The 453,615-nt window shown below is 59.6% G+C and carries 434 protein-coding genes, 12 tRNA genes, 3 rRNA genes and 4 pseudogenes (2 of these 453 cut by a window edge); 192 read left to right on the top strand and 261 right to left on the bottom strand.

The genetic code is table 11. The features are described 5' to 3' along the window. The 13 genes from K5K89_RS10860 to K5K89_RS10800 form a co-directional block, all read left to right on the top strand. Nucleotides 1-161, top strand: the 3' portion of a protein-coding gene (locus K5K89_RS10860) for a TonB-dependent siderophore receptor (protein ID WP_222541381.1). The gene continues 2,323 nt to the left of window position 1, outside the view; 161 of the gene's 2,484 nt are visible here — the last part of the coding sequence; the start codon falls outside the window, past its left edge; its stop codon occupies nt 159-161. Between the two features lie 431 nt (nt 162-592). Continuing rightward, entirely contained in the window at nt 593-2,032 is a 1,440-nt protein-coding gene (locus K5K89_RS10855; RefSeq protein ID WP_092249543.1) for an undecaprenyl-phosphate glucose phosphotransferase, read from the top strand. Further along, nucleotides 2,032-3,492: a mannose-1-phosphate guanylyltransferase/mannose-6-phosphate isomerase gene (locus K5K89_RS10850; protein WP_093127056.1), complete on the top strand. Its 1,461-nt coding sequence runs from the start codon at nt 2,032-2,034 to the stop codon at nt 3,490-3,492. The genes K5K89_RS10855 and K5K89_RS10850 overlap by 1 nt, the downstream gene beginning before the upstream one ends. Nucleotide 3,493: 1 nt before the next feature. Further along, nucleotides 3,494-4,405 carry a glycosyltransferase family 2 protein gene (locus tag K5K89_RS10845; protein WP_071489725.1) on the top strand — a complete coding sequence of 304 codons (912 nt, stop codon included), beginning with the start codon at nt 3,494-3,496 and terminating at the stop codon, nt 4,403-4,405. 29 nt (nt 4,406-4,434) lie between these two features. Beyond that, nucleotides 4,435-5,211: a polysaccharide biosynthesis/export family protein gene (locus K5K89_RS10840; protein WP_071489726.1), complete on the top strand. Its 777-nt coding sequence runs from the start codon at nt 4,435-4,437 to the stop codon at nt 5,209-5,211. A 15-nt stretch (nt 5,212-5,226) separates the two neighbouring features. Continuing rightward, on the top strand, nt 5,227-7,218 hold the full coding sequence (locus K5K89_RS10835; protein WP_071489727.1) for a GumC family protein: 1,992 nt from the start codon (nt 5,227-5,229) through the stop codon (nt 7,216-7,218). Next, complete coding sequence (locus tag K5K89_RS10830) at nt 7,218-8,408, top strand: glycosyltransferase (RefSeq protein ID WP_222541380.1); 1,191 nt, start codon at nt 7,218-7,220, stop codon at nt 8,406-8,408. Before K5K89_RS10835 ends, K5K89_RS10830 begins: the two co-directional genes overlap by 1 nt. Further along, nucleotides 8,398-9,726 (top strand): GH39 family glycosyl hydrolase, encoded by a 1,329-nt coding sequence (locus K5K89_RS10825; protein WP_071489729.1) that lies wholly within the window; start codon nt 8,398-8,400, stop codon nt 9,724-9,726. The genes K5K89_RS10830 and K5K89_RS10825 overlap by 11 nt, the downstream gene beginning before the upstream one ends. Nucleotides 9,727-9,734: 8 nt before the next feature. Beyond that, nucleotides 9,735-10,952 carry a glycosyltransferase family 4 protein gene (locus K5K89_RS10820; RefSeq protein WP_222541379.1) on the top strand — a complete coding sequence of 406 codons (1,218 nt, stop codon included), beginning with the start codon at nt 9,735-9,737 and terminating at the stop codon, nt 10,950-10,952. Then, nucleotides 10,943-12,046 carry a glycosyltransferase family 4 protein gene (locus K5K89_RS10815; RefSeq protein ID WP_222541378.1) on the top strand — a complete coding sequence of 368 codons (1,104 nt, stop codon included), beginning with the start codon at nt 10,943-10,945 and terminating at the stop codon, nt 12,044-12,046. The genes K5K89_RS10820 and K5K89_RS10815 overlap by 10 nt, the downstream gene beginning before the upstream one ends. 2 nt (nt 12,047-12,048) lie before the next feature. Further along, on the top strand, nt 12,049-13,476 hold the full coding sequence (locus K5K89_RS10810) for an O-antigen ligase family protein (protein WP_222541377.1): 1,428 nt from the start codon (nt 12,049-12,051) through the stop codon (nt 13,474-13,476). Then, a complete protein-coding gene (murJ, locus tag K5K89_RS10805) occupies nt 13,476-14,885 on the top strand; it encodes a murein biosynthesis integral membrane protein MurJ (RefSeq protein WP_222541376.1) in 1,410 nt (469 codons plus the stop codon). Before K5K89_RS10810 ends, murJ begins: the two co-directional genes overlap by 1 nt. Before the next feature lie 22 nt (nt 14,886-14,907). Beyond that, the gene (locus K5K89_RS10800; protein ID WP_028619520.1) at nt 14,908-15,963 is read left to right on the top strand and encodes an acyltransferase family protein; all 1,056 of its coding nucleotides are present in this window, start codon (nt 14,908-14,910) and stop codon (nt 15,961-15,963) included. A gap of 21 nt (nt 15,964-15,984) precedes the next feature. Here the strand turns inward: K5K89_RS10800 and K5K89_RS10795 are convergent, their stop codons facing one another. The 7 genes from K5K89_RS10795 to K5K89_RS10765 all read right to left on the bottom strand — a co-directional run bounded on the left by K5K89_RS10795 (nt 15,985) and on the right by K5K89_RS10765 (nt 24,477). Further along, nucleotides 15,985-18,348 carry a TonB-dependent siderophore receptor gene (locus tag K5K89_RS10795; RefSeq protein WP_222541695.1) on the bottom strand — a complete coding sequence of 788 codons (2,364 nt, stop codon included), beginning with the start codon at nt 18,346-18,348 and terminating at the stop codon, nt 15,985-15,987. A gap of 142 nt (nt 18,349-18,490) precedes the next feature. Continuing rightward, nucleotides 18,491-19,477, bottom strand: a complete 987-nt coding sequence (locus K5K89_RS10790; RefSeq protein WP_261401096.1) for a FecR domain-containing protein — start codon at nt 19,475-19,477, stop codon at nt 18,491-18,493. After that, nucleotides 19,447-19,962 (bottom strand): sigma-70 family RNA polymerase sigma factor, encoded by a 516-nt coding sequence (locus K5K89_RS10785; protein WP_028619517.1) that lies wholly within the window; start codon nt 19,960-19,962, stop codon nt 19,447-19,449. Before K5K89_RS10785 ends, K5K89_RS10790 begins: the two co-directional genes overlap by 31 nt. 112 nt (nt 19,963-20,074) lie before the next feature. Then, entirely contained in the window at nt 20,075-20,662 is a 588-nt protein-coding gene (locus tag K5K89_RS10780) for a DUF4174 domain-containing protein (RefSeq protein ID WP_028619516.1), read from the bottom strand. Nucleotides 20,663-20,826: 164 nt separating this feature from the next. Beyond that, nucleotides 20,827-21,459 carry a glutathione S-transferase N-terminal domain-containing protein gene (locus tag K5K89_RS10775; protein WP_222541375.1) on the bottom strand — a complete coding sequence of 211 codons (633 nt, stop codon included), beginning with the start codon at nt 21,457-21,459 and terminating at the stop codon, nt 20,827-20,829. Between the two features lie 12 nt (nt 21,460-21,471). After that, nucleotides 21,472-22,050, bottom strand: coding sequence for a GNAT family N-acetyltransferase (locus K5K89_RS10770; protein ID WP_222541374.1), 579 nt, complete (start codon nt 22,048-22,050; stop codon nt 21,472-21,474). A gap of 69 nt (nt 22,051-22,119) precedes the next feature. Further along, nucleotides 22,120-24,477, bottom strand: a complete 2,358-nt coding sequence (locus tag K5K89_RS10765) for a DNA polymerase II (protein ID WP_222541373.1) — start codon at nt 24,475-24,477, stop codon at nt 22,120-22,122. A 198-nt stretch (nt 24,478-24,675) separates the two neighbouring features. Here K5K89_RS10765 and K5K89_RS10760 point away from each other — a divergent pair, with 198 nt between their 5' ends. Beyond that, entirely contained in the window at nt 24,676-26,886 is a 2,211-nt protein-coding gene (locus K5K89_RS10760; protein WP_222541372.1) for a TonB-dependent receptor, read from the top strand. Between the two features lie 34 nt (nt 26,887-26,920). Here K5K89_RS10760 and K5K89_RS10755 read toward each other — a convergent pair whose 3' ends face one another. Beyond that, nucleotides 26,921-27,388: an SRPBCC family protein gene (locus tag K5K89_RS10755; protein ID WP_222541371.1), complete on the bottom strand. Its 468-nt coding sequence runs from the start codon at nt 27,386-27,388 to the stop codon at nt 26,921-26,923. Nucleotides 27,389-27,487: 99 nt separating this feature from the next. Here K5K89_RS10755 and K5K89_RS10750 point away from each other — a divergent pair, with 99 nt between their 5' ends. After that, entirely contained in the window at nt 27,488-27,889 is a 402-nt protein-coding gene (locus K5K89_RS10750) for a GFA family protein (protein WP_071489739.1), read from the top strand. Nucleotide 27,890: 1 nt separating this feature from the next. Here K5K89_RS10750 and mrdA read toward each other — a convergent pair whose 3' ends face one another. The 6 genes from mrdA to K5K89_RS10720 all read right to left on the bottom strand — a co-directional run bounded on the left by mrdA (nt 27,891) and on the right by K5K89_RS10720 (nt 35,212). After that, a complete protein-coding gene (mrdA, locus tag K5K89_RS10745; protein WP_071489740.1) occupies nt 27,891-29,783 on the bottom strand; it encodes a penicillin-binding protein 2 in 1,893 nt (630 codons plus the stop codon). A gap of 216 nt (nt 29,784-29,999) precedes the next feature. Next, nucleotides 30,000-30,115, bottom strand: a 5S ribosomal RNA gene (rrf, locus tag K5K89_RS10740). A 155-nt stretch (nt 30,116-30,270) separates the two neighbouring features. Further along, nucleotides 30,271-33,162: ribosomal RNA gene (locus tag K5K89_RS10735) — 23S ribosomal RNA — on the bottom strand. A 247-nt stretch (nt 33,163-33,409) separates the two neighbouring features. Continuing rightward, a tRNA-Ala gene (locus K5K89_RS10730) sits at nt 33,410-33,485 on the bottom strand. Nucleotides 33,486-33,515: 30 nt separating this feature from the next. Beyond that, nucleotides 33,516-33,592, bottom strand: a tRNA-Ile gene (locus K5K89_RS10725). A gap of 83 nt (nt 33,593-33,675) precedes the next feature. Further along, nucleotides 33,676-35,212: ribosomal RNA gene (locus K5K89_RS10720) — 16S ribosomal RNA — on the bottom strand. Together the 16S, 23S and 5S rRNA genes with 2 tRNA genes alongside form the textbook arrangement of a ribosomal RNA operon. Before the next feature lie 696 nt (nt 35,213-35,908). Here K5K89_RS10720 and rhtA point away from each other — a divergent pair. The 4 genes from rhtA (at nt 35,909) to K5K89_RS10700 (ending at nt 38,710) form a co-directional block, all read left to right on the top strand. Continuing rightward, the gene (rhtA, locus tag K5K89_RS10715; protein WP_222541370.1) at nt 35,909-36,796 is read left to right on the top strand and encodes a threonine/homoserine exporter RhtA; all 888 of its coding nucleotides are present in this window, start codon (nt 35,909-35,911) and stop codon (nt 36,794-36,796) included. A gap of 164 nt (nt 36,797-36,960) precedes the next feature. Then, nucleotides 36,961-37,242: a hypothetical protein gene (locus tag K5K89_RS10710; protein WP_058426920.1), complete on the top strand. Its 282-nt coding sequence runs from the start codon at nt 36,961-36,963 to the stop codon at nt 37,240-37,242. A gap of 109 nt (nt 37,243-37,351) precedes the next feature. Next, entirely contained in the window at nt 37,352-38,083 is a 732-nt protein-coding gene (locus K5K89_RS10705; RefSeq protein WP_222541369.1) for an SDR family oxidoreductase, read from the top strand. Nucleotides 38,084-38,119: 36 nt separating this feature from the next. Continuing rightward, nucleotides 38,120-38,710, top strand: coding sequence for a 2-hydroxychromene-2-carboxylate isomerase (locus K5K89_RS10700; RefSeq protein WP_092248070.1), 591 nt, complete (start codon nt 38,120-38,122; stop codon nt 38,708-38,710). Between the two features lie 46 nt (nt 38,711-38,756). On the opposite strand, the gene K5K89_RS10695 is transcribed toward K5K89_RS10700, so the two are convergent. The 3 genes from K5K89_RS10695 to K5K89_RS10685 all read right to left on the bottom strand — a co-directional run bounded on the left by K5K89_RS10695 (nt 38,757) and on the right by K5K89_RS10685 (nt 42,278). Then, nucleotides 38,757-40,565: an aminopeptidase P family protein gene (locus K5K89_RS10695; RefSeq protein WP_222541368.1), complete on the bottom strand. Its 1,809-nt coding sequence runs from the start codon at nt 40,563-40,565 to the stop codon at nt 38,757-38,759. Nucleotides 40,566-40,614: 49 nt separating this feature from the next. Next, nucleotides 40,615-41,775, bottom strand: a complete 1,161-nt coding sequence (locus tag K5K89_RS10690; protein WP_071492286.1) for a cysteine desulfurase family protein — start codon at nt 41,773-41,775, stop codon at nt 40,615-40,617. 233 nt (nt 41,776-42,008) lie between these two features. Then, complete coding sequence (locus K5K89_RS10685) at nt 42,009-42,278, bottom strand: hypothetical protein (RefSeq protein WP_071492285.1); 270 nt, start codon at nt 42,276-42,278, stop codon at nt 42,009-42,011. Nucleotides 42,279-42,677: 399 nt separating this feature from the next. On the opposite strand from K5K89_RS10685, the gene msuE reads away from it, so the two are divergent. From msuE to K5K89_RS10665, 4 genes are read left to right on the top strand one after another with little or no spacing between them, the layout of a single operon-like run. Further along, nucleotides 42,678-43,241, top strand: coding sequence for an FMN reductase (msuE, locus tag K5K89_RS10680; protein ID WP_058426944.1), 564 nt, complete (start codon nt 42,678-42,680; stop codon nt 43,239-43,241). 9 nt (nt 43,242-43,250) lie between these two features. Further along, a complete protein-coding gene (gene ssuD, locus K5K89_RS10675; protein ID WP_071492284.1) occupies nt 43,251-44,390 on the top strand; it encodes an FMNH2-dependent alkanesulfonate monooxygenase in 1,140 nt (379 codons plus the stop codon). A gap of 19 nt (nt 44,391-44,409) precedes the next feature. Next, nucleotides 44,410-45,597 carry an acyl-CoA dehydrogenase family protein gene (locus K5K89_RS10670; protein ID WP_222541367.1) on the top strand — a complete coding sequence of 396 codons (1,188 nt, stop codon included), beginning with the start codon at nt 44,410-44,412 and terminating at the stop codon, nt 45,595-45,597. An 11-nt stretch (nt 45,598-45,608) separates the two neighbouring features. Further along, a complete protein-coding gene (locus K5K89_RS10665; RefSeq protein ID WP_071492282.1) occupies nt 45,609-46,712 on the top strand; it encodes a sigma-54 interaction domain-containing protein in 1,104 nt (367 codons plus the stop codon). Here K5K89_RS10665 and K5K89_RS10660 read toward each other — a convergent pair. Beyond that, the gene (locus K5K89_RS10660; protein WP_071492281.1) at nt 46,701-47,066 is read right to left on the bottom strand and encodes an antibiotic biosynthesis monooxygenase; all 366 of its coding nucleotides are present in this window, start codon (nt 47,064-47,066) and stop codon (nt 46,701-46,703) included. The two genes, K5K89_RS10665 and K5K89_RS10660, sit on opposite strands and share 12 nt — an antisense overlap. A 100-nt stretch (nt 47,067-47,166) precedes the next feature. On the opposite strand from K5K89_RS10660, the gene soxR reads away from it, so the two are divergent. The 4 genes from soxR to K5K89_RS10640 all read left to right on the top strand — a co-directional run bounded on the left by soxR (nt 47,167) and on the right by K5K89_RS10640 (nt 50,258). Continuing rightward, the gene (gene soxR / locus K5K89_RS10655) at nt 47,167-47,616 is read left to right on the top strand and encodes a redox-sensitive transcriptional activator SoxR (RefSeq protein ID WP_071492280.1); all 450 of its coding nucleotides are present in this window, start codon (nt 47,167-47,169) and stop codon (nt 47,614-47,616) included. Between the two features lie 99 nt (nt 47,617-47,715). After that, a complete protein-coding gene (locus K5K89_RS10650; RefSeq protein WP_222541366.1) occupies nt 47,716-48,174 on the top strand; it encodes a VOC family protein in 459 nt (152 codons plus the stop codon). Between the two features lie 126 nt (nt 48,175-48,300). Continuing rightward, a complete protein-coding gene (locus K5K89_RS10645; protein ID WP_071492278.1) occupies nt 48,301-49,176 on the top strand; it encodes an alpha/beta fold hydrolase in 876 nt (291 codons plus the stop codon). A 167-nt stretch (nt 49,177-49,343) separates the two neighbouring features. Then, on the top strand, nt 49,344-50,258 hold the full coding sequence (locus K5K89_RS10640; protein ID WP_222541365.1) for a LysR substrate-binding domain-containing protein: 915 nt from the start codon (nt 49,344-49,346) through the stop codon (nt 50,256-50,258). On the opposite strand, the gene leuD is transcribed toward K5K89_RS10640, so the two are convergent. Both leuD and leuC read right to left on the bottom strand, forming a co-directional pair. Then, the gene (leuD, locus tag K5K89_RS10635; RefSeq protein WP_222541364.1) at nt 50,255-50,869 is read right to left on the bottom strand and encodes a 3-isopropylmalate dehydratase small subunit; all 615 of its coding nucleotides are present in this window, start codon (nt 50,867-50,869) and stop codon (nt 50,255-50,257) included. The two genes, K5K89_RS10640 and leuD, sit on opposite strands and share 4 nt — an antisense overlap. Beyond that, complete coding sequence (gene leuC, locus K5K89_RS10630; protein WP_222541363.1) at nt 50,866-52,284, bottom strand: 3-isopropylmalate dehydratase large subunit; 1,419 nt, start codon at nt 52,282-52,284, stop codon at nt 50,866-50,868. The genes leuD and leuC overlap by 4 nt, the downstream gene beginning before the upstream one ends. A gap of 284 nt (nt 52,285-52,568) precedes the next feature. Here leuC and K5K89_RS10625 point away from each other — a divergent pair, with 284 nt between their 5' ends. Genes K5K89_RS10625 through K5K89_RS10590 form a run of 8 tightly spaced genes read left to right on the top strand, consistent with a single transcriptional unit; the run spans nt 52,569 to nt 58,680 of the window. Then, on the top strand, nt 52,569-53,771 hold the full coding sequence (locus tag K5K89_RS10625; protein ID WP_071496151.1) for a PepSY-associated TM helix domain-containing protein: 1,203 nt from the start codon (nt 52,569-52,571) through the stop codon (nt 53,769-53,771). Beyond that, nucleotides 53,768-54,304: a thiamine pyrophosphate-binding protein gene (locus K5K89_RS10620; RefSeq protein ID WP_092248034.1), complete on the top strand. Its 537-nt coding sequence runs from the start codon at nt 53,768-53,770 to the stop codon at nt 54,302-54,304. Before K5K89_RS10625 ends, K5K89_RS10620 begins: the two co-directional genes overlap by 4 nt. Beyond that, the gene (locus tag K5K89_RS10615) at nt 54,301-54,630 is read left to right on the top strand and encodes a hypothetical protein (RefSeq protein ID WP_071492272.1); all 330 of its coding nucleotides are present in this window, start codon (nt 54,301-54,303) and stop codon (nt 54,628-54,630) included. Before K5K89_RS10620 ends, K5K89_RS10615 begins: the two co-directional genes overlap by 4 nt. Beyond that, the gene (locus tag K5K89_RS10610) at nt 54,627-55,187 is read left to right on the top strand and encodes a DUF6162 family protein (RefSeq protein ID WP_071492271.1); all 561 of its coding nucleotides are present in this window, start codon (nt 54,627-54,629) and stop codon (nt 55,185-55,187) included. Before K5K89_RS10615 ends, K5K89_RS10610 begins: the two co-directional genes overlap by 4 nt. A gap of 19 nt (nt 55,188-55,206) precedes the next feature. Next, complete coding sequence (locus tag K5K89_RS10605; protein WP_092248031.1) at nt 55,207-56,127, top strand: metal ABC transporter substrate-binding protein; 921 nt, start codon at nt 55,207-55,209, stop codon at nt 56,125-56,127. Then, entirely contained in the window at nt 56,124-56,870 is a 747-nt protein-coding gene (locus K5K89_RS10600; RefSeq protein ID WP_222541362.1) for a metal ABC transporter ATP-binding protein, read from the top strand. The genes K5K89_RS10605 and K5K89_RS10600 overlap by 4 nt, the downstream gene beginning before the upstream one ends. Then, on the top strand, nt 56,867-57,766 hold the full coding sequence (locus K5K89_RS10595) for a metal ABC transporter permease (protein ID WP_222541361.1): 900 nt from the start codon (nt 56,867-56,869) through the stop codon (nt 57,764-57,766). Before K5K89_RS10600 ends, K5K89_RS10595 begins: the two co-directional genes overlap by 4 nt. After that, entirely contained in the window at nt 57,766-58,680 is a 915-nt protein-coding gene (locus K5K89_RS10590) for a metal ABC transporter substrate-binding protein (RefSeq protein WP_071492267.1), read from the top strand. The genes K5K89_RS10595 and K5K89_RS10590 overlap by 1 nt, the downstream gene beginning before the upstream one ends. Here the strand turns inward: K5K89_RS10590 and K5K89_RS10585 are convergent. Further along, nucleotides 58,661-59,386, bottom strand: coding sequence for a UTRA domain-containing protein (locus tag K5K89_RS10585; protein ID WP_033900319.1), 726 nt, complete (start codon nt 59,384-59,386; stop codon nt 58,661-58,663). The genes K5K89_RS10590 and K5K89_RS10585 overlap by 20 nt on opposite strands. A gap of 347 nt (nt 59,387-59,733) precedes the next feature. Here K5K89_RS10585 and K5K89_RS10580 point away from each other — a divergent pair, with 347 nt between their 5' ends. The 6 genes from K5K89_RS10580 to K5K89_RS10555 all read left to right on the top strand — a co-directional run bounded on the left by K5K89_RS10580 (nt 59,734) and on the right by K5K89_RS10555 (nt 65,094). Beyond that, nucleotides 59,734-60,810 (top strand): ABC transporter substrate-binding protein, encoded by a 1,077-nt coding sequence (locus K5K89_RS10580; RefSeq protein ID WP_222541360.1) that lies wholly within the window; start codon nt 59,734-59,736, stop codon nt 60,808-60,810. Nucleotides 60,811-60,997: 187 nt separating this feature from the next. Then, nucleotides 60,998-61,804, top strand: a complete 807-nt coding sequence (locus tag K5K89_RS10575) for an alkaline phosphatase family protein (protein ID WP_222541359.1) — start codon at nt 60,998-61,000, stop codon at nt 61,802-61,804. Further along, complete coding sequence (locus K5K89_RS10570) at nt 61,801-62,637, top strand: ABC transporter permease (protein WP_071492264.1); 837 nt, start codon at nt 61,801-61,803, stop codon at nt 62,635-62,637. The genes K5K89_RS10575 and K5K89_RS10570 overlap by 4 nt, the downstream gene beginning before the upstream one ends. Continuing rightward, nucleotides 62,624-63,424 carry an ABC transporter permease gene (locus tag K5K89_RS10565; RefSeq protein WP_071492263.1) on the top strand — a complete coding sequence of 267 codons (801 nt, stop codon included), beginning with the start codon at nt 62,624-62,626 and terminating at the stop codon, nt 63,422-63,424. The genes K5K89_RS10570 and K5K89_RS10565 overlap by 14 nt, the downstream gene beginning before the upstream one ends. Further along, nucleotides 63,421-64,410 (top strand): ABC transporter ATP-binding protein, encoded by a 990-nt coding sequence (locus K5K89_RS10560; RefSeq protein WP_222541358.1) that lies wholly within the window; start codon nt 63,421-63,423, stop codon nt 64,408-64,410. The genes K5K89_RS10565 and K5K89_RS10560 overlap by 4 nt, the downstream gene beginning before the upstream one ends. Nucleotides 64,411-64,440: 30 nt before the next feature. Further along, nucleotides 64,441-65,094 (top strand): HAD family hydrolase, encoded by a 654-nt coding sequence (locus tag K5K89_RS10555; RefSeq protein ID WP_222541357.1) that lies wholly within the window; start codon nt 64,441-64,443, stop codon nt 65,092-65,094. A gap of 65 nt (nt 65,095-65,159) precedes the next feature. Here the strand turns inward: K5K89_RS10555 and K5K89_RS10550 are convergent, their stop codons facing one another. Beyond that, the gene (locus K5K89_RS10550; RefSeq protein WP_222541356.1) at nt 65,160-66,122 is read right to left on the bottom strand and encodes a zinc-binding dehydrogenase; all 963 of its coding nucleotides are present in this window, start codon (nt 66,120-66,122) and stop codon (nt 65,160-65,162) included. Nucleotides 66,123-66,260: 138 nt separating this feature from the next. Here K5K89_RS10550 and K5K89_RS10545 point away from each other — a divergent pair, with 138 nt between their 5' ends. Continuing rightward, a complete protein-coding gene (locus K5K89_RS10545; RefSeq protein ID WP_173668602.1) occupies nt 66,261-68,342 on the top strand; it encodes a carboxy terminal-processing peptidase in 2,082 nt (693 codons plus the stop codon). A gap of 118 nt (nt 68,343-68,460) precedes the next feature. After that, nucleotides 68,461-70,230, top strand: a complete 1,770-nt coding sequence (locus K5K89_RS10540) for a bifunctional diguanylate cyclase/phosphodiesterase (RefSeq protein ID WP_071492291.1) — start codon at nt 68,461-68,463, stop codon at nt 70,228-70,230. Here K5K89_RS10540 and K5K89_RS10535 read toward each other — a convergent pair. From K5K89_RS10535 to K5K89_RS10520, 4 genes are all read right to left on the bottom strand, one after another. After that, nucleotides 70,227-70,598: a hypothetical protein gene (locus tag K5K89_RS10535; protein WP_005786715.1), complete on the bottom strand. Its 372-nt coding sequence runs from the start codon at nt 70,596-70,598 to the stop codon at nt 70,227-70,229. The genes K5K89_RS10540 and K5K89_RS10535 overlap by 4 nt on opposite strands. Further along, the gene (locus K5K89_RS10530; RefSeq protein WP_093514451.1) at nt 70,595-70,936 is read right to left on the bottom strand and encodes a multiprotein-bridging factor 1 family protein; all 342 of its coding nucleotides are present in this window, start codon (nt 70,934-70,936) and stop codon (nt 70,595-70,597) included. Before K5K89_RS10530 ends, K5K89_RS10535 begins: the two co-directional genes overlap by 4 nt. A 92-nt stretch (nt 70,937-71,028) precedes the next feature. Beyond that, on the bottom strand, nt 71,029-71,487 hold the full coding sequence (locus K5K89_RS10525) for a YkvA family protein (protein WP_071492257.1): 459 nt from the start codon (nt 71,485-71,487) through the stop codon (nt 71,029-71,031). A gap of 323 nt (nt 71,488-71,810) precedes the next feature. Then, nucleotides 71,811-72,542 (bottom strand): FKBP-type peptidyl-prolyl cis-trans isomerase, encoded by a 732-nt coding sequence (locus K5K89_RS10520; protein ID WP_071492256.1) that lies wholly within the window; start codon nt 72,540-72,542, stop codon nt 71,811-71,813. Nucleotides 72,543-72,800: 258 nt separating this feature from the next. Between K5K89_RS10520 and K5K89_RS10515 the strand changes: the two genes are divergently transcribed. From K5K89_RS10515 to K5K89_RS28620, 3 genes are all read left to right on the top strand, one after another. Then, nucleotides 72,801-74,609: a di-heme-cytochrome C peroxidase gene (locus K5K89_RS10515; RefSeq protein ID WP_071492255.1), complete on the top strand. Its 1,809-nt coding sequence runs from the start codon at nt 72,801-72,803 to the stop codon at nt 74,607-74,609. Then, the gene (locus K5K89_RS10510; protein ID WP_071492254.1) at nt 74,606-75,772 is read left to right on the top strand and encodes a catalase family protein; all 1,167 of its coding nucleotides are present in this window, start codon (nt 74,606-74,608) and stop codon (nt 75,770-75,772) included. The genes K5K89_RS10515 and K5K89_RS10510 overlap by 4 nt, the downstream gene beginning before the upstream one ends. 110 nt (nt 75,773-75,882) lie before the next feature. Beyond that, a complete protein-coding gene (locus K5K89_RS28620; RefSeq protein WP_256572963.1) occupies nt 75,883-76,005 on the top strand; it encodes a hypothetical protein in 123 nt (40 codons plus the stop codon). 12 nt (nt 76,006-76,017) lie between these two features. Here the strand turns inward: K5K89_RS28620 and K5K89_RS10505 are convergent, their stop codons facing one another. The 7 genes from K5K89_RS10505 to K5K89_RS10475 form a co-directional block, all read right to left on the bottom strand. Then, a complete protein-coding gene (locus tag K5K89_RS10505) occupies nt 76,018-76,944 on the bottom strand; it encodes a LysR substrate-binding domain-containing protein (protein WP_058427309.1) in 927 nt (308 codons plus the stop codon). Between the two features lie 83 nt (nt 76,945-77,027). Then, nucleotides 77,028-79,034, bottom strand: coding sequence for a CocE/NonD family hydrolase (locus K5K89_RS10500; RefSeq protein ID WP_222541355.1), 2,007 nt, complete (start codon nt 79,032-79,034; stop codon nt 77,028-77,030). Nucleotides 79,035-79,061: 27 nt separating this feature from the next. Continuing rightward, nucleotides 79,062-80,645, bottom strand: coding sequence for a BCCT family transporter (locus tag K5K89_RS10495; protein ID WP_222541354.1), 1,584 nt, complete (start codon nt 80,643-80,645; stop codon nt 79,062-79,064). A gap of 303 nt (nt 80,646-80,948) precedes the next feature. Then, nucleotides 80,949-81,025, bottom strand: a tRNA-Asp gene (locus K5K89_RS10490). 19 nt (nt 81,026-81,044) lie between these two features. Further along, nucleotides 81,045-81,120 (bottom strand) — tRNA-Val (locus tag K5K89_RS10485). A gap of 176 nt (nt 81,121-81,296) precedes the next feature. Next, nucleotides 81,297-81,373 (bottom strand) — tRNA-Asp (locus K5K89_RS10480). A 19-nt stretch (nt 81,374-81,392) separates the two neighbouring features. Then, a tRNA-Val gene (locus K5K89_RS10475) sits at nt 81,393-81,468 on the bottom strand. A 159-nt stretch (nt 81,469-81,627) separates the two neighbouring features. Between K5K89_RS10475 and rdgC the strand changes: the two genes are divergently transcribed. From rdgC to sugE, 3 genes are all read left to right on the top strand, one after another. Further along, on the top strand, nt 81,628-82,548 hold the full coding sequence (gene rdgC / locus K5K89_RS10470) for a recombination-associated protein RdgC (RefSeq protein WP_222541353.1): 921 nt from the start codon (nt 81,628-81,630) through the stop codon (nt 82,546-82,548). A 138-nt stretch (nt 82,549-82,686) separates the two neighbouring features. After that, on the top strand, nt 82,687-83,652 hold the full coding sequence (locus tag K5K89_RS10465) for a bile acid:sodium symporter family protein (protein ID WP_071492251.1): 966 nt from the start codon (nt 82,687-82,689) through the stop codon (nt 83,650-83,652). 106 nt (nt 83,653-83,758) lie between these two features. After that, complete coding sequence (gene sugE / locus K5K89_RS10460; protein ID WP_071492250.1) at nt 83,759-84,073, top strand: quaternary ammonium compound efflux SMR transporter SugE; 315 nt, start codon at nt 83,759-83,761, stop codon at nt 84,071-84,073. A 109-nt stretch (nt 84,074-84,182) separates the two neighbouring features. On the opposite strand, the gene K5K89_RS10455 is transcribed toward sugE, so the two are convergent. From K5K89_RS10455 to K5K89_RS10445, 3 genes are all read right to left on the bottom strand, one after another. Further along, a complete protein-coding gene (locus K5K89_RS10455; protein ID WP_071492249.1) occupies nt 84,183-86,051 on the bottom strand; it encodes an MFS transporter in 1,869 nt (622 codons plus the stop codon). Between the two features lie 57 nt (nt 86,052-86,108). Continuing rightward, nucleotides 86,109-87,257 carry a TDT family transporter gene (locus tag K5K89_RS10450; protein WP_092247975.1) on the bottom strand — a complete coding sequence of 383 codons (1,149 nt, stop codon included), beginning with the start codon at nt 87,255-87,257 and terminating at the stop codon, nt 86,109-86,111. A 123-nt stretch (nt 87,258-87,380) separates the two neighbouring features. Next, entirely contained in the window at nt 87,381-88,574 is a 1,194-nt protein-coding gene (locus K5K89_RS10445; RefSeq protein ID WP_222541352.1) for an MFS transporter, read from the bottom strand. Nucleotides 88,575-88,665: 91 nt separating this feature from the next. On the opposite strand from K5K89_RS10445, the gene K5K89_RS10440 reads away from it, so the two are divergent. After that, entirely contained in the window at nt 88,666-89,205 is a 540-nt protein-coding gene (locus K5K89_RS10440) for a TetR/AcrR family transcriptional regulator (RefSeq protein ID WP_071492246.1), read from the top strand. Between the two features lie 58 nt (nt 89,206-89,263). Here the strand turns inward: K5K89_RS10440 and K5K89_RS10435 are convergent, their stop codons facing one another. From K5K89_RS10435 to K5K89_RS10420, 4 genes are all read right to left on the bottom strand, one after another. Beyond that, on the bottom strand, nt 89,264-90,043 hold the full coding sequence (locus K5K89_RS10435) for an ABC transporter permease (RefSeq protein ID WP_025858807.1): 780 nt from the start codon (nt 90,041-90,043) through the stop codon (nt 89,264-89,266). After that, nucleotides 90,040-90,972 (bottom strand): ABC transporter ATP-binding protein, encoded by a 933-nt coding sequence (locus K5K89_RS10430; RefSeq protein ID WP_058427204.1) that lies wholly within the window; start codon nt 90,970-90,972, stop codon nt 90,040-90,042. The genes K5K89_RS10435 and K5K89_RS10430 overlap by 4 nt, the downstream gene beginning before the upstream one ends. A 134-nt stretch (nt 90,973-91,106) precedes the next feature. Further along, a complete protein-coding gene (locus K5K89_RS10425) occupies nt 91,107-91,724 on the bottom strand; it encodes a glutathione S-transferase family protein (protein WP_058427209.1) in 618 nt (205 codons plus the stop codon). Nucleotides 91,725-91,781: 57 nt separating this feature from the next. Beyond that, complete coding sequence (locus K5K89_RS10420; protein WP_071492245.1) at nt 91,782-92,441, bottom strand: transglutaminase-like domain-containing protein; 660 nt, start codon at nt 92,439-92,441, stop codon at nt 91,782-91,784. A gap of 158 nt (nt 92,442-92,599) precedes the next feature. Between K5K89_RS10420 and K5K89_RS10415 the strand changes: the two genes are divergently transcribed. Both K5K89_RS10415 and K5K89_RS10410 read left to right on the top strand, forming a co-directional pair. After that, complete coding sequence (locus tag K5K89_RS10415) at nt 92,600-95,047, top strand: acyl-CoA dehydrogenase (protein ID WP_071492244.1); 2,448 nt, start codon at nt 92,600-92,602, stop codon at nt 95,045-95,047. A gap of 75 nt (nt 95,048-95,122) precedes the next feature. Then, nucleotides 95,123-95,530, top strand: coding sequence for a PA2817 family protein (locus tag K5K89_RS10410; protein WP_010211653.1), 408 nt, complete (start codon nt 95,123-95,125; stop codon nt 95,528-95,530). On the opposite strand, the gene K5K89_RS10405 is transcribed toward K5K89_RS10410, so the two are convergent. Further along, nucleotides 95,531-96,475, bottom strand: a complete 945-nt coding sequence (locus K5K89_RS10405; protein ID WP_093123055.1) for a LysR family transcriptional regulator — start codon at nt 96,473-96,475, stop codon at nt 95,531-95,533. 89 nt (nt 96,476-96,564) lie between these two features. Between K5K89_RS10405 and K5K89_RS10400 the strand changes: the two genes are divergently transcribed. Continuing rightward, nucleotides 96,565-97,191, top strand: coding sequence for a hypothetical protein (locus K5K89_RS10400; RefSeq protein ID WP_102593003.1), 627 nt, complete (start codon nt 96,565-96,567; stop codon nt 97,189-97,191). Nucleotides 97,192-97,259: 68 nt separating this feature from the next. On the opposite strand, the gene K5K89_RS10395 is transcribed toward K5K89_RS10400, so the two are convergent. Then, a complete protein-coding gene (locus K5K89_RS10395) occupies nt 97,260-98,834 on the bottom strand; it encodes an alkaline phosphatase D family protein (RefSeq protein WP_222541351.1) in 1,575 nt (524 codons plus the stop codon). Beyond that, on the bottom strand, nt 98,831-99,385 hold the full coding sequence (locus K5K89_RS10390; RefSeq protein ID WP_222541350.1) for a GNAT family N-acetyltransferase: 555 nt from the start codon (nt 99,383-99,385) through the stop codon (nt 98,831-98,833). The genes K5K89_RS10395 and K5K89_RS10390 overlap by 4 nt, the downstream gene beginning before the upstream one ends. A gap of 190 nt (nt 99,386-99,575) precedes the next feature. On the opposite strand from K5K89_RS10390, the gene K5K89_RS10385 reads away from it, so the two are divergent. From K5K89_RS10385 to K5K89_RS10360, 6 genes are all read left to right on the top strand, one after another. After that, nucleotides 99,576-99,983: an ExbD/TolR family protein gene (locus tag K5K89_RS10385; protein WP_071492239.1), complete on the top strand. Its 408-nt coding sequence runs from the start codon at nt 99,576-99,578 to the stop codon at nt 99,981-99,983. Nucleotides 99,984-99,985: 2 nt separating this feature from the next. Further along, complete coding sequence (locus tag K5K89_RS10380; protein WP_222541349.1) at nt 99,986-100,711, top strand: energy transducer TonB; 726 nt, start codon at nt 99,986-99,988, stop codon at nt 100,709-100,711. Between the two features lie 24 nt (nt 100,712-100,735). After that, nucleotides 100,736-103,018, top strand: coding sequence for a TonB-dependent receptor (locus tag K5K89_RS10375; protein ID WP_071492237.1), 2,283 nt, complete (start codon nt 100,736-100,738; stop codon nt 103,016-103,018). Between the two features lie 17 nt (nt 103,019-103,035). Next, nucleotides 103,036-103,683: a MotA/TolQ/ExbB proton channel family protein gene (locus K5K89_RS10370; protein WP_071492236.1), complete on the top strand. Its 648-nt coding sequence runs from the start codon at nt 103,036-103,038 to the stop codon at nt 103,681-103,683. Nucleotides 103,684-103,837: 154 nt separating this feature from the next. Next, on the top strand, nt 103,838-105,055 hold the full coding sequence (locus K5K89_RS10365) for a phospholipase D-like domain-containing protein (RefSeq protein ID WP_222541348.1): 1,218 nt from the start codon (nt 103,838-103,840) through the stop codon (nt 105,053-105,055). 95 nt (nt 105,056-105,150) lie between these two features. Further along, a complete protein-coding gene (locus K5K89_RS10360) occupies nt 105,151-106,890 on the top strand; it encodes a dipeptidase (RefSeq protein WP_222541347.1) in 1,740 nt (579 codons plus the stop codon). A gap of 44 nt (nt 106,891-106,934) precedes the next feature. On the opposite strand, the gene K5K89_RS10355 is transcribed toward K5K89_RS10360, so the two are convergent. Beyond that, nucleotides 106,935-108,596 carry a M24 family metallopeptidase gene (locus K5K89_RS10355; RefSeq protein ID WP_222541346.1) on the bottom strand — a complete coding sequence of 554 codons (1,662 nt, stop codon included), beginning with the start codon at nt 108,594-108,596 and terminating at the stop codon, nt 106,935-106,937. A gap of 77 nt (nt 108,597-108,673) precedes the next feature. Between K5K89_RS10355 and K5K89_RS10350 the strand changes: the two genes are divergently transcribed. Next, nucleotides 108,674-110,179, top strand: a complete 1,506-nt coding sequence (locus tag K5K89_RS10350) for a PLP-dependent aminotransferase family protein (RefSeq protein ID WP_222541345.1) — start codon at nt 108,674-108,676, stop codon at nt 110,177-110,179. A gap of 11 nt (nt 110,180-110,190) precedes the next feature. Here K5K89_RS10350 and K5K89_RS10345 read toward each other — a convergent pair whose 3' ends face one another. After that, complete coding sequence (locus tag K5K89_RS10345) at nt 110,191-110,442, bottom strand: hypothetical protein (RefSeq protein WP_222541344.1); 252 nt, start codon at nt 110,440-110,442, stop codon at nt 110,191-110,193. A gap of 59 nt (nt 110,443-110,501) precedes the next feature. Further along, on the bottom strand, nt 110,502-111,605 hold the full coding sequence (locus tag K5K89_RS10340) for a polyamine ABC transporter substrate-binding protein (RefSeq protein WP_092247916.1): 1,104 nt from the start codon (nt 111,603-111,605) through the stop codon (nt 110,502-110,504). 139 nt (nt 111,606-111,744) lie between these two features. Between K5K89_RS10340 and K5K89_RS10335 the strand changes: the two genes are divergently transcribed. Continuing rightward, the gene (locus K5K89_RS10335; RefSeq protein ID WP_071492228.1) at nt 111,745-112,536 is read left to right on the top strand and encodes a response regulator transcription factor; all 792 of its coding nucleotides are present in this window, start codon (nt 111,745-111,747) and stop codon (nt 112,534-112,536) included. A gap of 89 nt (nt 112,537-112,625) precedes the next feature. Here K5K89_RS10335 and K5K89_RS10330 read toward each other — a convergent pair. The 6 genes from K5K89_RS10330 to K5K89_RS10305 form a co-directional block, all read right to left on the bottom strand. Then, nucleotides 112,626-112,701, bottom strand: a tRNA-Gly gene (locus K5K89_RS10330). Between the two features lie 3 nt (nt 112,702-112,704). Beyond that, nucleotides 112,705-112,780: transfer RNA gene (locus K5K89_RS10325), tRNA-Glu, on the bottom strand. A gap of 103 nt (nt 112,781-112,883) precedes the next feature. After that, nucleotides 112,884-112,959: transfer RNA gene (locus K5K89_RS10320), tRNA-Gly, on the bottom strand. A gap of 3 nt (nt 112,960-112,962) precedes the next feature. Next, nucleotides 112,963-113,038: transfer RNA gene (locus K5K89_RS10315), tRNA-Glu, on the bottom strand. Between the two features lie 104 nt (nt 113,039-113,142). Beyond that, nucleotides 113,143-113,218 (bottom strand) — tRNA-Gly (locus K5K89_RS10310). A 3-nt stretch (nt 113,219-113,221) separates the two neighbouring features. Then, nucleotides 113,222-113,297: transfer RNA gene (locus K5K89_RS10305), tRNA-Glu, on the bottom strand. A gap of 360 nt (nt 113,298-113,657) precedes the next feature. On the opposite strand from K5K89_RS10305, the gene K5K89_RS10300 reads away from it, so the two are divergent. Further along, nucleotides 113,658-114,428: a hypothetical protein gene (locus K5K89_RS10300; RefSeq protein WP_222541343.1), complete on the top strand. Its 771-nt coding sequence runs from the start codon at nt 113,658-113,660 to the stop codon at nt 114,426-114,428. Between the two features lie 170 nt (nt 114,429-114,598). Further along, nucleotides 114,599-115,411 (top strand): alpha/beta fold hydrolase, encoded by an 813-nt coding sequence (locus tag K5K89_RS10295; RefSeq protein WP_222541342.1) that lies wholly within the window; start codon nt 114,599-114,601, stop codon nt 115,409-115,411. A gap of 36 nt (nt 115,412-115,447) precedes the next feature. Here the strand turns inward: K5K89_RS10295 and K5K89_RS28920 are convergent, their stop codons facing one another. From K5K89_RS28920 to K5K89_RS10280, 4 genes and pseudogenes are all read right to left on the bottom strand, one after another. Continuing rightward, entirely contained in the window at nt 115,448-116,290 is an 843-nt protein-coding gene (locus K5K89_RS28920) for a methyl-accepting chemotaxis protein (protein WP_371322049.1), read from the bottom strand. An 18-nt stretch (nt 116,291-116,308) separates the two neighbouring features. Continuing rightward, nucleotides 116,309-116,506: pseudogene (locus tag K5K89_RS28915) on the bottom strand (HAMP domain-containing protein); the annotation flags it as partial. A gap of 1,023 nt (nt 116,507-117,529) precedes the next feature. Beyond that, entirely contained in the window at nt 117,530-118,942 is a 1,413-nt protein-coding gene (locus tag K5K89_RS10285; protein WP_222541341.1) for a PLP-dependent aminotransferase family protein, read from the bottom strand. Nucleotides 118,943-119,145: 203 nt separating this feature from the next. Further along, on the bottom strand, nt 119,146-119,907 hold the full coding sequence (locus K5K89_RS10280) for an SDR family oxidoreductase (RefSeq protein ID WP_071489558.1): 762 nt from the start codon (nt 119,905-119,907) through the stop codon (nt 119,146-119,148). 226 nt (nt 119,908-120,133) lie between these two features. On the opposite strand from K5K89_RS10280, the gene K5K89_RS10275 reads away from it, so the two are divergent. Next, the gene (locus K5K89_RS10275; protein ID WP_222541693.1) at nt 120,134-121,141 is read left to right on the top strand and encodes an NADP-dependent oxidoreductase; all 1,008 of its coding nucleotides are present in this window, start codon (nt 120,134-120,136) and stop codon (nt 121,139-121,141) included. Between the two features lie 68 nt (nt 121,142-121,209). On the opposite strand, the gene pyrF is transcribed toward K5K89_RS10275, so the two are convergent. Further along, entirely contained in the window at nt 121,210-121,908 is a 699-nt protein-coding gene (gene pyrF / locus K5K89_RS10270) for an orotidine-5'-phosphate decarboxylase (RefSeq protein WP_010211681.1), read from the bottom strand. Between the two features lie 259 nt (nt 121,909-122,167). Here pyrF and K5K89_RS10265 point away from each other — a divergent pair, with 259 nt between their 5' ends. Beyond that, the gene (locus K5K89_RS10265) at nt 122,168-122,932 is read left to right on the top strand and encodes a response regulator (protein ID WP_058427191.1); all 765 of its coding nucleotides are present in this window, start codon (nt 122,168-122,170) and stop codon (nt 122,930-122,932) included. Next, nucleotides 122,932-123,966, top strand: coding sequence for a sensor histidine kinase (locus K5K89_RS10260; protein ID WP_071489560.1), 1,035 nt, complete (start codon nt 122,932-122,934; stop codon nt 123,964-123,966). Before K5K89_RS10265 ends, K5K89_RS10260 begins: the two co-directional genes overlap by 1 nt. Here K5K89_RS10260 and K5K89_RS10255 read toward each other — a convergent pair. The 9 genes and pseudogenes from K5K89_RS10255 to K5K89_RS10215 form a co-directional block, all read right to left on the bottom strand. Continuing rightward, nucleotides 123,963-125,024 (bottom strand): AI-2E family transporter, encoded by a 1,062-nt coding sequence (locus K5K89_RS10255; protein ID WP_071489561.1) that lies wholly within the window; start codon nt 125,022-125,024, stop codon nt 123,963-123,965. The two genes, K5K89_RS10260 and K5K89_RS10255, sit on opposite strands and share 4 nt — an antisense overlap. A 72-nt stretch (nt 125,025-125,096) precedes the next feature. Continuing rightward, on the bottom strand, nt 125,097-125,915 hold the full coding sequence (locus K5K89_RS10250) for a DUF4892 domain-containing protein (RefSeq protein ID WP_092247888.1): 819 nt from the start codon (nt 125,913-125,915) through the stop codon (nt 125,097-125,099). Between the two features lie 102 nt (nt 125,916-126,017). Further along, nucleotides 126,018-126,872 carry an alpha/beta hydrolase gene (locus K5K89_RS10245; protein WP_071489563.1) on the bottom strand — a complete coding sequence of 285 codons (855 nt, stop codon included), beginning with the start codon at nt 126,870-126,872 and terminating at the stop codon, nt 126,018-126,020. Further along, a complete protein-coding gene (locus K5K89_RS10240) occupies nt 126,869-127,672 on the bottom strand; it encodes an alpha/beta fold hydrolase (RefSeq protein WP_071489564.1) in 804 nt (267 codons plus the stop codon). Before K5K89_RS10240 ends, K5K89_RS10245 begins: the two co-directional genes overlap by 4 nt. 97 nt (nt 127,673-127,769) lie before the next feature. Continuing rightward, nucleotides 127,770-128,213 (bottom strand): hotdog fold thioesterase, encoded by a 444-nt coding sequence (locus K5K89_RS10235; RefSeq protein ID WP_071489565.1) that lies wholly within the window; start codon nt 128,211-128,213, stop codon nt 127,770-127,772. Between the two features lie 30 nt (nt 128,214-128,243). After that, nucleotides 128,244-129,011, bottom strand: a pseudogene (locus K5K89_RS10230) (AMP-binding protein); the annotation flags it as partial. A gap of 27 nt (nt 129,012-129,038) precedes the next feature. After that, nucleotides 129,039-129,488 (bottom strand): phosphohistidine phosphatase SixA, encoded by a 450-nt coding sequence (gene sixA / locus K5K89_RS10225; RefSeq protein WP_092247876.1) that lies wholly within the window; start codon nt 129,486-129,488, stop codon nt 129,039-129,041. After that, nucleotides 129,485-129,832, bottom strand: a complete 348-nt coding sequence (locus K5K89_RS10220; RefSeq protein ID WP_071489568.1) for a DUF4389 domain-containing protein — start codon at nt 129,830-129,832, stop codon at nt 129,485-129,487. The genes sixA and K5K89_RS10220 overlap by 4 nt, the downstream gene beginning before the upstream one ends. A gap of 10 nt (nt 129,833-129,842) precedes the next feature. Continuing rightward, nucleotides 129,843-130,868: an NAD(P)H-dependent glycerol-3-phosphate dehydrogenase gene (locus K5K89_RS10215; protein WP_071489569.1), complete on the bottom strand. Its 1,026-nt coding sequence runs from the start codon at nt 130,866-130,868 to the stop codon at nt 129,843-129,845. A gap of 195 nt (nt 130,869-131,063) precedes the next feature. Between K5K89_RS10215 and K5K89_RS10210 the strand changes: the two genes are divergently transcribed. From K5K89_RS10210 to fabB, 5 genes are all read left to right on the top strand, one after another. Beyond that, nucleotides 131,064-133,184: a TonB-dependent receptor plug domain-containing protein gene (locus K5K89_RS10210; protein ID WP_369426922.1), complete on the top strand. Its 2,121-nt coding sequence runs from the start codon at nt 131,064-131,066 to the stop codon at nt 133,182-133,184. Nucleotide 133,185: 1 nt separating this feature from the next. Then, nucleotides 133,186-134,115: an ABC transporter substrate-binding protein gene (locus K5K89_RS10205; protein ID WP_071489571.1), complete on the top strand. Its 930-nt coding sequence runs from the start codon at nt 133,186-133,188 to the stop codon at nt 134,113-134,115. Then, nucleotides 134,112-136,013, top strand: a complete 1,902-nt coding sequence (locus K5K89_RS10200) for an ATP-binding protein (protein WP_071489572.1) — start codon at nt 134,112-134,114, stop codon at nt 136,011-136,013. The genes K5K89_RS10205 and K5K89_RS10200 overlap by 4 nt, the downstream gene beginning before the upstream one ends. A 249-nt stretch (nt 136,014-136,262) precedes the next feature. Further along, complete coding sequence (gene fabA / locus K5K89_RS10195; protein WP_071489573.1) at nt 136,263-136,778, top strand: 3-hydroxyacyl-[acyl-carrier-protein] dehydratase FabA; 516 nt, start codon at nt 136,263-136,265, stop codon at nt 136,776-136,778. An 11-nt stretch (nt 136,779-136,789) separates the two neighbouring features. Beyond that, nucleotides 136,790-138,010 (top strand): beta-ketoacyl-ACP synthase I, encoded by a 1,221-nt coding sequence (fabB, locus tag K5K89_RS10190; protein ID WP_016974674.1) that lies wholly within the window; start codon nt 136,790-136,792, stop codon nt 138,008-138,010. A 173-nt stretch (nt 138,011-138,183) separates the two neighbouring features. Here the strand turns inward: fabB and K5K89_RS10185 are convergent, their stop codons facing one another. Further along, nucleotides 138,184-139,206, bottom strand: coding sequence for an amidohydrolase family protein (locus tag K5K89_RS10185; protein ID WP_222541339.1), 1,023 nt, complete (start codon nt 139,204-139,206; stop codon nt 138,184-138,186). 139 nt (nt 139,207-139,345) lie between these two features. Here K5K89_RS10185 and K5K89_RS10180 point away from each other — a divergent pair, with 139 nt between their 5' ends. Both K5K89_RS10180 and K5K89_RS10175 read left to right on the top strand, forming a co-directional pair. Next, nucleotides 139,346-139,762, top strand: a complete 417-nt coding sequence (locus tag K5K89_RS10180) for an OsmC family protein (protein WP_071489575.1) — start codon at nt 139,346-139,348, stop codon at nt 139,760-139,762. Nucleotides 139,763-139,826: 64 nt separating this feature from the next. Then, nucleotides 139,827-140,693 (top strand): pirin family protein, encoded by an 867-nt coding sequence (locus tag K5K89_RS10175; RefSeq protein WP_222541338.1) that lies wholly within the window; start codon nt 139,827-139,829, stop codon nt 140,691-140,693. 97 nt (nt 140,694-140,790) lie between these two features. On the opposite strand, the gene K5K89_RS10170 is transcribed toward K5K89_RS10175, so the two are convergent. The 4 genes from K5K89_RS10170 to K5K89_RS10155 form a co-directional block, all read right to left on the bottom strand. Continuing rightward, nucleotides 140,791-141,519, bottom strand: a complete 729-nt coding sequence (locus K5K89_RS10170) for a dienelactone hydrolase family protein (protein WP_222541337.1) — start codon at nt 141,517-141,519, stop codon at nt 140,791-140,793. Nucleotides 141,520-141,585: 66 nt separating this feature from the next. Then, complete coding sequence (gene htpG / locus K5K89_RS10165) at nt 141,586-143,490, bottom strand: molecular chaperone HtpG (RefSeq protein ID WP_222541336.1); 1,905 nt, start codon at nt 143,488-143,490, stop codon at nt 141,586-141,588. Nucleotides 143,491-143,579: 89 nt separating this feature from the next. Then, a complete protein-coding gene (locus K5K89_RS10160; RefSeq protein WP_222541335.1) occupies nt 143,580-144,032 on the bottom strand; it encodes a PaaI family thioesterase in 453 nt (150 codons plus the stop codon). Beyond that, nucleotides 144,029-144,505, bottom strand: coding sequence for a PaaI family thioesterase (locus tag K5K89_RS10155; protein WP_222541334.1), 477 nt, complete (start codon nt 144,503-144,505; stop codon nt 144,029-144,031). Before K5K89_RS10155 ends, K5K89_RS10160 begins: the two co-directional genes overlap by 4 nt. A 156-nt stretch (nt 144,506-144,661) precedes the next feature. On the opposite strand from K5K89_RS10155, the gene K5K89_RS10150 reads away from it, so the two are divergent. After that, the gene (locus K5K89_RS10150; RefSeq protein ID WP_058427885.1) at nt 144,662-144,904 is read left to right on the top strand and encodes a hypothetical protein; all 243 of its coding nucleotides are present in this window, start codon (nt 144,662-144,664) and stop codon (nt 144,902-144,904) included. Nucleotides 144,905-144,994: 90 nt separating this feature from the next. On the opposite strand, the gene K5K89_RS10145 is transcribed toward K5K89_RS10150, so the two are convergent. From K5K89_RS10145 to sdhC, 11 genes are all read right to left on the bottom strand, one after another. Beyond that, nucleotides 144,995-145,732, bottom strand: a complete 738-nt coding sequence (locus tag K5K89_RS10145) for a DUF599 domain-containing protein (RefSeq protein WP_071489580.1) — start codon at nt 145,730-145,732, stop codon at nt 144,995-144,997. Nucleotides 145,733-145,873: 141 nt separating this feature from the next. After that, on the bottom strand, nt 145,874-147,187 hold the full coding sequence (gene brnQ / locus K5K89_RS10140) for a branched-chain amino acid transport system II carrier protein (protein WP_092247841.1): 1,314 nt from the start codon (nt 147,185-147,187) through the stop codon (nt 145,874-145,876). Between the two features lie 417 nt (nt 147,188-147,604). Beyond that, entirely contained in the window at nt 147,605-148,486 is an 882-nt protein-coding gene (gene sucD, locus K5K89_RS10135) for a succinate--CoA ligase subunit alpha (protein WP_003172813.1), read from the bottom strand. Beyond that, nucleotides 148,486-149,652, bottom strand: coding sequence for an ADP-forming succinate--CoA ligase subunit beta (gene sucC / locus K5K89_RS10130; protein WP_003190011.1), 1,167 nt, complete (start codon nt 149,650-149,652; stop codon nt 148,486-148,488). Before sucC ends, sucD begins: the two co-directional genes overlap by 1 nt. A 204-nt stretch (nt 149,653-149,856) precedes the next feature. Beyond that, complete coding sequence (gene lpdA / locus K5K89_RS10125; RefSeq protein WP_071489582.1) at nt 149,857-151,293, bottom strand: dihydrolipoyl dehydrogenase; 1,437 nt, start codon at nt 151,291-151,293, stop codon at nt 149,857-149,859. Nucleotides 151,294-151,392: 99 nt separating this feature from the next. Continuing rightward, entirely contained in the window at nt 151,393-152,613 is a 1,221-nt protein-coding gene (odhB, locus tag K5K89_RS10120; RefSeq protein ID WP_071489583.1) for a 2-oxoglutarate dehydrogenase complex dihydrolipoyllysine-residue succinyltransferase, read from the bottom strand. Nucleotides 152,614-152,657: 44 nt separating this feature from the next. Beyond that, nucleotides 152,658-155,489: a 2-oxoglutarate dehydrogenase E1 component gene (locus K5K89_RS10115; RefSeq protein ID WP_071489584.1), complete on the bottom strand. Its 2,832-nt coding sequence runs from the start codon at nt 155,487-155,489 to the stop codon at nt 152,658-152,660. 262 nt (nt 155,490-155,751) lie between these two features. After that, complete coding sequence (locus tag K5K89_RS10110) at nt 155,752-156,456, bottom strand: succinate dehydrogenase iron-sulfur subunit (protein ID WP_003172807.1); 705 nt, start codon at nt 156,454-156,456, stop codon at nt 155,752-155,754. 11 nt (nt 156,457-156,467) lie between these two features. Continuing rightward, complete coding sequence (sdhA, locus tag K5K89_RS10105) at nt 156,468-158,240, bottom strand: succinate dehydrogenase flavoprotein subunit (RefSeq protein WP_071489585.1); 1,773 nt, start codon at nt 158,238-158,240, stop codon at nt 156,468-156,470. A gap of 3 nt (nt 158,241-158,243) precedes the next feature. Further along, a complete protein-coding gene (sdhD, locus tag K5K89_RS10100; protein ID WP_003172805.1) occupies nt 158,244-158,612 on the bottom strand; it encodes a succinate dehydrogenase, hydrophobic membrane anchor protein in 369 nt (122 codons plus the stop codon). Continuing rightward, a complete protein-coding gene (sdhC, locus tag K5K89_RS10095) occupies nt 158,606-158,980 on the bottom strand; it encodes a succinate dehydrogenase, cytochrome b556 subunit (RefSeq protein WP_003172804.1) in 375 nt (124 codons plus the stop codon). Before sdhC ends, sdhD begins: the two co-directional genes overlap by 7 nt. Before the next feature lie 365 nt (nt 158,981-159,345). Between sdhC and gltA the strand changes: the two genes are divergently transcribed. Next, nucleotides 159,346-160,635 carry a citrate synthase gene (gene gltA, locus K5K89_RS10090; protein WP_222541333.1) on the top strand — a complete coding sequence of 430 codons (1,290 nt, stop codon included), beginning with the start codon at nt 159,346-159,348 and terminating at the stop codon, nt 160,633-160,635. Nucleotides 160,636-160,886: 251 nt separating this feature from the next. Here gltA and K5K89_RS10085 read toward each other — a convergent pair whose 3' ends face one another. The 3 genes from K5K89_RS10085 to K5K89_RS10075 form a co-directional block, all read right to left on the bottom strand. Continuing rightward, nucleotides 160,887-162,545, bottom strand: coding sequence for a cation acetate symporter (locus tag K5K89_RS10085; protein WP_071489586.1), 1,659 nt, complete (start codon nt 162,543-162,545; stop codon nt 160,887-160,889). Beyond that, nucleotides 162,542-162,853: a DUF485 domain-containing protein gene (locus K5K89_RS10080; RefSeq protein ID WP_016972153.1), complete on the bottom strand. Its 312-nt coding sequence runs from the start codon at nt 162,851-162,853 to the stop codon at nt 162,542-162,544. The genes K5K89_RS10085 and K5K89_RS10080 overlap by 4 nt, the downstream gene beginning before the upstream one ends. 255 nt (nt 162,854-163,108) lie before the next feature. Beyond that, complete coding sequence (locus K5K89_RS10075; protein ID WP_025857941.1) at nt 163,109-163,960, bottom strand: glycine betaine ABC transporter substrate-binding protein; 852 nt, start codon at nt 163,958-163,960, stop codon at nt 163,109-163,111. 331 nt (nt 163,961-164,291) lie between these two features. Between K5K89_RS10075 and K5K89_RS10070 the strand changes: the two genes are divergently transcribed. Next, complete coding sequence (locus K5K89_RS10070) at nt 164,292-165,845, top strand: glycosyl hydrolase family 17 protein (RefSeq protein WP_222541332.1); 1,554 nt, start codon at nt 164,292-164,294, stop codon at nt 165,843-165,845. 81 nt (nt 165,846-165,926) lie between these two features. On the opposite strand, the gene K5K89_RS10065 is transcribed toward K5K89_RS10070, so the two are convergent. Then, a complete protein-coding gene (locus K5K89_RS10065; RefSeq protein ID WP_071488465.1) occupies nt 165,927-166,295 on the bottom strand; it encodes a hypothetical protein in 369 nt (122 codons plus the stop codon). Nucleotides 166,296-166,531: 236 nt separating this feature from the next. Between K5K89_RS10065 and K5K89_RS10060 the strand changes: the two genes are divergently transcribed. The 3 genes from K5K89_RS10060 to K5K89_RS10050 all read left to right on the top strand — a co-directional run bounded on the left by K5K89_RS10060 (nt 166,532) and on the right by K5K89_RS10050 (nt 169,330). Further along, nucleotides 166,532-167,830, top strand: a complete 1,299-nt coding sequence (locus tag K5K89_RS10060) for a serine/threonine protein kinase (RefSeq protein ID WP_222541331.1) — start codon at nt 166,532-166,534, stop codon at nt 167,828-167,830. Continuing rightward, entirely contained in the window at nt 167,823-168,611 is a 789-nt protein-coding gene (locus K5K89_RS10055; protein ID WP_071488467.1) for a VacJ family lipoprotein, read from the top strand. The genes K5K89_RS10060 and K5K89_RS10055 overlap by 8 nt, the downstream gene beginning before the upstream one ends. Nucleotides 168,612-168,826: 215 nt before the next feature. Continuing rightward, nucleotides 168,827-169,330, top strand: coding sequence for a hypothetical protein (locus tag K5K89_RS10050; RefSeq protein ID WP_222541330.1), 504 nt, complete (start codon nt 168,827-168,829; stop codon nt 169,328-169,330). An 86-nt stretch (nt 169,331-169,416) separates the two neighbouring features. Here K5K89_RS10050 and K5K89_RS10045 read toward each other — a convergent pair whose 3' ends face one another. Continuing rightward, complete coding sequence (locus K5K89_RS10045; RefSeq protein ID WP_222541329.1) at nt 169,417-170,331, bottom strand: DUF808 domain-containing protein; 915 nt, start codon at nt 170,329-170,331, stop codon at nt 169,417-169,419. A 134-nt stretch (nt 170,332-170,465) separates the two neighbouring features. Between K5K89_RS10045 and K5K89_RS10040 the strand changes: the two genes are divergently transcribed. Beyond that, nucleotides 170,466-171,071, top strand: coding sequence for a TetR/AcrR family transcriptional regulator (locus K5K89_RS10040; protein ID WP_222541328.1), 606 nt, complete (start codon nt 170,466-170,468; stop codon nt 171,069-171,071). Nucleotides 171,072-171,115: 44 nt separating this feature from the next. On the opposite strand, the gene K5K89_RS10035 is transcribed toward K5K89_RS10040, so the two are convergent. Then, nucleotides 171,116-171,556 carry a GlcG/HbpS family heme-binding protein gene (locus tag K5K89_RS10035; RefSeq protein WP_222541327.1) on the bottom strand — a complete coding sequence of 147 codons (441 nt, stop codon included), beginning with the start codon at nt 171,554-171,556 and terminating at the stop codon, nt 171,116-171,118. Between the two features lie 256 nt (nt 171,557-171,812). On the opposite strand from K5K89_RS10035, the gene gcl reads away from it, so the two are divergent. From gcl to K5K89_RS09995, 8 genes are all read left to right on the top strand, one after another. Then, entirely contained in the window at nt 171,813-173,588 is a 1,776-nt protein-coding gene (gene gcl / locus K5K89_RS10030) for a glyoxylate carboligase (RefSeq protein ID WP_071488470.1), read from the top strand. A gap of 10 nt (nt 173,589-173,598) precedes the next feature. After that, complete coding sequence (gene hyi, locus K5K89_RS10025) at nt 173,599-174,381, top strand: hydroxypyruvate isomerase (protein ID WP_222541326.1); 783 nt, start codon at nt 173,599-173,601, stop codon at nt 174,379-174,381. Between the two features lie 18 nt (nt 174,382-174,399). Next, nucleotides 174,400-175,290, top strand: a complete 891-nt coding sequence (locus K5K89_RS10020) for a 2-hydroxy-3-oxopropionate reductase (RefSeq protein WP_071488472.1) — start codon at nt 174,400-174,402, stop codon at nt 175,288-175,290. 208 nt (nt 175,291-175,498) lie between these two features. Beyond that, on the top strand, nt 175,499-176,779 hold the full coding sequence (locus K5K89_RS10015) for a glycerate kinase (protein ID WP_071488473.1): 1,281 nt from the start codon (nt 175,499-175,501) through the stop codon (nt 176,777-176,779). Continuing rightward, on the top strand, nt 176,769-178,184 hold the full coding sequence (gene pyk / locus K5K89_RS10010; RefSeq protein ID WP_222541325.1) for a pyruvate kinase: 1,416 nt from the start codon (nt 176,769-176,771) through the stop codon (nt 178,182-178,184). The genes K5K89_RS10015 and pyk overlap by 11 nt, the downstream gene beginning before the upstream one ends. A gap of 118 nt (nt 178,185-178,302) precedes the next feature. Continuing rightward, nucleotides 178,303-179,178 carry an urea transporter gene (locus K5K89_RS10005; protein ID WP_071488475.1) on the top strand — a complete coding sequence of 292 codons (876 nt, stop codon included), beginning with the start codon at nt 178,303-178,305 and terminating at the stop codon, nt 179,176-179,178. Between the two features lie 31 nt (nt 179,179-179,209). After that, nucleotides 179,210-180,034, top strand: a complete 825-nt coding sequence (locus K5K89_RS10000) for an ion transporter (protein ID WP_222541324.1) — start codon at nt 179,210-179,212, stop codon at nt 180,032-180,034. A gap of 105 nt (nt 180,035-180,139) precedes the next feature. Beyond that, complete coding sequence (locus K5K89_RS09995; RefSeq protein ID WP_071488477.1) at nt 180,140-181,144, top strand: sulfate ABC transporter substrate-binding protein; 1,005 nt, start codon at nt 180,140-180,142, stop codon at nt 181,142-181,144. 55 nt (nt 181,145-181,199) lie between these two features. Here the strand turns inward: K5K89_RS09995 and K5K89_RS09990 are convergent, their stop codons facing one another. Then, nucleotides 181,200-181,814 carry a DUF5666 domain-containing protein gene (locus K5K89_RS09990; protein WP_071488478.1) on the bottom strand — a complete coding sequence of 205 codons (615 nt, stop codon included), beginning with the start codon at nt 181,812-181,814 and terminating at the stop codon, nt 181,200-181,202. Between the two features lie 175 nt (nt 181,815-181,989). On the opposite strand from K5K89_RS09990, the gene K5K89_RS09985 reads away from it, so the two are divergent. Beyond that, nucleotides 181,990-183,186 carry an MFS transporter gene (locus K5K89_RS09985; RefSeq protein ID WP_222541323.1) on the top strand — a complete coding sequence of 399 codons (1,197 nt, stop codon included), beginning with the start codon at nt 181,990-181,992 and terminating at the stop codon, nt 183,184-183,186. Between the two features lie 96 nt (nt 183,187-183,282). Here K5K89_RS09985 and K5K89_RS09980 read toward each other — a convergent pair whose 3' ends face one another. From K5K89_RS09980 to K5K89_RS09965, 4 genes are all read right to left on the bottom strand, one after another. Further along, entirely contained in the window at nt 183,283-184,992 is a 1,710-nt protein-coding gene (locus K5K89_RS09980; protein ID WP_222541322.1) for a M10 family metallopeptidase C-terminal domain-containing protein, read from the bottom strand. A 231-nt stretch (nt 184,993-185,223) separates the two neighbouring features. After that, nucleotides 185,224-186,753 carry a M57 family metalloprotease gene (locus K5K89_RS09975; RefSeq protein WP_261401095.1) on the bottom strand — a complete coding sequence of 510 codons (1,530 nt, stop codon included), beginning with the start codon at nt 186,751-186,753 and terminating at the stop codon, nt 185,224-185,226. A gap of 374 nt (nt 186,754-187,127) precedes the next feature. Continuing rightward, the gene (locus K5K89_RS09970) at nt 187,128-187,532 is read right to left on the bottom strand and encodes a type II toxin-antitoxin system HicB family antitoxin (protein ID WP_071488481.1); all 405 of its coding nucleotides are present in this window, start codon (nt 187,530-187,532) and stop codon (nt 187,128-187,130) included. Nucleotides 187,533-187,543: 11 nt separating this feature from the next. Next, nucleotides 187,544-187,732, bottom strand: coding sequence for a type II toxin-antitoxin system HicA family toxin (locus tag K5K89_RS09965; protein WP_222541321.1), 189 nt, complete (start codon nt 187,730-187,732; stop codon nt 187,544-187,546). A gap of 190 nt (nt 187,733-187,922) precedes the next feature. On the opposite strand from K5K89_RS09965, the gene K5K89_RS09960 reads away from it, so the two are divergent. Continuing rightward, entirely contained in the window at nt 187,923-188,801 is an 879-nt protein-coding gene (locus tag K5K89_RS09960; protein ID WP_222541320.1) for a LysR family transcriptional regulator, read from the top strand. Between the two features lie 29 nt (nt 188,802-188,830). Here K5K89_RS09960 and phnN read toward each other — a convergent pair whose 3' ends face one another. The 12 genes and pseudogenes from phnN to ccmA form a co-directional block, all read right to left on the bottom strand. After that, complete coding sequence (gene phnN / locus K5K89_RS09955) at nt 188,831-189,403, bottom strand: phosphonate metabolism protein/1,5-bisphosphokinase (PRPP-forming) PhnN (RefSeq protein ID WP_222541319.1); 573 nt, start codon at nt 189,401-189,403, stop codon at nt 188,831-188,833. A gap of 123 nt (nt 189,404-189,526) precedes the next feature. Further along, a pseudogene (locus tag K5K89_RS28910) lies at nt 189,527-189,616 on the bottom strand (hypothetical protein); the annotation flags it as partial. A gap of 168 nt (nt 189,617-189,784) precedes the next feature. Continuing rightward, a complete protein-coding gene (locus K5K89_RS09950) occupies nt 189,785-190,177 on the bottom strand; it encodes a hypothetical protein (protein WP_071488485.1) in 393 nt (130 codons plus the stop codon). Nucleotides 190,178-190,192: 15 nt separating this feature from the next. After that, nucleotides 190,193-191,377: a c-type cytochrome biogenesis protein CcmI gene (gene ccmI / locus K5K89_RS09945; RefSeq protein ID WP_222541318.1), complete on the bottom strand. Its 1,185-nt coding sequence runs from the start codon at nt 191,375-191,377 to the stop codon at nt 190,193-190,195. Continuing rightward, nucleotides 191,370-191,843: a cytochrome c-type biogenesis protein gene (locus K5K89_RS09940; protein WP_071488487.1), complete on the bottom strand. Its 474-nt coding sequence runs from the start codon at nt 191,841-191,843 to the stop codon at nt 191,370-191,372. Before K5K89_RS09940 ends, ccmI begins: the two co-directional genes overlap by 8 nt. Then, nucleotides 191,840-192,376 (bottom strand): DsbE family thiol:disulfide interchange protein, encoded by a 537-nt coding sequence (locus K5K89_RS09935; protein WP_071488488.1) that lies wholly within the window; start codon nt 192,374-192,376, stop codon nt 191,840-191,842. Before K5K89_RS09935 ends, K5K89_RS09940 begins: the two co-directional genes overlap by 4 nt. Then, the gene (locus tag K5K89_RS09930) at nt 192,373-194,361 is read right to left on the bottom strand and encodes a heme lyase CcmF/NrfE family subunit (RefSeq protein ID WP_222541317.1); all 1,989 of its coding nucleotides are present in this window, start codon (nt 194,359-194,361) and stop codon (nt 192,373-192,375) included. Before K5K89_RS09930 ends, K5K89_RS09935 begins: the two co-directional genes overlap by 4 nt. Nucleotides 194,362-194,364: 3 nt before the next feature. Beyond that, a complete protein-coding gene (gene ccmE, locus K5K89_RS09925; RefSeq protein ID WP_092247762.1) occupies nt 194,365-194,820 on the bottom strand; it encodes a cytochrome c maturation protein CcmE in 456 nt (151 codons plus the stop codon). After that, nucleotides 194,817-194,993 carry a heme exporter protein CcmD gene (gene ccmD / locus K5K89_RS09920; protein ID WP_061435869.1) on the bottom strand — a complete coding sequence of 59 codons (177 nt, stop codon included), beginning with the start codon at nt 194,991-194,993 and terminating at the stop codon, nt 194,817-194,819. Before ccmD ends, ccmE begins: the two co-directional genes overlap by 4 nt. Next, a complete protein-coding gene (locus tag K5K89_RS09915; protein ID WP_071488491.1) occupies nt 194,990-195,745 on the bottom strand; it encodes a heme ABC transporter permease in 756 nt (251 codons plus the stop codon). The genes ccmD and K5K89_RS09915 overlap by 4 nt, the downstream gene beginning before the upstream one ends. A gap of 83 nt (nt 195,746-195,828) precedes the next feature. Beyond that, nucleotides 195,829-196,497 (bottom strand): heme exporter protein CcmB, encoded by a 669-nt coding sequence (gene ccmB / locus K5K89_RS09910; RefSeq protein ID WP_092247759.1) that lies wholly within the window; start codon nt 196,495-196,497, stop codon nt 195,829-195,831. Further along, nucleotides 196,494-197,129 (bottom strand): cytochrome c biogenesis heme-transporting ATPase CcmA, encoded by a 636-nt coding sequence (ccmA, locus tag K5K89_RS09905; RefSeq protein WP_222541316.1) that lies wholly within the window; start codon nt 197,127-197,129, stop codon nt 196,494-196,496. Before ccmA ends, ccmB begins: the two co-directional genes overlap by 4 nt. A 200-nt stretch (nt 197,130-197,329) precedes the next feature. On the opposite strand from ccmA, the gene K5K89_RS09900 reads away from it, so the two are divergent. Both K5K89_RS09900 and K5K89_RS09895 read left to right on the top strand, forming a co-directional pair. Next, the gene (locus K5K89_RS09900) at nt 197,330-198,907 is read left to right on the top strand and encodes a flagellar hook-length control protein FliK (RefSeq protein ID WP_222541315.1); all 1,578 of its coding nucleotides are present in this window, start codon (nt 197,330-197,332) and stop codon (nt 198,905-198,907) included. Beyond that, nucleotides 198,904-199,233 (top strand): EscU/YscU/HrcU family type III secretion system export apparatus switch protein, encoded by a 330-nt coding sequence (locus K5K89_RS09895; RefSeq protein ID WP_222541314.1) that lies wholly within the window; start codon nt 198,904-198,906, stop codon nt 199,231-199,233. Before K5K89_RS09900 ends, K5K89_RS09895 begins: the two co-directional genes overlap by 4 nt. Nucleotide 199,234: 1 nt before the next feature. On the opposite strand, the gene K5K89_RS09890 is transcribed toward K5K89_RS09895, so the two are convergent. The 3 genes from K5K89_RS09890 to moaB form a co-directional block, all read right to left on the bottom strand. Further along, nucleotides 199,235-200,491 carry a hypothetical protein gene (locus tag K5K89_RS09890; protein WP_222541313.1) on the bottom strand — a complete coding sequence of 419 codons (1,257 nt, stop codon included), beginning with the start codon at nt 200,489-200,491 and terminating at the stop codon, nt 199,235-199,237. A 102-nt stretch (nt 200,492-200,593) separates the two neighbouring features. Continuing rightward, nucleotides 200,594-201,820, bottom strand: coding sequence for a gephyrin-like molybdotransferase Glp (glp, locus tag K5K89_RS09885; protein ID WP_222541312.1), 1,227 nt, complete (start codon nt 201,818-201,820; stop codon nt 200,594-200,596). Then, on the bottom strand, nt 201,804-202,343 hold the full coding sequence (gene moaB / locus K5K89_RS09880) for a molybdenum cofactor biosynthesis protein B (RefSeq protein WP_056857153.1): 540 nt from the start codon (nt 202,341-202,343) through the stop codon (nt 201,804-201,806). The genes glp and moaB overlap by 17 nt, the downstream gene beginning before the upstream one ends. 76 nt (nt 202,344-202,419) lie before the next feature. On the opposite strand from moaB, the gene mobA reads away from it, so the two are divergent. Together mobA and K5K89_RS09870 are read left to right on the top strand one after the other, a co-directional pair. After that, entirely contained in the window at nt 202,420-203,022 is a 603-nt protein-coding gene (gene mobA / locus K5K89_RS09875) for a molybdenum cofactor guanylyltransferase MobA (RefSeq protein WP_071488498.1), read from the top strand. 79 nt (nt 203,023-203,101) lie between these two features. Continuing rightward, nucleotides 203,102-203,323: a YgdI/YgdR family lipoprotein gene (locus K5K89_RS09870; protein WP_010211805.1), complete on the top strand. Its 222-nt coding sequence runs from the start codon at nt 203,102-203,104 to the stop codon at nt 203,321-203,323. 55 nt (nt 203,324-203,378) lie between these two features. On the opposite strand, the gene K5K89_RS09865 is transcribed toward K5K89_RS09870, so the two are convergent. The 3 genes from K5K89_RS09865 to K5K89_RS09855 all read right to left on the bottom strand — a co-directional run bounded on the left by K5K89_RS09865 (nt 203,379) and on the right by K5K89_RS09855 (nt 204,986). Next, nucleotides 203,379-204,269, bottom strand: a complete 891-nt coding sequence (locus K5K89_RS09865; protein ID WP_071488499.1) for a pseudouridine synthase — start codon at nt 204,267-204,269, stop codon at nt 203,379-203,381. 71 nt (nt 204,270-204,340) lie between these two features. After that, the gene (locus tag K5K89_RS09860) at nt 204,341-204,676 is read right to left on the bottom strand and encodes a hypothetical protein (protein ID WP_010565034.1); all 336 of its coding nucleotides are present in this window, start codon (nt 204,674-204,676) and stop codon (nt 204,341-204,343) included. A 73-nt stretch (nt 204,677-204,749) separates the two neighbouring features. After that, nucleotides 204,750-204,986 carry a glutaredoxin family protein gene (locus K5K89_RS09855; protein WP_071488500.1) on the bottom strand — a complete coding sequence of 79 codons (237 nt, stop codon included), beginning with the start codon at nt 204,984-204,986 and terminating at the stop codon, nt 204,750-204,752. Nucleotides 204,987-205,141: 155 nt separating this feature from the next. Here K5K89_RS09855 and K5K89_RS09850 point away from each other — a divergent pair, with 155 nt between their 5' ends. Further along, nucleotides 205,142-206,866 carry a cation:proton antiporter gene (locus K5K89_RS09850; RefSeq protein WP_139217570.1) on the top strand — a complete coding sequence of 575 codons (1,725 nt, stop codon included), beginning with the start codon at nt 205,142-205,144 and terminating at the stop codon, nt 206,864-206,866. Here the strand turns inward: K5K89_RS09850 and K5K89_RS09845 are convergent. After that, entirely contained in the window at nt 206,853-208,061 is a 1,209-nt protein-coding gene (locus K5K89_RS09845; protein ID WP_071488501.1) for an ammonium transporter, read from the bottom strand. The two genes, K5K89_RS09850 and K5K89_RS09845, sit on opposite strands and share 14 nt — an antisense overlap. Nucleotides 208,062-208,407: 346 nt before the next feature. Here K5K89_RS09845 and K5K89_RS09840 point away from each other — a divergent pair, with 346 nt between their 5' ends. The 8 genes from K5K89_RS09840 to K5K89_RS09805 all read left to right on the top strand — a co-directional run bounded on the left by K5K89_RS09840 (nt 208,408) and on the right by K5K89_RS09805 (nt 217,201). Continuing rightward, nucleotides 208,408-208,722: a YqjD family protein gene (locus K5K89_RS09840; protein WP_012723021.1), complete on the top strand. Its 315-nt coding sequence runs from the start codon at nt 208,408-208,410 to the stop codon at nt 208,720-208,722. A gap of 2 nt (nt 208,723-208,724) precedes the next feature. After that, nucleotides 208,725-209,108: a phage holin family protein gene (locus tag K5K89_RS09835; protein WP_012723020.1), complete on the top strand. Its 384-nt coding sequence runs from the start codon at nt 208,725-208,727 to the stop codon at nt 209,106-209,108. Continuing rightward, a complete protein-coding gene (locus tag K5K89_RS09830; protein WP_058427942.1) occupies nt 209,105-209,446 on the top strand; it encodes a hypothetical protein in 342 nt (113 codons plus the stop codon). Before K5K89_RS09835 ends, K5K89_RS09830 begins: the two co-directional genes overlap by 4 nt. Nucleotides 209,447-209,539: 93 nt before the next feature. Further along, the gene (locus K5K89_RS09825; RefSeq protein ID WP_071488502.1) at nt 209,540-210,703 is read left to right on the top strand and encodes an EAL domain-containing protein; all 1,164 of its coding nucleotides are present in this window, start codon (nt 209,540-209,542) and stop codon (nt 210,701-210,703) included. A gap of 71 nt (nt 210,704-210,774) precedes the next feature. Beyond that, nucleotides 210,775-212,106, top strand: a complete 1,332-nt coding sequence (locus K5K89_RS09820; RefSeq protein WP_058427944.1) for a deoxyguanosinetriphosphate triphosphohydrolase — start codon at nt 210,775-210,777, stop codon at nt 212,104-212,106. 173 nt (nt 212,107-212,279) lie between these two features. After that, on the top strand, nt 212,280-212,681 hold the full coding sequence (locus K5K89_RS09815; RefSeq protein ID WP_071488503.1) for a response regulator: 402 nt from the start codon (nt 212,280-212,282) through the stop codon (nt 212,679-212,681). Nucleotides 212,682-212,930: 249 nt separating this feature from the next. Next, nucleotides 212,931-213,557, top strand: a complete 627-nt coding sequence (locus tag K5K89_RS09810; protein ID WP_071488504.1) for a response regulator transcription factor — start codon at nt 212,931-212,933, stop codon at nt 213,555-213,557. Between the two features lie 8 nt (nt 213,558-213,565). After that, the gene (locus K5K89_RS09805) at nt 213,566-217,201 is read left to right on the top strand and encodes a transporter substrate-binding domain-containing protein (RefSeq protein WP_071488505.1); all 3,636 of its coding nucleotides are present in this window, start codon (nt 213,566-213,568) and stop codon (nt 217,199-217,201) included. 24 nt (nt 217,202-217,225) lie between these two features. On the opposite strand, the gene K5K89_RS09800 is transcribed toward K5K89_RS09805, so the two are convergent. Continuing rightward, nucleotides 217,226-217,708 carry a GAF domain-containing protein gene (locus K5K89_RS09800; protein ID WP_071488506.1) on the bottom strand — a complete coding sequence of 161 codons (483 nt, stop codon included), beginning with the start codon at nt 217,706-217,708 and terminating at the stop codon, nt 217,226-217,228. Then, nucleotides 217,705-218,595: an ATP-binding protein gene (locus K5K89_RS09795; RefSeq protein WP_222541311.1), complete on the bottom strand. Its 891-nt coding sequence runs from the start codon at nt 218,593-218,595 to the stop codon at nt 217,705-217,707. Before K5K89_RS09795 ends, K5K89_RS09800 begins: the two co-directional genes overlap by 4 nt. A gap of 163 nt (nt 218,596-218,758) precedes the next feature. Here K5K89_RS09795 and K5K89_RS09790 point away from each other — a divergent pair, with 163 nt between their 5' ends. Then, nucleotides 218,759-221,068: an ATP-binding protein gene (locus K5K89_RS09790; RefSeq protein WP_222541310.1), complete on the top strand. Its 2,310-nt coding sequence runs from the start codon at nt 218,759-218,761 to the stop codon at nt 221,066-221,068. On the opposite strand, the gene K5K89_RS09785 is transcribed toward K5K89_RS09790, so the two are convergent. The 3 genes from K5K89_RS09785 to msrB form a co-directional block, all read right to left on the bottom strand. Continuing rightward, on the bottom strand, nt 221,022-221,501 hold the full coding sequence (locus tag K5K89_RS09785) for a MarR family winged helix-turn-helix transcriptional regulator (protein ID WP_071488509.1): 480 nt from the start codon (nt 221,499-221,501) through the stop codon (nt 221,022-221,024). The two genes, K5K89_RS09790 and K5K89_RS09785, sit on opposite strands and share 47 nt — an antisense overlap. Continuing rightward, nucleotides 221,498-221,983 (bottom strand): glutathione peroxidase, encoded by a 486-nt coding sequence (locus K5K89_RS09780; RefSeq protein ID WP_222541309.1) that lies wholly within the window; start codon nt 221,981-221,983, stop codon nt 221,498-221,500. Before K5K89_RS09780 ends, K5K89_RS09785 begins: the two co-directional genes overlap by 4 nt. Before the next feature lie 151 nt (nt 221,984-222,134). Further along, the gene (gene msrB / locus K5K89_RS09775; protein WP_071488511.1) at nt 222,135-222,527 is read right to left on the bottom strand and encodes a peptide-methionine (R)-S-oxide reductase MsrB; all 393 of its coding nucleotides are present in this window, start codon (nt 222,525-222,527) and stop codon (nt 222,135-222,137) included. A gap of 202 nt (nt 222,528-222,729) precedes the next feature. Between msrB and K5K89_RS09770 the strand changes: the two genes are divergently transcribed. Continuing rightward, complete coding sequence (locus K5K89_RS09770) at nt 222,730-223,941, top strand: pyridoxal phosphate-dependent aminotransferase (RefSeq protein ID WP_016978462.1); 1,212 nt, start codon at nt 222,730-222,732, stop codon at nt 223,939-223,941. 303 nt (nt 223,942-224,244) lie between these two features. Next, a complete protein-coding gene (htpX, locus tag K5K89_RS09765; protein ID WP_058427954.1) occupies nt 224,245-225,132 on the top strand; it encodes a protease HtpX in 888 nt (295 codons plus the stop codon). Between the two features lie 141 nt (nt 225,133-225,273). Here htpX and K5K89_RS09760 read toward each other — a convergent pair whose 3' ends face one another. Next, nucleotides 225,274-225,930 (bottom strand): thiopurine S-methyltransferase, encoded by a 657-nt coding sequence (locus K5K89_RS09760; protein WP_222541308.1) that lies wholly within the window; start codon nt 225,928-225,930, stop codon nt 225,274-225,276. A gap of 103 nt (nt 225,931-226,033) precedes the next feature. Here K5K89_RS09760 and K5K89_RS09755 point away from each other — a divergent pair, with 103 nt between their 5' ends. Then, nucleotides 226,034-226,801, top strand: coding sequence for a DODA-type extradiol aromatic ring-opening family dioxygenase (locus K5K89_RS09755; protein ID WP_222541307.1), 768 nt, complete (start codon nt 226,034-226,036; stop codon nt 226,799-226,801). A gap of 75 nt (nt 226,802-226,876) precedes the next feature. On the opposite strand, the gene K5K89_RS09750 is transcribed toward K5K89_RS09755, so the two are convergent. Then, nucleotides 226,877-228,550, bottom strand: coding sequence for a DEAD/DEAH box helicase (locus K5K89_RS09750; RefSeq protein WP_058427958.1), 1,674 nt, complete (start codon nt 228,548-228,550; stop codon nt 226,877-226,879). Between the two features lie 423 nt (nt 228,551-228,973). Between K5K89_RS09750 and K5K89_RS09745 the strand changes: the two genes are divergently transcribed. Continuing rightward, nucleotides 228,974-229,765 carry a crotonase/enoyl-CoA hydratase family protein gene (locus K5K89_RS09745; protein ID WP_222541306.1) on the top strand — a complete coding sequence of 264 codons (792 nt, stop codon included), beginning with the start codon at nt 228,974-228,976 and terminating at the stop codon, nt 229,763-229,765. A 1-nt stretch (nt 229,766) separates the two neighbouring features. Here K5K89_RS09745 and K5K89_RS09740 read toward each other — a convergent pair whose 3' ends face one another. After that, nucleotides 229,767-230,522, bottom strand: coding sequence for a spermidine synthase (locus K5K89_RS09740; protein ID WP_222541305.1), 756 nt, complete (start codon nt 230,520-230,522; stop codon nt 229,767-229,769). A 124-nt stretch (nt 230,523-230,646) separates the two neighbouring features. On the opposite strand from K5K89_RS09740, the gene K5K89_RS09735 reads away from it, so the two are divergent. Beyond that, complete coding sequence (locus tag K5K89_RS09735) at nt 230,647-231,993, top strand: class II 3-deoxy-7-phosphoheptulonate synthase (RefSeq protein ID WP_222541304.1); 1,347 nt, start codon at nt 230,647-230,649, stop codon at nt 231,991-231,993. Nucleotides 231,994-232,095: 102 nt separating this feature from the next. Here the strand turns inward: K5K89_RS09735 and K5K89_RS09730 are convergent, their stop codons facing one another. Both K5K89_RS09730 and K5K89_RS09725 read right to left on the bottom strand, forming a co-directional pair. Beyond that, complete coding sequence (locus K5K89_RS09730; protein ID WP_222541303.1) at nt 232,096-233,325, bottom strand: winged helix-turn-helix domain-containing protein; 1,230 nt, start codon at nt 233,323-233,325, stop codon at nt 232,096-232,098. Nucleotides 233,326-233,370: 45 nt separating this feature from the next. Beyond that, nucleotides 233,371-233,577, bottom strand: coding sequence for a DUF1127 domain-containing protein (locus K5K89_RS09725; RefSeq protein WP_256572969.1), 207 nt, complete (start codon nt 233,575-233,577; stop codon nt 233,371-233,373). A gap of 70 nt (nt 233,578-233,647) precedes the next feature. Here K5K89_RS09725 and K5K89_RS09720 point away from each other — a divergent pair, with 70 nt between their 5' ends. After that, the gene (locus K5K89_RS09720) at nt 233,648-234,529 is read left to right on the top strand and encodes a LysR substrate-binding domain-containing protein (protein WP_222541302.1); all 882 of its coding nucleotides are present in this window, start codon (nt 233,648-233,650) and stop codon (nt 234,527-234,529) included. Here the strand turns inward: K5K89_RS09720 and K5K89_RS09715 are convergent. Then, nucleotides 234,519-235,268, bottom strand: coding sequence for a sulfite exporter TauE/SafE family protein (locus K5K89_RS09715; RefSeq protein ID WP_222541301.1), 750 nt, complete (start codon nt 235,266-235,268; stop codon nt 234,519-234,521). The two genes, K5K89_RS09720 and K5K89_RS09715, sit on opposite strands and share 11 nt — an antisense overlap. 109 nt (nt 235,269-235,377) lie before the next feature. Between K5K89_RS09715 and K5K89_RS09710 the strand changes: the two genes are divergently transcribed. The 4 genes from K5K89_RS09710 to K5K89_RS09695 all read left to right on the top strand — a co-directional run bounded on the left by K5K89_RS09710 (nt 235,378) and on the right by K5K89_RS09695 (nt 238,467). Next, nucleotides 235,378-236,328: a LysR family transcriptional regulator gene (locus K5K89_RS09710; RefSeq protein ID WP_071488521.1), complete on the top strand. Its 951-nt coding sequence runs from the start codon at nt 235,378-235,380 to the stop codon at nt 236,326-236,328. An 80-nt stretch (nt 236,329-236,408) separates the two neighbouring features. After that, the gene (locus K5K89_RS09705) at nt 236,409-236,861 is read left to right on the top strand and encodes a MarR family winged helix-turn-helix transcriptional regulator (protein WP_071488522.1); all 453 of its coding nucleotides are present in this window, start codon (nt 236,409-236,411) and stop codon (nt 236,859-236,861) included. Between the two features lie 141 nt (nt 236,862-237,002). Next, complete coding sequence (locus K5K89_RS09700) at nt 237,003-237,422, top strand: organic hydroperoxide resistance protein (RefSeq protein ID WP_071488523.1); 420 nt, start codon at nt 237,003-237,005, stop codon at nt 237,420-237,422. Between the two features lie 28 nt (nt 237,423-237,450). Then, a complete protein-coding gene (locus tag K5K89_RS09695; protein ID WP_222541300.1) occupies nt 237,451-238,467 on the top strand; it encodes an alpha/beta hydrolase in 1,017 nt (338 codons plus the stop codon). Nucleotides 238,468-238,532: 65 nt separating this feature from the next. On the opposite strand, the gene K5K89_RS09690 is transcribed toward K5K89_RS09695, so the two are convergent. Together K5K89_RS09690 and earP are read right to left on the bottom strand one after the other, a co-directional pair. Beyond that, complete coding sequence (locus K5K89_RS09690; RefSeq protein ID WP_003172723.1) at nt 238,533-239,105, bottom strand: elongation factor P; 573 nt, start codon at nt 239,103-239,105, stop codon at nt 238,533-238,535. A 49-nt stretch (nt 239,106-239,154) separates the two neighbouring features. Then, complete coding sequence (earP, locus tag K5K89_RS09685; RefSeq protein ID WP_222541299.1) at nt 239,155-240,288, bottom strand: elongation factor P maturation arginine rhamnosyltransferase EarP; 1,134 nt, start codon at nt 240,286-240,288, stop codon at nt 239,155-239,157. 132 nt (nt 240,289-240,420) lie between these two features. On the opposite strand from earP, the gene K5K89_RS09680 reads away from it, so the two are divergent. Both K5K89_RS09680 and K5K89_RS09675 read left to right on the top strand, forming a co-directional pair. Further along, complete coding sequence (locus tag K5K89_RS09680; protein WP_071488526.1) at nt 240,421-240,789, top strand: hypothetical protein; 369 nt, start codon at nt 240,421-240,423, stop codon at nt 240,787-240,789. Nucleotides 240,790-240,794: 5 nt separating this feature from the next. Further along, nucleotides 240,795-241,277: a GreA/GreB family elongation factor gene (locus K5K89_RS09675; protein ID WP_071488544.1), complete on the top strand. Its 483-nt coding sequence runs from the start codon at nt 240,795-240,797 to the stop codon at nt 241,275-241,277. A 9-nt stretch (nt 241,278-241,286) separates the two neighbouring features. Here K5K89_RS09675 and cysB read toward each other — a convergent pair whose 3' ends face one another. The 5 genes from cysB to K5K89_RS09650 all read right to left on the bottom strand — a co-directional run bounded on the left by cysB (nt 241,287) and on the right by K5K89_RS09650 (nt 245,184). Beyond that, nucleotides 241,287-242,261 carry an HTH-type transcriptional regulator CysB gene (cysB, locus tag K5K89_RS09670; protein WP_012722988.1) on the bottom strand — a complete coding sequence of 325 codons (975 nt, stop codon included), beginning with the start codon at nt 242,259-242,261 and terminating at the stop codon, nt 241,287-241,289. Between the two features lie 103 nt (nt 242,262-242,364). Next, on the bottom strand, nt 242,365-242,865 hold the full coding sequence (locus tag K5K89_RS09665; protein WP_071488527.1) for a universal stress protein: 501 nt from the start codon (nt 242,863-242,865) through the stop codon (nt 242,365-242,367). 52 nt (nt 242,866-242,917) lie between these two features. Continuing rightward, nucleotides 242,918-243,823: a 5'-nucleotidase gene (locus tag K5K89_RS09660; RefSeq protein ID WP_071488528.1), complete on the bottom strand. Its 906-nt coding sequence runs from the start codon at nt 243,821-243,823 to the stop codon at nt 242,918-242,920. A gap of 15 nt (nt 243,824-243,838) precedes the next feature. Then, a complete protein-coding gene (locus K5K89_RS09655; RefSeq protein ID WP_071488529.1) occupies nt 243,839-244,801 on the bottom strand; it encodes a putative 2-dehydropantoate 2-reductase in 963 nt (320 codons plus the stop codon). Continuing rightward, the gene (locus K5K89_RS09650; RefSeq protein WP_222541298.1) at nt 244,798-245,184 is read right to left on the bottom strand and encodes a thioredoxin; all 387 of its coding nucleotides are present in this window, start codon (nt 245,182-245,184) and stop codon (nt 244,798-244,800) included. Before K5K89_RS09650 ends, K5K89_RS09655 begins: the two co-directional genes overlap by 4 nt. Here K5K89_RS09650 and K5K89_RS09645 point away from each other — a divergent pair. Beyond that, complete coding sequence (locus K5K89_RS09645; protein WP_092247684.1) at nt 245,183-245,617, top strand: PilZ domain-containing protein; 435 nt, start codon at nt 245,183-245,185, stop codon at nt 245,615-245,617. The two genes, K5K89_RS09650 and K5K89_RS09645, sit on opposite strands and share 2 nt — an antisense overlap. A 131-nt stretch (nt 245,618-245,748) precedes the next feature. Further along, nucleotides 245,749-246,825, top strand: coding sequence for a 3-deoxy-7-phosphoheptulonate synthase (locus K5K89_RS09640; protein ID WP_058427976.1), 1,077 nt, complete (start codon nt 245,749-245,751; stop codon nt 246,823-246,825). A gap of 68 nt (nt 246,826-246,893) precedes the next feature. On the opposite strand, the gene K5K89_RS09635 is transcribed toward K5K89_RS09640, so the two are convergent. Continuing rightward, entirely contained in the window at nt 246,894-247,175 is a 282-nt protein-coding gene (locus tag K5K89_RS09635) for a GNAT family N-acetyltransferase (protein WP_003189869.1), read from the bottom strand. Nucleotides 247,176-247,784: 609 nt separating this feature from the next. On the opposite strand from K5K89_RS09635, the gene oprI reads away from it, so the two are divergent. Further along, complete coding sequence (oprI, locus tag K5K89_RS09630) at nt 247,785-248,036, top strand: outer membrane lipoprotei OprI (protein ID WP_003172710.1); 252 nt, start codon at nt 247,785-247,787, stop codon at nt 248,034-248,036. Nucleotides 248,037-248,170: 134 nt separating this feature from the next. Here the strand turns inward: oprI and K5K89_RS09625 are convergent, their stop codons facing one another. The 3 genes from K5K89_RS09625 to K5K89_RS09615 all read right to left on the bottom strand — a co-directional run bounded on the left by K5K89_RS09625 (nt 248,171) and on the right by K5K89_RS09615 (nt 250,169). Next, entirely contained in the window at nt 248,171-249,139 is a 969-nt protein-coding gene (locus K5K89_RS09625) for a L,D-transpeptidase family protein (RefSeq protein WP_071488532.1), read from the bottom strand. Between the two features lie 72 nt (nt 249,140-249,211). Next, entirely contained in the window at nt 249,212-249,505 is a 294-nt protein-coding gene (locus tag K5K89_RS09620) for a hypothetical protein (protein ID WP_010211879.1), read from the bottom strand. A gap of 58 nt (nt 249,506-249,563) precedes the next feature. After that, on the bottom strand, nt 249,564-250,169 hold the full coding sequence (locus K5K89_RS09615; RefSeq protein WP_092247678.1) for an arylesterase: 606 nt from the start codon (nt 250,167-250,169) through the stop codon (nt 249,564-249,566). 10 nt (nt 250,170-250,179) lie between these two features. Between K5K89_RS09615 and K5K89_RS09610 the strand changes: the two genes are divergently transcribed. Beyond that, a complete protein-coding gene (locus tag K5K89_RS09610) occupies nt 250,180-250,863 on the top strand; it encodes an ABC transporter ATP-binding protein (protein ID WP_005786391.1) in 684 nt (227 codons plus the stop codon). After that, nucleotides 250,863-253,373, top strand: a complete 2,511-nt coding sequence (locus K5K89_RS09605) for an ABC transporter permease (protein ID WP_222541297.1) — start codon at nt 250,863-250,865, stop codon at nt 253,371-253,373. Before K5K89_RS09610 ends, K5K89_RS09605 begins: the two co-directional genes overlap by 1 nt. A gap of 44 nt (nt 253,374-253,417) precedes the next feature. Here K5K89_RS09605 and greB read toward each other — a convergent pair whose 3' ends face one another. Then, complete coding sequence (greB, locus tag K5K89_RS09600; protein WP_092248076.1) at nt 253,418-253,891, bottom strand: transcription elongation factor GreB; 474 nt, start codon at nt 253,889-253,891, stop codon at nt 253,418-253,420. Nucleotides 253,892-254,004: 113 nt separating this feature from the next. Next, nucleotides 254,005-254,991 carry a hypothetical protein gene (locus K5K89_RS09595; RefSeq protein ID WP_071488535.1) on the bottom strand — a complete coding sequence of 329 codons (987 nt, stop codon included), beginning with the start codon at nt 254,989-254,991 and terminating at the stop codon, nt 254,005-254,007. A gap of 217 nt (nt 254,992-255,208) precedes the next feature. On the opposite strand from K5K89_RS09595, the gene K5K89_RS09590 reads away from it, so the two are divergent. Genes K5K89_RS09590 through K5K89_RS09580 form a run of 3 tightly spaced genes read left to right on the top strand, consistent with a single transcriptional unit; the run spans nt 255,209 to nt 258,600 of the window. After that, entirely contained in the window at nt 255,209-256,135 is a 927-nt protein-coding gene (locus K5K89_RS09590) for an ABC transporter ATP-binding protein (RefSeq protein WP_222541296.1), read from the top strand. Then, a complete protein-coding gene (locus K5K89_RS09585) occupies nt 256,132-256,857 on the top strand; it encodes an ABC transporter permease (protein WP_071488537.1) in 726 nt (241 codons plus the stop codon). The genes K5K89_RS09590 and K5K89_RS09585 overlap by 4 nt, the downstream gene beginning before the upstream one ends. 15 nt (nt 256,858-256,872) lie before the next feature. After that, nucleotides 256,873-258,600, top strand: coding sequence for a Gldg family protein (locus K5K89_RS09580; protein WP_222541295.1), 1,728 nt, complete (start codon nt 256,873-256,875; stop codon nt 258,598-258,600). Between the two features lie 4 nt (nt 258,601-258,604). On the opposite strand, the gene K5K89_RS09575 is transcribed toward K5K89_RS09580, so the two are convergent. From K5K89_RS09575 to K5K89_RS09565, 3 genes are all read right to left on the bottom strand, one after another. After that, complete coding sequence (locus K5K89_RS09575) at nt 258,605-258,913, bottom strand: hypothetical protein (RefSeq protein WP_071488539.1); 309 nt, start codon at nt 258,911-258,913, stop codon at nt 258,605-258,607. A 250-nt stretch (nt 258,914-259,163) separates the two neighbouring features. Continuing rightward, the gene (locus K5K89_RS09570) at nt 259,164-259,598 is read right to left on the bottom strand and encodes a DoxX family protein (RefSeq protein WP_071488540.1); all 435 of its coding nucleotides are present in this window, start codon (nt 259,596-259,598) and stop codon (nt 259,164-259,166) included. A gap of 102 nt (nt 259,599-259,700) precedes the next feature. Beyond that, nucleotides 259,701-261,122 (bottom strand): transglycosylase SLT domain-containing protein, encoded by a 1,422-nt coding sequence (locus K5K89_RS09565; RefSeq protein ID WP_058427986.1) that lies wholly within the window; start codon nt 261,120-261,122, stop codon nt 259,701-259,703. A gap of 236 nt (nt 261,123-261,358) precedes the next feature. Between K5K89_RS09565 and K5K89_RS09560 the strand changes: the two genes are divergently transcribed. From K5K89_RS09560 to K5K89_RS09525, 7 genes and pseudogenes are all read left to right on the top strand, one after another. Continuing rightward, a complete protein-coding gene (locus tag K5K89_RS09560; protein ID WP_071488541.1) occupies nt 261,359-262,165 on the top strand; it encodes a TatD family hydrolase in 807 nt (268 codons plus the stop codon). Between the two features lie 96 nt (nt 262,166-262,261). Next, nucleotides 262,262-263,743 (top strand): methyl-accepting chemotaxis protein, encoded by a 1,482-nt coding sequence (locus tag K5K89_RS09555; protein WP_222541294.1) that lies wholly within the window; start codon nt 262,262-262,264, stop codon nt 263,741-263,743. A gap of 198 nt (nt 263,744-263,941) precedes the next feature. Continuing rightward, on the top strand, nt 263,942-268,771 hold the full coding sequence (locus K5K89_RS09550) for an RHS repeat-associated core domain-containing protein (RefSeq protein WP_222541293.1): 4,830 nt from the start codon (nt 263,942-263,944) through the stop codon (nt 268,769-268,771). 5 nt (nt 268,772-268,776) lie between these two features. Then, nucleotides 268,777-269,136, top strand: a complete 360-nt coding sequence (locus K5K89_RS09545) for a hypothetical protein (RefSeq protein WP_222541292.1) — start codon at nt 268,777-268,779, stop codon at nt 269,134-269,136. Nucleotides 269,137-269,280: 144 nt separating this feature from the next. Next, nucleotides 269,281-270,331, top strand: a pseudogene (locus K5K89_RS28905) (RHS repeat-associated core domain-containing protein); the annotation flags it as partial. Beyond that, nucleotides 270,328-270,753 (top strand): Imm50 family immunity protein, encoded by a 426-nt coding sequence (locus K5K89_RS09530; protein WP_222541291.1) that lies wholly within the window; start codon nt 270,328-270,330, stop codon nt 270,751-270,753. The pseudogene K5K89_RS28905 and the gene K5K89_RS09530, both read left to right, overlap by 4 nt. Nucleotides 270,754-270,877: 124 nt before the next feature. Continuing rightward, nucleotides 270,878-271,240, top strand: a complete 363-nt coding sequence (locus K5K89_RS09525) for an Mpo1-like protein (protein ID WP_058424472.1) — start codon at nt 270,878-270,880, stop codon at nt 271,238-271,240. A gap of 2 nt (nt 271,241-271,242) precedes the next feature. Here K5K89_RS09525 and K5K89_RS09520 read toward each other — a convergent pair whose 3' ends face one another. From K5K89_RS09520 to K5K89_RS09510, 3 genes are all read right to left on the bottom strand, one after another. Continuing rightward, a complete protein-coding gene (locus K5K89_RS09520) occupies nt 271,243-272,040 on the bottom strand; it encodes an acyl-CoA thioesterase (protein ID WP_222541290.1) in 798 nt (265 codons plus the stop codon). A gap of 90 nt (nt 272,041-272,130) precedes the next feature. Continuing rightward, nucleotides 272,131-272,892, bottom strand: a complete 762-nt coding sequence (locus K5K89_RS09515) for a CHAD domain-containing protein (protein ID WP_222541289.1) — start codon at nt 272,890-272,892, stop codon at nt 272,131-272,133. A 44-nt stretch (nt 272,893-272,936) separates the two neighbouring features. Next, entirely contained in the window at nt 272,937-273,215 is a 279-nt protein-coding gene (locus K5K89_RS09510; protein WP_012722962.1) for a hypothetical protein, read from the bottom strand. 214 nt (nt 273,216-273,429) lie between these two features. On the opposite strand from K5K89_RS09510, the gene K5K89_RS09505 reads away from it, so the two are divergent. Next, a complete protein-coding gene (locus K5K89_RS09505; protein WP_058424475.1) occupies nt 273,430-274,467 on the top strand; it encodes a patatin-like phospholipase family protein in 1,038 nt (345 codons plus the stop codon). Between the two features lie 79 nt (nt 274,468-274,546). On the opposite strand, the gene K5K89_RS09500 is transcribed toward K5K89_RS09505, so the two are convergent. From K5K89_RS09500 to K5K89_RS28900, 8 genes are all read right to left on the bottom strand, one after another. Then, complete coding sequence (locus tag K5K89_RS09500) at nt 274,547-275,236, bottom strand: response regulator (protein ID WP_222541288.1); 690 nt, start codon at nt 275,234-275,236, stop codon at nt 274,547-274,549. Between the two features lie 37 nt (nt 275,237-275,273). Then, entirely contained in the window at nt 275,274-277,925 is a 2,652-nt protein-coding gene (locus K5K89_RS09495) for a sensor histidine kinase (protein WP_222541287.1), read from the bottom strand. A gap of 124 nt (nt 277,926-278,049) precedes the next feature. Further along, nucleotides 278,050-278,595, bottom strand: a complete 546-nt coding sequence (kdpC, locus tag K5K89_RS09490) for a potassium-transporting ATPase subunit KdpC (RefSeq protein ID WP_071490039.1) — start codon at nt 278,593-278,595, stop codon at nt 278,050-278,052. A 64-nt stretch (nt 278,596-278,659) separates the two neighbouring features. Further along, entirely contained in the window at nt 278,660-280,723 is a 2,064-nt protein-coding gene (gene kdpB, locus K5K89_RS09485) for a potassium-transporting ATPase subunit KdpB (protein WP_371322036.1), read from the bottom strand. An 8-nt stretch (nt 280,724-280,731) separates the two neighbouring features. After that, nucleotides 280,732-282,426 (bottom strand): potassium-transporting ATPase subunit KdpA, encoded by a 1,695-nt coding sequence (gene kdpA, locus K5K89_RS09480; protein WP_093126555.1) that lies wholly within the window; start codon nt 282,424-282,426, stop codon nt 280,732-280,734. Nucleotides 282,427-282,435: 9 nt separating this feature from the next. Further along, a complete protein-coding gene (gene kdpF / locus K5K89_RS09475; RefSeq protein ID WP_003218754.1) occupies nt 282,436-282,525 on the bottom strand; it encodes a K(+)-transporting ATPase subunit F in 90 nt (29 codons plus the stop codon). A 210-nt stretch (nt 282,526-282,735) separates the two neighbouring features. Further along, nucleotides 282,736-283,560 (bottom strand): IS3 family transposase, encoded by an 825-nt coding sequence (locus K5K89_RS09470; protein WP_409996326.1) that lies wholly within the window; start codon nt 283,558-283,560, stop codon nt 282,736-282,738. Between the two features lie 8 nt (nt 283,561-283,568). Further along, nucleotides 283,569-283,871, bottom strand: a complete 303-nt coding sequence (locus tag K5K89_RS28900; RefSeq protein WP_014717988.1) for a transposase — start codon at nt 283,869-283,871, stop codon at nt 283,569-283,571. Nucleotides 283,872-284,173: 302 nt separating this feature from the next. On the opposite strand from K5K89_RS28900, the gene eat reads away from it, so the two are divergent. Then, nucleotides 284,174-285,538: an ethanolamine permease gene (gene eat, locus K5K89_RS09465; RefSeq protein ID WP_222541285.1), complete on the top strand. Its 1,365-nt coding sequence runs from the start codon at nt 284,174-284,176 to the stop codon at nt 285,536-285,538. Nucleotides 285,539-285,650: 112 nt separating this feature from the next. Continuing rightward, the gene (locus K5K89_RS09460; protein ID WP_003172675.1) at nt 285,651-285,818 is read left to right on the top strand and encodes a DUF2897 family protein; all 168 of its coding nucleotides are present in this window, start codon (nt 285,651-285,653) and stop codon (nt 285,816-285,818) included. A 7-nt stretch (nt 285,819-285,825) separates the two neighbouring features. Here K5K89_RS09460 and K5K89_RS09455 read toward each other — a convergent pair whose 3' ends face one another. Together K5K89_RS09455 and K5K89_RS09450 are read right to left on the bottom strand one after the other, a co-directional pair. Next, complete coding sequence (locus K5K89_RS09455; protein ID WP_222541284.1) at nt 285,826-286,674, bottom strand: urea carboxylase-associated family protein; 849 nt, start codon at nt 286,672-286,674, stop codon at nt 285,826-285,828. Nucleotides 286,675-286,689: 15 nt separating this feature from the next. Continuing rightward, entirely contained in the window at nt 286,690-287,334 is a 645-nt protein-coding gene (locus K5K89_RS09450; RefSeq protein WP_222541283.1) for a GntR family transcriptional regulator, read from the bottom strand. Between the two features lie 121 nt (nt 287,335-287,455). Between K5K89_RS09450 and K5K89_RS09445 the strand changes: the two genes are divergently transcribed. Continuing rightward, nucleotides 287,456-288,034, top strand: coding sequence for a TetR/AcrR family transcriptional regulator (locus K5K89_RS09445; protein WP_092247607.1), 579 nt, complete (start codon nt 287,456-287,458; stop codon nt 288,032-288,034). A 19-nt stretch (nt 288,035-288,053) separates the two neighbouring features. Here the strand turns inward: K5K89_RS09445 and K5K89_RS09440 are convergent, their stop codons facing one another. Then, on the bottom strand, nt 288,054-288,386 hold the full coding sequence (locus K5K89_RS09440) for a ComEA family DNA-binding protein (protein WP_222541282.1): 333 nt from the start codon (nt 288,384-288,386) through the stop codon (nt 288,054-288,056). 724 nt (nt 288,387-289,110) lie between these two features. On the opposite strand from K5K89_RS09440, the gene gmd reads away from it, so the two are divergent. Genes gmd through K5K89_RS09425 form a run of 3 tightly spaced genes read left to right on the top strand, consistent with a single transcriptional unit; the run spans nt 289,111 to nt 292,316 of the window. Beyond that, nucleotides 289,111-290,196 carry a GDP-mannose 4,6-dehydratase gene (gmd, locus tag K5K89_RS09435; protein WP_092247601.1) on the top strand — a complete coding sequence of 362 codons (1,086 nt, stop codon included), beginning with the start codon at nt 289,111-289,113 and terminating at the stop codon, nt 290,194-290,196. 6 nt (nt 290,197-290,202) lie between these two features. After that, a complete protein-coding gene (locus K5K89_RS09430; RefSeq protein WP_218189507.1) occupies nt 290,203-291,147 on the top strand; it encodes a GDP-L-fucose synthase family protein in 945 nt (314 codons plus the stop codon). Continuing rightward, on the top strand, nt 291,144-292,316 hold the full coding sequence (locus K5K89_RS09425) for a DegT/DnrJ/EryC1/StrS family aminotransferase (RefSeq protein ID WP_092247598.1): 1,173 nt from the start codon (nt 291,144-291,146) through the stop codon (nt 292,314-292,316). The genes K5K89_RS09430 and K5K89_RS09425 overlap by 4 nt, the downstream gene beginning before the upstream one ends. 113 nt (nt 292,317-292,429) lie before the next feature. Here the strand turns inward: K5K89_RS09425 and K5K89_RS09420 are convergent, their stop codons facing one another. The 26 genes from K5K89_RS09420 to mtnA all read right to left on the bottom strand — a co-directional run bounded on the left by K5K89_RS09420 (nt 292,430) and on the right by mtnA (nt 323,592). Beyond that, nucleotides 292,430-294,424, bottom strand: coding sequence for a polysaccharide biosynthesis protein (locus tag K5K89_RS09420; RefSeq protein WP_092247595.1), 1,995 nt, complete (start codon nt 294,422-294,424; stop codon nt 292,430-292,432). 109 nt (nt 294,425-294,533) lie between these two features. After that, entirely contained in the window at nt 294,534-295,544 is a 1,011-nt protein-coding gene (locus tag K5K89_RS09415) for an MraY family glycosyltransferase (protein WP_222541281.1), read from the bottom strand. Between the two features lie 41 nt (nt 295,545-295,585). Next, complete coding sequence (locus K5K89_RS09410; protein ID WP_092247589.1) at nt 295,586-296,542, bottom strand: NAD-dependent epimerase/dehydratase family protein; 957 nt, start codon at nt 296,540-296,542, stop codon at nt 295,586-295,588. A 1-nt stretch (nt 296,543) separates the two neighbouring features. After that, nucleotides 296,544-297,629: a glycosyltransferase family 4 protein gene (locus tag K5K89_RS09405; protein ID WP_256575323.1), complete on the bottom strand. Its 1,086-nt coding sequence runs from the start codon at nt 297,627-297,629 to the stop codon at nt 296,544-296,546. 11 nt (nt 297,630-297,640) lie between these two features. Then, nucleotides 297,641-298,675 (bottom strand): UDP-glucose 4-epimerase GalE, encoded by a 1,035-nt coding sequence (galE, locus tag K5K89_RS09400; protein ID WP_261401111.1) that lies wholly within the window; start codon nt 298,673-298,675, stop codon nt 297,641-297,643. Between the two features lie 18 nt (nt 298,676-298,693). After that, nucleotides 298,694-299,506 carry a glycosyltransferase gene (locus K5K89_RS09395; protein WP_092247580.1) on the bottom strand — a complete coding sequence of 271 codons (813 nt, stop codon included), beginning with the start codon at nt 299,504-299,506 and terminating at the stop codon, nt 298,694-298,696. Next, nucleotides 299,466-300,875, bottom strand: coding sequence for a mannose-1-phosphate guanylyltransferase/mannose-6-phosphate isomerase (locus K5K89_RS09390; RefSeq protein ID WP_092247578.1), 1,410 nt, complete (start codon nt 300,873-300,875; stop codon nt 299,466-299,468). The genes K5K89_RS09395 and K5K89_RS09390 overlap by 41 nt, the downstream gene beginning before the upstream one ends. 244 nt (nt 300,876-301,119) lie before the next feature. Next, nucleotides 301,120-301,983: an alpha-1,2-fucosyltransferase gene (locus K5K89_RS09385; protein WP_222541280.1), complete on the bottom strand. Its 864-nt coding sequence runs from the start codon at nt 301,981-301,983 to the stop codon at nt 301,120-301,122. Next, nucleotides 301,980-303,317, bottom strand: a complete 1,338-nt coding sequence (locus K5K89_RS09380; RefSeq protein WP_222541279.1) for a hypothetical protein — start codon at nt 303,315-303,317, stop codon at nt 301,980-301,982. Before K5K89_RS09380 ends, K5K89_RS09385 begins: the two co-directional genes overlap by 4 nt. Then, on the bottom strand, nt 303,317-304,507 hold the full coding sequence (locus tag K5K89_RS09375) for a hypothetical protein (RefSeq protein WP_139212924.1): 1,191 nt from the start codon (nt 304,505-304,507) through the stop codon (nt 303,317-303,319). Before K5K89_RS09375 ends, K5K89_RS09380 begins: the two co-directional genes overlap by 1 nt. A gap of 51 nt (nt 304,508-304,558) precedes the next feature. Then, nucleotides 304,559-305,833, bottom strand: coding sequence for an O-antigen translocase (locus K5K89_RS09370; RefSeq protein WP_092247566.1), 1,275 nt, complete (start codon nt 305,831-305,833; stop codon nt 304,559-304,561). Then, complete coding sequence (locus tag K5K89_RS09365) at nt 305,833-306,960, bottom strand: DegT/DnrJ/EryC1/StrS family aminotransferase (RefSeq protein ID WP_222541278.1); 1,128 nt, start codon at nt 306,958-306,960, stop codon at nt 305,833-305,835. Before K5K89_RS09365 ends, K5K89_RS09370 begins: the two co-directional genes overlap by 1 nt. Then, the gene (locus K5K89_RS09360) at nt 306,957-307,421 is read right to left on the bottom strand and encodes an acyltransferase (RefSeq protein WP_093527386.1); all 465 of its coding nucleotides are present in this window, start codon (nt 307,419-307,421) and stop codon (nt 306,957-306,959) included. The genes K5K89_RS09365 and K5K89_RS09360 overlap by 4 nt, the downstream gene beginning before the upstream one ends. Next, the gene (locus K5K89_RS09355) at nt 307,414-307,818 is read right to left on the bottom strand and encodes a sugar 3,4-ketoisomerase (RefSeq protein WP_093527388.1); all 405 of its coding nucleotides are present in this window, start codon (nt 307,816-307,818) and stop codon (nt 307,414-307,416) included. Before K5K89_RS09355 ends, K5K89_RS09360 begins: the two co-directional genes overlap by 8 nt. Before the next feature lie 569 nt (nt 307,819-308,387). Continuing rightward, nucleotides 308,388-309,737: a Wzz/FepE/Etk N-terminal domain-containing protein gene (locus K5K89_RS09350; protein WP_093527390.1), complete on the bottom strand. Its 1,350-nt coding sequence runs from the start codon at nt 309,735-309,737 to the stop codon at nt 308,388-308,390. A gap of 424 nt (nt 309,738-310,161) precedes the next feature. Continuing rightward, entirely contained in the window at nt 310,162-310,404 is a 243-nt protein-coding gene (locus K5K89_RS09345; protein WP_093126506.1) for a lipopolysaccharide assembly protein LapA domain-containing protein, read from the bottom strand. 24 nt (nt 310,405-310,428) lie between these two features. Then, on the bottom strand, nt 310,429-310,725 hold the full coding sequence (gene ihfB / locus K5K89_RS09340) for an integration host factor subunit beta (RefSeq protein WP_003189779.1): 297 nt from the start codon (nt 310,723-310,725) through the stop codon (nt 310,429-310,431). A gap of 132 nt (nt 310,726-310,857) precedes the next feature. Next, entirely contained in the window at nt 310,858-311,142 is a 285-nt protein-coding gene (locus K5K89_RS09335; protein ID WP_222541277.1) for a hypothetical protein, read from the bottom strand. A 161-nt stretch (nt 311,143-311,303) separates the two neighbouring features. Further along, nucleotides 311,304-312,995, bottom strand: coding sequence for a 30S ribosomal protein S1 (rpsA, locus tag K5K89_RS09330; RefSeq protein ID WP_071489067.1), 1,692 nt, complete (start codon nt 312,993-312,995; stop codon nt 311,304-311,306). Nucleotides 312,996-313,114: 119 nt separating this feature from the next. After that, on the bottom strand, nt 313,115-313,804 hold the full coding sequence (gene cmk / locus K5K89_RS09325; RefSeq protein WP_003172653.1) for a (d)CMP kinase: 690 nt from the start codon (nt 313,802-313,804) through the stop codon (nt 313,115-313,117). After that, a complete protein-coding gene (locus K5K89_RS09320) occupies nt 313,801-316,011 on the bottom strand; it encodes a bifunctional prephenate dehydrogenase/3-phosphoshikimate 1-carboxyvinyltransferase (RefSeq protein WP_071489066.1) in 2,211 nt (736 codons plus the stop codon). The genes cmk and K5K89_RS09320 overlap by 4 nt, the downstream gene beginning before the upstream one ends. 28 nt (nt 316,012-316,039) lie before the next feature. Next, the gene (gene hisC, locus K5K89_RS09315) at nt 316,040-317,152 is read right to left on the bottom strand and encodes a histidinol-phosphate transaminase (RefSeq protein ID WP_222541276.1); all 1,113 of its coding nucleotides are present in this window, start codon (nt 317,150-317,152) and stop codon (nt 316,040-316,042) included. Between the two features lie 9 nt (nt 317,153-317,161). Beyond that, nucleotides 317,162-318,256, bottom strand: coding sequence for a prephenate dehydratase (pheA, locus tag K5K89_RS09310; RefSeq protein WP_222541275.1), 1,095 nt, complete (start codon nt 318,254-318,256; stop codon nt 317,162-317,164). Next, nucleotides 318,256-319,341 (bottom strand): 3-phosphoserine/phosphohydroxythreonine transaminase, encoded by a 1,086-nt coding sequence (gene serC, locus K5K89_RS09305; RefSeq protein ID WP_093527396.1) that lies wholly within the window; start codon nt 319,339-319,341, stop codon nt 318,256-318,258. Before serC ends, pheA begins: the two co-directional genes overlap by 1 nt. 216 nt (nt 319,342-319,557) lie before the next feature. Further along, the gene (gyrA, locus tag K5K89_RS09300; RefSeq protein WP_010211963.1) at nt 319,558-322,212 is read right to left on the bottom strand and encodes a DNA gyrase subunit A; all 2,655 of its coding nucleotides are present in this window, start codon (nt 322,210-322,212) and stop codon (nt 319,558-319,560) included. Nucleotides 322,213-322,515: 303 nt separating this feature from the next. Next, nucleotides 322,516-323,592, bottom strand: a complete 1,077-nt coding sequence (gene mtnA / locus K5K89_RS09295) for an S-methyl-5-thioribose-1-phosphate isomerase (RefSeq protein ID WP_071489063.1) — start codon at nt 323,590-323,592, stop codon at nt 322,516-322,518. Between the two features lie 108 nt (nt 323,593-323,700). Between mtnA and K5K89_RS09290 the strand changes: the two genes are divergently transcribed. From K5K89_RS09290 to K5K89_RS09275, 4 genes are all read left to right on the top strand, one after another. Then, on the top strand, nt 323,701-325,032 hold the full coding sequence (locus K5K89_RS09290; RefSeq protein ID WP_093126483.1) for a TRZ/ATZ family hydrolase: 1,332 nt from the start codon (nt 323,701-323,703) through the stop codon (nt 325,030-325,032). Between the two features lie 64 nt (nt 325,033-325,096). Beyond that, a complete protein-coding gene (gene ubiG, locus K5K89_RS09285; RefSeq protein ID WP_071489061.1) occupies nt 325,097-325,795 on the top strand; it encodes a bifunctional 2-polyprenyl-6-hydroxyphenol methylase/3-demethylubiquinol 3-O-methyltransferase UbiG in 699 nt (232 codons plus the stop codon). Nucleotides 325,796-325,799: 4 nt separating this feature from the next. Next, nucleotides 325,800-326,471, top strand: coding sequence for an N-acetylmuramic acid 6-phosphate phosphatase MupP (gene mupP / locus K5K89_RS09280; protein ID WP_222541274.1), 672 nt, complete (start codon nt 325,800-325,802; stop codon nt 326,469-326,471). 184 nt (nt 326,472-326,655) lie between these two features. Then, on the top strand, nt 326,656-327,396 hold the full coding sequence (locus K5K89_RS09275; RefSeq protein ID WP_222541273.1) for a YciK family oxidoreductase: 741 nt from the start codon (nt 326,656-326,658) through the stop codon (nt 327,394-327,396). 128 nt (nt 327,397-327,524) lie between these two features. Here the strand turns inward: K5K89_RS09275 and K5K89_RS09270 are convergent, their stop codons facing one another. The 6 genes from K5K89_RS09270 to K5K89_RS09245 are packed head-to-tail and all read right to left on the bottom strand — an operon-like array spanning nt 327,525 to nt 333,688. After that, on the bottom strand, nt 327,525-329,039 hold the full coding sequence (locus K5K89_RS09270; protein ID WP_222541272.1) for an ABC transporter substrate-binding protein: 1,515 nt from the start codon (nt 329,037-329,039) through the stop codon (nt 327,525-327,527). Between the two features lie 35 nt (nt 329,040-329,074). Beyond that, on the bottom strand, nt 329,075-330,046 hold the full coding sequence (locus tag K5K89_RS09265; protein WP_071489057.1) for an ABC transporter ATP-binding protein: 972 nt from the start codon (nt 330,044-330,046) through the stop codon (nt 329,075-329,077). Then, the gene (locus K5K89_RS09260; RefSeq protein ID WP_222541271.1) at nt 330,043-330,999 is read right to left on the bottom strand and encodes an ABC transporter ATP-binding protein; all 957 of its coding nucleotides are present in this window, start codon (nt 330,997-330,999) and stop codon (nt 330,043-330,045) included. The genes K5K89_RS09265 and K5K89_RS09260 overlap by 4 nt, the downstream gene beginning before the upstream one ends. Continuing rightward, the gene (locus K5K89_RS09255; protein WP_071489055.1) at nt 330,996-331,853 is read right to left on the bottom strand and encodes an ABC transporter permease; all 858 of its coding nucleotides are present in this window, start codon (nt 331,851-331,853) and stop codon (nt 330,996-330,998) included. The genes K5K89_RS09260 and K5K89_RS09255 overlap by 4 nt, the downstream gene beginning before the upstream one ends. Beyond that, complete coding sequence (locus K5K89_RS09250; protein WP_092247532.1) at nt 331,850-332,797, bottom strand: ABC transporter permease; 948 nt, start codon at nt 332,795-332,797, stop codon at nt 331,850-331,852. The genes K5K89_RS09255 and K5K89_RS09250 overlap by 4 nt, the downstream gene beginning before the upstream one ends. A 3-nt stretch (nt 332,798-332,800) precedes the next feature. Beyond that, nucleotides 332,801-333,688, bottom strand: coding sequence for a proline iminopeptidase-family hydrolase (locus tag K5K89_RS09245; RefSeq protein ID WP_222541270.1), 888 nt, complete (start codon nt 333,686-333,688; stop codon nt 332,801-332,803). Nucleotides 333,689-333,870: 182 nt separating this feature from the next. On the opposite strand from K5K89_RS09245, the gene K5K89_RS09240 reads away from it, so the two are divergent. Both K5K89_RS09240 and K5K89_RS09235 read left to right on the top strand, forming a co-directional pair. After that, a complete protein-coding gene (locus tag K5K89_RS09240; RefSeq protein WP_071489052.1) occupies nt 333,871-334,635 on the top strand; it encodes a LuxR family transcriptional regulator in 765 nt (254 codons plus the stop codon). Between the two features lie 92 nt (nt 334,636-334,727). Continuing rightward, nucleotides 334,728-335,660, top strand: coding sequence for a proline iminopeptidase-family hydrolase (locus K5K89_RS09235; RefSeq protein WP_071489051.1), 933 nt, complete (start codon nt 334,728-334,730; stop codon nt 335,658-335,660). Nucleotides 335,661-335,775: 115 nt separating this feature from the next. On the opposite strand, the gene K5K89_RS09230 is transcribed toward K5K89_RS09235, so the two are convergent. Next, complete coding sequence (locus tag K5K89_RS09230; RefSeq protein ID WP_092247648.1) at nt 335,776-337,278, bottom strand: nucleobase:cation symporter-2 family protein; 1,503 nt, start codon at nt 337,276-337,278, stop codon at nt 335,776-335,778. Between the two features lie 158 nt (nt 337,279-337,436). Between K5K89_RS09230 and K5K89_RS09225 the strand changes: the two genes are divergently transcribed. Beyond that, complete coding sequence (locus tag K5K89_RS09225) at nt 337,437-338,270, top strand: nucleoside-binding protein (protein ID WP_222541269.1); 834 nt, start codon at nt 337,437-337,439, stop codon at nt 338,268-338,270. Here the strand turns inward: K5K89_RS09225 and punC are convergent. Next, nucleotides 338,267-339,451 (bottom strand): purine nucleoside transporter PunC, encoded by a 1,185-nt coding sequence (punC, locus tag K5K89_RS09220; protein ID WP_093126461.1) that lies wholly within the window; start codon nt 339,449-339,451, stop codon nt 338,267-338,269. The two genes, K5K89_RS09225 and punC, sit on opposite strands and share 4 nt — an antisense overlap. A 122-nt stretch (nt 339,452-339,573) precedes the next feature. Between punC and punR the strand changes: the two genes are divergently transcribed. Then, the gene (punR, locus tag K5K89_RS09215) at nt 339,574-340,497 is read left to right on the top strand and encodes a DNA-binding transcriptional activator PunR (RefSeq protein WP_071489048.1); all 924 of its coding nucleotides are present in this window, start codon (nt 339,574-339,576) and stop codon (nt 340,495-340,497) included. Here the strand turns inward: punR and K5K89_RS09210 are convergent. Then, a complete protein-coding gene (locus K5K89_RS09210; protein ID WP_071489047.1) occupies nt 340,469-341,647 on the bottom strand; it encodes an aspartate aminotransferase family protein in 1,179 nt (392 codons plus the stop codon). The genes punR and K5K89_RS09210 overlap by 29 nt on opposite strands. 101 nt (nt 341,648-341,748) lie before the next feature. Here K5K89_RS09210 and K5K89_RS09205 point away from each other — a divergent pair, with 101 nt between their 5' ends. After that, nucleotides 341,749-342,654, top strand: coding sequence for a LysR family transcriptional regulator (locus K5K89_RS09205; protein WP_071489046.1), 906 nt, complete (start codon nt 341,749-341,751; stop codon nt 342,652-342,654). Here the strand turns inward: K5K89_RS09205 and K5K89_RS09200 are convergent. Continuing rightward, complete coding sequence (locus tag K5K89_RS09200; protein WP_071489045.1) at nt 342,651-343,274, bottom strand: HAD family hydrolase; 624 nt, start codon at nt 343,272-343,274, stop codon at nt 342,651-342,653. The genes K5K89_RS09205 and K5K89_RS09200 overlap by 4 nt on opposite strands. Before the next feature lie 295 nt (nt 343,275-343,569). Between K5K89_RS09200 and K5K89_RS09195 the strand changes: the two genes are divergently transcribed. Further along, a complete protein-coding gene (locus tag K5K89_RS09195; RefSeq protein WP_071489044.1) occupies nt 343,570-344,793 on the top strand; it encodes an anthrax toxin-like adenylyl cyclase domain-containing protein in 1,224 nt (407 codons plus the stop codon). A gap of 69 nt (nt 344,794-344,862) precedes the next feature. Here K5K89_RS09195 and fabV read toward each other — a convergent pair whose 3' ends face one another. Then, a complete protein-coding gene (fabV, locus tag K5K89_RS09190) occupies nt 344,863-346,056 on the bottom strand; it encodes an enoyl-ACP reductase FabV (RefSeq protein ID WP_071489043.1) in 1,194 nt (397 codons plus the stop codon). A gap of 310 nt (nt 346,057-346,366) precedes the next feature. Here fabV and K5K89_RS09185 point away from each other — a divergent pair, with 310 nt between their 5' ends. After that, complete coding sequence (locus tag K5K89_RS09185) at nt 346,367-347,191, top strand: aspartyl/asparaginyl beta-hydroxylase domain-containing protein (protein ID WP_222541268.1); 825 nt, start codon at nt 346,367-346,369, stop codon at nt 347,189-347,191. 150 nt (nt 347,192-347,341) lie between these two features. Then, nucleotides 347,342-348,715, top strand: a complete 1,374-nt coding sequence (ppnN, locus tag K5K89_RS09180; protein ID WP_025856956.1) for a nucleotide 5'-monophosphate nucleosidase PpnN — start codon at nt 347,342-347,344, stop codon at nt 348,713-348,715. A gap of 1 nt (nt 348,716) precedes the next feature. Here ppnN and K5K89_RS09175 read toward each other — a convergent pair whose 3' ends face one another. Continuing rightward, nucleotides 348,717-349,109 carry a RidA family protein gene (locus tag K5K89_RS09175; protein WP_222541267.1) on the bottom strand — a complete coding sequence of 131 codons (393 nt, stop codon included), beginning with the start codon at nt 349,107-349,109 and terminating at the stop codon, nt 348,717-348,719. Between the two features lie 145 nt (nt 349,110-349,254). Here K5K89_RS09175 and K5K89_RS09170 point away from each other — a divergent pair, with 145 nt between their 5' ends. The 3 genes from K5K89_RS09170 to K5K89_RS09160 all read left to right on the top strand — a co-directional run bounded on the left by K5K89_RS09170 (nt 349,255) and on the right by K5K89_RS09160 (nt 350,350). Next, entirely contained in the window at nt 349,255-349,512 is a 258-nt protein-coding gene (locus tag K5K89_RS09170) for an AbrB/MazE/SpoVT family DNA-binding domain-containing protein (RefSeq protein WP_071489041.1), read from the top strand. Further along, nucleotides 349,509-349,904 carry a PIN domain-containing protein gene (locus K5K89_RS09165; RefSeq protein WP_222541266.1) on the top strand — a complete coding sequence of 132 codons (396 nt, stop codon included), beginning with the start codon at nt 349,509-349,511 and terminating at the stop codon, nt 349,902-349,904. Before K5K89_RS09170 ends, K5K89_RS09165 begins: the two co-directional genes overlap by 4 nt. 71 nt (nt 349,905-349,975) lie before the next feature. Then, nucleotides 349,976-350,350, top strand: coding sequence for a hypothetical protein (locus K5K89_RS09160; protein WP_231999483.1), 375 nt, complete (start codon nt 349,976-349,978; stop codon nt 350,348-350,350). 25 nt (nt 350,351-350,375) lie between these two features. Here K5K89_RS09160 and K5K89_RS09155 read toward each other — a convergent pair whose 3' ends face one another. Further along, complete coding sequence (locus K5K89_RS09155) at nt 350,376-350,705, bottom strand: YXWGXW repeat-containing protein (protein ID WP_071489038.1); 330 nt, start codon at nt 350,703-350,705, stop codon at nt 350,376-350,378. A gap of 177 nt (nt 350,706-350,882) precedes the next feature. Then, entirely contained in the window at nt 350,883-351,779 is an 897-nt protein-coding gene (locus K5K89_RS09150; protein WP_222541265.1) for a LysR family transcriptional regulator, read from the bottom strand. A gap of 99 nt (nt 351,780-351,878) precedes the next feature. Here K5K89_RS09150 and K5K89_RS09145 point away from each other — a divergent pair, with 99 nt between their 5' ends. After that, entirely contained in the window at nt 351,879-352,550 is a 672-nt protein-coding gene (locus K5K89_RS09145) for an NADPH-dependent F420 reductase (protein WP_028619443.1), read from the top strand. A 65-nt stretch (nt 352,551-352,615) separates the two neighbouring features. On the opposite strand, the gene mqo is transcribed toward K5K89_RS09145, so the two are convergent. Continuing rightward, nucleotides 352,616-354,262, bottom strand: coding sequence for a malate dehydrogenase (quinone) (mqo, locus tag K5K89_RS09140; RefSeq protein ID WP_071489036.1), 1,647 nt, complete (start codon nt 354,260-354,262; stop codon nt 352,616-352,618). Nucleotides 354,263-354,745: 483 nt separating this feature from the next. On the opposite strand from mqo, the gene K5K89_RS09135 reads away from it, so the two are divergent. Further along, nucleotides 354,746-355,933 (top strand): MFS transporter, encoded by a 1,188-nt coding sequence (locus K5K89_RS09135; RefSeq protein ID WP_071489035.1) that lies wholly within the window; start codon nt 354,746-354,748, stop codon nt 355,931-355,933. A gap of 99 nt (nt 355,934-356,032) precedes the next feature. On the opposite strand, the gene K5K89_RS28615 is transcribed toward K5K89_RS09135, so the two are convergent. After that, on the bottom strand, nt 356,033-356,254 hold the full coding sequence (locus K5K89_RS28615) for a hypothetical protein (RefSeq protein ID WP_257103436.1): 222 nt from the start codon (nt 356,252-356,254) through the stop codon (nt 356,033-356,035). A gap of 370 nt (nt 356,255-356,624) precedes the next feature. Between K5K89_RS28615 and K5K89_RS09130 the strand changes: the two genes are divergently transcribed. The 4 genes from K5K89_RS09130 to K5K89_RS09115 all read left to right on the top strand — a co-directional run bounded on the left by K5K89_RS09130 (nt 356,625) and on the right by K5K89_RS09115 (nt 358,218). Further along, nucleotides 356,625-356,867 carry a CopG family ribbon-helix-helix protein gene (locus K5K89_RS09130; protein WP_093126416.1) on the top strand — a complete coding sequence of 81 codons (243 nt, stop codon included), beginning with the start codon at nt 356,625-356,627 and terminating at the stop codon, nt 356,865-356,867. After that, complete coding sequence (locus tag K5K89_RS09125) at nt 356,818-357,141, top strand: type II toxin-antitoxin system RelE/ParE family toxin (protein WP_222541689.1); 324 nt, start codon at nt 356,818-356,820, stop codon at nt 357,139-357,141. The genes K5K89_RS09130 and K5K89_RS09125 overlap by 50 nt, the downstream gene beginning before the upstream one ends. A 292-nt stretch (nt 357,142-357,433) precedes the next feature. Next, nucleotides 357,434-357,646: a hypothetical protein gene (locus K5K89_RS09120; protein ID WP_222541264.1), complete on the top strand. Its 213-nt coding sequence runs from the start codon at nt 357,434-357,436 to the stop codon at nt 357,644-357,646. Nucleotides 357,647-357,666: 20 nt separating this feature from the next. Then, a complete protein-coding gene (locus K5K89_RS09115; RefSeq protein WP_222541263.1) occupies nt 357,667-358,218 on the top strand; it encodes an HNH endonuclease in 552 nt (183 codons plus the stop codon). 209 nt (nt 358,219-358,427) lie between these two features. On the opposite strand, the gene K5K89_RS09110 is transcribed toward K5K89_RS09115, so the two are convergent. The 3 genes from K5K89_RS09110 to K5K89_RS09100 all read right to left on the bottom strand — a co-directional run bounded on the left by K5K89_RS09110 (nt 358,428) and on the right by K5K89_RS09100 (nt 361,480). Continuing rightward, nucleotides 358,428-359,603, bottom strand: coding sequence for a Shedu anti-phage system protein SduA domain-containing protein (locus K5K89_RS09110; RefSeq protein WP_222541262.1), 1,176 nt, complete (start codon nt 359,601-359,603; stop codon nt 358,428-358,430). 181 nt (nt 359,604-359,784) lie between these two features. Further along, nucleotides 359,785-361,062 carry a translesion error-prone DNA polymerase V subunit UmuC gene (gene umuC / locus K5K89_RS09105; protein WP_222541261.1) on the bottom strand — a complete coding sequence of 426 codons (1,278 nt, stop codon included), beginning with the start codon at nt 361,060-361,062 and terminating at the stop codon, nt 359,785-359,787. After that, nucleotides 361,055-361,480 carry a LexA family protein gene (locus K5K89_RS09100; protein ID WP_222541260.1) on the bottom strand — a complete coding sequence of 142 codons (426 nt, stop codon included), beginning with the start codon at nt 361,478-361,480 and terminating at the stop codon, nt 361,055-361,057. The genes umuC and K5K89_RS09100 overlap by 8 nt, the downstream gene beginning before the upstream one ends. A 101-nt stretch (nt 361,481-361,581) precedes the next feature. Between K5K89_RS09100 and K5K89_RS09095 the strand changes: the two genes are divergently transcribed. Further along, a complete protein-coding gene (locus tag K5K89_RS09095; protein ID WP_222541259.1) occupies nt 361,582-362,331 on the top strand; it encodes an SOS response-associated peptidase family protein in 750 nt (249 codons plus the stop codon). A 119-nt stretch (nt 362,332-362,450) separates the two neighbouring features. Here the strand turns inward: K5K89_RS09095 and K5K89_RS09090 are convergent, their stop codons facing one another. Continuing rightward, on the bottom strand, nt 362,451-363,245 hold the full coding sequence (locus tag K5K89_RS09090; protein WP_222541258.1) for a DNA adenine methylase: 795 nt from the start codon (nt 363,243-363,245) through the stop codon (nt 362,451-362,453). Nucleotides 363,246-363,499: 254 nt separating this feature from the next. On the opposite strand from K5K89_RS09090, the gene K5K89_RS09085 reads away from it, so the two are divergent. After that, nucleotides 363,500-363,835 carry a GrlR family regulatory protein gene (locus K5K89_RS09085; protein ID WP_173603427.1) on the top strand — a complete coding sequence of 112 codons (336 nt, stop codon included), beginning with the start codon at nt 363,500-363,502 and terminating at the stop codon, nt 363,833-363,835. A 54-nt stretch (nt 363,836-363,889) separates the two neighbouring features. On the opposite strand, the gene K5K89_RS09080 is transcribed toward K5K89_RS09085, so the two are convergent. The 25 genes from K5K89_RS09080 to K5K89_RS08960 all read right to left on the bottom strand — a co-directional run bounded on the left by K5K89_RS09080 (nt 363,890) and on the right by K5K89_RS08960 (nt 384,272). After that, the gene (locus tag K5K89_RS09080) at nt 363,890-364,432 is read right to left on the bottom strand and encodes a lysis system i-spanin subunit Rz (RefSeq protein ID WP_222541257.1); all 543 of its coding nucleotides are present in this window, start codon (nt 364,430-364,432) and stop codon (nt 363,890-363,892) included. Beyond that, nucleotides 364,414-364,977 (bottom strand): glycoside hydrolase family 19 protein, encoded by a 564-nt coding sequence (locus tag K5K89_RS09075; RefSeq protein ID WP_222541256.1) that lies wholly within the window; start codon nt 364,975-364,977, stop codon nt 364,414-364,416. The genes K5K89_RS09080 and K5K89_RS09075 overlap by 19 nt, the downstream gene beginning before the upstream one ends. Before the next feature lie 56 nt (nt 364,978-365,033). Further along, complete coding sequence (locus K5K89_RS09070; RefSeq protein WP_222541255.1) at nt 365,034-366,929, bottom strand: acyltransferase family protein; 1,896 nt, start codon at nt 366,927-366,929, stop codon at nt 365,034-365,036. Nucleotides 366,930-367,056: 127 nt separating this feature from the next. Next, entirely contained in the window at nt 367,057-368,100 is a 1,044-nt protein-coding gene (locus K5K89_RS09065; protein ID WP_222541254.1) for a phage late control D family protein, read from the bottom strand. Between the two features lie 16 nt (nt 368,101-368,116). Continuing rightward, nucleotides 368,117-368,323 (bottom strand): tail protein X, encoded by a 207-nt coding sequence (locus K5K89_RS09060; protein WP_093527432.1) that lies wholly within the window; start codon nt 368,321-368,323, stop codon nt 368,117-368,119. Next, nucleotides 368,298-369,143, bottom strand: a complete 846-nt coding sequence (locus tag K5K89_RS09055; RefSeq protein ID WP_222541253.1) for a phage tail protein — start codon at nt 369,141-369,143, stop codon at nt 368,298-368,300. The genes K5K89_RS09060 and K5K89_RS09055 overlap by 26 nt, the downstream gene beginning before the upstream one ends. Nucleotides 369,144-369,152: 9 nt before the next feature. Further along, nucleotides 369,153-371,633, bottom strand: a complete 2,481-nt coding sequence (locus tag K5K89_RS09050; protein ID WP_222541252.1) for a phage tail tape measure protein — start codon at nt 371,631-371,633, stop codon at nt 369,153-369,155. A gap of 140 nt (nt 371,634-371,773) precedes the next feature. Further along, nucleotides 371,774-372,076 carry a phage tail assembly protein gene (locus K5K89_RS09045; RefSeq protein ID WP_093126356.1) on the bottom strand — a complete coding sequence of 101 codons (303 nt, stop codon included), beginning with the start codon at nt 372,074-372,076 and terminating at the stop codon, nt 371,774-371,776. Nucleotides 372,077-372,090: 14 nt separating this feature from the next. Next, entirely contained in the window at nt 372,091-372,594 is a 504-nt protein-coding gene (locus K5K89_RS09040) for a phage major tail tube protein (protein ID WP_222541251.1), read from the bottom strand. Between the two features lie 12 nt (nt 372,595-372,606). Then, on the bottom strand, nt 372,607-373,782 hold the full coding sequence (locus K5K89_RS09035; RefSeq protein WP_093527438.1) for a phage tail sheath family protein: 1,176 nt from the start codon (nt 373,780-373,782) through the stop codon (nt 372,607-372,609). A 119-nt stretch (nt 373,783-373,901) separates the two neighbouring features. Then, nucleotides 373,902-374,414 carry a DUF4376 domain-containing protein gene (locus K5K89_RS09030; RefSeq protein WP_093126346.1) on the bottom strand — a complete coding sequence of 171 codons (513 nt, stop codon included), beginning with the start codon at nt 374,412-374,414 and terminating at the stop codon, nt 373,902-373,904. A gap of 1 nt (nt 374,415) precedes the next feature. Continuing rightward, complete coding sequence (locus K5K89_RS09025) at nt 374,416-375,960, bottom strand: phage tail protein (RefSeq protein ID WP_093126342.1); 1,545 nt, start codon at nt 375,958-375,960, stop codon at nt 374,416-374,418. Further along, nucleotides 375,957-376,562, bottom strand: coding sequence for a phage tail protein I (locus K5K89_RS09020; RefSeq protein WP_093126338.1), 606 nt, complete (start codon nt 376,560-376,562; stop codon nt 375,957-375,959). The genes K5K89_RS09025 and K5K89_RS09020 overlap by 4 nt, the downstream gene beginning before the upstream one ends. Continuing rightward, nucleotides 376,559-377,446, bottom strand: coding sequence for a baseplate J/gp47 family protein (locus K5K89_RS09015; RefSeq protein WP_093126335.1), 888 nt, complete (start codon nt 377,444-377,446; stop codon nt 376,559-376,561). The genes K5K89_RS09020 and K5K89_RS09015 overlap by 4 nt, the downstream gene beginning before the upstream one ends. After that, nucleotides 377,443-377,769, bottom strand: coding sequence for a GPW/gp25 family protein (locus K5K89_RS09010; protein ID WP_222541250.1), 327 nt, complete (start codon nt 377,767-377,769; stop codon nt 377,443-377,445). Before K5K89_RS09010 ends, K5K89_RS09015 begins: the two co-directional genes overlap by 4 nt. Nucleotides 377,770-377,774: 5 nt before the next feature. Then, entirely contained in the window at nt 377,775-377,966 is a 192-nt protein-coding gene (locus K5K89_RS09005; protein WP_093126327.1) for a hypothetical protein, read from the bottom strand. A gap of 46 nt (nt 377,967-378,012) precedes the next feature. After that, a complete protein-coding gene (locus tag K5K89_RS09000) occupies nt 378,013-378,570 on the bottom strand; it encodes a phage baseplate assembly protein V (RefSeq protein ID WP_222541249.1) in 558 nt (185 codons plus the stop codon). Then, nucleotides 378,567-379,085: a hypothetical protein gene (locus tag K5K89_RS08995; protein WP_222541248.1), complete on the bottom strand. Its 519-nt coding sequence runs from the start codon at nt 379,083-379,085 to the stop codon at nt 378,567-378,569. The genes K5K89_RS09000 and K5K89_RS08995 overlap by 4 nt, the downstream gene beginning before the upstream one ends. Continuing rightward, nucleotides 379,078-379,734, bottom strand: a complete 657-nt coding sequence (locus K5K89_RS08990) for a hypothetical protein (protein ID WP_222541247.1) — start codon at nt 379,732-379,734, stop codon at nt 379,078-379,080. Before K5K89_RS08990 ends, K5K89_RS08995 begins: the two co-directional genes overlap by 8 nt. Further along, nucleotides 379,731-380,051 (bottom strand): hypothetical protein, encoded by a 321-nt coding sequence (locus tag K5K89_RS08985; RefSeq protein WP_173603409.1) that lies wholly within the window; start codon nt 380,049-380,051, stop codon nt 379,731-379,733. The genes K5K89_RS08990 and K5K89_RS08985 overlap by 4 nt, the downstream gene beginning before the upstream one ends. A 2-nt stretch (nt 380,052-380,053) precedes the next feature. Next, nucleotides 380,054-381,049, bottom strand: coding sequence for a major capsid protein (locus K5K89_RS08980; protein ID WP_222541246.1), 996 nt, complete (start codon nt 381,047-381,049; stop codon nt 380,054-380,056). 61 nt (nt 381,050-381,110) lie between these two features. Next, a complete protein-coding gene (locus K5K89_RS08975; RefSeq protein WP_069077637.1) occupies nt 381,111-381,449 on the bottom strand; it encodes a head decoration protein in 339 nt (112 codons plus the stop codon). Continuing rightward, nucleotides 381,446-382,588 carry a head maturation protease, ClpP-related gene (locus tag K5K89_RS08970; RefSeq protein ID WP_222541245.1) on the bottom strand — a complete coding sequence of 381 codons (1,143 nt, stop codon included), beginning with the start codon at nt 382,586-382,588 and terminating at the stop codon, nt 381,446-381,448. Before K5K89_RS08970 ends, K5K89_RS08975 begins: the two co-directional genes overlap by 4 nt. Continuing rightward, entirely contained in the window at nt 382,585-384,066 is a 1,482-nt protein-coding gene (locus K5K89_RS08965) for a phage portal protein (RefSeq protein WP_222541244.1), read from the bottom strand. The genes K5K89_RS08970 and K5K89_RS08965 overlap by 4 nt, the downstream gene beginning before the upstream one ends. Continuing rightward, entirely contained in the window at nt 384,066-384,272 is a 207-nt protein-coding gene (locus K5K89_RS08960) for a phage head-tail joining protein (protein WP_222541243.1), read from the bottom strand. Before K5K89_RS08960 ends, K5K89_RS08965 begins: the two co-directional genes overlap by 1 nt. Nucleotides 384,273-384,353: 81 nt before the next feature. Here K5K89_RS08960 and K5K89_RS08955 point away from each other — a divergent pair, with 81 nt between their 5' ends. Continuing rightward, a complete protein-coding gene (locus tag K5K89_RS08955; protein WP_222541242.1) occupies nt 384,354-384,794 on the top strand; it encodes a hypothetical protein in 441 nt (146 codons plus the stop codon). Nucleotide 384,795: 1 nt separating this feature from the next. On the opposite strand, the gene K5K89_RS08950 is transcribed toward K5K89_RS08955, so the two are convergent. The 9 genes from K5K89_RS08950 to K5K89_RS08910 all read right to left on the bottom strand — a co-directional run bounded on the left by K5K89_RS08950 (nt 384,796) and on the right by K5K89_RS08910 (nt 392,843). After that, nucleotides 384,796-386,820, bottom strand: a complete 2,025-nt coding sequence (locus K5K89_RS08950) for a phage terminase large subunit family protein (RefSeq protein ID WP_222541241.1) — start codon at nt 386,818-386,820, stop codon at nt 384,796-384,798. A gap of 3 nt (nt 386,821-386,823) precedes the next feature. Then, nucleotides 386,824-387,417: a terminase small subunit gene (locus K5K89_RS08945; protein ID WP_222541240.1), complete on the bottom strand. Its 594-nt coding sequence runs from the start codon at nt 387,415-387,417 to the stop codon at nt 386,824-386,826. A 74-nt stretch (nt 387,418-387,491) separates the two neighbouring features. Then, nucleotides 387,492-387,797 carry a hypothetical protein gene (locus K5K89_RS08940; RefSeq protein ID WP_126570062.1) on the bottom strand — a complete coding sequence of 102 codons (306 nt, stop codon included), beginning with the start codon at nt 387,795-387,797 and terminating at the stop codon, nt 387,492-387,494. Nucleotides 387,798-388,079: 282 nt separating this feature from the next. Continuing rightward, complete coding sequence (locus K5K89_RS08935; protein ID WP_095015165.1) at nt 388,080-388,424, bottom strand: phage holin family protein; 345 nt, start codon at nt 388,422-388,424, stop codon at nt 388,080-388,082. A gap of 527 nt (nt 388,425-388,951) precedes the next feature. Beyond that, nucleotides 388,952-389,317: a hypothetical protein gene (locus K5K89_RS08930; protein ID WP_222541239.1), complete on the bottom strand. Its 366-nt coding sequence runs from the start codon at nt 389,315-389,317 to the stop codon at nt 388,952-388,954. Then, nucleotides 389,310-391,526 (bottom strand): VapE domain-containing protein, encoded by a 2,217-nt coding sequence (locus K5K89_RS08925; protein WP_222541238.1) that lies wholly within the window; start codon nt 391,524-391,526, stop codon nt 389,310-389,312. The genes K5K89_RS08930 and K5K89_RS08925 overlap by 8 nt, the downstream gene beginning before the upstream one ends. Continuing rightward, entirely contained in the window at nt 391,516-391,743 is a 228-nt protein-coding gene (locus K5K89_RS08920) for a TraR/DksA C4-type zinc finger protein (RefSeq protein ID WP_122539654.1), read from the bottom strand. The genes K5K89_RS08925 and K5K89_RS08920 overlap by 11 nt, the downstream gene beginning before the upstream one ends. Beyond that, complete coding sequence (locus K5K89_RS08915) at nt 391,736-392,254, bottom strand: phage regulatory CII family protein (protein WP_222541237.1); 519 nt, start codon at nt 392,252-392,254, stop codon at nt 391,736-391,738. The genes K5K89_RS08920 and K5K89_RS08915 overlap by 8 nt, the downstream gene beginning before the upstream one ends. A gap of 328 nt (nt 392,255-392,582) precedes the next feature. Next, nucleotides 392,583-392,843, bottom strand: a complete 261-nt coding sequence (locus K5K89_RS08910; protein WP_222541236.1) for a hypothetical protein — start codon at nt 392,841-392,843, stop codon at nt 392,583-392,585. A gap of 78 nt (nt 392,844-392,921) precedes the next feature. Here K5K89_RS08910 and K5K89_RS08905 point away from each other — a divergent pair, with 78 nt between their 5' ends. Further along, nucleotides 392,922-393,647: a LexA family protein gene (locus tag K5K89_RS08905; protein ID WP_222541235.1), complete on the top strand. Its 726-nt coding sequence runs from the start codon at nt 392,922-392,924 to the stop codon at nt 393,645-393,647. Nucleotides 393,648-393,677: 30 nt separating this feature from the next. Here the strand turns inward: K5K89_RS08905 and K5K89_RS08900 are convergent, their stop codons facing one another. Further along, complete coding sequence (locus K5K89_RS08900; protein WP_222541234.1) at nt 393,678-395,069, bottom strand: P-loop NTPase fold protein; 1,392 nt, start codon at nt 395,067-395,069, stop codon at nt 393,678-393,680. Between the two features lie 378 nt (nt 395,070-395,447). On the opposite strand from K5K89_RS08900, the gene K5K89_RS08895 reads away from it, so the two are divergent. The 7 genes from K5K89_RS08895 to K5K89_RS08865 all read left to right on the top strand — a co-directional run bounded on the left by K5K89_RS08895 (nt 395,448) and on the right by K5K89_RS08865 (nt 398,403). Next, nucleotides 395,448-396,029, top strand: a complete 582-nt coding sequence (locus K5K89_RS08895; protein ID WP_222541233.1) for a hypothetical protein — start codon at nt 395,448-395,450, stop codon at nt 396,027-396,029. Nucleotides 396,030-396,038: 9 nt separating this feature from the next. Beyond that, nucleotides 396,039-396,323 carry a phage antirepressor KilAC domain-containing protein gene (locus K5K89_RS08890; RefSeq protein ID WP_222541232.1) on the top strand — a complete coding sequence of 95 codons (285 nt, stop codon included), beginning with the start codon at nt 396,039-396,041 and terminating at the stop codon, nt 396,321-396,323. Nucleotides 396,324-396,613: 290 nt separating this feature from the next. Further along, nucleotides 396,614-396,838: a helix-turn-helix transcriptional regulator gene (locus K5K89_RS08885; RefSeq protein ID WP_222541688.1), complete on the top strand. Its 225-nt coding sequence runs from the start codon at nt 396,614-396,616 to the stop codon at nt 396,836-396,838. A gap of 34 nt (nt 396,839-396,872) precedes the next feature. Beyond that, the gene (locus K5K89_RS08880; RefSeq protein ID WP_222541231.1) at nt 396,873-397,226 is read left to right on the top strand and encodes a pyocin activator PrtN family protein; all 354 of its coding nucleotides are present in this window, start codon (nt 396,873-396,875) and stop codon (nt 397,224-397,226) included. An 18-nt stretch (nt 397,227-397,244) separates the two neighbouring features. Next, nucleotides 397,245-397,646, top strand: coding sequence for a hypothetical protein (locus tag K5K89_RS08875; RefSeq protein WP_222541230.1), 402 nt, complete (start codon nt 397,245-397,247; stop codon nt 397,644-397,646). Beyond that, entirely contained in the window at nt 397,643-397,864 is a 222-nt protein-coding gene (locus K5K89_RS08870; RefSeq protein ID WP_222541229.1) for a hypothetical protein, read from the top strand. Before K5K89_RS08875 ends, K5K89_RS08870 begins: the two co-directional genes overlap by 4 nt. After that, nucleotides 397,861-398,403 (top strand): phosphohydrolase, encoded by a 543-nt coding sequence (locus tag K5K89_RS08865; RefSeq protein ID WP_222541228.1) that lies wholly within the window; start codon nt 397,861-397,863, stop codon nt 398,401-398,403. The genes K5K89_RS08870 and K5K89_RS08865 overlap by 4 nt, the downstream gene beginning before the upstream one ends. A 236-nt stretch (nt 398,404-398,639) precedes the next feature. On the opposite strand, the gene K5K89_RS08860 is transcribed toward K5K89_RS08865, so the two are convergent. Next, on the bottom strand, nt 398,640-399,251 hold the full coding sequence (locus K5K89_RS08860; protein ID WP_222541227.1) for a hypothetical protein: 612 nt from the start codon (nt 399,249-399,251) through the stop codon (nt 398,640-398,642). A gap of 73 nt (nt 399,252-399,324) precedes the next feature. Here K5K89_RS08860 and K5K89_RS08855 point away from each other — a divergent pair, with 73 nt between their 5' ends. Together K5K89_RS08855 and K5K89_RS08850 are read left to right on the top strand one after the other, a co-directional pair. Continuing rightward, nucleotides 399,325-400,080, top strand: a complete 756-nt coding sequence (locus tag K5K89_RS08855) for a DNA cytosine methyltransferase (protein ID WP_222541226.1) — start codon at nt 399,325-399,327, stop codon at nt 400,078-400,080. A gap of 12 nt (nt 400,081-400,092) precedes the next feature. After that, nucleotides 400,093-400,362: a pyocin activator PrtN family protein gene (locus tag K5K89_RS08850; RefSeq protein WP_222541225.1), complete on the top strand. Its 270-nt coding sequence runs from the start codon at nt 400,093-400,095 to the stop codon at nt 400,360-400,362. Between the two features lie 32 nt (nt 400,363-400,394). On the opposite strand, the gene K5K89_RS08845 is transcribed toward K5K89_RS08850, so the two are convergent. Both K5K89_RS08845 and K5K89_RS08840 read right to left on the bottom strand, forming a co-directional pair. Continuing rightward, a complete protein-coding gene (locus K5K89_RS08845) occupies nt 400,395-401,948 on the bottom strand; it encodes a P-loop ATPase, Sll1717 family (RefSeq protein WP_222541224.1) in 1,554 nt (517 codons plus the stop codon). A gap of 51 nt (nt 401,949-401,999) precedes the next feature. Further along, on the bottom strand, nt 402,000-403,115 hold the full coding sequence (locus K5K89_RS08840) for a site-specific integrase (RefSeq protein WP_222541223.1): 1,116 nt from the start codon (nt 403,113-403,115) through the stop codon (nt 402,000-402,002). Nucleotides 403,116-403,217: 102 nt separating this feature from the next. Here K5K89_RS08840 and dusA point away from each other — a divergent pair, with 102 nt between their 5' ends. Together dusA and tal are read left to right on the top strand one after the other, a co-directional pair. Then, nucleotides 403,218-404,237 carry a tRNA dihydrouridine(20/20a) synthase DusA gene (dusA, locus tag K5K89_RS08835; RefSeq protein ID WP_222541222.1) on the top strand — a complete coding sequence of 340 codons (1,020 nt, stop codon included), beginning with the start codon at nt 403,218-403,220 and terminating at the stop codon, nt 404,235-404,237. Nucleotides 404,238-404,488: 251 nt separating this feature from the next. After that, nucleotides 404,489-405,415, top strand: coding sequence for a transaldolase (gene tal / locus K5K89_RS08830; protein WP_222541221.1), 927 nt, complete (start codon nt 404,489-404,491; stop codon nt 405,413-405,415). A gap of 137 nt (nt 405,416-405,552) precedes the next feature. Here tal and rssC read toward each other — a convergent pair whose 3' ends face one another. Continuing rightward, the gene (gene rssC, locus K5K89_RS08825; protein ID WP_003218919.1) at nt 405,553-406,035 is read right to left on the bottom strand and encodes an anti-sigma factor antagonist RssC; all 483 of its coding nucleotides are present in this window, start codon (nt 406,033-406,035) and stop codon (nt 405,553-405,555) included. Further along, nucleotides 406,035-407,216, bottom strand: coding sequence for a two-component system response regulator RssB (rssB, locus tag K5K89_RS08820; RefSeq protein ID WP_071489029.1), 1,182 nt, complete (start codon nt 407,214-407,216; stop codon nt 406,035-406,037). Before rssB ends, rssC begins: the two co-directional genes overlap by 1 nt. 276 nt (nt 407,217-407,492) lie before the next feature. Between rssB and K5K89_RS08815 the strand changes: the two genes are divergently transcribed. Then, entirely contained in the window at nt 407,493-407,789 is a 297-nt protein-coding gene (locus K5K89_RS08815) for a PilZ domain-containing protein (RefSeq protein WP_092247417.1), read from the top strand. Between the two features lie 60 nt (nt 407,790-407,849). Here K5K89_RS08815 and K5K89_RS08810 read toward each other — a convergent pair whose 3' ends face one another. Beyond that, the gene (locus K5K89_RS08810; protein WP_071489026.1) at nt 407,850-408,539 is read right to left on the bottom strand and encodes a VacJ family lipoprotein; all 690 of its coding nucleotides are present in this window, start codon (nt 408,537-408,539) and stop codon (nt 407,850-407,852) included. A gap of 195 nt (nt 408,540-408,734) precedes the next feature. Here K5K89_RS08810 and K5K89_RS08805 point away from each other — a divergent pair, with 195 nt between their 5' ends. Together K5K89_RS08805 and K5K89_RS08800 are read left to right on the top strand one after the other, a co-directional pair. Continuing rightward, the gene (locus K5K89_RS08805) at nt 408,735-409,343 is read left to right on the top strand and encodes a phosphatase (protein WP_071489025.1); all 609 of its coding nucleotides are present in this window, start codon (nt 408,735-408,737) and stop codon (nt 409,341-409,343) included. A 110-nt stretch (nt 409,344-409,453) separates the two neighbouring features. Beyond that, nucleotides 409,454-409,720, top strand: coding sequence for a DUF4404 family protein (locus K5K89_RS08800; protein WP_071489024.1), 267 nt, complete (start codon nt 409,454-409,456; stop codon nt 409,718-409,720). 117 nt (nt 409,721-409,837) lie between these two features. Here K5K89_RS08800 and queF read toward each other — a convergent pair whose 3' ends face one another. Both queF and K5K89_RS08790 read right to left on the bottom strand, forming a co-directional pair. Continuing rightward, nucleotides 409,838-410,668 (bottom strand): NADPH-dependent 7-cyano-7-deazaguanine reductase QueF, encoded by an 831-nt coding sequence (queF, locus tag K5K89_RS08795; RefSeq protein ID WP_222541220.1) that lies wholly within the window; start codon nt 410,666-410,668, stop codon nt 409,838-409,840. Nucleotides 410,669-410,737: 69 nt separating this feature from the next. Beyond that, complete coding sequence (locus K5K89_RS08790) at nt 410,738-411,250, bottom strand: plastocyanin/azurin family copper-binding protein (RefSeq protein ID WP_071489022.1); 513 nt, start codon at nt 411,248-411,250, stop codon at nt 410,738-410,740. Between the two features lie 154 nt (nt 411,251-411,404). On the opposite strand from K5K89_RS08790, the gene K5K89_RS08785 reads away from it, so the two are divergent. Further along, entirely contained in the window at nt 411,405-412,085 is a 681-nt protein-coding gene (locus tag K5K89_RS08785; RefSeq protein WP_222541219.1) for a heavy metal response regulator transcription factor, read from the top strand. Further along, nucleotides 412,082-413,428: a heavy metal sensor histidine kinase gene (locus tag K5K89_RS08780; RefSeq protein WP_222541218.1), complete on the top strand. Its 1,347-nt coding sequence runs from the start codon at nt 412,082-412,084 to the stop codon at nt 413,426-413,428. The genes K5K89_RS08785 and K5K89_RS08780 overlap by 4 nt, the downstream gene beginning before the upstream one ends. Nucleotides 413,429-413,533: 105 nt before the next feature. Here K5K89_RS08780 and K5K89_RS08775 read toward each other — a convergent pair whose 3' ends face one another. The 3 genes from K5K89_RS08775 to K5K89_RS08765 all read right to left on the bottom strand — a co-directional run bounded on the left by K5K89_RS08775 (nt 413,534) and on the right by K5K89_RS08765 (nt 416,782). Next, nucleotides 413,534-414,778, bottom strand: coding sequence for a lipoprotein-releasing ABC transporter permease subunit (locus tag K5K89_RS08775; protein WP_093527520.1), 1,245 nt, complete (start codon nt 414,776-414,778; stop codon nt 413,534-413,536). Between the two features lie 62 nt (nt 414,779-414,840). Next, the gene (gene lolD, locus K5K89_RS08770) at nt 414,841-415,524 is read right to left on the bottom strand and encodes a lipoprotein-releasing ABC transporter ATP-binding protein LolD (protein WP_017477213.1); all 684 of its coding nucleotides are present in this window, start codon (nt 415,522-415,524) and stop codon (nt 414,841-414,843) included. A 7-nt stretch (nt 415,525-415,531) separates the two neighbouring features. After that, nucleotides 415,532-416,782 carry a lipoprotein-releasing ABC transporter permease subunit gene (locus tag K5K89_RS08765; protein ID WP_071489019.1) on the bottom strand — a complete coding sequence of 417 codons (1,251 nt, stop codon included), beginning with the start codon at nt 416,780-416,782 and terminating at the stop codon, nt 415,532-415,534. 94 nt (nt 416,783-416,876) lie between these two features. Between K5K89_RS08765 and K5K89_RS08760 the strand changes: the two genes are divergently transcribed. Together K5K89_RS08760 and K5K89_RS08755 are read left to right on the top strand one after the other, a co-directional pair. Beyond that, nucleotides 416,877-417,461, top strand: a complete 585-nt coding sequence (locus K5K89_RS08760; protein ID WP_071489018.1) for a PilZ domain-containing protein — start codon at nt 416,877-416,879, stop codon at nt 417,459-417,461. 43 nt (nt 417,462-417,504) lie between these two features. Continuing rightward, nucleotides 417,505-418,227, top strand: coding sequence for a glycerophosphodiester phosphodiesterase (locus tag K5K89_RS08755; RefSeq protein WP_016975274.1), 723 nt, complete (start codon nt 417,505-417,507; stop codon nt 418,225-418,227). A gap of 42 nt (nt 418,228-418,269) precedes the next feature. On the opposite strand, the gene sthA is transcribed toward K5K89_RS08755, so the two are convergent. Continuing rightward, nucleotides 418,270-419,664: a Si-specific NAD(P)(+) transhydrogenase gene (sthA, locus tag K5K89_RS08750; protein WP_010212052.1), complete on the bottom strand. Its 1,395-nt coding sequence runs from the start codon at nt 419,662-419,664 to the stop codon at nt 418,270-418,272. 260 nt (nt 419,665-419,924) lie between these two features. Between sthA and K5K89_RS08745 the strand changes: the two genes are divergently transcribed. Continuing rightward, on the top strand, nt 419,925-420,446 hold the full coding sequence (locus K5K89_RS08745; protein WP_222541217.1) for a chalcone isomerase family protein: 522 nt from the start codon (nt 419,925-419,927) through the stop codon (nt 420,444-420,446). Nucleotides 420,447-420,635: 189 nt separating this feature from the next. On the opposite strand, the gene K5K89_RS08740 is transcribed toward K5K89_RS08745, so the two are convergent. Continuing rightward, nucleotides 420,636-422,099 (bottom strand): glyceraldehyde-3-phosphate dehydrogenase, encoded by a 1,464-nt coding sequence (locus tag K5K89_RS08740; protein WP_071489016.1) that lies wholly within the window; start codon nt 422,097-422,099, stop codon nt 420,636-420,638. A 340-nt stretch (nt 422,100-422,439) separates the two neighbouring features. On the opposite strand from K5K89_RS08740, the gene mfd reads away from it, so the two are divergent. The 3 genes from mfd to K5K89_RS08725 are packed head-to-tail and all read left to right on the top strand — an operon-like array spanning nt 422,440 to nt 429,167. Continuing rightward, a complete protein-coding gene (mfd, locus tag K5K89_RS08735; RefSeq protein WP_222541216.1) occupies nt 422,440-425,889 on the top strand; it encodes a transcription-repair coupling factor in 3,450 nt (1,149 codons plus the stop codon). Nucleotides 425,890-425,900: 11 nt separating this feature from the next. Continuing rightward, on the top strand, nt 425,901-426,467 hold the full coding sequence (locus K5K89_RS08730) for a CsiV family protein (protein ID WP_071489014.1): 567 nt from the start codon (nt 425,901-425,903) through the stop codon (nt 426,465-426,467). 9 nt (nt 426,468-426,476) lie between these two features. After that, nucleotides 426,477-429,167: a DEAD/DEAH box helicase gene (locus K5K89_RS08725; protein WP_222541215.1), complete on the top strand. Its 2,691-nt coding sequence runs from the start codon at nt 426,477-426,479 to the stop codon at nt 429,165-429,167. Nucleotides 429,168-429,261: 94 nt separating this feature from the next. Here the strand turns inward: K5K89_RS08725 and nagZ are convergent, their stop codons facing one another. Then, nucleotides 429,262-430,272, bottom strand: coding sequence for a beta-N-acetylhexosaminidase (gene nagZ / locus K5K89_RS08720; RefSeq protein WP_222541214.1), 1,011 nt, complete (start codon nt 430,270-430,272; stop codon nt 429,262-429,264). A 136-nt stretch (nt 430,273-430,408) separates the two neighbouring features. Further along, on the bottom strand, nt 430,409-431,116 hold the full coding sequence (locus tag K5K89_RS08715) for a TetR/AcrR family transcriptional regulator (RefSeq protein ID WP_071489011.1): 708 nt from the start codon (nt 431,114-431,116) through the stop codon (nt 430,409-430,411). A gap of 263 nt (nt 431,117-431,379) precedes the next feature. On the opposite strand from K5K89_RS08715, the gene lexA reads away from it, so the two are divergent. Then, nucleotides 431,380-431,988 carry a transcriptional repressor LexA gene (lexA, locus tag K5K89_RS08710; protein ID WP_003172575.1) on the top strand — a complete coding sequence of 203 codons (609 nt, stop codon included), beginning with the start codon at nt 431,380-431,382 and terminating at the stop codon, nt 431,986-431,988. A 10-nt stretch (nt 431,989-431,998) separates the two neighbouring features. Next, entirely contained in the window at nt 431,999-432,472 is a 474-nt protein-coding gene (sulA, locus tag K5K89_RS08705; RefSeq protein ID WP_071489010.1) for an SOS-induced cell division inhibitor SulA, read from the top strand. 129 nt (nt 432,473-432,601) lie between these two features. Here sulA and K5K89_RS08700 read toward each other — a convergent pair whose 3' ends face one another. The 7 genes from K5K89_RS08700 to K5K89_RS08670 all read right to left on the bottom strand — a co-directional run bounded on the left by K5K89_RS08700 (nt 432,602) and on the right by K5K89_RS08670 (nt 440,985). Beyond that, entirely contained in the window at nt 432,602-432,835 is a 234-nt protein-coding gene (locus tag K5K89_RS08700) for a hypothetical protein (protein ID WP_222541687.1), read from the bottom strand. A gap of 120 nt (nt 432,836-432,955) precedes the next feature. Next, nucleotides 432,956-433,489: a DUF6586 family protein gene (locus K5K89_RS08695; RefSeq protein ID WP_222541213.1), complete on the bottom strand. Its 534-nt coding sequence runs from the start codon at nt 433,487-433,489 to the stop codon at nt 432,956-432,958. 187 nt (nt 433,490-433,676) lie between these two features. Next, the gene (gene topA, locus K5K89_RS08690) at nt 433,677-436,298 is read right to left on the bottom strand and encodes a type I DNA topoisomerase (protein WP_092247375.1); all 2,622 of its coding nucleotides are present in this window, start codon (nt 436,296-436,298) and stop codon (nt 433,677-433,679) included. 114 nt (nt 436,299-436,412) lie between these two features. Next, a complete protein-coding gene (locus K5K89_RS08685) occupies nt 436,413-436,649 on the bottom strand; it encodes a DUF1653 domain-containing protein (RefSeq protein WP_071489007.1) in 237 nt (78 codons plus the stop codon). A 97-nt stretch (nt 436,650-436,746) separates the two neighbouring features. Beyond that, a complete protein-coding gene (fadA, locus tag K5K89_RS08680; RefSeq protein ID WP_016975260.1) occupies nt 436,747-437,922 on the bottom strand; it encodes an acetyl-CoA C-acyltransferase FadA in 1,176 nt (391 codons plus the stop codon). A 29-nt stretch (nt 437,923-437,951) separates the two neighbouring features. After that, complete coding sequence (gene fadB / locus K5K89_RS08675) at nt 437,952-440,099, bottom strand: fatty acid oxidation complex subunit alpha FadB (protein ID WP_034102543.1); 2,148 nt, start codon at nt 440,097-440,099, stop codon at nt 437,952-437,954. A gap of 448 nt (nt 440,100-440,547) precedes the next feature. After that, the gene (locus K5K89_RS08670; protein ID WP_222541212.1) at nt 440,548-440,985 is read right to left on the bottom strand and encodes a hypothetical protein; all 438 of its coding nucleotides are present in this window, start codon (nt 440,983-440,985) and stop codon (nt 440,548-440,550) included. Nucleotides 440,986-441,091: 106 nt separating this feature from the next. On the opposite strand from K5K89_RS08670, the gene K5K89_RS08665 reads away from it, so the two are divergent. Beyond that, nucleotides 441,092-441,532 carry a universal stress protein gene (locus K5K89_RS08665; protein ID WP_092247369.1) on the top strand — a complete coding sequence of 147 codons (441 nt, stop codon included), beginning with the start codon at nt 441,092-441,094 and terminating at the stop codon, nt 441,530-441,532. Nucleotides 441,533-441,637: 105 nt separating this feature from the next. Here K5K89_RS08665 and K5K89_RS08660 read toward each other — a convergent pair whose 3' ends face one another. Continuing rightward, complete coding sequence (locus K5K89_RS08660; RefSeq protein ID WP_222541211.1) at nt 441,638-443,560, bottom strand: ATP-binding cassette domain-containing protein; 1,923 nt, start codon at nt 443,558-443,560, stop codon at nt 441,638-441,640. A 212-nt stretch (nt 443,561-443,772) separates the two neighbouring features. Between K5K89_RS08660 and K5K89_RS08655 the strand changes: the two genes are divergently transcribed. Beyond that, entirely contained in the window at nt 443,773-445,701 is a 1,929-nt protein-coding gene (locus K5K89_RS08655) for a transglycosylase SLT domain-containing protein (protein ID WP_071489003.1), read from the top strand. Between the two features lie 179 nt (nt 445,702-445,880). Here K5K89_RS08655 and K5K89_RS08650 read toward each other — a convergent pair whose 3' ends face one another. Beyond that, nucleotides 445,881-447,662: an ABC transporter transmembrane domain-containing protein gene (locus tag K5K89_RS08650; RefSeq protein WP_222541210.1), complete on the bottom strand. Its 1,782-nt coding sequence runs from the start codon at nt 447,660-447,662 to the stop codon at nt 445,881-445,883. A 236-nt stretch (nt 447,663-447,898) separates the two neighbouring features. On the opposite strand from K5K89_RS08650, the gene K5K89_RS08645 reads away from it, so the two are divergent. Beyond that, nucleotides 447,899-448,072 carry a PA1571 family protein gene (locus K5K89_RS08645; protein ID WP_165447908.1) on the top strand — a complete coding sequence of 58 codons (174 nt, stop codon included), beginning with the start codon at nt 447,899-447,901 and terminating at the stop codon, nt 448,070-448,072. Nucleotides 448,073-448,126: 54 nt separating this feature from the next. On the opposite strand, the gene pdxB is transcribed toward K5K89_RS08645, so the two are convergent. Then, nucleotides 448,127-449,269 carry a 4-phosphoerythronate dehydrogenase PdxB gene (gene pdxB / locus K5K89_RS08640; RefSeq protein WP_092247357.1) on the bottom strand — a complete coding sequence of 381 codons (1,143 nt, stop codon included), beginning with the start codon at nt 449,267-449,269 and terminating at the stop codon, nt 448,127-448,129. 139 nt (nt 449,270-449,408) lie between these two features. Between pdxB and K5K89_RS08635 the strand changes: the two genes are divergently transcribed. After that, a complete protein-coding gene (locus K5K89_RS08635) occupies nt 449,409-450,803 on the top strand; it encodes an MATE family efflux transporter (RefSeq protein WP_222541209.1) in 1,395 nt (464 codons plus the stop codon). Here K5K89_RS08635 and tusA read toward each other — a convergent pair. Both tusA and rlmM read right to left on the bottom strand, forming a co-directional pair. Then, entirely contained in the window at nt 450,800-451,045 is a 246-nt protein-coding gene (tusA, locus tag K5K89_RS08630; protein WP_058425075.1) for a sulfurtransferase TusA, read from the bottom strand. The two genes, K5K89_RS08635 and tusA, sit on opposite strands and share 4 nt — an antisense overlap. Before the next feature lie 146 nt (nt 451,046-451,191). Then, a complete protein-coding gene (gene rlmM / locus K5K89_RS08625) occupies nt 451,192-452,268 on the bottom strand; it encodes a 23S rRNA (cytidine(2498)-2'-O)-methyltransferase RlmM (RefSeq protein WP_071488999.1) in 1,077 nt (358 codons plus the stop codon). Nucleotides 452,269-452,458: 190 nt separating this feature from the next. Here rlmM and acnA point away from each other — a divergent pair, with 190 nt between their 5' ends. Further along, on the top strand, nt 452,459-453,615 hold the start of the coding sequence (gene acnA / locus K5K89_RS08620) for an aconitate hydratase AcnA (protein ID WP_071488998.1). Its footprint extends 1,585 nt past the window's final position; 1,157 of the gene's 2,742 nt are visible here — the first part of the coding sequence; it begins with the start codon at nt 452,459-452,461; its stop codon lies off the right edge, out of view.

Raw genomic sequence — 453,615 nt, 5'->3', positions numbered from 1 at the left:
ACGCGCGCGTGGCGTATCGCCTCGATGACACCTGGACCGTGGCGCTCAACGGCAACAACTTGTTCGATAAACGTTATTACAACACGGTCGGCACCGCCTCTTGGGGCAACTTCTACGGTGAACCGCGCAATTTTACCGTCAGTTTGAAAGGCAACTTCTGATCCGGTGAAAGCCCCGGTGGCAGGGTACTTAGTGCGCCCTGCCCCTCCCTCTTTGTCCCCCTTTCCTACCTCGCATTGAAAAAGGTTTTTCCTTTAAGCAGGAAAAATCTGACATTTGTTCCTACACTCAAAAACACACCCAATCACCGAGTGTTCGGACAAGGAACGTCAATAAAATGCCTAAGAAAAAGCCAGTTAACCTGTCTAACACGCCACCTCCGCACCATCGTCAATTCATTGACTGAACACATACCAAAGGAACACTCCTTTAGTCACTACCCCGCAAAACCCACTCAAATGGATAGCCGCATTTGGAATGGCTAGTTGCGTATTACCCAGCGTAGTCGTTCGACCCTAGTTCTAAAGCCAGTCACCGCTTATTGAACAAACCGTCGAACAGTGAAGCCTGGAGTGCAATGAGGGATGTTTGTATGCGAGAGAAGTCGTCCGTCGACAGCCTGTTCTTAACGCGCGCCGGTTTTGTTGAGTTCTTTGTTGTTTTCGTCAAGTTGGTCCATGGCCTGACGGCCATTCTGCCCCCCATGGTCCTGGTGCTCTTGCTCGACCCGATGGCCCCTGAGCTGCGCGCCCACTTCCTGGGTCTGCTGGTATTTTTTGCGGTCCTCACCATTATTTTGTTCCAGGCGCTGGGCATCTATTCCGAAGAACTGTTCAGCAATCGCCTGCGCCTGAAAACCAAGATCAAGGCCTGGTCGGCGGCGTTCTGCATCCTGCTGTTCATGTACCAGATCCTGCAAATGTTCCCGCAGTTGACCCCGCGCAACCTGGTGACCTGGTACGTCGCCAGCCTGGCACTGTTCTGCCTGGAGCGCCTACTGATGCTGCGCCTGTATCGCAAGCTGATGCGTGCCGGCAAATTCCTGCAACGCACGGTGATCCTGGGTTTTACCGACACCGCCGTACACGTTGCCGATCACCTGCTGCGCAACGGTGACATCCGCTCCGGCCTGGTCGGGTTCATCGACGACCGCACCGAACGCATTCCCAAGGAACTGAGCAACCTGCCCCTGCTGGGCAACACCCGCGACCTGGAAAAGCTGATCCGCGCCGAGCAGGTCAACCAGGTGATGATCTGCCTGCCCTGGGCCGCCGAGCAGCGCATCCATGGTTTGGTCAACCGCCTGCGGCAGCTGTCGGTGAACGTGATGCTGGTACCAGACATGGCCGCCCTGCGTTACGGCCACAGCAAGATTACCGACGTGGGCGGCATCCTGATGTTCAACACCTCGCAATTGCCGTTGCGCGGCTGGTCGCCGGTAATCAAGCGCTGCGAGGACTTGCTGCTGGCCAGCCTGGCGCTGGTATGCCTGTCACCAGTGATGCTGATGACGGCGATTGCGATCAAGCTCGATTCCAAAGGCCCGGTGCTGTTCCGCCAGAACCGCTATGGCTACAACGACAACGAAATCCGCGTGTTCAAGTTCCGCTCGATGTACACCGACCAGAGCGACTTCACCGCGGAACGCCAGACCACCCGCGAAGACCCGCGCATCACCCGCGTCGGCCGCGTCATCCGCAAGACCAGCATCGACGAGCTACCGCAACTGTTCAACGTGCTGCTGGGCAACATGTCCATGGTCGGCCCGCGCCCGCATGCCACTGCGACCAAGGCTGCGGGCATTCCCTTCGAAGTCGCGGTCAGCGAATACAGCTCGCGGCACCGGGTCAAGCCGGGCATCACCGGCTGGGCGCAGATCAACGGCTACCGGGGTGAGACCGACACCCTGTTCAAGATCCAGAAACGGGTCGAATACGACCTGGAGTACATCTCCAAGTGGTCGGTGTGGTTCGACTTGTACATCGTTTTCATGACGGTCCCGGCCGTCCTTTCCACCAAGGAAGTCTATTGATGAACACACTCAACGGATTGATTCCCTGCATTATTTCCGGTGGTTCGGGCACGCGGCTGTGGCCGGTGTCCCGGCAGAACATGCCCAAGCCGTTCATGCGCATGCGCGACGGCCAGAGCCTGCTGCAGAAAACCTTCCAGCGCGCGGCCAAGCTGCCGGGTGTGGAAAGCGTGCTGACAGTGACCAACCGCGACCTGCTGTTCCGCACCCTGGATGACTACCGCCTGGTCAACAAGGCCCATCTGCCCCTGGACCTGCTGCTGGAGCCGTTCGGCCGCAACACGGCGGCGGCGATTGCCGTGGCGGCGTTGCATGTGCAGGAGCATTTCGGCGGTGACGCACAGTTGCTGGTGATGCCCGCCGACCATCTGATCCTCAATGAAGTGGCGTTCGCCGAGGCCGTGACCCAGGCCCGCGACCTGGCCGAAGCCGGCTACCTGGTGACCTTCGGCATTCAGCCGGATCATCCGGAAACCGGCTTTGGCTACATCGAACAGGGCGAGGCGCTGGGCACCGGCCATCGGGTCAAGCGTTTCGTGGAAAAACCCGACCTGGCCACCGCCCAAGGCTACCTCGACGGCGGCAAACACCTGTGGAACGCCGGCATGTTCTGCTTCAAGGCCAGCGCCCTGGTAGACGAACTCGCCGCCCATGCACCGGACGTACTGGACGCTGCCCGCGCCGCGCTGGAACACAGCCAAAGCCTGCAGAACAAGACCTCACGCCAGCGTGAGCTGGACGCGGACGCCTTCGGCAGCGCGCCGGATGTGTCCATCGACGTGGCGCTGATGGAGAAATCCAAGCAAGTCGCCGTGGTGCCCTGCGACATCGGCTGGAGCGACATCGGCTCGTGGGAAGCCCTGCGCCAGCTCACCCCCAGCGACGCCCATGGAAACCAGGTCAACGGCGAAGCGATTTTGCACGACGTGCACAACTGCTACATCGACTCGCCCAAGCGCGTACTCGGCGCCGTGGGCGTGCGCGACCTGATCATCGTCGACACCCCCGATGCCCTGCTGATCGCCGACGCCCAGCGCAGCCAGGACGTGCGCTACATCGTCGCCGAGCTCAAGCGCCAGAACCACCCGGCGTACAGCCTGCACCGCACCGTCACCCGGCCATGGGGCACCTACACCGTGCTGGAGGAAAGCAGCCGCTTCAAGATCAAGCGCATCGTGGTCAAGCCCCAGGCGTCGCTGTCGTTGCAGATGCACCACCACCGCAGCGAACACTGGGTGGTGGTCAGCGGTGCGGCGCAGATCACCAACGGCGAGCGCGAATTCCTGATCAACGCCAACGAGTCCACCTACATCCCCGCCGGGCACAAACACCGCCTGACCAACCCCGGCATCATCGACCTGGTGATGATCGAGGTGCAGAGCGGCGAGTACCTGGGCGAGGACGACATCGTGCGTTTCGACGACATCTACGGGCGCGCGCCTGCAGAAGTGAAGAAATGACATGCTCACCTCACTGATCATCCCGACCCGTAACGCTTCCAGCCATCTGGGCCGCCTGCTGCCGGCGCTGAAGATGCAAACCCTGCAACCCGACGAGATGCTGGTGGTGGACAGCGCCTCCAACGATGACACTGTGGCGCGCTTTCGCGAATTCGGGGCGCGGGTCGAGGTGATCGACGCGCGTGACTTCAACCACGGCGGCACCCGGCGCTGGGCCAGTGGGCAGGTGAGCGGCGACGCGCTGATCGTGATGACCCAGGATGCGATCCCCGCCACCCCGGAAACCTTCGCCAACCTGCTCGCCGAATTGCAGCAGGACCCGCTCAACGGCGTGGCCTACGGTCGTCAGTTGCCGCACCCCGACGCCGGAGTACTGGGTGCGCAATCGCGGCACTTCAACTACCCGGAGCAAAGCCGCAGCAAGAGCCTGGCCGATGCGCCGGAGCTGGGGATCAAGACCTGCTTCAGTTCCGACTCGTTTTCCGTGTACCGGCGCAGCGTGCTGGAGGCGGTGGGCGGTTTCCCGGCGGATGTGATCGGCAGCGAGGACGCCTATGTGGCGGCGCGCATGCTGCTCGAAGGCTACAAGGTGCGCTACGCCGCCACGGCGCTGGTGCATCACTCGCACGATTACAAGCTCATGGATGAGTTTCACCGCTACTTCGATATCGGCGTGTTCTACGGCCGCGAACCGTGGATCAAGCAGGCTTTTGGCGATGCCGGTGGTGAAGGCAAACGCTACGTGCTGGCTGAACTGGCGGCCTTGCGCAAGGCCGGTGCCTTGCACCGTGTTCCCGAAGTACTGGTGCGCAGCGCGTTCAAACTGCTCGGCTACCGGCTGGGCCATCTGGAGCGCCGCCTCCCCCTCGCCCTCAAGCGGCGCATCAGCATGTTTCCCGGTTATTGGAGGTGAGCATCATGACCCACAGGAAGTCCCCCTTGATGAAACGAACCCTGCTCGTCGTGGCCATGGTGGCCCTGGCCGCCTGCAATACGCCGGCACGCATCGTCCCGCCCGACAGTGACACCGTCGAGGCCGGCAAACGCGCCCTCGACCAGCTGGCACAATTGCCGCCGGCGGTGGAGCGCATCCGCATCGGCGACCAGTTGCGCATCGTCCGCGATGCCGGCGAGATGCCGACACTGTCGGCGTTCAACGTCAGCACCATCTATGAGCTGACGCTGTACACGGTGCAGACCGACGGCAAGATCAACTACCCGTTCCTGGGGCCGGTGCAGGTCGCCGGTCGCCAGCCGTCGGAGCTGGCCACGGAGTTGACCGGCAAACTCGCGCCCATCTACCGCGAACCGCGTGTGACGGTGAACATCAACCAGGCGCCGAGCGGCTCGATCATCGTCGGCGGCGCGGTGAACAACCCGACGGCGGTGCAGATCGCCACGGCCAACACCCTGGAACAAGCCATCATCGGTGCCGGCGGGGTCAGCCCGGCGGGCAACGCCAGCATGGTCGCCCTGCTGCGCGAAGACGCCCAGGGTGCCTATCGCGCGTACTTCCTGGATTTCAGCCAGTTGCTCAAGACCGGTCCCAACGGGCGCAAACCCGTGCGCCTGCAACGCGGCGATGTGGTGTTCGTGCCCAAGTCCAACGTGGGCGAACGCATCCAAGGGGTGGATACCTACATGAACCAACTGATCCCGTTCACCAAGTCGATCGGGGTTGGCTACAACTACACCCGAACCAGCGGCGGCAACAACTAAAGGAGCGACATCCCAATGATCGAGATCCGTTCTTTTCGTGATCTTCTGCGCTTGTTCTTCATCTTCCGGCATGAGTTCAAGCTGGCGGCGATTGCCGCGCTGGTGATCATCCTGCTGGGGGCGTTCCTGCTGCCGGCCAAGTACGAGTCCACCGCGCGCCTGTTGGTCAAGCCTGGGCGTGATTCGACCTTGCCCATCGAGATCAGCAACCGCCAGGCGCTGGTAATGCCCAGCACCCAACGCGACCCGATTGTCGACGAAGAACGCCTGCTCACCGGCCGGCCGATCGTACGCGCGGTGGCCGAGCATTACCTGGAAGTGATTGAAAACGCGCCGCCGCCGGAAGGTTTCTGGAAGCGCACCAAGTACTACGTCAAGAGCGGCGTGGGCGCGGTGTTCGATGGCCTGCGCGTAGTGCTTGAAACCGTCGGTATCGTGGAGAAAACCACGCCGGTGGAACGCCTGGCCGCCAGCCTGGAGAAAAACTTCGAGGTCAGCCACGCCGTCGGTTCCACGGTGATGGACATCAGCTTCAAGTGGGGCGACCCCGAGATCGCCCAGGCGGTGGTCAAGGATTGGGTCGAGACCTACATCAACGAGCGTACCGAGGCCCTGGGGCGCAAAAGCCTGTACGCGTTCTACGAAGGCCAGGTAGCCAACAGCGCCACCGAGATCAAGAGCTACAAGGAGCAGATCCTCACGCACCTGAACCAGATCGGCGCGGCGAGCATCACCGACCGCCTGGAGGATCTGTCCGAGCGCATCAACGTGCTGCGCGGTGAGACCTTCAACACGACGCGGCTGATCGCCTCGTCCGACAGCGCGATCCAGAGCACGCGCACCCAGCTCAAGGGCCAGCCCAAGGAAGTCACCACCGTACGCCAGATCGCCCTGAACCCGCAGCAGCAGGATTTGCGTCGCCTGCTCAACCAGAAGCTGCTGGAAAAGGCCGACATGATGCGTACCTATACCGACAATGCGCCGCCGGTCAAAGCCCTGGACGCGTCGATCCGGGCCATGCAGATGCAGGTCAACAGCGAGAGCAACACGGTGCAAGCCTCGGAGAACCGTGCGCCGAACACCCTGGAAATTCACTTGCAGCGCGTGTTGCTGGATGAAACCAGCAACAACGTGGCGCTGCGTACCCAGTTGGTGCAACAACAGAAACAACTGTTGAACCTGGAAGAGCAACGCAAGCAGGCCCTGGAGATCGAGCCGGAGCTGGCTCGCCTTTCCCGCGAGCTGAACACCACCGAGCGCAACTACGCGCTGTACGTGGATAACCTGGAAAAATCGCGCATCGACCGTGAGCTGGACAACAGCCAGATCAGCAACATCGCCGTGATCGAAGAAGCCACCCTGAACCCGGGCCGCATCTTCCCGAAAACCCTGGTGATGCTGGTGTTGGCGATCCCGTTCGCCATCGTGGTCGGCCTGCTGGTGATCTACCTGTGCTACCTGCTCGACCAGCGGATTCACGACGGTGGCCTGGTGGAGCGCAAGTTCGGCCTGCCGCTGTGGACCACCCTGCCGGAGCTGGACACCTCCACCGCGCAAAGCACCAACGCGTTCAATGCGAGCATCTACCGTTTGTACAGCCTGCTGCAGCCCGAGCGCATTGCCGAACAGGGCGTGACCCTGGGCCTGACCTCGGCGCGTCACGGCGAAGGGGTGACCTTTGTGGTTGAACAACTGCGCCAATTGCTCAGTGAAAACGGCATCAACGTGCGCGTCGGCGGGCCGCACGCTGCTGCGCCGGGTGAAGTGGTGCTGCTGGATGCCTCGGCCCTGCTGGACAACCGCGAGGCGTTCGTCGATCTGCGTCGCGCCGACCTGATCGGGCTGGTGGTGGAAGCGCGCAAAAGTACCGTGCCGGTGGTGGAGCATGCGCTGTCGATCCTCAACACCGCGTTCGGCAAGGTGGACGGCATTATCATCAACCGTCGCAAGTTTGAAGTGCCGGGCAAAGTGCTGCGCACCATCGGCAAGTACCGGGGAGCGTTCTGATGCGAATCGCCCTGCTCGCCCCTTTGCCGCCGGAGAAAAACGGGATCGCCGACTACGCGAACCATTTCCGCACGGCCTTGGAACACCTTGGTGTGACGGTGCTGACGCCGTTGGCCGGGGTGGCGGGCAACTCCGAAGCGATCAAACAAGCCATCAACGCGTTCGACTGGCAGGCCGTCGACCTGGTACACGCCGAACTGGGCGGCGGGCGCCTGGGGGAATTCCTGGCCTTGCGTGAATTGCGCAAGGCTTACCCCCAGTTGCCGCTGACCGCCACGGTGCATGACCCGGAACGCATCGTATGGCGCCGCGAGCACCTGCCGTTCCCCTTGAACCTGATGGAAAGTTTGCCCAGCCCACTGCCGCAGGCTGCCGTGGTGCTGGCCGACCCGCTGACCCTGCGCGAAGAGCGCCAGGTCGCCAAGGGGCTGACCCGGCTGGTGACCCTCACCCGCCTGGGCGCAGACTGCCTGAGCCAGCGCATGCACTTGCCGGCCGGCAAAGTCGCGGTGATCAACCATGCCAACCTGCCGATCCCGGCGGCACCGTTGCCGCCCCTCGCCACGCTGCGCCTGCTGTATTTCGGGTTTATCTACCGAGGCAAAGGCATCGAAGACCTGGTACAGGCACTGGCGGATGTGTTCAAGCAAGCCCCCGAATTGCGCGACCACGTGCGCCTGACCCTGGCGGGCGGCACCGCCGCGGAGATGGCGTTTGGCGCAGGCGGTAACTACCTAGAGCAGTTGAACGCACAGATCGCTGCGCTGGGCCTGACCGACGCCATCGACTGGCGCCTGAACCTGCCGGCGGATGACATCGCCCAGACCATCCAGGCGCACCACGTGATGGTGCTGCCCTACCGTGAATCGAAAAAACTCGGCCTGCTGGGGCGCCAGCGTGGCACCAGTGGCGCACTGTCCTGGGCCACCGCCTGCGGGCGCGGCGCGATCACCTCCGACGCCCGCGCGTTTGCCGAGGAAGTCGCCAGCGGCAACGGCGCGATCTACCCCGAGGGTGATGTAGCCGCGCTCGGCGAACAGCTGCTGCGCCTGGCGCGTACGCCGCTGCTGGCCCGGGATTGGGCCGAACGCGCCGGCGAAATCGGCCGTGAGCGTGTGTGGCCGTTGACCGCGCAGAAATTCAAGCAGCTCTTCGAGCAGGCCATCACCGGAGCCCCTTATGGCGCGTAAACGCACCTACCTGGCCACCCTCGCAGTGGTCGCCGCCCTGGGCCTGACCGCATTCTTGTGGGGACGCCAGGCGGATGCCGAAAGCCATGTGCTCAAGGGCAGCAAGGAGGTGGTCTGGAAGGACTTCCTGGGGGTGAATGCGCAGTTCCTGTGGTTCAGCCCCGAGCGCTACCAGAAGCAGATCGACCGCCTCAAGGCCCTGGGCCTGGAGTGGGTGCGCCTGGATCTGCATTGGGATCAGCTGGAAACCGCGCAGAACCAATACAAGCTCGCCACCCTCGACGAGTTGGTGGGCAAGCTGCAGCAGAACCAGATCAAGTCGGTGTTTTACCTGGTGGGGTCGGCGCGTTTTATCAGCAGCGCCCCGCCGCTGTCGATGTACCCGGACCAGTACCCGCCGAAAGACCCCAATGTGTTTGCCAACCGCATGGCACTGCTATCGCAGCGCTACCCCAGCGTCGAGGCCTGGCAAGTCTGGAACGAACCGAACCTGCTCGGCTTCTGGCGCCCGGCGGCAGACCCTGCCGGGTACGCGAATCTGTTGACCGTCACCACCAACGCCTTGCGCGCAGTGAACCCGAGCAAACCGGTGGTGGCCGCCGGCATGGCGTTCTTCAGCGAAATGCCCAGTGGCCAGACCATGTTCGACGCCCTGGGCGCACTCGGCGTGGCCAGCCTGAATACAGTGATCTCCTACCACCCCTATACCCAATTGCCCGAAGGCAACGACCCGGCCAACCTGGACTTCATCGCCAAGACCACCCAGCTCAACCAGGCCCTGCGCCACGGCGGCGTGAACACGCTGTGGAGCACCGAGTGGGGCTGGTCAACCTACAAGGGACCAAAAGACGCCCAGGACATCATCACCCTCCAGGCCCAGGCCGATTACGTGGTCCGCCGCCTGGCGCTGATGAGTGCGATGGATTTCGACAAGATTTTCCTGTTCACCTTGAGCGACCTCGACCAGCGCGCCAGCGTGCGTGACCGCTCCTATGGTTTGCTGGATATCGACACCAACCCCAAGCCCGTCTACACCGCCTTGAAGAACTTCCTCGACGTCAGTGGGCCGACGCTCACGCCGGGCGATCCGCCGGTTGCCGACCAGTTGCCCGACGGCCTGTTCAGCATCGGTTGGACCCGCGCCGACGGGCGCAAGCTGTGGTTCTTCTGGTCGGCCCAGGGCGGCAACGCCCACTTGCCGGGCCTGGCCAGCGCCACCCTGTACGACCCGCTGCGCGGCACACAAACCCCGGTAAGCGGCACCAGCGGCCTGACCGTACCGGTCAAGTCGAACCTGCAAATTCTGTTATGGGACTGAGGCCTGCCATGCGCATTTTATGGATCCTGCCCTATTCACCCTGGCCCGCCACCAGCGGCGGCAAGACGCGCCAGTTCCATCTGCTGCGCAACCTCGCCGCGCGCGGGCACCGGATCACCCTGCTGCTGCATGACAAACACCCGGTGTCGCTCAGCGACCGCCAGGTGCTGGAAGCGTTTCTCGAACAACTGATCATCCTGCCGCGCCGCCCTCTGCGCAGCGTCACGACCCTGTTGGCCGGGCTGTTTGCGCCGTACCCGCTGCTGGCCAGCGTGAATGGTTTGTCGGGTGAATTGCAGGACACCTTCAATTGGTTGCTGGGTGACCCTTGGGACGTGGTGCAAATCGAACACAGCTACAGCTTCCAGCCGTATGAAGAGGTGCTGGCGCGCAAGTCCCAACCCTTTGTGCTGACGGAACACAACGTTGAATCGGCCCTTGGCGCCGCCACGTATGACCGTTTGCCGGGCTGGTCGCTGCCGTTCATTCGCTACGATCAATGGCGCTACGCCCGCTGGGAACGCCGCGTGATGCGCCAGGCCGCCCAGGTGGTCGCGGTGACCGACAGCGATGCGCAGGTGCTGGAAAAAATCGCCGGCAAGCCGGTGTCGGTGGTGGTCAACGGCGTGGATTGCGATCACTTCGCCGCCGCCCGTCCCGACCCCAGCACCCAACGCGTGCTGTTTCTCGGCAACTACGAATACGCGCCCAATGTGGACGCCATCGAATGGGCCCTGGATGAAATCCTGCCCCTGGTCTGGGAACGCTGCCCCGACGTACGCATGAGCGTGTGCGGCTTCGGCATGCCCGATAGCTGGCGCGCACGCTGGCCGGACCCGCGTATCGAGTGGCAGGGTTTTGTGCCCGACCTGCTGAGCCTGCAATCGAGCTGCTCGGTGTTCCTGGCGCCGTTGCGCCATGGCGGCGGCTCCAAGCTCAAGGTACTGGAAGCCTTGGCCGCCGGCTTGCCGCTGGCAAGTACCGAGCAAGGCGTATCGGGATTGGACCTGGTGGAAGGCCTGGATTACCTCGGCGGGCAAACCGCTGCGAGCCTGGCGGATGCCGTGGTGCGCCTGCTGCAATTTCCCGATGCCGCCACGACCATGGGTGAAGCCGGCCGCGCCTATGTGCGTCGTGCCCATGACTGGAACGTCGCCGCCAGTCAGCTGGAAAAGGTCTACACGACCCTTTTGCCCCAGAATCAAAAGGAGCCCGCATGCGTGTAGGCCTGGATTACCGCACCGTCGGCACCTCGCCGCAATCGGGCATCAGCCGCCAGGTGTACGCGCTGGAAAGCGCACTGCACGGCCTGCCCGGCATCGAGCTCGAGCGGTTTACCGTGGCGCCCCTGGGCGATGAAACCCGCTTGCAGGCGCACTGCCCGGCCTGGGGTTGCGCCAAGACCGCCATGCACCAACCGCAGAATCGCCTGCGCTTCGAAGCCGGGTTTCTGCCACGGGCGTTGCGCGAGCACCACATCGACCTGTACATCAGCACCTTCAACATGGGCCTGCCGTTGCCGCCCAAACCCAAGGGCCTGCGCACCGTGGTGCTGTTGCATGACCTGTTCCAGATCACCTTGAACAACTACCACGCCAACCGCTTGAAGGCGCTCATCTATAAGACCAGCGATCGCCTGTCGATCACCTACGCGGTGCACAGCGCCGACCGGGTGTGGACGCCGTCGCAGTACAGCGCCGATGAAACCGCGCGGTTGTTTCCCAAGGCCGCGGGCAAGATTCGTGTGCTGCCCAATCAGGTCGACGGCTTTACCGAACTGGCGGCGGACCTCGGCCCGCGCCAATTGCCCGAGCGCTATTGGTTGCTGGTGGGCACCCGCGAGCTGCGCAAGAACGTGCCGTTCCTGGTGGAGGCCTGGCACCAGGCGCGGCGCCAGTCCCCCGGCGTGCCGGAGTTGGTGCTGGTGGGCAGCCTCGATCATTTGCCTGAAAACCAGCGCAGCCTGCCTGGGATTCGTGCACTCAGTGGCGTGTCGGATGCCGAACTGCATGCGCTGTACCGCCAGGCGTCGCGCCTGTGGCAACCGTCTTACGCCGAAGGTTTTGGCCTGCCGGTGATCGAAGCCCTGAGCGTCGGCACGCCGGTGGCGGTGGCCAGCGGCACGTCGCTGGATGAAATCACCCCGCCGTCGGCACCGCGCTTTTCGCCCACCAATGGTCCAGCGCTGACGCAGCTGATGATCAGCCTCGGCGAGCGGGCCGCCGATGAATCGCCCGAACAATGCCGGCAGTGGGCAGAACGCTTTAACCATCGCGCCTATCGCGGGCGCCTGGCCGAACTGATCGAGGAGCTGAAGTGAACGTGAACCTGCCCAGCCTCGTCGCCATACTGTTCGGCCTGTTGTTCGGCGCCGCCGCCCTGCTGCTGTCGCCGGCCAAGGCGTTCCTCGCCGTGATCGGCCTGGCCGGTGCGGTGACCATCCTGCGTTTTCCGTTCTGGGGCCTGGTGCTGTTCGCCCTGGTCGCCACGTTCATGCCGTATTCCACGGTCAACCTGGGCATTCGCAGTACCGTCAGCGAAGCGATCCTGGCGCTGACCTGGGGCGCGGTGCTGTGGCACAACTTCCTGGCGCGCCTGCCGGATACGCCGAGCCTCACCCGTCGGCCCACCGACCAGATGCTGTTGTGGCTGATGCTGTTCAGCGTGTTCCCGTTCATCGTCGGCCAGGTCACTATTCACGCCGACACCAGCGGCGTCGCCAACTGGCTGCGCTGGTTGCTGAGCCTGTCGGCGGTGTTCCTCTGTGCCAAGTTGCTGGTGGACCGCAAGCACCGTGAATCCCTGGTGATCGCCCTGCTGCTGGGCACCCTGGCGATGCTGGTGCTGTCGATTGCGGTGTTCGTGCGCACACGCTCCGGGGCCGGTATTGCACCGGTGCTGGAGCTGTTCAACTACGGCAACTTCGACATGCTCAAATTCGGCCTGGAGGCGATGTCGTCGCGCATGGGCTCGCCGTGGATGCACCCGAATGCCATCGGCGGGATCATGGCGTTGCTGCTGCCCCTGGCGTTCTGCTTCGGCATGACCGAGCAAGGCTGGAAACGCGCACTGGGCCTGGGCGTGGCGTGCCTGGGCGCCGCCGCCTTGCTGTTGGCCAGTAGCCGTGGCGCGATGGTCAGCCTGGCGCTGGTGCTGCTGTGGATGGCCACGCGCCGGGTGCCGTACACCGGGCGCCTGCTGATGATCGGCGCGGCGCTGACGGTGGCGCTGGTGATCGCATATCCGCCGTTGCAGGAGCGCCTGGCGACGATTTTCTCATCGAGCAACGCCAGTACCGAAGTGCGTTTCGACGAGTACCGCATGTTCCCGCAGGCGGTGATGGCGTACCCGTTCGGCATCGGCTTCAAGGTCGACCCGCCCGTACCCGACACCCACTTGCTGGGCATTTCCAACCTGTGGCTGAACTTCATCTACAAGACCGGCATCGTCGGCATGCTGTTCTTCGTGGCCGTGACCGTGCGCTGGTGGCGTGAAGCCCGCCCGGAACGCGGCCCGATCCGCCTGACCAAGGACAACGCGCTGTGGCTGGGCACCACCGCCGGGATTCTCTCGGCACTGGTCAGCGGCCTGTTTGACCACTACTTCAGCTTTGCCGTGGTGATGGTCGCGCTATTCTGGCTGATGGTGGGCATCAATGTGCTGGAAGCGCGGCGTCTGTTTCCGGCGCGCCTGCCGCAGGTGAAAAGCATAACGTCGCGCAAAACGCTGCTCGACGGCGTACAGCGCTGATGCTGGGCTCTGCCGCATGGCTGACGCTGGCGACGCTGCTGGGGCTGTGCCTGGGCTTTGCCCGTGAGTGGTTGCTGGTGGCGGCCTGGGGCGCGGGCGAGCGCAGTGATGCGTTCCTGATCGCGCTGTTCTTGCCGGAGGCGCTGCGCATGTCGTTGGCCGGCGGTGTGCTGAGTGCAGCGGCGCTGCCGCTGTACCTGGCGCGCCAGGACGACGAGCGGCTCGGCTGGCTGGCGGTGTTGTTCCCGGCGTTGCTGTCGATCGCGCTGGTCACCAGCCTGCTGCTGACTGTATTGGCGCCGTGGCTGGTGCAACTGCTCGGGCCCGGCCTGGCGGCCAGTGCCACGGCGCTCGCCAGCAGCAACTTGCAGATTGTCGCCTGGTGTGTGCCGGGGCTGATGCTGCATGCGCTGTTCAGCATTCCGTTACAAGCCAGCGAGCGCTTTGTACTGGCGGGCCTGGGCTCGTTGCTGTTCAACCTGCCCCCCGTGGCCTACCTCGCCTTCGCCGGCACCGCCACTCAACCTCACTCATTGGCCCTGGCCTGCCTGGCCGGCAGCCTGTTGATGCCGTTGGCGTTGCTGCCGTCGATGTGGCGCCAGGGCTGGCGGCCGTGGCATTGGCAGCGGTCGTGGGCACCACTGCGGGAGCTGGGCCAACGCATCGGCCCGCTGCTGTTGAGCAACGGCGCCAGCCAGGGCCTGGCCTTGATCGAACGGCTGGTGGCGTCCTTGCTGGGCGAAGGTGCGGTGACCTGGGTCAACCTGGCGCGCAAGCTGATGAACCTGCCGCTGATTGCGCTGATGAGCCTCAACCAGGTGTTGCTGGGCATGATGAGTCGGCGCCAGGGCGACGCGCGCCTGGCTCTGCTCAAGCGTGGCCTGGAAACCGCCAGCGTGCTGACCCTGCCCGCCGGAGTCGGCCTGGTGGCGGCGGCGCCGAGCCTGGTGGCGTTGCTGCTGCCCAAGCAATCGCTGGACTCGCCGTTGCCGCTGCTGCTCGCCTGGTTTGCCGTACCACTGGTGTTCGGCGCCTGGAACGCCCTGCTCGCGCGCTACGCCTACGCTGCAGGCGATACGCGCCAGCCATTGCGTTGTGAACTGCTCGGTAGCCTGGCCAATGTGCTGTTGCTGGGCGTGCTGCCGTTTGTGTTCGGCCTGGCCGGGATTCCGCTGGCTGCGCTGGCCGGCGTGCTCTGCACCGCGTTGCTGCTGATGCAACGCCAGGCCTTGCTCGGCGCCCTGCCCTGGGCTCGGAGCTGGCTGCTCAGCGCGGTGCTGATGGGCGTGGCGGCGTTGGCGCTGTTTCGGATTGAAGGCATGTGGCTGCAACTGGGGCTAAGCACCCTGGCTGGCGCGGTGGTATTGCTGGGCATGGCACTCTGGCTGAGACCGTGGCGCAAGGCATGAATGATCGATCAGGACAACTCATATGAAACATCGCTGGATTCAAATGGATATCGCCAAAGGCATCGGCATCCTGGTGATCGTGTTTGCCCACAGTTGGTTCGTCGCCACTTCGCCGGACTTGCTGTACCCGGTGCTGGCGTCGTTCATCTTGCCGCTGTTCTTTTTTCTGTCGGGCGTGTTCTTCAAGCCCGAGCAGCCGTTCGTGGAGATGGCGATACGCAAGGCCGATGGCCTGCTCAAACCGTTTTTCTTCACCATGCTCACCTATGTGATCGTGCGCAGCATTCTGCGTGGCCAGCCGCTGTTGCCGGATATCGGCGGTGTGCTGTACGCCTCGGTGGATACCATTCCGTGGCAGGCGCTGTGGTTCCTGCCGCATTTCTGGGTGGCGATCCTGTTCAGTTGGGTGATGCTGCGCCTGATCCAGCGCCTGAAGCTGTCACTGTTGCTCAGTTGCGCGCTGGTAACGCTGCAGTTGATTGTGGGCGTCTGGATGCTGCCGTGGTTCTGGCAGTTGCCAGTCGCGTTCGGCGGGCATACCTGGGTGCTGCCGGGCCTGCCGTTCAGCCTGGATATCACCTTGATCAGCAGCACTTATTTCATTGTCGGCTACCTGCTGCGTGATTGGCTGCGCACCCACGCGGGCTCCTGGCTGACCCTGTTGATTTCGATTGCATTGTTCGTTGTGGTATTCACCTTCACCTGGGACACCATGGACCTGGCGCAGCGACGCTACGACCACTGGTTCTGGACCACCCTGCCGGCCGTGATCGGCGTGTACGCCTGCTGGGCGCTGGCGCGCGTATTGATGGTGTCGACCTGGGTCACGCGGGCCATGACCTATATCGGTCAGAACACCTTGATCCTGCTGATCTTCCACGGCGAGATCCAGCACAAGACGGTCGACCTGCTGGAGCGCCTGGGGCTGCCCGCGTTTGTCGCGGCCTGCGTGGGGTTTGTGGTGGCGGTGGTGGTGCCGTTGTTGATCGGGGAAGTGATCAAGCGGGTGGCGTTCCTGCGGTTTTTCTACTTTCCGTTTCCGGTGCGCAAGGCGCCTGTCGCAAAAACGGCGCCTTGAGGGCGCCGTTCAATCATTGCGTCAGAAAGCGTATTTGACACTGGTCATCAGGTTGCGCGGCGCTCCGTACATGCCGTGGTTGCCGGCGTAGCTGAAGTACTCGCGATCGAACAGGTTATTGAGGTTGACCGAGGCGCTCAGCTTGGACGTCAGGTCATAGCGCACCAGCAAGTTGGTGATGGCGTAGCTGCCCTGGCTGAAGGTGTGCAGGTCTTCGCCGACCTTGCTCTGCCAGTTCACTCCGCCGCCCACGGTAAGCTTGTTGAACGCGCCGGGCAAACGGTAGGAAGTGAAGGTCTTCAGGCTCTGGCGCGGCAACGTCGTGACGATGCGTTTGTCGTCGGCATCGGTGCTCACCGCATAGGCATAGCCAGCGGAGGCTTGCCAGCCGTCAGCCAGTTCGCCGTTGAGCTCCAGCTCCACGCCTTCGGTGGTGGTGCCTTGCTCGTTGCGATAGGTGTTGCCGCCCGGGGTGTCGATCCAGATGGCCAGGTTGTCCTGCTCCAGCTTGAACAGCGCCAGGCTGGTGTTCAGCCGCTCGTCGAAGAAGCTGCCTTTGAGGCCGACCTCATACCCTTTGCCCTCCATCGGCGGCAGCGCCTTGTTATTGATGTCGCGCACCCAACTGGCCTGGGGATTGAAGATCTTGGTGTAGCTGGCGTAGGCCGACCAGTTGTCGGTGAGGTCATATACCACGCCGGCGTAAGGGATGTAGACGCCAGTTTCCGATTCGTCAGTGCGGGTCGCCGTGCCGCCGTAGGGTCGATCTTCGGTCTCGCGCTTCCAGTCGATCACCCGGCTGCCGAGGATCACGCTCAAGTCATCGGTCACTCGCAGTCGCGTGCTCAAGTAAGCAGCATATTGGCTCTCATCCACCGAGGATTTACCGGTGACATTGAACGCGGGCTTGACCGACTGGCCATCCCAATTGAACAGGTTGTCGATGGCACCGGCCGGCGAGCCGGAATAGTCGTAATGCCAGCCGCCGTAACTCGGCACGCTTTCATTGTATTTGGACAAGGTGACGCCCGCGATCAGCTCGTGCTCACGCCCGAGCAGGTCAAAGGGGCCGGTGGCGTAGAGGTCGATGTTGTCCTGGCGCGGCGTACCGGAGAAACGCACCGGCAATTGAGTGGTACCACTGCCGTTCGCGTTGAGCGAACCGTTGACGTAGTTGAAGACTTCATCGAACTGGTTTTCAGTGTGGGTGAATTCGGCCTTGGCGCTCCAGCCGCTGTCGAACGTCTGCTCAATGGCGGTGAAAAAGCTCGTCTGCTCATGATCGTTGTAGGACCACGCCGGCGCGGTGTTTAGCGAGCGGCTAAGGTTACTGCGCGACTCGTCGGTAAAGCGTGTGGGCAAACCGGAACGCGCCGGCGAATCGACGTCGGTGCGCAGGTAGCTGAAGCCCAGTGTCAGCAGCGTGTCTTCGCTGAGGTCGAACTCGGTGATGCCATAGAGCAGCTGCGTTTCCTGCTTGTAGCGATCGATCCAGGCGTGTTCGGTCTTGTAGTCCGCGACCAGGCGCCCGCGCACATTGCCGGTTTCGGTCAGCGGGCCGGAGACGTCCAGGCCGGTGCCATAGCGGTCCCAGGTGCCGCCTTCCGCCGTGACGCTGGCGCGCGTCTCGGTCGTCGGGCGCTTGCGAATCAAGTTGATGGTCGCCGCCGGGTTGCCCATGCCGCTGATAAGGCCGGTGGCGCCGCGTACGATTTCAACGCGGTCATACATGGCCATGCTCTGGGTGTAGTTGTCCATGCGTGTGGCGGTGGGCACGCCGTCGATTTCGAAGTTCTGGATCTGGAAGCCGCGCGAGAAATAACCGTCACTCTCCGCCCCAAGGCCATCGCGCAACACGATGATGCCGGGAGTGGCATCGAGGGTGTCACTGAGATTGGTGAGACGTTGGTCATCCAGGCGCTGGCGGGTCATTACGGTGAGCGACTGCGGGGTTTCCCGAGGCGTCAGGTTCAGGCGCGTCGAACTGCTGGAGGACTGCGTGGTGTAAGAGCCAGTGCCCTCGGTGGTCGAGCCGGGTGCCTTGCCCGAAATGGACACGGTGCCCAGCTGCAATGCGCCATCGCTCGGGCGCCGCGCCAGTGAGTAAGTGTTGCCGCTGCCATGCACGGCTTGCAAGTTGCTGGTACTGAGCAGGATCGCCAGGCCGGTATCCAGGTCATGCCGCCCGCGCAGGCCTGGGCTGGTCTGGCCGTCGGTGAGCGCGGCCGGATAGGACAGCAGGATCTGGCTGGCCTGGCCGAACTGGTTGAGCGCCTCCGCCAGCGAACCTGGCGGGATGTCGAATTCCACTTGCGGTGCTGCGTGCACCCAGGCCGACGCCAGCAACAGCGGCGTGACCACAGTGACGCTGGCAATGCCCTGCATGACGGCAAGGGCCAATGATGTCTTCAAGCGTATGTTTTTCTTCGGTGTGTGCGGCTGCATGCCCTATTCCCCAGTGAAGGTAGTGTCTGGGGATATAAGTCTCGTGAGATTCGCAAACGGACCACCCAAGCGCGAAATAAATTCACACAAGCTTCTGGCGCGGCTTGAGGGCGACCCAGAAACGGGTGAAATGCTGCACGTCCAGCTTCAGGGTTTGCGCCAGCGCCGCGATAATCCGGTCGGTGTCGGACAGCGGATAGGTGCCGGATACGCGCAAGCCGCGCACCGCGGGATCACACGCCAGGCGCCCGCGACGGTAGCGGCTCAGCTCTTCGAGGAAGTCCTCCAGGCGCATGCCCTGAGCGACGATCATTCCACGGCTCCACGCCAGTTCACCGTCCCGTTGCGGGCGCCGGGCGAGCAAGGTGTGGGCATCAAAACTGATGAGTTCGCCCGCCTGCAGCAGCAGGCTGCGCGACGGGATCTGTGCCGACAGCGCGCCCTGGTCTGCGCCCAATTGGGTAAAGCCATCGCGCTGGCGCACACTGAAGCGACCACTGACCGCACGGGTCAGGCCTTCGGCGGTTTTCACCCACAGCGGGCGGATATCCGTGGGGTTGGGGTCCACCAGGATTTCACCACGCAGCACATGGATCTGGCGTACATCCGCGGTGTATTTGACGTCGATGGCGGTGTCGGTATTGAGCTGCACTTGGGTGTTGTCCGCCAAACCGATGAGCCACTGCTCGCCGACGGTGGTGCTGAAGTCGCTGGTCCAGTGTTGCAGCAGCGCCGCGTCTTTGATGCTCCAAGCGGCGGTGCCTGACGCCAGCAACACGGCGAGGTGCTTGACGACCTGGCGACGTGACAACGCCGGCAACAGCGTCGCGCGGGCCAAGGCTTGATGGGTCGGTGTGCGCACATCCTGCAAACGCTGGAAAAATCGCTGGGAATGTTGCCAGGCCTGTTCATGGGCCGGGTCCTGCTCACGCCAGCGCTGCCATTCGGCGCGGGTCTGCTCGCTGACGTTCGGCACCTGCAGCTCCAGTTGCCAGTGCATCGCTTGCTCGGCGACCTCGATCGATAACGGCACCGGATTCATGACCGCTGGCTGTCCAGCAAGATGCATTGTGCACCCGCCTTGACGATGTAGCGTTTGACCGTGGTGATGCTGGTACCGAGGCGCTCGGCGATCTCGCCGTGGCTCAGGCCATCGAGCTGCGACCACAGGAACGCCTGGCGCACGGGCAAGGCCAGGCGGCTGAGCACTTCATCGAGGGCCATCAGGGTTTCGAGGAGGATCCACTGGGTTTCGGCGTTGGGCGCGGCGTCTTCCGGCAACAGGGCCAAGGCCTGCAAGTAGGCTTTTTCGAGTTTCTGCCGACGGAAGTGGTTGGACAGCACGCTTTGCGCCACTTTCGCCAGGAAGCTGCGCGGCGCGTGGATTTCAAGGGGCTGGTTCTTCGCCAGCAGCCGCAGGAAGGTGTCCTGGGCCAGGTCGGCGGCGCTCTGCGGGCAGTTCAAGCGACGCCACAGCCATTGCTGCAACCAACGGTGTTGCTGGCGGTACAAGGTGGCCAGTTCAGTGGGGCTTACCGCAGGAGTCGAAGACATGGAGGCCGCGCGCGAAGAATAAGGCGTAAATGATAACGGTTATCATATTCTTCGCAGAGCTGTTACTGCAAGTTTCTGCTACGGGAGCCGGCTGCCCGGCTCCCGTACAGGGTCAGTCATCCAATGGCTGCGCTGCATGCTTGGCGGGCTTGCCAGGTTTGGCGCCAGCCTTGGCACCCTGCTTCTCCGCTGGTGCGGCAGCGGGTTCAGGCTCGGCCGGTGCAGCGGCTTCTTTCTCGGCCATCGGCATCTGGTCGATGGCGCTGAAGAATGCCTTCAGGTCGAGGGTATCCGGCGGTACGGTCTTCTCGAGTTTTTTCTCGCCGTCCTTGCCCACCAGGATCACTTTGGTGCCGCTGCCGGCGCCCAGCTTGAGGGCACGGATCAGCGCGTTGGTTTCCGGCGGGGTGAGTTTCCTGCTGTCCTTGGGGTCCTTGGCGAATTTCTCGCCTTCAGCACCGATGCTGCCGAACTTCACGGTGTAGAACACCATGCTGCGTTCTTCAAAGGACTGTTTGGTCGCAGGCTCGTCCAGCTGATTTTTGACCTTGGCCAAGGTGTCGTTGCCGGCATCAAGCTCCACCACCACCAGCGGCCGGGCCTTGCCCAAGTCCTGCTTGAGCGGGTTGATATCATCAGCAGCCAACAGCGGCCCCGTAAAAGCCATCAAGGTAGCCAGGGTCAGCGACCGGATGAGCATGCGCACCTCCTTTGAATTCCATGCAGGGTTCTTGAGTTTCATGTCTGCGACAGCCAAATTCAAGGATGATTCCTACACCACTTTAAGAAAGCGTAGGACAGGACGCCCGCCACGCAAGGGTTTGATGGCTGCGACTGTCATTGTTTCCACTGATTGCGGAAACATCATGAGACCTTCCACTGCGGCCAATGCCGAGCAAATACGGGCGCGACGATGGGGTCGGCGTCCACTTGTGCCAGGCTCTGGGCAAAGCTTGGCGCCAGGCCGCTCAACGCGTCGCGTGCCTCATCCCAGCGCGACACCGCCGCCGCCATCAGGCCCAGTGCATTCGGGGTGTTGTCCGGGGCAAACAACTGGTCGGCAAACTGATCGGCGAACACCACCCAGGCCTGGTGAAGGTAGCGTCGTGTGCCGGTGACAAGCTGGGCCTGCACGGTTTCGTTGACGTTACCGAGCCAGCGTTGCGGGTAGTCGATGATGCCGATCGCCGAGTAGCAATTGGCGGCGATATACACCAGGCCGCGAATGATCTGCGCGCGGTTGCCGGCCAACAGGTGGGAGGCGGGAAATTCCAGGCCCAGGTGGATCAGGATCGCTGCGCTTTCCGTCAGCACCTGGCCGTCAGGCGTCACAAGGGTCGGCACCTGTTTGAGCGGGTTGATACGAGCCAGTTCGTCACTGCCCTCGCCCTCTGCCCAGGAAGCCGCGTCGACCCTGCGCCACGGCACCGCACAGCGCTGCAGGGCAATTTCGATCATGCAGGAGCCGGATTCGTCGATGCCGTAGAGCGTATACATGGACCTGTCCTCCTAGCGTTGCAGTCTGGCCTGCAGGTTGGCTTTTACCTGCGGCCACTCCGAGTCGATGATGCTGAAACGCACCGAGTTGCGCTTGCGCCCGTCGGGCATGATGCGTTCGTGACGCACGATGCCTTCCTGCACGGCGCCGAGGCGCAGGATCGCGGCGCGGGACTTTTCGTTGAGTTCATCGGTGGTGAATTGAACACGCACACAGCCGAGTACTTCGAACGCGTAGGTCAGCAGCAACAGTTTGGCTTCAGTGTTGATGGCGCTTTTCTGGGTGGACAGCGCCAGCCAGGTGTGACCGATTTCCAGTTTGCGGTTGACCCGGTCGACCTTCCAGAACCGCGTGCTGCCGACCACCTGGCCGGTGTCGCGGCGCACCAGGGTGAACGGGATCACGCTACCGGCATCGCGCCCGGCCAGGGCGGTGTCGATGTACTGGTCGACAGTGTCCGGGCCCGGCACGTTGGTGACCTTGAGGTTCCACAATTCGCCATCGGCAGCGGCCTCGAGCAAGGCGGCCTTGTGTGCCCGTTGCAGGGGCAGGAGTTCGACCGTGGTGCCGGTCAAGGTAAGTTCGGTCATGGGGCTGCGCCGTCAGGGTGATCGTCAGTGACCAAGAGTGCAGGCTCGCGCACGGACGAATCAAGCGTTTTAAAACAGACCCATTTGCCCGCCGACCAAGGTACTGAAATCGTCATTCACGAATGGCAGGATCGCATCGGCCACCGGCTGCAATTGCCGGGTGACGTAGTGATCGTAATCGATGGGCGCTTGCCGCACCTCCATCGGCTCGGGGCCGTTGACGCTGATCACGTAGCTGATCCAGCCGCCGCGCTGGTATTGGCGCGGGCGGTTCAGGCGGTCGTTGTACTCATCGGCCAGGCGCGCGGCGCGCACATGGGGCGGCACGTTGCGTTCGTAGTCGTCCAACCGGCGGCGTAGGCGTTTGCGGTAGATCAGCAACTCATCGAGCTCGCCGCTCAGGGTGCGGCGCACGTAGTCGCGGATGTAGTCCTGGTGCGGCTGGCGATGGAAGATGCGCTGGTAGAGTTCCTGCTGGAAGCGGCGGGCCAGGGGCGACCAGTCGCTGCGCACGGTTTCCAGGCCCTTGTAGACCATGTCCTCGCTGCCATCGCTGTGCACCACCAGGCCAGCGTAGCGCTTTTTGCTGCCCTCCTCCGCGCCACGGATGGTCGGCATGAGGAAGCGCGTGAAGTGGGTTTCGTATTGCAGTTCCAGGGCGCTTTGCAGGCCGAACTCGGTGTGCAGGTGCTCACGCCACCAGTCGTTGACGTGCTGGACCAACGCCTGGCCGATGCGGCCGGCCTCGACTTGGCTGTGGGCTTTGCCGAGCCAGACGAAGGTGGAGTCGGTGTCGCCGTAGATCACCTCGTAGCCTTGGGCTTCGACCAGGTGGCGGGTCTGGCGCATGATCTGGTGCCCGCGCATGGTGATCGACGAGGCCAGCCGTGTATCGAAGAACCGGCAACCGCTGGAGCCAAGCACGCCATAGAAGGCGTTCATGATGATTTTCAGGGCCTGGGACAACGGCGCGTTGTGTTCGCGCTTGGCCACTTCGCGGCCTTCGGAAACTCGCGCAACGATGGACGGCAAGCAATGTCGGGTGCGGGAAAACCGCGCGCCGCGAAAGCCTTCCACCGATTCACTGTCGTCGGGGTGCTTGAGGCCTTCGACCAGGCCGACCGGATCGATCAGGAAACTGCGGATGATCGACGGGTAGAGGCTTTTGTAATCGAGCACCAACACCGATTCGTAGAGGCCGGGCCGTGAGTCCATGACGAAGCCGCCCGGACTGGCCTGGGGTGGTTTGTCGCCCAGGTTAGGCGCGACGAAGCCCTGGCGATGCATCAACGGCATGTACAAATGGGTGAACGCGGCGACGGAGCCGCCGTTGCGGTCGGCCGGCAACCCGGTGACGCTGGCGCGTTCCAGCAGGAACTTGAGCAGTTCGGTCTTGGCGAAAATCCGCGTGACCAGCTCGCAGTCCTTGAGGTTGTAGCGAGCCAGGGCGGGCTTGTCCTCGGCGAACATGCGGTTGATTTCGTCCATGCGCTGGTACGGCGTGGAGATATCCTTGCCTTCGCCGAGCAGGGTTTGCGCGACGTTTTCCAGGCTGAAGGATTCGAAACTCCATGTCGCTGAGCGCAAGGCCTCGATGCCGTCGATGATCAACCGCCCCGCTGCCGCCGCGAAGTAATGGTTGCGGCTGCCGTGTTCGCGCCAGGCCATCGGCTCGTCGCCCCGCCCGAGCATCAGCGGCACATTGAGGCGCTGGGCGTGTTCGTGGAGCACGCGCAGGTCGAATTGCACCAGATTCCAGCCGATGATCGCGTCGGGGTCGTGCTCGGCGAGCCATTGATTGAGGCGCTCGAGCAGTTGGGCGCGGGTGTCGCAGTAGTCGAGCTTGAAATCTACCGTGTCAGTTTTGTTCGGCGGGCCGAGCATGTACACCTGGCGTTCGCCGCAGCCTTCGAGAGCGATGGAATACAGATCGCCCTGGGCGGTGGTCTCGATGTCGAGGGACACCAGTTTCAGCGGCGGGCGGTAGTCGGGCGCGGGTTTCATCTGCGCATCGCAGAGTGCGCCGGTAGCGTCGGGGGTGCCGCCGAACCACACGGGCGCGGTGATGAAGCGCTCCATCATGTAGCGCTCGGGTGGGCGCACATCGCCCTCATAGACGTCGACGCCCGCAGCGCGCAGGCGTTTTTCCACGTCCATCGCCTGGCGGTGCTGGCGGGTGTACAGACCCAGGACCGGGCGGTGATGGAAATCGCACAACTGCAACGGGCGCAGTTCGATATCGCGCTCGCCCTTGAGCAGCCAATCCAACGGCTTGCGATGGGCTTCGGGGATGAACATCACCGAGGTCTGCACAGGTAGGCGGATAAACCTCGGACCCTGGTCGGTGGCCAGCCAGAAACTGACCTCCGTGCCCGCCGGGGTATCGCGCCAATGCCGGGTCAGGACAAAACCCTGCTGTAAATCCACCGTACCGCACCTCAGGAATCGCTTTCAGGGCGTGATTCTACTCGGCATCCGAGCGCGCGGACCTTAATCTCACAAAATTGTTGCACGACGTTAATAATAATTACTATCATTTGCACTGGAGTTGTATCCGCGCAGTGAGGAAGCGCAACCATTGTTGCCCTTTCCCTCACCATTGACGGTTCACCGTCAGGATCGACCATGCCCGCCCGTATTCCATTCGCTGTGCCGTATCGCCCCACCCTGCTCGCCCTGTGCTGTTCCCTGAGCCTCTCGGCTCACGCCAGCCAGGAAACCGGCACGCTGGAACTGGGCGCCACCACTGTCAGCGCCGACGCCCCTGCGCCAGGCGCCCTGCCCCCGGTATACGCTGGCGGCCAGGTCGCACGTGGCGCTCAGTTGGGGGTGCTGGGTAACCAAGACATCATGGACGTGCCGTTCAGCATGGCCTCCTATACCGAGAAATTGATCCGCGACCGGCAGGCCGAAACGATCGGCGATGTACTGCTCAATGATTCATCGGTGCGCCAGGCGTCTGGCTATGCCAACCAGGCACAGACGTTCATGATCCGAGGCCTGCCGCTCGCCGGTGACGACATGTCCTTCAACGGCCTGTACGGCATCCTGCCGCGTCAGATTATGTCCACCGACGCCCTGGAGCGTGTGGAAGTGTTCAAGGGGCCGAATGCTTTCATCAATGGTGTGACACCGACCGGCTCCGGAATCGGCGGCGGTGTGAACCTGCAACCCAAGCGCGCCGATGACCTGCCACTGCGTCGCTTCAGTACCGATATCAGCAGCGATGGCCGGGTGGGCGAGCATCTGGATATTGGCCAGCGCTTCGGCGAGGACAACCAGTTTGGTGCACGCGTGAACCTGTCCCAGCGCGAAGGCGATACCGGCATCGATGATGAAAATCAGCGCTCGAAGCTGTTCACCCTGGGCCTGGACTACCGCGGTGATGCGTTGCGTCTGTCCAGTGATTTCGTGTATCAGAAGCAGCGCATCAACGGTGGGCGTAATTCGGTATTCCTTGGCACGGCCACCCATGTGCCAGATGCGCCTTCGGCAGACACCAACTACGCGCCGAGCTGGAGCAGCACCAGCCTCGAAGACACCCTGGGGATGCTGCGCGCCGAGTATGACCTGAACGACAACTGGACGGCCTATGCAGCAGGCGGTGCCAAGCACACCCGGGAAATGGGGCGCTACTCGTCGGTCACGCTGACTGACAACAGCGGCAATGCCCTGGCAAGCCGCTCGACCATCGCCCACGAAGAAGATAACCGCAGCTTAATGGGCGGGTTGAACGGCAGTTTCCAGAGCGGCCCTGTGAGCCATCGACTCAACTTTGGCCTGGCCGGTATCTGGACTCAAGCACGCAATGCCTATGTGTTCAACGCCTCGTCAACGGCTACCCGAACCAATATCTACGACCCTGTGACCGGCGCTCCGCCCACCCTGAACAACCCGCGCAATACGCCAGGCACTGATTTCAGCGACCCGACCATTACAGGCAAAACATTCGTGCGCAGCGCAGCGGTGTCCGACACCCTGGGCTTCTTCGATGACCGCCTGTTGGTCACGCTGGGGGCGCGCCGCCAGCAGATGGTGGTACAGGCTTACAACTACATGAGCGGTACGCGCACTTCCAACTATGACGAGTCAATTACCACGCCAGTCTACGGCCTGGTGTTCAAACCGTGGCAACACGTGTCCTTTTACGCCAACCGCATCGAAGGCCTTGCGCAAGGCCCGACGTCGCCGGTCAACTCGGGCAACCGGACGATCATCGGTGGCGGCCAGGCGTTTGCGCCCGCTCGCTCCAGACAAATCGAAGCGGGTGTGAAGGTGGACATGGGCACCTATGGCGCCACGCTGGGTGTATACCGTATCGAACAGCCTGGGGCCGGCTACGTTCAGGTCATCGATGCGACTACAGCGCGCTATGTGCGTGAAGGCCAGCAGATCAACAAAGGCGTGGAACTGAACGTCTTCGGCGAGCCCCTCAGCGGCCTGCGTTTGCTGGGCGGTGTGACGGTGATGAAGACCGAACTCAAGGACACGCAAAACGGCGCCAACGACGGTAACCGAGCAATCGGCGTGCCTTCGTTCCAGCTCAACGCCGATGTGGAGTGGGATGTGCCTGGCCTGCAAGGCGTAACCCTCAATGGCCGCTGGCTGCGCACGGGCGGGCAGTACGCCGACGCCGCCAACAACTTGAGCTTGCCGACGTGGAACCGCTTCGATGTAGGCGCGCGTTACAACTTCAAGGTTGCCAAGCGTGATGTCACCCTCGGCGCCACCATGGAGAACGTCGCCAACACGAAGTACTGGGAATCGGCCCAAGGCGGTTTCCTGAGCCAGGGCGACCCGCGTGTTGCCAAGTTGTCGGCGACTGTGGACTTCTAAAAAGCACTACAACGAAGTGAGCCCGTTGTTGCAGTCATGCCTGGCGGGCTTGGTTCAGGTAGTTTTCGATGTTGCCCATTTGTTCATCCCAGCCCCGGGAGTTCATCTTGAAGGCCTTTTGCCGACGGGCTTCTGGCACCGTGTCAAAGCCGGACTCGACCACCCGCAATAGAATGCCTGGAGCACGGTCTTCAAGGGTGAACTCCACCAGCGTGGGGGTTTCCTGGTCATAATCGACACTCGCCTCGACCGCGAAAGGGTGCCACCAGAAGGAGAACAGCGTTTGCGGCAGGATGCGTTCGATCTTGGCCTTCCAGATCACATGTTCATAACCCGGATAGGTGATAGGTGCCTCGATGGTTTGCCCGGCAACAAAGGCTTTGCCTTCGAGGGCGATACCAAACCATTGGCCGAACTGCTCGGCATCGGTGAGGGCTTCCCACACCTGTTTGCGTGAAGCGTTGAGCAGGACTTTCCGTTCGATTCGATCCAATACGTGCATAAGTCACCTCCTCCATTGACAGTAGGTGACATCGAACAATGCGCAACCTGGGATTGTAAGCAATGATGATGACCCCTTTATTGATCCGGCAATTACGTTATGACTGACCCATTGAATGGAAGTTGCTTCTGCAAGGGCGTGCGGTATCAGGTGAGGCGTCTGGACATGCCGATCAGCCACTGCCATTGCGACAGCTGCCGCAAGGTGCATGCGGCGGCATTTGTCGCGACAGCCGGCGTGATGCGCGAACACTTTCGTTGGACCCAGGGCGTGGAGTTGCTGGCGTCTTTCGAGTCGTCGCCGGGCAAGCTCAGGCATTTCTGCTCGCGTTGCGGCTCGCACCTGATGGCCGAACGAGGGCATCAACCTCACGTGATTGTGCGGGTGGCGACGCTGGACGATGATCCGGGCGTCAAACCCACCGCGCACATCTGGATGGCCCATGATGTGCCCTGGCTCGCCCATGAAGGCGTAGAGCAATGGGACGAGTGGAAAGCCTGATTTAAACCTTTGGGTCTCCAGGTGCTTTGGCCGGCGTTGCGTATTGCGGTTTCAAGTGACCTTCCTGGTCGAGCAACCAGGCGTCCATGATCTGGCGTACGACCGGCCCAGCAACGCGACCGCCGGCTTCACCGTTTTCGATCATCACCGAAATCACAATTTTCGGGTGTTCGGCTGGGGCGAAGCCGACGAACAACGCGTTGTCGCGGTGGCGCTCCAGGGTTTTCTCACGGTTGTAACGCTCGCCCTGCTTGATCGCGACCACCTGTGCGGTACCACTCTTGCCAGCGATGCGGTATTGCGCGCCTTGTGCGGCAGCACGGGCGATACCGCGTGGGTCGTGCATCACCAATTGCATGCCATGGTTGACCTGCTCCCAATCACGTGGATCCTTGAGGACCACATTGGGCATAGGGTTTTCATCCACCGGTGGCACGCCGTTAATGGTCTTGGCCAAGCGGGGTCGGTTCCACACGCCTTTGTTGGCGATCAGCGCGGTGGCTTGGGCCAGTTGCAGCGGTGTGACCTGCATGTAGCCCTGGCCGATACCGAGGATCACGGTCTCGCCCGGGAACCAGGGTTGGCGGCGAGTGGCGCGCTTCCAGGCCTGGGAGGGCATCAAGCCAGCCGACTCTTCAAACATGTCCAGCGACACTTTCTGGCCCAGGCCGAATTCAGCCAGGTAGTCGTGCAGGCGATCGATGCCCAGCTTGTGGGCCAGGTCGTAAAAGTAGGTATCGTTGGAGCGCATGATAGCGGCATCCATGTCGACCCAGCCGTCACCGCTGTGGTTCCAGTTGCGGTATTTGTGGTCGAAATCCGGCAGTTGGTAGTAACCGGGATCGAACACACGGGTCTGTGCAGTAACGACACCGCTGTCGAGACCGGCGATGGCGACTTCCGGCTTGATGGTCGAGCCCGGCGCATAGAGCCCGCGCAGGACGCGGTTGAACAATGGCCGGTCGATGGAGTCATGCAGCGCGGCATATTCCTTGAAGCTGATACCGGTGACGAACAAGTTAGGGTCGAAACTTGGTTTGCTGACCATGGCCAGCACTTCGCCTGTTTGTGGGTCGAGGGCAACCACCGAGCCACGGCGATCGCCCAAGGCTTCTTCTGCCGCCTCCTGAAGGTGGACGTCGAGGCTCAGTACGATGTTTTTGCCGGGGATCGGATCGGTGTGCTTGAGCACACGCAGCACACGGCCCTGGGCGTTGGTCTCGACCTCTTCATAACCTACGTGACCATGCAGCTCGGACTCGTAGAAGCGTTCGATGCCGGTCTTGCCGATGGATTGAGTGCCGCGGTACTCAACCGAATCGAGGGCTTTGGACTCTTTCTCGTTGATCCGTCCCACGTAACCGATGGAATGCGCAAAGTGGGCGCCCAGGGGATAGTGGCGAACGAACTGAGGTTCTACATCAACCCCTGGCAGACGGAACTCGTTCACCGCCAGCAACGCGATCTGCTCTTCGGTCAGCTCGTAAAACAATGTCACAGGGACAAAGGGGTGGCGTGCCTGCTTCAGCGCCTTGTCGAACATCGCGCGATCCTCAGCGGGCAGGTGCAGCAAACTGACGATGGCGTCCAGCTCGCCCTTGAGGTCGGTGGTGCGCTCTCGGGTGATGGTCAGGTTATAGCTAGGGCGGTTGTCGGCCAACACGACGCCATTGCGGTCGTAGATCAGCCCACGCGTCGGCGTGATGGGTAATACGTGGACGCGGTTGTTTTCGGAAATCGTGGAGTGATAGTCGAACTGCACGACCTGCAGGAAGTACATGCGCCCCACCAGGGCGCAGGAAATGCCAATCACCAGCAGCGCACAGGCGAGCAGGCGCTTGTTGACCAGACGGTTTTCTTTTTCGTGATCTTTGATGGGTATCGGTTCAGGCATTTCTACAGCATCTCGTTGAAGAAGGTCGACGCCGCATCCTGCGGGTGAAAGATCAATCCCTGTGAAAATGTGCTGCACCATACCAAAAATGCAGAAACACTTTGCATCGTTTTTCCCAACGGTACGGTATTTATTGAGGATGAGTTGCGCTTGAGTTTTCGACCGCCCAAAACAAAACCCCTGACTGCGTTAGCAATCAGGGGTTCTGGAATTTAATCTTGACGATGACCTACTCTCACATGGGGAAACCCCACACTACCATCGGCGATGCATCGTTTCACTACTGAGTTCGGGATGGGATCAGGTGGTTCCAATGCTCTATGGTCGTCAAGAAATTCGGGTACTGAGTCGCGGCCTGGGCCTCGCTTCAGCAAATTGGGTATGTGACAGCTTTCGGTGTTTTGTGAACGTCGAACTTTCGGTTCATTTCGTCTTCACACACCGCAATCTGATGCTCGTTAGAGTAGTCAAATTGCTTGGGTGTTATATGGTCAAGCCTCACGGGCAATTAGTATTGGTTAGCTCAACGCCTCACAGCGCTTACACACCCAACCTATCAACGTCGTAGTCTTCGACGGCCCTTCAGGGAACTCAAGGTTCCAGTGAGATCTCATCTTGAGGCTAGTTTCCCGCTTAGATGCTTTCAGCGGTTATCTATTCCGAACATAGCTACCCGGCAATGCCACTGGCGTGACAACCGGAACACCAGAGGTTCGTCCACTCCGGTCCTCTCGTACTAGGAGCAGCCCCTCTCAAATCTCAAACGTCCACGGCAGATAGGGACCGAACTGTCTCACGACGTTCTAAACCCAGCTCGCGTACCACTTTAAATGGCGAACAGCCATACCCTTGGGACCGGCTTCAGCCCCAGGATGTGATGAGCCGACATCGAGGTGCCAAACACCGCCGTCGATATGAACTCTTGGGCGGTATCAGCCTGTTATCCCCGGAGTACCTTTTATCCGTTGAGCGATGGCCCTTCCATACAGAACCACCGGATCACTAAGACCTACTTTCGTACCTGCTCGACGTGTCTGTCTCGCAGTCAAGCGCGCTTTTGCCTTTATACTCTACGACCGATTTCCGACCGGTCTGAGCGCACCTTCGTACTCCTCCGTTACTCTTTAGGAGGAGACCGCCCCAGTCAAACTACCCACCATACACTGTCCTCGATCCGGATAACGGACCTGAGTTAGAACCTCAAAGTTGCCAGGGTGGTATTTCAAGGATGGCTCCACGCGAACTGGCGTCCACGCTTCAAAGCCTCCCACCTATCCTACACAAGCAAATTCAAAGTCCAGTGCAAAGCTATAGTAAAGGTTCACGGGGTCTTTCCGTCTAGCCGCGGATACACTGCATCTTCACAGCGATTTCAATTTCACTGAGTCTCGGGTGGAGACAGCGCCGCCATCGTTACGCCATTCGTGCAGGTCGGAACTTACCCGACAAGGAATTTCGCTACCTTAGGACCGTTATAGTTACGGCCGCCGTTTACCGGGGCTTCGATCAAGAGCTTCGCGTTAGCTAACCCCATCAATTAACCTTCCGGCACCGGGCAGGCGTCACACCCTATACGTCCACTTTCGTGTTTGCAGAGTGCTGTGTTTTTAATAAACAGTCGCAGCGGCCTGGTATCTTCGACCGGCATGAGCTTACGGAGCAAGTCCTTCACCCTCACCGGCGCACCTTCTCCCGAAGTTACGGTGCCATTTTGCCTAGTTCCTTCACCCGAGTTCTCTCAAGCGCCTTGGTATTCTCTACCCAACCACCTGTGTCGGTTTGGGGTACGGTTCCTGGTTACCTGAAGCTTAGAAGCTTTTCTTGGAAGCATGGCATCAACCACTTCGTCACCTAAAAGGTAACTCGTCATCAGCTCTCGGCCTTAAGATCCCGGATTTACCTAAGATCTCAGCCTACCACCTTAAACTTGGACAACCAACGCCAAGCTGGCCTAGCCTTCTCCGTCCCTCCATCGCAATAACCAGAAGTACAGGAATATTAACCTGTTTTCCATCGACTACGCTTTTCAGCCTCGCCTTAGGGACCGACTAACCCTGCGTCGATTAACGTTGCGCAGGAAACCTTGGTCTTTCGGCGTGGGTGTTTTTCACACCCATTGTCGTTACTCATGTCAGCATTCGCACTTCTGATACCTCCAGCAAGCTTCTCAACTCACCTTCACAGGCTTACAGAACGCTCCTCTACCGCATCACTTACGTGATACCCGTAGCTTCGGTGTATGGTTTGAGCCCCGTTACATCTTCCGCGCAGGCCGACTCGACTAGTGAGCTATTACGCTTTCTTTAAAGGGTGGCTGCTTCTAAGCCAACCTCCTAGCTGTCTAAGCCTTCCCACATCGTTTCCCACTTAACCATAACTTTGGGACCTTAGCTGACGGTCTGGGTTGTTTCCCTTTTCACGACGGACGTTAGCACCCGCCGTGTGTCTCCCATGCTCGGCACTTGTAGGTATTCGGAGTTTGCATCGGTTTGGTAAGTCGGGATGACCCCCTAGCCGAAACAGTGCTCTACCCCCTACAGTGATACATGAGGCGCTACCTAAATAGCTTTCGAGGAGAACCAGCTATCTCCGAGCTTGATTAGCCTTTCACTCCGATCCACAGGTCATCCGCTAACTTTTCAACGGTAGTCGGTTCGGTCCTCCAGTTAGTGTTACCCAACCTTCAACCTGCCCATGGATAGATCGCCCGGTTTCGGGTCTATTCCCAGCGACTAGACGCCCTATTAAGACTCGCTTTCGCTACGCCTCCCCTATTCGGTTAAGCTCGCCACTGAAAATAAGTCGCTGACCCATTATACAAAAGGTACGCAGTCACCTAACAAAGTAGGCTCCCACTGCTTGTACGCATACGGTTTCAGGATCTATTTCACTCCCCTCTCCGGGGTTCTTTTCGCCTTTCCCTCACGGTACTAGTTCACTATCGGTCAGTCAGTAGTATTTAGCCTTGGAGGATGGTCCCCCCATATTCAGACAAAGTTTCTCGTGCTCCGTCCTACTCGATTTCATGACTAAGAGATTTTCGCGTACAGGGCTATCACCCACTATGGCCGCACTTTCCAGAGCGTTCCGCTAATCTCAAAGCCACTTAAGGGCTAGTCCCCGTTCGCTCGCCACTACTAAGGGAATCTCGGTTGATTTCTTTTCCTCAGGGTACTTAGATGTTTCAGTTCCCCTGGTTCGCCTCTTGCACCTATGTATTCAGTACAAGATAACCATCTTATGATGGCTGGGTTCCCCCATTCAGACATCTCCGGATCAAAGTCTGTTTGCCGACTCCCCGAAGCTTTTCGCAGGCTACCACGTCTTTCATCGCCTCTGACTGCCAAGGCATCCACCGTATGCGCTTCTTCACTTGACCATATAACCCCAAGCAATCTGGTTATACTGTGAAGACGACATTCGCCGAAAATTCGAATTTCTCAATTAAGAGAACTCACAAATTTTACCTTAGCCTGATCCGTTACCAGTGAAAGTAACGTTCAGTCTATCTTTCTATCACATACCCAAATTTTTAAAGAACGATCTAATCAAAGACTAGAAATCAACATTCACCATCACCTGGATGGAATGCTCATTTCTAAGCTTTCATACGTCAGAAGCAGTAGTGGTGGAGCCAAACGGGATCGAACCGTTGACCTCCTGCGTGCAAGGCAGGCGCTCTCCCAGCTGAGCTATGGCCCCGTATTTCTACAGGCGTTTCCCACACAAAATTGGTGGGTCTGGGCAGATTCGAACTGCCGACCTCACCCTTATCAGGGGTGCGCTCTAACCAACTGAGCTACAGACCCAATTTCGGGCTGCTTCTTTATCGTCTTCTTCAATGAATCAAGCAATTCGTGTGGGAACTTATGGAGCAGCTGATGTCGTCGATTAAGGAGGTGATCCAGCCGCAGGTTCCCCTACGGCTACCTTGTTACGACTTCACCCCAGTCATGAATCACACCGTGGTAACCGTCCCCCCGAAGGTTAGACTAGCTACTTCTGGTGCAACCCACTCCCATGGTGTGACGGGCGGTGTGTACAAGGCCCGGGAACGTATTCACCGCGACATTCTGATTCGCGATTACTAGCGATTCCGACTTCACGCAGTCGAGTTGCAGACTGCGATCCGGACTACGATCGGTTTTATGGGATTAGCTCCACCTCGCGGCTTGGCAACCCTCTGTACCGACCATTGTAGCACGTGTGTAGCCCAGGCCGTAAGGGCCATGATGACTTGACGTCATCCCCACCTTCCTCCGGTTTGTCACCGGCAGTCTCCTTAGAGTGCCCACCATTACGTGCTGGTAACTAAGGACAAGGGTTGCGCTCGTTACGGGACTTAACCCAACATCTCACGACACGAGCTGACGACAGCCATGCAGCACCTGTCTCAATGTTCCCGAAGGCACCAATCCATCTCTGGAAAGTTCATTGGATGTCAAGGCCTGGTAAGGTTCTTCGCGTTGCTTCGAATTAAACCACATGCTCCACCGCTTGTGCGGGCCCCCGTCAATTCATTTGAGTTTTAACCTTGCGGCCGTACTCCCCAGGCGGTCAACTTAATGCGTTAGCTGCGCCACTAAAAGCTCAAGGCTTCCAACGGCTAGTTGACATCGTTTACGGCGTGGACTACCAGGGTATCTAATCCTGTTTGCTCCCCACGCTTTCGCACCTCAGTGTCAGTATTAGTCCAGGTGGTCGCCTTCGCCACTGGTGTTCCTTCCTATATCTACGCATTTCACCGCTACACAGGAAATTCCACCACCCTCTACCATACTCTAGTCAGTCAGTTTTGAATGCAGTTCCCAGGTTGAGCCCGGGGATTTCACATCCAACTTAACAAACCACCTACGCGCGCTTTACGCCCAGTAATTCCGATTAACGCTTGCACCCTCTGTATTACCGCGGCTGCTGGCACAGAGTTAGCCGGTGCTTATTCTGTCGGTAACGTCAAAACAATCACGTATTAGGTAACTGCCCTTCCTCCCAACTTAAAGTGCTTTACAATCCGAAGACCTTCTTCACACACGCGGCATGGCTGGATCAGGCTTTCGCCCATTGTCCAATATTCCCCACTGCTGCCTCCCGTAGGAGTCTGGACCGTGTCTCAGTTCCAGTGTGACTGATCATCCTCTCAGACCAGTTACGGATCGTCGCCTTGGTGAGCCATTACCTCACCAACTAGCTAATCCGACCTAGGCTCATCTGATAGCGCAAGGCCCGAAGGTCCCCTGCTTTCTCCCGTAGGACGTATGCGGTATTAGCGTTCGTTTCCGAACGTTATCCCCCACTACCAGGCAGATTCCTAGGCATTACTCACCCGTCCGCCGCTCTCAAGAGAAGCAAGCTTCTCTCTACCGCTCGACTTGCATGTGTTAGGCCTGCCGCCAGCGTTCAATCTGAGCCATGATCAAACTCTTCAGTTCAAACATCTCTGGGTTTTTAAGAAACCCTAAACTTGGCTCAGCAATCGTTGGTTACATCTTTGATTTCTCGCGGAGTAACTTGTGACGCTGATAATCTTGTTGACTATCAGTCTGACTCCACAAGCACCCACACGAATTGCTTGATTCAGTTGTTAAAGAGCGGTTGGTTAAGATCTTTCGTCTCAACCGAGGCGCGCATTCTACAGCAGCCTCATTTGCTGTCAAGTGATTATTTTCAGAAGTTTTCGAAGATTTCTTCAACAACTTCAACCACTTGCGCTTCCGATCTCTCGTTAGCGGGAGGCGAATTCTACAGCGTTACACGCTGCTGTCAACACCTCTTTTTCTCCGCTTTCGACCGAGAGGATCGAAACGCCAATAGAGCCACACAACACTGCCCTATCAACTCCTTCTGGGCTTCGATGAACTGAAGCAAGTCACTGTCGAATTCCGCGTAACTCTTTGTTTACCAAGGAATTTTCCGTTTCGACTGCGCCGGAAGTGGGGCGAATTATAGACTTCCAGAATCTGCCGTCAACCCTTAATTTGGTTTTTCTATCAAAGAGTCTGAAACACTCAAAGCCCGTCCTGTATAACGCATCAAAAAGGATAATTGAGCAATATATTGCTCACCACCAAACAGTTGAGCATCATAGCGCTCTTGCTTCTTTTATATGACTTCGGACGAATTCCCCAATGACCACCTCCCCTCGCAGCCTGGCCTCGACACTGTTCCCTGTCGGCCTGCTGTTGATCGCCATGGCCTCTATCCAGTCCGGCGCCTCGCTGGCCAAGAGCATGTTCCCTGTCGTTGGCGCACAAGGCACAACGGCACTGCGCCTGATTTTCGCCAGCGTGATCATGCTGCTTTTGTTGCGCCCGTGGCGCGCCAAGCTGACCTCCAAGTCCTTACGCACCGTCATCGTCTACGGGATGGCGTTGGGTGGCATGAACTTTCTCTTCTATATGTCATTGCGCAGCGTGCCCCTGGGGATTTCGGTCGCCCTGGAATTCACCGGCCCCCTCGCGGTGGCCATTTACGCCTCTCGCCGCGCAGTCGACTTCCTGTGGATTGCCCTCGCCATCATCGGCCTTCTCTTGTTGATCCCGATGGGCGAGGCCAGCAGCGGCATCGACTTGCTGGGGGCAGCCTACGCGCTGGGAGCAGGCGTCTGCTGGGCACTCTACATTCTGTATGGTCAGAAAGCAGGGAATGACAACGGCGTCCAGACCGCCGCCCTTGGGGTGATGATCGCCGCATTGTTTGTTGCACCTATCGGCATCGTCCACGCAGGCAGCGCATTGCTGACTCCCGCACTGATCCCGATCGCCATCGGCGTCGCCATTCTGTCCACCGCCCTGCCCTACACCTTGGAAATGGTTGCACTGACGCGCCTCCCTGCCCGCACCTTCGGCACTCTTATGAGCATTGAGCCGGCTTTTGGCGCACTCTCCGGCCTGTTATTCCTGCACGAGCACTTGTCCTTCGCCCAGTGGCTGGCAATCACTTGCATCATTTTGGCCTCCGTAGGTGCCACGGTAACCATGCGCAGCGAACCAAAGCCACTGGTTGCCTCGGATTGAAGTCTGTTTGAATGTAGCTCTGGTATTTACCGCACATTTAGGCCATGTTTAAGCCGTAAACGAATGTCATTCATGGAGAATTTCGACAAGGACAGCGCGAACGCTACACCCGAAAGCGAGTAGAGCCGGCCTCTGGCATTGCAAGGCGGCTATTAAGGATAGGAATGAAGCGAATTTTAATACTGTTAATGGTCATGGCCGTTGCTGGTTGTGCCGCGACCACCAAGACAGAAGTGAAACGTGGCAAAAAAGGGTTGCATATCAACTGTTCCGGCCTGTCCTCTTCCTGGGAGCAGTGCTACACCAGTGCGACCAACTCCTGTGGCGCCAAGGGCTACCGAGTAATCGCAAAGTCCGGTGACAATTCTGAGGAACCTGGGGACTACCCATTCGGCCTCAACCCTGCCGGCTACACCAGCCGCAGTATGATCGTCATCTGTAAGTAATCGAATGAGCAGTCATCTCTGACTGCTCCTATCAAATCCGGATACAAATCCGGTCCTTCGCGACACGGCGTCTAAACTCCTGCTCGACCATCGAGCCAACGGAGTTCCCATGACACACAACAAAAAAATCGTATTGGTAGTGGGCGCCGGTGATGCAACCGGCGGCGCCATTGCCAGACGCTTCGCCCGCGAAGGCTATGTGGCCTGCGTCAGCCGCCGCAGCGCCGATAAGTTACAGCCGCTGGTGGACAGTATTAACGCAGTGGGCGGCGAAGCCCACGGGTTTACCTGTGATGCGCGTAAAGAAGAAGACGTCGTCGCACTGATCGAACAGATCGAAACTGAACTGGGTCCGATTGAAGCCTTTGTGTTCAATATCGGCGCCAATGTGCCGTGCAGCATCCTGGAAGAAACCGCGCGCAAGTATTTCAAGATCTGGGAGATGGCCTGCTTCTCCGGCTTTCTGAACGCACGCGAAGTGGCCAAGCGCATGGTCACGCGCAATCGAGGCACCATCCTGTTTACCGGCGCCACCGCCGGATTGCGCGGCGGCGCAGGTTTTGCCGCCTTCGCCGGGGCCAAGCACGGGATTCGGGCCCTCGCGCAAAGCATGGCGCGGGAACTGGGTCCCAGGAACATCCATGTCGCCCATGTCGTGATCGATGGCGCCATTGACACCGACTTCATTCGCGACAATTTCCCGCAGAAATACGCACTCAAAGACCAGGACGGCATCCTCAGCCCCGAGCATATCGCCGATAACTATTGGCACCTCCACAGCCAGCCACGCGATGCCTGGACCTTTGAACTGGACCTGCGCCCCTGGAATGAACCCTGGTAAGCACGCCCCCATAACAATAAGCAGCGAGCAGCGACCATGCGTAAAACCCTGGAATTCTTCTTTGACCTGGGCAGCCCCGCCACCTACCTGGCCTACACCCAGCTACCGGCATTGTGCACGGCAACCGATACACAGCTTGTGTATAAACCCATGTTATTGGGCGGCGTGTTCAAGGCCACCGGTAACGCCTCTCCAATCACCGTTCCTGCAAAGGGTCGCTACATGCTCGATGACCTGGCGCGTTACGCCCGGCGCTACAACGTACCGCTCCGGTTCAACCCGCACTTCCCCATCAATACGCTGGTGTTGATGCGAGCGGTCACCGGCATCCAATTGCACCAGCCTGAGCGTTTCCTGGACTTCGTTGATTGCCTGTTCCATGCCCTTTGGGTCGAAGGCCGTCACCTGGGAGACCCCGCCGTCGTGGCTGCCGTACTCACTGAATACGGATTTGCCGCCAATGAAATCCTGAATTTGGCCAATGACGAAACCGTAAAGGCTGCCCTGAAGGACAACACCGAACAGGCCGTTCAACGCGGCGTGTTCGGTGCCCCCAGTATGTTTGTAGGCAACCAGCTGTTCTTCGGTCAGGACCGTCTGGAATTTGTGCGCGAAGCGTTGAGTTAGAGCTTGATGGCCAAAACGCCCTGGCACGTTACTGCCTAGCAGGTAATCAGATAGCCGCAGTGCGTACCTGCAACCACTCCAGCGCGGCACCGCTGAGCAATGGGCTCAAACGCGTGCGCACCTCAGTGTGGTAAGCGTTGAACCACTCACGCTCGTCTGCCGTGAGCAACGATGGCACCAGGCAGCGCGTGTCGATCGGGCACAAGGTCAGGGTTTCGAACTTGAGAAACTCACCGAACTCGGTCTTGCCCGCTTCGCGGTTCAACACCAGGTTCTCGATACGCACGCCCCAACGGCCCGGACGGTAAGTACCCGGTTCAATAGAGGTGATCATCCCCGCTTGCATCGCCGTTTGCGGCGCCGTAGCCGCCTGGTAGGCAATCACTTGTGGGCCCTCATGCACGTTGAGGAAATAGCCTACACCGTGGCCAGTACCGTGGCCGTAGTCCACGCCGTCCGCCCAGATCGGCGCGCGGGCAATTGCATCCAGCAGCGGCGACAGGATCCCTTTCGGAAAGTGGGCACGGGACAAGGCAATCACGCCCTTGAGCACCCGGGTGCAGTCCCGCTTCTGCTCGTCACTCGGCGTGCCGATCGGCACCATCCGCGTGATGTCCGTGGTGCCGCCCAGATACTGGCCACCCGAATCGATCAGCAGCAGGCCATCGCCTTCGATCAGCGCGTGCTCTTCTTCAGTGGCGTGGTAATGCGGCATCGCGCCGTTGGCGTTGTAGGCCGCAATGGTGTTGAAACTCAACGACACATAACCAGGGCGGCGGCTGCGTGCAGCGGTCAGGTGTTCGTCGATGGTCAACTCGGTGATGCGCTCACGGCCCAGCGCACTGTCCAGCCAGGCGAAAAACTCGCACAGCGCTGCGCCATCCTGCTCCATGGCCTGGCGGATATGTTCTGCGTCGGCCAGGCTCTTGCGGGACTTGGCCAATGTGGTCGGGTTGAGGCCTTCGACCAGCTTGACGCCGGCATCGAGATTCTCCAGCAAACCCGCGGTAACGCGCGCCGGGTCGACCTGCAGACTGGCGCCCGCCGGCACCGCGCGCAAAGCATCCGCCACTTCGCTGTAGTCGCGCAGCATCACGCCATCCTGCTCCAGCACAGCCCGCAACTCGGCGTCGACTTTGCTCAGTGCCACAAACAGCGTGGCCTGGTGTTGATTGATCAACGCAAAGGACACAAACACCGGGTTGAACGAAACGTCACCACCACGCAGGTTGAACAGCCAGGCAATGTCATCCAGGGTCGCGATGAAATGCCAGTCGGCGCCCTTCTCTTTCAAGGCAGCACGCAGCGAAGCGAGTTTTTCAATACGGCTGACAGTAGCCTGCGGTGGCAGATGTTGATAGATCGGCTGCTTCGGCAATGCCGGACGGTCACGCCAGACTTCATCAAGCAGGTCGATATCGGTACGCAAGCGCGCGCCGCGCTCCGCCAGCTTACCGCCCAGGGTACGCGCCGACGCCACGGCCATGACCGCACCATCCACCGCCACCACACCACCTTCCGGCGTTTGCTCGGCCAGCCACTCCAGCGGCCCGGGTTGGCCCGGCTGCAGCTTCACCAATTCGATGCCGCTGCCCTTGAGTTCCTTGGTCGCCTGTTCCCAGTAACGGCTATCGGCCCACACACCGGCGAAATCCGCAGTGACAATCAGCGTTCCCACCGAGCCATGAAACCCCGACAGCCATTGCCGCCCCTGCCAGTAGCCCGGCAAGTACTCGGACAAGTGCGGGTCGGCCGACGGCACCAGCAGGGCATGAATACCCTCGCGGCTCATCAGTTCACGGGTATGCGCCAGGCGCTGGGGAACCGTTCCATGGGTCAAGGGCTGCGTACTCATTGTGTCTCCTGCTAACCACGAATAATTGTTATGTGTCGCGATAAATGAATCAGACCGCCCAGAACGCCGGTGCGCTGGCGAGGGCCGCCTTGATCAGTTGCACCGCCTGGTCGATATCCTGTTCGGTGGTAAACCGGCCGAGGCTCAAGCGAATGGTGCGGCTGGCGCTGCGTGCATCATGGCCCAGGGCGAGCAGCACATGGGACGGTGCATTGCTGGCCGAATTGCAGGCCGAGGTCGCAGAAAACGCGATCCCCGCGCTCAACGCCGCGGCGTTGAATTCGCCTTCACTGAACGTGAGGCTCAGGGTATGGGGAATACGCTGTGTAGCGCTGCCATTGAGGCGCACACCGGCCACCGACTCCAACTGGTCGAGCAGGCGCTGGCGCAGAGCCACAATCACCGCCTTTTCTTCAGAGAAAGACGCCGCCGCCAAGGCGAACGCGGTGCCCATGCCAGCAATCTGATGGGTCGCCAGGGTGCCGGAACGCAAGCCGCCCTCGTGGCCGCCACCGTGAATCTGTGCCAGGACCTTCTGCTGCGCCCGCGGACCGACGTACAAAGCGCCGATACCTTTGGGGCCATAGAGTTTGTGCGCGGAAAACGACATCAGATCCACCGGCCACTGCGCCAGATCGATCGCCACCTTACCCGCCCCTTGCGCCGCATCCACATGCAACAACGCGCCGTGTTCACGCACGCGGGCACCGATGGCAGGGATATCGTTGAGGGTGCCGAGCTCGTTGTTCACCAGCATCAACGACACCAGGAAGGTGTCCTCGCGCAAGGCTTCGCTGACGGCATCGGCGCTGATCAAGCCATCGGCGTCCGGCACCAGGTAGGTCACGGCCACGCCGGCTTCCTGCAATTGTCGCGCGGTATCCAGGGTGGCCTTGTGTTCGATCTGGCTGGTAATGATATGCCCACCCGCCACGCCCCGCGCCTGGGCCACGCCTTTGATCGCAAGGTTGTTGGATTCGGTGGCGCCGGAGGTCCAGACGATTTGGTCCGGGTTGGCACCGACCAGCCCGGCCACCTGACGACGCGCCTGTTCGACCGTCTGCCGGGCCGCCTGGCCGAACGCATGGGAACTGGACGCGGGGTTACCGAAATTGGCGTTGAAGCCCAGACACTCGACCATCACCTGGATGACCCGCTCGTCCACCGGGGTGGTGGCGGCATAGTCGAAATACAACGGACGTTTATTCATGACGTTAGAAACTCGCAGAGCAGGTTCCCGAGAGCAGCGTCTCAGGGGCACGGACCGGGACAGAGGTCGTCAGGTTTAACCGATCACACGCCATTAAAGAAGAACCACTTTATGTAAATGTGCGTAGGAACGCTCCTGAAATTCAGCTTAACAGGCTGAAGTCGCTCCATGGCAAACAAAAAGCCCGAGGATCCTTGTGGATTACCTCGGGCTTTTTGCCGCTGGGCGCGGGTTCAACTGGGACGACCATGCAGGGTCACGCTGCGTTCGGCATTCATTTCGCCCTTGCTATCAAAGCCGAAGGGTTTCTGTGGCTGGCCGGTCAGCGCGGCGCGCTGCTGTTGATATTCGTCAAACGACAAACCACGACGGCTCAATGCTTCGAGGGCCAACTGCTTGGTTTCTTCTGCGGTGTAAGGACGCAATTCAGGCGAAGGATGAGTCGCACATCCGGCAAGGACTGAGCTGACAATCAATAAGGAAACAGCGAGGAATCGGTTCATGGTGGTGGCCCTGCAAAGGAGGTTTAGAGTCAATGAACACAGGCTACTCCCACCCCTTAATGGTGAAAAATCACCTGCCTTGATAGTTGCTATCAACCGCGAAGGCACCTCCGATAGCAGCGCCTTTATATTTCTTTATGATCTATAAATATGGAAATACGTTCATTTACGGAATAAATACAACCCTCTATAACGGGACTAGACCGCCCTGGCACTGTTGCCCACGCAACTGTTGCCCTGGCAACAGCCAATCAACAAATCACCAGGCAGCCAACACCGGCATTTTTCAGCAGTGAGCCTGCAACCCGCGTCTATCAAGGCTTGCACCCGTTGGTACAGCTCTTGCTCAAGCGGTTGCACTCCACCTGCTATGAACCACTGTTGAAAAAGGAACTGTTCATGACCCGTCCCCTGAATGTTGTTGCCCTCTCCGGCGGAACCTGGCGCCCGTCCCGTACCCTGGTGTTGACCCAGGCGGTGCTGGCTGAGCTGGCTACCTTGCTGCCGATCCAGGCCACCCTGATCGAGCTGGGCGATATCGCCCGGCCGCTGGGCGGTGCGCTGTCCCGTGATGAACTGCCCGCAGAAGTCGAAGCGCAACTGTTGGCCATCGAACAGGCCGACTTGCTGATCGTCGCCGCGCCGGTCTATCGCGGTTCCTACCCGGGCCTGCTCAAGCACCTGTTCGACCTGGTCGGCCTCAATGCGCTGATCAACACCCCCGTGCTCCTGGCGGCAACCGGCGGCAGCGAACGCCACGCGCTGGTCCTCGACCACCAACTGCGTCCGCTGTTCAGCTTCTTCCAGGCACTGACCCTGCCGATCGGTGTGTACGCCACCGAGGCCGACTTCACCGACTACCAAATAACCAGCGAATTACTGAAAGCCCGTATTCAACTGGCGGCAGAACGCGCAGCGCCTTTGTTCGCCGCGCACTCCCCCTCTCTGCTGAAAATCGCTTAAGGATTGGTCATGGATGTTTTCTGGTTTCTGCCAACGCACGGCGACGGTCATTATCTGGGCACCACCCAAGGTGCACGGCCGGTCACCCTCAATTATCTGAAACAGGTCGCCCAGGCGGCTGACAGCCTGGGCTACCACGGCGTGCTGATTCCTACCGGGCGCTCGTGCGAAGACTCCTGGGTCATCGCCTCGGCCTTGGTGCCGCTGACCGAACGCCTGCGTTACCTGGTGGCGATTCGTCCGGGCATCATTTCGCCGACTGTCTCGGCGCGCATGGCGGCGACCCTCGATCGCCTGTCCAATGGCCGCCTGCTGATCAACGTGGTGACCGGCGGCGACCCCGACGAAAACCGTGGCGACGGCAGTTTCCTCGACCACGCCGAACGCTACGAAGTCTCCGACGAATTCCTACGTATCTGGCGCCGTGTGTTACAGGGCGAATCGGTGGATTTCGAAGGCAAGCACCTGCGCGTGCAGAACGCCAAGGCCCTTTACCCGCCGGTGCAGAAGCCTTACCCGCCGCTGTACTTCGGTGGGTCCTCCGACGCCGCCCACGACCTCGCCGCCGAGCAGGTGGACGTGTACCTGACCTGGGGCGAACCACCCGCCGCCGTTGCGGAAAAACTCGCGGATGTGCGTGAGCGCGCCGCACGCCACGGGCGCACCGTGAAGTTCGGCATCCGCCTGCATGTGATCGTGCGCGAGACCGAAGAAGACGCCTGGAAAGCCGCCGACAAGTTGATCGAGCACATCAGCGACGAAACCATCGCCGCCGCGCAAAAATCCTTTTCGCGCTTTGATTCCGAAGGCCAACGCCGCATGGCTGCCCTGCACGACGGGCGCCGTGACAACCTGGAAATCGCCCCCAACCTGTGGGCCGGCGTCGGCCTGGTGCGCGGCGGGGCCGGCACCGCGCTGGTGGGCAACCCGCAACAAGTGGCCGAACGCATCAAGGAATACGCGGACCTGGGGATCGAGAGCTTCATTTTCTCCGGCTACCCGCATTTGGAAGAAGCCTATCGCTTCGCCGAGCTGGTGTTCCCGTTGCTACCGGAACCCTATGCCAGCCTTGCCGGCCACGGCATCACCAACCTCACGGGCCCCTTTGGCGAAATGATTGCCAACGATGTGTTGCCGACCAAAGCTTGAGATCAATGAGGAACACCGTGTGACCGCCAAACCCCACAGCGTCCTGCCGTCCCCCTTGCAGACCGCCAGACTGCTGGCCGCCGAATTCGCCCTGACCGCCGTCGAACGTGACGAACGCGGCGGCACCCCGAAGGCTGAACGCGACGCCCTGCGCCAGAGCGGCCTGCTGGCCCTGAGCATTCCCACCCAGTACGGTGGCCTCGGCGCACGCTGGAGCGACACCCTGGGTATCGTGCGTGAATTCGCCAAGGTCGACAGCTCCATCGCCCATGTCTTCGGTTTTCACCACCTGATGCTCGCCACCGTGCGCCTGTTTTCGCGCCCGGACCAATGGCAACCCTGGTTCGAACAGACCGCGCGCAAAAACTGGTTCTGGGGCAACGCCCTCAACCCGCTGGACACGCGCACCGTGGTCAAGGATTTCGGCGGCTGGCGCGAGTTCTCCGGCAAAAAGAGCTTCTGCTCCGGCGCCAGCGACTCGGAGATGCTGATCGCTTCGGCGGTGGACGAATCCGCCGGTGGCAAACTGCTGATCGCGGCGATCCCCAGCGGGCGCAGCGGCATCACCTTGCACAATGATTGGAACAATATCGGCCAGCGCCAGACCGACAGCGGCAGCGCCAGCTTCGAACGGGTGCGCGTCGAAGAATCCGAGCTGCTGCTCGATCCGGGACCGCTGAGCACACCCTTCGCCTGCCTGCGCCCGTTGCTCGCCCAACTGACGTTCACCCACATGTTTCTCGGCATTGCCGAAGGCGCCTTCGAGGAAGCGCGCAATTACACCCTCACCGAAACCCGCGCGTGGCATAAATCCTCGGCCGAAGATGTGCGCAGGGACCCTTACGTACTGCATCACTACGGCGAATTCTGGGTCGCACTGGAAGGCGTGCGCCTGCTGGTGGAGCGCGCTGCCGACCTGCTCGACCAGGCCTGGGCCAAAGGCCCGAACCTCAGCGAAACCGAACGCGGCCAGTTGGCCATTGCCATCGCCACCGCCAAGGTCGCCGCTACCCGCCAAGGCCTGGAGCTGTGCAGCCGCCTGTTCGAAGTCACCGGTGCGCGCTCCACCCACGCGTCGCTGCGCCTGGACCGTCACTGGCGCAACCTGCGCACCCAGACCCTGCACGACCCGGTGGACTACAAACTCCACGAACTGGGGGACTGGGCGCTGAACCACTCCCTGCCGATTCCAACGTTCTATTCCTAAGAGAGGTGCCCATGCAGCTGTTGACCCTACCGCCCTCGCCCGCCCTCGCGACCTCGATCCGCGCCACGGCCCAGGTCTTCGAAGACCCCAAATCCCAGGCGCTGCTCGACCACATCCAGCAAGTGGCGCCCAGCGAAGCCAGCGTGCTGATCATCGGCGAGACCGGCACCGGTAAAGAGCTGGTGGCACGCCACATCCACAACCTAAGCGCACGGCGCAACCGCCCGTTCGTGGCGGTCAACTGCGGGGCGTTCTCCGAGTCCCTGGTGGAGGCCGAACTGTTCGGCCATGAAAAAGGCGCCTTCACCGGCGCCCTCAGCGCCAAGGCCGGCTGGTTCGAGGAGGCCGACGGCGGCACGTTGTTTCTCGATGAGATCGGCGATTTGCCGATGGCGATCCAGGTCAAACTGCTGCGGGTCCTGCAGGAACGGGAAGTCGTACGCCTGGGTTCGCGCAAGAGCATTCCGATTGATGTGCGCGTCTTGGCCGCAACCAACGTGCAGTTGGAAAAAGCCATCAACGCCGGGCATTTCCGCGAAGACCTCTATTACCGCCTCGACGTGGTCAGCCTGGAGCTCAGCCCGCTGCGCGAGCGCCCCGGCGATATCCTGCCACTGACCCGGCACTTTATCGAAGCCTACAGCCAGCGCCTGGGATATGGCCCCATCACCATCAGCCGCGAGGCCGAGCACAAGCTTAAAAGCTACAGTTGGCCGGGCAACATCCGCGAGTTGGAAAACGTAATCCACCACACCCTGCTGATCTGCCGGAACGGCGTGATCGAGCGCGACGACCTGCGCCTGTCCAACATGCGCATCGAGCGCCAGGACGACAGCCAGCACGGCAGCGACAACAGCGCCGAAGCATTGCTGGCGCGGGCCTTCCAGAAACTGTTCGAGGAACAGGCCGGCGCCCTGCATGAAAAGGTCGAAGATGCCCTGCTACGGGCCGCCTACCGTTTCAGCCATTACAACCAGGTGCACACCGCCAACCTGCTCGGCCTGAGCCGCAACGTCACACGTACGCGCCTGATCAAGATCGGCGAGCTGGCGGTGAACAAGCGCCGGCCCGGAGAAAACGTGCAAGGCGAGCGCATGCTGCACCTATCCATTTAGGCGGCAGTGCAACGCGTTGTCGTGGCTGCGTTCGAAACTGCGCAGCACCTGGAACGAACCAAAGGTCACGGCCGTGGCCTGGTGGGCGCGAATCAATGTCCAGAAATCTTCCTCGCCATGCTCAAAACACTGGAAGGCCGCCTCGCCGTCTTCACGCGAGTGCCATTGCAGGTAATTGAGCACCCGCCGTCCGTCATCGCTGACCAGCACACTCGCATTGATAAAGCCGCCATGGCCCTGGGCCAGGCGTTCGCTCTGAAGGGTCAGGGCGGCCACCAGGGCAGATTGTTGCCGGGGTTCGATCTGAAACTCGATCAATTGAGTGAAGCTGCGATTCTTCTCTGATACCTGCATGAACACTCCCCTTCCTCTGTAGGCAGAATCTTGCGATTCGATGCCATGCAGGGTAAAACCTCTAGTTAAGTCAAGGTCAAGCGCTTATCTGGAGTTTTTCATGCTCAACAAGGAACTCACTGTCGGCCAACTGGCCGCCCGCAGTGGTGTGGCGGTCACGGCGCTGCACTTCTACGAAACAAAGGGGCTGATCAAGAGCAATCGCAACGCCGGTAATCAACGGCGTTACCCCCGGGATGTACTGCGGCGCGTGGTGGTGATCAAGATCGCCCAGCGCCTGGGCATTCCGCTGGCAACGATTGGCGAAGCCTTGCAGACATTGCCGGAGGGGCGCACGCCCAACGCCCAGGATTGGGAGCGTTTGTCGGCGCTGTGGCGGCAAGACCTGGATGAGCGCATCAATAAGCTGACGCTGCTGCGCGACAAGCTCAATGGCTGTATTGGCTGCGGATGTTTGTCGATGGAGGCGTGTCCATTGCGCAATCAGGATGACCAGCTTGGTGAGCGCGGGCCGGGGGCACAGTTGCTGGAACCGACACCCCCTGCATGACCTGCGGCCCCAACACTTCGTCGACTGCCCACAGGCCACACGGAACGTGGCCTAAAGTGAAGAGGCCGTGTCTCTACAACCACAATCAAGGAGAGCGATATGAGCGTTGAACCTATTCCGGAGGGCTACGCCAGCATCACGCCTTACATGGGCATCGACAAAGCCAGTGAAGCCATCGAGTTCTACAAAAAAGCCTTCGGCGCCACCCAGGTCATGCGTCTGGACATGCCCGATGGCAAAGTCGGCCCTGCCGAGCTGCGCATCGGCGATTCGGCCATCATGCTGGGCACGCCCTGCGACGAAATGGCCCTGCGCAACCCGGCCGAACACACCAGTGTCGGCTTGCACCTGTATGTGAACGATGTCGACGCGCAGTTCAAGCAAGCCGTTGCGGCTGGCGCCAGCGTCGTGTCCGAGCCCAAGGACCAGTTCTATGGCGACCGCTCCGCCAGTGTGAAGGATCCGTTCGGTCATCTGTGGTTCCTGGCCACCCACAAGGAAGACCTGACCGAAGCACAGATCCGCGAACGTGCCGAGGCCCTGTTCAAACAAGGCTGACCCTTTGCAGGAGCGAGCGAGCCCGCTACTGCATCACACTTCATGAACACCCCCTCCACGTTTTTGCCCTTGCCCCGAATGCCGCGTGATTCCAGGATGCAAGCAATTACAAAGAGGAGTCACTCCATGTTCGCCGGATTCCAGAAAGACCAGTGCCACGTCAACGGCGTGGACATCAGCTACCGCAAAGGTGGTACAGGTCCCGGTCTGCTCCTGTTGCACGGGCATCCGCAAACCCACGTCATCTGGCACAAAGTCGCCGAGCAACTGGCTGAACACTTCACCGTGGTGGCCGCCGACCTGCGCGGCTATGGCGACAGCAGCAAGCCACCGGCCAATGACCATCACACCCATTATTCGAAACGGGAAATGGCCCGGGACAACGTCGAACTGATGCAGGCGCTGGGCCTCGACACGTTCTCGGTGCTGGCCCACGACCGTGGTGCCCGCGTGGCCCACCGCCTGGCCCTGGACCACCCGGCGGCCGTGCAACGCCTGGTGCTGCTGGACATTGCCCCGACCCTGTCGATGTACGCGCAGACCAACGAAGCCTTCGCCCGTGCCTACTGGCATTGGTTCTTCCTGATCCGTCCGGCGCCGTTGCCGGAAGCCTTGATCGAGGGCAACCCGGAGCTGTACCTGCGTAGCGTGATGGGCAGTCGCAGCGCCGGGCTCAAGCCGTTCACCGATGAGGCCTTCGCCGAATACCTGCGTTGCCTGAAATTGCCGGGCGCCGCCACGGGCATCTGCGAGGACTACCGGGCTGCCGCCGGTATCGACCTTGAGCACGACCAGGCGGACATCGACGCCGGCAATCACCTGAACCTGCCGTTACTGGTGATGTGGGGCGCCGAAGGCACTGTCGGGCGCTGCTTCGAGCCGCTCAAGGAATGGCAGAAAGTCGCCACCGACGTGCGTGGCAAGGCCCTGCCGGCCGGCCATTACATCGCCGAAGAAGCCCCTGAGTTGCTGCTGGGCGAAGTCCTGACCTTCCTTCGCTGAGCAGCGCTGTAACCCGGTTCTTCCGCATCGTCGGCATTATCGGCCGGGGAGACACCGATCGGCGCCTTCGCTGCTATCGCGTTCACCACCGGCAAGCAACCGGGCCTGCCGAAAGGTCTGCCCAACCGGTGCTATTCTGGCGGCTCATGCCGCCAGCCCTGTTTGTGATGACTAACAAGAAAGATACCGTGCCCCTACCCGAAGACCTGCGGGTGTTCCTGACCGTGATCCGCAAGGCCGGTTTCGCTGCGGCGGCCGATGAGCTGGGCTTGTCGCCGGCGTATGTCAGCAAGCGCATCCAGATTCTCGAAACCACCTTGGCCACCCGCCTGTTGCACCGCACCAGCCGGCGCATTGCCCTGACCGAAGACGGTGAACGGGTGCAGCGCTGGGCGGTGCGCATCCTCGAAGATTTCCAGCAACTGTCCGATGAACTCTCCGACGCCCATGACCGCCCGCGGGGCCACCTGCATGTGTGCAGCAGCTTCGGTTTCGGTCGCAACCATGTGGCCCCGGCCGTGTCGTTGCTGGCTGAGCAGTACCCGGACCTGGAAATCCGCCTGGACCTGTTCGACCGCGTGGTGGATATCGTCAGCGAAGGCTTCGACCTGGAGATCCGCGTGGGCGACGACATCCCCGGCCAGCACATCGGCCGTCGGCTGGTGAGCAACCGGCGCGTGCTGTGCGCCGCCCCGGCTTACCTGGAGCGGCGCGGCACACCGCAACAGTTGAGCGACCTGGAGCAGCACGACTGCCTGATACTCAAGGAGCGCGATAACGCGTTCGGCATCTGGAACCTGGAGCGCGACGGCACCCAGGAAAGCGTGCGCGTACGCGGGCCGCTGTCGTCGAACAATGGCGAAATTGTGCTGCAGTGGGCATTGGATGGGCGCGGTGTGCTGCTGCGCTCGATGTGGGATGTGAAGCCGCTGTTGGAGCAAGGCAAGCTCGTGCAGCTACTGCACGGTTATACCCAGAGCGCCAACGTGTGGGCGGTGTACCCGACACGGTTGGCGTATTCCGGGAAGCTGCGGGCCTGCGTGGAGTTTTTGCAGGAGCATTTCAAGGGATTGTCGATCTAGCTCAGCCAGGGGTTGGCTTGCAGGTGCCGGCGTTCGAAGGCCTTGATCTCCTCACTGCGCTGCAAGGTGCTGCCGATGGCATCCAGGCCCCGCAACAACGCAGTCTTGCGCAGGGTATCGATCTGGAACGGGATCACCTGGCCATCCGCCAAATGGATCTGCTGGGATTCAAGGTCGACACTGATCTGCGCCTGGTCCGCCTGGCTGACGGTCTTGCCCAGCTGCTGCAACACCGCCTCGTCCAAGGTGATCAACAACACCCCGTTGCGCTGGCAATTGTCATAGAAAATCCCCGCGAAGCTGCTGCCGATCAGCGCGCGGATGCCCATCTGCTTCAAGCCCCATACCGCGTGTTCCCGGCTGGAACCGCAGCCGAAGTTCGGCCCGACCACCATGAACCTCGCACCCTGCCAGGCCGGCTGGTTCAGCACGAACTCGGGGTTGGGCTCGCCGGACGCCAAGAAACGCAGGTCGAAGAACAGCCCGCGGTCCAGGCCGCTGCGGTCGATACCCTTGAGAAACTGTTTGGGCATGATCACATCGGTATCGATATTGGCCGCCAGCATCGGCGCGGCCTTGCCGATGACCAGGGTGAAGGGTTGCAGGCTCATGGGCGCGCTCCAAAGTGGCGGATATCAGTGAGGCGGCCGGTAATGGCAGCGGCGGCGACCATCGCCGGGCTCATCAGGTGAGTGCGTGCGCCCGCGCCCTGGCGGCCTTCGAAGTTGCGGTTGGTGCTGGACGCACAGCGGTCGCCGGGGGCGAGCACATCGTCGTTCATCGCCAGGCACATCGAGCAACCCGACTGACGCCATTCAAAGCCGGCGTCGATAAAAATCGCTGCAAGGCCTTCGGCTTCGGCCTGGTCGCGCACTTCGGTGGAGCCCGGCACGATCATCGCCCGCACGTGTTCAGCGACGCGCTTGCCACGCACCACGCTGGCGGCGTCGCGCAGGTCTTCGATGCGGGCGTTGGTGCAGGAGCCGATGAACGCATGGCTGATAACGATCTCGCTCAACGGCATACCGGCTTCCAGGCCCATGTAGTTGAGGGCGCGGCGCATGTCCTGGCGCAGGATCGGGTCGCTGACGTCCTGCGGGTCGGGCACGCGGGCGCCGATGGGCGCGGCCTGGTCGGGGCTGGTGCCCCAGGTGACCATGGGTTCCAGGGTGCTGGCATCGAGGTGCACTTCCTGGTCGAACACCGCATCGGCATCCGAGTGCAGTTGGCGCCAGCCCACCAGCGCCTGGTCCCACAGCTCGCCTTTCGGCGCACGCGGCTTGCCCTTGAGGTAGGCGAAGACTTTTTCGTCCGGCGCCATGAACGCGCCGCGCGCGCCCGCTTCCACCGCCATGTTGCAGATGGTCATGCGCGCCTCGACGCTCAGCGCATCGATGGTGGAACCACGAAACTCAATGGCATAGCCCGTGGCACCGGAAGCGCCGATCTTGCCGATCAGCGCCATGATCACATCCTTGGACGTCAGGCCGGGTGCCAGGTCGCCCTCAACCGTGACCCGCAGGGTCTTCAGACGCTTGTAGACCAACGTCTGAGAGGCCAGCAGGTGTTCGATCTCCGAGGTGCCGATGCCGAAACCGAAGGCACCGAGGGCGCCGTAGGTGGTGGTGTGGCTGTCACCGGCGGCGATCACCATGCCTGGCAGGATAAAGCCCTGCTCCGGGGCGATTACGTGTTCGATGCCCTGGCGCTTGTCGAGGATGTCCAGCAGCTCGATGCCGAAGTCCCGGCAGTTCTCCGCCAGGTAGGACACCTGCCGCGCCCCGCCTGCGTCTGGCATTGCCGCGATGCGCTTGGGCGTGGTGGGGTTTACATGGTCGACCACGGCCAGCGCCGTGCCTGGGCGCCACACGTTACGCCCGGCCTCGCGCAAGCCGCTGAAGGCCTGGGGGCTGGTGTATTCGTTGATCACCTGGCGGTCGATATAAAGCAGCACATGGCCCTGGTCATCCAGGGGGCACACCGTGTGGGAATCGATGTGTTTGTCGTAGAGGGTTCGGGCAGTCATTTTTCTGGGCTCACTTTTGTCGGCGCTCAACGGTATGCGCCCATCCTACGCAGCCGCCCCGCCCCATCAATGGCGCCTGGGTGAGGGCTTGGAACATGTTTCGTGTTCGATCAAGGCGATAAAACGCCCCGAATGGGAACCTGAAACATTTTCTTTCATATCCGCCTTAGGGATTTCTCATTCTCATCCGTCTTAACTTAGATACAGCCCGTCGCGTCAGCAAAAGCTACGACTGGCCTTTTCCGGGCCTCCATTGCCCTCCTCCGATCAAGACCCTCATTCACATGTCGAAGAAGTCACGCTCCAAACTCTGGTTTCTCGTACATAGCTGGCTGGCATTGCCTATCTGGTTCTTTGTACTGATCGTCTGCGTCACCGGCACCCTGGCGGTGGTCAGCCAGGAGATCGTCTGGCTGGCCAACCCGGATATCCGTGCGAGCAAGCCCTCGGACGATGCCGAACCGCTGAGCTACGACCAGGTGATCGCCGCCATCAAGCGCGATGAACCCCAGGTATATGTGCAGTCGATCAGCCGGCCCGACGAATCGCATTTTGCATTGAGCGTCGACCTCAGCTACCCCGACGGACGCTCGGTGGAGGTCTACGTCAACCCGTACACCGGGGCGATCCAGGGCATCAGCCCCTCCTTCAACTTCCAGCAGTTCACCCGCGCCCTGCATGGCTGGTGGCTGGTGCCGTTCACCAATGGCTACAGCTGGGGCTGGTACCTGGTGTCGGCACTCGGCATCCCGCTGCTGGCGTCGCTGGTCACCGGGCTGGTGGTGTACAAGCGGTTCTGGAAAGGCTTCCTGCGCCCGACCCTGCGGATCCGCCACGGCGCGCGGATTTTCTGGGGGGACTTCCACCGCTTGAGCGGTATCTGGTCGATCTGGTTCATAGCAGTCATCTCCGTTACCGGCATCTGGTTCCTGATCCGGGCGATTTTGGGCGACAACCAGATTTCGATTTCCACCGAACCGGTCATCCCGGTGATTGCCCGGGAGAAGGTGCCGATGTCGGCGCCCGGCGTGCCGGCCCCCATGATTCCGGTGGACGAGGCGATCAAGATCGCCACCCAGCGCATCCCTGGCCTGGAGGCAAGTTTCATCAGCCTGCCGCTCAATGCCTACAGTCACCTGCAGATCGGCGGGCGGGGCTGGTACCCGTTGATGTTCCAGACCGCGCAGATCAACCCCTATGACGGTGAAGTGGCTGCGGCGCACCTGCTGTCCGACCGTTCGAAGCTGGAGTTCGTCACCGAATCCATGCGCCCCCTGCACACCGGCGACTTCGGCGGCATCTGGATCAAGCTGATCTGGGCCTTCTTCGGCCTGATCATGAGCATGATGGTGTTGAGCGGCCTGCTGATCTGGACCAAACGCACCGCCCTGGCCACCCTCAATGCCTTCAAGCGTGAAGCCAAGGCGCAGCACAAACCGGTTTCCCTCCCCGCCCGGCAGGCGCAAACCTCGGAGGCCAACTCATGAGCAAGGTCGCTGCGGTAAAACCATCGCCTCTGCGGGCGCTCTGGCTGAAATGGCGTTTCCATCTCAATGTGCTGCTGTTGCTGGTGCCGCTGGGCTTCATGCCCAAGTACTTCGCCGATGCAGCGCTGTTTCGCGGCGACACCGGCATCGGCGAACGGGTGGCCGGCGACGTACAGGTCGGACCCTGGAGCCTGAAGCTTGCCGAGTTTCGCAATGAAGGCCCGCGCCCCGACCCGGCCGGCCCGATGAAGTTCTTCAACGCGGCCCTGTGCGACAGCTGTGCCAACCAGGTCAAGGCCACCTACCTGCGCATCGGCAAGCCGCGCAGCCTGCGTGCTGCCGGGGTGATCTTCTTCGGTACGCCTTACCGCATGGGCGCCGGCCTGCCGATCCCGGAACGTACGCCCGTCGACGCCGAACTGTGGGTGACCATGGAAGGCTGGGACGGCAGCATGCACCAGGGTTCCATCCCGTTGAGCCAGGCTTCGCCTGCCACGATTGCCTGGCTGAACAAGCAAGGAGTTAAACCATGACTTTGATGCGACTGACCCGCGCCTGCGGCGTCCTGTTGATGGGTGCGGGGTTCAGTACCGTAGCCCTCGCCCACAACCCGATGTGCGAGTGCAAGGAAATCCCCGGTGAGCAGATCCAGTGCAAGGGCGGCTTCTCCGACGGCAGCGGTGCACCCGGCGTGACCCTGGACGTGATCGGCTACGACGAAACCATCCTGGTGCCCGGCAAACTCGGCCAGGACTCGACCCTGACCTTCAAGAAACCGTCCGCCGAGTTCTACGTGCTGTTTGATGCCGGTCCCGGCCACGTAGTGGAAATCGACCAAGCGGATATCCAGCCGCAATGAGTACCACACAGGTTGTACGCCCGGCCGGTGCCGGTCACGAAACCCTCTACGTGCTGCTGTTGTGCCTGATCATCCTCGCGGTGGCCGGCTCGGTAATAGCGCTGCACGGTGAATCCCAGGAAGTCGCGGCGGTGCCCAGCCACCAATTGGACGCGCGCCGCGACCTGAGCGCCGCCGAGCAAGGCATTTACGCTGACCTGCGGGTGACCCTGGATGAAATCCAGCTGTTGCAGCAGGAACAAAGCGCGCTGCCCAGCCCGGCGCAACTGGCCGAAGAAGGCTTTGCGCCGTTTGCCCAGGACGCCAGTTCGGTCAGCCGTGGCGATCACCGCTGGCAACTGTTGGAACCCTCGGCCTACCTGGGCTTGAGCCAGGCGCCAGCGACCAGCGGTTCATTACTGATGCGCGTGCACGGGGCCGAGCCGGACATCTGGCTCAATCGCCAGGCCAACCTCGCCGCTCCCTCCGACCTCTCCGACCAGGCGCTGATCGCAGCCGGCTGGCGGCAGGTGGTCGCGCAATTCGATGCCGGCGTCACCCGCCAGCACCGTCACTGAACGAGAAGACCGATTGCCCATGTCTATTTCATCGCCCCTGTTGCGCCTGTTGCTGGTTGGCCTGTTCAGCCTGATGCTCGCTCCCCTTGCCAATGCCGAGGCAACCAAGCGCCTGCGTATCGGCATCACCCTGCACCCTTATTACAGCTACGTGGCCAATGTCGTCGGCGACAAGGCCGAGGTGGTGCCGCTGATTCCGGCCGGTTTCAACCCGCATGCCTACGAGCCACGCGCCGAAGACATCAAGCGCATCGGCACCCTGGACGTGATCGTGCTCAACGGCGTCGGCCACGATGATTTCGCCGACCGCATGATCGCCACCAGCGAGCGCCCGGACATCCCGGTGATCGAAGCCAACGCCAATGTGCCATTGCTGGCCGCCACCGGTAACGCCGCACGCGGTGCGGGCAAGGTGGTCAACCCGCATACCTTCCTGTCGATCAGCGCATCGATTGCCCAGGTCAACAACATTGCCCGCGAACTGGGCAAGCTCGACCCGGACAACGCCAAGACCTACACCCAGAATGCCCGCGCCTACGGCAAGCGCCTGCGCCAGATGCGTGCCGATGCCCTGGCCAAATTGACCAGCGCACCCAACCCGGACCTGCGCGTGGCCACCGTGCATGCGGCCTACGACTATCTGCTGCGCGAGTTCGGCCTGGAAGTCACCGCCGTGGTCGAACCGGCCCACGGCATCGAGCCAAGCCCCAGCCAGTTGAAGAAAACCATCGACGAACTGCGCGCCCTGGACGTGAAGGTGATCTTCTCGGAGATGGACTTCCCGTCCACCTACGTCGACACCATCCAGCGTGAATCCGGGGTCAAGCTGTACCCGCTGTCGCATATTTCCTACGGCGAATACAGCGCCGAGAAGTACGAAGTGGAAATGACCGGTAACCTCAACACGGTGGTCCGGGCAATTCAGGAGTCCGGAGCATGACGGCGGCGGAACAGCTGAAGGTGGTCAGCGTCGGCCCGACGCTTGAGTTCGACAAGGTGTCGTTGACCCTGGGTCGTACCGCGATCCTCGATGCGGTGAGTTTCCAGGTAAAGCCGGGCAGCATCCATGCGCTGGTCGGCCCCAACGGCGGCGGTAAAAGCTCGCTGATCAAGACCCTGCTCGGGCAGACACCCCATCAGGGTCGGCTGAGCCTGCATTGGCCGGCCGCGCCCGGCACTATCGGCTATGTACCCCAGACCCTGGAGTTTGACCGTGGCTTGCCGATGACCGTGGATGATTTCATGGCTGCCATGTGCCAACGGCGCCCGGCGTTCCTGGGCCTGTCCAGGCACTACGCCGGCGCGATCGGGGACGCACTGGAGCGCGTCGGCATGCAGGACAAACGCAAGCGGCGCATGGGCGCCCTGTCCGGCGGTGAACGCCAGCGTGTGCTGCTGGCCCAGGGGCTGATCCCGGCGCCGCACCTGCTGGTGCTGGATGAGCCGATGTCGGCCCTCGACGAAGCCGGTATCCAGGTGTTCGAGCGCCTGCTCAATGACTGGCGCCTGGCCGGGATCACCGTGCTGTGGATCGAGCATGACCTGGAAGCCGTGGGCCGCCTGGCCGACCGCGTCACCGGCCTGAACCGCCGCGTGCTGTTCGATGCCACGCCCAAGGAGGCGCTGACCCCGGACCGCCTGCTGACCCTGTTCTCCACCCACCCTCGGAGCCCGGCGCAATGAGTTATGAAGCCTTTCGCTTGATGGTCCAGGGCTGGGCCTCTTCTGGCTACCTGCCGGAGGCGCTGGCCTACGGTTTTGTGGTCAACGCCCTGCTCGCCGGTCTGCTGATCGGCCCGGTACTGGGCGGCCTGGGCACGCTGGTGGTGGTCAAGCGCTTCGCATTTTTCTCCGAAGCGGTTGGCCATGCCGCGTTGACCGGCGTGGCAGTCGGGATCCTGCTGGGTGAACCCTATACCGGGCCGTATGGCGCCCTGTTCGGCTACTGCCTGCTGTTCGGCATCCTGCTCAACTACCTGCGCAACCGCACGGGCCTGGCGCCGGACACCTTGATCGGGGTGTTCCTGTCGGTGTCCCTGGCGCTGGGGGCGAGCCTGTTGCTGATCCTGGCCGGCAAGATCAACGTGCATATCCTCGAGAACGTGCTGTTTGGCTCGGTGCTGACGGTCAACGGCTACGATCTGCTGGTGCTGGCGGTTGTCGGTGCGCTGGTGATGGCCCTGGCGCTGCCGCTGTACAACCGCATCATGCTGGCCAGCTTCAATCCGCAGTTGGCCGCTGTGCGCGGCGTCGCCGTGAAAACCCTGGACTACCTGTTCGTGATCCTGGTGACGCTGATCACCGTCGCAGCGGTCAAGGTCATCGGTGCGATCCTGGTGGGGGCGCTGCTGGTGATTCCGGCGGCTGCGGCGCGGCTGTTGAGCCAGTCGCTGAAGGGCTTCTTCTGGGTCTCGGTGGCGATTGCCACAGTCAGCACCCTGTGCGGGATTCTGCTGCCGATCATCTTCGACCTGCCCGTGCCGTCCGGCGCCGCCATCATCCTGGTCGCTGGTATCGCCTTCGCCCTGGCCGCCATCGCGCGCGGCACAGTGCCCAGCCTCAAAGGGAATCTTGGATAATGCGCTCCGTTCTTCATCCCCTGGCCCTGGCCATCGCCTGTATGTTCACCGCGCCGCTGATGGCGGCGCAAGCGGCCAAACCGGCTGCTCATGCCGTAAAACCGGTCAAAGTACTGGCCTCCCTGCCGATTACCTATGGCCTGGCCGACGTGTTGCTCAAAGGCACCGATGTGCAGCTTGAACGCGCCGCCCCGGCCAACCTGCCGGGTTCACGCCAGGTGTCCTACTTCACCGGCCGTGGCGCGCCGGCCCTGAGCAAGTTGGCGCTGGACGCCGACGCCGCCATCGGCCTGCGCTCATTGTGGGCCGATGACCCGCTGTACCCGGTGGCGCGGCGTAGCAATATCCGTATCGTCGAAGTCGACGCCGCCCGCCCGGTGGATGGTGGCTTGCCTGGCATCGCCGTACAGCCGGGCGTTGCCGATGGCCTGAACAGCCAGCCATGGCAGTCGAGCAACAATATGGGGCGCATGGCCGACGTACTGGCTGCCGACCTGAGCCGCCTGGCCCCGGGCGCCAAGCCGAAGATCGACGCCAACCTCGCCGCCCTCAAGCAGCGCCTGCTCAAACTCACCGCCGACAGCGAAGCGCGCCTGGCCAAGGCGGATAACCTGAGTGTGGTCAGCCTGAGCGATCACTTTGCTTATCTGATCAGCAGTTTGAACCTCGAAGCGCTCAGCACCGATGCACGGCCGGATGCCGACTGGACGCCCGAGGCGCTACAGAAACTCACGGCCGAGCTGAAGGACAACGATGTGGCGGTGGTGCTGCATCATCGCCAGCCGAGTGAGGCGGTGACGGCAGCGGTAACGGCAAGTGGCGCCAGGCTGCTGGTGCTGAACGTGGACGGTGCGGAACCGGTGGCGGAGCTGGAAACCAATGTGGACCAGGTGATCAAGGCGCTGACCCCATGACATCCACACCGACATGAATCGCATCATGCCGCCAGAACTCCAGGTCGCAGTCGATCAACCGCTGGTGCTGGTCATAGTTGACCCGGGCGATACGCAAGCCCGGGCTGCCCACCGACACACGCAACGCAGCGGCGGCCTCCACCGGCAGTGACGTCGGCACGATCTCGAAACGCACCCGCCCGTAGTGCAGGTCGTACTTGCGTGCATACAGCTCGGTCATCGACTGATTCAAATCACACGCCAGGATCCCCGGGAAATACTGCGGGTTCAGGTAGTGCTCCACATACAACACCAGGCGCCCATCGATGCGCCGGCCCCGGCAGATCTGGATCACGCTCGACAGTGCCGGCAGCTGCAACCAGGCGCACACCGCCGCCGACGCCGGTTGCAGCCGCGCGGAGATGACCTCGGTGGACGCCACCCGCCCCTGGTCGCTGACCATCGCGTGAAAGTGGCTGCGTTGCATCAGGTTGTAGGCCAACCGTGGCGGCGAGACAAACCAGCCGCGTCGCTCCTCGCGATAAATCTGACCCTGCGCTTCCAGTTGTAACAAGGCTTCCCGCACGGTAATCCGGGTGGTACCGAACAACTCGCTGAGCTTGCGCTCGGCCGGCAGTTTGCTGGCAGGCGGCAACAGGCCGTGGTCGATCTGCTCTTGCAGCGCCAGGCCGATGGATGTCACCGCCTTGATTGCCTCATCACGCATCAACGTTACCTATCTGGACTAGACCAGCACCGACAAGGTGCACAAACCGCTCCGTAAATGGGCTTGCACGGTTGAGTGCCAGCCTAGGTAGTACAGATGACCGACAGATGACAGTCCGTGTGCAGCCGTCGCAGCACACCCTGCAATACGTCGGCCAAGTCCCTTCCCCACGGGCACTTGAGCATGGTCTACGCTGATTCTGCGACAAGCGACATCAGCATTTTAAAAACGACATCGACATGAAACTGTCATCCATCGAGCCTAGATTGGCTCAGGTATTGCTCTGACCTAGACCAACAACACCGCAGAAACAACCGCCGCGTTGAAAACGCCCAAAGGAGCTTCGGATGAAACAGCTTTTCCTGGCATCACTGTTAGGCTCGACCATTGCCATGTGCACCGCCGCCATGGCCGCTGATACCGATCTAAAAACCCTGGAAGCTGCCGCCAAGGCAGAAGGCGCTGTCAACAGCGTCGGCATGCCCGATGACTGGGCCAACTGGAAAGGCACCTGGGAAGACCTGGCCAAGACCTACGGCCTCAAGCACATCGACACCGACATGAGCTCGGCCCAGGAAATCGCCAAGTTCAAGGCTGAAAAAGACAACGCCAGCGCCGACATCGGCGACGTGGGCGCGGCGTTCGGGCCGATTGCAGTGAAGCAGGACGTGACCCAGCCGTACAAACCGTCCACCTGGGCCCAGGTCCCGGATTGGGCGAAAGACAAGGACGGTCACTGGGCCCTGGCCTACACCGGCACCATCGCGTTTATCGTCAACAAGAAGCTGCTGCACGGCTCTGAAGTGCCCACCAGTTGGGCTGACCTGCAAAACGGCAAATACAAGGTCTCCATCGGTGACGTAAGCACTGCGGCGCAAGCGGCCAACGGCGTACTGGCAGCCGCCATTGCCAATAAAGGCGACGAAAAGAACATCGCCCCCGGCCTGCAATTCTTCACCAAGATAGCCCAGCAAGGCCGCCTCTCACTGTCCAACCCGACTATCGCCACAATGGAAAAAGGTGAAGTCGAAGTGGGCGTGGTCTGGGACTTCAACGGCCTGAGCTACAAGGCCAAGATGGCCAACCCGGATGACTACGTGGTGTTGATCCCATCGGATGGCTCGGTGAAATCCGGCTACACCACCCTCATCAACAAATACGCCAAGCACCCGAACGCCGCCAAGCTGACCCGCGAGTACATTTTCAGCGACGCCGGCCAACTCAACCTGGCCAAAGGCAATGCGCGTCCGATCCGTGCTGAAACCGACCTGAAACTGCCGGCCGAGATCGCCAAGAACCTGATCCCGGGCGAGCAGTACACCAAGGCCAACCCGCAGCCGATCAAGGATGCCGATGCCTGGGAAGCCACGTCCAAGAAGCTGCCTCAACTGTGGAACGAGCAAGTCATCGTAGAGATGAAGTAAGCCTGCCACCCCACATTGGACTCCACTGGAGATCCAATGTGGGAGGGGGCTTGCCCCCGATGGCGGTGGATCAGTGACAGATATTCAAACTGACACACCGCTATCGGGGGCAAGCCCCCTCCCACACTTGAACCCAGATGCATCAGGAATATCGAGCCAAGTCCATCGTTGCGGAGCGCCTCCCCCCATGAAGCACAATGTCATCCTTGTCGTGCTCGACGGCCTGAACTTCGAGGTTGCGCGGCACGCCATGGGGCACTTGCAGGCCTATGTCGGCGCAGGACGCGCAGCCCTGTACAAACTGGAATGTGAACTGCCCGCCCTGTCCCGCCCGTTGTACGAATGCATTCTCACCGGTGTACCGCCGATAGATAGCGGCATCGTGCACAACAACGTCTCGCGCCTGTCCAACCAGCGCAGCATCTTCCATTACGCCACCGACGCCGGCCTCACTACCGCGGCGGCGGCTTATCACTGGGTCAGCGAGTTGTATAACCGCACGCCCTTTCTCGCCGCCCGCGACCGTCATACCGACGACCCGGCGCTGGCGATCCAGCACGGGCATTTCTACTGGAATGACCACTACCCGGATTCCCACCTGTTCGCCGACGCCGAAAGCCTGCGCCTCAAGCACGCGCCGAACGTCCTGCTGGTGCACCCGATGAACATCGACGACGCCGGCCACAAGCACGGCCTCGACACCCCGCAGTACCGCAACAGCGCACGCTCGGCCGACATCATCCTGGCCGATTACCTGCACACCTGGCTCGACGCCGGCTACCAGGTAATGGTGACCGCCGACCACGGCATGAACAACGACCGTTCCCACAACGGCCTGCTCCCCGAAGAACGCGAAGTGCCGCTGTTCGTGCTGGGCGCTGCGTTCAGCCTGGACAGCCGCGCCGCACCGAAACAGACCGAGCTGTGCGGCACCGTCTGTGAGCTGCTGGGCGTGCCCCACGACAAACCTGTATGCCGGGAGCTGTTGAAATGAACCGAGGCAAATGGCTGGCGCTGCTGTGCCTGGTGCCTTTCGCACTGTTCTTTATCGTGTTCGAAATCGCCCCGCTGGTATGGGTGCTGATCAACAGCCTGCAAACCGAAGAGGCTGGTTGGGGCCTGGAAAACTTCACGCGCATCTTCAGCTCGAAGTTCTACCTGCAAGCCATCCAGTTCAGCCTGGAGATCAGCTTCTACTCCAGCGTGTTCGGCATCATCATCGCCACCCTCGGCAGTTACTCCCTGCGTCGGGTGGATTCGCCGCTGCGCAACTTCGTCACCGCCTTTGCCAACATGACCAGCAACTTTGCCGGCGTGCCCCTGGCCTTCGCCTTCATCATCCTGTTGGGCTTCAACGGCAGCATTACGATCATGCTCAAGCAGGCGGGGATCATTCAGGACTTCAACCTGTATTCGAAGACCGGGTTGATCATCCTCTACACCTATTTCCAGATTCCCCTCGGTGTACTGCTGCTGTACCCGGCCTTCGATGCGCTGCGCGAGGACTGGCGTGAGTCGGCGTCGCTGCTGGGTGCCAACGGTTGGCAGTTCTGGCGACACATCGGCTTGCCGGTGCTCACCCCGGCCCTGCTCGGCACCTTTGTGATCCTGCTGGCCAACGCCCTTGGGGCCTATGCCACGGTGTATGCGCTGACCACCGGCAACTTCAACGTGCTGCCGATCCGCATCGCGGGCCTGGTCTCCGGTGACGTGTCCCTCGACCCGAACCTGGCCAGTGCCCTGGCCGTGGTGCTGGTGGCCCTGATGACCGTGGTCACCGTGGTCCATCAACTGCTGCTCAAGAGGAGCTACCATGTCTCGCGCTGAAGCCGGCCAGGCCTCCCTCTACCACCGCGTGGTGGTGTGCCTGTTGTTTGCGATCCTGGTGCTGCCGCTGATCGGCACCTTCGTCTATTCCATCGCCAGCAGTTGGTCGGCAACGATCCTGCCCGCTGGTTTCACGGTGAAATGGTATGTACAGCTGTGGAGCGACCCGCGCTTCCTGATGGCCTTCGGGCAATCGTTGCTGGTGTGCGTGGGCGCCTTGGTGCTGTCGGTGGTGCTGATTTTGCCGCTGCTGTTCGTGGTGCATTACCACTTTCCCAAACTCGACGCGCTGATGAACATCCTGATCCTGCTGCCCTTCGCGGTGCCGCCCGTGGTGTCGTCGGTGGGCCTGCTGCAATTGTATGGCTCAGGTCCCTTTGCGATGGTGGGCACGCCGTGGATTTTGATCGGCTGCTACTTCACCGTGGCACTGCCGTTCATGTACCGGGCGATCACCAACAACCTGCAGGCGATCAACCTGCGCGACCTGATGGACGCCTCCCAACTGCTCGGTGCCAGCACCTGGCAGGCGGCGATCCTGGTGGTGCTGCCCAACCTGCGCAAAGGCTTGATGGTGGCGCTGTTGCTGTCGTTCTCGTTCCTGTTCGGTGAGTTCGTGTTCGCCAATATCCTCGTGGGTACGCGCTACGAAACGCTGCAGGTCTACCTGAACAACATGCGCAACAGCAGCGGCCACTTCACCAGTGCCGTCGTGATTTCCTACTTCTTCTTTGTGCTGGTGCTGACCTGGGCCGCCAATATCTTGAACAAGGACAAAAGCCAATGAGCTTCGTCAGCGTCCAACACCTGCAAAAAGGCTACGCCGGCACCCCGGTGTTCAGTGACATCAACTGCGAAATCGCCAAGGGCGAGTTCGTCACCCTGCTCGGCCCGTCCGGTTGCGGCAAGTCCACGCTGCTGCGCTGCATCGCCGGGCTGACCTCGGTGGACAGTGGCAAAATCCTGCTGGATGGCCAGGACATCGTCCCGCTGAGCCCGCAGAAACGCCATATCGGCATGGTGTTCCAGAGCTATGCGCTGTTCCCCAACATGACCGTGGAACAGAACGTCGCCTTCGGCCTGCGCATGCAGAAGGTCAACGCCGACGACAGCCACAAGCGCGTGCAGGAAGTGCTGCAACTGGTGGAACTCAAGGAGCTCGCCGGCCGCTACCCGCACCAGATGTCCGGCGGCCAGTGCCAGCGCGTGGCCCTCGCCCGCTCCCTGGTCACGCGCCCGCGCCTGTTGCTGCTGGATGAACCGCTGTCGGCACTGGATGCGCGAATCCGTAAGCACCTGCGCGAGCAGATCCGCCAGATCCAGCGCGAGCTGGGGCTGACCACGATCTTTGTGACCCATGACCAGGAAGAAGCCCTGACCATGTCCGACCGGATCTTCCTGATGAACCAGGGCAAGATCGTGCAGAGCGGTGATGCCGAGACCCTCTACACCGCGCCGGTGGACGTGTTCGCCGCCGGTTTCATCGGCAACTACAACCTGCTGGACGCCGACAAGGCCACCCAGTTGCTGCAACGCCCGATCAACAGCCGTATCGCCATTCGCCCGGAGGCCATCGAGCTGAGCCGCAATGGCGAGTTGGACGCCTTGGTTCGCAGCCACAGCCTGCTGGGCAACGTGATTCGCTACCGCATCGAAGCGCGCGGCGTGGAACTGGTGGTGGACGTGCTCAACCGCTCGGCTGACGACTTGCACCCGGATGGGCAACGCCTGGCACTTTCCATCGACCCCAGCGCCCTGTGTGAAGTAGCCTGAGCAGCGACGATTATTGAGAGAGCGTGACGGATGGCATTGGTAATTTTTGATCTGGACGACACCCTGATCCATGGCGACTGCGCCACCCTGTGGAGCGAGCAGATGGGCCGCCTGGGCTGGGTCGACCCTGAGTCGTTCATGCGCAGGAACAACGAGCTGATGGACGCCTACAGCCAGGGCCAGTTGAAGATGGAAGACTTCATGGACTTCAGCCTCGAGCCGATGATCGGCCGCACGCCGGAGGAAATCGAGCACTTGGTAGAGCCGTGGGTCGAGGATGTGATCGAGCCGCTGATCTATAGCGACGCCACCAAGACCATTGCCCGCCACCGTGCGAATGGCGACCGGATCCTGGTGATCTCCGCCTCGGGCACGCACCTGGTTACGCCGATTGCGGCGCGGATTGGCATTGATGAAGTGCTGGGGATTGAGCTTGAAGTAAAGCACGGCGTGTACAGCGGCCATACTCAGGGTGTATTGACCTACCGTGAAGGCAAGATCACGCGTTTACTGGAATGGCTGGCGCAGGAAGGTGAAACACTGGACGGTGCGTACTTCTATTCGGATTCGCGCAATGATTTGCCGTTGCTGCTGAAGGTGGAGCATCCACAAGTGGTCAATCCGGACCCGGTGCTGCGCGAGCATGCCGAAAAAGCCGGCTGGCCGATCCATCACTGGATCTGATTGAACCGAGATCAAAAATGTGGGAGGGGGCTTGCCCCCTCCCACATTATTAAACGCATTACAATTCAGCTCAGGCTTTCGTCAATCACCAACACCAACTTCCCGGAAATCCGGTTGGTCGCCAACTCGGCAAACGCCGCTTCGGCATCCCTGATCGCAAAGGTCCTGGCCAACTGCGGGCTCAGCCGCCCTTCAACAAACAGCGGCCATACATGCTGGCTCAAGTCGCTGAGCAGGTCGGCCTTGAACTGATCACTGCGGCTGCGCAAGGTCGAGCCCAGCAACTGAATGCGCTTGCCCAGCACCTGGGCCAGGTCCAGTTGCGCGTCACGCCCGCCCATCAAGCCGATCAACACCCAACGACCATCGAGGGCCAGCAGCTTGAGGTCCAGCGCCGCATAGTTGCCACCGACCGGGTCGAGGATCACATCGAACGGACCGAAATCCCGCAACCCTTCGATGCCGTCGGTACGCACCACGCCGCCCTGTGCGCCGAGCTCCTCGCAATAGGTCAGGCGCTCTGCCGAGCCGACGCTGACCCAGCACGGGCTGCCAAACGCCTTGCACAACTGGATCGCCGCCGAGCCCACGCCGCTGGCGCCGGCATGCAGCAGTACCTTTTCACCGGGCTTGAGGCCCGCCAACTGGAACAGATTCAGCCACGCCGCGCTGTACACCTCGGGCAGCGCCGCCGCTTCGACCAGCGACAGGCCTTCCGGCACCGGCAGCACATGGCGCGCATCCACCACCACTTCTTCGGCCATGCCGCCACCGGCGAGCAGTGCGCAAACCCGGTCACCGACTTGCCAGGACGAGCCGGCGCCCACTTCGCTGATCACCCCGGAACACTCCAGACCCAGCACGTGGCTGGCACCCGGCGGCGGCGGATAGAGCCCCGCCCGCTGTAATAAATCGGCGCGATTGAGGCCCGCTGCCGCCACACGAATACGAACTTGCCCTACATCGCAAGTAGGACCGGGTTCTTCCAACCACTCCACATGACCGTCAACGCCTTGCAATGCTTTCACAGTGCCTCCATAGTGAGTCTGGACTGAGCCCGTAGCTGTATCGCCGGGCTTTTTGCATTATGCGACCGGACCATATGGAACCGGCTCCCTCAAAGACGGCCTAATATGCGTTATCAATTGCCCCCGCGTCGAATCAGCATGAAGCATCTGTTCCCCAGCACCGCCCTCGCTCTATTCATTGGTCTCGGCTTCGCGTCGATGTCGACCAATACGTTCGCAGCCAACAGCTGGGACAATCTTCAACCTGATCGCGATGAGGTGATTGCCAGCCTTAACGTCGTCGAGTTGCTCAAGCGCCATCACTACAGCAAGCCGCCGCTGGACGACGCTCGCTCGGTGATCATCTACGACAGCTACCTCAAGCTGCTGGACCCGTCGCGCAGCTACTTCCTGGCCAGCGATATCGCTGAGTTCGACAAGTGGAAGACCCAGTTCGACGACTTCCTCAAGAGCGGCGACCTGCAGCCCGCGTTCACCATCTACAAGCGTTACCTGGACCGCGTCAAAGCGCGTCTGGACTTCGCCCTGGGTGAGCTGGACAAAGGCGTCGACAAGCTCGACTTCACCCAGAAGGAAAACCTTCTGGTGGACCGCAAGGACGCGCCTTGGCTGACCAGCACCGCCGCGCTTGACGACCTGTGGCGCAAACGCGTCAAGGACGAAGTGCTGCGCCTGAAGATCGCCGGCAAAGAGCCCAAGGCCATCCAGGAGCTGTTGACCAAGCGCTATAAGAATCAGTTGGCGCGCCTGGACCAGACCCGTGCCGAAGATATCTTCCAGGCCTACATCAACACCTTCGCGATGTCCTACGACCCGCACACCAATTATCTGTCGCCAGATAACGCGGAAAATTTTGATATCAACATGAGTCTGTCGCTGGAAGGCATCGGTGCCGTCCTGCAAAGCGACAATGACCAGGTCAAGATCGTGCGCCTGGTACCGGCAGGCCCGGCCGACAAGACCAAGCAGGTCGCTCCGGCCGACAAGATCATCGGCGTGGCCCAGGGCGACAAAGAGATGGTCGACGTGGTCGGTTGGCGCCTGGACGAAGTGGTCAAGCTGATCCGTGGGCCGAAAGGCAGCGTGGTGCGCCTGGAAGTGATTCCGCACACCAATGCGCCGAACGACCAGACCAGCAAGATCGTGTCCATCACCCGTGAAGCGGTGAAGCTCGAAGACCAGGCTGTGCAAAAGAAAATCCTCAACCTCAAGCAGGATGGCAAGGACTACAAGCTGGGCGTGATTGAGATCCCGGCCTTCTACCTGGACTTCAAGGCCTTCCGGGCCGGCGACCCGGACTACAAGTCCACCACCCGCGACGTGAAGAAAATCCTCACCGAACTGCAGAAGGAAAAAGTCGACGGCGTGGTCATCGACCTGCGCAACAACGGCGGCGGCTCCCTGCAGGAAGCTACCGAGCTGACCAGCCTGTTTATCGACAAAGGCCCGACCGTGCTGGTCCGCAACGCTGATGGCCGTGTCGACGTGCTGGAAGACGAGAACCCGGGCGCCTTCTACAAAGGCCCGATGGCCTTGCTGGTCAACCGCCTCTCGGCCTCGGCCTCGGAGATTTTCGCCGGCGCCATGCAGGACTACCACCGCGCCTTGATCATCGGCGGCCAGACTTTCGGCAAAGGCACCGTGCAGACCATCCAGCCGCTGAACCATGGCGAGCTGAAACTGACGCTGGCCAAGTTCTACCGGGTTTCCGGGCAGAGCACCCAGCACCAGGGCGTACTGCCGGACATCGATTTCCCGTCGATCATCGACACCAAGGAAATCGGCGAAAGCGCCCTGCCGGAAGCCATGCCGTGGGACACCATCCGCCCTGCGATCAAGCCGGCGTCGGATCCGTTCAAGCCGTTCCTGGCGCAGTTGAAAGCCGACCACGACACCCGCTCCGCCAAGGATGCCGAGTTCGTGTTCATCCGCGACAAGCTGGCCCTGGCCAAGAAGTTGATGGAAGAAAAAACCGTCAGCCTCAACGAAGTGGATCGTCGCGCGCAGCATGCCGACATCGAAAACAAGCAACTCGTACTGGAAAACATCCGCCGCAAGGCCAAGGGTGAGGATCCACTCAAGGAGCTGAAGAAAGAAGACGAAGATGCGCTGCCGACCGAAGCGGAAAAAACCAAGCCGGAAGACGACGCCTACCTGGCCGAGACCGGCCGGATCCTGCTGGACTACCTGAAGATCAGCAAGCAGGTGGCCAAGCAGTAAATGATGGCGATTTAATGTGATCGCTCCTTGGAGTGTCATCATATAGACATCATTCTGTCGTGAAATGAAGGACCGCAGGTTTCAAGCCTGCGGTCCTTTTTTTTCGATCGAGATCGCCATGACCATGACCGAACAGCTGAATGCATTGGGCTCTATCCTGGCTCAAGGCAGTTTGCACAGCCTGTTCCAACCGATCATCTGCCTGTCTGAACGGCGCATTCTCGGCTACGAAGCCCTCAGCCGCGGCCCGTCCAACAGCCCGCTGCACTCCCCCGTCGCCCTGTTCTCCGTGGCCAGCCAGGCCGGACGCCTGAGTGAACTGGAGATCGCCTGCCGCGAAAGCGCGTGCCGGCGCTTCAGCGAGCAGAAGCTACCGGGCAAGCTGTTCCTCAACGTCTCGCCTCAATCCCTGATGGAAACCGCGCACCAACCGGGACGCACCCTGCAACTGCTGCATGACTACGGCATTCCACCGAGCCAGGTGGTGATCGAACTCACCGAACAAACCCCCACCAACGATATCGACCTGTTGCAAACCGCCCTGCATCACTACCGCAACATGGGCTTCTCGATTGCCCTGGATGACCTGGGCGCCGGTTATTCCAGCCTGCGCTTGTGGTCGGAGCTGCGTCCGGATTACGTGAAGATCGACCGGCACTTTATCGACGGTATCCATCAGGATGCGCTCAAACGCGAGTTTGTCGGCTCCATCCTGCAGATCGCCAAGGCGTCACGCGCCCAGGTGATTGCCGAAGGCATTGAGTTGCACGAGGAGTTGGCGGTGCTGACGGAAATGGGTGTGGACCTGGTCCAGGGCTACCTGCTCTGCCGACCACAGGAGCAACCGCCGCAGGAAGCCCGCCTGATGCTGCCCAAGCCCGACAGTTCCAATGTGGCACTGAACGATGAAGGCAGCGACCTCAGCGCCCTGCTGAGCGAACAGCCGGCGGTGGACCAGGATACCGCCACCGCCCAGGTACTCGAAGCGTTCCGCCGCCAGGCCAACCTCAATTCCCTGGCGGTGCTGGACGGGCGTGGGCACCCGATCGGTATTGTGCACCGGCATTCGCTGTCGGATGCGCTGCTCAAGCCGTTCGCCACCGACCTGTTTGCACGCAAGCCCATCAGCCGCCTGATGAGCACCGACTTCCTGGCGGTGGAGTTGAGCCAGTCGCTGCAACAGGTCAGCCGCCTGCTCACCAGCCGTGCGCGGCAACGTATCGAAGAAGACTTCATCATCACCCTCAATGGCGATTACCTGGGTCTGGGCCGGGTGATCGATGTGCTCAAGCTGATCACCGAACGGAAAATCCAGCAGGCGCGCTACGCCAATCCACTGACCCTGCTACCCGGCAACGTGCCGATCCAGCAGTGCCTCACACGTCTTCTGCAACAGCAGCGCGAGTCGGTGATCTGCTACGTGGATATCGACAGTTTCAAGCCGTTCAACGACATCTACGGCTATGGGCGTGGGGATGAGGTGTTGCTGTGCCTGGCGCAGTGCCTGAACGACCGGGTCGATCCCAGCCGTGACTTTGTCGGGCATATCGGCGGTGATGACTTTTTGCTGGTGCTCGGCCCGCAGGACTGGCGCAAGCGGCTCAACCAGCTGCTGGATGACTTCCACACCCAATGCCGGCGCTTCTACCGCGCCGAGCATCTGGAGGCCGGCTGTTTCGTGGCGTTGAACCGCCAGGGCGTGCGCCAGGAGTTTGCACTGCTGTCGCTGTCCATCGGGGTGGTGCATTTGTATCCACAGGCCTGTGGACAACTCGATGCCAGCCAGTTGGCGGAGTTGGCGTCGCAAGCCAAACACCATGCCAAGGATATGGCTGGCTACAGCATCCATGTGATCGACAGCATGGACGCACTGCCCCAGGCGCTTTAAGCCTCGGCGGACTCGGGATACTCGTATTCAAACACCCGCACCACTTCCGAAGCGTGCCAGGAGGCGGCGGCCACGCCATCGGACGGCCCGCTGAAACGCCCCAGGCGCTCCACGCACTCGAAGAAACCGGTACGCGGCAAACGGCTGGCACCCTGGCTGATCACCAGCGAGCTGCGCAATGGCTGCTCGGCCTTGGCGTCCAGCGCTGCCAGGTGTTCCAGGGCAGCGGCCAGGGTTTGCATGGCAGGGGTGGGAAATTGCAGGCGCTCCAACAGCGCGCGGTAGGTCAGCAAATGGCGCTGGCGGCGCGCCTGGTCCAGTTCGTTGAGTAACCCATCCCAGTGTTGACGGCTGATACGTAGGCTCAAGATTCATCCCTCCAACCTGCAACGCCCAATTCCCAGGCCAGGCTGCGGCGGATCGCGGCATCCGGCTGGCGTTCACCACTTTCAATCAATCCAAGATATGACGGGCTGATGCCCACGGTGCGGGCCAGGGTCTCGATCGCCAGGCCTTTGGCTTCGCGCAAGCCGCGCAGGTCGGCGAGCAGGCGCAGATCCTGCGCAGGGGCGGCTTGGGCAGTCGATACGGAAGGAGGTGGCGTAGGCTGTTGCTGACCGGCCGCTTTTAGCAACGCCTGGTACTGATCCCATGGCAACACCGCGTATTCGGGTTCGCCATTGCGTGAAATTATCTGAATATCCATGACTGCCCCGTAGGATAACTGCACTTACTAAGTAAGCTCTTTCCTTAGGAGTGTAATCCTAACAGCCACAAAGGTCGCAGGGGATAGCCAGGTCATGGGTTTTTTTGCGGGTTTTCCTGGGCCAGCAGCGCGGGCGTCGCAGGCAGCCGCTCAACCACGGCGAGCTTTTCCGGACGCTGGGCGTCGCGCCAGGCGCGAAACGCGTTCAGTTCGCCGTCCAGGGTCTTCATGACCCATGCCAGCACGGCAATGTCGTCGAGCATGCCGAACATGGGGATAAAGTCGGGGATCGCATCAATCGGGCTGAGGAAATACATCAGCCCCGCCACCACCGAGATCAGCGCCTTGGGGCTGATGGCCCGGTACTCACCGCGCCAGTAAGCCAGGCACAGGGCCTGGAGCAACCTGAGATCATCCTTGAGCTTGCCCAGGCGATTGCCTTGGCTCGAGCCTTTAGCAGCGACCGCGAACAATAGCGTAGGCAAGCGTCCGCGACCCAGAAGGCGTGCGGCCATGGGCAGGAAACGGGTGAAATTGAACGGTGGTTTCATTCGTCACTCCAGTTCCATATGACATAAAAGGTTATCCACACAAATTGTGGATAACCTTGTGAACAGAGCCTGTTTTCCGGGCTGAAAGCCACGTAATACAAGGCTTGCAGTCAGATCGGGCGTTTTTTGCGCACTGAAAAAAAACCCAAGATTTCATTGACTTGGCGTTGATGTGCGGCTACCCGTACTCGAGTCTTATATCAGACTGTTGCAGGTTGCAGACGTTCGTTTGAATTCGCCGGGCTCTGATGTGGGAGAGGGCTTGCTGACCACAGAAACAACAACGCCCCGTCGAGACGGGGCGTTGTATGTTCAGGCGCCGATTACTTCTTGGCGGCTGGTGCAGCAGGCGCGTCAGCCTTGGCTGGGTCCTTGATGGCCAGCAGTTCCAGGTCGAAGACCAGCACGGAGTTGGCTGGAATCGCCGGGCTCGGGCTCTGCGCGCCGTAGGCCAGGTCGGAAGGAATGTACAACTCGACCTTCTCGCCCACGTGCATCAGTTGCAGGCCTTCGACCCAACCCGGAATCACACCGCTGACCGGCAGGTCAATCGGGCTGCCGCGATCCACGGAGCTGTCAAAGGTGGTGCCGTTGGTGAGCTTGCCGGTGTAGTGAACAGTCACCACGTCGGTCGGCTTGGGCTGGGCGCCATCGCCCTTCTTCACGATCTTGTACTGCAGACCGGAAGCGGTGGTGACGACGCCGTCTTTCTTGGCATTGTCTTCGAGGAATTTCTTGCCGGCGGCTGCCGACTCTTCGCTCATCTTGGTCATGCGTTCTTCAGCACGCTTCTGCAGTGCGGCAAACGCTTCAACCAGTTCGTCGTCTTTGAGCTTCTGCTCTTTTTTGCCGACGGCATCTTCGATGCCCTGGGCTACCGCTTTGGAATCCAGGTCATCCATGCCTTCTTGGGCAAGGCTCTTGCCCATGTTCAGGCCGATACCGTAGGAAGCTTTCTGCGCCGGGGTTTTCAGCTCTACGCTGGTCTGCGAATCACAACCCGCAAGTACCAGGCTAACCAGGGCCACCGCCGCCGCCAACCGATGCTGTTTCATGCTATTTCCTTGTTCATGCGCCAAAAGGGCATTCGAATAAAGTCGCGAGCTTATCAGGCGGCCACGACCAATGGCTACCGGCATGTGAGCAGGAAACTTCCGATAAGTTCACGTGTTTAAAAGCATTTTCATTCATGATGCAGGGCCGCGACGGGTCGTGGAGCCACCTACTACCAGGCTCATGGCCACTTGCCGCCCTTGTGGCGTAGTGGCATAACAACGCGACCACTCGACAAGGCCGAGACAAGGATAGCCATCTTGCGCATTTTTTCCCGTGTTTTACTCCTGATATTCGCCATGTTGGCCCTGGTGCTGGCCGTGGTGCTCTATTACACCATCAACCCCAAGCTGCCGGACTACGTGCCTGTGGAGCAGGTCCACTACCAGGACCAATGGAGTGCCGCCGACCGCCAGACCTATTACTTCACGCCCCAGGGCACGCAAGTGAAAGGCCTGCACTACGACTGGTTCACCGCCCTCGAACTGCCGTTTTCCGAGCAACGTTTTGCCACGCCCGACTACCTGGCGCGCTTCGGTTTCCTGGTCGACCCCAGGCAGGTGCCCACCGTGCAAAACCCCGGCAACTTGCCCGTGGGTTTCGCCCGGCATAAAAACGCCGGCAGCAACGTTGAATACCTGGATATCACCTGCGCCGCCTGCCATACCGGCGAGCTGCACTTCAAAGGCCAGGCCCTGCGCATCGACGGCGGCTCGGCCCAGCATGTACTGCCCTCCAGCGTTCCGACCCTGCGCGGCGGCAGTTTCGGCCAGGCGTTGGTCGCCAGCCTCGCCGCCACCTACTACAACCCGTGGAAGTTCGAGCGTTTTGCCCGCCAAGTGCTCGGCGATCGCTACGACGCCGAACACAAACAACTGCGCCAGGACTTCAAGCAATCGCTGAACCAGTTCCTCAAGGTGGCCTGGAATGACACCCATCGCGGCCTCTACCCCACCGAGGAAGGCCCGGGCCGCACCGACGCGTTTGGCCGTATCGCCAACGCCAGCTTTGGCGATGCGATTTCCCCCGACAATTATCGCGTCGCCAACGCGCCGGTGGACTACCCGCAGTTGTGGGACATCTGGACTTTCGATTGGGTGCAATGGAACGGTTCGGCCCAGCAACCCATGGCGCGCAATATCGGTGAGGCCCTGGGTGTCGGCGCCACGCTGAGCTTTTTCGACGCCGCCGGCCAGCCGCTCCAGGGCGATGCACGTTACCCGTCCAGCGTCCGCGTGCGTGACCTCAACCTCATCGAAGAAACCCTGCAACGCCTCAAGCCGCCGACCTGGCCCGAGGAGCTGTTCGGCGCCATCGACAAGCCCCTCGCCGCCCAGGGCCGTGCACTGTTCGCGGAAAACTGCGCCGGCTGCCATGTGCCCAGCGTCACCCAGGAACACGGCCGCCCGGTGCAGGCGCTTAAAATGCTGCCGGTGGACTACATCGGCACCGACCCCGGTACTGCCAGCAACATTGCCGACCAACGCTACGACCTCAGCGCCCTGCAATGGGACCCGGCGGAACTGGCCACACTCAACGTCGAGCTGCACCCGACGCCGACCGAACCGCTGGACGTGAAAAAGATGTCCGTGGCCAAGGGCCTGGCCTACGTCACCGCCTTTGTCGAAGAGCATGCCTACCGTGCCGCCGGCGTGACCCCGGCCGAGCGTCCGCGCCTGGATGGCTACGGCTTGCCCATCGGCGTGCGCGAGCTGCGGGCCTATAAGGCGCGGCCATTGGCTGGCGTATGGGCTACGCCGCCGTTCCTGCACAACGGTTCGGTGCCGACGATCTATCAATTGCTCTCGCCTCAGGACGAGCGCAGCACCACCTTCTATAAAGGCACCTTCAACTACGATCCGCGTCATCTGGGCTTCGAGACCGGTGCGTTCAAGAATGCCTTCCTGTTCGATACCAAAATCACCGGCAACCACAACAGCGGCCACGAATTCCGTGCCGGGCAACGTGGCAATGGCGTGATCGGCCGTTACCTGCAACCGCAGGAACGCTGGGCGCTGCTGGAATACCTCAAAGTGCTGGGCGGCCCGCTGGAGCAACAACTGCCATGATGATTCGATCCCCCTACGACCGACCTTCCCTGCTCGCCCGCCTGTGGCTGCGCATGGGTGCGTTTCTCGGCAAGACCTTAGTCTGGCTGGTGGGCCTCGGCCTGCTCGGCTGGCTGGCCGCCACCGCCTGGTATGCCTGGCAGCACAGCGGGCCGGTATCACCGAATGAGCAGGTTCCGCCCGGCGAAGCGGCGATGACCCAGGGCATCATCCAGACGGCGGTGCGCATCGTCGACCAGCACCGCGAAGGCACGCGCTATCTGCGCGACGCCCACGCCAAGGCCCATGGCTGCGTGAAGGCCGAAGTCAGCGTAATGGCCGACCTCGATCCGGCGCTGCGCCAGGGCGTGTTTGCCGAGCCGGGCAAGACCTGGCAGGCGCTGATACGGCTGTCCAACGGCAACGCCTACCCGCAGTTCGACAGCATCCGCGATGCACGGGGCATGGCGCTCAAGCTGTTGGACGTGCCGGGCAAGCAACTGCTGGCCGACCAGCAGACCCGCACCGAACAGGACTTCGTGATGTTCAGCCATCCGAACTTCTTTGTCAGTGATGTGGCGGAGTACGCACAGAACATCGGCGCCCAGGCGGATGGCAAGAAAGTCCTGGCGTTCTTCCCCAAGGTCGACCCGCGTACCTGGCAGGTCCGTCACCTGTTCATCGCCCTCGCCACCCTGGCGCCGGCACCGGCGAGCCCGACACAGACCACGTACTTTTCGGTCTCGCCCTACAAGTTCGGCGCGGCCAACGCCAAGTTCCGCGTGGCCCCCGACCCACAGAGTTGCCCGGAATACGCACTGCCCAAACAGAATCAGGACCTGCCGAATTTCCTGCGCAGCGCCTTGAGCCAGCAGTTGTCTACCGATCGCGTGCCGGCGTGTTTCGTGCTGCAGATCCAGCGGCAGAACCCGCAGAAATTCATGCCCATTGAAGACACCAGCATCGAGTGGAAGGAAAGCGACGCGCCGTATGAGACGGTGGCCAAGGTGCGGATCCCGGCGCAGGACTTCGATACCCCCGAGCAGAACCTGGCGTGCGACAACCAGTCGTTCAACCCCTGGTTCGGCGTAGCAGAGCATCGCCCCATCGGCGGCATCAACCGCTTGCGCAAGGCGGTGTATGAAGCGGTCAGCGATTACCGCCACAGCCGCAACGCCCCGTAAAAAGTGCGTAACAATAGGCCCGCCCGCATAAGGATTGCGTCGGGTCTATTGAGCCGCTTTCTCCCCGCCTCTACCGTGAAGTCCTACTCCATCACCTGTAGGAAACCACCGTGGAAAGCTCAACCCTCGGCATGCTCGTACTCACCCTGATTGCAGTGTTCGGCACCGCGTCTTTTTGTTTCGAGCACTTGGCGACGCGTCAGACCCGCAAGAAAAAAACCGGCCAACGTTGACCTTAAGCCCGATCACTCGACCTCGGCAGCCTTGGCCAGTAACCATTGACGAAAACTGCGCGCAGCCGACGGCGGGTTGCGGTGGTGGGGTTGCATCAGATGCAGGCGGCCCCGGCTGTGCATGGTGTGAGGCAAGGCCATTTGCAGGCGCCCGGACGCCAGATCGTCTTCCAGCAGACTCTTCCAGCCCAGTGCGACGCCGTGGCCCATCACCGCCGACTGCATCAGCAGTTGATAGCTGTTGGTCCGCAACGCGTGGCGCGGGGTGTAATAGTCGGCACCGGCATCGGTGAACCAATCGGCCCAGGTCAGCCAATCGTGGTAGTGGTCCTCCACGATCAGCAAGGTGTGGGCGTGCAGCAAATGGTGTATATCGCGAATCGGGCCGTGGTGTTCGAGGTAGACCGGGCTGCACACGGTGATGACCTGCTCGCTATCGAACACCGGCGAGAGCTCGAGGCCGTGGGGCGCGGCCAGTTCATCCAAGTGATAGAACAGGCCCAGGTCATATTCACTGACGTCCAGATGGCTGGGGCTTTCGCTGCACAGGATGCGAATGTCCAGGTCCGGGTGTTCGCGCTGGAATTGCGGTAACAGGCCGGCGAGCCAGATCGTACTGATGGTGGGCGTGCTGGCCAGGGTCAACTGGCGGTCGGCGCCACGCCGACGCAACTCGGCGGACTCGCGATCCAGCTCGCGCAACAGACGCTGGATGGTACGGAAGTAACGCACACCGGCGGGCGTCAGGCTCAGGCCCTGGGCCAGTCGATAAAACAGCGGGCGGGCCAGGTCTTCTTCAAGGCGCTTGACCTGGCGGCTGACCGCGCTCTGGGTCAGGTTCAGTTCATGGGCGGCCTGGGTAAAGCTCAAATGGCGGGCAGCCGCTTCGAACGTCTGCAAGCAGTTGAGCGGTGGAAGATCGACGTTTCGGCGCGACATGAACAGTTCCATTGGCAATGGCGAGCCCGAGTTGCCCCAGGCCCGCAGCGATCACGATGGCAAGCATCCTGCCAGTTGCCCGCTTACAGCGCGACCCTCGCCACGCGCTTGCTCCATTGCCGACGATGTTCCAACTGGCCCTGTTCCCAGGCGGTCTGCTCCGCTTCGATGTAGAACCACTCGGCATCGGCGTGCACGCTCAAATGGCTTTCCACCTCCACGGCCCACTGGTCACGGCCGACGCGGTAGTGCCATTCGATATCCGCCCGCGTCGACAGCGGGTCCCAAGGCAAGGTGCGATATTGCTCGGTGCAACGCTGGTCCACCGACAAGCCGTGATCGGTAAACCGTACCGCGCCCAGGTCGTCTTCGATCTTCACGCAGACTTCGCCACTGCCCACATCTTCGATCAGGGTGCGTTTCGGCGCAGCGGCGCGTAGGACTTCCATCGCCACTGGCGTCGCCGATTGCGGCGCCTCGAACGGGCAGTCCACCGCCGCACCGGTGAACACCGGCAGTTGCAGGCTTTGCAGGGTCGGCAGCAAGGTCAACGTGGTCAGCTCGCGACTCGGCCACAGCAACGGGAAACTGCCGGTGCTCAGGGCCAGGCGCAGACGGTAGCCGGCCGGCAAGCGCATGCCGATGTGGTCGAGGTTTAGATGCACGTCCATCGGTTCACCCGGGACTACCGGTGTTACGCGGGAGAAGTCTTCACGCAGCGTGAGATTGAGCACGCCATAACTGATCTGCGTCACCTGCCCGTCCGGTGCCACGGCATTCAGCCGGGCGACCAATTGGCCGCAGGCCGTGTCACTCGCCAGGCGCAGCTTGAGGCGAGCATCGCCCAGCAACGCCAATGGCTCGGTCAGCGGCTGGGAATCGAAGCACAGCGAGTGGGCATCATCACGGCGCTGATCCGTCGGGCCGTCCGGGCCAAACCAGATGGCGCAGTATTCGCCCTGGTGCAGGCCCGTGGTCAGCGGCGAGCAAATGCTGCGCGTCGTGACCAAAGGCTGTGCTCCAGGATTCAGGCCATGTTCGCCCAGGCTGAAATCGGTCCATTGCACCTGAGGGTCCGGCCAGCCGGTGGTCTGTACCCAGACGCCGGGCCGTTCGGCATAACTGCCCTTCGGCGGCAGAATATCCTGTAGGTAAAAGGTGCACGCCGCGTCATCCATCACGCCGTTATCCACACCTTTGAGCCAGTGATCCCACCACCGCTTGGCCTCCTGCAGAAAGCCGATGGCCGGATTGGGCACCGCGAAATGCGGGTATTTATGAATCCACGGGCCGAGCATGGCCTTCTTCGGCCCCGGCAGGTTTTCCATCAGGCGCGACACGGTATTGCGGTAGGCATCGCCCCAGCCGCCCACCGCATACACCGCAGCCTTGATTTGCGCATAGTCCTCGCACACCGAGCCATGGCGCCAGTAGTCATCGCGGGTCTGGTGCTGCAGCCAGGTTTCGGCGAGCAACGGCATGGCGTCCAGGCGTTGGTGCCAGAGGCTTTTCCAGTCCTCGACCAACAGCGGATCGGGCACCGCAGCGCTGAAGTTGAGCATGGTGGCGGCCCAACCGAAGTTCTCCATCAACAGGTTGCCGCCCTTGTAGTGGATGTCATCGGCAAAGCGGTCATCGGTGGAACACAGCGTGATGATCGCCTTCAGCGCCTCGGGTTGGCGTGCCGCGACTTGCAGGCCGTTGAAGCCGCCCCAGGAGATGCCCATCATGCCGACGTTGCCATCGCACCACGGCTGCCGGCACAGCCAATCGATCACTTCAAGGGCGTCTTCCTGTTCCTGCAACAGATATTCATCGGCCATCAGGCCCTGGGACTCACCATTGCCACGCATATCGACGCGAACACACACATAGCCCTGCCCCGCCATCCACGGATGGGTCAACGCATCACGCACGGCGGTGCCATCGCGCTTGCGGTATGGCAGGTATTCCAGGATCGCCGGGAAGGTCTGGGGGTCGGCGACTTCCGGCAGCCAGATGCGTGCGGCCAGTTGGGTGCCGTCCCTCAAGGGGATCAGGCAGTGCTCGATTTCGCGCACGGTGTAAGAAAATTCAGTAACGATTTCCATCAGTAACTCCAACAGCAGTTCAATCGATCAGCGGGCAAAATCGGGCACAGGGCTGGCGCCACGCAGTTCCGTTTCAGGTGTCCGCTGAAGGCGTTTCACGTCCAGCAAGGCGGGGTTTTTCAACCAGAAGATCAGCGAGGTACTGGCCAGCAACACCAGGATCATGCCCGGCAAACCGCCGAGGTTAGAGAGCATCTTCACCCCGTCCACCCCGACAAACGCGACCATCACCCACGACACCGTCCCGATGATCAGGCCCCAGACAATCTTCAACAGCGGGTTGCCGTCGAGGTCGGAATCGGCAGTCACGCCCTTGCTGCACAGGTTGGCAATCACGTCGGTGCTGGAGTCTGCCGCGGTCACAAAGGAGATGAACGCCACGAACAGCAGGAACGCGATCATCAGGCCGCTGGCCGGCAGTTGCTGGAACATCTGGTACAGCACGTGTTCCACGCCCTGTTCGTTGAGCACACGGTTGAGGCTGCCGTCGCCCAGCGCATCGAAATACAGGCTGGCGCCGGAGAAGATGCAGATCCACACCGCCGTGAACAACGCCGGGTAGAGCATGTTGATGTGGATGAATTCGCGCACGGTATAGCCACGTCCGATCTTGCCGAGGAACAGCGCGCTCACCGGCGCCCAGGCAAACCACACCGACCAGTAGAACACCGTCCAACTGTGCGGCCAGGTGTCGCCACTGGCAGCACCGGTGAACAGGCTGCGGCTGAAGAAGGTGTCGAGGTAGACGCCGAGGGATTCGACGCCGAGGCTGAACATGTACAAGGTCGGCCCGCACAACAGCACGAACAGTCCCAGGGCCAGCATGATCCAGGTATTGAACGAAGACAGCATCACAATGCCTTTTTGCAAGCCACTGGCGGCCGAGGCGACAAAGGTGATGACGATGATTGCAATGATGATGGCCAGGCGGAACGGCGTGGTTTCACCGCCGATGTATTGGGCCAGGCCACCGGCCAGGGTCAGCGCGCCTGTGCCCAGGGACGAGGCCATACCGGCGACCAGGGCGAACATCGCCAGGGTGTCGATCAGCCCGGCATAGCGCCGAACACGCACTTCGCCGAGCAACGGCTCGAGCATGGCGCCGATGGAGAAACGGCTGCGGCGGTTGTAGAACACCAGGGCAAACACCAGCGAGGGCACCAGGTAGATCGCGTAGGGCGTGATGGTCCAGTGCAGGAACATCGTCGACATGGCAAAGCTCTTCGCCGCCGCGCTGCCGGGCTCAATCGGCAGGCTGGTGGGTGGGCCGTACAAGTGGTAGAGCGGTTCGGCGGTGGTCCAGAACAGCACACCCACCGCCAGCGTGGTGCACAACGCCACCATGAACCAGCGCCATTTGCTCAGCAAAGGCTGCGCATCTTCACCGCCGATACGCACCTTGCCCAGCGCGGAGAAGTAGACGATGGCGGTCAGCACCACCATGGCAAACGAGCCGGCGCTGAACAGCCAGGAAAAGTTTTTGAGGATCAGGTTGTTGAGCTGTTTGCTGATCGCCAGGAACGCATTCAGATCAATGTAGCTGGCGATCACCGCCGCCAGCAGGATCAGGAAAGTTGGCCAGAACACCAACGGACGCAGTGGATATTTCATCTAGAGCCATTCCCCTTGCAGACTATTTTTATGTTGGAGAGCGGGCACCGCAGCCTCCTGCTGCCGATGACTCGCCTGGAAGTCTTCGCGTGGCTATAGATAAACGTTTAAGCCGCAAGGGGCGCAATCGACCAATGTGCATGGGGGTATTCCCTCACGTCATGACGCACCAGCACAGTTCAGGGCGAATAGGCAGTGCACAACGTCAAGGCAAGGGAGGTCAAATCGAGGACGAAAAAAAGCCCGCTCAATGAGCGGGCTTCCTGGGGTGACCTGGCGTTCAGTGTTCCAGGTGACCGAATATGGCGCAGCGGACGGGACTCGAACCCGCGACCCCCGGCGTGACAGGCCGGTATTCTAACCGACTGAACTACCGCTGCGCGTAACACTTGAAGCGAATGGTGGGTGATGACGGGATCGAACCGCCGACATTCTGCTTGTAAGGCAGACGCTCTCCCAGCTGAGCTAATCACCCTTCGTTTCGGTGTGGGCGCATCATACACCAAAAAATCGTAATGTCTTGATTTAAATGCAATTTATTTAAAAAAAGTTCTGCTTGCGATTTTTTGCCATATTCCGGGCAAAGAAAAGCCCGCAATTAAGCGGGCTTCCTGTGGTGACCTGGCGTTCAGCGTTCCAGGTGACCGAATATGGCGCAGCGGACGGGACTCGAACCCGCGACCCCCGGCGTGACAGGCCGGTATTCTAACCGACTGAACTACCGCTGCGCGTAACACTTGAAGCGAATGGTGGGTGATGACGGGATCGAACCGCCGACATTCTGCTTGTAAGGCAGACGCTCTCCCAGCTGAGCTAATCACCCTTCGTTTCGGTGTGGCGCGCATTCTACGGAGCGACCTTAAGTCTGGCAAGCACTTTCTTAAATCTTTTTTTTGATAGCTTCCAATGGCTTAGGCAGGGTTGGCCTGGGACGTTATCAAGAGAATAATGCCCCCCTTTGTATAAAGGAGAGACTCACCCCATGTGGTTCAAGAACCTGCTTATCTATCGCCTGACCCAAGATCTGCCTGTTGATGCCGAGGCGTTGGAAGCGGCCATGGCCACCAAGCTGGCGCGCCCTTGTGCCAGCCAGGAGTTGACCACTTACGGTTTCGTCGCGCCGTTTGGTAAAGGTGAAGACGCTCCCCTGGTTCACGTCAGCGGCGACTTCCTGCTGATCGCCGCGCGCAAGGAAGAACGTATCCTGCCGGGCAGCGTGGTGCGTGACGCACTTAAAGAGAAAGTCGAAGAGATCGAGGCCGAGCAAATGCGTAAGGTCTACAGGAAGGAACGCGACCAGATCAAGGATGAAATCATCCAGGCCTTCCTGCCCCGCGCCTTCATCCGTCGTTCGTCGACCTTCGCCGCCATCGCGCCAAAGCAGGGCCTGATCCTGGTCAACTCCGCCAGCCCGAAACGCGCCGAAGACCTGCTGTCGACCCTGCGTGAAGTGATCGGCACCCTGCCGGTTCGCCCGTTGACCGTAAAAACGGCACCGACTGCGATCATGACCGACTGGGTCACCACCCAGAAGCCGGCCGATGACTTCTTCGTCCTCGACGAGTGCGAACTGCGCGACACCCACGAAGACGGCGGCATCGTGCGCTGCAAGCGCCAGGACCTGACCGGCGAAGAGATCCAGCTGCACCTGACCACCGGCAAAGTCGTGACCCAACTGTCCCTGGCCTGGCAGGACAAGCTGTCCTTCATGCTCGACGACAAGATGACTGTCAAGCGCCTGAAGTTCGAAGACCTGCTGCAAGACCAGGCGGAACAGGACGGCGGTGAAGAAGCCCTGGGCCAGCTGGACGCAAGCTTTACCCTGATGATGCTGACGTTCGGCGAATTCCTGCCGGCGCTGGTTGAAGCACTGGGTGGTGAAGAGACCCCGCAGGGTATCTAAACCGTGTGAAATTCAAAATGTGGGAGGGGGCTTGCCCCCGATAGCATTCTGTCAGTTAAAACACCTATGACTGACAGACTGCTATCGGGGGCAAGCCCCCTCCCACATTTGATCGAATCCAACAAAAAAGGACATCCCATGCGCGCTCTCGCCGCCTTGAGCCGCTTCGTCGGCAATACCTTCGCCTATTGGGTGTTGATTTTCGCCGTCGTCGCTTTCCTCGAACCTGGTTGGTTCATCGGCCTGAAAAGCGCCATCGTCCCTCTGCTGGGCCTGGTGATGTTCGGCATGGGGCTGACCCTCAAACTCGATGACTTCGCCGAGGTCGCCCGCCATCCCTGGCGCGTCGCCCTGGGCGTGGTCGCGCACTTTGTGATCATGCCGGGTGTGGCATGGCTGCTGTGCCAGGCCTTCCACCTGCCACCGGAAATTGCCGTCGGCGTGATCCTCGTCGGTTGCTGCCCAAGCGGCACATCGTCCAACGTAATGACCTGGCTGGCCCGTGGCGACCTGGCGTTGTCGGTGGCCATCGCCGCCGTCACCACCCTCCTCGCCCCACTGCTGACGCCAGCATTGATCTGGCTGCTGGCGTCGGCCTGGCTGCCGGTGTCGTTCATGGAGTTGTTCTGGTCGATCCTGCAAGTGGTGCTGCTGCCGATCGTGCTCGGCGTACTGGCGCAACGCGTGCTCGGTGAGAGGGTCCGCCATGCGGTCGACGTGCTGCCGCTGGTGTCGGTGGTGAGCATCGTGATCATCGTCGCGGCGGTGGTTGCCGCCAGCCAGGCGAAGATCGCCGAGTCGGGCCTGCTGATCATGGCGGTGGTGATGCTGCACAACAGCTTCGGTTACCTGCTGGGTTACTTCACCGGCCGTGTGTTCAAGTTGCCGTTGGCACAGCGCAAGTCGCTGGCGCTGGAAGTGGGCATGCAGAACTCCGGGCTGGGCGCCGCGCTGGCCAGTGCGCATTTTTCGCCGTTGGCGGCCGTGCCCAGTGCACTGTTCAGCGTCTGGCACAATATTTCCGGGGCGTTGCTGTCGACCTACTTCCGCCGCATGAGCGAAAAGGAAGACCGTCGCGTGCTGGAGAACACGCCGCAAACTTGATCAGCCGGGCACTTTTCGGCACTCTACCGAGCTTCGCGGGGACGACCCTGCGACGCTCCATAGCGCAGAATCCGGGGACGACCCCATCTATAGAAGGGGAATCACCATGTCCTGGATCATTCTGTTCTTTGCCGGGTTGTTCGAAGTCGGCTGGGCCGTCGGCCTGAAGTACACCGACGGTTTCAGCAAGCCGTTGCCCACCGCCCTGACGATTGCCGCCATGGCCATCAGCCTCGGCCTGCTAGGGCTGGCCATGAAGGAACTGCCGCTGGGCACCGCCTATGCGATCTGGACCGGTGTGGGTGCCGTGGGCACTGTGATTGCGGGGATTATCCTGTTTGGCGAGTCCATGGCGCTGTTCCGGTTAGCCAGTGTGGCGTTGATCATCTGCGGGCTGATTGGCCTCAAGCTCAGCACCTGAGCCACTACCGCAATCGGGGGCAAGCCCCCTCCCACATGTTGACTGTGTTCACACATCAAAGGTGGGAGGGGGCTTGCCCCCGATAGGGCCGTTACAGCCAAAACCAAAACTACCTGACACTCCCCCGCAACCCGCCTACCACCTCCTGCAACCTCGCAGGCGTCGGCCCCTCCACCGGCTCGCCCGCCACCAACACCACTCGCGACCAGATCCGATGAAAGAAGCCCTTGTTCGGATCGCGGCTGAAAAAACTCCCCCACAACCCCTGCAACGCCATCGGAATCACCGGCACCGCCGTCTCTTCCAGGATGCGCGTCACGCCACCGCGGAATTCGTTCATCTCGCCATCGGCGGTCAACTTGCCCTCCGGGAAGATGCACACCAATTCCCCTTCCTTCAGGTACTGCGCAATCCGCGTGAAGGCCTTTTCGTAGATCTGGATATCTTCGTGACGCCCCGCAATCGGAATCGCCCCGGCGGTACGAAAGATAAAGTTGAGCACCGGCAAGCGGTAGATCTTGTAGTACATGACAAAGCGAATCGGCCGACGCACCGCGCCGCCAATCAACAGCGCATCGACGAACGACACATGGTTGCACACCAGCAACGCCGCGCCTTCATCCGGAATCGCCTCCAGGTTGCGATGCTCCACACGGTACATGGAATGACTGAGCAGCCAGATCATGAAACGCATGGTGAACTCGGGGACGATCTTGAAGATGTAGGCGTTGACCGCGATGTTGAGCAACGATACCACCAGGAACAGCTCGGGAATCGACAGCTTGGCCACGCTGAGCAGCAGGATCGACACGATTGCCGAAACCACCATGAACAGCGCATTGAGAATGTTGTTGGCGGCGATGACGCGCGCGCGTTCGTTCTCGGCGGTGCGCGACTGGATCAGCGCATACAGCGGCACGATATAGAAGCCGCCGAACACGCCCAAACCGAGGATATCGAACAACACCCACCAGGCCTGGCCGTAGCTGAGCACGGCGAGCCAGTCATTGGCCTGTACGTTCTGCGGGAAGCCGCCGGAGTGCCACCACAGCAACAGGCCGAACACCGTCAGGCCGAATGAACCGAACGGCACCAGGCCGATTTCCACCTTGCGCCCGGAAAGCTTTTCGCAAAGCATCGAGCCCAGTGCGATGCCGACAGAGAACACCGTCAGGATCAGCGTCACCACGGTCTCGTCGCCGTACAACCATTCCTTGGCGTAGGCCGGGATCTGCGTCAGGTAGATCGCACCGACAAACCAGAACCACGAGTTGCCGACAATGGAACGCGAAACGGCCGGCGTCTGCCCCAGGCCCAGGCGCAGGGTCGCCCAGGATTCGCTGAAAATGTTCCAGTTCAGGCGCAACCCCGGGGTCGACGCCGCCGCCCGGGGAATACTGCGACTGGCTAGGTAACCCAACACCGCCACGCCGACAATCGCCGCTGCCACCACCGGCGCATAATGGGTGGAAGACATCATGATCCCGGCGCCAATGGTGCCAGCCAGGATCGCCAGGAACGTGCCCATTTCCACCAGGCCGTTACCGCCCACCAGCTCATCTTCGTGCAGGGCCTGGGGCATGATCGAGTACTTCACCGGCCCGAACAGCGCCGAGTGGGTCCCCATGGCAAACAGTGCCAGCAGCATCAATTCCAGGTGATTGAACAGGAAACCGGTGGCGCCCACGGCCATGATCACGATCTCGCCGATCTTGATCGCGCGGATCAACGCGTCCTTGTTGAATTTCTCGCCAAACTGCCCGGCCAGCGCCGAGAACAGGAAGAACGGCAGGATAAACAGCAAGGCGCAGAGGTTGACCCAGATGGAACGGTCGCCGTCGATGGTGAGCTTGTAGAGAATGGCGAGGATCAGCGATTGCTTGAAGATGTTGTCGTTGAACGCGCCCAGCAACTGGGTGATGAAAAACGGCAGGAAACGCCGTGTGCGCAGCAAGGTGAATTGCGAGGGGTGGCTCATCGTCCGTGTTCCTGCGTGGCCTAATAGTTATCAGGCCACGACTTTACCTAACTCCGCTTACTTATTCCCTAGTCCCGCAATGCACGGCGAAACAAAAAGCTCACCTTTATAGGCACCCTGCACCGTGCGCTTGGCGACGATCAGCCACATCAGCGCCAGCGCCATCACCAGCACACTGCCGAAGACGCTGAAGAAACCCAGGTGCAACAGGCTCGCCAACTTCAACGTGGCCAGCGCGTACACCCCCAACGGAAAGGTGAAGCCCCACCAGCCCAGGTTGAACGGGATGCCTGCGCGCAGATAACGCAGGGTGATCAACACTGCGATCAGCATCCACCACAGGCCGAAGCCCCACAGGGTAATACCGGCCACCAGCCCCAGGCCGTTGGCCATTTCACCCACGCCCGGCAAACCGTTGGCCGCGAAGATCGCCGGCGCATCGCCCCCCAGCAGCAGCATGCCCAGCGCACCGGTGCCGATGGGCCCCAGGGCCAGCCAACTCGACGCGGCCATATTGGCATGGGGCAGTTTATGCAAGGCCATGCGCAGCACCAGGATGGTCAGGATGCTGAACGCCACCGGCAGCGAAAACGCCCACAGCACGTAGCTGGTCACCAGCATCACCAGTTGCGAATGCGCATCTGCCAAGTGCGGCGCCAGCAGGCCACCGCTGGCGGCGGCGACTTCGGCGGCAACCACGGGCAGCAGCCACACGGCGGTCATCTGGTCGATGCTGTGTTCCTGGCGGGTGAACATCATGAACGGGATGAGTACGCCACAGGCCATGGCCATGGCCACGTCCAGCCACCACAAGGCCTCGGCCAGCGGTATCACGTCGCTGCCCCAACGCGGCAAGCCGAACAGCAGCAAACCATTGAGAATCGTCGCAAGGCCCATGGGAATCGTGCCGAAGAACATCGACACCGTGGAGTGCCCGAAAATCCGCCGCGCCTCGTGGAAGAACATTACCCAACGGGCCGCATACAGCACGCTGAACAACACGAACAGGCCGATGGTGAACAACCACAGCGCTTCGGCGATGGCGTGCAAACCTGGCAGGTTGACCGGCAGTTGCGCCAGAGCCAGCGCCAGTACGCCGGTGCCCATGGTCGCGGCGAACCAGTTGGGGGTGAACTGGCGAATCACTTCCCGTGGACGGGCCAGGTGACTGAAGGGTTTGTAGCTGAGGGTATTCGTGCAGGGCATGATGGCGTGCCTCTTTCTCGTATGAGGTTGAGGCCATCATAGAACCTGATCGAATATCTATATAACGAGTAATATCTCTAACTATTATCTGTTTTACCAATATACGAGCAGTAACTATTACCGTCAGCTGTCCGTGGTCACCCGCACCCGCGCTGAATCCTGCCACAACAATGCGACGAGTGCGCCGAGCGCCAGCAGGATGAGGACCGCGCCGTAGCCGTCGGTGGTGGCGATCAGGCCAACACTGCGAATCAGGTTGCCTGCCAGCAATGAAGGCAAACAGAACGCCAGGTAGCTCAGCACATAAAACGCCGACATCAGCCCCGCACGTTCATGGGGCAAGGCCAGTGGCACCACACTGCGCAAGGCGCCGAGAAAGCCCGCACCAAAGCCGCTGCCGGCGATCAGGGTAGCGATGAAGAACAGTGCCAGGCTGGCGCTGTGCACGGCGGTGAGGATCAGCGTCACGCCGATGGCGAGCAAGCCGGCGCCCAGACGCAGCACCTTGTCGGCCGCACGATTGCGCAGGGTAAAGATCATCAGTGCGCCGCTCAGGGTCAGCACGGCCACCAGGCCGCCACCGATCAGGTTGGAAGTGGAGCCGGTGGCCGCACGCACCAGCGATGGCGCAAGGGACAAGTAGAACCCGCCCATTGCCCAGACGGCGATATCCACCGGCAACGACAGCCACAATGCCCGGCGCGCCTGGGGCGGTACGTGCAACGTCGGGCGCAGCGACGCCAGCGCGCCGGGGATGCGGCTCACGGTCTCCGGCAAACGCCATACGTAGAGGGCCTGCAACAGCATCAAGGCCAGCAGCGCCCAGTAGATCAACTGGGTCGGCAACGGCGCGTACTCCACCAGCAGACTGCTACCCATCGCCCCGCAGGCCATGCCCAGAAGCGGCGCCACGCTGTTGACCAGCGGGCCCTGCTGGCGGTCGGTGTCGAGCAATGCCGCGCCCAGCACGGCGGTGGCCATGCCGGTGGCAAACCCTTGCAGGGTACGGGCGGCAATCAACCAGGTCACGCTGCCTTCATTGATAAACAGCAACATCGCCAACATATTCAGAAGCAGCGCAGCAAAAATCACCGGCTTGCGCCCCAGGTGGTCCGACAATGAGCCAACGGTCAGCAGTGCCGCCAGCAGGCTCAGGGCGTAGACCCCGAAGATCAGCGTGAGCATGCCTGCCGAAAAATGCAGGCCCTCCTGATACAGGTGGTACAACGGCGTCGGCGCACTCGAAGCGGCCAGGAAGGTCAGCAAGGTGATCGCGAGGAACACCAGGCTGGAACGATGGGAAACAGGACTGGACATACGCACGCTCCGCTAAAGCTAATATTTTGCTTTTGCGGAGTGTGCTACCGGCCAGCGCTTAAAGCAAATTCTTTGTGTTAAGGTCACCAGCATGGCGATTAAAGAAGGCCTTCGCCCGGGGGGCCGCAGTGCCCGGGTCCAAGAATCAGTGCACAACGCAGTGCGCGAACTGCTGGAAACCCATGAGCGCTCCAGCGTCACCGTGCCGATGATAGCGGCGCGCGCGGGGGTTACGCCCTCCACCATCTACCGGCGCTGGGGCGATCTGTCCGTGCTGTTGGCGGACGTGGCACTGGCACGCATGCGCCCCGACAGCGAGCCGGCCAACACTGGCAGCCTGCGCGGCGACCTGCAGGCCTGGGCCGAGCAGTATCTGGATGAAATGAGTTCGGAACCGGGTCGCAACATGATGCGCGACTTGCAGTGCTTGATCACGCCGGGGTACTGCGTGAGCATTCTGAGCGGGCAGTTTCAGGCGATTATCGAGCGCTATCCGGACGAGATGCCACCGAACGTGGACCATCTGATCAACCTGATCGCAGCGCCGACGGTGTTTCGCATTCTGTTCTCGAACGCGCCGCTGACGGTTGAAGAGCTGCACCGTCTGATCGAGCTGGCACTGAAAGCCTGACATTACTCAAATACAAATGTGGGAGGGGGCTTGCCCCCTCCCACATTTTTGACCGCGTTTACGTACGCATCCCGCGCCCACTCACCAGCAACCGTGCACAACCGATATACAGCACCACGGTGGCAATCAACATGAACGTGATCGCCACGCTGATCTTGATATCCGACACACCCAAAATGCCGTAGCGGAAGGCGTTGACCATGTGCAGCACCGGGTTGGCCAGCGACACGGTCTGCCAGAACGGCGGCAGCAAGGTGATGGAGTAGAACACCCCGCCCAGGTAGGTCAGCGGCGTGAGCACGAAGGTCGGGATGATCGAGATATCATCGAAGTTGCGCGCAAACACCGCGTTGATGAAGCCCAGCAGCGAGAAGATCGTCGCCGTCAGTACCACCACCAGGATGGTGACCCCAAGGTGATGCACCTGCAGGTGGGTGAAGAACAGCGACAGCAAAGTCACGATCACGCCGACCATCAGGCCCCGCAGCACACCGCCCAGGGTGTAGCCGATCAGGATGGTATGGGGCGACACCGGCGACACCATCAGTTCCTCGATGGAACGCTGGAACTTGCTGCCGAAGAAACTCGAGACCACGTTGCCGTAGGAGTTGGTGATCACCGACATCATGATCAGGCCCGGCACGATGTACTCCATGTAGGTGAAGCCACCCATGTCGCCGATCTGCCGGCCGATCAGGTTCCCGAAGATCACGAAGTACAGGACCATAGTGATCGCCGGCGGCAGCAGGGTCTGCGGCCAGATCCGGGTAAAGCGCTTCACTTCGCGGTAGACGATGGTTTGCAGTGCGACAAGGTTGGGTTGCAGTTCGGAACTCATACCGCCACCTTCGTCAGATTTTTCTCCACCAGGGACACGAACAGCTCCTCAAGGCGATTGGTTTTATTCCGCAGGCTCAGTACTTCGATGTTCTGGGTCGCCAACTGCGTGAACAACGCGGTGATGCCCACGGCCTTGTCCACTTGCACTTCCAGGGTGTGGCTGTCCACCAGGCGGCTCGGGTAGCCGAGCAACTGTGGCGCCACCGACAGGTTGTTCTTCAGGTCAAGCAAGAAGGTCTCCACATGCAACTGGCCCAGCAGGTTGCGCATGCTGGTGTTCTCGACGATGGTGCCGTGATCGATGATGCCGATGTTGCGGCACAGTTGCTCAGCCTCTTCCAGGTAATGGGTGGTGAGGATGATGGTGATGCCCTTCTCGTTCAGCTCGGTGAGGAAGGTCCACATCGAGCGGCGCAGCTCGATGTCCACGCCCGCGGTGGGCTCATCGAGGATCAGCAGGCGCGGTTCATGCACCAGTGCGCGGGCGATCATCAGGCGACGCTTCATGCCACCGGAGAGTGAACGCGAAGGCACATCGCGCTTGTCCCACAGGCCCAGTTGGGTCAGGTACTGCTCGGCGCGTTCCTTGGCGATTTTCGCCGGGATGCCGTAGTAGCCCGCCTGGGTCACCACGATATCGAAGGTCTTTTCGAACTGGTTGAAGTTGAATTCCTGGGGCACCACGCCGATGGAGCGCTTGAGCGCCGCCGGGGATTTGTCCAGGTCGTGGCCGAAGATATTCACCGTGCCGCTGGTCTTGTTGACCAGGGTGGAGAGGATACCGATGGTGGTGGATTTGCCGGCACCGTTGGGGCCGAGCAAGGCGAAGAAGTCACCTTCGGCAACGTCCAGATCGATACCACTCAGGGCCTGGAAACCGTTGCCGTAGGTTTTGGTTAGCTGCCGGATGGACAGAGCGGAACTCATATCGGAATACGCACCAAAGAAGGGAATAGAAAGAGTAGATGGGGGCGCAGCCCAGGTAGTTCAACGGCGGCGCATGACAAGCATGGTGCTTGTCCGCGCCGCACAAGTACAGTCACCCGTATTAATAGTGGGTATTAAGTCAACGCGGTCATGACCGCTTTGCGGTAGGCCGGGCGTTGCTGCAGGCGCTGGTACCATGCCTCGAGATGGGGCATCGCAGGCCGTTCGATAGGCATTTCAAACCAGGCGTAAATAAAGCTGCCCAACGGAATATCGCCCATGCCGATCTCGTTGCCCGACAGATACGGCTGTGTGGCCAGGGCTTGATCAACGGTTTGGAGTACATCGATGCAGGCCTGGCGACCGGCGTGGATGTTGTCCCAGTTCTGTTTTTCCGCCGGGGTGCGCAACACGCCCCAGAACACGATCTTGAACGGTTCGGCGAAGGTGGAGGTGGTCCAGTCCATCCACTTTTCCGCATTGGCGCGAGCCTTCAGGTCGCTCGGGTACCAGCTGGAGGCCTGCCTGGCGCAGAGGTAGCGCACGATGGTGTTGGACTCCCACAGCACAAAGTCGCCGTCCTCGATCATCGGCACCCGACCGTTGGGGTTCAGCGCGCGGTACTGCGGCGTGTCGACCACGCCAAAAGCCCCGCCCGCATCAATTGCTTCATAGTCCAGGCCGAGTTCCTCGGCGCACCACAGTGCCTTCCTGACGTTTGATGAATTTTTACGACCCCAGATCTTCAGCATGACCGCGCCTTTATTGTTGATGAACATGGCTTGATGAAGGCAGCAGCATACGCCGGTTCACGCGCGGCTCAAATCGCTCTGCATATCACCCAGCAGGGGCGGCATTTCCTCGGCAAACAGGTGGGGGTAACACTGCTGGATATGCGCGAAGAAAAACGCCTCGGGCACGTCGGGAAATTGCCCATGGTCGACCACATACTCCATCGAGCGCAGGCCCTGGCGGTTGAACGCATGGAAGACGCTGTCGTGAACGCCATCGAAGTCCAGCGGCGGCACATCGAAGAGATCGCACAGCTGCTGGTTGAATGCGGGCGTGGCCTTGACCCAGCGATGGTTCAGGTAAAGCTCGGTGTAACCGTGCATGGCGAACACATCACTCTTGAGCAAGGCGATCAGGCGCGGTGTCGACAGGTGATTGCGTACATCCGCCAGGCCGATGCGCGCCGGGATGCCGCAGTGTCGGGCGCAAGCTGCGAGCAAGGTGGCCTTGGGCACGCAATAGCTTTCGCCGGTGCTCAACGCGAAGCTGGCACTCAAGGTGTCTGGATCACGGCTGAAGGTGTAGGGGTTGTAGCGAATCGCCTCACGCACGGCGTAGTAAAGGCTGACTGCCTGGTCACTTGGAGCCGCGTGGGTTCCGCGATGTTTTTCGGCGAACTCCACCACCGCAGGGTGGTCACTATCGATGAAGCGGCTGGGACTCAGGTACGTATCCATGAGCTTTATCTCCGAAGCAAGCCTGGAGTTTAACGACAGGTCTGCCACGGCGATAACGACGAATCGGCCAAATCTCGTTACACCCTGATCACCCCGCTTGTTCGGATGCCGACTAAGCTCCCTGGTGGTTTCGCCCCTGGTTTCACGGAGGATTGAATATGCTGTTGTTGTGGATACTGGTGCTGGTGGTCGGCATTGCCTACCTCGCACACCGCCGCGTCGCCCCCCTGCCCGCCCTGGGCGTGGTCGCCGTCTACCTGCTGGCGATGGGCGCCTGGGGCCACGCACCGGGTTGGCTGCTGCTGATCTTCTGGGTGTTGATCGCCGTGGTGGCCGCGCCCCTGCTGTTGCCTGACCTGCGCCGCCAATACTTCACCAAGCCACTGTTCAATTGGTTCCAGAAAGTCCTGCCGCCGATGTCCGAGACCGAGCGCGACGCCATCGACGCCGGCACCGTGTGGTGGGACGGCGAGCTGTTCAGCGGTCGCCCCGACTGGGACAAGTTGCTGGCCTATCCCAAGGCCCGGCTGACCGAAGAAGAACAGGCGTTCATCGACGGCCCCACCGAAGAACTGTGCGCCATGGTCAGCGACTGGGAAATCGGTCAGGCCATGGACCTGCCGCCCGCCGCCTGGGAACACATCAAGACCCACGGTTTCTTCGCCTTGATCATTCCCAAGGAATACGGTGGCAAGGGATTCTCCGCCTATGCCCACTCCCAGGTCGCAATGAAGCTCGCCACCCGCAGCGGCGACCTGGCCTCCACCGTGATGGTGCCCAACTCCCTCGGCCCGGCCGAGCTGCTGTTGCACTATGGCACCGAAGAACAACGCAACTACTACCTGCCGCGCCTGGCGCGTGGCGATGATATCCCGTGCTTCGCGTTGACTGGCCCGCTGGCCGGCTCCGATGCTGGCGCGATGCCCGACACCGGCGTGATCTGCAAAGGTGAATGGGAAGGCAAGGAAACCCTCGGCCTGCGCCTGAACTGGGAAAAACGCTACATCACCCTTGGCCCGGTCGCGACCTTGCTCGGGCTGGCCTTCAAGGCCCATGACCCGGATCACCTGCTGGGTGACGAGGAAGACCTGGGCATCAGCCTGGCGCTGATCCCCACTGACACCCCTGGCGTGGAAATCGGCCGGCGCCACCTGCCCCTGGGCGCCGCGTTCATGAACGGTCCCAACTCCGGCAAGGACGTGTTCATACCCCTGGAGTTCCTGATCGGCGGCCAGGAAATGCTCGGCAAGGGCTGGATGATGTTGATGAACTGCCTCTCCGTGGGTCGTTCGATTTCCCTGCCGGCGGTCGGCACCGGCGCGGCCAAGTTCACCAGCCTGGTGACCGGCCAGTACGCCCAGGTGCGCGAACAATTCAACGTGCCACTGTCGGCCTTCGAAGGCATCCAGGAAGCCCTCGCCCGCATCGGCGGCAACGCCTGGCTGATGGACAGCGCGCGCATGCTGACCGCCAATGCGGTGGACCTGGGGGAAAAACCGTCGGTACTGTCGGCGATCCTCAAGTACCACCTCACCGAGCGCGGCCGCGAGTGCATCAGCCACGCCATGGACGTGCACGGCGGCAAGGGCATCATCATGGGCCCGAACAACTACCTGGGCCGCAACTGGCAAGGCGCGCCGATCTTCATCACCGTGGAAGGCGCGAATATCCTGTCGCGCAACCTGATGATCTTCGGCCAGGGCGCGATCCGCTGCCACCCGTTCGTGCTCAAGGAAATGGCCCTGGCCGGTCGCGAAGACCATGACCAGGCGCTGAAGGAATTCGACAGCCTGCTGATGCAACACATCGGTTTTGCCGTGAGCAACGCCGCCAGCACCCTGGTGCTCAACCTCGGCGTCGGCCATTTCGAAAAAGCGCCAGGCAACCGTTTGAGTCAGGGTTATTTCCGCGCACTCAACCGCCAGGCCGCCGCGTTCGCACTGCTGGCCGACCTGAGCATGATGCTGCTGGGTGGCGAGTTGAAGCGTCGTGAACGCCTGTCGGCGCGCCTGGGTGATGTGTTGAGTCATATGTACCTGGCGTCGGCCGCATTGAAGCGTTACCACGACCTGGATTCGCCGGATCACCTGGAACCGCTGTTCGCCTGGGCCATGGAAGAAAGCCTGGGCGAATCGGAGCGCGCACTGGATGAGCTGCTGAGCAACTTCCCGAACAAGGTGCTGGGCTGCCTGCTGCGGGTGATCGTGTTCCCGTTCGGGCGTCGCCATACCGGCCCGTCCGATGCGCTGGACGCCGAAGTCGCCGCCGTGATCGGCCGCGCCAAAGGCGACCCGACCCTGGAAGAGTTGCTGGCCGGCTGCTACCGCCCGCAATCGGCGGAAGACCCGGTGGGTGCCCTGCAACATGCCTACGACCTGCTGGGCGCCAGCCATCCGCTGCAAAAGAAACTGCACACCGCGCTCAAGAGCGGCCAGGTCAAACCTGCTGCCGGCGAGCATGCCATTGATGCGGCATTGCACGCCGGCGTGCTGCAACCCGCCGAAGCGCAGACCCTGCGTGACGCTGAAGCAGCGCGGCGCAAGGTGATCGACGTGGATGACTTCAGCAAGGAAGAGTTGACCCAGGCTGAGGGTAAAGTCCGCTGAGTCGAGTGGTCATATAAAAACGGGCGCGAGGGGCATATACTCCCGCGCCCGTTTTTGCTTTAGAGGACTTATCTCGTGTCCAACGTCGTTGCCGATCATCTCGTCTTGCTCGACCACTTGCGCAGCATCCTGGTTGCCGTCGGCGAAGCCGAACAGGTGCCCGAGGAAAGCCACTCCCTGTTCCTGGAGCGTTTCGACGAACTGCGCGCCCTGCTGCCGATCGACCCGATCGAAAGCCAGTACCTGGGCCAGGACCTGATGAGCCAGGTCATCCTGCGCTACCCACAGATCGCCCACCTGGTGCCACGCGACCTGCTGTGGTTCTTTGGCGGTGACTGCCTGCACTTCATGCCCGATGAAGAACTGGACCTGTACCAGGCCCTGGAAGAGCGCCGCTTCGAAGCCGAACAGAACGACGAACCGTTCGACTGGAACCAGGAAAAACAGCTGCTGGCCATGCCCGACGACCAAAGCAAGCACTGATCAGCGATCCGGAATGGGCCGTCGCAATGTCGGCTCCTTCGCCATGCACGCCACTAGATAATCAATAAACACCCGCAACTTCGGCGGAAGATAGCGCGTGGGCGAATGCAGCAACCACGCCTCGCCATGATAGGACGCGATAAAGTCCCACGCCGGCAACACCTGCACCAAACGCCCCTCCTCCAGCGCATGGCGCGCCGTAAAGTACGGCAGGCTGCCAATCCCCACATGCTGCAATACCGCATCCAACCGCACCCCGGTGTGGTTCGCCGCATACCGCCCGCGCACCACCACCGTCACCGCCTTGCCCGCCTGGCGGAATTTCCAGCGCGAGTCCCCTGGCGTTTCCCCCAGGTAGATACAGCTGTGTTCCAACAGATCATGGGGATGGCCCGGCACTCCATGCTCGGCCAGGTACTGCGGCGTCGCGCACAACAAATGCTCGATGGGCAGTAACTGCCGGCCAACCAACCCCGGCGGCGGGCTGTCGGTGATGCGGATGCTCAGGTCGACATTGTCATCAATCATGTCCACCTGCCGATCCTCCAGGAGCAACTGCACGTCGACCTTGGGATAGCGCCGCAGGAACTCCGGCATATGCGGGTGCACCACAAACCGCCCCACCGCCTTGGGCACGCTGACCCGCACCAGCCCTTCAGCTTCGTGGGTGAACTGGCCGCTGATCTCCATCACCGAACGCGCCGCGTTGACCATCTCCTGGCAACGCTTGAACACCTCTTCCCCGCCCTCGCTCAGGCGCAATTTGCGCGTGGTGCGTTGCAACAAACGCGTGGCCAGGGCTTTTTCCAGGCGCGAGATGCTGCGGCTCACCGAGGACGGCGAAGCGCCCAGTTGCCGGGCGGCTTCGGAGAAGCTGCCGGTTTCCACCACTTTGACGAAGATCGCCATCTCGCCCAGCAGTGGCAACGGTAGATTGATGCTCATGGTGCACAGGTCCATTGATAATTGAGCGGATTATCACCCATCTGCGCACTATTTATACTGCCCGCAGAACCCTGATGCGGATGTAGATCATGACCGAACGCCTGTTTTTCACCCACGACCACCTGACTGCCGAACTGGAGGTGCTGAGTTGCACGCCCCACGAAGACCAGTTCGCGGTGATCCTGCAGTCGACGATTTTTCATCCACAGGGCGGCGGGCAACCTTTCGATACCGGTTGGCTCGGTGAAAGCAGCGTGCTGCGCGTGACCCAGGAAGCCGATCATGTGGTGCATTACGTCGACCGCCCGCTGGCGCCGGGCCCCGCCACCGCACGGGTCGATGAACAGCGCCGGGCGTTGCACACCCGTCTGCACTCCGCCGGGCACTTGATCGGCAACGTGGGCGAGACCCTGGGCTGGATGCCCATCAAGGCTCATCACTGGCCAGGCGAAGGCAAGATCACCTTTATCCGTGGTGAAGCCGCGCAGAGCATGGACGCCGAGACGATCCAGCAACAGGTCAACCAATGGATCGCTGCGGACTACCCGCGCCATATGAACCTGGAAGACGGTACCCGCCAGGTCGGCTTTGGCCAGTTGCCTGCGTATGCCTGTGGGGGCACTCATGTGCAGACCTTGGGTGAACTGGGCCAAATCACCATCCTGGCGTTATCGGAGAAAAAGGGCGCGTTGTCGGTACGCTACGAAATCACCTGAACCAGCCCCATTCCCCCTTGTGGCGAGCGGGCTCGCCACAGAAAATTGGCTTGTCAGAACAAACTTCCCTACACCTCAACCGCACCCGCCCGCCCCGCCTCCACCACAAACGACTTCAGCGTCGACACCCTGGCCGCCGGATCACGCGGGTCGGTAATCACGCGCAAGTGCGTTAGCATCTTGCCCGCCTCCACCTCCACCGACACATACCCCCGCTGGCGACTGTCAAAGAATTTCACATGGGGGTTAAGCGGCAGGATCTTGCTGAACGCCTCAAACGGCGGCCCGTCGGACGTCACCGACGTACCGACGAACTCCGTGGCGACCACAGGCGAATCCGGGTTGTTGCCATCGGCATGCAAGTCCGTCACCCAGAACGAATGGATATCGCCGCCCCAGAACACCGGATTGTTGACCCGGTTGCGCTCGAGGGAAGCCAGCATCCGCGAACGATTGGCCATGTAGCCATCCCAGCCATCGGTCCAGCGCCCCGGCTTGTGGTTGGTCAGGTCGCGCTGGGTCAACGGCGCCACCAGCAAGTCCTGGGCGATGATGTTCCACTGTGCCTTCGATTGGGCAGAGCCCCGGTCCAGCCAGGCCTCCTGCTGCCAGCCGAGCAGGGTGCGGGCAGGGTCGCGCAAGTCGTGGCAAAGGTTATCGGCGATATGCCCCTGGTGGCTGCCATTGGCCAGGACGCACGGTTGTTCGGAGCGGTACTGTCGGCCGTCCAGCACGTGGAAACGGGCCAACCGGCCGTAATCCATACGCCGATAAATGCGCATGTCCGGCCCTTTCGGCAAGCTACTGGCACGCAGCGGCATGTGCTCATAAAAGGCCTGGTACGCCGCCGCCCGTTGCTGCAGAAACTGCCCCACCGGGACCTTCGGGTCCTGGGACCAGCGATTGGCGTAATCATTCTGCACTTCGTGATCGTCCCAGGTCGCCACGCTCGGTGCAGCAGCGTGCAGGGCCTGTAGATCAGGATCGGTTTTGTACAAGGCATAGCGGTTGCGGTAGTCGCTGAGGCTCACCGCGTTGCCGCTGCCATGGGGGCGAATGATCTTGCCCGAGTCCGCTGCGTAGGAACTGTCGTAGATATAGTCCCCGAGAAAAAACACCAGGTCGGGTTGCTCCTGCGCCAGGTGGCGATACGCACTGAAATAGCCACGCTCCCAATGGGAGCACGAGACAAACCCCAAGCGTGCCGACACCATGGCATGCACCGCCGGTGCCGTGCGCGACTGCCCCACCGGACTTTGCGCGCCGAGCCCTTCGAACTGGTACCAGTACGACCTGCCCGGCTCCAGGCCCGCCACCTCCACATGCACCGAATGCCCCCAGCGCTCGCTGGCCATGACCTCGCCCTGGCGCACCACGCGGGTCATCGCCGCATCGTGGGCAACCCGCCAACGCACCGGCACCGGGCGGCTCAAGCCACCCCGGCCATCGCCAGCATTGAACAGCGGCGCCAGGCGCGTCCAGATCACAAACCCGTCAGGCAATGGATCGCCGGAGGCCACGCCCAAAGTGAACGGGTAGTCCACCCCGGCACTGCGCGCAAACGGGCTGAGGATCGAAAAGGTGGTGGCAACGGCCAGCCCGGCGAGGACCCGCCGCCGACCGTGATCGACGTCGCCGCTCACAGCCGAAACTCCCAATCCTCACGCAGGGTGGCGAACACCAGCATGTCTTCATGCACCCCATTCTTGAGGAACGCCCCACGCATGCAGCCTTCATACTGCAGACCGATTTTCTCCATGACCCGCGCCGATTCCTTGTTGCGACTGAAACACTGGCTGCCCACACGGTGCAGGCCCAGTTCGCCAAAGCCGTAGTCCATCAGCGCGGTCGCCGCCTCGGTCGCATACCCCAGGTTACGTGCATCCGCCGCCGTCCAGCCGCCAAGGTGCCCATAGTGATGAGCCGCATTGATGCGCAGGCTGGCGATGCCGATCAGTTCGCCGCTGTCGCGCACATGCACGCCCAGGCTCAACAACCCCACCGAGCGAAATTTCTCCTGCATGCCGTCGATAAAATCCTGCGCCGTTTGCAGGGTATAGGGCGACGGAATGCTCGCCGTGTTATCGGCGATCTTCGGCCCGTTGGCGAGGGTGCACAACGTCTCGGCCTGGTGCTTTTCCAGTGCTTTCAATAGAAGTCGCGGAGTGGAAAGACATGGCAATTCGCTACTCATCTTTGGGGGCCCTCGATGTAAAGTTTTTGAGAATGCCCCTGTCGGGTTTCAATTCTGTTACGTCACAAAAATGCCCCAAGAGTCGCCTGTAATACCCGTCCTAGAGCCCTCAAAACGTCAATTAAAGTTAACCAATCGGTCATTTTTGGTTGTTAGCGTGTCGCCCCTAATTCAATAACGGGGTAGCGGAATGAGAACCTGGGACGAACCGAAAAAACGCAAGGCGCACATCGAACTGATCCCGATGATCGACGTAATGATGTTCCTCCTGGTGTTTTTCGTACTCGTGAGCCTGAACGTGATTCCGGCCCTCGGCATGAAGACCCAACTGCCGAGCGCCAGCAGTTCGCAGCAGCTCAAGCCGCAGAACAAATTCATCCTGACCCTGGGCCTGGAAGGCCAGTTGCAACTGGATGGCAAGGACCTCACGGTCGATGGGCTGGTGCCGGCGTTGAAAGCGGCCGAAAAGCCTGACACCAAGTCGACCATCATCGTGAACAGCGACAAAGGCGTCGAGGTTTCGCGCCTGGTGGAGGTGATGGACACCCTGCGTCTGGGTGGCTTTACCTCCGTGTCCATTGCCACGCGTAAGTCCTGATCATGTACGTATTGTTTCGTGCGCGTCAGCTGCTGGGCAGCGTCCCGGCCCTGATCGCTCTGGTGCTGATTGCACTGGGTATCCAGTCCCAGACCTTGAAGGTCGAACCGGTGTATGACGAGTCCGCCGTCGAGTTGGCGCTGGTCGAACCGGAGCCGGAGGTGATCCCGGAACCGGTGGTGGAACAAGAGCCGCCACCGCCGGTGATCGAGGATGAAGAGGCCGAGCCGGCCCCGCCGCCGCCGCCCAAGCCGCTGCCAAAACCCAAGCCTGAGCCCAAACCCAAGCCCGTGCCCAAACCCGTGGTGGCCAAGCCAACGCCTGCGCCGACGCCGCCACCGGTCGCCGCCAGACCGGCGCCTGCGGCCGTGGCCCAGGCCGCGCCGACACCCGCGCCGCCCGCCCCTCCCAAGGTCGACGGCCAAGCGCTGGAAGGCAGTTACCTCAAGGGGCTGCGCAACGAGTTGGACACCTACAAACAGTACCCCACCGGGCGCCAGGCCTCCCTCGAACGCCCGAGCGGCGAAGTGGTGGTGTGGTTGCTGGTCGACCGCCAGGGTCGGGTTCTCGACTCCGGCTTGCAAACCCAGGCCTCGAGCATGTTGCTCAACCGGGCCGCCACCAACAGCTTGCGTCGCATCAAGCAAGTCAAGCCGTTCCCCGAGCAAGCCTTCGGGGGCCGCAATGAGCAGCGCTTCACCGCCACCTTCAACTACAGCGTGCAATAAGCACCCGACACCAGGACGACAGAGATGAGGTTCACACGGATTCATCTGGCACTTGTTGCCGCAAGCATGGGCCATGGAATGGTCATGGCCGATACCAGTGACAGTGACGTCGGGACCATTGGGGTTCAGGGCAAGGCCACGGCAGGTGGCGGCTACATGGTGCAGGAAGAAAGCATCAAGGGCCGCTCCACCGTGACCAAGGAAGCGCTGGATAAACAGACCGCCACCGGCAACGCCGTGGACAAGCTCAAGTACACCCCAGGCTTGAACATTTCCAGTGAAGACAACACCGGTCTGTCAGGCTTTCGCTTTACCATGCGCGGCCTCAACTCCGACCAGGTGGGGATGTCGGTGGACGGCATGCCGATCAACGACTCCGGCAACTACGCGTTGTACTCCAACCTGCTGGGCGACCCGGAAAACATCGAGCAGATCTTCGTCACCCAGGGCTCTTCGGAAGCCGACGGCCCGCACATCGGCTCCAGCGGCGGCAACATCGGTATCGTGACCATTCGCCCGACCAAGGAAACCGGTGCGTTCGTCAAACAGATCATGGGCAGCAACGCCACCCGCAAGACCTTCGCCCGCCTCAACACCGGCGAGATCAACGGCCTGAGCAACTGGCTGTCGGCCTCCCATACCGAAGGCCAGATGTGGCGCGGTTCGGGTGCCGTGCGCGCGGACAAGGTCGAGTGGAACAGCTTCTTCGACGCCGGCGATGGCAACACCGCCAACCTGATCCTCAAATACCACGAGCAGGACAACAACAGTTACAGCCAACTGACCAAGGCCCAGTTCCAGCAGAACGGCCGCAAATACGACCCTTACCCCGCCACCCCCACCGTGGGCAGCAACGGCAAGTACAACAGCTACTACGCCCTGGCGCAGAACCCGTTCCAGACGTTTACCGCGGTGCTCAACACCCAATTCAAACTGGCCGACAACCTCGCGCTGTCGGTGATCCCGTATTACTACTGGGGTAACGGCAGCGGCGTCGGCTCGTCCAGCTATGCCCTGAACCGCGGCTCGAACCAGGGCGGCGTGTTCGACCTGGGCAACCTGCCCACCGGCGCTCAATACAACGCCGACGGCACCCCGAACAGCGGCGTGTACTATCGCCCTTCACGCACCCAGACCTGGCGTCCGGGCATCACCACCAAGCTTAACTGGGACCTGGGCGATCACAGCCTGCAAGTGGGCTACTGGTACGAGCGCGCACGCCAGAGCCAGACCCAGCCGTTCATTCCGCTCAAGGCCAGTGGCAAGCCGGTCGACACCTGGCCGGATTCCAACGAGGCGGTGGTGGATGCCAATGGCAACACCATCCAGGGCCGCGACCGCTTCACCATCACCCCAGCGCAAAAGGTCTGGGCCCAGGACACTTGGTACATCAACTCGGACTGGACCCTGATCGGCGGCCTGGCCTATATGAACGTCAAGCGTGACGGCACCAACCATGGCAGCCTCACCGAGCAAGCAGAAAAACGTAACCAGACCTACAACAAACTGCTGCCCAACGCCGGCCTCAAATACCAGGTGGATGAACGCGACCAGGTGTTCTACAGCCTGTCGCGCAACATGCGCATCCCGCAGAACTACGTGCTGTACGACAAGGGCGCAGGCTCCATCGACGCCAAGCCGGAAACCAGCTGGAACCACGAACTGGGCTGGCGCTACACCGATGAAGACATGACCGTGGCCGCCACCTTGTTCTACATGCAGTTCAAGGATCGCCAGGTGTCGTCGCGCGATATCAACGGCGACTTCGCCGACATCAACGCCGGCTCCGTCAACAACAGCGGCCTGGAACTGGAGTGGAGCGGCCTGTTGCCCAATCACTTCAACTACTACACCTCCTACACCTACACCAAGGCCGAGCAGCAAGACGACTTGACCGTGTACAACGCTGGCAAAGCGATCGTACTGCCCACCAGCGGCAAGCAGTTCGCCAACGTGCCGAAAAACATGCTGGCCGCCAACATCGGCTACGACGACGGCCGCTTCTACGGCACCTTCGGCGGCAAGTACACCAGCAAGCTCTACGGCGATTTGACCAACGACGAAGCCATCTCCGGGCGCACCGTATTCAACGCCGGCGCCGGTATCTACCTGCCGGTGGACAAGAAAGTGGTCAAGGACGCGACCCTGCGCCTGAACGTCGACAACCTGTTCGACAAGAAGTACCTGGACGGCGTGTACACCACCAAGACCAACGCGGCCACCTACGGCGGTTTCCGTGACGGCGACCCGGCCTACATCGTGGGCCTGGAACGCACCGTGACGGTTTCCCTGGAAGCCAATTTCTAATTGCGAGGTAACTGAACATGGACATGAACCTGCTCCACGACATCACCTTCTATGTGATGTATGCCGCGATGGCCATCGCGATCTTCATCACCATCGAGCGCGGGATTTATTTCGCGTATGTACGCCGCCAGGCCCATGCACTCACCGAAGTGCTCGGCGCCAACGTGCACAGCGAACGCGACCTGCCGGAGAGCCTGACCCGTCGTGACAGCCTGCCGTTGAGCATGGTGCTGCCGGTGCTGGTACAGAAGGCGTCGAACGGCTCGCGCAAGGACCTGGATGACGTCATCGAGACCCAGTACCTGACCACCCGCGCGCCGCTGGCCCGCAGCCTGTGGATCATCGAAACCATCACCACCGCCGCGCCGCTGTTGGGTTTGCTGGGTACCATCCTCGGCATCATCGACACCTTCAAGGCGTTGGCGACGGCAGGCGTGTCGGACCCGGGCCAGATCTCCGGTGGCATCGGTACGGCCCTGTTCGCCACCGGCCTGGGGATCGCCATCGCACTGTTTTGCGTGGTGTTCCACAACTTCTTCCAGGACCGCCTGGAGCGCATCAACGACCAGCTGAAAATCCTGCTGATCCGCGCCGCTACCGGTGCCCGTGTGCAGAGTGAAGTGCCGCATCGGGTACCGACGCCGCTGCACAGCCGCACCGCATAAACCTGTGGTGAGCGGGCTTGCCCCGCGTTGGGTGGCGCAGCCACCCCATATCCAGGCACCTCGGTCTTTCTGGGACAACGCGGTGGACTGTTTGGGGCGGCTGCGCCACCCAGCGCGGGGCAAGCCCGCTCACTACATCAGTGAAGAGAGTGTTATGTCCGTCTCCTTGAAATTGCGTATCGCCGGCCTTGCCGGCTTGCTCCTCAGTCCGCTGGCCCAGGCGGACTTTTCGATTCCGGGGTTTGAACTGGTACACACCGTACCGGTGGACACCGCCCTCGGCACCGACGACCTGCGCCAGCCCGGCCCGGTATGGAGCGAACTGTTCGACGGCGCCAAAAGCCGCATCGATATCGGCCAGTTCTACGCCGCCGATCACCCCGGCTCGGTGATGGATCGTGTCATCGAGCGCCTGGAAGCCGCCGGCAAACGCGGTGTGAAGATTCGCTTTTTGCTCGAAGAAAAAGGCATCAAGTTGTCGGAGGCCTCCACACTGGAACGCCTGCGCGCGATCCCTAACCTGACCTTTCGCGTCTTGCCCTACGCCCGTGTAAGCGGCGGGATCATCCACGCCAAGTACCTGGTGGTGGATGGCAAGCAGGCGTTTGTCGGCAGCCAGAATTTCGATTGGCGCTCGCTGGAGCACATCCACGAAACCGGCCTGCGCATCACTGATCCGACGGTCGTGGGGCAGGTGCAGGCCATCTTCGAACAAGACTGGAAAGCCCAGCAGGCCTTGGCCGACAACCAGCCGGTGCCACTGCCCGTCGCGGGTAAAGAACCACCGCGCACCGGCAACTACCTGGTCGCCAGCCCGCAGCGCTACAACCCGCCCGGCGTGGGCGACTCGCAGCTGGAACTGCCGCGTTTGTTGAATGAAGCCAAACAGGAAGTGCGCGTGCAATTGCTGGACTACGCACCGTTGTCCTACGGACCGGACAAGACCCGTCCGTACTACGCGGTGATCGACAATGCCGTGCGCGCGGCGGCGGCGCGTGGGGTGTCGATCAAGCTGATGGTGTCCAACTGGAACACCGACAAGCTGGAACTGCCCTACCTCAAGAGCCTGGCGGTGCTGCCCAACGTGCAGATCAAGATCGTCACCCTGCCCGAGGCCAGGCAGGGATTCATTCCTTATGCGCGGGTGATCCACAGTAAGACCATGGAGATCGACGGCCAGGTGGCGTGGGTCGGCACCAGCAATTGGCTGGGTGGCTACCTGGATAATTCGCGCAACCTGGAAGTGGTGATGCGCAATGAAGCGATGGCCAAGCGTGTGGGGCAATTGCACGAGCAGTTGTGGGATGGACCCTACGCCAGAGCCTTGGACATGACCGCTGAGTACCCCGAGCCCCACCCTGGCCAGCATTGACCAGAGGCACCTGACTAATGGTAGTGTGTGGAAATGTTTCTGACAGATCGATCAGAAACCTCCTACTCACTACCTGCAAAGGAATGCGTCTCTCCATGCACTTTCCACTCAAGCAATTGGCGGCTGCCACCCTGTTTGCGGCGAGCCTTTCGGCTGTTACCTGCCCCGCCTTCGCCAACATCACGCCCGAGCAAAGCACGGCGATTCTCAAGAACTTCAACGAAACGTCCGTCACCGATTTTCGCGGCTTCCTCGGCGCGCTGGCTAAAGGCGACCTGGGCAAGACCAGCGACGTCGGCCCGGCAATCAGTGCCTTTCTCGACAACAAAACCCTGAGCGCCGACCAGCAGAACGAAATCAATCGCCTGCTGGGCATCTACACCCGGGTGAAGTACGGCAAAGCCGCCCTCGAAACCCTGCGCGAGCTGGTGGAAATCCCGACCTTCAACGTGGATGGCCTGCCGCAGTACAAGAACCCGGAATTCATCAAGATCGCCGGCAAGCTCCAGGACCTGGCCAAGGCCTTTAACCTGAACTTCCGCAACATCGACAACCGCGTGTACGAAATTTCCCTGGAAGGCAGTGGCGACGACGTCGTCGGTATCCACGCCCACGCCGATGTGGTGCCGGTAACGCCGGAAAATTGGGTGCTCAAAGATGGCACCAAACTCGACCCGTTCAAGGTCACCCTGATCGGCAACCACATGTACGGCCGTGGCACCGAAGATGACAAGAACGGCATCGTCGTGGCGATGTATGCCATGAAGGTGATCAAGGAAGAAAAGCTGCCACTGGCGCGCAATTTCAAGCTGCTGGTCGACACCACCGAAGAAACCTCCGGCGACGCGATCCCCTACTACTTCGAAAAGAACCCGACACCGCAATACAACCTGGCGCTGGATGGCGGCTACCCGGTGGTGATTGCCGAGAAAGGCTACGGCACGGTGATGGCAACCTTCCCGCGCCGCAAGGGTGAAGGCAAAGGCGCGGAAATCATCGCGATGACCGGCGGCATGGCCACCAACCAGATTCCGTCGGCATCGGTGGCGACCTTCGTCAGCGACAAGCCTGCCGAGTTGGCCGCCAGCCTGCAAAAGGCCGGCAGCGAATACGCCAAGCGCAACGGCGGCGATTTTGAAGTGGCCGCCAAGGTCGACGGCAAAGACGTCAAGCTGACCGTCACCGGCGTGTCCGCTCACTCCTCCGAGCCGGAGTCCGGGGTCAACCCGGTGGCGCGCATGCTGGAGCTGATCCACAGCGTCGACGGCAAGATCGCCCTCAAGCACAACCACATCACAGACGCGGCGCGGTATGCCTCCGACAACTGGGGCCTGGACTACCTGGGCGGCAAGTTGGGCGTGGGCTTCTCCGACGAGTTCATGGGGCCACTGACTACCTCGCTGACTTTTGTCGGCCTGGATGAAAAAGCCTTCAAGCTGGCGGTGAACCTGCGTGTGCCGAAGGGCAAGTCGCCAGAGAAACTCAAGGCCGAGATCGCCGACAAGCTGAGCGCCTGGGACAAGAAAGCCAAGGTCAAGGTGGACTTCGCCTACTCGGTGGCCGAGCCGATGTACCGCAACCCGGAAGGTGAATGGGTCAAGGCACTGCTGGCAGTCGCCACGGAAAACCTCGGCATGGAGCACAAGTTCGGCACCTCCGCCGGCGCAACCTCCGTGCATGAACTGCCCAACGGCGTGCAATTCGGCCTGGCGCGCCCGGAAGTCAAGTACACCGGGCACACCGACGGCGAGTTCAAGACCGTCGACCAGTTCCTGCTCGACCTGCAGATCGTCACCGAAATGATGGGCCGTATCGGTCAGCTGCCGAAGCTCTGAGCCCAAAGCACTGATGCAAAGAGCCCGCCGCAACGGCGGGCTCTTCAGGCTTGCAGCCTCAACATATCCTCGAAAAAACCACCGACCGGTTCCGTGGGATGGCACAGCTGGATTTCCAGCACCCAGGCCATTTCACTCGGTGGGATGTCCAGATCCGCCAATTCCTTGTTCTCGAACAACGCGTGGGGGAAGTCCGCCAGGCGATGCCCCGCAAGGTTGCGCGCCAGCCTCCAGCCTTTTGCCACGGCGCTCTGCTCGGCGAAGTCATACAGCTCTCGACCGGTGAGGCCTTGCAACCAGGCGTCGCGGGTTTCATCGAACACTTCGTGCAGCGCGGTCGTGCACGCCATGTGCAGCGGCGCGTCACCGAACACAAAGGTATCGCCGTAGTCGCCTTCATAGCCGTCCCACACCGGGCCCAGATCAACCACGACGATATCGCTGGCGCGCAGCCTGCGCTGGCGGTCGATCCCTTCGCGGGGTGGGCGGACCGTGTCGGCGCCAAAGCGAATATAGGTCGGGTGCCAGGTGTGCGATGCGCCCATGGCCTGCAGTTGTTCGGCGGCCATGTCGAGGGCTTCGCCGGTGGTCATGCCGACCCGCAGTCGGCTGGCAATGGCCGCCAGGGCGCGGATGGATTGGTCACGGGCCGCCAGCATGCCGTCGAACGAGTAACGGGGGCCGACCTTTTCCCAGATCGGATCGAACGCAGGTGTAGGCGCTTGCGTGCCTGCGCCACCACTGGGCACAAAGGCTTCGGCGACAAACCGGTGAGCCGGCAAGCCCGCGTCGAGGCACTGCTCGCGGACCTGGCGGATCATTGCGCCGTTGCCGCACGCGTACACCTGGGCGACTTGCCAGTGATGCCCATGACCCAGCGCAACGTCCTGCACGCGCCCCTGCGAAGCCAGCACCGGGTGCCAGTGAAAACGCGGGTGATCGATGACAGACTGGTCCAGGAACACGCGGTCATAGAAGTCTGCCGGCTGCGCGCCGCCCCAGTACAACGTCACTTCGACATTGCGCTTCAAGGCGCTCAACAGGATTGGTTTGATGCCGGCATAGCCGGTGCCCGTGGCGAACAGGACCACGGGGCTGTCATCCACGTCCTGCCAGGTGCAGGCACCAAAAGGCCCCTCCAGTTGCAGCACGTCGCCGGCCTCCAGGTCGCCCAGAACAGCCTCGGAAAACAGCCCGCCGCGCACCTGGCGAATCTGAAAGACCAGGCGCCCGTCATCTTCGGCCGGCAGGTTGGCGATCGAGAAACACCGCGAGTCACCGTCGACCAGACGGAACTTGAGGTACTGGCCGGCACGCACCGCCAATGGCAGGTCCGGCATCAGCACCAGCTCAATGATGTCAGGGCTCAATGCGCACTTGCTCAGCACTTGCGCCTCGACACTCAGCGCGGGGGTGTCCAGGGACCAGCCGGGAATTTCCAGGCGCATATCGCCGCAGGCGTGGCTCTGGCACAACAACATTTCATTCGCCGCCAACGGATAGCACGGCGCGGGGGCGTTCGGCGCCAACTGCCTGGCCCGGTACTGCCCTTCTGCGACCACCACCTTGCACGATCCACAGGCACCGCGCCGACAGGAAAACGGCACGGACAGGCCACTGGCGAGCATCGCATCGAGCAACAGCTCATCACCGGCCTCAAAGGTTTTCCCCGAGGGGGACAGTTCGATGACATGACGTGTATTCATAACAACCTCGGGGTGAGTGAGGCTAGATTGTTGCGCTAGACTAGGCCCATTAAAACCTCCAGTTTTGGATACTTCATATGGTCCAGATGCGTAAATGGCGGCCGCTGCTCAAGCTGGACGAGAGCGCCAGCCAGGCGTCCTACCGCAAGATCGCCGAAGGCCTGGTGACGGCAATCGTCGAGGGCCGCTTGCCGCCCGGCACTTTGCTGCCGGGCACGCGGGAAATGGCGCAATTGCTCGACGTCAACCGCAAGACCGTGATCCTGGCCTACGAAGAAGCCATGACCAAAGGCTGGCTGGTCAGCGAGCCGCGACGCGGGACCTTCGTCAATGCGCAATTGGCGCCCAAGCCAATGCCGAATCGCGCGCAACCGTCCTTCGCACCGCCCATCCTGGCCCAGGCGAACGCGCCGTACTTCACCCAGAACGCCCAGGCGACGGCACTGCAGCACCGGCATGGCGCACTGTTTTTCGACAACGGCACCAGTGACCACCGCCTGCTGCCCCAAGCCGTGCTGCACCGCCACTACCGCAATGCCCTGCGCAACAGCTTCGCCTCTAATACGGTGCGCTATGGCAGTGAGGGCACCGGCTATGAGTTGCGCTGCGCCCTGGCCGAAATGCTGCGCAACAACCGCGGGCTGACGGTCAGCGCCGAGAATATCTGCCTGACCCAAGGCACCCAGATGTCGCTGTACCTGAGCGCCAGCCTGCTGCTCAAGCCTGGCGACGTGGTGCTGGTGGAACGCCTGAGCTACCCGCCGGCCTGGGAGATTTTCCGCAAGCTGGGCGCGCAACTGGTCACGGTGGACGTCGACGACGAAGGCTGCCGCACCGACCAGATCGATCGTCTGTGCCGCGAGCACAAGGTGCGGATGATCTATCTCACGCCGCACCACCAATTCCCCACCACCGTGAGCCTGCACGCAGCGCGGCGGCAACAGCTGCTGGCATTGGCGGCACTGCATGACTTCTGCATCATCGAAGAAGATTACGACCACGAATATCACTTCAACGGACGACCTTACCTGCCGCTGGCCAGCGACCGCTCACAGCGCCATGTGCTCTACGTCGGCTCGCTGTCCAAGGCGCTCGGCTCGACGTTTCGCTGCAGCTATGTGGTGGCTCCCACACCCGTCATTGAAGCCCTGCACGGCAACGCTGCGTTGATGCTGGGCGATGCCGACGCGGTGGCGCAGAAGATGCTCGCGGACCTGATCAACGCGGGTGAATTGAAGAAACACCTGCGTCGGGTATCCAAGGAATACCGCGCCCGCCGCGAAACCTTGCAGGGCTGTCTACATGCGGCATTCGGTGATCGGATCATGGTGCGCGAACCCGAAGGCGGGCTGGCGCTGTGGGTGCGTTTTGAAGATCGGATAAACGTCGATCAGATGGTGGCCACCGCATTGGAGCATGGGCTGGTCGTACGCAGTGGTCGGCAATTTTCGCCGATGGACCGGCCGGAAAATGCGTTGCGCCTGGGCTTTGCCTCACTCAATCAGGCGGAAATTCGTGAGGCCACGGTGCGCCTGGCCAAAGCGGCAAACCCGCGCGCGCACAAAAATGCCGATCATCGCTGATCGGCATGGGGTTAGAGCGGCAGCAGGAAGCGGGATTTCTCTTCGGCCCGGGCCAATTCCGGGAACTCCAGCAGCAGCGCCCGGTTGCCCCGGCCAATATGCTCCATCACCGCCCGTGTAATGTACTCACGCACCATGCCGGTCGAGACGTAATACATGGCCCAGGCTTGTTCGGGCGTACAGTGGCCGATCTGTTCTTCGATTTGCGTGTACGCCTCGTCATCGTCCGACTTCAAGTCGCGCTGATATTCCGCTTGGCCCATGATTGATCTCCTTCAACGGCACGCCTGCAACAGCCCGGCATGCCTGGTCATTCAGCCGGTCACGTGCCGCTCTTCACTTTGGTCCACACACGCGTGCGGATTCGCTCCAACTTCAAGGGCAGCGGTTCAAGGGGAACCAGTGTGGCAATGGTCTCTTTGGACGGATAAATCCAGGGGTTGTCGCGCAGCTTCTGTTCGACCAACTCGGTAGCGTCCTTGTTGGCGTTGGGGTACAGCGTGTGGTTGGAACTCTTGGCAATCACTTGCGGCTCAAGCATGTAGTTGATAAACGCCAGACCCTGCCTGGCATGCGGCGCATCCTTGAGCAGCACGAAGTTTTCCGACCACACCAACCCGCCCTCGCGCGGCAGGCTGTAGGCAATCTTGCGCCCGGTGTTGTTTTTTTCATTGATGGCCTGTGCCGTCAGCGCCCCGCTCGCCCAGCCCACCACCACACAGATGTTGCCATCGGCAAAGTCGGCATCCGTTCTGGATGAATCAAAGTAAAGGACGTAAGGGCGGATCTTCAGCAGCAGCGCCTGGGCTTTCTGGTAATCCTCAGGGTTCTGGCTGTTGCTGGGCAGCCCGAGATAATGCAAGGCGATCGAAATGATTTCACTCGGGGAATCGAGCATCGCCACGCCACACGACTTGAGCTTGCTGATGTTCTCTTCCTTGAAGATCAGGTCCCAGCTGTCCACCGGGGCATTCTCGCCCAGGGCGGCCTTGACCTTGTCCACGTCGTAACCAATGCCGGTGGTGCCCCACAGGTAGGGCACGGCGTAGCGGTTACCCGGGTCATTGGCGGAGAGCAGCGCCAGCATCTCCGGATCGATATGCGAGAAGTTGCTCAGTTGAGAGCGGTCCAGCGGCGCCAGTACGCCGGCCTTGATCAGGCTGGGCAAGACATTCGACGTGGCGACGACCACGTCATACCCGGTACGCCCGGCCATGACCTTGCTCTGCATGATCTCGGCACTGTCGAAGGCATCCATGTGCATCCGGGTGCCGGTTTTCTGCTCGAATTCCTTGGGTGTTTCCGGGGCGATCAGCCCGAACCAGTTGTAGAGGTTGACCCGGGGTTCGGCCGCCGAGACCGGCGCGCTCGCGCCCACACAGACCAGCGCCGCCATGAACATGGCGCGCAAACGGGGTTGACTCATATCGCTATCCTTGTCAAAAACGACAGGCCATCATGGCCTTCATCCGCTGAGGGGTGAATATACTCGGCACGTCCGATTAGTAAATACCTAGAAGTACTTAGCCCAGCCCCATGAATGCCTAACCCTAAAGGGGTAGTACATGTCGCTCGACCTTCACAACCTGGCCTGGCATCGGTCGGCCGGGACGCTGATCATGCAACTGAACCGACCGGCGTTCTGGAGCTCACTGGTTCGCGTGCTAAAGGAATACGTCCAGATCGACAACTGGGTCGTGCTGATCTTCAGCGACCACCAGGTACGGGTGGTCAGCGTGACTGAGGTCGCCGATGCGGACGAAGTGGACGCGTTGACCCAGCGCTACGTAAAAGGGCTGTACCTGCTCGACCCGTTCTACATTGCCAACCGCGAAAACCCGCAGAGCGGCTTTTTTCATCTGTCCGACATTGCGCCGGAGCACTTCCTGACCACCGAGTATTACCACCAGTATTTCGCCCAGTACATCAGCGTGGATGAGGTGCAGTACAACGTACAACTCGACGCCGACAGAACGCTGTGCATTTCATTCGGCAGCAACGCGCGATACAGCCCGCAGCAGATCGCGACCCTGGACATTATCAAGCCATGGGTGATGGCGTTGATGCATCAACGCATGTGCTTTGAGACTGATGCGGAAAAAAGCCAGGACGAACCGCCACCCTGGTCAGAGGCCATCGTGCAACTGGGCACACAAATCACTGCGCGCGAAAAAGATGTGCTCAAGTTGCTGTTGAGCGGTTTTTCCAACAAAGAAATCGCCGGCAAGCTGAACCTGTCGGCAGAGACCATCAAAGTTCACCGTCGCAACCTCTACAACAAACTGAACATCAAGTCTCAGTCCGAGTTGTTTGCGCGTTTTTTCATGCCGGCGCAGGAGGCCCAGACGGCGCATTGAACGCTGCCGCAGCGGGCCTGCGGCGGCTCTGCACAAATCACGCACAAACAAAAACGCCGATCATTGCTGATCGGCGTTTTTGTCGAATATGGAGCGGGAAACGAGACTCGAACTCGCGACCCCGACCTTGGCAAGGTCGTGCTCTACCAACTGAGCTATTCCCGCAAATGGCGTCCCCTAGGGGACTCGAACCCCTGTTACCGCCGTGAAAGGGCGGTGTCCTAGGCCACTAGACGAAGGGGACACACAACTGAAACACATGGTGTGCATTTCAGTGTCCAGGGGTTAGATCCGAAGATCATGCCCTGGTTTCACTCAGTGCCGCCCGAGGGCCACACTGCTTAAATTGGAGCGGGAAACGAGACTCGAACTCGCGACCCCGACCTTGGCAAGGTCGTGCTCTACCAACTGAGCTATTCCCGCAAATGGCGTCCCCTAGGGGACTCGAACCCCTGTTACCGCCGTGAAAGGGCGGTGTCCTAGGCCACTAGACGAAGGGGACACACAACTGAAACACATGGTGTGTATTTCAGTGTCCAGAGGTTAAATCCGAAGATCATGCCCTGGTTTCACTCAGTGCCGCCCGAGAGCCACACTGCTTAAACTTGGAGCGGGAAACGAGACTCGAACTCGCGACCCCGACCTTGGCAAGGTCGTGCTCTACCAACTGAGCTATTCCCGCAAATGGCGTCCCCTAGGGGACTCGAACCCCTGTTACCGCCGTGAAAGGGCGGTGTCCTAGGCCACTAGACGAAGGGGACACACGTACAACATTCACTGCTTAACCGCGTTTTGCTGTGTGCTTTACGCGTTAAGTGGCGCGCATTCTATGGACGGATTGAAAGATCGTCAACCCCCAAGGATAAATTTATTAAAATCAATGACTTCCCCCAGCTTTTCGGGCTCATGGGGGGATTGTGCGCGTCCGGGCTTTGACGCCTATATTCTGGCGCCCGACAAGACGCTATAGTTCGCTCCAGCAAATGATGGCAATGTGCATCCATGCAGGGAGCGCCTATGCCTATAGAAGCAAACTACCCGGGCAACTGGTCGATCAGTCCTATCCGCCGGATGGCCCAGTCACTACACTCCACTGTAAACCCTATAAAGAGGTCACACCGGTGACACCACTCATGATCACCCTGCTGGTAATAGCCGGGATCGCAATACTGATCGCCATTGGCTACATGAACCACGTGGTGGAAAACAACAAGCTGGAAAAGAAGCGCACCGAGATCGAGCTTAACGATCGCCTGCGCCGTTGCGGTGAAATCACCGAGACCTTCCCTGGCCAGTTGATGACCCCGGCGCTCAAGCTGTTGCTGACCCGCCTGGAACTCAACGTCAACCAACGCCTGCTGAACCTGAATAAAGGCAGCATGGCGCTCAAGGCCCGCATCACCGAGCTGAATACGCTGGTCGCCCAGGGCGAATCGATCCCGGTGAACAACCCGCCCGCGCCGATCCAGACCGAAGCCAAGGCCAAGGATGTGCGTTTCCTGCTCGAAGCCCTGCACGGCCAGGTCACCCGTGCGGCCCAGGATGGTTTCCTGCCGGCCAACGAGGCCAAGCACTGGATCCGCGAGATCCGCCATATCCTGGTGTTGCTGCATATCGAGTTCTTCAACAACCTCGGCCAGCACGCCCTGCAACAAGGCCAGCCGGGCCAGGCGCGGCTGGCATTCGAGCGTGGCGTGCAGTACCTGCGCAAACAGCCGGAGCCGGTGATCTACAGCGCACAGCTGCAACACCTGGAAGCCCAACTGGGACGCGCCAACTCCACGGTGCTGACCAACAGTAAGCCGGCCGAAGACGAAGTCAACGAACTGACCGAAGGCCTCAAAGTGGTCGACGCCGACGCCGAGTGGAAGAAGAAAGTCATCTACGACTGATTCGCCGGCTGTAAGACTGGCCTGTGGTGAGCCCGCTCACCACAGCAATAAAAGCCACGCCAGTACAAACCACCTCGCTGCTTCACAAGATGCCATCACTTTGCATCTATCCCCCCGTCCCCGACTAGCGTAAAAAAGTGCCCCTCACTCCATGAAGTCAGAGGCCCGCTATGCCTGTCGCCGTCATTGATGGACAACCGCTGCACTACGTCGACCAGGGTTCCGGCCCCGTCGTCCTGCTGGGCTCAAGCTACCTGTGGGACCGCGACATGTGGGCGCCGCAGATCGAAGCCCTGTCGCAACAGTACCGGGTGATCGTGCCCGAGCTGTGGGGCCATGGCGAATCCGGCCCGCTGCCCGCAACAACCCGCTCCCTCGACGACCTCGCGCGCCAGGCCCTGGCCCTGCTGGACCAGTTGGATATTCCACAGATCAACCTGGTCGGCCTCTCGGTCGGCGGCATGTGGGGCGCACGCCTGGCGCTGCTGGCTCCCGAGCGCATCAACAGCCTGGTGCTGATGGACACCTACCTGGGTGCCGAGCCCGAAGCCACGCGCCAGTATTACTTCTCGCTGTTCAAGATGATCGAAGACGCCGGCACTATCCCCGGGCCGTTGCTGGACGTGGTCGCGCCGATCTTCTTCCGCCCGGGTATCGACCGCGAATCCGCGCTGTATCAGGATTTCCGCAAGCAATTGCAGGGCTACTCCAAGGAGCGCCTGCTGCAGAGCATCGTGCCCCTGGGTCGCTTGATCTTCAGTCGCGAAGATGTGCTGGGACAGTTGCCCAAGCTGGACGCCGACACCACCCTGGTGATGTGCGGCGAACAGGACAAACCGCGCCCACCTGCCGAATCCGAGGAAATGGCCGGCCTGATCGGCTGCAGCCTGATCCTGATCCCGCAAGCCGGGCATATCAGCGCCAGGGAAAACCCGGACTTCGTCAACGAAGCCCTGCTGACCTTCCTCGCCAACAACGCCTGACCGCCCTCCCCTGTGATCGCCGCATGAACGCTGCGATCACAGGCGGAAGTGCCCGACCATCCCCTTGAGTTCCGCGCCCAGCTGCGCCAGCTGAATGCTCGATGCGGCGTTGCCCTGCATGCTCAATGCCGACTGATCGGCACTGGCACGGATACTGGTGACACTGCGGTTGATCTCCTCGGCCACCGAGCTTTGCTCCTCGGCCGCCGCGGCAATCTGCTGGTTCATCTGCTGGATCAGCGACACCGCCACCGCGATGCTGCCCAGGGCACTCTCGGTCTCCAAGGCATCGCTCACCGCCAGCTTCACCAGTTCGCCGCTTTGCTGGATCTGCTGCACCGAGGACTGGGCCGCGTTGCGCAAGGTACTGACCAGCCGCTCGATTTCTTCGGTCGATTGCTGGGTACGCTTGGCCAACGCCCGTACTTCATCCGCCACCACCGCGAAACCACGGCCCTGCTCGCCCGCACGGGCGGCTTCGATGGCGGCATTGAGGGCCAACAGGTTGGTCTGCTCGGCCACGCTTTTGATCACACTCAACACAGTGCCGATGTTCTGGATCTCGGCGCTCAGGCTCTCGATGCTGGCGCTGGCACTGGTGCTGGAGGTGGCCAGCAATTCAATACGCTGCAAACTCTGGCGCACCACACGCTGGCCGCTGTCGACTTTGTCGTCCGCTGTCTGTGCGGCTTGCGCGGCTTCTTCGGCGTTGCGCGCCACGTCATGCACGGTAGCGGTCATCTGGTTCATCGCCGTGGCGACCTGCTCGGTTTCTTCTTTCTGGCTACTGACTTCGACATTGGTTTGTTCGGTAACGCTGGACAATGAGTGAGCCGAGCTGGCCAGTTGCTCGATACCGGCCTGCAGGCCGCTGACCATATGGCTCAGGCCATTGCCCATCTGCTGCATCGCCTGCATCAGTTGGCCGATCTCATCGCGGCGACTGACCTCCATGCGCCCGCTCAAATCGCCGGCCGCAATCTGCTGGGCAACCGCAATCACACTGCGCAGCGGCGCGACGATCAAGCGGGTGATCACCCAGGCCGCGATCAACCCCACCAACAGCGCCAGGGCCGAAGAGCCGATGATCAGCATCGCGCTTTTCTTCAACTGTGCCTGCATCGACAGGTCTTCAGTGTCGTACGCCTGGTTGACCCGGCCGACCACTTGCTCGGCCCGATCATGCAACTGCTTGTAGACCACCTTCTCCTGGGCCAGCAGGCCGGTGTACTCGCCGAGTTTTTCACTGAACGAAGCAATATGCCCGGAGACCTCATTCAATACCGTCTGGTAACCGGGGTCCTTGACCGCGGTTTTCAGTGTTTCAACCTGGGCCAGCGCCTGGTCGGCCTGCTCGATCTTGCCTTGCTCGGCGTCATCGGCGTCTACCTTGCGGCTCTGGTCCAGACGTACGTGGGCTTCGTTCATGGCTTGCAACATCAGCCGTGAAACCTGGCTGACCTGCCCTGCCTGCTCGATAAACTCGGCGCCCTCCTTGCCCTGGCTTTCCTTGAGGCCATAGGCACCGTCGTCAGCCAGCCCGGCCTGCAGCACATCGAGGTTGTTGGCCACGCTGGACACTGACCAACTGGCCATTTCCAACGCCAGGTCCTTGGTCTGGGTCAATTCGACAAACTCATCGAACGCCTTGCGGTAGGCGGCCAGGGCCTGTTCCACATCCGTCATGACGGGCACGTTGGCCGCCGACTGGGCCTTGAGGCTCGCCGCGAGCGCGGCCAAGGCATCGACACTTTCATGCAGGGCGTCGACGGCCTTGGGGTCGGCATGCAACGCGTAGTCCTGCTCGATCAGGCGCACCTTGAGCAAGCCGCTGTTGAGCGACGACATGGCCTTGAGGCCTTCGAAGCGCTGGCCAACGGATTGCAGGGACCACACGCCGATGGCCGCGACCAGAGCGGTCAACAGCAATACCAGGGTGAAGCCCAAGCCCAGTTTTTTTGCCATACCGAGGTTGGCGAAGCGTCGTTGCACGGCCGAAATCATTGCACTTGCATCCTCTTGCAATGGCAGATGCCATCAAGCCCGGTTTACACAAGCGAGATTGGCAACCACAAGGCACCGAACACAAGTCATTGGCGCCACAACAATGGCAAAAAGCTACACGCTCGTCGTTTTCAGAATGGTCGAGGTCGATCTGGCAGGTCCCATGGCGCGGAATAACGCCAGTGCCCGTTGATCATCAGCATAGGCCACATTGATTCGCAGCCACTCACTCGGCTCATCCGTTGGACTGAACAATGCCCCCGGTGACAACAAAACCCCCAGCCGCCGGGCATACGCCTGCAACCGCGACCGATCCCCAGCCCCTGGTCGCGCCCACACGAACATCCCGCCGGCAGGGTTGGCGAACACCTCCCATTCCTCATCCTCCAGCACCTGCAAGGTCGCAGCCATTTGTGCACTCAGCCGCTTGCGCAGGCGCTGCACCCACTTGCGATAGGTGCCATTAGCCAGCAGCGTCGCCACTACGGCCTCGGCAAACCGCGAAGTCCCGAAGCCCGTCAGGGTCTTGAGGCTGGCCAATTGCGCGACGATCGCCGTGCTCGCACTGAGATAACCCACGCGCAAGGCACTGCTCAGGGTCTTGGAAAAGCTTGCGACGTAGATCACCCGGTCACCGTGGGGTAACGCCGAGAGCCGTGTGCAACTGGCGTGTTGCAGATCGCCAAACACGTCCTCTTCGATAATCAAAAAGTTATCGCGGTGCGCCAGCTCCAACACACGCTCCGCCACGGTGCGACTCAGGCTGGAACCGGTGGGATTGTGATACAGGCTATGGATGAACAGGCATTTGGGCCGATGACGCTGCAGCAAGGCCTCAAGCGTCGCGATGTCCGGCCCGCCACGGGTGCGTGGCACGTGCAGCAGTTGCACACCATGAAATACCAATTGCCGATAAAGGTTGCCGTACCCCGGCGTTTCAACCATCACGCAATCGCCGGCCTTGAGCAGGGTGCGTATCAGCAGGTCCTGTGCGTGGCTGGCGCCCGCCGTGGTGAGGATGCCGTCAAGTTGGGTGGGGATGTGGACCTGTGTCAGGCGCTTGAGCAATTGCTCACGCAATGCCGGAAGCCCCAATGGGGTGCTGTAGTTGAACAGCGCCGCCGTGTCGCAGCGGGTGACTTCGCGAATCGCGTAGCTGATGTCATCGCTTTCGCGCCAGGCATCAGGCAGCCAGCCGCAGCCCAGTTTCAGCTCGCCCAACGGGTTATCGGCAAAGGCGCCCCAATCTCGCTCGGCACCTTCATACCACTGGTTTTCGTGCACCGTCGGTGGCTGGGCCACGCAGAAACCCGACCCCTGTTTCGAAACCAGCACGCCCTGGGCGACCAACCGCTCGAATGCCTCGATCACACTGGACTGGCTGAGCAGGTTATCGAGGGCCACCTGGCGAACGGAGGGCAAGCGTGTACCAGGGCTCGCCCCACTCGTGCGAATCCATTGCGCCACCGCGCTGATGATTTGCTGCACCACCGGTACAAGGGCTTGTCGATCGATCCCTAAATCCATGCGCCACTCACTTCAACTGTCTGTAATTCAACCCGGGACAGTTAAGCACAGAAGCCCATGTCGGCCGCTCGCCAACTTTTATTAAATTATTGATTTTATTGAGTTATTTACCTGCTGATACACATTCTGACAAGGCACCGTGCCAGCTATGGAAAAACCTCACACCCTCCCAGGCCTTTTCGAATGGAGGGCGACCTGAGGTCCTAGATAGCCGTCGCGCCACCGTCCACTGCCAAGGCGTGACCGGTGGTAAAGGCCGCACCGTCGCTGCACAGGTACAGCACCGCGCTGGCGATTTCCTCGACCTTGCCGATGCGCCCCACCGGGTGCATGGCAGCGGCGAATTCGGCCTTGCGCGGGTCGGCTTCATAGGCACGCCGGAACATATCGGTGTCGATCACGGCCGGGCAGACCGCATTGACGCGAATGTTCTTCTTCGCATACTCGATGGCCGCCGACTTGGTCAGGCCGATTACCGCGTGTTTGGACGCGGCATAAATGCTCATCTTCGGCGCCGCGCCCAACCCCGCGACCGACGCGGTGTTGACAATCGCCCCGCCGCCCTGGGCCAACAGCAGTGGCAATTGATGCTTCATGCACAACCACACGCCTTTGACGTTGACGCCCATGATGGCGTCAAACTCGTCCAGGGTCCCATCCGCCAGCTTGCCCTTCTCGATCTCGATCCCGGCATTATTGAAGGCGTAGTCCAGGCGGCCATGGGCGGCGAGGGTCTGGGCCATCAATTGCTGAACATCCGCCTCCAGCGTGACGTTGCAGCGCACAAACAGCGCTTCGCCGCCGGCCTGGCGGATCAGCGCGACGGTGCCTTCGCCGCCCGCAACGTCCAGATCAGCGACCACCACCTTCAACCCTTCGGCGGCGAACGCCAGTGCCGTAGCGCGGCCGATACCGGCGGCAGCACCGGTCACCAGGGCGACCTGGCCGGAAAACGTCATGCTCATGAGGGATGTCCTGTGAGGGAAAGTCGTGGGTCGAGTCTAGCCAACGCCGCGCCAGACGCGTCAGCACTATCAAAAGGCCGGTTGAAGCTGCATGAATCGTAGTGATAACAGCCGCCGCCTGACTATCAGCAACACCTATCGACCGGCATTCGCACGCTCGGTGAACCTTGCTCCCGGCCCGTTCAAGGTCTATCACTTCAGGTTCATTTCCAGAAGAGTCACTGCCATGAGCGCCCAGACCAACCGCCAATTCCTGCTCGCCAAGCGCCCGGTCGGCGCGGCCACCCGGGACACCTTCACCTACCAGGAAGTCCCGGTGGGCACGCCCCAGGACGGCCAGGTGCTGGTGCGCAATGAATACCTGTCCCTCGACCCCGCCATGCGCGGCTGGATGAATGAAGGCAAGTCCTATATCCCGCCGGTCGGTATCGGTGAAGTAATGCGCGCCCTGGGCGTGGGCAAAGTGATTGCCTCGCACAACCCGGCATTCGCAGTCGGGGACTACGTCAACGGCGCCCTGGGCGTGCAGGATTACTTTCTGGGCGAGCCGCGGGGTTTCTACAAGGTCGATCCGAAACTGGCGCCCCTGCCCCGTTACCTGTCGGCACTCGGCATGACCGGCATGACCGCCTACTTCGCACTGCTGGACACCGGTGCGCCGAAGGCTGGCGAAACCGTGGTGATCTCCGGCGCGGCTGGTGCCGTGGGCAGCATTGCCGGGCAGATCGCCAAGCTCAAAGGCTGCCGTGTGGTGGGCATTGCCGGCGGCGCCGACAAGTGCAAGTTCCTGGTGGATGAACTGGGCTTCGATGCTGCTATCGATTACAAAAGCGAAGATGTGCCTGCCGCACTCAAGCGCGAGTGTCCCAAGGGCGTGGATGTGTATTTCGATAACGTCGGCGGCGATATCCTCGACGCCGTGCTCAGCCGCCTGGCGCTGAAGGCACGCGTAGTGATCTGCGGCGCCATCAGCCAATACAACAACAAGGAAGCCGTGAAAGGTCCGGCCAACTACTTGTCACTGCTGGTCAATCGCGCGCGCATGGAAGGGTTTGTGGTGATGGATCACGCCGCAGGCTTTGCCGCTGCCGGGCAGGAAATGGCCGGCTGGATGGCCCAGGGCAAGCTCAAGAGCAAGGAAGATATCGTGGAGGGGCTGGAGACGTTCCCGGAAACGCTGATGAAGCTGTTCAACGGTGAGAACTTCGGGAAGTTGGTGCTCAAGGTCAGCTGACCACCCATAGATCTAAATGTTGGAGATCTGAATGTGGGAGGGGGCAAGCCCGCTCCCACATTCGAAAATCAGGCGATTTCGGCGACAACTGCCGCCAATGCCTTGGCCGGATCGGCCGCCTGGCTGATCGGGCGACCGATCACCAGGTAATCGGAACCTGCATCCAACGCCTGGCGCGGGGTCAGGATACGGCGCTGGTCATCCTGGGCACTGCCCGCCGGACGAATACCCGGGGTCACCAGTTGCAACGACGGGTGCGCGGTTTTCAGGGCCTGGGCTTCCAGCGCCGAACACACCAGGCCATCCAGGCCGGCTTTTTGCGCCAGGGCAGCCAGGCGCAGTACCTGCTCCTGGGGCTCGATATCCAGGCCGATACCGGCCAGGTCTTCACGCTCCATGCTGGTGAGCACGGTCACACCGATCAACAACGGTTTAGGCCCGCTGCGCTGCTCCAGCACCTCACGGCAGGCACTCATCATGCGCAGGCCGCCGGAGCAATGCACGTTGACCATCCACACGCCCATTTCGGCGGCGGCCTTGACCGCCATCGCGGTGGTGTTCGGAATATCGTGGAATTTCAGGTCGAGGAACACTTCGAAACCTTTGTCACGCAGCGTACCGACGATTTCCGCCGCGCAACTGGTGAACAATTCCTTGCCGACCTTGACCCGGCAAAGCTTCGGGTCCAACTGGTCAGCCAGCTTCAGTGCGGCGTCACGAGTGGGGTAATCCAGGGCGACGATGATAGGAGTCTGACAGACGGACATTGGAATGGGCTCTCAGGCAAGTCGAAATCGGCGCGGATTGTAGCGCAAGCGGCGGCGTTGCGGGATCCGATGATCGGTAAATACTGACCAAGCGCTATCGGGCGGGCATTTCAGGGAATTATTTCAAAGCCGATACATTCACGACATGCCCCCAACACGCCTCACGGCTAGCCTCGCTTGCACGACCCACCGACCAGCACTTCCAGCCATGGGGCTGGGCGCCTATGCTGAGCGCAACAACAGGGCAGATGATCGCACTATGCATACCCCTTCCGTCTCCATGAACGACGAGCAAAAAGGCGCGGTGATCGCCGACGACAAACGCTGGAACACCCGCGCGCTGATCGTTGACGACGATGTGCCGATCCGTGAACTGCTGATCGACTACCTGGCCCGCTTCGGCATTCTCGCCAGCGGCGTCACCGACGGTACGGCGATGCGCCAGGCCATGCAGGCCGAAACCTTCGACGTGGTGGTGCTCGACCTGATGCTGCCGGGCGAAGACGGCCTGTCGCTGTGCCGCTGGCTGCGCGCGGAATCGGATATCCCGATCCTGATGCTCACCGCCCGCTGCGAACCCACTGACCGCATCATCGGCCTGGAGCTGGGCGCCGACGATTACATGTCCAAGCCCTTCGAACCCCGTGAGCTGGTAGCGCGCATCCAGACCATCCTGCGCCGTGTGCGTGACGACCGTACCGAACAACGCGCCAATATCCGCTTCGACAATTGGCGCCTCAACAGCGTGCTGCGCCAACTGGTCGCCGACGATGGCCTGGTGGTGCCGCTGTCCAACGCGGAATTTCGCCTGCTGTGGGTATTCATCGAACGTCCGCGCCGGGTGTTGAGCCGCGAACAACTGTTGGATGCCGCCCGTGGCCGCTCCATCGAAGCCTTTGATCGCAGCATCGATTTGCTGGTGTCGCGCCTGCGGCAAAAACTCGGGGATGATCCCAAGGCGCCCCAATTGATCAAGACCGTGCGGGGTGAAGGCTACCTGTTCGACGCCCGGGATATCGGTTGATGCGCAACGCCTTCAACACGCTGTTCGGTCGACTGTTTGGCGTGTTGCTGGTGGCGATTGTGCTGGCTCATGTGCTGGCCATTTCCTGGTTTCGCTATTACGGCCCGCCTCCGCCACCGCCTCAGGAGACCTTTGTCGAGCAGCCGGACGGCACGATGAAACACCTGGCCAGGCACAAGCGACCATGGTTTGGTGGCCCGGTGGTGCCACTGACGTTCCAGTTCATCTCGTTGATCATCGCCGCCTGGTACGGTGCCAAGCTGCTGAGCCGGCCGATCCAGCGCCTGAGCGAAGCTGCCGAGCGCCTGAGCCTGGACCTCGACAGCCCGCCCCTCGACGAATCTGGCCCGCGTGAGGCACAGCAAGCGGCGTCAACTTTCAACCTGATGCAGCGACGCATCCGCGAGCAAGTCAGCCAACGCGCCCGTATGCTCGGCGCCGTCTCCCATGACCTGCGCACCCCGTTGTCACGCCTGAAGCTGCGCCTGGAACAGATCGAAGACACCCGGCTGCAAGGCCAGATGCGCCAGGACCTGGACGACATGATCGGCATGCTCGACGCGACCCTGAGCTACCTGCACGAACAACGCACCAGCGAAACCCGGCATTGGCTGGACGTGCAGGCGCTGGTCGAGTCGATGAGCGAAAACGCCCAGGACCAGGGTTCCGATGTGCAGTTCGGCGGGACCTGCGCACCGCTGCAAGTGCAGCCGATGGCCTTGCGATCGTGCCTCAACAACCTGATCGACAACGCCCTGCGGTACGCCGGTTCGGCGCGCATCGAGCTGACAGACAGCCGCGAGGCGCTGGTCATCCGTGTCATCGACCATGGCCCCGGGATTGCCGCCGACCAGCGTGAGGCGGTGTTCGAACCATTCTATCGGCTGGAAGGCTCACGCAACCGCAACTCTGGCGGGGTCGGCCTGGGCATGACGATTTCCAGGGAAGCGGCGGAACGCCTCGGCGGTCGGCTGCACCTGGAAGAGACCCCCGGCGGTGGTTTGACCGCCGTGATGTGGTTACCACGCGTCTAGAGCGGCTTGTCTTCCCGCCGCCCCTGGGCCTGGGTTGCACTCCAGTCCATCAACAGGCTGTAGGCCACCGCCAGCAGGGTCGGGCCGATAAACAGGCCGATGAAACCAAAGGCAATCAAGCCGCCGAACACCCCGAGCAGCACGATGACCAACGGCAGGTTGCCGCCGCGGCTGATCAGGTAAGGCTTGAGCACGTTGTCCACGCCACTGATGATGAACGTGCCCCACACGCCGAGGAACACCGCGTAGGTGTAATCGCCCTTCCAGGCCAGCCACGCCGTGGCCGGGATCCACACCAGTGGCGGGCCCATGGGAATCAGGCTGAGCAGGAAGGTGACGATGCCCAGCACCAGCGCACCCGGCACCCCGGCGATCAGGAAACCGATCAGCGCCAACAGGGCCTGGGCGGCGGCCGTGCCGATCACGCCGTTGACCACGCGCTGCACGGTGCCGGCCACCAGTTCGATGTAATAGCCGGCACGCTCGCCGATCAAGCGCTCCAGCAGGCGGTGAACAAACATCGCCAGGCGCGGCCCGTCCCGGTAGAAAAAGAACACGAAGACCAGGCTCAGGGTCAGTTCTAGAATCCCACCACCGATTTGCGCACTGCGCGCCAACAACCAATTGCCGACCTGCCCCAGGTAGGGCTTGATGCTGACCATCAAGGCCGCGCCCTGTTGGTCAATGCTGTCCCACATGGCCACCAGCCGCTCACCGACTAAGGGGATCGAGCCGAGCCAGGCAGGTGCCTCCGGCAGGCCGTCAACCTGGATATCCTTGATCAACGCCGTCGCATCGCGCACGTGATCCGCGAGGTTGAAGCCCAGCCACACCAGCGGCAGCGCCACCAGCAGCATCCAACCCAACGTCAGGATGCCGGCGGCCAGGGATTCGCGCCCCCCCAGCCAGCGGGTGAGCAGGACCATCAACGGCCAACTGGCAAATGCCAGTACCGCGCCCCAGAACAGCGCCGACCAGAACGGCGCCATCACCCAGAAGCTGGCACCGAACAGCACCAGCAGCAGGATTTGCACCAGTAGGCGATCGTTATTGAGCATGGAGTATCTCTAGAAGAAGGCTGTAGGAAGAGAGCTTAGGCGAACGGCGCGGGTCCGTTCGCCTTGTAACGGTCAGCGTATCAGATGCAGGTGCAGGCCTTTGGTTTCAGCGGAGCCGGTTTCCATGCGCGCGGCGCGCACACCTTTGTCGACCAGGGCCTGGCGCCAGGCTTCGGCGTTCGGGCCGGTAAGGCTGACGCGCAAGGTGGTATCAAGGTTCAACCCACGGGAAATCAGGGTCAGCCAGGTGTCGTCAGGGTCGCCGCCCAGCGCGGGGAAATCCAGCTCGCCGGTGCTTTTCAGCTCTCGCAGCAGCGTTGCGGAGGTGGGCAGAAGGTCGGCCAGCGGCGCGTTAGCGTCCAGTTGCTCCACGTGCAGATAGGCGCGACGGTTGCCACGGGTGATGCCATACAGCGCCACCAGGGAGTTTTCCTGGGGGGCTGCCAGGCGCAGCAGCAGGTATTCCTGCTGGCCGTCGGCGCCGACCAACTTGGCGTTGCCGAACACTTCATTGGCCCACAGGCTGCTTTCGCCGCAATCCCGGGCCTGGCACCAGAACAGCAACTGCGCGCCCTTCGCCTGCAACGCTTCGCGCGTCGCAGTAAATGCAGCACTGGAGCTGTGTTCGGCAGGTAATTCATAGGTGATGGCAGTGGCTTGGCCCCGTGCGGTGGCCTGGCCTTCATAACGCAGCTGGCCGCTGATCTTGCGGATGGCACCCATGGGGTAGATGCGTTCTTTTTCTTCGGTGGGACGGTAGTCGACGATTTGCGCGTCGACCTGGCGGGCCACGGTGGGCAGGTCCTGGCTACCCGGTATGTCGGCGGCAAATACCAGTGGGCTCAGCAGGCCCAAGCCCAGGATACGGATACATCCGTTACGCACGCTCATAGGATCAACGAGCCCTGGCCATCGGCGGTCACAGCGGTGTTGAAGTAGTTCATGGTTGACTCCCTTTCAATCCGCCCAGCCTCGGCAGTTGACCGCCCCAAGTCAAGGCGCGCAGAAGAACCGATTGAAACAGTCTGCAACAAGGACCGCGCCGGGCTCGTCATTCAGGTGTAAATGATGGCCGCCTGGCAGCGTGGTCACGGTAAAGGGTAGCTGGGAAAGCAATTCGGAATGTTTCGCCAGCATGCCATCAGCCGCGACCACCAACTGTGTAGGGCAACCCACACGCCGCACGAAAGCCATTGCCTGCTCATCGGTCAGACGCATCGGCGAAGCCAGGGTCAGGCGGCTGTCGGTGCGCCAGGTGTAACCGCCCGGCACTGGCATCAGACCGCGTTGGGCCAGCAGTTCCGCGGCTTCGCGACTGACCGCCACCACGCCTTTCATGCGCGCCTCGACCGCTCGATCCAGGGTGCTATAGACCGGCTTGCGTTTGTCCTGCAGGTTCAATTGCGCCTGCAACGCCATGCCCAAGCGTTCGGCGGCGTTGTCACCGCTGGCAGTGGGCGGGATCACCCCGTCGATCAATCCCAGGTGCGTCACCCGTTCCGGCAGCGCACCGGCCAGCACCAGGGAAACGATGGCGCCGAGGGAGTGGCCAAGTAATGCAAAACGTTTCCAACCCAGTTGCTCGGCGACGTGCAGCACGTCGTACACGTAATCCCACAAGGCGTAACCGGCGCCGATAGGACGATGCGCCGAATGCCCATGCCCGGCCATATCCAGTGCAACGATGCGCAAGCCCTGGAGTTTCGGCGCCAGTCGCGCAAAGCTGTTGGCGTTGTCCAGCCAGCCATGCAGCGCGATCACCGGCAAACCGTCCTCGGGCCCGAACAGATGGGCCGCCAACTCGATATGCGGCAGGCTCAGGCGCACTTCTTCGACCGGTGTGCTCATGCGCAACTGCGCTCGCGGGCTTCCCAGCGGGAGAACAGGTTCTTGATCAAGGTCGCGGTGTCCTGGGGGCGTTCAAGGGGGAACATGTGGCCGCCGGGCATGGTGAGCATTTCGCCCATGGGCAGGCGACCGACGCCGCTGGCGTGGTGACGCATCACCACCCGGCTCTGGCGGCCGCGCACCACCGCCAGCGGCACCTTCATCTGGCGCACCTGGCCAGGGCTGGTGTGGGGCACGCCCCGGTAGATGCTGATCTCGGTGGCCGGGTCGAAGCGCAGGCGCAGGCGGTCACCGACCTGGTGCAGGCCGTGTTGCAGGTAAGCGTCGAAGCATTCCGGGTCAAAGCCACGGAACAAGGTCTTGCCGGCGAAATAGCTGCGCGCGGCGTCCAGGTCGCTGAACTCTTCGCGGCGTCCCAGGGTGCGCCCGGCCGGGGTCAGGCGGTCAATAAAACCAAAGCGCTTGGCCGCACGGATCACCCAGCGGTCGGCGCGGGTCAGCACCGGCGAATCGAGCATGACCACTCCACGATATAACTGAGGGCAACGCATGGCTGCATGAAGATGCAAAACGCCCCCGAGGGAATGCCCCACACCCCACACCGGTTCCGGCTGCCGCTCCAGGTGGTGGATCAGCTCATCCACCAGGTTCTGCCAGTTATCGTCCACCGGAAACCTGGGGTCGTGACCGTGCTGCGGCAGGTGCGCCACTGCGTATTCCGGGGCCAGGGCGGCAAACAGCTTGCCGTAGGTGGCCGAGGGGAAACCATTGGCGTGGGCGAAAAACACATGCTGCGACATACCGGATCCATCGACAAAAACAGAGATTGATTGTCACCAGCCCCGACCGCCACAGCAATGACTGTAACTGCCAGGAATGATGACACTCACGCCACGCCTATCGCGCCGGCGGGTTCTCGCCCAGCGGCACCACCGCCATGGTCAGGCGCGACACGCAATTGGCCTTGCCATCGTCGCTGGTCAGGCGAATGTCCCACACCTGGGTGGTGCGGCCGATATGGATCGCCTTGGCCACCGCCGTCACCCGCCCACTGCGCACACCGCGCAGGTGGTTGGCGTTGATCTCCAGGCCCACGCAGTAGAACTTGCTCGCGTCGATGCAAAGATAGGCGGCCATGGAGCCGACGCTCTCGGCCAGGACCACCGATGCGCCACCGTGCAACAAGCCATAAGGCTGATGGGTGCGATGGTCGACCACCATGCTGGCGGTCAGCGATTCGTCATCGAAGCTTTCAAAACGGATATCCAGCAATTCACCGATGGTGTTCTTCTGGATCGCATTGAGTTGGTCAATATTCGGTTGAGTGCGCCACAGGCTCATGCGGTTGTCCTTGTTGGTTTTATGATGGCCCTAATCCTGCCACAGAAAGCTTTCGGAACGCTCGCTCCACGTCTGGAAATGTTCACCGTAGGTCGATTCGATCACATTGCGTTTGATCTTGAGCGTCGGGGTCAGAAAGCCGTCGGCGGTGATGGTCTCAGCGGTTTTGTGCGGGTCCTTGTCGTAGCCGAGCATGGTCGCACCGCTGCGCATTTGCACTTCGCCCGCAGGATCGATGCGCACCTCGACACCAGGGCACGGCAGGCCGATCCAGCCGATGGACTGTTGACCGGGGCGACATACATGAGAGTAGCCGCAGCTCTCGGTCATGCCATACACCTCCAGTACGTCCAGGCCCAGGCGCTGATACCAGCGCAACAGGGCCTCGGGCACCGGCGCCGCCCCGGACAGTGCGATGCGCAACGCATCCAGGCCCAGCCCAGCGAGCACCTTGTGGCCCACGCGCTTACCGATGAAGGGTAGACGCAGCAGGGTGTCCAGGCGTTTTTCCGGGATTTTGGCGTAGACGCCCATCTGGAATTTGGTCCAGATACGCGGTACGCCAAACAGGGCGGTCGGACGTGCCCTGCGCAGGTCGGTCAGAAACGTCTCCAGGCTTTCGGCAAAAAACACTGTCTGCCCGGTGTAGATCGCCGCCATTTCCACAAACATGCGCTCGGCCACATGGCACAGCGGCAGGTAGGACAGCAGGCGGTCGCCCTCCCCCAACCCGAATAATTCGGTGCCACGGGTGGCGGCAAACCCCAGCGCGCCGGAGCTGTGCATCACGCCTTTGGGATAGCACACACAAAGCCGCGATAACGCCTACGGATTCTTCACGCTGACCAGGCTCATCAGCCCCGCCAGCGGGAAATCCCCTTCCAGTTCCGCCAGGCTGGCGGTGTGCATCGGCTGCGGCTGGCGCTGATGACCATGCTGCAGAAAGCTGATCAGGCTGCCCACCAAGGGCTGATGGCTGACCAGCAGCACATTGTCGTCGGTGTCGAGCTTTTCCAGCACCTGCAACGGGCTGCCATCGGGCGTCAGCCAGGGCACCGTGCGAATCTGCGCCTCGAAGCCCAACGCATCACGCACCAGATGCGCGGTCTGCTGCGCCCGCACATAGGGGCTGGCGATAATCGCGCTGAGGGGCTGGCCGATCAGGTGCGCGGCACTGCGCAACACTTCGCCACGGCCATGCTCGGTGAGGTTGCGTTCGGCATCGGTGCGCGCATGCCCTTCCGCCTCGCCGTGGCGCAGTATCCACAACTTCATAGTTTCGGCTCTTCATCACGCACCGGGTGCGGCGCCGGCGGCACGCTGTGGGCGGCTTCGCCCTCGGGTGCGCGCGGGGTCGGCCAGTCGGCGAACGGCCACGGCTTTTGCTCGGTATGGAAGCTGCCGAAACGACCGATCTGCGCCAGGAACTGGCTGAGGCTGTCGCCGAAGTTCATCAGGCCCAGGTTCGGGGCGCCGTAGACCAGGCGGTAGATCAGTTGCACCACCACCAGCGCGCCGAGCAGGAACTGCGCCACCTGCCAAACCAGGGCAAACACCAGCATCCACAGGATGCGCAGGGCAATGGATTCGTACTTGGGGGCTGCTTGCGGATCGTTCATGACGCGTTCCTCAGTTGAAACCGCTGGTGGAAATAAAGTCGACATCGGTCTTGGGCTCGGCGCGCATCAGCAACTCGATGACCTGGTTCAAGGTGCGCCCTTCGAACAGGATCGCGTGCAGCCCGGCGACCAACGGCATATACACGCCGACTTCCTGGGCCTTCGCCTTGAGCACCTTGAGGGTATTGACGCCCTCGGCCACTTCGCCCAGGCGCGTGACCGCGTCTTCCAGGCTCAGGCCCTGGCCGAGGGCGAACCCCACCTGATAGTTGCGGCTTTTCGGCGAGGAGCAAGTGACGATCAGGTCGCCCACGCCCGCCAGCCCGAGGAAGGTCATCGGGTTGGCCCCCTGGTTGACCGCAAAGCGGGTCATCTCGGCCAGGGCGCGGGTAATCAACATGCTTTTGGTGTTCTCGCCCATGCCCAGCGCCACGGCCATGCCGGCGATGATCGCGTAGACGTTTTTCAACGCACCGCCCAGCTCGACGCCAAAGCGGTCGCTGCTGGCGTAGACCCGGAAGGTACGGCCGTGCAATACAGCCTGGACCCGTTCGCACAGCTCTTCGTCTTCACTGGCGACTACGGTGGCGGTCAGCGCGTGCTCGGCGACTTCCCGCGCCAGGTTCGGCCCGGACAGCACGCCAATGCGCGCCTGAGGCGCGATCTCTTCGAGAATTTCGCTCATCAGCTTGAAGGTTTGCGCTTCGATGCCCTTGGTCAGGCTGACCAGCAACTTGCCCGCCAGGCGTTCGGCGTGGGGCGCCAGCACCGAGCGCAAGGCGCTGGACGGCAGCGCGACGAAGCACAGGTCGCAGGCCGTGAGAGTGTCCAGCAGGTCGGTAACCGGCTCGACCGCCGGATGAATCTTGATGCCTTTGAGGTAACGCGGATTTTCCCGGTGCACCCGAATGGCCTCGGCCTGTTCGGGATCGCGCATCCACTGGCGCACAGCATGACCGTTCTCGGCCAGCAGATTAGCCACGGCGGTACCAAAACTTCCGCCTCCCAGGACCGCGATAGGGCGCTGTTCAGTCATATGCAATCCGTTAATCCATACCAGTGGCGATGGCGGCATTATACGGGCCGACCCGTCGGCGGCCAGCCCCCGTATCAATTCGTGCGCTTGTCGGAAAATGCCACACTTACATGAAGTAATTGCAAGTTCGGCGACTGGCAAATGGCCCCACCTCAGTTAACATGGGCGGCTATCCGTAATTATCAAGGCCGTGCCGTGTATTTGGGCCCTCCTCCCCGTTCATCTCTGTGGTTGATGCTGCTGTGCAGTGCGCCTGTCATGGCCGACGACCTGTTCCTCGACAGCCAGCCGCTGCCCCAGGTATTGACCGCCACGCGTCTCAAGCAATCGGCCGCCGCAGTGCCCGGCAGCATGACTGTGATCGACAGCGAGTTGATCAAGGCCAGCGGCGCGCGGGATATCAGCGAGTTGCTGCGCCTGGTGCCGGGGATGATGGTCGGCTACACCTCCGGCAACCAGGCGGCGGTGAACTACCACGGCACCAGCGCCAGCGATGCGCGGCGCATGCAGGTGCTGATCGACGGCCGCTCGGTGTACCGCGCCGGCCTGGCCACCGTGGACTGGAGCGACATTCCAGTAGCGATGGAAGATATCGAGCGCATCGAAGTCTTCCGCGGCCCCAACACCGTCAGCTACGGCGCCAATGCCTTGATGGCGGTGGTCAACATTCTCACGCGCTCGCCGGCTAACAGCCACGGCACACGGGTCAAAGTGGTGCGTGGCGAGCGTGGCATCAATGACTTCTATGCCAGCCAGGGCATCGGCTGGGAAACCGGCGATTTGCGCCTGTCGCTGTCCGGCCAGCAGGACGATGGGTTCGACAGCGACGCCGCTGGCGCCGACCGCCGCGACGGGCGTCGTCTCAATCGCTTCAGCCTGGCGGTGAGCCAGACGTTGAACGCGCAGCAGAGCATCGACTGGCAACTGGATGCGAAGGAAGGCACCAACCAACGTCCGTATACCTACAGCCCGGTATTCGCCGGGATTACCGAAGGTGGCAACAACTCCGACGTCACGGCCAAGGACTACGCCGGCTCACTGCGCTGGAATTTCGATTTCAACCCTGAACACAGCCTCTACATCCAGGGCTCGGCCCAGCAGTGGGATCGCCGGCAAATCTGGAAGGCCTGCGACGCCAAGGTGTCGTTCAGCCCGGAATTGACCCAGCTGTGGCAGATGAACCCCAACTACGCCGAGCTGCTGGCCCGTCACATGGACACCTACAGCCAGGGCAGCGCGCCGCCGGGTAGCGCTGCCGAGCAAGCGCTGGCCAACCAGGTGTTGCAGCAGTGGCGCGACGGTGCCAGTCAAAGCGTGTGCGGCGACATCGACCAGAGCACCCGCGAAAGTCGCTATGACTTGGAAATCCAGGACACCCTCAGCCTGTCCGACAGCCTGCGCCTGGTCAGCGGCATGAACTACCGCTACGACCGCGCCGACTCCGATACCTACTTCAACGGCACCCTGGACGACACCACCTGGCGCCTGTTCGGCCAGTTGGAATGGCGCGCCAGCGAACATTGGCTGCTGCAAGGCGGCGCCATGTATGAAGACACGCACCTGAGCGGCAACTCGCTGACGCCACGGGTAGCGGTCAACTACCTGATCAACCCGCGCCATGGCTTGCGCGCGGTGTACTCCGAAGCCATCCGCTCGCCGGACATGTTCGAGAACAACGTCAACTGGAGTTATCGCGTCACCAACCTCAGCTCCCCGGCCTACGGTCAGACCACCGGGCAATACTTCGTAAAGACGCGGGGGCCGGGAAACCTCGATAAAGAGATGATGAAGTCGCGGGAACTGGGGTACAACGGCTTCTTTGCCGACATCGGGCTGAACATGGACGTGAAACTGTTCTACGACGAAATTACCGACATGATCAGTTCGCCGCTGCGCAATAACCAGTACATTGCCAGCAACGCCAACAGCGCACGCTTCACCGGTGCCGAAACCCAGTTCGACTGGCGCGTGAGCAACGCCGACCGCCTGCGGCTGACCTATGCTTATGTCGATGCCAGCACCAGCAACCCGCGGGACAAGGCACAGACCGCACGCAACAGTGGCTCTGCCGGTTGGTTGCGTGAATGGGGCCAAGGCTGGTCCAGCGCGCTGTTCTACTACGGCGATGACGCACTCAACCAATATCGCTTCGAACGGGTCGACCTGCGGGTGGCCAAGCGCATTGCCCTGGGCAAAGCCAACGTGGAGCTGGCTGGCATGTTGCAAGAACGCCTGGATCACCAGCCCACCACCTGGGCCGATAACAATTATGACCATCGCCACGTGCTCTACTTCAGCGCAGAGTTAGAGTTCTGACATGGGCGACTCGTCACGGATGACCTGCTTTTTTATCTACACGCTCTGGCGACGCATTGTGCTGTTCGCTTGCCTGCTGTCTGCCGCGCCGGCCTGGAGTGCCGAGATCCTGCTGACCGCTGCCGAAGACGGCGCTGGCGTCCAGGCCTTTGCCCAGGCCCTGGCCCAGCAACGCCCCGAAGACCGCATCACCTTCACCCCGCTCAAAAACCTGCCAGCCCCTGGTCGACTGCCGGCCAACACACGCCTGATCCTGCTCGACCTGCCCAGCCTCGACTGGCGCCTGCAGGAGACCCAGGGCCCGCCGACCCTGGTGCTGCGTATCAGCAGGTTGCAGGCCCATCAACGCCTGGGCACCACACCTCACCCGCACATCAGCCTGCTGTGGAGCGACCCACCGCTGGAACGCCAACTGCGCCTGATCGCCGCCATCCTGCCCCAGGCGCGGCGCATCGGCGTGCTCTACGGCGCCGACAGTGAGTTCCTGCTGCCCGAACTGCGCCAGCACGCCACACCCCTCGGCCTGGAAATCGTGCCACAGCTCTGGGACAACATTAATGACAGCCGCCCGCTGCAAAACCTGTTCAGGAACAGTGACGTGCTGCTCGGCCTGGATGACCCGCAGTTGTACAACTCGAAAACCGCGAAGAACCTGTTGCTGAGCAGCTATGCCCAGCAATTGCCGCTGGTGGGCCCGAATGCAGGCTTTGTGCGGGCCGGCAGCCTGGCCAGCACCTACAGCGACCAGACCGACTGGCTGGCCGTGCTTGACCGTTTGCTCGACCACCCGCCGGCCAACTGGCCGCGCTCGCTGTACCCGGAACACTTCAAAGTCGTGGGCAACCCGCAAGTCGCGCGCTCACTGGGGATCGAACAGGTGGACGAAGCCGGCGTCGCGATCCGCCTGGCCGAAGGAGAAAAACGCCCATGACCTTGCGCCGTCGTTGGGACATCAACACCCGCACCCAGCTCATCACCCTGGGCCCGGCGCTGTTGCTGACGTTGCTGCTGATCAGCTTTTTCACCTTCGTGCGGATCCAGGACTTGCGCCAGGAACTGGACCACACCGGCCAGTTGATCGCCAACCAACTGGCGCCCGCCACCGAGTACGGGGTGATCTCCGGCAACAACGAAGTGCTCGACAGCCTGCTGCGCGCCACGCTCGCTACGCCCCATGTGCGGTTCCTGGAGATCCAGGACAGCAGCGAGAACATCCTGGTGTATGTCGAGCAACCGTCGGAAAAACACGACCGTTCGTTGTCCGTCAAAGTGTTCCAGGCACCGATTCGCCTGCAACACATCCAGTTGGGCAATGATTTTTTCCAGGACAACCTCAACGAACCCAAGGCACCGCGGGCCGACTACCTGGGCCGGGTGATCGTCGGCATGTCCAACGACGCATTCAGCCAGCGCCAGCAGGAAATCCTGTTCAAGGCTGGCATCCTGGCGCTGTTCGCCCTGCTGTTTACCTTCCTGCTCGCGCGGCGCCTGGCCGCCAGCCTGTCTCAGCCGATCAGCGCCATGGGCCACGCGGTAAAAGCCATCCAGCAAGGTGACTACAAGACGCCGCTGCCGATCGTGGACGACTCGGAACTGGGCGACCTGTCGCGACACATCAATAACCTGGCCGAAGGCCTCAACCAGGCCAGCCGCGAACAGCAGCAGGCCATGGCCCAGTTGATCCAGACCCGCGAAGAGGCCGAGCGCGCCAACAACGCCAAGTCGGATTTCCTGGCGATGATGAGCCATGAGCTGCGCACGCCCATGAACGGCGTGCTGGGCATGTTGCAGTTGCTGGAAACCACCGAGATGACCGAGGAGCAGGCCGAGTACGCGGCACTGGCCTCCGAGTCCACCGAGCATTTGCTCAAGGTCATCAACGACATCCTCGACTTCTCGCGCATCGAACGCGCTGCCCTGGAACTGGAGCATATTCCGTTCAACCTGGCGGACCTGATCAACAGCTGCGCCCAGGCGTTCCAGCACAGCGCCCAGCAGCGCGGGCTGGCGTTGAAACTGTCGATACCACCGGGGTTGGACGCCTTGCGCGTGCAGGGCGACCCGACGCGAATCCGCCAGATCCTGGTGAACCTGATCGGCAATGCGCTGAAGTTCACCGAGCAGGGCAGCGTCAGTGTCGAACCCCATTGGCAGACCCTTGACCATGAACTGGTGTGGTTCACCTGCACCGTGCGCGACAGTGGCATCGGGATTTCCGCCGAACGCCTGGAGTTGATGTTCGACGCGTTCCAGCAGGCCGACAGTTCCATTTCAAGACGTTACGGCGGCACCGGCCTCGGCCTGCCCATCGCCCGTACCCTGGCCGAACGCATGGGCGGCACCCTGCGCGCGCAAAGTGAAGAAGGCCGCGGCTCGGTATTTACTCTGGAAATTCCCCTGGCCATCGACCAGCAGAGCGTGCCGGCCATCGCGCAAGGCGCCGACGGCAAAGCCAACGCCGGCGCTGGTCGCCATGTATTGCTGGTGGAGGACAACCCGGTCAACCGCACCGTGGTCGAAGCCATGTTGCGCAGCCTGGGCTTTGAAGTGAGCCTGGCCACCGATGGTGCCGAAGCGATCCGCAGTGCCGAGAGCCTGATTTTCACCGCGATCCTGATGGATTGCCGGCTGCCGTTGATCGACGGCTACGAGGCCACCCGCAAGATCCGTCAACTGCCGGGCTGCGCCGACCTGCCAATCATCGCCCTGACTGCCAACGCGTTGCAGGGCGACCGTGAAGCCTGCCTGGCAGCCGGAATGAACGATTACCTGGCCAAGCCGTTCAAACGTACGGATTTGCAGCAAATCCTGCAGCGCTGGGTGCAATAGCGCCGCGCCATCAGCCAACTCCGACTGGCGTGAAAGACGAAAGTGCGGCAGTCTTAGGCACCCGAACGGGCCCATAAACGGGCCCGGTTTAAAATTTCAGTGAACAAGTGTACATTCAGTACCTTGCCGCTGTGACTTTCACTACAACGCAATAGTCTACGTGTAGGCTGCCGACATGAGGCATGAACGCTTCATTCGGTTCGGGAAGATTTGCCCTACCCTGCCGCATGGGATTATTGAGGAGCTCGCATGACCAAACAAAACGCCTTTACTCGGGAAGATCTGCTGCGCTGCAGTCGCGGTGAGCTGTTCGGCCCAGGTAACGCGCAACTGCCCGCCCCGAACATGCTGATGGTGGATCGCATCACCCATATCAGCGAAGAGGGTGGCAAGTACGGCAAAGGTGAATTGGTCGCCGAGCTGGATATCACCCCGGACCTGTGGTTCTTCGCCTGCCATTTCGAAGGCGACCCTGTCATGCCGGGCTGCCTGGGCCTTGACGCCATGTGGCAGCTGGTCGGTTTCTTCCTGGGCTGGCAAGGCCTGCCGGGCCGCGGTCGCGCCCTGGGTTCGGGCGAAGTGAAGTTCTTTGGCCAGGTCCTGCCGACCGCCAGGAAAGTCACCTACAACATTCAGATCAAGCGCGTCCTCAAGGGCAAGCTGAACCTGGCCATCGCCGATGGTTCGGTGAGCGTCGACGGTCGCGAGATCTATACTGCCGAAGGCCTTCGGGTCGGCGTATTCACTTCCACTGACAACTTTTAAGGGTTATCCGCATGCGCCGCGTCGTTATCACTGGTCTGGGCATTGTTTCTTGCCTGGGCAATGACAAAGAGACCGTCACCGCTAACCTGCGTGCAAGTCGCCCTGGCATCCGCTTCAACCCGGAATATGCCGAAATGGGTCTGCGTAGCCAGGTTTCCGGCTCCATCGACCTGCCCCTCGAAGAACTGATCGATCGCAAGATCTATCGCTTCGTCGGCCACGCTGCCGCCTACGCCTACCTGGCGATGAAAGACGCGATCGCCGACTCCGGCCTGAGCGACGACCAGGTATCGAACGTACGCACCGGCCTGATCGCCGGCTCCGGCGGCGCATCGACCCTCAACCAGATGGAAGCGCTGGACATCCTGCGCGAAAAAGGCGTGAAGCGCGTTGGCCCGTACCGTGTCACACGGACCATGGGCAGCACCGTTTCGGCCTGTCTGGCCACGCCGTTCCAGATCAAGGGCGTGAACTACTCGATCTCCTCCGCGTGCGCCACCAGCGCTCACTGCATCGGGACTGCCGTTGAGCAGATCCAGCTGGGCAAGCAGGACATCGTGTTCGCCGGCGGCGGTGAAGAAGAACATTGGAGCCAGTCGTTCCTGTTCGACGCCATGGGTGCACTGTCCACCCAGTACAACGAAACCCCGGAAAAGGCCTCCCGCGCCTACGACGCCAAGCGTGACGGTTTTGTCATTGCCGGCGGTGGCGGCATGGTGGTGGTCGAGGAGCTGGAGCACGCCCTGGCCCGTGGCGCCAAGATCTACGCGGAAATCGTCGGCTACGGCGCGACCTCCGACGGCTACGACATGGTTGCCCCAAGCGGTGAAGGCGCCATCCGCTGCATGCAGATGGCCATGTCCACCGTGGACACCCCAATCGACTACCTGAACACCCACGGCACCTCGACTCCGGTCGGCGATGCCAAGGAAATGGAAGGCGTGCGTGCGGTATTCGGCGACAAGGCCCCGGCCATCAGCTCTACCAAAAGCCTGTCCGGTCACTCCCTGGGCGCCGCCGGCGTTCATGAAGCGATCTACTGCCTGCTGATGATGGAAGGCAACTTCATGGCCGGCTCAGCCAACATCGACGAGATTGATCCGGTTGTGGCGGATATGCCAATCCTGACCAAGACTGTCGAGAATGCAAAAATCGATACCGTGATGAGCAACAGCTTCGGCTTTGGTGGCACCAACGCCACCCTGGTGCTGAAACGCTGGCAGGGTCAGTAAGACCTGTAGCTTGACCGCATGAAAAAGCCCCGACTGGTTCGGGGCTTTTTGCTTTCAGAGCTATAGGTTTCAAGCTATAGCCGCAAGGGAAGAGCACTCGAACCACTTGCAGCTTGTCGCTCAAGGCTTGCAACTGCCTGTGCCCTATACCGACGCAAGAGCAAAACGCGATATCAATCAGCGGCGCCATCGCGAGTCGACTCAGGCAGGATCGCCAGGAAGTTATCGCGGGCCACTTTGCGGGCGACCCCTTCGGAGAGTGCATCGAGGAACGGGTCGAAGCTGCGCATTTGCTTACCCAACCTGTTGAAGCGCCCTACGACGTCCGAGCCGAGCATAAAGCGCTCGGGAAAGCGCTCCACCAGTTTTACCCACTCGGGGCGAGGCTGGCCTGCATCATCCAGCAAGTAGGGCGTGAGCACGCTCCAGGACAGATCGATGTAAAGGTTGGGGTACGCCTCCAGCATGCGGCTCAAGGTGGGCAGCAAAAAGTCCATCTGTACCTGGTGACGATGGATCTCCTTGCTGGTGCCAGCATGGGCCCAGATAAAACGGGTGTGCGGGTGGTTGCGCAGGGGTTCTTCGACCTCAGCCAGGTACAGCGGGTTGCGCTCGCGCTTGGAGGTGATGTTGGAGTGCAGCATCACGGGCAAGTCATTTTCCGCCGCCAGGTGATAGATGCGGGTCATGGCTTCGTTATTGGCCCGTGGTGTGTCGCCAGCAGTGATGGCCGTGAGGTCGTCATGTCGGGTAAAAACCTCGCCGATGCCCTGCCACAGCCCTGGATTGAGATCGAGCATACGTTGGATATGGGCGGCCGAGTTCTTGTCGTTGGGGTTGAAGCCGGACAGGAACGGATGAAAGTGCTGGCGCTGCCCAGGGGTCAGTTTGTTGACCGCTGCGGCCACGATCACATCGGTGGCGCTGTACCAATAGGCATCCGCGTCGTCGCCGGCGTAGTAGCGCGGTCGCTTGGGTTCGTCCTCGTGCCATTTCTTCGCAACGGGAATACCAGAAATCATCACGTGATCGATGCGATTGTCGGCCATCGCCTTGAGCAGCTTGTCCATGCCCGCCGTTTCCTGGAAGAAGTCCACGTAATGCAGGTGCGCATCGCTATAGGCATAGTCGCGGGCCTGCGCGGCCAGGCTGCCGGCGGCGAACAACAGGGCAAGAGTCAGGCGAGTCCAGGGCACGGTAACACCTCGATAGGGGCTGATACGGGTAGACCCTGAACGCCTTGCCGGGGTTCATCCGGCAAAAACAAGGAACACCGAAGTGCCAGCATGCTCTATAACTGCATGACCTTCATCCTGCCACCCTGTGAGGTTTGCCATGCCAGTTACCGTAAACACCCTGAACCAGGACAACTTTCGCCATAGCCTCAACATCGACAACCACGAGTTGTTCACCGACCTGCCCAAAAGGCTGGGCGGTGACGATTCGGCGCCCTCCCCCCATGACTACTTCGACGCTGCCCTGGCCTCGTGCAAAGCCCTGACCGTGAAGCTCTACGCCCAGAAAAAAGACATCCCGCTCACCGGCGTGACCGTGGAAGTCAGCCACGACGCCACCGAAGAACAAAAGGGCAAATACAGACTCAACGTCAAGCTCACGCTCAAGGGCGTACTCACTGACGAACAACGCGATGAGCTGCATCGCGTAGCGGATCGCTGCCCGGTGCACAAGCTGATGACTACCGCCGAGATCAGCATCGACACCAAGCTGTCGGAAGGCGCCTTCAGCCAATAGCGGCAACCTCCCGTCGAGCGGGTTATGCTCAGCAGCATCCAACCCGCTCAGACTGGGACGCACCATGACCACCCTCACCGTGATCCGCCCTCGCCCCGAAGATGTCGAAGGGCAACCGATCCTGCGCCCGGTGCCGTCGCGCGAATGCCGCAGCGTCGGGCCTTTTGTGTTTTTCGACCATATGCTGCTGACCCGCTATGCACCGGGCGATGGCATGAATATCCGCCAACACCCGCATATCGGGCTGTCCACCCTCACCTATCTGTTCGAAGGCGCGTTGCAGCACAAGGACAGCCTGGGCTCGGACCAGGTGGTGCAGGCCGGCGACGTCAGCTGGATGACCGCCGGCAGTGCCATCGCTCATGTCGAACGCACACCCGAAGCCCTCAGGGCCGAGGGTTTCAGCCTGCACGGGCTGCAAGTGTGGCTGGCCTCGCCCAAAGACCACGAGACCGGGCCGGGACATTACAGCCATCACCCGGCGGCGAGTCTGCCGGTGAGTGAGAACCTGGGCGTGCAGATACGCCTGATCGCAGGGGATGGGTTCTGTCTCAAGTCACCGGTGCCGGTGCTGTCGCCCACCTTGTATGCCGAGGTGCGGATGCAGACGGCTACGACCCTGCTGGTGCCTGAAGAGCATGAAGAACGTGCGGTGTATGTATTGGAGGGTGAAGCTCAGTTGGACGGCGTGGCGCTGGAAGTGCACAGCCTGGTGGTATTGCCCGCGGGGCAGGAGATGACACTGTTTGCCGAGAGCGATTGCCACCTTGTGGTGTTTGGTGGCGCGCCGCTGGATGGGCCACGGCGGATCAATTGGAATTTTGTCGCGAGTGATCCGGCGGTGATTGAACAGGCCAGGCAGCGCTGGGCAGCCGGGGATTGGCCGACGGTGCCGGGTGAGTCTGAAAGAATTGAGTTGCCATTGAGATAGCCATCGGGGGCAAGCCCCCTCCCACATTTGATCAGTGATTGCATCCAAGTGTGGGAGGGTTCTACACCCCGATTAGGCCCGGACAGGCGCTGAAAAATCAGCCCTTGAACACTTCATCCAGCAAGTTATGCATCGACTGGAACGCCCGTATGGCGGTCTTGGCGTCGTACATCATCTTGCCCGGCACATTGGCATGGGGGTCGGTGAAGGAATGCACCGCGCCGCCGTAGCTCAGCAGTTGCCAATCCACGCCGGCTGCGTTCATTTCATCTTCGAACGCCGGCAGTTGTTCCTTCGGCACCAGCGGGTCGCAAGCGCCGTGCAGCACCAGCACTGAGCCCTTGATGTTCTTTGCGTCCGCCGGGTTTGGCGTGTCGAGGGTGCCGTGGAACGAGATGGCCGCCTTGACCGGCGCACCGGTACGCGCCAGCTCCAGGGAGCAGCAACCACCGAAGCAGAAACCAAAGGTCGCCAGTTTCGACGTATCGACAACGGCCTCGGTCTGTCCCTGCAACTGCTCGAAGGCCGCCTGCATACGCTTGTTCAACAACGCACGGTCGTTCTTCAGCGGCATCATCGCTGCGCCGGCCTCATCGCCATTCGACGGGCGTACGGTCTGCCCGTACAGGTCGGCGATCAGTACCACGTAGCCCTTGCCGGCCACGCTTTTGGCGATCTCTTCGGCACCCGCACTCACCCCCATCCAGTTCGGCGCCATCAACAGCCCCGGCAGCGGGCCTTTATGACTGGCGTCGAACGCCAGGCGGCTTTCGTAGGACTGGCCATCAATCTGATAGACCACGGAACGTACAGTGACTTGGCTCATCATTTACTCCAGTTGAGGTGCGTTAGAACGAAAAAACCCGCCGAAGCGGGTTTTTCTACATCAGGGTCAAACCGACAGTTCAACCAACAGCTTGTTCAGGCGGCGCACATAGGCAGCCGGGTCTTTCAGGCTGTCGCCAGCGGCCAGGGCCGCCTGGTCGAAGAGGATGTGCGACAGGTCGCCAAAACGCTCTTCGCTCTGCTCGCCATCGAGTTTCTCGATCAGCGGATGAGCCGGGTTGAATTCGAAGATCGGCTTGGAATCCGGAACCTTCTGCCCGCTGGCTTCGAGGATCTGGCGCATTTGCATGCCCAGGTCCTGCTCGCCGATGGCCAGGATCGCCGGGGAATCGGTCAGGCGGTGCGACACGCGCACTTCGCTGACAGCATCGCCCAAGGATGCCTTGATGCGCTCGACCAGGCCCTCGTTGGACTTGGCGACTTCTTCGGCTTCTTTCTTCTCTTCCTCGGAGTCCAGATTACCCAGGTCCAGGTCACCACGGGCCACGTCGACAAAGGGCTTGCCGTCGAACTCGTTGAGGTAGCTCATCAGCCACTCATCGATACGGTCGGTCAGCAGCAGCACTTCGATGCCTTTCTTGCGGAAGACTTCCAGGTGCGGGCTGTTCTTGACCTGGGCGTAGGTTTCGCCAGTGAGGTAGTAGATCTTGTCCTGACCTTCCTTGGCGCGCGCCAGGTACTCGGCCAGGGACACAACCTGCTCGCCGTCGTCGTCCTGGGTAGAAGCAAAACGCAGCAGGCCGGCGATTTTTTCCTTGTTGGCAAAGTCTTCCGCCGGGCCTTCTTTCATGACTTGGCCGAAGTTTTTCCAGAAGCCCTTGTATTGCTCAGGCTCGTTCTTCGCCAGTTTTTCCAGCATGTCGAGCACGCGCTTGGTCAGCGCCGACTTCATCGAGTCGATGATCGGGTCTTTCTGCAGGATTTCCCGCGACACGTTCAGCGACAGGTCGTTGGAATCGACCACACCCTTGATGAAGCGCAGGTACAACGGCAGGAACGATTCCGCCTGGTCCATCACGAACACGCGCTGTACGTAGAGTTTCAGGCCTCTTGGCGCTTCACGCTGGTACAGGTCGAACGGAGCACGGGCCGGCACGTACAGCAGCGAGTTGTATTCCAGCTTGCCTTCGACCTTGTTGTGGCTCCAGCTCAGCGGGTTTTCGTAGTCGTGACCGATGTGCTTGTAGAACTCCTGGTATTCCTCGTCCTTGATCTCGGTACGCGGACGGGTCCACAGCGCGCTGGCACGGTTGACCACTTCCCATTCCTGGGCAGGGACCTCTTCGCCTTCAGCAGCCGCTTGTTCTTTCGGCAGTTCGATCGGCAGGGCGATGTGGTCGGAGTACTTCTTGACGATATTGCGCAGGCGCCAGCCATCGGCGAATTCGTTTTCACCGGACTTCAGGTGCAGCACGATACGGGTGCCGCGGTCAGCCTTGTCGACGGTGGCGATTTCGAACTCGCCCTCGCCTTTGGAGGACCAGTGCACGCCTTCGCTGGCGTCGAGGCCGGCACGGCGGCTGAATACTTCAACCTTGTCGGCAACGATGAAGGCCGAGTAGAAGCCCACGCCGAATTGGCCGATCAGGTGCGAATCTTTCTTCTGGTCGCCCGAGAGGTTCTTCATGAAATCGGCGGTGCCAGATTTGGCGATGGTGCCCAGGTGGGCCACCGCATCGTCACGGCTCATGCCGATACCGTTGTCTTCGATCGTGACGGTCTTGGCGTCCTTGTCGAAGCTCACACGAATTTTCAGTTCGGCGCCACCTTCCAGCAACTCAGGCTTGGACAGGGCTTCGAAACGTAATTTGTCGACAGCGTCAGAGGCGTTCGAGATCAATTCGCGAAGGAAGATTTCCTTGTTGGAATACAGCGAATGGATCATGAGGTGCAGCAGTTGCTTCACCTCGGTCTGGAAGCCCAGGGTTTCCTTTTGAGTTTCCACACTCATGGTCATCAAACTCCAATTGGATGGCAATGGCCGCGCCCTAGAGGGTTGGCGGCGGGTTGTCATCAAAGTTGGGGGCTAAGAGCAGGATTTCAAGGGCGACCTGGTTCCTCGATCTTGAAATGCGCGCGAGCCGTGGCAATGGGCTCGGCCGCGGTGCTCTGCCAGGCGGTGATCGCCACATTCGCCACCCGTCGGCCCTGGCGCCATACCTGGCATTTGGCGTAAGTGTCGCGAAATTGGCCGGCGCGCAGGTAATCCAGGGAAAAATCGATGATTTTCGGAATGCCCGGCGCGCCCGTGAACACCAGCAGGTGCAAGGCCGCCGACAGCTCCATGAAGCCCGCGATCACCCCGCCGTGCAGCGCCGGCAATATGGGGTTACCAATATTGCCCTTGTTGGCCGGCAGGCGAAACAGCAGCTCATCCCCCAGCCGGGTGCATTCGATGCCGATCAGCCTGGCGTAGGGGATCAGGTTGAGCAGCGCGGCGTAATCGCCGCGCCCGTGGGCCTGCTCCAGGCGGGTCTTGAATCGGTGCGTCATGCCTGCTCCCCCTTGATCGTGCTGCCCAGTCCTTGCGTGCCCTTGAGGCGCTTGCCCATGCGCATGAATGTACCAACCACATGGGCGATGGGTTGCTGCGGGTCATCCTGGTAGGCGAAGCCACGGGTGAAGATCACGTCGGTGGTCACCCTGTAGCATTGGGCGAAGCCGTACACCGGTTTGTGTGGGGTAGCGGGATGCGTGTAGTCGACGCGCAGGTCGAGGGTCGGACAAACCTCGAACTCCGGCAATACGCACAGGGTGGCCATGCCGCAGGCGGTGTCCATCAGGGAGGTCAGCGCGCCACCGTGAATCACCCCGGATTGGGGATCGCCGACCAGATGGGGCGCATACGGCATGATCAGCGTGATGCCCTCCTCGCTGGCCTGATGAGCGGTAATGCCCAGCACCTGACAGTGGCGCAAGGCCGATACAAAGCGCTTCGCACGCTCTAACAGGGGATTTTCGCTCATTCGTTCCAGACTCTTATTAGTGTTGATCCGCAGAATGGGCGGCAGGGCAAAAGTTCCTGTTAGTCAGCGATTTATATATCTACCGAATAAAAGGAACTAATGCCGAACCGCCATGCTCGAAAGGCCAGTAGATATCTTCAATAAGGAGAAACACCCATGCGCAAGACTTTAGCTATTTCCATGATGCTGGCCGCTGCCCTCGGTCTGGCTGCCTGCGACAAGAAATCCGAAGACAAAGCCCAAGACGCTGCAGCCCATTCTGAGCAAGCTCAGAAAGATATGGCCAAGGCTCAGGATAAAGTGAACGACGCTGCGAAAGAAAACGCCGAAGCTGCCAAAGCTCAGGCTGAATCGAACCAAGCCGCCGCAAAAGAAGCAGCACCTGCTACCGGTTCTTGAGACCGCGGCTTGTAACAGCTTCGCTGTAAAAAGGAAGCCCGCTTAGATAGCGGGCTTTACTTTGCCTGGTGTTTTTACTTGAAGGGTTGATCAAACTGCTTCTTTAACCGGTTCCGACGGCGGTGTATCCGTCTGGGTAAACACCATCACTTGCAGCACGTCGGAATGAAACTCCCGCCGATACAGCACCAACACCACCCCGGCGCTCATCAACATGAATAGCCAGGGGCTGACAAACCACGCCAGCATGGTCATGCCGAAGTAATAAGAGCGCAGGCCAAAGTTGAACTGGTTGGCCGCCATGGAGATGACTCGCGCCGCACGCAGAGCAAATGCCTTGCGCTCCTGCTCCGACACATCCCGCTCGCCGATCATCGGCGCCGAGCCGACCAGCACCGCCGCGAAGTTGTACTGACGCATGCACCAACTGAACGTAAAGAACGCATAGACGAACACCAGCGCCAGGCACAGCAGCTTGATCTCCGACATGCCTTGGGATGCTTGTTGCACCATCGGTATGTCCGCCAGCAACGACACCGCCCGCTCTGAAGCACCCAACACCGTGAGAATGCCGGCGAGGATGATCAACGTGCTGGAGGCGAAGAACGAAGCGTTGCGCTCCAGGTTGCCGATCACACTGGCGTCGGCGATGCGGTTGTCGCGCAGCAGCATACGGCGCATCCAGTCTTCGCGGTACAGGTGCAGCACGCTGGCGAGGCAGGCCGTGTCGCGGGCCTTCCAAATGGCGTACCGGGTATAGCCACCCCAGCAAAGGGCGAACCATAGGGCGGCAAGCAGGTGGATCTGATTGGTTTCGATGAACGACATGCGGGTCCTTTGCAGAATGAGGGCTGAAAAGTATTTGCGTCAGTTCGACGTTAGCGCACATAAAAAGACACTGCCGTTCACCCATAAAAAATGCCCCGTATCGATTGATACGGGGCATTTCAGTACAGCGAGAAACGTGGGTTATGCGATAGCTTCGCTGCGCTTGCCGAGCATGCGATCGACCCCGAACGCCACGACCAGTGTCATCACTGACGGCACCAACCACGCCAGGCCCTGCTCGCTCAATGGCAGGTTGGCCAATTGCGAAGGCATCCAGCCCGCCAGGCCAGCGCCCTTGAGCGCATCGATGCAGCCAAAGATGAACGACACCAGCATTACCGGGCCAACGATACGGCCCTGCTCCTGCCAGAAGTCTTTGCAGAAACTCAGCGCCACCAGCACGATGCACGGCGGATAGATCGCGGTCAGCACCGGGATCGAGAAGGCAATCAGCTTGGTCAGGCCCAGGTTCGAGACGAACAACGAGAACAGCGCCAGGATCACCACCAGGGTCTTGTAGGACAGCGGCAGGATCTTGCTGAAGTACTCGGCGCAGGCACAGGTCAGGCCTACCGCGGTCACCAGGCACGCCAGGGAGATCAGCACGGCCAGGAAGCCACTGCCCAGGGAGCCGAAGGTGTGTTGCACATAGGCGTGCAGCACCGCAGCACCGTTCGTGGCACCGGCAGCCACTGCATGGCTGCCCGAACCCAGGCGAAACAGGCTGAAGTACACCAGGGCCAGGCCCACGCCGGCAATCAAGCCCGCAATGATGGCGTAACGGGTGATCAGCTTGGGCGACTCGACGCCACGGGAGCGGATGGCATTGACGATCACGATGCCAAACACCAGGGCGCCCAGGGTATCCATGGTCAGGTAACCCTGGATAAAGCCTTGGGAAAACGGTGCGGCGACATATTCCGGGGTAGCGACGCCCACATCACCGGCCGGCAAGGCAAACGCGGCGATGCCGAGAATGGCCAGGGCGATGATCTTCAGCGGCGCCAGGAAACGCCCCACGGTGTCCAGCAGCCGACCTGGGTACAGGGAGACAAAGAACACCACGAGGAAGTACACCGAGCTATAGAGGAACAGCGCCAGCGGGCTTTCACCGGTCAACGGCGCCAGGCCCACTTCGAAGGACACGGTCGCGGTACGCGGGGTGGCGAACAGCGGCCCTACCGCCAGATACGCCGCCGCCGCGAGCAGGCCACCGGCGATCTTGCCGATCGGGCTGCTCAACGCGTCCATGCCACCACCGACCTTGGCCAGGGCGATCACGGTGACCACCGGCAAGCCGACTGCGGTGATCAGGAAGCCCAGCGCTGCCATCCAGACGTGAGGCCCCGACTGCAGTCCAACGATAGGCGGGAAGATGATATTGCCGGCGCCCACGAACAGGGCAAAAGTCATAAAGCCCAGCGCCAGGATGTCCTGGCTTTTCAACACTTTCATTTGAGGAAATACCACACTACTGAATCGGAATTTAGAGAGGGATTCCCTGTGGATGAGGGAAATGCTGCCAGCCCTTATGGCGGCCGACCGGTCTAGCGCGAGGCTTCCTTTTGGGATGCGCACGCATAAAGAGGCGGCTAGGTTACAGAAATTGGCTGACGAACGCACTGTTGCGGGGCGGACTGTCCGATAAGCGACATCTGCATGTCGCATTTTCATACCTAATTTGGCAATACAGGCAAATGTGGGAGGGGGCTTGCCCCCGATGGCGGCGTGTCAGTCACTGTATTTATTGACGGACCCACTGCAATCGGGGGCAAGCCCCCTCCCACATTTTGATCTTTATTAAACCCCGGAAAGCACAAAGGCCACCCGAAGGTGACCTTTGTGTGGTGAAGCGTCAGCTAAGCGCGAGGCTTACTTGACAGCCCAACCGGTCAGCTCGGCCAGGGCCTTGCCGATGTCTGCCAGCGAACGCACGGTTTTAACGCCCGCGTCTTGCAGCGCAGCGAATTTCTCGTCTGCAGTGCCTTTGCCGCCAGAGATGATTGCGCCAGCATGGCCCATGCGCTTGCCCGCAGGGGCAGTCACACCAGCGATGTAGGAAACAACCGGCTTGGTCACGTGTGCCTTGATGTAGGCAGCCGCTTCTTCTTCAGCCGAACCGCCGATCTCACCGATCATCACGATCGCTTCGGTCTTCGGGTCTTCCTGGAACAGCTTCAGGATGTCGATGAAGTTGGAGCCCGGGATCGGGTCACCGCCGATGCCGACGCAAGTCGACTGACCGAAACCGGCGTCAGTGGTCTGCTTCACAGCTTCGTAGGTCAGGGTGCCGGAACGGGAAACGATACCGACCTTGCCTGGCAAGTGAATGTGACCAGGCATGATGCCGATCTTGCATTCGCCTGGAGTGATCACGCCTGGGCAGTTAGGGCCGATCAGGACCACGCCCAGCTCGTCGCACTTAACTTTAGCGTCCAGCATGTCCAGGGTAGGAATGCCTTCGGTGATGCAGACGATCAGCTTGATGCCGCCGAATGCCGCTTCCAGGATGGAGTCCTTGCAGAAAGGAGCTGGAACGTAGATCACGCTGGCGGTGGCGCCAGTGGCCGCTACAGCGTCTTTCACGGTGTTGAACACTGGCAGGCCCAGGTGCTCGGTGCCGCCTTTGCCCGGAGTTACGCCGCCAACCATCTTGGTGCCGTATTCGATGGCTTGCTGGGTGTGGAAACTACCTTGCGAACCGGTAATACCCTGGCAGATAACTTTGGTGTCTTTATTGATCAGGACGCTCATTATTTGCCCTCCGCAGCTTTGACAACTTGTTGAGCAGCGTCGGTCAGGCTGGTAGCCGCGATGATGTTCAAACCGCTTTCTGCCAGTACTTTAGCGCCCAGTTCAGCGTTGTTACCTTCAAGGCGAACAACAACCGGGATTTTAACGCCGACTTCTTTCACTGCACCGATGATGCCTTCGGCAATCATGTCGCAACGAACGATGCCGCCGAAGATGTTGACCAGTACTGCTGCGACGTTGGAGTCGGACAGGATGATCTTGAAGGCTTCGGTCACGCGTTCTTTGGTAGCACCACCGCCCACGTCGAGGAAGTTGGCTGGTTTGCCGCCATGCAGGTTGACGATGTCCATGGTACCCATGGCCAGGCCAGCACCGTTGACCATGCAGCCGATGTTGCCTTCCAGGGCTACGTAGTTCAGTTCGAACTTGGCAGCGTGCGCTTCGCGCGGATCGTCTTGCGACGGATCGTGGAAAGTCTTCAGCTTAGGCTGACGGTACATGGCGTTGGCGTCGATGTTGATCTTGGCGTCCAGGCAGTGCAGATCGCCGTCAGCCTTGATCACCAGCGGGTTCACTTCCAGCAGGGCCAGATCGTGATCCTGGAACAGTTTGGCCAGACCCACGAAGATCTTGGCGAACTGGGCAACTTGCTTGCCTTCCAGGCCCAGCTGGAAAGCCAGCTCGCGCCCCTGGAATGGCTGAGCGCCAACCAGTGGGTCGATGGTGGCTTTCAGAATTTTTTCTGGGGTTTCGTGAGCGATCTTCTCGATGTCCACGCCACCTTCGGTGGAAGCCATGAACACGATGCGACGGCTCGAACGGTCAACGACAGCGCCCAGGTACAGCTCTTTAGCGATATCAGTGCACGATTCAACCAGGATCTTGGTGACTGGCTGGCCATTGGCATCAGTCTGGTAAGTCACCAGACGCTTGCCCAGCCACTGCTGTGCGAAGGCCTTGGCGTCTTCTTTGCTGCGAACCAGCTTAACGCCGCCCGCTTTACCGCGACCACCGGCGTGGACCTGGGCTTTGACAACCCACTCGCTGCCGCCGATTTTGTCGCAAGCTTCTGCTGCTGCTTCCGGGGTGTCTACTGCGTAGCCCTTGGAAACTGGCAGGCCGTATTCAGCGAACAGCTGCTTACCCTGATACTCGTGAAGATTCATGCTTTTTACCGTCTTCGTTAGGTACTGCGCATTCGGCGCTGCGCTCATTATGAGTGCCGCGCCACCTGTGACTGCTGCTTGCGCAACTTGCGGGGCTCAAGGCCCGTAAAGCTGCGCAAGGCTGCGTCCAGCGGATATTCCGCGGTGAGTCTTGCGCGCAAGGCTCACGACGGGCAACTCCGCCGTGGTTTCTTATTATCTCGCTTAGCGCTTCTTGCGGTTGGCGATGTGGATGGCGCCGCCATTCACTGCCAACGCTGCTTCGTGCAACGCTTCGGACAGGGTCGGATGGGAGAAGACCATCATGCCCAGGTCCTCGGCACTGGTGCCGAATTCCATACCGATCGCGCCTTGCTGAACCAGTTCTGCAGCGCTCGGGCCAATCACGTGGACGCCCAATACGCGGTCAGTCTTGGCATCAGCGATGACTTTGACAAAACCACCGGTGTCGTTGGCTGCCATGGCACGGCCAGAAGCGGCAAACGGGAAGGTGCCGACGTTAACTTCAACGCCTTCAGCTTTCAACTGCTGTTCGTTCTTGCCGACCCATGCAATTTCCGGGTGGGTGTAGATAACCGATGGGATCAGGTCGTAGTTCATCTGGGTTTTGTGACCCTTGATGCGCTCGACAACCATGATGCCCTCTTCGGAAGCCTTGTGCGCCAGCATCATGCCGCGAACCACGTCGCCGATGGCGTAGACGCCCGGCACGGTGGTCGCGCAGTGATCGTCAACGTGGATGAAACCACGCTCGTCGATGTTCACGCCACTGTCGGCAGCCAGCAGGTCGGTGGTCACTGGACGGCGACCCACGGCTACGATCAGCTTGTCGAAAGTGATGGTTTTTTCGCCATCCTTGTCGGTGTAGTTGACGACAACTTCTTCGCCGTTGACTTTCGAGCCGGTGACGCGAGCGCCCAGCTTGATGTCCAGACCTTGTTTGGTCAGGGTTTTCAGCGCTTCCTTGGAAACGGCGGTGTCGGCAGCCAGCAGGAACGTGTCCAGGGCTTCCAGCACGGTCACTTCAGCACCGAGGCGGGACCACACCGAACCCAGCTCCAGACCGATCACGCCGGCGCCGATCACGCCCAGGCGCTTAGGCACAGCCTGGAATTCCAGGGCGCCGGTCGAATCAACGATCACGTTGTTGTCGACTGGAGCAGGCGGAATGTCGATTGGACGCGAACCTGGAGCCAGGATCACGTTTTCGGCTTCGATGATTTCGGTCGAGCCGTCTGGCTTGGTGATTTCAACTTTCTTGCCAGCCAGCAGCTTGCCGTGGCCTTGCAGGGAAGTGACGCCGTTGGCCTTGAACAAGGTGGCAACGCCGGAAGTCAGGCCCTTGACGATGTTGGCTTTACGACCGACCATCGCCGGTACGTCCATGGTCACGCCAGCATGGTTGATGCCGTGGATCGCGAAGCCATCCTGGGCTTCGTGGAATTTCCAGGAGCTGTCCAGCAGCGCCTTGGAAGGAATGCAACCGACGTTCAGGCAAGTACCGCCCAGCGCCAGTTTGCCTTCCTTGTCGGTGTATTTTTCGATGCAAGCAGTCGAGAGGCCCAGTTGTGCGGCCTTGATCGCGGCAACGTAGCCGCCAGGACCTGCACCAATCACTACGACGTCAAATTTCTGTGTCATGAAAATAGATCCTCTATTTGCGACAAGCTTTTAGCCGCAAGCTGCAAGCCAAGCTGCTTTTTCGTACAGCTTGTAGCTCGCAACTTGCAGCTGCTTCAATCAGATATCCAGCAACAGACGAGCCGGGTCTTCCAGCAGGTTCTTGATGGTCACCAGGAAAGTCACGGCTTCTTTACCATCGATCAGGCGGTGATCGTACGACAGCGCCAGGTACATCATCGGGCGGATCACGACTTGGCCGTTGATGGCCATCGGACGCTGGATGATGTTGTGCATGCCCAGGATCGCGGCTTGCGGCGGGTTGACGATCGGGGTCGACATCATCGAACCGAAGGTACCACCGTTGGTGATGGTGAAGGTACCGCCGGTCATCTCGTCGATGGTCAGCTTGCCGTCACGGGCTTTCTTGCCGAAGGTGGCGATGCCGCCTTCGATTTCAGCCAGGCTCATCAGTTCGGCGTTACGCAGTACCGGAACCACCAGGCCACGGTCGCTGGACACGGCAACGCCGATGTCTGCGTAGCCATGGTAAACGATGTCGTTGCCGTCGATGGAAGCGTTGACTGCCGGGAAGCGTTTCAGCGCTTCGGTGGCCGCTTTCACGAAGAACGACATGAAGCCCAGGCGCACGCCGTTGTGGGACTTCTCGAACAGATCCTTGTACTTCGAGCGCAGCGCCATGACTTCGGTCATGTCGACTTCGTTGAAGGTGGTCAGCATCGCCATGTTCGACTGGGCTTCAACCAGACGCTTGGCCACGGTGGCACGTACGCGGGTCATCGGTACGCGCTTCTCGGTGCGGTCGCCGGCAGCGAACACAGGCGCAGCGGCAGCCGGGGCAGCAGCCTTGGCAGGTGCGGCAGCCGGAGCGTTTTTCTTGGCTTCAACAGCCGCAACCACGTCTTCCTTGGTCACACGGCCGTCTTTGCCGGTGCCTTTGACGGAAGCCAGGTTGATGCCGTTCTCTTCAGCCAGCTGACGAGCAGCCGGTGCAGCGATCGGGTCTTCAGCGCCAGCAGCCGGAGCGGCAGCAGGCGCAGCGGCGGCGGCCGGTGCAGCAGCAGGCGCAGCGGCAGCAGCACTGCCCTCTTCGATCGAGCCCAGCACCTGGTTCGACAGAACGGTAGCGCCTTCTTCGGCAACGATTGCGCCCAGCACGCCGTCAGCTTCGGCCAACACTTCCAGCACGACTTTGTCGGTCTCGATGTCGACGATCAGGTCGTCACGCTTTACAGCGTCGCCTGGTTTCTTGTGCCAGGTGGCAACGGTGCCATCGGCAACCGATTCCGGGAATGACGGGGCTTTGATTTCGATAGCCATTATCTGTGGGTCCTTAAAATTCGGTTTCAGTCAGCGCGAAGGCGTTAAACAGTGAAAGCATCTTGCAGCAGTTTTTCCTGCTGCTCGGCGTGCATCGACGCATAACCACACGCAGGTGCAGCGGAAGCATCACGGCCGGCATATTCCAGGCCCAGGGCCTTGTTGTGGTTGCCGATGCTGCGACGCAGGTGATGCTGGCTGCTGTACCAAGCGCCCTGGTTCATCGGTTCTTCCTGGCACCACACTACGTTAGTGAGGTTGGTGTAAGGCGCGATGGCCTCCATCAGGTCGTCTTCCGGGAACGGGTAAAGCTGCTCGATACGCACGATGGCGATGTCTTCGCGGCCTTCGGCACGACGTTTTTCCAGCAGGTCGTAGTAGACCTTGCCGCTGCACAGGACCAGGCGAGTCACCTTGGCCGCATCCAGCGCGTCGATTTCTGGAATAACGGTCTGGAACGAACCATCCGCCAGATCTTCCAGGGTCGAGATGGCCAATTTATGACGCAGCAGCGACTTCGGTGTCAGCACTACCAGCGGCTTGCGCAGCGGGCGGATCACCTGGCGACGCAGCAAGTGGTAGATCTGGGCCGGGGTTGTCGGCACGCACACCTGGATGTTGTGCTCGGCGCACAGCTGCAGGTAACGCTCCAGACGGGCCGAGGAATGCTCAGGACCCTGGCCTTCATAACCATGTGGCAACAGCATGGTCAGACCGCACAGGCGACCCCACTTGTGCTCGCCGCTGGTGATGAACTGGTCGATAACCACTTGGGCACCGTTGGCGAAGTCACCGAACTGGGCTTCCCAGATCACCAGCGCGTTCGGCGTGGTGGTCGAGTAACCGTATTCGAACGCCAGCACGGCTTCTTCGGACAGGAACGAGTCGTACAGGTCGAAACGTGGCTGGCCTTCGTACAGGTGCTTCAACGGAACGTAGGTACTGGCGTCTTTCTGGTTGTGCAGGACCGCGTGACGGTGCGAGAACGTACCACGGCCGATGTCCTGGCCGGTCATGCGGATCGGGTGACCTTCGAACGCCAGGGTCGCGTACGCCATGGTTTCGGCGTAACCCCAGTTGATCGGCAGGCCGCCGGCTTGCATCTTCTGACGGTCTTCGTAGATCTTCGCAACCTGGCGCTGCACCACGAAGCCTTCCGGGATTTCCAGCAGCTTGGCGGACAGTTCCTGCAAGGTCTTCAGGTCGAACGAGGTGTCGTGACGCGCCGTCCAGGCGTGGCCCAGGTATGGGCGCCAGTCGACGAACAGCTCTTTGTTCGGCTCTTTGACCAGGCTCTTCACTACATGCAGACCGTTGTCCAGCGCGTTGCGGTATTCGTCGACTTTCGCCTGAACACGCGCATCGTCAACCACACCGGCCTTGATCAGGCTCTCGGCATACAGCTCACGGGTAGTGCGCTGCTTGGTGATCTGCTGGTACATCAGCGGCTGGGTGCCGCTTGGTTCGTCGGCTTCGTTGTGACCGCGACGGCGGTAACAAACCAGGTCGATCACCACGTCACGCTTGAACTGCATGCGGTAGTCGACAGCCAGTTGGGTCACGAACAGCACGGCTTCCGGATCATCCCCATTCACATGGAGGATCGGCGCCTGAATCATCTTGGCAACATCGGTCGCGTACTCGGTGGAGCGCGCATCCAGCGGGTTGCTGATGGTGAAGCCAACCTGGTTGTTGATGACGATGTGAACGGTACCGCCGGTCTTGAAGCCGCGGGTCTGCGACATCTGGAAGGTTTCCAGGACCACGCCTTGACCGGCGAATGCCGCGTCACCGTGGATGGAAATCGGCAGGACCTTTTCACCCGTGGTGTCGTTGCGACGATCCTGGCGGGCACGCACCGACCCCTCGACCACTGGAGAAACGATTTCCAGGTGGGATGGGTTGAAGGCCATGGCCAGGTGAACTTCACCGCCGGTGGTCATCACGTTGGACGAGAAGCCTTGGTGGTATTTAACGTCACCGGAGCCCAGCTCGACCTTCTTCTTGCCTTCGAACTCGTCGAACAGCTCGCGCGGGTTCTTGCCGAAGGTGTTGACCAACACGTTCAGGCGACCACGGTGGGCCATGCCGATCACGATTTCCTTGGTGCCGTAGGAACCGGAACGCTGGATCAGCTCGTCGAGCATCGGGATCAGGCTTTCGCCGCCTTCCAGGCCGAAACGCTTGGTGCCCGGGTATTTGGTACCCAGGTATTTTTCCAGGCCTTCGGCAGCGGTGACGCGCTCGAGCAGGTGGCTGCGTACATCGGCGGACAGCACCGGACGGCCACGCACACCTTCCAGGCGATGCTGGAACCAGTGGCGTTGCTCGGAATCGGTGATGTGCGTGAACTCAGCGCCGATGGTGCGGCAATATGTCTGCTGCAACGCTTCGTGAATTTCGCGTAGGCTCGCTTCCTCTTTGCCGATGAACAGGTCGCCGGCACGGAAGGTCGTATCAAGATCGGCATTGGTCAAGCCGTAATGATTGATCGACAGGTCTGCAGGTGCAGGACGCTGCCAGAGCCCCAGCGGGTCAAGCTGGGCCGCCTGGTGGCCGCGCATCCGGTAGGCCTGGATCAGTCGCAATACTTCAACTTGCTTCTTCTCGTGCTCACTGCTCACGCTGCCGGCGGAAACCGGTTGGGCGCGGCGCTGGTTCTTTGCCAGCAGCACAAACTGATCGCGAATTGTTGCGTGCGATACATCGGTGGCAGCGTTGCCGTCTGAAGACAACGTCTGAAATTTGGTGCGCCATTCTTCTGGCACAGCGTTAGGGTCGTGCAGGTAGAGCTCATAAAGCTCTTCCACATAGGCAGCGTTACCACCTGAAAGATAGCCGCTGTTCCACATGCGCTGCATCACGCTTTCTTGCATGCTTGGTCACCCTCGATTTGGGGACACCACCGGCGAAAACACCGAGTTTGCTTGCAAAAGGCCAAGTGCAGCGACCAAAACAAGCCACTTAGGATCACGCTGATAGTTCGGGTACCAACCCGAATGCCCCTGCTTGTCTCATTTCTTCAAAATAAGAGCCGCGGCTTTGTAAGTCGCTGCTCAAGTTAAAACTACGGCGCCGGTTGAAGCCTGCGCCGTAGCATTTACGGGCACAACGGTCCTGCTTTTACTACAACGTCAGTTACACGCCGCTCTGCAGCAGCATGTTACGGATGTGACCAATGGCCTTAGTCGGGTTCAGGCCTTTGGGACATACGTTGACGCAGTTCATGATCCCGCGGCAGCGGAATACGCTGAACGGGTCATCCAGCGAAGCCAGACGCTCGGACGTCTTGGTGTCACGGCTGTCTGCCAGGAAGCGGTACGCTTGCAGCAGTGCAGCTGGGCCCAGGAACTTGTCCGGGTTCCACCAGAAGGACGGGCACGACGTCGAGCAGCAAGCGCACAGGATGCACTCGTACAGACCGTCGAGCTTCTCGCGCTCTTCCGGGGACTGCAGACGCTCGATGGCCGGAGCCGGCGTGTCGTTCTGCAGGAACGGCTTAACTTTCTCGTATTGCTTGTAGAAGATGCTCATATCGACGACCAGGTCACGGATAACCGGCAAACCTGGCAGAGGACGAACGATCAGCTTGTTGCCTTTGACCACAGCGGACAGCGGCGTGATGCACGCCAGGCCGTTTTTGCCGTTGATGTTCATGCCGTCGGAACCGCATACACCTTCACGGCAAGAGCGACGATAGGAGAAACCTTCGTCCTGCTCTTTGATCAGTGCCAGTACATCCAGCACCATCAGGTCTTTACCACCGGTATCGACCTGGAATTCCTGCATGAACGGCGCAGCGTCCTGATCAGGGTTGTAGCGATAAACACTGACTTTCAACATGGCAGCCACCCTTAGTAAGTCCGAATCTTCGGTTCAAACGTCGGAACCGTCTTCGGCGAGAAGTTCACGGCACGCTTGGTTACGCGCTTGTCACCCGGGAAGTACAGGGTATGGCACAACCAGTTTTCGTCGTCGCGATCTTCAAAGTCTTCACGGGCGTGGGCACCACGGGATTCCTTGCGAACCTCGGCAGCGATGGCAGTCGCTTCGGCCACTTCCAGCAGGTTCTGCAGTTCAAGGGCTTCGATACGAGCAGTGTTGAACGCCTGGCTCTTATCGTTGATCTTGACGTTGGCGATGCGCTTGCGCAGATCGGCCAGCTGGGCAATACCCTTCTGCATGTATTCGCCGGTACGGAATACACCGAAGTAGTTCTGCATGCAGTTTTGCAGCTCGCGACGCAGGGTTGCCACGTCTTCGCCATCGGTACGCTCGTTCAGAGCGTTCAGACGGGCCAGGGCAGCCTCGATGTTGGCGTCGGTCGCGTCATCGTATTCGATGCCGTCGGTCAGCGCTTTTTCCAGGTGCAGGCCGGCAGCACGGCCGAAGACCACCAGGTCGAGCAGCGAGTTGCCACCCAGGCGGTTGGCACCGTGCACCGATACGCACGCCACTTCGCCTACGGCGAACAGACCGTGGATGATCTCGTCCTCGCCCTCGGCATTCTGGGTGATCGCCTGGCCATGGATGTTGGTCGGCACGCCGCCCATCATATAGTGGCAAGTCGGGACAACCGGAACCGGAGCAACCACCGGGTCAACGTGAGCAAAGGTCTTGGACAGCTCGCAGATACCTGGCAGGCGGCTGTGCAGTACTTCTTCGCCCAGGTGATCGAGTTTCAGCAGTACGTGGTCGCCATTCGGGCCACAGCCGTTGCCGGCGATGATCTCTTTAACCATCGAACGGGCCACAACGTCACGACCAGCAAGGTCTTTCGCGTTCGGCGCATAACGCTCCATGAAACGCTCGCCGTGCTTGTTGATCAGGTAGCCACCTTCACCACGGCAACCTTCGGTCACCAGTACGCCAGCGCCGGCGATACCGGTCGGGTGGAACTGCCACATTTCGATGTCTTGTACCGGCACGCCCGCACGCAGTGCCATGCCGACGCCGTCACCGGTGTTGATCAGGGCATTGGTGGTGGACGCGTAGATACGACCTGCACCGCCGGTCGCCAGCACGGTAGCCTTGGCGCGGATGTAGGTGGTTTCACCGGTTTCGATGCAGATCGCGATCACACCGACGAACTCGCCTTGTGCGTTCTTGACCAGATCAACGGCATAGTACTCGTTCAGGAACGTGGTACCGGCCTTCAGGTTGCCCTGGTAAAGGGTGTGCAGCAGCGCGTGACCGGTACGGTCGGACGCGGCGCAGGTACGGGCAGCCTGCCCGCCTTTGCCGTAATCCTTCGACTGGCCGCCGAACGGACGCTGGTAGATACGGCCTTGCTCGGTACGGGAGAACGGCAGACCCATGTGGTCCAGCTCGAACACTGCAGCCGGGCCTTCCTGACACATGTATTCGATCGCGTCCTGGTCACCGATGTAGTCGGAACCCTTGACGGTATCGTACATGTGCCAGCGCCAGTCATCGTTCGGGTCGGCGGAGGCGATGGCGCAGGTGATGCCACCCTGGGCCGATACAGTGTGGGAACGGGTCGGGAACACCTTGGTGATCACGGCAGTCTTGTGACCGCCCTGGGCCAGCTGCAGCGCAGCGCGCATGCCAGCGCCGCCGCCACCAATAATGATGGCGTCGAATGAAATAGTTGGAATGTTAGCCATGAATCAGATACCCCAAAGAATCTGCACACCCCAGACGAAGTAAGCGAACATCGCGACGCCGCAGACTGCCTGGAAGAGGAAACGTACTGCAGTCGCGGACTTGCCCAGCGCCATCGGCGTCAGGTAGTCGGTCGCGATGGTCCACATGCCTACCCAGGCGTGTGCGCCCAGGGCAACAAGGGCCAGCAGACTGAAGATTCGCATCGCATTGTGGGAAAACAGGCCGTGCCATTGCTCATAGCCAATGCCCGGATTTGCGACGAGGTATCCGATCAGGAAAATGAAATAAGCCGCGAGAACGACCGCAGACACACGCTGTGCCATCCAGTCATAGAGGCCCGAACGCGACAGATTCGTAACGCTGGTTACCATATCCAAACTCCTGCCAGAACGATCAGCACCACGGAAATGGCGATGATGATTTTCGAGCCCAGGCGGCCGCCTTCCAGCGTCTCACCGATGCCCATGTCCATGATCAAGTGGCGCACACCGGCTACCAGGTGATACAGCAGAGCGGACAGGAGGCCCCATGCTACGAACTTGGCCAGCGGGCTGGTCAAGCATGCCTTCACCTCGGCGTATCCTTCCTCGGAACCCAGGGATTTGCTCAATGCATAAAGCATGATGCCCAAGCCCAGGAACAGGATGATGCCGGAAACACGGTGCAGGAACGACGTAACGCCGGTGATGGGGAGTTTGATGGTCCTTAGGTCTAGGTTTACAGGTCGTTGGCTATTCACGGCTTTTTTTCACACTGAAGAGCCCCTAACAATCAGGGCAAAGTTGTTGGGGAGTGCGACTGGTCAGGTAAGCACCACCCAGGGAGTGCGACCCCCAATGAAAGCAAGCCCAAAAGCCCTTGGCGGTCGGTGGCCGAGTATAGACAGTTAGGTTACTAATGACAACGCGCACTCCTCACCCTAATAGCGGATTGCGCTGGGGGAATAAAAGGCGTAAATGGCAGGCAATTTCGAGGAAAAAGTACGGTTAAAGCCTTCTGGTGCAAGACTTTAGGCAAATTGACATCTGGATTTATATCAATATAGTGGTGCGGGCCCTGCGTGGGGGGTCTGTCTGATGATTTGAAGCATAAATAGGAGGCCACATGGCTGACAAAAAAGCGCAGTTGATCATCGAGGGCGCAGCCCCCGTCGAGCTGCCCATTTTAACCGGCACCGTTGGTCCCGATGTTATCGACGTACGGGGCCTGACGGCCACGGGCCGTTTCACATTCGACCCAGGCTTCATGTCGACCGCCTCTTGCGAGTCGAAGATCACCTATATCGATGGCGATAATGGCATTTTGCTGCATCGCGGCTACCCGATCGAGCAACTGGCCGAGAAATCGGACTACCTGGAAACCTGCTACCTGCTGCTAAATGGCGAACTGCCAACAGCCGAGCAGAAAGCCCAGTTCGTCAGCACCGTGAAGAACCACACCATGGTCCACGAGCAGTTGAAGACCTTCTTCAACGGCTTCCGTCGCGACGCCCACCCGATGGCCGTCATGTGCGGTGTGGTCGGCGCCCTGTCGGCCTTCTATCACGACTCCCTCGACATCAATAACCCGCAGCATCGCGAAATCTCCGCGATCCGCCTGGTTGCCAAGATGCCGACCCTGGCCGCCATGGTCTACAAGTACTCCATGGGCCAACCCATGATGTATCCGCGCAACGACCTGACGTACGCGGAAAACTTCCTGCACATGATGTTCAACACGCCGTGCGAGATCAAACCGATCAGCCCGACGCTGGCCAAGGCCATGGACCGGATCTTCATCCTCCACGCCGACCACGAGCAGAACGCCTCTACCTCCACCGTACGCCTGGCCGGTTCTTCGGGTGCCAACCCGTTCGCCTGTATCGCCGCCGGTATCGCCGCACTGTGGGGCCCTGCCCACGGCGGTGCGAACGAAGCGGTATTGACCATGCTCGATGAAATCGGCGATGTGTCCAACATCGACAAGTTCATCGCCAAGGCCAAGGACAAGAACGATCCGTTCAAGCTGATGGGCTTCGGTCACCGGGTCTACAAGAACCGCGACCCGCGCGCCACCGTGATGAAGCAGACCTGCGACGAAGTGTTGAAGGAACTGGGCATCAAGAACGACCCGCAACTCGAACTGGCCATGCGCCTGGAAGAGATCGCCCTGACCGACCCGTACTTCATCGAACGCTCGCTGTACCCGAACGTCGACTTCTACTCGGGGATCATCCTCAAGGCGATCGGCATTCCAACCAGCATGTTCACCGTGATCTTCGCCCTGGCGCGGACCGTGGGCTGGATCTCCCACTGGAAAGAAATGCTCTCCAGCCCGTACAAGATTGGCCGTCCGCGCCAGCTGTACACCGGCTACGAGTCGCGTGACATCACCCAGCTGGAAAATCGCAAGTAAGCATCGCTGAGTTGCACCGAAGACGGCCTCCCCTAGCGGAGGCCGTTTTTGTTTGTGCCGACTGGGCGACCGCTATCGGGGGCAAGCCCCCTCCCACACTGGGCTTGGTTTACACATGTCTATTTGTGAATACAGTCAAATGTGGGAGGGGGCTCGCCCCCCAGATGACGCGGGTACCCATAACGCAGAACCCCAGGCAAAAAAAATGCCCCGGCCTTTCGACCGGGGCATTTCCTTTTCGGGCTGCAACCTTAGTGATTCACCGCCCCACTCGCCCCCAGGCCAGTCTGCGAACGCACAAACTGCGGGAAGTACAGCGCACGCTCTTTCTCTGCCGCCGCCGACTTGTCGGTGATGGAGAAGAACCAGATGCCGACGAACGCAATGATCATCGAGAACAGCGCCGGGTATTCGTAAGGGAAGATGGCTTTTTCATGGTGCAGGATCGAGACCCAGATGGTCGGGCCAAGGATCATCAGGCCAACCGCACTGACCAGGCCCAGCCAGCCGCCGATCATCGCGCCACGGGTGGTGAGGTTTTTCCAGTACATGGAAAGCAGCAACACCGGGAAGTTACAGCTGGCAGCAATGGAGAACGCCAGGCCGACCATGAACGCAATGTTCTGGCTTTCGAACAGGATACCCAGGCCGATCGCCAATACGCCCAACGCGATGGTGGTGATCTTCGAGACGCGAATCTCATCCTTGTCGTTGGCCTTGCCTTTCTTGATCACACTGGCGTACAGGTCATGGGACACCGCCGAAGCACCGGCCAGGGTCAGGCCTGCAACCACCGCAAGGATGGTGGCGAAGGCCACGGCCGAGATGAAGCCCAGGAAGATACTGCCGCCCACCGCGTTGGCCAGGTGCACCGCCGCCATGTTGTTGCCGCCAAGCAATGCACCAGCCGCATCCTTGAACGCCGGATTGGTGCTCACCAGCAGGATCGCGCCGAAACCGATGATGAAGGTCAGGATGTAGAAGTAGCCGATAAAGCCAGTTGCATACAGCACGCTCTTGCGCGCTTCCTTGGCGTCGCTCACGGTGAAGAAGCGCATCAGGATGTGCGGCAGGCCGGCGGTACCGAACATCAGTGCCAGGCCCAGGGAGAATGCCGAGATCGGGTCTTTCACCAGGCCGCCAGGGCTCATGATCGCTTCACCTTTAGGGTGAACCTTGATCGCCTCGGAGAACAACATATTGAAGTCGAAGTTGACGTGCTTCATCACCATCAGCGCCATGAACGAGGCACCGGACAGCAACAGCACCGCCTTGATGATCTGCACCCAGGTGGTCGCCAGCATGCCGCCGAACAGCACGTACATGCACATCAGGATCCCCACCAGGATCACCGCTACATGATAGTCCAAGCCGAACAGCAGCTGGATCAACTTGCCCGCGCCCACCATCTGCGCGATCAGGTAGAACGCCACCACCACCAGCGAGCCGCAGGCCGAGAGGCTGCGAATCTGGGTCTGGCCCAGGCGATAGGACGCCACGTCGGCAAAGGTGTACTTGCCCAGGTTACGCAGGCGCTCGGCGATCAGGAACAGAATGATCGGCCAGCCCACCAGGAAGCCGATCGAGTAGATCAGACCGTCATAGCCGGAGGTGTAGACCAGTGCGGAAATCCCCAGGAAGGACGCCGCCGACATGTAGTCGCCGGCAATGGCCAGGCCGTTCTGGAAACCGGTGATCTTGCCGCCGGCCGCATAGTAGTCGGCTGCTGATTTGTTGCGCTTGGAAGCCCAGTAGGTGATGCACAGGGTCGCACCGACAAACGCGATAAACATCACGATGGCCGATATGTTCAGGGGTTGCTTGTGCACTTCACCAGTCAATGCGTCTGCCGCCCAGACGGCCGGAGCAAAAAGCGAAGCGCCGAATATTGCCAGTAGACGACGGATCATTGCGCAGCCTCCTTGAGAATCGCATTGTTCAGGTCGTCAAACTCGCCATTGGCCCGGCGCACGTAGATGCCGGTCAGGATGAAGGCGGACACAATCAGCCCGACGCCCAGGGGAATGCCCCAGGTAATCGAGGAACCAGGGCTGAGCTTGGCCCCCAGCACTTGTGGCCCGTAGGCGATCAACAGGATGAAAGCGGAGTAAAGCCCTAGCATGATCGCCGAGAGAATCCAGGCGAACCTTTCCCTTTTTCTCACCAGCTCCTTGAAACGCGGGCTGTTTTGAATCGAGAGGTAAATGCTGTCGTTCATTGTTTTTATCCTCGCAGCACAGCTTTTTTATTATTGGAACGTATCCACTGTATGCGGCTGCCGTAGAGGTTCCAGACGACCTTAGTCTTAGATCGAGTGTAGCGAGGGTTTGCGGGGGCGCAGGGAGATTTGCGGGAGGCAAAATTAATGTGGGAGGGGGCTTGCCCCCGATAGCAGTGTGTCAGCCAGTACATCGATAGCTGACAGATCGCTATCGGGGGCAAGCCCCCTCCCACAAGGGTATATCAGGGGCCGTTACTTACCGGTCCACTCGGCTACGCGCTCAGGGTGCTTGGCGACCCAATCCTTGGCCGCTGCATCAGGCTTGGCGCCTTCCTGGATAGCCAGCATGACTTCGCCGATTTCGTCCTTGGAGGCCCACTGGAATTTCTTCAGGAAGGCCGCGACTTCCGGCGCTTTCTTTTCCAGGCCCTTGCTGCCGATGCTGTTGACGGTTTCAGCAGCACCATAAATCCCTTTTGGATCGTCCAGGAAACGCAGTTTCCACTTGGCGAACATCCAGTGTGGCACCCAACCGGTGACCGCAATGGATTCTTGTTTGTCTTCGGCGCGGGTCAGCTCGGCGATCATCGCCGCACCCGAGCTGGCTTGCAGTTTGTAGTCGAGGCCGTACTGCTTGATCGCTTCGTCGGTCTTGAGCATCACGCCCGAGCCGGCGTCGATACCGACGATCTTGTTCTTGAAGGTGGTGTCGGTCTTGAGGTCTTCGATGGACTTGGCCTTGACGTACTCCGGCACGATCAGGCCGATCTTCGCATCCTTGAAGTTGGGGCCGTAGTCGACCACCTTGTCCTTGTTCTTGGCCCAATACTCACCGTGGGTCACCGGCAACCAGGCGGACAGCATGGCGTCGAGCTTGCCGGTGGCCACGCCCTGCCACATGATCCCGGTGGCTACCGCTTGCAGTTTCACGTCATAACCGAGCTTGGCCTTGATCACCTCTGCCGCCACGTGCGTGGTGGCAACGCTGTCGGACCAGCCGTCCACATAGCCGATGCTCAGGGTTTTGCTGTCGGCGCTGGCCAGTGTGGAGCTCATCGCAACTACCAGAGTGGCAGCTGCGCCCAAGAGTCGTCGCATCTTCATCGTACTTCCCCGAAAGTGCTGCGCCCGACGGATGCCGAGCGACGTCAACCTGTTGTTATGTGGTGCACCGCGCCCCCGTCACGCGCATCGATCCGGTGTCTGCGGCATCAGTGGAGTGCTGACAGTTCGATCATCAACCTGCCGCGCCCTTCGACCTGCTCTGTCAGCGACCTCATACAAGCAAGAAACGACATCACATAGCCAGCAGGGCGTTTTGTAGGACTTGACGCCAAAATCCCGCCCGAACTTTGCATGTCAAAATTATGCGGCCCCACTGGGACGGCCTAAATCCGGGTAAGATGCGCGCCTTTGCTCTCCAGATAAGCCGACCATGCCTGCGACTGCCCGCTTCCCTGCCCTGCCCTATTTCTGCGCCCTGCTCCTCGGCCTGCTGGCCCTGATCGGCTACTGGTATGGCCTCGGCCGCTCCGTAGTGCTGCCCGATGTCGCCAGCGCCACACACAAGATGCAGTGCGCGTCCTACACGCCGTTCGATAAAGACCAATCTCCGTTTGATCAGCCGTTCAGACTGCGGCCGGACCGCATGGACGCCGACCTGGCCCTGCTGGCCACCCGCTTTGAGTGCGTGCGCACCTACACAATGGTCGGCCTGGAAGCGTTGCCAAGCATGGCACGCGAACATGGGCTGAAGGTAATGGCCGGCGCCTGGGTCAGCAGCGACCCAGTGGCGACCGAGAAAGAAATCGAAACATTGATCACGGCAGCAAACGCCAACCCTGACGTAGTGACCTCGGTGATCGTCGGCAACGAAGCGCTGCTGCGTAAAGAAGTCACCGCCAAGCAGTTGGTGACGCTGATCCAGACCGTCAAAAGCCGGATCAAGCAGCCGGTGACCTATGCGGATGTGTGGGAATTCTGGCTGCAACACCCGGAAATCGCGCCGGCGGTGGACTTCCTGACGATACACCTGCTGCCCTACTGGGAAGATGACCCTTCCGGCATCGACCAGGCGCTCAAGCACGTGGGCGATGTGCGCCAGACCTTCGGCAGCAAATTCGCGCCCAAGGACATCCTGATCGGTGAAACCGGCTGGCCCAGCGAAGGTCGCCAGCGCGAAACCGCCGTGCCGAGCCGGGTCAACGAAGCCAGGTTCATGCGGGGTTTCGTGGCCATGGCCGAGGCGAATGGCTGGCGCTACAACCTGATCGAGGCCTTTGACCAGCCGTGGAAGCGTGGGAGTGAAGGTGCCGTCGGTGGTTATTGGGGCCTGTTCGATGCCAATCGGCAGGACAAGGGTATCCTCGCCGGGCCGGTTACCAATGTGCCGTACTGGCCGCTATGGCTCGGCGTGGGCGGGATCATCCTGCTGGGCACCCTGGTTCTGGGTGGCCGTGTGCGCAGCACGCGCACCGCGATCGCCCTGCCGTTGCTGGGCGCCGTGGCAGCCTGCTCCATCGGCACCTGGGCCGAGCTGACCCGCGTCACCGCGCGGTTCAACGATGAATGGGTGTGGGCAGGCTTGCTGGTGGTGATGAACCTGCTGGTGCTGGCCCATGCCGCCCTGGCCTTGAGCGCACGGCAAGATTGGCGCGCACGCGCATTCAACTGGCTGGAGCAGCGCGCGGGCTGGCTGGTGGCGACTGCCGGTTTTGCGGGGGCGGTGATGATGCTGGCGTTGGTGTTTGACCCGCGCTACCGCAGCTTCCCGAGCGCAGCGCTGGTGTTGCCAGCCCTGGTGTACCTGGTGCGTCCGGTGACCGGACCGCGCCGGGAGATTGCCTTGCTGGCCTTCATCATCGGTGCGGGTATTGCGCCGCAGTTGTACCGTGAAGGGTTGTTGAACCAGCAGGCTTGGGGTTGGGCGGTAGTGAGCCTGCTCATGACGGCAGCCTTGTGGCGCTGCTTGCGGGTGCGCAAGGTCTAAAACCGCTATCGGGGGCAAGCCCCCTGCCACAGGTCAATACACTACCAATGTGGGAGGGGGCTTGCCCCCGATGAGGCCCTATCAGGCAACGCGGGGCTTCCTGACCAACCGCAACCCCGCAATCACCACCGCAAACACCGCAAACGTGGTGTTGTACAACGCCAATGCCGGCAACCCGAACGCCACCCCCAGCACCGCCAACCCCCAACCCACGCGGCCAGGCACAAAAAACGCCAGCACCGACGTGATCAGCGCGGTCCAGCCCAGCACCTTGAAGTGGATCATCAGGCCCAGGTTCGAACGCAATTGGCATTCCCAGCGGCTGGCTTCATCCGCGCAGATGCCCACCCACTGGCCGTCCTCCATAAAGCCATAGCGCGCACCGTAACTGGCAGCCAACCATAGCGGCAGGGCAATAAGCAGCAAAATCAACGGTAAACGACGGGACATGGGCCACTCCGATAGGCAAAAACGGCGCTCAGCTTAATGCTCCGACAGCCGTTAGCAAGGCGCATACACACAATTAGTATTCATCAAAGCGCGGCAAAGTGTATCTTCTCGCTACTATTACCCCGATTCCGACGTTATTTACCGACTTTTCGTGCCGAGTGCTGGCACTTCGGCGACGACGCGGTGGTCATAGCCTGCGAACTTCATTAAGCACGTTTCCTCCTAGGGATTAAGTCATGCTCCGTTCCTTGCGCTGTGCTGCCCTGCTGGGCAGCCTATTTCTGAGTGCGTCAGCACTGGCCGTCGATATTGACCAGGCCAGCTATGGCTACCCTTTGACCAACCCGTTTGAAGCGACCATCGCCACCACGCCGCCCGATCTTCGGCCAACGTTGCCGAGCGATGACGAGATCAACCAATCCGACTACACCCTGAACATGCGCCCCGAGCGCGAGTTCAGCCTGCCGGACAACTTCTGGGCGGTGAAGAAACTCACCTACCGCATCGCCAAGCAGGACCGAGCGGCGCCGCTGATCTTCCTGATCGCCGGCACCGGCGCGCGGTTTGACAGCAGCCTCAACGAATACCTGAAAAAACTGTATTACCAGGCCGGCTACCATGTGGTGCAACTGTCGTCGCCCACCAGCTTCGACTTCATCAGCGCCGCCTCGCGCTTCGCCACCCCGGGGATCACCCAGGAAGACGCGGAAGATATGTACCGCGTGATGCAAGCCGTGCGCGCGCAGAACGCCTCATTGCCGGTCACCGACTTCTACCTCACCGGCTACAGCCTGGGCGGCCTGGATGCGGCGTTTGTGGCCAAGCTCGACGAGACCCGTCGCAGCTTCAACTTCAAGAAAGTCTTGCTGTTGAACCCGCCGGTCAACCTCTACACCTCGATCACCAACCTCGACAAGCTGGTACAGACCGAGGTCAAGGGCATCAACAACACCACCACCTTCTATGAGCTGGTGCTGAACAAGCTGACCCGTTACTTTCAGCAAAAGGGCTACATCGACCTTAACGACGCCCTGCTGTACGACTTCCAGCAGTCCAAGCAGCACTTGACCAACGAACAGATGGCCATGCTGATCGGCACCTCGTTCCGTTTTTCAGCGGCCGACATCGCCTTTACTTCGGACCTGATCAACCGCCGTGGCCTGATCATCCCGCCGAAGTACCCGATCACCGAAGGCACCAGCCTTACGCCGTTTCTCAAGCGTGCGTTGCAATGCGACTTCGATTGCTACCTCACCGAACAAGTGATCCCGATGTGGCGCGCGCGCTCCGATGGCGGCAGCCTGTTGCAACTGGTCGACCAGGTCAGCCTGTACGCCCTCAAGGACTACCTGCACAACAGCCCGAAAATCGCCGTCATGCATAACGCGGACGATGTGATCCTCGGCCCTGGCGACCTCGGTTTCCTGCGTAAAACCTTCGGCGATCGCTTGACCGTCTACCCGCTGGGCGGCCACTGCGGCAACCTCAATTACCGCGTCAACGCCGACGCCATGCTGGAGTTCTTCCGTGGCTAAATATCTTCTGCTGCTTGCCGCCTTGATGTGCGCAGGCGTGGCCAATGCCGACAACAGCAAGGCCCATGAGCCGGTCAATATGGATGCCGACGGCTTCAAGGAACCGCTGAGCAAGCTCAAGTTCAACCCAGGCCTGGACCAGAGGGAGTTCGAGCGCTCGTCGCTCACCGCACTCAACGTGTATGACCCGCTGGAGTCGTGGAACCGCCGCGTGTACCACTTCAACTACCGCTTCGACCAATGGGTGTTCCTGCCGGTGGTCAACGGCTACACCTATGTGACCCCCAGCTTCCTGCGCACCGGCGTGAGTAACTTCTTCAATAACCTGGGCGACGTGCCCAACCTGTTGAACAGCCTGTTGCAACTCAAAGGCCACCGCTCCCTGGAAACCACCGGCCGCCTGCTGGTCAACACCACCCTCGGTATCGCCGGCCTGTGGGACCCGGCCACCGCCATGGGCCTGCCGCGCCAGAGCGAAGACTTCGGCCAGACCCTGGGCTTCTACGGCGTGCCTGGCGGTGCGTACCTGGTGCTGCCGATCTTCGGTCCATCCAACCTGCGCGACACCACTGGCCTGATTGTCGACTACGGCGCGGAAACCCAGATCAACTTCCTCAACGTGTCGGAAGTCAGCTCCAATCACCCGGAAATCTGGGCGTTGCGTGCGGTGGACAAGCGCTATCAGACCAGCTTCCGGTACGGGCAGATGAACTCGCCGTTTGAATATGAGAAAGTGCGGTATATCTATACTGAGTCTCGAAAGTTACAAATAGCCGAATAATATAAATTCAGCAAATACAGGGCTACCCGGTTATTCGGGCAGCCCTTTTTTATTGCCAAAGATTTTCAACATAACCAGTAAAAACCTCGCCTCGCGCCGTACCGTTTTCATGGAACCGCCCAGCCATACGACGCACTAAGACTGCGCAACCGATACATTTTCCTGCCTCGCCAGAAAAACAGAAACTATACTTAATCAAATGGAGTTGTTTACTTATGATCCCTATTAAAAATGGCTACAGTACACCCTATTTCACCTCCCTGCCTGCAGCAACGCCTTCAACAACCTCAGTTCATCCCGCCCCTGTTTCCGGTCATGACCGAGACATACGTTATTCTCGCATCCTTAAACAGGTCCTTGAAGACCCTCTCTTTTCAACTCTAGACAAAAGGGGAAAACCAGACGGGGCTCAATTCCTGGACCTTAATAAATTTTATAAACAACTGGGTGGCCATTGGAACGACAAATCTTTAAGTCCGCTTCAGCAACTAAACTTTGCGATCAAGGCATTGAACGTGCTTGAACGTATCGACAGGCTGGGCGGCGCTTACTCGCCGGAAAACAACAATAAAATCGATGGCGTTATGCGCGATCGCCCAACGTTAGAAGCTCGTCACATTTCCAACACCGTACACGCAGATTCGGAATTCATGCGTTTATTGGATTATTGCGAAAGGGGAGAAGAAGCATTGTCGGGCGATATCGTTAACCGGCGATAACACTTCGCGAAGCATAACTTACAGACGGTAGAGCAAACACTTCTTAGAAGGCCATTCGATTGAATGGCCTTTTTATTGCCAACGGATCAAGCCCTCGCGGCGTTCCAGAGCTTGCCCACTGCGCTGACCACCGCCAGCACCACCGCCCCCGCAACAATCCCCACAATGCCGTTCAGCACCACCGGCACCAACCACGCCACCCCGCCCACGCCCTGGCTGACCGTTTCGATCCAGTGATGCACCACCGGCACGCCATGGGTAAGGATTCCACCGCCGACCAGGAACATCGCCGCCGTACCGATCACCGACAGGCTCTTCATCATGTACGGTGCTGCCTGCAGGATGCCGCCGCCGATACTGCGCGCCACCTGGCCGGGCTTCTGGGTGAGCCACAGGCCCAGGTCATCCAGCTTGACGATACCGGCCACCAGTCCGTAGACGCCCACCGTCATGACAATGGCGATGCCGGACAGCACGATGACCTGCTGCATCAGTGGCGCATCGGCCACAGTGCCGAGGGTGATGGCGATGATTTCGGCGGAAAGGATGAAGTCGGTACGAATGGCGCCCTTGATCTTGTCCTTTTCGAAGGCCACCAGGTCGGTTGCCGGATCGACCACAGCCTCGACCAACTGCGCATGTTCAGCCTGGTCCTGGTCCTTGCTGTGGAGAAACTTGTGCGCGAGTTTCTCGAAACCTTCGAAACACAGGTAGGCACCGCCGAGCATCAATAAGGGCGTCACCGCCCACGGCGCGAACGCACTGATCAACAGCGCTGCGGGCACCAGGATCAACTTGTTGACGAAGGAGCCCTTGGCCACCGCCCACACCACGGGAATTTCCCGTTCGGCGCGCACGCCGGAGACCTGTTGGGCATTGAGCGCGAGGTCATCGCCCAGCACCCCGGCGGTCTTCTTCGCCGCCATCTTGGTCATCAGGGCAACGTCATCGAGTACCGCGGCGATATCGTCGATCAACACCAACAAGCTGCTTCCTGCCATGAATCGGGCTTCCGTAAGAGTGAGATGGCGCGAGCATAACGCGGCAAAAGGCCCGACGGGCAGATTGTTGAGGCGCGCGGATAGCCGGTGCTACCATGCGCAACCGCCAGTCTTGGCAAGGAAACTCCAGGTTTATGAGCACCATTCGCGAGCGCAACAAAGAAAAGATCCTGCGGGCGGCGAGCGAGGAGTTCGCCGACAAGGGCTTCGCCGCGACCAAAACCAGCGACATCGCCGCCAAGGCCGGGCTGCCCAAGCCCAACGTCTACTACTACTTCAAGTCCAAGGACAACCTCTACCGCGAGGTGCTCGAAAGCATCATCGAGCCGATCCTGGCCGCCTCCACGCCGTTCAATCCGCAGGGCGACCCCAAGGAAGTCTTGAGCAACTACATCCGCTCGAAAATCCGCATTTCCCGTGACCTGCCGTTTGCCTCCAAGGTGTTCGCCAGCGAAATCATGCACGGCGCGCCGCACCTGAGCGCTGATCAGATCGAGCAGTTGAACGCCCAGGCCAAGCACAACATTACATGCATCCAGGATTGGGTGGATCGTGGCCTGATCGCGGCGATTGACCCCAATCACTTGATGTTCAGCATCTGGGCGGCCACACAGACCTACGCGGATTTCGACTGGCAGATCTCGGCAGTGACCGGCAAGGCCAAGTTGGATGAAGCGGATTACGAGGCGGCGGCGCAGACCATTATCCGGTTGGTGCTCAAGGGCTGTGAGCCGGACTGACACACCGTGGTGTGTGTGCCAATCGAGGGCAAGTCAACACAAAATCAAGCTGACACCCCGGCATCCGCCATCAACCCCACCCCCTCGATCGCCGTGATCGCACACTGCTCATCAATATCCGACGTATCCCCGCTGATCCCGATCGCGCCCAGCACCACACCTTCCTGACTTCGAATCAACACCCCACCCGGCGCTGGCACCACACTGCCCTGCCCCAGGCTGTTCAATGCGGCGATAAAGGCCGGGCGTTGCTGCGCGTCCAGCGCCAGCAGGCGTGACCCTTTGCCCAGGGCAATCGCACCCCAGGCCTTGCCAATGGCGATCTGCGGGCGCAGCAAGCTCGCGCCGTCCTCCCGTTGCAGCATGACCAGATGACCACCGCTGTCGAGCACCGCGATGGTCAGCGGCGCAGCAGAAATCGTGCGCCCTGCGGTGAGGGCCTGACTGGCCAGTTGGGTGGCAATTTTCAAGGTTAAAGCGCTCATGGTGCCGTCCTTCTTTTGTTATTGGGAAAGCGGTGCAGGTCTGAATGATCAGATGCTCCATTCAACAAATAGAACACAATGACTTTTATTTTTGTATACAATATTTTCACACAAAGGCTCCATACGTCGAAAAAAGCCGTTCAGATGAGCGCAAAGGCCAGTTTATAAAATGCATTGACCTGCGCAGCTCGCCGTGAATACACTTTGTATAGAAACCACTTGTATACAATTACAAAACGCAAGAGGCACCAAAATCATGAGCAAAATGAGAGCAATCGAAGCCGCCGTCCTTGTCATGCGCCGTGAAGGCGTAGACACCGCCTTCGGTATCCCAGGCGCCGCGATCAACCCGCTGTATTCGGCCTTGCAGAAGGTGGGTGGCATCGATCACGTCCTTGCTCGCCACGTTGAAGGCGCCTCCCACATGGCCGAGGGCTACACCCGCACCAAGGCCGGCAACATCGGCGTGTGCATCGGCACGTCGGGCCCGGCGGGCACCGACATGGTCACTGGTCTTTACAGCGCCTCGGCCGATTCCATCCCGATCCTGTGCATCACCGGGCAAGCGCCCCGCGCCCGCATGCATAAGGAAGATTTCCAGGCCGTGGACATCACCAGCATCGTCAAGCCGGTGACCAAGTGGGCAACCACTGTCCTGGAGCCCGGCCAAGTGCCGTATGCCTTCCAGAAAGCCTTCTATGAAATGCGCTCCGGTCGCCCCGGCCCGGTGCTGATCGACCTGCCCTTCGACGTGCAGATGGCCGAGATCGAATTCGACATCGACGCCTACCAGCCGCTGCCCCTGGCCAAGCCTTTGGCCACCCGCGTGCAGGTGGAAAAAGCCCTGGCCCTGCTGGACCAGGCCGAGCGCCCGCTGCTGGTGAGTGGCGGTGGCGTGATCAACGCCGACGCCAGCGAGTTGCTGGTGGAATTCGCTGAGTTGACCGGCATCCCAGTGATCCCGACCCTGATGGGCTGGGGCACCATCCCTGACGATCATCCGCAGATGGTCGGCATGGTCGGCCTGCAAACCTCCCACCGGTATGGCAACGCGACGATGCTCAAGTCAGACGTGGTGCTGGGCATCGGTAACCGCTGGGCCAACCGTCACACCGGTTCGGTCGAGGTGTACACCGAGGGCCGCACCTTCATTCACGTCGACATCGAGCCCACGCAGATTGGCCGCGTCTTCACCCCGGACCTGGGCATCGTCTCCGACGCGGGCTCCGCCCTGACGATGTTCATTGAAGTGGCCCGCGAGTGGAAAGCTGCCGGCAAACTCAAGGATCGCAGTGCCTGGCTGCACGACTGCCAGCAGCGCAAGGCCACCCTGCACCGCAAGACGCACTTCGACAACGTACCAGTCAAGCCACAGCGTGTGTATGAAGAAATGAACCAGGTGTTCGGCAAAGACACTTGCTACGTCAGCACCATCGGCCTGTCGCAGATTGCCGGCGCGCAGTTCCTGCACGTGTACAAGCCACGCCACTGGATCAACTGCGGCCAGGCCGGCCCATTGGGCTGGACCATCCCCGCCGCCCTCGGTGTGGTCAAGGCCGACCCGAGCCGCAAGGTGGTGGCGCTGTCCGGCGACTACGACTTCCAGTTCATGATCGAAGAACTGGCCGTGGGCGCGCAGTTCAAGCTGCCGTATATCCACGTGGTGGTGAACAACTCCTACCTGGGCTTGATCCGCCAGGCCCAGCGCGGGTTTGAAATGGACTACTGCGTGCAGCTGTCCTTCGACAACCTCAACGCCCCGGAACTCAACGGTTATGGCGTAGACCACGTGGCCGTCGCCGAAGGCCTGGGTTGCAAGGCCCTGCGCGTGTTCGAGCCAGGCCAGATCGCGCCGGCACTGCGCCGCGCCGAGGCAATGATCGAAGAATTCAAGGTGCCGGTGATCGTTGAGATTATTCTGGAGCGCGTGACCAATATTTCCATGGGCACCGAGATCAACGCCGTCAATGAATTCGAAGATCTGGCGCTGGTCGGCAATGATGCGCCGACTGCCATTTCCCTGCTCGATTAAGGAGAACCCTATGCCGCGTTTCGCCGCCAACCTGTCCATGCTGTTTACCGAACAGGACTTCCTTGCCCGCTTCAAAGCGGCTGCCGATGCCGGTTTCCAAGGGGTCGAATACCTGTTCCCGTATGAATTCAGTTCCGCTGAAATCAAGGCGCAGCTCGACGCCAACGGCCTGACCCAGGTGCTGTTCAACCTGCCGGCCGGTGACTGGGCCAAGGGTGAACGCGGCCTGGCGTGTCACCCGGACCGCGTCGAAGAGTTCCGCGCCGGGGTCAAGCTGGCCATCGCCTACGCCCAGGTGCTGGGCAACACCCAGATCAACTGCCTGGCGGGCATCCGCCCACACGGCGTTGATGACGAAACCCTGGAAAAAACCTTCGTCGCCAACCTCAAGTACGCCGCTGAAAAACTGCAAGCGGTGGGCATCAAGCTGGTGATGGAAGCGATCAATACCCGCGACATCCCTGGCTTCTACCTGAACAACACGGCGCAGGCCCTGTCGATTCGCGAACAGGTCGGCAGCGACAACCTGTTCCTGCAGTACGACATCTACCACATGCAAATCATGGAAGGCGACCTGGCCCGCACCATGGCCGCGCACCTGGGCGAGATCAATCATATCCAGTTGGCGGACAACCCGGGGCGTAACGAGCCGGGCACCGGTGAGATCAACTACCGCTTCCTGTTCGGTCATCTGGACCGCATCGGCTACACGGGTTGGGTCGGCTGTGAATACAAGCCGTTGACCACCACCGAAGCGGGTTTGGGTTGGTTGAAGACCCATAACGCCATCTAATAAAAAGAGGATTCTTTCATGGCTAAAATCGGATTCATCGGCACCGGCATCATGGGCCAACCCATGGCCGCGAACCTGCAGAAAGCAGGCCACCAACTGTTCCTCTCCGAGCACCACGGCAAGGCCCCGCAAGCGCTGATCGACGCTGGCGCCGTGGCCCTGGCCAACCCGCAGCAGGTGGCGCAGGAAGCCGAGTTCATCATCGTGATGGTGCCGGATACCCCCCAGGTGGATGACGTGCTGTTCCGCAAGGACGGCGTCGCCGCAGGCCTGTCGCCGAACAAGGTGGTGATCGACATGAGTTCGATCTCCCCCACTGCCACCAAGGCATTCGCCGCGAAGATCAACGAGACCGGCGCGCAGTACCTGGACGCGCCCGTGTCCGGTGGCGAAGTCGGCGCCAAGGCCGGCACCCTGAGCATCATGATCGGTGGCGAGCCGCAGACCTTCGAACGCGCACTGCCGCTGTTCCAGGCCATGGGCAAGAACATCACGTTGGTGGGCGGCAATGGCGATGGCCAGACCGCCAAGGTCGCCAACCAGATCATCGTGGCGCTGAATATCCAGGCGGTGGCCGAAGCATTGTTATTCGCGTCCAGGAACGGTGCCGACCCGGCCAAGGTGCGTGAAGCCCTGATGGGCGGCTTTGCCTCGTCGAAAATCCTCGAAGTGCATGGCGAACGCATGATCAAGGGCACCTTTGATCCGGGCTTCCGTATCAACCTGCACCAGAAAGACCTCAACCTGGCACTGGCCGGGGCCAAGGAGCTGGGCATCAACCTGCCGAACACCGCCGGTACGCAACAGGTGTTCAGCACTTGCGCCGCGATTGGCGGCGGCAACTGGGACCATTCGGCGCTGATCAAGGGCCTGGAGCATATGGCGAACTTCTCGATTCGCGATAAATAACCCCTGATGAGCTGCAGTCAAATGTGGGAGGGGCGGTGCGACGATTCGACTTGCCCCCGATAGCGGTGTATCAACCGACAAAAATGTTGAATGAAAGAATGCCATCGGGGGCAAGTCGAATCGTCGCACCGCCCCTCCCACCATTTGACCCCATTCCAAGCCTGAAATTGACGCACCTCTAATAACAAAAATCCCCGGGAGCCCGCTTATGTCGGTCGATCCGCAACACCTGCTTCGCGCGCTGTTTGCCACAGCCATCGACGCCGCCCACCCCCGGCAAGTCCTTGAACCCTGCCTGCCCGCCGACCGCAGCGGCCGTGTGATCGTGATCGGCGCCGGCAAGGCGGCCGCCGCCATGGCGCTGGTCGTGGAGAACTGCTGGCAGGGCGACGTCAGCGGCCTGGTGGTCACCCGTTACGGCCACGGCGCACCCTGCAAAAAAATCGAAGTGGTCGAAGCCGCGCACCCGGTGCCCGATGCGGCGGGCCTCGCGGTGGCCAAGCGCGTTCTGGCATTGATCGGTAACCTCGGTGAAGACGACCGCGTGATCTTCCTGCTGTCCGGTGGCGGTTCCGCCTTGCTGGCACTGCCCGCCGAAGGCATCACCCTGGCCGACAAACAGGCCATCAACAAAGCCCTGCTCAAATCCGGCGCGACCATCGGCGAGATGAATTGCGTGCGCAAGCACCTCTCCGCAATCAAGGGCGGCCGCCTGGCGAAAGCCGCATGGCCGGCGACGGTCTACACCTATGCGATTTCCGACGTACCCGGCGATCAGGCCACGGTGATTGCCTCCGGGCCCACGGTGGGCGACCCGAGCACCTCGCAACAGGCCCTGGCGATCCTCAAGCGCTACCACATCGACGTTCCCGCCTCGGTGCGCAATTGGTTGCAAGATCCGGCCTCGGAAACCGTCAAGCCCGGCGACCCGGTGCTCTCCCGCAGCCACTTCCAATTGGTCGCCCGCCCGCAGCAATCTCTCGAAGCCGTGGCGGTGAAAGTGCGCCAGGCCGGGTTCAGCCCATTGATCCTCGGCGACCTGGAAGGCGAAGCGCGGGACGTGGCCAAGGTACACGCCGGCATTGCCCGGCAAATCGTGCAACACGGCCAGCCGCTGGCGGCGCCATGCGTGATCCTCTCCGGTGGCGAAACCACCGTCACCGTGCGCGGCACTGGCCGTGGCGGGCGCAACGCAGAGTTCCTGCTGAGCCTCACCGATAGCCTCAAGGGCCTGCCCGGCGTATACGCCCTGGCCGGTGACACCGACGGTATCGACGGCTCGGAAGACAACGCCGGCGCCATCATGACCCCCTGCAGTTACCGCCGCGCCGAAGCACTCGGCCTGTCGGCCAGCGACGAGTTGGACAACAACAACGGCTACGGCTATTTCGCCGCCCTCGACGGGTTGATCGTCACCGAGCCGACGCGCACCAACGTCAACGACTTCCGCGCCATCCTGATCCTTGAGGCTGCCCAACATGACGCCTGACAAGAAGGTCAAAATCCTCGCCACCCTGGGCCCGGCCACCGACGGTATCGATGACATCCGCGAACTGGTGGAAGCCGGGGTGAATATCTTCCGGCTCAATTTCAGCCACGGCGATCATGCCGACCACGCCCAGCGCTACCAATGGATCCGCCAGGTCGAGCGCCAGCTGAATTACCCGTTGGGCATCCTCATGGATTTACAGGGGCCGAAGCTGCGCGTCGGGCGTTTTGCCGAGGGCAAAGTGCAACTGGTGCGCGGCCAGGCCCTGCGCCTTGACCTGGATCCGACGCCGGGCGACCAGCGCCGGGTCAACCTGCCCCACCCGGAAATCATCGCGGCGCTGGAGCCGGGCATGGACCTGCTGCTGGATGACGGCAAGCTGCGTCTGCGGGTCATCACCAAACAGACTGACGCCATCGACACCACCGTGCTCAATGGCGGCGAACTGTCGGACCGCAAAGGCGTGAACGTCCCACAAGCCCTGTTGGAACTCAGCCCTCTGACCGCCAAGGATCGGCGCGACCTGAGCTTCGGCCTGGAACTGGGCGTGGACTGGGTGGCGCTGTCGTTTGTGCAGCGCCCGGAGGATATCCGCGAAGCCCGCGAGCTGATCGGCGACAAGGCCTTCCTGATGGCCAAGATCGAAAAGCCCTCGGCCGTGCTGCGCCTGCGGGAAATCGCCGAACTGAGCGACGCCATCATGGTGGCCCGGGGCGACCTGGGCGTGGAAGTGCCGGCCGAGAGCGTGCCGCAGATCCAGAAAGACATCATCCGTACCTGCCGCCAACTGGGCAAACCGGTGGTGGTGGCCACACAGATGCTGGAATCGATGCGCTTCTCGCCGGCGCCGACCCGTGCCGAAGTCACCGATGTCGCCAACGCCGTGGCCGAAGGCGCGGACGCGGTGATGCTGTCGGCGGAAACGGCGTCCGGCGAGTACCCGCTGGAAGCCGTGCAGATGATGAGCAAGATCATCCGTCAGGTGGAAAACGGCCCGGACTACCAGACCCAGCTCGACGTCAACCGGCCCAAGGCGGATGCCACGGTGTCGGACGCCATCAGCTGTGCGATCCGCCGCATCAGCAGCATCCTGCCGGTGGCGGTGCTGGTGAACTACAGCGAGTCGGGCAGTTCCAGCCTGCGCGCGGCCAGGGAGCGGCCAGTGGCGCCGATCCTCAACCTTACGCCGAACCTGTCCACGGCGCGGCGCTTGAGCGTGGCGTGGGGCGTGCACTCGGTGGTCAATGACCGCCTGCGCCAAGTGGATGAGGTGTGCTCCACGGCACTGGAAATAGCCCAGGCACAGGGCATGGCGGAGCGTGGGGATACGTTGGTGATTACGGCGGGGGTGCCGTTCGGGCAGCCGGGGTCGACCAATTCGCTGCGTATCGAGACGTTGATTTAGCGTCTGTAAGGGCCTCATCGGGGGCAAGCCCCTCCCACATTTGAATCTGTGAACCCAATCAAGTGTGGGAGGGAGCTTGCCCCCGATGGGAACAACTCGGTCCCACTGATTAATCACCATGCACAACCCATCCTGCCCCGACTGGGCCGAAGCGCTGCTCAACGGCTTCAGCCAGATTTTCCTGCAGCGCCAGCCGCTGTGCGGCCTGCTGTGCCTGCTGGCGATCCTGATCGGCGCCCCGGCCTTGTTCGGCGGGGCGCTGCTGGGTGGCGTGGCGGGGTTGCTCACGGCCCAGCGTCGCGGTTATCCCAAGGCCGAACGCCAGGCCGGCCTTTACAGCTACAACGGCGTGCTGCTGGGCTTATTGATCAGCCAGCACTTTGCCTGGTCGGCGTTGTTGCCGCCGCTGATCCTGGCATGCGGCGGACTGGCGGCGATGTTGACACGGCAATGGTTGAAACATGCCGACCAGCCCAATGACTTGCCCGCTTACACGGCGCCTTTTGTCGGCCTGGGCTGGTTGTTGCTGGGCACGGTGCCGCAGAACACGTTTGCCCTGGGCGAACCCGACACCTTGGCTATCCTCACGGCGCCTTTTACCGGGCTTGCGCAGATCATGCTGCTGGACCAGCCGATGGCGGGCGCGCTGATTGCACTGGGTCTGTGGCTGGCCAACCGCCGCGCCGCTGGATGGGCGCTGATCGGTGCCAGCGTCGGTGTGCTGCTTGCGCTGTGGCTGGACGAACCTGCGGGCGCCCTCCTCGGCCTGCACAGCTACAACCCGGCATTGGCGGCCATGGCATTGAGCCAGATGCGTCGCCAACCCTGGTTGCCGCTGCTCGGCATCCTGCTGGCGATCCTCCTCACACCGGGCTTTGCGGCCCTGCACCTGCCCGCGTTGACCGCGCCATTCATACTCGCCTGCTGGCTGGTACGCGCAGGTGTTCGAGTGCTTCAGAAACCCCGCATGGACAGCCCCTTCGAATCCCCCTAGGCTTGCTCGATATTCGATTCAGGCGGGCTTTATGGACAGCAACAACGACTGGCGCCAACGGCTCTACGTCATGGTTTTTCAAAGTGACACGGTCGCCGGGCGGCGCTTCGATGGCATCCTGCTGCTGATCATCCTCGCCAGCCTGGTGATCGTGATGCTCGACAGCATCGACCAGATCCACCAGAACTACGCCGACGTGCTGGCGTACATCGAGTGGGGGTTCACCCTCATTTTCCTGATCGAGTACGGGCTGCGGCTGTACTGTTCGCCCAAACCCTTGCGCTACGCCTTCAGCTTTTATGGGTTGGTGGATTTGCTGGCCATCGTGCCCGGTATCCTTGCGTTGTATTACAGCGACGCGCAGTACCTGCTGATCGTCCGCATCATCCGCATGTTGCGGATCTTCCGCGTGCTCAAGCTCAGCCCCTACCTCAAGCAGGCCAACTACCTGATGGCGGCGCTGCGCGGCAGCAAGCAGAAGATCGTGGTGTTCCTGGTCAGCGTGTGCACCCTGGTGACGGTGTTCGGCACCCTGATGTACGTGATCGAAGGCCCGGAGCACGGGTTTACCAGTATTCCCAAGGGCATCTACTGGGCCATCGTGACCCTGACCACCGTAGGCTTTGGCGACATCGTGCCCAAGACGCCGCTGGGCCAAGTGATTTCGTCCCTGGTGATGATTACCGGTTACTCGATCATCGCCGTGCCCACCGGGATTTTCACCGCCGAACTGGCCAGTGCCATGCGCGGTGAACAATTGCAGCATGACTGCCCGGTGTGCAAGAAAGACAGCCATGAGCCAAACGCAGCGTTCTGCTCACGCTGTGGCAATCATCTTTTCAAGAAAGTGGAATAAGCAAAGTTCGTTTTAATCTTTAAACGTCTATGCGACGCCAGCTATAGTCGCTGGCAAATTGCCCCTACTCAATCAGCAACCTTCTCGAACAACAAGGAATGAGCAGTGAAAAAACTCCTTAGCGCCTCCCTTCTGGCCGCCGGCCTTGCCCTGGCGGGCGCCGTCCAGGCTGCCCCGGTCACACTGCTCAACGTCTCCTACGACGTGATGCGCGACTTCTACAAGGACTACAACGCTGCCTTCCAGAAACACTGGGAAGCCGAGCACCCGAACGACAAGCTGACGCTGCAGATGTCCTTCGGTGGCTCCAGCAAGCAAGCACGCTCGGTCATCGACGGCCTGCCGGCCGATGTGATCACCATGAACATGGCCACCGACATCAACGCCCTGGTGGACAACGGGAAATTGGTGCCGGACAACTGGGTCACCCGCCTGCCGAACAACAGCGCGCCGTTCACCTCGGCCACCGTTTTCATCGTGCGCAAAGGCAACCCCAAAGCCCTGAAAGACTGGCCGGACCTGTTGAAAGATGGCGTTCAAGTGATCGTGCCCAACCCGAAAACCTCGGGTAACGGCCGCTACACCTACCTGTCGGCCTGGGGTTATGTGCTGAAGAACGGCGGTGACGAAAACAAGGCCAAGGCCTTTGTCGGCAAGCTGTTCAAGCAAGCCCCGGTACTGGACACCGGTGGCCGTGCCGCCACCACCACCTTCATGACCAACCAGATCGGCGACGTGCTGGTGACCTTCGAGAACGAAGCGGAAATGATCGCCCGCGAATTCGGCCGTGATCAGTTCGAAGTGATTTACCCAAGCGTCTCCGCCGAAGCCGAGCCGCCGGTGTCGGTGGTCGACAAAGTGGTCGAGAAGAAAGGCACCCGCGTGGCGGCCGAAGACTACCTGAAGTACCTGTGGTCGCCGGAAGGCCAGGAAATCGCGGCCAACAACTACCTACGCCCGCGTGATCCGAAGGTACTGGCCAAGTACACCGACCGGTTCCCGAAAGTCGACTTCCTGTCGGTGGAGAAGACCTTTGGTGACTGGCGCACGGTGCAGAAGACCCACTTCAATGATGGTGGGGTGTTCGACCAGATCTACAGCGGCCAGTAATTGATAAATGTGGGAGGGGCAAGCCCCCTCCCACATTTGGCTCTGTGTCTGGCCGTTACATCGGTGGTGTCACGCCATCCTTACCGGCGGAGATCGCCTGGGCCGTGATCGTCCCATCCGCGCCCTGCGCGGCAAACAGCACCACCTTCACGCCCGGCTTGAGCAGGCTGCGGTCACCCGGCTCCAGGTTGACGATCGGCACATCTTCCGGCACCACGATCTTCTGCTCGCCGCCTTTGTATTTCACCGTCAGCGTGCGCCCGTTGCTCACTACCAGGTCGCCGACGGTGCCGTTGGTCATGCTGCTGCCTTCTTTCAAATCAAACGCGCGGTGCCCGTCGCCGGTGCCGGCCATGGCTGGCGGGAACACGTGCACTTCCAGCGCGGTAAGGCTGCCATCGTCGTTGGGCATCGCGGCCGAGCCGATGTAGCTGCCCGGCTTGATCTCATCGATTTTGGCCAGGGTGACCGCGCGCACCTGGGTGTCTTTGGTCAAGTGCACGACCACCTCTTCGCCGCTGTTGACCTTGACGTGCATCGCATCGCCGTCCATCGCCGTAATGGCGCCGCGTACGCCCACGCGAGGCGTCTCGGCAGCATGGGCCAGGCCCACGGCCATGGCGGCGGCCAGCGTGGAAGCCAGGAGCATCTTGTTCAACGTGATCTTCATTGCAATGGATTTCCTGTTTCAGCAGTGGTGCCTGAATGTATCATCAGCCTTCGCGCAGAAAGTTAACGATTCACTCATCATTACCGGGCATGAGTGTTATCACTGCCAGCGGCCTACCCGGGCTACGGTGTTGTCTTTAGGCTCGCCCCACTTCCTTCGCTTTTATGAGAAAACCATGAACGCTACTTCCCACGCTACAAGCACCATGACCCGGAGCATGGTGATGCTGTTTGCGTTTTGCTGCGGCGCCATCGTTGCCAACATCTACTACGCGCAACCCATCATCGAGCTGATCGCGCCGGACATCGGCCTTACGCCAGCCATGGCCAGCCTGATCGTTTCACTGACGCAAATCGGCTACGCCCTGGGGCTGTTTTTCCTGGTGCCCCTGGGCGACCTGCTGGAAAACCGCAAGCTGATGATCGCCACTACCGTGATCGCTATCGCCAGCCTGCTGGGCGCAGCGGTCACCGAGCAGCCGAACCTGTTCCTGCTGGTGTCGCTGCTGATCGGCTTCAGTTCGGTGTCGGTGCAGATCCTGATTCCGCTGGCCGCGCACCTGGCGCCCGCCGAATCCCGGGGCCGTGTGGTCGGCAGCATCATGGGTGGCCTGTTGCTGGGCATCCTGCTGGCGCGGCCGGTGTCCAGCGTGGTCGCGGACCACTTCGGCTGGCGGGCGATGTTCATGGCGGCGGCGGCGCTGATGGCGTTTATCAGTGTGGTGTTGATGCTGACCATTCCCAAGCGTCAGCCGGATCACTCTGCCAGCTATGGTCAACTGCTGCGCTCCCTCGGCACCTTGCTGCGTGAGCAACCGGTGCTGCGTCAACGGGCGTTCTACCAGGGCTGCATGTTTGCCGCCTTCAGCCTGTTCTGGACCGCCGCCCCACTGGAACTGGCGCGTAACCATGGCCTGAGCCAGAGCGAGATCGCCCTGTTCGCCCTGGTCGGCGCACTGGGTGCCATAGCCGCACCCATCGCTGGTCGCCTGGCCGATGCCGGTCACACCCATCGCGCTTCGCTGCTGGCCATGTTGTTCGCCGCGTTGAGCTTCCTGCCGGCCTTCGTGCACCCGCTGTACAGCGTGATCGGCCTGGCCGTGACTGGCGTGGTCCTGGACTTCTGCGTGCAGATGAACATGGTGCTCGGCCAACGTGCCATCTACGCCCTCGACGCCAGCAGCCGCAGCCGCCTGAACGCGCTGTACATGACCAGCATCTTCATCGGCGGCGCGTTCGGTTCGGCGATTGCCAGCGGCGTGTATGAACACGGCGGCTGGTTGGGCGTGATGCTGGTGGGCAGTGCGTTCCCCTTGATCGCATTATTACGGTTCCTGAGCGTTTCCCGTGAGGCCTCGGTGGCCACTGCCTGAGGCGCTTGTCTCGCTATGCCAAAGCCGTCCGCCAGCAATGACCGACGGCTTTGACTGGATGCCGTTTCAAACGGCGACGCGCCTTTTGCAACACCATCAGTTACGTCGGGATAACTGCCGATCGTAGGCCTGGTTCACCTTCATACCTACCACGTCTGCGGCGCTTATCACGTTAGGGCTATTGACGACAAAATCACTGCATCTGTCCCCGTCCAGGTCAACGGCTACCCAGTAAAGACCATCACTGTCTGATTTCATGATGAATGCCTCACCGGCCCTTCCCGTGAACCTGTCCACCTGTGTCAGCGAAACACCCGCCTTTTCAAGCATCCTGGATAAATCAATTTTATCCTTACCACTGGTGAAATCCTTCAAAGTGTCGACCTTGCGACAGTTCGATTCGGAAGCCGAACCGTACGTGTACGTTTTACCGCCCCTCTGCTCGTTTGCTGTGTTCGCTCTTTTAGTCCTCGGCGGGGTGGGCTCTGGTTCCGGATCTGTCGTCAAATCGGGCTCTGGTTCAATTGAGGTGGGAGGTTCAGGGTTGACCATCAAATCCTTGTAGTGGATTTTCCCGTTACAGTTCACCAGAAAATCAGGCTTCCCATTACCTGTCAGGTCAAGCGCCAGGCGTCCCTGCCCGTTGCTGGCGTTGTGGCTCAATACCGCCTCGCCCGCACGCCCACTGAATCGGTCAACAATGTAGAGGACCTTCACAGCAGCGCGCTTCAATAGCGTGGAGATGTCGACTCTGTCAGTACCGCTGGCAAAATCCACGATCAAATCAGGGGACTCAGGCGTGGAGTCTGCGATGCTGTCATAGACAAACGTATCCGCACCGCCGCCGCCCTCGAGCTTGTCCGCCCCGCCACCGCCCTTGAGGCGGTTGCCGACCTGATTACCGATCAGGCTGTCATCACTGGAACCACCCACCGCATTTTCCAGCGTGACGCCCTTGGCAATGGAGACGTTGTTTTTCAGGCCGCCAACATCCGAAAAGGACTCAGCATTAAGATTGATTTTCTGTTTCTGGCGAAAACCGGAAAAGTCCAGGGTATCCGTTCCACCTGCGTCCCAGACGCAAAAAACAGGTTTGTCCTCGGCGGTCTTCAGGCTGTAGAAATCTCGACCGGTGTTGGAATTGAAGCCGTAGACCGTGTTGGTTTTTCGGGTTTGGGTGTTCGCCCCGTACAACCTCTGCGCCGCAGCGATATCGTGCATCATGGGGGCCGCGATTTTTTTGCCGTTGTAAGGATCATCGCCAAAGGATGAATCGTGGTAGCTCATGGCGGTGTAGGCGGTTGAGTCCTCCCGGTACCCCGGGCCTTCTCCGTGGGGATGCCGAAGACCGATGGAATGGCCAAGTTCATGGACTGCTACCTTATCAAACAAAGTCCCGTGTTCCAGCTTTCCATCAGCCCCCTCAATGCCGATGTCGACCGTACCGATCGACCAGTCATTGGGCAGGCTCGCTACTCCGCCGGCATATCCCGGTATGGCTGAGATACGGAGGGAGGCATCAGTCCCCTTGGCATTTTCCTTGAACAAGAGGTTGGTCACCTCCGCCCAAGACCGAAGCGCCTCCCTGATGCGCAATTTCTGGTGAGGGGTGAATCGAGAGTCCAAGGTATACGACAGGTCTATTTTTTTGTCGTCATTACGATCTCGCCATTTGAAATCTCCTCGCACGAGATGTTTCGCAGCTTGATCGGTCGTGTATGAATTGGGGTGGCCACCTGTTGTTAAAGTGTCACCATTAACAATCCTGCCACTGTGCGCAACAGGCGGAACGCTTGATAGTTTCATGAGCAACTCGCTAGGCTTTTAAAAAATGAAACAACAATTAATATCCACATAAATTATTTGCAAACAAGCAAACCATGAATACACGAATAAATTCGCATAGGAAAATACGCCAAACAAGCACTTGAACCATACCAATTGAAACACCGAACATTCGTTATAAACAAACTGATAAAAACTCACACATCACCTGACGTTCGAAAATACTTGCAACTGACAACGGCCCCCAAGCGTTCACCTGAACCATCCAAATATCCAGTTCGCGACGTGAGAGATCCCTGAAACTATCTGTTTGCCCACCCGCGATCCAAACCAGGGTGCAGGCCTAGGCGTTGGCAGCGGATCAGGCTCTGAAGTTGAGTCAGACACGGGATCCGAGTCCGGTTCCGGCGTGGGGTCAGCCGTTTGATCGGGCGTAACGGGTGCGGCCTCCCCCTTTCCGCTCCAGATCACATCCTCCTGTTTGATTTGGCCATGGCCGCTGATCAACAGGTCTGCCGTGCCATCCCCCTGGGTATCCACGGCCAGTGTGGAGCGCCCGGTTGTGGTGTCGTGACTGAGCACCGCGTCGCCGGCACGCCCGCTGAAGCTATCCGTGAAGTTCAGCGACGTGAGCCCCGCCTCGCGCAGAACACCGGCGACGTCGATTTTGTCGCTGCCGCTGGTGAAATCCTGAATAACATCGGGGGCCTGCGGTGTTGAGTCGCTGGCGCGGTCGTATACAAACGTGTCGGCGCCCGCGCCACCACGGAGCGTGTCGCTGCCGCCAGCCCCCTTCAAGCGGTTATTGGCGCTGTTACCCGTCAACACATCGCTGTTGGAGCCCCCAATAGCGTTCTCAACGACTACCCCCTTGGCGATCGACACATTCCCCCGCAGCCCTCCCACATCGGAAAACGCCTCGGCATTGAGGTTGATGTTTTGTTTATTGGCAAAGCCGGAAAAATCCAGGGTGTCCTCGCCTCCGCCATCCCAGACGCAGAAGACGGGTTTGTCGCGGTCGCTCCTGAGGCTGTAGTGCGCACGATTGGCATTGGAGTTGAACCCATACACGGTGTCGGTGGCACGGGTGCGCTTATTCGCCCCGTACGAGCGCTGGAGCGCCGCGATATCGTCCATCATGGGTGCTGCGGGTTGTCGTTCGTTGAAGTCATGCCCCGGCTGTTTGCGCTCCGACCAATAGCTCATGACACTGCGGGCCTTCGTATCCTGCGCATAATCGGCATTGGCCTCGTAAGTGCCACCGCCGTCGTAAGCGCCCGGATGTTGCAGGCCCAAGGTGTGCCCCAACTCATGGGCCAACAAGGACAGAAAATGACTGCCCACTTCAGGATTGGCGCCCGCGCCTGCCGTTCCCACATTCGCCGTTACGCTCGATTGGTATTGGTTGGGAAAACCTGCGCTGCCCGACCAGGAGCCTGGCATGCCTCGGATGACAATAGAGCCATCTACCTGGGCACTGTTTTCAACAAAGGAAATGTTGGCGACATCGGCATAAGCCTTCAATGCCCGCCTGGCGTGCTCTTTCTGGGCCGCAGTAAAGGCGCCGGAAAAACTAAAGCCCACCACGACTTTATTGTCTCGATCTCGATCATGAAACTTGAAGTTACCTCGAGTGATATGTTTGGCCGCCTGCGCGGTGCTAAACGATCTCTTGTTGCTTGTCCAGTGCAAGGCGTCGTTATCAAACACTGACAAAAGGGAATGCGACGGGTGAACAGGGGGTTGCAGTGAAGTTTGTCGGACAGGAAAGTGCATAACCATGAATACTCTGAACAGTGAACAGCCATTCGTCCATGCATGAGAAATACCAACGCTGACCAGTCCATTGGCAGGCGACTAAATTCTCAAATTAACGACACCTTCACCAGCGCGAGTTATTTTCAACGATACTTAATAAACACCCCTGCAAAGAAAACACAAAAAATCACTTAACAACCGATCATCTCCGAAATACCAACAACACTATGAAGTTGATTTTTCAAGGAAAAAATCTTGTAAAACACCCCCTTAACTTAATCAAAATCTTAATTTCAAACATGAGGAAACTCACTCAAACATGCCTGAAAAAAGGCGGGCAGAAAAACCGTGCTCATCCGACAACGCACGCGCCCCCTCCCTGACACCGCCTGATCGCCCTAGGATCGCACCAATTTTTCCAACGCTGCGTCCGCCAGGAATGACGAGCGGCTTTTGACCTTGTGCTCCCGCACATAGCGGTCGATGCGCTGGATGACATAACCGGGCAGGGTCACATTGACCTTCTCGGTCTTACCCAGGTAGGGCGTGACGTCCAACTCCAACATGCCCCAGCCCATCCCGGCGTAGTCCTCATGGGCATGATAACGGGCGACCGACGTTGGCATCGGAATCGTCCCACCTTCTGCGGCGATCTCTTGCAGCATGATGTGCGCAACTTCCACGGCCGCGTTGTAGGCCTCTTCAAAACTGTCCCCGGCGGTGACTGCACCGGGGATATCGGGGATCTGGATACCGGTGGCGGTGAAGTCATCGCCCCATTCGATACAGATTGGGTATTGCATGAATGCTCTCCTTAAAAATCAAACAGCCCGGCGCGTTTCCTGATGCTTCTGAGGGTGCCCAGTGGCAGGTCCTTCTTGGGGTGGGGTACTGGGATTGTGTACAGGCTATAACGATGGATAAAAATGTGATGACTGCCCGTTACCCGATCCAATACCCAACCCGCGTCTTGCAGTTCCTTGATCAATAGCCTGCTTTGCACCCCAGCCTCCTTGGCTTGGCCCGAATAAAAGTAACTCTAGAGTTATCTTTACTCAAGCACAAAATGCGCATGTCTGACTGACGGCTGTTTTACCGAATATTGAAAACTCAACGGCTCACCACGGGAAACGCATGACACCGCTAGCCCAGCGCCTTAGGCTTGAGCGCCGCCCAGTCAACAGGAACATCCGATGGACCGTCTCACTGCCATGGAAACCTTCGTTCACGTCGTCGAGACCGGCTCCTTCTCGGCCGCCGCCAAACGACTGGGCGTAGGCCAGCCCGCCGTCTCCAAAAGCATCGCGCAGTTGGAGGGCCGCCTGGCCGTGCGGTTGTTACTGCGCTCGACCAGGGGCCTGACCCCTACCGAGGCAGGCCTGGCATTTTTCGAGAAAGCCAAGAGCGCCATTTTCGAAGCCGACGAAGCTGAGGAGGCCGCTCGTGGCGCAGGCGCTGGCTTGACGGGCAACCTGCGGGTCAGCGCCGGCGTGACGTTCTCCCGTATGCGGATCATTCCTAACCTGGGACCGTTCCTGGACCAACACCCCGGCCTGAACATCGACGTGTTGCTTGACGACCGCCTCCTCAACCTGGTTGAAGACGGCATCGACGTTGCCCTGCGTATCGGCAACCTGAGCGATTCCGGCCTCACTGCTCGCCGGCTTGGCCAAAGCCCGAGCCGGGTGTTCGGTACACCGGCCTACTTCGAACGTTTCGGCGAGCCACAAAGCCCGGCGGATATCCTCAACCACAAGGCCGTGATCTACAGCCTCGGAGAAAGCCCGCTCTGGTCGTTCAAACAAGGCCCGCACGAACAGGCGATAGCCGCCCGTGGGCGCTTGCGCGTCACTTCGTCGGAAGGCTTGCGCGCAGGCGTACTCGCCCACCATGGCCTGGCGATGACGTCCGAATGGATGTTCTCGCCGGAATTGGCCAGGGGGGAGGTGAAAGCTGTGTTGACCGATTGGGAACTGCCTCCCAAGGATCTCTGGGCGGTATTGCCGACGGGTCGAATGCCGAGTGCCAAGGCCAAGGCGTTTATCAACTATGTTGAAGGGTTAATGACCTAGCGCCATCCGTGGGCCGGTGCCGCGCGAGGTCAAGCGCATGCCGAATGCCCGTGGTCGAGGCAACACAGCAGGCGCTCGACCGTGTGGTCCAGCGGCCCGGAGTTATCCAGCACGAACAACCCCGCGCCATTACCGGCGATCAGCTCGGCGGTGAACCGCGCATTGCGTGCCAGGCGCGCTTCGATATCCGCCAACGCCTCACGGCCCCGTGCGATCAAGCGTTGGCGCAACACGGCCTGGTCCACCGTCAACAGCAACACCAGCGACGTCGGATAGTGCTCGCGGGTCTGCGCCAGGTGTGCACGGGAGCCGTTGACCAGTACGTCGTCCCCCGCTGCCAGCCAGTCGTCAATCACCCTGGGAATGCCGTAGGACAAGCCATTCGCCTGCCAACTGAGGGCAAACGCACCCTCGGCCTGCATCTGCGCAAACCGCTCCGGGCTCACCCCTTGCGCCGCTTCGCCCACCGACTCCGGCGAGCGAGTGATCACGCGGCGTACAATGCGGCAGCCGCGCTCGGCCAAACGTGGGCGTGCGGCATCCAGCAGGCTGTCCTTGCCCGAGCCCGAAGGCCCGATGAGATAGATCAACCTGCCTGCCATCAGAACCCCCTCTTCGCTTGTCGTCATACGTATTGCGCTACAGGCGCCCCTTCGCGGCGGCGGGCCTGGACCCGGTCTTCGCGCGGGCCGAGGGCAGTCTCGCCACGGTCCTCCAGCCCTGCCGCTAAGTATATCCAGCAAGCCCCCGGCCGCCAGGCCGGCGGCGGTCACATTACCGGAGTGCGACGCGTCGCGCACCACGTTCGGCGCCCCCCCTCGACACTTTCATGTTCAGCGTCTGGCAGCCCTTCGCCGCCTGAATCTGAAAGCACACTCCCATCGGGGGCAAGCCTCCTCCCACCTTTCTTTGATCTCCAGTGTTTGAAAGAGCGGATTTCAAAGCGCAAAAAAAAGGCGACCTGTGTAATAGGTCGCCTTTTGTCATTGCGCGTACTGCTTGCTCAACCCCGGCGGCACACCCTGCACGTCGGTGTCTTCCCACGGCCCGTTCGGGCTGATCGAGCGGCTCCAGCCGTTGCTCCAGCGGTAATACGTGCGCTGGCGATAGAAGGTGTCGGGCTGGTCGTCCAGTACATACACCTGCATCTTGCCGTCCCAGTGGCTGGCGGCGCCCGGAGGTGGCGCAAACGTCGGCGACTTGGTCGGCACGGGCTTCGGCGGCGGGGTCACCGGGCCGGACGGTTTGGTGCTCGGTTGGGTCGACGGGGACGGTGGAATGGTCGGGCCGGTAGGTGCCGGAGGTGGGCGGTGGACCGCACAAGCGCTCAGGCCCAATACCAGGCTGAGCAGGGTGATGCGTGCAAATGCGGTCATGGGCGTTTCCTCGGTTTACTGGTCCGGACTGTCGATGGTCAGCTGCTGCAAGGCAGTGGTACTGCTGGCCAAGGGTTGGCTGCGGCCGATCCACTCGCCAGTGGTCGGCTGACCGGCCCGGGATATGCGCGCAACCAGTTGGACTTCGGGGAAGTTGGACAGTTTCAATTGCGGCATCATCGCGTCGGCATCGCCCAGTTCGACGGTGATCGGCAGTTCGGCGACAGTGACGCGCTTGGCCGCCAAGGGAGCCGGCGGGCCACTGACGGCGCGGGCGAAGATGAACACGCTGTCGGTGGGCAGGGCTTTGGCCTTCGCCTCGGCGGACAGGTCCACGCGGACTTTCATCACGGCCTTCTGCGCAACCGTGCCGCCGCTTTCCTTGAGCTTCTCGGCCGCGCGGTCGATACCGCCTTGCAGGGCGGCGCGGGAGTTGTCTTGCGGTGGCAGTTGGGCCAGCAATCGATTCCAGTAGTCGATCGCCTCTTGATAACGCTGACCTTCAAAGGCAGCGATACCCAGCAGGCCGAGGCTGGTGACTTCCTTCGGATCGAGCTTCAAGGCTTCGTCGGTCAGGGCCTGGACCTTGGGCGACCATTGTTTGTTGTCGGCAAAGTACTGCGCCTGGGCCCACTGGCCGAGCAACTCCGGTTGACGCCCGGCCAGGGCCACGGTGCGCTCGAAGACTTTCGAGGCATCGGCGGAGCGGTCCTGGGCCATGTAGGCGCGACCGAGGAAGTACAGGCCTTCCGCCGAATCCGGCTGGGCAGCGGCGGCCCGCTCCAGACGCTGGGTCATGTCCTCCATGGACACCGGCGGCTGGGAGAATTCGCGGGTCAGTTCGACCTTGTCGCTGGCCCCATAGTGCAAGTACAGGGCAACGCCAAGGACCGGCACCAGAAACGCCGCCAACAAGGGCAGCGGCTTGCCCAGGCGCGACTCACGGGGCTTTTCCACGCCTTCGGTATCGGCCAGCAATTCGCGGGCAGCTTCGGCGCGGCCGGTATCGAGTTGCGCAGGATTCAACACGCCTTCCTCCTGCTGCACTTGCAGCTCGGCGACGCGTTCCTGGTACAGCGCCACGTTCAGCGCGGTGCGGTCCTCTTCACGCTGGGCACGGCGGCCTCGCAGGACAGGGATCAACAGGAAACTCAGGGCAATCAGAAGCAGCAGGCCGGCTGCGAGCCAGAAATCAATCATCAGTCTTGGTGTCCAGCAATTGGTCGAGGCGTTTACGCTCATCCAGGGACAGCGCGTCGGAACCATCGGTCGGCGCGGCGCGGCGGCGGCGCACGATCACCGCCATTACCACAACGCCGGCCAGCAACAGCCCGGCAGGGCCGAACCAGAGCAGCGCGGTCTTGCCGGTGAGGGCCGGTTTGTAGCGCACGAAATCACCGTAGCGGTCGACCATGAAATCGATGATCTGCTGGTTGTCCTTGCCCTCCCCCAGCATTCGGAAAATCTCTTTGCGCAGGTCGGCGGCAATCGGCGCGTTGGAGTCGGCGATGTCCTGGTTCTGGCACTTGGGGCAGCGCAGTTCCTTGGTCAGGTCGCGGAAACGCTCGCGCTCGGCGTCGTTGGCGAATTCGTAGGTGTCGATGGCGGCGTGGGCCACACCGGCCAATCCGAGCGCCAGGACCGCAGCAGCTAACAGACGCTTCATGGCTTGGCCTCATCGACCAGGGCCTGGTACTTGGCGGCCAGTTGCTCGCGCCAGACCACCTCGTCGATCACGCCGACGTACTTGTCGCGGATCACGCCCTTGGCATCGATAAAGAAGGTTTCCGGAGCGCCGTAAACACCGAGGTTCAGACCGAGGTTGCCGTCTTCATCGCGGATATCCAACTGGTACGGGTTATGGAACTCCGCCAGCCATTTCAAGGCGGCGGCATTGTCGTCCTTGTAGTTGATGCCGTAAATCACCACGCCCTTCTCGGCCAGCTTGTTCAGCACCGGGTGTTCGACGCGGCAGGAGATGCACCAGGTGCCCCACACGTTGACCAGCGCCGGCTTGCCCAACAGGTCGGCCTGGGTCAGGGTCTTGTCGCCCTGCACGGTCGGCAGGCTGAACGCCGGGAACTGTTTGCCGATCATCGCCGAAGGCAGCTCGGCAGGGTCCAGGTACAGCCCGCGATACAGGAATACCGCCACCACCAGAAACATCGCCAGCGGTACCACCATCAACCAACGCTTCATGCCGCCGCTCCTTGCAGGCCGAGGGCTTCACGCACCCGGCTTTTCACTTTGACCCGATAACGCCGGTCCAGCGCGGCGAGCAAACCACCAAAGCCCGTGAGCAAGCCGCCGAACCAGATCCAGCGCACAAACGGCTTCACATGCACCCGCACGGCCCAGGCGCCGTCGCCCAGCGGTTCACCCAATGCGACGTAGAGGTCACGGGTGAAACCGGCGTCGATCCCGGCTTCGGTCATCATCGAGCTCTGCACGGTGTACAGGCGTTTTTCCGGGTGCAGCACCGCCACCTCCTTGCCGTTGCGCACGACGCGCACGGTGCCTTTGTCGGAGGTGAAGTTCGGCCCTTCGAAGTGCCTGGCGCCTTCGAAGATGAAGTGGTAACCGGCCAGGTCCATGGACTCGCCCGGCGCCAGGCGCAGGTCGCGTTCAGCGCTGTTCTGGCTGGACAGCACCACACCGAGGGCGCACACGGCGATGCCGATGTGGGCGACCTGCATGCCCCAGTAGCTGCGGGTCAGGGTTGGCAGGCCCTTGATCAGGCCTTTGTGGCGGGTTTTGTCGAAGATATCGCGCACGCCGGCCAGCAACACCCAGGCGGCGAGCAGGAAGGTGGCGAGCACCGCCCAGTTGAAGTCGCCGTAGGCAAACCCGGCGATCACCGCCAGGGCCACACTGCCCAGCAGCACCGGCATCAGCATGCCGGCCAGCCATTTGACCGGGGTGTCTTTCCAGCGCACCAGCACGCCGACCGCCATTACCACCATCAACAGGCCCATCAGTGGGATGAACAATGCGTTGAAGTACGGCGGGCCGACCGATAATTTGGCGCCACTCAGGGCATCCAGCACCAGCGGATACAAGGTGCCGAGCAGGATCATCGACGCGGCCACCACCAGCACCAGGTTATTGCCCAGCAGCAGGGTTTCCCGCGACCACAGGTTGAAGCCGACCTGGCTCTTGACCACCGGGGCACGCAGGGCGAACAGGGTCAGGGAGCCGCCGACCACAAACAGCAGGAAGATCAGGATGAACACGCCGCGCTCCGGGTCGGACGCAAACGCATGCACCGACGTCAGCACCCCCGAACGCACGAGGAAGGTGCCGAGCAGGCTGAGGGAAAACGCGGCGATGGCCAACAACACGGTCCAGCTCTTGAACACGCCACGCTTCTCGGTGACGGCCAGCGAGTGAATCAGCGCCGTACCCACCAGCCAGGGCATGAAGGAGGCGTTTTCCACCGGGTCCCAGAACCACCAACCGCCCCAGCCGAGTTCGTAGTAAGCCCACCACGAACCCAGGGTGATGCCGATCCCGAGGAACGCCCAGGCGACGATGGTCCAGGGCCGCGACCAGCGCGCCCAGGCCGCATCGAGGCGCCCACCCAGCAAGGCGGCAATGGCGAAGGCAAAAGCCACGGAGAAACCCACGTAGCCCATGTAGAGCATCGGCGGGTGCACGATCAGGCCGATGTCTTGCAGCAAGGGGTTGAGGTCATGCCCGTCCGCCGGGATCTGCGGCAGGATGCGGCTGAACGGGTTGGAGGTCATGATCAGGAACAACAGGAAGCCGATGCTGATCATGCCCATCACCGCCAGCACCCGGGCCAGCATCACTTGCGGCAGTTGGCGCGAGAACACCGACACGGCAAAGGTCCAGCCGCCGAGGATCAGCGCCCACAGCAGCAGCGAGCCTTCGTGGGCACCCCACACGGCGCTGAACTTGAAGTACCAGGGCAACGCGCTGTTGGAGTTGTTGGCCACATAGGCGACGGAAAAGTCGTCGGTCATGAAGGCATAGGTCAGGCAGCCAAAGGCGAACAGCAGGAAAGCAAACTGGCCCCAGGCCGCCGGTTGCGCCAGGCTCATCCACAAACGGTCGCCACGCCAGGCACCGAGCAACGGCACCACGGCCTGGACGATGGCAAAGCACAGGGCGAGGATCATCGCCAACTGGCCCAGCTCAGGAATAAACAGTGCGGACGTCATGGCTTAGCCCTCCTTGGCAGGTGTTGGAGCCGACTGGCCGCTGTCTTTCAACGCCTTGGTGACTTCCGGCGGCATGTATTTCTCATCGTGCTTGGCCAGCACTTCATCAGCCACCACTACACCATCCGCGTTGAGCTTGCCCAGGGCGACGATGCCCTGGCCTTCGCGGAACAGGTCCGGGAGGATGCCGCGGTAGGTGATGGTCACGGCTTTGTTGAAGTCGGTGACCACGAAGGTGACGTCGAGGGAGTCGGCAGAGCGTTTCAGCGAGCCCTTCTCCACCATGCCGCCGGCGCGAATCCGCGTGTCCACCGGCGCTTCGCCGTTGGCGATCTGAGTCGGGGTGTAGAACAGGTTGATGTTCTGTTGCAAGGCGCTCAAGGCAAGGCCCACGGCAATGCCGACGCCCACCAGGATGGCAAGGATGATCAACAGACGCTTTCTACGCAGCGGATTCACTTTTCGGTCTCCCGGCGCAAACGACGCGCCTCTTGTTGCAGGTAACGCTTGCGGGCCAGGATCGGCGCGGCGACGTTGAGGGCCAGCACCGCCAGGCAGATGCCATAGGCGGTCCAGACGTACAGGCCGTGATGGCCCATGGCGAGAAACTCGCTGAAAGAAGCAAAACTCATCCACGCGCTCCCAGGCTGCTTTGCACTTCGGCCTTGACCCAACTGGTACGAGCTTCACGCTTGAGCACTTCGAGGCGCATGCGCAGCAGCAGCACGGCGCCGAAGAAGCAGTAGAACCCCAGCACCATCAGCAGCAGCGGCGCCCACATTTCCACGGGCATCGCCGGTTTTTCGGTGAGGGTGAAGGTGGCGCCCTGGTGCAGGGTGTTCCACCACTCCACCGAGTATTTGATGATCGGGATGTTGATCACGCCGACAATCGCCAGCACCGCGCAAGCCTTGGCGGCGCTGTCACGATTGCTGATCGCGTTGCCCAGGGCAATCAGACCGAAGTACAGGAACAGCAGGATCAACATGGACGTTAGTCGCGCATCCCACACCCACCACGAGCCCCAGGTGGGCTTGCCCCAGATCGCGCCGGTGACCAGCGCCACGGCGGTCATCCAGGCGCCGATGGGCGCGGCGCATTGCAGGGCCACATCCGCCAGTTTCATCTTCCACACCAGGCCGACAATGCCGCACACCGCCAGCATCACGTAGCAGGACTGGGCCAGCATCGCGGCAGGTACGTGGATATAAATGATGCGAAAGCTGTTGCCTTGCTGGTAGTCCGGCGGCGCGAAGGCCAGACCCCAGACCAGGCCAATGCCGATAAGCAACACGGCAGCTACGCTCAACCACGGCAACAGCTTGCCGCTGATGCCATAGAACCATTTGGGCGAGCCGAGCTTGTGAAACCAGGTCCAGTTCATTGCTGTTTCCATCACGGTTGCTTTTCGTCGTTGCGAAAAGCTTAGGGTCTTTACTGGTTAAGACAACGCTTAACCAGACCTCATTATTCGCCGACGCTGATCTTCAGGCCGGCCGCTATAGCAAAGGGTGTCAGGGTGACCGCCAGGGCGGTCAGGCTACCCAGCCACAACAGGTAACCGGTCGCTGGCATGCCCATGAGCGCGGCTTGCAAGGCACCGCTGCCCAGGATCAATACCGGGATGTACAAAGGCAGAATCAACAGGGCCAGCAGCAGGCCGCCCCGCTTCAAACCCACGGTCAGCGCCGCGCCTACCGCGCCCAACAGGCTGAGGACCGGCGTACCGAGCAACAGGCTCAGCAGCAGGATCGGCAGGCATTCGGTGGGCAACCCGAGCATCATCGCCAGCAGCGGCGAGAGCAAGACTAGCGCGAGGCCGGAAAAAGCCCAGTGTGCCAGTACCTTGGCCAGAACCAGAAGTGGCAGGGGGTGCGACGAAAGGACCCACTGTTCCAGGGAACCGTCTTCGAAATCACTGCGAAACAGCCCGTCCAGCGAGAGCAGGACCGATAAAAGCGCGGCCACCCACACCAGTCCTGGGGACAAGGTTTGCAACAGTTTAGTCTCGGGGCCAACCGCCAGCGGGAACAGCGCGATGACAATCGCAAAGAACACCAGCGGGTTGGCCAGTTCGGCCGGTCGACGGCAGAGCAAGCGTGCTTCGCGGGCAACCAACAGGCCGAATACGCTCATAGCGACCACCGCCCCAGGTCCAAGTCACGATAACCGGCGGGCACGCGATTGAGCGTGTGATGAGTGGTGAGAACGACCAGACCGCCCTGCTCGCAATGCCGGGCCAGGTGCTCTTCCAACTGGGCGACGCCCTGTTTATCGAGGGCGGTGAAGGGTTCGTCGAGAATCCACAGCGGCGGGCCGGGCAGATACAAACGCGCCAGGGCCACGCGGCGCTGCTGGCCGGCGGACAAGGTGTGACAGGGAATGTCTTCGAAACCCTTGAGGCCGACAGCGGCCAGGGCCTGCCAGATGGCATCGCGGGAAGCGGGATGATGCAGGGCGCTGAGCCAACTGAGGTTTTCCTCGGCGGTCAGTACGTCCTTGATGCCGGCGGCGTGGCCGATCCACACCAGGTTGCGGGCAAGTTCGCTGCGTTGTTCGTTGAGGGGCTTGCCGTTGAGTCGAACCTCACCGGCGGTCGGCTGCATCAGCCCGGCCAGCAGGCGCAGCAAACTGGTCTTGCCGCTGCCGTTGGGGCCGCTGATCTGCACCATGTCGCCGCCCTTGAGCCGCAGTTCGAGGTGCTCGAACAGCAGGCGCAGGTCGCGTTCACAGGCAAGCGCTACGGCTTCAAGAAGAGGGCTGGTCAAAAGATCGCGGGCCTTTACGGTTCAAGTCGGCGGTGCAGCGGCCGTTAAAGAGAAATGCACAATAACGGCTTTGGCGACCGATTTTAGAGAGCTGGATCAAATAGTTGTGAGGTTTTTACCGCTCTCGTTGCAGACGGGCGGCATTATACATGTGATGCCCTACTCTAAAGAGGGCAATTTCCCCAGAGACGACGCGCGCGATGACCGGTGAGATCAACCTTCCTACGCTTGCACCCGCCCCGACAGCCGGGCCTGGCCCCGCACCCGCGGCCGGCGAGTTGCTGAAACTGCTGGAGCCGCAGATCGGCCTGATCGACCCTGGCAAAACCGCGAACGCTGAAGTCATCGCCCTGAAACAAGGCGGGGAAGCCTTCCAGTTGCTGCTCAAATTGACCCTGGAAGGCGGCCGCCAGACCCTGGTACAGGCCAGCAGTCCCCAACCACTGCCGCTGGGCAGCAATGTGGCAGTGAGCCAGACGACTGCGGGCAACCTGACTCTCAGCCTGCAGCAGGCCTTGAGCGCCAATGTCGCCGCCCTCACCCGCATTGACACAAACCAGATGCCGGTAGGCACGCTGTTGCAGGCCAAGGTGCTGACCACCCAGATGCTGCCCCAGGGCACGGCGCAGCCGGCGATCTACCGCTCGCTGGTCACTGTGCTCAACAACGCCCTGGCGGGCGCGACGCTGACCGTGGAAAGCCCTCAGCCCCTGCGCGTCGGCAGCCTGCTCAGCGCCGTGGTGCAGAACGCGCAGGCCCTGAGCTTTGTGCCGCTGAGCGGGCTCAAGGATCAACTGGCCGTCAGCCAGCAACTGTCGACCCAACAGAGTCGCCAGGGCTCGCTGGATGCAGTCCTCACCGCCCTGCAAAACCTGCCACGCGGCGACAGTACTTCCGCCGACCTGCGCGCCGCCGCCGACCGCCTGCTGGCCGCCCTGCCGGACCTGGCGCAGGTCAGTAACCCCAAGGTACTGGCGCAAGTCATCCAGAACAGCGGCGCCTTCCTTGAAGCCAAGCTGCTCGCCGGGCAGAACCCGCAAATTCCGCCGTTGGACATGAAGGGTGCGTTGCTGCGCCTGGTCGCGGACCTGTTGCCCGCCCTGCCCGCCAGCACCAACATGACAGCGATCCTCGCCGCCAACACCCTGGCCCAGGCACTGCCCAACTTCGTGCGCAGCCCTTTGAATACCCTCGGCCAAGTCAGCGCCCGCCAGATACCTGCCAGCTTCCCGCTGCCCGAACGGTTGATGGCGAAACTGGAAGGCGAAGGCGACCTGGAAAACCTGCTGCGCCTGGCCGCCGGAGCCATCTCACGCCTGCAAAGCCATCAGCTGTCGAGCCTGGAACAGACCGGCACGACTGCCGACGGCCGCTTGCAAACCACTTGGCAACTGGAAATCCCCATGCGCACGTTGCAGGACATCGTGCCGTTGCAGGTCAAGTTCCAGCGCGAAGAACCGGCACCGGACAAGGACCAGCCCGAACGCAAGGAGAAGAAGGACGCCAAGCAGATGCTCTGGCGCGTCGAACTGGCTTTCGACATGGAGCCGCTCGGGCCGTTGCAGGTCCAGGCGCAATTGAGCCAGGGCAAACTCTCCAGCCAGCTGTGGGCCTCCCGCCCCTTCACCGCCAGCCTGATCGAAAGCCACCTGGGCACCCTGCGCGAACGCCTGGTGACCTCGGGCATCAACGTCGGCGACCTCGACTGCCACCTCGGCACCCCACCGCGCGGGCCGAAAACCGGACTGGAACAACGCTGGGTGGATGAAACCGCATGAAGAACCCGACACCGCCGCGCCAGGCGATTGCCCTCAAATACGACGGCCAGCAGGCACCTACGCTGACGGCCAAGGGCGATGACGCCCTGGCCGAAGCCATCCTGAAGCTGGCGCGGGACAATGAAGTACCGATCTACGAAAACGCCGAACTGGTCAAGCTGCTGGCACGGATGGAACTGGGCGACAGTATTCCCGAGGAGCTGTACCGCACGATTGCCGAGATCATTGCGTTTGCCTGGACGTTGAAGGGCAAGTTTCCGGTGGGGTATGACCCGCACACCGCACCGGTAGAGCGCGACTTGACCGAACGCGGGGATGACTACTGAATCAGCCCGGCACCACACCGGCCAACATGCGGGCCGCTACCGAGGTGGCAACCGGCTTGCGCTGAGCGTGTTGTTTCAACGCCTGCTCGAACGTCAGCCCTTCATACTGCCGCAATGCCGCACCAAACGCACTCGCCTGCGCAGGCGGAAGTGGCGCGGTGAAGGCCTCGATGAACGGCGCGTCAATCACGGTGTTGCGAACACTCTCTACCTCTGCCTGTATGGAACGGCTATCCCGGGCAGTGACCTTATCGAACAGGGCTTGATCCTTGATCACAAAATCCTTGGCACCGGGTGCGCGTTGAGCAACGAGCACATTCTGCTGACCGTTCCAGGCCGACAGTGAATACTCCTTAAGCCTGTCCTGACTGTTCTTGACCGACTCGATACTCGGGCCACGATGCTCCAGACCCGCACTGAAAAACTGGCTCAGGACATTGAAGTCCATCACCGCCTCATCGGTGCCGCGCTTGAGAATCCGACAGCACAAAGTCGCGAGGTCCACCTGGATATCGTGGAAATGCAACTTGGATTCCTGGCTCAAGCGTGCGATATCGGCTATTTTCTGGTTGAAATCGTTTGGCCACAGGTACAACGCATCCCGCGTCAGTGGCTGCCCCAGGCGCTTTTCCATGGAGCTAATGAACTGCTGAACCAACGCCGCGCCCTGGTCATGCACCTGCAACATGCTCGTGCCGGGCATACGGTTTTGGATCATGTTCTTGACAATATCGGTGTTGAGCGCGAACTGGCCGGTGAGAAAGGTGGTTTTACCCGCTGATGGCGCACCCCGAACTATCGAGACATCCTGCGACAAGGCAGGTGCCGGGTCTTGAAGAATGGACTGGAATTGCGTCAGGTATTTTTCTGCCACCTGTGCGGTCAGGTTCTTCAGGATGTTGGCATTGAGGCTGTCCACCTCAGGCAGCCAGACATTTTTCTTGCCCAGAGCCTGTGCCAGTGTCGGCAAGGTTTCGTCAGCCGCAGCCGGGTCGGCCCACCGCAGCCGTTCATTGTCCTGCAATCGTTGCAACTGCCCAGGATCACGCGTCAGCGCCTGCCAGGAGGTAATACTCGGATCGGCGATCATGCAGGCAAGCCGCTCCCGATAAGTATTTTCGGAAAGCGGCCTGCCGATCAGTTGATTCAAAACCCCACGTGCAGTGCTTGAATTGATTGACGCTGCAGCGGGCAAGCCGGGTTCGGCGCGAGCAGGTGCCGCCACGCCAGGAACGGAAGTAGCAGGTTGAATAGTCATCGTCAGGCCTCCAGTAACCAAGACTCAGAAAATTAACCTGCCCGTTCTGGATGGCTCATAGGACTTATCTTGAGTGTGCCCCCGCCACCGGTGAATTGTGTGTCAGCCAAATACCTCACTCAACGGAATGAAGTTGGCCCGATCGCCGATAGCCAGCGTCGTGCCTTCCAACACCTCGACAAACCCCTCCGCCCACGCCGCGCTGCGCAGTACACCGGAGCTCTGGTTGCGGTAGATGATCGCCTTGCCCTGTTCGATGCGACCACGCAGGTACTCGCGGCGGTTGCCAGGTTTAGGCCAGGTGAAGCCCACCGGCACTTCGAAACGCAACGGCTCGACATCCTGCACACCTTGGCGGCGCAGCAGATAAGGCCGGGCCAACAGCGCAAAGGTCACCAGCGTCGACGCCGGATTGCCTGGCAGGCCGATCACCGGCACGCCACGAAAATGCCCGAACGTCAGCGGCTTGCCCGGTTTGATCGCCAGTTTCCACAGGGCCAGTTCGCCCTCTTCGCGCAGGGCAATGCCGAGGAAGTCCGCCTCGCCCACCGACACGCCGCCGGTCGACAGAATCAGGTCGACACTGCCCAGGTCGCCCAGGCGCGTACGGGTTTGCTCAAGGTCGTCGGGCAGGATGCCGGCGTCGATCACTTCACAGCCAATACGGGTCAACCACGAGCACAGCACCCGCCGATTGCTGTTGTAGATCTGTCCCGGCCCCAGTGGCAGGCCCGGCTCGATCAGCTCATCACCGGTGGACAGCACCGCCACACGCGGGCGGCGCACCAGGTCCAGGCGGTCACGACCCAGGGAGGCGGCAAGTCCGAGTTCAATCGGACCCAGGCGCGTACCTGCCGACAAAACCAGCTCGCCTGCAGTGGTTTCCTGGCCTTGTGGACGGATGTTCTGGTCGAGGTGCAGGGGTTCGGTGAAGCTCACGCGCTCGTCGGCATGGACCACGGCGTTTTCCTGCATCTCCACGCAGTCGGCGCCTTCGGGTACCGGGGCGCCGGTAAAGATGCGCGCGCAGGTGCCCGCAGCCAAGGGTTGCGGCGCCTGGCCTGCGAAGATGCGCTGGCTGACCACCAGGGGCTCGCCGGTCCAGTCCGACAGACGCACGGCATAGCCGTCCATGGCGCTGTTCGGCCAGGGTGGCAGGTCGAGCGTGGAGACCAGGTCCAGGGCCAATACACGCCCGTCGCAGTGCGCAAGGGGCAAGGTTTCCTGCTCGCGGATCGGTGCGGCTTCGGCCATGGCCAGCAGTTGCGCCAAGGCGTCTTCCACCGGCATGAGGGCGCCGGTCTTGCCCGGCTTACCCACGGGATTCACAAGGCTCGGCCTGTTTCAGGTGCGGGACGAAGTTGCACGGACGGTGACGGTTGTCCAATTGCTCGGCGAGGATACCGTCCCAGCCGGTGCGCACCGCATTGGTGGAACCTGGCAGGCAGCACACCAGGGTGCCATTGGCCAGCCCCGCCAGGGCGCGGGACTGCACCGTAGAGGTGCCGATGTCCGCCACGGAGATCTGGCGGAACAGTTCGCCAAAACCATCGACCTGCTTGTCCAGCAGGCAGCTCACGGCTTCGGGGGTGCTGTCACGGCCGGTAAAGCCGGTGCCGCCGGTGATCAGCACGACTTGCACCACGTCTTCGGCGATCCAGTGGGCAACCTGGGCGCGGATCTTGTAGAGGTCGTCCTTGAGCAGCACGCGTTCGGCCAGGTTATGCCCGGCAGCGGTGAGGCGGTCGACAAAGACTTGGCCGGAGGTATCGGTGTCGAGGGTGCGGGTGTCGCTGACGGTCAATACAGCGATATTCAGGGGTACGAAGGGCGCATCTGCCTTGGCTTTCATGGCACGGTCCGGTTGTCGAAGGAACAGCCCGATGTTATATCACAGCCCCCCCTTTTACTGCCGCTGCGGAACCGCCATGCCTATCGATTCATCATCACTGCCCTGTTCGGTCTTGCTGCTGTCCGGCGGGCGTGGCCAGCGCATGGGCGGCCAGGACAAAGGCTTGCTGGAATGGCATGGCCAACCCTTGATCGCCCATCTGCAGCGCCTGGTGCGGCCGCTGACGGATGACCTGATCATCTCGTGCAACCGCAACCTGGAGCACTACGCCGCATACGCCGACCAACTGGTGAACGACGACAGCCCGGACTTTCCCGGCCCGCTTGCCGGTATCCGCGCGGGACTCGCCGCCGCGCGCCACACCCACCTGTTAATACTGCCGTGCGATGTGCCGCACGTCGACGCAGGGTTGCTCGCCGGCCTGTGTGACACTGCACGGCGCAACCCGCGGCTGCCGGTGATGGTACGCCATGGTGAGTTCTGGGAGCCGCTGATCTGCATCCTCCCCACCGCCCTGCTGGACGCGGTGGAGAGCGCCTGGCAAGCCGGTGAGCGCAGCCCGCGCAAGCTCTTCCTGCAACTGGGCGGCGTGGGCCTGGAGTGCCCGGCGGATGACCCGCGCCTGGCCAACCTTAATACGCCGGAGCTGTTACAGACGCGCCCGGGCGTGTCAGAATGAACCTCGCACCCGGAACTTTGTCGACGCCGCGAGCGTCACAAGGTCAGCTATTCAAAAGAATTATCTCGGAGACAAACTCATGACTCAACGGACCATCGCCGCTCTCATGCTTGCACTGGGCCTCGCCACCCTCGCCGGTTGTGCCTCGCCGACAGTGATCACCCTGAATGACGGCCGCGAAATCCAGGCCGTCGACACCCCTAAATACAACGAAGATTCGGGTTTCTACGAATTCGAACAACTTGACGGCAAGCGTACCCGCATCAACAAAGATCAGGTTCGCACCGTCAAAGACTTGTAAGCCTTAGCGTTTGCCATCAAGGCCCGCCTCGCGCGGGCCTTGTCGTTTCTGGCGGTTACCAGTCGAGGGTGATCTGGCTGCGGAAATTGCGCTCGACACCTGTGACCGGGTCGCTAAACCGCACACCCTGGGCCAGCAGTTTAAGCGGGTTGGCGTAGTCGTCTACGGCGTCCTTGATCACGTTCGGGTAGAACGGATCGTTGCAGATACTCGCGCCGAGTGCGGTCATGTGTACGCGTAGCTGGTGCTTCTTGCCGGTTACGGGAAACAGGCCATAGCGCCATAAATCGCCGTTTTTTTCGCGCACTTCCACCGCCGTTTCGGTGTTAATCGCGCCAGGCCCTTCCTGCATGCGAAAGAACGGCTCGCCATCGACCAGGCGGCTTTTATGCACCAGGGGGAACGTCAGGTTCGGCAGGGCCGGAGCGATGGCTTCGTAGAACTTGTCGATCTGGCGTGTGGGAAACAGTTGCTGATACGCCGAGCGGCTGGCCGGGTTGGCCGAGAACAGCACCAGCCCCGCCGTATGCCGGTCGATGCGGTGCAGGGGCACCAGCGATGGGTTATCCAACTGGCGAATCAAGCGCCGCAGCAGCGTTTGCTCGACGTATTCACCGGCGGGGGTCACGGGCAGGAAGTGCGGTTTGTCGGCGACCACCAGGTGTTCGTCGGCGTACAGGATGGTTTCCTGCACCGGGATGACTTTCTCGTTGGGCACTTCGCGAAAGTAATAGATGCACAGGCCTTCCTTGTAGGCCAGGGCCAGGCTGATGGGGCTGCCGTTGATGTCCAGCACTCGGCCCCGGGCAATGCGGTCGATCCAGTGTTCACGGCCGATCGCCGGGAAGTGCTCGCACAGGCACTCGAGCACTGTCGCCCAAGGCCCGGGCGGCAAATACAGGGTACTGGCTTGGTGCTCGGATGGGATAAAAACGGAAGTGGACATGAAATGCTCGAAGCCTGGGAAAACCGGCGGGCATTATCCCGCATGGAGCGGGACTGAGCCTAGGGCGGATCTCAAGCCTTGGCCAACTCCGCCCGCAGAATCGGCGAGGCACTGGCGGCCTCGGTGAATTCCTTTAGCCAGCGCAGCACGTCCACGGCTTCCCAGCGACCCGGATCATACAACGCGTATAACAAGCCCTGGTAACCCACCACATCCAGCTGCTTGTGGTAACCGGCGCGCTGGAACAGCGCCTCGATCTCGGCAAAGCAGGTATTGAAATGCACTTTGTTGAACGGCGTCTTGCCTTCCGTGACCAGGCCATCGAGGCGCAGCTCGTTCACCGCGTCGCGCACGACATCGGCGGACATGCGATTGACGCTGCTTTTCAGTTGTTCGACATTCACCACGGGCGTTCCCTCTATTCAATCGCTGTACAAACATACAGTAACGTAATATTTGGAAACCTGCCATCGCATAAACTCAACGAAGGAAGGTCACGACCTGTTGTGAGTCAAATGGCCAATCCAGTTCCGCCCCGGTGTCCACCCTGCGAAGTACCGGAATCCGCAGGCCGTAGGCTTCGGTCAGGTCGTCGGGGTCGGCGATATCCACCAGTTCCACCAACAACCCGTGTTCGACGAGTGGCATGATTTCGGCTTCGGCGATTTCACACAGATGGCAACCCAGGGTGCCGAATAGCTGGCATTCAGGAAGCATGACGAATGGACCTGATCAGAAAGTAGGCCAACATTCTAAGCCTGACGAAAATCTGTGGCGAGAAACCAGCCCCCAAAAACCCTGACCCAGGTCACCATGGCCTATAACTGTTTCAGCGATTCTCGCGGCTTTTTGCCTGCCCCCTTGCAACGGAGATGCGTGTGTTTGCCAACCTGCTGATCATTCTGGCCTCATCCCTGGTGGTGATTGCGCTGTTTCGCCGGCTGCAATTGCCGCCGGTGCTGGGCTACCTCTGCGTCGGCCTGGCCGTAGGACCCACCGCGCTGGACTGGGTGAATGACAGCGAAGAGCTGCCCGACCTCGCCGAACTGGGCGTGGTGTTCCTGCTGTTCTCCCTGGGCCTGGAGTTCTCCCTGACCAAGATGCTCGCCCTGCGCCGCGTGGTGTTTGGCCTGGGCAGTTTGCAGGTATTGGGCTGCGGGGCGCTGCTGGGCATCTTGTTGATGATCCTGGGTGTGGCGCCAGGCGTCGCGTTGTTACTGGGCGCAGGGCTGGCGCTGTCATCCACGGCCATCGTCAGCAAGGAGTTGACCAGCCTCGGTGAAATCTTCAGCAGCCATGGCCAGAACGCGATTGGCGTGTTGCTGTTCCAGGATGTGGTAGCGGTGCTGTTGCTGACCCTGGTGCCGGTGTTTGCCGGCACCGGTGAACAAGCCTGGTACTGGGCGCTGCCACTGACCCTGGGCAAGACCGTGGTGTTGTTTGTCGGCTTGCTGCTCGCCAGTCGCTGGTTGTTGCCGCGCTTGTTTCATGAAGTCGCCGCCTCCCATTCGGCCGAGTTGTTTGTACTGCTAGCGCTGGTGATTGTGTTGCTGACCGCCTGGCTCACCCACCTGCTGGGGCTCTCCCCTGCCCTCGGCGCGTTCCTGGCCGGTATGCTGCTGGGAGAAAGCCACTACCGCCATCAGATCGAGGCAGATATCCGTCCGTTTCGCGACATCCTGCTGGGGCTGTTTTTCGTCAGCATCGGTATGCTGATCGACCTGCAACTGTTCGTCAGCCACAGCCTGTTGATCCTCGCCCTGACCCTCACCTTGATGCTGGTCAAAGGCTGTGTGGTCGCCGCGCTGGTCAAGCTGCGCGGCAGCGACAGCGAAACCGCCTGGCGCAGCGGCCTGGCGCTGGCCCAGGGCGGCGAGTTCTGCTTTGCATTGATGGCACAGATGCAACAGAGCCGGTTGATCCCGGATGAATTCAACGGCTTGCTGCTCGCCGCCACCTTCTGCTCGATGCTACTGACGCCGCTGCTGCTGCGTGCCGCGCCGGGCATTGCCCTGCGCCTGCACCGCAAGCCCAACCAGCAAGTACAACTGGAAGCCATCACCGCGCTCAACGCCGAGCTGCACGGTCACGCGGTGATCTGCGGCTATGGTCGCGTCGGCCAATCCATCGGGCGCTTTCTGCGCCAGGAACAACAGGCATTCATCGCTCTGGATGACGACCCGGAACGGGTACAGGAAGCCGCCACCGAAGACAGCAGCGTGCACTACGGTGATTGCCGGCGTGGCGCCTTGCTCAGTGCGGTCGGCCTGGAACGCGCGCGGTTGGTGGTGATTGCGGTGGACAACACCGACGTCGCGCTGGTGGTGTTGAAAGAAGCACGCCGGATCAACACCGAAGTGCCGATCCTGGTGCGCACCCGCGATGACAGCCAACTGGCTGAACTGAAGGCCGCAGGCGCCAGCGAAGTGGTGCCCGAACTGCTGGAGTCAAGCCTGATGCTCGCCTCCCACGCCCTGATCCTGCTGGGCCTGCCGGACCAACAGGTGCAGGCGCGGGTTGACGATGTGCGACACAACCGCTACCGCCTGCTGCACGGTTTTTATCGCCAGGCAGACCAGCCGATCAATCCTGACTGACCGCGCCGATCTTGTGGATCGACAGGTCCGCGCCGTAATACTCCTCTTCCTGGCTCAGGCGCAGTCCGTGCACGCGCTTGATCACGCCGTACACCAGCAGGCCACCGACCAGCGCGACCAGCACACCAAGGGCAGTACCGATCAACTGGCTGACCAGGCTGACACCGCCCAGGCCACCCAATGCCGTCTGGCCGAAGATGCCGCAGGCAATGCCACCCCACACGCCGCACAGGCCATGCAGCGGCCACACGCCCAGCACGTCGTCGATCTTCCAGCGATCCTGGGCGGCGATAAAGAACCACACGAACAAACCACCAGCGACTGCGCCAGTGACCAGTGCGCCCACCGGATGCATCAGGTCGGAACCCGCACAGATGGCCACCAGCCCGGCCAGCGGACCGTTATGCAGGAAACCCGGATCGTTGCGGCCGATGATCAAAGCCGCGACGGTGCCGCCAACCATGGCCATCAGCGAGTTGACCGCCACCAGGCCACTGACGCCATTCAACGTTTGCGCACTCATCACGTTGAAACCAAACCAGCCGACAATCAGGATCCACGACCCCAATGCCAGGAACGGAATGCTCGACGGCGCGAACGCCACCAGGCGCCCTTCGCGGTAGCGCCCGTTGCGCGGGCCAAGCAGCAACACCGCCGCCAGCGCCAGCCAGCCGCCCATGGCGTGGACCACCACCGAGCCGGCGAAATCATGGAAGCTGGCGCCGAAGGTCGCGAGCAGCCAGGCCTGCAGACCGAAATTGCCGTTCCACACCACGCCTTCGAAAAACGGGTAGATAAACGCCACGATCAACGCGGTTGCGCAGAGTTGCGGCGCAAACCGTGCACGCTCGGCAATCCCCCCGGAAATGATCGCCGGGATTGCTGCCGCGAAGGTCAGCAAGAAGAAGAACTTCACCAGGCCGTAGCCATGGTCGGCGCTGATCACCGCCGCCGGTTGCATGAAGCTCACCCCGTAGGAGATCCAATAGCCTATAAAGAAATAGGCCAGGGTGGAGATGGCGAAGTCGCTGAGGATCTTCGACAGGGCGTTGACCTGGTTCTTCTGGCGCACCGTGCCGACTTCGAGGAACGCGAAGCCAGCGTGCATGGCCAGGACCATGACCGCACCGATCAGGATAAACAGGGTGTTGGAGCTGTGGACAAGCGTGTCCACTGCACTTTGCACATTTTCCATGGAAGTTGGCAGGCCTGCAGTAAGGCAAAAAGCACCAAAGCGGTTCAAGCCCGGGTTGCGCGCACTAAATTGGCACCGCCGGTCCCGCCCCTCTGCAGAGGGCATGAACCGATTTAGCGCAGCGATCAACACAACAGGCCGTTGCCGACAGGGTTTTTCCGCGAGTTTCAGTTATTTAGGGTAAGGTTTTTCAAGGCTTCCTGCCCGACCGCCCGGATTCAGCGCAGGCCCCGGGGCCTGCGCACCAAGGCAAAGCAAAAGCTGTACCACACAATTGCACTGAACCTTCACCGACGCCGGTGACTCGAAACCACTAAGTACAAAACAGCCCATCACGGAGATAACCATGGCCAGAAGAACTGCAAAGACTGCTCAAGAAATATTGATGGCGGATTTTCAAACCCTGGTGACTGATACCGAAAGGTTGCTGGACGACACCAAGGTGCTCGCCGGTGACCAGGCTGATGAGCTACGGGCCAAGATCCACGATACCCTGCTCCAGGCCCGCGAAACCCTCAAGCAGACTGAAGACTCGCTGCGCGAACGCGGCCAGGCGGCGGTCACCGCGACTGAAGATTACGTGCAAGCCAACCCTTGGCAGTCGGTGGGCATTGCCGCCGGCGTGGGCTTTCTGATCGGCCTGCTGGCCACAAGGCGCTAATCATGTCTATCGGCGAAACCGGCTCGTCCACGGGGACGACTTCAAGGCGCCTGGGCGCAGCCGTGCTGGGCTTGCTGCACAGCCACGTCGAGTTGTTCGGCATCGAATTGCAGGAACAGAAAGCCCGCACCGTCAGCCTTCTGCTGTTTGCCGGCCTGGCGCTGGTGTTTGCACTGCTGTTGCTGGTGGGGTTGTCGACACTGGTGATGATCCTGGTCTGGGACACCGGCTACCGCCTGACCGGAATCATCTGCCTCTGCGTGTTCTACAGTCTTGCCGCAGCCTTTTGCGGGGTGCGCTTGAAAGCGGCGGTGTTCGATGAATCCACGCCATTCCACGCCACCCTCGAAGAGCTGGCCAATGACCGGGAGCGTCTGCTGCCATGAGCCTGACTGAAATGCCAAAAAACACGTCACGGCGGGAAATGCGCAAAGCGCTGATCCGGCTGCGCATGGAAATGCACCGTCAGGAAATCCGCCACGAGTCCCAGCAACTGATGCTGCCGTTGAACAAGGTGCGCAACCTGGGCAGTCACTGGCAGGACAGCCTGGGCATCAAGCACGCGCCGCTGTGGGGCGTGGCTGCGGTGACGCTGATGGGCTTTTTCACCGGCAAAGGCGCCAAGGGCGGCGGTATCAGCAGCCTGACACGCCTGGTGCGTCTCGGTGCCGGGTTGATCCCGCTGATCAAATTGGCCATGCAGGGCACTTCGCGCAAAAGTTGAGCCTGGCTGGCTGCATTCTTGCTAACAGAATCGGCCCGGCCCTCGTTTTCGAGGGCCGGGCCTTTTTTCAGCCACCTCGCTTAAGGAGGCCCCGTGATCGACGGGCAACCGCTCGCCTGCTTCCAGCCGTTTATCGATACCGCCACCGGCCGCATCGCCGGTGTCGAGGCCCTCGGCCGCCTGCGCCAGGCCGACGGGCGCCTGCAATCGGTGGGGCCGCTGTTCGCCGACCCGCGCACCCCAGGCGTGACCTTGCGCCGTCTCGACCGGCAGATTCGCGACAATGCCCTGAGCCGCTTGCATGAAGCACCCGCCGACTGGTTCCTGAGCCTGAACATCTCGCCGCGCTGGATCAACCGCCTGCGCCCGGGCCAAGCCCTGCCGAGCCTGAAACAGATTCACAGCCATGGTGTCGACCCGCGACGGATCGTGTTCGAGATCACCGAACTGGGTGGCGACATCCAGCGCCTGGCTGACGTGGTCGCGCGTTACCGCGAGGCCGGTGCGCGTATCGCCATCGATGACTTCGGCGCCGGCTATTCCCAGCTCGACCGGGTGCTGGCATTGCAACCAGACATTCTCAAGCTGGACATGCGCCTGTTTCAGGAAGCGGCCCGCGGCGGGCCGAGCAGCGAAGTGGTGCGGGCGCTGGCACAGATGGCCGAGAAAACCGGCTGCTGGATCATTGCCGAAGGCGTGGAAACCGAAGCACAGTTGAGCTTCGCCCTGGAGTGCGGCTCGCGTTATGTGCAGGGCTATCTGTTTGCCCAGGCACAGTTGGACTGGTTTGCCGCCGACGCCTTCGTGCCGCGTTTTGCAGAGTTGCGCACCGCCTACGTTCAGCAAAAACTGGCGGAACGCGGGCGCATCATGCAATTGCGCCAGCAATTGGCAGAGCTGATGAAAATCCTGCAAACCTGGGCCCAGGCACAGGCGCCGCTGAGCCAATTGCCCCAACTGCCTGCGTTCCCCTGGCTGCTGCGCTTCTACCAATGCGACCGACACGGCACTCAGCTGACGCCCAATTTCGAATGGCGCCAGGACGCCTGGCAGGCCGACAGCCTTTATCTGGGCCATAACTGGTCGTGGCGCCCGTATTTCTATCACCTGTTGGCCGAAGGGTGGGACGAGCGTCGTCTGACCCTCTCCTCGACCTACCGCGACGCGACCACCAACCAGTATTGCCTCACCGCCGGACAGTTCTTTGATAACGGTCAGCGTTTGCTGTTAATCGATATCGACGCGGCCGGGCTGTAGATTTTCGCTTGCCCAGCCCGCGCTGAACCGGGAAGCTGGGAGGGTCATTCACCGCACGGAGAGTACCCGCCTTGGATTGGCCCACCCTGCTGACTCGCGAACGTCTAGGCAAACCGCTGCACAGCCCGGAAGAACTGGGCCGTAGCCCGTTCCACAAAGACCATGACCGTATTATCTTCTCTGGCGCATTTCGCCGCCTGGGCCGCAAGACCCAAGTGCACCCGGTCTCGAGCAACGACCACATTCACACCCGCCTGACCCATTCCCTGGAGGTGAGCTGCGTAGGCCGCTCCCTGGGCATGCGCGTCGGCGAAACGTTGCGCAGCGCCCTGCCCGACTGGTGCGACCCGAGCGACCTGGGCATGGTGGTGCAATCGGCCTGCCTGGCCCATGACATCGGCAACCCGCCGTTCGGGCACTCCGGCGAAGACGCCATCCGCCATTGGTTCCAGCAGGCCGCAGGCCGCGGCTGGCTGGATGACATGAGCAGCGCCGAGCGTAATGACTTCCTCAATTTCGAAGGCAACGCCCAAGGTTTCCGCGTGCTCACCCAGCTTGAATATCACCAGTTCGACGGCGGCACGCGGTTGACCTACGCCACCCTGGGCACTTACCTGAAATACCCTTGGACCGCCCGCCACGCCGACTCCCTGGGCTATAAAAAACACAAGTTCGGCTGTTACCAGAGCGAATTGCCGATCCTCGAGCAGATCGCCCACAAGCTCGGCCTGCCGCAACTCGAAGAACAGCGCTGGGCCCGGCATCCGCTGGTGTATCTGATGGAGGCAGCAGATGACATCTGCTACGCCTTGATCGACCTGGAAGACGGCCTGGAAATGGAGTTGCTGGAGTACACCGAGGTCGAGTCGCTGCTGCTAGACCTGGTAGGCGATGACCTGCCGCAGACCTATCGCCAACTCGGCGCGCAGGACTCCCGGCGGCGCAAGTTGGCGATCCTGCGGGGCAAGGCTATCGAACACCTGACCAACGCGGCCGCGCGGGCCTTTGTCGAACAACAGGATGCCTTGCTCGCCGGTACCCTGCCCGGCGACCTGGTGGAGCACATGCACGGCCCGGCCAAGCGTTGCGTGCTGGACGCCAAGGACATGGCGCGCAAGAAGATCTTCCAGGACAAGCGCAAGACATTGCATGAAATCGGCGCCTACACCACCTTGGAAATTCTGCTGAACGCCTTTTGCGGTGCAGCCCTGGAGCAGCATGGCGGGCGTACGCCGTCGTTCAAGAATCGGCGCATTCTCGACCTGCTGGGTAACAACGCGCCAAACCCCCAATGGCCTTTGCACGCCTCGTTCCTGCGCATGATCGACTTCATCGCCGGCATGACCGACAGCTATGCCACCGAAATGGCCCGGGAAATGACCGGGCGCTCCAGCCCCCAATGACGAGTACGATCAAGCCGCCTGTTACCCGAGAGGAATCGACCTACGAAGGGAACAGAGCGGCCTGATCGAATTCGCACAAGCACCTGCTGAATAATCACGCACGCTCCGGGCGACCCAGGCGAACAGTTCCTACGCGCCCTCCATCGACGCTTGACTCACCGTGTGCCCCCCCAATGCCCAGTTATCCGCTTCGTATCCTGCTGGTGGAGGATCATCCGTTTCAACTCCTCGCCACCCAGTGCCTGCTCAGAAGCTTCGGCTTCGCACGGGTGACCCCCGCCGAAAGCGCCGAACAGGCAATCTGTTTGATGTCGCAGGCCGAGGTGCCTTTCGACATCATCCTGTGCGACCAGTGCCTGCCCGACCTGCCGGGGCTCGAACTGATTGAAATTGCCAGTCGCCGACGCTTTACCACAACCGCCATCCTTCTGAGCGGATTGCCCACGACAGAACTCGCCACCCTGATAGCCCAAGCGGTGGACCGTGGCCTGCCATTGCTCGGCTATTTGTCAAAGCCGCTGAACAAAGATGAGTTGGCACGTTTGATCTGCCCATTACTTCGGTTACACATGTAGGATTTTAAACATCAGTCTCAAAGAAAAAGCACTGCACCGGGCCAGTTAACTCCATAGCGGCGACATTTAATTCATTTATCTCCCAAGCGCTGGCACATCACTTCACATAGCCCGAGCAGCTGGTAGGCTTTTACCTTTTTTAATGTAGGAATTTTCCTGTTTTATATCTACACCCCTCTGTGCTCATGCTCCCGCCTCCGCTTCTGAGCTAATGTGCCCGCTTTATTTGCTCTTGCACGGAATGTGATCATGAACTCAGTTTTTATTATCGATGACCACCCGGTTATACGGCTTGCAATCCGAATGTTGTTGGAACATGAGGGCTACAAAGTGGTGGGAGAAACGGACAACGGATGCGACGCCATACAAATGGTCCGCGAATGCCTGCCCGACCTCATCATCCTCGACATCAGCATTCCCAAACTGGACGGGCTCGAGGTGCTCTGCCGATTCAACGCAATGAACACACCGATGAAAACCCTCATCCTGACGGCCCAGTCCCCCACCCTGTTCGCCACCCGCTGCATGCGCTCGGGCGCCGACGGCTACGTGTGCAAGGAAGGCGACCTGAGTGAATTGCTGAGCGCCATCCGCGCGGTGTTGTCCGGCTACAACTACTTCCCCAGCCAGGCACTGAACGCCAATGGTGCAGACGGCGTCGAGTCCCAGGAGCTTGAACTGTTCAAAAACGTCAACGACCGCGAACTTATGGTATTGCAACTTTTTGCACAAGGCCGCACCAATAAGGAAATTGCAAAAGGTATGTTCCTGAGCAACAAAACAGTAAGCACTTACAAAAAGAGGCTGATGCAAAAACTTCAAGCCAAATCCTTGGTAGAACTTATCGAGATGGCAAAACGAAACGCGCTAGTGTGAGAAAGCGGATGCCCAGGCGTATAAAGGACTATCTGATTATATTGAGTGCCGGTTTGTGCTTCAGTACCGCCGTGCTCGCGAACCATCAACCGGGCCCGGAACATTTCACCTTGTTGAGCCGTGCAGGCTCTGTTCAACTGGAAACCAACCTTAACAAGACCCAACGCCAATGGCTGCAAAACAAGCGCGAACTGGTGCTGGGCACTGCGGCCCCTGACTATCCTCCGTTCGACCTCACGTCCAGTGGTCGCGACTACGAAGGACTGACCGCTGATTACGCCGGCCTATTGGCCAAGGCGCTGGCCTTGCCAGTGAAGGTATTGCGTTACCCTTCCCGTGAGGCGGCCATCCGTGCGCTTGAAACCGGGGATATCGATTTACTGGGCTCCTCCAACGGCTTCGAGGCGGCGAACCCCAACCTCACGCTGTCCGAACCCTATGCCGTCGACCAACCGGTGCTGGTCACCCGCGAAGGTGAAACCCGCAGCCTGAACGATGGCCTGGCCGGCATGCGTCTGGCCCTGGTCTACCACTACCTGCCCTTGGCGGAAGTGGAAAAGCTGTACCCCCAGGCGATCATCCGCGCCTACCCCTCTTATCAAAATGCCCTGAATGCAGTGGCGTTCGACCAGGCTGACGTGTTCCTCGGCGATACCATTTCCACCCATTACATGATCAACAAGGGCTACCTGAAGAACATCCGCATGGCCAACTTCGGTAAACACGAAGCCTACGGGTTCAGCTTTGCCATGCCCCAACATCAGCGCACCCTCTTGAGTATTGTTGACGCGGTTCTGGCCACCGTGCCCATGAACGAACGGGAAATGATCGCCAAGCGCTGGAGCGCCGGCAGCGACATCTTGCTGTCCGATCAGAAGCTGCAACTGACCCAACGCGAGGAGCGCTGGTTGAAAGACCATCCGGTGGTCAAGGTGGTGGTGAATGAAACCTTCGCACCACTGACCTTTTTCGATGCCGATGGCAACTTCCGCGGCATCACCGCCGACCTGCTGGAATTGGTCCGCCTGCGTACCGGGCTGCGCTTCGAGATCCGGCGCGAACGCGACGTCAACGAAATGATTGAACAGGTAGATGCCGGCAAGGCCGATATCATTGGTGCCATCGTGCCCAGCGCCGAGCGGGAGGCGCAACTGAACTTCAGCCGGCCCTACCTGGAAAACTCCTATGTCCTGCTGACACGCAAAGAACCCAATGCACCCTTGAACCTGGAGCAGATGGCCGGCAAACGCCTGGCAATCACGCCAGGCAACCCTCTGGAGGCTATCCTTCGTCGCGACTTTCCCCAGGTCCAACTGGTCAAAGCCAGCGACACCTTCAAGGCTTCGGAACTGTTGGCCCAGGGTCACGTGGAAGGCGCGGTGAACTCCCTGGTAGTCGCCAACTACTTCCTGTCGTCCCAGGTGTTCCAGGACAAGCTGCAGATGAGTACGAGCATCGGCACCTTCCCAGCCATGTTTGCCCTGGCCACATCGCGCAGTGCCACCGAACTCAGCTCGATTCTCGACAAGGCCTTGTTGAGCATCGCTCCGGATGAACTGGGGGTGATCAACAGCCGCTGGCGGGGCTACACTGCCGCCTCCGACAGCTATTGGCGCAACTACCACCAGCTGATAGCCCGTATCATCATCGGCACCGGGCTGCTGCTGTTGATCTCCCTGGCCTGGAACGCCTACATGCGCCGTCAGATCAAGCACCGCAAGATGGCTGAACGTGCCCTCAACGATCAGTTCGAATTCATGCGCGCGCTGGTCAACGAAACCCCGCACCCGATCTACGTGCGTGACCGTAAAGGCCTGCTACAGACATGCAACGACAGCTACCTGCAAGTGTTCGAGGTCAAGCGTGAGGACGTGATCGGCAAAAGTGCCCTGCAGATGAGCAAAGCCCTCGAGACGGACGCGGAGCAGTACCATGCCGACTACCAGCGGGTAATGGCCGAAGGCAACCCGCTGATCCTGGACCGCACCCTGCATATTCGCGGGAAGAAACTGACGATCTATCACTGGATCCTGCCCTACCGCGACTCTACCGGGGAGGTGCAGGGAATCATCGGTGGCTGGATTGACATCAGCGAGCGCCGCCAATTGTTCGATGAGATCCGCGCGGCCAAAGAGCGCGCCGACGAAGCCAATCGGGCCAAGAGCACGTTCCTCGCTACCATGAGCCATGAAATACGCACGCCGATGAACGCGGTGATCGGCATGCTGGAGCTGACCCTCAAACGCGCCGACCATGGCCACCTGGATCGCCCGGCCATCGAAGTTGCCTATAACTCGGCCAAGGACCTGCTGGAGCTGATCGGCGATATCCTGGACATCGCACGTATCGAATCCGGCCGCCTGAGCCTGGCGCCGGAACGGGTCAACCTGCGCGAGGTGATCGAGTCGGTGGTGCGTGTCTTCGACGGGCTGGCGCGCCAGAAAACCCTCAGCCTGTCCCTAGAGTTCAAGCCCGACCAGGACGACACCGAAGTCCTGATCGACCCGCTGCGCTTCAAGCAGGTGCTGTCGAACCTGATCAGCAATGCCATCAAGTTCACCGAACGTGGCCAGGTAAAAATCCGCGTTGAAGTATTGCCCACCAAGCTGGTGCAACAGGTCGAGATGAAGCTGGTGGTGGAAGATACCGGGATAGGTATCAGCCGCGATGATCAGAAACGCCTGTTCGAACCCTTTGCCCAGGCCGACAATTCCGGGCAGCTCGCCAGGAGCGGCGCGGGCCTGGGGTTGGTGATCTGCCGCAGCCTGTGCGCAATGATGGGTGGAGAACTGAGCCTGAGCAGCGTGCCCATGGTGGGCACCCAGGTGCATGTCAACCTGCGAATGCCGCGACTGCTGCCGGAACAGGCAGCCGATGAACAGAAACCCGAGAAGCCCGCAACCACGCCGGTACTCAATGTGCTGGTGGTGGACGACCATCCCGCCAACCGCTTGCTGATGTGCCAGCAACTGGGCTACCTGGGCCACCAGTTCACGGCAGCCCAGAATGGCGCAGCCGGTTTCCAGGCCTGGCGCCAGGAACGCTTCGACCTGGTCATCGCCGACTGCAACATGCCCATCATGAATGGCTACGAGTTGAGTCGTTCGATCCGCGAATACGAACAGCGCGAGCAACTGCCACCGTGCGTGGTGCTTGGGTTTACCGCCAATGCACAGCCTGAAGAGAAACAACGCTGTGCTCAGGCCGGTATGAACGATTGCCTGTTCAAACCCATCAGCCTCACGACTCTGGAGCGGCAACTGGCGCAGATCGCCCCTCAAACAGTGGAGTTGCACCTGGACCTTGGCAACTTCGAGGCCTTGACCGGCGGCGACCCACAGTTGAATGGGCGACTGCTGGAGGAGCTGTTGAGCAGCAGCCGGAACGATCGCCAGGCACTGACCGCACTGATAACCGCACACGCCCCACTCCAGGAGATCATCGAGCAGGCCCACAAGATCAAGGGTGCCGCCCGTATTGTTCAGGCGGCCTCATTGGCCGGGCAGTGTGAAGCCCTCGAACAGGCGTGTGCCCGTGGCGATGACTGGACGTTAATCGAGGCGGGTGCGAAAACCCTGGAAAAATCTATGCTGGAACTGGAGAGGTTGCTGCAGGTGCAGCTCCACAGCCCAGAGAGTCAATAAGGGGCATTGCTGCCCCTTGCGTGATCAGCAGTCGGTCAGACGCAGGAAAATCGCCGCCAGCTGTTCAATGCCCGCCTGGTCCTGGAGCGTAAAGCGTGCAAGCGACGGGCTGTCGAGGTCAAGAACGCCAACCAGCTTGCCGTCCTTGACCAAAGGCACCACCAGCTCACTGTTCGATGCGCTGTCGCAGGCAATGTGCCCGGGAAACGCATGCACATCCTCCACCCGCTGGGTTTGCCGCGTTACGGCCGCCGTCCCGCAGACCCCGCGACCGAAGGGAATGCGCACACAGGCAATCTGGCCCTGGAACGGTCCGAGCACCAGTTCTTCGTTGCGGTTGAGATAGAAGCCGGCCCAGTTCAAGTCGTCCAGTTGATTGAACAGAAACGCAGAAAACTGCGCACTGTTGGCGATGAAGTCGCGCTCATCGGCCAGCAGCGACTCCAGTTGCGCGCAGAGCATCGCATAGCCATCCAGGCCGGTGCCAGCGCTGTGTAGATTGATCATGGTTGAAGCTCCAACAATTTAAGGCCTACCCAGTAACGGGCAAATTGGTACGCGCAACGGCCGTTGCGGTTGCCGCGTCCGGTCGCCCAGCGCACGGCGAGGATGTCGAGGGCTTCATCGCGCTGCCATTGCAAACCGGCCTTGCTCGCCAGCTCGCCGATCCAGTGCTCCACCACATCCAGGAAATGCTCCTGGGTAAACGGATAGAACGACAGCCACAGGCCAAAACGGTCGGACAAGGCAATTTTGTCTTCCACCGCTTCGCTGGGGTGCAGCTCGCCATCCACGCGTTTCCAGTTGTCATTGTCGCTTTGGTTCTCCGGGACCAGGTGACGGCGGTTGGAGGTCGCGTACAGCAGTACGTTTTCCGGAGCCTGTTCGAGGGAGCCGTCCAGCACGCTTTTCAGCACGCGGTAATCGCCTTCGCCGGCCTCGAACGACAGGTCATCACAGAACAGGATAAAGCGCTGCGGCAACTTGATCAGTTGCTCGACCACGCGCGGCAGATCAGCGAGATGATCACGCTCGATTTCGATCAGGCGCAGGCCCGCCTTGGCATGCTGGGCCAGCAACGCGCGCACCATGGACGATTTACCCGTGCCGCGCGAACCCCACAGCAGTGCATGGTTGGCGGGCAGGCCATCGATGAATTGCTGGGTATTGCGCGCCAGTGTTTCACGTTGCTTGTCCACGCCAATCAGGTCGGACAGGCGCATGTCCAGGCTCACGTCCAGCGGCAACAGGAAACCACTGCGGCCTTCACGCTGCCAGCGTGCCGCCAGGCACTGGCTCCAATCGATGGCCTGGCGCGGCGCGGGCAACAATGGCTCCAGGCGGGCGAGCACGGTTTCAGCCCGTTCAAGAAAGGCATTCAATCGAGAGTCCACGATTATTCCTCTGGCAAGTTCTTGCAAAAGATGGCGTATTGGCAACCCTGCGGCAGACCGCACGAAGCTGCGTAAAAAACGATTCATGCCGGGTAAGCCAGAGCTTGTGGATGTTCAGCTATGCTTGCCGGGCGAAGGGAAACGTGAAGTGGTTCAACACTCGATGGATATCAAGTTCGCCCACCGCTTGTCTTATAAACAAGCCAGATTGACTGTGCTGGTCGGTTTCGTCTTGGGAACCTTGCTCAGCCTGATCCAGATCGGTATTGATTATGCCAGCGAAGACGCATCCATCAACCGTGAAATTCGCTCGTTGATCGAAATCAGTCACAACCCCGCGTCACGCATCGCCTACAACATCGACGCCGAACTGGCCCAGGAACTGACCCTGGGCCTTTTGCACTCCCCCGCCATCGTTCACGCCCAGTTGATCGACAACAACGGCGTGGTGCTGGCCGATGTCGACCGACCGCGCAAAGAAAGCACCTACCGCCCTATCAGCGACTTCCTGTTCGGTGCCAACCGTCAGTTTGAGGACCGCCTGTTCCTCAGCCACATGCCCAACGAATCCCTTGGGGTGCTGCGCCTGGATGTGGATACCTACGCCTTCGGCAGCCGCTTTCTGCGCCGTGCCGAGATCACGCTACTCAACGGCTTCGCCCGCAGCCTGTTGCTGACCGGCATCCTGCTGGGCTTGTTCTACGTGATGTTGACCCAGCCTCTGGTGCGCATTATCCGCGAGCTGAGCAATCGCCGGCAGGCCCGCCTGGACTGCCCACCGGGCCACGAGCACGACGAAATCGGCGTGCTGGTGAATGTCGCCAACCAGCAGTTCGAAAACATGGAGACAGAGATCCAGCAACGCCGTCACGCTGAAGATCGGCTGACCGAGTACCTGGGGCAACTGGAAGATATCGTCTCCGCCCGCACCCTGGAGCTCAAGGCCAGCAACCAGCGACTGAGCCAGTCCAACGATGAACTGGAAGCCGCAAAGATGCATGCACTGGGCATGGCCCAGGCGCGGGCGGCCTTCCTGGCCAACATGAGCCATGAGATTCGCACCCCGCTCAATGGCCTGCTGGGGATGATCGCGCTATCGCTGGACAGCCCACTCAACGCCGAGCAACGCCAGCAACTGTCCATTGCCCATGACTCTGGCAAAGTGCTGGTGGAGCTGCTCAACGATATCCTCGACCTGTCCAAGTTCGACGCCGGCCAGTTGGAGCTGGAGCGCATCCCGTTCGATTTGGGCTCACTGGTGGAAGACACCGCCAACCTGTTGTCGCAGAACGCGGCGCCGAGCGTCGAACTGACCTGCCTGATCGACCCGCAGTTTCCCGCCCAGGTCTTGGGCGACCCGACCCGCGTGCGGCAAATCGTCAGTAACCTGCTGTCCAACGCCTTGAAATTCACCCGCTTCGGCCGTGTGGATGTTCGCCTCAGCGCGCAGGAGGGCCGGGTACGCATCGAGGTGTGTGATACCGGCATCGGCATTGCGCAGGAAGCTCAGGTGAAGATCTTCCAACCCTTCACCCAGGCCGGCGCCGGCATCACCCGTCAGTTTGGCGGCACGGGCCTGGGCCTGGCGTTGACGCACAACCTGTGTGAAGCGATGCAGGGCCGCTTGAGCATCAGCTCGGAGGTGGGCTTCGGCAGCCAGTTCTGTGCCGACCTGCCATTGCCGACCCATTTGCCTGCGGTGCAACCGACACCGCTCAAGGGGGAAGTCATCGCCATTACCAGTGCCGGCAGTGGCCTCACAGAGTTGCTCACCACCCTGCTGCCCCACTGGGGGCTGACACCGCACTGCTACACGCAAGACGATGACTTGAGCGGACAAGCCCCGGACCTGCTGATCACCGACTGCCCCGAATGCCTGTTCCGCCTGCGCCCCGCCATTAGCGCGCCGATCCTGCTGGTGACCGCCTATGGCAATTTCATGCCCAGCGAAGAAGTCGCGGCACTGGCGCCGTTGCAGCAACAGGCGCGCCCATTGAGCCGCAACGCGCTGTATCAGATCCTGCAACGCAACCTGCGCAGCGATGCGCAACTGATCCTCGACCCGATCCAGATGGACGCCGCGCCCCTGATGCACCGGGCGCGCATCCTGCTGGTGGAGGACAACCCGGTCAACCAACTGGTGGCCAAGGGCATGCTCAGCAAACTGGGGTGTGAGGTGATCGTGGCCGCCCACGGTGGCGAAGCACTCAGGTTTCTTGAGGAACAACCCTTCGACATGGTGCTGATGGACTGCAACATGCCAGTGATGGATGGTTACGAGGCCAGCCGACAGATCCGTCGCAGCGGGCGCTGGCCGGACCTGCCGATCGTCGCACTGACCGCCAACGCCCTGTCGGAAGAACGCGAGCGTTGCCGGGCTGCAGGCATGAATGACTACCTGGCCAAGCCATTTCGCCGCGAGGAGCTCAGCGGCTTGCTGGATCTATGGGTGCCGAAGGCGACAAGTCTTTGATCTGCCGGAGCAACTGGTCCAGGCCATCGCGCAACGTGTCGGCCTGGTTCAGGTCGATGCCGCTGTCGCACAGCAGCCGGGTTTTCAGGCCATGGGCCTGGTCGCGCAATTGCACACCGCTTTCGCTCAGGCTCAGGTGCACTTCGCGCTCATCCCTGGCGCTGCGTTGACGCCTGACCCAGCCGAGCTGCTCGAGGCGCTTGAGCAGCGGCGTGAGCGTGCCAGAGTCGAGCATCAGGCGCTCGCCCAAGGCCTTGACCGTGGGTAGCGCCGGCGTCGTGGCATGCCACTCCCATAGCACCAGCATCACCAGGTACTGCGGGTAGGTCAGGCCCAGTTGATCCAGCATCGGCTTGTAGGCTCGGGTCACCGCCCGGGAAGCTGCGTAGAGCTTGAAACACAGTTGATGGTCGAGCGCCAGGGAGACAGTCATTTGAGCAGGGCTTCGATCTCTTGGGTGAGGTCCTGGGGCTTGGTGGTCGGGGCAAAACGCTTGATCACCTGGCCGTCACGACCGATCAGGAACTTGGTGAAGTTCCACTTGATCCCCTTGGAACCCAGCAGACCCGGTGCCTGCTTTTTCAGCTGTACGAACAAAGGGTGGGCGTCGCTGCCATTCACGTCGATCTTTTTGAACAGCGGGAAGCTGACACCAAAATTCAGCTCGCAGAATTCGGAAATCGCGCCTTCGTCACCGGGCTCTTGCTTGCCGAACTGGTTGCAAGGAAAACCCAATACCACCAAACCCTGGTCCTTGTACTGCTGCCAGAGTTGCTCCAGGCCTTTGTACTGCGGGGTGAAGCCGCACTTGCTGGCGGTGTTGACCACGAGGATGGCCTTGCCGGCGAAATCGGCCAAGGTCTTTTGCTCACCCTTGATGGTGGTGCAAGGAATACTCAGCAGGTTGTTGCTCATGGCAGTGCCTCGAATAGCGGGGAAAAAAGGAAAAAGATAGTCGCCAATTAAATTGCGTGCAATTTAATTGGCGAAATTGATACCTCGCTATTACCCCTCCCTTGCAGGAGCCCGTCTTGCCGGGCTCCTGCAGGGTGCCGCGCCGTTCAATTCAACGCGGAACGAGGTCCAGGCACACCGAGTTGATGCAGTAACGCAAGCCGGTCGGCGGCGGGCCGTCCGGGAACACATGCCCCAGGTGCGCATCGCATTTGGCGCAGGTGACTTCGGTGCGGATCATGCCGTGGCTGACGTCGCGGATCTCGATCATCGCGCTCTCGGCAATCGGCTCGTAGAAGCTAGGCCAGCCACAGCCCGCATCGAACTTGGTGCTGGAATCGAACAGCGGTTCGTTGCAGCAAATGCAGTGGTACACGCCATCCGTGGTGGTGGCGTTGTACTTGCCGGAGAACGGGCGCTCAGTGCCCTTCAGTCGACAGACCTGATATTGCGCGGGGTCGAGCATCTCCCGCCATTCCTCCAGCGTTTTATCCAACTTTTCCATCGGTACACCTCGGCAACTGAAAAAGCCTGATCTGTGTCTTTTCCATGGATCAGGCGGCACGTATGATTGCGCCTCTTCAAAACGCCAGTCTGGCACCCGCGCTACCGGCATTCAAACGTATTTATGGGTGCGGCCTTCGCAGGATTCACAGTACGGTAGTGCCCACACCGTCTGGATCGTTCATTTTCAGGATCACATCGCCATGCAGGTCAGCAAATCGAACAAGCTCGCCAACGTCTGCTACGACATTCGCGGCCCAGTGCTCAAGCACGCCAAACGCCTGGAAGAGGAAGGCCATCGCATCCTCAAGCTGAACATTGGCAACCCGGCGCCCTTTGGTTTCGAAGCGCCGGACGAAATCCTCCAGGACGTGATCCGCAACCTGCCCACCGCCCAGGGCTACAGCGACTCCAAAGGCCTGTTCAGTGCGCGCAAGGCCGTGATGCAGTACTACCAGCAGAAGCAGGTCGAAGGTGTCGGCATCGAAGACATCTACCTGGGCAATGGCGTGTCCGAGCTGATCGTGATGTCCATGCAGGCCCTGCTCAACAATGGCGACGAAGTACTGGTACCGGCGCCGGACTACCCATTGTGGACCGCCGCCGTGACCCTGGCCGGTGGCCACCCGGTGCACTACCTGTGTGACGAAGGCGCCGACTGGTTCCCGGACCTGGCCGACATCAAGGCCAAGATCACCCCGAACACCAAGGCCCTGGTGATCATCAACCCGAACAACCCGACCGGCGCCGTGTATTCCAAGGAAGTGCTGCTGGGCATGCTCGAACTGGCACGCCAGCACAACCTGGTGGTGTTCTCCGACGAGATCTACGACAAGATCCTCTACGATGACGCCGTGCACGTGTGCACCGCCTCCCTGGCGCCAGACCTGCTGTGCCTGACCTTCAACGGCCTGTCCAAGTCTTACCGCGTGGCGGGTTTCCGTTCCGGCTGGATCGCCATCTCCGGTCCCAAGCACAACGCCCAGAGTTATATCGAAGGCATCGATATGCTGGCCAATATGCGCCTGTGTGCCAACGTGCCGAGCCAGCACGCCATCCAGACCGCCCTGGGCGGCTACCAGAGCATCAATGATCTGGTATTGCCCCAAGGCCGCCTGCTGGAGCAGCGCAACCGTACCTGGGAGCTGCTCAATGCAATCCCGGGCGTCAGTTGCGTGAAACCCATGGGGGCGTTGTACGCGTTCCCGCGGATCGACCCAAAGGTATGCCCGATCCTCAACGACGAAAAGTTCGTGCTCGACCTGTTGCTGTCGGAAAAACTGCTGGTGGTGCAAGGCACCGCGTTCAACTGGCCGTGGCCGGACCACTTCCGCGTGGTGACGTTGCCGCGTGTGGATGACCTGGACATGGCCATCGGTCGTATCGGCAACTTCCTCAAGTCCTATCGCCAGTAAGGGAAACGGCGCCGTACGACCGACAATCGGTCGTACGGCGAGTATCTGGCAACACTTCTCTTCCTCTCCCCTGCCCTGCCATTTCACCGACGCCGCAAAAACCACTCGCCCCCTAAATCAAAGGGCTCCAAAGCAACGATGAACCGATCAAACGACCTTTTCCGCATCGGAAATTCCCTTCAAACCTCTACATTCCGGCTGTAGGACACAGTTTGAAATAGTCGCTCGGTTGAATCACCCTATGCGGCACCTTATATACCCCGCAGTACGCGACATATTAAGCATGAGGAGAACTCTACAACCATGATGCGCATCCTGCTGTTCTTGGCCACTAACCTTGCGGTCGTGCTGATTGCCAGCATCACCTTGAGCCTTTTCGGCTTCAACGGGTTCATGGCGGCCAACGGGGTTGACCTGAACCTCAATCAGCTGCTGGTTTTCTGTGCGGTCTTTGGTTTTGCCGGCTCGCTGTTCTCGCTGTTCATCTCCAAGTGGATGGCGAAGATGAGCACCAGCACCCAGGTCATCACCCAGCCACGTACCCGGCATGAGCAATGGTTGCTGCAGACCGTCGAGGAGTTGTCCCGCGAGGCCGGCATCAAGATGCCTGAAGTCGGGATCTTCCCGGCCTATGAAGCCAACGCCTTTGCCACCGGCTGGAACAAGAACGACGCACTCGTTGCAGTCAGCCAGGGCATGCTGGAACGCTTCTCCTACGACGAAGTGAAAGCCGTGCTGGCCCACGAAATCGGCCACGTAGCCAATGGCGACATGGTCACCCTGGCGCTGGTCCAGGGTGTGGTGAACACCTTCGTGATGTTCTTCGCGCGGATCATCGGCAACTTTGTCGACAAGGTGATCTTCAAGAACGAAGGCGGCCGCGGCATTGCCTACTTCGTGGCGACCATCTTTGCCGAGCTGGTGCTGGGTTTCCTGGCCAGTGCAATCACCATGTGGTTTTCGCGCAAACGGGAGTTCCGTGCAGACGAAGCCGGTGCACGCCTGGCCGGTACCGGGGCAATGATCGCAGCGCTGCAACACCTGCGTTCCGAACAAGGCCTGCCGGTGCATATGCCGGACAGCCTGACCGCCTTCGGCATCAACGGCGGTATCAAGCAGGGCATGGCTCGCCTGTTCATGAGCCACCCTCCGCTGGAAGAGCGGATCGACGCGTTGCGTCGTCGGGGCTGACAGGCAACACAAAAAAGGGCGATCTGATCGCCCTTTTTTGCAGGTCTGAAGGCCTCATCGGGGGCAAGCCCCCTCCCACACTTAAAGGTTTTCACAGATCAAAATGTGGGAGGGGGCTTGCCCCCGATAGCGATGGAAAATTCAGCGCCTGGTCAACTGATACACCCGTTCATCCAGCCGCGTGACGCCGTCCTGCACGAACTTCCAGCTCTCGCCCAGGATGTCTTGTTCTTCCAGCACCTCCAAGGCCCAGTGCGCACCCAGCAACACCTTCACCTCGTCATCCGTTACTGCAAATGGTGGTCCGGCTTTTTGCGTCTGGTCGTAATCGAGGGTGATCAACAGCCCCTCGCAACCTGGACGCAACAGACTGTTCAGATGCTCGGCATACCGCACACGCATCAGCGGCGGCAAGGCGATGAGGGCGGCGCGGTCATAAAGCGCAGCGCAATCGGCCAGCGCCTCAGCATCAAGGGTGAAGAAGTCGCCACACCACACCTCGATCAAGCCCGCCTGATACACCGCAAAGGTGCCCCGTTGCGTGATACGGGGCACAAGGTCCTGTTCGTCGAAAAACGCCTCGACCGCCTGCTCCGACAGCTCCACACCGAATACTCGCAGCCCCTGGCTGGCCAGCCACATCAAGTCCAGGCTTTTGCCACACAAGGGCACCAACACCTGCGCGCCCTCGGCCAGGCCCAGTTGCGGCCAATGTCGTTGTAGATACGGATTGACCTTGGGTTGGTGAAAGCCGATCTGGTTGCTTGCCCAGCGGTCTTGCCAAAATTTAGGCTCCATACATCACCCTGAAAATTCGATCAAAAGGCACTAAAACTTATATTAGATTTAGATCAATGACCTGGTTGAAGATGGGCCCATACTAACGCTCAGGACCCTACTTATGTTGCCCAGCCTGTTTATCTCCCACGGTTCGCCCATGCTCGCCCTGCAACCCGGCGCCAGCGGCCCGGCGCTGCAACAGCTAGCGGCCGAGCTGCCCCGACCGAAGGCGATCGTGATGGTGTCGGCGCACTGGGAAAGCCCTGAACTTCTGGTCAGCGGCAGCGCCGCGCCGGAAACCTGGCATGACTTCGGCGGCTTCCCCCGCGAGCTGTTTGCCGTGCAGTACCCGGCCCCGGGCGACCCGCAACTGGCCGGCAAGATTGTCGAGCTGCTGCACGCCGATGGCCTGAATGCGCGCATCGATGACCGTCGCCCCTTTGACCACGGCACCTGGGTCCCGCTGTCGCTGATGTACCCGGCGGCGGATATCCCGGTGGTGCAGGTGTCTTTGCCGAGTCGCATGGGTCCAGCCCTGCAGACCCGTGTCGGACATGCCCTTGCGGGCCTGCGTGAGCAAGGTGTGTTGTTGATCGGCTCTGGCAGCATCACCCACAACCTGGGCGAGTTGGACTGGCATGCAGGCCCGGAGAGCATCGAGCCATGGGCGCGGAATTTCCGGGACTGGATGGTGGACAAGCTGGCAGCCAACGATGAAACCGCGCTGCACGACTATCGCCGCCAGGCACCGAATGCCGTGCGTAGCCACCCCAGTGATGAACACTTGCTGCCCCTGTACTTTGCCCGTGGCGCCGGTGGCGAATTCAGCGTGGCGCACCAGGGATTCACCATGGGCGCGCTGGGGATGGACATCTACCGCTTCGGCTAAAGTAAATTTCAGGCAAAAAAAATCCCCGAACCAGTCGGGGATTTTTTATGTGCGATCAATCAGCCCAGGGGCGGATCAATCTTCGCGGTAGCGACGCAGTTTGAGCTGCTTACCGGCAACGCGAGTGTCTTTGAGCTTGGTCAGCAGTTTTTCCAGACCGTCTTCCGGCAGCTCCACCAGGGAGAAGCTGTCACGGACCTGGATGCGACCGATGGCTTCACGTGCCAGGCCACCCTCATTGAGGATAGCGCCCAGCAGGTTCTTGGCAGCGATGCCATCACGCGCGCCCAGCGCGGTACGGCAACGCGCACGGCCTTCAGCCAATGGAACCGGAGCGCGACGCTCACGATCACCACGGTCTGGACGGTCGCCGGAACGCTCCGGACGATCACCGCGCGGCGCGCTGTTCGGCACCAGTGGACGTTCTTTCTCGATGGCCGCCAGGGTCAGGGCTTGACCGTTGGTTGCCTTGCGCAGCAGGGCTGCAGCCAGGGCACGCGGGGTGCAACCGATGTCGGCGGTCAGGCGGTCCAGCAGGTCGCCGTGGGTCGATTCAGCGTCAGCCACCAGTGGTGCCAGGCTGTTGGTCAGTTTCTTGATGCGGGCATCCAGGACTGCCTGGGCATCCGGCAGGCGCACTTCAGCGACTTTCTGACCGGTCACACGCTCGATCACTTGCAGCATGCGGCGCTCACGCGGCGTCACCAGCAGCAGTGCACGACCTTCGCGACCGGCACGGCCGGTACGGCCGATACGGTGCACGTAGGACTCCGGGTCGTACGGCATGTCAACGTTGAACACGTGGGTGATACGTGGAACGTCTAGGCCACGCGCAGCAACGTCGGTCGCTACAACGATGTCCAGGCGGCCATCCTTGAGGGAGTCGATCACGCGCTCACGCTGGTTCTGGGCGATGTCACCGTTCAGCGCAGCGGCTTTGTAGCCTTTGGCTTCCAGTGCACTGGCCAAGTCCAGGGTCGCTTGCTTGGTGCGCACGAACATGATCAGGGCGTCGAAGTCTTCGACTTCCAGCAGGCTCAATACAGCCGAGGTCTTCTGGTCAGCGTGAACCAACAGGTGAGCCTGTTCGATCGCGGTAACGGTCTGGGTCTTGGTCTGGATCTTCACGTGTTGCGGATCGCGCAGGTGGCGTTCGGCAATGGCACGGATCGACTGTGGCAGGGTGGCCGAGAACAGTACGGTCTGACGGGTTGGTGGCAGTGCCTTGAAGATGACTTCCAGGTCATCCATGAAGCCCAGCTTCAACATTTCGTCAGCTTCGTCCAGAACCAGGTGGTTCACGGTCGACAGGACTTTCTCGTCACGACGCAGGTGGTCACACAGGCGGCCCGGGGTGGCGACAACGATCTGTGCGCCATTGCGGATTGCCTTGAGTTGCGGGCCCATAGGCGCGCCGCCGTAAACGGCCACAACGGTTACGCCTGGCATTTGCTTGGCGTAGGTTTCAAAAGCGGTTGCTACTTGCAGCGCCAACTCACGAGTTGGCGCCAGGATCAGGGCTTGCGGTTCGCGCTTGGCAGGATCGATGCAGTGCAGGATAGGCAGGGCGAACGCGGCGGTTTTACCGGTACCGGTTTGCGCCTGGCCAATCATGTCCTGGCCGGCCATGATGATCGGGATCGATTGCTGCTGAATCGCCGAAGGCTCTTCGTAGCCGGTCGCTGCGACGGCTGCAAGAATATTCGGGTTAAGATTAAAAGCGGCGAAGCCGCCGGTTTCCTGGGTCATGGGTCTGCCTCTAAGTGCATCCGCAAAGACCCATGCTCCAAAGCTGCGCATGCCGTGTTGAGACTCAAGAGTCGCCCTGGCTGCTTTGTCGGCGGGGATTTGCGAAAACGAATGAATGAAAAAGATTCGTCAAGGGAGAGTCCGCTGTGCGGACGTGCAGCCGAAGCTGACTTCGGGGAATTGCGCTACCTAAACGCGGCCCGGTTAAAGGCCGGCGCGCACTATACCGGAAATAGCTGAAAAAGGGAGCTTTTTTTATCGCCATGTGCCGATAAACCGCGCTATGTCACAGTCTTTGCAGATAACGCCGGCAGGGTCTATTTTCCAGAGGCCCGGCCCTGCTGGTCATAACGCTTAAACGGTTCACCTGAGCGTTGCGGCCCTTTGGTCCGAAACCTTTCCCCGCGCCCGAGGGCACACCCGATGAATCAAGCCAGCAGCAGCCGCGTCAGCCGTGAACTCCAGGGTCATGTCTTGCTTTTGGGTCTGGACCGGGTGGCCAAACGCAACGCGTTCGACCTCGACCTGCTCAATGAGCTGAGCCTGGCGTATGGCGAATTTGATCGAAATGATGACGCTCGGGTGGCGGTGGTGTTTGCCCATGGCGACCACTTTACCGCCGGGCTGGACCTGGCCAATGTCAGCGGCGTAATGGCCGGCGGCTGGCAGCCGCCTCTGGGCGGTTGTGATCCGTGGGGCGTATTTGCCGGCCCGCGCGTGAGCAAACCGGTGATCGTCGCAGCCCAGGGCTACTGTCTGACCATCGGTATCGAATTGATGCTGGCCGCCGATATCAACTTGTGCGCGAGCAACACGCGCTTTGCGCAGATGGAAGTGCAGCGCGGGATCTTTCCGTTCGGCGGCGCGACGCTGCGCCTTCATCAGATCGCCGGCTGGGGCAACGCGATGCGCTGGCTGCTCACCGGCGACGAATTCGATGCCCATGAAGCCCTGCGCCTGGGCCTGGTGCAGGAAGTGATGGCCAGCGAGGACTTGCTGCCCCGCGCCGTCGAACTGGCCAACCGCATTGCGCGCCAGGCACCGCTGGGCGTGCAGGCCACGTTGATGTCGGCACGGCTGGCGCGCATGGAAGGCGAAGCCGTGGCGGCTGAGGCGTTGCCGCCGATGGTGGACAAATTGCTCAACAGTGAGGATGCCAAGGAAGGTGTGCGGGCAATGATTGAGAAGCGGCCAGGCATATTCAAAGGCATCTAGCTCAGGTCGCCGGGCGAATCGCCTTGATCAGCGACTGCAGCGAATAACCCAACTGCGGAGCCAAGGCGTCGGCGCGAGCGGACAGCGACTCCAGGTCCAGCACCTGATCCAGCTCCGAAGGCACCAACAGAATCACATTGCCCTCCTTCACCGGCAGTTCCCAGTAATGCCGGTGATACAACCCGCGCAACAATGCCGCGCCCAAGGGTTTGCCGTCATCGGTGGCCCATTGGTTGATCACCAGCCAGCCGCCGGGGTTGAGTTTCTTCTGGCAGTTTTCCAGAAAGGTCCAGGCCAGGTGCCCGACGCCGGGACCGACGTCCGTATAGAGGTCCACGAAGATCAAGTCTGCCGATTCGGCGCTTTCCAGCAATTGGAGGGCATCACCAATGCGGATATACAACCGCGGGTCGTCATCCAGCCCCAGGTATTCGATGGCCAGGCGCGGCACCTCGGGGCGCAACTCGATGGCTTCCACATCTTCCAGCGGCAGGAACCTGAGGCACGCCTGGGTCAACGTCCCGGCCCCCAGGCCAAGGAACAGCGCGCTCTCCGGCTGTTCATGACACAACGCACCGATCAGCATCGCACGGGTGTAGTCATACTCCAGCCAGCTCGGGTCAGCGGTGAACACGCAGCTCTGCTCGATGGCATCGCCAAACTCGAGAAAACGGTAATCGGCCACTTCGAGCACACGGATCATGCCGAATTCATCATGGACTTCGGCGAGCAGGCGCTCGACACGCTCCTCGGTCATCACAACTCCTAACGGGTTTGCTGCACGGCAAAGGCGCGATTGTCGGCCAACCGGCGGCAACAGGTCACGCACTAATTGCTGATAACATTGGCGCCCCACCGTCAATCAGCCAATCGAGTTCATGATGAGCCACCCCTGGAGCCCCGACAGCTGGCGCGCCCTGCCGATCCAGCAACAACCCCGGTACCCGGACGCTGCACACTTGCTGCAAGTGGAGCAGAACCTGGCCAGCTACCCGCCACTGGTGTTTGCCGGTGAAGCCCGCGAGTTACGCCGCCAGTTTGCCGAGGTGACCCAGGGCCGCGCGTTCCTGCTGCAAGGCGGCGATTGCGCCGAGAGTTTTGCCGAGTTCTCCGCCGCGAAAATCCGCGACACGTTCAAAGTGCTGCTGCAAATGGCTATCGTGATGACCTTTGCCGCCGGCTGCCCGGTGGTCAAGGTCGGGCGCATGGCGGGCCAGTTCGCCAAGCCGCGCTCGGCCAACGATGAAACCATCGACGGTGTCACCCTGCCCGCCTACCGTGGCGACATCGTCAATGGCATCGGTTTCGACGAGAAAAGCCGCGTGCCGGACCCGGACCGCCTGCTGCAGTCCTACCACCAGTCCACCGCTACCCTGAACCTGCTGCGCGCCTTTGCCCAGGGCGGTTTTGCCGACCTGCACCAGGTGCACAAGTGGAACCTGGACTTTATCGCCAACTCTGCGCTGGCTGAAAAATACAGCCAACTGGCCGACCGTATCGACGAAACCCTGGCCTTCATGCGCGCCTGCGGCATGGACAGCTCGCCGCAACTGCGCGAGACCAGCTTCTTCACCGCCCACGAAGCGCTGCTGCTCAACTACGAACAAGCCTTCGTACGCCGTGACAGCCTGACCAACGACTACTACGACTGCTCGGCCCATATGCTGTGGATCGGCGATCGCACTCGCCAACTGGACGGCGCTCACGTCGAGTTCCTGCGCGGGGTGAACAACCCGATCGGGGTCAAGGTCGGGCCGAGCATGAACCCGGATGACCTGATCCGCCTGATCGATATCCTCAACCCGGACAACGACCCCGGCCGCCTCAACCTGATCGCGCGCATGGGCGCGGGCAAGGTCGGCGATCACCTGCCCCACCTGATTCGTGCGGTGCAGCGCGAGGGCAAGCAGGTGCTGTGGAGCTCGGACCCGATGCATGGCAACACCATCAAGGCCAGCAGCGGCTACAAAACCCGCGACTTTGCGCAGATCCTCGGCGAGGTGAAGGAGTTCTTCCAGGTGCACCAGGCCGAAGGCAGCTATGCCGGCGGGATTCACATCGAGATGACCGGGCAGAACGTCACCGAGTGCATCGGCGGCGCGCGGCCGATCACCGAGGATGGCTTGTCGGACCGCTACCACACCCACTGCGACCCACGGATGAATGCCGATCAGTCACTGGAACTGGCGTTTCTGATTGCCGAGACATTGAAGCAGGTCAAACGCTGAGTTTTCAGTTGCCTTCAGGGCCTCATCGGGGGCAAGCCCCCTCCCACACTTGAATGTATTCACAGATCAAAATGTGGGAGGGGGCTTGCCCCCGATGAGGCCCTAAAGACCAACCCCCATGCTGATCATCGCCGCCCGCAACCGCTCGGCACTCGGCCTTTGGCAATTGAGTTGCACCTGCTCCAGCCCCAGCCAGTCGGCCATTTGCCGCAGGTTCCGCGCCAACGCCAGCATTCCTTCTTCATCCAACCCCGGCTCTTCTTCGTGCACCGCATGCACCGCCAGGCGCCCATTGGCGCGTTCGGCGCGCAGGTCGACGCGCGCGGCGATCCGCTCGTTGTGCAGGAACGGCAGCACGTAGTAGCCGTACACCCGCTTGTCCTGCGGGGTATAGATCTCCAGCCGGTAACGGAAGTCGAACAGCCGCTCGGTGCGACTGCGCTCCCAGACCAGCGAATCAAACGGCGACAACAAGGCGCTGGCCGGCACTTTGCGCGGCACTTTGGGATCGGGCAGGCAGTACGCCGCCTGTTTCCAGCCTTGTACCTGGCACGTCACCAGTTGACCGTCCTCCACCAGTTCAGCGAGGCGATCGCGGCTGTCGGCCGGGTCGAGACGGAAGTAATCGCGCAGGTCTTTTTCAGTACCGACACCCAACGCGGTGGCGCTGTGCAGCAACAAACCACGCTGGGCCTCGGCTTCGGTCACCGTGGTTTGAAGGATATCGCCGGGAATGACCCGCTCCGGCAAATCATAGAGCCGCTCAAACCCGCGCCGACCGGCGACTGTGACCAAACCAGCAGCAAACAGCCATTCCAACGCGTGCTTTTCGTCGCTCCAGTCCCACCATGGGCCGGCGCGTTCCTCGCGGGTCGACAAGCTGCCGGCACCCAGCGCGCCCTGCTGCTCAACCGTGTGCAGTACACGTTGAATCGTGGCCTGTTGCTCACGCCCAAAACGCGCCATCTGCGAATAAATGCCCTGCCCTTGCCTGGCCCGCTCCATGCGCCAGCGCATCAACGGGAACAATGCCATCGGCAGGAGCGACGCCTCATGCCCCCAGTATTCGAACAGAGAGCGCCGCCGCCCCTGGCTCCAGGCAGCCTGCTCGAGCAACAACGGGGAATAGTGACCCAGACGGGAAAACAGCGGCAGGTAATGGGAGCGCACCACCGCATTGACCGAATCGATCTGCAACACGCCCAGGCGCTCGATCATACGGTTGAGGTGCGCAGCCTTGATCAGTGCAGGCGCCTGGCGCCCGGAAAAACCCTGGGCCGCCAGCGCCATGCGTCGAGCTTGCTTGAGTGAAAACGACTGGTCGGCGGGCATGGGTTTCTCCGTGGGGGCTCGCCGACTACCCTACTGTATCCGCGATCATTTTCGCAGCGGATCTTGCCAGAAATGCAGGTGGAGCTCCTGCTCCACGTCGCCGCGATTGAGGCCGATGTCCTTGAGCGCATCATCGCTCAAGGTCGCCAGCATCTGGCGCTCCTCATGCAGCGTCTGCCAACGGACAATCTTGTGAAGCAGCCCGGTAAACGGACGTTTCGCCAGTAATACAAAACCTCTTTGACCTTTCATCTTCTCGCCCTCCAGTGGGGATGGCGCAAGTGTGTGCGTGGGCTTAAGATCAATCCAACGAATGTTTCTTATGCAATACATCTCGGAGATTGATCAATTGTCCGGCTACCCAAGCATCGACACTGAGGTGCTGCGCACCTTCGTCGCCATCGCCGACCAGGGTGGTTTTACCCGCGCCGGCGAGCTGGTCAACCGCACTCAATCGGCGGTGAGCATGCAGATGAAACGCCTGGAAGAGGACGTATTGCAGCGCAAGCTGTTCGAGCGCGATGGCCGGCAGGTGCGGCTGACGCCTGAGGGCCAGGTATTGCTGGGCTATGCGCGGCGTATCCTGAAACTGCACAGCGAGGTGTTCAACACCCTGCGCGAGCCGCACATGGTCGGGTTGGTGCGCATCGGCACGCCGGACGACTACGTGATGCGGTTCCTGCCGGGCATTCTCAAGCAGTTCTCCAAGGCGTACCCGCTGATCCAGATCGAGATGCACTGCGAGGCGTCGACGGTATTGATGCAGCGTCGGGATTTGGCACTGACCGTTGTCAGTCGTGAGCCGGGCAATGAGATCGGTGAACTGTTGCGCACGGAGCGCATGGTGTGGGCAGCGGCGCCGTGCTTCTGCGCCGACGAGCACGACGCCCTGCCGCTGGCGATGTCCGGCGCCGATTGCCTTTATACCCAGTGGGCACGCTCGGCACTGGACGCGGCCGGGCGCGATTATCGCCTGGCCTACCACAGCTCCAACGTGTCGGCGATCCAGGCGGTCGTCAATGCAGGCCTGGCGGTGATGGTCAGCATGGAGAGCCTGGTGACCGAAGACCTGCGCATACTCGGCCGCGACGAGGGTTTCCCGCCGCTGCCGTCAATGAATCTGCATTTGCTGCGTAACCCGCAGATGAATTCGCCCATCACCGACTGCCTGGCGGAATACATCCTCGAAGGTTTCAGACTTTAAAGGTCAACATCACCGCGCACACCACCAGAAAGCCGCAGAACAGACCGCGCAGCACACGTTCCGGCAGTGCATGGGCCACCTTCACGCCCCAACTGATGCTGAGCAAACCGCCCACGGCCAACGGCACACCGATCATCCAGTCCACTTCCTGATGCCAGGCGTAGGTGACCAATGTCACCCCCGTGCTCGGCAAGGCCAAGGCCAGGGATAACCCTTGGGCAACCACCTGGCTCGTGCCGAACACACTGGTCAGCACCGGCGTAGCGACCACGGCGCCGCCGACGCCAAACAAACCGCCCATGGACCCGGAAGCGGCACCGAGCACTCCGAGCCACGGCCAGGAATAGCGCATCTGCGCCGTAGGCGGTGCGTTGCGGGTGAACATGCGCAGCAGGTTGTAGGCAGACAGTGCCAGCAAAAAAGCGATAAAACCGATGCGCATCGCACCCGCGTCCAGCCCCACCGCCCAGATCGAACCCAGCCAGGCAAACGTGAACCCCATGACGCCGAGCGGCAGCGCATGGCGCAACTCGATACGGTTGCGCTGGTGATAGCGCCACAGCGCCAGCATCACGTTGGGCACCACCATCACCAAGGCGGTGCCTTGGGCCAATTGCTGGTCCAGGCCGAACAACACGCCCAGCACCGGGATGGCAATCAACCCACCGCCAATGCCAAACAGGCCGCCCACCGTGCCGAGGGCCGCGCCCAAGATCAGGTACATCATTAAATCCAACACCGCTTGTTACTCCGCAATCCCAGGCCTTGCATGCTACGCAGTCGGCTCTGGCGCGGAAACGCACAGCAACGCACAATGGCTGTGCCAATCTCGCATAAGCGACGCTACGATGAACCCCAATCCTCTGACCGATCAACTGAGCCTGTTTCTCGATGTACTGGAGACCGGCAGTTTCTCCGCCGCCGCACGCCGCCATCCGCTGACGCCGTCGGCAGTAGCACGGCGGATCGACAGCCTGGAAAGCTCGGTGGGCAGCCGCTTGTTCCAGCGCAGCACCCATGCCGTGGTGCCGACCCCGGCCGGCCTGGCCTTCGCCGAGCGGGCACGGCGGATCGTCAGCGAGCTGCAACTGGCGCGTGCCGAAGCGGTGTCCCTCAGCCACGCGCCGGAAGGCCTGATCCGGGTAGATGCGCCGGCAGCGTTTGGGCGACGGCATCTGGCGCCGGTGATTGCGGACTTTCTGAATGTCTACCCCGGGCTGGATGTGCACCTGCATTTGATCGACAGCTTTGTAGATATGCAGGGCGCACACCTGGGCAAAGTGGACCTGGTGCTGCGCGCCGGGCATCTCGTCGACACGCGGTTGATCGCCACGCCCTTGGCGAGCATCGTGCGCATCGCGTGCGCCAGCCCGGCCTACCTGAAAAGCCGCGGCACGCCGATCCACCCTCGGGAACTGAGCGAACACGATGGGTTGGACTGGGATGGCCTGGCGCCCACGTTCGCCTGGCGCTTCGAGCTGGATGGGCGCCGCGCTACCTATCGCCCGCAACGCATCCGCATGAGTGCCAATAACGCTGAAGCCTTGTTGTCTGGTGCTTTGGCAGGACTGGGTATCGCTCACCTGCCCACGTGGCTGGCCAGCGAATACCTGGTGCGCGGCGAACTGCTGCCCTTGTTCTGCGAAGACGGCCTGCCCAGCCCCGAGACCACCGGAATCTACGCGCTGCGCCTGGAACAGCAACCCAATGCCCGCAGCCGATTGCTGCTGGAATATCTGAAGTCCCGCTTCAGCCCGGTGCCGCCTTGGGATCTGGCGCTACAGAGTGGCCTGGTCTAACCATTCGGTCAGAATTATCTGGCGCATTAAAGATTTGCCCGCTAGATTCCAGCCCAGACATGCTTTTTCGAGGTACCGCCATGAGCAAGAACCCTGATCCGTGCGAATCCCTGATGCTGGACAACCAGCTGTGCTTCGCCTTGCACTCCACCTCGCTGCTGATGACCAAGGTCTACAAGCCATTGCTGCAAGCACTTGGCCTGACCTACCCGCAGTACCTGGCCATGATGGTGTTGTGGGAAGAGGATGGTTTGACCGTCGGCGAAATCAGCAGCCGCCTGCTGACCGATCCGGGCTCGCTTACCCCACTGCTCAAGCGCCTGGAAGCCGAAGGTGTGCTCAGCCGTACCCGCAGCCGCGAGGATGAACGCGTCGTGGTTGTAGAACTGACCGAGGCCGGGCGGGCATTGCAGGACAAGGCCCTGGGGATCCCGCAGTGCATCCTGGGCGCCAGCGGCCTGGAATTGGACCAACTACGCAAGCTACAAGCTGATTTGATTGCACTGCGCAGCAACTTGCAGAACGCAATTTAGAACGCCCCTCCCACATCGGTTTTGGCTACACGAAAATATTTTATAAATTTATCTTGCGCACTAAACATTAGCGCTATACATTCACATCACCAACTACTTAGCGCGCAAACATTTAGCGCTAAAAACCAAGAGGAAAACACCATGCAAACGCTCTACACCGCAGTAGCTACCGCCACCGGCGGCCGTGATGGTCGTGCTGTTTCCAGCGACAACATCCTCGACGTCAAACTCTCCACCCCCAAAGAACTGGGCGGTGCCGGCGGCCAGGCCACCAACCCTGAACAACTGTTCGCTGCCGGCTACTCGGCCTGCTTCATCGGTGCCCTGAAATTCGTCGCCAGCCAGACCAAACGCAAAATCCCGGATGACGCCTCGATCACCGCCCACGTTGGCATCGGCCAGATCCCCGGCGGTTTCGGCCTGGACATCGACCTGCACATCAGCCTGCCCGGCCTGGCCCAGGACGACGCGCAGAGCCTAGTCGACGCCGCCCACCAAGTCTGCCCTTACTCCAACGCCACCCGTGGCAACGTCGATGTACGCCTGCACGTGATCGTCTAAATGAAACCGGCCGCCCCTGGAGAACGAAATGAACACAATTGGTAAAGCGCTCACCGGCACCCTGCTCGCCTTGTCCATCACCCACGCCTTTGCGGCGACCGGTGAAGTCGAGCACAACACCCAGGCCTTCCTGGATGTGTTGAACGCAGGCAACGGCAAACCGATGGAACAACTGACGCCCAAGGACGCCCGTGCCGTACTGACCGGCGCCCAGGCCGGTGTGAAGCTGACCTTGCCCAAGGCGGATGTGAGCCAGAAGACCATCCAGGTCGACGGCAAGCCGCTGGACCTGACCATCGTGCGGCCAGCCGGGGTCAAGGGCACATTGCCTGTGTTCATGTTCTTCCACGGTGGCGGCTGGGTGCTGGGGGATTACCCGACCCATGAGCGCCTGGTGCGGGATCTGGTGGTGGGTTCGGGGGCGGTGGCGGTATTCGTCAACTACACGCCTTCACCGGAAGCGCATTACCCAGTGGCGATCAACCAGGCCTACGGCGCCACAAAATGGGTGGCCGAGCACGGTAAAGAGATCAACGTCGATGGCAAGCGCCTGGCGGTCGCGGGCAACAGTGTCGGCGGCAACATGGCGGCAGTGGTCAGCCTGATGGCCAAGGATAAGGGCACGCCGGCGATCAAGTTCCAATTGTTGCTATGGCCGGTGACCGACGCCAATTTCGACACCGCGTCCTACAACCAGTACGCCGAAGGGCACTTCCTGACCCGCAACATGATGAAGTGGTTCTGGGACAACTACACCACCGACGCCAACCAGCGCGCCGAGATCTACGCCTCGCCGCTGCGGGCCACCACCGACCAGCTCAAAGGATTGCCACCTGCGCTGATCCAGACCGCCAGCGCCGATGTGCTGCGGGATGAGGGTGAAGCCTACGCCCGCAAGCTGGACGCAGCCGGTGTACCGGTGACTGCCGTGCGCTACAACGGCATGATTCACGACTACGGTTTGCTCAACGTGGTCAGCCAAGTCCCGGCAGTCCGCTCCGCATTACTCCAGGCCTCGGATGAGCTGAAGCAACACTTGAAGTAAAAAACAGCGCCCACGAAAAAGCCCGACTCAAGGTCGGGCTTTTTTTCGTATCGGCGGGGCCAGAATTACTTCTTGGCGCGACCTTTGTACGAACCGCCTTCGCGGGTATCGATCTCGATCAGGTCGTCGATTTCGATGAAATCGGCCACTTGCAGTTCGGTACCGTTGCTCAGCTTGGCAGGCTTCATCACCTTGCCCGACGTGTCGCCGCGAGCGGAACCTTCGGTGTAGGCCACTTTACGCACGATGGTGGTCGGCAGCTCTACGGAAACCAGGCGCTCTTCGAAGAAAATAGCTTCGCAGACGTCTTCCATACCTTCTTCGATGAACGGCAGAACAGCTTCGATATCTTCAGCGTTCAGCTCGTACATGGTGTAGTCGGTGGTGTCCATGAACGTGTAGGTGTCACCGCTGATGAAGGACAGGGTCGCTTCTTTGCGATCGAGGATTACGTCGTCCAGTTTGTCATCGGCGCTGTAGACGATCTCGGTCTTGTAACCGGTCAGCAGGTTCTTCAGCTTGGTCTTCATGATTGCGCTGTTACGACCAGACTTGGTGAACTCAGCTTTCTGAACCAGCCAAGGGTCGTTTTCGAGACGGATCACTGTACCGGGTTTCAGTTCTTTACCAGTTTTCATTGCATATATCCGAAATTTGGATGGGATTTACAAAATTCAAGGTGGCGTATCATATCCAACTTTCATAAAACTTCACCAGCGCCGTCGCAAGATCGGCCCGCAAGCCCTGTTCCAGACACCACGTTTCGGCGTGCTGGCTGACCTCCGGCCAATGTTCCAGCAGCATTTTCCACGGCTGGGCCATATCGCCCTCCGTGTTCCAGGCTTGCCAGAGCCCGATCAGCGCCGCCCTTGCCGAGGGTGATAAGCCTGCGGTGTACAGCTCCAGGAAGGCATCGAGTTTGTCGAGGTGAATATCTTCGTCCTGTCGATAGATATGCCACAGCAGCGGTCGCCCGGCCCACTGGGCGCGCACGAACGAGTCTTCACCGCGTACGGCATTGAAGTCACAGCACCACAGCAGGCGGTCGTATTGCTCCTGGCGCACGAACGCAATCACCTGCACCGTCAGCGATCCCCGCTGCTGGATATCCCCCGCCACCAGCCGCTCCAAGCCCAACCAACGCTGCACATCGCCAAGAATGCGCCCCTCCGGCACCAATAGATGAGTGGCACGCCCGTCCGTCGATAACACGTCCAGCCAACTGGCGAGCCCGGCATTCTCATAGGCAAACAGTGAGATCAGCCGCGCACCGGCTGTGGGAAACACACCCAAGGTTTGCAGGAAGTCTTGTTGCACGTTCACATCCTGCTGAAAAGCCCGACGCTGTTCCAGCAACCCGGCCTCACGCAAAAGGCCGCCGGTGCCGGGCCGAAATCCGGGGAAGAAGAAGTACTTCTGCACGCCCTTGAACTTCACCGATGGCAGCCGGTGACAACCGACGACCCATTCCTCGGCGCTGAGGTAATCCAGGTTCATCCACACCGGCGTGCGTTCGCGCTCGGCCATGGCCTCCATATACTCAGGTGGCAACTGGCAGGCAAACGCGGCGATCACGACATCCGCTGCAGGCGCGCCCACCCACTCCGTCGACCAATGACGCACTTCGACACCTTCCTGCCATTGCTGGTCGAGCTGCACATCAATCTCAGGGCACATGCGCTCGAATGCGCGCAGGTCGTCGACCCACAAGCGCACATCACAGGCATGTTCCGCCACCAATTGCCGGGCCAGGCGCCAGGTCACGCCGATGTCGCCGAAGTTGTCGACGACGCTGCAAAAAATATCCCAGCGGGCTTTCATTCCGGGCTCCAACGCTCAAAGGTTCGATTGTCCGCATAAATGCGCGGATGCAGAAGGCTTGATCGCGATTATTCTGCACTGTGGCTGTGCGACAATCGCAGCCACGCCATCAATGCCTGCCAGGAGGGCATCATGTCTGATCGTCCGTTGTCGCTGTTCAAGCTCAGTGCCGCTATTGCGTCTGGCGTATGGCTGGGGTTTATCGCCATCGTGCTGACTACCTGGCTGGCGTCGCGCTACCTGTTCCCCCAGAGCCTGGCGCCAGTGGCCCAGGCCGTACAGCAATTGGGCAAACCTGCTGTGGCGGAGCCTGAACCGCCGAATCGCATGTTCGAGCAATATCAGCAGAACCTGCAGAAGCAGGAACAGCAACAGAGCCTGGAGCAGGCTCGCAGCAACGCGCGCAACCTGTCCAACCCCAAATGCCAGTTCTGGCTGCAACAGGACCAGAACGCCCCCAACGAAAAGACCCGGGCCAATGTCCTGCAATTCTGCGATTGATGATCATGAATAAACACGCCGTCCACCTGCTGATCCTGGAAAAGCTCGGCGTCGACCTCGACATCGCCCAGCGCGCCGCGCAGACCGCCTACGAAACCGCGACCCACGAAGAAAACATCGCTGAAAACAAATACGACACCCTGGGGCTGGAGGCGTCCTATCTGGCGGCCGGGCAAGCCAAGCGCGTCGAGGAGATCAAGCAGGCGTTGGCGCTGTGCCAGAACATGCCATTACGCGCCTTCGATGATCAGCGCGGCATAGAAGTCGGCGCCCTGCTGGGCCTGGAAGACGAGAACGGTCGCCAGCAATGGCTGTTCCTGGCACCGGATGCGGCCGGTTTAAAGGTGGACGTGGTTGGACAACCGGTGACCGTCATCACCCCGCGCTCACCACTGGGCAAAAGCCTGCTGGGCAAGTTCGAAGGCGATGAGGTGGAGATTCTGGTGGCAGGCGCCCGGCAACATTTTACGGTTACCGAGGCCAAATAAACCGCTGGCTTAATGGACGGGCAATTCAACGCCGTCGAACAGCTCTTCCAGCTCCTGCTTGTTGTGGCACTGGATCGCCTTGGCCATGACTTCGCGGGTCAGGTGCGGCGCAAACTTCTCGATGAAATCGCACATGAAGCCACGCAGGAAGGTGCCACGACGGAAGCCGATCTTGGTCACGCTGGACTCGAACAGCTCGCTGGCATCGAGCACCACCAGGTCTTTGTCGAGGGCCGTGTCGACCGCCATCTTGGCGACGATACCCACGCCCAGGCCCAGGCGTACATAAGTCTTGATCACGTCGGCGTCGGCGGCAGTGAACACCACTTTCGGCGTGAGGCCACGATGGCTGAAGGCTTCGTCGAGCTTGGAACGGCCGGTGAAACCGAACACGTAGGTCACGATCGGGTATTCGGCCAGGGCTTCCAGGGTCAGCTTCGGCAGCTTGGCCAATGGGTGGCCTTGCGGCACGACCACACAACGGTTCCAGCGGTAGCACGGCATCATCACCAGGTCGCCGAACAGCTCCAGGGCCTCGGTGGCAATGGCGAAATCGACGGTGCCGTCAGCGGCCATCTCGGCGATCTGCATCGGCGAACCCTGGTGCATGTGCAGGGCCACATCCGGGTACTGCTTGATGAAATCACGGATCACCGGCGGCAACGCGTAACGAGCCTGGGTGTGGGTGGTGGCGATGGACAGGGTGCCTTTCTTCTCGTTGGAGAATTCCTGGGCGATCTGCTTGATGCTTTCGACTTTGCGCAGGATCTCGCCGGCGGTGGTGATGATGCGCTCACCGGCGGGGGTGACACGGGTGAGGTGCTTGCCACTGCGTGCGAACACTTCGACGCCCAACTCGTCTTCGAGCAGGCGGATCTGCTTGCTGATACCGGGTTGCGAGGTGTAGAGGCTTTGAGCGGTAGCGGAAACGTTGAGGTCGTGGTGCGCCACTTCCCAGATGTAGCGCAGTTGTTGAAGCTTCATATGTGTCCCTCAAAGCAGATAGACGCCACGGGTATCAGCGACGGTATATAACTATATTAAAGGTTTGATGGATAAATCTAGAACTTTTTATCGTTTTCATCCATCACACGTCATCACTGCGTCGACGTTGCAACGAAGGCACCAGGTAGACCGGCACCGTAGACAGCTGCAGCACCCGTGCAGCGGTGCGACCCAACGGGGTGGCCGCCGCGGTTGCATGGCTATGACTTCCTACGATCAACAGATCCACGGAAAGTTTGCGCAGTTGGTCGAGAATCACCTCGCAGGGGTCCCCCTGGATCACCCGTACCGAGCGAATCAACTTCAGGTCTTGCTCCCCGTCCTCCAACTCCTCGCGAAAACTGTCCAGCACCCGCTGTTCGATCGTCGCCATGACCGTGGTCAGCCCCTGGCTTTGCCATTCACTCAGGGCCTTCTCATCAAGGTAGCTCTGCAACACCGATTCGGCGAACAGGCCGATGGGCTCGACCACATGAATCACATACAGGTCCGCCTTGAACGTTCGGGCCAGCGCCAGCGCATGTTGCATCACATAAGGCGCGTACAGACCGAGGTCCGTGGCGTACAGCATCGAACGGATCATAGAACCTCCTGGACTGCCAGGATGGCGGAGATGAAATCAGCTTAGCAGCGCCCTAGATCTTCACCTCATTACTGATTCCATGGGGCACGTGCCCGGTGGCGACAAATTCCATGGCTTTCTCGCAATGCCCGGCCTGGTCATCGAAAAACACGTCGGCGGCAAACGCCTCCAGGAATGCGGACTTCTCCAGGCCGCCAAGGAACAACGACTCGTCCAGGCGGATATCCCATTCACGCAAGGTGCGAATCACCCGCTCGTGTGACGGCGCCGAACGGGCAGTGACCAAGGCGGTGCGGATCGGGCAGGCCTCATCGGGAAACTCACGCTGCAACAGGTTGAGTGCCGCCAGAAACCCCTTGAAAGGGCCGCCGTGCAACGGTTGGCGCGCCGCCTCCCGCTCATTGGCCTGGAACGCGGCCAGGCCACCGGCCTGGTACACACGCTCGGACTCATCGGAAAACAGCACAGCGTCGCCGTCGAAGGCAATGCGCAGTTCTTCGCTGGAAGCGCGGTTCGGGCCGCCTGACAGAATCGTCGCCGCCGCGAACCCCGCATCGAGGGCACTGCGTACATCCTCGGCATGGGTCGAAAGAAACAGATGGCAGCCAAACGCCGCCAGATAAGGATAAGGACTACGCCCGCCTACGAAAGCGGCGCGGGAAATATCCAGGCCGTAATGCTGGATCGAATTGAACACGCGCAAGCCGGTGTCAGCGCTGTTACGCGACACCAGCACCACCTCAACCCGCGCACGGCCCAGGCTGGCGTTCAGGCTGAGCAGTTTCTTGACCAGCGGAAATGCATCGCCGGGTTCGAGGATTTCTTCTTCGTGCTCGATCTGGTACTTGCGGTACGCCTCGACGCCTTGGGCAAGGTAGATCTTGTGGCTGTCACTCAGGTCGAACAGCGCCCGCGACGAAATCGCCAGCACCAGTTTGTCGCCCAATCCCTTTGCCATGGTATGCCCCCCTGCTCAGCGGTTACGCCGATCAATAAAACTCAAGGCCTGATACAGCGCCTGCATCCGTGGCAGCTCACAGCCGGCAGCCCTGGCCGCAGCAAGTGGGCGGGCGTAGATCGCCGCCAGTTCCAGCGGGCGTTTGTGCACGTGGTCGTGGTACATGCTCGGCAGGTAATCGTCCATGGTTTCAGTCAGGGTAAACATCTGTTCGGCGTAGCTTCTGGGAATCTCATGACCACAGGCGTGGGCGCCCTGCACCACTTCGGCCATCAGCGCCTGGATCAGTTCGCGGCTGGATTGGTCCGCCATCATCGCCGTGGTCCCCGCGCCCAATAACACGGACAGGCCGTTATAGGGCACGTTCCACACCAGCTTGTGCCAGCGCGCCAGATGCACATTGGCCATGGCCTGGGACTCGATACCCGCCTGGTGAAACAACGCGGCGCCCGCTTCGACAATCGCTTTCTGGAGGGCGTCATCGTTGGCCGCCGTACCACTGTGATACCCCAGGTTGACCCGCCCCAACGCCTGGTGCTCGATAACGCCCGGACCCGAACGGTGCACGCCGATATAACACAGGCCACCCAGCAAGTGCAGCGATGCTGGCAAGTGTTCACGCAGGCTATCTTCCACATCGAGGCCGTTTTGCAGCAACACTACCTTGGCATCCGGCGCCGCCACCTGGGCGAGGGTCGGGGCCAATTCGACGTTACCGGTCGACTTGGTGCCCACCAGCAGCCAGTCGCACGGCGGCATATCGGCAGCGCGGGCATAAGCCTGCACGGGATGCAGATGCAATACGCCGTGCACGGTGCTGTTCAAGTGCAGGCCGTGCTCGCTGACCGCCGCGTATTCACTGCGCAACAGAAAGTGCACATCGAAACCGGCACGCGCCAGCATCAGTCCGTAGAAACCACCAATGGCACCGGTGCCGATAATGCCGATGCGGGGTGACTGGAGGTTAACTGCTGTCATGGCAAATCCTCAGGTGAACGGGTGAGTGCCTGTTTTACGGCATCGAAAACGTCATCACGCGTAAGACGTGTCTGTATCTGCCCGAGGAATTGACCCTCGCACACCACGTACAGCGCCGGCAAATGAAAGATCTGGTAGCGTTCGACCGCACCACCGTTATGCCCGGCGTCCACCCAGCACAGCCGGTCCACCGGTAACGGCCAGCCCGGCAGTTGCTGGCGTGCCCAGCGGCAACTGGAACACCCTGCGCTGGTAAAGATCACCAGAGAAATACCTGGCAATCCCAGCAATTGCTGGTCAATATCCAGGTCGGTCAATTCCAGTTCCTTCACTATACTGCTGCCACCGCCGTCAATTGGACGGTGCTCGGAGTCCGTGTACATGGGTCGTTTTTTACCTCACCCTGATGATGTCGCTGTCGAGTTAATCCAACGTCCCTCTCCCGCCATTCCCCGCCAACGCCTGCACACGATCGGCCTGGGCGGCATTGCCTGCCATTGGCCACGCGCCTGGCGCGAAGGCACGGCGGTTGATCTGCATATCCCGTCCCTGGGTGCCAGCGCGCGTTATCCGGGCTATGTGGCGTGGTGCCGCAAGGTGGAAAACGGCTACCGCGTCGCTGTCTCGTTCACCGATGAACATGCGTTGTTCGGTGCACGCATGGGTGAGCAAGCATGCCGGATAGAACGCTACTGCCGCCAGCACGAAGACGCCGAGCCAACACCCCAGCAACTCGAAGCCCTGGCCCGCGAGTGGGTATCGCGCCATGCCAGCGAGTTCTCCCATGAGGCATTTGTGGCGCCAGCACTGGATTAAAGCGGGCTTTGCCCATTGTCGCGGGCCGGTGTTACGCGCTAAGGTTCCTCCCCCCTGCATTCAAATCATGCTGTGCTCCGCCGCACGGGGATGGCTGGCGGCCGGCACCCGTGACCCTGACGAGTAACACGATGGCTGATTTACCGATCAATGACCTAAACGTTGAATCCAACGAGACCCTGATCACGCCCGATCAGCTCAAGCGCGAAATCCCTTTGAGCGACGCTGCCCTGCAGACCGTCACCAAAGGCCGCGAAGTCATCCGTGACATTCTCGATGGCACCGACCACCGCCTGTTCGTCGTCATCGGGCCTTGCTCGATCCACGATCTCAAGGCTGCCCACGAGTACGCCGAGCGCCTCAAGGTGCTGGCGGCGGAAGTGTCCGACACCCTGTACCTGGTGATGCGCGTCTATTTCGAAAAACCGCGCACCACGGTCGGCTGGAAAGGCTTGATCAACGACCCGTACCTGGACGACTCGTTCAAGATCCAGGACGGCCTGCACATTGGTCGCAAGTTACTGCTGGACTTGGCCGAGATGGGCCTACCCACCGCCACCGAAGCCCTGGACCCGATCTCCCCGCAGTACCTGCAGGACCTGATCAGCTGGTCGGCCATCGGCGCACGCACCACTGAATCCCAGACGCACCGCGAAATGGCGTCCGGCCTGTCCTCGGCCGTGGGTTTCAAGAACGGCACCGACGGCGGCCTGACTGTGGCAATCAACGCGCTGCAATCGGTTTCCAGCCCGCACCGTTTCCTGGGTATCAACCAGGAAGGTGGCGTGTCCATCGTCACCACCAAGGGCAACGCCTACGGTCACGTGGTACTGCGCGGCGGCAACGGCAAGCCCAACTATGATTCGGTCAGTGTTGCCCTGTGCGAGCAAGCGCTGAACAAGGCCAAGATCAAGCCGAACATCATGGTCGACTGCAGCCACGCCAACTCCAACAAGGACCCGGCCCTGCAGCCGTTGGTGATGGAAAACGTCGCCAACCAGATCCTGGAAGGCAACCAGTCGATCATCGGCCTGATGGTCGAGAGCCACCTGAACTGGGGTTGCCAGGCGATTCCAAAAGACCTGGCCGACTTGCAGTACGGTGTGTCGATCACCGATGCCTGCATCGACTGGGCCGCCACCGAAAACACCCTGCGCAGCATGCACGCCAAGCTCAAGGACGTGCTGCCTAAGCGCAAGCGCACCTGAGTCTGTATCGAGCGCACACAAAAACGCCGGGCTGAGCCCGGCGTTTTTTTCATGCTGCTGTTTATGCCTTACAACTTCGCGGCATGACGCTGGTGGCGCTCCATGTAGCGTTCGACATAGGAGCAGGACGGGATCACCGTGTAGCCCGCCTCCTCGGCAAACTTCAAGGCTTCCTCGGTCAGTGCCGCCGCAATACCACGGCCCCGCAGTGCGTTGGGCACGAAGGTCCGATAGATATCCAGGGTCTGTTTGCCGAGGTCCATATAGGTCAGATAGGCACGATGACCGTCCACATTGGTCTCGAACTGATGACCAGCCTGGTCATGGTGGATGGACAACGCCTCGCTCATCACTACTCCTCGCGGGTCTTGGTTTCTGACCCCTACCTTACCGATGTTTTTCCGGCGAAGGAACATCTACGCCACCCCGTGCCGGTTTCGACAACGAGAAAACCTTGAGCGCTCACACCTGCACGTAGGGAATAGTAGGCACCAATCCTGCAATTGCTCAAGGCGCACTCGTCATCCCTGCCACGGGTGGATATAGAAAGGGCTTCGATCTACCGATGATCGAAAGCCTGAACATTGCCGGCAGTTGAACCTTGAGACGAACAGGCGCTCTTAAAGTCACCTCTACATGCGCAAAAGATACCGGGCAACGCGAAGCCATGCTGAACGTAAGTGTCAGCGTGGATATATAAAATTTCATCTGTTTACAGGGCTTAACACATGCGGGCCGGCCCTTTCAGCCTGGATCCGATTTGCGCCTGGTTAAAAAAATTGGACAGTTTTTATACAAAGCTCCAAAAGATTAGCCAAAATAGATTCGGCACGAGAATTTTTTTTGCTTCTTGCGCTACGTCAGTTTACTTACTACAAGTAATGGGTAGTATGTACGCCGGCTATTGGCTCACTCTGAGATACTAGCCACCTAATAGAAAGTCCTTGAAGGGGAACACGATGAACAACGTTCTGAAATTCTCTGCTCTGGCTCTGGCCGCAGTTCTGGCTACCGGTTGCAGCAGCGTCTCCAAAGAAACCGAAGCTCGTCTGACTGCGACTGAAGACGCAGCAGCTCGCTCCCAGGCCCGTGCAGACGAAGCCTACCGTAAAGCTGATGAAGCGCTGGCTGCTGCTCAAAAGGCACAACAGACTGCTGACGAAGCTAACGAGCGCGCTCTGCGCATGCTTGAAAAAGCTAGCCGCAAGTAATAATCCCTCGGGGTTGTTATCAAGCCGATCCATTTATGGGTCGGCTTTTTTATTGCCTGGGATTTGTGCCTGGATCACGGCCAATAAAAAGCCCGCCGTGGCGCAAGGCCTTGGCGGGCGTTTGATGCCGTGCCTTATTGCTGCAGATCGATCGGCGCGCTGGTGGCGACCGCCGCTGCGCCGGGCACACCGATTTCCGTCGGCAAACCATCTTCCGCCGCGACCACGTCACGTACCTGATCCCAATTGACCCGCAAATTGTTGGCCAGGTCTTCACGCTTGAGCAAGGCGTTGATCACCGCAGTGTGCTTGTCGACCACCGACGGCGTACCGTCATCATTCAACGGCGTATGCGCTTCAAGGTACACCTTGCCGCCACTGCTGCCGAACTTGTAGGCATCGTTGATGATGCGCACCGATGTCCCCACCGGCACCATGCCGGCCATCTCCAGCACATTGTTGTTGAACATGCGGAAGCAGCCGTGGCTCGTACGCGTGCCGATACCAAATTTCATGTTGGAACCGTGGATCAGGTAACCCGGTGTGCCCAGGGTGAACTTGAACGGACCCAGCGGGTTGTCCGGGCCGGCCGGCACCACGTTGGGCAGCGGGTCGCCGTTGGCGGCGTGCTCGGCCTTGATCGAGGCGGGCGGGGTCCAGGTCGGGTTGGGTGTCTTGGCAATGATGCTGGTATGGGCAATGGGTGAACCCCAGCCTTCACGACCAATTCCCAACGGGAACGTGTAGACCACGTTCTGACCCTTGGGGTAGTAATAGAGCCGGTATTCCGCCAGGTTGATCACGATGCCCTCGCGCGGCCCCGGCGGCAGGATGAAACGCGTCGGCAATACGATCTCGGTACCCGCACCCGGCAACCAGGCATCCACACCCGGGTTGGCCGCGACCATCTCCGAATAGCCCAGGTCATAGGTGGTGCCCAGGTCGGCAAAGGTATCTTCGTACTTGGCCTTGATCACCTGGACCTGGCCGACGATGTCTTCACCCGGTGGGGGCAATGGCAACTGCAAAGCTGACGCAGAACCGGCCGCACAAAGCGCAGCGAGAGACAGGCAGCAGGTGACGACGGAAAGGCGCGACAACATCCGGTAAATCCTTCGCAGACGACGGGTAGGTAAACATCGATTGTATACGTGAAGCGCGCTTCTAGCTGCCCCCTACAACTCGAAACGCAGCTCCGGCCAGATCGGCGGCGTGCCGCGCTTCTGGGACTCCAGGATGGCACGGCACAGCGGGCACAGGCGCTGGTCCTGGAAAATCGAACGATCGACTCGCGACCAACGCGGTTGCGCCGGCAACAGGGTGCCGCACAGCGTGCGATCGATGGAGCCACCCAGTTCCAGTTGACGTGCCACCAGATGCACCCGCACTTCCTGGCAGGCGAACAGATCCAGCTGCTCGTCCGGCTCGATCAGTTGGTAGTTAAACAGGGACCAGGCAGGACGCGACATCAGGGGCTCCAAATCGGGGGGGCGCCACCTTAGCCGAAAGCCTGCCGGTAGAAAAGCGTCATAGCAGCGGTTTTAACGTCGGCCAGACATTTTCCAGCAACTTGCCCTGGGCACCGACCGCCGGGTGAAGTTGATCGGCCTGCATCAGCTCCGGGTGACCGCCCACACCATCGAGGAAAAACGGCACCAGCGGGACATTCTTTTGCTTGGCCAGCTCGCCATAGACTTCGGCAAACGCGGTGGTGTATCGCGGGCCATAATTGGGGGGCAATTGCATTCCCAACAACAACACCTTGGCGCCACCGGCCCTGGACTGGTCAATCATCGATGCAAGATTTTGTTGCAATTGCGCAGGCGGTTGCCCGCGCAGGCCATCATTGCCCCCCAACTCAATAACCACCACATCCGGCTTGTGCTCTGCAAGCGCCGCCGGCAGCCGCGCCAGGCCTCCGGCACTGGTGTCGCCACTGATGGAGGCATTGACCACCTTATCGTCGAAACCTTCCTGCTTGAGCCGTTGCTGCAGCAGGGCTACCCACCCTTTGCTGGTATCCAGGCCGAAACCGGCACTGATACTATCGCCAACGATCAGGACTGTACCCGCCGCTGCGTTCTGGGCCATGCACATCAAGGCCAGGCCAGCACTCAAAAACCACATTCGCATCGGATTCTCCATGGGCGCAAGCATTCTCACCGCGCGGAACCTTAGCAAAGTGGTTCCCAGCGCGGAAGGTGAACTGACTATCCTGCACGAACTGAGCCTGGAACTGAACAAGGGCGATAGCCTGGCTATCGTCGGCAGTTCCGGTTCCGGCAAATCCACCCTTCTCGGCCTGCTGGCCGGCCTCGACCTGCCCAGCAGCGGCGAAGTCACCCTCGCCGGACAAGCCCTCAGTACCCTCGACGAAGACCAGCGCGCGCGCATCCGTGCCGAGCATGTGGGCTTCGTATTCCAATCCTTCCAATTGCTCGACAGCCTCAACGCCCTGGAAAACGTCATGCTGCCGCTGGAACTGGACGGCCGCAAAGACGCTCGCGAACGGGCCAGGCACCTGCTGGAGCGCGTAGGCCTGGGCCAACGCCTGACGCACTCGCCACGCCAACTTTCCGGTGGCGAACAGCAACGGGTAGCGATTGCCCGCGCCTTTGCCGCCGAACCGGACGTGCTGTTTGCCGATGAACCCACCGGTAACCTCGACAGCCACACCGGCGAGCGCATCAGCGACCTGCTGTTCGAACTCAACAAGGAGAGCGGCACGACCCTGGTGTTGGTCACCCACGATGAGCGCCTGGCCCACCGCTGCCGGCGCCTGATCCGCCTTGAAGCCGGCCTGATGGTCGCGCCCCTGGAGCCTTGATGGCACGTTTGCCGCTGTTACGCCTGTTCAGCCTGGCCATGCGCCAATTACTGCGCGATGCCCGCGCCGGTGAATTGCGCGTGTTGTTCTTCGCCCTGTTGGTCGCCGTGGCCGCCAGCACCGCCATCGGTTACTTCGGTGCGCGCCTCAACGGTGCCATGCTGTTGCGCGCCACCGAATTCCTCGGCGCCGACCTGGTGCTTGAAGGCAGTTCGCCGGCCCGGCCCGAACAAATCCAGTCCGGCACCGAGCTGGGCCTGGATCACGCTCGCATCGTGGAGTTCTCCAGCGTCATCGCTACCGATAACGGCATCCAGCTCTCCAGCATCAAGGCGGTCAACGAGCAGTACCCGTTGCGCGGTGAACTGAAAAGCGCTGCCGTGCCTTTCGGCGATGAAACCCCAGGCGGTGGCCCGAAACCCGGTGAAGCCTGGGTGGAAGCGCGGCTGCTGACCGCGCTCGACCTCAAGGTCGGTGACAGCATCGATGTCGGCATGAAGACGCTGCGCCTGGCTCGCGTGCTCACCTATGAGCCGGACCGCGCCGGCAACTTCTACAGCCTCACGCCCAGGGTGATGATTAACCTGGTGGACCTGGACGCCACCGGTGTGGTGCAACCCGGCAGCCGCGTCAGCTACCGCGAACTGTGGCGCGGGCCACAGGGCAGCACCGTGCTGCAAACCTATCGCGATCTGGTCAAGCCGGGGCTCGCCGCCAACCAGCGCCTGCAGGATTCACGGGACGGCAACCAGCAGATCGGCGGCGCCCTGGGCAAGGCAGAACGCTACCTGAACATGGCCAGCCTGGTCGCCGTATTGCTGGCGGGTGTGGCGGTGGCGTTGTCGGCCAATCGCTTTGCCACGCGACGCTTCGACGCCAGTGCATTGCTGCGCTGCCTGGGCTTGTCACGACGTGAAGCCATGTTGCTGTTCAGCCTGCAACTGAGCGTCCTGGGGCTTTTCGCCAGCCTGGTCGGCGCCCTGCTTGGCTGGCTGGCGCAGTTTGGCCTGTTCTACTTTCTCCACGACCTGTTACCCGCGGACGTTCCACCCGGCGGGCTGCTACCGGCGGTTGCCGGGATCGGCACCGGGTTGGTCGCCCTCGCCGGCTTCGCCCTGCCCCCGCTGGCCGCATTGGGTCGAGTGCCACCGCTGCGGGTATTGCGCCGTGACCTGCTGCCGATCCCTTCCAGCACCTGGATGGTCTATGGCGCAGCGTTGTTCGCCTTGGGCCTGATCATGTGGCGCCTGAGCCTCGACCTGGTGCTGACCTTCGCCCTGCTCGGTGGCGGGGTGGTTGCGGCACTGGTACTCGGTGGCTTGCTCCTGCTCTTGCTGCAAAGCCTGCGGCGACTGCTGGCCCGCGCCTCCCTGCCGTGGCGCCTGGGTCTGGGCCAACTCCTGCGTCACCCACTGGCAGCGGCCGGTCAATCCCTGGCATTCGGCTTGATCCTGCTGTCCATGGGCTTGATCGCCCTGTTGCGTGGCGAACTGCTCGACACCTGGCAAAACCAGCTGCCCAAGGACGCACCGAACTATTTCGCCTTGAACATCCTGCCGGCCGACAAGGATGCCTTTAGCACCCGTCTGCTGGAACTGCAGGCGCAATCCGCGCCACTGTACCCGGTGGTGCCGGGGCGCCTGATCAGTATCAATGGCGAACCGGTACAGGAAATCGTCAGCAAGGACTCCAGCGGCGACCGTGCGGTGCAACGCGACCTGAGCCTGACCTGGGCCGCCGACCTGCCACCAGGCAACGCCCTGACGGCGGGCTCGTGGTGGTCGGCGCAACCTACCGATGAAATCCCGGGTGTCTCGGTCGAAGCCAAGGTAGCGGAAAGTCTCAAACTCAAGCTCGACGACCACCTGGTCTTCACCGTGGGCGGAGAGAATCGAGAAGCGCGGGTCGCCAGCCTGCGCACCATCAACTGGGATAACTTCCAGCCCAACTTCTTCATGATTTTCCAACCGGGCACCTTGAAAGATCTGCCGGCCACCTACCTGACCAGCTTCTATCTGGCGCCCGGGCATGACCAGCAGATCGTCGACCTGTCCCGAGCGTTCCCGGCGGTAACCATCCTGCAAGTCGAGGCGTTGCTGGAGCAATTGCGCAGCATCCTCGCCCAGGTGACCCTGGCGGTGGAGTACGTGTTGCTGTTTGTACTGGCGGCAGGGATGGCGGTGTTGTTCTCCGGCCTGCAAGCCACCCTGGATGAACGCATTCGCCAAGGCGCGCTGCTGCGTGCGTTGGGCGCCGAACGCAAGCTGCTGGTCAAGGCCAGGCGTATCGAGTTCGGTTTGCTGGGTGCCGTCAGTGGGTTGCTGGCGGCGCTGGGCACGGAGCTGGTGACGTTCGTGCTGTACCGCTACGCATTTGACCTGGCCTGGCACCCTCACCCGTGGCTGTTGCTGCTACCGGTGATCGGTGCCGTGCTGATCGGCGGTGCCGGTGTGTTTGGCACCCGCCGCGCGCTGAATGCCAGCCCGTTGACGGTGTTGCGCGAAGGTTGAATGCGATGGGCCCGGATTCTTTACAGAATACGGGCCCATTTTGCTCACTTCACATATTCGATCCCGGTGATCCACCAGCACACCTCACCGCTTGGGGTCTGCACGATAGCCTCGTCATCCACCTCCTTGCGCAACAGCGCACGGGCCATGGGCGAATCGATGGAGATGTAGTCCATCCGGTCATAAATCTCGTCATAACCGACAATACGAAAACGCTTGGTTTCACCCTGCTCGTTTTCAATATCCACCCAGGCGCCGAAAAACACCTTGCCCTCCTGCTCAGGCATGTACTCCACCACGCGCATGTCTTCCAGGCGTTTGCGCAGGTAGCGCACGCGACGATCAATCTCACGCAACAGTTTCTTGTTGTACTGGTAGTCGGCGTTTTCGCTACGATCCCCCAGCGAAGCCGCCCACGTCACTTTACGCGTGGTGTCCGGGCGCTTTTCGCGCCACAGGTAATCCAGCTCCTTTTTCAGCGCTTCATGGCCTTCTTTGGTAATCAGCTTGGTACTCAAACGCTTGCATCCCCAGGCAATGTCCATAGGTGCCGATACGCCTGGGTTTCATGCCCTGGGTTCGGCTGGCTGGCGTTGATGATAAATGAACCGGTGAAAGTAGCCAGGCCGGTCTAGCTGTCCAGCGTCCGATCCAGCTCCAGCAACATGCCCCGCAGGCTTTGCCGCAAGCCCGACACCTGTGACGTCATCACCTTCAAGGCTTCGGTCCTCTGGCTGACGGCAAGCGACTGATCATGCAGTTGAGTGGTGCGCTGTTCCAGCTCTCGAACCTTCTCATCCAGTTGGTTTTGTTCCTGTTGCAATCGCGCCTGCCACTGCTCAAGTGCAGTCTCCCGCTCGATTGCAGCGAGTTTTTGCTGGGTCAACTCTTGAGCGACACGGGCAAGGTTGGTCAGCGTGCTATCGACTTCGAACAATGTACTGTGGTCGCCTGAAGACATGGACTTCGTTGGCACCGGCGCATCAGGCTCACGTGGAATGGCAGGTGCGGCCTGCGCCACGTCCACTGGCGTGCTCAAGGGTGCCTGCCGGGGCTCCTCAACCGGTTGTTCATGCAGCGGAGGGCGGACCGACTCGGGTGGGCTCGCGCTCTTGGGAGGAGAGATCATTTGTGACGAAAACCGAATGGACGGCACAATCACTGAAGCACTTTCGATCGCTGGCAACGTCGGCGCAGACATGCCCAGGGTGATCACTTTCATCACCAGCGCTTTCTTGATGATCACCGAATGATGATCCTCAGGCCTGGCCGGTGGCAACTTGCAACCTTTCAAATCGACAAAATGATAAGGCACTTGGGTTTCGGTAACACCACCGGATTTAACACCCGAAGCGGCCAATGTCAGTATTTGCTTGAAAACATGCAATGCCACCTGCAGGTCTTCCTTGGATTCAACGCTTCCCAGAAAATACCGATCAAGTTTCTTACGCAAGGCCGCGATATAGACCCTGGAACTTCCAGGCTCTATCTCTTCATCCAGGCTATACACAAGGAAGTTTGAGGCCGTCTGACCGACAGCAAACCCACAGAGCAGTGCACCGTTAACCGGAGCATCTTGACCATTGCGTTCAAGAACAAGGGTACGTAGCAGCATCATGCAATCAGGCCTCAATATTCGGACAGAAAGTTTATATAAACAACCAATAAACATTCAAAAATTAGACACTCCAAAACACGACACATTGTTTCAGTGGTCTGCCCGCCCTGCACGTAGGACTTGTCTTATTAATGCTGACCGACGTTCCCAAAACCGCGAGCAACCCGTACCCTTTTTTCAACCTCCCTACGTCATACCAAACTTATTCGGTAAAACAATGATCGAAATAAGCAATCTGACAAAACACATGGGTAACAATACTATTGTCAGCGACTTTTCATTCAGTGCCGGTCAACAGGAATGCCTCGGGTTGTTCGGACAGGATCACACAGCCAAAACAGTCCTGTTCGATGTCATTGCCGGTTCGACACAGCCGTCCAGCGGTCATATAAATATTCAGGGCTTCGACACACAAACCCACCCGCTCGAAGCAAGGCAACTGGTCGGCTATCAACTGTCCAACGACCTCGGCCATCCAACGATGTCCGTCAAAGCGTTCCTGGATTTCATTGCTGCCATTCGTGGCTTTCGCGGTACCGAAAAACGTGACCGCCTGGAACAGTCCATCGCACGACTGGAGTTGTTTCCGGTGCTCGATGCCCCCCTCGACCTCCTTTCTATCGCCTGGAAACGCAAAGTCGCAATTGCCCAGGCCATCCTGCATGGCCCTGCCCTGTTACTGCTGGACGAACCCACCGAAGGACTCGCGCAGGATCAGAAGCACGCATTCAAGGCGCTTATCCAATCATTGACGCAAGAAATGACGGTCATCATTGCCTCGCGTCACTGCGAAGAGTTGTCCGAACTGTGCACACGCGCCCTGGTCATTGCCAACGGTCGTCTGGTGGCCGATACGCCACTGCCCGATCTACAGCGCGACTCGCGTCACTTCCAGGCAGTCACCCTTACCGCCGAGACGCCACTGGACCTGTTGGCACTGGCTGTCCTTCCAGGTGTGGCAGGCATCGAAGAGCATCGAAACGCGCCCGGCACAGTGACCGTTCTCGCCATGCCCGGACACACCATCTATCCCCATATCAACACGCTGATTGCCAGCCGGCGCTGGAAAATCAACTCACTGAACCTGGAGCCAGGTCGCCTGAATGATGTGGTCCACCATCTGACCAAAGAGGCGTCCCATTGAGACTATTGCCCATCATTCTGAGGCGTCAACTCACCAGCTATGCGCGCTCCCCCAGCACTTACCTCAACATTGCCATTTTCCTTATACTGTCAGTGACATTAGGGTTGTACGTAAGTCCGTGGCGGGAACAAAACGGCAGTGACTTACAGGTATTTTTCCGGTTCCACCCTTCGCTTTATTTATTGCTGATTCCCGCCCTGACCACTCAACTTTGGTCCGATGAAACCAACGCAGGTTTTTTCAGCCTGATGAAAACCCTGCCCATCACAACGCTCGAATGGATTGTCGGAAAATTCCTCGCCGCCTGGCTGGTGGCCAGCACCGCCCTGTTTCTGATGTTCCCCCTGGTGATCATTGCGAACTATCTGGGCAACGCCGACAACGGTGTCATTGCCTCGCAATTTCTGGCGAGTTGGCTGCTGGCAGGCAGTTACTTATCCGCAGGCTGTTTTATTTGCGCACTGGTCCATCACCGCACTGTTATTTTCGTATTGACACTGGGCTTGTTACTGACAACCAGTGGCCTTTCCTATGTATTGGACTCACTTGAACACCAAACCCCTATATGGCTGATCGACAGCCTGGCATCCCTCAGCCCTACCTGGCGATTCAGCAGTATCGATGATGGAAAACTCACACTGCGCGACATACTTTATTTTATTAGCATGATCCTCGCCTTTCTCACCGCAACGACAGTCACACTCAACTACAAACACAGATGAGAAGGGAACCTCTTAATGCGGTCCACTCTGCGCACCGGTATGACGCTTTGCGTCACCTTTTTGCTTTTCCTGGCTTTCAACCTGGTGTGGATAGGTAAACTTCCTGATATACGCTGGGATCTTTCTCAACAAAAAATCCACACTTTATCGCCCCCCGTATACCCACTGCTCGCAACGCTGGAAAGCCCGGTGGACATGTATTACTTCAATTCAAATAACGACCCGAAGCGAAGCTACGCCGTGAAACGCTATGGCAAACGTATTGAGGACCTGCTCAAGGAGTACGAAAAGAAGGCTCGGGGCATGATCAACCTGCACGTGATTGAACCCGCTCCCTATTCGGAAGACGCCTATAAGGCACGGCTGTCAGGGCTCGACGAGAACACAGGTTTTCTCGGTCTCATCAGCACGAGCCCCGGTCATGGCGTGCGACGTATCGGTTCTTTCAGCCTCGAGCGCGAGCCCTTGCTCGAATATGAAATAAGCCACCTGCTCTACAAGTTGCAGCACCCGGAGCGACCGGTTGTTGGGCTGCTGTCGGGGCTGTCGATGGACGAATCCGCAGGTCGGCTCCTGCAGGCCGTACGGCGAGAATTCGAACTGGTCGCTCTGGAGCCGAATGCCGCTCTAATTCCCGAACACATCAAAACGCTGATGGTTGTACAGCCACGGATGCTGCCGGAACGGACCTTGTATGGGATTGAGCAATTTGTCTTGAGGGGCGGTAGATTGATGATGTTCATCGACCCGTTGAGCGAACAACGTTCAACCGCATTCCCAGCCAATAGCCGACTGGACGAGGTGCTTGCCGCCTGGGGTATCCAGATGCCGACGGACAAGCTGGTGGTCGACTCTCTCTACACGCCCTGGGAGACGCCAGATATGCCCAATCGAGTCAGGCTGAACTTGCCACGACAGGCAATGAACCTGAACGACATCAGCACCTGGAACCTCAACAGGGTGACAGTATCGAGCAGTGGGGCGCTGGTGCAGTTGAACAAAAGCCGCACAACCTTCACCCCGATCCTGCAAAGTTCCGAGCAATCCGTGCTGTTGGAGGCCAACCAATCCCCTCGCGCAACAAAGTCCGATTCCGTGATTGAAGAGGCTTCGAGCCGAGAACGGCGCCATGTCATTGCTGCACGCATCGAAGGGCCGAGCTACTCAGTCTTTTCCGATGGTATCAAGGGCCTGCCGCCCGGGTTGCAAACAGCCGCGCAGATTCATGTTGTGGTCATCGCTGACACCGACATGCTTACCGATAAGGTCAGCGACGCGGCGCCCGATGGCAACGCGCTGTTTGTTCTGAATACACTGGATAACCTGTCCGCCCCCGACATGCTCGTCGCGATTCGCCCAAGGGCAACGCAGGACATGCCGACGGTGCTGGAGGGTATGCGCGAGGTCGCAAGACAGGCCTATCGTTCGAAAGCCAGCGAACTGGAGCGACGCTTGCAACGAACAGAGCAGGAATGGCAACGGCTGAGCCCATGGACAACCACCCTCGGCACTCAGGCAGTGGAGACCAATACCCAGCTGCAAGCACTCAACAAGGAACGACTGCGCCTACCCATGGAGCTGAATACCCTGCAGCGCGAAGCCTACGCCCAAGTGCGTCGTCTGGAGTTGGCGATAACGCTGGTGGCGGTCTTCGCCATGCCGCTGACGTTATGCCTGATCGCCTGGGTGGTCTTTCTTGGAGAGCGCCGACGCCGGTTGCAAGCCGGCGGCATTATTCACTGAATGTTCAGCGACGGGCTATCAGCCCCTGTCGTGCGATACGGGTCAATTGGCGGATGACTTCGGTGGCATTGTTGGCACTCGGGGCCTGGATAACCGCCAGGTCAAAGCTGTCACTGGCAAAACGCGCAAGTGAATCGCCATCTTCAACAAACTGGATCAGGAACGCCGAAGGTCGGCCAGTGCGACGCGGCCAACCATCCAGGTAACGCAATAGCGTGGGCTGGTGTTTGCCGCCAAGAAGAATTTTCGGGTTGCGTTGAGTGAGGTCCGCAGTAATCGGGGCCAAGCGTATCAGGGGGCGTAATGCATTCATCGTGTCGTGTCTCTGCCTCAAAAGTCTGCGGGCAGGTGAGAGGCAACACCGAACCAGCGCTTTAGCGGAATTTCGAAGCATGAAACACGCTTCTGTCGGGACCGATGACGATCACCCATGGCGCCCCGCAATTAGCTGTTTAAATCGGCGCATGAGCGGCATCCTAGAGAAGCCGGTGGGGCGGTGTCAAGAATCCCGAGCAACGAAAAGGCCCGCACAGGGCGGGCCGATTCAAGGTGTTGCAGCCCAATCAGTGGGCGATGGCGCGGTCTGCGGACAGTTTGCCAGCACCCTCCAGCAGTACCGCCAGTGAGCCGCCGAGCAGGGCCAGGGCGAACTCATAACCGTTGTTGGCCATGAACAGGCCGTTATGGATGTGCACCGAGAAGATCGCCACCAGCGACAGGAAAGTCAGGCCCAATGCCGCAGGGCGAACCAGCAGACCGATGATCAACGCCAGGCCGGCAAAGAACTCGGTACCGCCCGACAGCAGCGCCATCAGCGTACCCGGCGCCAGGCCGATGCTTTCCATCCACTGGGCGGTGCCCGCCAGACCGTAGCCGCCAAACCAGCCAAAAAGCTTTTGCGAACCGTGGGCGGCGAAGATGATGCCTACCACAATGCGCAGAATAGTCAGGCCGTAACCGGCGCGAGTGGAGAGAATGCGGTTGATCAGTGGGCTCATGGTGCAGATCCTTTTCAAAGTAGGGTTGGTTGGCCGCTATATTAATCAGTTAAAGCAATGATAAAAGCCGAAAAAATGCCTGATTAATATCGATAAAATCGATTACTTCCGTGAAGCGATTTTCGGCGCTGGCGGTTCCAGGGACTCCCGCTCCCGATCGAACGCCAAGAAATACTTGTTGACGCTATTAACATAGCTGACGCCGCCCATCCCTACCTGCTCCATGGCAATGCGTTCAACCTGGAAAAACCACTGGTTGGGGTTGAGCCCCCGCCGCTTGGCTTCAGTACGCATGCCCTGCACCCGCTCCGGCCCCATGTTGTAAGCCGCCAGCACAAAGGCCATGCGCTCGCGCTCGTTGAGCTTGGGGCTGGCGAAGAACTTGCGACGGATCATTGCCAGGTACCGCGCGCCGGCCTGCACGTTGCTGTCGAGACTTTCGATGTTGTTGACCCCCACGCGTTGCGCCGCCGATGGCGTGATCTGCATCAAGCCGGTAGGGCCGCCGCTGTTGCGCGCGCCAGGGTCAAGCGCCGATTCCTTGAAGGCCAGTGCGGCGAGGTTCAACCAGTCCATGCCCTGCTCGCGGGCGTGTTTCTGCAAGACCGGGCGCAGTTTTTCCAGGCGCTGTCGGTCGACGCGGGCCAATGGGTTGCGCACTTGGTAAAGGCGACGGTAGATACGCTGGAATGCCACATCCTGATCGGACGGGGTTCGATAGGTCTTGAGGAATCGATCAATACTGGCCCGCAGCATCGAGGCATCCTGGCGCACGAACCAGTATTCGTCGCCCGGCTCGCTGATCGCCACCTGCTTATCGAAACGCAACTTGGGCAGGATCTTCGACCAGCGCTCGGCAATCGGCTTTTCGACAATGGTCAGGTGGAAAATACCGGCCTGGACCATCTCCAGCACATCTTCCACGGCCAGGGTCGGGTCCACCCACTCCACCTTCACCGGCGGCTGCTTGTGCAGCGCGAGTTTTTGATTGACCTGGTTGATGGCATCCGCCGCGGCGCTACCGGTGGTCAGCGCCAGGGTGCGGCCGGACAATTGTTCCAACTTGGTAAACCGCCTCTCGCCCTTAACCCCCACCAGCCACAACGGCACGTCGCTGGCAATCGGGTCGCTGGTGCTGATCTTGTGCGCCGCTTTTACATCGAGCAGTTCACCGGGCGCCACCAAATCACCTTCGCCACGGGCCAGTGCGCCAAGCAACTGGTCCTTGGCCTTGGGAATGATCTTGAGGTTGATCTCCTGGCCATCACGGGCATGGCCATTGAGGTACTGCTCGAAGGCGCGCAGGCGATGGTATTCAACACCGATAGCCTGGCCTTGCACCTCACCGGAGCTGTTACGGCTCTGGTTGACCAATACGCGCAACGTGCGGCTTGAACGAATCTCCGCCAAATCACGCACCTTGCCGGGCTTGGTCACTTCCAGCGGCCCGTCCAGACGCGCAACCGCCGCCATGGGCAGCAGCATCGTCAGGCACAACATAAGCAACGCCGAGGGTCGGATCATCCGCTCTCCGGAAAGAATACTGGCCAACGCCCTCGCGAAAAACGAGGCGGTGGGGGTCAGAAACAGAGCGCTTTATGCGCTGGCAAGGTACGCAACGGCGGCATGATGAAAGGCGGCGGGCCAACCACAATGTCGCTTGCGACGTTCAAAGACAGCTATAACTCGTTGTAGTTCTTCGTTTTTCTTATAAATCTACAGCTCTGATATGCTTTCCGGCCGCAGGCGGAGATAGCACCATGCAACTCATTGATATCGGCGTCAACCTGACCAACCCCAGTTTCGACGAGAAGCACCAGGCCGTGCTCGAGCGTGCCTATGCTGCCGGCGTGCAACAATTAGTACTCACCGGCACCAGCATCGAGGGCAGCGAACAGGCCCTGGCGCTGTGCGAAAAACTCGATGAAAGCAGCCAACGCCTGTTCAGCACGGCGGGTATCCACCCCCACTCCGCCAGTGACTGGAACGGCGATAGCGCATCACGTTTGCGCGGGTTGCTGAAAGAAAACCGCGTACGCGCAGTCGGAGAATGCGGGCTGGATTTCAACCGGGATTTTTCACCGCGTCCGCAGCAGGAAAAAGTCCTCGAAGAACACCTGGTGCTGGCCATCGAGCTGAAACTGCCGGTATTCCTCCACGAACGTGATGCCAACCAGCGCCTGTTGGATATCCTCAAGGACTACCGCGACCACCTCACCGCCGCCGTGGTGCACTGCTTCACGGGCGAACAACAGGCGCTGTTCAGCTACCTCGACCTCGACTTGCACATCGGCATAACCGGCTGGATCTGTGACGAACGCCGTGGGACACACCTGCACCCCCTGGTCAGGGAAATTCCCCGTGGCCGCCTGATGCTGGAAAGCGACGCGCCCTACCTGCTACCGCGCACCTTGCGTCCGAAGCCGAAAAACGGTCGCAACGAGCCCGCGTATCTACCCGAAGTGCTGCGCGAAGTCGCCCTGCACCGCAACGAGAGCGTGGAAGACCTGGCACGCCACAGCACGGCCTGCGCCCGTCGCTTTTTTGGGCTGCCTGCCGTGGATTGATGCGGCGCATTGACCCATGTCAAAACCGTTTTCCTGGATAGCGGCACAATAATGGCACCTTGCCAATGCTGTTTCCGCTATCAGAGAAAACCTTCCATGGGTGCCTGGCTTAGCAATATCTCGCTGAAGTACAAATTCTGGGCCGTCAATGCGGTCGCCTTCATTACCACCCTGCTGCTGGTGCTCTATGCCGTGCAGCTTGAACAACAGTCCCGCAGCGATGCATCCCGGGCTTCGGCGCAAGCCCAGGCACACTTGTTCAATGCGTGGCCGACTGGCGAAGCATTGCCCAAGGGCGAGCACTGGCTGACGTTCAAGCGCGGCCAGGTCCCACAACTGGCGGAGCAGGATCTGTCAGCCCTTGGCAGCAACCTGGGCTGGGTCGAACTCAATCACATGCCGTGGTTCGGCGAAAACCCGCTGATGGGTGCCGAAGTCATCGCCCGCCCTGACGGTCAATACGTCGCCGTGCTTGCCTACGCGCCAAGCCTGAGCCAGGTGTTCGAAGAACGCTTCGCCAACTATGCCGTGGCGGTCCTGATCCTGATGCTGGCGATGCTCGGCGCCTCGCAACTGCTGATCCGCTTCCTGCTCAGCCAACTCAACACCCTGAAAGACGTGATGCTGCACGTAGAGAAAACCGGCGACCTATCGGCCCGCGTGCCGTTGGCCTGCAAGGATGAAGTTGGCCAGATGGCCAGCGCCTTCAACGCCATGCAAGCGGGCTACCAGCGCGTCGTCAACACCGTGGCACGCACCGCCCAGCAACTCGACGATGGCGCCGCACGGTTGGCCAGCAGCATGAACGACGTGCAGCACGGCATGCTCGGCCAGCAAAGCGAAACCGACCAGGCCGCCACTGCCATCAACGAAATGACCGCCACCGTCTACCACATCGCCCAGCACGCCGGCGCCACCCGCGACCTGTCCCAGACCGCCGACACCCTGGCGGGCAGCGGCCAGGAAGTGGTCACCCGCGTACAACGCTCGATTGCCGGCCTCTCCACGGGCGTGCAGCAGACCGCCGAGATGATCCAGAAGCTCGCCGAGGACAGTCAGAAAATCAATGGCGTGGTCAGCGTGATCCATAGCATCGCCGAGCAAACCAACCTGCTCGCCCTCAACGCCGCCATCGAAGCCGCCCGCGCCGGGGAAATGGGCCGGGGTTTTGCCGTGGTTGCCGACGAAGTGCGCAACCTGGCCAAACGCGTACAAAGCTCCACCGACGAAATCACCCGCATGGTCTCGGCGCTGCAGGCCGGCACCCGCGACGCGGTGGACTTCATGCAGGAAAGCTCGTTCAAGGCTGACGACTGCGTGCAGCAAGCCCAGGAAGCCGGCGCGGCCCTCGCCGAAATCACCAGTGCCGTGGCGCAGATGCGTGAAAGCAACACCCAGATCGCCGTCGCTGCCGAGCAGCAAAGCCACGTCGCCGAAGAGATGAACCGTGCGGTGGTGAGCATTCGGGATGTGACCGAGAACACCGTGCAGCAAACCATGGATTCGGCGACGACCAGTAATGAACTGGCAACCTTGGCCGGTGAACTGAGCAAGGCGATTGGGCAGTTGAAGCTGTAGGACTGTTCAACCCGTAATCCCATACCTACAACAAAGCCTCGGTTTGCCCGAGGTTTTGGCGAAACGTCCTAACCCTCCCGGCGAATAACGCCGACTTCTTTTCCCTGGCAACCTCTTCAAAGTCTCTCGCCTGTTTAATCAGCGCGAGGGACCGCCGATGCACTTCTCCAGCCGTGCCCCACTCAATGGGGCTGCCTCATGACTCCAGTTATTGCCCGGTTCATCCTGGCGCCCATGGATGCCAAGGCGCCGGACGTTGAAGGCGTCCTGCGTGACTTGCGTGAATGCCTGAATACCTTTGACGCATGGGCCTCAAGCTTTTGGAGCGTTTCGGCGCTGGATGTCGAGCAAGTCTTCAAGGTCGGGGATGAAGTGGCGCTGGTCGCGCCGGTCAACCGTTCTCTTTACCCAAGCACCACCGTTGCGACTTGCCAGGCCAACGGCAAGCTGACCCTGGTGCACCTGTTCCAAAGCACGCGATTTGTACCCATCGGCAACACGCCGGTGATGGTGCAGCGTGTCGTCCCCAACGGCGGCCCACTGGGCGAGCCGATCCACACGACCATCGGCCCGAGCGGCATCCTCGAAATCGACCAGTGTGAGCGCGACCAGCAATACCGGGTCAGCTTCTATCCCAACGTTTCCGAGGATCACCTCAAGGCGCTGTATGCGTCTTATCAATCGGTGATTGATGGGTTGGAAGTTCGCCTGCGCGAAGAGTGGAAAAACACCTTCGAAGCCCAGTGGAAAGACTACACAGACGCCAGCCCGCTTGATCAACGCAGGCTGCTGGAGAAGGCGTTTCTTCATGGCATGGGTAAGGCGTTCTACAGCCTTTGGGACAACTTCACACAACTGTACGACCTGCTGGCGGACCTCAAGAGCAATAGCCAGAAACTGCTGCAGTACGTCTCCCAGGCCGAACTGGATGAACTGTTGAAACTGGGCAAGGACACCATTGCCCAGGGCCTGCTTGTGCTCAGCGACGAGCCGCTGATGTTTATCTATCTGTCGGCCCTGGTTGCCTGGGTACGCATGCTGCCGCCGCCGCAGATGTACGAGCTGCTGGGCGAGATGACCGGCGAGGTGCTGATCAATCTGTTTCTGATCTGGGCCACGCGATGCATGGGGGTTCAGCTTCGTTTGGGTATGCAGGTGCTGGGGCACATCAAGTCCGAGCGCGTGCGTAAATGGCTGCAAATGCTGGCGGACCAGATGGTTGGACCTCGTCTAGAGGGCCATGTCGAAGCGGCCAGGCCGTTGTTGCTGGGCAGCGCAGAGACGCCGATAAGGGTGATTCCGGATGCGCCGTTGAAGGCTGCGGATCAGGTGGTCTCCAACGCGGTGCCGGTGGTGCGCAACAAGTCCCAGCGAACCGCGTTGGTGCGGCAGGAGACCGTGGATGATGTGCCGGTTTCTGCTCGCAACCCGAATGGGGATGCGGCCGCATCTTCGGACAAGACCGCCACCAACGGCTGCCCGGTGTCGATGGTCACCGGCGAGGAACTCCTGACCCTCACCGATGGGACGCTGGACGGGATCTTGCCGTTTGAGTGGACGCGGTTGTATCGCACCAGTGCGGTTGACGTGGATTGTGGGTTGGGGTTTGGCTGGAGTCACGCGCTGGCGCATCGGCTGAGTGTTTCCGGGGATTCGGTGCTTTGGACCGATCATGAAAACCGCTCCACCACCCTGCCCTTGCCGTCGACTTCTCGCCCCGCAATCACCAACAGTCTTGCCGAAGCGGCGATCTATCTGGGTTCGTCGCCTGATGAACTGGTGCTGGCCCAGGCGTCACGTTTCTACCACTTCCGCGACGGTGTGCTGACAGCGATCAGCGACGCGTATGACAACCGGCTGCGCATTACCCGGGACTTTCTGGGGCGTGTTGAGCGGGTGGATAACGGCGTCGGGCGCTCGTTGTGGTTGCGCTATGTGTCGGGCCGGATCGTGGCGGTGGATTACCAGATTCATCGCGTTGTGGATGACGGTCCGTTTGTGTGGGTGACGGAGCAGACGGTTGTTTCCTACGCCTATGACGACTTGGGACGACTGGTTTCAGCGACCAACGCGGTCGGCGAAAGCGAGGTTTATCGCTACGACGAACAGCACGTCATTCTTGAGCGCGGTTTGGCCGGTGGGGCGAGTTTCTTCTGGGAGTGGGAACGGTCTGGCAAGGCGGCGCGGTGCATTCGGCACTGGGCCAGTTTCTCGCAGATGGACACGCGTTATGCCTGGGATGACAACGGCCAGGTCACGGTGTTTAACGCCGATGGCAGCCAGGAAGTCTACGTGCATGACCAGCGGGCGCGGCTGGTGCAGCGGGTTGATCCTGACGGGGCTGAGCACTTCAAATCCTACGATGACCAGGGTCGGCTGACGGTTGAGCAGGACCCGCTCGGGGCGATCACGGCGTATCAGTACGACGAAGCCGGGCGCTTGGTGGCGGTGTTTCCGGGGGACGATGAGCCGACGACCTACGAGCATGATAACGGCTTCGTACGGGTTGTAAGGCGGGGTCAGGCGGTTTGGAAGTATGAGCGCAATGATCAGGGCGATGTAACGCGCAAGATCGATCCTGACGGTCACGTTACCGATTACACCTACAACAAATATGGGCAGCTGATTGGGGTTTGGTACCCGGATCACAGCTATCAGCGGCTGGTGTGGAACGAGCGTGGGCAGTTGCTTGAGGAGCAGTTGCCCAATGGTGGGATCAAGCGCTATCGCTATGACGACCTGGGGCGGCAGGTTGCTCGGGAAGATGAACACGGCGCACTGACCCAGTATCAGTGGGACAGCGTGGGTCGGTTGACTCGTGTTGTGCTGCCAGGCGGCGAGCTCAGGGAATACAGCTACAACCCCTACGGAAAAATCACCGCCGAATGCGACGAACAGGGGCACGTCACCCGCTACGAATACGCCGACGGCCTGCACCTGATCAGCCGTCGCATCAATGCCGATGGCAGCCAGATCAAGTACCGCTACGACAACGCGCGGTTACTGCTGACCGAGATCGAAAACGAGGTGGGCGAAACCTACCGGCTCCAGTACCACAACAACGGCCTGATCCAGCAGGAAACCGGTTTTGATGGTCAGCGCACCGCTTACGTCTACGACCTTAATGGCAACCTTTCGGAAAAGACCGAACACGGCGATGACGGCAGTCAGCTGGTTACCCGTTACCAGCGCGATCATGCCGGACGCCTGATCAGAAAAACCCTGCCCGATGGCAATACCGTCGATTACACCTACGACCGCCAGGGCAATCTCTTAGGCGTCGAAGACGGCCACTGGGCCCTGGCCTACGAGTACGACAGCCAAAACCGCCTCACCGCCGAACACCAAGGCTGGGGCACCCTGCGCTACGGCTACGACGCCTGTGGTCACCTGCAAAACCTGCGCCTGCCGGACAACAACCGCCTCACCTTCAATCACGACAAAGGCGGCCACCTCGCCACCGTCGAACTGAACGGCGCCGTTCTCACCTCACACCTGTTCAACGCTGGTCGCGAACAGCAACGCGCCCAAGGAAACCTGCTCAGCCACTACCAGCACGACCACCAAGGCCGCCTGTTCAACCAGAGCATCGTTGATGCCGAAGGCCCGCTATACCGCCGCCACTACGACTACGACAAATCCGGCAACCTCACCCGCCTGCTCGACACTCGCAAGGGCGAACACCGCTACCACTACGACCCACTCAACCGCCTCACCCGCGCCGACCACACCCAAGGCGAGCAAGAACGCTTCGGCCACGACCCCGCCGGCAACCTGCTCATGCACAACCGCCCCGGCCCGGACATCGTCGCCGGCAACCGCCTGATGATCCAGGGCGACCATCATTACGACTACGACGCCTTCGGCAACCTGATTCGCGAACGACGCGGTAAGGGCCATCAACTCGTCACCGAGTACCGCTACGACTGCCAGCACCGCCTGATCGGTATTAAAACGCCCAACGGCCAGACCGCCAGTTACCGCTACGACCCGTTTGGGCGGCGTATCAGCAAAACCGTCGACGGCATCACCACCGAGTTTTTCTGGCAAGGCGACAAGCTGATTGCCGAACACCATGCGGATCGGCATCGCAGCTACCTGTACGAGCCGGACAGCTTCCGTCCGCTAGCCTTGCTGGAAGGCTTCGGCCCCAAGGAAACCAAGGCCTACCACTACCAGCTCGACCACTTGGGCACCCCGCAAGAACTCACCGCCCCGGATGGCGAAATCGTCTGGTCGGCGCATTACCGTGCCTACGGGGAAATCACCCGCCTCGACATCGGAAAAGTCGACAATCCGCTGCGTTTCCAGGGTCAGTATTTCGATCAGGAAAGCGGGCTGCACTACAACCGCCATCGCTACTACAATCCGGATGTTGGTCGGTACCTGACGCCGGATCCGGTGAAGCTGGCGGGTGGGATCAATGCTTACCAGTACGTATCCAACCCGACGGGATGGGTAGATCCATTAGGGCTGAGCTCATGTCCTGGCGGAGATGGTTGCAAGCAAGCCGCCATTTCTCAACGCTCTTCGCCAAGCGTCAATGACGGAGAGCCCGCGTTACCCCAACTGACTCGTGCTGAGCGTCAGGCAAGAATTGATGAGCTTGCCGAAGCGAACGCCTATAGGCGTCTGGACGAGCTTGAGAAGGCAACGCCGGGAGCACATTTCCTGGAAAAACACGGCGCACAAACGACACTCGAGTCTCAGCTCGAACGATTAAATACCGCAAGAAACCCGACGACAGGAATTATTGAGCGCTACACATCGGGCCCAAACACAGGAGAACCTAAATACCCACCCGCTGCAACACACTATCTCAGCCATAGGGATCAGCTAAACTCGATATACCGAGCCCAGCTTATTTTTAGACGAAACGGACACGCTGCATCATTAGAACCAATGAATATGGAAAAAATTGTTGGCGAAGGATACTCAAGAGAGGGAATGGAATATAGCCAACAACGTAAAGCAAGGGTGATATTAAACAACCAAGGCCACCCAAAAACTGCATACACGGAGAAATGACCAAAATGAAAAACAAGCCTAGCATGTCAATAATCCGTGGACTACTGTTCACTTACGACATTGAAAACACTGATGACTTAGAGCGAGAGAAAATAATTGCATCAAAAGACGTAAATAATGAAAAAGAACTTGCAGATCTTTTTGACGAGTTAACCAAACCAGAATTTCTCGATTATACGAGGAGTGAGCAGGAGTGGTTCATTGCCTCGATCACACATTTCTTAGCCATCAATGACAATTTTGATGCGGTTTTCAAAAGCATGGCAACCTATTTCAGCGCACCCGTAATTAATCAGAGAAAGTTCATGCAGGTCTTATTGACATGTTTGAAAAACTACTACGACTCGCCAAGATCGGAAAATTAAGAAAGCAAGCGTATCCGGCATCTGCCTGGGTAAGTATCGAAGATTTCTAAAAAACCAGCCTCCCCACTTGCGGCAATCGAACTTGCTCGCGTTGGGCCGCGAAGCGGCCCCAATCCAGGCGATGAGGTCTTCAGGTAAATCGGCTACGACGCATTCGGCAACCTCGTCCGCGAACGACGCGGCAAAGGCCATCAACTCGTCACCGAATACCGCTACGACTGCCAGCATCGTCTGATCGGTATTAAAAAACCCAACGGCCAGACCGCCAGCTACCGCTACGACCCGTTCGGTCGCCGCATCAGCAAAACCGTCGACGATGTAACCACTGAGTTTTTCTGGCAAGGCGACAAACTCATCGCCGAACACCACGCGGATCGGCATCGCAGCTATCTCTATGAACCAGACAGCTTTCGCCCGCTGGCGCTGCTGGAAGGCTTCGGCCCCAAGGAAACCAAGGCCTACCACTACCAGCTCGACCACTTGGGCACCCCGCAAGAACTCACCGCCCCGGATGGCGAAATCGTCTGGTCGGCGCATTACCGTGCCTACGGGGAAATCACCCGCCTCGACATCGGAAAAGTCGACAATCCGCTGCGTTTCCAGGGTCAGTATTTCGATCAGGAAAGCGGGCTGCACTACAACCGCCATCGCTACTACAATCCGGATGTTGGTCGTTACCTGACGCCGGATCCGGTGAAGCTGGCGGGTGGGATTAACACATACCAGTACGTGCCAAACCCTATGGGTTGGGTGGACCCCCTTGGGCTAAATGCTAATTGCACTGGTTCAGTAAAGAAAAATCCAACCTGCGCTATACATGTTGAACCTGACGTACCTGACGTATCTCGTAAAGGAGCGTTCCGCGAAGCAAAAAGAGACGCCAATATACCGATGGCACAACAACCTGATGTAATTACCGCCCCAAGATCTGGTGCAAAAAGACAATACAGCATTGTGAAAATGTCAGACATAAATGGAAAAGCCATTTTAGATAGCTCACACGAGGGTCTACCAATATACGAGGGCCGATGGGTCCAAAGTGTTAATACAAGATCATTCGGCTGGGCATAAATTCGGTACTCCAAACGGAGTTGGAGATCAAGGCGCTCACTTCAATTTGCGTCCATTTGATACACCTCGAACCGGCAGCGTCCCGGGAACAAAAGACCATTACATATTCAAGGATAAAAAATGAAATACTGGAACAATCTTGATGGAACTATATTTTTCAACAAAGTGTTCAGTCAACCAATTGAAATCGGCAAGGTTTACATTCATTCACTGGGTATAGAGAATGATCAACCCTCTTTCGGGGTTGGTTTTGACATACCTGACTTTCCTGATGTCTTGCCTGAAAAATGGAAAAACAAAGGATATAACACGTGCAGAATTGGCCTGACCTGTTATGAAATCAGCAACTTAAAAATAGTAAATCTTCCGCGAAAAGAGATTTTCAGCATAAATATAAAGCGAGAACCCGGGTACTTTTTATTCACCGCAAAATCAAAAAACGCCTCTATTGAATTCAAAGCTAAGTGGCTTTCCATGGAAGGTCCGACAGTTTATATAAATCATCCAGAACCAGGAGACTGTAATTGGTCAGACGATACTCTATAAAAATCAAAAGCGTGATTTACACAATCGATCTCTATGAATGCTATAGCAAACGCCAATTCGCCGCCCCGCCCGCCCCCGCCTAAACTCTGTTCAAGTTGTTTCAACGGACAGAGGATTCATCATCATGGGCAAACGTCACCCCAATCTCCCCGCCTGGCAATGGCGTCACTACCCGCAGAACCATCAGCACCCGACCAATCTGGCGTTGCACCTGATTGCCGTGCCGCTGTTCATCATTGGGTTTCTGTTGATTGTATCCGGGGTGTTCAGCCTGAGCCTGGCCAGTTTTGCCGTCGGTGTGGTCGGTATCCTGGCTGGCCTGGCGTTGCAGCGTCATGGTCATAGCCTGGAAGCCCAGGCCAGTGAACCGTTCAGTGATCGTAAAGATGCGGTCCAACGCCTAGTGGTCGAGCAGTTCGTGACCTTTCCGCGCTTTGTGTTGAGCGGTGGCTGGTGGCGCGCCTGGCGGCAGCGCCACAGGCATTGAGATCAGGCGAAGACCACCACGGTCTGGCGGCTGATGGCGATGAGTTCGCCGGTCGGGCTCCATAGGGCGGCGGCGGCATGGCCGTAGCCATCGCGGGCGTGCTCGATATTGACGTAATACTGGCACCAGTCGAGGGTCGTGAGGTCTTGCAACGGCTGGATGAATTCGATGGTCCAGGTCAGGGTGCTACCCGGTGCCGGCTTTTTCAGGTGCGGCAGCAACGCAGGGGGCCAGGCGTCGACCAGGGCAAGGATATGCGCCTCCGTCAGCGGCTCTTCCTTCACATCGCCGCGCAACCGTACCCAACCGCCCATGTCGCGGGATTTATTACCGGTAAAGGGTAAGCCGCCGACGCTCCAGCGCATCGCCAGATGGCGCATGAATTCCGGGGTGACGCCCTTGATATAAGGCAGTTCCTGGCACTCATCCCAGTGCTTGAACACCGGCGGCGCTTCGCTTTCGACCGCGATTTCCGACTCACGGGCCCCACCGAAACTGGCCTGTACCAGTGTCGCCACTTCACCGTTCTGCACCACACGGCCAAGCAATTGGTTGACGGCTTTGCCTTCGCGCAGCACTTCGACTTGATAACTGGCGGGGACGTCCGGCGCTACCGGGCCAACAAAGGTGATTGCCAGCGACCGTAAAGGACGATCCGCGGGCACTTGGGCACGCAGGGCTTCGTATTGCAATGCGGCGACCAGGCCACCAAAGGTCGCACGGCCCTGGGCCCATTCGGCGGGGATGGTGACATCCAGCGGGTTGCTGCGGGCGGCGTCGAGCAAGTCACTAAAGCGCATGGCGGTCTCACATCAAAGGGAACAGATGAGGGATCTTAACCATCAGGCCAGTCAGGTACAGCGCCTATTCCGGCCAAAAGCCGGACCGGCTTAGAAACAATCAGCGCTGAGTTTATCCAGCACTCGATCCGCCCGCCCTTCCGCCTTGGCCATGGTGCGATGCCATACGGCAACACAAGGTTGCAGATCAGCCTGGTGTTCAGCCTGGGCCAACCACTGCCAGCAGTCATGCCAATCCCCCAGGGCGCCCTGGGCTTTTTTCAGGTGCGACATGGCGTTGGCGGGCAATTTATCCAACTCGGGATAGGCCTCGGCGGCGTAGCGCACGCGCTTGATCAGCAAGCGGAGGCGATGGCGATCATGGCCCGGATCCTTCAGGGCCTTATCGAGTGCCTGCCATTGCTTGGCCAGACGCTTTTCGATGCGTGGGCGCAGGCCTTTGAGCAACTTCTGGTGCTCAGAAGCACGGATGAAACGCGGGAAGGCGTCGAGGATCAGCAGCAAGTGCGCAAGTTCCGGGCTTTGCGCCACCTGACGATAGGCCTCGGGTTGCAGGCGCAGTCGTCGGTTTGCGGGCTCATGATGGCCGTGCAGGTGCAAATACGCCGCCAGCACCTCGCGGTCGCGTAGCGGCGTAGTCAATTGGCCGACCGTGCTGGCCGCCAATTCAAGCTGCTCCACCCCTGGCAAGCCGCGCAAGGGGCGCAATAGGCTGCGCAGACGACGCACAGTGGTGCGCAGGTCATGCAGGGCTTCATCGTCGGTGACGGCGGCAAGGCGAGCCTGGCAGCTCAGTAACCCTACTTCCAGGCCAATGACCTGAGCGACTAACTGATCGACCAAAGCTGACATCCTGCCCCCACTACCTGATGAGAAATCCTACTCGCTGCTACAGGTCAACGCCCGGCGCGAGACTCACGAATATAGAACCGCGCTTTCTCGGCCTTGTTGGAGCAGCCTTCAAACGCTTCAAATTGCTGCTGGGTCTTGGCGCCTGTCAACAAAGACAGTGCCTTAGAGTAGCTCACGGTGCCGGCAAAGCCTTCAGCCTTGGCCAGGTCAAGTTCTTTCCAGGCGGCGTCCAACTGGCTGCCGCAACTGTCGCGGTAGGCGGTTTTCCCGGCGCAACCAGCCAGGGCCAACACGATCACAGGCACACACATCCAGGCTTTCATCAATGACACCTCAAAAAGAAAAAACAGTCGTACGTTGTAGACGTTGCCTACAGGGAAAAGTGCCTGTCCTTAGCCTGAAATCGATAGTACCTATTGACCAGAGCATACCCGAGCAGCAGCGCTATCCTGGAAAAATATTGCAGGCTCCCACGAATATTGAAGCCGGCCTCTCATGGGTGCATTGTGGGCACCTGCCTTGGGGAGGACATGGACCATGAAGAAACGTGTTGCCTTGGTGCTGGGTTCCGGTGGAGCCCGGGGCTACGCCCATATCGGGGTGATCGAGGAAATCGAGCGGCGCGGCTACGACATCGCCTGTATCGCCGGCTGTTCAATGGGAGCGGTAGTGGGCGGCATTTACGCCGCTGGCAAGCTGGATGAGTATCGAAACTGGATTGAAAGCCTCGACTACCTCGACGTGTTGCGCCTGGTCGACGTGAGCTTCCGCCTGGGCGCCATTCGTGGCGAGAAAGTCTTCGGGCAGATCCGCAAGATCGTCGGCGAGATCAATATCGAAGAACTGCGCATCCCCTACACCGCAGTCGCCACCGACCTTACCAACCAGCAGGAAATCTGGTTTCAGGAAGGCTGCCTGCACCAGGCCATGCGCGCCTCGGCGGCGATTCCCAGCCTGTTCACCCCGGTGATGCAAGGCAACCGCATGCTCGTGGACGGCGGCCTGCTCAACCCGCTGCCCATCGTGCCGGTGGTGTCGAGCCACTGTGACTTGATCATCGCGGTCAACCTCAACGCCACCAATCAGAAGCACTACCAGTTGCCGGTGATCCAACGCCCGCCCGCGTTCAAGAGCCGCTTCAACAACCTGGCGAGATCACTCGGTTCGCACCTGCCCTTTCGTCGTAAGCAGGCCGAACAACTGATGAAACTCGAGCAGGAGGCGTTGGAAGCGCAGGCGGCGGAGATCAACCCGTGGCTGGAATCTGCCGAGCCGGAATCCCAACAACCCGCCGCGGCACCGGAAAAGCCCGGCGCACCGAAGTCGGCAACCGGGTCGTTCATCATTGATAACGTCGGCCCGGCTTCGCTGCTGGACCTGATCAACCAGAGCTTCGAGGTGATGCAGACGTCGTTGGCGCAGTACAAGATCGCCGGCTACCCGCCCGACGTGCTGATCAACGTGCCGAAGCGGGTGTGCCGGTTTTTCGAGTTCTACAAAGCGCCGGAATTAATCGCCCTGGGGCGGGAAATTGCCAGTGATACGTTGGATCGCTATGAAAGTGAGCAACGCTGAAACAGGCGCGTCACTAACGCCGTTGTGGCGAGCGGGCTTGCCACAACAAGCCCGCTTGCCACAGAGAAGCACCTGAGATCTATCCGCCCAACAACCGATACCCCACCCCTGCCTCGGTCACGATAAACCGTGGCTGGGTCGGGTCATCCGCCAGCTTCTGGCGCAGGTGTCCCACGACGATGCGCAGGTAGTGGCTGTCCTCGGTATGGGTCGGCCCCCAGATATCCTTGAGCAATTGCTGCTGGGTAATCACCCGCCCAGGGTGCCGTGCCAGTTGCGCCAGCACCGCGTACTCCTTGCGCGTCAGCGCTACTTCAGCGCCGTCCAGCAGCACCCGGCGATAGGCCAGGTCCACCGTCAGCGGGCCAAAACGCAAGGCCGCTTCCTGGGCTTCCCCCGCTGGCGCCTGGCGTAGCAATGCACGCACCCGGGCGAGAAACTCCTGGATGCCAAAGGGTTTGGTCACATAGTCATTCGCACCGCCATCCAGGGCCTCGACCTTTTGCCCCTCGCTGGCCCGCACCGACAGCACCAGCACCGGCACCGTCGACCACTCGCGAAATTCACGCAGCACCTGCTGGCCGTCCATGTCGGGCAGGCCAAGATCGAGGACCAGGAGGTCCGGCTTGTTCAACGCTGCGTGGGCCAGGCCTTCGTTGCCGGTACCGGCTTCGATCACTTTGTAGCCCTGGGAGGCCAGGCTGATGCGCAGGAATTTGCGGATCTGCGGTTCGTCATCAATGACCAAAATCGTCGCGGTCTGGCTCATGGCTTCCAATCAAAATCCGTGAAGAAAACAGGGTAGCTCATGCCTCGCGCTCCAGGCCAGGCTGTGTCGGTAAAGGCAGGAACAAGGTGATGCAGGTGCCACGCCCGTCAATGCCGTCGGCCACGCTGATATGCCCACCGTGGGCGCCGACCATGCCCTGGCAGATTGCGAGGCCCAGGCCCGTGCCCTGCCCGCCTCGATCACCGCGTGCTGCGGTGTAGAACATATCGAAGATCTTTGCGCGCTCATCCTCGGGAATGCCGGGGCCTTCGTCGGCCACAGCGAAGAACAGCTGGTTATCGGCAACGCCGGCGCTCAGTTGCAAACGCCCTTGCGGCGGCGAAAAACGCGCGGCGTTTTCCAGCACATTCACCAACGCCTGCTCGATCAACGCGGCATGCACATACAACAATGGCAACTCGGGCGGTACGTCGGTACTCACCTGCAACGGCGCCAGCACTGCACGCAGACGGCCGAGGGCGCTGCCGACGATATCACCCGGCGACACCCAATCCCGCGCCAGCTTCAACGCACCGTGGCCGAGGCGGGTCATGTCCAGCAGGTTCTGAATGTAACGGTCAAGACGCTCAGCCTCATCGCGAGTGCCTTCAAGCAATTCGCGACGATCCTCCAGCGGGATCGCTTCACCGAGTGCCAGCAAGCTGTCGATGCTGCCACGCATGGAGGTCAGCGGCGTGCGCAAATCATGGGACACCGACGCCAGCAAGGCGCTGCGCAGTTGCTCGGTTTCGCCGTGCAACCTTGCAGACTCCAACTCCTGGGCCAGTTGCGCCCGCGCCAGCGCCTGGGCCAATGGCTGGCTCAAGGCGGTGAGCAGGCGACGGCGTTGGCCACTCAATTCCAGGCCCGGTTTGGGGCTGACCCCCAGCAAACCCAGCGGGCCTTCTTCGCCCGACAACGGCCACCACCACCAACGTCCGAACGGCAGGGTCCCGGTGCCCATGCCCGCTGGTTGGTCATGTTGCCAAGCCCAATCGGCAGCAGCACGCTCGGCTTCGGTAAGCGTCAGCGGGCCGCCGGTCTCGATTGTCCAACCGCCTTGGCCATCACGATTGACCAGGCACAGGTCCAGGTCGTTCCAGCCTTCCAGGTGATGTGCGGCAGCACTGATCACCGCCTGGCGATCGGTGGCGGCCGTGAGTTTGCGCGACAGGTCGAGCAGCTCGCTGGTTTCTTCCTGGGTGTCGCGCAACGCCTGCAACTGGCGGCGCTGGCGCGCAGCCAGGTTGCCGGTCAGCGCCGCCATCAACAGGAAGAACAACAGGGTCAGTACGTCTTCTTCACGCTGGATGGCGAAGGAAAAATTCGGCGGGATAAACAGGAAATCATAGGTCAGGAACGACAACGCCGCACACACCAGCGACGGCCCCAGGCTGCTACGCACTGCCACCAGCAATACCGCCGCCAGGAACACCAGCGAGATGTTCGGCAGCGGCAAGGCGCTGGACACCGCCCAGGCCACCGCCGCCGCGACCACCGTGGCCAAAACCGCCAGTGCGTAGTCGAACCACACTAGCCCGCGTACATCCGGCAAGCGCGGCGGCGCCGGGATATCGTCGCTGTCGAGGACGTTGATTTCCAAACCTCGCGCATTACGCAACAAACGCGCCGCCAGGCCGCCGCCGAACAAGCGACGGCGCCAACGCATCCGCGACTGCCCCACCAGCAGCAGACTGGCGCGGCGTTCGGCGGCGTGCTGGATCAGCGTCTTGGCCACCTCCCCTGCGCGCAGCAACACCACCTCGCCGCCCAGTCGCTCGGCCAACTGCTGGGCATTTTGCAGGCGCAGCCGCGACTGCTCGTCCCGCGCACGACCGTTATCGATATGCACCAGGCTCCACGGCAAATGGCGGCGCTGGGCAACCCGACTGGCATGGCGCACCAGGCGCTCGGCCTGGGCATCGCCATCCACGCCGACCAGCAAGCGCCCACGCACCGCCGGCGCGGCTTGGCCGAGCTGGCGATAGCCTTGGGCCAAATCGTCATCGACGTGGGCGGCGGCGGTTTGCATGGCCAACTCGCGCAAGGCCATCAGGTTGGTCTGGGTGAAGAACGCATCGATGGCCGCCCGCGCCTGCTCAGGCACATAGACCTTGCCGTCGCGCAGGCGCTCCAGCAGCTCGCGGGACGGCAGGTCGATCAGCAGCAGTTCGTCGGCCTCTTGCAGCACCCAGTCCGGCAGGGTTTCACGCACTTGCACGCCGGTGATGCCGCGTACCTGGTCGTTGAGGCTTTCCAGGTGCTGGACGTTGACCGTGGTAAATACGTTGATGCCGGCAGCGAGCAGTTCCTGGATGTCTTGCCAGCGCTTTTCGTGACGGCTGCCGGGGGCGTTGCTGTGGGCCAATTCGTCGACCAGCACCAGCTTGGGCTTGGCGGCGAGCAGGCCGTCGAGGTCCATTTCTTCGAGCATCACGCCACGGTATTCGCTGCGCAGCAACGGTTGCTGCGGCAGGCCGCTGAGCAAGGCTTCGGTCTCGGCACGGCCGTGGGTTTCGACCACACCGGCGATCAGCTTCACGCCCTGTCGCAGTTGCGTGTGCGCGGCCTGGAGCATGGCGTAGGTCTTGCCCACACCCGGCGCGGCGCCAAGGAAGACTTTGAGCCGGCCACGGCCGTCCCGGGGCAGATCGGCTAACAGGGCATCGGCGCGGCCGGAGTCGCTCATGCTCGGGGTTCCTTCAGATGTTTATGGGTTGCGCCCCAGGCTGTCATCGCAGGCAAGCCCACTCCCACATTTGGAATGCATTCCCCTGTGGAAGCTGGCTTGCCTGCGATGGCGGCGCCACTGCCTACAACTTTTCCAGGGCCATATTCAGCGCCAGCACATTCACCACCGGCGGGCCTACCAGCGGGCTTTCGATGTGTTCATCGAGCAAACGCTGCAAAGTCGACACCGGCACATTCCGCGCCGCCGCCACCCTTGCCAGTTGATAGGCAATCGCCTGGGGTGGCAAGTGTGGATCAAGACCGCTGCCAGAGGTAGTCAGCGATGCCAGAGGCACCGGCCCTTGGCTCGGCACCAACTGTTTACTCGCGTCATCGAAGATACGCGTCGCCAGCGCCGGGTTGCTGGGGCCGAGGTTACTGGCGCTGCTGGAGACCGTCGCAAACGCGCCGGCCGATGGGCGCGGATGGAACCAGCTGGCACCGGTAAAGTCCTGGGCAATCAGGCTGGAGCCACGCACCTTGCCGCTGTCGTCGCGCACCAGGCTGCCATTGGCCTGGTTCGGGAAAGCCACTTGGGCGACACCAGTCACCACCAGTGGGTAAGCGACGCCGGTGATCAGGGTCATGAGCACCAGCAGGCTCAGGGCCGGGCGGATCATGTTGGACATTTCGGATTCCTCAAGTCGGTCATTGCAACCTGTGGGCACCCGTCGGGCGCCCACAGGAATCGGGTCAAACCAGGTGCAACGCAGTCAGCAGCATGTCGATCGCCTTGATGCCCACGAACGGCACCAGAATCCCGCCCAGCCCATAGATCAGCAGGTTGCGCCGCAGCAATGCCGCCGCGCTCGCTGCCTGTACGCGCACACCGCGCAGCGCCAGGGGGATCAGCACCACGATGATCAGCGCGTTGAACACGATGGCCGAAAGGATCGCGCTCTGCGGGCTCTGCAAGTGCATCACGTTGAGCACGCCCAGTTGCGGATAGATCGAGGCGAACAGCGCCGGCAGGATCGCGAAGTACTTGGCCACGTCGTTGGCGATGGAAAAGGTGGTCAATGCGCCACGGGTCACCAGCAATTCCTTGCCGATCTGCACCACGTCCAACAGCTTGGTCGGGTCGCTGTCGAGGTCGACCATGTTGGCGGCCTCGCGCGCAGCCTGGGTGCCATCGTTCATCGCCATGCCGACGTCCGCCTGGGCCAGCGCCGGGGCGTCGTTGGCGCCGTCGCCGCACATCGCCACCAGGCGACCATCATTTTGCTCATGACGGATGCGGGCGAGTTTTTTCTCCGGGGTGGCTTCGGCCAGTACGTCGTCCACGCCCGCTTCAGCGGCAATCGCGGCGGCGGTCAACGGGTTGTCGCCGGTGACCATCACGGTACGGATTCCCAGTTTGCGCAGCTCGGCGAAACGCTCACGGATGCCCGGCTTGACCACGTCCTTCAGGTGGATCGCGCCGAGCAACTTGCCGTCGGCACACACCAGCAACGGGGTGCCGCCGCTCTGGGCGATCTTGTCGATTTCCCGCGACAGCGCAGGCTGCAAATCGCGACGTTGTTGACCGATGAAGGCCAGCAGCGAATCCACCGCGCCTTTGCGGAACACACGGCCCTGGTAGTCGACACCGGACAAGCGGGTTTCAGCACTGAACGGCACGGCCGTCAGTTCGTCTGCGGTCGGCTCGGCTTGAGGGTGCAAGGCGCGCAGGTATTCAACGATGGATTTACCTTCCGCCGTATCATCGGCCAGGGAGGCGAACAATGCGCCTTCGGCCACTTCCTTGCCACTGACGCCAGGCGCCGCGACCACCGCCGCACAGCGACGGTTACCGAAGGTGATGGTGCCGGTCTTGTCCAGCAGTAACACATGCACGTCGCCCGCTGCTTCCACGGCACGCCCGGACTTGGCGATCACGTTGAGGCGCACCAGGCGGTCCATGCCGGCGATGCCGATCGCCGACAGCAAGCCGCCAATAGTTGTAGGAATCAGCGTCACCAGCAGTGCGACCAGGAACACCAACGGCAAGCTGCCGCTGGCGAAATGGGCGAACGGCTGCAGGGTTACCACCACCAACAGGAAGATCAGGGTCAGGCCGATCAGCAGGATATCCAACGCGACTTCGTTGGGGGTTTTCTGGCGCTTGGCGCCTTCCACCAGGGCGATCATGCGGTCCAGGGTCGACTCACCGGGGTTGGCGGTGATACGAATCAGCAGCCAGTCAGACACCAGGCGGGTGTTGCCGGTGACGGCTGAACGGTCACCACCGGACTCACGGATCACCGGTGCCGATTCACCGGTAATGGCCGCTTCGTTGACAGCCGCAATGCCTTCGATGACCTCGCCGTCACCGGGGATCATTTCCCCGGCGGCAACGCGCACCACATCGCCTTTGCGCAGGCTGGTGGCCGGCACGACCTTGAAGCTGCCATCGGCCTCCTTGCGGCGTGCGCTGAGGCCTTCGCTGCCGGCCTTGAGGCTGTCGGCGCGGGCCTTGCCACGCCCTTCGGCCAGGGCTTCGGCGAAGTTGGCGAACAGCACGGTGAACCACAGCCACACGGCGATTTGTACGGCGACAAACGTGGGCACGGTGGTGTCGGGCACGAAGCACAGCACAGTGGTGAGGATCGCGGTCAGTTCGACCACCAGCATCACCGGCGAGCGTTGCAGTTGGCGCGGGTCCAGCTTGACGAACGCCTGGACCAGCGCCGGGCGCCACAGAGCCGAGATGGCGGTTTTGGCAGGCTCCTGGGTTTTGACCGGGGCCGCATTTTTTGCAGGCATATTCATGTTCATATCGCCTCTTAGAAGCCCATGCTCAAGTGTTCAGCAATGGGACCCAGCGCCAGCGTTGGCAGGAAAGTCAGGCCGCCCACCAGCAGAATGGTCACGGTCAACAGGGTCACGAACAGCGGGCCATGGGTCGGGAAGCTGTTCTGGCCGATCGGTGCGGTCTTCTTCATCGCCAGGCTGCCGGCCAGGGCCAGGACCGGGAGGATGTAGCCGAAGCGGCCGATCAACATGCCCAGGCCCAGCATCAGGTTATGGAACGGTGTGTTGGCGCTGAAGCCACCGAAGGCCGAGCCGTTGTTGGCACTCGCCGAGGTGTAGGCGTAGAGCAACTGGCTGAAGCCGTGGGGGCCAGGGTTGCTGATGGCACTGGCCGGGCCAGGCAGGCTGGCGGCAATGGCGCCGAGCACGAGCACACCCACCGGCATCACCAGCAGGGTCACCACCAGCAATTGCACTTCCTTGGCCTGCAGCTTCTTGCCCAGGTATTCCGGGGTGCGGCCGATCATCAGGCCGGCGAGAAACACCGCGATCAACACGTTGAGCAACATGCCGTACATGCCGGCGCCGACGCCGCCGAAGATCACTTCGCCGACCATCATGTTGACCAGTGCGACCATGCCGCTGAGTGGATTGAGGCTGTCCTGCATGCCATTGACCGAGCCATTGGATGCCGCTGTCGTCGTCACCGACCACAGCACCGTACCGGCGGTGCCGAAGCGTGCCTCCTTGCCTTCCAGTGGCGCAGTCTGCTCCACGGCCGGATTGTTCAGGGTCGGGTTGGGCTGGTATTCGGCCCACAGCGAGGTCGCGCCGCCGATGATGAACAACGCCAGCATGCAGCCGAGGATCGCGCGGCTCTGACGCAGGTCTTTCACGTAATGGCCGAAGGTGAACACCAGCGCCACGGGGATCAGGATGATTGACGCCACTTCGAACAAGTTTGCCCAAGCGGTAGGGTCTTCAAACGGATGCGCCGAGTTGACACCGAAGAAGCCACCGCCGTTGGTGCCCAACTGCTTGATCGCAATCTGACTGGCGGCCGGGCCCAGGGGGATCACTTGATCCACACCCTGCAGGGTCACGGCATCCACGTAATGGGCGAAGGTCTGCGGTACGCCCTGCCACACTAGGAACAACGCCAGCACCAGGCATAACGGCAGCAGGCCGTAGAGGGTGGCGCGGGTCATGTCGACCCAGAAGTTGCCCAGGGTCTTGGTGGATTTGCGACCGATCCCACGGCAAAGCGCGACCAGCACTGCCAGACCCGTCGCCGCGCTGACAAAGTTCTGCACGGTCAGGCCGGCCATCTGGCTGAGGTAGCTCAGGGACGCCTCGCCACTGTAGGACTGCCAGTTGGTGTTGGTCATGAAACTGACCGCGGTGTTGAAGGCCAGGGTCCATTCCTGCCCCGGCAATTTCTGCGGGTTCAGTGGGAGGTAGTCCTGGAACAACAGGATCGCGAACAGCAGCAAAAAGCCCGCGAGGTTGAAGGCGAGCAAGGCAAGCATGTACTTCTGCCAGCTTTGCTCCTGATGCTCGTCCACGCCCGACAGGCGATAACAGGCGCGCTCCACGGGACCGAACACCGGCGTAAGCCAGGTGCGCTGCCCTTCCATTACTTTGTAATAGAACCGCCCCAGGAACGGGGCCGGCACCAGCACCACGGCAAAGAAGGCAATGATCAGCCAATAGTCATAACTGTGCATGGCCAGCTCCTAGTTCCGATCCGCGCGTAACAGCGCAACCAGCAGATAAATGAACAGCGCCACGGCCAATAGCAGTGACACCCCGTCCAGAACGCTCATGGAAGTCTCTCCGTTTAGCGGCGAGTGCCGCGTGTGGGGCAATTGTCGGCAGGAGTGGCGTAAAGGAACGAGAGCGAGGGGGTGGGCGGGGCGTAAAGACGGCGTAAAGAGTGGGTTTATGCGGGGTTTACAGGGAGGGTTGTGCTGGATTGGAGGGCCTCATCGGGGGCAAGCTGAACTGGTCAAGTAATCTTGGACACCGATTAAGGTTCATGCCGCCAACCTTTCCTTCGCGACCGGCGACCGGTAGTCGTTGTAGCTGTGAGGCCTGCTGATGTTGTAGCGCGAGACATAGCGCTGCACATCTGCCCGGGCCTCATGCTCCAGTTTGTAGCCCGTTTCAGGAACCCACTCGGATTTCAAACTACCAAAGAAACGCTCCATCGGGGCGTTGTCCCAGCACTCGCCTTTACGGCTCATACTTTGCCTAAACCCATGCTTCACAAGCGCGTTTCGGAATTTATGGCTGGTGTACTGGCAACCTTGGTCAGAGTGAAACAACACATCCTCGGGATGGCCGCGTAGCTCAACTGCCATGCGTAGTGCCTCGCAGGTCAGGTTGGCATCCGAAATCATCGAGAACGACCAGCCTACGATCCTGCGAGCGTACAGATCCAGAACGGCGGCGAAGTACATCCAACGCTTGCCGACCTTGATGTACGTTACGTCGCCACACCACACCTGATTAACCGCCGTCACATCAAATTTCCGCTTGAGCACATGCGGCGCCACCAAGGCCTCCACGCCCGGCGACTTGTACTTATGGCGCCTGCGCTGACGACTAGCGATGCCAGCCTCGCGCATCAAATTGCGAGCCATGTAACGTCCGACACGATGTCCTTTGGCTTGCAGCTCCTTGGACAAGGTACGTGCGCCCGCCGACTCTCTCGACGCCTTGTGGTGCCTGACCAGCGCGGCTTTGAGCTTTTCCCGCTCAGGATTTGCTCTGCCCTGGCGCTGGCGCCAGGCATAGAAGCTGCTGCGGTTAACCCCGAACGCCCGGCAACACCTTTTAACGCCGTACTGCTCGTCCAGCTCATCGATCAGCGTGAATGATCTTTGGCGTCCAAAAGCAGGAGAGCACTGGCCTTTTTTAAGATTTCAATGTCCAGGTCTTTCTCCCTGAGCAGGGCTTTGAGTCTCTGGATCTCTCGTTGATCAGCGGTAATTGCCTTGGCTCCCACCGGAGTCGAGCCCAAGCGTTCTTTTTGCACTTGATCGACCCAACGGCGCAGAGCAGTAGGACCAATATCCAGGCTGGCACAGACCTCGGTAACCGGCTGACCTTCATCCAGCACCATGCTGGCAGCCTTGAGCTTGAACTCACTCGAATAAGATTTACGCATATCCAAACACCTCAGATTTGGGCGCTATCATAGCGCCCGATTGAAGTGTCCAAAATCATTAGGCCAGTTCAAGCCCCCTCCCACACTTGGCCTGCGTACACCGGTCAACATGTGGGAGGGGGCTTGCCCCCGATGAGGCCCTGCCAGCCACCCCCGCACTTATCTGGTGCGACACCGGAAAATTTCAAACGCCAAACCATCCCCCAGACGACAGTTGCGCCGCTTTACGACACAGTTGTAAGGCATGGCATGTCCGCTGCAACACCTTGAATCATTCCAAACCGTTCAGGGAGCGCGTCACGATGAACACACAACTCAAACCCACTTTAGGCACTCTGCACTTATGGGGCATCGCCGTCGGGCTGGTGATATCCGGGGAGTACTTCGGCTGGAGCTATGGCTGGGGCGTCGCCGGGACCCTGGGCTTCCTGGTGACCTCATTGATGGTCGCCGCGATGTACACCTGTTTCATTTTCAGCTTCACCGAACTGACCACCGCGATTCCCCATGCGGGTGGTCCGTTTGCCTACAGCCGTCGCGCCTTTGGTGAGAAAGGCGGCTTGATCGCGGGGCTCGCGACCTTGATCGAATTCGTTTTCGCACCGCCCGCCATCGCCTTGGCCATCGGCGCCTACCTGAATGTGCAGTTCCCGGCGCTGGACCCCAAACACGCTGCCGTCGGTGCCTACATCGTGTTCATGGGCCTGAACATCCTCGGCGTCAAGCTCGCCGCCACCTTCGAACTGGTGGTGTGCGTGCTCGCCGTCGCTGAGTTGCTGGTGTTCATGGGCGTAGTGGCGCCCGCCTTCAGCTTCAGTAACTTTGCCCTCAATGGCTGGGCCGGTTCCGACACGTTCGGCGCACCGGCGATTGCCGGCATGTTTGCCGCAATTCCCTTCGCCATCTGGTTCTTCCTTGCCATCGAAGGCGCCGCCATGGCCGCCGAAGAAGCCAAAGATCCGAAGCGCACCATTCCAAAGGCCTACATCAGCGGCATCCTGACCCTAGTGATCCTGGCCATGGGCGTGATGTTCTTTGCCGGCGGCGTGGGTGACTGGCGCACCCTGTCCAACATCAACGACCCACTGCCACAAGCCATGAAAACCGTGGTCGGCGACAGCTCCGGCTGGTTGCACATGCTGGTGTGGATTGGCTTGTTCGGCCTGGTGGCCAGTTTCCACGGCATCATCCTCGGCTACTCGCGCCAGTTCTTCGCCCTGGCCCGCGCCGGTTACCTGCCGTCTTTCCTCGCCAAACTGTCGCGTTTTCAGACACCTCATCGCGCAATCATCGCCGGCGGCGTGGTCGGCATCGCGGCGATCTACAGCGACGGCCTGATCAACCTCGGCGGTATGACACTGAGCGCAGCGATGATCACCATGGCGGTATTCGGCGCCATCGTGATGTACATCATGAGCATGCTCAGCCTGTTCAAACTGCGCAGGACCGAACCGCTGCTGGAACGCACCTTCCGCGCGCCGGGTTACCCCATCGTGCCGGGCATTGCCCTGGTGCTGGCGGTGGTGTGCCTGGTGGCCATGGCTTGGTTCAACGCGCTGATCGGGCTGATCTTCCTGGGCTTTATGGTGGTGGGGTTCGCCTACTTCCAGATGACTGCGCAAGACCGTGCCGATGCACCGGGGGATGCGATGTTGACCGGGCTCTGATCTACTGCGAGGCAGAACGGGCCTACACTGAACTAGTAAGAAAGCCCGTCACTCAAAGCAGTTATTACCGTGGGAAAACTCTCCCGCGGCAATCTGCCTCAAGGAGAGCCTTATGCCGTGGTACGCGTGGTTGATTATGGTAGTTGCGATCGGGTCGATCGTCGGTGGACTGATGATGCTGCGTGACAGCGCCAACAAAGTGGAACTCACCGACGAACAACGCAAGCGCGTGGCCGAGCGCAACGCCCAGGCGGATGCCAAGGATGCGCAGGACCGCTGAGCCTTGGCTACTCCCAATCCGCCTTGGCAATACGCAACCCGTGCTGCCCCTTGTAGGCAGCACGTTCCGGCTGGCTCCAGCCATTGAGCAACGCATCCTCCAACGTGTAGATCTCAACCCCCAACGGACGGCATACCGTCAGCGGGTCCTGCGCCTCCGGCCCCCACATCGGCAGCGACAAATCCCCACCGGGGCACGTCGACAGCGCGCATAGCAAATCAATCTCGGCAAAGAACTCCAGGTAGTCGCCCTTCTGCGCGGGGCAGGCCTTCATGAAGTACATGTCGTCGTGATTTAGACCGGTGCACTGGAAAATATTCAGCACGTCATGCACGTCGAATTCCGTCAGACCGTGAGGCAACACCGCGCGTGTCAGGTTGGAGTGGCAATGGTGATGGAAATCCTCACCGGTCAGCATCCGATTCACATAGGGATCACAACGTGTGCCAAGCAAATCATGCAGCCGCCCGCCGTGCTCATCAATGCCGTAGCTGGCCAGGCTGTCATCGGTGATCGTCACCAAAGGCCGCAGGAATGGCAGGTTCGACCACAAGCGGTCATGGGTGCTGACATGGGCGCCCTGCAACTGCCGGGTGCGAGCCGCCCACAGGCGCTCACGGGGGTCATTGGCATTCCATACGTTGAAGTCACCCACCTGCGGGCCGACCGGCGTGGTCACACGGAACACATGCCCGGCTGGCACCTTCCACGCCCTGCCCGTACGAATCGGCACCTCAAACTGCTCGATCAGCGTGCGCTGGTCTTTTCGATCACGGATGCGCTCGTAAAACGCTGTGTCGACCTGCAACGCCCAACCTTTACTGACCTGATAAGCGGCCGGATAGTCTTTGTACATGGTGCGGATCCTCGATCAGGGGTGGTTAAACAAGGCCAGGGACAAGCGTTCCGAATCATCCAGGTAGAGGCTCATCGCCTCCCCCGCCGCCGGTTTATCCTGCCGGACCAATAACGTGTAGATCTCACGATCACGCTCCAGCCACGGCGACTGGAAGCGCCGCTCATCGGGCGCGGCGCAGAACACCAGCCGCAGCTGGGCGATGACCTGGGCAAAAAACTCATCGAACAACAGGCTGCGCATCAACCCGACGATGTGCTGGTGAAACACCAGGCTGTGGGTGGCGACCGCACGCCAGTCTTCGCGCTCGCGGGCCAGGGTGGTGGCATCGATGGCGTTCTGCATGCGCCTGGATTGATCCTCTGTCAGAGGGCCGCTCTGGGCGATGGCCTGCAGCTCCAGGGTGCGGCGCACGACAAATAAATCCCGCACTTCCTCGCGCGCGACCCGCCGGACCATCACGCCTTTATTGCGCACATAACGGGTCAACCCTTCTTGCCCAAGGCGGTGCAACGCTTCACGGATCGTATTGCGCGATGCGTTGTAGGCGTTGACCAGTTCCCCTTCGACTAATGGCATGCCTGGCAGCAATCGCCCGCCGATGATGTCGGCGCGGAGCTCCAGGGCGATCTGGTCGGCTAGAGACAAACTGAGTGTCATGGTTACCTTCACGATTGTTGAACAATCCTTAGTGGGCAGGTAATCACTTTTCATGCCAACGTGTCAGCGTGTAAAAAGATTCAAGTCGGTTAAAATGCCAGCCTGTCACTGAGGCCCACCTATGCGTTACTCATCCGACCACAAAGCCAAGACCCACCAACGCATCATCAAGGAAGCCTCGGTACGCTTTCGTCGCGACGGGATCGGCGCGACCGGCTTGCAGCCGTTGATGAAAGCCCTGGACTTGACCCATGGCGGTTTCTACGCGCACTTCAAATCCAAGGACGAACTGGTGGAAAAGGCGCTGCAAGCCGCGGCTGCCGAGCTGGATGCGCATTGCGAGATACTGTTCAGCCAGGAACGGCCGCTGGAAGCATTCATTGATAGTTACCTGTCTGAATGGCACCTGATCTCGCCGGCTGAAGGCTGCCCATTGCCAACCATGTCTTCCGAGTTAGGGCTGAGAGGCCAACACAGCGCGACTACAGATGCTGTGCTCGGCGCAAGGCTTCAGCAGATTGAGACAGCGCTGGGGGATGGACAACGTGATGCACAAAGCCTGGTGATGATGTCGACACTGGTGGGTGCCCTTGTGCTGGCTCGAAGTGTCCAAGACTCAGCAATGGCGATGCGCATCATGGGTGTGGTGCGGGGAAGCTTGAAAACCCAGGTTTCACAAGATGAAAAAGCCGGCCAATGACCGGCCTCCCCTCATTGGATTAGTTGATGACAAGCCTATGGCGATTCTTTTCCAGCAGAGCCTTGCCGATCCCCTTAACTTCCAGCAACTCATCCACCGCAGTGAATGGACCATTGCTTTCACGATAGGCAACGATTGCTTTGGCTTTGGAGACGCCAATACCGAAGAGGTCGCGGCGCAGGGTTTCGGCGTTGGCAGCGTTGAGGTTGACCTTGGCGGCCTGATCTACCTCGTTCATCTGTATAGCGATCGGCGTTTGCGCCTCGGGTCTACTGGCAGGTGCTGCTGCGCTGGCGACGGAGAGACTTGTGAGAAAGGCAAATATAAGGGACGAGATGTAAGTGATTTGCATCGGTGACGCTCCATGACATAGTTGAGAGAGCAGCTTTTCCGAAGCTGCTTTTCTAGGGTAGGCGATGGAGGAAAGCTGTCAAAAATAAGGCAGTTACAGAGTATGTGGAAGCTCAAAACAGATGACTAATGAGCAAGAAAAATGCATGCCCGTGCGCCAATGCTCATTGACACCATGAGCACATCTACAACACTTAAAAAATAACCTCCCAGTCCTCGCATCAGGTAAAATTGGTCAGAAGCGCGAAGTCAGGTGTAAAGTACTATGTTGACTTTGACTGCAGCGAAGCGGTACGCCGCGAAAGCTCGCGAGACCACTATCAACAGCCTAATGCATAAGGTTTTGCTATGCGGCATGAAAATAGACGGTCCCTTTTGCAAGGCCGTACTTTTAATGACAATTCAGGTAAACATCTTGATTGGGACATACTCTCAGTTTTTTATTTTCCCGGAGGCTAATTAGGTCATGCGAATATCAGCTCTCCAAGCTTTTAGCCAAGCAGATCAATGATTATGACTGCGCACAATCTTAGATTAGAAATGGGATGAAACGCCGCGAAATGGAGGGACTATTACGAAGTAAATTTACATCGACAAAATATAGACTTACGTACGCCCTCTATAAGGCCTTCGAGTTTAAAAAACGGACCGCCTGAACTAGAAACCATCGAGTAAGTTCAGACAAATCCAGCCACTAAATCCAAAATACAATTATGGAAGAGAACATGACTAAAAAAGCACTTATTACTGGCATCACAGGACAAGATGGTGCTTACCTTGCTGAACTTTTGCTGAGCAAAGGTTATGAGGTACACGGGATAAAGCGACGCAGTTCGTTATTTAATACTGCCCGAATTGATCACCTGTTCCACGACGTACACGACAAAGGTCACCCTTTTTTCCTCCATCATGGAGACATGACTGACTCATCCAGCTTGACTCGTATCATTCAAAAAGTTCAACCAGATGAAATTTACAACCTTGCAGCACAAAGCCATGTTGCCGTTTCGTTTGAAGAACCAGAATACACCGCAAACTCTGACGCACTCGGCTCCCTGAGAATTCTGGAAGCCATTCGAATTCTTGGCCTCGAGAAAAAAACTCGCTTCTATCAAGCCTCCACCTCAGAACTTTATGGCCTGGTTCAAGAAACTCCCCAGAAAGAAACCACCCCGTTTTATCCGCGTAGCCCTTACGCGGTCGCCAAGCTCTATGCGTACTGGATTACCGTCAATTACCGTGAAGCCTATGGAATCTACGCTTGCAACGGTATTCTCTTTAACCACGAAAGCCCGATTCGCGGTGAGACTTTTGTTACTCGCAAAATCACCCGCGCACTCTCCCGCATCAAGCTTGGCCTGCAAGAGTGCCTCTATCTGGGCAATATGGACTCACTTCGAGACTGGGGACACGCCAAAGACTATGTCGAGATGCAGTGGCTGATGCTTCAACAGGAAAAACCTGAAGATTTCGTAATCGCAACCGGTGTGCAATACAGCGTACGAGACTTTGTAAACGCTGCAGCCAAAGAACTAGGTATCACCATCACTTGGAAAGGTGAAGGTGAGGATGAAAAAGGCTACAACGAAGTCGGTAAATGCATTGTAGCAGTGGATCCCCGCTACTTCCGCCCAACCGAAGTTGAAACTCTATTGGGGGATGCATCCAAAGCTAAAGAGAAACTTGGATGGACTCCGAAAATCACGTTTGAAGAGCTTGTCAAGGAAATGGTACGTGAGGATCTGAAAAGTGCTGAACGGGATGAGCTGATCAAAAAGCATGGATACACAACCTTCAGCTACAACGAATAACTCTATTTGGCAATCTACCAGATGAATAAGATGCGAATATTGTTGACGGGCGGCGGCGGGATGGTCGGGCGCAATCTCCTCGAGCACCCCTGCATTGAAGACTTTGAAGTTCTTGCTCCGCGTAGTAGCGAACTGGACTTACGTGATTTCAACGCAATTCAAAAGTATCTATCTGAGTCCAAGCCCGACTTGATCATTCATGCGGCCGGAAAAGTGGGTGGTATCCAAGTGAACATCAGAGAGCCTGTGGGGTTTCTGCTGGACAACCTTGATATGGGCAGAAACATTGTATGGGCTAGCCGTCAAGCAGGCGTAAAGCGCCTAATAAACCTAGGTAGTTCCTGCATGTACCCGCGCAATCATTCCGAGCCTCTCAGCGAAGAAATGATTTTAAAGGGCGAACTGGAACCGACTAATGAAGGCTATGCATTAGCAAAAGTTACTACAGCACGCCTTTGCGATTACATCACACGCGAAGACTCGAGCTTTCAATACAAGACTCTGATTCCTTGCAATATTTATGGTCGTTTTGACAAGTTCGACCCTGCGCACTCACACCTGCTACCCGCGATTATACATAAGATTCACACAGCGAAGATAAACAATGATTCAAATGTCGAAATATGGGGTGACGGGACTGCCCGACGTGAGTTCATGTATAGTGGAGACTTGAGCGACGCCATTATGCAGGCATTACGGAAATTCGATTCCCTGCCCCTGAACATGAACGTGGGTCTTGGGCAGGATCACTCAATCAATGAGTACTATCACGCTGTAGCTGCAGTTATGGGATACAGCGGTCAATTCGTACATGACACTACCAAGCCGGTAGGGATGGCGCGCAAACTCGTGAATATTGAGCGTCAGACACTGTGGGGTTGGAAGCCGCACCATACCCTGCAAGAGGGTATTGAAAAGACCTACAGCTATTATATGGAGCATCAACAATGAGTATTAATTTTCCGCTAGCCGCTTCTTCTTGGGAAAAAGAAGAACTCGACGCAATGCAACGCGTTATAGCCACCGGCATGTTTACAATGGGCGAAAATGTAAAAGCATTTGAACAAGACTTTGCGCAGTTTGTAGGCAGTAAACATTGTGTAATGGTTAATTCTGGCTCGTCCGCAAACCTCTTGATTATCGCCGCTCTTTTTTACACTAAAAACGCCGACTTAAAACTGCAACGCGGCGATGAAATCATTGTACCGGCCGTTTCGTGGAGTACCACTTACTACCCGCTTTACCAGTACGGCTTGAAGATTAAGTTCGTTGACATTGATCTCCAAACCTTAAACTACGACCTTGAACAGCTTAAACTCGCTGTCACCGATAAGACCCGCGCCATTATGGCCGTAAACCTTCTTGGCAATCCGAATGATTTCGCACGCATTCAAGAGATCATCGGTAAGCAGAAGATTGTCCTGATTGAAGATAACTGCGAGTCGATGGGAGCATCTTACAACGGAAAACAAGCTGGCACCTTCGGTATTATGGGTAGCTTCAGTTCCTTCTTCAGCCACCACATTTCGACGATGGAGGGAGGTCTGATCGTAACCGATGACGAAGAGCTGTATCAGATCCTGCTCTCCCTGCGAGCCCATGGCTGGACTCGAAACCTGCCTAAGCAAAACTTAGTATGCAGCGATAAGAGTGATGATTCGTTCGAAGAGTCATTTCGCTTCGTTTTACCCGGTTACAATGTTCGGCCGCTTGAACTGGAGGGCGCACTAGGTGTGGAGCAGGTAAAACGCCTGCCCACTCTAATTCAGGAGCGACGTAAGAATGGTGCTCTTCTACAAGCAGCAATGAAAGACCACCCGGAAATCATCATTCAACGAGAGATTGGCGAATCCAGTTGGTTTGGTTTCAGCTTGGTGATACGCCCGGGAAGCAAGTTGACACGCAAGTCACTTGTTGAAAAACTGAACGAACTCGGTTTTGAGTGTCGCCCTATCGTAGCTGGAAATTTCGCAAAAAATGAAGTTGTAAAGTATTTCGACTGCGAAGTTCATGGAGAACTGAAGAACGCCGAGCATATCGATAAATTTGGCCTATTCGTTGGCAATCATCATTATTCGATCTCGGAAGCTTTTCCACTGCTTAACAGTATTAAAGCCTGATTCAGCTGCAAAGCTTAAAAGCACAAAGTGCGGAAAACTTACAATGATGGCAATAACAGCAACTAATTGTAAGATTTTCCGCACCGGCTATCTGGAATCCAACTCTCCGAGCTTCAGGGCTCAAAGCGGCGTTGCTGATAGATCCAATCAACGATTTCCCCATCAGGACTATAACCACTGACTGTTTCACGTAGTAGTTGGCGGACACGAGCGTAATCGTCTTTATCTACTGCCACAAGCAGCTCGGCGAGTTTAATTTTGAGAGACTCCCAGGATAGATAATCTTCGTTGGCACTCATAATCATCGGGTGTGGCGTTGCGACGACATTGTCACCAATGAGCAGTTCTTCGTAGAGTTTTTCACCCGGCCGCAAACCCGAAAACTCAACTGAAATATCTCCATGAGGGTTTTTCTCTGAGCGAACACTCAAGCCAGAAAGGTGAATCATTTTCTCCGCCAGTTCGATAATTTTTACCGGTTCCCCCATATCCAAGACAAAAACGTCGCCCCCTTGCCCCATGGAGCCAGCCTGAATCACCAGCTGCGCTGCTTCAGGAATGGTCATAAAATAGCGCGTGATTTTAGGGTGAGTAACAGTGAGCGGGCCACCCGACTTAATTTGCTTATAAAATAATGGGATAACCGAACCTGAAGAACCGAGAACATTCCCAAAACGAACCATCGTAAAGCGAGTCTTGTTAACTCGCGAAACATTAGACTTTTCCCCGAACAAAACAGGAGCCACCTCCTGACTGAGAGCCTGCAGCGTCAACTCTGCTAATCGTTTCGTGCTGCCCATAACATTAGTTGGTCGAACAGCTTTGTCAGTAGAAATCAGAACGAAGTTCGCGACTCCCACCTGCAACGCTGCTTGAGCGGTGTTAAGCGTTCCCATTACATTATTTAATACGCCTTCTGCAATATTATGCTCAACCATGGGTACATGTTTGTACGCCGCAGCATGATAAACTGTATCAACGCGCCAAGCCCTCATGACGTCGATTAGCTTTTTCTCATTACGCACTGAACCCAAAATCGGAAGCAACCTGACGGGCAAAGAATCCCTAGCAATTCGCAACTCTAACTCTGATAAAATACTATAAAGATTGAATTCGCTATGCTCGAACAGCAATAACGTTGTTGGATTTGAATTTAGTATTTGCCGACAGAGTTCAGAGCCGATCGAACCGCCTGCACCAGTGACTAGAACAGATTTCCCTTTTATACAGTGCTCCAACAACTCGTTTTGAGCAGGCACTGCATCTCGTCCGAGTAAATCCGCAATATCAACCTCTTGAATGTCATCTACTTTTACGCGCCCACTCGCGAGATCCATAAATCCAGGAACACTGCGGACATGCAAAGGAAAGCCTTCAAGAAAGCCCAGAATCTCTCGACGGCGAGCGCGATTTGAAGACGGAATTGCAAGCAAGATTTCTTGAGCGCCAGTGACATCAATCATGCGCTGAATATGTTTTGGCTTATATACCTGCAGTCCAGAAATCACTCGATCGGAAATACTGGAGTCGTCGTCAATGAAAGCAACCGGACGCATGACACGTCCCATACGCAACGCTGCAACTAATTGGTTACCCGCAGCGCCCGCACCATATATAGCAACCCTGGGCAAACCATCCTCACGGCTGGTAAAGGGTACATGTTGTGCCGCAGCAAACCAATCACCAAGAAAGTATTGACGCATTGCCAGTCGCAGTCCACCAACCAGGATCAAACTGAGCCACCAATAGTTAAAAATGATTGAACGAGGAACTACATTTTGGTGATTACTATACCAGTAGACAACAACCCCCAGAATTAACGACGACAAACTGACAGCTTTAATAATCGCAATAAGTGCATCATTGCCAAAATAGCGCATTACTGCACGGTACATTCCAAAGCGTATAAAAAGCGGAATTGCCACGATAGGTGCGGTCAGAAACAACCAAAAATGCGTGGTAAACGGGTTAACCAGCTCGTCCAACCCCAAACGCACCAGAAAAGCCATCCATAGCGCGAACCAAACCAGCAAAATATCAGCAGCGACTTGGAGGATGCGCTTTTGCCTACGCGGTAAACTCAGCAAAAATGCTCTCATTTTGTCCATAATTTACAGCACCTTACGAAGCTCCTGTCGCTAATGCCACAGGTCATTAATTGCATTTTAACCGACCTAATGACGGTTATTTTAAAGTAATATATCTCGACCACAAAACTTAACCATCTTTACCTGCACGACATTTATAGACCAGGATGACCAAAGGCACATAAGCAATACTCACACCCAGAAGACTATTTAGTTCAAAAACAGCAATGCAGATAGCTATCGGAAACAACCAAAGCGTGTTGATAGCAGCAACAGCCCCTGTCACCGAAAGATGGTTACCAAGTTTACGTGCCGCATGCTGATAAGCATGACTTCGATGAGCCTCATACACCCGGCGCCCTTGCAAAAATCGAGAACATAGAGTGAACGTCGCATCGACTATAAAAACACCTAAAAGAACCAACCATACCCAAAGAAAAGTCGGACTTTTCCAAGCAGCATAAAGCGAGAGAACCCCCATCATTAGACCGAGAAACCCACTACCCGCATCACCCATAAAAATGCGCGCCGGTGGGAAATTCCATATGAGGAATCCAGCGACAGCCATTGCCAAGAGCAAGGGTGGCCCAATTAAACCGGGAAAGCCTGTTAGCCAGTAGATAACGCAAACCCCAACACAAGTACAGATAGCCTCAACGCTCGCGAGTCCGTCTATACCATCCATAAAGTTATATAGATTCAACAACCATACAAGATAGAAGGCAGCCACAATTACGCCGAACCACTGAAGATCAATAACTCCTCCCCAGTACCCAATCGGTGGGAGGCCCCCCAGCCAACACAATGCCCAGGCGGCGCACAGAAAATGACCGAGCAAGCGCCACCGAGCAGCGATATGACCATGATCGTCAAGAAAACCGAGTACAGCGACGCCTGTACCAGCTCCGATTATCGACCAAATCAAGGACCATTCCGATTCCCCGGTAACACCAAAGAATGGTAAGAACAGCAAAAAAATCAGGACGATCGCAACACCGCCGCCTCTAGCCGTAGGAACCGAGTGAGAACTGCGCGCGTTAGGCACATCGATGAGGCTACGACTAATCGCGTATCGACGAATACCCCCCGTCAGCAAAGCGGACAAAATGACAATAGCAGGATATAAAAGCCACATACTCATAAAAAAGACACGTCCTTGAGGCTACGGATTAATAGTTGGCATCATGATCTTAATGTTAGGAACTCGCGACCACATTTTTGTAATGCAAGCTCGGGAGACAGCGGTGGTGTCCATTCAAGGAGCGATCTGGCTTTGCTCGAGTCAATCGTGAGAGACTCACATAACTGTGTATACATACCCTGTCTGCCTATCAAACTCGCCCCCCATCGCATCAGGGCTGGCGGACAGGGTAGCAAACGGGTTTTCACGCCCATCCCGAGGGCTAGGTGGACAATTATCTCCGGAGTAGACAGAAAAATACCGTCAGAAACCAGAAATAGCTGATTAGCGGCGGATGGATGAGTGATGCATTGACGCAAAAAATGCACCAAATTTTCTAACGCTATCATGCTTCTGGAGTTTTCCACCCAAGCAAAAGGCAAAGGAAAACCGGATGATACCAATTTGAGCAGCCGCCCAAAGTTCCCAGGAGCCTCAGCCCCGTAGACGAGTGGCGGACGAACGATGACCCACTCCATTGTCGAGCCTTCGGCAACCTGACGTAATGCCTCCTCGGCCTCGAGCTTGGAAACGGCATAGTCTGCATGCGGTAAGGGAATAGAACTTTCGACAAAAGGCGTATTCATCGTTCGCGCGCCATTGACCCCAATTGAACTAATAAGGATGAAGCGCTTCACCCCCGCTTCAAGTGCCTGTCTAGCAATCGCGCTGGTTCCTGCAACATTGACTGCTCTGAACTTATCCAGTGCGTTTGCGGGTAACTCGCCCATGACATGAGCACGGCCAGCCAGATGGACAACCACATCCACCCCCTCAAGCGCAGGTGCCCAATTAACCTGTCCGGAGATATCGCCAACAACTACTACGTCAACGTTTCGCTCAGTGGCCCCCTGAGGATGACGCACTGCCGCCAATACATCAATGTCATCAGAATCTGTACATGCATGAATCAAAGCACGGCCGACGAATCCGGTAGCTCCCGTTACAAGAACACGCATATCACACCTTTACCACTTCTGAATAAACGGTAATTGTTCGCTGCAACATTAGCTCAAAAGTGAAGTCACTAGAAAACCTTGATTTACCCAAAATCCCCATCTTTGAGCGCAACTCCCGCGAGCCAATTAACGCATCTAACGCGTATACCAATCCCTCATGATCGTGCTTAGCGACCAAAATCCCTGTCTCCTGCTGCTTTACTGCCTCTGGAACACCGCCAACCCCCGATGCGATGACCGGTAGTCCAGAACGCATAGCTTCCAGTACAGTCAACGGTAGTCCTTCCCAATTTGATATAAGGCAAAAGACGTCAGATCTGGACAGCCGTTCGGATACATCAGAACAAGCGCCCGGGAAGAAAATTTTATCTGCCAAGTCGAGTTCGGCAACGAGCTGCTTTACTTTTGACATAGTGGGCCCGTCCCCGACAAACTCCATAGCCCAATCATTACGAGTCAATGAGGCCAGGGCACGAACCAGAAAAGCATGATCTTTGGGCGCATCGAACCTTGCAACCATTATAAGCCGAGTTATTTCGGATGCGACTTTTGTAGCAGAACTGTCCTCTACGGAAGGCATTCCATTATGAATGGTGACAATGAGATCCGCACTTCCCACGCCCGACCTCAGCGCCAACAAGCGATCATAATCAGAGACAGTAATAATTTTATTCGCAAGATTGGCGACAGCGCGTTCAATCCAGCGGTATAAAAACCGCCGAGACGCTGATACGCCTTCGGTAAAAGCCCAACCATGCGCGGTGAATAAACATGGAACGGACAACTTTTTTGCAACCAATCGCCCTATTATTCCGGCTTTCGATGAGTGCGCGTGAATCAAATCCGGTTTCCAGGCCGACACGATGCGCTTTAGTTCCAAATAGCAGCGAAAATCGTTGATAACGCTCAAGGGACGGACCAAATGATTCGCGGAAACACATGCAAGCCCCCGATCTTTAGCGCGCTCGATAAAGACACCCTCGCCGCCTACAACTATAATCACTTCATGCCCTGCCTCTTGGACTCCGCTGGCGAGATCAAGAAGATGAACGCTCGCCCCTCCGATAACGTCGGAACGGGTAATCACATATAAGATTCTCACCCTTCTTCCTCCACATCATAACCATGAGGATTTCGGGATTGCCAACGCCAGGAATCTTCAACCATCGCCTTCAAATCCAGAGTTGCGGCCCAACCCAGGTCCCTCTTTGCTTTAGAGGGATCAGACCAACAAGCGGACAAATCACCAGGCCTACGTCCGAGGTACTCAAACGGTATGTTCACTTGGCTAACCGTGGAAAAAGCCTTGATTACTTCAAGTACCGAATAACCTCTCCCTGTACCCAAGTTCCATAAAAAGCAACCGTTGTGTGAATCAAGATAGCTCAATGCAGCCAAGTGCCCCTTGGCTAAGTCCACTACATGGATGTAGTCCCTAATACCAGTGCCATCAGAAGTAGGATAATCATTGCCAAACACACTCACAGAGGGCCTTAGCCCCACAGCCACCTGGCTAATGTAAGGAAACAAATTGTTAGGGGCCCCCTTGGGATGCTCCCCTATCAGGCCACTTGCATGAGCACCAACGGGATTAAAGTAACGCAAAACAGCAATAGACCATCGGGAATCAGCATGAGCTAAATCAAACAAAATTTGCTCAACCATCAATTTGGAATGCCCATACGGGTTGGTGGGGGACGCAGTACGTGAATCTTCGCGAAGCGGCATCTCAAGAGAATTACCATACACTGTAGCAGAAGAGCTGAACACCAACTTATAAACACTCATTCTGGCCATAATCTGAAATAGAACAATGGACCCGAGCACATTATTATTATAGTACTTTAAAGGCTTTTCAACACTTTCACCGACCGCTTTGACGCCTGCAAAATGAATTACAAAATCAATTAAATAGGTGTTGAATATTATTGTGAGCAATTGAGCATCACAAACACTTCCATTAAAAAATACAGGACTAACACCGGTGATATTTTTAATTCGAACCAGTACTTCGCTGGAGCTATTACTGAGGTCATCTAGGACCACCACTCTATAGCCCGCCTGAAGACATTCCACAAGTGCATGAGAACCGATATAACCTGCCCCTCCAGTAACCAAAACCGTTTTCAAAATTTCACCTCACACCAAAAACTATTTTTTTGACTTAAAAAAAACTTTAAACACGGAAAAAAACACACTCACGAGCTTTTTAAAACCAGGCTCAATCAGGAATTCTCTAAAAAAATATGAAGCAACCTCCGCATAGGCTTGACGGCTTCCTTTTGATTGGAAATCTGAAATTCTGTAATCAATCATTGGAAACGATGTAAATACACACTTTACATCTGCACGCTTGGCCAACCTGATCCAAAGATCATAGTCCTCGCTCTGAAAACCACCCAGATATCCTCTTGCAGATAGGATCAGATCTCTCCTAATTACCATTGCTGGATGGATAAAAGGGTTCGAGTACGTGATTTTAGAACGCCAATCCTCCTCCCTTAGAACTCGAACACCGACCACATTACCCAAAGCATCAATGACCCGACAAGATCCAGCAACGATGTCCGTATCCAAGTCTTTTTGAATAATCTTGTAAGATTCCGCAAGCCTATCAACATGACAAATGTCATCACTGTCAAATCTGACGATATAAGTTCCAATCGCACTGTTGACGCCAAAGTTAAGATTGAAGGATAGCTGGCCTATTTCTGTTCGAAACAACACAATTCTCGGGTCTTTTATTGCGGCTACCGAATCATATAACTCATCAGTACAACGATTCAAAACGATTATAAACTCAAACGAACTGAAATTTTGTGCTAGAACACTTTCAATGGCCTGATTAAGATAACCATCATCACGATTACAACACATGAGTACACTGAAAAACGGCGTCTGAGCATCCTCTACCTCAACCATTTCAGCTACGCCCATAATTATCTGAAAATCGGATAATGTCATCCTCCCCCAGGTAAGAGCCTGACTGCACTTCAATAAGCTCTAGCGGTATTACACCTGGATTTTCGAGCGCGTGGACCCCGCCTATTGGGATATAGGTAGATTGGTTTTCAGTGACAAGATAGGTTTTTTCCCCGTTAGTAACTTTTGCAGTGCCACTAACGACAATCCAATGTTCAGCGCGATGGTGGTGCATTTGTACAGACAGCTTATGTCCTGGCTTCACTGTAATTCTTTTAACTTGGTAGCGCTGCCCACTATCAATAGCATCGTACATACCCCAAGGCCTGTAAACCTCACGATGTGATATATGCTCTCTCCTTGCATCTGCCTTTAGTTTCTCAACTACTCTTTTTACGTCCTGAACATGATCCTTGTGAGCTACAAGTACAGCGTCCTTGGTTTCAACGACAATCAGATCATTGACGCCAACCGTAGAAACCAGACGACTCTCTGAATAGACGTAACTATTTGACGTATCTATCGAAATCACATCACCTTCTAGCAAGTTTCCATCTTCGGAACGGCTACCCGCCTCCCACAACGCGGTCCACGAACCAATATCACTCCAATTGGCATCAAGTGGCACCATGACAGCTTGAAGGGTTTTCTCCATCACAGCGTAGTCGATCGAGTTATCAGGGCACCGCAAAAATGCATCCCGGTCGACCCGAGTGAAATGCATGTCCTGTTGCCCTTTGGCCAACGCCTCGCGACAACAGGAGACAATTTCGGGCTCAAAGGTCTGTAGCTCCTCCAAGTAACGACTTGCCCTAAACATGAACATTCCGCTATTCCAGAAATAATCGCCGCCAGCAAGGTAAAGCTGCGCAGTCTCGGTATCTGGCTTCTCAACAAAGCGTGTAACTTCAAACCCTCCTTTTCCGACTGAAGCACCCTGCCGCAGATAACCGTAACCTGTTTCTGGCCTTGTGGGCGTGATACCAAAGGAAACGAGTTTACCCGCCCCTGCAAGTTCCGCCGCAATACGTATTGCGTCTTGGAAGGCTTCGGTATCCTGAATCAGATGATCCGCAGCCAACACCAACAACAGAGGGTCATCGCCTCCGGCGGTCGCTTGAAGAGCCGCCAAGGCAATGGCGGGAGCCGTATTACGGCCCATTGGTTCCAACAGAATATTGATATCTTCAAGACCAAGCTGGCGTAACTGCTCCGCAGCTAAAAACCGATGCTCCTCATTGCAAATCAACTGCGGTGAGGCATGAGTCAAACCTTCCAAGCGATGAATTGTGGCTTGCAGCATCGAAAATTGGGTGTCTACCAGCGGAAGAAACTGTTTTGGGTGAAGCTGACGAGACAATGGCCACAAGCGAGTCCCCGAACCACCTGCCATAATAATTGGAACAAACATTGATATCGTCCTTTGATTGCCTACCAGAAGGCGTAATGACACCACATACGAACCCGAACGGCATGGCGAGTTGGGAAGCAATAGGGCAAATGCCCATTGTCACTCATCAGCACATTTTTTTGAACGTACAAAATTGAGGCAGAGACTACGAGTTACCCATTATGCGAGTATACCGGCGATTTTCAAGCCAGAGTTCTGACTCTCATGACTTGGCAATCACTCAGTAAAGCATACCTTACGGGCGTTACTCACTCAAAATATAACTCCAGCCAATCAGCTGATTACTCATTTCGCTCTGGAATGGGAGATTCACGCGAGGCAAGTAAACAACCGGGTTGTTGCTGAGACTTAAAAATGCAGCCCACCAAGCGAACGTGCTAGTGCCTACTATATAATCTTTACAACAAATCAAGCTCAAAAAATCCGCGATCGCAGGCTTCACTTCATTTCCAAGAAGCCCACAGATTTCAAAATCTTGTCCCTTGAAGACCTCTTTACACCACTCCCTATCATCCGTGAATATCACGAAACGACGACCTTTGAAACTCTTGATTGCTTTTAAATAATAATCCTCGCCCATGACTTTATGACGAGGATCTGTTGATAGTAAAAAATCGCCTCGACGAACATGAACACCAACGCTGCCGGAGTAGAGCTCTCTGCCCTTTGCCAACAATACAGAGTTTTTCTGAAGAATCAGCGACTTCAGCTCATCCCTGAAATAAAGAGCGCTTTGGACATACTGAAAGTAACCAAAATGAAATTTCGAATTTATCGCCTGGCAGGCTTGATCAAAGTTGGTATCCGCATCGTAATCATAAAAAAGATGATTACCTAATCGTCTAATATTCAACTTTCTAATTATGAGTCGAATAACCTTTGCAAAAATATTATCCTCAAAAAAAATACAACTTTCCGATGACTGATCATGATCAAAATCAATCAGATCCGACAGACGGATACCTCCATGAATCCCCTTACTGAGCAGTCTCTTACTATTACACGCAACCTTAGAACTAGACACAGACTCGATGTACCTGGCCCACGCCAGCTGAAACAGTTGATTTCCCAATCCGCCTTGGAGCATAACGCTAACATGCATATTCATTTGAAAACCCTACGATATCTTTTTATATAAGTCATTACTATAGCCATGACCATCAGCACCATTGAAACTTGCAAGAACTTAAATAAAAACTCATACATGCTTGAGCGCGAAAAATACACGAGATTTGGTAAGACCGAGAGAATCAAAAAAATAACGCCGCCATGGTTCCCACAGGCAGATCTATTGTCTTTATAAAAAGCAACCGCTCCATCTAACGTACGCACCAAACATCCAAAAAGAAGACACCAAAATATATAAAAAACCCATCCCTGATAGTAGGCTTCAGCAAAGAAACTTGTAGAAAAACCACCACTGACAAAGTTTATATGACGAGCCTGATCAACACAGATACCAAAAGCTTCATTCGTCGAGTTCAAACATTCACGCACCGCGTTACCAAAATTAACAGCGCCATATAAAACCTCGAAAGAAGCACCTTGCCCATGCAATGTTTGAGATATCTTATCTACCACTCCAGTAGCGACCTCAAAACCCAATCTATACTCGAGCAATATATTTGCAAAAATCAATGAGCCAAGCCCTAACGCCACTAGAAATATGTAATTGATCCGCCGCTCCAACCCGTATACAAAAACAAACAAAAATAAATAGACAAAAAAATAGCCGCGAAGGCCGATCATTAAAAAGCCTACTGCAAAAAATACCCATATGAACGAAATAATTAAAAGTCGATTAGAGTTTTTTCCAAAAATACCCCATAACAACAAAATATTTTTCGCAATAAAAAATGTTAATATGTGCGCATGAAACTCAGGATTTTCCAATGCTGCGAAATAATCGCCGACCATATACTTGCTAGCTAAAACATAAGACTTGCCCAAAAAGTACATACCACTGCACGACGCAAGAAAAATTATAAAACCACTTGTGAGGCGAGACAAAGTAAACACCGGAAATTCTACCAATGCCCTGGATAGCCTTGAAGTAAGCCTTGAGCTAAAGAAGTGGCCTGAAAATATAAATATACATCCCATCGCCAGGATAACGACAGATTTTCGAACTGAGCTTTCGCCCAGCACTATTCCCGCTTCAACAATGTCTTTATCAAAAATTAATGTCAAAAACGGACGTGCCCACATGAAAAAAAATATCGAAATAGATACCAGCGATGTAATATTTAAAGGGTTCTTGTAAGCCCCCTGAAAACAGAAAAAAACCAAAAGAGCAGTAGTAGAAACCAAAAATATATTAAATAGGAAAGCCTCGACACCACCAGTCTCCTCACTTATCGACAGAGCCACCAAGACAGTCAGTACAAAATTGAACAGCAAAAGAAAACCAAATGCGAGTTCATTCCGCTTGACAATAATCATTAAGCCCGCCTCAAAATAATCTTGGTGGCCGCCTTGATTTTTTTAAGCATAAAAAGCTCAAAAGACTTTACATATAACATATACGAGGGCAGACTTTTTCTCGCCACGACATCTAGTTTTTCAAATACTAGTTCAGCATCAAAAAACTTCGAATATTCGTAGGCAGCATCTGAAAGCTCACTGGCGCTGTTAATAAATTTATCGAGTAAAATATTCATCTGACTTGATGGTTGTACCGGCCTGATGCCTGCGTAACTAAGTTCTCCCAGAGAGTAACCTTTAGACTCTGAAACCCACCTATATGAAGGCATCTGTAAATCATCTCTGCGAGCTCTAGGAGGAACTACTATAGTGGGAATTTTATTTTTGGCCGATTCTAATGACGACGTTCCCATCGCAAACATCAAGTCGATATTTTCTCTAATAAATCCACTGAGCTTTGCTTTATCAATGAAGGGAATAAGGTGATATTCAATACTTAAATCAGTAGAAACGAGCTCCTTCAAAGCCTCAATAGCATCACCATTTCCGACGATATAAAAAACAATTTTTCCGTAGCGCTTTAATATCTCTTCTTGAAGCGCACGAATATCAAGTATGACTCGCTCCAAAGCATAGAATTTGAAATCCATATCAACGCGACCAACCCACCCTAGCCGAAGAATATTCGTTGGAGCGCTATATTCAAAATATTCAGAAGGACTTTTATCTATGACAATCGGGCAAATCAAATCTTCTAACTTCTGATCAAAACTCAAGCCGCCAATATCAGCAAACGCCCCAACCTCGTCAGTAAAAGCTATAGATTTGCTATTAAGAAACGTAGCTAACCCGCGCTGGGATCTTGCCTTCAGCGCCCTTATGACTTTGGCTTTGAGGTTGTTGGAGGTAATGTGCTGGGAGTACTCCTCATCAGCAATGGACACGTATGCGCCGCGAAATGCTGCATACCCCATACACCATATGCAGACATGCTTAAACTTTACAGATGATACTGAAAAAAGCCAAAGCCGGCTGACCTCGGAGGTTGGAAGAAATACAATATCGTATTCCTTCAGACCCGGCCTTTCAGCCGGCGTGATGATATCAACGTAGCAATGGTTTAATTTCAGCCAACTACTGAGGCGCGCAAGAAGAAAATCCGTCCCACCAAAACGCCCCTGAGTTAAAATCAATACTGTCGTCTTCACCACAACGCTTTACTCCGACGCTTTTTAAAATAGTTTGAACTAGACTAGTAGCTAATTTTTATTTTCCGTAAAACCCTGTCGATCAACTAATTTACGCCATATAAAAAAAGCCATAACCAGCCAATAAAGAAAGTAGTTCACAGCATGTGCTATTGCGACCCCTTGAAATCCATATATCTTGGTAAAGCCCCATGTAAATGCTACAAAACCAGCTGCAAAAATCACTTCCGAGCAAATAAATAGTTTCATCATGGCTTTACCCAACATAAGATAAGCCAAAACCCACCCCCCTATCTTCAAGGTATCGCCAAGCATTTGCCAGGCAAACAGTTCACGCATAGGTGAAAAATCCCCGGTGAACAATGTAACAATGATAAAGTCTCTCATCAGGTAAATAATCAATGCACTAACAATAGCAATTGGCAAAATGACTCGATACCCTTGTACTATTTCACTCCTGATTTCATTTGCGCCTTTAAGCTCAGACAATCGGGGCAGGTAATACACACTCAATGTGGTTGTCACGAGCATTAAGTACGCAGCACTTAAACGCCACATTGCCTCCCAATAACCAGCCGCCTGCAAACCAAACGTTTCGCCAAGGTAATCACGAACCAGTATATGGCTTACGGGAACACAGGCCGCCGACGTAAACGCCATCAACGCATATTTACTCAAGTTTAGGGCAACGGCAGCGTCAATACCGGAGAAGAAATATGAAACTCTAAACCAAGGAGCTCTATAGCACAGCGCCAGCGTAACAACGAAAGCAAAAGATTGATAAACTGCAAGGGCAATCAAAGCTCCATATAGGCCAAAGTTCATAGCCATGAATGCGGTGATTACAAGTGAAAAAATACTTCCAGCTATATTAGCGAGCACATAGGTTGCTATTTCTTTCCGCCCATTTAGGACAGCCAACAATAGTGCGTTAAACGAAAAAAACACAAGCGAGACCGCAAAGCATATGAATACTCCGCCATACCCCTCGCTGCTCAAAAACCAACTCGACAGTGTTTTGTTACAAAAAATGATGATAAACGCGCTCAGCAAAGACCCTATTAGCGCTATTGTCCCTGCGGTCCCCCATACTTTGCGCTGCGATATGTGATCCCCGACATACTCCGCAGTATATTTTGTGACGCCAGTATTTACTGCACCACTTGCAAATGTCGTGATCATTTGGATAGCGTTCTGAAATTGCCCAAGCGCTGCATATCCACCTGGGCCAACATAGATAGCAAGAACCTTGTTGACCCCCAAAAGTGTCAGCATTTTTATAGCAACGGCAATGCTATTCAACAAGCCTGTGCGTATTAATGTCATTAGATGCTGCCGACCCGAAAGCTGTTACAGGCCGACACAACTTTCCACGCCTCTTCCAAGGTTAAAGTAGGGCCAAGTGGGAGGCTCAAAACTTCATCATGGATCAACTCTGTAATGGGCAATGATAATCCTGACATATGGGTATATGCTTTTTGCTTATGAATCGGAATTGGGTAATGAATGAGTGTTTGAACTCCGTTATCTTGAAGATGTTTTTGTAGTTCATCGCGATGGGCGGTTCGAATGACGAATAAATGCCAGACGTGCTCTGCAAATTCCTGCACGCATTTATCTACTGGCAATGGTAAAATTAGGTTTGGGTTTTTGATACCTTGTAAATATACGTCTACAATCTCACGTCTCCGTGCTGTCTGCGCATCCAGATATTTTAGCTTCACAGACAGCACCGCTGCCTGTAGTTCATCTAAACGACTATTTACCCCTCGATATATATTCTGATATTTTTCATGAGATCCGTAATTACGAAGAGCACGCAACACTTGAACCAGTTCTTCATCGTTCGTTGTAATGGCCCCTGCATCTCCAAGGGCTCCTAAGTTTTTTCCTGGGTAAAAACTAAAACCTGAAGCATCCCCCCAAGCCCCCGCCTTCTTCCCCTGGTGAGTTGCCCCGTGAGATTGCGCGGAATCCTCAAGCACCAATAACCCATGTTTCTTTGCGACTGTAAGCAAAGCTGGCATATCTGTAAGTAACCCATAAAGATGTACAGGTAGCAAAACCTTTGTTCTCAGGGTAATCGCGCTCTCAATATTGCTTACATTTAAATTGTATGTCGCAGGGTCTGGTTCAACCAAAACTGGGACGAGACCGTTTTCAGTAATAGCGAGAACACTTGCTATGTAAGTGTTTGCCGGAACAATTACTTCATCACCATCCCTAAGGCGACCCAGTTCTTTCCAGGCCCGTAACGTCAGGCTTAATGCGTCTAAACCGTTAGCTACTCCAACACAAAATTTAACGCCGCAATATACCGCGAACTCTTGCTCAAAGCGTTGCAACTCAACCCCACCGATATACCAGCCAGAGTCAATTACGCGGGCGCATGCCTCCAGTAACTCACTCCGCATATCGTGATTAATTGTTTTCAGATCTAGAAACTTGATCATACCGTTAGATACCGAATTATTTTAGCTGGATTACCGACTACCACGGAGAAATCAGGCACGTCTTTCGTCACAACGGCGCCTGCACCGACCATAGCGGAACGCCCAATAGTAACGCCAGGCAAGATAGTTGCATTAGCACCGATGCTTGCACCAACCTTCACCGTAATACCTACAAATTTCCCCGGGTAAACTTTCGAACGAGGCATCGAATCATTAGTAAAAGTTGCGTTAGGTCCGATAAACACATTATCTTCAATGCGAGTGCCATCCCACAAAAAGACACCAGACTTCAGAGTCACGTTATCACCAATGACTACATCTCCTTCAACTAGCGTATGCGCGCAAAGGTTGCAACCTTTACCAATCTTCGCGCCCTCAAGCACAACACAAAACTGCCAAACACGTGTACCCACGCCTATATCACTACTTTTTACATCTGCAAGCTCATGTATTTTAGGCATAACTTACAAGACCTATAAACTCTGAATAATCTCGAATATAGTCCTGCTCATTATAATAATCACTGGCCAGGACTAAAAGAACGCAATCTGATGAGAAATCATGCATTTCATGCCATATCATTTTATCGATAAATATTGCCTTACTTGAGCTATTTAATAGAACTTGCTCGCTGGTTATGCCATTATTCATCAACATACGACACTGACCCGAAACACAGATTGCTGCTTGCTGTAACTCTCGATGAGCGTGAAAACCGCGAGATACCCCTGGGCGTGTTCCCATCAGAAAATAAACGCGTTTAATGTCAAACGGCACATTTTTTTGCGCTTCTAAAACTACCAGCTGCCCACGCTCATCGCCTAGAACTTGTAAGTCGACCAAGTCTACCAAACTCATTTAGATCCCTCTCAAAGCAGCTTTCATGTCAATTCGCCAGCACGATGCCAGATCGTAGGGAAATATTTATTATTAGACCACGAAAAACCCCACATGCCAAAAAACCAATGTTCTTTTGCAGCGATGAGTGGGTCGGCTCAAAACAATTCCTTGCCGCTGCCCTCTGTCGATTTACCAGTAGTCGCGTCGCTGAGGACACGTGGCGAGTACCGCAGCTCTTGGTGCTGGGGAGCCAGCCCTTCCAGTAGAGAGGTTCCGCTCAGTTTGTATCGACCTCTGTGAAGGGCATCATCGCTTAACTAGCTAAAGGTAGTCACCTAGTCCATACGATGACTTCGGCTATTCAAAGCCGTGGACAAAGCATTTGCTTGAGTCCCGATCATCAAACGACAGCTGCTGCAAGCTCTACTTAGGGTGGGGGAACGCCCCCCCCCTTCGCCCAACCGGAGATGAATGTAAAACTGGCTGACTTTCGGAATTGCTAACACTGACCACTGGATCTGCTCTTGACCAAAACGATCAGGAGGCAATCTCAGCCACAATACCCTTGAAGTCCTGTACCAAGCTCATCATTGTACCTTTTCGTAGTTTTGGCTGAACGCCCGCGGAACGGCAACTGCTGCGCCAGGCAAAATTTGTAATTCTTTTTCGACAAGACGCCTCGAAATTAGAGTGTAAATAAAAGCAGCGATTACTCCAAGGATCACTCCGAGAAGAAGTCCTGAAGCAACGATGATGGTTTTATCTGGAGAAACTGGACCTAAAGGCTCCAACGCCTCCTTATCTAAAACCACCAATTTCAAAAAGTCCATATTGACGTTCAGATTCCGCAGTCGCGCAGCTTCTGCTCTAAGTGGCTCAACACCATCGAGAAAAAGATCTTCATTCTGACGGCTGTTTAGCATTTCAATTTGACGATTGAACTGAAGCAATTGAAGCTCTCTGGCAATCTGAGCAACACGCCCTTCGCTAAAGTCATCGGACTTGCGTCGCAACAGCACTTGCCGTTCTGCCTCCAGAGCCTCAACCCCCATAAAGTATAGCGGGGTTTGCTGACTATTAATTTCTGTTCGCATGACACTCGATGCCGTATTACGCCGAGACTCCTCCATAGAGGAAGGTGTCGTAGGCCTTAGGATGTTCAAAGACTTGGCGATACCAATCGCCTCAGCAAGCTGTTCTATGCGATCATTCCGACGGGTCTTGAGTTCAGCCCTTAGCGCCTTCAGCTCATCCTGAAGCTGAGCTTTTTTCAGGAAGTCCGACTCCGATAGCGAAGCAATTTCTGCCTCCTTTCTCCCTGCATAACTGGATCGTGCGGCAGCCAATCTTCCATCCAATTCGCCTAGACGGTTCCTTACAATCACACCTAGATCTGCGGCTACCTGACCACGCGCACTTGATATAGCATAATTAACAAAGCCATTGAGAATAGCCACTCCATCAACCCCCTCGGGGTAACTCATTTCAACTTTTATATAAGAACTTATAATATCTTTCTTACTTGAATCCGGAAAAACAATCACGAATGAATTTCGATTAAACTCTTCAAAACTTTGCTCCAACGTCCGCCCTGGTTTTTCGAATGATTGAAATATGTTTTGATTGGCACGAAAGAAGCTGAGCCGGGTGTCATAAGATTCCAGAGCAGCACCAACTTTAGTCAGAGCGTCCTTTGGCGAAAGCTCATAAATTTTTGATCGATTTAAAGCATCAAGTTCATTAATGGCAGCAGGGCGCAGGATACTAGATACCTTATATTCAGGAGTGATCGTGAAGGCATAGACACCCGAAAGCAATGTCACGATCAACGCTACTGTGCAGACTATAAACTTCTGCCGCCATACAGACAGGAAAATGGCGTATAGGTCAATTTCATCCGCAGGGGGAGTTGGGGGGGTACGAAAATTACTACTCACAACAAAAACCTGCCTTCAAAGAGAAACTGCGGGCTCGTTATGCAGACTATTTCATGTGTTTTTTATTTTAGTTATATGACCGCCAAAACCCAGCGTCTCTGCCAAATTTTGAGCGCACAAAATGCCCGTTATCGAGAACAGATTTCATTTTGCCATCTCGCTGACATATTACAAGTCTTGACAGAGCCGTCAGATTTTTCCCAAACAGGCACGTCAACCCGCCAGAGGCCATGTCTGAAAAATCTGAAAGCGCAAAGGAAATTCCGAATTGTCGAGTTAAACTCAATGAATCCGGGGATGGGAACTACTCGAGGATGACCGCATCATTACAGGAAAAAGGCGAAACCCATGCGCCATATCAAGGCAGTTTTCTGACGAACGGCTGCTAAACGTGCGCTCACGCGGCTTAAAGAGAGAGAGCCCCCTAGGCGCGCCCTGCTGGGACCGACCCATGACGCCTAGTGCGCACCAGCACACCTAACAACGGCCCTATCAGCATACCGAGAATCAACGCCACGATCACAAATACCGACACCGGCAGCGGCCCAGTCGCCATCCCTAGGAATGAGAGAGACACGCCCTGCTGATTCTCCAGCACAAACGCCAACACCACTAGCGAAACCACCAGCACCGTCAGCACCACAACAACGCGTTTAACTCCGCGCATAACCTTCTCCTACCCCAAAAACACTCAGACGCCTTCTTCCTCTTCTTCGTTCACCCGATCGCGCAATTCCTTGCCCGGCTTGAAGTGAGGTACAAACTTACCATCCAGGCTGACGGACTGGCCGGTTTTAGGATTACGGCCTACACGAGGCGCACGATAGTGCAAAGAGAAACTGCCAAACCCACGGATCTCAATCCGATCCCCGGTCGCCAGGCACTGGGACATTTGCTCAAGCATGGTCTTGATAGCCAGCTCGACATCCTTGGATGAGAGCAGCCCTTGATGGGTGACAATTCGTTCGATCAACTCCGACTTCGTCATATTTTTCCCTTCTTTTTCAAGCAGCTAGGAAAAGCGCTTCGAAGGTTTTAGCATGACTTGATGAATTTGAACAGCCCACCGAACAACTTATCCGCAGGATAGATGGCAACCGGCTATAGGCGTATTCCGACCTCAATTACAGATGACCAGCATAGTGCGGGTTACAGCGCCGGCAGGGTTCCAACCGAACAGATAGTCACCCTCTTCGTCGCTGGCATCGCTGGATCGGGTGATGACCTTGTAGCCCTGCATCTTGCACTCTCGAGCCGCGCGTTTTTCGCACTTGCTCCAGCTGTTGCCGAGGCCAGAGCAATCGACCTCGATACCACTGACCCCGCGCTTGGCGTGGGTCTTGGCGCTGGTGGCAGAACAACCAGCAAGCATTACCAATGCGAGTACTACGACAAGCCTGTTCATTCAAATCCTTACTGAAGCCCCAACACAAGAACCGCTTTTAACTTAAGACTATAGTCAGTTCTGACACTGGGCTATACGCCTTGGTTCTCGGTGTTGATTCAACGAATTTCAGGCACAAAAAAGGGCGACCGAAGTCGCCCTTTTTTATGGTTTGACAGAACTTAGTTCTGTTTTTCCATTTGTGCACGCAACAGGTCGCCCAGAGTGGTAGGACCAGCAGCGATGCTATCCGAAGGCTTGTCTTTCAAGCTCTGGATGGCTTCTTTCTCTTCAGCATCGTCTTTCGACTTGATGGAGAGCTGGATTACACGGCTCTTGCGGTCAACGCTGATGATCTTGGCTTCTACTTCCTGGCCTTCTTTCAGAACGTTACGCGCGTCTTCAACGCGGTCACGGCTGATTTCGGAGGCTTTCAGAGTCGCTTCGATATCGTCGGCCAGAGTGATGATGGCGCCTTTAGCGTCAACTTCCTTCACGATGCCTTTAACGATTGCGCCTTTGTCGTTGTCCTGAACGTATTCAGAGAACGGGTCGCTTTCCAGTTGCTTGATACCCAGGGAGATACGCTCGCGCTCTGGGTCAACCGACAGGATAACGGTGTCCAGCTCGTCGCCCTTCTTGAAACGACGAACAGCTTCTTCGCCCACTTCGTTCCAGGAGATGTCGGACAGGTGAACCAGGCCGTCGATGCCGCCGTCCAGACCAATGAAGATACCGAAATCGGTGATCGACTTGATGGTGCCGGAGATTTTATCGCCCTTGTTGAACTGGCCAGAGAAATCTTCCCATGGGTTAGATTTGCACTGCTTGATGCCCAGGGAGATACGACGACGCTCTTCGTCGATGTCCAGAACCATAACTTCCACTTCGTCGCCGACTTGTACGACTTTCGAAGGGTGGATGTTCTTGTTGGTCCAGTCCATTTCGGAAACGTGTACCAGGCCTTCCACACCTTCTTCCAGCTCAGCGAAGCAGCCGTAGTCGGTCAGGTTGGTAACACGCGCGGTTACGCGAGTGCCTTCTGGGTAACGGGCTTTGATAGCAACCCATGGATCTTCGCCCAGTTGCTTCAGGCCCAGGGAAACACGGTTGCGCTCGCGATCGTATTTCAGAACCTTGACATCGATCTCGTCGCCAACGTTGACGATTTCGGAAGGATGCTTGATACGCTTCCAAGCCATGTCGGTAATGTGCAGCAGGCCATCCACGCCACCCAGGTCGACGAATGCGCCGTAGTCGGTGAGGTTTTTGACGATACCTTTGACTTGTTGGCCTTCCTGCAGGGATTCCAGCAGAGCTTCACGCTCGGCGGAGTTCTCTGCTTCCAGGACGCTGCGACGGGAAACGACAACGTTGTTGCGCTTCTGGTCGAGCTTGATGACCTTGAATTCGAGTTCTTTGCCTTCCAGGTGCGTGGTGTCGCGCACTGGACGAACGTCGACCAAAGAACCTGGCAGGAACGCACGGATGCCGTTAACGTCGACAGTGAAGCCGCCTTTAACCTTACCGTTGATAACGCCCTTGACCACTTCTTCAGCTGCGAAGGCTGCTTCGAGAACAATCCAGCATTCAGCGCGCTTGGCTTTTTCACGGGACAGCTTGGTTTCACCGAAACCGTCTTCAACCGAGTCCAGAGCAACGTGAACTTCGTCACCGACATTGATTGTCAGATCACCAGCATCGTTGTAGAACTGTTCCAGCGGGATCAGAGCTTCAGACTTCAGACCAGCGTGAACGGTTACCCAGCGAGCTTGGTAATCGATATCAACGATAACACCGGTGATGATGGAGCCTGCCTGAAGGTTCAGGGTTTTTAGGCTTTCTTCAAAGAGTTCCGCAAAGCTTTCGCTCATTTTAATTCCTGTTGATAAGGGCGAAGAATACGCCCATCTCCACACCCCAGACGGTGTGGGTCAGTTTCAATTAAAAGAAGCACCACAGGACTATGACTGGTCCCCTGCGGCCTTCTTGGTCACCCGGCGATATCGCGAATGGCGATCTCACTCAAGATGCGTTCCAGCACCTGCTCGATGGACAGCTCCGTGGAATCCAGCTGTATGGCATCAGCCGCCGGCTTGAGCGGGGCTACTGCGCGCTGGGTATCACGCTCATCGCGTGCACGGATCTCATCTAGCAGACTCGACAGACTAACACCATCGACTTTGCCCTTCAACTGCAAGTAGCGGCGGCGAGCCCGCTCCTCGGCGCTGGCGGTCAGGAAAATCTTCAATGGCGCCTCGGGAAACACCACGGTTCCCATATCGCGGCCATCGGCCACCAGGCCCGGCGGCTCCTGGAAAGCCCGCTGGCGCTGCAACAATGCGTCCCGCACCGCTGGCAGCGCGGCAACCTGGGAGGCCCAGGAGCCAACTTGCTCATTGCGCAGGTCATCGGTCACATCGTCCCCTTCAAGGATGATGCGCTGGGGATGCCCTTCCGTCGCGCCGACGAACTGTACATCGAGGTGCGCCGCCAGCAGCTTCAGGGATTCTTCGTTGGTCAGGTCGACGCCATGGTTGCGTGCGGCGAATGCCAGCAGACGGTACAGTGCGCCGGAATCCAGCAGGCACCAGCCCAGGCGCTTGGCCAGGATGCCGGCGATCGTGCCTTTGCCCGAGCCGCTTGGCCCGTCGATGGTAATCACCGGTGCTTTGATATTCACAATTGAGCCTCTTGGGCAACACGGATGCCGACTTGGGCACACAGTGTAAGAAAGTTCGGAAAAGACGTAGCAACATTGGCGCAGTCACGGATACGAATCGGCGCCGCCGCCCGCAGGGAAGCCACGCTGAATGCCATGGCAATCCGGTGATCGCCATGGGCATGTACGTCACCGCCACCCATCGGGCCACCGTCAATGATAATCCCATCAGGGGTCGGTTCACACGTCACGCCCAGTGCCAGCAGACCATCGGCCATGACCTGAATACGGTCGGACTCCTTCACGCGCAGCTCTTCAGCGCCGCGCAACACGGTCCGCCCTTCGGCACAGGCCGCCGCAACGAACAGCACCGGGAACTCGTCGATCGCCAAAGGCACCAACGCCTCGGGAATTTCAATACCTTTCAACGCCGCGGCACGTACACGCAGGTCAGCCACCGGCTCGCCACCCACCTCACGCGGATTTTCCAAGGTAATGTCCGCCCCCATCAGCCGCAGAATGTCGATCACGCCGGTGCGGGTCGGGTTGACACCCACGTGCTCCAGCAACAACTCGGAGCCTTCGGCAATCGAAGCCGCCACCAGGAAAAACGCCGAAGAGGAAATATCCCCCGGCACTTCAATATGTGTTGCAGCCAACGCATGGCCAGACTCAACCGACGCCTTGCCCCCTACCACATCAACCGGATATCCAAAACCGCGCAACATGCGCTCGGTATGATCACGGGTCGGCGCAGGCTCGGTCACCGAGGTCTTGCCCTCGGCGTAAAGCCCGGCCAGCAACAGGCAGGATTTAACCTGCGCACTGGCCATCGGCATCGAATAATCGAAACCTTTGAGCACCTGACCACCCCGGATAGTCAGGGGCGGACGCCCTTCCGGGCCGGTCTCGATCACCGCGCCCATTTCCCGCAACGGCTTGGCCACGCGATTCATCGGACGCTTGGACAGGGAAGCGTCGCCCGTCAGCACGCTGTCGAAGCTCTGCGCAGCCAGCAAACCGGACAGCAGGCGCATGGAGGTGCCCGAGTTGCCGAGGTAAATCGGCCCCGGTGCGGGCTTCAAACCATGCAGCCCCACGCCGTGGATGGTCACGCGCCCATGGTGCGGCCCTTCAATCACCACGCCCATGTCGCGAAACGCCTGCAGAGTCGCCAGGGCGTCCTCGCCTTCGAGGAAACCTTCGACTTCCGTCACACCCTCAGCCAACGAACCGAGCATGATCGACCGATGAGAAATCGACTTGTCGCCCGGCACCCGAATGCTTCCGCTCAAGCGGCCGCCCGGGTTGGCGAGGAAGGTCAGGTCATCAGCGTTCACAGCGGTTTCCATATACGCCCGGCGCGCCAGGATCTTGCTGAAATGCTCACGCGCCACCCGCGCACGGGTGAACACACCCAATAATTGATGGCCATCCCCGGCGTCGACCGCATCGCGCAAGGCGTCGAGGTCGCTGCGGAAGGTGTCCAGGGTGCGCAACACCGCTTCGCGATTGGCGAGGAAGATGTCGTGCCACATCACCGGGTCGCTGCCGGCAATCCGCGTGAAGTCGCGGAAGCCACCGGCGGCGTAACGGAAAATCTCGAGGTTCTCGTTGCGCTTGGCCAAAGAATCCACCAGGCCAAACGCCAGCAAATGCGGCAGATGGCTGGTCGCGGCCAGCACTTCGTCGTGACGCTCGACCTGCATATGCTCGACATCCGCACCCAACTCGCGCCACAGGCGATCGACCACCGCCAGCGCCGCCGGATCGGTTTGCGCAAGCGGCGTCAGGATCACTTTGTGTCGACGGAACAGCTGCGCATTCGACGCCTCCACCCCGCTTTGCTCCGAACCGGCAATAGGATGACCCGGCACGAAGCGCGTCGGCATGCCACCAAACGCCTGCTGCGCCGCGCGCACCACATTACCTTTGGCACTGCCGACGTCCGTCAGGATCGCCTGGCCCAGGTCCATGCCCGCCAACACGGCGAGCAATTTCTCCATGGCCAGGATCGGCACGGCCAGCTGGATCACATCCGCGCCCCGGCAGGCGAGCGCCAGGTCCGCTTCACAGCGATCCACCACGCCCAACTCGACCGCCAACTGGCGCGATTGCGGGTCCAGGTCCACACCGACCACTTCGCCACACAGCCCGCTTTCACGCAGGCCTTTGGCGAAGGAGCCGCCGATCAACCCCAGGCCGACCACCACCAGGCGACCGATCATAGGCACAGCAGGTTGCAATGCAGTGACATCAACCACGAGCCAGAACCTTGGCCAGCGCCTCCAGGAAGCGACTGTTTTCAGCCGGCAGACCGATGGTGATGCGCAGGTGGTTCGGCATGCCGTAGTTGGCCACCGGACGCACGATCACACCTTCACGCAACAAGCCCTGGAATACCGGAGCGGCCACCTGACCGAGGTCGACGCAGATGAAATTACCCTTGGACGGAACCCAGCCCAGGCCCAGCTCGCGGAAGCCTTCCTGCAACTGCAGCATGCCGCTTTCGTTGATACGACGACTTTGCTCGAGGTACTCGGTATCCTTCACCGCCGCACAGGCCGCTGCCAGAGCCAGGCTGTTGACGTTGAACGGCTGGCGCACGCGGTTCAGCACATCGGCAACCACCGCAGTGGACAGGGCGTAGCCCACGCGCAGCGATGCCAGGCCGTAAGCCTTGGAGAAGGTGCGCGACACCAGCAGGTTCGGGTACGCGGCCAGGAAATCGAGGCCGTTCGGCAGGTCGCTGCCTTCGGCGTACTCGATGTAGGCCTCGTCCAGCACCACCAGCACGTGCTCGGGCACGTCTTGCAGGAAGTCGTTCAGCGCCTGGGCGTCGAACCAGGTGCCGGTCGGGTTGTTCGGGTTGGCGATGAACACCACGCGGGTCCGGGCATCGATGGCTGCCAGCATGGCCGGCAGGTCATGGCCCCAATCCTTCGCCGGAATGATGCGCGCATCGGCACCGACGGCCTGGGTCACGATCGGATAGACCGCGAAGGCGTGCTCACTGAACACCGCGTTCAAGCCCGGCGCCAGGTAGGCACGGCCGACCAGCTCGAGAATGTCGTTGGAACCGTTGCCCAGGGTCACCTGGTTCAGCTCGACGCGGCATTTTTCCGCCAGCAGCGACTTGAGCGCGAAGCCGTTGCCGTCCGGATACCGGGTCAGCTCAGCCAGCTCTTCACGGATCGCCGCCAGGACTTTGGGGCTAGGGCCCAGCGGGTTCTCGTTGCTCGCCAGCTTGACGATTTCCGAAGGATCCAGGTTCAACTCACGCGCCAGCTCGTCCACAGGCTTGCCCGGAACGTAAGGCGACAGTTGTTGCACGCCCGGCTGCGCCAGGGCGAGGAAGTTGCCACTCATGTTAAAGCCTCACAAAACCGCTTTCGGGTAAGAGCCCAGCACCTTGAGTGCCACGGCTTCCTGACTGATTTTCTCGAGCACGCCCTTGACCAGTGGGTCGCGGTGATGGCCGATGAAGTCGATAAAGAACACATAAGTCCATTTACCGCTGCGCGAAGGACGAGTCTCGATGCGCGTCAGGTCAATCCCGTTGTCGTGGAACGGCACCAGCAGCTCATGCAGTGCGCCGGGCTTGTTGCTCATGGACACGATGATGGAGGTCTTGTCGTCACCGGTCGGCGGTACTTCCTGGCTGCCGATCATCAGGAAGCGCGTGGAGTTGTCCGGGCGGTCCTCGATTTTCTCGGCCAGGCGCGTCAGGCCGTACAGGCCTGCCGCCATATCGCCAGCGATGGCTGCCGAATTCCACTCACCCTTGACCCGCTTGGCGGCTTCGGCGTTGCTGGAGACCGCCACGCGCTCGACATTCGGGTAATGCGCATCCAGCCACTTGCGGCACTGGGCCAGCGACTGGGCGTGGGAGTAGATGCGACTGATGCTGTCGGTCTTGGTGTTCTCACCCACCTGCAGGTGGTGGTGGATGCGCAGCTCGACTTCGCCACAGATCACCATGTCGTGCTCGAGGAAGCTGTCCAGCGTGTGGTTGACCGCGCCTTCGGTGGAGTTTTCCACCGGCACCACGCCAAAGTTCACCGCACCGGCCGCCACTTCACGGAACACTTCGTCGATCGCCGCCATTGGCTTGCTGATCACCGCGTGGCCGAAGTGCTTCATGGCCGCCGCCTGGGTGAAGGTGCCTTCCGGGCCGAGGTAGGCCACTTTCAGCGGCTGCTCCAGCGCCAGGCACGAGGACATGATTTCACGGAACAACCGCGCCATCTCTTCGTTGCCCAGCGGGCCCTTGTTGCGCTCCATCACACGCTTGAGCACCTGGGCTTCACGCTCGGGCCGGTAGAACACCGGCACTTCGCCTTCGGCCAGGGACGCCATCTTCACCCTGGCCACTTCCTGGGCGCACCGCGCGCGCTCACTGATCAGCTCCAGGACTTTCTCGTCCAGGCTGTCGATGCGTACACGCAGGGCCTTGAGTTCTTGCTCAGACATTAGCCGTGTTCCTTTTCGAACTCTGCCATGTAGGCAACCAGCGCGTTGATCGCGTGGATGTCGACGGCGTTGTAGATGGAGGCGCGCATGCCACCCACCGAGCGGTGCCCCTTGAGGTTCAGCAGGCCACGCGCGTCGGCACCGGCCAGGAACGGCTTGTCCAGGCGGTCGTCAGCCAGGCGGAACGGCACGTTCATCCACGAGCGGTCGGTCAGGTTGATCGGGTTGCTGTACAGGCCGCTGGCGTCGATGAAGTCGTACAAGACGCGCTTCTTCTCTTCGTTCAGCTTGCCCATCGCAGCGACACCGCCCTGCTCTTTCAGCCACTCGAAGACCAGGCCGGACAGGTACCAGGCGAACGCCGGCGGGGTGTTGTACATCGAGCCGTTATCCGCCGCGACCTTATAGTTGAGCATGGTCGGGCACAGCGAACGGGCACGGCCCAGCAGGTCTTCGCGGATGATGTTGACCAGGATGCCGCTCGGGCCGATGTTCTTCTGCGCGCCAGCATAGATCATGCCGTACTTCGACACATCGATCGGGCGCGAGAGGATGTCCGAGGACATGTCGCACACCAGCGGCACGTCGCCCACTTCCGGCACCCAATCGAACTCCAGGCCGCCAATGGTTTCGTTGGCCACGTAGTGCACGTAGGCAGCGTCCTTCGACAACTTCCACTCGTTCTGACCCGGAATGGCGAAATAGTCGTAAGGCTTGGCGGTGCCCGCCACATTGACGTGACCGTAACGGGAAGCCTCTTCAATGGCCTTCTGGCCCCAGATACCAGTGTCGATATAGTCGGCAGTGCCGTCTTCCGGCAGCAGGTTCAGCGGGATCTGGGCGAATTGCTGGCTGGCGCCGCCCTGCAGGAACAGCACTTTGTAGTTGGAAGGGATGTCCAGCAAGTCGCGCAGATCCTGCTCGGCCTTGGTGGCGATGGACACGAACTCATCGCTGCGATGGCTCATTTCCATCACGGAGAGGCCTTTTCCATGCCAGTCGAGGAGTTCACCCTGCGCACGCTGCAGGACTGCTTCAGGAAGCGCCGCGGGACCGGCACAGAAGTTATAGGCTCTCTTGCTCACATCCAATCTCACTCTGATCTGGTGGGGCTGCAATCATGTTCGGCAACGCTCTGCTTCCGGAGCGGACCGTTGTGGAAGCTGGCTTGCCTGCGATACAGGCGCCTCGGTACGTCAGTGATACCGTGGTGATGCCATCGCAGGCAAGCCAGCTCCCACATGTTTCAAAGGGGACAAACAACAAGGGGGCGAATCTTCATCCGCCCCCTGTGTGTCCGCTTATTCCTGCGGTTCTTCTTCGTCTGCGGCAGCGTCGAGGGTTGGCTCGTCGACGTTGTCATCGCCTGCTGCGATCACCTCGCCTTCAAACTCCTCGCCTTCCAGCTCTTCGCCTTCGACTTCCGATGGCTCCTGGACACGCTCCAGGCCGACCAGTTTTTCGTCCTTGGCCAGCTTGATCAGGGTCACGCCCTGGGTGTTACGGCCCAGGCTCGACACTTCAGCCACACGGGTACGTACCAGGGTGCCCTGGTCGGAGATCAGCATGATTTCCTCGCCGTCGAGCACCTGCACCGCACCGACCAGACGGCCGTTGCGGTCGTTGCTGACCATGGCGATCACGCCCTGGCCGCCACGCTTGTACTCCGGGAACTCGCTGATGGCGGTGCGCTTGCCATAACCACGCTCGGAAGCGGTGAGGATCTGGCTGCCTTCTTCCGGGATCAGCATCGAAATCAGCTTCTGCCCTTCCGGCAGGCGCATGCCGCGCACACCGCGGGCGGTACGGCCCATGGCACGAACGTCGGATTCCTTGAAGCGCGTTACTTTACCGCCGTCGGAGAACAGCATGACTTCACGCTCGCCGTCGGTGATGGCAGCGGAGATCAGCACGTCGCCTTCGTCCAGCTCCAGGGCGATCAGGCCCACGCTGCGCTGGCGGCTGAAGGATTCCAGCGGGGTCTTCTTCACGGTGCCTTTGGCGGTGGCCATGAAGATGAAGTGACCTTCGGTGTATTCCTCGACCGGCAGCATGGTGGTGATGTATTCATCACTGTCCAGCGGCAGCAGGTTGACCAGTGGGCGACCACGGGCGGCACGGGACGCTTCCGGGATTTCGTAGGTCTTGAGCCAGTACACCTTGCCCTTGCTGGAGAACAGCAGCAGCGTGGTGTGGCTGTTGGCAACCAGCAGGTGAGCGATGTAGTCCTCATCCTTCACGCCGGTAGCCGATTTACCTTTACCACCACGACGCTGAGCCTGGTACGCAGCCAGCGGCTGGGTCTTGGCGTAGCCACCGTGGGAGATGGTCACCACGCGCTCCTCTTCCGGGATCATGTCACCCAGGGTCAGGTCGAGGCGTGCATCGAGAATCTCGGTGCGACGCACATCGCCATATTCGGCGCGGATCACTTCCAGTTCTTCGCGGATCACTTCCATCAGGCGCACGGCGCTGCTGAGGATGCGGATCAACTCGCCGATCTGGTTGAGGATCTCCTGGTACTCGGCCAGCAGCTTCTCGTGCTCCAGGCCAGTCAGGCGGTGCAGGCGCAGTTCCAGGATGGCCTGGGCCTGTTCCGGCGACAGGAAGTACTTGCCTTCACGCAGACCGTATTGCGGGTCCAGGGTCTCCGGACGGCACGAGTCGGCGCCGGCACGTTCAACCATCGCCACCACGGCGCTGGATTCCCAAGGGGTGCTGATCAACGCTTCCTTGGCTTCCGACGGGGTTGGCGAGGCCTTGATCAGAGCGATCACCGGGTCGATGTTCGACAGCGCAACTGCCTGGCCTTCCAGGATGTGGCCGCGCTCGCGGGCCTTGCGCAGTTCGAACACGGTACGGCGGGTGACCACTTCGCGACGGTGACGCACGAAGGCTTCCAGCAGGTCCTTGAGGTTCAGGATGCGCGGGCGGCCATCGATCAGTGCAACCACGTTGATACCGAACACGCTTTGCAGCTGGGTCTGGGCGTAGAGGTTGTTGAGGATCACCTCAGGCACTTCGCCACGACGCAGCTCGATCACCACGCGCATACCGTCTTTGTCGGACTCGTCGCGCAGCTCGGTGATGCCTTCGAGCTTCTTCTCTTTGACCAGCTCGGCGATCTTCTCGATCAGACGTGCCTTGTTCAGCTGGTAAGGCAGCTCGGTGATGACGATCTGCTGGCGGCCACCGACCTTGTCGATGTCTTCGATGATCGAGCGGGCACGCATGTAAATGCGGCCGCGACCGGTGCGATAGGCTTCGATGATGCCGGCGCGACCGTTGATGATCGCGGCGGTCGGGAAGTCCGGGCCGGGGATGTATTGCATCAGCTCATCGACGGTCAGCTCGGGGTTGTCGATGAGGGCCAGGCAACCGTCGATGACTTCACCGAGGTTGTGCGGCGGGATGTTGGTCGCCATGCCCACGGCGATACCGCTGGAACCGTTGACCAGCAGGTTGGGGATCTTGGTCGGCATGACGGCCGGGATCATTTCGGTGCCGTCGTAGTTCGGCACCCAGTCCACGGTTTCTTTATGCAGGTCGGCCAGCAGCTCGTGCGCCAGCTTGGTCATGCGCACTTCGGTGTATCGCATGGCCGCGGCGTTGTCGCCGTCGACCGAACCGAAGTTGCCCTGGCCGTCTACCAGCAGGTAGCGCAGGGAAAACGGCTGGGCCATCCGAACGATGGTGTCGTACACCGCAGTGTCGCCGTGAGGGTGATACTTACCGATCACGTCACCGACAACACGGGCAGATTTCTTGTACGGCTTGTTCCAGTCGTTACCCAGCTCGCTCATCGCGAACAGCACACGCCGGTGCACGGGCTTCAAGCCATCGCGCGCATCAGGCAGTGCCCGACCGACAATTACGCTCATCGCGTAGTCGAGGTAGGACTGTTTCAGCTCGTCTTCGATATTGACCGGGAGGATTTCTTTGGCCAGTTCGCCCATGAGAAGTCTGATTCCTTTTTCGGGTGAAACCTCGTCACATCCATATGGGACGAACGAAGCTCGCCGCTGCCGGCAGAGTGCCTGACAACGACTTACGACAAATCAACGAGTTATGACACGGATCTGCACGTTATAGGCCACCCCTCGGGGCAGCCCTGGAAACCGCCGGATGTTATCACAATCGCCGCCACGCACCTATCCCCCTGATGCGCATGGAGCATAGTAAGTTGACGGATGACAGGCTTGAGGGCGACGAGAGGGGCTCAGAGCTGGAACCAAGCCCGATTTCGGGGGCAAATTGGCTTAATGCAAGCGCTTACGACACATCAACCTGGCCAGCTTGGCGGTATCCGGCCGTTCGACCACGCCTTTTTCGGTCACGATCACATCGATCAGGTCGGCCGGGGTCACGTCGAACACCGGATTGAAGGCCGCCACATCTGCCGCGAAGCGCTGGCCGGCGACTTCCAGCAACTCACCGGCATCGCGCTCTTCCAGGGCAACGTCATCGCCAGTGGCCATCATCAGGTCCAGGGTGGAACTCGGCGCCACCACCATGAAACGCACGCCGTGGTGCATCGCACACACAGCCAACTGGTAAGTGCCGATCTTGCTGATCACATCGCCGTTGGCGGCAATGCAGTCGGCGCCGACAATCACCCAGGTCACGCCTTTGGTCTTGAGGATATGCGCACCGGCCGAGTCGGCATTCACCGTCACCGGAATGCCCTCGCCCGCCAGCTCCCAGGCGGTCAGCCGCGAGCCTTGCAGCCAGGGCCGGGTTTCATTGGCGTAGACCTGCTCGACCATGCCTTCGAGGTAGGCCGCGCGAATCACCCCGAGCGCCGTACCGACACCGCCGGTCGCCAGGGCGCCAGCGTTGCCGTGGGTGAGGATGGCCTGAGCGTTGCCCTGGTGCTTGCGGATCAGCTCGACGCCCAGCTGGGCCATGGTCAGGTTGGCTTCGCGGTCACTTTCATGGATGGCGATGGCTTCCGCTTCCAGCACCGCCACAGGGTCGGCGTGCTTTTTGACGCGGTCGAGCCGGTCACGCATGCGCTTCAAGGCCCAGAACAGGTTCGACGCGGTGGGGCGGGCATCGGCTAACAATGCGTAGTCTTCTTCCCACGCTGCCTGCCAGTCACCGCCCTCGGCGATCCGCTCGCGGGCGGCCAGCACCAGGCCATATGCGGCGCTGATGCCGATGGCCGGCGCACCGCGCACTACCATCGAGCGAATGGCTGCAGCCACTGCATCGACCGTCACGCAGGCCACCCAGCTTTCGCGGGACGGCAAGGCACGCTGATCGAGCAGGTACAGTGCGCCATCACGCCATTCGATGGCCTTCACTTTCTCCGCTGCCAACAGTCGATCGCGCATCCCTTACTCCGCACTCATAAACAAAGCCGCCGATTATAGCGATCCGCCAGCCAGGACGCTCGGGTATACTTCGCCCTTCTTTTATAGCTGCCTGGGAAGAAGCCCGCGATGACTGCCACTGCCGCCCCGCTCGACTTACTGTTGCTGCCGACCTGGCTGGTACCTGTCGAACCCGCCGGCGTGGTGCTCAAGGAGCACGGCCTGGGCATCCGCGATGGGCGCATTGCGTTTATCGGGCCTCGCCAGGCGGCGTTGAAGCTGACCGCCAAGGAGACCCGCGAACTGCCGGGCATGTTGCTCAGCCCCGGCCTGGTCAACGCCCACGGGCACGCGGCGATGAGCCTGTTTCGCGGCCTGGCCGATGACCTGCCGCTGATGACCTGGCTGGAAAAACACATCTGGCCCGCCGAAGCCAAGTGGGTCGATGAAGCGTTCGTGCGTGACGGCACCGACCTGGCCATCGCCGAACAGCTCAAGGGCGGCATCACCTGCTTCTCCGACATGTACTTCTACCCCAAGGTCGCCAGCGACTGCGTGCACAACAGCGGCATGCGCGCACAGATTGCGATTCCGATCCTCGACTTTCCGATCCCCGGTGCCGGCAGTGCCGACGAGGCGATTCGCCAGGGTGTCGAGCTGTTCGGCGACCTCAAGCACCACCCGCGCATCAAGATCACCTTCGGCCCCCACGCGCCCTACACCGTGTGCGATGACAACCTGGAAAAAATCCGGGTGATCGCCGAAGAGCTGGACGCCGCGATCCATATGCATGTTCACGAAACCGCCTTCGAAGTGCAGCAAGCGGTCGAGCAGACCGGCGAGCGCCCGCTGGCGCGCCTGGGGCGCCTGGGGCTGCTGGGCCCGCGCTTCCAGGCCGTTCATATGACCCAAATCAGCGAGGACGACCTGGCTTTGCTGGTAGAAAGCAACACCAGCGTCATCCATTGCCCGGAATCCAATCTGAAACTGGCCAGCGGCTTTTGCCCGGTGGAGCGTCTGTGGCAGGCTGGCGTGAATGTGGCCATCGGCACCGATGGCGCCGCCAGCAACAATGACCTTGACCTGTTGGGCGAAACGCGTACGGCGGCGATGCTGGCAAAGGCCGTCGCCGGTTCGGCCACCGCACTCGATGCCCATCGCGCCCTGCGCATGGCCACCCTCAATGGCGCGCGAGCCATGGGCCTGGAAAGCGAGATAGGCTCGCTGGAAGTCGGCAAGGCGGCGGATATCGTTGCTTTCGATCTGTCGGGGCTGGCGCAACAACCGATCTATGATCCGGTCTCACAGCTTATATATGCCACCGGACGCGATTGCGTGAAACACCTTTGGGTCGCTGGCAAGCAATTGCTCGACGACCGGCAATTGACCCGCATGGATGAACAACAGTTGACCGCCACGGCCATCGCCTGGGGCCAACGCATCAGCGGGCACAGCGAATAACGACGGCCTTGAACCCTGGCGTTCAAGACCGACAAACCGATTTATCAGATTCAGAGGATTCACCATGAGCAACGTCGACCACGCCGAAATCGCCAAATTCGAAGCCCTGGCTCATCGCTGGTGGGACCGCGAAAGCGAGTTCAAGCCTTTGCACGACATCAACCCGCTGCGGGTCAACTGGATTGACGAACGCGTCAACCTGGCCGGCAAAAAAGTACTGGACGTCGGTTGCGGCGGCGGCATCCTCAGCGAAGCCATGGCCCAACGTGGCGCGACCGTGATGGGTATCGACATGGGCGAAGCGCCCTTGGCCGTGGCCCAATTGCACCAACTGGAGTCCGGGGTGAGCGTGGAATACCGCCAGATCACCGCCGAAGCCCTGGCCGAAGAGATGCCCGAGCAGTTCGACGTGGTCACCTGCCTGGAAATGCTGGAACACGTGCCCGACCCGTCCTCGGTGATCAGCGCCTGCTTCCGCATGGTCAAGCCCGGCGGCCAGGTGTTCTTCTCCACCATCAACCGCAACCCCAAGGCTTACCTGTTCGCGATCATCGGCGCCGAATACATCATGAAGCTGCTGCCGCGCGGCACCCATGACTTCAAGAAATTCATCCGTCCGTCCGAGCTGGGTGCGTGGAGCCGCCAGGCCGGGCTGACCGTCAAGGACATCATCGGCCTGACCTACAACCCGCTGACCAAGCACTACAAGCTGGCCAACGATGTAGACGTCAACTACATGATCCAGACCCTGCGCGAGGAGTGAGCCTGTGAAGTTGCGAGCGGTTCTCTTCGATATGGACGGTACCCTGCTGGATACCGCGCCGGACTTCATCGCGATCTGCCAGGCGATGCGCGCCGATCGCGACCTGCCGCCGATCAACCCCCAGCACATCCGCGATGAAATCTCCGGCGGTGCGCGGGCAATGGTTGCGGTGACCTTCTCGATGGACCCGGAATCCCCAGGTTTCGAAGAACTGCGCCAGGAATTCCTCGAGCGTTACCTCAAGGGCTGCGCGGTCCACAGCAAGTTGTTCGACGGCATGGCGGAGTTGCTCGAAGACATCGAGAAGGCCAAGCTGATCTGGGGCGTGGTCACCAACAAGCCCCTGCGTTTTGCCGAGCCGATCATGCACCAACTCGGCCTGGCCGAACGCTCGGCACTGCTGATCTGCCCGGACCACGTGAAAAACAGCAAGCCGGACCCGGAGCCGATGATCCTGGCCTGCAAGATGCTCGGCCTGGACCCGGCCAGCGTGCTGTTCGTGGGCGATGACCTGCGCGACATCGAGTCCGGCCGCGACGCCGGCACCCGCACGGCGGCGGTCACTTATGGCTACATCCACCCGGACGACAACCCACGCCATTGGGGTGCCGATGTGGTGGTGGATCATCCGCTGGAACTGCGCAAGGTGCTGGATAACGCACTGTGCAGTTGCTGATTACTCAACGCCCCCACCCTCTATGAAGATCCAATGTGGGAGGGGCTTGCGCCCGATAGCGGTGTGCCAGCCCGCACCTCTATGACTGATAGGCCCTCATCGGGGGCAAGCCCCCTCCCACAGGGGATCTTCAGTGTTTTCAGAGTTGGGGTTCATAAGCTGCTGAATTTTATCGAGGCTATTTATGTTTGATTACTCCGCGCGTCCAGACCTGCTCAAAGGCCGAATCATCCTGGTGACCGGCGCCGGTCGCGGGATTGGCGCGGCGGCGGCGAAAACCTACGCCGCCCACGGCGCTACCGTGCTGTTGCTGGGCAAGACCGAAGCCAACCTTGCCCAGGTATATGACGAGATCGAAGCCGCAGGCCAACCACAGCCGGTGGTGATCCCCTTCAACCTGGAGACCGCCCTGCCCCATCAATACGATGAGCTGGCGGCGATGATCGAGAAAGAATTCGGCCACCTCGACGGCCTGCTGCACAACGCCTCGATCATCGGCCCGCGTACGCCGCTCGAACAGTTGTCCGGCGAGAACTTCATGCGGGTGATGCACGTGAACGTCAACGCGATGTTCATGCTGACCAGTACTTTGTTGCCGCTGCTCAAGCTGTCGAAGGATGCCTCGGTGATGTTCACCTCCAGTAGCGTCGGCCGCAAGGGTCGGGCTTACTGGGGCGCTTATGGCGTGTCGAAGTTTGCGACCGAAGGCTTGATGCAAACCTTGGCCGATGAGCTTGAGGATGTGGCAGCAGTACGCTCCAACAGCATCAACCCAGGTGGCACGCGCACCAGCATGCGCGCCCAGGCGTATCCAGGGGAAAACCCGATGGAACGGCCTGCTCCGGAAGAAATCATGCCGGTGTACCTGTACCTGATGGGGCCGGACAGTGCCGGCATCAACGGCCAGGCGTTCGACGCGCAATAACCGGCACATTGTAAAACCAAATGTGGGAGGGGGCTTGCCCCCGATTGCAGTGGATCAGTCAACAGATACAGTGACTGTCCCACCGCTATCGGGGGCAAGCCCCCTCCCACATTTTTCAGCAGTGTGGTTTAGTTTTTCACCACTTCTTCAAGGGTGAAGCGGCCCAATGGGTTCTGCAGGAAGTTGCTCACATTCTTGCGTGAGATGTTGATGTAAGGGCTGTAGTACAAGTCGATCCAGTTCACATCCTGTTTCGCCAGTTTCTGCAATTCCACATACATCTGCTCACGCTTGGCCGGGTCGGCCTCGATCCGTGCCTGGGCCACCAGGTCCTTGACCTTGTCGTTCCTGTAGCGGGTCATGTAGTTCTGGTTGGTGTCGTGGCCCAGCACGAAGGTGGTCTTCTGGTCCGGGTCGAGGATGTCGTTGGTCCAGTACATCACCGAAATATCGTACTCACCGTCCACCAGCATCTGCCAGCTCTGGGTCGGATCGACCTTTTGCAGGTTGGCGGTTACGCCGACCTTGGCTAACTGGTCCTTGATGATCACCGCAATCTGCTCGTCGGCTTCGTTGCCGGCGTTGACCACGTAGTTGAGCTTCAAGTCCTTCGCACCGGCCTGCTCCAGCAGCTTCCTGGCGGCGGTGGGGTCATACGGGCGCTGCAGGTTGTTGGCGTAGTGGTACAGCGAGCCCTTTGGAATGTAGGAATAGGCCACAGTGCCCTGACCGTAGGTGGCGGTCTTCACCAGCGATTGTTTGTCGATGGCCATGTCCAGCGCCTGGCGCACTTCCGGCTTGGCCAGCAACCCGTGGGCGTGGTTGATCAGCAGGTGATCTTCACGGGTGGACGGGTCGGCGTGGATCACCACGTTCTTGTCTTTCTTCAGCTCTTCAACCCGCGAGAACGGTACGAAGATCGCCGTGTCCAGCTCATTGTTCTGCACCATGCGCATGCGCGTGTTGTCGTCGGTAACGGAGACCCACTCCACGCCATCCAGGCTCACGTTCCTGGCCTGCCAGAAGTTCGGGTTCTTCTTCAGGATCACCCGATCGCCCTTGCGCCACTCGTCTACGGTAAACGCGCCGGACGTCACCGGGTTTTCCGAGTAGGCGTCTTCGCCCATCTTGGTCATGGCTTTTTCCGACAGGATCGACACCGTCGGCGACGCCAGTTGCGAGAGGAAGGCGACGGCCGGGGTTTTCAGCGTGACCACCAGGGTTTTCGGGTCCGATGCCTTGGCCGTGTTGATCAAGTTGAACGGATCAGCCCACAGCGAAGCCTTGTTGTCGCGGATACGCAGCAGGCTGAATGCCGCATCGTCGGCGGTAATGGTCGAGCCATCGGAGAACTTCGCGTCACGCAGTTTGAAGGTGTAAGTCAGGCCGTCCTTGGAGATATCCCAGCTTTCGGCCAGGCCCGGCTCCATCTTGGTGCCCAGGTTGTCCACGCGTACCAGGGTGTCGTAGACGTTGGCGAAGACCCAGGTGTCGCGGTTTTGCGCGCTTTTGATCGGGTCGAACGTGGTGCTGTCTTCACGGCAGCCGATGGTCAGGACACCGGCGGCCTGGGCGAAACCGGCGGTCAGCGACCAGGCGGTCAGTGTGGCGGCGGCGAGCAACTTCAAGTGGCGCGATTGCATGTCATAACTCCTTGTTCATGAATGGCAGGGATGGGTCAAAGCAAAGGTTCTTCAAGCACGCAACTGTACCGATGCTCGTGCAGGAAATGGGTCGGCGGCAACACCACGGAACACAGGGTGCGGGCATGCCGGCAACGCGGGTGAAAGGCGCAGCCTGTGGGCAGATTCAGTGGGCTCGGTGGTTCACCCGGCAAGGGTTCTGTCGGCAATGGCCGATGCGGATCGATCTCGGGAATCGCCTGGATCAACGCCGCCGTGTACGGATGACGTGGCGCCGTGAAGACCGCCTCCACCGGTCCTTCCTCGACGATCTTGCCCAGGTACATCACCGCCACGCGGTCACACAATCGGCGCACGATGGCCAGGTCATGGGCGATAAACAGGATCGCCAGGTTCATGCGCTGTTGCAGTTCCAGCAGCAGGTTGATGATCTGGCCCTGGATCGACACATCCAGCGCCGCCACGCACTCGTCGGCGATGATCAGGCGTGGCTCAACCGCCAGCGCCCGGGCAATGCCGACGCGCTGGCACTGGCCACCGCTGAGGGCGGCGGGTTTGCGGCTGGCGAGTTCGGGGCGCAGGCCGACCAGGTCGAGCAGTTCATTCACACGAGCTGCAACCTGCTCTGGCGCGACTTTGCGCTGCACGCGCAGCACTTCGGCAATGGTTTCGCCGATGGTGTGGCGCGGGTTCAACGCAGCGTACGGGTCCTGGAAGATCATTGCGGTTTCATGCCGCAGACGAGTGATGTCGATGGCGCTGCCATGGGCCATGTCGATGCCGTCAAACAACACCTGGCCGGCGCTGATCGGGTTGAGGTGCAGGATGGCGCGGCCCAGGGTGCTTTTGCCGCTGCCCGACTCACCCACCAGCCCCAGGGTTTCACCCGCCGCCAGGTTCAGCGACACGCCGTTCACTGCCCTCACCCACTGCTTGTTCAACCCGAACACGCCGGTGCCGGACGCGGCAAACTTCACCTCAAGGTCCTTGATCTGCAACAGGCTCATGGCTGCGCTCCCAACGGGTAATGACAGGCGACCCGAGCACCTTCCGGCAACACCTCGGTGCACAACGCGCCAACCTGCGGGCAACGCGGGTTGAACCGGCAACCGGCGGGTAATGCATCCAGCAACGGCGGTTGCCCGGGGATCGTGCGCAGCAAGGCGTGACCGCTGCTGTGGGCGGGCTGGCAATCGATCAGGCCGGCGGTGTAGGGATGCTGCGGTCGAGCCAGCAAGTCGTATTTGCTGCCGTGCTCGCACAGCCGCCCGGCGTACATCACGGCGATGGAATCACAGGTTTGCGCCACCACGCCGAGATCATGGGTAATCATGATGATCGACAGACCGCGCTGGTCGCGCAATTCCAGCAACAACCGCAGGATTTGCGCCTGCACCGTCACATCCAGGGCGGTGGTGGGTTCGTCGGCGATCAGCACTTTAGGGTTGCAGCCCAGCGCCACGGCGATCATTGCACGCTGGCGCATGCCGCCGGAAAACTCGTGGGGGTAGTTGTCGACCCGCGCCTGGGGATCGGGGATGCCAACCTGGCGCAACACGTCGATGGCCTGCAATCGCGCGTCTTTTTTCGACGCGCCTTGATGCAGGCGGATACCCTCGGCAATCTGCTCGCCGATACGCATCAGCGGATCAAGGTGGCTGCTGGGGTTCTGGAAAATCATGCCCAGTTGGCCGCCACGCACGGCGCGCATGCCAGCGTCATCCAATGCCAACAGGTCCTGGCCGGCCAGCCGCACCGAGCCGCCTTGCACGCGCAGGCTGGGCGATGGCAGCAGGCGCATCAGGCCACGGCAGGCCATGGTCTTGCCTGAGCCGCTTTCCCCTACCAGGCCGAGGATTTCGCCTTCGGCCAGATCGAACGACACCCGATCGACCAGGGTTACATCGCGCCCCGCATTGTTGGCGATGACACTGAGGTCGCGCACTTGCAGCAGACTCATGAGCGGTCCCCCAACACTTGCGCCACGCCATCGGCCAGCAGGCTGAAGCCCATGGCCAGGGTCACGATGGCCAGCCCCGGAAAGGTGCAGATCCACCAGGCCGTGGTGATAAAGGCCTGCCCCTCGGCCACCATGGTGCCCCACTCGGCGGTCGGCGGTTGCACGCCCAGGCCCAGATAGCTCACGGCGGCGCCATTGAGCAGCACCAGCACCGCGTCAGACATGGAAAACACAATCGAGCCGAACATCGCATTGGGCAGCAGATGCCGGAACAGAATGCGCCCGTGGCCAAAGCCCAGGCTCTTGGCGGCCAGGGCAAACTCGCTTTCCTTGAGCACCAGGATCTGCGAGCGGATCAGCCGCGCATACGACACCCAGCCCACCAGCGCCATGGCGATGTAGAAACTCTTCAGGCCCGGCCCGAGGATGGCCATGATCGCGAGCATCAGCACCAGGAAGGGAAACGCCAGGATCACGTCGATCACGCGCATGCAAACGCTGTCGAAGCGCCCGCCGATATAGCCCGAGACCGCACCGATGAAGGTGCCGATCATGAAAGGGAAGATCACCCCGACAATGGCCAGTTGCAGGTCGATGCGAGCGCCCCAGATCACCCTCGAAAGAATGTCTCTTCCGTAGTTATCCGTGCCAAACGGATGTATAAGGCTTGGAGCGAGTAAACTGAAATCAGGGTTCTGCGCAATCGGGTCATACGGTGCAATCCACGGCGCAAACAGCGCAAGCGCCAGCCACACCAGCAGGATCGCCAGGCCCCACGCCGCCGTCAGCCGACCATTGCGCAAACCGAAACGCAGGCGCAAGCGCCACGGGGCAATCAACGGGCGGCTGCTCATTGCATCTTCACCCGTGGGTCGAGGGCCACCGTCACCACGTCAGCGATGAAGTTGACCACCACCGTCGCGCAGGCCAGCACCATGGCCACGCCCTGCACCACCATGTAATCGCGGGTGAAAATGCCGCGCACCAGCAATTGGCCGATACCGGGAATGGCGAACAGGCTTTCGATCACCACCGTGCCGCTGATCAGCCAGCCGATGTTCACCGCCAGCAGGTTGACCGCCGGCACCAGGGAATTTGGCAACACATGCCGACGAAAAACGGCGGTTTCCGACAGCCCACGGGCGCGGGCCGCGGTCACGTGATCGGCCTGCAACTCCATCAGCATGCTCGCCCGCAGGTTGCGCACCAGCACCGCCGATAACGCCAGGGCAATCGTCAGGCACGGCAGCACCATGTGATGCGCCTTGTCCAGCCAGGTGCGGCCGTAGCCGGACACCGGAAACAAGCCCCACTGCACACTCAGCAACAGGATCAGCATCAAGCCCAGCCAGAACGCCGGCATGCCCAGGCCAACCGTGGTGAACACGCGGATCAGGTTGTCCGCCCAGCCGCCCTTGTTGCGTGCGGCCCAGGTCGCCAGCGGCACCGCGATCAGCAGCGCCAGCACCACGCTGCCCAGTACCAGCACCAGGGTGGGCTCGATGCGCGTGACAATCAGCTTGAGGGCGTCGACCTTGTACAGCAGCGATTGGCCGAGGTCGCCCTTGAGCAGGTTTTTCAGGAAGTAGAAGTATTGCTGCCACAACGGCTGGTCGAGGCCGTACTGGGCGCGAATCTTCAGCAAGGCATCCGGCGTGCTGCGCGAGCCCAGCAAGGCGCGCGCCGGGTCGCCAGGGATCGAGCGCACCAGCACAAAGGTGATCAGGCTGATGCCAAACAGCACCGGCAGCAACTGCAGCGGCCGGGACAGCACAAAACGGTAGCGCGCCAGGTTCATCCGTCAGCCTCGGTGACGCGAGAGGAAGTCCAGCAGCACCGGGAAATATGCCTGGGGCTCTTCATAAAACGGCATATGGCTGCTGTTGGGGAAAACATGCAATTCGGCGTGCCGGGCCGCCATTTTCATGCGCATGGCGCAGGCCGGGGTGAGTTCGTCGTGCTGGCCGGTGGTGATCAGGATCGGCATCTTGAACGCGGCCATCTCGGGGAGGCGGTTCCAGTCCTTGAGGTTGCCGATGTAGAGGAATTCGTTGGGACCCTGCATGGTTTCGTAAGGGCCCATGTTCCAGTCGTCGAGAGAGCGTCTGACCGGTGCAGGCCACTCGTCCAGCCGGCACACGTGGCGGTAGTTGAGCAAGGTAATCGCGGCCTGGTACTGCGGGTGGTCGAGGGTACCCATGGCTTCGTGACGTTGCATCATGGCCACGGTTTCGCCGCCGAGGGCGCCGCGCAGGCGCTCCAGTTCCTGGGACAGGTGCGGAATGTCGCCCACGGTGTTTTCGAGGATCAGGCTTTTCAGCGCGTCGGGGTAATGGATCGCGTATTCGATGCCGAGCCAGCCGCCCCAGGAATGCCCGAGCAAATGCACGCGGCCCAGGCCAAGGGCCTGGCGCACGGTTTCGACTTCTTCGACATAACGGCGGATTTCCCACAGCGCAACATCGGTGGGTCTGGCTGATGCGCCCGTGCCAAGCTGGTCGAATGCAACCACTCGCAGGTTATGCTCCTTGAGCCAGCCATGGGCGTCGCGCAAGTAGTCACACGGCAGGCCCGGCCCGCCGTTGAGGCACAGCAGCACCTCATCGCCTTCGCCGAAGCTGTAGACCACGAGGTTATGGCCATCGACTTGCACGTTGTACTGCTGGTCGGGGGCAATTTCACGCCACATGCATACATTCCTTGTGTTGTATCGGCCTGGCAGGTAGCGGCCGTTGATCGGCCAACACTACCGAGGATGCCGCGCGTCCATAACCTAGTATTTCTTATAGGTTTGGCCTGGCAGTCCTTCGCCGGGGCGTGGCATTCTACTTGCCGCAAGTCGAGATTCAAATGAAATCGGGAGCAGAACGGATGCTGGCCAAGCTGACTGCCTTAAATCACCGTCTGATGCCGGGCAGGAGCCTGGACGAGCAGATGGACAACACCTTTATCCTTGCCCAACAGTTGGGCTTCGACGCCTTGGTGTACGACTACACCCCGGTGCCGATCGACCAGGATGGCGCATTGATCACCCCCTCGGTGCTGCAACTACGCAACACCCCGGCCGACTGGCATGCCTTGTGGTGCAGCGAAGGGTTCTACCAGATCGATCCGGTGCAACACCTGGCTCTGAGCCGGGTGTCGCCGTTCGTGTGGTCCTACGACGTCAAGGCCGACACCCCCCTGCAAAAGATCATCGATCCCTGCCACGCGCCGGTTTCATCCTACCTGCATGACCAGCAATTGACCTGCGGCGTCAGCGTGCCGATCCACCTGCCCCGTGGCGGCTTCGCCTCGCTGACCGGCCTGCGCACCGGCAACGCCCGCAGCGTGTTGAAGGATGCGCAGCAGACCTTGTCGGACTTCAGCCTGATTTCCCATGCCTTGCAGGAAGCGGCCTACCCATTGTTCAGCAAAGAGCTGCGCACTTACCCGCATATCCACCTGACCAAACGCGAACGTGAGTGCCTCAAATGGGCCGCCGAAGGCCTGACTGCGGCCGAAATTGCCACGCAATTGAGCCGTTCGCTGGCGGTGGTCACCCTGCACCTGGCCTCGGCCATGCACAAACTGGGGGCCAAGAACCGCGTGCAGGCGGTAGTGCGCGCCACCCATTACCGGCTGCTGGAAGACTGACACCCCGGCAAAACCTAGCTGTTTTGCTAGTTACCTAAATTTCTGCCACGCATTATCGTGTCCCTGATCCTTTTTTCAGAGCAGGGTACGAAATGGAATTCATCGAAAAAATCCGCGAAGGGTATGCGGCGTTTGGCGCCTACCAAACCTGGTACCGCGTCACCGGTGACTTGTCGAGCGGTCGCACGCCCCTGGTGGTTATCCACGGCGGCCCCGGATGCACCCATGATTATGTTGACGCGTTCAAGGACGTCGCCGCCAGCGGTCACGCGGTGATCCACTACGACCAGTTGGGCAACGGCCGCTCCACCCATCTGCCCGACAAAGACCCGTCCTTCTGGACCGTGGGCCTGTTCCTCGAAGAACTCAACAACCTGCTGGACCACCTGCAGATCAGCGATAACTACGCGATCCTCGGCCAGTCCTGGGGCGGCATGCTCGGCAGTGAGCACGCGATCCTGCAACCCAAGGGCCTGCGCGCGTTCATCCCGGCCAACTCGCCGACCTGCATGCGCACCTGGGTCAGCGAAGCCAACCGCCTGCGCAAATTGTTGCCTGAAGGCGTGCATGAAACCCTGCTCAAGCACGAAGCCGTCGGCAACTACCAGGACCCGGAATACCTCGCCGCGTCGCGGGTGTTCTATGACCATCACGTATGCCGGGTCATCCCGTGGCCCGAGGAAGTGGCGCGCACCTTCGCCGCGGTCGATGCAGACCCGACGGTGTACCACGCCATGAGCGGCCCGACCGAATTCCATGTGATCGGCAGCTTGAAAGACTGGAAATCCACTGGCCGCCTGTCGGCGATCAACGTACCGACGCTGGTGATCTCGGGGCGCCACGACGAGGCCACGCCGCTGGTGGTCAAGCCGTTCCTGGACGAAATTGCGGATGTGCGCTGGGCGCTGTTTGAAGACTCCAGCCACATGCCCCATGTGGAAGAACGCCAGGCGTGCATGGGGACTGTGGTGAAGTTTCTGGATGAGGTGTGTTCGGCACAATACAAAGTGCTCAAGGCCGGCTGAATGCTCAAGCTGGATGCATTCCAATTGTGGGAGGGGGCTTGCCCCCGATAGCGGTGTGTCAGGCGCCAATCACTCAGTTGATCCACCGTCATCGGGGGCAAGCCCCCTCCCACATTCAGGCCTCGCTAGCCTCGGGTTTGGTGACCTTCCTAGGCACTTCCGCCACCAACGGGATCTCCCTGCCCTCGGCATCAAACAACTTGCCGCCCTTGAAGTAATCCCCATCGCGCAGTTCCGACACATCGCGAAAGCACAAGCTGCGTTCGGTCCCCGCCACGAAAACCGACTGCTGGTCCGAATTGCCGGCGGTGAAATGGTTGAACGCCAGGTTCAGCAGGATCGCCATGATTGCCGACGAGCTGATCCCCGAGTGGAAAATGGTCGCGAACCAGCTCGGGAAGTGGTCGTAGAAGCTCGGTGCCGCAATCGGGATCATGCCAAAACCGATGGACGTGGCCACGATGATCAGGTTCATGTTGTTGCGGTAATCCACCTTGGACAAGGTGCGGATACCACTGGCCGCCACGGTGCCGAACAGCACAATCCCGGCCCCGCCCAGCACTGAAGTGGGCACCGCCGCGATGACCCGGCCCATGAAGGGCAACAAGCCGAGGATCACCAGGAACAGCCCGCCCGTGGCCACCACGAAGCGGCTCTTGACCCCGGTCACCGCCACCAGCCCGACGTTCTGGGCGAAGGCGCTCTGGGTGAACGAACCGAAGATCGGCGCGAACATACTCGACAGCATATCGGCACGCAGGCCGTTGCCCAGACGCTTGGAATCGACTTTGGTGTCGATGATTTCACCCACCGCCAGAATATCCGCCGAGGTCTCGACCAGGGTCACCATCACCACGATGCACATGGAAATGATCGCGGCCACATGGAAGGTGGGCATGCCGAAATGGAAGGGTGTGGGGAAACCGAACATCGGCCCCTGGGTCACGCCGGAGAAGTCGGCCATGCCGAGGAACACCGCAATCACGGTGCCGATCACCATCGCCAGCAGGATCGACAAGCGCGAGATGGTCGCGCTGCCTATCTTGCTCAGCAGCAACACCAGCACCAGGGTCAACGCCGCCAGGCCGATATTGGACATGCTGCCGAAATCGGCGGCGCGGCTGTTGCCGCCCATGGCCCAGCGCGCGGCAACGGGCATCAGGGTCAGGCCGATGGTGGTGATCACAATGCCCGTTACCAACGGCGGGAAAAACTTGGTGATCCGCGAGAACACCGGGGTTATCAATAATCCGATAAACGACGCGGCCATTACCGCGCCAAGAATCGCCGGCACACCGCCGGCGCCATCACTGCCGACAATCGCCACCATGGTTGCCACACCGGCGAACGACACGCCCTGCACCAGCGGCAACTGACAACCAAAAAACGGCAGGCCCAGGGTCTGCAACAGCGTGGCCAGGCCACCGGCGAACAACGACGCGGCGATCAGCAGGCCGATATCCGCCGGCGACAAACCCGCCGCCTGGCCGACGATCAACGGTACCGCGACGATGCCGCCGTACATGGTGAGCACATGTTGCAGGCCGTAAGCCATGTTGGCGGCGACGCCGAGATTCTCATCTTCTGGCCGCTGCGGTGACGCCTTCGGGATAGTCATGGTGAGGGGTTCTCTGTTTTTGTTGTGCGGCCACTGTATGCAATGTTTGGACTTGATGTCCATAGAGTTGTATACAATCAATCGAACAAGTTACCCTCCGTCGGCGTTACAAAAACAATCCGGCCGTGATGAGCCAGAACGCCAAAGGACCCATAACAATGAAAAAGGCACTACAGGGCGCAACCGTCGCACTCACCCTCCTCGGCGGCGGGGAGGCCGTCGCGGTGGAATGGATGAACAACAGCGTAGGGTTTCGCTACGGCCAGCAGTTCACCAACCCGAACAACCCCGACGAATTCAGCAAGCGCATCTACAGTTTTACCCACGCCAGCGGCTACCGGTACGGCAGCAATTTCCTCAACCTCGATGTGTTCCTGTCCGACAGCCGCGACCCGCGCAAGGGTACGGATCATGGCGGGAGCGAGGTGTATGCGGTGTACCGTCACCAGTTGTATGCATCGCGGGTGTTCGATGTGCCGCTGGGCACTGGCCTGGTCAAGGATTACGCGCTGACGTTGGGGTTCGATGCCAACCGCAACAACAACTTCGCCTCAGCCAGGAAGCGCGCCCTGGTGATCGGCCCGACCTTGAAGTTCAACACCGTCGGCGTGCTGGACCTGAGCCTGCTGTACTACAAGGAAAAGAACCACACCGGTATCCCCGGCGCGCAGGAGTCGAACCACACGTTCGACGATACCTACATGCTCAACCTGACGTGGATGCGCCCGTTCGAGATTGCCAATCATGCGGCGAAATTCCAGGGTTTCATCAATTATGTCGGGGAAAAAGGCGAGGACTATCACGGTCGCGACACCGCGCCGGAAGCCCTGATGCGCACCACGCTGATGGTGGCGGTGCGACCGGGCAAAAGCGTCAAGCCGAACCTGTACCTGGGGGTGGGTTACGAGTATTGGCATAACAAGTTCGGCGTGGATGGCGGCCGGGGTAGCCGCACATCGACGCCGACAGTGAACCTGGAAGTGACGTTCTAGGCGGCTGCCAGTTCCGAATCCTCGGCCTTGGGCCGCGCCAGCCAGTACCCCAGCACGGCCAGCGGCGCGGTCGCCAGCATCACAATCACGGTAATCAGCAGTGGCTGGTCAATCATTGACGACACCAGCAGGCTGCTGAGAAAGCACAGGCCCAATTGCAGCGTATTTTGCAGCGCCGCCGCCTTGCCGGAGTTTTGCGCAAACGGCATCAGCGCGTTCGCCACGACGATGGGGTAACTGGCACCGTTGCACAGCGCCATCAGGCAGAACGGAATCAGCAAGGTGGTAAGGCTCGGCACGGTCAAGGTCGCGACCAGGTACAACGCCACCATGCTGATGCAATACGCCAGCAGCAGCCACGGCAACAGCGTCTTGCCCTGGAAGTGTTGCAAGGCGCTGCGGCAGCTGTAGCCGCCGACCAGAAACGCCAAGGTCGGCAGCACGTAGCTCAGGCCGATGTCATTCGGACTGTAGCCCATGCCGCCCAGGATGAAGGGCGACGCCGTCAGCCAGGCGAAGAAACTGGCCGAGCACGCGGCAAAAATCATGACATTGCCGGTAAACACGCGAGACGTCAGTAACTGTCCATAACCCAGGCGCGAAGGTTCGCCCTTCGCGGCCTGACGTTTCTGCGCAGTACGCAGGAACAACGTCGGCAACAACAGCAACAACGACACACCCAGCAATACGCCGAAGATCGCCTGCCAGCCGAAGTGACTCAGCACCATCGCGCCCAACAGCGGCGCTAAAGCCGGTGACAACGACATCAGCGGCATGATGCTGGCGAACACGCGATGGGCCTTGTCGGCCGGGTAACGGTCGATCACCAGGGCTTGCCAACTGACGGCGGCGGCGCATACGCCAATGGCTTGGATAAAACGCAATGCCAGCAACTGAGGCGCCGTTTCGACCCAGAACATGCCCGCACAACCGAGCACAAACAGGCTCAGCCCGGCGAGCAGGATCGGCTTGCGCCCCAGGCGGTCGGACAACGGCCCCCATAACAACTGCCCGACCGCAAAGCCGGCGAGGAAAATGCTCAAGCTGGCGCCTACTGCACCGGCGCCAATCTGCAAGTGCTCGCCCATGGCGCCGAACGCCGGTAAATACATGTCCATGGCGAGGTAACCGAGCATGCTCAGCCCCGCCAGATACCCAGTGAAACCAAAAGAATTTTTCATTGAAGCCTTGTTGATCCTGCCATCAAACTATTTGCTGACTGGCGCCCATTATGAAGCTGACAGTTTTGGTGTGAAGCGATAATAATTGGATACTTTTATCAATAAATTTGAAGGCAACCGCCATGTGGTCCGAATATTCGCTGGACGTTGTCGATGCAGTCGCGCGTCATGGCAGCTTCAGCGCAGCTGCCCAGGAACTGCACCGGGTGCCGTCGGCCATCAGCTATACGGTGCGTCAGATCGAGGAATGGCTGGCAGTGCCGTTGTTTGTGCGGCGCCACCGGGACGTCGAGCTGACGCCGGCCGGCCGGCTGTTTATCGACGAAGCCCGTGGCGTGATGAAAAAAATGCTCGGCACCCGACGCCTTTGCCAGCAAGTGGCCAACGGCTGGAGTGGCCAGTTGAAGGTGGCGGTGGATTCCATCGTCAAACCCCAGCGCTGCCGGCAGTTGGTCATTGATTTCTACCGGCAGTTTCCCGAGGTCGAGCTGTTGCTGGAATACGAGGTGTACAACGGCGTGTGGGATGCCCTGGCGGATGAGCGCACCGACATTGTGATCGGCGCCACCAGCGCGGTGCCGGTGGCCAGCCGCTTCACCTTTCGCGACATGGGGTTGTTGAATTGGCTGTGTGTGGTCAGTGCGCGCCACCCGTTGGCCAGCGTCGAAGGCTTGCTGAGTGACGATCAACTGCGCCCCTTCGCCTCGTTGTGCATGACCGATACATCGCGCAACCTGCCCAAACGCGACACCTGGACCCTGGATAACCAGCGTCGGCTGGTGGTGCCGAACTGGTCATCGGCCCTCGATTGCTTGCGTGATGGCCTGTGCGTCGGCATGGCGCCGGCGCATCAGGTGCTGCCGTGGATCGAGCGCGGGGAATTAGTGGCGCTGCAATTGAGCCGGCCGTTTCCTGCCAGCCCGTCGTGTGTGGCCTGGGCACAGGACAGGCTGTCCCCGGCCATGGCCTGGCTGCTGGAGTATCTGGGCGATACCGAAACCCTGAACCAGGAATGGCTCAACGGGCCTGATCCAGTAGCCGGGTAATGGCCCGCACGATCATCTCGACCTCCTTGGCAGCCAGGGTCAGCGGCGGCAGCAGCCGAATGACCTTGCCCCGCGTCACGTTGATCAGCAGGCCGTGTTCCTGGGCCGCGCGCTGGGCCAGGTCACGATAAGGGCTCGCCAGTTCGATCCCGATCATCAACCCCTGCCCACGAATCGCCAGGACGTGCGGGTGCTCACCCAGTTCCACCCGCAACCGCGCCAGCAAGCGCTCGCCCTGTAGCGCCGCGTTCTGCAGCAAACCTTGTTCTTCGATAATGTCCAGCACGGTGCACCCCACGCGACACGCCAACGGGTTGCCGCCGAAGGTGCTGCCATGGCTGCCCGGCGTAAACAACTGGGCCACACCGGCCCGCGCCAGGCAGGCGCCGATGGGTACGCCGTTGCCGAGGCCCTTGGCCAGGGTCATCACGTCCGGGACGATGCCTTCATGCTGGAAGGCAAACCAGGCGCCGGTGCGCCCAATGCCGGTCTGGATTTCATCGAGCATCATCAACCAGCCATGGCGGGTGCAGTGATCACGCAGGGCTTTCAGGTAGCCCGGTGGTGCCGGCAGTACGCCGCTTTCACCCTGGATCGGTTCCAGCAGGACCGCTGCGATCCGCGCGCCAAACGTCTGGGTGATTGCCTCAAGCGCAGCCAGATCGCCAAAGCCCACCTTGAGAAAGTCCCCCGGCAAGCGCTGGAAACCCAGGCGTACCGACGGCCCGTCACTGGCAGCCATGGTGCCGAGCGTACGGCCGTGAAAAGCATTTTCCATCACCACCACCAACGGTTCTTCAATGCCTTTTTTCCAGCCATGCAGCCGCGCCAGTTTCAGCGCTGTTTCGTTGGCCTCGGCACCGGAGTTGTTGAAGAAGGCCCGGTCGAGGCCAGACAGTTGAGTCAGGCGTTGGGCCAGCCGTTGTTGCCAGTCGATGCTGTAGAGGTTGGAGGTATGCAACAACAAGCCAGCCTGCTCGCTGATGGCCGTCACCAACCTGGGGTGCGAATGGCCGACATTGGTCACCGCCACACCGGCCACCGCATCCAGGTATTCACGGCCCTGCTGGTCCCACAGGCGCGTGCCCAGGCCGCGGGTAAAGCTCAGCGCCAGGGGTTGGTAAGTGGTCATCAAGCAGGCGGCGGTCATGGTGCGGCTCCAGTGCATCGTTGGGATGGCTTCAGTATCGTTAGCCACCTGAGCTGGATAAACTGCACATTCCTGCAATGACTTTAAACCAGGGCTTGATAATGGATCTGTTCCAGGCAATGTCGGTGTACGTGAAGGTGGTCGAGACTGGCAGCATGACCGCCGCAGCCCAAGCCTGCGGGATGTCGACCACCATGGTCGGCAACCACTTGCGCGCGCTGGAACAACGCCTTGGCGTCAGCCTGCTCAAGCGCACCACGCGCAAACAGAGCCTCACGGAATTCGGCGGGCAGTATTACCAGCGCTGCCTGGAAGTGCTGGGCTTGGTGGCCGACTCCGAGCAACTGGCCGAACAAGCCCATAGCGATGTCCCCAAGGGCACCCTGCGCATCACCGCGCCCCCCGTATTCGGCACCGAACGCCTTACACCGGCCTTGAGCGAATTTTCCCGGCGCTATCCGCTGATCAACCTGTACGTGGTGTTGAGCAATGAGCGGATGGACTTGGTTGACAGCGGCTTCGACGTGGCGATACGTCTTGGCGAACTGGAAACATCGAGCCTGATCGCACGGCCCATGCAGGACTACACCCTCACCCTCTGCGCGTCACCTGCTTACCTGGCGCGACGCGGCACGCCTTCGACACCCGAGGACCTCAGGCAGCATGACTGCCTGGCGTTCGCCTACCCGGCAAATGACAATTGGCGCGACACCGAAAAACTCTGGCGCATGACCGACGATAGCGGCGAGGTGGAAGTACCGGTGTCCGGCTCATTGACCATCAACAGCTCGCAAGGCTTGCGCCAGGCAGCCGTCAACGGCATGGGCATCATCATGCTGGCCGATGCCCTGGTACAACCGGACCTGGAGAGCGGCAAACTGGTGGCCCTGTTGACTACCTATCGACTGCCCAGCCGCCCCATGCATCTGCTCTACGGCCAGGACCGTTATCGCCTGCCCAAGCTGCGCGCCTTCGTGGATTTCGCCATGGAAAAGTGGGCGCGCTAGAAGCCCACGCCCAACTCACGCAACTGCGCTGCCGTGCGCGCGGCAGACACATGGTGAATCCCCTGCCAGCCCAGAGCGATGGCCGCTTCGATATTGCCGGCAACGTCATCGATAAACACCACTTCAGAGGGCTGGATATCCGGCAACTGGGCCCGTACCTGACTGAGGCTGGCGTGGTAGATCGCCGCGTCCGGCTTGATCAGTTTCAACTCGCCGGACACCACGATGTCGCGAAAATACTGCAGGAACGGGTAGTTGGCCCGCGCATAGGGAAACGTCTCGGCAGACCAGTTGGTAAGCCCGAACAACGGTATATCGGCGCGGTGCAACGCTTCGAGGATCGCCACGCCTTCCGGCAACGGCCCTCGCAGCATCTCGTGCCAACGGTCGTAATAGGCTTGAATCAAGCGCTCATGATGCGGGTACTGCTCGATCAGGCTGCGGGTGCCTTCGGCCAGGGAGCGACCGGCGTCCTGCTCGGTGTTCCAGGCCTGGGTGCAGATGTGGTCGAGAAACCATTGTCGCTCGTGATCATCGGCAATCAGCTTGCGGTACAGGTGCTGCGGGCTCCAATCAAACAGGACACCGCCGAAATCAAAAACCACTGCACGAATTGTCATACGCTCCTCCCAATTAATGTGCTGCATCAGTCTCATACCGGTGACCTGCGTCGGCAAGTAAGCAGGCGTAGGACCGCTCCGATAATTTTCCGGCTCACGCACAACAGGTATCGCTGCAACGCCCATGCATTCAGGCCTGAACCTTCCATTGCAGATCGGCTTCATACAGCCTGTAGTACTTCTTTCACCCCCCGCGCACAAAATGTCTCTAGTGTCGCGCTGTGTAATCGAGGGAATGCTCTGTTCCGGAAGGAATCATCCAACATGCCGATAAAACATGACTTGGAGCAACTCAATGAGCGACATCATCTCCCCTGTCATTTCACCTTCCGCGCTAAGCCTGCACACACTGCTGGGCGCTCAAGCCACTCAGTCGACCGGCACCGTCCAAGCGGCGAACAGCTCGATCATCGACGCATTTGAACGTGCCAAGGAGCGGACGGGAATAGTACCGAGCCACCTTGTTCCCCTGCAGAACATCGCAGCGGCCACCAATTCCATCATTGGCGTACGCCCTGTAGAAACCGTGGCTACCGGGATGATAGCGGCCGGTCACCCCACCAAGGACTTTCACATCAAAGGAAAAAGTGCCGACTGGGGACCGCAAGCTGGCCTGATCTGTACGAACCAGGCGTTCAGCAAGCTTGAAAAATTCAAGGAGGACGCCCCCGCCAAAGTGACCAGCGCCAATGAGCAAATCCAGGCATGCATTCGCGACGGGCACGCTGTCGCGGTCCCCTTGGAGATCTCGGGCGAGCGTATCGGCGAACTGATAAAACTCGGACACATTGCCCAGTTGGCAACAAGGCCCCACGAAGAAGCACTGCGTTTCAGTGCCCAAGGCCCCAGTCGACAGCAGTATGCATTTGAAGGTAGACGCACATCTGCGTCAGAAGACAGCTACCTCATCACCCATGAGGGAGTACCGGTTGAAGTCCTGGCGAAACACGCCGGTGGCAAGGCGTTGACCGCCGATTATGACCTGCACATGGTGGCGCCTCACATCAGCGATTTTGGCCCTCAGGATAAAATCCCGGTGCCCGATGTGGCGCACAGTGTTTTCACACAACGGATCGACAGCTACAGGCATCGACATTCAATCACTGGCTGTTTTCAGGTGCCCGAAGCGCTGCGTGCAGACTATGAAAGCGCCGCCCGTTTCTATCAAAAGGAAGACCCCGACTTGGGTAACGCCACGTCACGGATAAAGCAGATGATAGCGTTGATCAATCATCGATTGGTCGGTAACGGAGAGCGGGTGGTACACCACAATGCGGACTCCGGCAGCCCGGCGACGGACGTCGACGCCAACTACCCGGCAACCTTCTTTCTGCCAGTCAAACTGGGACGGTTCGATGAAATCTGCATGATCAACGACAGCCAAGACATGGCGGAGCTGGTCAAAACAGCCAAGGACAGCGGCTATCACGTTCCGATGAATCCGCTTTGGGAGAAAGAAATAGTGAGCATCAGGCGTTCTGACTTCGTCAAAGCCCAACAGCGGTTCAACCAAGGCTGAACACGCCAGGGCGTCAACAAAACAGCAGCCTCATAACAGGGTTATGGAGACTGCTGTCGGCCCAGATCGTTACGCCGAGATCAGACCGTTAATCTTCACGGTAGGATTCACGTCAGCCTCGTAGTCCACGCCGTCGACTTCAAAGCCGAACAAACGCAGAAACTCAGCCTTGTAGCCGGCGAAATCGCTGATCTCGTTGACGTTTTCGTCGGTGACCTGGTTCCACAGGGCCGCCACGGCGTCCTGGACTTTCGGTTCCAGTTCGGCCAGGTCGGCACGCAGGCGGCCGTCGGCGTCGAGCTTCGGCTCTTTGCCGTACAGGCTGTCCTTGAACAGGCCATAGACCTGCTCGATGCAACCTTCGTGGGTGCCCTGTTCTTTCATCACTTTGAACAGCAGCGACAGGTACAGCGGCATGATCGGGATAGCGGAGCTGGCCTGGGTGACCACGGCCTTGAGCACCGACACACGGGCGTCGCCCTTGAGCGCGGCGAGGTTGTCGCGCAGGGTCAGGACTTTCTTGTCGAGGTCTTTCTTGGCTTCGCCGATGGAGCCGTTCCAGTAGATGTCCTGGGTCAGCTTCTCGCCAAGGTAGGTAAACGCAGTGGTCTTGGCGCCTTCGGCCAGGACGTCGGCGTCACGCAGGGCGTCGATCCACAGCTGCCAGTCTTCGCCACCCATGACTTTCACGGTGCCGTCGATTTCTTCCTGGGTCGCTGGCTCCAGGGTGGTGTCGACCACAACGCCTTTGTCGGTGTTGATGCCGCGCAGGGTCACGGCCTTGCCGATCGGCTTGAGGGTGGAGTTGTGCACCACGCCTTGCGGGTCGGTACGGCGAGGCGCGGCCAGGCTGTAGACAACCAGGTCGATCTTGCCCAAGTCTTTCTTGATGGTTTCGATGGTCAGGCGCTTGATCTCGTCGGAAAACGCGTCGCCGTTGATGCTCTTGGCGTACAGGCCTTTTTCGACGGCAAACTTCTCGAACGCGGCGCTGTTGTACCAGCCGGCGGAGCTCAGCTTGCCTTCTTCGCCTTCTTTCTCAAAAAACACGCCCAGGGTGTCGGCGCCACAACCAAACGCGGCACTGATGCGCGCGGCCAGGCCGTAGCCGGTGGAAGCACCGAGGACCAGCACCTTTTTCGGGCCGCCTTCGATGACGCCGTGTTGGGTCACGTAGTCGATCTGTTCCTTGACGTTCGCTTCACAGCCAACAGGGTGAGCGGTCACACAGATGAAGCCACGAACCCGCGGTTTGATGATCATAAAATTTCTGCCTCTTCCAAGGTGCCGAAGGCCAGTGGTGGCCATTCAACTTCAATCGTACCGGTCTATGACGTCCAAAAAACCGAAGCGTCACGATAGTCGCAAATCTTCCGTTTACAAAATCCAATCCGCTCAACACTACCAGGGTTAAAAACCCTAGTGAGCCTTCACAATTTTGCAATATTTAAAACGCCTACGCGTCGTGGAACGGCTTATGATGGCGCAGTTGTTTCAATATGTTTCAAAACCCCCACCACTCGCGGCCACGGATCCGGACCTGTCGAATGGCGTCCTGCTGGAGCTGAGTTTCATGAAAAAGCCTGCTTTGCGTAAAAAAGCGGTATCGGTCGCCTGGGTATTCGGCGTGCTGCTGATTATGGATATTTTCCCGGAAACCACTTTGGTATTTCTCGGGCTGGTGGTGATCTGCGGCATTTACGACTTCCTGCGCAATGGCCTGTATGACGCGCCCACCGCCAAGAAGTACTTTATTGGCAGTGGCCGTAACACGTGGCTGCTGGCGCCGTTCAACACCCTGTTCGACCTGTTGAGCTGGCGTAACCGATACGTTTACCGGATGGACGATCTGCCGCCGGCCTGGCGTGAAGACCTGCAACGGGTGATCGAAAACGCCATGGCTCATAAGGATGAAATCATCGGTTACCTGAACGAACGCATGGCCGAGAAAAAGCGCGGCATGTTGTTTTTCCAGTGGTACGGCCAGCCCATTGAGACGACCCTCGACATTCCGGAACTGCGCAAAAAACTGCCGTTCGTGAAGACTATCGGCGTGTCCGTGTTCAACGAAAACCGCTCGACCTCCTTCCACTTCGGCCCCCTGCGCATGATGTTCCGCGTGCTCTACAACATGGCCCCGGCACCGCATCACGAGGGCGTCTACATCCAGGTCGGCCAGCACAAACACTACTGGCATGACGACCCGCTGTTTATTTTCGATGACACGCTGATGCACGCGTCTTTCAACAAAAACGATGCCAAGCGTTACTGCCTGTTTATCGATATCGTGCGGCCGACCCCGGTGCCCCGGGTGCTCAACGCCGTGATCGCTGGGTTTGCCGGGATGGCCTTTACCCTGCGTCGGGTTTTCTACAAAAACTGGAAGCTGATTCAGTGAGTTCTGCGGCATGATGGTGCTGGACGGTATTTGCGCTGGGCCTTGCGCCTGAGGTAAATAACCGTCTCGTGCGACCGAATTCGGCGCCCATCATTCTCAAGCCATCGCGGCCCCTTGCGGGTGCGGTGGCTGCGCTTTCAAGGAATCAGAATGCCCCAACGTCAAGTCATCAATGCCTCCGTCAGCCCCAAGGGCAGCCTCGAAACCCTGTCTCAACGTGAAGTCCAGCAACTGAGCGAAGCCGGTACCGGCAGCATCTACACCCTGTTCCGCCAATGCGCCCTGGCGATCCTCAACACCGGCGCGCACATCGACAACGCCAAGACCATCCTCGACGCCTACAAAGATTTTGAAGTGCGCATTCACCAACAGGACCGCGGCGTGCGCCTTGAACTGCTGAACGCTCCGGCAGACGCCTTTGTCGATGGCGAAATGATCGCCAGCACCCGCGAGATGCTGTTCAGCGCCCTGCGCGATATCGTCTACACCGAGAACGAGTTGGACAGCCAGCGCATCGACCTGAGCAACTCCCAGGGCATCACCGACTACGTGTTCCACCTGCTGCGCAACGCCCGTACGCTGCGCCCGGGTGTAGAGCCGAAGATCGTGGTGTGCTGGGGCGGGCACTCGATCAATACCGAAGAATACAAATACACCAAGAAGGTCGGCCACGAACTGGGCCTGCGCAGCCTTGACGTGTGCACCGGTTGCGGCCCTGGCGTGATGAAAGGTCCGATGAAAGGCGCGACCATTTCCCACGCCAAGCAGCGGATTACCGGCGGGCGCTACCTGGGTCTCACCGAGCCAGGCATCATCGCGGCCGAGGCGCCAAACCCAATCGTCAACGAGCTGGTGATTTTGCCGGACATCGAGAAGCGCCTGGAAGCGTTCGTGCGCGTTGGCCACGGCATCATCATCTTCCCGGGCGGTGCCGGTACAGCAGAGGAATTCCTCTACCTGCTGGGCATACTGATGCACCCGGACAACCGTGACCTGCCGTTCCCGGTCATCCTCACCGGGCCGAAACACGCCGCGCCGTACCTGCAACAACTGCACGCATTCGTCGGCGCCACCCTGGGCGAAGCGGCCCAGGCGCACTACCAGATCATCATTGATGATCCGGCGGAAGTGGCACGCCAGATGACTGCCGGCCTCAAGGCGGTGAAGCAGTTCCGCCGCGAGCGCAACGACGCGTTCCATTTCAACTGGCTGTTGAAGATCGACGAAGGCTTCCAGCGCCCGTTCGACCCCACCCACGAAAACATGGCCAGCCTGCAATTGAGCCACGCCCTGCCGCCCCACGAACTCGCCGCCAACCTGCGCCGCGCGTTCTCGGGGATCGTAGCGGGTAACGTGAAGGACAAAGGCATCCGCCTGATCGAACAGAACGGCCCGTATGAGATCCACGGCGACCCGGCCATCATGAAACCGCTGGATGAGTTGCTACAGGCCTTCGTGGCCCAGCACCGCATGAAGTTGCCGGGCGGCGCGGCGTATGTGCCGTGCTACCGCGTGGTGCAATAAGCTAGCGCTGTACCGCCACACATTTGATTTCCACCAGCAGGCCGGGGTGCGCCAGTTCGGACACCCCGATAGTGGTCCAGGCGCAATGCCCACGTGGAAACAGGCGGTTTTTCACCTCACGGAAAACCGCCATGTGCTGGCTCATGTCGACGTGATAAGTGGTCATGTCCACCACATCGTCGAAGGTGCAACCGCCCTCTTCCAGCACCTGCCGCAGATTCTCCCAGGCCGCGACGAATTGCGCCTCGGGGTCCTCGATCACCGCCAATGCAGCCGTACGCCCGACCTGACCGGCGCAGTACAACGTCTTGCCCACCTTGACCGCGGGCACGTAGCCGGCGCGCTCGACGATTGAGTGCATGGAGGGAGGGATGATGAGCTGGCGGTCGGTCATGGCTTGTATCTCTTTAAGCCCGGCAGGCGAGCACAGTTGGGACTAGTGTTTTACCTGTTCCGACTCACCCACACCAGATGAGCACCCTATGGACCGACGGATATTGTCCTCTGTCATTCCTTACCCTAAGGTAAGGAATATCACGATGGAGATCTTCAACATGGCTATCGCTACACTCACCTCAAAAGGCCAAATCACCATTCCTGTCCAGGTCAGGACAGCCCTCGGCCTGGAAACAGGGGATCGGGTTGAATTCGTAGAAATGGAAGATGGGCAGTTTTCCATCATTGCCGCGAGCAAAACGGTGCATGACCTCAAAGGGCTGATCCGCAGCTCCGCCAGGGCCGTCTCCATCGAAGAGATGAACCAAGCCATCGCAACGCAGGGGGCAAAAGCCGGATGATCGGGCTGGATACCAATGTGCTGGTGCGCTACATCACCCAGGATGATCCCGTTCAATCTGCCAAGGCGTCCGATCTGATCGAATCACTGACCACTGCCTCGCCGGGCTTTATCAGCCTGGTTTCCATTGTGGAGTTGGTGTGGGTACTGCAAAGCTGCTACCAGTCGGCCAAAAGTGATGTGGTGATGGTACTGGAGACCCTGCTGCGCACCCGCGAATTGACCGTAGAACATGCCGAGATCATCTGGCAGGCGCTGCGCACGTTTGTGGCGAACAAGGCTGACTTTGCAGACTGCCTGATCGAGCGCTGCGCCCATGCCGCCGGTTGCGAGTACACGGCAACCTTCGACCTCAGTGCGATCAAGACCACAGGCATGAAGCGACTGGGCTGAACCGCAGCATTGCGGCAGCGGGCGGGCTTTGATACAAACCGTTTTTTACCTTGATCGAGAGAAAGACCGACGTGCGCACGTTTCTACTCGCAGCCCTGGCTATGGCGCCCACTCTCGCCCTGGCCGATGCCATCACCTGGCCCGATCTGCCAAAAACCTGCTTCGTCAGCGGCCGCTCCGCCACCAGTGCGGATGTCGACAGCGGTTGCGCCGCCTTCCTGATCAATGTGAAAGGCCAGGCGGCGGGGACGCCGATCAAGCTGGATATTCCCCAATACGCGATGCATATCGACGAAACCACCGGCAAGGAAACCCCGGTGATCCTCATCCAGGCGGAGGAGAACGGCGAGGTCAAGGCCGTGGGCTATCGGGAACTGGGCACCGATCAACTCGGTGCCGCATTGTTGCGAGAGGTTCGGCTGCTGGGTACCCACAAGCCGATCTAACGCTACTTGCCAATGAAACCTGGGCTCAGCGAACCCAGCCACCACCCTGCCAGTGATACCCGTCATTACGCTGCACCCAATGCGGATGCACGTAGCGATAGCCTTCGCGTACCGGCTCCCAGTGACCATGTACCGCCACATATCGCCCGCCGTCCCAGCGCCAATAACCACGCGACCATATATAGCCGTAGCGTACGGGTGGCTCGACTTCGATCACCTGCACCGGCGGCGGTTGCGGCGCGATGACTTCCACATACTCATGTTGCACCGGCCTGCGCTCATGCACGACGCGCTCTTGAACACACCCGGATGCCGCGACGACCATGGCCGCCAATGCCCCATAACGTAGCCACATAGAAAAACCCTCGGACGCTGACGCCCAGTACCTGCACCGCTAGAAAATGCCCCCTTGTTGCAGCCTCGCTCCTGCTTGGCTCTGGAGTATTTTTAACAGGTGGCGTCTGTCAGGTTGCTGAACCTGAGGGCGTTGCGTTCATGGGGTAGACGAAAGGCTCGTCGGGTACTTGAATGCTCAAACCGGACCGAAACGCGCCAGCACTGCCTCGACAAATCGCCGCAACTTGGCGGTGCGCTGCCGATTTGCGGTGTAGACCAGATGCATTGGCCGGCTCGGGGCCTCGAAGTCCGGCAGCACCTGTACCAACTCACCGCGGGCCATTGCCGTACGCAAAAAATCCTGGGGGCCGAGAACCATGCCGAAACCGTCCAGCGCCGCCGACATCAATGCCCGGCTTTCGTTGATCTGCAGACGACTGGTCACCTGTACGCTGTACAGCGTCGAGCCTTGATGAAATATCCACTCGCGGTCCGCCGGGCGTGACCAGAAGGCATAGCCCAGGCATTCGTGACGTTCCAGGTCTGCCGGCACCTGCGGCGTACCCCGCGCAGCCAGGTACGCAGGCGAAGCACAGACCACCAGGCGATAAGGCGCCAGTGGCCGGGCTGTCAGGCCGGTGGTCGCCAATGGACCGATGCGGAAGGCTGCTTCATAGCCCTCTTCCACCAAGTCGACGAAGCGATCCGTCAGGTGCAGGTCGATTTCCACGTCCGAGTTATCGCGCAGGAATGCAGTAATCAGTGGCATCAGGCTGTAGGAACCGAAGGTCACAGGCGCGGTGATCTTCAGCTTGCCACGCGGCGTGTCATTCATGATTTGCGCCAGCGAGTCCGCAGCTTCGGCCTCCGTAAGGATATGTTTGCAACGTTCGTAGTACGCGCTCCCCAACTCCGTGAGGCTTTGCCTGCGCGTGGTGCGATTAAGTAACCGCGCACCGAGGCGCTGCTCCAGCGCGGCAACGTGTTTGGCCACCATTTGCGCCGACATGTGCAAACGCTCGGCGGCGCGGGCGTAGGAGCCCAATTCGGCGGCGATCACAAAGGCATTCATGCTCGATAGACGGTCCATCATTCCCTACTCCCAGTAACAACATCCACGCCATAGTGCTTATTTATCGCCATTTGGTTGCCAATCATCATAGCGGCTTCCCCCTTTATCAGGAGCAAGACCATGAAGATTGGCGTGATTGGAGCCGGTTTTATCGGGCGCGCCGTGGCACAGCGGGCACTGGCGGCCGGGCATGAAGTGATGTTGAGCAACTCTCGCGGCCCGCAGACCATGAGCAGCGTGGTAAGTGGCATACGCGGCGTCAAAGTGGGCAGCGCAGAAGATGCCGCACAGTTTGGTGACGTGGTGCTGGTGGCGATTCCGTTTGAACACTACCGAAAAGTCCCGGCGCAGTGGCTGGCAGGCAAGACCTTGCTCGACGCCAACAACTACTACCCGGAGCGCGACGGTCATTTCCCCGCGCTGGATCGATTTGAAACCACCACCAGCCGACTGCTCGCCGAACACTTCACCCACTCAAAGGTGATCAAAGTGTTCAACGCGATTTTCGCCGCGGACATTACCGATCATGCTCGCCCCCACGGCGCACCTGACCGTCGCGCATTGCCGGTGGCCGGCGACGATGCTGTCGCCAAAGCGCAGGTGATCACCCTGCTCGACGAGCTGGGCTTTGACGCCGTCGATGCCGGCAGCCTGGATGAAAGCTGGCGGTTCGAGCGGGCCAAGCCCGCGTACTGCGTGCCGCTGGACCAGCCCGGGCTGAAGGCGGCCCTGGCCGCGGCCGAGCGTACGGTCGAACTGCCGCCGGTCGACCGCGAGCACACCCGCGCTTAAACACCGCCCCACAAAAAAGCCCGCTGACCGTTACCGGTTCAGCGGGCTTTGTGCATCAGCCTGGCTTACAGCGCCAGATCAGACGCCGGCTTGCTCGGCTCAGCCGCGGGCTTGGCAGCCTCGGTGGCCTTGGGTGCAGCCATTTGCGGAATCACAGGCGGCGTAGGCAGTTGCAGGACTTCGGCGGTGTAGGCCCATTCCTTGGCAACCGCTTCCGGACTGTCGTTCAGCTTGGTGCCGTAGCTCGGTACGATCTGGTGCAGCTTGGCCTGCCACTCAGGGGTCGCGACCTTGTCCTTGAACACTTTCTGCAGCACGGTCAGCATGATCGGGGCCGCAGTGGACGCGCCTGGCGATGCACCCAACAGGCCCGCGATGGTGTTGTCGGCGGAGCTGACCACTTCAGTGCCGAGTTTCAGGACGCCGCCTTGCTCCTCGTCACGCTTGATGATCTGCACGCGCTGACCGGCTTGCCACAGGCGCCAGTCGGATTGCTTGGCGTTCGGGAAGTACTCTTGCAGCGCCTTGAAGCGGTCGTCGTCCGACAGCATCAGTTGGCCGGCGAGGTACTCGACCAGTGGGTATTCACGAATACCGACTTTGGTCATTGGCCAGATGTTGTGGGTGGTGGTGCTGGTCAGCAGGTCCAGGTACGAGCCTTCTTTCAGGAACTTGGTCGAGAAGGTCGCGAATGGGCCAAACAGGATCACGCGCTTGCCATCCAGCACGCGGGTGTCCAGGTGCGGAACCGACATCGGTGGCGCGCCAACCGAAGCCTTGCCGTAGGCCTTGGCCAGGTGTTGCTCGGCAACGGTTGGGTTATCGGTCACCAGGAACGAACCACCTACCGGGAAGCCAGCGTATTCCTTGGCTTCAGGAATGCCCGACTTCTGCAGCAGGTGCAGCGCACCGCCGCCGGCGCCGATGAACACGAACTTGGCGTCGGTTTCGGTCTTGGTGCCGTCTTTCAGGTTTTTGTAGCTCACACGCCACGAACCGTCGGCGTTCTTGGTGATGTCCTGCACTTCGCTCGACAGCTTCAGGTCGAACTTAGGCGTGGTCTGCAGGTGAGCGACGAACTGGCGGGTGATCTCGCCGAAGTTCATGTCGGTCCCCAGCGGGCTCCAGGTGGCCGCGATTTTCTGGTTCGGGTCACGCCCTTCCATCATCAGCGGAACCCACTTGGCGATCTGCGCCGGGTCTTCGGAGTACTGCATGCCAGCGAACAGCGGGCTGGCCTTCAGGGCTTCGTAGCGTTTTTTCAGGAACTTGATGTTGTCATCGCCCCACACAAAGCTCATGTGCGGTGTGGTGTTGATGAACGAACGCGGGTCTTTCAGCACGCCTTGGCGGACCTGCCAGGACCAGAACTGACGGGAAATCTGGAACGCTTCGTTGATCTCGACCGCTTTCGGGATCTCAACGTTGCCGTTCTTGTCTTCCGGGGTGTAGTTCAGCTCAGCCAGGGCCGAGTGACCGGTACCGGCGTTGTTCCAGCCGTTGGAGCTTTCTTCGGCCACGCCATCGAGGCGCTCGACCATCTCCATCGACCAGTCCGGCTCCAGCTCGTTGAGCCAGACACCCAGGGTCGCACTCATGATGCCGCCGCCAATCAGCAGCACATCGACTTTCTTTGCCTCTTCCGCCTGAGCGGAGCTGATCCCCAGCGACAAAGCCAGCCCCAGCAGGGCAGTGTTTACTTTTTTAAACATCAGTAGCACCTATGATAAAACGCCATCCGCCCTACCGCCCCTGATCATGGGCAACCCTCCATCACGATGCGCCAGGCAACGCACCGCGGGGTTTGCACATTCACGAGAGGGCCGCAGGGTGGGCACACAAGGCCGACGTATCGACCTCACTGTTTATGTCCCTTCTGCGCTGACTTTTTATCATTATTGGCTTCAGCTACCTGGGCGACAGCCAACCGCCGGGACGTATACGGATGTACGTACCCAGGAGAGACTAGACCAGGACGGCGCGCAGAATATCACGGCAAACGGCGTTTATGCGCCGTTTGGCCAATTGACAGCTCTAAATCGCGGCTTTTAACCCGTCGATGTCAAGCGTGGCAGGCGCGACCAGGGGTCACAGGCCTGGAACTCTGACGCAAACGGCTGTTCTAGACACCTTTGCCGCCGCTTGCGTAGCATCAGCGGCTCTCCTTCGTGCGCTACATCCAACCAGAGTTACCCATGACTATCCAGCAAACACCCGGGCATGTGCTGCCCGCGCGCAGCGCCGCCAAAATGGAAGCGGCCATGGCCGTGGGCGCCTTCGCGATCGGCACCGGCGAATTCGCCATCATGGGCTTGATGCCCGACATCGCCCACAATCTGAATTTGAGTGAACCGCAAGTCGGCCACGCCATCAGCGCCTACGCCCTGGGCGTGATGGTCGGCGCCCCACTGCTGGCCATCCTCGGCGCCAAGTTGCTGCGCAAACATATGCTGCTGTTACTGATGGGCCTGTATGCGCTGGGCAACCTGGCCACCGCCTTCACCCCGACCTTCGGCTCGCTGGTGGCCTTCCGCTTTATCAGCGGCCTGCCCCACGGCGCCTACTTCGGCATCGCCGCCGTGGTCGCCTCGAGCATGGTGCCCAACGACAAACGCGCCGGCGCCGTGGCCCGCGTGATGATGGGCCTGACCCTGGCCATGCTGCTCGGCAACCCCATCGCCACCTTCCTCGGCCAACACCTGGGCTGGCGCTCGGCGTTTGCACTGGTCAGCGTGATTGCCCTGTGCACCCTCTTACTGGTCTGGCAATTCGTGCCCCATCGTCACGACGAACAACGCAGCGACCCGCGCAAGGAACTGCGCGCCTTCACCAAACCGCAGGTGTGGATGGCGTTGTCGATTGGCGCGATCGGGTTTGCAGGGATGTTCTGCGTGTTCAGCTACCTGGCGCCGACCATGCTGGAAGTGACCAAAGTCTCGCCGCAGTGGATTCCCTTCGGCCTCGCCGCGTTTGGCGTCGGCGGCATCATCGGCAACATCGCCGGCGGCAAGCTGTTCGACCGCCTGCAATTTCGCGCCGTGGGTTGGATCATGGTGTGGTCGATGGCCGTGCTGATCTTCTTCACCTTCGCCGCCAGTTCGCTATGGAGCGTGCTGCTGGGCATTGGTCTGGTCGGCACCATGATCGCCATGGCAGCTCCCCTGCAAATCCGCTTGATGGACATCGCCCACGAAGCCCCGAGCCTGGCGGCGGCGTCGAACCACGCGGCGTTCAACCTGGCGAATGCGCTGGGACCGTGGTTGGGCGGGATGGCGATTACAGCCGGGTATGGCTGGACCAGCACCGGCTACATCGGCGCCGCTACAGCGTTGATCGGCCTGGGCATCTACCTCATCGCCCGCCGCATGAAGGGCGGCCACTGACGCCACACTTCCCGATCCAATGAAGATCCAACTGTGGGAGGGGGCTTGCCCCCGATGGCAGTGGGTCAGTCAACACACTCACGACTGCCCACCACCCCATCAATCATCATGCAACAACCCCGCCCCATACTCCCCATAACTACTCCCCAACCCACTGCCGCCAAAATTCATCTTGGCGGCTTTGCTGGGGCTATGGTCCCCAAACGCCTGGCATCCGCCTGAAAAACACGGGTCACTGCTCACGCCGGCCGACCCTGTCGAACACGCGCCCAACAGCAACGTACCCGCAACCATAACGACTTTAACGAGGTTCGAAATCATGGTTTCAGTTCCCTGTGGAATGGAGGCGCGGAGGTCCTCTCTTGAAGAGGATCGTAGCCCTCAAAAGCGCCGGGAATGATGAAACTTTGCTGGGTGACAGGAGGGGTTCAGGTTGCCGGTTGGGTGTTCGGAGGGAGCGCTGATTTGATCGATATAAGGATTGCGTGATTTGTCAGGCAATGGGTGGTCTGAGGGGCAAGCCGAAAGAAGAGTAGGAAGGTTTCCGCGAACGCCCTTAGACCAAATCGATAAAACCATGATGCTCTGAATTAAGGTTAGTAGCTTCTGGATACACCTCGCGACGACCTGCTGATTCAAGCCAACGATCCACAGTGTAAGATGCCCACAACCATCCACCTTCGAGGTCGCCATGACTGGAATCTCCCTAACCCTGCCGGAAGACCTGTCCAACTCTCTTGCCGACTTGGCCAAAAGCAACGGCCAGACTGCGACCTACCTGGCGATGGACGTTCTTCGCGACTACATCGAGCATGAAAAAACGCTGACCGCTCAGATCGAGTTGGCCGTGAAAGAAGCCGACCAAGGCAAATTCGCCACCGACGATCAAGTGGCGGCCATGCGCGCTAGGCGCTGGAGTCGGAAGGCGGGTTGAGTGGCTTGAAAAAGCGCTCAAAAATCTAGAAGACGAAGCGAACTATATCGCTCTCGAAAATCCAACGGCTGCTGACGACTTCTCCGATGCCATTTTCGCCAGCGTCGACAAACTGGCTCAATTTCCCTCCATGGGTCGTGAAGGCCGGGTTAAAAACACCCGTGAATGGGCAGTCCCCAATTGGTCATATCTGATTCCGTATCGGATACGCAGTGATCGCCTGCAAATCCTCGGTGTATTCCATACACGGCAGCGTCCACGTTCGAAATGGTAGTGGACGCAAATCTCGGCTCCCCGACACCCAACATACATCCCTGATAAACTGCGCGCCATTCACCCCGCTGACTCAGACGCCCCAATGCCCCTACAAATCGCCCCACTCTCCCGCCGCTTCTCCGTCGCCCCGATGATGGATTGGATAGAGAACTCCACCAAAGCCCCTGCATAACGGTCTTATGTGCTGAAACTTCTTCGCTTTGTAGCAATTTCTAAGCGAGCCGCAATTCCTGCCAGACAAGGGCACTACCGGCACTATGCTTGTACTTTTTCTCGAAGGAGTCGATGCAATGCCGAATGATTATTCGCTAGCGGATGTGCTGCAGAGGATGTACACCAACCAACTGGCCTTGGAGGCAGCGTTGTTGGAGCTTACACTGCATGTCGAACAGTTGGGTGCGCCGGAGGTTGGGGATAATGTCCGCGGTGCATTGCAAACGATTGGCGAAAACGCTGGACACATAAAGCAAGGCCTGGCAAAACTTCGATCTACAAACCTTTAACCCACAATTAGGAGAAACCTGTGCCGAGAGACCACATTCCAGCAGCAGTTCAAAGAGCAGTGTTAGTAGAGGCTGGTCATCGGTGCGCTATCCCCACGTGCCGGTCAACTACGACAGAGATTGCCCATATCGTTCCATGGGCCGAGTCGCAGGATAACTCATTCGAAAACTTGATCGCTCTATGCCCAAATTGTCATACCCGCTTTGATCAGAAAAAAGATATTGATCGACTTTCGGTAAAAGCTTACAAGCAAAATCTAGGCATTTTGAACAACCGATATGGAGAATGTGAGCGACGATTATTTTCCTTGATCGCAAAAACCGGAGAGCGCGTATTCATACTTGGACCAGGCGGTGATGTACTTGTGGCCAACGCAGTTCAGGACGGCTTTTTCGTTGATAAGAACGTTCCGGGCTTAACCTTCGACATCAACGGATCTGATGGTTACTTTAAAAGTTTTCCGATGACTTTCACTTATTGGGTCACTGAAACAGGCATGGCCTTTATCAAGCGCTATGCAGAGGGGATAGATCTGGGCCGAACAATACATATTGATACCCCGATTGCTTAGGAGAATAAAATTTCTTGAGGAGCATGCCCGTAATTTTTGGCCGTAAAACTCATGACCACCAGGTGGAAAATGCAACCACACCCATATAAAATTTATCTTTCAGTAGATGCCAACGACAATTCAAAAACTGTAAACACAAACCCTTGAGAGCTATTCCAAAAAATAGCCACACATCACTAAACCTCTACCTTCAGCTTAAAAATCCTAAATCACTTTTCAAAACTAGAACTATACATAAAACACAATGTGTCATAGTCTATTATAGTTACTTTTTGATACATCATAGCCGCCTGTTCGACTTCAAGAGCGGAGAAATTATCCATACTTCCTACTACCAGCACCAATTCAGGATCACTAACTCGAACACCATGATTTTCCAGAGCATACTTTGCATTCTTCTCGTACTTAAAATACTCTCTATAATTTATTAACTGAGCGACTCCATCAGAGACGCAGTCGATAAATTTTCTCCTGCTGCTTTTTGTATTAGTCAAGCTTTTCTTTGCATCGACGGCAGTTTTCAAATCATAAATATCATAAAACCCGTCGTCCCGTAGGACAAGCAAATCAGGTCGTATTTCTTTTTCAACAATTTCAAACTTTGACTCAAGCCATTTAAAGCTTTTTTCATGTAAAAAACTTTTACACCTGAAAGCTTTATGAATTACCTCAGGGTGATCATTAATAAATTTTCCAATGGTGGTTTCGTGCACTCCTTTAGAAAGGTAAAGACCTTGGAGTTGAGCTGCAATGTTCTTTACACGCGAGTCAGCTTTCCCGGTTGTCGCACACCGAACATTCTCCCCTGACAAGAAATCTGAATAAAATGCTTTAAGCTCTGGCACTGAAACGTCACTTTTTAATACAAACATACACTTAACGTGCTTACACCTATACATTTCCTCTCTTTTATTAACGAACAAGCACTCCTCAATATGCAACGATCTGAAGTTATCACCAAATAGAAAGGAAGAACTTTCCCCACCTGCCCTACCCTTTATGAAAGTTTTAAACAGCCGTATAGATGGAAACCTTTTCTCAAACCCCTCTATTTCCAGCGCACTCCCGAAACATATATCTTTAAACCCATGCCCTGCAGCATCCAACTCAAAAAAGGCATCAGATGCGTCATCATGATACTGACTCAGATACCGATATATATTCTGGGTTTTCACCTTAATTACGTCCAACCCATTATATCGTGAAGAGTGCCCGATCAGTTCAGCAACAAAATACCCATCGCAGTTTGCAAACAGAACTGCCGTAGGGTAACTCAACACTCCTTCACCACTATCTAACCGCCCATCATTATGCGCCAACCAAATGCCCGAAAGATACTTTCGTAAGATATCAATTGTAATAGACTTAAAAATATCAAACTTCATTCCCTACCCCTAGCGCCCCATACCATTTATCAATAACGCACTACATAAAAATACTATAGACTATAAAACTTAACATGCAAGTAAGCTTCCCGCTAGTGATTTCTTAAAATTAACACCATCGAACATATCAGTCGGAAACTCACGACTGATCAAAAAAACGCCCCCTCCCCTTAGAAATCATCTAGCTACAGTGCACACTCCACAACTGATCAATTTTTGTAGTATAACTTCGACTCATCATCTCACGGCGCATACCCCAGTCAGGGGCCGCCGGCACACTAGCCGAGCGTAGAGTGCCCATACCCCAACGCCAGTTGATCTGGTCCAGCACCGCCATCACACGGGTCGCCTCTGCAGGCTGAGAAGTGGCAAACAGATCGTCCGTGTATTCACCTGGCTTGCACAGGTTCAGGAGCATCACTTCCCCTTTGCTGTAGTTGAATCCCGGCCGAAACACCCGATCAAGTGCGTCGACCGCCACCTTGGTCAAGAGTCGCACGTCGTCAGTGGGATACGGCATATCCACCACCACCCCATTGGCATACTTCGCCTCTTCTGGATTGAACATGCCGGTGCGGATGGATACGCGCACTTTCTTGCAAAGCGAGTTCTGAGCCCTTAGCTTCTCCGAGGCTCGCATTATGTAGGTGGCTACGGCCTCCTTGATGGGCGACAGCTCCGTCAGCCGCTTGCCAAACATACGGCTGCAGCAGATCTCTTGCTTTGGCGGATCCGGCTCGTCCAGTTCCAGACAGGGCGTACCGGCCAGCTCCCTTGCTGTCTTCTCGATTACAACGCTGAACTTCTTGCGGAGTGTCCATGGATCCGCCTTAGCCAGGTCCATTGCAGACTTGATGCCCATCGCATCGAGGTGAAGTTTCATCTTTCGGCCAACGCCCCACACCTCCGCTACGTCCGTATTACGCAGCACCCAGTCCCGCTTAACCGGGTCGGTGATATTGACCACACCGCCAGTCTGCGATTGCAGGCGCTTTGCGGTGTGGTTTGCCAGCTTCGCAAGGGTCTTTGTATGCGCGATACCAACACCTACCGGGATGCCGGTGCAGCGAAGCACCTGGGCGCGAATCTGTCGGCCTAAAGCATCCAGCCCACCGATACCAGTCAGATCCGCGAACGCCTCATCAATGCTGTACACCTCGACCGCCGGCACCATGGCCTCAATCAGGCTCATCACACGCTCGCTCATGTCACCGTACAGCGCATAGTTGGAGGAGAACGGGACAATGCCGTGCTGCTTGAGCTTGTGCTTGATCTGGAAATATGGCTCGCCCATTTTTATGAAGGGTTTGGCGTCGTAGCTCCGGGCGATGACACAGCCATCGTTATTGCTCAGCACTACGATTGGCACCTTCGCAAGGTCGGGCCGGAATACCCGCTCGCAACTGGCATAGAAGCTGTTGCAGTCGATCAGTGCGAAGGTTGGCTGCTGCTTAGACATGGCTGCGCACTGTGCTGGTGATCACGCCCCAGATCGACAGTTCGTCGCCTTCGAGAATGTAGCGTGCCGGGAACTTGGGGTTTTCGGAAAGCAGGACCACCTCCCGGCCGCGCTTGCATAGGCGCTTGCACACAGGCTCGTTGTTCAGCAACGCCACGACCACATGCCCATGGATCGGCTCAATGGCACGGTCTACCACGGCCAGGTCACCATCGAAGATCCCGACGCCCTGCATGCTCTCACCGGTGATCGCCACCAGGTACACGTGGGGCGCTCGGATATTCAGGACCTCATCCAATGAGATGTGCTGCTCGATGTGGTCCGCTGCCGGCGAAGGAAAACCGGCCGGAACCTGGAACGAGCACAACGGCAACTTTTCGCCTACCTCAGCGATGGGACCTAGAATGGTGAAGCTCATGATGCGGCCTTTTACATTTACTGTATGAATGTACAGTTAACTTTGTAGGACGCTTGCGGTCAATTTTTCTGTAGGGGATTTCGACAAGCGGAGAGGTGCGTATGTGTGGGCGATTCGTGCAGTACGAAGGGATGGCGATCTTCATTGAAGAGTTGAGCCCGCAGATAAAGCTCTTCAGCGGGTATGACGCTCAGCCTATTGATCGCTACAACGTCGCACCGTCGACGCGGGTGCAGCTTCTACACACTTTAGAGGATGGGCTGCATATCGATGCAGTGAAATGGGGATGGGCGCCGTTCTGGGCGAAGGGAAAACGTCCGGATCCGATTAACGCTAGGGTCGAGACGGTCACCACCGGGAAGTTCTTCAAACAGCTCTGGCCGAATGGCCGGGCCATTGTGCCCAGTGAAGGCTGGTATGAATGGGTAAAAGATCCGGATGATCCGAAGAAGAAGCAGCCCTACTTCATCCGACTGAAGAGCCGGCGTCCGATGTTCTTCGGAGCGCTTGCCCAAGTAAATCCTGGGTTGGAGCCTCATGAAGGCGATGGTTTTGTCATCATCACCGCCGCAAGCGATCAGGGCATGGTCGATATCCACGACCGGCGCCCTTTGGTGCTGACGCCAGAGCATGCCAACGAGTGGCTTGATCCCGGCATAACTCCATCGCGAGCGAAGGAGATTGCAAAGGAACTGTGCCAACCCACGGAAGAGCTTGAATGGTTTCCCGTAGGCAAGGACGTAGGGAATATTAGAAATCAGGGGCCTGAACTGATTGAGCCAGAAAGGTCAGCTCAGGTACCACATCACGAAGGCGACTGCAGAGATCCACACCAGGGTAAGCAGAAATGAAAGACCCGCGAGTTGCTTATCCATCCGCTACCCAATGTGAGGTTAAAAGAAGTACGAGCTACCGGGGCAACTTTAGTTCAGTGGGGGCAACGCGCCACCGTTCAAAACGGCGGCGCCTATCAGAACAGCCCACCCAACGCTGCCGGCTCCCAATTCATGATTACCAACTCACCGCTGATCTCGGCTTTGCCTTGGCGCTGGTTAGCTGTGCTGTATCGGATATCTAGCGTCTCGAAGTGAAAGCCTTCAAACACCCGTCGGATATCGGGATGGTCATTGATGCTGACCATAACCTTGCCCTTGCAGCGCCGCATGAAGTCGGCCATTCGCTCGTAGTTTTCAAAAGGAAAGTCGACGCCATAGCCTGCGGTTTGCCAGTAAGGCGGGTCCATGTAATGGAACGTGTGCGGTCGGTCGTAACGTTCAGCGCAATCAATCCAGGGGAGATTCTCAACATAGGTGCCGGACAGGCGCTGCCATGCGGCAGAGAGGTTCTCCTCGATCCGCAGCAGATTGATAGCCGGGCCAGTGGTCGCGGTGCCAAAGGTCTGCCCCGTCACCTTGCCGGCGAAGGCGTGATGCTGCAGGTAGAAAAATCGGGCGGCGCGCTGGATATCGGTAAGGGTTTCAGGGCGGGTCATTTTCTGCCATTCGAACACCTGTCGAGAACTGAGTGCCCATTTGAACTGGCGCACGAATTCTTCTAAGTGGTTCTGCACAACGCGGTAGAGCGTCACCAGGTCGCCGTTGATGTCGTTTAGGACTTCAACCGGGGCGGCCTGGGGACGCATGAAGTAGAGCGCGGCGCCGCCGGCAAAGACTTCGACGTAGCATTCGTGGGGTGGGAAGAGCGGGATAAGGCGGTCGGCCAGGCGGCGTTTGCCGCCCATCCATGGGACGATGGGTGTAGACATAGAAGCAAGACCTTTGCTGTATGGATAAACAGTGCTAGGCTCGCTCCGCTTTGTGCACGAAGCAGGAGCCTTGGCTGGACTTGCAGGGGTAATCTGCGGGACAGCGATCCATTTAGATGTTGACGCATCTAATTGGATCGCTCTTTTTGTAAATCAAACATATCGTTACATTTCGTTTTTTATCTCTCCCCTAGAAAATTGCATATTCATAACAATCAGCTAGCATCAATACGCCATCACACTAGGAGTATGAAATGTCGAACGGTATATTTTCAGTAAACTTTAGATCGAACCGCCCAGATAATGGCGGCGGCCTTGTAGTAATCAAAAACGGATCAGCTAACGGCGGAGACCCAAACTATCTCTATCAAGGGGCCGTCCCTACCGTTTCAGGACCCTTCACAGGGCAATTCAGAGTCAGCATGTGGCGCGAGGGCAATACTAACGTTACCGGCCTCGATAACTACACATTGAATGCGGCTGGCAATATCGATTATGAAAATGGAACAATCTCATTATCAGGCACTGTAGAGGGCGCACCTCACATAGAAATAACTTTACAAGGAAGTAAGATTGCCCCTGCCGTGTAGTAACTCTCTTCGGCAGATAACCTTTTAAGGTTATCTGCCTTACCAACACTCGACTCACAAGTTGCGGGAAATGTCTCTCGCATAAGCCTGACAGGCCCGCAGGGCGATCAATCCTCGGTCGCCGGCACCGGTGATTCCGATAATTCGTAGAGAATGCGCTGGGTCAAGTTGGGCTCTTGTGGGGCCATGAACCACGCGGCCGGTGGCGGTGGTGGTTGGCACTGAACAGCGGCTGGTGGCGTCGGTGGCGGCGAGAACGACTGACAGCCGCAGATCAGCAGTAGCCAGGCGATCACGCAGACGAGCCTGCTTGGTTTGCTCATCGGTCAATTCCTTGTAGTGGGTTTCATCTTTGTTCCGCAGGCGCTGCTCAAGGGCGAGGTGCTTGTCCTGTTCTTTGCGCTGCTGGGCGGCAGCCGCTCGGGATAACTCGCCGAGGGTGTCGGCGTGTAGCCTGGCCTGGCGCTCCAACTGCTGGCCGTAGCGCCAACCTTGAGCGGTCCAGGCGAAGGCAGCAGATCCGGCCACCACCGTCACCATCAACGCGCCGACTGCGGCGAGCCGGTATGGCATGGGGATCAGGTCGAAGAGACGCATAACACCGCCCTCGCCCTGGCCCACAGCTGCAGCCGATCCTCCAGGCCATTGAGGCCCCCATTGATCCGCCGGGTGATGGTGGTGAACTGCTCCTGATCCGCGAGCACATTCAATCCATTCACCGACCAGAACCACGCGGCCGACTCAGCGGCCCATTGCGGCAATTCAAGCAGCTCCGGCGTGCGCAGCAATCGCTCATCACCAAACAACGCCAGGCTGCAGCGCAGGTAGTTGTCGTGCCCGGTGACCTGGATAAGCCCACGACCGCGATAGCGTTGGCCGTCACCGTCGGCGGTCGGAGTGTTGCCAAGCCTGGTTGCCAGCGGACCGGTGTCGTACTTGCTGAGGTATTGATCGCTCCCCAGTTCACGCACGTACTGCAGCTGGCCGGACTCGTGCCCAACCTGGGCAAGGAAGGCCGCCTGGCGCTTCGGTGTATCGATCCTGCGGTTGGTCATGGCCGCGTTTAGGGCGGATACAAAAACGCCCGCTTGGCGGCGGGCGTTGGGCATGATGCGTTGGAGCTGTGCTTCGGTTAGTCCCATGATTTTCTCCAGACGAAAAAAACCCGGCAAGTGCCGGGTTTGGTTACAGATGTTTGTCAGCCGTTAGAGGGGTGCAGTAATTGCTTCAGCCTCGGGGCAAGAATCGTTCGTCCTACGTACAAGGACGCCGAAGGGGTCAGGTGACCGTAATCCACCGCCATTAGCGACTTTCCATCATCGACCTTGGCCAAACAGGCCAAGCCTTTACATACACCGCCGATAACAGAAATATAGTCGATCACACTCGAATCGAGTTTTTCCTTGAGCAATGCGTCAGTTTTGAGGATCCGTTGATCCAGCCCCTGATCGACGATCTGACTGTCAGCAGAATTCCAATGACGCTTAGTGATCACCAGTGGCAATGACGGTTGCCATTGCGGTACCGGCCCAACCAGCACGACCTCTTTGACTCCCAGCGTCTTTAGATGCCGAGCAATTTCATTCCAATCCGTAAGCTCGTGAGAATTCTGTTGAGCCATCACGACCATCTCAGGTTGGATCCGAGCAATTTCCTGCAATGCAAAGGCATTGGATGCATTACAGGTAGCTTGGAACGCCACAGGAGACTTGTTCTGACCTAGGGTTGCTCCACAAGCAGATGAGGTGACTTGATAGAAAGGAACACCGGCAGGCAAATTGCTCCGAATTCCGAATGAAAGTGCTTCAGCGTGCGAGTCGCCCCAAAGAAAAACACCCCCCATCCCCTTCTTTTCAGTGCAAGACGCGTCAATATTTTTAGCACCGGTAGCGGCAAAAACCTCATAAGAATTACATTTAAGCCAGTATGCTTCACCAAGATTTTTATGCAGCGCTGCATAACTATCCACGAATCTTGTTTTCTCAGTGATGCTCTCACCTCTTATATCCGAGTTGAGGCCATTGGATTTAAAAACTAAAACACTGAGTAACACGAGACTTACGAAACCGCCACACCAAGCCAAAGAACGAGCGCCACTCTTAGGCTTACCCCTCTTACGCTCAATTAATGCATAGGATGCATAACCGAACACCAGTGAAATAACAATACCTATCAAGGCGCTGAAAAAGCCATCGAGCTGCCCCGAATAAGTCATGTAGACCATGACAGGCCAGTGCCAAATGTAAATCGAGTACGAGTACAAGCCTACACGCTGAAACACCCAATTGCCGGTCAACCGAGAATTCTGTCTATTGGCGAGGATTACCATCAGCGTTCCCATGACCGGCATGAGCGCGTAATAACCGGGCCACACCACAGTTTTCGATATCACGATATAGCCAGACAGGATTAGCACTAACCCTGCCCATTCGAGGATACGGCTTTTCGCTTTGTTCAATGCGAGAGGGAAAAGGAAGGCAAGGCCACCGGCGCAAAGCTCCCAGGCGCGGGCTTTCAGCAGATAAAACGCTTGTTCTGGGTACTGTGGAGAAAGTATGAGCGAGTAAATAAAACCAATCAAAACCGCCGCCAGCACAAACCAACGGATAGCCCTAAGTCCAAATACTTTCCTCAGGACCAGTAGCACAATTGGATAGATAATATAGAACTGCCACTCAACAGAAAGCGACCAGGTGTGAAGCAGCCAATTCTCGTTAGTGCTTGCGGCAAAATACCCTACCTCTTTCAGATAAACAGTATTCGAGTAAAACCCAAGACTACTATAAACATGCTGCGCCATTTGCTTGTATTCGGTCGCTAACAAGTTAAACCAACCAAACACCATTAACGCAAAACACATAACAGCTAGTACGGGAATGATCCGCTTAGCCCGCGCAATATAGAAACGAATCAAACTGAAATCATCGCCACTCAACCCACGGCAAATAATCGCCGTCATCAAATAGCCGGAGATAACAAAGAACACATCTACCCCAGCAAACCCGCCCGGCAGCCATAACGCATTGAAGTGGTAAATAACAACAGCCAGTACAGCTAGCGCTCTTAAACCATTTATATCTTTTCTAAAATCCATTATTCGCTATCCGATGACTGTCTTTTAACGAGGCATATGACTTGATATTTTGGGGGTGACGGCTGACTCCCAAACTCGTCACGGGCCAGATATTACAGGATTTCTATCTAATTGAGCCTCGCACTCATCAAAGCTGCATCACTTTGACTTCTTTTGGCTTTTTCTTTTTCTTGCTTGCAGCCTTAGCCTTGCCCTTCTTACCTGCGTTGCATTCCACTGTGGTACTCCAGCCAGACTGGGTGAACACCTGCTCTACCGAGTCCACTAGGAACTCCCCGTCCAACCCTTCCTTGAAACCCTGCGCATTTACCTGTCGTTCAGCATAGAGATCCGTACGCCCTAGCATCTCCAAACGTACCTCAGCGGTCGAGCGATTGAATGCGGCGAGCCGGGCTTTGGCTGCCTGCTCAGCGGCGGATTTGTTGGGATGGATATGTCGGTCGGTATGCACCGGGGGCAACCCTACAGGTGCGTCATCGTTGTCCAGAGTCAGGTTCACCAGCTCTCCGGTTTTCTTGTCCTGATACCTGGCTTTGACTGCCTTTTGAGTGGTGCGGTCGGTAAAGCGGAATTGCCAGCGGCTGACGTCACTGCGTCGGATGGTGATCGCTGGCAAATTCTTGCCACTGGCGGTCTGCCCACTCTGACGTGGCAGTACCAGCAGCTTGCTGTCGGCCACCTTGGCGGTACAGTCGTGATCCTTGGCGAGCCGGGTGATGAAGTTATAGTCAGACTCGTTCATCTGATCGGCCCGAGGAACTACAGTTGCTACTGGGCATTCATGCTTCCATCCATTACGTGCGGCAATATCAATGACGATCTTGGACAGCGGCACATTTTCCCAACTGCTGCTGCGGGTGGTCTTGCCACTGCCGCGCATGTCGCTGGCTTTACCGCGAATGACCAGGGTATCCGGCGGACCGGAGACCTCGATGTCATCCACGGTGTAACGCCCAAGACGTGCCAGCGCTTTGCTGTCGTAGCCAAGATAGATCTCGACCCCGGCGCCCTTCTTGGGGAGCGCGACGGCGCCGTCACGGTCATCAATACGTAATTCGAACTCGTCCGACTCCATACCAGGTTTGTCGAGCGTGCGCAGTAACAGCAGACGGTCGTTGATCAAGGCTGTGATGTCGTTGCCATCAGCGACAATTCGAAAGATTGGCTTCATGGTTGGTCCTCTAAATTCAATCCCACAGCTGCACCTGTTCGACCGCCTTTTGTTCAATGTCAGGGAAGGTTATTAGCAGCCCGGTGCGCAACGGTTGTGGTTCATCCGCTAACAACCGATTGGCCGCCAGCACCGCCTCGACCGTGCCATTGAGGTGGCCGTAATGCTGGTAACACAAGGTATCGAGCAGGTCGCCGTCAGACGTTCTGCATATCATCGCCATAGCGAGTGAACTCCAAACTAAAGGTTTGCTTGCGCGGGATCCCGCCGGCCAGCAGCGCGCCCTGCTCTTCCTCTACGCTGCCCAGGCACCAAGTGCCGAGGACAACGCCGTACCCCGTAGTGAGGTTCAACGGCAACAGTTGCCCGCCGATGGAGCGCAGAGTGTCGAGCTGCTTGAGGCCTCCCTTGAAGGCGGGGAAAATTGCGCCCTTGAGGCTGAGCTTATCCTCGCCGATACCCACAGCCTGCTGTGCTGGCCGACGACTGAGGCGCTCTTGTGAGGCCCAGCGGAATTGTGTTTGCCGGCGTAGTTCGTCGAAGGCCGCCGTGTCCAGGTTGAAGTAGAAAGGCTGGGCATTGGCTTGCAGCGGCTGCAGGATCAGCAAGTGGGGAAACGGTTTGACCGCTTCCGCCATGGGCGTTGCACTCGGTGCCAAGGCGCTGGTGGGCAAGATGTTCGCCAGGCGCGGGCTGACCTTGCCCGCGATCTGGTTGATTGCCGTGCTGGCCCGAGCGGCTTGTTCCTTCAAAGTGACCACACGTTCATCAATCGCCGACATCGCGCGCGTTGCTTTGCTGTAGGTCGACAAAACAGTGCCAACCTTGGATTGCGCCGCATTGATACCACGCATCACCCGTTGCAGCTTTTCCCCTACAGCGGGTGGTACGCCTGGAATGCTCGACAGCTCATCAGCTGCCCCTGTGATTTCACCAATGGCACCGTTCACCGGGCCGATCATATCGTCGATGCTATGCCGCCCGGCCTCTCCTGCCTGGACCAGGGATGTGAAGCCGGATTGCAGCTGCTCCATGTAAGCCATGACAACTCCTTAAACGTGGGGGGCATCGAACAGGTTGCGCCTCGCCTGCTCGCGGCTGAACTCCTCAAACAGCTGACGCATGTACGGCATCATTTCCTGAGCCAATTGCCGTGGGTCCTTGACGTCACCCTGCACCGTCACCGGCATGGTTGGGGCGAACGTCCAGGCCTGCTCAACGCGAGCGGGATCCGGCTTCGCGGCGGCGCTGGCGCTGAGCAGTGCAGGCACTGCTGCGGCTGATGGAGCAGTCGCCAACGAACGGGCAACGTCCCCCATCAATGGGCCTGTAGCCGGGGTCGGGGCCAACTGAGTAAACCGTGAAATACCTGGCCCGGCGGGCTTCGGCAGCAGCAACGGCGAGGGCTGGGCCAGGCGTTCTATCGGCTTGTCCGGCTCACCGAATGCAGCCTTGCCCACTGCACTGCCCAGCTCGCCGCCGCCCCAGCTACCGAGAAACCCGCCAATCAGCCCGCCGACGACGGTGCCGATCACCGGTACCACAGAACCAATCGCGGCACCCGCTGCAGCACCGGCCAGCGTGCCGGCCAAAGTACCGGCGGCGTTGCCATAGCCTTCGGCTTTTTCGTCGCGAGTCTCCGCGTTTTGATAGGTATCGGCCGCGATCAACCCTGCCTCAATCAGCGCCATGGGAGCGCCAACCTTGGCGAACCCGAGGCCCTTGCCCATCACGGCCTTAGGTGCAAATCGATTGGCAGCAGCTGCGGCCGGGGGTGCTGAAGCCAGACTAGGGATAGATCCTCGACCACCGCGACCACGTTTGCCCTTGCCACGGCGACGCTTTCCATCGCCGACATCCACCCCACCCGCACCGCTGGAAGGGTTGGTGACGAACACCCGCTGGATCACGTTCGGGTTGCCCATCAAAGAGCCACGCCCAACATTGAGCAAACCTTTGCCAATCTTGATCGCGTTGATCGCAGCACCCAGGCCGACAACACCGGCCGCCAATACCGTCGCCCCGCTGATGACAGTTGGAAACTTCCCAGCCAACTCCCCCAGCCCGTACGCCACCTTCGCCAATCCATCCGCAGCCAGGTCAGTCAGCGGCCGCACCGCATCGCCAATACGCGTCATCGACGATTCAATGCCAGCCGTCGCGCTTGCCCACTTCCGGTTGGACGTCTCACGCGCCTTCGCCGCATCCGCCTCAATCTTGGCCTTGCCATCCGTATCCTTGATCGTCGCCATATCAGCCTTGATCTTGTCGCCGTATTTTATCTGCGCGAGCAAACCCGCACTGGCGCTCTGATCGCTGACGATGTTCGCCAGCCCGGCAGCCTCAGTCAGGGCGATCATGGCCTGCTCTTCCTCGGCACTGCCATCCGCCGACGCTTTGATCTTGGCCTTGAGCGCCTCGATTTTCTTGGCTTTAGCGGGGTCCTGCTTTCTGATCAACTGCTCGCTGAGCATGATGAACGCATCGACCGGGTTCGCCGCCTTGCCGCTTTTGGTCGCGGCGAGGATTGAGCCGGCCAGGTCGTACCCTTCCTTGGCAAACCGTTCCTGGCTGGTGCTGCTGATCACGGCGTTGAGCAAGTTGTTCATGTTGGTCGCCGCTGCCGCCGCGTCCTGGGTTTGCGAGAACTGCGACTGCAGGCTTGCTCCCAGGAAACGCACGGCCTCAGGCCCTTCCATGCCGAGGCGCTTGATGTTGCCGAGCATCGCCGGCAGGTACCGCGCCATTTCCTTCGGCCCAAATGCGCCGATATCTCCAGCCGCTGCAACCTGGCCCAGCATCGCTGCCATGTCGCCTTGCTTGACCCCGGCCTCTTTGAAGGAGTTGATCAGGGTCGCGATGGTTTCAGGCTCCATACCCTGGCCGTCGATCAGGTCGGCGATCTGCCCGGCATAGGCGGTGGCCACGTCCCAATCAACACCTTTTTCGATCAACGCACCGACCGACTTCGCCAGCAGTTGCTGGCTCATGCCCTTCTCTGCCGCGACTTTGCTGATGCTCGCCGCCAGCTCGGCCTCATCGCCGGTACCGGCAGTGTGGGCCCATAACGACATCTGGCGGACCTGCGCCTGGTAATCGCCGGAGACCTTGGTCGGAATCGCTAACGATGCGGTAAGCGCCGCCGCTTTGCCGAGGGAACTCTTCATCCCCTCTTTACCCTGCTGGATCTGCGCATGACCCAGCGCCTTGAGTTCGGCGCCCCGCGCTACCTGGCCGAGGGCTTGGTATTCCTTGCGCAGTTTGCCGACTTCAATGCCCTGCTCTCTCAAGGTTTTGAGGTTACCCTCCAGCTTTTTCAGCAGGTCACCAGCCGAGGCGGCACCGGTATCGTGGGCCTTTTTCCATTCGTCCCGCAGGCGGATGGTGTCGCCGATGGTGCTTTGCAGTACGCGGGCTTTGGTGCCAGTTTCGCCAAGCTTTTTGATGCGGCCTTCAACATCCTTGAAGGCCGCGCCTACCGTGGAGCTGACGACGCCGCCGATAACCAGGCCGAGCGACAGGTTATTTGCCATGGGATTACTCCGGGCCGGGATGCGGGGCTCAGTCCGTGAGCCACCAGATCATCGTGGAAAAGGGCATGGTCTCGACTTCGCTAGCTGAAAAAGAGAATTCCACAGCCAAGCGTTTCGCGACCTTCTTCTGCAGTTCGGCGCTAAATCCCGTCGTCCTGCACCAGGCGAAAATAGGCGGCCTGCAACCGCTGGTAATCCGTCAGTTTGAGCCCCTCCAGATCCTTGGTGCCGGCTTCGGAGAGCGAGGCGAAAAGGTGCATCTCGCGCAGTTCGTCATCGCCGCCACTGGTGGCATTGGCGGCGCGCACTTCGCGCACGGTAGGAGAGCGCAGGGTCAGGCGGTCGACCATCACGCCGTTAATCTCGCTCGACCGAGACAGCGTAATGGCGGCGCTCTCGGCGGTGACGGTCAGCCAGGTAGGCAGTTTTTTCAGTGTGCTCATGATGAAAGGCTTCCTTACATACCCAGGTCGCGGCGGACGCTGGCGAGTTGATCGACACCGTTGATAACCCGGACGCAGTTGATTGGATCGATTTCGAACATTACCCGGCCCGCGACCTCCAGCTTGTAGTAGCTGCAGGCCACGGCGTACTTGAACTCGGCAGCTTCACCGGCCGTCCAATCGCCAGGATCTACCTCTTTGAGCATGCCTCTGACAGTGGCGACAACACCCGTGGTCGCGCCTTTCTGGCCCTTGAAGGAACCACGGAACACTGCGTTGAATGCAGTCTGATCGGCCAGGCCGTAAAACTTCATGGCCTCAGGGCGCACGCCTTTACCGGCGAAACTGGCCTCAAGTTTTTCCATGCCCTGATCCATCTCCACCGGGGCATCCATGCCCCCTGCGCGATGCTCCTCGGTTTTCAGGGTCATCTTGGGTAGCGTGAAGCTGGTGATATCCCCGGCAAAGCTGACGCCATCGATATGGGCGTTCATGTTGTAGAGCGTTTGCGGAACCATCGGGCGTTCTCCTTAAGTGTTGGTGTCGAGGACTTCGGTCAGCCACTGGTTGGTGACCTCGACCCGGAAGTTAGGGTTTTCTGCCGGTGGCACGTCGGTGAAGCGGATGTTCCAGTACACCTTGCCCTGCTCCAGCTGGCTGGCCGTGTTCAACACCGGATCGGCGAACACCTCGAAGTTGATCACCGCGCCCTGGTTCTTCAGATCACGCATGAAGTTCGCGAGGCCCTCGGTCACGTCGCTGACATAGGTCTTGGTGATTGAGCGGTCCACCGCCCATTTGTGGCCGTAGAGGATCGCGTCCATGACGATGTCCATGGTCCGCACACGGGTGACAAACGCCCACTTCGGATCGCTGGAACAGGTGCGATTGCCCCACAGGCGGTAGCCGTCATCGCGGATGATCGTGGTGATCTGCGCGTTGTTGAGCAGGTTGGCGCGGCAGGTTTCGTCGCCATCCAAGAACTCTATGGGACGGCAGGTGCCGGTGACGCCGACAAACTCTTTGTTCGACGGCGAGGCCCAGAAGCCGTATTCCGAATCGGTCCAGGCGAAGAGCCCGGCGACCCAGGCGGAACTCGGTGCATCGACAGTGGCACTGAGTGCGGTGTCCCAATACTGCACACCAGGGTCGACCAGGAATACGCGCTTACTGCCGAAGTTTTCGCGGTATTCCATCGCGGCTTCGTCGGTGGTGTTGGGCCCGTCGATGATGGCGAGGGCACGTAGTTTTTCGCTCAAAGCCACCAGCGCCGTAGCGGCGGGCAAGGTCGCGGTGTGCTTGGGCGCGGCCAGCAAACGCGGCTGAGCGTTGAAGCGGCTCTTGCCATCCAGCAGCGCCTGCATGCCGGTACGGGTGCCGTTTGCCAACACGCCGCCGATGATGGCCGAGGTTTGCGCTGCAGCGTCTGCCAGCTTCTCCACACCACAGGCAACGATCACCGCCTTGGAGCGAACGTAGATAGCCTTGATCGCCTTGGTGATCGCAGCATCTGCGCCCCAGGCGGCGATGGCTTCGCTTTCGCGGGTGATCAGCAGCAGTTGATTGGGCAAGGCACTGGCAGCGGGGCCAGGGGTGAAGGTGTCGCAAAGCCCGATGATGGAAGACGACGGCACAGCGATAGGCCGCGTGCCGGTGTCGACGTTGGTCACCGTGACGCCGTGAAAAAATCCACCTGCATTACTCATAGTTGAACTCCAGAAACAACAAAACCCCGCCAGGGCGAGGTTTGTGTTGGGGGGGCGGAAAATGCTTTGAAGAGCCTTTTGGCCGAGGGTGAATGTCAGTGCAATCTGTGAAATCGCTTTCAGGTAGGCCAGCCCTGGGTCAGCATGTCTTCCGCATAGCTACCTTCGGCTAAAGCCTCCAATAGCTGACTCTCTCGGTCAAAACACGCTTGGACGTGGGTTCGAACCGCTGCTGCGATATCTATGAGTTGCTGAGCATTTAGCTCAACAGGACCATTCAACGCCTTCCAGGTGCAGCGATAGGTAGGGTCAACGACTGCAGATAGAGCGGCACCAGTAATCAGAATTTGACCGTCACGTCCGGTGTCGATGGCTATATCTCCAAATCGAATACCTGCCGTTTCGTAACGAAAACGTGCAGCTGAAATACGCTGAGAGTGATTCACCTCTCTATCCGATTTCTGAAGACCGTCCTTGGGCGTCCATGTCCAGATGGAGTCAACGAAAGCATTAACTTGCTGCCATTGTTCTTCATTGATCTCTATTGCACGTTTGGGGATGTCATGAACGCCATGAATCAACAGGCTTTTGAGGACACCAGCATCAGAGAAAACTGCGTATTTTTTAGCCATGTCAACGCCCCAGCGCAATCCAGAAAAAGTTGTACGGACCGTTCGTTGCCGTATAGCTAATGATCATCGACTCTCGCCCTAGCGACTGGACGTTAGCGGCGGCAGAGCTGACATTGCCGCCAACAATCGAGTTAGGCCAAGCTCCTGCGATATAAGCCTCAGTGGGAAAAGGTACGGTAAAAGCAGAGGCCGCTCCCGAGGAAAACAGCCTACTCCCCCACATCAAAACCCACCCACCTAACCAAGAAGGGAAGAAAACGTAACCGTTCGGTGCAATAAGAAGCTGGCACCCCGCTCGCATTTTTTTTGGAGTAACAAAGCTTTCGTCATCCAAACCCGCGTTCACCTGTAGCTGCGTTGCGACTCTGGCTAAACCCAGCGCTGCCTCAGTTGCTTGGACTAACAACTTCTTCAAGCAACGGGCAAGCTTCAACGGTGTAACTGTCCTTGCGTCAGTTGTGCCTTGCGCCACATCTTCGTCCGTTGCGTTAGCTTGGATGCCGGAGGTGGACTCTGTGGCTTCAACAATGTGTTTCTTAAAGAACTGAAAAATCCGAAGGATCGTCGCTGGCTTGGAATTATCAAAATCCGCATCTGCTTCCGCGTCCTTTTGACTGGCAGGCACAATTTCGTATTCAGCCAGCGTGGTTGGAGAAGTGCCCGCCAGCACGCGGCCAAATTTATCAACCGTAACACTTCGATAGGTACCAACCCCTTCTTTTGCTGTTGCGGAAAGCAACTCGAAATTCAGAGCGGTGACGCCCAGCACGATGGCTGTGTCGTTGGTCAGCGTCCACACCGTATCCGCATAAACGTTTCCACGCTCCACAGCGACGGTCAGTGCCGAAGTTACCTTCGCACTGCTATCCGCGTCAGGCGCACGCGACCAGGCACCGCTAGCCACAATGTAGATACCGTTAAGGTTCGCTTGTGCCTGCTTCCTGACTAACACACGCCAGCCCGGCTCAACAGGAACACCGTCAAGCACCTGCGTGCCGCTGAGAGTGATATCGGCAATGCTAGCCGCGACCACGGACTGTTTGTTATCCAGCTTGCCAAGCTCGTCAATCACCTTGAGGTCAACGTACTCGCGAGTAGCGAGGACTACGGCAGGGTCTATCTTCAGCACGATATTGTTGGTGCTGGAAACAATGAAGTTCATCCGCACAATCTGCGTGCGGCCTGACCCCTGGTCCAGCGCCGGCTTAAAGCTCGGCGCACAGTTCGATACCGCGACCAGGTCGCCGTCCGAATCGTATAAACCGATCTCGCGAATCCACCAGCCACCGACATCGGCCGGGATCACTTGCTCGGCAATAATCACCGCCGAATTCACCGGATCGACACGCAGCTGATTCAGCGGCGCCCGGCGCTGTTCGTTGATCAGCTTGGTCTGAGTCGCGCTGGGGATCGGATCAGTGCCATTGGCGTCGCCAACCCCCAACGCGGTGAGGTTCCAGGGAATGCCCAAGGCATTGGCGTTCGCCAGCTTCGCGGCCCCCACGCTGGTGAGGATCGCCATAAATTGCGAGTTGCGGTCAATCATGGGTAAACATCCAGAGTGTCTATGCTGTGTTCGCGCCCGACCACGCCGATGTAGCCGGTGACTTCGATGTCACGTTGCACGGGTGGGTAGACGTCGATTACGTCGCCTTCATAGAGGGCGACACCGATGTTCATGGTGCCTTGGGTTTCCAGGCTGATCGCCAGGCCGGTCAAGGGACGGCTGACAGGCTTGGCGTCGTCGATCAGGCGCTCCAGCTCCAGGTACATCTCTTCGGTGATGCCGGTGTCCAGCACGCCGACCTTCAAGGCAAAGGTGCCGGGAATGCCCTTGGGCGTGGTCTGCCACCACTCAAGCACTTCGATCAGGTAACCGAGCGGCTCGACCACACGTCGCAGGGCGCCGATGGTGCCCTTGTGCGCGTGCACGTAGAACGCGGAGCGGATGGCTGAGCGCTTGACGGCTTCCGACCACTTGTTGTCCCAGCGGTCGACCGACCAGGTCCAGGCCAGCCACGGCAGCAAATGCGCCGGGCAGGTGTCGGGGTTGTAGAGGTCGCGCAATGGAATCTTGGTTTTCTCAACCAGGGCGGCCTCAATGGCGCGCTCCAGCTGCGTGCTGTTCAGGGGAAGCAAGCTGGTCATTTCGATCCCCCAAGGACGACGCTAAAGCCCGTGCAATACGCCGCTTGGGCTTTGGTGGGTTTCAGGTCGACCCAGTCACGCAGCTCGACCCGGCCGACGCCGCTGATGTGCAGTTGGGCATCGACACCGGACTGAGCAACCTCCAGCGCCAGGCGCTTGCGTGGATTGATCCAGGACGCGAGGCGCTTGGTGGCTTCGGCCAGGATCGCGTCGTTTTCCGGGCCGGCGCCTTGCATGTGCAACACGGCATCAATCCGGTAGTTGAGGATCTCGGCACTCTGCACAATCAGACGGTCGCCCACCGGGCGGATGTCATCGTCGCTGAGTTTGGCGTACACCGCGTCCAGCAGCGGCTGATCGGCCTGGCCGCTACCGATCAGGCTCAATACGGTCACCTCCACAACTGCCGGCGATGGGCTTTCCGCCGTGGCGTCAGCCACCAGCGCCGAGGCGTTGCGCGCATGGAAGATGTAGCTGTTGCGCGGGCCTGCGGTGGTCAGCCCTTCGTAAACCAACTGGATGCGTTCACGCAGGGCGTCGTCCGACTCCTTGACCTCCTCTACCGGCGGCACCGCCAGAAGGTTGGCCGGCTGAATCACCAGGCGCTGGAGTTTGACGTTGGCCGCGAGTTGATCGAGATCCTCCTTCTCGGCGTAGGCCAGCATCAGCGCCTTGGCCGCGTCGTTGACCCGCGCCCGGTTCTGCATCTTGCCGTACGCGCCCAGTTCCACCAGCTTGACCACTGGGTCGCTTTCCAGCGCCGCCGACCAGTTGTCACCCATGTACATTCGGAAAGCGGCGAGCCCCTCTTCGTACAGCGCTTCGTAGTCTAAGGACTCCAACACCTGCGGCGCCGGCAATGCCGATAAATCCACCGTGCTCATGCCGACACCTCCAGCAGCAGGCGTTCGCCTTGATAGTCACCGGTTAATTTGAAGTCGATACGCCCGCCGACAATGGCAACGACCTGCACCTGTTCCAGTTTTAGCCGCGGCTCCCAGCGCCCCAGCGAGCGGGCAACCTCTGCCTGCACCGCGCTCTTCCAACCGGCATTAACTGGCAGGTCGACAAAGCGCCGGATCTGGCTGCCGTACTCCGGGCGCATCCGCCGACTGCCCACGGGCGTGCCGAGAATGTCCCCAATGGACTGTCGGAGATGGTCGTGCCCGGACAACGGTTGGCCGGTGTGGCGATCCATTCCGATCATCGGGATTACTCCTGTACCAGGTCCGGGTGAGCCTTGAGGAAGGCGAGCTGATCATCGGTGGTGGCCGTCACGCGTGCCTTGGTCACTGCCAGGGTGCTGCCATCGGGAAGTACCAGCGTGCGCGAGGTGAAGAGCGTGTCGCGGAAGACGCGGCCAGGCCCCGCTTCGTCCTGGCTGTCGGATTTGGTCTTGCTCATCAACGGAGGCTCCTAAAACGAAAAACCCGCACAGGGCGGGTTGTAATCAGTGTTTGTGGTTCGGCGTGTTGCCACCGACATCGATGACCTGGCCGGCACTGTTGATATCGCCGGTCGTACTCAGCGTGCCGTCAATGGCGACCGCGCCCACCAGGTCAATCGTGCCCGACACCAACCGCATGCTTGCCGGCGTCACTTCCCAGACCGACCCTCCGACCTTGACCGTGACGTTGCCCGCCGGCAGATCGATGGTGTAGCTGCTGGCCTCCCAGTCGTAAACCAGGGAGCCGCCATCATCGAAACGCCAGACTTCGACGTGGTCGCGGTTGTCCGGTTGGGCACCGGCGTTGCCGTACAGGCCGGGGATGAACGTGCCCATCGCCGGCTCGCCGCTGGGACTGATCAACGCGCCCTGCTCTCCCATACTCGGCACCCGCCAGTGGCGTGCCTTGCCAGCCGCCTGGCTATGCCAACGCACCCAGGCACTGGTCCAGTCACCGGACTGCACGCGCAGCATGGCGGTGGTCAGATCCACCGCCACCACGACACAAGGCATCACTGTCGAGGCAATCATCCGGTCATGCTGGGCAACCGCGTAACTCATTGCAGTTCTCCCGGGTTGATTGGGCCAACGCCCGGCCCCAGATCGATGACCAGCGAACCCGGCGGTTCATCCGGCCACGGCCATTCCTCGGCCCCCAGGTAAACCGTCTGGTCCCACTCCACCAGCCAGACGAAATAGCCGTCCAACTCGGGCTTGGTCCAGTCCTGGGTAGACCTCACGAACTCGGCACAGTCGACCTCCAGGCCCCAGCTTTGCGCCCGGAGCAATACCGCTAGCTGAGACGCCAACTGCACCGCCTGACGTTGCGGATCCGCGCTGATCGAATCGACAATAATCCGTGCCTCGAACTTGCAGGTGAGCGCGGTTTCGCCAGTGCCGATTTCCGGTGCCGGTTCCATCTCAGCTATTTCCAGCAGCACCACGGGCGTTGGGATGCTGGTCTCTGCCGACAGATCCGGCCAGAACGACACGCCCTGAATTCCCGGCAAATGCTCCTGCAGGTGCTGCTCGATGGCCTCATATAAACGGTTGAGGCTGAAGGGTTGATCAGACACGGGCGTTCCCCTTGAGGTATTTCTGCAGTTCAAAGTTGAGTTCTTGCTTGAGGATCTCCAGCAAGCGCTCATCGGCACGTTTCACCCAGCTGTCGAAGTGCGGTCGCACCTGGTCCAGCGAAACTTTGGCTTTCGCCAGCGGGAAGCGGTTGTCGTTTTCCGCGATGAAACCAGAGCTGCGCCGCCCCTGCGTGCTGCCTGGGTAGTCCGTGACGTTGAAGTGTTTGCTCGACGTGCGGATCCAGATGTCTGGACCGCTACCGTACACCTGCTTGAAGAACGCACCCTGGTACCGCCGCCCCGCCACAGAAACACCGGAGCGGGTTTGCCGAGCCTTCCCGATCCGGCTGGCCTCAATGGCGTTGACCCCGAACCACAACTTGCCGCGCATCGCCCCGCCGCTGACCGGATAAGCCCGCAGGCGTTGCCGGACGGCGCCGATGGCGATGCGTTCCTGCTTGCCTACGGCCCGGGCAATGTGAGTGCGCAGCCAGCCCAGCGTCTTGTTGATCGCACGGCGTTGAGCTGCTGCGGCCGCCTTGGGCACCAACTGTCCGAACTCACGCAGGGCCTGGGAATGCACCGCCGATGGCTGGATGTTGATCATGCCGCTGTCGCGGGTTTGCTGTACGTGGCTGCCGACGCTCATGGACGCTTCCTCAAGATCAGGGCCACCAGGCCATTACCGTTGGGCTCCAGCTGCAGCAGGTCGTATTCGCCACCACCATCCAAAACCGGTACGTCGACCGTGACCCGCAGTCCTTTGCTGAGGCCTTCCGAATCTTTCACGCGGATCTCAAAGCGAGGCTCGCGTATGGCGGAGTGGACCTTTCCGAACGCAGGTTGCTTCCACGGTGCCGAGAACATGCCCAGCACCGGCTCTGCGCGGCCTTCGATCTGGGCACTGTCGCCCAAGGTGTCGAAGACCACGTCGTCGAGATCATCGATCAGTTCGCGGAAGGCCACGGTCACATCTCCAGCAGGATCTGCGCCCGAGGTCGCGTGCACAGGTGCAGCGGGTTGGACTGGGCCTCACCGGCCACGCCCTTGTTGAACGGCAGCGGCTCGATCTTGCTGTAGTACGGGATGCCCTGTGTGTTGACCGTTTCCATGTAGTCAGCCGGTGCGAAGGACGAGATGTACAGATCAGGGACGCCTTCAGGGATCAGCAGCGCCTTGTCATCGTGAACAAACGCTACGCCGGCAACCTTGCCGCGATAACGCTCCCAGACGATCCCGCCGAACTCGAAGCTTTCACGGGCATCGCCACGCAGAGACGCGGCCTGCATGGTGTTAAGGTAGGTCTCTTTCACCGACTTATGAACAATCAGCTTGTTCCAGAAGTTCTTGCCGCACAAAGCACGGGAGCCAGTGCTGGTGACGCTGCCGAGGGCTTCCTCCTGCATATCCAGCGCTTCACCGCATTTGACCCGCAGTTCGGTATCTGGGCTGTTCAAACCCATCTGCAGCTTCTGGCGATTCACGCCGAAGGACTTGTAGATATCCAGCAGGACAGTCTTGCCATCGGCGTCCAGCACCTGGCCGTTCAACGCGCCCATGCGCTGGAATTCGTGGGTGGCATCTAACTGTCGCCGCGCCTTCGCCAGGCGCTTGTTGACCACGTCCTGCACGGCCTGCAATTCGCTGCGGGTGCCGAAGGCGCGAATACCCTGGATTTCATCGGCCTTGATAGTGAACCGCTCCGGCAGGTGTACGGTGTTGAATGGGATCAGCGTACGTTTGGTCCCGCCAACCACCAGACCCGAGGTGCCGCGCTCACCCGATGGCACCAGGGCCAGAGTGTCGCCGTCCTTCTCGATCTGCACAGTCAGGGTGCTGATGCCTTCTTCGCGGAACAGGCCGAGGCTGCTGATGCGGCCCGGCAGGTATTCTTGTTCGTTGATTGCAGCGGTCAGCGAGGAGACGCTGAACGCATCGTCTTCAAAAATGGCGATATCGGCCATGGGTACTCTCCAGAAACGAAAAATCCCGCACGCGGCGGGATGGATAAGTGAGGTGAGCGTCTTAGCGGACGATCACGAAATGGGACGCGAGGGCCTTTTCTGCGGCCGGGTCGAGGCCGGTCAGGTGGGCCTCGCTGACCTCGGCCAAGCGCACGACAGCACGACCGCGACGAGGAACATCGGACTCGCCCAGCGGGCCGTAGAGGATCGCGATGGCGTTTTCGGTACCGTCCTCAGCGGTTGGCTGATACGGCGCAAATTCGCTGGTGGCGGTGATCAGGCCCAGGATCTGGCCCGGCTCCAGCGCTGCACCAGCCGCGACGTTGATCGCTTCGCGAGAAATGTTGCCAGCGCCTTCGGACAGCAGGAACTCGCCCGCGTGCATCGATTCGGTTTTCATGCTCTTGCTCCTTTCGAGGTTCCGTTTTGTGCTGCCTGACGAGCGGCCCAGACTGCGTGCGTGTCGACCTGTTTGGCCTTGATTGCTGGAGCTGGGTCATCATCCAGCGGTAGGCTGTTGTTGATTTCAAAACCACCGCCGCTGCTCACAAGCTTGTCGAACAGCCGCGCCCTGACGGCCGCTTCATCCAGACCCGCCGCGATAAACTCGCCGGTCAGTTCAGGCAAACGTGCTGCAACACAAAGGCCGTGCATCACTTTGGCTTTAGCCAGCGCCGCCTGGATCACCGCTTCGCTTTCCAGCTTTGTCGTGGCGAGAATCGGGTCCACCAGATTGCTGATGCCCGCTGCCGCACACCCTTGAGTGACCAGCAGCGCCAGGCTGGCTGCATCCAGCACGGGAGGAGGTTCCGGTGGCTCGCTCGGCTCTTGCGGCTCAGCACCCGGTTCATCATCCAGCTGGGCGAGCAACTCAGGCGGGGCGTGCTGGAAACGCTGCAGCACGCTGCCCTGGCCGAGGCAGGCGCTGACCTTCAGGCCGTCGCCCACTTCATCAGCCAGCCCCAACGCCACCGCTTCATTGGCGGTGAGCCAGGTCTCGGCGTTGACCATGCGCCGCAACTCGGCCTCATCGATGTCCGGTGCTTTGGCTTTGTAAGCCGCGATGATCGCTTCCAGGGTCTGGTCCAGCACATCGGCAACACGGCGGAAGTCTTCCGCATCGCCACCGGTAAAGGTGTAGGGGTTGTGGATCATCAGCATGGCGTTGGCCGCGATCACCACCCGGTGAGCGCCGCACACCGCGACACTGGCAGCGCTGGCCGCCAGCGCATCAATACGCCCGGTACAGCGCTCGCCCAATCGCGACAGCGCGTTGTGGATCGCCAGGCCGTCAAACAGATCGCCGCCGATACTGTTGAACGCGACGATCACCGGTGACGCGCCGTCATCCATGGCGCGCAGATCTTGCACAAACTGATTGGCGGTGACGCCCCAGGCGCCGATTTCGCCGTAGACGAATATCTCGATGTTGCGCTGCTCGGCTTCGCCGCTGGCCTGGAAGGTGTACCAGCTTTTATCGGCGACCTTTACCTGCTTGCCCGCCTTGTCATAAACGCGGGGTTTGGCTTTTTTGCTCATGGTTGTTCCTTGTCATCGATCACCTCGATGGCTTCAAGAGTCGTGTAGTTGAGGCCAAGGCCCGTGGCCCTGACGAGATCAGCAGCGTTTTCCGTATCGACCGTTTCCGCGTCGTAGCCGGTGCGCAGCACCATCTCGCTGCGCGAGGCAAAGCCCGCCTGCACTTCCATCCGCCGCGCCTGTACGTCCTGCACCGGCTGAATGTAGGCCCAGCCTTGCGGCACCCAACGCGTGCGCAGGTATTCGCGACGGCGTTGCGCGTAGTCCTCCAGCACCAGCGCGCCGGACAACACCGCCATGTCCATCCAGGCCGCCCGCACCGGGCGGCACAGCTGATGCACATACACACTGAACTGCAGCTGCTCCAGGCGCCGCCGGAACTCGTTGAGCACGACCCGCAGCGCCCGGTCGTTGACCTCCCGCATGTCGCCAGTGAGGATCTCGTACGGCGTGCCCGAACCCGCCGCCGCAGCCATCAGCTGCTGACGCATAAAGTCGGGGTAGTTGTTGCCGGCGTCCGGTGGCTTGGAGAACTCCACCTCTTCACCTGGCCCCAGCTCCTGCATGGTGCCGGGCTCCAGGGCGACCATCGGCGTGAAGCCGTCGCGGTCGGTGGTCAGCAACTGCCCCGTGACAGGATCGCGGGGTTGCTGCCCCATCTCCGGTGATGGCCGCTTGATGAAACCGGCAAACAGGTTCGCCACTTCCTGGCGGAACAGCACCGCGTCATCGTAGTTGTCCAAGCTGCGCAGGCGCTTTAACACGGGCGCCAAGCGCGGTACACCGCGCAGTTGCCCCGGCTCCATCGGTTCAAAGATGTGCAGCACCTGCGCCGCCGGCACGCGCACCAACTGGTTGTAGCCGGCATTCAGCGACGAGGAGTCGCGTGGGTGCGACAGGTACATCCAATAGGCCACACGCTTGCCTGCCGGGTTGAACTCGATCCCGGCGCGGATCACGTTGCCGTTTTTGGCGGTCTCGAACTTGTCGTGTGGGACAAACTCAGGGGCCAGCGCCTGCAGCTGCAGCGGCACCGCCAAACCTTCGCTCGGACTGCGCGGCCTGAGCCGCACAAAGCACTCACCGGCCGTTTCAACGGTGCGCGCCACCAGGGCCTGCATGCCGTAGAAGTCGGTCAACTCGTCGGCGTCCGCCTCATCCACCCAGTCGTCCCACAGCTGTTGCTTGAGTTTGCGCAGGGCTGCGTCATCCGTGGTCGGCCTGGGCGTGATGCCGGTGCCGATCAGGTTGCTGACGCGCTTGTCGATGACGTTGAACGCATACGGGTCATTGCGCACCGCCGCCCGTGAACGCGCCCGCAGGTTGCGCAATGCCGGAGTGTTGATGCTGTTGATGCCGTTGTCGGTGGCTTCCCAACTGGCCGAACGCCGGCCCTCCCCGGCGCCTTCGTAACTGGCCTTGATGTTCGACGGCAGCAAGAATCCGTTACGGGTCAGCGTCGGGTAATGTCGAGCCATTAGAGTCCTTTGCCTCCGTGAGTGAGCCGAACGACGCGAGAGCGCGGTCCGGCGGCTTGGCTCAGTGACGTGCGGATCTCGTCGCGGGCCTTGAGCAGTTCGTCGATAGAGCGGTACTCCACCGTGCGGTCGCTGTAGCGCACGGTCTTTTCACCGCGTGCGATGGCGCGCTCGATGGCTTCGAGGTGCTTGGGAGTAAAGGACATTGGTGGATACCTTAAACTTGATGGCACTGAGTCAACGTTCTAGATATTCTGAAAAACGTGACCAAAAGGAGTTGATTTGAAGTGACGACCCAAAACATCAAGCGGTTTGACGAATACACCGGGCAAATTTTCGCCTACCTTTATCAAAGCTTTCCGGTACCTACATCGATAGTCCCCCGCGAGTTTGTCGACCTAGAAACCGACGGCCTAGCTGCCGATAAGGACGACGCTATCAATGAAGAGATACGTATCTTCTTCGCTACAGCGAAATGGCTTGTGATGTCTGGCTATATTCACTGTCGAGAAGAAAGACTGAGTTACATCCGGGAAGCCGTACTAACTGCAAAGGGTCTAGAGATCTTAAAACGCATACCCTCTAGCGTTGAGGGTGGCCCTTCCTTCGGAGACCGGTTGAGCAAAGCTGCAAAAGAGGAAGGTCGGGAAACGATGCGTTCATTAGTTTCAGAAGTGCTAGGTCTCGGAGCAAAGTTGATCAGCCCACTCGTAGGTCTATCTTCTTGATTCAGCGTCTCCTCAAGTAACCGCTTGTGGAGCTTCGGCGTTGTGGGAGTACAGCGGATCGCGGTTGGGCGACAGGTGCAGCCGGTGTCGGTGCAGGTAGCGACTGACGAGCCGCAACCGGTGCAGGTGTCTCGTCAACGTCGACGCGCTCGCCTTGCACGGGCTTTACGCCCAACACATCGTCGAACAAACCGGACTGAGCCAGCGCCTGGCGTACCCGCTCCCAGTCATGTTCCTGGTAGCGGTTGATACCGAGGTAATGCGCCATTGCCAGGCAGTACACCATCAGGTCAAGCGCCTCGTTGCGTTCGGCCTTGCCCTTGACCCACTCGATGCGCTTGTAGCCTTTGACGTAGCGGGCGACCTTGCGCTCGGCTACGCACTGGGCAAAGAACTCGTCCGGTAGGTCGTTGGCAAAGTGCAGCGAGCCGGGGCCGTCCTCGAAGGCGTAGCGGTTGTAGATCCAGTCCTTCGCCGTGTCGGTGCCAACAAACCACAGCTCGGCGCCGCCGCGTTCGGTCTGGCCCTTCCAGGTCACGTCGACCATGGACGGCCGCTGAGCGATCACTGGTTTACTAGGCTTGCTCGCCCCCTTGAGCGCGAGTACGTTGCGCCAGCGACGAACACGGCAGAACTGATACACCTCGTCGGTGTGGTGACCGCCGGAGTCGACGCCCGTCGCCAGGATCGCCAAGGCAACACCGCACGGATGCCGGTATCGAGCCTTGAGCTTCTCGTCCAACACCGCCCAGGTGCGCTCATCGGCAGGGTCGCCCCAGATCACCTGGTGGTCGACTACCCAACGCTCCATCCCAACACCGAAGCCCATCACCATCAGTTCCAAGCGGTTGGCCTGGACGTCGACGGCGCCGGTCAGCATCAGGACGCCCACCGGCATACTGCCGAGGGTGTAGGTCTCCAGCCGTGCCCGAGCGACCAGCACTTCGGCCTTGGTCTGCTCTTGCGCACTGTCCCAGACCTTGGCGAGACGGGTGTTGTAGAACACCTGCATCAGGCCCATGTCGCCCTTGGCCTGGGCCTTCTTCGCGTCTTCGAACTCCTCGGCCAGTGAAGGCCAATCTTTCCAGCCAATCGGCGAGTACAAGGCGTTCAGGTGGAAGCCCACAGTCTTGCCATCGCCGCTACCATGGGCACGCCATTCGCCACGGGCGAGCATGTCGGTCTTGTGATGTTCCTCGATCAGCACATCGCAGTCAGGCGCAGCGCACTGGTAGTGAACCGTGCTGTAGTCCTTGTTGTAGAACAGCCGCTCCCACTCCAGCACCTGCATATGCCCGCAGGAGGGGCATGGCACGTAGTAGTAACGCTGGTCGCTGGACTCGAACAGGTCCGCGATCCGCGAGGCGCCCTTGATCGTCGGCGAGCTGGAGAAGTAGATCTTCGCGTTGCGGCCAAAGTTGGTGGCCCGCGTTTCCGCCAGCACAATGGGGTCACCTTCCTGGCCCACATCGTTTTCCCAACGGTCGACCTCGTCGCCGTAGATGTAGCGCGCCGACAGCTCCGACAGGTTGGCCGCAGAGCCCGCCGTGGTGACGTACAGGGCGCCGCCCTCGAACTCCTTGGTGTCCATGGTGTTGCGGGCGTCCCGTGAGCGGCTGGCTGCCACGCGCTTTGCCAGCTCCGGGGTTGCCTTGATGGTCTTGCTGATCCGCCCGGAGACGCGCTTGGACAGGCCCAGGCTGGGCAAGAGCGCCAGGATGTTGGACGGCGCCATGTGGATCAGGCCACCCATCCAGTTCAAGGCGATCTGCGTTTTCATCAGCTGCGAGGCCACCATGGTGACGACTCTCCGGCACGGGTGAGCCGGCGACAGGCAGCGCATGGGTTCGCGAGCGTAAGGCGTCCGGTCCGTGCGGTATTGGCCGGGCTCAGGCGCACCGGTGTCCCGTGGGATGCGCATGTACTCGTCGGCCCACTCGTCGATCCAGAGGTCTGGGTCGGGACGTAGCCCACGGAAATACGCCTCACGGTACGCACGGTCACCGTCAGGAAATTCCGTGGTCATAGGTCAGCTCGTTGTCATCGCTCGTTCAAGGTCGGACGAGGACATGCGCTCAGCCTCTTCCAGTGATTTACGGAGTGTCGCCGTCAGGTGTTTTTCGATGTCCCAGGGGTCGGTCATGGCGGCCAGCTTGTGGGACAGCTGGGGCAGCAGGCCGAACAACTGGTCACGCAGATGGCGCCCCGCGTTGTAGGCCCCAAGCTCAACAGCGTCCCTGGAAACCAGCGAACCTTGCGCCTTGTGCAGCTCGATCTCCGCCAACTGCGCCAGGTTGTGTTCGCGCATGGCGCGGGCCTTCTGGAAGTCGTGGCCCTTGGCGGTGATGGGCTGCTGCGGCGCAGCCGTGTTAGTCGGCTCGACCAGGGGTGATAGTTGGCTGTAAACGTCACGCTGGATCCGGTCCTGCTGGTGTCGAGCCGCGACGGCGGCCTTGCTGGGGTCGGCGGTTTCGAGGATCAGTGCTTCGGTTGCCAGCACGTCGACCTTCTTGCCATCCGGCGAAAGCACCAGGCGGTTGTTGTCTTTGAGCCAGGTGATGTAGCTCGGCGTCCTGCCGATGCGAGCGGCGAAGGCGCTTTTTGAGAGATAGAGAGGCAACATTTGAAGGAGATCCAGAGAAGAATGGAAAGGGGATTTACAGACATTCCCCCTCCGATTCGTTCTGGGAGTTGGAACTACTTGGCGAAGTGGGCTTCCATGTATGTCAGCAATGTCGAGGTAGTCAGCTGACTCTCGGGAAGCACCTCATGCTTAACATCCTCATCAGCTTCCTTGTTCGCCACCGCGATAGCGAATTCACCTGGCTTGCTTTCCATCGTCATAACGATGATTCGGTTCTTAGTGGCAGTGCAGTCGAGCACAGCAGAATGGCCGTCTCGAATATACAAAGGTCCACAAGACACCGATGCTCCGTCATAAAGTTCGGTAAAAACACTGACAGCCTCCGTCGCCGCCATCATCATCTGCTCACCAATTGCCATGTGTTCACCTCTTGCTTATGAAAAACACATGGAAACACATTCCTCGCGACCATGAATAGCCAAAAGCCACCACCAAAATTCACATTGAAATTCAAAATTTCAACACGGCCACTTCAATTTCGAATCATTGAATTTCAGTAAGCTGGCAGCCCACCGGCTAACGCTTTCCCGCGGGTTTCATGCCCCGTGTCCCTCGGATGCCGCCAGGGTCCCCGGCGAACTTTCGGCGCTTCATTTTGGTGCAATTCGCTGGAGGCCACGTATTCCGTGGCCTCCAGCCCATCAAGCCTGACCACCGCCGGAGGGCGGCACATCGCACACGCCCAACCGCTTGGCGGCCCAGCGTTCGTACAGCCCGATGGCGACATCGGCGCCGGCCATGGCGGTGAGGCAGCCGATGCTCCCCGCCGCCAGCACCGACATCCCCGAGGCGTGCAACAACATCATGGTGGATAACCCGCAGACTACGCAGGCCCCGGAGCGCAGTAGCAAGCGGCGAACCAATGACCAGCCGCTTACCCCCGCCTTGTCTGCCCGCCATGCCTCACCGGAAATCCCGCCGACCAGGGACAGTAGGATCACCATCCAGACCGGCATCTCAATAAGCGCTTGCTGCTCGTTCGTCATCGCCCTACCCCATAAACGCAAAAACCCGGCGCAATGGCCGGGTTCAGTGTGGTGGTGAGTCCCGCTGCTTGCGGTCGCACCTATCGAAGATGGGTACTTTTTACAGGTCGATTCCGGTGGCAGCAAGTGAGTTTTAATGCCATGGCGCAATACGGGTGCAATACAGGTATGACGCAGGTGCAACGCAGGTACAACGCATTCATTCGGCTATCGCTTCTGGTACCCCGTCTGACCTGTCCCACTACTCTTGATCGAAGTAGGACAGCTACAGGCGCCTGAATACGGGGCTCTGCCCTACTGTCCTACCTTTATTCCTTTTCTCTTGTGTATAGAGAGAAAGCTAAAAGCACGCGTGCGCGCCATGGGCGCGATTACGTGCCCGCTATGCTCATGTGTGCGTGGGGCGGGTGAAGGTTGGACGGTAGGACAGGCCAACAACGGTGCGGCCTGCGCCTGTCCAACTGCGCTAAATGGCAGTAGGACAAGGGCGGGCAGTTGGACAGAGGCACACGGAGTAACGCCGGGGGTCATGCAGCCTTCCCCATCAGCATGCCGGCAATGTGCAGGTGGGCTTCGTGCAGACGCTGGTAGTAGGTATCCCGACCGCATCCGCAGTGGGTGTACTTCTGCGACAGGAAGCTTTCGTGGTTGCAGTAATGCTCGCGCACGACGACCGACAGCTGCGGCGGCAGGTGCTTGTTGACAATCAGCTCGATGTCGGCCGATTCATCCAGCAGCACCCGACTACCCCGCGTTCCGCGTATCAACTCCCCTTTGCACTCCATCAGCATGGCGATCATGTTGCCGCCACTCGGCCCGCCCGCGTTTTCCGGCACAGGCGAATGCAGATCCTGCGCCCACAGTTTGAGCATTTCGTCGATTCGCTTAATCAAAGCAAGGCTCCTCGATCACCGACTGCTGCAACGCAGACGTGCGGCCCCAACCCGCAGGTTTCTCATAGGCCCATGGCCGTATCCCACTTTTCGGCAATGCCGGCATACGCCGCTTGCGCCAACCCAGCCGGTGCATGATCGCCCCGACCCGCATCTGCTCGGGCTTGCCCCAATGGCCGAAGTCCAGCTTGAGCGCCTGGGTAAGAATCTCGTTGCCGGTGGCGGTCTCGCCGATCTGCGACTCTTCCATCCAGGCCAGGATTGGCCCCTCCCATTCGTCCACCACGAAGCGCTCGTCCTGGGCCTCGGCGAACATCTTGGATTCGTCCTTGTTCACCCACCAGATGTCGCCCGCCTCGAAGCAGAACAATGCCTCAGCCCACAGCTGGTCGCGGATCTCGCGCAATTGCTCCAGGTCGACCTTGTTGCAGAACACCGGCCAATAACGACGGTTGCCTGTGGCGTCCTTGAGGTACTCCTCTTGGTTGGTGGTACCCACGAAAACACACTGGCGTGGCACGTCATTCGTTCGGCGGCCGTAGCTCTCGCGGTAGGTGTCGGTGGACGCGGAGAAGAACTGCTTGGCCTTGGTGCTTTCAGCCTTGTTGAAGCTGTCCAGCTCGCCCAGCTCGACGATCCACTTCCCGCGAATCGCCTGGAAGCTGTCCTTGTCGCCGAGGGCAAAGGGCGTATCCATGAACCATTCGCCACCGAGGACGCCCATGGCTGTGGACTTACCAGCACCCTGCCCGCCTTCGAGGATCATCACCGAGTCAGCCTTGCAGCCTGGGCGCATTACCCGAGCGACCGCCGAGATCAGCCAGCGCTTGCCGACCTTGGCCGAGTACTCGCTGGCCTGAACGCCCAGCACATCCGTGAGCCAGGTTTCGATGCGAGGTACGCGGTCCCACTCCAGCTTCTCCAGGTACTCGCGCACCGGGTGGAAGGCATGGTCGTGCGCAACCACGCTGACCGCCTCGATCACATGGGACGCTTTGACCCGCAGGTTGTATTGCTGCGCGAGCCACTTCATCACCCGCATATCGTCGATGTCGGCCCAGTCACCGGCACCGCCGCCGAAGGGCGCCGACCGCAGTTTGACGATCTTTGAGCTGAACACGCTGTAGCCGATGACACCGGCCCAGCGCTCGTCATTGCCCAGGATCAGCTCGACATTTTGCATGTGCGCGATCAGGGAGCCGTTCTCGGTGCGGGCGAGCTGGTCTTTCCAACCACCCGCTGCAGGCGGCTTGACCACCGCCAGCACCTGGCGGCGGACGGCCTCCAAACCTTCGGCGACGTGCAGGTCGTTGAAGTCAGTCCACTTGATCTCGCGCTCGCCGGAGAACACAGGGGCAACCACCTGGCCGCCAACCACCAGCGCGGCGTTATTGGCCTTCTCTTCGCCAGGGTTCCAGGGCTCGCCGTTGGGGCGTTTGGTCTTCCAGTCATCATCGCGACAAATGATCAACGGGCAGCCGGGGAAACGCTCGCGCATAGCCTTGGAGACAGGCAACAGGTTACCCGCGTCGAAGGCGATCGCAACGGTGAGCGAAGTCGCCATGTGCAGGCTGGCGCCCGTGGCGTAGCCCTCACACACCAGCACCGGCTCGCCCGGTTCAGGGTGTGGGCCGATCAGGTGGAATGCGCCTTCCTTCGACATACCGTAGGGCCAGTAGGCTTTGTCACGCCCGGTGTCCTCTTGCTTCGCGGGGAAGATCACCTGCAGGCCAACGATCTGGTCGCGCACGTTGCACATGGGCACCAAAAAAGCGCCGGTACGTGGCGCATAGCGAACCTTAAAGCCGACGATCTGCTTTCGATCCAGGTAGGCGCTCTTACCCTTTTCAGGCATGCGCTTGAACAGCCCGGCAGCGCGGTTGGCCGCTCGGCGTAACGCGTTGGCCGCGATCTCGGCGGCCTTACGCTTGGCGTCTTCCTGGCGAGCACGCATGACTTCGCGCTCTTCGGGACTCATGCGTCCGGGCTTGACCTTGATCTTCTGGGTGTCGCCGGAGCGCCAATCACCGAAGCTGCCGAAGATCAGGATCTCGTTCTTTTCGGTGCGGTGTTCATGGATGACGTACCAGCCGTTCTTTTCCTTGCCCTTATCCTGGGTGGTTTTGCAACGGGTGAGCTTTCCGAATACGAGGGGCTGAGCGGGTTCGAGACCGTAGTCCGCGAACTGATTGAGCACGTCATCGAGCATAGCGGGACGCCCTCAGATCATCAGCGGTTTTACATCCAATGCAGAGCGTGCAACCGGGTTGTGCCAAGCGGCGCGCCTCAGGAATAGGTTCGTCGCACTCATCACAGAACATCAGGGAGTGCTGGGCCGTACTGGACATCAGCGCCAAGCGTGCAGCCACGGCTTGATCGATCCGTTCCTGCACCAGGTCATTTGCAAAATCAGCGATATCAGCCACGTTCCACCCCGCGAGTCGTCTGGTTGACGTAGCGGGCGCGGTTGTACATGCCCAACAATCCCTGAATACCGCGAAATACCAACTGGCGAATTTCGGCCAGCTCGCCGTCATCGACCTTGCCGTCGCCAATGTGCTTGGCCCAAGTTTCGGATAAATCCGCAACCTGCCGGAAGAAATGCGCGATCCCCGTGGTGAGGGTTTCAGGCATGTCGTTGGTATACGCCTCGGCCAGCTCCTGCCAGATCGTGTCACCGACAAGACCGTGCACAGCATCGAGAATGCGACGGTCCTTGGTCAGTTCGAGGATCTCGCCGAACTCCTGGACATTGACGCTGTGTGAGGGATGGGTGGGAGACAACTTGTGCTGCAGCGTGGTGGCATTGCGGCCGGTGGTGGCGGCGATTGCGGCGGCACCGCCGGGATAGTCCCGTGCGGCGTGGTACAAGGCTAATTCGAGCGTCAGCACTTCCCTTTGCGCTCGATCAACACAGCTTAAAGCTACTCGGCTCATGGCATTAATCCTACTAAGTTGCCAGTGCCCCGCGACATGCAGTGGTGTTACATTTGCCGCGTGGCTTGAAAGGGCCCAAACGCCGGCTAGATCTAGGGATCGAAACCGGCACCGTGCCGAGGCGAACAATCCATTGCTCACCTCTGGCGCAACAGCTGCCTAATCTGTGGTGGAAAAGGCAGCAACCCAAGACATCCGTGTCTTGGCAGCGCGATAAAGGGAGGTGGTTTGCATGTGGTGTGCCCTCCTACCTTCGTCGCGACCCGACAGCACTGTGGTGGTGTGTGCCGGGAGGAACTGGGCGGCCTTTGGGTCGCCTTTTTTCTATCTACGCTGCCGCTTTTTGCGGGGCCGATGCGTTGAGCAGCCAGGCAGCGTCAAACGCGTTGCCCTTTTGTTCGGCAGCTATCGCTAAAAGTTTTGCGTAGTGGGTTTCACCGGTGTAATCGGTGCGTGGAAGGCTGGCAGCCAAGCGCCATTTATTGAGTGCTTGGTAACTCCTGTCACATACCTTGGCGGCGGCTCCGATGCCGCCTACTGCTTCAAATGCGAACGCGATGGCGTTCGGAAAATCTGCGGGGTCCAACATGGCAACCTCCAGTTATCAACTCGCGGTTGATATTAACATCAACTGACTATTGCGCAACCCCTGTGAGAGTATCAACTCATGGTTGATAAGAACGAACTACGGGCAGCTTTCACGGCGCGCCTTCACGAAGCACTCGACGATGCCGGTGTACGCACCCGGGGGCGTGGGGTGGATATTCATAATCATCTGAAAGCCGCCGGCGTGACCAAAAGCCCCCAGGCAGTCAGCAAGTGGCTAAATGGCGATGCAATAGCTGAGGCTGACAGCATGGTTATACTATGCTCGTGGCTAAAGGTACGGAGGGAGTGGCTCGAATATGGCGTACCGCCTAAAGAGCCAACGGGTTTCAGTAACGTCCACCAGTTTGGCACGAGGGACGAGAGTAACGTCAGCGAGGTGACGCGACGTTTTGGAAAAGTGCCGTTGATCTCATGGGTTCAAGCAGGGGCTTGGTGTGAAGCAAATTTTGATCAGCACGACGGTGAGTCATGGCTATCATGTCCGGTGCCTATCAGTGGAAGCGGCTATGCACTGAAAGTATTAGGGGATTCAATGACAAATCCTGGACCAGGCCGCAGCTACCCTACCGGATGCATAATATTTGTAGACCCCGAAGCAGAAGCCAAGACAGGTGACCGCGTTATTGCGAGGGTTCCACGCACCAACGAAGCCACATTCAAAATTCTCGTTGAGGATGCTGGGCGCCAATATTTAAGGCCTATAAATCCGCAATATCCAGTCATTGATATTACGGAGGAAACGCACATCTGTGGAAAGGTGGTAGGTTCATTCATTCCTGAATGATCAAGTAGGCAAGCTATCCCGCAAAATTAATCAGTCAAACACAAAGTTAGATAGCATCTCTATACGATTTAAAATATTCTCTAGTGAAACACTATTACCATACCGGCCATGATGCTGAACCAACTCTAAGACTCTATTGGCGTGCCTCACTTTTATATCTGGAATCTCCATATGACCTGCTACCTCTTTGAGGTTAGCAATTTTACTATCAGCCCAAGCCTTAGCAGAACGCGATTTACCTGAAATAATCAGTGCCTCTATGTATTGCCTCGTCCAAATAGCTTGATCGTCCTCGCCAGAAAGCACAACTTCTAAGATGGCTATAATCTCATCACCACCAACTCCTAACTTAGAGAAGTTAGCGTAAACAGTCGCGTAGTTATCTTTAATATATAGCAAGAAAACCACAAACTCAGGATAGAAATATTGATTACTTGGCACAGTCAACGAAATCAATTTAATTTTGGAAAGTAATTGTTCAACCCCCCTGAGCGACATCTCCCGGCCAACCATATTCAAAGTGCGCAGCAAATTCTCTTTGTCGTAGGCAGTATCACTAGCTTTTCTCGTTGCAAAATAATTATCCAACTCAAGGTGAGCGAGCAAATGTTTAATGAAAAAATCCACACCTACAGAAGGCAAAGTAAACTCAACATCAATAAAGCGTTTTAGATACCCCAAAGCATCAAATTCAGCGCCATAAACAGCTCTGACACTATGGGCAAGCTGGACTTTATCGAGCGCCAAAACAAACACTAACCCTTCAACATCCAACAAATGCTTAATTCGCTCCAACAACTCAATTGCATAAGTTGGCCTACACCGATCAAGCTCATCTACAAACACATAAAGCTTCTCTGCATCCCCATCACCACCTTTTAAAACCTCCGCAACATTCTTTTTGAACTCGGCAATAGCCTTCTTGTTATTTGCGTAAGCCCCTATAACATCTTTTGAAAGAGCCTCCGTAAATTTTGCAGCCTCATCCTCTATAAGCTTATCGGCATCTAACAACCCAGCAGTCGCAATTTTTACCCCAACAGGGATTCCTCTTCTAAGAATATGAGCACCCGCTTCCTTTGCTTTAGCCCAGGCTTTACTCTTTTTTGAATCACCCTTTAAAAAACTTGACAGCCCCGAGTTCATCTCACCAAGAAATGCCAACAATGGATCCACAGCAAAGTCAGTTTCCCATGCGCTAAAGTAAACTGACTTGCAGCTTGAAGCATTTAAATTTGCATGAAGCATCTTTAAATAAGTTGTTTTACCTGCCCCCCATGGGGCATTCACAGAGAGCACAATAGGTGATGAAACATTTTCCAGCAGCCGAGTTAGATTTACAACACTATCACGTCGATTCAACTTATCATTCTGGAATATATTATCTTGCGGAATGTCCAAGATAGCATTTTTAAGTTTCAATTATTAATTCCCTCTAATATCTCGTTTTTAACAGTCGGCCAGAATTAGTCAGGCAAGTATGCAACCAATTTTTTTGACCATATCACTCTGTAGCAGACAGGGCTATACAAGGATAGCCAAAAGCCACACATCAACCAACGGTTGACATTGCGCAACCCATGGTTGATATTTGCTTCACTCTTCCACCACAGAGCGAGGCAACACCATGCACACCACAGCCACTCTGCACGTCCACCCGGCCGCTGCTAATCCCTCCCGCATCTTCGAAATCCGCCGCCTGGCACAAGACTGCGGTTGCGCCTTCATCGCATCCAAACCCAAACTGAAACAGCGCTCAGCGCCCGCGCCATTTGACCCAAATGGTGGAGGGCACGCGGCATGAAAAAGTACAAACTCGACAACCGCACCCTGACCCTGCTCAAGGCCCAGGTCAGCCTGACCCAAACCTTCAACCACCACCTGCGGGCCGAAACGCAGCGTGAGGCCCTGGCCTTCCGCCTAAACGTCGAGCGCCGCAAAGTCGACACGCACTTCACCGTTGAACTGGGCAGCGAACGCCACACGCTGACCCTGGCTAACACCAAGAAAATGCACCTCAAGCTTGCGGACTTCATTGAGGAGATCGTCAATGGGCCAACCACCCCAAGCGATCCATCGTCCCTGCCGCACGCAGACCGCCGCTACGGCGTGTTTGAGACTGAACACAAGCAACAGGTATTCGACTTGGTGCAAACCGGTGGCGCTCTCAGTCTAGATATGGGCTTCGAGCAACCGATCAACCTAGCAATCCACCGCAACAAAACCCGCGCCGGCATTACAACCATCATGAGCATCGGCGTCAGAAAGCCGCGCACCAAGTGCTTCACGGTGTACGGCAGCGATGTGGAGATCTATTCCATGGTGGCCGAATCCATCACCCACCTGGCAGCCGTGGCGACACCCGCCGCGCATGCAGCCTAGGAGGCCGAAATGGAACGTAGCCTGGAAAAAGCCGCGAAATACTTCGGCATGACCCGCCCCAAGTTGATTGCGCTCATGCGGAAAAAAGGCTTGCTCACCGACCGCAATCTACCGACCTTCCCGGTGCGGGATCGAGAGTACCTACGAGTCAAGGACAGCAACTGGTTCCACGAAACCGCCGGCATGCAGTACAGCCAGTCGACCAAGGTCCGCCAAGCCGGCATCCGCTGGCTCGCCGAACAGTTGGGTCTCGAACTGCCAGCCATCCCGGCAGACAACCGTGACGTGGCCTAGGGAGTACGCCCGCCAGATCGTCGCCATGCACACACGTGAGGAGCGAAATGCCGCGCTCCTCGAAGTGCCGGAGCATCTGCGGGAGCTGACCAAACGCCATTGCCTGAATGCCTGGCATCATCCAAAACGGAAAAAACTTAATGAACCATGACCTTTTAGATTACCTGCTGAAAACCCTACTTGAATTGCCTCACTCAGATCGCGCCCCAAAAAAAGTTAGGAACGCTCTACAACTTGCGGTTGAAGTGGCAGGCATAAATAAAATCGATCAACCCTCCGACACGCAACTGATGACAGCGAGGGAAGCGAAAGATCCAAGTTGCATCCTCATTCGCATGAGTGAAGTTACCAAGATTGTCGGTTTGGCTCGTCCAACAATCTACAAGCTACTCAGAAACCCCGAAAGCAAGTTTCCTCGCCCAGTCAAGCTAACCGACGCTACCGGCAAGAGTGCCCCAGTAGCATGGGTTCTTTCGGAGGTTCAGGACTGGACGCGAACACGCATTCGGCGGTGAAACGAAAATATAGATTGATCGGGAGTTCATGGAGATGACCACCAACCAGCCTCCGCTAAGGCTGTTACACGCACCGGATAGCGCAACCGTGGAAATGCTGCACCAACTCTTCGGCGACGTGCTTATCCCTCTGGAAAAGCTGCGCGTGCACTACTTCAAGAACCTCAACGAAAAGACATTTACCGAGGCGATCAACAGCGGCCGGATTCAACTGCCGGTCACCACGCTGGATCACAGTGTGAAGGCGCTGCGGTACGCGCACATCAAGCACGTCGCGGCACTAATCGACATCCGCGCCTATAAGGCAGACGAGGACATGCCGCGACCGCAAAACGACCCAACCGAGCTAGACCAGTACCCAAACGGCTGCCACCACCAGCCAACGTAACTACCAGGAGCACACCACATGACTGCGATTCAAATATGCGCATTGATCAGCATCGTAATCGCCGCCGGCATCCTCTACTGGATCGGCTATCGAGGCGGCCTCAGAGATGGCAAAAATGATGGCTACGACGAAGGCCATTCCGACGGGTACATATTGGGGCGTGAGGAAGCGTCAGCCGCATACGCAACCTCTCTCAAAAAGATGTCAGATCAATGCATGCGCACCGAACTCCTATTGAGCCGGGAACCGCAAGACCGCTACACCCTTCTCGCCATTGCCGAGAAGCTGAAGCTCGCCGCAGATACGTTCCGCGCCGTTAGATCCAAAAGCCAAGCAGCGCAGGCACTTGGCCTACGTGACAAGGCACTGAATATGGCTGCGCTGATGGACCGTTTCGAGCCGAAGGGGGATGCCGCATGAGCCAAGCCATCCCCATGCTGCGCCTGACACCCCAAGCCGCGGGCACACTGCAGCAGCAACATGCTAAGGCCACCAAGGAACTGCGCGCTCTGACACGCTACAGCAAAGAGTTCGACCACCAGTTGAAAGCCCTGATCGGCTGTGAAGCTCTGCGCCAATTGCACAAGGCAACCGACAACGCCTTGCTGCTGGCAGACCTGGTGAGGGAAGCCGCATGAACTGGATCCTCACCTCCACCGGTAAACGCTTCGACCTGTTCGAGCCTGACGCTGGCATGATCGACCCACGGTATATCTCGCATTCGCTGGCCCACCTATGCCGCTTCAATGGTCACACCCGCGAGTTCTACAGCGCGGCTCAACACAGCTGCATCGTCGCCGAGCTGGTGCCGGAAGAACACAAACTCGCCGCCCTGCTCCACGACGCGCCAAAAGCGTACCTAGGCGACCTGACACGGCCACTCAAGCAGTGGATTCCAGCCTACCAAGGCTTCGAGGATGTTGTCTGGGCGCGGGTTTGCGAGCGGTTCGACATCGCCCCAGAACTCCCGACCTGCATCCATCAGGCGGACCTGATAGCACTGGACACCGAACGTCGCGACCTCATGCCAACCGAACCGGCTATCTGGGATTGCTTGGTCGGCATTGAACCCATGGTTGAAACCATCCGTCCGTGGTCTGCCGCAGAGGCGCGCAACACTTACCACCAGCGCCTGATGGATCAACTTGCTATCGAACATCGGAGGAAAGCGGCATGACGCACTCACAGGACAACACACAAGTGCAGGCCGCTTTGCTTCGCGACGACAGAGGGATCGACACGCTTGTAAAAAACAGTCTCTGCTGCGCAGCAGCAGGCATTATTGCTCCATCCAGCGCCACTGCTGAGGCACTTATACCCCACGAAAAGCTGCGCAGGGCAGCGACACCCAATGCAACGCTAATCGCTCAGAATCGCCCGCCCGCGCAGCCTGCCGTGGGGTGTGAGCTCGTGCTAGGACTTCAATTTTTCAAGGTACAAGGTTTCAGAGGCAATGAGTTCGCTCACATGGGACTTAATCTCAGAGAGATCATCAACTGCCCTTTTTCGATCAATCATTCTAGAAACATCATCAGGGAAGATCAGCTTGATGAACTCCATGACAAGCATTCGTACATCGTAAACATGCTTCAAAAACATCACGTCAGAGCTCTTCAAACTCAAGATATTCAGTCGTTCGATTACATCCAAGGAGCGGTCGTATACAAACTCCCTAGCCCATCCATACGACCCGTTGTTCCGACTTCCAACCGGGGATCCAAGAAGCGTCTGAGTCTCTTGAATCAAATTTCTAAATTGGTGGTAGGCACCCACCACACCCTCTACCTCGGTGATTTTCCTTTGTCTTCTTTCATCCTTTTTCATCACCGCCGGAACAATGACAGCAACGAATATTGCGAGAACAGAGCCGACAGCTTGAACCCAACCCGACGCGTCCTTGGGAAGCCATTCAAGCTTCACCCAATAAGCAATAGAACCAGCCAAAAGCCAAAAGGCGGCCGTCCCGAACATCAGATACCACAGCGCCCAGATACTCCGTCGAATCATCCGATTCCTATCCAACATCACCCATGGCTCCTAGCCATAAAAAAACGAAGCATGACTAGATTCGACCGCCTCGTCCATTTAGGAGGGAAAAGTGAATGAGCTGGCTCTTTTCGCAGGCGCTGGTGGCGGAATACTCGGCGGATACCTCCTCGGCTGGCGCACCGTATGCGCCGTTGAGCGTGATGCCTACGCCGCACAGATACTGGCGCAACGACAAGCCGATGGACTACTCCCGCCTTTCCCGATTTGGTCTGACGTATGCAGTTTTGACGGACGACCATGGAGAGGCATTGTTGACGTGGTTTCTGGAGGATTTCCTTGTCAGGACATCTCGGTTGCAGGCAACGGCCTTGGTATCGCCGGCGCCCGCTCTGGACTGTGGCAGCAGATGGCACGAATTACCGATGAGGTACGACCGCGCTACGTCGAACTGGAGAACTCACCATTGCTTGTGGGAAGAGGACTTGCCGTGGTGCTCGGTGACCTTGCCGAAATCGGGTATGACGCGCGATGGGGTGTTATCGGAGCGGCTGACCACGGCGCCCCTCATCAGCGGGACAGGTTCTGGCTCATCGCAGAAGACACCCGTCAGACGATGGCCAACACCGGTGGCGAGCATGGCCAAAGGATCCTCCCCTGCCGCACTGACTCGCCGTTCGGGGGCAGACCGCTCGAACGATCGCCTGGATCACGCCGTGATGGCACTGGATGGTGGTCATCTGAACCCGGAATGGGCCGAGTGGCTGATGGGGTGGCCCATCGGGTGGACCGACTTAAAGCCATTGGCAACGGACAGGTTCCAGTCGTGGCTGCAAGCGCATTCGAATCGCTTTCCCGCAATCATTAATCAGGAGGTTGTATGAACACCCTTTTCCTTTTGATGGCCCAGTACAACGGGCAAGCGGTCATCCCCCTGGATCGAGTCTGTACAGACTACATGAATTTAACTGTCGAAAAATTTAAGGCAAAACAGCTTACCGGCGAGATCGACATACCAATTGTTCGGCTAGGTCCAAACAGCCAGAAAGCCGGGCTCGGCATCCACCTCAGGGATCTCGCAGATTACATAGACTGCCAACGAAAAAAGGCATTATCTGAACAAAGTAAGCTCATGAGGGGCGCCAGATAATAAAAAGGGGCTGATCAGCCCCTCCTCTAATATTACTTATAATCGCGACTGATCGAGAGATGCGCACAGAGCGCATTGTGTATAAAAATATTCTGATCAAAAAGAATTTCATCATCTCCTCGAAATGAAAATCTCATATGTGAGCCACCGGGAGCTATATTACCTATAACGCCGATTCGAAATAGGTCCTTAACAATTTCCCTAACAGAGTATTTTACGATCAGCGCATGAGTTTCTTTATGCTCAGTTGCAACGGCATCAGCACGAGTTATGAGATCGCTCAAGCTACTAATCTGTTTGAACCCATAAAAAATATATTTAATTCCTTCGATTTCCGCCGTACTATATTTTGTTCTGAGCTCCTCCGTGAGCTCGACCCATGACGCAGTAGAATATGCCTTTCTTACAGCTTCCAGTCCTTGAAGAATAAAGCTTTTTTCATGTGGATATTGATCCTGTACGGTTATCAACAACCTGACAATATCTCTCGGACGGTACCACGAATTGTGAAGAATATAGATCTGCGGAGAGCGACCATTAATTTCTCGAGGAAAATAACTTTGCCATAAATCATTTGAACTCAAAGGATCGAGCCCGGCTTCAACTCTCGCATTATTAATTCTCTGTTCAACTATATTTAACAATGGTTGTTGAGCCGCACTCAACCCCGGACGATTCCAGTGAATAAGCGAGCCAAAATCAGCTATGGACTTATTAATCTCCTTACCAAGAGCATCAACCGAAACTACCACCTCAGAACGAATAGCCGCATATAAACACAGCGGATATCCGAGCCTCTTTGAATTAGCATTTAACTTTTCAATAGAGACAATCAAATCTCTCACTAAACGTGAATCTCGCTGATATTGCTTGGCTGTTCCGTAGTTCAACTCAAGCTCATCGAAAAAAATGTTTAGCCGTTGATCGCTAGGTTCGAGAGCGTTAAAAGCGGCGTCGGCTTGCCGAACAAGCGAGTTAAAATTTATCTTGGCCTTTCCACTTTCATCCCAATCAAACTCAAGTCCTAATTTAGGACTCTTACTAATTTCTATATTACCCTTACGAATATTCGGAACCAACCTCATCAAGCCGGCTCTCTCAGGTTGAGTTAACGCCTCAGAACTGACAACCGCTATAAATTTATCTAAATTTATATTATTCTGAAATACATCAACATTTTTTTCCTGAATTGCCGCTGCTATTTTTCTATATATAAACCAACGCCATACTGTTTCGAGATCGTCACCTTCAAAGGCATCGCTATTCTCAGTAACAACTTGAACTCGTGCTGCCTTAGAAAAATCCTTCCGGAGATCTTCGTCGATTTCAGATTTGAAGAGTACAAACGTTGAAATCGACCCAAGCTCCTCTTCTAGCTTAATAGAAATATACCGTAATAATGCAGTTTTTCCTGTACCCTTTAAACCCACCACATAATATTTTTCTTTTTTTGTAAACTTTGTGATATCAAGCGCCGGAGGTACAACAAACGAATCGACAAATCTTTTAAATTCTTCAGGACTATTACTGAGCATTTCATTTTTCGCATCAGTACTACCAAGATAGATATTTTTTAGCTTCAACATCAATGATGTCCTTTTTCCTTGATGGCTTTTTGCCAAAGCTACTGGCAACGCTCATGATTGTCCATTCATGTTTATTCCATTTGAAAACACCTGAAGCCACGACCATTGACGGTAACGGTCACCTCTCCCACAGAGGTGTGTGTAGCGCCGTAAAGAATTCCAATCCCTATGACCGGACACGCTCGACACCCTCGGAATGTCCCAGTCCATCTCAAACAGACGGCTCACACCTTCGTGCCTCAGATCATGGAAGTGCAGATCCTCAATCCCCAGCAACGGACACGCCCGCGTGAACGATGCGGAAACGGATCTGGAGTTGTACGGAAATATCTCCCGCTCAGTCCTGGGCATGCTCTGCAGGATTGCCCAAGCCTCATCGGGCAGATGGCACCACACGTCGTTGCCGATCTTCTGTCCGGGGTTCTTCATATCACGCACCAAGACCGCCTGCCGGGACTCGTCAAGGTCATCCCAGCGAATCCGCGTGATCTCCTCCTGACGGCGCGTCGAGAAGAGAGCAAACGCAATCATCTTCGGCATGTTGATCGACTCAGGTCGACGTACCTGCATCTCGAAAAAATGCACCATCAACCTATCCAACTCGTCGAGCGTCGGCCGACGGTTACGCTCCTTGCTCTTGCTCACCATACCCAGCTTTCGCAACACCTTGCGTGCGTCAGGCATGGCAAGCGGATCCACCTCGTAGCCCCATGCCGGCCTCGCCACGGATAGGACAGCCCCTAGGTGCGAGAGATCATTGCCAACCGTCTGCGCCTGTACGCCGCCGCCCTCCATCCCCATCCGCCACTTTGCAAACTCCACCAGCTTCTGACTGGTCAGAGCATAGTCCTCAAGGTCGCCGAGCCAGGTATCTTTGATCGCTTTCAAGGTGGCGTTCTTGGTCTTTCCCAGCGTCCGGATCTTCTCGTACTCGTCCAGGTACTGCTCGATCATCTTCCTGATCGTCACACCCTTACGGTTAGCGCGCTCAATCGCACCAGGCTCGGCCAGCTCCGTCTCCCGCCGTTTGATCCAGGCCTGGGCAACCTGCTTGCGGTCGAAGGTTTGGCTTTCCTGATAAACTGTGCGCCCGTCCCGATTGATCCGTATCTGCGCCGTGTAGGCCGTCGAGTTGTCCTTGCGCTTGCGTGATGTGATCGTGCCCATTTCCAGTTGCTACATTGCCGAATTCGCTTGCTACATTGTAGCAACCGACCGCAGAAAACAAGGAAAAATGGGTAAAAACTGCTGTATAAAAGATCAGTACCAATGAACTTCGATAAACCTGAAGCGCCTGTAAACATTAGCCATACCCGTTCCGAGCCGTCACGCCGCTTCAGTGTGGCGCCGATGATGGAATGGACCGACCGCCACTGCCGGTTCTTCCTGCGCCTACTCTCCAAGCACGCCCTGCTCTACACCGAGATGGTCACCACCGGCGCGATCCTGCACGGCGACCACGACCGTTTCCTGCGTCACAACGAAGCCGAGCACCCGCTGGCCCTTCAGTTGGGCGGTAGTGTTCCGGCTGATCTGGCGGCTTGCGCGCGTATGGCCGAGGCCGCTGGCTACGACGAGGTGAACCTGAACGTCGGTTGCCCCAGCGACCGGGTACAAAACAACATGATCGGCGCGATCCTGATGGCGCATCCTGCCCTGGTTGCCGATTGTGTGAAGGCGATGCGCGACGCGGTGTCGATTCCGGTGACGGTGAAGCACCGCATCGGCATCAATGGCCGGGACAGCTACGCCGAGCTGTGTGATTTCGTCGGGACGGTGAAGGACGCGGGCTGCACCAGTTTTACCGTGCATGCGCGGATTGCGATTCTGGAAGGGCTGTCGCCGAAGGAAAACCGTGACATTCCGCCGTTGCGTTATGACGTGGCGGCGCAGTTGAAGCGGGATTTCCCTGAGCTGGAGTTTATTCTCAACGGCGGGATCAAGACGCTGGAGCAGTGCCATGAGCATTTGCAGACGTTTGATGGGGTGATGTTGGGGCGGGAGGCTTATCACAATCCGTATTTGCTGGCGGAGGTGGATCAGCAGTTGTTTGGCAGTGAGGCGCCGGTGATCAGTCGGGCTGAGGCGCTGGTGCAGTTGCGGCCGTATATTGCGCAGCATTTGGCGAGCGGTGGTTCGATGCACCATATCACTCGGCATATTCTGGGGTTGGGTACCGGTTTTCCGGGGGCGCGCAAGTTCAGGCAGTTGTTGTCGGTGGATATTCACAAGGCGAGTGATCCGCTGGCGTTGCTGGATCAGGCTGGGGCTTTGCTGGAAGGGCGGTAAGTCCGTTCAAGTCTGGGGGACTGGTCTGCCGCTGTCGGGGGCAAGCCCCCTTCCACCTTTGAATTGTGGTGATCATGCGGGAATTGGGTTGAACCTGTCGGCAGTTTTGGCCTCCTATTTAGCACCAAGACAAGGCATTCAAACGGCCGTTTTCAGGTTGTTGCCCTCGCAAACGATCGAACGCATTTGCGCCCTTGAGCCCCTGCCGGTGCTCGGGTAATGTCATCAGACCCACAGGACAGAGCACGCCCATGACTTCCAAGCTGGAACAACTCAAGCAATTCACCACTGTCGTAGCCGATACCGGCGATTTCTCCACCCTCGCCAAGCTCAAGCCGCAAGACGCCACCACCAACCCTTCCCTGCTGCTCAAGGCCGCTTCGATCCCGGGCTACGCCAAGTTGCTGGATGAGTGCGTGCAGGACTGCAACGGCGATGTGGGCCTGGCCAGCGACCGGTTTGCGGTGGCGGTGGGTCAAGAGATTCTCAAAGTGGTGCCGGGCCGTATTTCCACTGAAGTGGACGCCCGCCTGTCGTTCGACGAAGACGCGATTCTCAAGCGTGCGCATCGCCTGATCGACCTGTATGACAAAGCCGGCGTTGGCCGTGACCGCGTGCTGATCAAGATCGCCTCCACCTGGGAAGGCATCCGCGCGGCGGAGAAGCTGGAAAAAGAAGGCATCCAGACCAACCTGACGCTGCTGTTCTCCTTCGCCCAGGCCGTGGCCTGTGCCGAAGCCGGTGTGTTCCTGATCTCGCCGTTCGTGGGCCGTATCTATGATTGGTACAAGAAGGCCAACGGCAACGATTACACCGGTGCCGAAGACCCAGGCGTGCAGTCGGTGACGCGCATTTACAACTACTACAAGGCCAATGGCTACAAAACCGTGGTGATGGGCGCGAGCTTCCGTAATCTGAGCCAGATCGAGGAGTTGGCCGGTTGTGATCGCCTGACCATCAGCCCGGACCTGCTGGAGAAACTGGCGGCGGATAAGGGCAAGCTGGAGCGTAAGCTGTCGCCGGGGCATGCCGGTGAAGCGCGCGTGCATCTGACTGAAGCGCAGTTCCGTTGGGAGTCCAACGAGGATGCGATGGCGACTGAGAAGCTGGCGGAAGGGATTCGTCAGTTTGCTCGGGACCAGGAGAAGCTGGAGGCGTTGCTGACTGCCAAGTTGTAAGGCAGGCAGTGGCAAAAAGGGCGGTTCCCTCGCGGGTACCGCCCTTTTTTGTGCTCAGCCGATCTGAAGCCTGTCTTACTTCAATGTGGGAGGGGGCTTGCCGCCTCCCACATTTGGAATGCATTCAACCCAGGAGGTCAGTGGCGCTCAAGGGCGTTGACGAGGTCGTGGAAGGCTTCGCGGTTGGAATCATTCAAGCCCATCAGGATCTTGTGCGCTTCCAGCACCTTGACCCGCACCACTTCCTCGGACTGGTCCTGGGACGGCAGGTCGGTGAGGCATTCCGGGCATGGGATCGGGCGGTCAACGATGTTGAACACCTGGTCGAAGCCCATGGACTGCAACAGGCGGGTGATGTCTTCGTGGGTGGTGACGACGGTCGGCAACAGGCCGACCTTCTGCCGAGACAGAATGGACAACTTGGCCAACAGGCCCAAGGTGGTGCTATCGATGCTGCGGGTTTCGGTCAGATCGATCACGATCGCCGAGAAGTTCAGCGCGGTGAAGATCCGCTCAATCGTCGCATCCAGCGCCGAACACAAGGTCAGGCGCACTTCACCGACAAACTTCAGGACGAAGGTCCCGTCTTGCTCGGCGAATTGGATTCTTCCGGTACTCATCAAAGATTCCTGCTCAACACCAATAGGGCGATATCATCCGGCATCTCCCCCAGCGTGGCCAATCCAAAAACCTGCCGCAGGCCATCCAGGCTGCCGCCCGCCGACTTGACCTTTTGGGGCAAGGCGGCTTCTTTCTCTTTGAGTGTAGGCTCTGGAAGCAGGTCCAGGATGCCATCAGACATCAGCGTCAGGCTGAACGTCGGCGGCAGTTCCAGGATGTGGTCTTCGTAGGTCGCTTCATTGAACAAGCCTACGGGCAGGCCACGCCCTTCCAGGTAACGCACACTGTCAGGAGTGTATAAAACAGGCATCGGCAGGTGACCGCCGATGCTGTAGGTCAAAAGACCGGTTTCTTCATCGATCACGCCGCCGACCATCGTCACGTGCTTGCCCAGCTTGCAACTGATCAGGCCTCGGTTGATGTGACCCAGCACCTCGGAGGGGGTGAACTCCGGCAAGGTGCCGTTGCGCTTGGATTCGAACAGCAACCGTGTGGTCATGAACTTCAACAACACGGTGACAAAAGCCGAGGAAGCACCGTGGCCAGACACATCGGCCAGGTAGAACGCGACACGCCGCTCGTCGACGCGAAAGTAGTCGACAAAATCACCCGACAGGTACAGCGACGGGATGATCTGGTGGGCGAACTGGAATTCGTCGATGGTCCACGGGCTGACCGGCAGCATGTTCATCTGCACCTGGCGCCCGGCATTCTGGTCTTCCTGGAGCAGGTTGAGGCTGGCTTCGAGTTCGCGGTTGGCGGTTTCGAGCTTTTCGCGGTAGCGCTGGTTTTCCACCAGCAGGCGCGCCCGGTCCAGCGCACGGCGCACTGAGTGCTCCAGCACTGCCAGGTCTTCCAGGGGCTTGATCAGGTAATCGGCAGCGCCCAGGCGCAACGCTTCGACGGCATCGTTCATCACGCCGGCACCGGACACGACAATCATGGGCGTCTGCGGGGCGAGCTCGGTCACCTGGCGAATCAGCTCGAGGCCGCCCATCTGGGGCATGCGCAAGTCGCAGATCACGAGGTCGGGCTGGTCGCGCTCGAACACCTGGAGACCCTGTTGGCCATTGCTGGCCTGCAGGACGCTGAAGCCACTGTCTTCCAAATAGGCCGCAAGGCTCGCGCGCACTACTTCGTCGTCATCGATTATCAGCAGCGTGGCACTGGTTTTTTGCATGTGGGCAAACGGCGCCAGAATTAGGTTGGCGTAGGTGGCGCGACAATGGCCGGGCTCACGTACTGGATTCGCTTTCTAGCCTCTCTGTCCTACAAAGCATTGGGATTTTTCCCATGCACAATGGTAAAGCAGAGGTGCCCTTCTAAGGCGCAGACGGTACTCCCATCCGTCAGGGGTTTCAAGCTCATGCCGATGGTCGCCGAGCGTCTTTACACCGCAAATCACCGGGAGTTATAAGAACAGGCACGACCACAACACAAAGAAAGGATGGAACCCATGAGCGAACACGAGCGCGACTACGCCGAAAAACGCGATTTCATCCGCATGCGTGTGGATGCCGATGTGTCTCTGATCCACGCAGGGCAAGAGATTGCCGGGGTTTGCGTGGACCTTTCCAGCTCCGGCATGCAGGTGCAGGCGCCGCGCCAGTTCAACACGGGCGACCTGTTGACCGTGCGCATCGACTCGGAGCACGCCGCGCTGAAGGGCCTGGAGGCGGACACCGAGGTGGTGTGGACCAAAACCACCGGCGAAGACCAGCACCTGGGCCTCAGGATCCTGAAAATGCGCTGAAAACCGCGCACAAAAAAGGCGACCGCCGGGGTCGCCTTTTTCATGTCAAAACATAACGGCTTAGAAGTCGTCGACGACCTTGCCGTCCTTGACCTTGAACTCGCGGTTCTGCAGGTACGCGTTACGGATAAAGGTGTACTTGTCACCGGTGATCAGCTTCTCGCTGTCAAGCAGGCTGGCACGGGTATCGACGATGTTCAGGCCGAAGGTGCTGTTGCGCCAGCCGATATCGTTCATGTAGCGATACGGCTGGGTGTAGCTGTCCACGTACTTGGACGGCGCGTCACGCAAGGTGCTTGGGCCCAGCAGCGGCAGCATTACGTAAGGGCCGCTGCCGACACCCCAGTAGCCGAGGGTCTGGCCGAAGTCTTCATCACTGCGTTGCAGCCCCATTTTGGTGCCTACATCGATGAAGCCCAACACGCCGAAGGTAGTGTTTACCAGTAAACGGGCCGTATCTACACCGGCCTTTTGGGGCTTGAGCTGCAGCACGTTATTGGCCAGGTTGCCGACATCGCCGATGTTGCGGAAGAAGTTGTGAACGCCATCCTGGACGAATTGCGGGGTCACGAACTGGTAACCCTGGGCCAATGGCTTCAGTGCGTAGGTATCAACGGTGTCGTTGAAGGTGAAGATCGGGCGGTTGACGCTTTCCCATGGATCGTCTTCCGAAGCTGCCTGTGCGGCGAACGGCGCCAGAAAGATAGTGGCACACACCGACAGCTGAGCGAAATAGTGGCTCCAGCGCATAGCTTTTGCTCCTTGAATGGTCTGTCATGGGCGCTATGCCCTGAATAAGGCGGTCAGTATATGCCGGAAGTCGCCAATTAGGCAGCTGCTAGGAAACGTCTGATTCAAAATGCACAAAATTCCTACAATCAACCCGACTGTCATCGGCCTGTCATGGTGCCTGGATAGCGTTAGCGCTATTTCAGGGATGTCGACATGCCCCACGCCGAGATAGCCATCGCCAGCGCCCCCGCCCTGACCGCCGTTCTGTTTGGCCTGAGTGGCTGTCTGGTGGACTTCGGTTCCCGGGCCCGTACCGACTCCCAGGCCCCCGACTCCCAAGCCACACCGGGTGCGCTGAAAATCTTGCGCAGCCTCAAGGAACAAGGCGTGCCCTGCGCCTGGCTGGATGAACTCCCCCCCGCCGTCACCACGCCGTTGGCCGCCACGCTACCCAACTGGGTCAAGGCGGCATCGCCCTCCTCCATTCGCTGGCCGGCCCCCCATGCCTGCTGGCAAGCCTTGATGGAGCTGAACATCGAACGCCTGGAAGGCTGCGTACTGGTCAGCGGCGAGCCGCGCCTGCTGCAATCGGGCCTTAACGCCGGGTTGTGGACCATCGGCCTGGCCTCCTGCGGCTCGCTGTGCGGCATGGCACCCGAGCAATGGCAGGCCCTGAGCGAGCCGGAACGCGAGCTCAAGCGCGGCAAGGCCACCCTCGCGCTGTACGGGCTGGGCGTACACTCGGTAATCGATCACCTGGGCGAGCTCGGCACCTGCCTGGCGGACATCAGCCTGCGCCAGCTCAAAGGCGAGAAGCCCTGACACGGATCATGCACAGTCGACGCCAGTGGATTAATCTACAGGCTAGCCCGTAGACCTTTCTCGGCGTGCCGCGGTCTATGCCAGTGCCTATCGATAAAAGGAAACACATCATGCCTGATCGCAAAAAACTGGAAGACCAGGTCGAAATCCTGCGCGGGCAGTTGGAACAGCAACCGCCGCTGTCGGAAGAAAAACGTGAAGCACTGGAGGCCTTGATTGCCAAGTTCGAATTGCAACTTGAGCTGGAACCGGCCACCCAGACACCCAGTATTTCCGACGATGTGAATAAAGCGGCCATAGAGTTCGATGCTGAACACCCGGCCATTTCCGGGGCACTGCGCAATATCATGAACACGCTGGGCAGCATGGGAATCTAATCTTCCCGACATGTGGGAGGGGGCTTGCCCCCGATAGCAGAGGTTCAGACACAGGTTCTGTGACTGACACTCCGCCATCGGGGGCAAGCCCCCTCCCACATTTATCTTGCAATAAGCCTACTGTCGAGCCAGCCGCACGTTCTGGAACGCCACATCCTCAGTACTGCGATACGGGTTGATATCCAACCCACCCCGCCGCACATAGCGCGCATACACCGTCAATCTTTCCGGCTTCAGCAAGCGCTGCAGGTCCAGGAAGATGCGCTCTACGCACTGTTCATGGAAGTCCGAGTGCTGGCGAAAGCTCACGATGTACTCCAGCAGGCTGGCGTGATCCAGCGCGTGGCCACGGTATTGCACCACCACGCTGCCCCAGTCGGGCTGGCTGGTTACCGGGCAGTTGGATTTGAGCAGGTGGCTATACACGCTCTCCTCGACAACGCGCGAGTTATCGCAACGCAGCAGCTCCGGGCGCGGGTGCTCGTAGTTGCTGACGCTGATATCCAAATCATCGATGCAAACGCCCGGCAGCGCCATCACGCCTTCGGCCTCGATCTCGGCCAGGCTGCGGATGCGCACGCTCACCGGTTTACCGGCTGCGGTGCTGAGGTCTGTGCGCAGGGTGGCTTCCAGGCTGGCCGTATCGGCAAACGCGGTCTGGTTCAGCGAGTTGAGGTACAGCTTGAACGACTTGGACTCGATGATGTTCGGCGAGTCGGCCGGGATGCTGAATTCGCCGATGGCCACCACCGGCTTGCCCGACGGCAGCAACCAGGACAGTTCGAAGCAGTTCCAGAAATCCACGCCCTTGTACGGCAGGGTCTCGGCGCTCAGGCCCAGTTCGGCCCATTTGGCGGCGCGTGGAATCGGGAACAGCAACGACGGGGTGTAGGTGGAGATGTATTCACTGGACTTGCCCAGCGGCGAATGTTCGGCTGCGGGATGCATGGCGGAAACCTGGCTAAATAAACCGCGCCAGTCTACCAGCCTTTGCCCCCGCGCCTAAGCGCCAGCGGATCAATCGACATTGAGTTTGCCGACCATGCCCGCCTGGTAATGCCCCGGCAGGTTGCAGGCAAACTCAAGGCCCGTGGCCTTGGTGAACGTCCAGGTCAGCTCGGCGGTTTTGCCAGGCTCGACCAATACGCTATTGGGATCGTCGTGTTTCATCGCACCATGGCCCATGGCGCCGTGGTCCATGTTGCCCATGCCGGTGGACGTGAGCATACCGCTGGCCTGCATCTGTAACATTTCCTTCTGGTGCTCGGCATGCATCGCCGCGTCACCCAGGTTGAATTCGTGGAGCAACTGCCCTTTGTTGACCAATACAAAGCGCACCGTTTCACCGGCTTTTACATCCAGGGACTTGGGCGAAAAGGAAATATCCTGCAGGGTCACTTCCACGGTACGCGTGGCCTTACTCGCCGGTGCAGCTTCACCGAACGCATAGGTATGGGCGCCATCGGCCATCGCCTCAACACTCAACGCCAACAGGCAACCCGCCAACAACAAGGGTGTACGCAACGCCATCTGTTTTCTCCAAAATGTGTGACCAGGCAGGGGAACACTCTAAGAATGCGCCGCTGCCAGCCAGCTGACTGCTAGATTACAACTTTGTCAGGTTGCCCTCCTGCCCTGGCACCCAAGGTATAAAGCCGTCGTCCATCGTTGCCAAGAGTCGCCCATGAAACTGCTGATCGTCGAAGACCAACCCAAAACCGGCCACTACCTGCGCCAGGGCCTGGCCGAGGCGGGCTTTACCACTGAACTGGTGGCCGACGGCAGCAGCGGCCAGCACCTGGCATTGACCGGTGACTACGACCTGTTGATCCTCGATGTGATGCTGCCGGGCCGGGACGGCTGGCAGATCCTCCAAGCCGTGCGCAGCGCCGGCCTGGATATCCCGGTGCTGTTCCTCACCGCCCGCGATGCCGTGGAAGACCGCGTGCACGGCCTGGAACTGGGCGCCGACGACTATCTGGTCAAGCCTTTCGCCTTTTCCGAGCTGCTGGCCCGCGTGCGCAGCCTGTTGCGCCGGGGCGGCAGCACACCACAGGAAACTGCGCTGCAACTGGCCGACCTGCGCCTGGACCTGATCCGCCGCCGCGTCGAGCGGGACGGCCAGCGCATCGACTTGACCGCCAAGGAATTCTCACTGCTGGAACTGCTGCTGCGGCGCCAGGGCGAAGTGCTGCCCAAATCGCTGATCGCCTCCCAAGTGTGGGACATGAACTTCGACAGCGACACCAACATCATCGAAGTCGCCATCCGCCGCCTGCGCCTGAAAGTCGACGATAACTTCCCCAACAAACTGATCCACACCGTACGCGGCATGGGTTATGTGCTGGAGGAGCGGGTCAATTGATCAAGCGCCTGTCCCTGGCCAGCCGCCTGGCGTTGCTGTTTGCCGCCTGCACAGCGGTGGTGTCGTTGATTGCCGGCGTGCTGTTCAACCGTGCCAGCGAAGCGCACTTCATTGAGCTGGACCAGCAACAGCTCGACAGCAAGCTGATCGCGCTGCGCAGTACGTTGCAGGGGGTCGACTCACGGGAAGCGCTGGCCCAGCGTGAAGCGCAATTGCGCGCCGAACTCAGTCGCCAGCCCGACCTGACCCTGCGTATCACCGCGGCCGGCCAACGCTGGCTGGACGATGCACCCAGCATCGACTTGCCCGCAGCGCCCGGCCTGCACAGCCTGCAAAACGCCGACACCGACTACCGTGTCTACAACGCGCCGCTGAGGGCCGACCAACCGGATTCGCCGCAACTGACGCTGATGCTCGATATCACCCACCATCAACATTTCCTGCAACGCATGCAGCATCTGATCTGGCTCACCGTCGGCCTGTCAGCCCTGGCCACTGCCCTGCTCGGCGCATGGGCCGCTCGCAGCGGGTTGCGACCGTTGCGGCGCATGGGCGAAGTGGCCGCCAGTGTGTCCGCCCATTCCCTGACCCAGCGCCTGCCCCAGCAACATATGCCGGTGGAACTGGCCGAACTGGCCCAGGCCTTCAACGCCATGCTCGGCCGCCTGGACGATGCATTCCAGCGCCTCTCGGCGTTCTCCGCCGACATCGCCCACGAACTGCGCACGCCGCTGTCGAACCTGCTGACCCAGACCCAGGTCATCCTCACCCAGCCGCGGCCGCTGGAGGATTACCGCGAGGCGCTGCACAGCAACCTGGAAGAACTGCAATGGATGGCGCAACTGGTCAACGACATGTTGTACCTGGCCAAGGCGGATCATGGCTTGCTGATGCCCAAGCGCGAGCCGTTGGCGCTGGCTGATGAAGTGGACGCGTTACTGGAGTTTTTCACGCTGCTGGCGGAGGACAGGCAAATCAGCCTGGTTCGCGAGGGCACGGCCCATACGACGGGCGACCGTGGGATGTTGCGGCGGGCACTGTCGAATCTGCTGGATAATGCGCTGCGGTTCACCCCGCAAAGTGGCCAAGTGCGTGTGCGTATGGAAGATGGGGTGAGGCTTTCAGTCGAAAACACCGGGGACGGTATTCCAACCGAGTTGCTGCCAAGATTGTTTGACCGATTCTATCGGGCCGACCCGGCGCGGCATGAAGGCAGCAGCGAGCATGCGGGGCTGGGGTTGGCGATTACCCAATCGATTGTGCGGGCGCATGGGGGGAGGATTTATTGTGAATCCGGGGCGGGATGGACACGGTTTGTGATCGAGTTGCCTGCTGGAGATTGATGCAAGCTGTACCGGCCCTATCGGGGGCAAGCCCCCTCCCATATTTGAATGTATTCACAGATCAAAGTGTGGGAGGGGGCTTGCCCCCGATGGCGGTCTTGAATATTACGAATATCTCAGCGCATGCGCCGGCTCAATCTTCGCCGCCCGATACGCCGGGTACAGCGTCGCCAAAAAGCTCAGCACAAACCCCGCCGTGCAAATCAGCACCACATCCCCACCCTGCAGCTCCGAAGGCAGGTTGCTGACGAAATACACGTCCGAACTGAAGATATGCTGCCCGGTGACCCGCTCCATCCAACCCACCAGTTCACTCACATTCAACGCCGCAATCACGCCCAATACGCCACCGATCAAGGTGCCGACGATGCCGATCACCGTGCCCTGCACCATGAAGATCGCCATGATCTGCCGTGGCGTGGCGCCAATGGTGCGCAGGATCGCAATGTCCGCGCCCTTGTCGTTCACCACCATGATCAAGGTGGCGATGATGTTGAATGCCGCCACGGCGACGATCATCAGCAACAGCAGACCGATCATGGTCTTTTCCATCTTCATCGCGCTGAACAGACTGCCCTGGGTGTGAGTCCAGTCATCGGGCTTGTAGCCGTTGCCCAGGCTGGCGGCGATATCCGCCGAGACCTTGGGTGCCGCGTACAGGTCTTTCACCGCCAGGCGCACGCTTTGCACCTGGTTTGGCTGCCAGTGCTGGATCTCGGCAGCGTCGGCCATGTGGATCATGGCCATGGAGCCATCCAGTTCGGCACCGACCTTGAAGATCCCCACCACGTTCAAGCGCTGCATGCGTGGGGTGATGCCACCCGGCGCAGTGCTGATTTCCGGCACGATCAGGGTCAGCTTGTCGCCCACATTCAGGCGGAAACGCCGGGCAGTGATTTCGCCGACCACGACGCCGAATTCGCCGGGTTTGAGGTCATCCAGTTTGCCCTGCACGATATGCTGGGCCACGATCGACACCTTGCCTTCCTGCGCCGGGTCGATGCCGCTGATCTCGATCGGCTGCATCGCGCCTTTGTAGGAGAACATGCCGTCCATCTGTGTGAATGGTACCGCTGCGGTGACTTCCGGGTTCTTCATCGCGGCGGCGGCCACGGGCTGCCAATTATCGATCGGGTTCACACCGACGATGGTGGCATGGGGCACCATGCCGAGGATGCGTGAGCTCATTTCGCGTTGGAAGCCGTTCATCACCGACAACACCACGATCATCGCCAGCACGCCCAGGGCGAGGCCGATCATCGAGGTCATCGAGATAAACGAGACAAAACGGTTGCGGCGCTTGGCGCGGGTATAGCGCGTGCCGATGAAAATCGATAACGGTCTGAACATTCGCTTGCACCGCCTGAAAAAATGAAAAAGCCCGGCGCATGAAGCACCGGGCTTGAAACGGGTCAGATGGCGACCAGGTGACCTTCCTGCAGGTGCAGCACGCGGTCCATCTGGCGGGCCATGCTCATGTCATGGGTCACCACCAGGAACGCAGTGCGCATCTGGGTGCTCAGTTCCAGCATCAAGTCCTTGATGCCCTGGGCCGTGTGGGAGTCAAGGTTGCCGGTAGGCTCGTCGAGCATCACCAGGCCCGGGTTGTTCACCAGGGCACGGGCGATTGCCACACGCTGGCGCTCGCCGCCGGACAGTTCGGCCGGCTTGTGCTCCAGGCGATGACCGAGGCCGACGCGCTCCAGCAGGGCCTTGGCGCGCTGGCGGGCTTCCGGGATCGCGGTCTTGCCGATCAGCAGCGGCATGCACACGTTTTCCAGGGCGGTGAATTCCGGCAACAGGTGGTGGAACTGGTACACAAAACCGAGCGAACGGTTGCGCAGTTGGCCACGGGCCTTTTCGCCGAGGGCCGAGAGTTCTTCACCGGCCAGCCATACGCTGCCCTGGGACGGCGTATCCAGGCCGCCCAGCAGGTTCAGCAAGGTACTTTTGCCGGAACCGGAACTGCCGACGATCGCCACGCGCTCGCCCGGGTGCAGCTCAAGTTGCAGGTTGGACAGCACCACCACCGACTCCGGACCTTCCTCATAGGATTTGCCCAGGTTGCGGCAGCTCAGGATTGCTTTTTCACTCATGCCCGATTCACTCATAACGTAAGGCCTGTGCTGGCTGGGTACGCGCCGCGCGCCAGGCTGGATACAGGGTGGCAAGGAAACTCAGGACCAACGCCGCGCCGCCTACCATCAACACGTCCTGGGCCTGCACCTGGGACGGCAAGTAGTCGATGAAGTAGACGTCGGCATTGAGAAACTTGTGGCCGATCAGGGTTTCGAGGCCGGCGATGGCGGCACTCACGTTCAGCGCGGCCAGAATGCCGACCGCCGTGCCGATCAAGGTGCCGACCACGCCGATCACGGTGCCCTGCACCATGAAGATCGCCATGATCTGCCCCGGCGTGGCACCGAGTGTGCGCAGGATGGCGATATCGCCCTTCTTGTCGTTCACCACCATCACCAGCGTGGAGATGATATTGAAGGCGGCCACGGCGACGATCAGCAGCAACAGCAGGCCGATCATGGCTTTTTCCATGCGGATGGCCTGATAGAGGTTGCCGTGGGTACGCGTCCAGTCGCGGGCGTAGTACTGGCTGTCGCCCAAATGCTGGGCGATTTCCCACGAGGTGCGCGGTGCGTCGAACAGGTCGTTGAACTTCAGGCGCAGGCCCTGCACCTGGTCCGGCTGCCAGCGGTGCAGGCGGGCCAGGTCGGTAAGGTTGGTCAGGCCGAGGTAACCGTCGATCTCGCCGGCGCCGACGTGGAAGGTGCCGACCACGGTAAAGCGCTTCATGCGCGGGAACATGCCGGCCGGGGTCACGGTGACTTCCGGCGCGACGAAGGTCAGTTTGTCGCCCAGGCCCACGCCCAGCTTGGCCGCCGCCTTGTCGCCGATCACGATGCCGAACTCGCCGGGCGCCAGGTCATCGAGCTTGCCCGACAACATGAACTTGTCGATGATCGACACATTACGTTCCTGGGCCGGGTCGATGCCATTGAGCAGGATCTTCTGCACCTTGCCGTCGTTGGTCAGCAACCCTTGCATCTGGGTAAACGGCGCAACGGCCAGTACCTTGGGGTTCTGCTTGACCTTGGCGGCCAGGCTTTGCCAGTCGCTGATGGGCGCATCGCCCTCGATGGTCGCGTGGGGCACCATGCCCAGCACGCGGGTGCGCATCTCATGATCGAAGCCATTCATCACCGACAGCACCACGATCATCACGACCACGCCCAAGGCGAGCCCGATCATCGAGGTCAAGGAAATGAACGACACAAAATGATTGCGACGCTTTGCACGGGTATAACGCGTGCCGATAAATACGAAGAGAGGTCTGAACATGTCGGGGCTTGTTCGGAGGAAAAGAAGACGTCCCGGTGGCGGGGTCTGGTAAGCAGCTTTACACTCAGACCATTAACGCTACTTGGGGTTCGCCATGTCGACATTAGATGAAGAAGAGCGCCGCGAATACTACCGTATCGCCGACATGATCGCACTCCAAATCAAGAGCCTGTCTGCCCCCGAGGCGGCGAGCAAGGAAGTGTTGCTGGATGATTCGCCGCTGTTCAATCTGCTCAGCGAACTGCACCTGAGCGAATTCGAGGCCCAGCACCTGTTGCGCCAGATCAATGAGAAAGATCGCAGCCTGGCCGCCTTCCTCAAAGTACAGAACAAACGCCTGGACCTGCTCAGCCAGATCATGGCGCGCGGCCTGCTGGATGAAGTCGGCGCGCCGCAGCCGGTGATCATTTCCGAAGGCGGTATCGACTTCCAACACCCCACGCCCCTGTCGCCCGGTGCCCACCTGGCGGTCAAGCTGGTGCTGATGCCCCAGGCGCTTGGCCTGCTGCTGCGCGCCCGCGTCACCCATTGCGATCCCAAGGGCACAGGTTTTGACGTGGGCACGGAATTCGAAGCCATGACCGACGCCCAACGCCAATTGCTGGCGCGCTATATCCTGCAGAAACAGGCGCAGGAACGGCGCCTGGCGCGGGAACAAAGCGACGCCCAAGACACCTGAATTCGTATTACCCCGCCAGCAGACCTGGCGCATAGGAGCAACTGTGACCCTGATTTACGGCCACCGCGGTGCCAAAGGCGAAGCACCGGAAAACACCCTGACCAGCTTCCAGGAATGCCTCAAGCACGGCGTACGCCGCTGCGAACTGGACTTGCACCTGTCCATGGACGGCGAGTTGATGGTCATCCACGACCCGACCCTCAAGCGCACCGCCGACCGGCGCGGCAAAGTCGTCGAGTATTCGGCGGCCGACCTGGTGAAGATGGATGCGCGCAAAGGTGGCCCGGGCTGGGTCAAGCCCTGCCCGATCCCACGCCTGGAAGAACTGTTCGAGAAGTGCGACTTCGATCACTGGCAACTGGAAGTCAAAAGCGCCTCGCGCACCCGCGCCGCAACGACTGTGCTGGCGATTCGGGAGATGGCCGTGCGCTTTGGCCTGATGGACAAAGTCACCGTCACCTCAAGTTCGCGGGAAGTGCTGAAAGCTGCGGTTGAGCTCACCCCGGACCTGTCACGCGGCCTGGTTGCCGAATATGCCTGGCTCGACCCGCTGAAAGTCGCGCAGAACTATGGCTGTGAGATCCTGGCGTTGAACTGGACGTTGTGCACCCCTGAGCGACTGGAAAAAGCCCAGCGCCAGGGCTTGCACGTGTCCGTGTGGACAGTCAACGAACCCGCGCTGATGCGCAGGCTCGCCGACTTCGGCGTAGATAGCCTGATTACAGACTTTCCCGGTTTGGCCACTGCCACCCTCGGGAATTACTGAAATCGGTCTCCCCGGCCGGCTCAGGCCACCGGCCGGAGCCGCTCAAAAAAGCCGGTTGAGGCCGTCGTAGGCCGCTACCCGATAGGCTTCGGCCATGGTCGGGTAGTTGAACGTGGTGTTGACGAAGTACTTGAGGGTATTGAGCTCGCCCGGCTGGTTCATGATCGCCTGGCCGATGTGCACGATCTCCGACGCCTGGTAGCCGAAGCAATGCACGCCGAGTACCTCAAGGGTTTCACGGTGGAACAGGATCTTCAGCATGCCTTGCGGCTCGCCGGCGATCTGCGCACGCGCCATGCTCTTGAAGAACGCCTTGCCCACTTCGTAAGGCACTTTGGCCTTGGTCAGTTCGTGTTCGTTCTTGCCGATCGAGCTGATCTCGGGAATGGTGTAGATCCCGGTCGGCACGTCGTTCACGTAGCGCCAGCTGCCATTGTCGACGATGCTGCCAGCGGCTGAACGGCCCTGGTCATGAGCGGCACTGGCCAGGCTCGGCCAGCCGATCACATCACCGGCACCGTAGATGTTGGTCACGCAGGTGCGGTAGTTCTCGTCCACCTCGATCTGGCCACGGCTGTTGACCTTGACCCCGATGTTTTCCATGCCCAGCTTGTCGGTGTTGCCGGTACGGCCGTTGCACCACAGCAAGGCGTCGGCCTTGATCTTCTTGCCGGACTTGAGGTGCAGGATCACGCCGTTGTCCAGGCCTTCGACGCGCTCGTACTCTTCGTTGTGGCGCACAGTGATGTTGTTGTTGCTGAAGTGGTAGCTCAACGCCTGGGAGATTTCCGAGTCGAGGAAGCTCAGCAACTGGTCGCGGTTGTCCACCAATTCCACCAGTACGCCCAGGCCGCTGAAGATCGACGCGTATTCACAGCCGATCACGCCAGCGCCGTAGATGATCAGTTTGCGCGGGGTGTGGCCCAGGCTCAGGATGGTGTCGCTATCGTAGATACGCGGGTGGTGGAAATCGATGTCCGCCGGGCGATACGGGCGCGAACCGGTGGCGATGATGATGTGCTTGGCCACCAGCTTTTCGACCACGCCGTTGGGGCAGACCACTTCGATGGTTTGCTCGTCGGCAAAGCTGCCGGTGCCGAAGAACAGGTCGACGCGGTTACGGGCGTAGTAGCCGGTACGCGACGCGACTTGCTTGGAGATGACTTTCTCGGCGCTTTTGAGCACGTCCGGGAACGAGAACCAGCGTGGCTCACCAATGGCCCGGAACATCGGGTTGGTGTTGAATTGCATGATCTGGCGCACGGAGTGACGCAACGCCTTGGACGGGATGGTACCCAGGTGGGTGCAGTTACCGCCGACCTGGCGACGGCTATCGACCATCGCCACCTTGCGCCCAGCTTTGGCAGCGTTCATCGCCGCACCTTCTCCAGCCGGGCCGGAACCCAGTACCACCACGTCGTAGTTGTAGACAGCCATGCGTACTCCTCAGAACAGGCCAGGCGTACGGTTGGACGCCTGGCTAAATCATGCCGCGGCCAGCGGTCATGAAGGACAATTTGGCTCAAGTGTGTGAACCGGGGCACAGTCTATATAAGGCTCAACGCCGCGAACATTAACCCTTGGTCGCGTCGTAGGCCAGCAATGCCTTTACTACACAGCGCAGATTATCCCTGAACCCTGTCGCTGCCGGAAAATGAATTAACCTGTAGCCACGGATCTTTTCGGGACGCGCCATTATGCGGCATCTGGTTTTCGGTTTAATGCTGATGTTGTCGATCACCGCACAGGCCAATGAGCCGAATCGACTCAGGCAGGCCGACTTTCCGACACACTCCCAGGCATTGGTGCTGAAAAACCAGACGGTGCTCACGTACCTCTGGGCGGATGTGTATGCGGCCGCGCTGTACGCCCCGCCGGATTTGAACGCCAAGCAGGCCTGGGACCAACAGGCAGCGCTGCGCCTGACGCTGTATTACTTTCGCGACATCGACCGCAACGACGTGATCAAGGCCGCCAACACCACACTGGCGCGCCAGCACATCAGCAACCGCTTGAAATCCGAAGTGGACAAACTGCATGCCGTCTTTCGCAACATCCATAGCGGTGATCGCTACGCACTGGATTTTCGACCCGGACGCGGCTTGGACCTGGAAATCAATGGCGAAGTGTTATTCAGCAGCAGCGACAATGAGCTGGCGAAGGCTTACCTGGGGATCTGGTTAGCGCCCAAGGGCTTGTCGGAGAGGTTGCTGGAATGAAGGCGTGTATTGTCTGGACTGACGTCATCGGGGCAAGCCCCCTCCCACACTGGACCGCATTCACCCTGCAGGAATGCGGTTTAAATGTGGGAGGGGGCTTGCCCCCGATGAGGCCCTTCCAGCCCGCACAAAATCCCCAGCCACAAAAAAGCCCCGAACCAGTCGGGGCTTTTCATTCAACGCAAATGCTTAACGCGGGAACGCCGGCGGGTTGACCCCAGCCATGTCTTCCATCACGCGAACCACCTGGCAGCTGTAGCCGAACTCGTTGTCGTACCACACGTACAGGACAACGCGGTTGTCCTGGGTAATGGTCGCTTCGGCGTCCACCACACCGGCGTGGCGCGAGCCTACGAAGTCGGTGGAGACCACTTCCTGCGAGTTGACGAAGTCGATCTGCTTGTGCAGGTCCGAGTGCAGCGCCATGTAGCGCAGGTACTCGTTCATCTCTTCACGGGTGGCGGCTTTCTCAAGGTTCAGGTTGAGGATGGCCATGGACACGTTCGGCGTCGGCACGCGGATCGCGTTACCGGTCAGCTTGCCGGCCAGCTCAGGCAGGGCCTTGGCTGCAGCGGTGGCAGCACCGGTCTCGGTGATCACCATGTTCAACGCGGCGCTACGGCCACGGCGATCGCCCTTGTGGAAGTTGTCGATCAGGTTCTGGTCGTTGGTGTACGAGTGAACCGTCTCGACGTGGCCGTTGACGATGCCGAACTTGTCATTCACCGCCTTCAGCACCGGCACGATGGCGTTGGTGGTGCAGGACGCGGCGGACACGATCTTGTCGTCAGCGGTGATGTCAGCGTGGTTGATGCCGTGAACGATGTTCTTCAGCTTGCCCTTGCCAGGCGCGGTCAGCACAACGCGGTCGATACCCGGGCAGGCCAGGTGCTGGCCCAGGCCCTCGGCGTCACGCCATACACCGGTGTTGTCCACCAGCAAGGCGTCCTTGATGCCGTACTGGGTGTAATCCACCTCGGACGGGTTCTTCGCGTAGATCACCTGGATCAGGTTACCGTTGGCGGTGATGGTGTTGTTTTCTTCGTCGATGACGATGGTGCCGTTGAACGGACCGTGTACCGAATCGCGACGCAGCAGGCTTGCACGCTTGGTCAGGTCGTTCTCGGCGCCTTTGCGCACCACGATGGCACGCAGGCGCAGGCCGTCGCCGCCACCGGTTTTTTCGATCAGGATGCGTGCCAGCAGGCGGCCGATACGACCGAAGCCGTACAGCACCACGTCGGTGCCTTTGCGGGCCGCGGCATTTTGCTGGCCAACCACATCGGCCATTTCTTCACGCACGAACTGCTCGGCGGTACGGCCGGCGCCTTCCTTGCGGAATTTGTAGGCCAGCTTGCCCAGGTCTACCGAGGCCGCGCCGAGCTTGAGCTCGCTCATGGCTTTAAGCAGTGGGAATGTTTCGTGGACGGAGAGTTCGCTGTCGTCCGCAGAGCGATGGCGTGCAAAGCGGTGCGCTTTGAGAATCGCGATGACGGACTGGTTGATCAGGCTGCGGCCATAGATCGAGCTCACCACATTGTTATTGCGGTACAGCTGACCGATAAGCGGGATCATCGCTTCTGCGAGTGCTTCACGGTCGATCCATTCACCAAGACACTGGTCGGGCTTCTGAGTCACGGGAACCTTCCACATGTAGGGGCTGAAAAAAGGGGCTACATTATGCCGCCCGACCGCCCTCGGAGCAATGCGCGCGCCATAACAAAAACCCCTTGCCAAAAAATACCGCCCCGCTACAGCCCAGTAAATACGCGGGTTCCAGAAGGCCACCAGTTGGGGAGGCAGGCCAACTTGTCCGTAACCCTCCTAAACAATCGCGTATTTCGGCACTACATATTGAGTCAAAACGCGCCATTGTTTGTCTTAGCCACTACATTTCCCGCAAACCGTAATAGGCTCAGTCAGAAACTGACAGGCGGCACCTTGGGCCGTTACAATTACCGACTTTGTCGCAACGCTTGGAGCTCAACCTTCCGTGCCCGTTCTGCGTCTACCGCTACTCCCTGCCGAGGCAGGTAAACAGCATTGGGGCAACCTGCCCGGTGCCGCCCTGAGCCTGGCCATCGCCGAGGCTGCCAGCGCAGCCAAGCGCTTTACCCTGCTGCTCACCGCCGACAGCCAAAGCGCCGAACGGTTGGAGCAGGAGCTGAGCTTCTTCGCCCCCGATTTGCCGGTGCTGCATTTCCCCGACTGGGAAACCTTGCCCTACGACCTGTTCTCGCCGCACCAGGACATCATCTCCCAGCGCATCGCCAGCCTGTACCGCCTGCCGGAACTGGCCCACGGCGTGCTGGTGGTGCCGATCACCACGGCACTGCATCGCCTGGCGCCGACCAAGTTCCTGCTGGGCAGCAGCCTGGTGCTGGATGTCGGCCAGAAGCTCGATGTGGAGCAGATGCGCACGCGCCTGGAAGCCAGCGGCTACCGTTGCGTCGATACGGTATACGAGCACGGTGAGTTCGCGGTGCGCGGTGCGTTGATCGACCTGTTCCCGATGGGCAGCAAACTGCCCTATCGCATCGACCTGTTCGATGACGAAATCGAAACCCTGCGCACCTTCGACCCGGAGAACCAGCGCTCCATCGACAAAGTAGACTCGATCAAGCTGCTGCCGGCACGGGAATTCCCGCTGCAAAAAGACGCGGTCACCCGCTTCAAGGCGCGCTTTCGTGAACGCTTCGACGTGGACTTCCGCCGCTGCCCGATCTTCCAGGACCTGAGCAGCGGGATTACCCCGGCCGGTATCGAGTACTACCTGCCGCTGTTCTTCGACGAAACCTCCACCCTGTTCGACTACCTGCCACAAGACACGCAGGTGTTCTCGCTGCCCGGTATCGAACAAGCGGCGGAAAACTTCTGGAACGATGTGCGCAACCGCTATGAAGAGCGCCGCGTCGATCCATCGCGTCCTTTATTGCCGCCCGCCGAGTTGTTCCTGCCGGTAGAAGACTGCTTCGCCCGCCTGAAAAACTGGCCACGCGTGGTCGCCAGCCAGCAGGATGTGGAAAAAGGCGCCGGCCGCGAGCGCTTCCCGGCAGGAATGCTGCCGGACCTGGCGATCCAGGCCAAAGCCACGCAACCGTTGGAAGCGCTGTCCAACTTCCTCGGTGACTTCCCGGGCCGTGTGCTGTTCACCGCCGAATCCGCGGGTCGCCGAGAGGTGCTGCTGGAGCTGCTGGAACGCCTGAAGCTGCGCCCGAAAACCGTCGACAGCTGGCCGGATTTTGTGGCGAGCAAAGACCGCCTGGCGATCACCATCGCGCCACTGGAGGAAGGCCTGCTGCTGGACGATCCAGCCTTGGCATTGATTGCCGAAAGCCCGCTGTTCGGCCAACGCGTGATGCAGCGCCGCCGCCGTGAAAAACGCGCCGACGCCAACAACGACGCGGTGATCAAGAACCTGACCGAGCTGCGCGAAGGCGCGCCGGTGGTGCATATCGACCATGGCGTCGGCCGTTACCTGGGCCTGCAGACCCTGGAGATCGACAACCAGGCCGCCGAATTCCTCACCATGGAATACGCCGAGGGCGCCAAGCTCTACGTGCCGGTGGCCAACCTGCACCTGATCGCCCGCTACACCGGCAGCGACGACGCCCTGGCGCCGTTGCACCGCCTGGGCTCCGAGACCTGGCAGAAAGCCAAGCGCAAGGCCGCCGAACAGGTGCGCGACGTCGCCGCCGAGCTGCTCGACATCTACGCCCGCCGCGCTGCCCGCGAGGGTTATGCGTTCGCCGACCCGAAAGCTGACTACGCCACCTTCAGCGCCGGCTTCGCCTTTGAAGAAACCCCAGACCAGCAAACCACCATCGAAGCGGTGCGCGCCGACATGCTCGCGCCCAAGCCGATGGACCGCCTGGTCTGCGGCGACGTGGGCTTCGGCAAGACCGAAGTGGCGATGCGCGCCGCCTTCATCGCAGTGCATGGCGGCAAACAAGTGGCGATCCTGGTGCCCACCACCCTGCTCGCCCAACAGCACTACAACAGCTTCCGCGACCGCTTTGCCGATTGGCCGGTGACCGTCGAAGTGATGAGCCGCTTCAAATCAGCCAAGGAAGTGAATGCTGCCGTCGCCGACCTGGCCGAAGGCAAGATCGACATCGTGATCGGCACGCACAAGCTGCTGTCGGATGACGTGAAGATCAAGAACCTGGGGCTGGTGATCATCGACGAAGAACACCGCTTTGGTGTGCGCCAGAAAGAACAGCTCAAGGCCCTGCGCAGCGAAGTCGACATCCTCACCCTCACCGCCACGCCGATTCCGCGTACGCTGAACATGGCGGTGTCCGGCATGCGCGACCTGTCGATCATCGCCACGCCGCCGGCACGTCGCCTATCGGTGCGCACCTTCGTGATGGAGCAGAACAAAAGCACGGTCAAGGAAGCGCTGCTGCGCGAACTGCTGCGCGGCGGGCAGGTTTATTACCTGCACAACGATGTGAAAACCATCGAGAAATGCGCCGCCGACCTGGCCGAGCTGGTGCCGGAGGCGCGTATCGCCATCGGCCATGGACAGATGCGCGAGCGCGAACTCGAGCAAGTGATGAGCGACTTCTACCACAAGCGCTTCAACGTGCTGATCGCATCGACCATCATCGAGACCGGCATCGACGTGCCGAGCGCCAACACCATCATCATCGAGCGCGCCGACAAGTTCGGCCTGGCACAGCTTCACCAGTTACGCGGCCGCGTCGGACGCAGCCACCACCAGGCCTATGCCTATCTGCTGACGCCACCGCGCCAGCAAATCACCGGCGATGCGGAAAAACGCCTGGAAGCGATCGCCAACACCCAGGACCTGGGCGCCGGTTTTGTGCTGGCCACCAACGACCTGGAAATCCGTGGCGCCGGCGAACTGCTGGGCGATGGCCAGAGCGGGCAGATCCAGGCGGTGGGTTTCACCCTGTATATGGAAATGCTTGAGCGTGCGGTGAAAGCCATCCGCAAGGGTGAGCAACCGAACCTCGATCAACCATTGGGCGGCGGTCCGGAGATCAACCTGCGCTTGCCTGCGTTGATTCCCGAGGACTACCTGCCGGATGTGCACGCACGGCTGATCCTGTACAAACGCATCGCCTCGGCCACCGACGAAGAAGGCCTCAAGGACCTGCAGGTGGAGATGATCGACCGCTTCGGCCTGTTGCCCGAGCCGACCAAGAACCTGGTGCGCCTGACCCTGCTCAAATTGCAGGCCGAGCAACTGGGGATCAAGAAGGTCGACGCCGGGCCGCAGGGCGGGCGCATCGAATTCGAGGCGCAGACCCCCGTGGACCCATTGGTGCTGATCAAGCTGATCCAGGGCCAGCCCAACCGCTACAAGTTCGAAGGGGCTACGCTGTTCAAGTTCATGGTGCCGATGGAACGCGCCGAAGAACGCTTTAACACCCTGGAGGCGCTGTTCGAGCGCCTCATCCCGAAACCTGCTTGAAGGACGCCCGAATGCGCCTGTTCCGCATGTTGAGCCTGTTGTTGGTGGTCGCGGCACCTGCGGCGTTCGCCGACAGCCCGTACCAGGTGGAAATGATCCTGGTGCGCCAGAACGCCGAACCGGTGATCAACAGCCGCGCCGCCCCGGAAAACTGGGATGCTGGCGCCGTGCGCCTGGGCGACCGGCTGAGCCCGCCGCGCCTGTCCAACATTGTCGATAAGCTGCGCGCCGACTCCACCTACACGGTGCTGCTGCATAAGGCCTGGGAGCAGAACCTGGGCGAGCAGCCGGTCAAGGTCGCCATCACCGACGGCCAGGAGCAGTTCGGCCAGTTCCCCATCGAGGGCGTGCTGAGCCTGCAACTGGGGCGTTTTACCGACATCGATGCGAACTTCTGGATCAACCAGTTCGACGCCAACGGCAGCGTGATCGCGAGCGAACACCTGAGCCAGACCGACGTGCGCACCAAGAACAACCAGCTCAACTACCTGGACGGCGGCCACCTGGCGTTGCTGATCAAGATCACCTCGCTGACCGCCAAGCCCCCCAGCGCACCACCGCCCGACCTGCAGGACTGATCCATCGCCATGCCCCTGACGTCGTCGCTGACCAAACCCCTGGCCCCTTCGTGGGCCAATCGCTTTAAAGAGCAGAGCCTTGAGCGCGGGCGGCGTTATGCCCTAGAGAACCGGGTGCGCATCGTCGAATCCGGCGACAGCACCATCATCGCCAGTTGCGAAGGCTCAGGCGGCAACGTCTACCGGCAGACCATTTCGCTGCGCGAATCGGCCAAAGGCACGTTGATCCTGGTGGACAGCCGTTGCACTTGCCCGGTGCACACCAACTGCAAACACATCGCGGCGGTATTGCTCAAGGTCCAGGAAACCCTGGCCTTCCCCGCTGCCGCCCAGGACGCAGAACTGCTGGAAAAACTCCAGGCAGTCCTGGAAAACCGCGCGGTGTTGCCGCAGGTGGTCATGGAGGATGTGGTGCCGGTGCCGCGCCTGTGGATGGCCAGCGTGGAGTTCAGCGCGTTCGAACCACGCAACGGCAAGATGCAGCGCTATATCCAGCACCGGGCGGCGCTGTCGTTCAACTATTTGGGCAACTATGTCAGCGGGCAGAAAAACGCCGACATCATCGTGCGCCAGGATACCCAGAGCCTGCGCATCAAGCGCCATCCCGAGCTGGAACAGCCGTACCGCGAGCAACTGCGCCTGCTGGGCTTCAAGATCGCTACGCGCCAGAGCAAGGCCCTGCCTGAGAGCGCCGGGGAACTGTTTGAGATGGTCAATGACAGTGCCTGGCTGACCTTCACCCTCAATGCCACGCCGACCTTGCGGGCCGAAGGCTGGGAGCTGCTGATCGATGATGATTTCGGCTTCGACCTGAGCGCTGTCGATGACTGGTACGCCACGGTAGATGAAGGGCCGGAGCGTGATTGGTTCGATCTGGAGCTGGGGATCATCGTCAACGGCGAGCGACTGAGCCTGTTGCCGATCCTGCTGAACCTGATGCGCTCCCACACCGAGATCCTCAACCCGGAGAAGCTGGCGCGGCGTCGCGATGATGAGCTGATCCTGGTGAATATCCCTGGCCTGCCCAATGGCCACGGCCCCATACAAGTGGCGCTGCCCTATGGCCGACTGAAACCGGTGCTGGCCACCCTTGGTGAGTTTTATCTACAGGAAGCCGGCACCACCACACTGCGCCTGGCCAAGGCTGATGCAATCCGCCTTAACCCGCTGGAAGACCTGCCGCTGCAATGGGAAGGTGGCGAGAAGATCCGCAACTTCGCCCAACGCCTGCGGGACATCAAGGACTTCACCTGCGTGGCGCCCGAAGGGCTGAACGCGACCCTGCGTCCGTACCAACTGGAAGGCTTGAGCTGGATGCAGTCGCTGCGCCAGCTTGATGTGGGCGGGATACTTGCGGATGACATGGGCCTGGGCAAGACCCTACAGACCCTGGCGCATATTCTCAGTGAAAAGAACGCCGGGCGCCTGGATCGCCCCTGCATGGTGGTGATGCCCACCAGCCTGATTCCCAACTGGCTGGACGAAGCGGCGCACTTCACGCCGCAACTCAAAGTGGTGGCGTTGTATGGCGCAGCCCGCAAGAAACATTTCGCGAACCTGCAGGACTATGACCTGCTGCTGACCACCTATGCACTGCTACCCAAGGACATCGACCAGCTCAAGGCCCTGCCCCTGCATGTACTGATACTCGATGAAGCCCAGTACATCAAGAACCCTTCCAGCAAGGCGGCCCAGGCGGCACGCGAACTGAATGCGCGGCAGCGCCTGTGCCTGAGCGGTACGCCACTGGAAAACCACCTGGGTGAGCTGTGGTCGTTGTTCCACTTCCTGCTGCCGGGCTGGCTGGGTGACGTAAAAAGCTTCAACCGCGATTACCGCGTGCCCATCGAAAAGCGCGCCAGCGACGTACGACTGCAGCACCTCAACGGTCGGATCAAACCCTTCCTGTTGCGCCGCACCAAAGAACAAGTGGCCACGGAGCTGCCGCCCAAGACCGAGATCATCCACTGGGTCGACCTCAACGAGGCCCAGCGTGACGTGTACGAAACCATGCGCCTGGCCATGGACAAGAAGGTCCGCGACGAGATCACCCGCAAGGGCGTGGCACGCAGCCAGATCATCATTCTTGAGGCGCTGCTCAAGCTGCGCCAGGTGTGCTGCGACCTGCGCCTGGTCAACGACGCCACCCTGCCCGCCCGCGGCAGCAGCTCGGGCAAGCTCGATAGCTTGATGGAAATGCTTGAGGAGTTGTTTGAGGAAGGTCGGCGGATCCTGCTGTTTTCCCAGTTCACTTCAATGTTGAGCCTGATCGAAGTCGAGCTGAAAAAGCGCGGTGTTGCCTACGCCTTGTTGACCGGCCAGACGCGGGACCGGCGCACGCCGGTGAAGGATTTCCAGAGCGGCAAACTACAGATTTTCCTGATCAGCCTGAAAGCCGGCGGTGTGGGCTTGAACCTGACCGAAGCCGACACGGTGATCCATTACGACCCCTGGTGGAACCCGGCGACGGAGAACCAGGCGACTGACCGTGCGTATCGCATCGGCCAGGAGAAGCCGGTGTTCGTCTACAAGATGATTGCCCGGGGCACGGTGGAGGAAAAAATCCAGCACCTGCAAAAGGAAAAGTCCGACCTGGCGGCAGGTGTGCTGGATGGCCGTACGACCGGGGATTGGCAGTTGGGCAACGAGGATATAGAAGCGCTGTTTGCGCCGTTGCCCAACAAACAGGAAAAGCGCTGACAGCTCGATCGCCATCGGGGGCAAGCCCCCTCCCACATTTGACCGCAGTTGTCATGTGGGAGGGGGCTTGCCCCCGATGGGCTCGACGCAGTGTTCAGCCGATCAGCTGAGCATCCCGCAACGCAGTCAGCGCCGCCAACCAACGCGGATCCTGCTTGTACTCGGTCGAAGCAACCGCCTGCCCACGCATGCGCGCAATGCGCACCGATGGCGTGACCTTCATGCGCTGCGCCGCACTCAGTGCCAACTCAGCCGCCGCGCGATCGTTGCACACCAGTCCCATGTCGCAACCGGCCGTCAACGCGGCCTCGATGCGGCTGGCAGCATCACCGACCACATGCGCCCCCGCCATGGACAGGTCATCGCTGAAAATCACCCCATCGAACTGCAACTCGCCGCGCAGGATGTCCTGCAACCAGCGGCGCGAGAAGCCGGCTGGCTGGGTGTCGACTTGCGGGTAGATGACGTGCGCGGGCATCACAGCCGCCAGTTGCTTACTCAGGCGTGCGAAAGGCACCAAGTCATTGGCGCGAATCTGTTCCAGGCTACGCTCATCATTGGGAATGGCGACGTGGGAATCGGCCTCGGCCCAACCGTGACCGGGGAAGTGCTTACCGGTGGCGGCCATGCCGGCGCTGTTCATCCCACGGATGAATGCACCCGCCAGCACGGCGGCCCGCTCGGGGTCGCCCTCGAAGGAACGGGTGCCGACCACGGCGCTGCGCTGATAATCCAGGTCCAGCACCGGGGCGAAGCTCAGGTCCAGGCCCACGGCCAGTACTTCGGTGGCCATCATCCAGCCGCACTGCTCGGCCAGGTATTCTGCATTCGGGTTATCCGCCAAGGCACGCATGGCCGGCAGGCGCACAAAGCCCTGACGCAGGCGCTGTACGCGACCGCCTTCCTGGTCGACCGCCAGTAGCAGGTCTGGGCGCACGGCACGAATCGCCGCACTCAACTCGCGTACCTGGCGTGGGTGCTCGATATTGCGCGCAAAAATGATCAGGCCACCCACCTCAGGCTGGCGCAGCAGGTGGCGATCCTCGGCCGTGAGCCAAGTGCCGGCAACGTCGACCATCAAAGAACCTTGCAGGGCAGCAGTCATAAACCTTCCTTATAAAACGCACACAACCCGTTGCCCCCACCAGGCACAGTGAGCACAACAGGTTGCGAGTAAATAGCTGAATTCGGCATGGGTCGCTAGCTTAGCGGATGCAAGCGGCTGCGCACACCCGGGTGGGTCAAACCTTGGCGGGGCTTGGCGCGGATTTGCTGCGCGGGCGTAATTGGGCGGCAGCCATCGTCGGGTCGGTCACACCGGTTTCAGCACGCATACCGGCGGCCAGGAACGGCACCATCAGGCGCATGACCTGTTCAATAGAGGTGTTGACGCCGAAATCAGTCTCGGCAATCGCCCGCAGCGCCTTGATCCCCGACATGCTGAACGCCGCAGCTCCGAGCATGAAGTGCACGCGCCAGAACAGTTCAATCGGTGGAATACGCGGAGCGGCCTCGTTGACCAGCAACATATAGCGACGAAATACCTTGCCGTACATGTCCTCCAGATAGCGCCGCAAGTGACCCTGGCTCTGGCTGAACGCCAGGCCGAGCAGGCGCATGAAGATAGACAGGTCGTTGCCGCTGCGCGGTTGAACCACCAATGCTTGTTCAACGAGGATTTCCAGCAGCTCTTCGAGTGTCGGCTTGTGGTCGGTCTTGCCCTGGCGACGCTCGAGTTCACGGTCGAGACTGGCGCAGAACGGCCCCAGGAAGCGCGAGAACACCGCCTGGATCAGGGCTTTTTTCGAGCCGAAATGATAGTTCACTGCAGCGAGGTTGACGCCAGCCTTGCTGGTGATCAGCCGCAATGAAGTTTCAGCAAATCCTTTTTCCGCGAACAATTGCTCGGCAGCATCGAGAATGCGTTCAACGGTTTCCGACTGGGCCATGGCTACTCCGCCTGACAAACACTTGTTTGAAACATACGTTTCAGGGTGTGTCTTGTCAAGCCTGCGAGTTCGCTTTCCGGCCGGGCAGTCATGTATTTCATCGCTATTTAATCACATCTCTATTGATCTGTAGGCAGCGCTATCTCGGGCCTGTGAGAAGCATCAGGGATGACCGTCCAGCGGAGGGCTGGAAAAGGATGATTGCCAAGCGCAGTTCACTGTATATAATCCCAGTCACTGTATAAAAAGACAGAGCGATCAACATGCTAAAACTGACGCCACGCCAAGCTGAGATTCTGGCTTTTATCAAGCGCTGCCTCGATGACAACGGCTACCCGCCGACACGAGCAGAGATTGCGCTGGAACTGGGTTTCAAGTCCCCCAACGCCGCCGAGGAACACCTCAAGGCCCTCGCTCGCAAAGGCGCGATCGAGATGACCCCCGGTGCCTCGCGCGGTATTCGCATCCCTGGCTTCGAGGCCAAGGCCGACGAATCGACCCTGCCGATCATCGGCCGCGTCGCCGCCGGTGCGCCGATCCTGGCGCAGCAGCACGTCGAGGAGTCCTGCAACATCAACCCTACCTTCTTCCATCCGCGCGCCGACTACCTGTTGCGGGTCCATGGCATGAGCATGAAGGACGTGGGCATCTTCGACGGCGACCTGTTGGCCGTCCACACCACCCGCGAAGCCCGTAATGGCCAGATCGTCGTTGCCCGTATCGGCGACGAAGTCACCGTCAAACGCTTCAAGCGCGAAGGCAGCAAGGTCTGGCTCCTGGCCGAGAACCCCGAGTTCGCCCCGATTGAAGTGAACCTGAAAGATCAGGACCTGGTGATCGAAGGCTTGAGCGTCGGCGTCATTCGCCGCTAAAGGAGGCATCATGCAGCTCGTCCACACCCCACAACACACACAACTGTCGCTGTTCGAGGCCTTCATGGCCCAACCCCTTGCGCCCATCCTCAAGGAAACGATCGAAGCGCCCTGGAGCGCGGAGCCTGAGGCGTTCAGTGAATTGTCGTTGCGCGGTGCAGCGGGGAGCTGCCTGAGCCTGCTGGCGCCGATCCTTCGCGAATTGAGCGAAGAGCAGGACGCCCGCTGGCTGACGCTGATCGCCCCGCCCGCCAGCCTGACCCAGGCCTGGCTACGGGACGCCGGCCTCAACCGCGAGCGCATCCTGCTGCTGCAACCACGCGGTACGCAAAGTGCCCAGCAGTTGACCTGCGAAGCCTTGCGCCTGGGTCGTAGCCATACGGTAGTGAGCTGGTTGAACCCGCTGAATGCCAGCGCCAAGCAGCAACTGATCAGCGCTGCACGTACGGGCGATGCCCAGAGTTTGAATATTCGATTGGGCTGAAATCACAGGCCTTGCCTGTGATGTGCGAGCGTCTGTTGTGAGCGGGCTTCTGTGGCGAGCCCGCTCACTGCAGAAGCCAACTCACCACAACAAACCCGGTCATTGTAAAAACCGACCTGTCATCTGGGCTCAATGAAGAACCCGCGGCCCGTCTTCTTTCTCCGCTTCGCCTTCTGCCAGGCGACCTGCCATCTGCACACCCACGCTCAACATGGCTTTAGCCACTTCCACGTGCTGGCCCTGCAAGAACACCTTGGCATCCTCGGAAAAATCCAGAATGACCAGAGAACCTTCGTCCTCTGCCCGGCGCAGCTCGATTCGGCCGTCAGGCAACTCAACAATTTCCAGAAAGGACGTCGGCATAAAAGTCTGTTCTCCACGAAAGGCCGGGATTATATCAGTCATCCACCCAGCCTCGCAGAGGATCTGAACAGGTTTCTTGACAGCTTGATGAATGGTCGCCACCCAATTCCTACAGGATGATCAACATTCGTTAAGGCCTTCGCGAAAGCGCAGCGCCATCTTTTTCAATTCCTGGCGCCAGCCTTCCAGCTCTTCCCGGCTCAACGGCTTAGGCTCTTCCTCTTCCTCTTCCTCTTCCACTGCAACCGCCACGATCAGCGGCTGGGTCACATCCCCCTTGGGCACATGGGGAATGCGCGGTGGCTGGAACATATCGGCATGCGCCTTGAGCAGGCGGGCAACCCAACTGTCGGGGCTTTGCGCCATTTCCACCAGCTCAGCCAGTTCAGGAATCGCCATGGAGTCCAGCACTTCGCGATTCATGATCATTTCCGCACGGGGCGAACCGGCCTGGGGCAGGCGGTAAAACCCGGCGATTTCATGACACAGGCCCAGCAAGGCGCCATACAGGTGGAATAACGCCGCTTCACGCCCCGCCTGGACCAGCGCAATGGCATTCATCTCTTTCCCTTCCTCGGCACGGCCAAGGGCTTCCAGGGACAAACCCGCGAAGTAAATTTTCTGATTGGTACGGGTATAGAGTTCGTAGGCCATGACGGCAATCTCCACAACGAATAAACGTGATGCTGGCTGAACAGTGTCACGGATCAGCCGAGCCTACTGCAAGTGCAATAAACCGCCGCTTATGCGGGTCAAAAGTCGACTTTCAGAACCAAACAGACCCAAATGAGGGAGGGGGCAAGCACCCTCCCTCATTTGGGTCTTCAGCACATCCGCCGGATCAAGCGCCCTGGCGCTTATCCTCGACCTTCCACTTGCCGCCGTCATAGAACGCTTTCCAGCCAGTCGGCTTGCCGTCCACTTCGGACTGCACGTACTGCTCCTTGGTCTTGCGGCTGTAGCGGATCACGGCTGGACGACCATCCGGGTCCTTCTTCGGCGCTTCGCACAGGAAGTGGTACTTCGGATCGATCTCGTCCTTGTGCGGCACGATTTCCAGCACCAGCGGCGCACGGGTCTCGCGGTTCTTAGGGAACTGACTGGCGGCCAGGAACAACCCCGAAGCACCGTCACGCAGGATGTAGGTGTCGTTGACCTTCTCGCACTTGAGCTCCGGCATCTTCACCGGGTCCATCTTCGGCGGCGCCGCATCACCGCTTTTCAGCAGCTTGCGGGTGTTCTTGCAGGTCGGATTGGTACAGCCGAAGAACTTGCCGAAACGGCCGGTCTTGAGCTGCATCTCGCTGCCGCACTTGTCACATTCCAGACTCGGACCTTCATAGCCCTTGATGCGATAGGTGCCCTCTTCAATCTCGTAGCCATTGCAATCCGGGTTGTTACCGCAGATGTGCAGCTTGTGTTTCTCGTCAAGCAGGTAGGCGTCCATCGCCGTACTGCAGATCGGGCAGCGGTGCTTGCCACGCAGTACCAACGACTCGGACTCGCCCTCGTCATCGGCCGCGATTTCGTCACCCGGCACCAGGTTGACGGTGGCCTTGCAGCGCTCTTTCGGCGGCAGGCTGTAGCCCGAGCAACCGAGGAACACGCCAGTGGACGCAGTACGAATCTGCATCGGCCGACCACAGGTCTGGCACGGAATGTCGGTCATCACCGGCTGGTTGGCACGCATGCCACTCTCAGGGCTTTCGGCCACTTCGAGTTTCTTCTTGAAGTCGCCGTAGAACTCGTCCAGCACGTTTTTCCAGTCACGCTCGCCCTGGGCCACGTCATCGAGGTTCTCTTCCATGCCGGCGGTGAAGCCGTAGTCCATCAGGTTGGAGAAGCTCTCGGACAGGCGCTCGGTGACGATGTCGCCCATCTTTTCCGAATAGAAACGACGGTTGTGCAGCGCCACGTAGCCGCGGTCCTGGATGGTAGAGATGATCGCCGCGTAGGTCGAAGGCCGACCGATGCCGCGTTTTTCCATCTCTTTGACCAGGCTGGCCTCGGAGTAGCGCGCCGGCGGCTTGGTAAAGTGCTGGGACGGGTCGAGCTTGATCAGCTTCAGCGTATCGCCCTGGGCCATGTCCGGCAGCACGTCATCATCGCCCGGCTTGGCGATCTGCGGCATCACACGGGTATAGCCGTCGAACTTGAGGATACGGCCCTTGGCACGCAGCTCGAAGTCGCCAGCGCCCACACTCACGGTGGTGGACAGGTATTGCGCCGGCAGCATCTGGCAGGCCAGGAACTGGCGCCAGATCAGCTCGTAGAGGCGCTCGGCGTCGCGCTCCATGCCGCTCAGCTTGGCGGGCGTGGTGTTGGCGTCGGAAGGACGAATCGCTTCGTGAGCCTCCTGTGCGCCTTCCTTGCTGCTGTAGACGTTCGGCTTCTCCGGCAGGTACTTCTTGCCGAATTCGCTTTCGATATACGTACGCGCCATGGCGACCGCGTCCACCGACAGGTTGGTGGAGTCGGTACGCATATACGTGATGTAGCCGGCTTCGTACAAGCGCTGGGCCATCATCATGGTCTTCTTCACACCGAAGCCCAGGCGGTTGCTCGCGGCCTGTTGCAGGGTGGAAGTAATAAACGGCGCCGACGGCTTGCTGCTGGTCGGTTTGTCTTCACGCTTGACGATGCTGTAGCTGGACGCCTTGAGCTTTTCCAGCGCGGCCATGGCCTGGGCTTCGTTCAGCGGCTTGAAAGCCTCGCCTTTCTCACGGGCCACTTCAAAGCGCACGTTGGCGCCCTTGGCGGTGCCGAGGTCTGCGTGGACTTCCCAATATTCTTCGGGGATGAACGCACGGATCTCGCGCTCACGCTCCACCACCAGCTTCACCGCAACCGATTGCACACGACCGGCAGACAGGCCACGAGCAATCTTCGCCCACAGCAGCGGCGAGACCATGTAACCCACCACGCGATCGAGGAAGCGACGCGCCTGCTGGGCGTTGACCCGGTCGATGTCCAGTTCGCCCGGCTTGGAGAAGGCTTCCTGGATAGCTTTCTTGGTGATTTCGTTGAACACCACGCGCTTGTAGCGGCTGTCATCACCGCCGATGGCTTCCCGCAGGTGCCAGGCAATGGCTTCCCCTTCGCGGTCCAAGTCCGTCGCGAGATAGATGGTGTCGGCATCCTTGGCGAGCCGGCGCAGCTCTTCGATGACCTTTTCCTTGCCGGGAAGGATTTCGTACTTGGCCTTCCAGCCATGTTCCGGGTCCACCCCCATACGCGAGACCAGCTGCTTGCGCGCTTTCTCTTTAGGGGTGAGCACCGGACCTTCGCCCGCAGCCGCCTTGCCGCGCTTGGCGGCTGGCTCCTTGCTGGCGCTAGCCGAACCGCTGGTGGGCAGGTCTCGGATATGGCCGATACTCGACTTCACCACGTACTCGTTGCCCAAGTACTTGTTGATGGTCTTGGCCTTAGCCGGGGATTCCACAATGACCAGCGATTTGCCCATGGATCGGAAAATTCCTGAATTCGAGAAGTGAAAGGCAGTTGGCGCCTGTCGCGGCAACGCTATATATAGTGGCAACAAGGTGAGGTCAAGCGCAGCAGTCTGCGCGACCTGCCGTTATTGCCCTGAAAAAAGACTGGGTTCGGCCTGGACCAAAGCAAAGCGCGGGACCTGCTCGCCGTCAACTTCGACGGTCTCCATGAACATGCTCAACGGGCGCACCCAAAAGCCGTAATCGCCATACAGAGCTTGATAGAACACCACTTCTTCTGCGGTCTCGGAGTGGCGCGCCACACTGAAAACACGGTACTGCGGACCTTTATAATGTTGATAGAGCCCTGGTTCGACTTTCATGCTCTGGCCCTCTTACAAAATTTGTTGAAAAAAAATATTAAAAATTCCAAAAAACAAAAACCGGGGCACTGGGCCCCGGCTTCCGTCACCCCAACGCTTAGACGCGTTCGAAGACGGTGGAAATGCCTTGGCCGAGACCAATGCACATGGTTGCAACCCCGAGGTTGCCGCCATTTTGCTTCATCACGTTAAGCAAAGTGCCAGAAATCCGCGCACCGGAGCAACCAAATGGGTGGCCCAGGGCAATCGCGCCGCCGTGCAGGTTAACCTTCTCATTCATCTTGTCGAGTACTTTCAAATCTTTCAGCACCGGCAGGGCCTGTGCGGCGAAAGCTTCGTTGAGCTCGAAGAAGTCGATGTCGTTGATGGTCAGGCCCGCGCGCTTCAAGGCTTTTTGTGTGGCCGGTACTGGACCATAGCCCATGATTGCCGGGTCCACACCCGCCACCGCCATCGAACGGATCACGGCCAGCGGCTGGATACCCAGGTCCTGGGCACGCTGCGCCGACATCACGATCATGCATGAGGCACCGTCCGTGATTTGCGACGAGGTACCGGCTGTCACGGTGCCGCCCTTTGGATTGAAGGCCGGCTTGAGCGCCGCCAGGCTTTCCAGGGTGGTGTCCGGACGAATGGTTTCGTCGTAGTCGAACAGTTTGAGGAAACCGTTCTCGTCGTAGCCGTTCATCGGGATGATTTCATCCTTGAACTTGCCTTCCACGGTCGCCTTGTGGGCCAACTGGTGGGAGCGCAGGCCGAACGCGTCCTGGGCTTCGCGGGTAATGCCGTGCATTTTGCCGAGCATTTCCGCGGTCAGGCCCATCATGCCCGAGGCTTTTGCCGCGTACAGCGACATGTGCGGGTTAGGGTCGACGCCGTGCATCATGCTGACGTGGCCCATGTGCTCCACGCCACCGACTACGAACACATCACCGTTGCCGGTCATGATCGCCTGGGCGGCGGTGTGCAGCGCGCTCATCGACGAACCGCACAGGCGGCTGACGGTCTGGCCGGCAGCAGTATGCGGGATCTGGGTCATCAACGACGCCATGCGCGCGATGTTCCAGCCCTGCTCCAGGGTCTGGTTGACGCAGCCCCAGATCACGTCCTCGACTTCGTTCGGGTCGACCTTGACGTTGCGTTCCAGCAATTTGCTGATCAGGTGCGCCGACATGTCTTCGGCACGGGTGTTGCGGTGCATGCCGCCCTTGGAGCGGCCCATCGGTGTGCGACCGAAGTCGACAATCACCACGTCTCTTGGATTCAAGCTCATAAATATTCTCGCTCTAGTCGTCTGGGCGCTTAACCGAAGAAGCTCTGGCCGTTCTTGGCCATTTCACGCAGCTTCGCGGTCGGGTGGTACAGCGGGCCCAGATCAGCGTATTTGTCAGCCAGGGCAACGAACTCGGCCACACCGATGGAATCGATGTAACGCAGTGCACCACCACGGAATGGAGGGAAACCAATACCGTACACCAGGCCCATATCGGCTTCGGCGGCGGTTTCTACGATACCGTCTTCCAGGCAACGCACGGTTTCCAGGCACAGGGCGATCATCATCCAGTTGATGATGTCTTCGTCGGACACCTCACGCTGCTCGTAGATGACCGGTGCCAGCACTTCGTGCACGGACGGGTCGGCCACTTTCTTCTGCTTGCCCTTCTTGTCCGCCTCGTAGGCGTAGAAGCCCTTGCCGTTCTTCTGGCCCAGGCGCTTGGCCTCGTACAGCGCGTCGATCGCCGAGCGGCGGTCGTCTTTCATGCGGTCCGGGAAGCCTTCAGCCATCACGTCGCGGCCGTGGTGGCCGGTGTCGATGCCGACCACGTCCATCAGGTACGCCGGGCCCATCGGCCAGCCGAATTTTTCCATGACCTTGTCGATGCGCACGAAGTCCACGCCAGCACTGACCAACTTGGCGAAACCACCGAAGTACGGGAACAGCACGCGGTTGACCAGGAAGCCCGGGCAGTCATTGACTACGATCGGGTTCTTGCCCATTTTCTTGGCGTAGGCAACGGTAGTGGCCACGGCCAGCTCGCTGGACTTCTCGCCACGGATCACTTCCACCAGCGGCATCATGTGCACCGGGTTGAAGAAGTGCATGCCGACGAAGTTTTCCGGACGCTTGAGGGCCTTGGCCAGCAGCGAGATGGAAATGGTCGAAGTGTTGGACGCCAGGATAGTGTCGTCCTTGACCTGGGCTTCCACTTCAGCCAGTACGGCTTGCTTGACCTTCGGGTTCTCGACCACCGCTTCAACCACCAGGTCGACATGGCCGAAATCACCGTAGGACAGCGTAGGACGAATGCCGTTAAGTACCTCAGCCATCTTCGCAGCGGTCATACGACCTTTGTCCACACGACCGACCAGCAGCTTGGCGGCTTCCGCCAGGCCTTGTTCGATACCGTGCTCGTTGATGTCTTTCATCAGGATCGGCGTGCCTTTGGACGCCGACTGATAGGCGATACCGCCGCCCATGATACCGGCGCCGAGTACGGCAGCCTGTTTCACGTCGCGGGCGATTTCGTCGTAGGCCTTGGCCTTTTTCTTCAGTTCCTGATCGTTCAGGAACAGGCCGATCAGGCTCTGGGCCGCCGAGGTTTTCGCCAGTTTGACGAAGCCCGCCGCTTCCACTTCCAGGGCCTTGTCGCGCCCGAAGTTCGCGGCTTTCTGGATGGTCTTGATCGCTTCAACCGGCGCTGGGTAGTTCGGGCCGGCCTGGCCAGCCACGAAACCCTTGGCGGTTTCGAACGACATCATCTGTTCGATGGCGTTGAGCTTGAGTTTTTCCAGTTTCGGCTGACGCTTGGCCTTGTAGTCAAACTCGCCGCTGATGGCGCCCTTGATCAGGTTCAGTGCGGCTTCGGCCAGCTTGTCCGGAGCGACAACTGCGTCGACGGCACCGACTTTCAGGGCGTCTTCAGCCTTGTTTTCCTTACCGGCGGCGATCCACTCGATGGCATTGTCGGCACCGATCAGGCGCGGCAAACGTACGGTGCCGCCAAAACCTGGGTAGATGCCCAGCTTGACTTCGGGCAGGCCGATCTTGGCAGTGGCGGACATGACGCGGAAGTCTGCCGCCAGGCACATTTCCAGGCCGCCGCCCAACGCGATGCCGTTGATGGCAGCGACGGTCGGTACGTTGAGGTCTTCGAAATCGCTGAAAATCTTGTTGGCTTCGAGGTTGCCAGCCACCAGCTCGGCATCGGGCAGCTTGAAGTTGTCGACGAATTCGGTGATGTCAGCGCCGACGATGAACACGTCCTTGCCGCTGGAAACGATCACGCCCTTGACCGAAGCATCTGCTTTGATGGTGTCTACGGCCTGACGCAATTCATTCAGGGTTAGACGGTTGAACTTGTTGACGGACTCACCCTTGAGGTCGAATTTCAGTTCGACGATGCCACTTTCAAGAGCCTTAACCGTGATGGCTTTACCTTCGTAAATCATCAACTGATCTCCACGATATGGAAGCTGAACAGTACACATTGGACGCTGGCCTATGGGTTGGACATTGATGAAATCGTCAATGTTCACGCCAATCCGCCAGGCACACCCGCCAATGCGATAGTCGGGATTCTGTATGAGTCGTCTGACAGACAAACGCTCAATTCATACGCCCGTTTGATTTGGGTACGCCACCTTCATCCAATTCCGGGCAATTGTCAATCGCTCCAAAGGCTAGGAAAAACGCGACTTTCCAGTCAGTTCAGAACCTCACGCCCACGCCCGCGCATTATCAATATTTGAATATTCACGAAATCAATAATAGAAAAGATGTGGGAAAAGGCTGTACAGAATGAGATATGCGACTAGGCTAGCCGCAACCAACGATTTACCGGCCTGCCTGGCCAACTCCAGCCCGATGATGACTGTCGGGCTTTTTATTGCCTGCGATTCAGGCCAATGCCTTGAGCAGCGCATCGATATCCTTCAACACGCTCGCCTCGCCCTTCTCGCCCCAATACAAGGCGATCATCTGCTTGTCTGCCTCGACCTTGTAGACGTTGGCCGGCAGCGTCGCAAAATGCGGCAACAACTTTTCATCGACGCACACTTCGCGCCATTGATTGACCCACACACCTGGATCCAACTGCCAATAACACCATATCCCCGGCGTGCTGCCGCGTCGTGGCCGACAGTACTGCGCGCAAGGGCTCGGCGGCTCCTGCTTGAGCCAGTGCGGCCACTCCTGGGGCGCCAATTGCATGGCCAGGCCGATACGGCGCGCCTCCATGCGCAGGGCCATGCGCCCGCTCTGGTGGCGCGACGGGCGCAACCATGCCAGGGGGCTCAGCAGCACCACAAGGATTGACACCACTATCCAGACCGTCATATGTGTACTCCCGAATTTACAGATGAGCGGATTTGATCTGACGCAACCCCATCCGCTTGAAAGCAGCCATACTGAATCTATTGCAGTCCCCCTGGAGGAACGCCTCATGCCCTACCAACATATTCTGGTCGCTGTCGATCTGACCGAAGAGTGCGATCCAGTGATCAAGCGCGCGCAGGAATCTGCATTGGCCAATGGTGCGGTGCTGTCGCTGGTGCATATCGTCGAGCCCATGGCCATGGCCTTTGGCGGTGACGTTCCGATGGACCTTTCCCAGTTGCAGCAACAACAATTCGACCAGGCCAAGGAGCGTCTGGACCGCTTGATTCTCAAGTACCCGCACCTGAAAAAGGAAGACTGCCACCTGACCTACGGCCAACCGCGCCAGGAAATCCACCACCTGGCCAAGGAAAAAGGTTGTGATCTGATCGTGGTCGGCAGCCATGGCCGTCATGGGCTCGCATTGCTGCTAGGCTCCACGGCCAACGATGTACTGCATGGTGCGCCATGCGATGTGCTGGCGGTGAAGCTGCTCAAAAGCTCGTAAGACCAGGAGGGGGTTTGCCCCCTCCCACATTTTGAATCGCATTTCATATGAAAAACCCGGTGTTCACCCAAATGAACACCGGGTTTTTCAATGCATTTGGATCAATCAGGCATCCAACTCAGCCCAACGCTCGACCAACACTTCCAGCTCCTGGTTCAGTTTCTCCAGGGAAGCGATGACCTCGGCGGTTTCCGCCGCCGGACGCAGGTAGAACCCCGCGTCAGCCATTTGCGCTTCTACCGCGGCAATCTGCTGTTCCTTGGCGTCGATATCACCCGGCAAGGCTTCCAGCTCACGCTGCAGCTTGTAGCTGAGTTTCTTCTTGGTCGCCGGCGCAGCGTCCTGGGCCGGTGCAGCAGCAGCGACCACCGGGGTCACGACGGCGGAGGTCAAGTCGGCTTTGCCGGACTTGCTCTCGGTCACGCCCAGCAATCGCGGGGAACCGCCCTGGCGCAGCCAGTCCTGGTAACCACCGACGTATTCACGCACCTTGCCCTCACCTTCGAAGACCAGGGTGCTGGTGACCACGTTGTCGAGGAATGCCCGGTCGTGGCTCACCATCAGCACGGTGCCGTTGAAGGTCAGCAGCACTTCTTCCAACAGCTCGAGGGTTTCCACGTCGAGGTCGTTGGTCGGTTCGTCGAGGACCAGCAGGTTGGCCGGCTTGCTGAACAGCTTGGCCAGCAGCAGGCGCGCACGCTCACCACCGGACAAGGCTTTCACCGGGGTACGCGCACGCTGCGGGCTGAACAGGAAGTCGCCCAGGTAGCTGAGCACGTGACGGCTCTGGCCGTCGATATCGATAAAGTCGCGGCCTTCGGCGACGTTGTCGATCACGGTCTTTTCCAGGTCCAACTGATGGCGCAACTGGTCGAAGTAGGCCACGTCGATCCGCGTGCCCTCCTCCACTTTACCGCTGGTCGGCTGCAGGCCGTTGAGCATCAGCTTGAGCAAGGTGGTCTTGCCGGTGCCGTTGGCACCCAGCAGGCCGATACGGTCACCGCGCTGCAGGACCATGGAAAAGTCCTTGATCAGGAACGGGCCGTCCGGGTGATGGAAGCTGACGTTCTCCAGCACCATCACCTGCTTGCCCGACTTGTCAGCGGTGTCCAGCTGGATATTGGCCTTGCCGGTACGCTCGCGACGCTCGCTGCGCTCAACACGCAGGGCTTTAAGGGCGCGTACGCGGCCTTCGTTACGGGTGCGGCGGGCCTTGATGCCCTGGCGGATCCAGACTTCTTCCTGGGCCAGTTTCTTGTCGAACAGCGCGTTGGCGGTTTCTTCGGCGGCCAGCGCGGCTTCCTTGTGCACCAGGAAGCTGGCGTAGTCGCCGTTCCAGTCGATCAGGCCGCCACGGTCCAGTTCCAGGATGCGCGTTGCCAGGTTCTGCAGGAAGGAACGGTCGTGCGTGATGAACAGCACGGCGCCCTGGAATTCCTTGAGGGCTTCTTCCAGCCAGGCAATCGCGCCGATGTCCAAGTGGTTGGTCGGTTCGTCGAGCAGCAGCAGGTCCGGCTCGGACACCAACGCCTGGGCCAGCAGCACGCGACGACGCCAGCCGCCGGACAACTCGGCGAGGGTCTTGTCCGCCGGCAGTTGCAGGCGACTCAGGGTACTGTCGACCAACTGCTGCAAGCGCCAGCCATCACGAGCTTCCAGGTCTTGCTGGACGTGCATCAGCTTGTTCAGGTCATCTTCGGTGACACAGTTCTGTGCCAGGTGATGGTATTCGGCGAGCAGTGCGCCAACGCCGTCGAGGCCTTCGGCAACCACGTCGAACACTGTCCGTCCGTCGGCCACCGGCAATTCTTGCGGCAATTCGCCGATCTTGAGGCCCGGCGCGCGCCATACGGAGCCGTCATCGGGCTTCTGATCGCCCTTGACCAGCTTCATCATGCTGGATTTGCCGGTGCCGTTGCGGCCGATGATGCACACCCGCTCACCACGGGCGATCTGCCAGGACACCTTGTCCAACAACGGCATGGCGCCGAAAGCAAGGGACACATCGCTGAATTTGAGCAGGGTCATACGCTTCTCCAAAAACTGGGCGCGCATTCTACCTGAGTTAGGGGCTGAGGCGGCCGGGATTTTCTCAGTCGACATACTCTGAGAGACATTTCCGAGGAACTTGAACGAAGCGGCGGTGAAAGCTTTCATCGGCGTCAGGCAAAAGGCTAAGCTAGGGGCAATCAGTGTCGGCGGCGCCGGCACTTGTCCAGATTCCTCTGCACGGACGTCTCATGCGCAGTCGCCTTTTCAACTTTTTATCTTGTCTGCTTCTTTCCGCCACCGCCGTCCAATCCGCCCAGGCCGTGGACCTCACCACCCAACGTCAATATTACGATGAAGCCAAACGCGCCCTGGCCAAGGGCGATACCGGCCCGTACATGCAATACAGCCAGGCCTTGGCCGACTACCCGCTGACGCCCTACCTGGCCTACGACGAACTGACCGCCCGCCTGAAAACCGCGAGCAACCAGGAAATCGAGCAATTCCTCGCCAAAAACGGCGACCTGCCCCAGGCCAACTGGATGAAACTGCGCTGGTTGCGCTGGCTGGCCGAACGCGGCGACTGGCAGACCTTTGAAAAGTACTACGACTCCAAGCTCAATTTCGTCGAACTGGACTGCCTGCACGGCCAGTACCAGCTCACCCATAATCTGAAGGCCGAAGGCTACAAGACCGCCGAAAAACTCTGGATGACCGGCAAGTCTCAACCGGCTGCCTGCGATGTCACCTTTGGCCAATGGGCGGCTGACGGCCAACTCACCGAACAGAAGATCTGGGACCGCGCCAAGCTCGCCGCCGAAGCACGCAACTACGCGCTGGCCAACAGCCTGGTAAAAACCCTGCGCACGCTGGGCCCTCAAGGCCGCCTGATGGTCGACGTGGCGCAAAAGCCGGACATGCTCAGTGACCCATCGCGCTTCCTGCCGGCCACCGAGGCCATGTCTGACGCCGTGGGCCTGGGCCTGCGTCGCCTGGCACGCCAGGACCCGGACAAGGCCATGGCCCTGCTCGATGGCTACGCCAGCAGCATGCACTTCTCCCGTGACGAAAAAGTGTCGATCGCCCGGGAAATCGGTCTCACCCTGGCCAAGCGCTATGACCCGCGCGCGCTGGAGGTGATGACCAAGTACGATCCCGAGTTGCGCGACAACACTGTGTCCGAGTGGCGCCTGCGCCTGCTGCTGCGCCTGGCCCGCTGGGAAGACGCCTACCAGTTGACCCGCAAACTGCCACAAGACCTGGCCACCACCAACCGCTGGCGCTACTGGCAGGCCCGCAGCCTGGAACTGGCCGAGCCGAAGAACCCGCAAGCGCTGGTCCTGTACAAGCACCTGGCGCAGGAGCGTGACTTCTATGGGTTCCTGGCCGCTGATCGCTCCAAGGCGCCGTACCAGTTGAAGAACAAACCGTTGCTGATGAGCCAGGCGCTGGTCAACAAGGTGCGCAATACCCCGGGCGTGCGCCGTGCACTGGAGTTCTACGCACGTGGCCAGGTGGTGGATGGCCGCCGTGAGTGGTACCACGTCAGCCGTCACTTCAACCGTGACGAAATGGTCGCCCAGGCCAAGCTGGCCTACGACATGAAGTGGTACTTCCCGGCCATCCGCACCATCAGCCAGGCGCAGTACTGGGACGACCTGGACATCCGCTTCCCGATGGCCCACCGCGATACCCTGGTGCGTGAAGCCAAGGTGCGCGGCCTGCATTCCAGCTGGGTGTTCGCAATCACTCGCCAGGAAAGCGCCTTCATGGACGACGCCCGCTCCGGCGTCGGCGCCAGCGGCCTGATGCAACTGATGCCCGGCACCGCCAAGGAAACCGCACGCAAGTTCAGCATCCCCCTGGCCTCCCCGGCCCAGGTGCTGGACCCGGATAAAAACATCCAGCTCGGCGCCGCCTACCTGAGCCAGGTGCACAGCCAGTTCAACGGCAACCGCGTGCTCGCCTCCGCCGCCTACAACGCCGGACCGGGTCGCGTACGCCAGTGGCTGCGCGGCGCCGATCACCTGAGTTTCGATGTGTGGGTGGAGAGCATCCCGTTCGACGAAACCCGTCAGTATGTGCAGAACGTGCTGTCTTATTCGGTGATCTACGGGCAGAAGCTCAACTCACCGCAACCGCTGGTGGATTGGCATGAGCGGTATTTCGATGATCAGTGACACCATCGCCTGAGGAGTGAGCGGGCATTTGTGGCGAGCGGGCTTGCCCCGCGTTGGAGTGCGCAGCGCTCCCAATCCAGGCGACGTTTGGGGGCTGCTACGCAGCCCAACGCGGGGCAAGCCCGCTCGCCACAACAAGCCTGTTCATCACAATAAGCCCGTTCACCACATAGGCCGCGCTAGCTGTCGCTTTTCGCGACCTCATCATTGAACTGCAACGCCGCCAACCTTGCATACAACGCATTGCTCGCAATCAACTGCTGATGCGTCCCCACTGCCACCAGCTTGCCCTGGTCCATCACGGCAATGCGGTCGGCGTTCTTCACCGTGGCCAGTCGATGGGCGATCACGAGGGTGGTGCGCCCTTGCATCAGTTGCGGCAGCGCTTGCTGGATCAGGTGTTCACTCTGGGCATCGAGGGCGCTGGTGGCTTCGTCCAGCAGCAGGATCGGTGCGTCCACCAGCAAGGCGCGGGCGATGGCCAGGCGCTGGCGTTGACCGCCGGAGAGGCCCATGCCGCCGTCGCCCAGGTGGGTCTGGTAGCCGTCGGGCATTTGCAGGATGAAATCGTGGGCGTGGGCAATGCGCGCCGCCGCTTCGACCAGTTCCTGGGTGGCCGTCGGGTTGCCATAGCGGATGTTCTCTTCGACGCTGCCAAAGAACAGCGCCGGGCTCTGGGACACCAGGGCGAAGTGGCGGCGCAGGTCCATGGGGTCGAGTTCGGTCAGAGAGTGGCCTTCAATCAGGATTCGGCCTTGCTGGGGGTCGTAGAAGCGCAACAGCAGGTCGAAGATCGTCGATTTGCCCGCACCGGATGGGCCGACCAACGCCAGGGTTTCACCAGGATTGATGGTCAGGTTCAGGCCGTCGATGGCGTAGCTGTCCGGCCGTGAAGGGTAGGAAAAACGCAGGTCCTGCAGTTCCATGCGCCCGCTGACCCGGGCCGGCAGTTGGACAGTACCGGCGACCGGCGCCTGGATGTCGTTGCTCGACTGCAGCAACTCGCCAATGCGCTCGGCGGCTCCGGCGGCACGTTGCAGTTCGCCCAGCACCTCGCTGAGGGTGCCGACCGCACTGCCGACGATCAGGCTGTAGAACACAAACGCCGCCAGTTCACCGCCGGAAATGCGCCCGCTGATCACGTCCATGCCGCCGACCCACAACATCACGCCCACGGCACCGAGTACCAGCATGATCACCAGGGTAATCAGCCAGGCCCGCTGGGTGATGCGCTTGCGTGCGGTGGTGAAGGCGTCTTCCACGGTGACGGCGAAGCGCTGTTCGTCCTGCACCTGGTGGTTGTACGCCTGCACGGTCTTGATCTGGCCGAGGGTCTCGGACACATAGCTGCCCACATCGGCGATGCGGTCCTGGCTCTGACGCGACAGACTGCGCACGCGACGGCCGAAGATCAGGATCGGCGCCAGCACCAGCGGCAGCGCCACCACCACGATGCTGGTGAGCTTGGGATTCGTGACAAACAGCAGCACGATACCGCCGATGACCATCAAGGCATTGCGCAGGAACAACGACAGTGAGGAACCAATCACCGATTGCAGCAGCGTGGTATCAGTGGTCAGCCGCGACTGGATTTCCGAACTGCGGTTGTTCTCATAGAAGCCCGGATGCAGGTAGATCAGGTGGTTGAACACCTGCCGGCGGATATCCGCGACCACCCGTTCGCCGATCCACGACACCAGGTAGAACCGCGCAAAGGTGCCGACCGCCAGGCCCAGCACCAGGATCATGAACAGCCCGATGGACTGGTTGAGCAGGTGCGGTGACTGCGTCATGAACCCCTGGTCCACCAGCAGGCGGATGCCCTGCCCCATGGACAAGGTGATACCAGCCGTGACGATCAGCGCCAACAGGGCGCCAAGCGCCTGCCAGCGGTAGGGCGCGATGAAGCGACTGGCCAGGCGAATGGCACGGCGTTGGCGAACAGAGAACATGGAGGGCATCACCGATAAGGAGTCTGTATATGTACATGGGGGGAACTTGGGCGAATAGCAATGAGTCAGGTTAATTATGCCCGCCGATGCTGATCCCTAGAGGCTATCGGTCTAACCCCCGGCTGGAAATATGTATCGGTTTCTGGTGGACTGGGAGTGCGTACCGCTGACCTGGCAGGGAGTTGTAACAGCCCGGTCACGCGCGGGTTTTAGAATAGGTACACAACCTGATGAGGAGACAGGCCATGACCTTGCAGAACAGCAGCGATGCCAAGATTGAAGTGATCCGCCAGCCGCAGCAGTTGCCTTGCTCGTACATCGATGCCCAGGGCCGCGAAGTGCAGATCACCGAAAAGATGATCCAGCAAGCGTGCAGCGAACTGGAACAGCGACTGGTCAAGCCTGCACAGCAAGGCTGAAGCGCCCACGCTCGTTAAAACCCGGCCCTGGTGGCCGGGTTTTTTATCGGGTATCTAAACCGCTACTGCGCCCAACGCGGACACGATGTTGGACAACACCGCCGACTCACCCTGGATGCGCACCTTCAAACCATCGATCTCGCGGCGCTCGGGGTAGTGCTTGCGCAGCAGGTCAAACGCCTTGCGCTGCTCGTCCACCGTTCCTACGAGGCTGCGACGGAAATCCGCATCATCCCGGCGTGGGTCGTACACGCTGCGGCACAGGGTCGCCAGTGCCCACGCGGGGTCGGTGGAAGCATTCAACTGCACCTCGGCCAACCATGGCGGCGGCAGCAGGTCACTCAAGTGAATGCTCGGTTCCTGGCCCAGGTGCGCGCAGAACGCCTGATAGATCTGCGCCGTGCCGCGCTGCTTGCCGTCCAGGCTGTAGCCGGCGATATGCGGCGTGGCCAATACGCACAGGTCAGCCAGGTCGACGTCCACCTGCGGCTCGCCCTCCCACACATCCAGCACCGCCTGCAGGTCTTCGCGGTCCAGCAGCACCTCGCGCAGGGCGGCATTGTCGACCACCGGGCCACGGCTGGCGTTGATCAGCCAGGTGCCAGGCTTGAGCTGCTCAAGACGCTGGCGGTCGAACAGGTGCCAGGTGGAGCCGTTGCCGGACTTGGTCAGCGGGGTGTGCAGGCTGATCACGTCGCATTGCTCGATGATCTGCGCCAGGCTGACGTAATCGCCGTCTTCGGCGATTTGCCGGGGCGGGTCGCAGACCAGCACGTTCCAGCCCAGGGCCTTGAGTACCTTGACCAGTCGCCCGCCGACTTCACCGGCACCCACTACGCCATAGGTGCGCTGGTTGAGGTCAGCGCCCTCGATCTCGGCCAGGGTCTGCAGGCTGCCCAGCACATAGTCCACCACACCGCGGGCGTTACAGCCGGGGGCGCTGGACCATTGGATGCCGGCCTGCTGGAAGTAGTCGAGGTCCAGGTGATCGGTGCCGATGGTGCAAGTGCCGACAAAGCGCACGTTCGTGCCATCGAGCAAGGCACGGTTGACGTTGGTCACCGAGCGCACCAACAACACGTCGGCCTGCTCGACCGTCGCACGGTCGATGGAACGGCCAGGCACACGGCGAATCTCGCCGAAACCCTGGAAGAAGGCATCGAGCAGCGGAATATTTTCGTCGGCAACAATCAGCATGGCAGGCTCCTTAGGCGGACCCGCAGTGTACAGGGATCGCAGCCCTCGCTTACAAATCGCTAACACAGGTTTTTTCCTGACCGATGCGTCAGCGCGTAGAATCCGCCGTCCTGCGCTTCCTTCGACTGGACACCTGCACGTGAACACTGCCGCCGCCCCCCTTACCCGCCCCGCCCGCATCCGCCGGGAAGTGCGCGGCCTGCTGACGCTCGCCCTGCCGATCATGATCGGCCAACTGGCCACCACGGCGATGAGCTTTGTCGATGCGGTGATGGCCGGACGCGTCAGCCCCCAAGACCTGGCGGCGGTGGGCCTGGGCAACTCGATCTGGATTCCGGTGTACCTCTTGATGACCGGCACACTGCTGGCCACCACGCCCAAAGTCGCCCAGCGCTACGGTGCCGGACAGTTCAGCGAGATCGGCCCGCTGGTGCGTCAATCACTGTGGCTGGCGCTGGTGGTGGGTATCACGGCAGCGCTGTTGCTGCTCTGCGCCGAGCCTATCCTGCATGCCATGAAGGTCGAACCCGACCTGATCAAACCGTCCATGGGCTACCTGCATGGCATCGCCGCGGGCATGCCGGCCATCGCGTTCTACTACGTATTGCGCTGCTTCAGTGATGGCCTGGGCCGCACCCGGCCCAGCATGGTCATGGGCCTGTGTGGTTTGGCGCTGAACATTCCACTGAACTACATCTTCATCTACGGCCACCTGGGCGTACCGGCCATGGGCGGCGTGGGCTGCGGCTGGGCCACGGCCATTGCGATGTGGGTGATGATGCTCGGCCTGGCCGGCTGGACCCGCTGGGGACCGGCCTACCAGAGCAGCGAACTGTTCAAGCGTTTCGACTGGCCGCAGTGGGCGGTGATCCAGCGCGTGCTCGGGATTGGCTTGCCGATTGGCGTCGCGATCTTTGCCGAATCGAGCATTTTTGCGGTCATCGCCCTGCTGATCGGCAGCCTCGGTGCTACGGTGGTCTCGGGCCATCAGATCGCGCTGAACGTCAGCTCGCTGGTGTTCATGATTCCCTACTCCCTGAGCATGGCCGTGACAGTGCGTGTCGGCCAGGCCCTGGGCCGTGGGGAACCGCGTGAAGCGCGTTTTGCCGCAGGGGTCGGCATGGGCACGGCGCTGGCCTACGCCTGCCTGTCCTGCAGCCTGATGTTGCTGCTTCGCGAACAGATTGCCGCGATCTACACCCCGGACCCGATCGTCATCCACCTGGCATCCACACTGATCGTGTTTTCAGCGCTGTTCCAATTCAGTGATTCGATCCAGGTCACTGCTGCCGGTGCCTTGCGTGGCTACCAGGACACCCGTGTCACCATGGTGCTGACCTTGTTCGCCTACTGGGGGGTGGGCCTGCCGGTGGGTTACGCCCTGGGCCTGACCGACTGGCTCGGCGAACCGAGCGGCCCGAGCGGCTTGTGGCAGGGGCTGATCGTGGGCCTGAGCTGCGCCGCGGGGATGCTGCTGGTGCGTCTGGCGCGCAGTGCACGCCGGCGCATCCGCGCAGAAAAAGCGCAGGGTTAAGCAGACTTCTTGCGGATCCAGTACAGGTACGTACCCGCCTGTTCCTGCTGATCCACCAGTTCGTGGTCCAGGAACACGCAGAACTTGGGGATATCGCGACGCGTGGACGGGTCTGTCGCGATCACCTTGAGCAGGCCGCCGGGCGGCAGGTCGCGGATGTGCTGGTGCAGCATCATCACCGGCTCCGGGCAGTTGAGGCCGGTGGCGTCGAGGGTGGCGTCGACGGGCAAATCGAGGTTCATACATCACTCCTGAAACGGATGCCGCTCCAAAGGTGGGAGCGGGCTTGCCCGCGAAGACACGGGCACATTCAACATTAGTTTCGACTGTTATACCGCTTTCGCGGGCAAGCCCGCTCCCACAGGGGTCCTGTGGTGATTTCAACTGTTCAGCGAGCCTTGGGTTTCTTCGCTGTTTCCAATCGACGCAAATGGCAGGTCACTTCCTCACGGTCGTGGTACAGCTGCTTGCAGCCGATCTCCACGCGAATGCCACGCGCCTTGAAGCCGTCCTCGATGCGCTCCAGCAAACGCTTCACTTCGGCGTAGCGCTGCTTCATCGGCAACTTCAGGTTGACCACCGCCTCGCGGCAATGCCCTTCGCCGATCCAGGTTTCCAGCAGCGCGGCGTTACGCGCCGGCTTCTCGACGATGTCGCAGACCATCCAGTCCACCGGCTGTTTGGGCACGAAGGTGAAGCCGTCGGCCATCAGGTGCTGGACCAGGCCGGTGTCCATCAGGCTTTCGGCCATGGGGCCGTTGTCGATGGCGGTCACCAGCATGCCGCGGTTGACCAGTTGCCAGGTCCAGCCGCCTGGCGCCGCGCCGAGGTCGACACCGGTCATGTCGCCGTGCAGGCGCTCGTCCCACTGGTCGCGGGGGATGAAATGGTGCCAGGCTTCTTCCAGCTTCAGGGTCGAGCGGCTGGGCGCCTCGCGGGGGAACTTGAGGCGCGGGATGCCCATCGGCCACATCGCCGAGTTATTCGACTCGGCCAGGCCCATGAACACTTCGCGGCCGCTCTTGAAGGTCAGTAGCAGGCGCGGTTTGCTCGGGTCGTCCACCAACTTGCCAGCGTTGAGCAGCGCCTTGCGCAAGTGCACTTCGAATTTCTTGCAGAAGTTCGACAGCTCCTTGCCGTCGTTGGTATCGACCATCTCCAGCCACAGGCTGCCGCACACCGGGAAGTCGCGCAGGTGGGCGAGGATCACGCTGATGCGGTCGGTTTCCGGCAGGTCGATGAATACCCCGCGCGCCCACTGCCTGGGGAAGATCAGCTCGGCAAAGCGCTGGCCGTGCATCAAGCGCTGGGCGCCGTCTTCTTCGGTGCAGACGAATTCGGCGCAGGCGCTGCCGGTCTTGGCCTTGGCGTAGCCGGAAACGTTCAGGCGCGCGGCGTGTTCCGCGATCTCGGAACAGACTTCGCCTTCAAAACCCGGGCGGCAGTGCATAAAAAGGGTGTTCATTGAATCTCCTGGCAACTGGCTTGCGCTATCGCAATACCTGTCATGAAAACCCGCGCATGATAACGGAGTTCGGAACCTTGGACTTAACGATAGAGTCCAGTTATTAGCCTGCTAATGAAAACAGGGCTAAGTTGATAGCTCTGTTCGTCCCGTCGGGTCCGTAGCCGTGCGGACCATAAGGAGTTGTGTCATGTCATCGCTTGATAGCCTGAGAACCCTTAAAACACTGCAAATCGACAACAAGACCTATCACTACTTCAGTTTGCCCGAGGCCGCCAAGAGCCTGGGTGACCTCGACAAGCTGCCGATGTCGCTCAAGGTGCTGCTGGAAAACCTGCTGCGCTGGGAAGACGACAAGACCGTCACCGGCGCCGACCTCAAGGCCATTGCCGCGTGGCTCAAGGAACGTCAGTCCGACCGCGAGATCCAGTACCGCCCGGCCCGGGTATTGATGCAAGACTTCACCGGCGTACCCGCCGTGGTCGACCTGGCCGCCATGCGCGCCGCCGTGGCCAAGGCCGGGGGCGACCCGCAGCGCATCAACCCGCTCTCCCCCGTGGACCTGGTGATCGACCACTCGGTGATGGTCGACAAGTTCGGCAGCACCAGTGCCTTTGAGCAGAACGTCGACATCGAGATGCAGCGCAACGGCGAACGCTACGCCTTCCTGCGCTGGGGCCAGAGCGCCTTCGACAACTTCAGCGTGGTGCCGCCGGGCACCGGCATCTGCCACCAGGTCAACCTCGAATACCTGGGCCGCACGGTGTGGACCAAAGACGAAGACGGCCGCACCTATGCCTTCCCGGACACCCTGGTCGGCACCGACTCCCACACCACCATGATCAACGGCCTTGGCGTACTCGGCTGGGGCGTGGGCGGGATCGAGGCGGAAGCGGCGATGCTCGGCCAACCGGTGTCGATGCTGATCCCGGAAGTGATCGGCTTCAAGCTCACCGGCAAATTGAAGGAAGGCATCACCGCCACCGACCTGGTGCTGACGGTGACCCAGATGCTGCGCAAAAAGGGCGTGGTGGGCAAGTTCGTCGAGTTCTACGGCGACGGCCTGGCCGACCTGCCGTTGGCCGACCGCGCCACCATCGCCAACATGGCCCCGGAATACGGCGCCACCTGCGGCTTTTTCCCGGTGGATGAGGTGACGTTGGACTACCTGCGCCTGTCCGGGCGCCCGGCAGAAACCGTGAAGTTGGTCGAGGCGTACACCAAAGCCCAGGGCCTGTGGCGCAACGCCGGCCAGGAACCGGTGTTCACCGACAGCCTGGCCCTCGACATGGGCAGCGTCGAAGCCAGCCTGGCCGGGCCGAAGCGCCCACAGGACCGCGTAGCCCT

Source organism: Pseudomonas sp. DR208, assembly GCF_019823005.1.
In the GTDB taxonomy this organism is placed as follows: Bacteria; Pseudomonadota; Gammaproteobacteria; order Pseudomonadales; family Pseudomonadaceae; genus Aquipseudomonas; species Aquipseudomonas extremorientalis.
The sequence above is the reverse complement of the archived record's forward strand: the minus strand, read 5'-3'. Positions and strand labels throughout refer to the sequence as shown.

What these genes read in the sequence shown, in the direction of transcription:
- K5K89_RS09150 (WP_222541265.1), bottom strand. Translation starts at nt 351,779, where the DNA reads ATGATGGACCGTCTATCGAGCATGAATGCCTTTGTGATCGCCGCCGAA.
- K5K89_RS09195 (WP_071489044.1), top strand. Translation starts at nt 343,570, where the DNA reads ATGAGCGACATCATCTCCCCTGTCATTTCACCTTCCGCGCTAAGCCTG.
- K5K89_RS08950 (WP_222541241.1), bottom strand. Translation starts at nt 386,820, where the DNA reads ATGACCACGGAATTTCCTGACGGTGACCGTGCGTACCGTGAGGCGTAT.
- punR (WP_071489048.1), top strand. Translation starts at nt 339,574, where the DNA reads ATGTGGTCCGAATATTCGCTGGACGTTGTCGATGCAGTCGCGCGTCAT.
- K5K89_RS10835 (WP_071489727.1), top strand. Translation starts at nt 5,227, where the DNA reads ATGATCGAGATCCGTTCTTTTCGTGATCTTCTGCGCTTGTTCTTCATC.
- K5K89_RS09580 (WP_222541295.1), top strand. Translation starts at nt 256,873, where the DNA reads ATGCGGTCCACTCTGCGCACCGGTATGACGCTTTGCGTCACCTTTTTG.
- K5K89_RS09335 (WP_222541277.1), bottom strand. Translation starts at nt 311,142, where the DNA reads ATGAACAGGCTTGTCGTAGTACTCGCATTGGTAATGCTTGCTGGTTGT.
- K5K89_RS09865 (WP_071488499.1), bottom strand. Translation starts at nt 204,269, where the DNA reads ATGTCCACTTCCGTTTTTATCCCATCCGAGCACCAAGCCAGTACCCTG.
- lpdA (WP_071489582.1), bottom strand. Translation starts at nt 151,293, where the DNA reads ATGACACAGAAATTTGACGTCGTAGTGATTGGTGCAGGTCCTGGCGGC.
- K5K89_RS08805 (WP_071489025.1), top strand. Translation starts at nt 408,735, where the DNA reads ATGCCCCACGCCGAGATAGCCATCGCCAGCGCCCCCGCCCTGACCGCC.
- K5K89_RS09985 (WP_222541323.1), top strand. Translation starts at nt 181,990, where the DNA reads ATGAACGCTACTTCCCACGCTACAAGCACCATGACCCGGAGCATGGTG.
- K5K89_RS09255 (WP_071489055.1), bottom strand. Translation starts at nt 331,853, where the DNA reads ATGAGCAGCCGCCCGTTGATTGCCCCGTGGCGCTTGCGCCTGCGTTTC.
- K5K89_RS08715 (WP_071489011.1), bottom strand. Translation starts at nt 431,116, where the DNA reads ATGGCCCAGTCGGAAACCGTTGAACGCATTCTCGATGCTGCCGAGCAA.
- rlmM (WP_071488999.1), bottom strand. Translation starts at nt 452,268, where the DNA reads ATGAACACCCTTTTTATGCACTGCCGCCCGGGTTTTGAAGGCGAAGTC.
- K5K89_RS09365 (WP_222541278.1), bottom strand. Translation starts at nt 306,960, where the DNA reads ATGATCAAGTTTCTAGATCTGAAAACAATTAATCACGATATGCGGAGT.
- K5K89_RS28920 (WP_371322049.1), bottom strand. Translation starts at nt 116,290, where the DNA reads ATGGTCAGCGGCCTGCAGGCCGGTATCGAGCAACTGGCCAGCTCGGCT.
- K5K89_RS09665 (WP_071488527.1), bottom strand. Translation starts at nt 242,865, where the DNA reads ATGATCCGTTCGATGCTGTACGCCACGGACCTCGGTCTGTACGCGCCT.
- K5K89_RS09760 (WP_222541308.1), bottom strand. Translation starts at nt 225,930, where the DNA reads ATGGAGCCTAAATTTTGGCAAGACCGCTGGGCAAGCAACCAGATCGGC.
- sthA (WP_010212052.1), bottom strand. Translation starts at nt 419,664, where the DNA reads ATGGCTGTCTACAACTACGACGTGGTGGTACTGGGTTCCGGCCCGGCT.
- K5K89_RS09645 (WP_092247684.1), top strand. Translation starts at nt 245,183, where the DNA reads ATGGGTCGTTTTTTACCTCACCCTGATGATGTCGCTGTCGAGTTAATC.
- mrdA (WP_071489740.1), bottom strand. Translation starts at nt 29,783, where the DNA reads ATGCCTGAACCGATACCCATCAAAGATCACGAAAAAGAAAACCGTCTG.
- kdpA (WP_093126555.1), bottom strand. Translation starts at nt 282,426, where the DNA reads ATGCACAGTTATGACTATTGGCTGATCATTGCCTTCTTTGCCGTGGTG.
- htpG (WP_222541336.1), bottom strand. Translation starts at nt 143,490, where the DNA reads ATGAGTGTGGAAACTCAAAAGGAAACCCTGGGCTTCCAGACCGAGGTG.
- K5K89_RS10065 (WP_071488465.1), bottom strand. Translation starts at nt 166,295, where the DNA reads ATGTCCCGTCGTTTACCGTTGATTTTGCTGCTTATTGCCCTGCCGCTA.
- eat (WP_222541285.1), top strand. Translation starts at nt 284,174, where the DNA reads ATGAACACACAACTCAAACCCACTTTAGGCACTCTGCACTTATGGGGC.
- K5K89_RS10285 (WP_222541341.1), bottom strand. Translation starts at nt 118,942, where the DNA reads ATGGATTTAGGGATCGATCGACAAGCCCTTGTACCGGTGGTGCAGCAA.
- fabV (WP_071489043.1), bottom strand. Translation starts at nt 346,056, where the DNA reads ATGATCATCAAACCGCGGGTTCGTGGCTTCATCTGTGTGACCGCTCAC.
- sulA (WP_071489010.1), top strand. Translation starts at nt 431,999, where the DNA reads ATGCAGCTCGTCCACACCCCACAACACACACAACTGTCGCTGTTCGAG.
- K5K89_RS09720 (WP_222541302.1), top strand. Translation starts at nt 233,648, where the DNA reads ATGCAATACATCTCGGAGATTGATCAATTGTCCGGCTACCCAAGCATC.
- K5K89_RS08695 (WP_222541213.1), bottom strand. Translation starts at nt 433,489, where the DNA reads ATGGCCTACGAACTCTATACCCGTACCAATCAGAAAATTTACTTCGCG.
- queF (WP_222541220.1), bottom strand. Translation starts at nt 410,668, where the DNA reads ATGCATCCCGCAGCCGAACATTCGCCGCTGGGCAAGTCCAGTGAATAC.
- dusA (WP_222541222.1), top strand. Translation starts at nt 403,218, where the DNA reads ATGAACTTCGATAAACCTGAAGCGCCTGTAAACATTAGCCATACCCGT.
- K5K89_RS10610 (WP_071492271.1), top strand. Translation starts at nt 54,627, where the DNA reads ATGAGTACCACACAGGTTGTACGCCCGGCCGGTGCCGGTCACGAAACC.
- K5K89_RS10820 (WP_222541379.1), top strand. Translation starts at nt 9,735, where the DNA reads ATGCGCATTTTATGGATCCTGCCCTATTCACCCTGGCCCGCCACCAGC.
- ihfB (WP_003189779.1), bottom strand. Translation starts at nt 310,725, where the DNA reads ATGACGAAGTCGGAGTTGATCGAACGAATTGTCACCCATCAAGGGCTG.
- K5K89_RS09015 (WP_093126335.1), bottom strand. Translation starts at nt 377,446, where the DNA reads ATGAGCACGGTGGATTTATCGGCATTGCCGGCGCCGCAGGTGTTGGAG.
- ccmD (WP_061435869.1), bottom strand. Translation starts at nt 194,993, where the DNA reads ATGAGTTTTGCTTCTTTCAGCGAGTTTCTCGCCATGGGCCATCACGGC.
- K5K89_RS09605 (WP_222541297.1), top strand. Translation starts at nt 250,863, where the DNA reads ATGGCACGTTTGCCGCTGTTACGCCTGTTCAGCCTGGCCATGCGCCAA.
- K5K89_RS10050 (WP_222541330.1), top strand. Translation starts at nt 168,827, where the DNA reads ATGATCCCTATTAAAAATGGCTACAGTACACCCTATTTCACCTCCCTG.
- ppnN (WP_025856956.1), top strand. Translation starts at nt 347,342, where the DNA reads ATGCCCCAACGTCAAGTCATCAATGCCTCCGTCAGCCCCAAGGGCAGC.
- K5K89_RS10430 (WP_058427204.1), bottom strand. Translation starts at nt 90,972, where the DNA reads ATGAGTTCCGCTCTGTCCATCCGGCAGCTAACCAAAACCTACGGCAAC.
- K5K89_RS10380 (WP_222541349.1), top strand. Translation starts at nt 99,986, where the DNA reads ATGTACGTATTGTTTCGTGCGCGTCAGCTGCTGGGCAGCGTCCCGGCC.
- K5K89_RS09510 (WP_012722962.1), bottom strand. Translation starts at nt 273,215, where the DNA reads ATGAAAGCCTGGATGTGTGTGCCTGTGATCGTGTTGGCCCTGGCTGGT.
- K5K89_RS08765 (WP_071489019.1), bottom strand. Translation starts at nt 416,782, where the DNA reads ATGTTCAGACCTCTCTTCGTATTTATCGGCACGCGTTATACCCGTGCA.
- K5K89_RS10780 (WP_028619516.1), bottom strand. Translation starts at nt 20,662, where the DNA reads ATGCTCATCCGGTCGCTGACCCTGGCTACCTTGATGGCTTTTACGGGG.
- K5K89_RS10280 (WP_071489558.1), bottom strand. Translation starts at nt 119,907, where the DNA reads ATGAGCATGACGTTTTCCGGCCAGGTCGCCCTGGTGACCGGTGCTGCC.
- K5K89_RS28900 (WP_014717988.1), bottom strand. Translation starts at nt 283,871, where the DNA reads ATGCGTAAATCTTATTCGAGTGAGTTCAAGCTCAAGGCTGCCAGCATG.
- K5K89_RS09120 (WP_222541264.1), top strand. Translation starts at nt 357,434, where the DNA reads ATGCCGAATGATTATTCGCTAGCGGATGTGCTGCAGAGGATGTACACC.
- K5K89_RS10795 (WP_222541695.1), bottom strand. Translation starts at nt 18,348, where the DNA reads ATGCAGGGCATTGCCAGCGTCACTGTGGTCACGCCGCTGTTGCTGGCG.
- K5K89_RS10250 (WP_092247888.1), bottom strand. Translation starts at nt 125,915, where the DNA reads ATGAGCGTGCGTAACGGATGTATCCGTATCCTGGGCTTGGGCCTGCTG.
- K5K89_RS09900 (WP_222541315.1), top strand. Translation starts at nt 197,330, where the DNA reads ATGACCGGTGAGATCAACCTTCCTACGCTTGCACCCGCCCCGACAGCC.
- K5K89_RS10595 (WP_222541361.1), top strand. Translation starts at nt 56,867, where the DNA reads ATGAGTTATGAAGCCTTTCGCTTGATGGTCCAGGGCTGGGCCTCTTCT.
- K5K89_RS09170 (WP_071489041.1), top strand. Translation starts at nt 349,255, where the DNA reads ATGGAGATCTTCAACATGGCTATCGCTACACTCACCTCAAAAGGCCAA.
- K5K89_RS10240 (WP_071489564.1), bottom strand. Translation starts at nt 127,672, where the DNA reads ATGTCGCAGCATGTGTTTTTCGCCCACGCCAATGGTTTCCCCTCGGCC.
- K5K89_RS09240 (WP_071489052.1), top strand. Translation starts at nt 333,871, where the DNA reads ATGCTGGCCAAGCTGACTGCCTTAAATCACCGTCTGATGCCGGGCAGG.
- fabA (WP_071489573.1), top strand. Translation starts at nt 136,263, where the DNA reads ATGACCAAACAAAACGCCTTTACTCGGGAAGATCTGCTGCGCTGCAGT.
- K5K89_RS10435 (WP_025858807.1), bottom strand. Translation starts at nt 90,043, where the DNA reads ATGAGTTCCGAACTGCAACCCAACCTTGTCGCACTGCAAACCATCGTC.
- K5K89_RS08670 (WP_222541212.1), bottom strand. Translation starts at nt 440,985, where the DNA reads ATGACGGTCTGGATAGTGGTGTCAATCCTTGTGGTGCTGCTGAGCCCC.
- K5K89_RS09785 (WP_071488509.1), bottom strand. Translation starts at nt 221,501, where the DNA reads ATGACTGTCTCCCTGGCGCTCGACCATCAACTGTGTTTCAAGCTCTAC.
- K5K89_RS08840 (WP_222541223.1), bottom strand. Translation starts at nt 403,115, where the DNA reads ATGGGCACGATCACATCACGCAAGCGCAAGGACAACTCGACGGCCTAC.
- K5K89_RS10350 (WP_222541345.1), top strand. Translation starts at nt 108,674, where the DNA reads ATGGTCCAGATGCGTAAATGGCGGCCGCTGCTCAAGCTGGACGAGAGC.
- tusA (WP_058425075.1), bottom strand. Translation starts at nt 451,045, where the DNA reads ATGAACCTCGATTTGCCCGTCGACGCCACCCTCGACGCCACCGGCCTC.
- K5K89_RS09770 (WP_016978462.1), top strand. Translation starts at nt 222,730, where the DNA reads ATGCAGGTCAGCAAATCGAACAAGCTCGCCAACGTCTGCTACGACATT.
- K5K89_RS09135 (WP_071489035.1), top strand. Translation starts at nt 354,746, where the DNA reads ATGACTATCCAGCAAACACCCGGGCATGTGCTGCCCGCGCGCAGCGCC.
- K5K89_RS10005 (WP_071488475.1), top strand. Translation starts at nt 178,303, where the DNA reads ATGCACAACCCATCCTGCCCCGACTGGGCCGAAGCGCTGCTCAACGGC.
- K5K89_RS10415 (WP_071492244.1), top strand. Translation starts at nt 92,600, where the DNA reads ATGCTGTTGTTGTGGATACTGGTGCTGGTGGTCGGCATTGCCTACCTC.
- topA (WP_092247375.1), bottom strand. Translation starts at nt 436,298, where the DNA reads ATGGGCAAATCGCTGGTCATTGTGGAATCCCCGGCTAAGGCCAAGACC.
- K5K89_RS09030 (WP_093126346.1), bottom strand. Translation starts at nt 374,414, where the DNA reads ATGGCTAAAAAATACGCAGTTTTCTCTGATGCTGGTGTCCTCAAAAGC.
- K5K89_RS09655 (WP_071488529.1), bottom strand. Translation starts at nt 244,801, where the DNA reads ATGACAGCAGTTAACCTCCAGTCACCCCGCATCGGCATTATCGGCACC.
- K5K89_RS09415 (WP_222541281.1), bottom strand. Translation starts at nt 295,544, where the DNA reads ATGAGTATGTGGCTTTTATATCCTGCTATTGTCATTTTGTCCGCTTTG.
- K5K89_RS09455 (WP_222541284.1), bottom strand. Translation starts at nt 286,674, where the DNA reads ATGTACAAAGACTATCCGGCCGCTTATCAGGTCAGTAAAGGTTGGGCG.
- K5K89_RS09000 (WP_222541249.1), bottom strand. Translation starts at nt 378,570, where the DNA reads ATGAGTTACGCGGTTGCCCAGCATGACCGGATGATTGCCTCGACAGTG.
- K5K89_RS09395 (WP_092247580.1), bottom strand. Translation starts at nt 299,506, where the DNA reads ATGACATTATCCGATTTTCAGATAATTATGGGCGTAGCTGAAATGGTT.
- K5K89_RS09065 (WP_222541254.1), bottom strand. Translation starts at nt 368,100, where the DNA reads ATGAAGCCAATCTTTCGAATTGTCGCTGATGGCAACGACATCACAGCC.
- K5K89_RS10060 (WP_222541331.1), top strand. Translation starts at nt 166,532, where the DNA reads ATGCTCCGTTCCTTGCGCTGTGCTGCCCTGCTGGGCAGCCTATTTCTG.
- K5K89_RS09550 (WP_222541293.1), top strand. Translation starts at nt 263,942, where the DNA reads ATGACTCCAGTTATTGCCCGGTTCATCCTGGCGCCCATGGATGCCAAG.
- K5K89_RS09070 (WP_222541255.1), bottom strand. Translation starts at nt 366,929, where the DNA reads ATGGATTTTAGAAAAGATATAAATGGTTTAAGAGCGCTAGCTGTACTG.
- K5K89_RS10400 (WP_102593003.1), top strand. Translation starts at nt 96,565, where the DNA reads ATGACCGAACGCCTGTTTTTCACCCACGACCACCTGACTGCCGAACTG.
- K5K89_RS10760 (WP_222541372.1), top strand. Translation starts at nt 24,676, where the DNA reads ATGCCCGCCCGTATTCCATTCGCTGTGCCGTATCGCCCCACCCTGCTC.
- K5K89_RS09960 (WP_222541320.1), top strand. Translation starts at nt 187,923, where the DNA reads ATGGACCGTCTCACTGCCATGGAAACCTTCGTTCACGTCGTCGAGACC.
- K5K89_RS09260 (WP_222541271.1), bottom strand. Translation starts at nt 330,999, where the DNA reads ATGAGTCTGCTGCAAGTGCGCGACCTCAGTGTCATCGCCAACAATGCG.
- K5K89_RS10510 (WP_071492254.1), top strand. Translation starts at nt 74,606, where the DNA reads ATGATGATTCGATCCCCCTACGACCGACCTTCCCTGCTCGCCCGCCTG.
- K5K89_RS09595 (WP_071488535.1), bottom strand. Translation starts at nt 254,991, where the DNA reads ATGATGCTGCTACGTACCCTTGTTCTTGAACGCAATGGTCAAGATGCT.
- K5K89_RS09380 (WP_222541279.1), bottom strand. Translation starts at nt 303,317, where the DNA reads ATGATTATTGTCAAGCGGAATGAACTCGCATTTGGTTTTCTTTTGCTG.
- K5K89_RS10035 (WP_222541327.1), bottom strand. Translation starts at nt 171,556, where the DNA reads ATGAGCGCTTTAACCTTGAAAATTGCCACCCAACTGGCCAGTCAGGCC.
- htpX (WP_058427954.1), top strand. Translation starts at nt 224,245, where the DNA reads ATGATGCGCATCCTGCTGTTCTTGGCCACTAACCTTGCGGTCGTGCTG.
- K5K89_RS08860 (WP_222541227.1), bottom strand. Translation starts at nt 399,251, where the DNA reads ATGTTGGATAGGAATCGGATGATTCGACGGAGTATCTGGGCGCTGTGG.
- K5K89_RS10245 (WP_071489563.1), bottom strand. Translation starts at nt 126,872, where the DNA reads ATGAGCACACCGGTCGAAGAAGTGCGCCTGAGCCTGCCGCATATCGAG.
- K5K89_RS10440 (WP_071492246.1), top strand. Translation starts at nt 88,666, where the DNA reads ATGGCGATTAAAGAAGGCCTTCGCCCGGGGGGCCGCAGTGCCCGGGTC.
- K5K89_RS10155 (WP_222541334.1), bottom strand. Translation starts at nt 144,505, where the DNA reads ATGAGCGAAAATCCCCTGTTAGAGCGTGCGAAGCGCTTTGTATCGGCC.
- K5K89_RS09730 (WP_222541303.1), bottom strand. Translation starts at nt 233,325, where the DNA reads ATGCCCGCCGACCAGTCGTTTTCACTCAAGCAAGCTCGACGCATGGCG.
- K5K89_RS08760 (WP_071489018.1), top strand. Translation starts at nt 416,877, where the DNA reads ATGTCGACATTAGATGAAGAAGAGCGCCGCGAATACTACCGTATCGCC.
- nagZ (WP_222541214.1), bottom strand. Translation starts at nt 430,272, where the DNA reads ATGACTGCTGCCCTGCAAGGTTCTTTGATGGTCGACGTTGCCGGCACT.
- K5K89_RS10420 (WP_071492245.1), bottom strand. Translation starts at nt 92,441, where the DNA reads ATGGATACGTACCTGAGTCCCAGCCGCTTCATCGATAGTGACCACCCT.
- K5K89_RS09800 (WP_071488506.1), bottom strand. Translation starts at nt 217,708, where the DNA reads ATGATCAATCTACACAGCGCTGGCACCGGCCTGGATGGCTATGCGATG.
- K5K89_RS09755 (WP_222541307.1), top strand. Translation starts at nt 226,034, where the DNA reads ATGTTGCCCAGCCTGTTTATCTCCCACGGTTCGCCCATGCTCGCCCTG.
- K5K89_RS09850 (WP_139217570.1), top strand. Translation starts at nt 205,142, where the DNA reads ATGCGTGTGTTTGCCAACCTGCTGATCATTCTGGCCTCATCCCTGGTG.
- fadA (WP_016975260.1), bottom strand. Translation starts at nt 437,922, where the DNA reads ATGAGCTTGAATCCAAGAGACGTGGTGATTGTCGACTTCGGTCGCACA.
- K5K89_RS09505 (WP_058424475.1), top strand. Translation starts at nt 273,430, where the DNA reads ATGAAGAAACGTGTTGCCTTGGTGCTGGGTTCCGGTGGAGCCCGGGGC.
- K5K89_RS10075 (WP_025857941.1), bottom strand. Translation starts at nt 163,960, where the DNA reads ATGAAGATGCGACGACTCTTGGGCGCAGCTGCCACTCTGGTAGTTGCG.
- gltA (WP_222541333.1), top strand. Translation starts at nt 159,346, where the DNA reads ATGGCTGACAAAAAAGCGCAGTTGATCATCGAGGGCGCAGCCCCCGTC.
- K5K89_RS10505 (WP_058427309.1), bottom strand. Translation starts at nt 76,944, where the DNA reads ATGTCGCGCCGAAACGTCGATCTTCCACCGCTCAACTGCTTGCAGACG.
- rpsA (WP_071489067.1), bottom strand. Translation starts at nt 312,995, where the DNA reads ATGAGCGAAAGCTTTGCGGAACTCTTTGAAGAAAGCCTAAAAACCCTG.
- K5K89_RS10845 (WP_071489725.1), top strand. Translation starts at nt 3,494, where the DNA reads ATGCTCACCTCACTGATCATCCCGACCCGTAACGCTTCCAGCCATCTG.
- K5K89_RS09635 (WP_003189869.1), bottom strand. Translation starts at nt 247,175, where the DNA reads ATGAGCGAGGCGTTGTCCATCCACCATGACCAGGCTGGTCATCAGTTC.
- K5K89_RS10445 (WP_222541352.1), bottom strand. Translation starts at nt 88,574, where the DNA reads ATGTCCAGTCCTGTTTCCCATCGTTCCAGCCTGGTGTTCCTCGCGATC.
- K5K89_RS09705 (WP_071488522.1), top strand. Translation starts at nt 236,409, where the DNA reads ATGAGCAAGAACCCTGATCCGTGCGAATCCCTGATGCTGGACAACCAG.
- K5K89_RS10665 (WP_071492282.1), top strand. Translation starts at nt 45,609, where the DNA reads ATGCAGCTGTTGACCCTACCGCCCTCGCCCGCCCTCGCGACCTCGATC.
- K5K89_RS10375 (WP_071492237.1), top strand. Translation starts at nt 100,736, where the DNA reads ATGAGGTTCACACGGATTCATCTGGCACTTGTTGCCGCAAGCATGGGC.
- K5K89_RS09020 (WP_093126338.1), bottom strand. Translation starts at nt 376,562, where the DNA reads ATGACCAGCTTGCTTCCCCTGAACAGCACGCAGCTGGAGCGCGCCATT.
- K5K89_RS09640 (WP_058427976.1), top strand. Translation starts at nt 245,749, where the DNA reads ATGGCTGATTTACCGATCAATGACCTAAACGTTGAATCCAACGAGACC.
- ccmB (WP_092247759.1), bottom strand. Translation starts at nt 196,497, where the DNA reads ATGAGCGTATTCGGCCTGTTGGTTGCCCGCGAAGCACGCTTGCTCTGC.
- K5K89_RS09355 (WP_093527388.1), bottom strand. Translation starts at nt 307,818, where the DNA reads ATGAGTTTGGTAGACTTGGTCGACTTACAAGTTCTAGGCGATGAGCGT.
- K5K89_RS10390 (WP_222541350.1), bottom strand. Translation starts at nt 99,385, where the DNA reads ATGAGTAGCGAATTGCCATGTCTTTCCACTCCGCGACTTCTATTGAAA.
- K5K89_RS09075 (WP_222541256.1), bottom strand. Translation starts at nt 364,977, where the DNA reads ATGGGACTAACCGAAGCACAGCTCCAACGCATCATGCCCAACGCCCGC.
- sucC (WP_003190011.1), bottom strand. Translation starts at nt 149,652, where the DNA reads ATGAATCTTCACGAGTATCAGGGTAAGCAGCTGTTCGCTGAATACGGC.
- hisC (WP_222541276.1), bottom strand. Translation starts at nt 317,152, where the DNA reads ATGAGTGGCAACTTCCTCGCCCTGGCGCAGCCGGGCGTGCAACAACTG.
- K5K89_RS10855 (WP_092249543.1), top strand. Translation starts at nt 593, where the DNA reads ATGCGAGAGAAGTCGTCCGTCGACAGCCTGTTCTTAACGCGCGCCGGT.
- tal (WP_222541221.1), top strand. Translation starts at nt 404,489, where the DNA reads ATGACTTCCAAGCTGGAACAACTCAAGCAATTCACCACTGTCGTAGCC.
- K5K89_RS08895 (WP_222541233.1), top strand. Translation starts at nt 395,448, where the DNA reads ATGAAAAAGTACAAACTCGACAACCGCACCCTGACCCTGCTCAAGGCC.
- K5K89_RS10840 (WP_071489726.1), top strand. Translation starts at nt 4,435, where the DNA reads ATGAAACGAACCCTGCTCGTCGTGGCCATGGTGGCCCTGGCCGCCTGC.
- K5K89_RS09565 (WP_058427986.1), bottom strand. Translation starts at nt 261,122, where the DNA reads ATGATCCGACCCTCGGCGTTGCTTATGTTGTGCCTGACGATGCTGCTG.
- K5K89_RS10145 (WP_071489580.1), bottom strand. Translation starts at nt 145,732, where the DNA reads ATGTCGTTCATCGAAACCAATCAGATCCACCTGCTTGCCGCCCTATGG.
- K5K89_RS09735 (WP_222541304.1), top strand. Translation starts at nt 230,647, where the DNA reads ATGAGCCACCCCTGGAGCCCCGACAGCTGGCGCGCCCTGCCGATCCAG.
- K5K89_RS10615 (WP_071492272.1), top strand. Translation starts at nt 54,301, where the DNA reads ATGACTTTGATGCGACTGACCCGCGCCTGCGGCGTCCTGTTGATGGGT.
- K5K89_RS10015 (WP_071488473.1), top strand. Translation starts at nt 175,499, where the DNA reads ATGTCGGTCGATCCGCAACACCTGCTTCGCGCGCTGTTTGCCACAGCC.
- K5K89_RS09790 (WP_222541310.1), top strand. Translation starts at nt 218,759, where the DNA reads ATGGATATCAAGTTCGCCCACCGCTTGTCTTATAAACAAGCCAGATTG.
- K5K89_RS10850 (WP_093127056.1), top strand. Translation starts at nt 2,032, where the DNA reads ATGAACACACTCAACGGATTGATTCCCTGCATTATTTCCGGTGGTTCG.
- K5K89_RS09555 (WP_222541294.1), top strand. Translation starts at nt 262,262, where the DNA reads ATGGGTGCCTGGCTTAGCAATATCTCGCTGAAGTACAAATTCTGGGCC.
- K5K89_RS08650 (WP_222541210.1), bottom strand. Translation starts at nt 447,662, where the DNA reads ATGCCCTCCATGTTCTCTGTTCGCCAACGCCGTGCCATTCGCCTGGCC.
- rhtA (WP_222541370.1), top strand. Translation starts at nt 35,909, where the DNA reads ATGACCACCTCCCCTCGCAGCCTGGCCTCGACACTGTTCCCTGTCGGC.
- K5K89_RS10465 (WP_071492251.1), top strand. Translation starts at nt 82,687, where the DNA reads ATGCGCGCTCTCGCCGCCTTGAGCCGCTTCGTCGGCAATACCTTCGCC.
- K5K89_RS09895 (WP_222541314.1), top strand. Translation starts at nt 198,904, where the DNA reads ATGAAGAACCCGACACCGCCGCGCCAGGCGATTGCCCTCAAATACGAC.
- K5K89_RS10180 (WP_071489575.1), top strand. Translation starts at nt 139,346, where the DNA reads ATGCCAGTTACCGTAAACACCCTGAACCAGGACAACTTTCGCCATAGC.
- K5K89_RS10355 (WP_222541346.1), bottom strand. Translation starts at nt 108,596, where the DNA reads ATGAATACACGTCATGTCATCGAACTGTCCCCCTCGGGGAAAACCTTT.
- kdpB (WP_371322036.1), bottom strand. Translation starts at nt 280,723, where the DNA reads ATGAACATGAATATGCCTGCAAAAAATGCGGCCCCGGTCAAAACCCAG.
- K5K89_RS08730 (WP_071489014.1), top strand. Translation starts at nt 425,901, where the DNA reads ATGCGCCTGTTCCGCATGTTGAGCCTGTTGTTGGTGGTCGCGGCACCT.
- K5K89_RS09950 (WP_071488485.1), bottom strand. Translation starts at nt 190,177, where the DNA reads ATGACCGCATTTGCACGCATCACCCTGCTCAGCCTGGTATTGGGCCTG.
- leuD (WP_222541364.1), bottom strand. Translation starts at nt 50,869, where the DNA reads ATGAGCCTGCAACCCTTCACCCTGGTCATCGGCAAGGCCGCGCCGATG.
- K5K89_RS08965 (WP_222541244.1), bottom strand. Translation starts at nt 384,066, where the DNA reads ATGGCTCGACATTACCCGACGCTGACCCGTAACGGATTCTTGCTGCCG.
- K5K89_RS09855 (WP_071488500.1), bottom strand. Translation starts at nt 204,986, where the DNA reads ATGCTTCCTGAATGCCAGCTATTCGGCACCCTGGGTTGCCATCTGTGT.
- K5K89_RS09265 (WP_071489057.1), bottom strand. Translation starts at nt 330,046, where the DNA reads ATGAGCCTGTTGCAGATCAAGGACCTTGAGGTGAAGTTTGCCGCGTCC.
- K5K89_RS10110 (WP_003172807.1), bottom strand. Translation starts at nt 156,456, where the DNA reads ATGTTGAAAGTCAGTGTTTATCGCTACAACCCTGATCAGGACGCTGCG.
- K5K89_RS10575 (WP_222541359.1), top strand. Translation starts at nt 60,998, where the DNA reads ATGAAGCACAATGTCATCCTTGTCGTGCTCGACGGCCTGAACTTCGAG.
- sixA (WP_092247876.1), bottom strand. Translation starts at nt 129,488, where the DNA reads ATGAAGTTGTGGATACTGCGCCACGGCGAGGCGGAAGGGCATGCGCGC.
- K5K89_RS09175 (WP_222541267.1), bottom strand. Translation starts at nt 349,109, where the DNA reads ATGACCGACCGCCAGCTCATCATCCCTCCCTCCATGCACTCAATCGTC.
- K5K89_RS10525 (WP_071492257.1), bottom strand. Translation starts at nt 71,487, where the DNA reads ATGAAACCACCGTTCAATTTCACCCGTTTCCTGCCCATGGCCGCACGC.
- K5K89_RS10370 (WP_071492236.1), top strand. Translation starts at nt 103,036, where the DNA reads ATGGACATGAACCTGCTCCACGACATCACCTTCTATGTGATGTATGCC.
- K5K89_RS10705 (WP_222541369.1), top strand. Translation starts at nt 37,352, where the DNA reads ATGACACACAACAAAAAAATCGTATTGGTAGTGGGCGCCGGTGATGCA.
- K5K89_RS09660 (WP_071488528.1), bottom strand. Translation starts at nt 243,823, where the DNA reads ATGGCAAAGGGATTGGGCGACAAACTGGTGCTGGCGATTTCGTCGCGG.
- K5K89_RS08925 (WP_222541238.1), bottom strand. Translation starts at nt 391,526, where the DNA reads ATGCTCGATGACGTGCTCAATCAGTTCGCGGACTACGGTCTCGAACCC.
- K5K89_RS10450 (WP_092247975.1), bottom strand. Translation starts at nt 87,257, where the DNA reads ATGCCCTGCACGAATACCCTCAGCTACAAACCCTTCAGTCACCTGGCC.
- K5K89_RS08940 (WP_126570062.1), bottom strand. Translation starts at nt 387,797, where the DNA reads ATGGCAATTGGTGAGCAGATGATGATGGCGGCGACGGAGGCTGTCAGT.
- K5K89_RS10295 (WP_222541342.1), top strand. Translation starts at nt 114,599, where the DNA reads ATGCCTGTCGCCGTCATTGATGGACAACCGCTGCACTACGTCGACCAG.
- K5K89_RS09155 (WP_071489038.1), bottom strand. Translation starts at nt 350,705, where the DNA reads ATGTGGCTACGTTATGGGGCATTGGCGGCCATGGTCGTCGCGGCATCC.
- K5K89_RS10220 (WP_071489568.1), bottom strand. Translation starts at nt 129,832, where the DNA reads ATGAACGATCCGCAAGCAGCCCCCAAGTACGAATCCATTGCCCTGCGC.
- K5K89_RS10640 (WP_222541365.1), top strand. Translation starts at nt 49,344, where the DNA reads ATGACTAACAAGAAAGATACCGTGCCCCTACCCGAAGACCTGCGGGTG.
- K5K89_RS10520 (WP_071492256.1), bottom strand. Translation starts at nt 72,542, where the DNA reads ATGAAACAGCATCGGTTGGCGGCGGCGGTGGCCCTGGTTAGCCTGGTA.
- K5K89_RS10335 (WP_071492228.1), top strand. Translation starts at nt 111,745, where the DNA reads ATGTCGCTCGACCTTCACAACCTGGCCTGGCATCGGTCGGCCGGGACG.
- K5K89_RS10215 (WP_071489569.1), bottom strand. Translation starts at nt 130,868, where the DNA reads ATGACTGAACAGCGCCCTATCGCGGTCCTGGGAGGCGGAAGTTTTGGT.
- K5K89_RS10115 (WP_071489584.1), bottom strand. Translation starts at nt 155,489, where the DNA reads ATGCAAGAAAGCGTGATGCAGCGCATGTGGAACAGCGGCTATCTTTCA.
- K5K89_RS10710 (WP_058426920.1), top strand. Translation starts at nt 36,961, where the DNA reads ATGAAGCGAATTTTAATACTGTTAATGGTCATGGCCGTTGCTGGTTGT.
- K5K89_RS08960 (WP_222541243.1), bottom strand. Translation starts at nt 384,272, where the DNA reads ATGTCCTTTACTCCCAAGCACCTCGAAGCCATCGAGCGCGCCATCGCA.
- K5K89_RS09185 (WP_222541268.1), top strand. Translation starts at nt 346,367, where the DNA reads ATGAAAAAGCCTGCTTTGCGTAAAAAAGCGGTATCGGTCGCCTGGGTA.
- K5K89_RS08655 (WP_071489003.1), top strand. Translation starts at nt 443,773, where the DNA reads ATGCGCAGTCGCCTTTTCAACTTTTTATCTTGTCTGCTTCTTTCCGCC.
- K5K89_RS08990 (WP_222541247.1), bottom strand. Translation starts at nt 379,734, where the DNA reads ATGAGCGTCGGCAGCCACGTACAGCAAACCCGCGACAGCGGCATGATC.
- K5K89_RS10495 (WP_222541354.1), bottom strand. Translation starts at nt 80,645, where the DNA reads ATGAAATATCCACTGCGTCCGTTGGTGTTCTGGCCAACTTTCCTGATC.
- K5K89_RS10405 (WP_093123055.1), bottom strand. Translation starts at nt 96,475, where the DNA reads ATGAGCATCAATCTACCGTTGCCACTGCTGGGCGAGATGGCGATCTTC.
- hyi (WP_222541326.1), top strand. Translation starts at nt 173,599, where the DNA reads ATGCCGCGTTTCGCCGCCAACCTGTCCATGCTGTTTACCGAACAGGAC.
- K5K89_RS09710 (WP_071488521.1), top strand. Translation starts at nt 235,378, where the DNA reads ATGAACCCCAATCCTCTGACCGATCAACTGAGCCTGTTTCTCGATGTA.
- K5K89_RS10000 (WP_222541324.1), top strand. Translation starts at nt 179,210, where the DNA reads ATGGACAGCAACAACGACTGGCGCCAACGGCTCTACGTCATGGTTTTT.
- K5K89_RS09080 (WP_222541257.1), bottom strand. Translation starts at nt 364,432, where the DNA reads ATGCGTCTCTTCGACCTGATCCCCATGCCATACCGGCTCGCCGCAGTC.
- umuC (WP_222541261.1), bottom strand. Translation starts at nt 361,062, where the DNA reads ATGTCTAAGCAGCAGCCAACCTTCGCACTGATCGACTGCAACAGCTTC.
- K5K89_RS09225 (WP_222541269.1), top strand. Translation starts at nt 337,437, where the DNA reads ATGAAAAAGGCACTACAGGGCGCAACCGTCGCACTCACCCTCCTCGGC.
- K5K89_RS09050 (WP_222541252.1), bottom strand. Translation starts at nt 371,633, where the DNA reads ATGGCAAATAACCTGTCGCTCGGCCTGGTTATCGGCGGCGTCGTCAGC.
- K5K89_RS10580 (WP_222541360.1), top strand. Translation starts at nt 59,734, where the DNA reads ATGAAACAGCTTTTCCTGGCATCACTGTTAGGCTCGACCATTGCCATG.
- K5K89_RS09520 (WP_222541290.1), bottom strand. Translation starts at nt 272,040, where the DNA reads ATGCGCTTTAGTGACTTGCTCGACGCCGCCCGCAGCAACCCGCTGGAT.
- K5K89_RS10530 (WP_093514451.1), bottom strand. Translation starts at nt 70,936, where the DNA reads ATGGATATTCAGATAATTTCACGCAATGGCGAACCCGAATACGCGGTG.
- K5K89_RS08945 (WP_222541240.1), bottom strand. Translation starts at nt 387,417, where the DNA reads ATGTTGCCTCTCTATCTCTCAAAAAGCGCCTTCGCCGCTCGCATCGGC.
- K5K89_RS10560 (WP_222541358.1), top strand. Translation starts at nt 63,421, where the DNA reads ATGAGCTTCGTCAGCGTCCAACACCTGCAAAAAGGCTACGCCGGCACC.
- K5K89_RS10830 (WP_222541380.1), top strand. Translation starts at nt 7,218, where the DNA reads ATGCGAATCGCCCTGCTCGCCCCTTTGCCGCCGGAGAAAAACGGGATC.
- odhB (WP_071489583.1), bottom strand. Translation starts at nt 152,613, where the DNA reads ATGGCTATCGAAATCAAAGCCCCGTCATTCCCGGAATCGGTTGCCGAT.
- K5K89_RS10080 (WP_016972153.1), bottom strand. Translation starts at nt 162,853, where the DNA reads ATGAACGACAGCATTTACCTCTCGATTCAAAACAGCCCGCGTTTCAAG.
- K5K89_RS09575 (WP_071488539.1), bottom strand. Translation starts at nt 258,913, where the DNA reads ATGAATGCATTACGCCCCCTGATACGCTTGGCCCCGATTACTGCGGAC.
- brnQ (WP_092247841.1), bottom strand. Translation starts at nt 147,187, where the DNA reads ATGAAAGTGTTGAAAAGCCAGGACATCCTGGCGCTGGGCTTTATGACT.
- kdpC (WP_071490039.1), bottom strand. Translation starts at nt 278,595, where the DNA reads ATGTCCAACATGATCCGCCCGGCCCTGAGCCTGCTGGTGCTCATGACC.
- K5K89_RS09440 (WP_222541282.1), bottom strand. Translation starts at nt 288,386, where the DNA reads ATGCAAATCACTTACATCTCGTCCCTTATATTTGCCTTTCTCACAAGT.
- K5K89_RS09425 (WP_092247598.1), top strand. Translation starts at nt 291,144, where the DNA reads ATGAGTATTAATTTTCCGCTAGCCGCTTCTTCTTGGGAAAAAGAAGAA.
- K5K89_RS09690 (WP_003172723.1), bottom strand. Translation starts at nt 239,105, where the DNA reads ATGAAAACTGGTAAAGAACTGAAACCCGGTACAGTGATCCGTCTCGAA.
- K5K89_RS09750 (WP_058427958.1), bottom strand. Translation starts at nt 228,550, where the DNA reads ATGACCCAGGAAACCGGCGGCTTCGCCGCTTTTAATCTTAACCCGAAT.
- K5K89_RS09095 (WP_222541259.1), top strand. Translation starts at nt 361,582, where the DNA reads ATGTGTGGGCGATTCGTGCAGTACGAAGGGATGGCGATCTTCATTGAA.
- K5K89_RS09360 (WP_093527386.1), bottom strand. Translation starts at nt 307,421, where the DNA reads ATGCCTAAAATACATGAGCTTGCAGATGTAAAAAGTAGTGATATAGGC.
- K5K89_RS09495 (WP_222541287.1), bottom strand. Translation starts at nt 277,925, where the DNA reads ATGAGCGACTCCGGCCGCGCCGATGCCCTGTTAGCCGATCTGCCCCGG.
- K5K89_RS09445 (WP_092247607.1), top strand. Translation starts at nt 287,456, where the DNA reads ATGCGTTACTCATCCGACCACAAAGCCAAGACCCACCAACGCATCATC.
- K5K89_RS09845 (WP_071488501.1), bottom strand. Translation starts at nt 208,061, where the DNA reads ATGGAAAATGTGCAAAGTGCAGTGGACACGCTTGTCCACAGCTCCAAC.
- K5K89_RS09930 (WP_222541317.1), bottom strand. Translation starts at nt 194,361, where the DNA reads ATGACGTCCGCACTGTTTATTCCTGAGCTGGGCCAGTTGGCGATGATC.
- sucD (WP_003172813.1), bottom strand. Translation starts at nt 148,486, where the DNA reads ATGAGCGTCCTGATCAATAAAGACACCAAAGTTATCTGCCAGGGTATT.
- K5K89_RS09970 (WP_071488481.1), bottom strand. Translation starts at nt 187,532, where the DNA reads ATGCAATACCCAATCTGTATCGAATGGGGCGATGACTTCACCGCCACC.
- K5K89_RS09840 (WP_012723021.1), top strand. Translation starts at nt 208,408, where the DNA reads ATGGCCAGAAGAACTGCAAAGACTGCTCAAGAAATATTGATGGCGGAT.
- mtnA (WP_071489063.1), bottom strand. Translation starts at nt 323,592, where the DNA reads ATGCGCGATCGACTGTTGGCAGCGGAGAAAGTGAAGGCCATCGAATGG.
- K5K89_RS10085 (WP_071489586.1), bottom strand. Translation starts at nt 162,545, where the DNA reads ATGATCCGTCGTCTACTGGCAATATTCGGCGCTTCGCTTTTTGCTCCG.
- K5K89_RS10625 (WP_071496151.1), top strand. Translation starts at nt 52,569, where the DNA reads ATGTCGAAGAAGTCACGCTCCAAACTCTGGTTTCTCGTACATAGCTGG.
- K5K89_RS09835 (WP_012723020.1), top strand. Translation starts at nt 208,725, where the DNA reads ATGTCTATCGGCGAAACCGGCTCGTCCACGGGGACGACTTCAAGGCGC.
- K5K89_RS10360 (WP_222541347.1), top strand. Translation starts at nt 105,151, where the DNA reads ATGCACTTTCCACTCAAGCAATTGGCGGCTGCCACCCTGTTTGCGGCG.
- K5K89_RS10565 (WP_071492263.1), top strand. Translation starts at nt 62,624, where the DNA reads ATGTCTCGCGCTGAAGCCGGCCAGGCCTCCCTCTACCACCGCGTGGTG.
- pyk (WP_222541325.1), top strand. Translation starts at nt 176,769, where the DNA reads ATGACGCCTGACAAGAAGGTCAAAATCCTCGCCACCCTGGGCCCGGCC.
- K5K89_RS10260 (WP_071489560.1), top strand. Translation starts at nt 122,932, where the DNA reads ATGCGCAACGCCTTCAACACGCTGTTCGGTCGACTGTTTGGCGTGTTG.
- oprI (WP_003172710.1), top strand. Translation starts at nt 247,785, where the DNA reads ATGAACAACGTTCTGAAATTCTCTGCTCTGGCTCTGGCCGCAGTTCTG.
- K5K89_RS10455 (WP_071492249.1), bottom strand. Translation starts at nt 86,051, where the DNA reads ATGAGCCACCCCTCGCAATTCACCTTGCTGCGCACACGGCGTTTCCTG.
- K5K89_RS10500 (WP_222541355.1), bottom strand. Translation starts at nt 79,034, where the DNA reads ATGGAAATCGTTACTGAATTTTCTTACACCGTGCGCGAAATCGAGCAC.
- K5K89_RS09650 (WP_222541298.1), bottom strand. Translation starts at nt 245,184, where the DNA reads ATGTACACGGACTCCGAGCACCGTCCAATTGACGGCGGTGGCAGCAGT.
- gcl (WP_071488470.1), top strand. Translation starts at nt 171,813, where the DNA reads ATGAGCAAAATGAGAGCAATCGAAGCCGCCGTCCTTGTCATGCGCCGT.
- msrB (WP_071488511.1), bottom strand. Translation starts at nt 222,527, where the DNA reads ATGGAAAAGTTGGATAAAACGCTGGAGGAATGGCGGGAGATGCTCGAC.
- K5K89_RS09615 (WP_092247678.1), bottom strand. Translation starts at nt 250,169, where the DNA reads ATGCGAATGTGGTTTTTGAGTGCTGGCCTGGCCTTGATGTGCATGGCC.
- K5K89_RS08915 (WP_222541237.1), bottom strand. Translation starts at nt 392,254, where the DNA reads ATGAGCCGAGTAGCTTTAAGCTGTGTTGATCGAGCGCAAAGGGAAGTG.
- K5K89_RS09045 (WP_093126356.1), bottom strand. Translation starts at nt 372,076, where the DNA reads ATGAGCACACTGAAAAAACTGCCTACCTGGCTGACCGTCACCGCCGAG.
- K5K89_RS08890 (WP_222541232.1), top strand. Translation starts at nt 396,039, where the DNA reads ATGGAACGTAGCCTGGAAAAAGCCGCGAAATACTTCGGCATGACCCGC.
- K5K89_RS10790 (WP_261401096.1), bottom strand. Translation starts at nt 19,477, where the DNA reads ATGCATCTTGCTGGACAGCCAGCGGTCATGAATCCGGTGCCGTTATCG.
- K5K89_RS09205 (WP_071489046.1), top strand. Translation starts at nt 341,749, where the DNA reads ATGGATCTGTTCCAGGCAATGTCGGTGTACGTGAAGGTGGTCGAGACT.
- K5K89_RS10170 (WP_222541337.1), bottom strand. Translation starts at nt 141,519, where the DNA reads ATGAGCCAAGTCACTGTACGTTCCGTGGTCTATCAGATTGATGGCCAG.
- mobA (WP_071488498.1), top strand. Translation starts at nt 202,420, where the DNA reads ATGCCTATCGATTCATCATCACTGCCCTGTTCGGTCTTGCTGCTGTCC.
- phnN (WP_222541319.1), bottom strand. Translation starts at nt 189,403, where the DNA reads ATGGCAGGCAGGTTGATCTATCTCATCGGGCCTTCGGGCTCGGGCAAG.
- K5K89_RS09620 (WP_010211879.1), bottom strand. Translation starts at nt 249,505, where the DNA reads ATGTCGCGTCCTGCCTGGTCCCTGTTTAACTACCAACTGATCGAGCCG.
- K5K89_RS09460 (WP_003172675.1), top strand. Translation starts at nt 285,651, where the DNA reads ATGCCGTGGTACGCGTGGTTGATTATGGTAGTTGCGATCGGGTCGATC.
- K5K89_RS09805 (WP_071488505.1), top strand. Translation starts at nt 213,566, where the DNA reads ATGCCCAGGCGTATAAAGGACTATCTGATTATATTGAGTGCCGGTTTG.
- K5K89_RS10685 (WP_071492285.1), bottom strand. Translation starts at nt 42,278, where the DNA reads ATGAACCGATTCCTCGCTGTTTCCTTATTGATTGTCAGCTCAGTCCTT.
- msuE (WP_058426944.1), top strand. Translation starts at nt 42,678, where the DNA reads ATGACCCGTCCCCTGAATGTTGTTGCCCTCTCCGGCGGAACCTGGCGC.
- K5K89_RS09515 (WP_222541289.1), bottom strand. Translation starts at nt 272,892, where the DNA reads ATGTCAGCTTTGGTCGATCAGTTAGTCGCTCAGGTCATTGGCCTGGAA.
- K5K89_RS10020 (WP_071488472.1), top strand. Translation starts at nt 174,400, where the DNA reads ATGGCTAAAATCGGATTCATCGGCACCGGCATCATGGGCCAACCCATG.
- moaB (WP_056857153.1), bottom strand. Translation starts at nt 202,343, where the DNA reads ATGAAAGCCAAGGCAGATGCGCCCTTCGTACCCCTGAATATCGCTGTA.
- K5K89_RS08975 (WP_069077637.1), bottom strand. Translation starts at nt 381,449, where the DNA reads ATGAAAACCGAATCGATGCACGCGGGCGAGTTCCTGCTGTCCGAAGGC.
- K5K89_RS09830 (WP_058427942.1), top strand. Translation starts at nt 209,105, where the DNA reads ATGAGCCTGACTGAAATGCCAAAAAACACGTCACGGCGGGAAATGCGC.
- K5K89_RS10650 (WP_222541366.1), top strand. Translation starts at nt 47,716, where the DNA reads ATGAGCGTTGAACCTATTCCGGAGGGCTACGCCAGCATCACGCCTTAC.
- K5K89_RS10200 (WP_071489572.1), top strand. Translation starts at nt 134,112, where the DNA reads ATGACCTTGCGCCGTCGTTGGGACATCAACACCCGCACCCAGCTCATC.
- K5K89_RS09695 (WP_222541300.1), top strand. Translation starts at nt 237,451, where the DNA reads ATGAACACAATTGGTAAAGCGCTCACCGGCACCCTGCTCGCCTTGTCC.
- K5K89_RS09525 (WP_058424472.1), top strand. Translation starts at nt 270,878, where the DNA reads ATGGGCAAACGTCACCCCAATCTCCCCGCCTGGCAATGGCGTCACTAC.
- K5K89_RS09270 (WP_222541272.1), bottom strand. Translation starts at nt 329,039, where the DNA reads ATGCAATCGCGCCACTTGAAGTTGCTCGCCGCCGCCACACTGACCGCC.
- K5K89_RS08800 (WP_071489024.1), top strand. Translation starts at nt 409,454, where the DNA reads ATGCCTGATCGCAAAAAACTGGAAGACCAGGTCGAAATCCTGCGCGGG.
- K5K89_RS10775 (WP_222541375.1), bottom strand. Translation starts at nt 21,459, where the DNA reads ATGTATACGCTCTACGGCATCGACGAATCCGGCTCCTGCATGATCGAA.
- K5K89_RS09230 (WP_092247648.1), bottom strand. Translation starts at nt 337,278, where the DNA reads ATGACTATCCCGAAGGCGTCACCGCAGCGGCCAGAAGATGAGAATCTC.
- K5K89_RS10555 (WP_222541357.1), top strand. Translation starts at nt 64,441, where the DNA reads ATGGCATTGGTAATTTTTGATCTGGACGACACCCTGATCCATGGCGAC.
- K5K89_RS10040 (WP_222541328.1), top strand. Translation starts at nt 170,466, where the DNA reads ATGAGCACCATTCGCGAGCGCAACAAAGAAAAGATCCTGCGGGCGGCG.
- rssB (WP_071489029.1), bottom strand. Translation starts at nt 407,216, where the DNA reads ATGCAAAAAACCAGTGCCACGCTGCTGATAATCGATGACGACGAAGTA.
- sdhA (WP_071489585.1), bottom strand. Translation starts at nt 158,240, where the DNA reads ATGGCTAACATTCCAACTATTTCATTCGACGCCATCATTATTGGTGGC.
- K5K89_RS08880 (WP_222541231.1), top strand. Translation starts at nt 396,873, where the DNA reads ATGACCACCAACCAGCCTCCGCTAAGGCTGTTACACGCACCGGATAGC.
- K5K89_RS08685 (WP_071489007.1), bottom strand. Translation starts at nt 436,649, where the DNA reads ATGAAAGTCGAACCAGGGCTCTATCAACATTATAAAGGTCCGCAGTAC.
- K5K89_RS09060 (WP_093527432.1), bottom strand. Translation starts at nt 368,323, where the DNA reads ATGGCGATGATATGCAGAACGTCTGACGGCGACCTGCTCGATACCTTG.
- sdhD (WP_003172805.1), bottom strand. Translation starts at nt 158,612, where the DNA reads ATGGTAACCAGCGTTACGAATCTGTCGCGTTCGGGCCTCTATGACTGG.
- K5K89_RS09940 (WP_071488487.1), bottom strand. Translation starts at nt 191,843, where the DNA reads ATGAAGCGTCTGTTAGCTGCTGCGGTCCTGGCGCTCGGATTGGCCGGT.
- rdgC (WP_222541353.1), top strand. Translation starts at nt 81,628, where the DNA reads ATGTGGTTCAAGAACCTGCTTATCTATCGCCTGACCCAAGATCTGCCT.
- K5K89_RS08970 (WP_222541245.1), bottom strand. Translation starts at nt 382,588, where the DNA reads ATGAGCAAAAAAGCCAAACCCCGCGTTTATGACAAGGCGGGCAAGCAG.
- K5K89_RS28615 (WP_257103436.1), bottom strand. Translation starts at nt 356,254, where the DNA reads ATGATTTCGAACCTCGTTAAAGTCGTTATGGTTGCGGGTACGTTGCTG.
- K5K89_RS09975 (WP_261401095.1), bottom strand. Translation starts at nt 186,753, where the DNA reads ATGGTTATGCACTTTCCTGTCCGACAAACTTCACTGCAACCCCCTGTT.
- K5K89_RS09345 (WP_093126506.1), bottom strand. Translation starts at nt 310,404, where the DNA reads ATGCGCGGAGTTAAACGCGTTGTTGTGGTGCTGACGGTGCTGGTGGTT.
- K5K89_RS10770 (WP_222541374.1), bottom strand. Translation starts at nt 22,050, where the DNA reads ATGACCGAACTTACCTTGACCGGCACCACGGTCGAACTCCTGCCCCTG.
- murJ (WP_222541376.1), top strand. Translation starts at nt 13,476, where the DNA reads ATGCTGGGCTCTGCCGCATGGCTGACGCTGGCGACGCTGCTGGGGCTG.
- K5K89_RS08700 (WP_222541687.1), bottom strand. Translation starts at nt 432,835, where the DNA reads ATGCCGACGTCCTTTCTGGAAATTGTTGAGTTGCCTGACGGCCGAATC.
- K5K89_RS08865 (WP_222541228.1), top strand. Translation starts at nt 397,861, where the DNA reads ATGAACTGGATCCTCACCTCCACCGGTAAACGCTTCGACCTGTTCGAG.
- soxR (WP_071492280.1), top strand. Translation starts at nt 47,167, where the DNA reads ATGCTCAACAAGGAACTCACTGTCGGCCAACTGGCCGCCCGCAGTGGT.
- pyrF (WP_010211681.1), bottom strand. Translation starts at nt 121,908, where the DNA reads ATGTCCGTCTGTCAGACTCCTATCATCGTCGCCCTGGATTACCCCACT.
- K5K89_RS09915 (WP_071488491.1), bottom strand. Translation starts at nt 195,745, where the DNA reads ATGAACTGGACCTGGTTTCACAAGCTCGGCTCGCCCAAATGGTTCTAT.
- K5K89_RS10605 (WP_092248031.1), top strand. Translation starts at nt 55,207, where the DNA reads ATGTCTATTTCATCGCCCCTGTTGCGCCTGTTGCTGGTTGGCCTGTTC.
- K5K89_RS08875 (WP_222541230.1), top strand. Translation starts at nt 397,245, where the DNA reads ATGACTGCGATTCAAATATGCGCATTGATCAGCATCGTAATCGCCGCC.
- K5K89_RS08785 (WP_222541219.1), top strand. Translation starts at nt 411,405, where the DNA reads ATGAAACTGCTGATCGTCGAAGACCAACCCAAAACCGGCCACTACCTG.
- K5K89_RS10045 (WP_222541329.1), bottom strand. Translation starts at nt 170,331, where the DNA reads ATGGCAGGAAGCAGCTTGTTGGTGTTGATCGACGATATCGCCGCGGTA.
- K5K89_RS10275 (WP_222541693.1), top strand. Translation starts at nt 120,134, where the DNA reads ATGAGCGCCCAGACCAACCGCCAATTCCTGCTCGCCAAGCGCCCGGTC.
- ssuD (WP_071492284.1), top strand. Translation starts at nt 43,251, where the DNA reads ATGGATGTTTTCTGGTTTCTGCCAACGCACGGCGACGGTCATTATCTG.
- K5K89_RS10825 (WP_071489729.1), top strand. Translation starts at nt 8,398, where the DNA reads ATGGCGCGTAAACGCACCTACCTGGCCACCCTCGCAGTGGTCGCCGCC.
- K5K89_RS09245 (WP_222541270.1), bottom strand. Translation starts at nt 333,688, where the DNA reads ATGTGGCGTGAAATTGCCCCCGACCAGCAGTACAACGTGCAAGTCGAT.
- K5K89_RS10205 (WP_071489571.1), top strand. Translation starts at nt 133,186, where the DNA reads ATGGGCGACTCGTCACGGATGACCTGCTTTTTTATCTACACGCTCTGG.
- gyrA (WP_010211963.1), bottom strand. Translation starts at nt 322,212, where the DNA reads ATGGGCGAACTGGCCAAAGAAATCCTCCCGGTCAATATCGAAGACGAG.
- cysB (WP_012722988.1), bottom strand. Translation starts at nt 242,261, where the DNA reads ATGAAGCTTCAACAACTGCGCTACATCTGGGAAGTGGCGCACCACGAC.
- K5K89_RS09290 (WP_093126483.1), top strand. Translation starts at nt 323,701, where the DNA reads ATGACTGCCACTGCCGCCCCGCTCGACTTACTGTTGCTGCCGACCTGG.
- K5K89_RS08935 (WP_095015165.1), bottom strand. Translation starts at nt 388,424, where the DNA reads ATGACGAACGAGCAGCAAGCGCTTATTGAGATGCCGGTCTGGATGGTG.
- K5K89_RS10690 (WP_071492286.1), bottom strand. Translation starts at nt 41,775, where the DNA reads ATGAATAAACGTCCGTTGTATTTCGACTATGCCGCCACCACCCCGGTG.
- K5K89_RS09610 (WP_005786391.1), top strand. Translation starts at nt 250,180, where the DNA reads ATGGGCGCAAGCATTCTCACCGCGCGGAACCTTAGCAAAGTGGTTCCC.
- K5K89_RS09500 (WP_222541288.1), bottom strand. Translation starts at nt 275,236, where the DNA reads ATGAGCCAGACCGCGACGATTTTGGTCATTGATGACGAACCGCAGATC.
- K5K89_RS09625 (WP_071488532.1), bottom strand. Translation starts at nt 249,139, where the DNA reads ATGTTGTCGCGCCTTTCCGTCGTCACCTGCTGCCTGTCTCTCGCTGCG.
- K5K89_RS09675 (WP_071488544.1), top strand. Translation starts at nt 240,795, where the DNA reads ATGAATAAACACGCCGTCCACCTGCTGATCCTGGAAAAGCTCGGCGTC.
- K5K89_RS09745 (WP_222541306.1), top strand. Translation starts at nt 228,974, where the DNA reads ATGAATCAAGCCAGCAGCAGCCGCGTCAGCCGTGAACTCCAGGGTCAT.
- K5K89_RS10645 (WP_071492278.1), top strand. Translation starts at nt 48,301, where the DNA reads ATGTTCGCCGGATTCCAGAAAGACCAGTGCCACGTCAACGGCGTGGAC.
- K5K89_RS08725 (WP_222541215.1), top strand. Translation starts at nt 426,477, where the DNA reads ATGCCCCTGACGTCGTCGCTGACCAAACCCCTGGCCCCTTCGTGGGCC.
- K5K89_RS09725 (WP_256572969.1), bottom strand. Translation starts at nt 233,577, where the DNA reads ATGAAAGGTCAAAGAGGTTTTGTATTACTGGCGAAACGTCCGTTTACC.
- K5K89_RS08980 (WP_222541246.1), bottom strand. Translation starts at nt 381,049, where the DNA reads ATGGCCGATATCGCCATTTTTGAAGACGATGCGTTCAGCGTCTCCTCG.
- K5K89_RS10600 (WP_222541362.1), top strand. Translation starts at nt 56,124, where the DNA reads ATGACGGCGGCGGAACAGCTGAAGGTGGTCAGCGTCGGCCCGACGCTT.
- K5K89_RS09110 (WP_222541262.1), bottom strand. Translation starts at nt 359,603, where the DNA reads ATGAAGTTTGATATTTTTAAGTCTATTACAATTGATATCTTACGAAAG.
- K5K89_RS10175 (WP_222541338.1), top strand. Translation starts at nt 139,827, where the DNA reads ATGACCACCCTCACCGTGATCCGCCCTCGCCCCGAAGATGTCGAAGGG.
- K5K89_RS10570 (WP_071492264.1), top strand. Translation starts at nt 61,801, where the DNA reads ATGAACCGAGGCAAATGGCTGGCGCTGCTGTGCCTGGTGCCTTTCGCA.
- leuC (WP_222541363.1), bottom strand. Translation starts at nt 52,284, where the DNA reads ATGACTGCCCGAACCCTCTACGACAAACACATCGATTCCCACACGGTG.
- K5K89_RS09085 (WP_173603427.1), top strand. Translation starts at nt 363,500, where the DNA reads ATGTCGAACGGTATATTTTCAGTAAACTTTAGATCGAACCGCCCAGAT.
- K5K89_RS10700 (WP_092248070.1), top strand. Translation starts at nt 38,120, where the DNA reads ATGCGTAAAACCCTGGAATTCTTCTTTGACCTGGGCAGCCCCGCCACC.
- K5K89_RS08815 (WP_092247417.1), top strand. Translation starts at nt 407,493, where the DNA reads ATGAGCGAACACGAGCGCGACTACGCCGAAAAACGCGATTTCATCCGC.
- K5K89_RS10620 (WP_092248034.1), top strand. Translation starts at nt 53,768, where the DNA reads ATGAGCAAGGTCGCTGCGGTAAAACCATCGCCTCTGCGGGCGCTCTGG.
- K5K89_RS09815 (WP_071488503.1), top strand. Translation starts at nt 212,280, where the DNA reads ATGCCCAGTTATCCGCTTCGTATCCTGCTGGTGGAGGATCATCCGTTT.
- K5K89_RS09890 (WP_222541313.1), bottom strand. Translation starts at nt 200,491, where the DNA reads ATGACTATTCAACCTGCTACTTCCGTTCCTGGCGTGGCGGCACCTGCT.
- rssC (WP_003218919.1), bottom strand. Translation starts at nt 406,035, where the DNA reads ATGAGTACCGGAAGAATCCAATTCGCCGAGCAAGACGGGACCTTCGTC.
- K5K89_RS09275 (WP_222541273.1), top strand. Translation starts at nt 326,656, where the DNA reads ATGTTTGATTACTCCGCGCGTCCAGACCTGCTCAAAGGCCGAATCATC.
- K5K89_RS10255 (WP_071489561.1), bottom strand. Translation starts at nt 125,024, where the DNA reads ATGCTCAATAACGATCGCCTACTGGTGCAAATCCTGCTGCTGGTGCTG.
- K5K89_RS10160 (WP_222541335.1), bottom strand. Translation starts at nt 144,032, where the DNA reads ATGACGCACCGATTCAAGACCCGCCTGGAGCAGGCCCACGGGCGCGGC.
- K5K89_RS10750 (WP_071489739.1), top strand. Translation starts at nt 27,488, where the DNA reads ATGACTGACCCATTGAATGGAAGTTGCTTCTGCAAGGGCGTGCGGTAT.
- K5K89_RS08660 (WP_222541211.1), bottom strand. Translation starts at nt 443,560, where the DNA reads ATGACCCTGCTCAAATTCAGCGATGTGTCCCTTGCTTTCGGCGCCATG.
- K5K89_RS09810 (WP_071488504.1), top strand. Translation starts at nt 212,931, where the DNA reads ATGAACTCAGTTTTTATTATCGATGACCACCCGGTTATACGGCTTGCA.
- punC (WP_093126461.1), bottom strand. Translation starts at nt 339,451, where the DNA reads ATGAAAAATTCTTTTGGTTTCACTGGGTATCTGGCGGGGCTGAGCATG.
- K5K89_RS09145 (WP_028619443.1), top strand. Translation starts at nt 351,879, where the DNA reads ATGAAGATTGGCGTGATTGGAGCCGGTTTTATCGGGCGCGCCGTGGCA.
- K5K89_RS09990 (WP_071488478.1), bottom strand. Translation starts at nt 181,814, where the DNA reads ATGAAGATCACGTTGAACAAGATGCTCCTGGCTTCCACGCTGGCCGCC.
- K5K89_RS08845 (WP_222541224.1), bottom strand. Translation starts at nt 401,948, where the DNA reads ATGTTGAAGCTAAAAAATATCTATCTTGGTAGTACTGATGCGAAAAAT.
- lexA (WP_003172575.1), top strand. Translation starts at nt 431,380, where the DNA reads ATGCTAAAACTGACGCCACGCCAAGCTGAGATTCTGGCTTTTATCAAG.
- K5K89_RS10345 (WP_222541344.1), bottom strand. Translation starts at nt 110,442, where the DNA reads ATGGGCCAAGCGGAATATCAGCGCGACTTGAAGTCGGACGATGACGAG.
- K5K89_RS09035 (WP_093527438.1), bottom strand. Translation starts at nt 373,782, where the DNA reads ATGAGTAATGCAGGTGGATTTTTTCACGGCGTCACGGTGACCAACGTC.
- K5K89_RS09700 (WP_071488523.1), top strand. Translation starts at nt 237,003, where the DNA reads ATGCAAACGCTCTACACCGCAGTAGCTACCGCCACCGGCGGCCGTGAT.
- mqo (WP_071489036.1), bottom strand. Translation starts at nt 354,262, where the DNA reads ATGTTTAAAAAAGTAAACACTGCCCTGCTGGGGCTGGCTTTGTCGCTG.
- ccmI (WP_222541318.1), bottom strand. Translation starts at nt 191,377, where the DNA reads ATGATTGATTTCTGGCTCGCAGCCGGCCTGCTGCTTCTGATTGCCCTG.
- K5K89_RS08745 (WP_222541217.1), top strand. Translation starts at nt 419,925, where the DNA reads ATGCGGCATCTGGTTTTCGGTTTAATGCTGATGTTGTCGATCACCGCA.
- K5K89_RS08910 (WP_222541236.1), bottom strand. Translation starts at nt 392,843, where the DNA reads ATGTTGGACCCCGCAGATTTTCCGAACGCCATCGCGTTCGCATTTGAA.
- K5K89_RS09130 (WP_093126416.1), top strand. Translation starts at nt 356,625, where the DNA reads ATGACTGGAATCTCCCTAACCCTGCCGGAAGACCTGTCCAACTCTCTT.
- sugE (WP_071492250.1), top strand. Translation starts at nt 83,759, where the DNA reads ATGTCCTGGATCATTCTGTTCTTTGCCGGGTTGTTCGAAGTCGGCTGG.
- K5K89_RS09200 (WP_071489045.1), bottom strand. Translation starts at nt 343,274, where the DNA reads ATGACAATTCGTGCAGTGGTTTTTGATTTCGGCGGTGTCCTGTTTGAT.
- K5K89_RS08870 (WP_222541229.1), top strand. Translation starts at nt 397,643, where the DNA reads ATGAGCCAAGCCATCCCCATGCTGCGCCTGACACCCCAAGCCGCGGGC.
- K5K89_RS09025 (WP_093126342.1), bottom strand. Translation starts at nt 375,960, where the DNA reads ATGATTGACCGCAACTCGCAATTTATGGCGATCCTCACCAGCGTGGGG.
- pheA (WP_222541275.1), bottom strand. Translation starts at nt 318,256, where the DNA reads ATGTCTGAGCAAGAACTCAAGGCCCTGCGTGTACGCATCGACAGCCTG.
- K5K89_RS09165 (WP_222541266.1), top strand. Translation starts at nt 349,509, where the DNA reads ATGATCGGGCTGGATACCAATGTGCTGGTGCGCTACATCACCCAGGAT.
- K5K89_RS09055 (WP_222541253.1), bottom strand. Translation starts at nt 369,143, where the DNA reads ATGGCTTACATGGAGCAGCTGCAATCCGGCTTCACATCCCTGGTCCAG.
- K5K89_RS08790 (WP_071489022.1), bottom strand. Translation starts at nt 411,250, where the DNA reads ATGGCGTTGCGTACACCCTTGTTGTTGGCGGGTTGCCTGTTGGCGTTG.
- K5K89_RS09410 (WP_092247589.1), bottom strand. Translation starts at nt 296,542, where the DNA reads ATGCGTGTTCTTGTAACGGGAGCTACCGGATTCGTCGGCCGTGCTTTG.
- K5K89_RS08665 (WP_092247369.1), top strand. Translation starts at nt 441,092, where the DNA reads ATGCCCTACCAACATATTCTGGTCGCTGTCGATCTGACCGAAGAGTGC.
- K5K89_RS09870 (WP_010211805.1), top strand. Translation starts at nt 203,102, where the DNA reads ATGACTCAACGGACCATCGCCGCTCTCATGCTTGCACTGGGCCTCGCC.
- K5K89_RS10385 (WP_071492239.1), top strand. Translation starts at nt 99,576, where the DNA reads ATGAGAACCTGGGACGAACCGAAAAAACGCAAGGCGCACATCGAACTG.
- K5K89_RS09040 (WP_222541251.1), bottom strand. Translation starts at nt 372,594, where the DNA reads ATGGTTCCGCAAACGCTCTACAACATGAACGCCCATATCGATGGCGTC.
- K5K89_RS09100 (WP_222541260.1), bottom strand. Translation starts at nt 361,480, where the DNA reads ATGAGCTTCACCATTCTAGGTCCCATCGCTGAGGTAGGCGAAAAGTTG.
- K5K89_RS10540 (WP_071492291.1), top strand. Translation starts at nt 68,461, where the DNA reads ATGACCATGACCGAACAGCTGAATGCATTGGGCTCTATCCTGGCTCAA.
- earP (WP_222541299.1), bottom strand. Translation starts at nt 240,288, where the DNA reads ATGAAAGCCCGCTGGGATATTTTTTGCAGCGTCGTCGACAACTTCGGC.
- K5K89_RS10660 (WP_071492281.1), bottom strand. Translation starts at nt 47,066, where the DNA reads ATGCAGGTATCAGAGAAGAATCGCAGCTTCACTCAATTGATCGAGTTT.
- lolD (WP_017477213.1), bottom strand. Translation starts at nt 415,524, where the DNA reads ATGAGTGAAAAAGCAATCCTGAGCTGCCGCAACCTGGGCAAATCCTAT.
- K5K89_RS08885 (WP_222541688.1), top strand. Translation starts at nt 396,614, where the DNA reads ATGACAGCGAGGGAAGCGAAAGATCCAAGTTGCATCCTCATTCGCATG.
- fabB (WP_016974674.1), top strand. Translation starts at nt 136,790, where the DNA reads ATGCGCCGCGTCGTTATCACTGGTCTGGGCATTGTTTCTTGCCTGGGC.
- K5K89_RS08645 (WP_165447908.1), top strand. Translation starts at nt 447,899, where the DNA reads ATGACCTTGCAGAACAGCAGCGATGCCAAGATTGAAGTGATCCGCCAG.
- fadB (WP_034102543.1), bottom strand. Translation starts at nt 440,099, where the DNA reads ATGATTTACGAAGGTAAAGCCATCACGGTTAAGGCTCTTGAAAGTGGC.
- K5K89_RS10800 (WP_028619520.1), top strand. Translation starts at nt 14,908, where the DNA reads ATGAAACATCGCTGGATTCAAATGGATATCGCCAAAGGCATCGGCATC.
- K5K89_RS10815 (WP_222541378.1), top strand. Translation starts at nt 10,943, where the DNA reads ATGCGTGTAGGCCTGGATTACCGCACCGTCGGCACCTCGCCGCAATCG.
- K5K89_RS10265 (WP_058427191.1), top strand. Translation starts at nt 122,168, where the DNA reads ATGCATACCCCTTCCGTCTCCATGAACGACGAGCAAAAAGGCGCGGTG.
- K5K89_RS10235 (WP_071489565.1), bottom strand. Translation starts at nt 128,213, where the DNA reads ATGAGCCTGTGGCGCACTCAACCGAATATTGACCAACTCAATGCGATC.
- K5K89_RS09390 (WP_092247578.1), bottom strand. Translation starts at nt 300,875, where the DNA reads ATGTTTGTTCCAATTATTATGGCAGGTGGTTCGGGGACTCGCTTGTGG.
- K5K89_RS09450 (WP_222541283.1), bottom strand. Translation starts at nt 287,334, where the DNA reads ATGACACTCAGTTTGTCTCTAGCCGACCAGATCGCCCTGGAGCTCCGC.
- K5K89_RS09235 (WP_071489051.1), top strand. Translation starts at nt 334,728, where the DNA reads ATGGAATTCATCGAAAAAATCCGCGAAGGGTATGCGGCGTTTGGCGCC.
- K5K89_RS09680 (WP_071488526.1), top strand. Translation starts at nt 240,421, where the DNA reads ATGTCTGATCGTCCGTTGTCGCTGTTCAAGCTCAGTGCCGCTATTGCG.
- pdxB (WP_092247357.1), bottom strand. Translation starts at nt 449,269, where the DNA reads ATGCTGATTGTTGCCGACGAAAATATTCCGCTGCTCGATGCCTTCTTC.
- K5K89_RS09420 (WP_092247595.1), bottom strand. Translation starts at nt 294,424, where the DNA reads ATGGACAAAATGAGAGCATTTTTGCTGAGTTTACCGCGTAGGCAAAAG.
- K5K89_RS10695 (WP_222541368.1), bottom strand. Translation starts at nt 40,565, where the DNA reads ATGAGTACGCAGCCCTTGACCCATGGAACGGTTCCCCAGCGCCTGGCG.
- K5K89_RS09980 (WP_222541322.1), bottom strand. Translation starts at nt 184,992, where the DNA reads ATGAAACTATCAAGCGTTCCGCCTGTTGCGCACAGTGGCAGGATTGTT.
- K5K89_RS09740 (WP_222541305.1), bottom strand. Translation starts at nt 230,522, where the DNA reads ATGACCGAGGAGCGTGTCGAGCGCCTGCTCGCCGAAGTCCATGATGAA.
- K5K89_RS10545 (WP_173668602.1), top strand. Translation starts at nt 66,261, where the DNA reads ATGAAGCATCTGTTCCCCAGCACCGCCCTCGCTCTATTCATTGGTCTC.
- K5K89_RS09320 (WP_071489066.1), bottom strand. Translation starts at nt 316,011, where the DNA reads ATGATCGGTCGCCTGGTGGTGGTCGGCCTGGGGTTGATCGGCGGCTCC.
- K5K89_RS10150 (WP_058427885.1), top strand. Translation starts at nt 144,662, where the DNA reads ATGCGCAAGACTTTAGCTATTTCCATGATGCTGGCCGCTGCCCTCGGT.
- K5K89_RS09935 (WP_071488488.1), bottom strand. Translation starts at nt 192,376, where the DNA reads ATGAAGCGTTGGTTGATGGTGGTACCGCTGGCGATGTTTCTGGTGGTG.
- K5K89_RS10340 (WP_092247916.1), bottom strand. Translation starts at nt 111,605, where the DNA reads ATGAGTCAACCCCGTTTGCGCGCCATGTTCATGGCGGCGCTGGTCTGT.
- K5K89_RS10590 (WP_071492267.1), top strand. Translation starts at nt 57,766, where the DNA reads ATGCGCTCCGTTCTTCATCCCCTGGCCCTGGCCATCGCCTGTATGTTC.
- K5K89_RS10585 (WP_033900319.1), bottom strand. Translation starts at nt 59,386, where the DNA reads ATGCGTGATGAGGCAATCAAGGCGGTGACATCCATCGGCCTGGCGCTG.
- K5K89_RS09250 (WP_092247532.1), bottom strand. Translation starts at nt 332,797, where the DNA reads ATGAACCTGGCGCGCTACCGTTTTGTGCTGTCCCGGCCGCTGCAGTTG.
- gmd (WP_092247601.1), top strand. Translation starts at nt 289,111, where the DNA reads ATGACTAAAAAAGCACTTATTACTGGCATCACAGGACAAGATGGTGCT.
- K5K89_RS09545 (WP_222541292.1), top strand. Translation starts at nt 268,777, where the DNA reads ATGAAAAACAAGCCTAGCATGTCAATAATCCGTGGACTACTGTTCACT.
- K5K89_RS09010 (WP_222541250.1), bottom strand. Translation starts at nt 377,769, where the DNA reads ATGATCGGAATGGATCGCCACACCGGCCAACCGTTGTCCGGGCACGAC.
- K5K89_RS08905 (WP_222541235.1), top strand. Translation starts at nt 392,922, where the DNA reads ATGGTTGATAAGAACGAACTACGGGCAGCTTTCACGGCGCGCCTTCAC.
- K5K89_RS10365 (WP_222541348.1), top strand. Translation starts at nt 103,838, where the DNA reads ATGTCCGTCTCCTTGAAATTGCGTATCGCCGGCCTTGCCGGCTTGCTC.
- K5K89_RS10070 (WP_222541332.1), top strand. Translation starts at nt 164,292, where the DNA reads ATGCCTGCGACTGCCCGCTTCCCTGCCCTGCCCTATTTCTGCGCCCTG.
- K5K89_RS08810 (WP_071489026.1), bottom strand. Translation starts at nt 408,539, where the DNA reads ATGCGCTGGAGCCACTATTTCGCTCAGCTGTCGGTGTGTGCCACTATC.
- K5K89_RS09780 (WP_222541309.1), bottom strand. Translation starts at nt 221,983, where the DNA reads ATGAGCAACAACCTGCTGAGTATTCCTTGCACCACCATCAAGGGTGAG.
- kdpF (WP_003218754.1), bottom strand. Translation starts at nt 282,525, where the DNA reads ATGAGCGTTCTGGACGGGGTGTCACTGCTATTGGCCGTGGCGCTGTTC.
- K5K89_RS09370 (WP_092247566.1), bottom strand. Translation starts at nt 305,833, where the DNA reads ATGACATTAATACGCACAGGCTTGTTGAATAGCATTGCCGTTGCTATA.
- K5K89_RS09385 (WP_222541280.1), bottom strand. Translation starts at nt 301,983, where the DNA reads ATGAATATGCATGTTAGCGTTATGCTCCAAGGCGGATTGGGAAATCAA.
- K5K89_RS09590 (WP_222541296.1), top strand. Translation starts at nt 255,209, where the DNA reads ATGATCGAAATAAGCAATCTGACAAAACACATGGGTAACAATACTATT.
- K5K89_RS10755 (WP_222541371.1), bottom strand. Translation starts at nt 27,388, where the DNA reads ATGCACGTATTGGATCGAATCGAACGGAAAGTCCTGCTCAACGCTTCA.
- K5K89_RS09210 (WP_071489047.1), bottom strand. Translation starts at nt 341,647, where the DNA reads ATGACCGCCGCCTGCTTGATGACCACTTACCAACCCCTGGCGCTGAGC.
- K5K89_RS08775 (WP_093527520.1), bottom strand. Translation starts at nt 414,778, where the DNA reads ATGTTCAGACCGTTATCGATTTTCATCGGCACGCGCTATACCCGCGCC.
- K5K89_RS10425 (WP_058427209.1), bottom strand. Translation starts at nt 91,724, where the DNA reads ATGCTGAAGATCTGGGGTCGTAAAAATTCATCAAACGTCAGGAAGGCA.
- K5K89_RS09090 (WP_222541258.1), bottom strand. Translation starts at nt 363,245, where the DNA reads ATGTCTACACCCATCGTCCCATGGATGGGCGGCAAACGCCGCCTGGCC.
- K5K89_RS09530 (WP_222541291.1), top strand. Translation starts at nt 270,328, where the DNA reads ATGAAATACTGGAACAATCTTGATGGAACTATATTTTTCAACAAAGTG.
- K5K89_RS09005 (WP_093126327.1), bottom strand. Translation starts at nt 377,966, where the DNA reads ATGAGCAAGACCAAATCCGACAGCCAGGACGAAGCGGGGCCTGGCCGC.
- K5K89_RS09570 (WP_071488540.1), bottom strand. Translation starts at nt 259,598, where the DNA reads ATGAGCCCACTGATCAACCGCATTCTCTCCACTCGCGCCGGTTACGGC.
- K5K89_RS09560 (WP_071488541.1), top strand. Translation starts at nt 261,359, where the DNA reads ATGCAACTCATTGATATCGGCGTCAACCTGACCAACCCCAGTTTCGAC.
- K5K89_RS10785 (WP_028619517.1), bottom strand. Translation starts at nt 19,962, where the DNA reads ATGTCTTCGACTCCTGCGGTAAGCCCCACTGAACTGGCCACCTTGTAC.
- ubiG (WP_071489061.1), top strand. Translation starts at nt 325,097, where the DNA reads ATGAGCAACGTCGACCACGCCGAAATCGCCAAATTCGAAGCCCTGGCT.
- K5K89_RS08850 (WP_222541225.1), top strand. Translation starts at nt 400,093, where the DNA reads ATGAACACCCTTTTCCTTTTGATGGCCCAGTACAACGGGCAAGCGGTC.
- K5K89_RS08740 (WP_071489016.1), bottom strand. Translation starts at nt 422,099, where the DNA reads ATGTGGAAGGTTCCCGTGACTCAGAAGCCCGACCAGTGTCTTGGTGAA.